Here is a 461,373-nt window from a genome sequence, read left to right as displayed (position 1 = left end):
GCGGCAAGCTCTTCAAGGGTAGCGGGATCGTCGTTGTCGAGGCCGAAACGGCGCACGATGACGACGCGCTGCTTGTCCGGCAGTTTCTTGAGCCAGTCGCGGACGAGGACGGTCATTTCATGGTGTTCAGCGCGCGAATCCGGGCCGTCGTCGACGTCGCCCGGCAGCATGTCCATCAGGCTCGCCTGCGGGTCATTGTCCAGCGGCGCGTCCAGCGAAGTCGCATGTTCGGAGAGTGCGAGGATGTCCTGCACGTCTTCCACGGGCCGGTCGACAAGATGCGCAATGTCCTCCGCCGTCGCATCCTTGCCGTCGTGGTGCTGGGCTTCGAGGTGATATTTCGCGCGCAGGATCTGGTTGAGTTCGCGCACCATGTGCACAGGCAGCCGTACCGTGCGCGCCTGGTTCATGATCGCGCGCTCGATGCTCTGGCGAATCCACCATGTCGCATAGGTCGAGAAACGGAAGCCGCGCTCGGGCTCGAACTTGTCGATGGCGCGCATCAGGCCGAGGTTGCCCTCCTCGATCAGGTCGAGCAGGACCACGCCGCGATTGATATAGTGCTTTGCGATCGAGACCACCAGGCGGAGGTTATGCTCGATCATCTTCTGGCGCGCTTCGAAGTTGCCTTGCTTGGCCAGCGTCGCGTAACGAACCTCTTCCTCCACCGTGAGCAGTGGACGAGCGCCAATCTGGTTCAGGTAATGCTGGGTCGTATCCGTCGACAGTTCCGCAGCAAGCACTGTCTTCAGTTCATCCACCGGATCGGCGGTTGTGCCGGACGCACCTTCCCCGCGCTCCCCGTTCTCGCCCTCGTCACCCAATCCGCTCTCGTCTTCAGCAACGTTGAGCGGGATGTCATCGGCCATGTCATCCGAAGGTGTATCGTCGTCGAGCGGATCGTGTGGAGTGCGATTCATTTAGCGGCTTGGCAAAAATTTTGACGGATCGACTGGCTTTCCTTGCTGGCGAATCTCGAAATGCAGTTTTACCTCATCGGAATCGGAGTTACCCATCTCGGCAATCTTCTGCCCCTTCGTCACATTTTGATCCTCTTTGACGAAGATGGTTTTGTTGTGCGCATAAGCGGACAGCAGATTGTTGGAATGTTTGACAATTACAAGATTCCCATATCCCCGAATGCCGCTTCCAGCATACAGCACTTTGCCCGATCCCGCCGCTAAAACCGGTTGACCCATCTTGCCAGCAATATCGATGCCTCTCTTGCCATCGCCAAAGTGGCCGATGATCTTTCCGTCGGCCGGCCAGACCCAGGCGATGTTCTCATCGTCCGCAGCAGGAACCTGCGGCATATCGGGCGCCTTTTCAACCGGCTTCGGAGGTTCCGCCTTGGCGACCGGAGGCGCTGCCGGCGCAGCGTCAGGTTTTTGCAATTCCGCCAATGCGGCATCGGAGTACGGACGCTTTTCGCCCTTGGGGGTCGTCTTGTTCGACGCGGGAGTGCCTTGTGCCGGAGGCGTCAATGGACGAACTTCCACGCCCGAAGATGTAGCGACACTGCCCGTCTGCGCGCCCCCCTCCGGAGGCAATACGCGCAATACCTGATCGACCTTGATATCGTTCGGGTTGGCAAGATTGTTCCATGCAACGATGTCGCGATAGTTCTGGCCGAAATCAAGGGCGATCTGGATCAGGGTATCGCCCTTGCGAACCGTGTAAAAGCCGCGATCGGCTTGTTTGCCTGCAGTGGCAGGCGGTGTCACTGGCTGGATCGCCGGCTTCGGCGGCTCTGCCGGCTTGACGGATACCGGGCGGTCGACCACCGGCGCAGGTTGATGCGGCGCTGTCGTACACGCGGTAATCAGCAATGGCAAGGACGTCAGGAATACAAGTCGTGCTTTTTTCATTCTCATAAAGTTAAACATTTGGCGACGAATTGTCGGCATGCGTTTCAATCTGAAACAGGCTCATGCGACACCGGGACGCAACGGAACGAAATGGCAATCTTCCAGCGTCGTATTCGTCCACTCGAACTTCCCTACCCGCTCGATGAGCTGGAGCACCTGGTGGCGGCTCCCGACCGGAGCAACCAGTCGCCCTCCGATGCTGAGTTGCTCGAGCAGGGCCTGCGGAACTTCCAGCCCCGCGGCGGCCAGAATGATACCGTCGAACGGGGCCACCTGAGGCAGGCCAAGCATACCATCTCCATACTGCAAGCGGATGTTGGCGATCCGGAGCGGCCGCAGGTTCGATTTGGCCAATTCATGCAGAGGCTTGATGCGCTCGATGGAGTAAACCTCCTTCGCCACCAGCGACAATACGGCGGCCTGGTAACCGCAACCAGTACCGATTTCCAGCACTTTGTCGAGGACGCCGCCGTTTCCATTGGCACGCATGACTTCGATCATGCGCGCCACGATATAGGGCTGCGAAATGGTCTGGTGATGGCCGATGGGCAGCGATGCGTCGATATATGCCTGGCTGGCAAGTGCGGGTTCAACGAACAGATGGCGCGGCACTGCCTCCATGGCTGCGAGCACCTTCGCATCCTTGACTCCCTGCTTTGCCACACGAGCGACCATGGCAACACGGACGGCATCCGACACAAGCGCAGTGCTGCGAGGCGCGGCAGGTGCCGGTTGCGCGGTCCTCGGAAGCGGCACGGACGGCGATTCGCTCTTGCGAACCCGCGCCACATTTTGCGCGGCATTCTGTGTTGCGGTTTGAGGTGTCGCGACTTTCGGAGATGCCGGTCCTGCACGCCCAGCCTTTGCCGAATTCTCGACAACGGATGACAGCGTCAACGGAAAGCGCTTGTCCCTGGCCGTCATGACAATCCCTTTTTCAGCACCTCAAGCTGTGCATTGTGTGTCAGGTCGATTTGCAGCGGCGTTACCGAAACATATCCCTGCAAAACCGCGTGAAAGTCAGTGCCCTCGCCTGCTTCCTTGGCTTTGCCCGCAGGTCCGATCCAGAAGATTTCGCGCCCGTGGGGATCCTGCGTCTTGATGACAGGCTCCGATTCGTGCCGCTTGCCAAGGCGCGTGGCACGTACGCCCTTGATTTCTTCGTATGGCAAGTTGGGAATATTGATGTTCAACAGGTACGGACGCTGCAGCATGCCGAAATCCCGTTCCACGAAATCGCGCGCGATGCGGGCAGCGGAATCGACATGCGCCCATCCTTTTTCCACTTGAGAAAAAGCGATTGCAGGAATGCCGAACAGGAATCCCTCGGTAGCGGCTGCAACCGTGCCGGAGTAGAGTGTGTCGTCCCCCATGTTCTGCCCCTGGTTGATTCCGGAAACGATCAGGTCGGGCTTGAAGGACAGCCCTCCGGTGAGAGCGACGTGAACACAATCGGAAGGGGTGCCGTTGACGAAATAGAAACCGTTTTCCGCGCGATGCACGGACAGCGGCCGATCAAGCGTCAACGAGTTCGAGCTTCCGGACCGATTGCTGTCGGGCGCGACCACCACGACTTCCGCAATGGGCCTGAGCGCATCGGCCAGTGCGATGATTCCCGGGGCGAGGTAACCATCGTCGTTACTAACGAGAATTTTCATAAGCGAATTTTAACCGAAGGGACCTGCCCGCCCGGCAGTGGTGTTGACATTTTGCGGCATAAGAATAAAATGAAACGATCGTTCTTTTTTATTCCAAAACCATCAAGGAGACACAATGAAAGCGATCGTCTGCAAATCGTGGGGACTGCCGGACACACTGGTTGTGGAAGACCTGCCGGATGCCACCCCGGGCCCTGGAGAGGTCGCCATTGATGTTCATGCAGCCGGCGTCAATTTCCCCGACGTCCTGATCATCCAGAACAAGTACCAGTTCAAGCCGGAACTTCCCTTCACGCCGGGTAGCGAACTTGCGGGCGTGGTGCGCGCCGTCGGCGACGGCGTCACGCATGTCAAGGCTGGCGACAAGGTGCTCGCCTTCGTCAGCCTCGGAGCATTCGCCCAGCAGATTGCGGCGCCGGCAAAGGCGGTCGTTCCCATGCCTCCTGGCCTCGATTTCGATACGGCTGCAGCATTCACGCTCACGTACGGGACATCCCATCATGCCGTCGTCGACCGCGCTCAGCTCAAGGCGGGCGAAACGATGCTTGTGCTCGGCGCTGCAGGTGGCGTAGGCCTTGCTGCGATCGAAATCGGCAAGGCGCTCGGCGCACGCGTCATCGCCGCCGCCTCCTCCGATGAAAAGCTTGCCATCTGCAAGGAGCATGGCGCCGATGCGACCATCAACTACACCACCGAGGATTTGCGCGAGGCGATCAAGGCAGCGACGGACGGCAAGGGGCCGGATGTGATTTACGACCCTGTCGGCGGCATCTATGCCGAACCGGCGTTCCGCTCCATCGCTTGGCGGGGCCGTTATCTGGTCATCGGCTTTGCGAATGGCGAGATCCCGAAGTTGCCGCTCAACCTTCCGCTCCTGAAGGGTGCTTCGCTGGTCGGCGTGTTCTGGGGTGAATTCGCCAAGCGCGAACCGAAGGCCAATCTCGCCGCCATGCAACAGCTGATGGGATGGATGGCTGAAGGGAAAATTCGCCCGCACATCTCTGGACGTTATGCGCTGGCGGATACACCCAAGGCGCTCAATGACATGGCCGCGCGCAAGGTGACGGGTAAAGTGGTGATCCAGCCGCAGAAATAAACCGCAAGGACGCTCTCCTGCGCCAGGCAGGAGAGCCCTACCCTCCCTCGGCGAGAATCTGGTGCACGAAGGCGGACAGGATCAGCCGGTCGTGGATCGAGACATCGAGGAATTCAAAGCCGTGCTTGTAGCCGTCGCCCCCTTCTGCCGGGGCAATCGACCGCAGCACCATCTTCAGGTTGAGGATCTCGTCCTGTCCGGCCGCATGGACCTTGAACTTGATCTGGCCCGACTCCCCCTTTTGCCCGAGTGCCTGCTTCAAGGTTCCAGAGGCTCCGCCCATGCTGAGGTCGCTCAGCAACGCCGCACCAATCCGTTCCGGGTTGTCCAGTCCGACCGATGCAATGATATTGACCTGCGCCCGCACGCCACGCCGGACGACGGTACACCGTACTTCCTTCGGGAAGGCAAAATGCAGGTATGCATGCGGAGAATGAACCGACTTCACGGCGGAAGTGACGAAGGCGTAGGCTTTCTTGCCTGCGAAAGCGCGCACGATGAACGTTTGACCGTCCCTGACAAACTCCAGCTTGCCGTCGACGGCGGGGGCGGTGACCATGATGGTCTTGTTCTTTACAAAGCCGATCAGGCGAACCGTGTAGCGGATGGAGGGATTGTCGATCTGCTGCAAATACAGTGTCTCGCCGACGTACCAGCGCACGTCGTCCATGCCGACGATAATTTCCTTGTTTGCATTCGCATCCTGCGACTCGGGTACGGGTTCGGGCGCGGGGGAATTTCTTCGTGCCGAAGCGGACAGCAGCGGCTCTCTTGCCGGCTTCGGCGACAAGTCCCATGCCGAGTCCTGGATGAAGCCATTGTCGATGAGACCCTCAAGCTGGCTCCGGCTTTCGACGATGCAGCCGGCGGCAAGAAGGAGATTGCCATGCCAATCGTAGATCGCCTGCGGCAGCGGTTTGCCCACCGCTAGCTCCGAACCACGCACAGGCACCAAAGAAACTACCGGATCAGCCATGTCCCCTCTTTGTTAGCGCATGCGGTCGATCGATTCGTCGGCATGCCGGAAAAGTAAAACCAGTCATCGCAATATGAAGCGCGACAATGTTACCTTAACCGGCCTGCGTCGGCTTGTCCTGCGTTTCTTTGCTGAAAAACGCCTTTGCCACATTGACATCCCGCGTACGACTGAAGGGCGGCAGGCTTTGCCAGATGCGCCGGCCGTACGGTTTTGATATGAGGCGGGGATCGCAAATCATCAGGACGCCGCGGTCCGTTTCATCCCGTATGAGCCGGCCTGCGCCCTGCTTCAGGTTAATGATGGCTGCCGGCAGCTGATGGTGCACGAAGCCGTTCAGTCCCTTCCGCTCAAGCGCGTCGATCCGTGCGGCCAGCACAGGATCGTCCGGCGGCGAAAACGGCAACTTGTCGATGATGACGAGCGAGAGCGCATCTCCACGTACATCGACACCTTCCCAAAAACTTTGGCTGCCGATCAGGACGGCATTTCCGGCAGCACGAAAACGATCCAGCAGCTCGGTCCGTCCCGCTTCGCCCTGCACCATCAGCGGAAACGGCAGCTTGCGCTTGTCGAACTCTTCGCGCAGGCGCTCGGCCGCGCGGTTGACCGCGCGTATCGTGGTGCACAGGAGGAAAGCGCGTCCGCCGGATGCATCGATCATGGGCAGGGCCGCGTCGATCACGGCATCCGTATAGTCCAGGGAATTCGGCTGCGGCAAGTTCTCCGGCACGTACAACAGGCCCTGGCTGCCGTAGTCGAAGGGACTCGGCCACGACTGCGCGGTCTCGTTCCACAATCCCATCTGGGATGCGTAATGATTGAAATCGTTTTTCACTGCCAGCGTGGCCGACGTGAAAATCCACGATCGTGGCGTTCCTTCGCGCTGCTTGCTGAAGATCGGCGCGATCGACAGGGGCGTCTGGTGAAGCTGGAGCGATGAGGAAAAGGCTTCCACCCAGAGGACGCGCTCCTGCTCCGGCTTCACCTTGTCAGGGTCGGCGGTCTGTGCGCTATCCCATGCAGCCAGCTTGTCCGACAATTCAATGGCACGGGTACGGCATTGCTCGATGGTTTCCGCGCGTTCGGCCTGTGTTTCGAGAATCGCCACCATCGCGTGCAATTCTTCCTGCAGCTTTTCAAGTGCCGGAAAGAAGGCGCTCGACGGCGCAATCTGGTTGGCGGCAAGCCTGACTACGTCCTGCGGAAAAGCAAGGCGCAGATCGCGTGCGGCCCGCTCTACCGTCGAGACGACCTTCGGCCAATCCGCACCATCGCGGGCATGCGCCAGCCCCTCGGCAAGCACGTCGCGGCATAACTCGAGGACCTGCGACGTAGAGATGGTCTCACCGAAGAACAACGTCGCCGTTTCCGGCAACTGGTGGGCTTCGTCAAAGATGACCGTATTCGCGGACGGCAGCAGCTCGGCGACGCCGGTGTCCTTGAGCGCGACGTCGGCAAAGAATAGGTGATGATTGACCACCACCACATCAGCCTGCTGCGCTTCCTTGCGCGCCTTCATCACGAAGCAATCCTGATAGTACTGGCACTCCGCACCCATGCAGGTGTCGCGGGTCGACGTGACGAGATTCCACACGCTTGCCGATTCGGGGACGCGGGCAAGTTCGGCCTTGTCGCCTGAGCTTGTCGTCTTCACAAAGCGGGAAATATCGCGCAGGTAGCCCACGTCCTCGCGTGACGTAAGCCGCCCGTTTTGCAGGGTCCGCTCGAGGTGGAAGTGACATACGTAATTGGCACGTCCCTTCAGCAGTGCAACAGATACAGGCGCACTCAATGCCTTGCGAACCGTCGGGATGTCGCGCAGGTAGAGCTGGTCCTGGAGGTTCTTGGTGCCGGTCGACAGGATAACCTTGCCACCCCACAGCAATGCAGGCACGAGGTAGGCAAAGGTTTTGCCGGTGCCGGTGCCGGCCTCGGCGATCAGTGTCTTCTGCGAAGCGATGGCGGCAGCAATGGCCTTCGCCATTTCTGTCTGCGACTGGCGCGGACGAAAGCCCGCCACTGCCTGGCTGAGCAGCCCGGCGGCATCAAACAACTGCTCGATATCGGCGTCGTGATTACCCGGTTCGGGTGTTGAGGCGGAGTTTTCGGTCAAAGCTGAGGTGGACGGGTGGGTGATGACACGTACCCGAAGGCTTATGCGGGGATATCCGGGACGAGTTGCATTTTCAACAATGTTATGTGATCCTTCAACTGGAGTTTGCGTTTTTTCAAACGCCGCAGCTGAAGTTCGTCGCGCAGAACATCACGCGCAAGCAGTTCGATAACTGCGTCGAGATCGCGATGCTCTACTTCCAGTTCGACGATTCTTCGCTGTATATCTTCCGTTGGAATCATGATGTCGTTGTTGAATGCGGTAAGTGGCTTATATTTTAAGAGTGAATACCCTGCTCGGCTAGCGTCACCGTGCCGCAGTCCAGAATCCGGAAAGCGATTACCGGGAAAACGGGGATTTGATGCTCAGGAACAACATTAACCGTTTCTATGTACAGCCGTTAATAGTTGTAACAAAACAGAACAAGGGTACGTGCGAAATTTTTCGCATGCAATAATTTTTTGAGTCCGACATGTAATTCCACCGATCCCATGAGCCAATACAAGATAGAAGCAGGCACCGGGCAGCATATCGGCGACCGCAAGGAGCAGCAGGATCGCACCGCGCTGTTCGCCGCTCCGAGGGCGCCCGGTTATGTAATGGCAGTGGTTGCGGATGGAATGGGCGGGCTGAGTGGCGGTGCGCTGGCGGCCGAACAGGTCATCCGAACGGCGAAGCAGGCCTTCGACCACTTCTCCCCGCAAACCGATGACGTCGGAAAAATGCTTGAGACGATCGCGCTGGATGCGCATACGATCATCAAGCTGACATCCTTCTCCTCCGAAAAGAATCCCCATAGCACGATGGTCGCTCTCGTGATCTGCCCGGACCGGACGGCGGTGTGGGCGCATGTCGGCGATTCCAGGCTGTATCGCTTCGACGGCCCGAATTGCGCTGAACGCACGATCGACCACTCCTATGTGGAATTGCTGGTCCGGGAAGGCAAACTGTCACGGGAGGAAGCAAAGAACCACCGTTTGTCCAATGTGCTGGTCAATGCACTCGGGTCACATGACCGCGAGCCGCAAGTTACCCTGCGCAAGTATGAGGGGCTGAAGGCCGGGGACGCCTTCCTGCTCTGCTCGGACGGCCTCTGGCATTATTTCGCCGATGCGGAACTCGGTGCCGCCATCGCGATGAATTCACCGCGTCAGGCCTCCGAGATGCTTATCAACAAGACACGTGAACGCACCACCGACGCATCCGGGGATAACTGCACCCTTGCCATCGTCAAGCTGGTGGAACCGCCTGTGGAATCCAAGAGCTATACGGTCGGAAAAATGAAGCGTGCGATCTGATCGCGCACGGACCTCTCTTTCCTCGTACTTCAAACCGCATCAGCCGGGCTTTTCATTTTCGGCCTGTTTTGCTTTGCGCTTCTGCTCTTTTTCGGCCTTGCGCTGTGCTACTTTCTGCTGCCGCTCCAAGGCTTCGCGCTTCTTCTTTTCGTAGGCGGCGATGTTGGCAGCGCGCTTCTCGGCACTTACCCGATCCTCTGTTTTCTGCCTCGGCGCCGTTGATGCCGGCTGCTTCTCCGGAACAGGGGAAAGCGTGGTTTGCTCCTTCTGCGACGCCGTATCGGGCGAGCCTGCTGTCACTTCAGGCTCTGCAACAGGCATCGGGCTTGCGCGTTCCTGCCGCTGCTTTTCATCCTTTTCCAATCGCTCTGCGAGTGCCTGATCCCGTTCCGTCACGCGCGCCTTGCGCTTGAATGCACTTGCTTCGAGCTCGACCGGACGCAATGCAGACAGAGCAATGCGGCGGCGCTCCTTGGCCTTCTGAATGCACGATGTCGTAAAGAAGTTGGGATGGCACGCCTGCTCTTCCGCCTGGTAGCGCGCCTCTATTTCAGCGCGCTCGGCGGCCGCCTCCGATAGCGCGGCATCTGCCTCTCCGACGGAACGAATCGAACCGGACGGGAAGCGTTCCGTCACTTTTTCCCGCACCTGTCCGGGTAATGGTTGTGCAAACGAAAACGCGGCCCATACGGCAGCAAACAAGGTCAGGCACGCCTTGACTCCTCTTGCAGTGATACGATCTGATGCAGTCATGTCATATGTCACGCCAGCGAACCCGCAACATCGCGCCGCTCGCTCTCCATGTATTCCGAGGACTGCATTTCAATGATGCGCGAGACAGTACGATGAAACTCGTTGGCCAGCATGCCTTCCGTATAAAGCTGGTCCGGTTCGACCTCGGCGGACATCAGGAGTTTGACCTTGTGGTCATACAGGACGTCGACCAGCCAGGTAAAGCGCCGTGCCTCCGAGGACATGGATGCCGACATGCGCGGTACGGAGGAAAGGATCACCGTGTGGAACTGGCTGGAAATCTCCAGATAATCATTCTGCGAGCGCGGTCCGCCGCACAGCGTGGCGAAATCGAACCAGATGACGCCCCCGGCACGGCGCAGTGCCTTGATGTCACGTGCTTCGATGCGGATGTGAGGATCCTCGTCTGCGGTCTCGGCAAGATTGGCAAATGCGTTGCGCAAGGCGTGATCGGCTCCGGCGCCAAGGGGCGTGTGGTACGCCTCTACCTGCTCCAGCACTCGCTTCCGGTAGTCGACACCTGCATCCACGTTCATCACGTCGAGTTTTTCCTTGAGCAAGGTAATCGCCGGAAGGATGCGGTCGCGGTGCAGTCCGTCGGGATACAGCGTATCCGGGGCGTAATTCGACGTCATGACAAACGACACGCCGTTGTCGAACAATGCCTTGAGCAGGTTATAGAGAATCATCGCGTCCGCGATGTCCGATACGTGGAATTCGTCAAAGCAGATCAAACGGTATTTCTTCGCGATGCGGCGGGCCACTTCGTCCAAGGGATCCGCCACGCCCTTCAGGTCGTCGAGCTGCCGGTGAACGCCGCGCATGAACTCGTGGAAGTGCAGGCGTGTCTTGCGCGTGACAGGCACGACCGAGTAGAAGCTGTCCATCAGGAAGGATTTGCCGCGCCCGACGCCGCCCCACATATACACGCCTCGCGGCACTTCCGGACGGCTGATCAGGCGCTTGAGCTTGTTCGATCGCTGAGACTTGTAGGCGACCCATTCATCATAGCACCGCTGCAGGCGCTCGACAGCTCTGAGCTGCGCCTCGTCCGATTGATAACCGCGCTGCGCGAGCGCGTGCGCGTAAAACTCCCTGACGTTCATATGATCTGTTTCGCTGGTTGCTGCGTTTTGTCCGGTCACCTTGCCAGTGCCTGGCGGTGTGACGTGAAAATGGGCGAGACACGCTCGCCCATTCATGCAAGAAGCTGATACCAGGCAATCCGTATGATTATGCCCGTGTTGCCCGTATTCGGCAGGCACCGGAGAAATCCCGCCCCGTATTCACTGCGGATTCATGTCGACTGTCACGCGCGACGGGTAGGTGCCGCCGCCGAAACGGATGGGAAAGCTCAATCCCACCCCAACGCCGACATTGCCACCACCTCCTCCGACTCCAACACCCATGCTGGAGCCGTACGGATTGGAGGGACGGAATACGATTTCCGAGGTACGGAAGCCGTCCTTGTTGCACAACACGCGAAGGTCGCCGCTTGCGCTGCCTACGTTCACCGATGCCGGCGTGATGACATTCCAATTCCCGGAGCCGGTGCTGACAGCACAACTTGCACCAGCAAGAGCCTGCCCGCGCGATGCCGTTTCGATGGCAATCACCCCCTCACTCGACCCTGTCGTGGCACAGGCGGCTATCGCCAGCGGCAGCAACAGGATCAGGTGACGCATACAGAGCTCCTTAGAAGTTCAGCGACCTCTTGTCGACCGCCAGTGCGGCTTCCTTGGTCGCTTCGGACAGGGACGGGTGAGCGTGGCAGATACGGGCAATGTCTTCCGACGACGCACGGAATTCCATCGCCACGACTGCTTCGGAGATCAACTCGGAAGCCATCGGGCCGATGATATGCACGCCGAGGATTTCATCGGTCTTGGCATCGGCCAGGAACTTCACCATGCCGGAGGTATCGCCGAGGGCGCGGGCGCGGCCGTTGGCCATGAACGGGAAGGTGCCGGCCTTGTAGGCGACGCCTTCCGCCTTCAACTGCTGCTCGGTCTTGCCGACCCAGGCAATTTCCGGGGACGTATATATGACCCAGGGAATCGTATTGAAGTTCACATGGCCATGCTGGCCTGCAATACGCTCTGCAACCGCAACGCCCTCTTCTTCCGCCTTGTGCGCCAGCATCGGGCCGCGTACGACGTCGCCTACTGCCCAGACGTTAGGCAGGCTGGTCTTGCAGTCGCCGTCGACCGTGATGAAACCACGCTCGTCCAGCTTCAGGCCGACGCCTTCTGCGTTCAGGCCAATGGTGTTCGGGACGCGGCCGATGGAAACGATCAGCTTGTCGAAGACTGCCTTCTGCGCATTGCCCTTATCGTCGGTGTACTCGACGGTGACGTCTTTCTTGCCGGCGGTAATCGAACCGATCTTCACGCCGAGGCTGATGGCCAGGCCCTGCTTCACAAACAGCTTGTGCGCTTCCTTGGCGATCTGCTCATCGACGGCACCGAGGAATGCGGGCAGCGCTTCCAGCACGGTGACTTCCGAGCCGAGGCGGCGCCACACGCTGCCCATTTCGAGACCGATCACGCCTGCGCCGATGACGCCAAGCTTCTTCGGCACGCTGTCGATAGCGAGTGCGCCGGTATTCGACAGAATCAGTTTTTCATCGAATGCCGCGTTCGGCAGTGCGCGCGGATTGGAACCGGTCGCAACGATGATGTGCTTGCCGGTGATCGTTTCTTCGGTTGCGCCGGCGACCTTGATCTCGTAGCCATTGGCATCGCCCTTCACGAAGGAACCGCGGCCATGGAAGAAAGTGACCTTGTTCTTCTTGAACAGGTAGAGGATACCGTCGTTGTTCTGCTTGACGATCGTTTCCTTGCGCGCCAGCATCTGGCCGACGTTCATCGCCAGGCCCTTGACCTCGATGCCGTGGTCGGCAAAGGCGTGTCCGGCGTGTTCATAGTGTTCGGACGATTGCAGCAGTGCCTTGGAGGGAATGCAACCGACGTTGGTGCAGGTACCGCCCGGCGCCGGGCCATTCTTGGCATTCTTCCACTCGTCGATGCAAGCGGTGCTGAAACCGAGTTGTGCAGCGCGAATCGCTGCGATATAGCCACCGGGGCCGCCACCGATGACAACCACATCAAAATTCTTCGACATATTCGTACCCTAATTTTCCGCGGAATGGACAACGCACACGGAGCAGGCGTTTTCCTTGCTCCGTGTGCGCATGGCGTGGTGGATTACAGGTCCAGCAACAGGCGCGCCGGATCTTCCAGCGCTTCCTTCATGGCGACCAGGCCGAGCACGGCTTCGCGGCCGTCGATGATGCGGTGGTCGTAGGACATGGCCAGGAAGTTGATTGGACGGATCACGATCTGACCGTTTTCAACGACCGGACGGTCCTTGGTTGCGTGGACGCCGAGGATTGCGGATTGCGGCGGGTTGATGATCGGTGTGGACAGCATGGAGCCGAACACGCCACCGTTCGAGATGGAGAAGGTGCCGCCGGTCAGTTCTTCCAGCGTCAGCTTGCCGTCCTTGGCCTTGGTGCCGAATTCAGCAATCTTCTTCTCGATGTCGGCGATGGTCATCTGGTCGGCGTCGCGCAGGATGGGCACGACCAGGCCGCGCGGCGAACCGACGGCGATACCGATGTCGAAATAGCCGTGATAGACGATGTCGTTGCCGTCAACGGAGGCGTTCAGGACCGGGTACTTCTTCAGGGCGGCGACAGCGGCCTTGACGAAGAAGGACATGAAGCCAAGCTTCACGCCGTGTTCCTTCTCGAACTTGTCCTTGTATTTGTTGCGCAGGTCCATGACCGGCTGCATGTTCACTTCGTTGAACGTGGTCAGGATCGCATTCGTAGCCTGGGATTGCAGCAGGCGCTCGGCGACGCGAGCGCGCAGGCGGCTCATCGGCACGCGCTCTTCCGGACGGTTCGCCAGGTCGGACAGGCTGACCGGGGCTGCGACTTGCTGCAGTGCCGGCTTCGGTGCTGCAGCCGGTGCCGGGGCAGCTGCCGCCGGCTTGTTCAGCGCGCCGATGACATCACCCTTGGTCACGCGGCCATCCTTGCCCGTACCGGCGACTTGCGCAGCGGTCATGTTGTTGTCAGCGAGCATCTTCGCGGCTGCCGGCATGGCGATGCCTGCGGCTGCGGTGGATGCCGGCGCCGGAGCAGCGGCAACCGGTGCCGGCGCTGCAGCAGGTGCCGGAGCGGCTGCCGGGGCGGCGACTGCGCCTGCCTTGGCTTCGGTGTCCAGCTTGGCGATCACTTCGCCTGCGACGACGGTGCTGCCGTCGCCCTTGATCACTTCAACGATCACGCCAGCATCCGGCGCGGGAAGTTCGAGGACCACCTTGTCGGTTTCGATGTCGATCAGGTTTTCGTCTCGGGCGACTGCTTCGCCAACTTTCTTATGCCACTGCAACAGGGTTGCTTCTGCAACCGATTCCGACAACTGCGGAACTTTCACTTCGATAATTGCCATGTAACTCTCCGTTTCGGGTTGTTCGTGCGGCGCGCCAGCTTCTGGCGCGCCGTCGGGTCTTTATTTCGTCAGGACGAAGCCTTTGAGCTTCGAGAACGCGGTGTCGATCAGCGCCTTTTGCTGCGCGTAGTGCTTGTCGTAGTAGCCGACAGCAGGCGACGCGCTGGCCGGACGGCCTGCGTATGCCAGTTTCTGGCCCTCTTCCAGATTCTCGAAAATGTTGTGCTGAATCTGGAACCAGGCGCCCTGGTTCTGCGGTTCGTCCTGCGCCCACACCAGTTCTGCGAAGTTCGGGAACTTCTTCAGTTCTGCAGCAAACGCCTTGTGCGGGAACGGATAGAGCTGTTCGATACGGATGATCGCGGTGTCGGAAGCGCCGCGCTCCTTGCGCGCATTGACGAGGTCGTAGTAGACCTTGCCCGAGCAAGCAACAACGCGCTTGACCTTCTTCGGATCGATCTTCTCGTCGACCTCACCGATGACGGTCTGGAACTGGCCCTTCGCCAGTTCGGACAGCGGCGAACCGGCGTCCTTGTTACGCAGCAGCGACTTCGGCGTCATGATGACGAGCGGCTTGCGGAACAGGCGGATCATCTGGCGGCGCAGCAGGTGGAAGATCTGCGCAGCAGTGGTCGGCTGCACCACTTGCATGTTGTTGTCCGCGCACAGCTGCAGGTAACGCTCCAGGCGCGCGGAGGAGTGCTCCGGCCCCTGGCCTTCGTAACCGTGCGGCAGCATCATGACGAGACCCGATGCGCGGCCCCACTTCACTTCGCCGGAGCTGATGAACTGGTCGATCACGACCTGTGCGCCGTTGGCGAAGTCACCGAATTGCGCTTCCCAGAGCGTCAGGGCATTCGGCTCGGCCGTCGAGTAACCGTATTCGAAGCCGAGTACCGCCTCTTCGGAAAGCACGGAGTCGATAACGGTGAACGGAGCCTGGTTTTCAGAGATGTTCTGGAGCGGGATGAACGTGCCCGCATCCCAACGTTCGCGGTTCTGGTCATGCAGCACGGCGTGGCGGTGAACGAAGGTACCACGGCCGGCGTCCTGGCCGGTGAGGCGTACGGCATAGCCGGAAGCCACCAGCGATGCATACGCGAGGTGCTCGCCCATGCCCCAGTCCAGGTTCATTTCGCCCTGGCCCATCGCGGCGCGGTCTGCCAGCACCTTTTCGACCAGCGGGTGTACCTTGAAGTTGTCCGGCACAGTCGTGATGCGTGCTGCCAGGCGCTTCAGTTCGGCCAGCGGCACGGCGGTGTCGGCTGCGTCCGTCCACTTGCGGTTGAGGAACGGCATCCAGTCAACTGCGTACTTGCTCTTGAAGTTGGAGATAACGGGATCGACAGTGTGCTTGCCGGCGTCCATCGCGTCGCGGTAGGCCTTGACCATGGCATCGCCCGCATCTGCCGGGATCGTGCCTTGGGTGACCAGCTTGTCTGCGTACAGCTTGCGGGTGCCCGGGTGCTTGCCGATCTTCTTGTACATCAACGGCTGCGTCAGCGCCGGGGTGTCCTGCTCGTTGTGGCCCAGCTTGCGGAAGCAGATGATGTCGACAACCACGTCCTTCTTGAATTCGAGGCGGTAGTCGAGGGCGATCTGGGTAGCCAGGATGACGGCTTCCGGATCGTCTCCGTTCACGTGCAGCACCGGCGCTTCGATCATTTTGACGACGTCGGAGCAGTACAGCGTCGAACGGGAGTCGCGCGGGTCGGAGGTGGTGAAACCGATCTGATTGTTGATGACGATGTGAACCGTGCCGCCCGTGCCGTAGCCGCGGGTCTGCGCCAGGTTCAGGGTTTCCATCACGACGCCCTGGCCTGCGAATGCGGCGTCGCCGTGGACCAGGATCGGCATGACTTGCGAGCCGTCCTTGTCGCCGCGGCGGTCCATGCGGGCCTTGACCGAACCTTCAACCACCGGGTTGACGATTTCAAGGTGCGACGGGTTGAACGCCAGCGACAAGTGAACCGGGCCGCCGGGAGTGGACACGTCGGACGAGAAGCCCTGGTGGTATTTCACGTCGCCTGCCGGCAGGTCGTCAGCGTGCTTGCCTTCGAATTCGGCGAACAGATCCTGCGGCATCTTGCCGAGGGTGTTGACCAGCACGTTCAGGCGGCCGCGGTGAGCCATGCCGATGACGATTTCCTGGACGCCCTTTTCGCCGGCACGCTGGATGGTCTCATCCAGGGAGGCGATGAAGCTTTCGCCGCCTTCCAGCGAGAAACGCTTCTGGCCGACGTAGCGGGTGTGCAGATAGCGCTCGAGGCCTTCGGCCGCAGTCAGGCGGTCGAGGATGTGCCTTTTCTTCTCGGGCGAGAAATTCGGGGTGGAGCGGACCGATTCCAGGCGCTCCTGCAGCCAGCGCTTCTGTGCGGGGTCGCTGACATACATGAATTCGGCGCCGATGGAGCGGCAGTAGGTGTCTCGCAGCGACTGGAGCAAATCGCGCAACGTTGCGGTTTCCGGGCCGAAGTATGTGTTGCTGACGTTGAACACGATGTCCTGGTCGGCATCGGTGAAACCGTAGAAGCTCGGTTCCAATTCGGGGATGTTCGGACGCTCCTGGCGCTGCAGCGGGTCAAGATTGGCCCAGCGGTTGCCGAGGAAGCGGTAGGCGGCGATCAGCTGAGTGACTGCCACGCGCTTGCGGCCCATTTCGGCGTCGGCGGATGCGGTGACGGTGCGGATCGGGCCTTGCTTGGCGCGCTCCGCGAACGAAGCGATCACCGGTGCGTGGGCAACGTCAGGCTTGTTCGAGCCGTCGACGGCGGGAACATTCTGCATCGCGTCGAAATACGCACGCCAGTTATCGGGAACGGAACCAGGGTTGTTGAGGTACGCTTCGTACAGTTCTTCCACGTACGGTGCGTTGCCTCCAAACAGATATGAATTGGAGAACGACTGTTGCATCATCTTGCTCACCTTTCTTCGCGTTTCGCGAGATTAGCGGGTTAATCTAACCTTCCGCGACACGGCCTGACCGGTTAGCGGATCGCACATCAAGTTGTGGGGGAAGGGCTACGTGACCTGAGGTGTTACGAACCGCGAGCATAACATATTTATCAAGGTCAACGTAACGCTCGCCCCGTGATTTTCCGCCGGCCGCGAGCACTTGCAAAAAGGGAAACGAGGCCACGTTGCGGAGCACCAAAAATGAACGGGTGTGCCAAATAATTCAGCCCCCTTCCCGCTTTTTCAGCAACATGTAAGGGACTCGTGGCACCCTGCAGTAAACCAAACAAAAAAGAACTGCGAAGACATGGGGAAGACTATTCTGATCGTCGACGATGAGCCCAATATCGTCGAGTCTCTCGAATTCCTGATGAATCGGGAAGGCTTCGACACGATTGTCGCCGGCGACGGGGAAGGCGCACTCCATGCAATGGAATCAGGCAAGCCCGACCTTGTATTGCTCGACGTCATGATGCAGGAGAAGGACGGGTACGAAGTATGCCGTCAGATTCGAGCAACACCTGGATGGCAGCAGACAAAGATAATCATGCTGTCGGCCAAGAGCCGGGACACGGAAATTGCAAAGGGTCTCGCAGTCGGGGCGGACGCCTACATCACCAAACCCTTCTCGAGCAAAGAACTGGTCCAGCAGGTCAACCGGGTTCTTGGCCCCCATACATGACCGGAAAGAAAAAGTTTATCGCAGCGCTTGCAGCGCTGTATTCGTTCCTCGGCACCGTCACGATCCTCCTCTACGTCGTCCTCTGGGCATCGCTCGAATCGGAAGACCAGCGATCGGCCCTGCGCATCCTGCATGGGCGTGAAGGAATCATCATCTTTATCGTCCTGGCAGCGCTTGCAGCTATCGGGCTGGCGTTTGAATACCTGTACCGGCATTACGTCAGTGCACCGCTCCGTCTCGGCGAAAAGCTGCGCGTGATCGTCGCGGCCAACAACAAGGTTCGACTTCCGCAGGAAGGGCCGGCCGAGTTGCGCGCACTGACATCCGCCATCAATCAGTTGGCGGACGAACGGGATGCCCTGCTGCACGACGTGCAAGAAAAAATCGAGGGCGCGAAAGAGGCCATCGAAGAGGAGAAAAACCGGTTCGCCGCCCTGATGTCGGAGCTGAACCAAAGCGTCATCGTTTGCAACGTCGACGGACGTATCTTGCTCTACAACAATCGCGCGCGGCAGATGTTCCGGGTGATGGCTGGGCCTGCGCGGCCCGCAGGCGGATCGCCTGTAAGCCTCGGCCGCTCTATCTTCGGGGTTCTCGAACGCAGCCTGGTCGCGCACGGCCTGGACCGGATTCGACAGCGACTGGTCTCCGGCGACACACATCCAATCGCCCACTTTGTTACTTCGGCACAGGACGGACAGTTGATCCGCGCCCAGATGGCACCCGTGATGCATAGGGACACAGACGGCACGCAAGAGGTTGGCGGCTACGTGCTGACCCTCGAGGACATCACCCAGCACTTCGAACTGGAGAACCAGCGCGATATGGTGCTGCAATCCCTGACCGAAGGAAGCCGCTCGTCGCTCGCCAGTATCCGTGCAGCCGTCGAAAACCTTCTCGAATATGCAGATATGGGACCCGCGCAACGGGACCGTTTTCTGCGCATCGTGCGCGACGAAGTGGAGTCGATGGGTGCGCGTCTCGACAAGACAGTCAACGAGTTCGCCGATGCGCTCAAGGTGCGCTGGCCGCTTGAAGATATGCTGGGCTTTGACCTGGTCCAGGCGGCGCAGCAACGTATCGAACAGCGGCTTTCCCTTTTGACAAAAACCGAGGAAATCGACGAGGAGCTTTGGCTCAAGGTCGACAGCTACTCCCTGCTGCAGGTCGTCACTTATCTCGCAGCGCGGCTGAAGGACGAATTCCACGTGCGCGAGCTGCGCTTTCGCCTGGCGCGCGTCGGCCGGCTCGCCCATCTCGACCTGATATGGTCGGGCGTAGTTGTCGGAACAGAAACATTCGTCGCCTGGGAAATGGATCCGCTTACGGCGGGCGGCGAAAACAGCCCCCTCACCTTGCGGGAAGTCGTCGAGCGGCACAGCGGTGAGATCTGGTTCCAGCGAGACAAGGCATCGCATCGCTCCTTTTTCCGGCTGCTGATTCCTGCGGCAACGGCACCGGAAGTGATGCTGCCGGTTTCGCTCCACGGCGATGGCCGTCCGGAATACTATGACTTCGACCTCTTCCGCCAGACCGAAGAATACCGTGCACTCGATGACCAATTGCTGAGCCAGCTTACCTATACGGTCTTCGACACGGAGACGACCGGCCTTGATCCTTCAGCGGGTGACGAGATCATCCAGTTGGGCGCTGCCCGCATTGTCAACGGCCGCCTGCTGCGCGGCGAAGTCTTTGATTGCCTGGTTGACCCTCGGCGTCCGGTAGCACCAGAGTCGGTGAAGGTACACGGCATCACTAACGATATGCTTGCCGGCCGCCCGACGATCGAACGCGTGCTGCCTGACTTCCACACGTTTTGCGAGGACACGGTCCTTGTCGGTCATAATGCCGCGTTCGACATGCGCTTCATGCAGATGAAGGAAGGAAGGACGGGCGTGGCATTCCGCCAACCCGTACTGGATACCCTTCTACTCTCCACCATCATTCACCCCAACCAGGAGTCTCACCGGCTGGAAGCGATAGCAGAACGCCTGGGCGTCAATATCTCGGGGCGGCATACCGCGCTCGGCGACGCTATGGTAACCGGAGAAATTTTCCTCAAGATGCTCCCCCTCCTCCAGGAAAAGGGTATTCGCACCTTGCGCGAAGCCAGAGAAGCCGCCGAGCGCAATTTTTACGCAAAGATTCGATACTGAACTGACAGGCCAAGAAAAAACCCGCAGGACCTTGCGGTTCCTGCGGGTTTTATTTTGTCCTCAAGAGGGGCTACCAGCCTTCCCTCAAGATACACATCGATCAGCCACGCTTGGCCATCGGCGGCACATCGCGCTTCGGCGAGCCGACGAACAGCTGGCGCGGACGGCCGATCTTCTGTTCCGGATCGGAGATCATCTCGTTCCACTGGGCGATCCAGCCGACGGTACGAGCCATCGCGAAGATACCGGTAAACAGGGAGACCGGGATGCCCAGTGCGCGCTGGACGATACCGGAGTAGAAGTCGACGTTCGGGTAGAGCTTGCGCTGGACGAAGTAATCGTCTTCCAGGGCGATCTTCTCGAGCGCCATCGCCAGCTTGAACAGCGGGTCGTCGTGCAGGCCCAGTTCGTTCAGCACTTCGTGGCAGGTTTCGCGCATCAGCTTCGCACGCGGGTCGTAGTTCTTGTAGACGCGGTGACCGAAGCCCATCAGTTTGACATTGGAGTTCTTGTCCTTGACCTTGGCGATGAATTCGCCAATGCGCTCGACGCCGCCGTCACGCTGGATATCTTCCAGCATCTGCAGCGCAGCTTCGTTCGCGCCGCCGTGCGCCGGGCCCCAGAGGCAGGCGATACCGGCAGCGATACAGGCGAACGGGTTTGCACCGGAAGAACCTGCCAGACGAACCGTGGAGGTCGAGGCGTTCTGCTCGTGGTCTGCGTGCAGGATCAGGATGCGGTCGAGTGCGCGGACCAGGACGTCATTGACCTTGTACTCTTCGCACGGGGTCGAGAACATCATGCGCATGAAGTTGGCGCTGTAGGACAGGTCGTTGCGCGGATACACGAACGGCTGGCCGACGGAATACTTGTACGACATGGCGACCAGCGTCGGCAGCTTGGCGATCAGGCGGATGGCCGACACTTCACGGTGATGCGGATCGTTGATGTCGAGCGAGTCGTGGTAGAACGACGACAGCGCGCCGACGGTGCCGACCAGCACCGACATCGGGTGCGCATCGCGACGGAAGCCGCGGAAGAAGAATTGCATCTGCTCGTGCACCATCGTGTGGTTGGTCACGGTGCTGACGAACTTCTGCTTCTGTGCGGCGTTCGGCAGTTCGCCGTTCAGCAGCAGGTAGCAGGTTTCGAGGAAGTCGCAGTTGACTGCGAGCTGTTCGATCGGGTAGCCGCGATACAGCAACTCACCCTTGTCGCCGTCGATGTAGGTGATCGACGAGTTGCAGGCTGCGGTCGACATGAAGCCGGGGTCATACGTGAACTTGCCCGTAGCGCCATAGAGCTTGCGGATGTCGATGACGTCCGGGCCGATGGTGCCCTTGTAGATCGGGAGGTCCAGCGACGGAGAACCGTCGGAGAACGACAGGGTTGCTTTGGTATCAGAGTTGGTCATGTCTCTTCCTTCTAGTGAGGAGGGGTGAGTCGATTGCAAAAAAAACCGAATTACAAAAACCGGGGTAGTACCAGTGTCAGGCTGCACGCAGACGCGCAAGGAGCGCATGCACATGCGGCAGGTCAGCATCGCCGGACGGTTCCTTGCGAGCCAGCAGCAAGTCCATCAGTTCGTTGTCGGCAAGTTCCATCAACCGCGAAAACGCATCCACTTCTTCATCCGTCAAAGTGGCTTCATGCGCATCGAGAAAACGCGTGATGATCAGATCGTTTTCGAGCAGACCGCGACGTGCCCTCCAACGCAAACGGGCTCGCTTTACCGGGTCAGCTTGATGATTGACAGACATAATTCCTCATTCGTTCTATTTCAGGAACCCTCCGGAAGGATGATCCGGAAGGCTCATGAAATAAGGCGGAAGCAGTATGCGCTTCCGCCCTTTCTTGACACTTACACTGCGCGGCGAACCATCAATTCCTTGATCTTGCCGATCGCGCGCGTCGGGTTCAGGCCCTTCGGGCAAACGTCGACGCAGTTCATGATCGTGTGGCAACGGAACAGGCGGTACGGGTCTTCCAGGTTGTCCAGGCGCTCGCTGGTTGCCTGGTCACGGCTGTCGGCGATGAAGCGGTAAGCCTGCAGCAGGCCGGCCGGGCCGACGAACTTGTCCGGATTCCACCAGAACGACGGGCAGGACGTCGAGCAGCATGCGCACAAAATACATTCGTAGACGCCGTCCAGCTCTTCACGTTCAGCCGGGGATTGCAGACGCTCTTTCTCCGGCGGAATGGTGTCGTTGATCAAGTACGGCTTGATCGAGTGGTACTGCTTGAAGAACTGGGTCATGTCGACGATCAGGTCACGGATGACCGGCAGGCCGGGCAGCGGCCGCAGCACGATCGGTTCGGTCAGCTCGTTCAGGTTGGTGGTGCAAGCGAGACCGTTCTTGCCGTTGATGTTCATCGCGTCGGAACCGCACACGCCTTCACGGCAGGAGCGGCGCAGCGCGAGCGAATCGTCCACGTCGGCCTTGATGCGCTGGAGCGCGTCCAGCAGCATCTTGTCCGTGTCCTGCAAGGTCACCGTCAGATCCTGCATGTAGGGCTTTTCGTCCTTGTCCGGATCGTAACGGTAGATTTGAAATTTCAGAGTACGTGCCATGTTCTTACCTTAGAAAGTACGTGCCTTGGGCTTGAAGGTTTCAACGGTCAGCGGCTTGGTGTTGACCGGCTTGTAGTCGAGGCGGTTGCCTTCGGAGAACCACAGCGTGTGCTTCATCCAGTTCTCGTCGTCGCGCTTTTCGTAGTCGCGGTGAGCGTGCGCGCCGCGGGATTCCTTGCGGGCGGCTGCCGAGATGATGGTTGCCTTGGCGGTTTCGATGAGGTTGTCCAGCTCGAGCGCTTCGACGCGCGCGGTGTTGAATACCTTCGACTTGTCCTTGAACGAAACGTGCTTGCGGCGCTCGTCCAGCTCGACGATCTTCTGGACGCCGGTTTGCAGCAGTTCGTCGGTACGGAACACGCCGCAGTACTGTTGCATCGTGGAGCGGATCGCGTTGGCGACGTCCTGGACGCGCTCGGAACCGGTGCTGGTTTCAAGGCGGGCGAGGCGTTCCATCGCACGGTCGGCAGCGTCTGCCGGCAGTGCCTTGTGGCTCTTCTGCTTGAGGTTCTGCGCGACGATGTGGTTGCCGGCAGCGCGGCCGAACACGACGAGGTCGAGCAGAGAGTTGGTGCCGAGGCGGTTTGCACCGTGCACGGAAACGCAGGCGCACTCGCCGATGGCGTACATGCCGTTGACAACTTCGTTCGGGATGCCGTTCTTCGGTGCGACGACCTGGCCGTTGATGTTGGTCGGGATGCCGCCCATCTGGTAGTGGATGGTCGGGACGACCGGGATCGGTTCCTTGGTCGCATCGACGTTGGCGAATTTGTGACCGATTTCGAGAATCGACGGCAGGCGTTTCTTGATGGTGTCGGCGCCGATGTGACGCAGATCCAGCAGAACGTGATCCTTGTTCGGGCCACAGCCGCGGCCTTCCTTGATTTCCTGGTCCATCGAACGGGACACGAAGTCACGCGGAGCCAGATCCTTCAGCGTCGGCGCATAGCGCTCCATGAAGCGCTCGCCGTTGGCGTTGATCAGGATACCGCCCTCGCCGCGCACGCCTTCGGTAATCAGCACGCCTGCGCCGGACACGCCGGTCGGGTGGAACTGCCAGAACTCCATGTCCTGCAGCGGCAGGCCCGCACGTGCAGCCATGCCCATGCCATCGCCGGTGTTGATGAAGGCATTGGTCGATGCAGCGAAGATGCGGCCTGCACCGCCGGTGGCGAACAGAGTGGTCTTCGCTTCGAGGATCATCACGTCGCCGGTTTCCATTTCCAGCGCGACGACGCCGAGCACGTCGCCATCCTGGTCGCGGATCAGGTCGATTGCCATCCACTCGACGAAGAAGTGGGTCTTGGCGCGCACGTTGCGCTGGTACAGTGTGTGCAGCAGTGCGTGGCCGGTACGGTCAGCGGCAGCGCAAGCGCGTTGTACCGGCTTTTCGCCGAAGTTGGCGGTGTGGCCGCCGAACGGACGCTGGTAAATCGTGCCATCCGGATTGCGGTCGAACGGCATGCCGAAGTGTTCGAGTTCGTACACGACCTTCGGTGCTTCGCGGCACATGAATTCGATGGCGTCCTGATCACCGAGATAATCCGAACCCTTGACGGTGTCGAACATGTGCCAGTACCAGTTGTCCTCGGACATGTTGCCGAGGGAGGCGCCGATGCCGCCCTGCGCAGCAACGGTGTGCGAACGGGTCGGGAAAACCTTGGAAAGGACTGCTACGTTGAGGCCCGCTTCTGCCAGTTGCAGGGAAGCGCGCATGCCGGAACCGCCGGCACCGACGATGACCGCATCAAAACGGCGGACGGGAAGTTTTTGCTTGATTGCTGCCACGATTACATTCTCCAGATAATCTGCGCGGCCCAGCCAGCGCAACCGACCAGCCACAGGATGGTGGCGACGTGAAATACGAGACGCAGACCGACAGAAGCGGTCACATAGTCCATCCAGACGTCACGCATACCGACCCAGGCGTGGTAAAGCAGCGAAAGGAAAGTCACGAAGGTCGCGATCTTGAACCACTGATGCGCGAAGAGACCCGCCCAGCCTTCGTAGGAGAAGTTGCTACCCGTCAGAAATGCCACCAGCAGAATGACCGTGTACACCGCCATCACGATTGCAGTCAGGCGCTGGGCCAGCCAATCGCGGACGCCGTAATGCGCGCCGACGACGAGGCGCTTCGGTCCGATATTATTATTTGCCATGTTAGAAAGCTCCGAACAATTTCAATGCAACCAGCAGCGTCAGCGGCAGGCTGACGGCGAACACGGCAACGGCGGACTTGCGACCGCTATCCTTGTCCAGGCCGATGTGCAGGTCCATGAACAGGTGGCGCACGCCGGCGCTGAAGTGATGCAGGTAGGCCCAGACCAGCGCAAGGATGACCAGCTTGACGAACCAGTGGGAGGTGAATCCCTTGAAGTATTCGAAGGAGATTTCTGAAGTCAGGCTCTTGTCGAGCAGAAACAGAACGAAGGGGATCAGCAGGAACATCAGCATGCCGCTGACGCGATGCAGGATCGATACGATACCGGCCAACGGCAGCCGGTAATGGACGGTCTGAGCAAAGCTCATTACGCCGTATTTGCGCCGGTTTTTGTTCACGGCTTCGGACATGACATTACCTCCCAGGGCTTGAAAATCCCGTAATTTTCGCCGATTTTGTGCATCACACCAATAGCAACCTTCGCGGAAAGCACAATTTCCACTTGTCAAGAGTGGCTATCCGGTATTGCTTAAATCAGCTGAAACATCAATCTCAACTCAGTTCGTTCTGATAGTGATGTCGATCAGTCAAGTAAAGCCCCCTGCGCACCTCCACCGGCTTGTCGCCATAAGTGAAGGACACACGCTCGACGCTGAGCAGGGGCGTTTGCTTCTCGACATTCAGTAACTCGGCCGTACCCTCGTCTGCGCTGACTGCGCGGATCTTTTCGGTCGCGCGGATCATGCGCGTGCCGAATTCAGTTTCGAACAATCCGTACATCGGCCCCTTGTACTCGACCAGGCGCTCAGCCGTCAGGCCCTTGAAAATCGCACCCGGGAGCCAGAGCTCTTCGACGATGGTCGGCGCGCCGTCGAACGACTGCACGCGCTTGATGAAAATGACGGAATCACCCGACTTGATATCCAGCAGGCGCGCAACTTCTGCGGGCGCTCTCAGTCTCTTGACCTCAAGGATCTTGTTGTCGGCATTGTGCGGCTCGCCGGCGTCCGGCATGAGCCTCAAAAAACGGTATTGCGCACGCGCCTCATGGTGCGTCGCAACAAAGGTGCCCTTACCCTGACGGCGCACCACGAGGTTTTCAGCAGCCAGTTCGTCGATCGCCTTGCGGACCGTTCCCTGGCTGACTTTGAATCGGTTTGCGAGTTCCACTTCGCTCGGGATCAACTCGCCCGGCTTCCATTCGCCCGACTGCAGGCTCTGCGTAATGAGGGCCTTGATCTGCTGGTAAAGGGGACTGAATGTGGGGGAGGCTCCGGAAGCGGAAAGACCAGCCCCGGTGCTTGGCGCACCATTGGTTGTCAGGTTGGTCGGGGCTGAACTCATAATCAGCGATTTCACCACAAAACCCCGATTGCCGTCCAGCAAAATGTATAACTGATATGTCTTATATAAGATATAAGATAGGCATTGACAGAGCGATCATGCAAGCATACACTCGGCTGCAATATTTGCAGGATGCAAGCCCGTGAGAAGCTCCGGTTATTGCGACGCACCATCCCCGGCATGGCTAGGGATTCGGCCGTGATCAGGCGTGGAATCGGCGTTATTATTACAGGCTTGCCGAATAATTCATACGGTTTCCCCTTTCATTCCCACTTTGGAGATTCATCATGGCTAAAGTCCCTATGCGCGTTGCCGTCACCGGCGCCGCCGGCCAAATCGGCTATTCCCTGCTGTTCCGCATCGCCAACGGCGATATGCTGGGCAAAGACCAGCCTGTCATCCTGCAATTGCTGGAAATCCCGGACGAGAAGGCACAGAAGGCGCTCAAGGGCGTGATGATGGAAATCGACGACTGCGCATTCCCGCTGCTGGCCGGCATGACCGCACACAGCGATCCGATGACCGCATTCAAGGATGCCGACGTTGCCCTGCTGGTTGGTGCACGTCCGCGCGGCCCGGGCATGGAGCGCAAGGACCTGCTCGAAGCCAACGCACAGATCTTCACCGTCCAGGGCAAGGCTCTCGACGCGGTCGCATCGCGCAATGTCAAGGTTCTGGTTGTCGGCAACCCGGCCAACACCAACGCCTACATCGCCATGAAGTCGGCACCGAACCTGCCGGCCAAGAACTTTACCGCCATGCTGCGCCTGGACCACAACCGTGCGCTGTCCCAACTGGCGGCCAAGGTTGGCAAGCCGATCACCTCGATCGAAAAGCTGTGCGTCTGGGGCAACCACTCCCCGACCATGTACGCCGACTTCACCCACGCTACCGTTGACGGCCAACCGGCAAAGGCACTGGTGAACGACGAAGCATGGACCAAGGACGTGTACCTGCCGACCGTCGGCAAGCGCGGTGCGGCAATCATCGAAGCACGCGGCCTGTCTTCCGCAGCGTCCGCAGCGAACGCTGCGATCGACCACGTGCGTGACTGGGTCCTCGGCACCAACGGCAAGTGGACCACCATGGGCATCCCGTCCGACGGTTCCTACGGCATTCCGAAGGACACCATGTTCGGCTTCCCGGTCACGACCGAGAACGGTGAATACAAGATCGTCCAGGGCCTGCAGGTCGATGCCTTCTCGCAAGAGCGCATCAACCTGACGCTGAAAGAGCTGCAGGAAGAGCGCGACGGCGTGAAGCACCTCGTCGGCTAAGCACTTCGACATCCGGACAAACGGCCTCGCGCCGTTTGTCCTCCCCTCTTCCCAGCCCCACGACGCAACACATGCACCCAACCGAGGTCTTATTCCAGGGCAAACACAAGCCGGTTTCGATTCCGGTCTGCGATCACTATGCCGGTTCCGAAAAACTGATGCAGAAGTCGATTGCCTTGCAGCAAGAACTTGGCCCCGTCTTCGATATCACCCTTGATTGCGAAGACGGCGCGGCAGCAGGTAACGAAGAAGAACATGCGAAACTCGTCGCATCGTTGATCGCCAGCGACGACAACCGCTTCAATCGTATCGGCGTACGCATCCACGACATCACCCATCCCTGTTTCGAGCAGGACCTCACGACCGTTATCACGAAGGCCACGGCCAAGCGCCTCGCCTATGTGGCCGTCCCGAAGGTGAATTCCCTCGCCGATGTCGTCCGCGCGATCGACGCGATCAACGTGCAAGCAAAAAAACACGGGCGCAAGAACCTTCCCATCCATGTCCTGATCGAAACTCACGGCGCATTGCACGACGTACATGCCATCGCCGCGCTGCCTCAGGTGGAATGCCTGTCGTTCGGCATCATGGATTTCGTCTCCGCCCATTACGGCGCTGTGCCCGGCACGGCCATGCGCTCCCCCGGCCAGTTCACGCACCCGCTGGTTACCCGCGCAAAACTCGAGATAGCCGCTGCTTGCCACGCGCACGGCAAGGTGCCGTCGCATAACGTGACGACCGAAATCAAGGACACCGCGGTCGTTGCCAATGATGCCACCCGCGCCGCCGGCGAATTCGGCTACACGCGGATGTGGAGCATCCATCCCAACCAGATCAAACCCATCCTCAAGGCTCTCGCGCCGCGCAGCTCCGAGGTCAGCGAAGCCGCTGCCATCCTCAGCGAGGCGTACGCGACACAATGGGGGCCGATACAATACAACGGGAAGCTGCACGACCGGGCCAGTTACCGGTACTATTGGGCGATACTGCAGCGCGCGAAAGCGAGCGGTATGCCGGTCCCGGAATCAGCAGGGAGTTTTTTGTAGCAGATACGACGCCTACAACACATCCAATCCGGCGCGTATCCCAGTGGAGACATAGCATGAAGTCATTTACAGCATTCGCACTTTTGATCGCCGGACTTTCCGTCGGAATCCCGTCAGCAATGGCGAATCCCCCCTCTTCCAACGAGGTTTCGAAGAAAGCAACGGCGAAGAAGGCGTCTGCTGCCAAGAAGGATGCCCAGGACGATGACGACCAGCCGGACGTCAAGGGCCTGACGGCAACCGCGTTCAATTGTGAACTCGGCAACAAGCTCACCATTTACTCCAATACGGCAGACGACCAGCAGATCGCGCTGCATTGGGACAAGCGCATGCATCGCATGCACCGTGTCAGCACCACCACCGGCGCTCACCGCTTTGAAAATGCAAAGAACGGCCTGGTCTGGATCGGCATCCCTGCCAAGGGCATGCTGCTTGACTCGAAAAAGGGCAAGCAGCTTGCCAACGAGTGCAGGAATCCGGAACAGGCAGCGCAGAAAGTGGCGGAGGGCTGACGCAATACCGGTCGATGCGGGGTGCTCGCGCATCCCGCCAGCACGTATCCATGTGCTCAATTTGTCAGCAGTTCAGTTCTAATAATCCCAAGGAGAGGCCATGTCCACCAATACTCTGAACACGCTCAAGGAATTCAAGATCTCGGGTTCCAAGAAAGGCAAGTTTTACTCCCTCCCGGCTCTTGAAAAGGCGCTTGGCGTGAACATCTCGCGCCTGCCGGTATCGATCCGCATCGTGCTGGAATCGGTGCTGCGCAACTGCGACGGCAAGAAAGTGACGGAAGAGCACGTGAAGCAACTGGCCAACTGGGGCCCGACGGCCGCGCGCGTGGACGAGATCCCGTTCGTCGTGGCCCGCGTGGTATTGCAGGATTTCACCGGCGTTCCTCTCCTCGCCGACCTGGCCGCCATGCGCGGCGTTGCGTCCAAGATGGGCAAGAAGCCGAAGAACATCGAACCGCTGGTGCCGGTGGACCTCGTCGTCGACCATTCCGTGCAGATCGACCACTTCCGCGAAAAGAAGGCACTCGACCTGAACATGAAGCTGGAGTTCCAGCGCAACAACGAACGCTACCAGTTCATGAAGTGGGGCATGCAGGCATTCGACACCTTCGGCGTCGTTCCGCCGGGTTTCGGCATCGTGCACCAGGTCAACCTGGAATACCTCGCGCGCGGCGTGCATAACAAGGGCGGCGTGTTCTATCCCGACACCCTGGTCGGCACCGACTCCCACACCACCATGATCAACGGCATCGGCGTGGTCGGCTGGGGCGTGGGCGGCATCGAGGCGGAAGCCGGCATGCTGGGCCAACCGGTCTACTTCCTGACCCCGGACGTGGTCGGCGTCAACCTGACCGGCGCGCTGCGCGAAGGCGTGACCGCGACCGACCTGGTCCTGACCATTACCGAGATGCTGCGCAAGCACAAGGTGGTGGGCAAGTTCGTCGAGTTCTTCGGCGAAGGCACCAGGTCGCTGTCCACCACCGACCGCGCCACCATCGCCAACATGGCGCCGGAATACGGCGCCACCATGGGCTTCTTCCCGGTTGACGAAGCCACGATCGAATACTTCAAGGGCACCGGCCGTACCAAGCAGGAAATCGACGCGTTCGAAGGCTACTTCAAGGCGCAGAACCTGTTCGGCATTCCGATGGAAGGCGAGATCGACTACACCAGCGTCGTCTCGCTCGACCTCGGCACTGTTGCCCCGTCGCTCGCCGGCCCGAAGCGTCCGCAGGACCGCATCGAGATCGGCAAGGTCAAGTCGACCTTCTCCGAGCTGTTTGCCAAGCCGGTCGCCGAGAACGGCTTCAACAAGAAGGCAGAAGACCTGGACGCCGTGTATGAAACATCCAACGGCGTCAAGGTCAAGAACGGCGACGTGCTGATCGCCGCGATCACGTCCTGCACGAACACCTCCAACCCGAGCGTGCTGCTGGCTGCCGGCCTGCTGGCGAAAAAGGCTGTGGAAGCAGGCCTGACCGTCGCTCCGCACATCAAGACCTCGCTGGCGCCCGGATCGCGTGTCGTGACAAAGTACCTGGAAGCCGCCGGCCTGCTGCCCTATCTCGAGAAGCTGGGCTTCGGTGTGACGGCCTACGGCTGCACGACCTGTATCGGCAACGCCGGCGACCTGACGCCGGAGCTGAACGAAGCGATCGTCAAGAACGACATCGTGGCTTCCGCCGTGCTGTCGGGCAATCGCAATTTCGAAGCGCGCATCCATCCGAACATCCGCTCCAACTTCCTGGCCTCGCCGCCGCTGGTCGTTGCCTACGCGATCGCCGGCAATGTAACCACGGACCTGATGACCGAACCGGTCGGCAAGGGCAAGGGCGGCAAGGACATTTACATCGGCGATATCTGGCCGACCTCTACCGAGATTGCCAAGCTGATGAAGTTCGCCATGAACGCGAAGACCTTCAAGGAAAACTATGCCGACGTCCAGGGGGCGCCGGGCAAGCTGTGGGAGCAGATCAAGGGCGTGGCCCAGGGCGAAGTCTACAACTGGCCGAAGTCGACCTATATCGCGGAACCGCCGTTCTTCCAGGAATTCGACATGCAGCCGAAGGCGGCCGCAGCCGGCATCAGCAGTGCCCGTGCATTGGGCGTGTTCGGCGACTCGATCACCACGGACCACATCTCCCCTGCCGGCTCCATCAAGGAATCCAGCCCGGCCGGCAAGTGGCTGCTGGAGAACGGCGTGATGAAGGCGGACTTCAACTCCTATGGCTCGCGCCGCGGCAATCATGAGGTGATGATGCGCGGCACCTTCGCCAACGTGCGCATCAAGAACCTGATGATCCCGGCGAAAGAAGACGGCTCGCGCGTCGAGGGCGGCCTGACCATCCACCAGCCGAGCGGTGAACAGATGTCGATCTACGACGCCGCGATGAAGTACATCGACGACGGCGTGCCGACCATGGTGTTTGCCGGCGAAGAGTACGGAACCGGTTCGTCGCGCGACTGGGCGGCCAAGGGCACACAGTTGCTGGGCGTGAAGGCGGTCGTGGCGCGTTCCTTCGAGCGCATCCACCGATCCAACCTGGTTGGCATGGGCGTGCTTCCGCTGCAATTCTTGGGCGACGACAGTGTCCAGTCGCTGGGCATCACGGGCAACGAAACGTTTGACCTCGTCGGTCTCGAAGACGAGATCAAGCCCCAACAGCAGGTGACTCTGGTGATCACCCGTGCAAACGGCGAGAAGGAAAACGTCAAGCTGCTGCTACGTATCGACACGCCGATCGAGGTCGACTACTACAAGCATGGCGGCATCCTGCCGTTCGTGTTGCGACAGTTGCTCGCAGCGTAATCGCGACACCCGATACCATCGGGCGTATTCGCGCTTGACGGGGAATCGGGTGCAAGCAAGCTGTAAGGATACGCCGTTACGCTTGCGGAAAGTGAAACGCCGGGCTAGACCGGCGTTTTTTCAGGTTTTAAAACTCGGAGACATTAACCATGTGGAAAATTTTCGTTGGCTTCATCGCTTTTGCCCTGCTCGCCCTGTTCGTGATCATGAAAGGCGGCGACAAGGTGGATATGCAAGGTGAAGCCGGTCACGGCCTGCCTTCTTCGGAGTCCCATTCGGCTCCCGCCGCATCCGCTCCTGCGGCGCCTGCGGCCCCGGCAGCATCCGAACCGGCTGCCCCGGCCGCTGCTCCGGCAGCTCCAGCCGCTTCCGAGCCCGCTGCCTCGAAGTAATACTTTCTGCATTGCAAGCCGCATGGGTGACCATGCGGCTTTTTTATTTTTTGTGCATATACTGATCTTCGGCGAAGTAAAAGCTCAATCTTCTTCACCCGCAGCAAGTCCCGGCGCTCAAATGGGTGTATTTTGGTAGGTCATTATCGAATCTACTACAATACGTTTCCACAGCTCCACTCCTGTTTCCAACATGCGCCGTTTCTCCAAAAGCTCTTCCAACAAACTGTCCGCTGACAGCCAACGCCTTGTCTCCATCGCGCAAGGGATGGCCCAGGCCTCCAGCCGGCTGGAAGAACGCATCTGGGAACATTCGCTCGATGGCCTCATTCACAAGATCCTGAAAGGCGCGCACCAGGAAACCATCGACGCAGCACTCGAACACCTGTTCCGAACCGACCTGCCGGCATATGACATCCTGCTCGAAGCCGTCGAAGCCGGGAGCGAATCCTGCGCGGTCGAACATGATGGCGTGCATTACCACGCCTTGCTGATCGCCATTCCGATTCTCGCGTGGACGCGCTTTTCCATTGCTTCCGGCGGTGTTTCGGAAGACCTGCGCCGCACGTTGGGCGCACATCTGCATGGACATATCCTCGCATCCGACGTCCGGCTTGCGATGGCGCCTACTCTTTATGCGATCGACCAGTTGCCACGCAATCACGCGGAGACCTTCGCCCTTGCCCAGAAGCTGGCGCAGGCCGCGGTAAAGGGCTCGCAGGTACGCCCGCCGGCCAATGCGCCGGAAACCGCCCCCTTCCTCGCCGATACCCGCTACCTGCTTGCAGCAGTGGCTGTACCTGCGGGCCTGCCGCTTTTCGGCTGGCAGGAAAGCCTGCATCCATCGGGACGCGAACTGGCACTGGAACAGTGGCGTACGCAGGCTACTCCGAATATTGCATCGCTGCTGCCCGGGTGCGGTGTCGAGCTGCTCATGCCCGAGGCCTATTACGTCGCATGCCGCGAAGCGGACAAGCAGATCCGTCCCGCCTCGATCCGGGCTGCCGTGCATTACCTTACCAATACCCTCGGCGTCGAACCAGGCGGACTGCGTGCCGTCATCGGCAGCTTCAGCGAAGAACCGGTGGGTGGACGTGTCGACGAATATCGTATCGGCTTCACGATGCGCCAGAGTCCTGAAGTGATCTATGGCGTGGTATGGCCGCTGTACGACCAGGAAGATGAGGACGAGGCCGCTGTCACGTCTTTCGAATCGCTGACGACGCCGGAGATTCTCGACACCAACCTCCGTACGCCGCTGGAAGAAATCATCGCCTTGCTGCGCAGCTGCGGCATCACGCACATCAAGCGCCACGGGGAACGCTTCCCGATGGAATTCTGCGACGATTGCGGCGCCCCGCTCTATCCGGATCCCGACGCGGAACTGGTCCATGCCGAAATGCCGGAGGATGCGCCGTCCGGCACTGGCCACTTCCACTAAGCGGCTACCAGCGGGAATACGGATTGCGGATCAGGCTGGAGTTGAAATAGCGCGGGTCCTGAGTCACCTCCTCCGCAATCCAATCCGGTCTTGCGAAGGATTGGTTCTCGGCTGTCAGTTCAATTTCCGCGACGACCAGGCCCGCATTCTCGCCAAAGAACTCATCGACCTCCCACACCATGCCTTCGAAAGGAATGCGATAGCGTTTCTTTTCAATGATGGGGCGCTCGCACAAGGTGTCCAGAAATGCCTGGGCGTCGGCCAGGGGAACCGGATATTCCCACTCGCTGCGCGTCGCCCCGGAAGACTTCCCTTTGATCGTCAGCATTGCCGAATCACCTTCAATGCGCACACGTACCGTGCGTTCCGGCGAGGATGAGAGATAGCCCTGTCGCAACAGGACGCCCTGACCGAGGATCTTCCAGCGGTCGCCGCGCACCAGGAACTTGCGTTCGATTTCTACGCCCATGATTAACCCTTCAGCAATGATTGCAGGATAGGCTGCAGGATCGCCCGGCCCAGTCTCGCACTCCGCGCGCCGTTCCATCCATGCGTCTCATCCTGCAGGTCCGCATTGTCCTTGAACGGCATCTCCAGCGTCAGGGACACGCACTTGAAGGTGTGGCCGATGTACTTGGATGCCAGCTGCAGCATGTCCTCGCGGTATTTGCTCGCTTCATAGCCATGCACCGTCTGGAAGTCCGCGCTAGCCTGCCGGAAGCTGTCGATGAAGGCCTGCTGCTCTTCTTGCTGCTCCGGCGAAAACCCCTCCAGCATTTCGCAACCGGCGACAAAAACGTAAGGCAGGCTTTCATCGCCATGGATATCAAGAAACAGGTCGCAGCCTGTCTCGTGGATTTTGTTGCGCACTGCAAAGACTTCCGGGCTCCTTTCCAGCGATGGAGACATCCATTCCCGATTCAGGTTGGCACCGGCGGCGTTTGTGCGCAGGTTGCCACGCACCGCTCCGTCCGGACACATATTCGGAACGATATAGAAAACGGCCTGTTGCAATGCCATCCGCGCAACCGGGTCGGCCCGATCAAGCAATGCATCGAGCATACCTTCGACAAACCATTCCGACATGGTTTCGCCCGGATGCTGGCGGGCGATGATCCAGACCTTCTTGCGCGCAGAGGGATCTCCGATCACGGCGAGATTCATGTCGCGGCCGTCAATGGTGCTGCCGATGTCCAGCACCCTCCCAACCGGCGAATTCTCCACCTTGCCAAGCAAGTCGAGGTGCCGCTCCCAGGAGTAGGGTTCGAAGTAGGCGTAGTAGATGCTGTCGCGCTCCGGCGTGTGAGTAATGGTGAGTACTTTGCCGTCGTAAGCCGTTGGGACACGGAACCAGGTCTTCCGGTCATAGCTCGCGACGGCCCGGTAGTTTTCCCATCCTCCCGGGAAGACTGCCTGTCCGGCATTCAGGAGTTTCATGACGCACGGCTCGCCGCGCGCTCCCTGCAGACGGAAATGGAACCATTGCAGGAGATCAGCGTGCGAATCCTTGCGGATATTGAGCTCGATGGAGGAAGGCGATTCGGCGCGCACGATGTCGATTGCGCCTGAGTCGAACTGACTGCTGATCTTGATAGGCATGTCGGCTGTATCAATGTTGTTTATCCGAGTGCTATTCTGCGTGTTTTTGTCCTGTTCCGCATAGCCTGATGACGCTCCGCAGATTGTTGCTCGCCACCGCATTGGCACTGACCAGCCTGACCGCACTCGCCGAAGCCTGGCCCAACCGCCCTATCCGCTTCGTCGTCGCCGCACCCGGCGGCTCGTCGCTCGACGTCATTGCACGCACTGTAGGCGACAAGCTGAAGGAAAGGCTCGGGCAACCCGTTGTAGTCGAGAACGTCCCCGGGGCCTCGGGAACGATTGCCAGCGGCAACGTGGCAAGAGCCACGCCGGACGGCCATACGCTGCTGATTTCCTACAACGGCCCCCTCGCCTATACCCAGTACCTGACGACGCTGCCATATGACCCGCAAAAGGACCTCGCGCCGGTCATCCAGACGAGTTCCCAGCCGAATGTGCTCGTGGTGCCGGCAAACCTGCCGGTGAAATCTGTCTCCGAACTCGTTGCCTACGCCAAGGCGCGCCCTGGCAAGCTGAACTATGCGTCCGTCGGCAACGGCTCGTCGTCGCACCTGACCATGGAGCTGTTCAAGACCATGGCCGGCGTGTACGTCGTCCACATCCCGTACAACGGCGCGCCGCCCGCCGCGTTGTCCGTGGCCACCGGCGACACGCAGATGCTGTTCAGTGTGCCGTCGGTCGTGATGCCGCACCTGCGCTCGGGGAAAGTCCGGGCGCTCGCCGTAACAAGTGCGTCGCGTTTCCCACTGATGCCCGATCTCCCTACCGTGATGGAATCGGGGCTGCCGAAATTCGAATCGCTGACATGGAATGGCATCATGGTGCCCGCCGGGACGCCGCCGGAGATCATCCAGCGCTTGAACCGTGAAGTCGACGCCATTCTCAAATTGCAGGATGTCAAAGCGCGGCTGAACAATGCCGGCCTGGAACCAGCCGGTGGCACTCCCGAGCAATTCAAGGCGCTGATCGCACAGGAAGCACGCAAATGGTCGGAGATCATCCGCCGCACGGGTGCCAAGCTGGACTGAAACATGGCGGAAAGCCAAGTCTCTGCTATAATGCTTGCCTTCGTCGGGGCGTAGCGCAGCCTGGTAGCGCACTTGCATGGGGTGCAAGGGGTCGGAAGTTCGAATCTTCTCGCCCCGACCAACAGAATCAAACACTTAGGCCAATCTTCGGATTGGCCTTTTTGTTTTCTGCTGTCGCCACCGCGTCCCGCTCAGGAATTCAATGCGGCCTGTCCGGCTGCGACGGCGATGAAATCTCCTCCAGCGTCCGGTCCACCTGTGCCGAATGCCTGGTCGCCAAGTCTCCGAGCGACACGATGCCGATCAGCTCCTTCGTATCGTGATCCACCACCGGCACGCGCCGGATCTGGGTGTCGCCCATCTGCTGCATCACTTCATCGACCGTCTGGTCGTCGAAGCACCAGTGAACCGAACCGCTCATCACGTCCTCGACATGCGCGCTATCGGGTGACTGGCCTGCGGCCACTCCACGTACGGCGATATCGCGGTCCGTCACCATGCCGACCAGTTTCTGGCCGTCGCACACGGGCAAGGCCCCCACATTCAGTTCGTCCATCATCTGCGCCGCACGGCGAATGGTTTCCTGCGGCGACACGCTCATCACGTCGCGTGTCATGACATCGGAAATTCTCTGCATCTTGCTCTCCTTTATGGTAAATCGTTGTACATATGCTTGAGTGCCAATCTGCCAATCAAGTTCCGATCCTCCCGGAACTATCGGCGCGCGGCACGGACGAAATGCAATAGGCAGAGGAGCAGCCATGTCCACACGTTCCATCATCGATGCGCTCCAGCAGGAAGCACAGGTCCTCGATCCGGACGGCAGCATTGACCGGATCATTGAGCGCATTGGCGACGCGTCCATCGTCCTGCTGGGAGAGGCGACACATGGCACCCACGAGTTCTACCGGATTCGGGCGGAAATCAGCAAGCGGTTGATATCGGAGAAAGGCTTCGACGCCATTGCCGTCGAAGCCGACTGGCCGGATGCGTTGCGCGCAAGCCGCTTCATCCAGGCAAACCCGGCAGCGGCCGGCACGACAGCCGACAACGCCCTGGGTGCATTCGAACGCTTTCCGCAATGGATGTGGCGCAACACCGATGTCGTCGAACTGTTGAGCTGGCTGCGCATGCACAACATGCAGCGCGCCGATGATCGGGACAAGATGGGTTTCTTCGGCCTTGACCTGTACAGCTTGCGCGGTTCCATGGACGCGGTGGTGTGCTACCTATCGCAGGTTGACCCCGAAGCCGCACGACGCGCCCGCGCGCGCTACGCCTGCTTCGATCATCTTGCTGACGATCCGCAACGCTATGGCTATGCGGCGAGCTTCGGCATGCGCAAGGATTGCGAGGATGAAGTGATCCGCCAGCTGGTGGAAATGACGACGGATGCCCAGCGCCTGATTGAAGCCGGCGAGCATGGCAGTGCGGACGAGTTCTTCTTTGCACAGCAGAATGCGCGCGTGGCCCAGAATGCGGAAGCGTATTACCGTGCCATGTTCCAGGGAAGAAACGAGTCCTGGAACCTGCGCGACCGGCATATGGCGGAAACGCTGGAGGCATTGCGCGGACACATCATCGAGAAGAAGGGACGACGCCCCAAGATCGTGGTGTGGGCGCACAACTCGCATCTCGGCGATGCGCGCGCGACCGAAATGGGCGAGCACGGCCAGCTCAACCTGGGACAGCTGGTGCGTGAACAGTACGGAACGAAGGAATCATTCCTGCTCGGCTTCACCACGCATACGGGGACAGTGACGGCGGCATCCGACTGGGATGCGCCGGCAGAGACCAAGATAGTCCGCCCCTCCCATCCGGACAGCTATGAGAGGATATTCCACGACAGCGAACTTAGACGCTTCATCGTGCCCTTGCGCGCCAGTCCGCGGCTTCATGCCTTGCTCGAGGAACAGCGGCTTGAGCGGGCCATTGGCGTCGTCTATCTGCCTGAGTCGGAGCGAGTCAGTCACTACTTCCATGCAAGCCTGTCGAGGCAGTTCGATGCGGTCATCCACATCGACGAAACCAGGGCGGTACGCCCGCTAGAACGCACCGTGGCGCATCACGAGGGAGAAGTTCCCGAAACATACCCGTCAGGAATCTGACACACACAAAAAAAAGGGTTACGCGAACGTAACCCTAAACTGCTGGGGAACAACAACTGTTTGCCGTCTTGCGACGGAAGGCGGAGCGTTCTTCTGGTCATTCTCTCCGCCGGCAATTCCTTTCAACGCAACAGGCGCCCATCCTTGCCGATCACCGTGATCTCGACGAAGCGCGAGCCAATCCGGTTGGTCGGCGAGAAATGCAAGGTGAAGCCGCCGACGTCATACGCACTCAGCGTCTCCAGCGCCCGAAGCACCTTTTCCCTGCTTGCATTGGGTCCTGCCCTGCGCAATCCTTCCACCAGCACCTTGGCGCCGACGAATTCCTCGAAGCTGGTGTATGACATCTCGATGCCAGGCGCATACCTCTTCATCGCCTGCTGATACTCCTTGACGATCGACGTCATCGGCGAATACGGATATGGCATCACCTGCGCGATGCCGATGCCGCGTGCATTTTCCGGGCCGATGATGCGCACGATTTCCTTCGGATTCACGACGGAAATGTTCACCAGTTGCGCCACCGTCGACACCGCGCGAATCTGCTTGCTGAATGCCGCCGTGCTCTTGTTCACCGAGATCATGACCACGGCTTGCGGATTCGCCTTGGCAATCGCTTGCACCGCGTCTGCCACATTGTCGGTGTTCTTCTCGTATGCGCCCGTGCCGACGAGCTCGAGCCCGCGCTTCTTCAATGCGGCTTCCACTCCGGCGAGCCCTGCCTTGCCAAACGGATCGTCCTGGTACATCACGCCGATACGCTTCATGTTCAGCGCCACCAATTGGTTGACGATGCCTTCCGCTTCATCCGCATACCCGGCACGAATGTGGAAGATATGCGGATTGAATGGCGCACGCAGGATCTCGCCACCGGTGTACGGCGCGACAAGCGCAATGTTTGCCTTCTCCAGAACCTTCTGCTTGAGCAGCTCGCCGACGTTGCCGGTTCCGGCAAAACCGATCAGCGCGACCGCGCCATCCTTCTCGATCACGTCCTGGGTGAGGCGGACAGTTTCATCGACCTTGTAGCCGTCATCCTTGACGACATGGAGAATCTTCCGGCCATGCACCCCACCCTTGTCGTTGACCGAGTCGAAGTACACCTTGACGCCCAGCACCATGTCCTTTCCGGTATCCGCGAGGACACCGGAAAGGGGGGCCACTTGCCCGATGACGATGTCATCCGCCGCCATGGTGCAGATGGCGAAAGATGTTCCCAAACATCCTGCTGCCAACCTCAACCAGGCAAGTGGCTTCATGGTGTTACCCCTCCACGGTTTTCATCACTGGAGCCGGGCCTGCGACAGGTGCCGGCTTACGCTTTTTTTTGGCGAATTCCACCAGTTCACCCACGATGCCGCGGCGGAATGCCAGTACGCAGACGATGAAGATGAAGCCGGTCACGATCGTGACCGACTCGCCGATGGTACGGAACCACTCGATGCCGGTCAGCATGGCGATCAGGTTGCCGAGTTCGCCGAGCTTGTTCTCCAGCGCAATGATCACGATTGCGCCGACGATCGGGCCGGAGAGCGTACCGAGGCCGCCAACCAGCGTCATCAGTACGACCAGGCCGGACATGGACCAGTGCACGTCGGTCAGCGTCTCGAAGCCGAGCACGACGGTCTTGGTTGCGCCGGCAAGACCTGCGAGCGCGCCAGACAGGACGAAAGCCAGCAGCTTGTACTTGTCGGTGTCGTAGCCGAGGGAAATGGCGCGCGGCTCATTCTCCTTCACTGCCTTCAGCACCTGGCCGAACGGTGAATGCACGGTGCGCACGATCAGCGCAAAACCACCGATGAAGATGCCGAGCACGACGTAGTACAGCGTCATGTCACTGGCCAGGTCGATCACGCCGAGCAGCTTGCCGCGCGGCACGCCCTGCAGGCCATCCTCGCCGCCGGTGAAGGGTGCCTGCAGGAAGACGAAGAACAGCATCTGCGCCAGCGCCAGCGTGATCATCGTGAAGTAGATGCCCTGCCGGCGAATCGCCAGGCTGCCCATTAGCAGGCCGATGAGCGCGGCGACGATGACGCCGGCAATCAAGCCCAGTTCAAACGGCAAGCCCCACACCCTCAGCGCATGCCCGGTGATGTAACCGGCGCCGCCGAAGAACGCTGCATGGCCGAACGAGAGCAAACCGGTGAAGCCGATCAGCAGGTTGAATGCGCACGCAAACAAGGCAAAGCACAGCACCTTCATCAGGAACACCGGATAAACCACAAACGGTGCCACCAGTGCCGCTGCAAGTGCAATGGCGTATCCGACTTTCTTATTCATCCTATTGCTCCTTTTATTTCTCTTTGCCGAACAGGCCGGCCGGACGCAGCATCAGCACGATTGCCATGATGATGAACACCACGGTGGCCGACAACTCCGGATAGAACACGCGGGTCAAGCCCTCGATCACGCCCAGCCCGAGGCCGGTGAGGATAGATCCCATGATCGAGCCCATGCCGCCGATCACCACTACCGCGAACACGACGATGATCAGGTTGGACCCCATCAGCGGCGACACCTGGATCACCGGTGCCGCCAGCACGCCGGCAAAAGCCGCAAGCGCCACGCCGAAGCCGTAGGTCATCGTCACCATCAGCGGGACGTTGATGCCGAAGGCTTCGACCAGTTTCGGATTCTCGGTGCCGGCGCGCAGGTAGGCGCCAAGCTTGGTCTTTTCGATCACGAACCAGGTGGCGAGGCAGACGATGATGGAGGCGACCACGACCCATGCACGGTAGTTCGGCAGGATCATGAAACCGAGATTGGTTGCGCCCATCAGTGCATCCGGCACCGAATACGGCTGGCCGGACACGCCGTAGAAGGAACGGAACAGGCCTTCCAGCATCAGCGTGATGCCGAAGGTCAGCAGCAGGCCGTACAGGTGATCCAGCTTGTACAACCAGCGCAGCATGGTTTTTTCGATGACGATGCCGAAGATGCCGACCAGGATCGGTGCGGCGATCAGCATCACCCAGTAATTGAGGCCGAGATAGTTCAAGCCCATCCAGGCCAGGAACGCGCCCATCATGTACAACGCGCCGTGAGCGAAGTTGATGACGTTGAGCAGGCCGAAGATGACCGCGAGGCCGAGCGACAGCATCGCGTAGAACGACCCGTTCACGAGGCCAAGCAGGAGCTGGCTCAACATTGCTTGCAGAGGAATGCCAAAGATTTCCATAACGACTTTGCAGTTAAACGCCACAGCGCGTGCGGCTTGGGTAGCGAAAGAAATCCGGGCGGCGCGGAATCACCCGCGCCGCCGGATTCAACTTACTTCCAGAGTGCGCACTTGGACTCGGCCTTCGTTGCGTAGGCCTGGTCGCCCGGGATGGTCTGCACCACCTTGTAGTAGTCCCACGGATACTTGGACTCGGACGGCTTCTTCACTTCCATCAGGTACATGTCGTGCACCATGCGGCCGTCCGGACGGATTACGCCGTTCTTGGCGAAGACGTCGTTGATCTTGGTCTTCTTGAGCTGCGCAATGACCTTGTCGCCGTCATCGGAACCAACCGCCTTCACCGCGCTCAGGTACTGATAGGTGACCGAGTAGTCTGCGGCGTGCAGCATGGTCGGCATGCGCTTGATCTTCTCGAAGAACTTCTTCGACCAGGCACGGGTATCCGCATTCTGATCCCAGTACCAGCCATCGGTCAGGAACATGCCCTGGGTCAGGTTCAGCCCGAGCGAGTGGATGTCGGTGATGAACATGAGCAGACCGGCGAGTTTCATCGACTTCTGGACGCCGAACTCGTTGGCTGCCTTGATCGCATTGATCGTATCGCCGCCGGCGTTGGCCAGGCCGAGGATCTGGGCCTTGGATGATTGCGCCTGCAGCAGGAAGGACGAGAAGTCGGAGGCCGACAGCGGGTGCTTCACGGCGCCCTTGACGGTGCCGCCGCTGGCCTTGACCACGTCCGCAGTGTCCTTCTCGAGCGATGCGCCGAAGGCGTAGTCGGCGGTCAGGAAGTACCAGTCCTTGCCACCATTCTTCACGATGGCGCCGCCGGTCCCGCGTGCCAATGCGATGGTGTCGTAGGCATAGTGCACGGTGTACGGCGTGCAGTCTTCATTGGTCAGGCGGGCAGTGCCTGCGCCGACCGAGAAGAACACCTTCTTCTTTTCCGCCGCAACCTTGGCCATCGCCAGGTTGGCGCCGGAGTTGGTGCCGCCGATCAGCATGTCGAGGCCTTGCTGGTCGAACCATTCGCGTGCCTTGGAGGCGGCGATGTCAGCCTTGTTCTGGTGGTCGGCCACGACGAACTCGATCTTCTTGCCGTTGATCGCGCCGCCGAGATCGGCGATCGCCATCTTCACGGCTTCCGCACCTGCCGGGCCGTCGACGTCGGCGTACACGCCGGACATGTCGGTAATCAGGCCGATCTTGATGACGTCACCCGAGATCTGAGCCTGGGCCGTACCGGCGATGCCGGCGAACGCTGCTGCGACGGCGAGAGTCATCACTTTTGCTTTGATTTCCATCTTTGCTCCTCTGTTTTAGGTAGTGTTACTTCGTTGTCTCTCAGACACCCAGCAGTTCGTTCAGAACAGGCATCTTCGACTCCAGCTCGGATGCAGCAAAGGTCTCGACAATCTGACCATGCTCCATCACGTAAAACCGATCCGCCAGCGGTGCGGCGAAGCGGAAATTCTGTTCCACCATCACGATGGTGTAGCCCTTGGCCTTGAGCATCGTGATCATGCGTGCCAGCGCCTGCACGATGACGGGCGCGAGGCCTTCGGAAATTTCATCGAGCAGCAGCAGCTTGGCTCCGGTGCGCAGGATGCGCGCCACCGCGAGCATCTGCTGTTCGCCGCCGGACAGGCGCGTGCCCTGGCTGGACTTGCGTTCGGCGAGGTTGGGGAACATCTCGTAAATTTCCTCGACCGACATGCCCTTGTTGGACTTCGACACCAGGGGCGGCAGCATCAGGTTTTCTTCGGTCGACAGCGACGAGAAGATGCCGCGCTCTTCCGGGCAGTAACCGATGCCCAGGTGCGCCACCTTATGCGTGGTCATGCCGATCGACTCGACGCCGTTGACCTTGATCGATCCGCTGCGGGTGCCGGTCAGGCCCATGATCGCGCGCAGTGTCGTGGTGCGGCCGGCGCCGTTACGGCCCAGCAGCGTCACCACTTCGCCCGGTTTCACTTCCAGGTTGACGTCGTGCAGGATGTGCGACTCGCCGTACCAGGCCTTGAGGTTCCTGATTTCAAGTGCCGGTGTTGCCATCAATGCGCTCCTTCCAGTTCGCCGGAGGTGGTGCCCATGTAGGCTTCCATCACCTGCGGGTTTTTCGAGACTTCTTCGTAGGTTCCTTCCGCCAGCAGCGCGCCGCGCTGCAGGACCGAAATCTTGTCGCAGATGCCTGCGACCACGCTCATGTTGTGTTCCACCATGAGGATGGTGCGGCCCTCGGAGACTTTCTTGATCAGTTCGGTGACGCGATGCACGTCTTCGTGGCCCATGCCCTGTGTCGGCTCGTCGAGCAGCATCAGCTCGGGTTCCATCGCCAGCGTGGTGGCGATCTCGAGCGCGCGCTTGCGGCCATACGGCAAGTCCACCGTCATCGTGTTGGCGAAGCTTTCCAGATCCACTTCCGCCAGCAGCTCGATGGCGCGGCGATTCAGCGACGTCAGGGTCTGCTCGCTCTTCCAGAAATGGAAGGAAGTGCCGAGCGCGCGCTGCAGGCCGATACGCACGTTTTCCAGCACGGTCAGATGCGGGAAGACAGCCGAAATCTGGAACGAGCGAATCACGCCGCGATGCGCGATCTGTTCCGGCTTGAGTGAGGTGATGTCGTTGCCGTTGTACAGGATCGAACCCGACGTCGGCGTCAGGAATTTCGTCAGCAGGTTGAAGAACGTCGTCTTCCCTGCCCCGTTCGGGCCGATCAAGGCGTGGATGGAGCCACGCCTGACCTTGAAGTTGACGTCGTTCACCGCGATGAATCCCTTGAAACCTTTGGTCAGGTTTCGCGTTTCAAGTATGACTTCGCTTGTCATCCAATTTCTCCAGTGATGCTGCTTTGCTTGGTGCACCTGCGCTTGCGTGCCGATGCGGTAATGCGTTTATCCGGACCACCCCTCCACCGCGCGCGACCGGGGTTCGTCGGTTGTCGCGCGCGGCTGGGGTTCGATCAGTCCGCCACCGTCAGGGTGTTGTTGGCGAACGTAATGGCATTGCCCGTTGCCGGCGTTGCGGCGATCGCCGGCACGTTGGCCGTGGTGATTGCCGGTGCCGCGCCTGCCACACCGCCGCGCGGCGTGGTGCGAACCACCTGGCTGCCCGGCAGAGCGGAGCCGTTGTTCAGGTGCGACCACATCAGGTCCAGTGCCTGGTTGAGGTAGTAGTGCAGCGGCACCAGTGCCGTGTCGTAGCCCGGCAGGGAACCAATGAAGGCATCGAAGTGATTGGCGTTGGTGACTTCGATATAGCGCGCGTTGGCTGCGGCATTGTTCACATTCAATTTGCCGAAGTAGGCGCGCGCTGCCTGGTTCACCTGCATCAGCGTATCGCTGCGGCCAGTCACGATGATGGTCGGGCGGCTGCCAACGTTGCCATTCGCTTGCGCCTCGGCCACGCCTTGCTGAACGCGCTGGGACTTGGCAAGCATGTCGCCGGTCAATGCAGCGCCGGTGACAGCATCGGTGCCGGTCGCGAGCGAACGCAGGCACAGGGCGGCATCCAGCGCCATGTCGGCCAGTCCGGTCGATGGAGAGACGGACAGGCGGTCCAGCTTCGCGCCGCCGACCGAATCGTTGTAGACGATGTTGATGCCGGAGCTTGGCGGGATACCGTTGCCGGTACCGAACAGCAGGGACTGGGTCGCCGGCTGCGCAATCACGTTGCCGGCAGCGTCCGTGTTGGCGAAGCTCAAGCCGCACAGGTTGTCAGTGACGCTGAAGCGTCCGTACGCATAGGCATACGTCGTCGCAACCGCCGGTACTGCGAAGCGGTAGTGCGTCAGGTGCAGGATGTCGGTTTCGGGCTCCCAACCGTAGGCGCGCATCTTGGAAAGCGCATCCGCCGCACGCTCCGCAGCCGTCGCACCGCTGACCAGGTTCTTGCTGGCCAGCCCCGCGCAGCGCGCCTCCATGCTCGCGACCGGCAAGGACGCTGCGAACGCGCTGTTGGATACGGCGAGCGCCGCGCATGCCTGGTAGACATTGGCAAAAGTGATGTAATCGATCATCGGCTTGCCGATGGTAGAGACCGTTGTCGATCCGCGGCGGATGCTCAGGCCCGGCGTTGCCTTGGGCTGCACCTGCGGTTCGGCCACAACGACCGCGTCGATCAAGCCTTCGGTATCCTGTTCGGCTGCCAGCAGCGCAGCACCAGCGCCGTTGGAGACACTGGATCCGATCACAATGGTGTTGGACGGGACGATAGAACGCAGCTTGGCGGTGCTGTTGCCAATGGCCGTGCCGTGCAGGTCGTTCAACACGTAAAACGCAAACTCGACCGCTTGCAGCGTATTCTTGCCCCAGTCCTTGTCCGGGTTCTGCTGCGAGTGGGCGTGTTTGTAGGCAACGCGGTTCGGGAAGAGCGCGTTGTATGCCGTGCGTGCGGCTTCCGTGATATTTGCCTTGAACAGTGCAAGCGTGCCTGCAGTAGCGGCATCCACCGACGTACCGTCGATCAGAGCAACCTTGTTGGTCTGCAGGTCATGGAAGCCGTTGCCGCTTCCCTTGTCGGTGTAGGCGACGGCGCAGCCGCGCTTGAGGCCCCATTCGCCGGAGGTGCCGATCGCACCGTAAATGCCGCGCGAGCCGGACGACGTCGCGGTGACGATGCAGGGCTTGGCCGGATTGAAAGTGTCGGGAACCTGCACCATCAGCGTCACGTTCTGCGCGCCGCTGCCGTCGTCGGCATAGGCGATGTATTCCCTGCCTGCGATCTTGCCTGTGGCGGAAGGTGTTGCTCCCGCGATGGCAACGGTCGGACCATAGAGCGTGCCGAAGCCGCCGTTGGCCGTTGTATCGACCAGCGCACGGTAGTTCTGGTGAATGGCGAGACGGCGCAGCTCGGCCGCGGTCGGGGTTGCGCTGACAGCCGGAAGCGTCGCGCTTGCGAGGCCGGAGGCGCCAAGGCCGGCGGTCAGCAAGTCGTCGCTGTTGCCATCGTAGGTTTTGCTGGAAAGGCTTCCCTTGAGAAAGGTCGGGGAAACGTTTGCTGCGCCGAGTGCCAGGGAGCCGCTGTCTCCGCCGCCACCGCCGCATGCTGCCAGCACACCCGTCATCACTGCTGTCAAACCGATCGTCCTGCGTGTTGCCATGTTGTCTCGCTCCTTGAAGTTATTCCGGCTGTCTCTGCCGGGGTGCACTGCTTTTTTACGGAACCGGGTACTACACAACTGTTGCTGAACTGCCTTAAAGGGTCATACCTCCGCATACCTCGATGACAGCGCCGTTGATATAGCTCGCCTCGTCGGAGGCGAGGAAGGCGAAGGTATTGGCGATTTCGTCGGGCTTTCCGAGACGGCCGAGCGGCACGCGCTCCTCGAGCGAGCGGATGACCTTCTCGGGCATGGATTTGAGGATGGTGGTTTCGATGAAGCCGGGGCAGACAGCATTGACGCGGATGCCATGCTTGCCGAGCTCGCGGGCCCAGGTTTTCGCCATGCCGATCACGCCGAACTTGCTAGCCGCGTAATTGGTCTGCCCGAAGTTGCCGTAGATGCCGACGATGGACGAGGCGTTGAGGACGACACCGGCCTTGCGCTCGATCATGTTGTCCACGACGGCCTTGGTGCAGTTGTAGGTGCCTTTGAGATTGACGTCGATGACCTTGTCGAACTGCTCATCGGTCATCTTCTTCAGTTGCGCGTCGGCGACAATGCCCGCATTGTTGACCAGCACATCAATGTGGCCGAAGGTGGCAAGCGCACCGCTCACCATCGCTTCAATGCTTTCGGATTTGGTGACATCGACCTTGAAGCCGATCGCGCTGCCGCCCTGGATGCGAATTTCCGCCACCGTCTCGGCGACGGCGTCGTCCAGGTCGCACACCACGACGCGAGCGCCTTCCCTCGCGAACTTGAGTGCCGTGGCCTTGCCGATGCCTCTGCTTGCGCCCGTGATCAGGGCAACCTTGTTGGTAAGCCGCACGTTGTCTCCATATCGTTGTTCTGTCTAATGAAGGCTGCAGCGGATTACGTGCGGCCATCACTAGCGATAGCCACATACGGCAATTGTCATGCCAACAACGTTAAGTCATTGATTTTTAAGAAAAAACAAAAATAGGAGGCGAAAATCGGAAGCAGATGGGGGTACTCAAGGCCGAAAATATGTCTGAAATTCAGACATATTTTGGTTATATCAGGATATGTCATTGAAAAATAACGCTTTTACCGAGCGTCTGCAATTTGGACAGATGTCTATTAATCAGACACCAGTCTGAAATCCACGATCTTCTGGTAAAGCGTTGCACGCGAGATGCCAAGCAAGCGCGCGGCTTGCGCCTTGTTTCCGCCGGTGCTGTCAAGCGCGGACTTGATCAGATTCTTTTCCAGTTCGGACACTGCCTCGGCAAGCGGTCGAATGCCTTGCGCGGAGCCGGTCTCGACAGCTGCCTCTGCAGGACGATGCATGGCGGCATCGGCGGGAAGGATTGTTGCAAAATCCTCCGCGGTCAGGCTGATGCTGTCGGTCAGCATCCCCGCCTGCTCAAGGGCGTTGCGCAACTCACGCACATTGCCCGGCCAGCTATAGGATGCCAGGAACGCACGCGCCGACGGTGTGAGCTCGCGCTGCGGCATGCCGGTACGCGTGGCAATCTGTTCGAGCAGGTGCTCGCACAGCGCATCCAGGTCGCCCAACCTCTCTCGCAGGGGCGGCAGCACGATGGGCAGGACATTCAGGCGGTAATACAGGTCCGAGCGGAACTTGCCGTCGGCAACGAGCTGCTTGAGATCGTGGCTGGTCGCAGCGATCACGCGCACATCCACCTTGATGATGGTATTCGATCCGAGCGGTTCGATTTCCTGCTCCTGCAATACCCTCAGCAACTTCGCCTGCACCTGTAGCGGCATATCCCCCACTTCATCGAGGAACAGGGTGCCGCCATCGGCAATCTTGAACTTGCCGTCGCGCCCCTTGCGGTCCGCACCGGTATAGGCCCCCGGCGCCACGCCGAAGAATTCAGCCTCGAGAAGCGATTCGGGAACGGCAGCAATATTGATCCCGACAAAGGGCTTGCCGGCGCGACCGGACGCGGCATGAATACCATGCGCAAGCAGCTCCTTGCCGCTACCGGTTTCACCGAGCAGCAACACCGTCGTGTCGAGCTGTGCCGCGCGGCGTGCGCGATGCTTGAGCTCCAGCGACACCGGACTCACACCGACAAAACTGGAAATCGAATACTTGGTATGGCGCAGCTGGGCCAGTTCCTTCTTGGTATTGGCCAGCGCCCATTGCAGCTCGGCGAACTTGGATACGAGGGGCTTGAGGCGCTGCAGGCGGTCGTACAACGCAAAGCCGAGCGCACCGACGACCTTGCCTGCTTCATCCTTGAGCGGAATCCGCATCACGACCAGCGGCTGGTCGCGGATCATCATGATGTCGAGAAGAATCGGCTTGCCGGTCTGCACCACCTCGCGCATGCGGCTGTTCGGGATGACTTCCTCGACCATCTTGCCGAGCGCGTCGTCCGCGCTCTTCAGTCCGAGGAAGGCGACGTACTTGTCATTGATCCATGCAATGCGCCCCTGGTCGTCCACCGCCATTGTGCCCTCGCATGAGTCGTCGAACAAATCGAGCAACGACTGCATGCCTACCCGCAGGATGCTGTCCACATCCCAGGATGAAGCGACAGACGTTTTCATTTCATCTCCATGTGAAGACCGGCCACGCAATGACGCATGCGCACTCCAGGTGCCGAATGTGGCCGATTATAGATGCTCTTTCGAAATCACGTTCATCACCGGCGATTTGTAGAAAGAGAGGCAAGATTGCGAAGACGACCGAGTCGCAGCAGCAATCACAAAAATCAAACGCAGCGCCATGAACGCATCATCCCGTCGACGCTCTTACTGCCATGGGATTGATCGAGCGATGCACGGCGCACTTCTTGCCATCGCAAAGGACAATCCGGACGACAACATGATCGCAATACTCCATGACGGCATGTAGCGAGTTGGACCATCAAATGGGCAAACATCTGGTTCAGTTCTATCACGATGAGAGTTATCTGGTCGACGAAATCTGGGGCTTCATCAGTCCGAGTCTGCGCCTGGGCGAATCCGCAATCGTCATCGCAACACGAAACCGTCTCGACATGATCGAACGAAAGTTCGCGCCTAGCCGCCTTGCGGAAATCGGTGATGCAACGACGACATGCCCTTACATCGCACTCGACGCGGAATCCACCCTTGCCGCGATCCTCAAGGACGGCAGACCGGATGCATCGCAATTCGAGACGGTCATCGGCAAGGTCCTGCGCATCGCCAGCAGGAATGGCCAGCGGCATGTACGCGCGTACGGTGAAATGGTGGCGCTGCTGTGCGCAGACGGCAAGACCGATGCCGCGATCGAGCTCGAGGAGCTCTGGAACAGGATAAGCGGCAAGTATTCATTTTCGCTGCTGTGCGGATACCCGATGCGCGCGTTCGCGGAGGATCGTGACAGCGAGGCGTTCACCCATATCTGCAGCGCCCACTCCGACGTGCGGCCGACCGAACGTTGCTTCGACAGTGCCGACCGGAATGAGATCAACCGCAGGATCGCTGCACTGGAGCAAAAAGCGAATGCACTCGAATCCGAAGTCGCCCGCCGCAAGGCAATCGAACGCGCCCTGCACCAGCGCGAAAAGGAACTTTCTGACTTCCTCGAAAACGCCGTCGAGGGCATGCATCGCGTGGGACCGGACGGCACAATCCTGTGGGCAAACAAGGCGGAGCTAGACCTGCTGGGATATGCGCATGACGAGTACATCGGCCGTCACATCGCTGACTTCCACGCAGACCGCCACGTCATCGACGAGATCCTTGCCAAACTCCTCGCAGGAGAAACGCTCTATGACTACCCTGCGCGCATGCGCTGCAAGGATGGATCGGTCAGGCATGTCCTGATCCACTCCAACGCGCGTGTATCGGATGGCGAATTCATCTCCACGCGCTGCCTGATGCGCGACGTGACCGATCGCGTGCTGCTGGAGCAGGAACTCCATAAACGGCTCGAACAACTTGCGGAGGAAGACCGCCGCAAGGATGAGTTCCTCGCCATGCTGGGACACGAATTGCGCAACCCGCTCGCCCCCATCGTGAACTCTCTCGAGCTGATGCGCGTTCTCGGCGAATCGCCGCAGCAGATGGATCGATGCCGCGAGACCATTGCCAGGCAGGTGACGCTCATGACGCGCCTGGTAGACGACCTGCTCGACGTCTCGCGCATCACGCGTGGCAAGATCGATTTGAAGAAAGAAAGCACGCCCATTGATCAAGTCGTCGAACGCGCTGTCGAGATCGTCCGCCCGCTTATCGACGAGCGTCGCCACACGCTATCAATCGAACTCCCCGTCGATACGGTGCCCCTGTACTGCGACCCGGCACGCATGTCGCAAGTGCTGGCGAACCTGCTGCACAACGCTGCCAAATATACAGATACCGGCGGCCGCATTGTGCTGGCAGCGCAACAAATACGAAACAAGCTGGAGATCATCGTCGCCGACAACGGTATCGGACTGGACCAGGCCTCTCAGGAAAAAATTTTCGACCTCTTCGTTCAAGAGGCCAATTCGCTAGCGAAGGCGCGTGGCGGCCTGGGCCTGGGGCTTACCCTTGTACGCAGCCTTGTTCGTCTCCACGGTGGCAATGTGCGTGCGCATAGCGCGGGATGCGGGTGCGGAAGCACATTCACGATCACTCTGCCTCTGCATGAAATGCCATGTGAAAAACGCCCCGTCCCGCAATCAAGCACACCGTCCGCCGCGGTGATCCGGCGCCACCGCAAGATCCTCATCGTCGACGACAACATCGATGCTGCAGTATCGCTGGGAGAATTTCTCAAGATCTCGGGCCACGCCATCCACATCGCACACGACGGCATCAGCGCAATCCGTGATGCCGCGCATTTGCAGCCGGATGTGGTGATCCTGGATATCGGCATGCCGGCATTGAATGGCTATCAGGTTGCGCAGCAGCTCAGGACCGATGTGGGACTGACCTCCACCCTCCTGCTGGCCGTGACCGGCTACGCCCAGGAACGCGACCGTATCGCGGCCCGCGCTGCCGGCTTCGACCATCACTTTGCAAAACCGCTGGATATGCGCAAGCTGCAAGCGATACTGGACGCGACGCCATAAACGAAAAACCGCCCGGAGGCGGTTTTATGCGCGGCGAGATTCTTTCTATCGCTTCAGCAGGTTCAGGATTTCGGACAACTCGTTGCGGATGGCCACCGTATTGATTTCCAGCGGCGGCAGGCCAGCTGCGAGATCCTCGGTGCCATTTGCGCTGCCATTACCGTTGCCGTGGGTCATGCGGCTATCCAGCTTGTTGCGCGCCCCGCTGATCGTGAAGCCCTGCTCGTACAGCAGTTCGCGGATGCGGCGAATCAGCAGGACTTCGTGGTGCTGGTAATAACGGCGATTGCCGCGGCGCTTGACCGGCTTGAGCTGCGTGAACTCCTGCTCCCAGTAGCGCAGCACGTGCGGCTTGACACCGCACAGCTCACTGACTTCGCCGATGGTGAAATAACGCTTCGCCGGAATCGGCGGCAATACGACAGCCTCGGATTTGCTCGAGCGATCGTTCATGGCTCAACTCACGCCACACGGGCAAGCGGTTTGCTTCTGGCGGTCTCTACCATGCTCTTGAGCTTCTGGCTCGCATGAAAGGTCACCACACGGCGGGCAGTGATCGGGATCTCCTCACCGGTTTTGGGGTTGCGGCCAGGACGCTGCGGTTTGTCGCGCAGCTGAAAATTGCCGAAGCCCGACAGCTTGACCGATTCTCCTCGCTCGAGAGCATTGCGAATCTCGTCGAAGAAGGTTTCGACCATGTCCTTCGCCTCGCGCTTGTTCAGGCCGACCTGCTCGAAAAGAAGTTCAGCCAGTTCTGCCTTCGTCAGGGTCGGCAGGTCTTTTTCAGCCTGCGTACGTGCCTGCGACTCTTGCACAGCCCGACTGAGGTCGGCGGCCAAAACGGATTGAAGTTCGGCTGAGTTCACGTCATTCATAGTAGTTATCACTGCCCGACGTAGTGCAACGTTCAAGTGCGCAGCTTGGCGCCATGCTTTTTCTCGACAGACGCGATGAATGCGGCCATTGCGGCGTCCACTTTGTCGTCTTGCAGGGTATTTTGAGTATCTTGCAAGGTAAAACGGAAAGCAAGACTTTTTTCGTCATTTTCCAACCCCTTGCCGCGATATTCATCAAATAAAACAATGGCTTGCATGATAGCACAGGCGGGATTGGATTGCCGTTCAGCAATGAAAGTGCCCATCAGGTCCTGCATCGGAAGCGATTGTTTAACAACAACTGCGATATCCCGCGTGACGGCCGGGAACTTGGAAATCTCCTGGTACGAGGGGATATCGCGTTCCAGCAATGCCCCCGCATCCACCTCGAACACGACAGGTGCCAGCGGAAGATCGTATTTCTGCTGCCAGCGCGGATGCAGTTCGCCGATGAAGCCAATGACACGGCCATCCATCAATACATTGGCCGAACGCCCGGGATGAAGCGCCGCATGTTCTGCCTTTACGAACGTCAATGTCTTGGGCGCAAACAGAGCCTCGAGATCTGCCTTGATATCGAAATAGTCGACATTGCGCGACGGCGCCCCCCACTGCTCATCCACAGCCGGACCGTAGGCGATGGCAGCCACACGCTTGGGCTGGTCGTAGCCGGCCACCGACAGCGGGCCATCCTGTGTCGATGCATTGCGCAGGAATACGGCACCGACTTCGAACAGGCGCACGCGGTTCAGCTTGCGATTCAGGTTGTAGCGGACATTCGCCACAAGGCTGCCGACGAGGGACGAGCGCATGACGCTCATCTGGCTGGCGATCGGATTCTGCAGGCGGATCGGATTGCCGTTGCCTGCGAAGTCAGCTTCCCAGCCCTCCTCAACGAAACTGAAGTTGACCACTTCCTGATAGTCCGTGTCCGCCAGTTGCCGGCGCACTGCAAACAGAGAACGTGAATTTTCCGGAGCGATGCGCATCGTGTTCGGCGCCACCGGCGGCAAGGCCGGGATGTTCTCGAAACCGTAGACGCGCGCGATTTCCTCGATCAGGTCTTCCTCGATTTCGATATCGAAGCGATAGGACGGCGGAGTGACCGTAAACAAGCCCGGCTCCTGCGTGAATTCGAGTCCGAGGCGCTTGAAGATGTCCGCGATCTGCTCATCGCTGATGGGCACGCCGATTACCTTGACCGCGCGTGCCGTGCGCACGGAAACCGGTTTGCGCTGCGGCAGGTTGACGACATGATCGTCAACCGGGCCGACAACGGTATCCTTGCCACCGCAGATCTCCACGATCAGTGCGGTAATGCGTTCGAGGTGATCCACCGTCGTCGCATAATCGACGCCGCGCTCGAAGCGGTGCGCTGCATCGGTCGAGAAGTTGTAGCGGCGTGCGCGCCCCTGGATAGCCTGCGGCCACCAGAACGCGGCCTCGAGGTAGATATTTGTCGTCTCCAGCGAAACGGCAGTGGAATCGCCGCCCATGATACCGGCCAGCGATTCGATTTCCTTGTCATCGGCAATCACGCCGACCCAGCTGTCGACTTCGACCGTATTCCCGTTCAGGAGCTTCAGCGACTCGCCCGGCTTGCCCCAGCGGACGTCGAGACCGCCATGGATCTTGTCCAGGTCGAACACGTGGCTGGGGCGGCCGAGCTCGAGCATCACATAGTTCGAGATGTCGACCAGCGCGGAAATCGGCCGCTGCCCGCTGCGCTCCAGACGGCGCTTTATCCAGTCGGGCGTCTCCACCTTCGCATTCAGTCCGCGGATCACGCGCCCCGAAAAGCGGCCGCACAAATCCGGCGCTGACACTTTCACCGGCAGCTTTTCATCCGTATTGACCGACACCGCCTTGTAGGTCGGCGCCTTCAGCGGCGTGCCCGTCAGTGCGGACACTTCACGCGCGACACCGAGGACGGACAGGCAGTCCGCCTTGTTCGGCGTGAGCTTGATCGTAAACTTGAGGTCGTTCAGCTGGTAGTAATCGCGGAAGTTCTGGCCGACTGGCGCATCGTCCGGCAGTTCGAGCAGGCCGCCATGGTCTTCGGACAACTTCAGCTCGCGCGCCGAGCACAGCATGCCCTGCGACTCGACGCCGCGCAGCTTGCCTATCTTGATCTCGAACGGCTTGCCGTCCTCGCCCGGCGGCAGCTTTGCGCCGGCCATTGCGCACGGCACTTTCATGCCCGGACGCACGTTCGGCGCGCCGCATACGATGTTCAGCAGGGTGCCGGTACCGGCATCGACCTGGCAGACATTGAGGCGGTCGGCATTCGGATGCTTGGCGATTTCGACGACCTTGGCGACAACGATGTTGGTGAACGGCGGCGCGACCGGTTCCACCTCTTCCACTTCCAGACCGGACATCGTCAGAAGATGCGACAACTCGTCCGAAGTCATCTTCGGATCAACCAGGGTGCGGAGCCAGCTCTCGGAGAATTGCATAGTCAGAACCTTCAGAATTCGTTTTCCCCGCCCTCGCAGCGGGGCCGGGTGGCGCGATCGTCGTCGATCCGGCTGCCACCCTGACGTTTTTTAGTTGAACTGCTTCAGGAAGCGCAAGTCGCCTTCGTAGAACAGGCGCAGGTCATTGATCCCGTAGCGCAGCATCGTGAGGCGCTCAAGGCCGGAGCCGAACGCGAAGCCGATGTACTGCTCGGGGTCGAGTCCCATGTTGCGCACCACGGTCGGATGCACCTGGCCGGCACCGGAAACTTCCAACCAGCGCCCCTTCAGCGGGCCGCTGCCGAAGGCAATGTCGATTTCGGCCGACGGCTCGGTGAACGGGAAGTACGACGGACGGAAACGCACCTGCAAGTCGTCGGTCTCGAAGAAGGCTTTGACGAAATTGAGGTACACGCCCTTCAGGTCGGCGAAGCTGATGTTGTCGGCGATCCAGAGGCCTTCGACCTGGTGGAACATCGGCGAATGTGTCGCATCGCTATCGACGCGGTACGTACGGCCCGGCGCGATGACCTTGATCGGCGGTTTGTTCATGCGTGCATAACGCACCTGCATCGGACTGGTGTGCGTGCGCAGCAGCAGCGGCTTGCCCTGAGTATCGTTGCCCTCGATATAGAAGGTATCCTGCATCGAGCGCGCCGGATGGTTTTCCGGGCTGTTCAATGCGGTGAAATTGGTCCAGTCGGTTTCGATTTCCGGGCCGTCCGCTACGTCGAAGCCAATCGAGCGGAAAATCTCCTCGACACGCTCCCAGGTGCGCATCACCGGATGGATGCCGCCTTTGCCGCGGCCGCGTCCGGGCAGCGTCACGTCGATCGCTTCCGCATTCAGGCGAGCCTGCATCTGTGCATTGGCCAACGCCTCGCGGCGCGCGTTCAGTGCAGCCTCGATCTTTTCCTTGGCGGCGTTGATGACGGCGCCTTGCGTCTTGCGCTCTTCCGGGGCCAGCTTGCCCAGGCCCTTCATCTGCTCGGTAATCTGTCCTGTCTTGCCAAGGTACCTGGCTTTCGCGTTCTCCAGCGCGGCGGCGTCTGCCGCTTCAGCAAAATCGGCCTGCGCCTGGACGACGATTTGTTCTAGGGAATTCATGCGGCTTTTTCGCCCGAAAAAATGGATCGAGAAATGGAACGGGAAACGGATCGAACAACGGGAATCCGGAAACGGCGATTCAAAATGAAACGGGGCACAGGTGTGCCACCTCTGCCCCGCTCAATGCGATGCCGCCTTGCAGCGGCACCTGCTTTTACAACTCTCAAGCAGCGATGTTGGCTTTCACCTGGTTGACAATCGCGGCAAATGCCGGCTTGTCCATCACAGCCATGTCAGCCAGAACCTTGCGGTCGAGGCCAATGTTGGCTTTCTTGAGGCCGTTCATGAACACGCTGTAGGTCACGCCATGCTCACGCGTTGCAGCGTTGATACGGGTGATCCACAGGGCGCGGAATACGCGCTTCTTGTTGCGGCGGTCGCGGTAGGCATACTGGCCTGCGCGCATGACCGCCTGCTTGGCGATGCGATAAACGGTACTGCGACGACCACGGTAGCCTTTGGCTTGGTCGAGGACTTTCTTGTGACGGGCCCGTGCGGTAACCCCACGTTTTACTCGAGGCATAGTAGCTCCTTATGTGAGGTTAAGCGAACGGCATCATCGCGCGGACGGAGTTCATGTTTGTATCATGAACGTCCACTGCACCGCGCAGCTGGCGTTTGTTCTTGGTGGTTTTCTTCGTCAGGATGTGACGCTTGAAGGCTTGACCGCGCTTGACGGTACCGCCCGGACGTACGCGGAAGCGCTTTTTCGCGCTGCTCTTCGTCTTCATTTTCGGCATGACAAAATCTGTCCTCTCGGACAGCTCCGTTTTTAACATGATTGCAGGTGGCAACACTTCGTTGCTCTTGGATGCCTGCTTTCACTTGTTATGCGATGAAATCGAGTCCATCGCCATTTGCACCAACCGCCCGTTTTACCGGACGGCTCGCACGAATTCTTTATTTCTTCTTCTTGGGCGCCAGCACCATTACCATCTGGCGGCCTTCCATCTTCGGAAACTGCTCGACCTGGCCATACGGCTCGAGGTCAGCCTTCAATCGCTCCAGCATGCGCATGCCGATGTCCTGGTGCGCCATTTCACGACCGCGGAAACGCAAGGTAATCTTGGTCTTGTCGCCCTCTTCCAAGAACTTCACCAGGTTGCGCAGCTTGATGTTGTAGTCACCATCGTCGGTACCCGGGCGGAACTTGATTTCCTTGACCTGGATAACCTTCTGCTTCAGCTTGGCTTCATGGGCCTTCTTCTGCTCCTGATACTTGAACTTTCCATAGTCCATCAGGCGCGCTACCGGCGGAGTCGCATTCGGCGCGATTTCCACCAGATCCACGTTTGCCTCTTCCGCAAAGCGGAAGGCTTCAGCCAGACTGCCGATACCAAGCGGTTCGTTATTTACCCCAGAGAGGCGCAATTCCGGCGCATTGATCTCGCCGTTAATGCGATGCGACTTGTCCGTAGCTATTGCAGTTTCCTTTAAAAATCAAATAATTAAGCCGTGCTCTCGCGTCGGGAATTTCCCTTTCAGGCTTTGGTGTCGACCTCGTTTTTGAGTCGATCCACCAGTGCATCGACCGGCATGACACCCAAGTCGACGTTGCCCCGCGCACGCACGGCCACTGTTTTCGCATCCCGCTCCTTGTCGCCGATAACGACGATATAAGGCAGCTTCTGAACCGAATGCTCGCGTATTTTATAGGTTATTTTCTCGTTACGCAAATCGAGGTGCACCCTAAACCCTTGTTTTTTCAGGTTTTGTGCAACTTCTTGCGAGTAATCAGCCTGCGCATCGGAGATATTCAGGACGGCGACCTGGACCGGCGCCAGCCACAGCGGCAGCGCACCGGCATGATTTTCAATCAAGATGCCGACAAAACGCTCCATTGAGCCGACAATCGCGCGATGCAGCATGACCGGCACCTTGCGGGTATTGTCTTCCGCCACATATTCGGCGCCAAGACGGCCCGGCATCGAGAAGTCGACCTGCATCGTGCCGACCTGCCAGGGACGGCCCAGCGAATCCTTCAGGTGGTATTCGATCTTCGGCCCGTAAAACGCGCCTTCGCCCGGCAACTCCTCCCAGGCCACGCCACATGCGCGAAGCGCCGAACGCAAAGTTTCCTCCGCCCGATCCCAGGTTTCGTCCGAACCGATACGGCTGTCGGGGCGGAGCGCGATCTTGATCGAAATCTCGGAGAATCCGAAATCCTTGTACACCTGCATCGCCTGCTGGTGGAAGGCGGTCACCTCACCCTGAATCTGGTTTTCGGTGCAGAAGATATGGCCGTCATCCTGCGTAAAGCCGCGCACGCGCATGATGCCGTGCAGCGCCCCGGAGGGCTCGTTGCGGTGGCACTGGCCGAACTCGCCATAACGCAAAGGCAGGTCGCGGTAGCTGCGCAGGTCGGAATTGTAAATTTGCACATGGCCGGGGCAGTTCATCGGCTTCAGCGCGTAATTGCGGTTTTCCGATTCGGTCACGAACATGTTTTCGCGATAATTTTCCCAGTGGCCGGTCTTCTCCCAAAGCGTGCGGTCCAGGATCTGGGGCGCCTTTACTTCCTGATAACCGTTTTCCTGATAGACGCGGCGCATGTACTGCTCAACTTGCTGCCACACCGTCCAGCCCTTCGGATGCCAGAAAATCAGGCCCGGCGCCTCATCCTGGAAGTGGAACAGGTCCAGGAGCTTTGCAAGCTTGCGATGGTCGCGCTTCTCGGCCTCTTCCAGCATATGGAGATAGGCTTCCTGGTCTTCCTTCTTCGCCCAGGCGGTACCGTACACACGCTGCAGCATCTCGTTCTTCGAGTCGCCACGCCAGTATGCGCCGGCCAGCTTCATCAGCTTGAACACCTTCAGCTTGCCGGTCGACGGCACGTGCGGGCCGCGGCAGAGGTCGGTAAATTTACCTTCCGCATACAGCGAGACATCCTCGCCCTGAGGAATGGATTCGATGATCTCCGCCTTGTAGGCTTCGCCGATCGACTTGAAATAAGCGACAGCCTCATCACGCGGCAGCACCTTGCGCGTGACAGGCTCGTCCTTCTTGGCCAGCTCGGCCATTTTCTTCTCGATGGCCTGCAGGTCCTCCGGAGTGAAGGGGCGCTTGTAGGAGAAATCGTAGTAGAAGCCGTTGTCGATGACAGGGCCGATCGTAACCTGGGCATCAGGGAACAACTCCTTCACCGCATACGCAAGCAAGTGCGCAGTCGAATGGCGGATCACTTCAAGACCGTCCGGATCCTTGTCGGTAACGATTGCCAGATCCGCATCGCGTTCGATCAGGAATGAAGTGTCGACCAGCTTGCCATCCACCTTGCCGGCGAGCGCAGCCTTTGCAAGGCCGGCACCGATACTTGCGGCGACTTGAGCGACCGTTACCGGCGCATCGAATTGGCGTTGGGAACCATCGGGGAGTCGGACTGAAACCATTTTGCTCTCCATGTCAGCGGGATGTTGTGACTGACGCTAGATCAAGTGATAAAAACTGCGGACGAAAAAAAACGCGGACTAGCCGCGCTTTTTCACTGCAATGACGAAAAAGATCCCGACTAGCGTCGCACTAAAACCATTGCGGTTGTAGTTCGCGGTGTCATAACCGGGACTGCCTTTCTCGCTCTTACAAATTGTGTTCGTTGGTAGGCTCGATTGGACTCGAACCAACGACCCCTACCATGTCAAGGTAGTGCTCTAACCAGCTGAGCTACGAGCCTAAAGAAGCAAAATTATAGCGGCATTTTTTTGATTGCGCTAGCCCTTGTTTTGAAAAGTTGATTCGCCCCTCGCCGTCCGTCCTTTCACCCAAGCCTCGGTTGCGGTCCGCGTTGCTTATATATTGATATCGAATCCTGTACACTCGGAAACCAGTCTTCACAAGCACGCAGTGATCTTCCCTTCGCTGCCGCCGGTCTCCACATCATGCACAGCAAGTCTCATCCTTCGAGTCATCTCCACGCCCATCGAGCAGGTGATTCATCCCATCATCATGTCGCGGAAGGGCGCAGCCCGAAAGTACTTGCTGGTGCCGTTCTGCTCACGCTGATCTTTGCCGCCATTGAGGTCATCGCCGGTTTCTGGTCGAACTCGCTCGCCCTGATTTCCGATGCCGGACATATGGTGACGGACAGTACGGCGCTCGGGCTCGCCCTGCTCGCGCAGTATATTGCGACCCGCCCGCCCTCGCCACGCCACTCCTTCGGATTTGGCCGTGCCGAAGCGCTGGCTGCATTCATCAATGCGCTGGCAATGCTCGCCGTCGTCGGCTGGATAGCGATCGAAGCGGCACAACGCTTCGCAGCTCCCGAGCCCGTGCAGGGAAAGGCCGTCTTCACGGTCGCTGCGATCGGCCTCGTCATCAACCTGATGGTTGCCTGGCTGCTTTCGCGCGACCAGAAGAGCGTCAACACGCGCGCGGCACTGGTACACGTGATCGGCGACCTGCTCGGATCCGTTGCCGCGATCGTGGCGGGCGTGGTGATTTATTTCACTGGCTGGCTGACCATCGATCCGCTGCTGTCACTGGTCGTGTCGGCCCTGATCCTGAAATCGACGATCGGCGTGCTTCGCGATGCGTACCATGTATTGATGGAAGGCGTGCCCCACGATATCGACTATCTGGCGGTGGGCGAAGACATTGCTGCAATCAAGGGTGTCCTTTCGGTGCATGACCTGCACGTATGGGAGATGTCTGCAGGCCATCCGGCCCTGATCGGTCACCTCGTGATCCGCGACATGCAGGAATGGCCCACGGTCCTGAACAGCATCAAGGCGATGCTGATCGAAAAGCATGGCATCGACCATGTAACCTTGCAGCCGGAAATGCCAGGAATGGCGGAAGGCCGCTGATCTAATGCCGCTGGACGTCGAGAACGCCACTCACTTCGCGGATCACTCCCAGAGCCTTCTGCAGCTGCGAGGTGGACGAAATCTCCGCGGTGAAGGACATGCGCGCCTCCCCTCTGGAGCTTTGCGTACTCACGCCGATCACATTGATTTTCTCGCGCGAGAAAATTTCCGAGATGTCGCGCAGCAGTCCCTGCCGGTCACTGGCAAGAATGAAGATGTCCACGGGGTAGACAGTATCCCTGGTCGACTCACCCCAAGTAGTCTGGATGACACGCTCCATCGCCTTCATGCGCATTTGCGCCAGGTTCTTGCAGTTGGCGCGATGAATCGACACACCCTTCCCGCGCGTGATGAAACCGACGATCTCGTCAGGAGGCGCGGGCTTGCAGCAACGCGCAAGCTGGGTAAGCAACCCCTCCGTCCCGACCACGAGCACACCTGAGCGCGCACCCTGCGCGACACTGGATGCCCGGCTCTTGTTGGTGATGACGGTGTCTTCAGGCGGCTTCGCGCCTTTCTGGGCATCGTCTTCGTGCAGGACATGCTCGATGTTGCGAAGGCTGAACTCCTCCTTGCCAACGGAGAGGAAGAGTTCGTCCACCTTCGAAAAGCCGAGCTTGTGGGCGAGTTCCTCAAGGTTGATGGCTGTCTTGCCTTCGCGCTGGAGGGTCTTTTCCACCATGCTGCGGCCATGGGCGAGCGTCTCTTCCTGCTCGATCGCATTGAACCAGGCGCGCACCTTGGATCGCGTGCGCGGGCTGGCGACATATCCTGGACCAAGCCAATCCCTCGACGGACCGGCATTCGTCGCACTCCTGCCCGCTGTGATGATTTCGACAGTCTGGCCGTTCTTCAACGGCGTGTTCAGTGGAACCATCACGCCGTCTACGCGCGCGCCGCGGCAACGATGACCGATGTTGGTGTGCAGGTGGTATGCGAAATCGATCGGCGTGGCGCCATTCGGCAGTTCGATCACCCGCGCCTGCGGGGTCAGCACGTAGATCCGGTCATCAAGGGCGGCGGACTTGAGCTTCTGCACCCATTCCCGCTGCATGTCCTCCTGGCCGACGACGGCGTCCGCAACCTCGCTCTTCCAGGCCAGCAGTTGCCTGAGCCAGGCGATTTTTTCGTCGTACTTCTGCGCCGAGAAACTCGAACCGCCCGTCTCCTTGTACCGCCAGTGTGCAGCCACGCCGTATTCTGCGAACCGGTGCATTTCGTGGGTACGGATCTGCACTTCCATCGCTCGGCCATCCTCTGCGATGACAACCGTATGCAGCGACTGGTAGCCGTTCGGCTTCGGTCGGGAAATGTAATCGTCGAACTCTTCCGGAACCGGTGTCCAGATGTTGTGAAGGAGACTGAGCACTGCATAGCAGCCTCGAATGTCTTCGACAATTACACGGAAAGCGCGTACGTCATACAGCTCCGAAAAATCGAGCGATTTGCCGCGCATCTTGTTCCAGATGCTGTAAATGTGCTTCGGCCTGCCGCTCACCTCTGCCTTGACCCCTGCCGTAGCAAGCTCGGACTTGAGGCGCGCAATCGCAGCCTCCACGAAACCTTCACGCTCGAGGCGCTTTTCTTCCAGCATCTTGGCGATGCGCTTGTAGGTCGCCGGCTCGAGGAAGCGGAAGGCGAGGTCTTCCAGCTCCCACTTGAGCTGCCATACGCCAAGTCGATTGGCGAGCGGAGCGTAGAGGTCAAGTGTCTCGCGCGCATACTGGTGGGTGCGCTCGTTCTCCAGCTTGACGTCGGCGAAATAGCGCAGCGTCGTCACGCGCGACGCCAGGCGGACCAGCACCACACGCATGTCGGTCGCCATCGCCAGCAGCATCTTGCGTAATGTCTCGAGTTGCTCCGCAGCCTCTTGTGATGCGTTCTTCCCGCGCCCGATTTCCTGGTAGCCGAAGGTTTGTTCATGCAGCCGCATCAACTGGCGAATGCCGCCAACGAGGTCGGCGATTTCAATGCCAAAACGCGCCTCGATGGATTCGGCAGCCTTGGGATCGACAACAGGCAGCTCGAACAGCAAGCCAGCAATGCGCGTATCCGCATCCGTGTTGAGGAGGGCCAGGGTTGTTGCCGTACCTTGCGCGAAGTCGAGCGTGTCCTGCCCGGTTGCCACGCCCCTGCCGCGAAAGATCGGTTCGACGAACGCCAGTACATCGCGCACGCGCGCGCAGTCGTCGGCCGACAACCCGGCGCACAACTGGACATCTACCTCGCTTGGCGTTGCAACGATCGAAACCATAAACAGTTACTTCTGTGCTGCGGTGACGACCATTTCGACCAGCCACTCGGGCTTGGCGAGCTTCGCCTCGACGGTCGCACGCGGCGGCGAGTTGCCATCAGCGACCCATTCATTCCAGACCGCGTTCATACCCGGAAAATCTTTCATGTCCGCAATGTAGATCTGGCACATCAGGATGCACGACTTGTCGCTCCCTGCTTCCGCCAGCAAGCGGTCAATGTGTCCGAGGACTTCACGTGTCTGGCCCTCGATGTTCTGCGTCAGGTCTTCGGCGATCTGGCCGGCGAGGTAAACCGTGCCGTTGTGGATGGCCACTTCAGAAAGCGTCTTGCCGACGTGGAGGCGCTTGATTTCCATATTGTTCGTGTTCCTTGTTTATCCGAGCAGGAAGTCCCTGACATGCGCAATCTGGTCCGCGTGAAGGAATGTCGGCGCATGTCCGACTCCAGGAATTTCGACGAGCTTCGGCTTTGCCCCCCGGGACGTCATTGCCTGCGCCACTTCAGGCTTCAGCAGATCCGATTCGGCGCCGCGCACCAGCAGGATGGGACACGCAATGGCCTCATATGCCATCCAGAGCATGGCCTCTGCACGCTGCAACAGTTCCGGCGTGGTCGCCCTGATCGGGACAGCAAGGCCCGGGTCATAGTGCAGGATCCACTTACCGTCCTTGTCCTGTTTCAGCACATCCGCGGCGAGCTTGCGCCACTCGTCATCGCTGTGCGGGCCGAAAGGCAGGGAGATGTCCTTGATATAGCGTGCCGCCTCATCAAAGGTGGCAAAGCGCACGTCCTTGCCGACGTAGTCTCCTATCCTTGCAAGGGCGGAAGGATTCAGCGACGGTCCGACATCATTGAGTACCAGCTTTTTCACCGGGCTGTCCTTCAGCGAGGCCAGGCCCATGCCGACGAGGCCGCCCATCGATGTGCCAAACCAGTGGACCGTATCTGCCTCCAGACGGGCAAGCAACGTCACCATATCGCTCACGTACTGCGGCACATGGTAATGCTGGGGATCGCGCAACCAGTCTGAGCGTCCGCGTCCCACCACATCCGGGCACACCACACGATACTGGTCACACAAGGCACTTGCCATGTTGTCAAAATCATCCGAGACCCGCGTCACGCCGTGCACGCATACCAGCACGCGCGGATTTGCCGGATCACCCCATTCCTTGTAGGCCATCCTGTGCAATCCCACTGGGGACAGGCACTGCACCGTTTTGATCCGATGTTGAGTCATTTTGTCGGGATTTTGTCGCGAATCAGTTTATCCGATTGCCATTCTCACATTTTACTGTTCGTTCCGCTTAAAATCCTACGTAGGTTCGTCGCAAATCCAAATTTCATTCGCAGAGGACATCATGCAAGGCAATATGCATAAAGGGAAAACCGCACTCGTTACAGGCTCCACCTCCGGTATCGGCCTGGGAATTGCGCGGGCCTTCGCGGCACAAGGCGCGAACATCGTGTTCAACGGCTTTGGTGACGTCAAGGAAATTGAAGCGCTGCAAGCCAAGGTCCGCGACGAATTCGGCGTGCAGACTGCGTATCACAATGCCGACATGTCCAAGCCGGCGGAGATCGAGGCGATGATGAAGTTCGCTGCAGAGAAGTTCGGCGGCGTCGATATCCTGGTCAACAACGCCGGTATCCAGCACGTTGCGAACATCGAGGATTTCCCTGCTGAACGCTGGGACGCCATCATTGCGATCAACCTTACTTCCGCCTTTCACACAACGCGCCTCGCCCTTCCCTCCATGAAGGCGAAGAACTGGGGACGCATCATCAACGTTGCCTCCGTTCACGGCCTGGTCGGTTCTGCACAAAAGTCTGCTTATGTCGCCGCCAAGCACGGCATCGTCGGCTTCACCAAGGTAACGGCACTGGAAACCGCACACACCGGCATCACCTGCAACGCGATTTGCCCAGGCTGGGTGCTGACGCCGCTGGTGCAGAAGCAGGTGGACGCACGCGCCGCGCAGCAAGGCCTGTCGAACGATGATGCGAAGAAAAGCCTGCTCTCCGAAAAGCAGCCGTCTGGCGAGTTCGTCACACCGGAACAGCTTGGTGATCTGGCCGTCTTCTTCTCGAGCGATGCCGCCAGCCAGGTGCGCGGCGTGGCATGGAACATGGACGGCGGCTGGGTCGCCCAGTAACGCCTCTTGCAGCCGGCATCACATCCCGATGCCGGCGTAAAAAACGGCGCCTGTGGGCGCCGTTTTCATTTGCCTTGCAAACGCGGTCAGTGTACTGCGCTCACATCGAGCTCGGCGCCCGTTTTTTCGAGCACTTCTTCCTTGGTCACTCCCGGTGCCAGTTCAATCAGTTTCAGGCCATTCGGGGTCACATCGATGACACCGAGGTCGGTAATGATGCGGTTGACGACGCCGACGCCGGTCAGCGGCAGGTCGCACTTCTTCAGGATCTTGTGCGAGGTCGAGCCATCCTTCGCCTTGGCGACGTGCTCCATGAGCACCACCACGCGGCCAACGCCCGCGACGAGGTCCATTGCACCGCCCATGCCCTTGACCATCTTCCCGGGGATCATCCAGTTGGCCAGGTCACCGCTCTCGCTAATCTGCATCGCACCGAGGATGGCGATGTTGATCTTGCCGCCGCGGATCATCGCGAACGAATCCGCGGAGCTGAAGAACGACGAGCCCTTCTGCGCAGTAACAGTTTGCTTGCCGGCGTTGATCAGGTCCGCATCGACTTCATCTTCGGTCGGAAACGGGCCGATGCCAAGCAGGCCGTTTTCCGATTGCAGCCACACTTCGATATCCTGCGGCACATAGTTGGCGACCAGGGTCGGCAGGCCGATGCCCAGGTTCACATAGAAGCCATCCTGCAGTTCTTTCGCTGCGCGTGCAGCCATTTCATCACGAGTCCATGCCATGTTCGTTCTCCGTCTTACTTTGCACGCGTGGTGCGTTGTTCGATACGCTTCTCCGGGGTCGCATTGACAATAATGCGATGCACGAAGATGCCCGGTAGATGAACCTGGTCCGGATCGATTTCGCCGGTCTCGACCAGCTTCTCGACTTCGACCACGGTGATCTTGCCGGCCATGGCGACATTGGGATTGAAATTGCGGGAGGTCTTGCGGAAGACTAGGTTACCGACCTTGTCCGCCATATAGGCCTTGACCAGCGATACGTCAGCGACGAGCGAACGCTCCATCACGTACTTCTGACCGTCGAAGTCACGGACTTCCTTGCCGTCTGCAACGATGGTGCCGACACCGGTCTTGGTAAAGAACGCCGGGATGCCGGCTCCGCCTGCGCGCAGCTTTTCTGCCAGCGTGCCCTGCGGGGTGAATTCCAGCTCGAGTTCGCCGGCCAGGTACTGGCGCTCGAATTCCTTGTTTTCGCCAACGTAGGACGAGATCATCTTCTTGATCTGGCGTGTCGTCAGCAGTTGGCCGAGGCCGAAACCGTCGACACCTGCATTGTTGGAAATCGCAGTGAGGTTCTTGGCACCGGAATCGCGGAGCGCGGCAATCAGGGCTTCCGGGATGCCGCAGAGGCCGAAGCCGCCGACAGCGATGGTCTGCCCGTCCTTCACAATGCCGGCCAGCGCGCTGGCAGCATCAGGATAAACTTTATTCATATCGACCCTCTTCTCTATTGGAAATTGCCTGGAAAGGCTGTTCTAATGTGCCTGCCAGCATAAGATGGTGGACTACACCAAGCAATACCGTAAAAATACGAATTCTAGCCAAAAAAAAGGGCAAAAAACCCTATGAACGCTCCCCTGGCGATCGATTACGAGACAATCTTCCGCAACGCGCCGGTCGGCATGTGCGTTTCCCAGCATCGCGTCATCCATGCCTGCAACGACGTGCTTGCAAGCATGTTCGGCTACCCGCCGGGCGAACTGGTCGGGCAATCATTCCGGGTGCTCTACCCCACGCTGGACGAATTCGAGCGCACGGGTGCCCGTATCGTTCCAATCATGAGTGCCAAGGGTCATTATTCCGACGAGCGGATCATGAAGCGCGCCAACCAGGAGTTATTTTGGTGCCACGTGAGCGGACGCTCATTGATCCACGACGACCCGCATGCGGCTGGTATCTGGACCTTCGAGGATTTAAGCGCCAAACGCCCCGTGACGGCGGAATTGACGCCGCGCGAGCGGGAAATCGCGGCGTTGCTGGTGGAAGGCAAGACCAGCAAGCTGATCGCACGGCAGGTCGGACTGAGCCCGCGCACGGTGGAGATGCACCGCGCCAAGCTGATGCGAAAGTTCGGTGCCGCGACGTCAAGCGAACTCGTACACCGCCTGGTCGGCGTCAACGGATAGGCGCTTTACGCTTCCGGATCCGGCAGCAGTGCCCGGACCCAGTCCGGCAAGGGTACGGATTTCTCTGAAGGAAAATCGACCCACACCACCTTTGCCCCGCCCTCTGCGGACAGGACATCCGGCTGGTCCAGCAGCCTGATCTCGTGGTACATCTCGAAGCTGGACCGACCGGGTGATGCGACATAGGTCTTCACCTCGATCTCGCCGGGATATTTCAGCTGCTTGATGAAGGTACAGCGTGCATTGATGATAACCGCCCCTTCTCCTTTCGGGTCGGGGGCGCATCCGGCCTCGGTGAACCACTCGATCCGTGCCTGCTCCATGTAGCGGAAGTAAACCGTATTGTTGACATGGCCCATCGCATCCATGTCGCCCCAGCGGATGGGCATGCGCGTGGAGTGAACAAGTTTTTTCCTGGTCATGCGGAACCTGCTGGCACGCTGGTCCGCATCACTGCACGCTCATGCCGTCGTCGGCCGTAATGATTGCGCCGTTGATGAAACGCGACTCCTCCGATGCAAGCAAAAGAAGCAGTCCGTCCAGATCCTCGGGCTGGCCAAGCCGCTTGCGTGGCAGCATGTTGATCAAAGTGCGCCCCTGCTCGGTTTCGAAATGCGCTTCATTGATCTCGGTACTGATGTACCCAGGACAGATCGCATTCACGTTGATGCCATAGCGGCCCCACTCGACGGCCATCGACTTCGTCATGTGGACGACCGCCGCCTTGCTCATGCAGTAGATACCGATCTGCGGCAAGACACGCAGGCCGGCGACCGATGCGATGTTGATGATGCGATGCTGCTTCTTCGGATCGCCCTTGGCGCGTGCGATCATGCGCTTGGCTGCTTCCTGCGCGACAAAGAAGGCGCCGCGCTGGTTCGTATCCATCACAAAAGCGTAGTCTTCCGGCGTGACATCGACCAACCGCTGCGTCGTCGATACGCCGGAGTTATTGACGAGGATATCGATCGGACCGGCCTCGGTTTCCGCATGAGCGATTGCTGACTTGATGCTGCCGTAGTCGGTCACATCCAGCGCAACCACATGCGCCGCCCCACCGCCTGCTTCGATTTCGGCGCGCAATTCCTTCAGCCGCTCCACACGGCGCGACGCCAGGACCACCTGTGCGCCCGCCTGTGCCAGCACTTTCGCAAACCGGGCCCCCAAACCGCTCGATGCCCCTGTGACAAGGGCGATCTTGCCCTCGAAATTGACTTCAATGCCCAAGTGAGTCTCCTGATTGTTTGTCTTGCAATTGACTGTGACGCCGGGAGTTGTGACGTTATCATTACACGTTTCAGCGCCAATTAGAGTGATGAATCTAGCATTCTCAAGCAAAATCCACGACAATTAGCACGTTCGTTCGATAATATCATTTTACGGTGGGAAAACCATGACGCAGACCCAAAGCATCCTAGAACAATACGGCCCGCGCGACTCGATGGAGTACGACGTAGTCATCGTCGGCGCCGGCCCTGCGGGCCTGGCAACCGCAATCCGCCTGAAGCAGCTCGCCGCCGAGCAGAACAGGGAGATTTCGGTTGTCGTGCTCGAGAAAGGTTCCGAGCCGGGCGCGCATATCCTGTCCGGCGCCGTCATGGATCCCCGCGCCATGAATGAGCTCTTCCCAAACTGGAAGGAACTGGGTGCACCGCTGAACCAGCCTGTTGCCGGTGACGACATCCTGTTCCTCACCGAAACCGGCGCGCAGCGCTTCCCTGACTGGCTCGTGCCGCGCAACTTCCACAACGACGGCTGCTATGTGGTCGCACTTGGCCATGTCGTGAAGTGGATGGGACAGCAAGCGGAAAACCTTGGCGTCGAGATCTTCCCCGGATTTGCCGCTGCGGAAGTGCTGTATGACGAGCAGGGTCGCGTCAAGGGTGTCGCCACCGGCAACATGGGTATCGGCAAGGATGGCGAACCGACCGAAAACTTCCAGCTCGGGATGGAACTGCTCGGCAAGTACACGATTTTTGCCGAAGGCGCACGCGGCCATCTGGGCAAGCAACTGATCGCGAAATACAAGCTCACCGAAGGCAAGGATCCGCAGAGCTTTGCCATCGGCATCAAGGAACTGTGGGAGATCGATCCGGCCAAGGCGAAGCCCGGCCTCGTCGTGCATACGGCAGGTTGGCCGATGACCGACAACACCTTCGGCGGCGGCTTCCTGTACCACCTCGAAGACAACAAGGTCACGCTCGGCTTCGTGATCGGTCTGGACTATCAGAATCCGTTCATGAGCCCGTTCGAGGAAATGCAGCGCTGGAAAAAGCATCCCTCCATCCTCGCCCATATTGAAGGCGGCAAGCGTCTGAGCTATGGCGCGCGCGCGATCAACAACGGCACCCCGCAAGCCCTGCCCAAGACCGTTTTCCCGGGTGGCGCACTGGTTGGCTGCGATGCAGGCTTCCTGAACGCGGCACGCATCAAGGGCAGCCACGCAGCGATCAAGACGGGCATGATGTGCGCCGAAGCGATTTCCGACGCACTGGCCGCAGGTCGCTCCAGTGACGAACTGACGGCATTCCCCGAAGCCTTCGAAAAGAGCTGGCTGAAGGAAGAGCTCGACCAGTCGCGCAACTTCAAGCTGTGGTTCAAGAAAGGCAAACTCGTCGGCAACGTGATGACAGGTATCGAACAGTGGCTGCTGCCGAAGATCGGTATCAAGAACCCGCCGTGGACCTTGCATGCGACCAAGTATGACCACGAATGCCTGCGTCCCGCGAGTGAATTCCAACCGATCGACTACCCGAAGCCGGATGGCAAGATCACGTTCGACCGCCTGAGCAGTGTCTTCGTCAGCAACACGAACCATGAAGAGAACCAGCCCGCGCACCTTACGCTGAAGGATGCATCGGTGCCGGTGAACACCAACCTGGCGAAGTATGCCGGCCCCGAAAGCCGCTACTGCCCCGCTGGCGTGTACGAATTCGTCAAGGATGACAATGGCGAGCGCCTGCAGATCAATGCGCAGAACTGCGTCCACTGCAAGACCTGCGACATCAAGGACCCGACGCAGAATATCGTGTGGATCACACCGGAAGGTGGCGGTGGGCCAAACTACTCGGGCATGTAAAGCAAACAAAAAAGCCGCATTCCAGGCTGTGTAAAAAGTCCTTGTAGCCGGTAAACCAAAGCAATCAATCCCCGTCCAATGTGAATTGGACGGGGATTTTGTTTTTGGGAGTCAGGCATGGGACATCGTGGCGGAGAGAGCCGGGATCAGGCAGTGTTGTTTCCAGTGAAGTTGGACGAGCTGATCGAGGAGGACGCGATGGCTCGGGTCATTGACGCCTGGGTGAACGCGCTCGATCTGCGAACACTGGGTTTTGGCAAAGCCCATGCGGGCATACTGGGGCGGCCGCCGTATGACCCGGGCGATTTGCTCAAGCTGTATCTGTGCGGCTATCTGAATGGCATCCGGTCATCGCGCGCGCTCGAGCGGGAATGCCGGCGCAATGTCGAATGCATGTGGCTGCTGGGACGACTGGTGCCGGACCACAAGACGATTGCCGATTTCCGGCGACACAACAGCGAGGCGTTGGTGGCAAGCTGCGCTGCGTTTGTGCAGTTTGTGAGGCGCGCCGGGCTGGTGGGCGGCACAGTGGTGGCCATTGACGGCAGCAAGGTTCAAGCCGTCGCCTCGCGCAAGGCGGTTGGCAAGGCGGCCGATCTGGAGCGCCAACAGCAGCGACTGGCGAGCGAAGTAGCGCACTATCTGGAGCAGCTGGAAGCCGCAGACCGGCAAGAGGAGCAAGGCAGCCCCGGCGCCGGCGCGTTCAGGCGGGCGCTCAAGCGCTTACGCGAGCGTCAGGATGAAGTGGGCGCAGAAGTGGCCCGGCTAGCCAAAGGCAAGGCCACATCGAGCGTGCTGACGGAGCCGCAGGCGCGCGCGATGAAATCGCTGCATGGGGCACCGGGCTACAACCTGCAAACAGCAGTCGACACCGACAGCCATCTGATCGTGCATCATGAAGTGTGCAATGACACGTCGGATGTGGGGCAACTGATGCCGATGGCGCAAGGCGTCGCCCAGGTGCTCCAGACCCAGCCTGAAGTAGTCGCCGACGCTGGTTACGCCAATGGCGAGCATTTGCAGGCGCTGCAGGACATGGGGATGACCGGCTATGTGGCGCCATCCCACACGCCGAACAATCAAGGTGATGGCACGCTGTACGACAAGGCGATGTTTCGCTACGACGCCAGTAGGGACTGTTTTACTTGCCCGGCCAACAAGATCCTCAGGCGCAAACAGGTGTGCCGCCAGGACAAGTCGGTGATCTATGCGGCCTCCCCGGATGACTGCGCCAATTGTCCGCACAAGGGGAAATGCACCGTCAGCAGCCGGCGCCTGGTCAGCCGTCACTGGCACGAAGAGGCTGTACAGGCCAATGCGGTACGCGTGGCAGCGGCGCCGCACATGATGGCCCTGCGACGCCAGACCGTCGAACACCCATTTGGGACCATCAAGCAGCAAATTCTGCGCAATGCCCGGTTGTTACTGCGCGGGTTAAAGGGAGCTCGCGCCGAATTGAGCCTGGCTGTAATGGCTTATAACCTCAAGCGCGTGGTGCACATGATCGGAAGTCAAACACTCACGAAGACACTGCGGGCCTGAGCCCGATTTCTACTTCAAAAAACAAATTGCCCCGCCAAAGCGGGGCAATTTGTTGAGTGCCAACGTCAGACTTTTTACACAGCCTGATTCGCGGCTTTTTTGTTGTCCCGTGCCGGCCGCGGTCAGGGTTTCCAGTTCCCTGCGGCGATCTTCTCGAGCCAAAACGTGCCGATCACGGTTTTCACATCCGAGATCTTCCCTGCCTTGACCCACGCGAGCATTTCCGGCACGGTCGCCGTGAAGATTTCCAGGAACTCCCCCTCGTCCAGCTTGCGTTCGCCGGCAGTTAATCCGCGCGCAAGAAAGATGTCGAGATGCTCGTCCGAATAGGCAATCGCATTGTGGATCGTGCAGACGAACTGCCATTCGGCGGCGGTATAGCCGGTTTCTTCCTGCAGTTCGCGCTTGGCGCATTCAAGCGGGTCCTCACCAGGATCGATCTTCCCGGCCGGAAATTCAATGAAAACATCGTGCAGCGGATAACGAAATTGCCGCTCAAGCAGGATCGAGCCATCATCAAACACGGGAAGAACAACGACCGCTCCGGGATGCTTGATGTATTCGCGCGACGAATGTTTCCCGTCCGGCATGCGCACTGTGTCCTTCTGGACTTTCAGGAAATTCCCGTCGTACGCCACCTGGGTATCGACTTGGACTTCAATCAGATGTAGATCCACCTACCATCTCCATTTCGCAGAAGAAAATGGAAGTATTTTACTGTGTGCGATTGATACTGCCTTACAGCACGTCAACCGTGGCGCTTGTGCAGATAGCGGAATACGAAGCCGGGAAAGGCCAGCACAACGAATAGACAGGCGGTAATCGCGTAGAACTCCCAGCGTTGCGGGAATACGTTCCCGATACGTGCTTCCAACAGATAGGCGATACCACGAAGGAGGAAATACAGGACGAGCAATTCAAGCACGCGCAACCACAAGGATTTGACTGGGCGACCGAAAGGGATAAGCGCGAACAGGCGCTCATTGAAGAAAGGAAGGTTGGCGGCAAGCGCCGCCAACACAATCACGAACCAGCTTGCGAGAGAAACATCCACGCGTACTTCGTCACGGCCCTGTCAGCCAGCGAGCGTCTTGACGATTGCCGTCGCGCAGACGGCCATCAGCGGACCGGGCAGGATACCTAGCGCGAGGATCGCCGCACCGTTGAGGCTCAGGACTACACGCATGTCACCCGTTGCCTCGATCTTCGTCGTGTCGACCGGCTCATCGAAGTACATCGCCTTCACCACGCGCAGGTAGTAGAACGCGCCAATGAGGGACAGCAGGACTGCCACCACGGCCAGCCATACCTGGCCGGTGCTAAGCACAGACTGGAGCACTGCAAGCTTGGCGTAGAAACCGACCGTCGGCGGAATGCCGGTCAGGGAGAACATCAGGATCAGCATCACAAACGCAAACCACGGGCTGCGCTGGTTCAGGCCCTTGAAGTCATCGATGTTTTCCGCTTCGAAGCCCGAGCGTGCCAGCAGCATGATCAGACCGAAGGTACCCAGCGTCGTGAAGACATAGGTAACGGAATAGAACAGAGCAGAGCTGTACGCGTTACCGGCGTTGCTCGCTGAGGCCACGTTGCCGTCAACGACACCCGACAGCATGCCGAGCAGCATGAAACCCATCTGGCCGATTGTCGAGTAGGCCAGCATGCGCTTCAGGTTGGTCTGCACGATTGCGGTAATGTTACCGACTGCCATCGAGAGGACCGCAAGCACAGTAATCATTTGCTGCCAGTCGATAGCAAGCGGGAACAGGCCTTCGACCAGGAGACGGATGGTGATCGCGAATGCGGCGAGCTTCGGAGCAGCACCCAGCAGCAGGGTTACGGCCGTCGGCGCGCCCTGGTACACGTCAGGCACCCACATGTGGAACGGTGCAGCACCCAGCTTGAATGCCAGGCCGGCAACCACGAACACGACACCGAATACCAGCACAGTCTTGTTGACGGTGCCCGAGGCGGTTGCCTTCGCAACTTCGGTAAGGTCAAGCGAACCGGTCGCACCATACAACATGGACAGGCCATACAGGAGGAAGCCGGACGCAAGCGCACCGAGGATGAAGTACTTCATCGCGGCTTCAGTCGAAACAGAATGGCCGCGTCGCAGTGCGACGAGTGCATACAGCGACAGGGACATCAGTTCGAGGCCAAGATAAATCACCAAGAAGTTATTGCCCGAGATCATCACCATCTGGCCAAGCAGGGCGAACAGTGCGAGGACATAGAACTCGCCGCCCAGCGTACCGCCAAGCATGCCGCGATCGGTCGCATATTGACGCGAATAGATCAGGGTCATGCCGACTGCGATATACGAAAACACCTTCAGCAGGCTCGACATCGCATCGGACACGAACATGTTATTGAACGTGTAGGTCGTCGGATTGCCGAAATCGGCGATATTCAGTGCAGCGCACACGACCAGCGTCACGATGGCCAGCATGAACGTGACGTGGCGCTTCGCCTCCGTCAGGAACATGTCGATCAGCAGGATCGCCGAGGTGGCAATCAGCAGGAAGATTTCCGGATATACCGGTGCGAAATTGATTTCGTTCATGTTGTCGTCACTCTAAAGCCTTGCAGGCCGGGCCTCGCCGATGTCATCGCGCAAGACCCCGTAACACGCCTCCCGTGGTCCGGGAGGCGCATTCATTAATTCACCTTCGAAATCGCCACGTGCTTGAGCAGGTCATCCACCGAGGTCTGCATCAGGTCGGTGAACGGTGCCGGATAGACACCCATTGCGATAACAGCGATCGCCAGGATGCCGAGCATCAGGAATTCGCGGGCATTCAGGTCCTGGAGTTCCGCCACATGCGCGTTACCCACCTCACCGAACACGACGCGCTTGACGAGCCACAGCGAGTAGGCGGCGCCGAAGATCAACGCGGTTGCAGCAAGCATGCCGATCCAGAAGTTGTACTTGACCGTGCCGAGGATGACCATGAACTCGCCGACGAAACCAGAGGTCGCGGGCAGGCCGCAGTTAGCCAGCGAAAACAGGACGAAGAACGCGGCGAACTTCGGCATCGTATTGATCACACCGCCGTAATCGGCGATCCGACGCGAGTGCATGCGGTCGTACAGGACGCCGATGCAAAGGAACATTGCGCCGGAAACGAAACCGTGCGAAATCATCTGCACGATACCGCCCTGAGTTGCCATGTCGTTGAACACGAAGAAGCCGAGGGTCACGAAGCCCATGTGAGCGATCGAGGAATACGCCACGAGTTTCTTCATGTCCTCCTGAACCAGCGCTACCAGGCCGATGTAAATCACGGCGATCAACGACAGCGTGATGATGAAGCCTGCCAGGGAATGGCTGGCATCGGGCGCGATCGGTAAGGAGAATCGCAGGAAACCGTAGGCACCCAGCTTCAGCATGATGGCAGCCAGCACGACAGAGCCGCCCGTCGGCGCTTCAACGTGCGCATCCGGCAGCCAGGTATGCACCGGCCACATCGGCACCTTCACCGCAAACGCCATCAGGAAGGCGAAGAAGATCAGCACTTGCACGTTGAGCGGCAGCGGCAGCTTGTGCCAGGTCAGGATCTCGAAGCTGCCACCCGACGTGAAGTACAGGTAGATGAGGGCAACCAGCGTCAGCAGCGAACCGAGCAGCGTATAGAGGAAGAACTTGATCGCGGCATACACACGGTTCTGTCCGCCCCACACGCCGATGATGATGAACATCGGGATCAGCGTTGCTTCGAAGAAGACGTAGAACAGCAGGCCGTCGAGCGCGCAGAACACGCCGATCATCAGGCCGGACAGGATGAGGAACGCGCCCATGTACTGGGCCACGCGCTTCTCGATCACTTCCCAACCGGCGATCACGACGATGATCGTGATGAAGGCCGTCAGGAGTACGAACCAGACCGAAATACCGTCAATGCCCAGGTAGTAATTGACATTGAAGCGTTCGATCCAGGACGCCTTCTCGACAAACTGCATCCCGTGGGCTGCCTTGTCGAATTGCGATACCAGCGGCAGCGTCACGAGGAAACTGACGATGGAGCCGATCAGTGATACCGATCGGACCAGCGCAGGGTTTTCGTCGCGGCCGAATGCCAGGACGAACAGGCCGAACGCGATCGGGCACCAGATTGCGAGGCTCAGGAGTGGGAAAGTTGACTGCATCATGATTGTTATTTGCTCTACTTCGCCAACTTATTTGGCAAAAGACGGGAACGGCATGAAATAAATCAGGAACAACAGCACGCCGATAATCATTACAAATGCATAGTGGTAAATGTAACCGGTCTGGAAGTGGCGGATCAGTGCGGAGAACCAGCCCACGACCTTGGCGCTGCCATTGACGATCAGGCCATCGATCAGCGCACGGTCGCCGCCGCTCCACAGTCCACGCCCCAGCAGCACCGCCCCCTTGCCGAACACGACTTCATTGAACTTGTCCATGAAATACTTGTTGTCGAGGATAGTGTAGATCGCATGGAACTTGTTGTAGAACCATTCCGGAACCTTGCGGTTGACCATGTAGCAGTAGTAGGAAGCAGCCACACCTGCCAGCGCCAGCCAGAACGGCGCAGTCGACAGTGCATGCAGTGCCATCGCGGTCGCACCGTGGAAGGCTTCGTTCAGTTCCTTCATCGCGTGATGGTTCTCGCCGACGAAGATGACGTCCTTGAAGAAGTCACCATGGAGCATAGGACCAATTGCAATGAAGCCGATCACGACGGACGGGATAGCCAGCAGCATGAGCGGCACGGTCACAACCCACGGCGCCTCGTGCGGCTTCTCACCAGGCGCAAGGCCATGATGGTGATCGTCATGGTGGTCATCGTGGCCATGGCCGTGATGGTCGTCGTGTGCCTTGCCGAAGCGCTCCTCACCGTGAAAAACCAGGAAGTACATGCGGAAGGAATAGAAGGCGGTCACGAAAACGCCAGCCAGTACCGCGAAGTTTGCAAAGCCCGCCCCCGCAATATGCGTGGCATGGACCGCTTCGATGATGCTGTCCTTCGAGTAGAAGCCGGAGAAGAACGGCGTACCGATCAGGGCCAACGAGCCAAGCAACGAGGTAATCCAGGTAATCGGCATGTACTTGCGCAGGCCGCCCATATTGCGGATGTCCTGGTCGTGGTGCATGCCGATAATGACCGCGCCCGCACCAAGGAACAGCAGCGCCTTGAAGAATGCGTGGGTCATCAGGTGGAACACGGCCACAGAGTAGGCGGACGCGCCGAGCGCAACGGTCATGTAGCCGAGCTGCGACAGCGTGGAATACGCAACCACGCGCTTGATGTCGTTCTGGATAATGCCGAGGAAGCCCATGAACAGCGCGGTGATCGAGCCAATGATCAGCACGAAGGACAGCGCAGTGTCGGACAATTCAAACAGCGGCGACATGCGGGCGACCATGAAGATACCTGCGGTCACCATGGTTGCTGCGTGAATCAGTGCGGAAATCGGGGTCGGGCCTTCCATCGAGTCAGGCAGCCAGACATGCAACGGGAACTGTGCCGATTTACCCATGGCGCCGATGAACAGGCAGATACAGGCGACGGTCAGCAGCATCCAGTCGGTACCCGGCAGGGTCATCGTAGCCAGCTCTGCCTTCTTTGCAAACACTTCACCATAGTTCATCGAACCGGCGTAGGCCAGCAGCAGGCCGATGCCGAGGATGAAGCCAAAGTCGCCGACGCGGTTGACCAGGAAGGCCTTCATGTTCGCGTAGATGGCCGTCGGACGGGTGTACCAGAAACCGATCAGCAGGTACGACACCAGGCCCACTGCTTCCCAGCCGAAGAACAGCTGCAGGAAGTTGTTGCTCATGACGAGCATGAGCATGGAGAACGTGAACAGCGAAATGTAGGAGAAGAAGCGGTTGTAGCCCTCATCCTCTGCCATGTAGCCGATGGTGTAGATGTGAACCATCAGCGACACGAAGGTGACCACGCACATCATCATCGCCGTCAGGCTGTCGATCAGGAAGCCGACTTCAAGCTTGAGGCCCATTACCGTCATCCAGTTATAGACGGTGCCGTTATAGGTGGCGCCGTCCATGACTGCAAGCAGCGTCTGGAACGAAATGATGAAAGCGATCAGGACGCCAAGAATGGTCGCCGAATGCGACGCCGCGCGTCCGATCTTGTTGCCGAAAAACTTGGTTCCGAACAGACCCGCGATCGCGGCGCCTGCGAGGGGTGCCAACGGCACAGCCAATAGAACGTTAGGGTTGAGTTGCCCCGCCATGATGGACCTTGTCGTTATTTTTGCGTGATTAACCTTTGAGTGCGTCGAGATCTTCGACATTGATGGTGTCCAGGTTACGGAACAACACCACCAGGATGGCGAGACCAATCGCGGACTCCGCGGCAGCCACAGTCAGGATGAAGAAAACGAAAATCTGGCCAGCTGCGTCGCCGAGGTAGTACGAGAAGGCGACGAAGTTCATGTTGACCGCGAGGAGCATCAGCTCGATGGCCATCAACAGGATGATGACGTTCTTGCGGTTCAGGAAGATGCCGACGACGGAGATCGCAAAGAGGATTGCGCCGAGGATCAGGTAGTGTGCGAGCGAAAGTGCCACGATGATTCCCCTTATTGTTTTTCTGCCGATTGTGCAGCCGGCTGGACGCCATTGGCACGGTCGGACTCGGCCTTCATACTGACGATGCGCACGCGATCGTTGCGCTTGACTTTCACTGCATCGGCCGGGTTGAAGTACTTGCTGTCCTTGCGGCGACGCAGGGTCAGTGCCACAGCCGCGACGATGGCCACGAGCAGGATGACGGCAGCGATTTCGAACGCATAGATGTACTCGGTGTAGATCAGCTTGCCCAGTTCCTTCGTATTGCCGATGTTCGCCGACGCAGCCGGGACTTGCGACTCCAGTGCCCAGAAGCCGTGCAGCAGGACTGCCGCCATTTCCAGGACGATGACAACGCCGATGGTGGCCGCGAGCGGGAAGTATCCCCAGAAGCCCTCCCGCAGCTTGTCCATATTGATGTCCAGCATCATTACGACAAACAGGAAGAGCACCATGACAGCGCCGACATAGACCAGCACCAGGACGATAGCCAGGAATTCGGCTTTCAGCAGCAGCCAGACGCCCGCGCCCGAGAAGAACGACAACACCAGGAACAGCGCGGCGTGTACCGGGTTCCGGTCTGTGATGACGCGTGTGGCGGCGAACACCAGGATCACCGAGAACGCGTAGAACAAGAAGGTTTTAAATTCCATAATGGACCAAGAGAGTCAGCTGTATGCGGGCCAGATCAATCAACGATATGCGGCATCGGCGGCACGGGCGGCGGCGATGTCCTTTTCATAACGGTCGCCAATCGCAAGCAGCATCTCCTTTGTGTAGTAGAGGTCGCCGCGCTTTTCGCCGTGGTATTCCAGAATGTTGGTTTCGACGATCGAATCGACCGGGCAGGACTCTTCACAGAATCCGCAGAAAATGCACTTGGTCAGGTCGATGTCGTAACGCGTGGTGCGACGGGTGCCGTCTTCACGTTCCGTTGATTCAATCGTGATCGCCATTGCCGGACAAACCGCTTCGCACAGTTTGCAGGCGATGCAACGCTCTTCCCCGTTGGGATAGCGGCGCAGCGCGTGCAATCCACGGAAACGCGGCGACAGCGGCGTCTTTTCTTCCGGGAATTGCACCGTGATCTTGCGGGCGAACATGTAACGGCCGGTCAGGGCGAGGCCCTTGATCAGCTCTCGGAGCATCAGGCTGCCGAAGAAATCTTTAATGGCTTCCATGTTGTTCAGCCTCTATTCCTTACTTCCAAATATTCCAGGGTGTCTGCATCCAGGCAGCGACGATCACGAGATAAGCCAGCGTGAGCGGAATGAATACCTTCCAGCCGAGACGCATGATCTGATCGTAGCGGTAGCGCGGGAACGAAGCGCGAGCCCAAATGAACAGCGACACGACGAAGAAGGTCTTGATGCCCAACCAGATCCAGCCCGGGATGAAGTCCAGGAACGACACCGGGGATGCCCAGCCGCCGAGGAACATCAGCGAGGCCAGCATCGAAATCAGGATCATGTTCGCGTATTCAGCGAGGAAGAACATCGCGAACGACATGCCCGAGTACTCGACCATGTGACCCGCAACGATTTCCGATTCGCCTTCGACGACGTCGAACGGGTGGCGATTGGTTTCAGCGATGCCCGAAATCACGTAGATCACGAAAATCGGCAGCAGCGGCAGCCAGTTCCACGACAGGAAGTTCAGTCCCTTGTCGGCAAAAATGCCCTTGTTCTGCACATTGACGATATCGATGAAATTCAGGCTGCCGGAAACCAGCAACACGACAACCAGGGCAAAGCCCATCGCGATTTCATACGACACCATCTGTGCGGAAGCACGCATCGCACCGAGGAATGCATACTTCGAGTTCGAGGCCCAGCCTGCGATGATCACGCCGTACACTTCCATCGAGCTGATTGCCATCACGAACAGCAGGCCGGCATTGACGTTTGCCAGGACAGCCTCGGGTCCGAACGGAATCACCGCCCATGCGGCAAGCGCCGGCATGATAGTCATGATCGGAGCGATCACGAACAAGGCTTTGTTGGCCTTGGCGGGAACAACGATTTCCTTGAGCAGCAGCTTGAGCGCATCAGCAATCGGTTGCAGTAGGCCGGCGGGGCCGACGCGGTTCGGGCCGAGCCGGATATGCATCCAGCCGATCATCTTGCGTTCCCACAGCGTGAGATAGGCAACGCAGCCCATCAGCGGCAGCACAACGACGACGATCTTGACCAAGGTCCACACCAACGGCCATACACCGCCGAACAAGCCCTGTCCGGTTGCGTTGATGGTCATGAGCATTTGATCCATTACGCTTTCTCCACACTGATTGCGCCGAACATCGCGCCGAGACCGACGGTCGACTTATGCGCAGCGGACACACGGACGACGTTTTCCGGCAGCTTGGCATCGACAGCGGCCGTTACGACCGCACTGCCCTGCCCCTGCGTTACCTTGATCTGCGCACCATCAGCGATGCCGAGCTGCTGTGCGAGTGCCGGGGAGATCGATGCCTTCGGTGCGTTCGCATCAGCCGTCAGTTGCAGTGATTCGGCTCGGCGTACGATCGCGTCGGTAAAGTAAATCGGCACGTCGGCAATGCGCTCAACCTGTGCGGCGGCGCCTTGCTTGGCTGCCTGCAGTTGAACATTTGCATTGTTGTTCAGGCGCGGCTTGAGGTCGGCTTCTTCCGCATTCTTCGTGCCAAGCAGTTCGATGCGGATTTCTTCGGACGTCTCGTAGTCGAAACCCGACAGGTCAAGCATGTTGCCGAGGACACGCAGTACCTTCCATGCCGGACGGGTTTCGCCGAGCGGCTTGACGGTGCCATTGAATCCTTGTGCGCGGCCTTCGCAGTTGACGAAAGTGCCAGAAGTCTCGGAGAACGGCGCGATCGGGAGCAGCACGTCAGCGTAGTCGGCTGCGTGCTTGAACGGAGACATGGCAACAACCATGTCCGCCTTGCTCAGTGCAGTCCGTGCCGCTTGCGGATCGTAGCAATCGAATTCCGGCTCGGCGTGCAGGAGTACGTAAGCCTTGCGCGGCTGTGCAAACATTTGCAGAGCATTCGCGCCCTTGCCAGGAACGGCGTTGGCAATGTAGCCGCCAACGGTGTTCGCCGCTTCGGTCAGATAACCGAGCTTGGCATCAGTGTTCTGTGCGATCCACTGTGCAGCAGCGTGCAGCTGCGATGCCTGCGGATGCTGTGCAGCCGCGTTGCCTAGCACGACAACCTTGCGCTCGCCGGACAGCAGGCTGGCTGCGATGCCCTTTGCGATTTCGCCGGCCTGAATGCCTTCGAAGCCAGCCGGAGCTGCAACGCTCTTTGCCTGCGCAACGGCAGCCACGACTTCGCTCAGGCCTGCCAGCCAGTCGGACGGCGCCTTGATCATGCGATTGGTCAACGGAATCAGCAGTTCGTCATCGGTCGCATGCAGGATGCTGATCTTCGCGCCATGCTTTGCCGAATGGCGCAGGCGAGCGGCGAGCAGCGGGTGATCCTTGCGAAGGAAAGAGCCGATGACGAACGCGCGGTCGGCGGCACCGAATTCTTCAATCGACATGCCCAGCCACGGCGTGACCTTGCCGTCCAGGGAGAAGTCGGACTGACGCAGACGGAAATCAACGTTGTCGGACCCGATTCCCCGCACCAGTTTCTGCAGCAGCGAGAGTTCTTCCAGCGTGGAGTACGGAGCCGCCAGCGCGGCGATCGAATCAGCGCCGTGATCCTTGCGGATGTCCTTCAGGCCGTGTGCCACATACTCCAGCGCGGTCTGCCAGTCGGTTTCGATCCACTTGCCATCCTGTTTGATCATCGGGACGGTCAGGCGCTCGGGGCTGTTCAGGCCTTCATAGGAGAAGCGGTCCTTGTCGGAGAGCCAGCATTCGTTGACGCCTTCGTTCTCCAGCGGCAGTACGCGCATGACCTTGCCGCCCTTGACCTGGACGATCAGGTTGGCGCCGAGGCCGTCATGCGGGCTCACCGAGCGGCGACGGGACAATTCCCAGGTGCGCGCGCTGTAGCGGAACGGCTTGGAAGTCAAGGCACCAACCGGGCACAGGTCGATCATGTTGCCGGACAATTCGGAGGTGACCGTGTTACCGACAAAGGTCGTGATTTCCGAATGTTCGCCGCGATTCAGCATGCCGAATTCCATGACACCGGCGATTTCCTGACCGAAGCGGACGCAGCGCGTGCAGTGGATGCAGCGGGCCATTTCGCGCATGGAGATCAGCGGACCTGCATCCTTCGGATCGACGACACGCTTCTCTTCTTCGTAGCGGGACGCGGCCGGACCGTAGCCGACGGCCAGATCCTGCAGCTGGCACTCACCGCCCTGGTCGCAGATCGGGCAATCCAGCGGGTGATTGATGAGCAGGAACTCCATCACGCTCTTCTGCGCCTTGATTGCCTTGTCGCTGGCAGTACGGACGATCATGCCGTTGGTCACCGGCGTTGCGCATGCGGGCAACGGCTTCGGCGCCTTCTCGACGTCGACCAGGCACATGCGGCAGTTGGCCGCGATGGACAGTTTCTTGTGATAGCAAAAATGCGGGATGTAGGTGCCAAGCTTGTTGGCAGCGTCCATCACCATGCTGCCTTCCTGTACCTCGACCTTTTTGCCGTCAATTTCGATTTCAACCATGGCTTTTTGCCTAAGTATTATTTGGCGCGCGGTACGCGCCTTTTCATGTCAACGTGTGAACGCGAGCCGCGTCGTATCAAACGTACGCGGGAACGATGCAGCGCTTGTGTTCGATGTGGTATTCAAACTCGTCGCGGAAATTCTTCACGAATGCGCGAACCGGCATCGCCGCCGCATCACCAAGTGCACAGATCGTGCGGCCCTGGATGTTGTCTGCGATGGTGTTCAGCATGTCGAGGTCGTCCGCACGGCCCTGCCCGTTTTCGATACGATGGACCATGCGATACAGCCAGCCGGTGCCTTCGCGGCACGGCGTGCATTGGCCGCAGGACTCTTCGAAATAGAAGTACGACAGACGGAGCAGCGACTTGACCATGCAGCGCGTTTCGTCCATGACGATCACCGCACCGGAGCCAAGCATCGAGCCGGCCTTGGCGATGGAGTCATAGTCCATGTCTGTGTTCATCATGACTTCGCCGGTCAGCACCGGCATCGACGAACCTCCGGGAATGACTGCCTTGATTTTCTTGCCGTCGCGCATACCACCGGCCAACTCCAGCAGCTTGGCAAACGGCGTACCGAGCGGCACTTCGTAATTGCCCGGACGCGCAACGTCGCCGGACATCGAGAAGATCTTGGTGCCGCCATTGTTCGGCTTGCCCAGCGCGGCATAGGCATCCCCCCCCATGCGCATGATGAACGGCACCGCTGCGAAAGTTTCAGTGTTGTTGATGGTGGTCGGCTTGCCATACAGGCCGAAGCTCGCCGGGAATGGCGGCTTGAAGCGCGGCTGACCTTTCTTGCCCTCGAGGGACTCGAGCAGTGCGGTCTCTTCCCCGCAGATATAGGCGCCGTAGCCGTGGAAAGCGTGCAGCTGGAAGCTGAATTCGCTACCCATGATGTTATTGCCGAGGAAACCGGCAGCACGTGCTTCTTCCAGCGCCTGCTCGAAACGTTCGTACGCTGCCCAGACTTCACCGTGGATGTAGTTGTAGCCGACGGTAATGCCCATTGCATACGCACCGATTGCCATGCCTTCGATGAGCGCGTGCGGGTTGTAGCGAATGATGTCGCGATCCTTGAATGTGCCCGGCTCGCCTTCGTCGGTATTGCAGACGAGGTACTTCTGCCCGGGGAACTGGCGCGGCATGAAGCTCCACTTGAGGCCGGTCGGGAAACCTGCGCCACCACGGCCGCGCAGCGAGGAAGCCTTTAGCTCGGCGATCACCTGTTCCGGTGCGATTTTTTCAGTCAGGATGCGCTTCAGCGCCTCGTAGCCGCCACGCTTGACGTAGTCGGCGAGATGCCAGTTATTGCCATCCAGGCCAGCAAGGATCAACGGATTGATGTGACGATCGTGCAGGCAGGTCATTTCTTCAGTTCCTCCACCAGCGCATCGATCTTTTCCTTCGACATGTGACTGCACATGCGCTTGTTGTTGACCAGCATCACAGGCGCATCGCCGCAGGCGCCCATGCACTCGCCTTCGACGAGTGTGAACTGGCCGTCAGCGGTGGTTTCCTTGTAGTCGACACCCAGCTTCTCTTTCAGGTAGTGCGCAGCGCGCTCGCCGCCCGACAGGGCGCAAGGCAGGTTCGTGCACACGGAAATCTTGTGCTTGCCGACCGGCTTGGTGTTGTACATGTTGTAGAAGGTTGCGACTTCCTGCACGGCGATCGGCGCCATGCCGATGTAGTCGGCAACATCCTTCAGTACTTCCGGCGACAGCCAGCCCTTTTCATCCTGGGCGATAGCCAAGGCTGCCATGACGGCGGACTGCCTCTGGTCGGCGGGGAATTTCGCGAGTTCGCGATCGATTTTCTTGTACGCTTCTTGACTTAACAGCATGATGTCAGCCATTCGTGCGCGATGGTATCGCGCGGGTTATCGGTCAATCTCACCGAACACAATATCTTGCGTGCCGATGATCGTCACTGCGTCGGCGATCATGTGGCCCTTTGCCATTTCATCCAGCCCCTGCAGGTGCGCAAAGCCGGGGGCGCGGATCTTCATGCGGTACGGCTTGTTCGCGCCGTCCGAAATCAGGTACACGCCGAACTCGCCCTTCGGATGCTCGATCCCGACGTAAGCCTCGCCTTCCGGCACATGGAAGCCTTCGGAGAAGAGCTTGAAGTGGTGGATCAGCTCTTCCATGTTGGACTTCATGCTCACGCGGGACGGCGGCGCCACCTTGTGGTTGTCCGTCATGACTGGGCCCGGATTATTGCGCAGCCACTCGACGCACTGCTTGATGATGCGGTTCGACTGGCGCATTTCTTCGATGCGCACCAGATAGCGGTCGTAGGAGTCGCCGTTCACGCCGATAGGAATATCGAAATCGAGCAGGTCATAGACCTCGTACGGCTGGTTCTTGCGCAGATCCCACGCAATCCCGGAGCCCCGCAGCATCGGGCCCGTGAAGCCCATCGCCTTTGCGCGCTCCGGCGAGACAACGCCGATGCCGACCAGGCGTTGCTTCCAGATACGATTGTCTGTCAGCAGAGTTTCGTACTCGTCGACATAACCGGGGAAGCGGTTGGTAAAGTCTTCAATGAAATCCAGCAGGGAGCCTTGACGATTTTCGTTCAGCTGCCTGATTGCCTTCTCGCTGCGGATGGACGAGGTCGTGTATTGCGGCATGGCGTCCGGCAGATCACGATATACGCCACCCGGACGGTAGTACGCCGCGTGCATACGCGCGCCAGACACGGCTTCATACATGTCCATCAGGTCTTCGCGCTCACGGAACGCGTAGAGGAACACTGCCATTGCGCCGACATCAAGGCCATGCGCACCGATCCACAGCAGGTGGTTCAGCAGACGGGTAATTTCGTCGAACATCACGCGGATGTACTGTGCGCGCAGCGGCACTTCGATACCGAGCAGGCGCTCGATCGAGAGTACATAACCGTGCTCGTTGCACATCATCGACACGTAGTCGAGACGGTCCATGTACGGCACCGACTGCAGGAAGGTCTTCTGCTCCGCCAGCTTTTCCGTTGCGCGATGCAGGAGGCCGATATGCGGGTCGGCACGCTGAATCACCTCGCCGTCGAGCTCGAGGACGAGACGCAACACGCCGTGTGCAGCCGGGTGCTGCGGACCGAAGTTCAGGGTGTAATTCTTGATTTCAGCCATTATTTCGTCCCGTATTTTTCTTCGCGAATGACGCGCGGCGTGATTTCACGCGGCTCAATCGTCACGGGTTGGTAAATCACGCGCTTCTGCTCGGGGTCGTAGCGCATCTCGACATAGCCGGAAACCGGGAAGTCCTTGCGGAACGGATGGCCGATGAAGCCGTAGTCGGTGAGAATGCGACGCAGGTCGTTGTGGCCTTCGAAGAGGATGCCGAACAGGTCGAACGCTTCACGCTCGTACCAGTTGGCGGAGGGCCAGATCTCCGTGACCGAGGGAACGACAGGCAGTTCGTCGTCCGGGGCGAAGACACGCACGCGAACGCGCCAGTTGTGGGTAACGGACAGCAGATGCGATACCGCCGCAAAACGCTCGCCTTCCCATGTGCCATCACCGTACGTCGAGTAGTCAACACCACACAGGTCGATCAATTCTTCGAAACGCAAATCGGCATGGTCCCGCAGCACACGCATCGCCGCCAGATAATCGGATGCGCCGATCACCACGGTGACTTCACCCAGCGCGACTTTCAGGCTCCGGATCTGGCTGCCCAGCGCATTGCGGAGAGCAGCTTCGAGGGTTTCAATTTTCGTCGTCATATCTTTTTAAGCGCCCCAATCAGCGTGCAATCGTGTTGGTTCGCTTGATCTTGTTTTGCAACTGCATGATGCCGTAGAGGAGTGCCTCGGCAGTCGGAGGACATCCAGGCACGTATACGTCGACAGGCACAATGCGATCGCAACCGCGGACAACGGAGTACGAGTAGTGGTAGTAACCGCCACCATTCGCACAGGTTCCCATGGAGATCACCCAGCGCGGCTCCGCCATCTGGTCATAGACCTTGCGCAGCGCAGGCGCCATCTTGTTGCACAGCGTGCCGGCGACGATCATGACGTCCGACTGACGCGGAGACGGACGAAACACAATACCAAAACGATCGAGGTCATAGCGCGAAGCGCCTGCATGCATCATCTCGACCGCACAGCATGCGAGACCGAAGGTCATCGGCCACAGCGAACCGGTACGAGTCCAGTTGATGAGCTTGTCCGCCGTCGTGGTGACGAAGCCCTCGTTCAATACACCTTCAATAGACATGACTTACTCCCAATCCAGAGCGCCCTTCTTCCAGATGTACCAGAACCCGACCACGAATTCGGCAATGAACACCATCATCGTGATAAAGCCCTGCCAGCCGAGCTCGCGTGCTGCGACGCCCCACGGGAAGAAGAATGCAGTTTCCAGATCGAACAAAATGAACAGGATGGCGACAAGGTAGTAGCGCACATCGAACTTCATGCGCGCATCTTCAAATGCTTCAAAACCGCACTCGTACGGAGAAAGCTTTTCATTGTCAGGCTTGTGCGGCGCAAGTACGCGACCGAGAACCTGGGGAACGACACCGACGCCGATGCCAACAAGAATGAAGAGAAGGATGGGGAAGTAATTTTCGAGGTTCACGATGCGGGCCTAGTTGAATGATTTGCAAATCAAACCAAGATTCCTCGATAAAAAGCCAGCTTGGGCGTACCCCTCGCTGGCCTTATTTGTTGGTGCCGACGGCGAGACTCGAACTCGCACAGCTTTCGCCACTACCCCCTCAAGATAGCGTGTCTACCAATTTCACCACGTCGGCTCAAAGACTTACATTTTAACCTGCTTTGGGGCGTTTGTTCAATGCACAATTGCCCCACATCAAGTCGCAGACAAATTATTTTGGTATCTGATTCGCCTGACCCGCACCTTCTGCAGGAGCAGTCGGAGCTGCGGGAGCATTTGCAGCAGGAGCAGCCGGTGCATTCACGGCGGGAGCAGCAGGCAGATTCTCCATCACACCACCGCTTACGGGAGCACGCTTGTTACCGACAAATGCCAGCGCGAGCGTCGCAGCAAAGAAGACCGCCGCTGCGATTGCCGTCGACTTCGACAGGAAGTTCGACGAACCGGTTGCACCGAACAGGCTGCCAGACGCACCAGAGCCAAAGGCTGCGCCCATGTCGGCCCCCTTACCGTGCTGCAAGAGAACCAGGCCGATGATCGCCAGAGCAGACAGCACCTGGATCACGACGATGAATGTGAACATTGCGTTCATTAGTTGCTTTCCAATCTAAGGTTAATTCAACTTGCTTCGCTTACGCGGCACGAATGATTGCGAGGAAGTCGACCGCCTTCAGCGATGCCCCGCCAATAAGCCCGCCATCGATATCCGCCATGGCGAGCAATTCACCGGCGTTATCCGGCTTCATGCTGCCGCCGTACAGAATTTTGACCGCCCCTGCCGCGCCAGGGTTCTTCGCCTGAAGCCTCCCACGCAACATCGCATGCACATCCTGAGCCATTTGCGGGGTCGCGGTCTTGCCCGTTCCGATTGCCCAGACGGGCTCATAGGCGATGACGATTTTGGCCACGTCTTCGGGGGCGATAGCCGCAAGTACCGCATCCACCTGTGCACCAACGACCTCATCAGTCTTGCCCGACTCGCGCTGCTCCAGGGACTCGCCGACACAAACGATCGGCGTCACGCCGGACTGCAACGCCCTTACGGTTTTCTTTGCGACCAAATCATCGCTTTCACCATGATAAGTACGGCGCTCGGAATGTCCGACAATGACGAAGGCACAGCCAAAATCGACGAGCATCGATGCCGCGACTTCTCCGGTATAGGCGCCCGCCTCATGGATCGAAAGATCCTGTCCGCCCCACGCAATCGAACTGCCGCCGAGCAGCGACTGGCATTGCGCAAAGTAAGGCGCCGGTACGCAGACTGCGATATCACACGCCGCCTGGCCTGCACCGCTGCGGATATCGTTCAGGAGGACTGCATTGGCAGACTGGCTGCCATTCATCTTCCAGTTACCGGCAATAAGTTTGCGACGCATATGGGCCCTGAATTTTCAATAACCCTTAATTTTAGCGCGCCGCACCATTACCGGTCAAACCGGCGCTCGGCGCATGCAATTCCCCCAAGCCTCCTTGACGAGCAAAAAGCTAGCCCACCTGAAGTACGATTTTCCCGATATGAGTGCTTGTTTCCATCAGAACATGCGCCTGGACCGCCTCTTCCAGTGAAAAGACCTGATAGATGACCGGTTTCACCTTCTGCGTTTCGAGCAAGGGCCAGACATTGGCTTGCAATTTCGCTGCAATGTCTGCCTTGAAAGCGACAGAGCGAGGCCGCAGGGTGGAGCCAGTGATAGTGAGCCGGCGTCGCAGCACCTGCCCGAGATCGACCGTCGCTTTTGCGCCCCCGAGCAGTGCAATAATGGCCAGGCGACCATCGTCCGCCAGGCACTCGAGTTCACGCGGCACGTATATCCCCCCCACCATGTCGAGGATCACGTCCACGCCCTTACCGTCCGTTTCCGACTTCACCACCTCGACAAAATCTTCTGTGCGGTAGTTGATGGCACGCGAGGCACCAAGCTCTTCGCAAGCACGACACTTCTCGTCACTACCCGCAGTGGCAAAAACGCGATGGCCGAACGCGGCAGCGATCTGGATGGCCGCGACGCCGATCCCGGAGGTCCCACCCTGCACAAGGATTGTTTCCTCGCCTGCGAGATGCGCACGGTCAAAGACATTGCTCCATACGGTAAAGAAGGTTTCCGGAAGCGACGCCGCTTCCACGAAGCTCAATCCCTTCGGAACAGGCAGGCATTGTCTTGCCGGTGCTGCGCAATACTCGGCATATCCGCCTCCCTGCACCAATGCACAAACACGGTCCCCCTTCCTAAATCCGGTTCCGGACATGTCACCGTCGACGATCTCCCCTGCAATCTCGAGGCCGGGAAGATCGGACGCCCCAGGTGGAACCGGGTAATGCCCCATTCGCTGAATAACATCCGGCCGGTTGACGCCTGCGGCATGCACCTTGATCAGCACCTCCCCTTGCTTGAGTTCCGGAATCGGCCTCTCGCATGAACGCAAGACATCAGGTGGCCCGGGTTGGGCAATTTCGACAGCTTTCATGTTCCGGCTCCCCTGTGGACAGAAGAGCATTGTACGCCAGCGCCTGAAATCGATTTCCGCCCGCTACCGGCACTTTCCTGCCGGACAGTTGAGGCTGCGCAACATGCGATGCGGCACATGAGAAACAATGAAAAGCTCGGTGCCCTCTGAAGCAAATCCTGAATGTAACAAACCGATATAACAAAGTTACAAAATGATGGGAACTAAACAAGCATCTGCATTTCCAAAAGGCAATACGATTTCGCTGGGGCAAATATCATGCATTCGAATACCGGAAAGCCTAAGAAAAAACGCGATGATGGAAAATCCTCCAGGTCGTCGGCAATGAACAAGCGGCTGAGTCTGGCTCTTGAAAGTTCGGGTCAGCTAGCGTTCGACTGGAGCATTCCCGACGATTGCCTGCATTTCAGTGGTCAGCTTGCGGGCAACCTCAAGGCATTGTTGCTGGACACATCGAAGACATGGCATTCGAGCGCTCTGCCCTCCATCATTCATGAAGCCGATCTGCCTCTTTTTCGGGCACGTTTGCATGAGGCGCTCAAGGGCAACGGCGACGATGACGGCACCTCCTACCATGCGGAATTGCGCCTGAAGGACGCATCCCGCGGCTGGCGCTGGGTCAACATCAGCGGAAGGATTGTAGAGCGCGACGAAGCCGGCCGCGCGCAGCGCATGGTCGGCACATTCTCCGACATCGACGAGCGCAAGAAGGCAGAGAATCGCGTTACCCGGATGCGCGACCTGTACGCGGCCCTGAGCCAGACCAACCAGGCAATCGTGCGTATTGGAGACCGCGAAACGCTGTTCAAGGAAATCTGCCGCATTGCTGTCGAACACGGACATTTCAAGCTCGCCTGGATCGGGTTGATCGATCATGCAAATGCCTGCATCGCTCCATGTGCTGCACATGGCATCTTTCAGGACGACTTGATGGAGAGCAGGATTCCAATCGACGCATCCTTCCCGCAGCACTACGCCGTTGTTGCTGCTGCGGCACGGGAAGGACGTCCCGACCTCTGCAACGACCTTCCACTGATGCCAGCCGGAGGGGAGGTGCCGGATGTCCGCAACGGGCTCGGCTCGGTCGCAAGTTTTCCGTTTGCCGAAGAAGGCAAGACCCTGGGCGTGCTGAATCTGTACTCGACCGCGCCCCACTTTTTCGACGATCAGCTGATTGACCTGCTTGCGGAAATGAGCCGCGACATTTCCTTCGCTATCGACAACTATGCGCGCGAGTCCCAGCGCAAGGCGATGGAATCCGCGCTCATCGACAGCGAGCAGTTCAAGAGCGCCATTCTTACCGCTGCTTTGGACGGCATCGTTTCTACTGACGAAAAAGGGACGATCATCAGCTTCAATCAGGCCGCAGAGCAAACCTTCGGTCGCAAGAGCGAGGACGTGCTCGGCAGGAACCTGACCGACATCATCACGCCACCAGAGTGGCGCGAGCGGCATCGCCAAGGCGTGGAGCGGTTCCTTGAAACGGGAGAGAACTTCCTTCTCAACCGGCGAATCGAGTTGACAGCAATGCGTGCCGATGGCTCCACCTTCCCGGTCGAACTCGCCCTTGTACCCCTGAGCGTGCGCGGCGAGCGCATGTTCACGGCATTCATCCGCGACATCTCCGACGTCAAGAGAAGTCAGGCAATCCTGAAGGACAGCGCCATCAGGTATCGTCAACTCGTCGAACTGTCCCCTGAAGCCACATTCATCTGCCAGGATGGAAGAGTTGCGCTATTCAACCAGGCCGGAAGCAGGCTGCTCGCCGTACGGGATCCGGAAGATCTGATGGGACGAAACATTTTTGATTTTGTACACCCCGATTACCATGCCCTTTTTCACGAGCGCGGACGCCTTCGACCGCACGAGGCGCAGCCGACACCGTTCATTGAGCAGATATGGATACGGCAGGACGGCCTTGCGATCAATGTGGAAATCGGCGCCACGAATCTGTTATATAACGAGTTGCCTTCAGTTCAGGTAGTGGTTCGCGACATCACGGAGCGCAAGCGCGCGGAAGCATTGCAGCTCGGCCAGAATCGCATTCTCAACATGGTCGCCACAGGCGTGGCGCTGCAGGAAATCCTGATGGAGATTGCACATTTCATGGAGCGCCAGTCAGACGAAGGGCGTTGCTCCATCGTGCAGCTATCTGCCGACGGACAGACCTTGCAGGAACTGGTCGCCCCGAACCTTCCGTCAAACTTCCGCGCAAAGGCATGCGACGCACTGGCTCGGCACTATCAGTTCCAGCACGGTATATCGGCGCGTCGAGGCGAACCGGTGATGGTCAGGGATATTTCGACGGATCCGCTATGGAAAGATTCACTCGACATCGCATTCGAGCACCAGCTCAGGAGTTACGCCGTATGGCCCATCCTTGGCAAGCACAGAAAAATCCTTGGTGTGCTCGCACTCTTCTCCCACAAGCCGGTTGCGCTTTCGGAGAGAAGCCGGCAATTGTGCGAGATCTGCGCAAATCTCGCTGGCATTGCGATCGAAAGCAGAGCCTCGGAAGACAAGATTCGCCACCTCGCTCACTATGACGGCCTGACGTCGCTGCCAAACAGGTTTCTGTTCAAGGAATACCTCGACCTGGCACTTCGGACTGCGCGGCGGCATGGCAACAAATTCGCAGTCCTGTTCCTGGACCTCGACAAGTTCAAAGAAATCAACGACACATTGGGCCACGACGCCGGCGATATCGTCCTGTGCGAAATCGCATCACGCTTGCGCAGTTGCCTGAGACATACCGACAAGATCGCACGCATGGGCGGGGACGAATTCTACGTGCTGATCGAAGAACTGGATGACGCGCGTTATGTGGCGGATGTCGCCCACAAGCTCCTTGAAGCGGCGTCACGTCCCATCCTCATTGGGGGCAAGGAGTGCAAGCTGAGTGTCAGTATTGGCATCGCAATCTACCCCGATGATGGCGGCGATGGCCCGACACTGCTGAAGAACGCGGACAAGGCCATGTACAAGGCGAAAGACCTTGGCAAGAATGGCTTCCAGACCTTTTCTACACTGGATTCGTACCGCAACGAACTCTTGCTGCCTCGTGCATCTGCGCGCGCAATGCTGCATGCCCTTCTAAGTTAAGACCAGAAAACAAAAAACCACCCGGCCATTGGCACGGGTGGTTTTTTCAGTTCCAGCGCGGGTACAGCTTCGCGATGTTACTGCTGCTGTTGCTGTTGTTGCTGGGCAGCGCCGCCCTCTTCAGCAGCAGCTGCCTTCATCGACAGCTTCAGACGGCCGCGGTCATCGGTCTCGAGAACCTTGACGCGTACCTGCTGACCTTCCTTCAGATAGTCGGCAACGGCATTCACACGCTCGTTGGCGATCTGGCTGATATGCAGCAGGCCGTCCTTGCCCGGCATGACCTGGACGATCGCGCCGAAATCGAGCAGCTTGAGAACGACGCCGTCGTAGGTCTTGCCCACTTCAACAGAAGCGGTCAACTCCTCGATGCGGCGCTTGGCTTCCTGGCCGGCAGCCGCGTCGACGGAAGCGATAGTGACCACACCCTCGTCGGTGATATCGATCTGGGTACCGGTTTCTTCCGTCAGCGCACGGATCACTGCGCCCCCCTTGCCGATCACGTCGCGGATCTTTTCCGGATTGATCTTGATGGTGATGAGACGCGGAGCGAAGTTGGACAGCTCGGTCTTGCCGACCGGCATGGCTTCCTGCATCTTAGCGAGGATATGCATGCGGCCTTCCTTGGCTTGCGCCAGTGCGACCTGCATGATTTCCTTGGTGATGCCCTGGATCTTGATGTCCATCTGCAGCGCGGTCACGCCGAGAGAGGTACCGGCAACCTTGAAGTCCATGTCGCCGAGGTGATCTTCATCACCAAGGATATCGGTCAGGACAGCGAACTTGTTGCCATCCTTGATCAGTCCCATCGCGATACCGGCAACATGCGCCTTCATCGGGACGCCAGCGTCCATCAGCGCCAGGCAGCCACCACAAACGGAGGCCATGGAGGACGAGCCGTTGGACTCGGTGATCTCGGACACCAGACGCACGGAATAGCTGAACTCTTCCGGTGCCGGCAGGGCTGCTTGCAGCGCACGCTTGGCAAGACGGCCGTGACCGATTTCGCGGCGCTTCGGCGAACCCACGCGGCCGGTTTCGCCCGTGGCGAACGGTGGCATGTTGTAATGGAGCATGAAGCGGTCGGAGTACTCGCCCATGAGCGCGTCGATCTTCTGTTCGTCGCGCGCGGTGCCGAGGGTCGCGATCACGAGCGCCTGGGTTTCTCCGCGGGTGAACAGTGCCGAACCGTGGGTACGCGGCAGTACGCTGGTACGGATGGTAATCGGACGGACGGTACGGGTGTCGCGGCCGTCGATGCGCGGCTCGCCTTCGAGGATCTGCGAACGTACAATCTTCGCCTCCATGTCGAACAGGATATTGCCGACGTCGACGGAGTCAGGGGCGGATGTGCCGGCGGCTTCCGATTCTGCAGCCAGTGCGGCATTCACTTCCGTAGACACGGTCTTCAGCTTGGCAGTACGCGCCTGCTTGTCCTTGGTCTGATACGCTTCACGCAGCTTGCCTTCGGCGAGTTGCGTCACGCGTGCGATCAGCGCCTCGTTCTTGGCGGCCGGCGCCCACTGGACTTCCGGCTTGCCGCCATCGCGCACGAGTTCGTGGATGGCATCGATCACCGCCTTCATCTGGTCGTGGCCATAGACCACGGCACCCAGCATCACCTCTTCGGACAGCTGGTTGGCTTCGGATTCGACCATCAGCACAGCCTGCTCGGTACCGGCGACAACCAGGTCCATCTGCGACTTCGCCATCTGCGAGGTGGTCGGGTTCAGCACGTACTGTCCATCGATATAGCCGACGCGCGCGGCGCCGAGCGGGCCGCTGAACGGAATGCCGGCCACGCAGATCGCAGCGGATGCGCCGATCATGGAGGCGATGTCGGGATCGATTTCCGGATTGACGGACAGGACATGCACGATGACCTGCACTTCATTCATGTAACCTTCGGGGAATAGCGGGCGGATCGGACGGTCGATCAGGCGGGAGGTCAGCGTCTCCTTCTCGGACGGACGGCCTTCGCGCTTGAAGAAGCCGCCAGGGATGCGGCCGGCTGCGTAGCTCTTCTCTACGTAGTCGACGGTCAGCGGGAAGAAATCCTGGCCCGGCTTGACGTCCTTCTTGGCGACGACGGTAGCCAGCACCACGGTATCTTCGATCGAGACGACCACTGCGCCGGATGCCTGGCGGGCGATCTCGCCGGTTTCCAGTGTGACGGTATGCTGGCCGTACTGGAAGGTCTTGGTAACTTTATTGAACACGGTGTTTCCTTTCTATTTTTTCCGACAGATTTTCAGGCGCTGTCGTTCACCTCACCACGGATGACATGCCACGCATGGCTGCCATCTTTACTGCAGAATCGCTGTCGAATTGCAAACTGCAAAATGACAAAATGCCTGCATCAGAAACTGACGCAGGCATTTTTTCTATAAACCGAGCGATGGCGCAATGAATTACTTGCGCAGGCCGAGTTTTTCAATCAGAGCGCGATAACGGTTTGCGTCTTTGCCCTTGAGGTAGGACAGCAGGCGCTTGCGGCGGTTAACCATCATGATCAGGCCGCGGCGGGAGTGGTGATCCTTGGCGTGGGCCTTGAAGTGGGTGTTAAGCTCGTTGATACGGGCGGTCAGCAGTGCAACTTGCACTTCCGGAGAGCCGGTGTCGTTCGTGCCGCGGGCGTTGTCCGCGATGATTGCGGCCTTGTTGATATTTTCTACAGACATGATTACCTTTCACATGCGGTGAGCGGAGTCGCAACCCCAGACACCGTGAACAATTGATAAAAACACTTGGCCAAATTGACCAAGACGCGCAGTATAAAGGAAATGGGTCGATTATTCAAATACTTAAGGCATTTCACTCGCTGGATCAGCAAGATGAAACCTCTATCCGGAATTATTGCTTCGACAATCGCGCTGAGCCTTTCGGCATGTACAACCTTGTTCCCCGCACCGGTCAACATCGGGGACTCGGAGGCGGACGTGATTACCAAGCGCGGACAGCCTAAACAGCGATACGAGGATGGCAAGGACCGTCTCCTGGAATACCCCTTGGGAGCGTGGGGGCAAAAAACCTACATGGCGCGTCTAGGCCCGGATGGCAGAGTAGTTTCTTTTGAGCAAGTTCTTACCGTTCAGAAATTTGCCACAATTAAAGTCGGGGAAGCGACCAAGGATAGTGTCCTGAAGACGGTCGGCGGCCCCTCCGAAACTTCCTACCTGCCCCTGCGGGATCTCGAAGTCTGGTCCTATCCGTACAAGGAGTCAGACGTATGGAATTCGCTCATGCATATCCATTTCGACAAGTCCGGCGTCGTCAGGCAGATGTTGAATGGACCGGACATGCGCTTCGATCCAGACTTGAAATTTCCTTTCGGCATGATGCGGTAGCCGGAAACTGCAATAAAAAAAAGCGCCTGGATGACAGGCGCTTTTCATTTCGGCGGTCGCGGGTCAGAGCTGGGGATTAAGCTTGTCCACTTTCGAGTGCAGCTTGTTCAACGCGGACAAATACGCCTTTGCCGAGGCAACGACGATATCCGGGTCTGCACCGACGCCGTTGACGATACGGCCCGCTTTTGACAGGCGCATCGTCACTTCTCCTTGAGATTGTGTACCGGTCGTGATCGCATTGACCGAGAAGAGCAGCAGTTCCGATCCGCTCTTGGCTTCCGACTCGATGGCGTTCACAGTTGCATCGACGGGGCCGTTCCCCTGCCCTTCGCAGGCAAGCTCCTTCCCGCCCATGGTGAACACGACTTTCGCGGTCGGGCGCTCGCCCGTTTCCGAATGCTGGCGGAGCGATACGAACCGGTAGTGCTCGTTGTCGTGGGAATGCTGCTCGTCCGAGACCAGCGCGATGATGTCTTCGTCGAAGATTTCCGCCTTGCGGTCGGCAAGTTCCTTGAAGCGTGCGAATGCCGCATTCACTTCGGTCTCGGAATCGAGCTCGATGCCAAGTTCTTCCAGGCGCTGCTTGAATGCATTGCGGCCCGACAGCTTGCCGAGGACGATCTTGTTGGCGGTCCAGCCCACATCTTCGGCACGCATGATTTCATAAGTGTCGCGCGCCTTGAGCACGCCGTCCTGGTGGATGCCGGAAGCGTGGGCGAATGCGTTGGCACCGACCACAGCCTTGTTCGGCTGCACAGCGAAACCGGTAATCTGGGACACCAGCTTGGACGCAGGCACGATCTGCGTCGTGTCGATGCCGACGTCGAGCTGGAAGTAATCCTTGCGCGTCTTCACCGCCATGACGACTTCTTCAAGCGACGTATTGCCGGCACGTTCGCCGAGACCATTGATGGTGCACTCGATCTGGCGTGCGCCACCGATCATGATGCCGGCGAGCGAGTTCGCCACTGCCATGCCGAGGTCGTTATGGCAATGCACGGACCATACCGCCTTGTCGGAATTCGGAATGCGCTCGCGCAAGGTCTTGATCATGTTGCCGTACAACTCCGGCACGCCATAACCCACGGTATCCGCGAAGTTAATAGTGGTTGCACCTTCATTGATCACCGACTCGATGACACGGCAGAGGAAATCGATGTCGGAACGGCTGCCGTCTTCCGGGCTGAATTCGACATCGTCGGTGAAACCGCGCGCAAAACGCACCGCCTGCTTCGCCTGCTCGAGAACCTGGTCGGGCGACATCCGCAGCTTCTTTTCCATGTGGAGCGGCGACGTCGCGATGAAGGTATGGATACGCTTGCGTGCCGCAGGCGCAAGGGCCTCGGCTGCACGAGAAATGTCGCGATCATTGGCGCGCGACAGGGAGCAGACAGTGGAATCCTTGATGATCCCGGCAATGGCCTTGATGGACTCGAAATCTCCCGGAGATGCAGCCGCAAAACCGGCTTCGATCACGTCCACACGCAGGCGCTCCAGCTGTTTTGCGATGCGGATTTTTTCATCCTTGGTCATCGATGCGCCGGGCGATTGCTCACCGTCTCGCAAGGTGGTGTCGAAAATGATCAGTTTGTCGGTCATGCTGCTCTCCTTGAGGAAAATGCTGAAATCGGATTCTTCTTGAATGGTTCTTCGCCTGCCCTTGCCGGGTGCGGCATGAGCGGGACACTACACAAATTGTGGGGGTATGGGATTTAGCGCGCGTTAACGCACTAGTAGAAACAGCGGCAGCAGCAGGCCTAGCAGGAGGCTGCTGAAAGATGCGGATGCGGAAATGTGGATTTCGCGGGACATGCGGAAAACTATAAGCGGAATTGTGGAAAAGTGCAACTAGTGAGCAAAAAGGCGGAAATTCACCGAATTTCCGCCTCTTCGAAGCTCTTGCACAACGGCCTTTGCAGGCCTTGCCATCATCAATCCTTGGCGTCGTGGTTTTCCATTTCCGATGTCTGCACGATGCTCACCGGCTTACCCTTTGCCAGGCGCCAGAAGTAAATCACGTAGCCGGAAAGACCATACAGAACGAACATGCCGAACAGCACCTTGGGCGGATCGCTCGACACCAGCACGAAGATGAGAACGATGACGAAGATTGCGATGAAGGGAACCGACTTGCGGAAGTTTATTTCCTTGAAGCTGTAGAACGGCACATTGGTGACCATCGTCAAACCTGCATACAGGGTGATTGCCCACGCGTACCAGCTCAGGTTCTGTCCTTCGAATCCGAGGTCATGCATCAGCCAGATGAATCCCGTGACCAACGCTGCCGCCGCAGGGCTGGGCAAGCCCTGGAAATAGCGCTTGTCGACAACAGCAATATTCGTATTGAAGCGTGCAAGCCGGAGGGCAGCGCCGGCGCAATACACGAATGCCGCAAGCCAACCAAGTTTGCCCAGTCCGCGAAGCGACCATTCATAGACGACGAGTGCCGGAGCCGCTCCGAACGAGAGCATATCCGAAAGGCTGTCGTACTGCGCACCGAATTCGCTCTGGGTGTTCGTCAGACGGGCAACGCGGCCGTCGACACTGTCAAGCAGCATGGCGGCAAAGATCGCTACTGCTGCATAGTCGAATTTCAGGTTCATTGCCATCACGATCGCGAAGAATCCAGCGAACAGGTTGGCAGTGGTAAAGGCATTAGGCAGCAGGTAAATACCCCTGCGGCGCAAGGTCGGCCCTGCCGGCGGCTCTTCGGCTTCAAGCTGTGCATGATGAAGGGCACGCTTGTTCCAGCGCGCAGCCTTGAGCACGGCTCCGGTATTCGACTTCGATTTGCGGCGATTGAAGGTTGCCATTCCAAATCCGTTTCATTTGTTTGCCAATATGATCACTGCTTGGCCGGAATTGTTTCCATTGCAAATACGCGAAGCGATATCGCTCTTTCGAATCTTGCAATGGCGAAAATTAAAAGCGTGGCTATTCTAGACGACCGGGCAACAAATGTAACCTTTCGGCATGTTTTCCCTCAGCACTATCTGAAGCGGATCTTGCCCACGACGCGCATCCCCTGCGTAGTCTCGCCGGGTTCGAAACTGGGTTCTTCCACCTGCATTGCTTCCATTGGCGCAGCGCGCATTGCCTTCGCTGCAGGGGCCGCATCCTGCGCATATGCACCCGATGCCTCGAAATCCACGGTTTCAATCACGGCATCCGATGGATTCCTCCCCATGGCCTTTGCAACTGCCGCCACGCGGTCGGTCAAGTTGCGATAGGCGGCGGCAATGCGCTGCTCTTCCAGTTTCTTGCTGGTTGCCTCCGTCAATCCGAAATGCAGGCTGTTCAACGCAAGGATGCGCTGTGCGGCTGCGATCATTTTCGGCAAGCCGGCAAGATTGGGCGTGCTGACCTCAAGATATTGACCGACGCGCCAGCTGACAGGCTGACGGCCGCGGCTGCCTTGACGCGGCTGCACAGGATCGTCCGCGTAAACCGGGTAAGTGTAGTAACCGCGCGTTTTCAGTACTGCTTGCGGATCTTCCTTGCGAACGATGTCGGTACCCTGCTTCATTTTCAGGTTGACGCGGGATGCGGCGGCGGCCTTGTCCTTGTCCTGCTCCTCGACCATCAGTGTGGCACGCGCCTCATCGTTTGCCTGCTTGACTTCGCCATAACCGGGAACGATGACGAGCGTTCCGCTTGTTTGCATGGCGGGCTGGGCGTGCGCTACTGCTGAGGCCACCAGAAACATGAGTCCGGCAAGAAAACGTGCCATGAAATTCTCCAAATAAAAAAATGGGGCTGCACCATCAAGTGCGCCCCATTCATTTTACTCAACCCGGACAATCTTAACGATTGCCCAAGTATTCCGTCCGCTTAGTTCTTGGACTGGTCGACCAGCTTGTTCTTCTTGATCCACGGCATCATCGCGCGCAGCTTCTCGCCGACTTGCTCGATCTGGTGCTCGGAGGTCAGGCGGCGACGGGAAATCAGGGTCGGTGCGCCGGCCTTGTTTTCCAGGATGAAGCTCTTCGCATATTCGCCGGTCTGGATGTCCTTCAGGCACTGACGCATGGCGTTCTTGGTGTCTTCGGTGACGACGCGCGGGCCGGTGACGTACTCGCCGTACTCGGCATTGTTGGAGATCGAGTAGTTCATGTTGCCGATGCCGCCTTCGTAGATCAGGTCGACGATCAGCTTCAACTCGTGCAGGCACTCGAAGTAAGCCATTTCCGGAGCGTAGCCGGCTTCCACCAGCGTCTCGAAACCGGCCTTGATCAGTTCGACGGTACCGCCGCACAGGACTGCCTGCTCGCCGAACAGGTCGGTCTCGGTCTCTTCGCGGAAGTTGGTTTCGATGATGCCGGCACGGCCGCCGCCGTTGGCCATGGCGTACGACAGGGCGATGTCACGGGCGCTGCCGGACTTGTCCTGGTACACGGCGACCAGATGCGGCACGCCGCCCCCCTGGGCGTAGGTACCGCGGACGGTGTGACCCGGAGCCTTCGGGGCAACCATGATGACGTCGAGGTCGGCACGCGGCACAACCTGGCCGTAGTGGACGTTGAAGCCGTGGGCGAATGCCAGTACCGCACCCTGCTTCGCGTTCGGAGCGACGTTTTCGGTGTAGACCTGGGCGATGTTCTCGTCCGGCAGCAGGATCATGATGACATCGGCAGCCTTGACTGCCTCGTTGACTTCAGCCACGTTCAGGCCGGCGTTCTTTGCCTTCTCCCAGGACGCGCCGCCCTTGCGCAGGCCGACGGTGACCTTCACACCGGAGTCGTTCAGGTTTTGTGCGTGTGCGTGACCTTGCGAACCGTAACCGATGATGGTCACGTTCTTGCCTTTGATGAGGGACAGGTCGCAGTCTTTGTCGTAGAAAACTTTCATTTCTTTTCCTAACTTATGGTGTGTTGGTACTGGATTTAAACTTTGAGGATGCGTTCGCCGCGGCCGATGCCCGAACCGCCGGTACGGACGGTTTCGAGGATCGCGGTACGGTCGATCGATTCGATGAAGGCGTCGAGCTTGGACTTGTTGCCGGTCAGCTCTATGGTGTACGTCTTCTCGGTCACGTCGATGATGCGGCCACGGAAGATGTCCGCGGTGCGCTTCATTTCTTCGCGCTCCTTGCCGACGGCACGGACCTTGATGAGCATGAGTTCGCGCTCGATGTGCGCGCCTTCGGTCAGGTCGACGACCTTCACGACTTCGATCAGGCGGTTCAGGTGCTTGGTGATCTGTTCGATCACGTCGTCCGAACCGGTGGTGACGATCGTCATGCGCGACAGCGTCGCGTCTTCGGTCGGCGCCACGGTCAGCGTTTCGATGTTGTAGCCGCGGGCGGAGAACAGACCCACCACACGCGACAACGCGCCTGCTTCGTTTTCAAGCAAAACAGAAATGATGTGTCGCATTACAGATCCTCCGAACCCAGAAGCATTTCAGTCAAGCCCTTGCCGGCTTTCACCATCGGCCAGACGTTCTCGGTTTGATCCGTAATGAAGTTCATGAACACCAGCCTGTCCTTCATGCCGAACGCTTCTTTCAGCGCGCCTTCGACGTCGCCCGGCTTCTCGATCTTCATGCCGACGTGGCCGAAGGATTCGACCAGCATGTTGAAGTCGGGGAGAGAATCCATGTACGACTCGGAATAGCGCGAACCGTAATCGATCTGCTGCCACTGGCGCACCATGCCGAGGAAGCGGTTGTTCAGGAGGATGATCTTCGGGGTCAGGTGGTACTGCTTGCAGGTGGCGAGTTCCTGGATGCACATCTGGATCGAGGCTTCGCCAGTGACGCAGGCAACGGTTGCGCCGGGATTGGCCATCTGCACGCCCATTGCGTACGGCAGGCCGACGCCCATGGTGCCCAGGCCGCCGGAGTTGATCCAGCGGCGCGGCTTGTCGAAGTTGTAGTACTGCGCAGCCCACATCTGGTGCTGGCCGACGTCGGAGGTGATGAAGGCATCGCCCTTGGTCACTTCCCACAGCTTGCGCACGACTTCCTGCGGCTTGATGACTTCGTTGGAAGTGGCAAACTTCAGGCATTCGCGGCCGCGCCATTCGTTGATCTGGCGCCACCATGCTGCCAGGGCCGGTGCGTTCGGCTTGGCTTCAGAGGCGTCGAGCTGCGACAGCAGTTCGACCAGCACGTCCTTGACGTTGCCGACGATCGGGATATCGACCTTCACACGCTTCGAGATCGACGACGGGTCGATATCGATGTGGATGATTTTGCGCGGATGCGTGGCGAAATGCTTCGGATTGCCGATCACACGGTCGTCGAAGCGCGCGCCGATGGCAATCAGCACGTCGCAGTGCTGCATGGCCATGTTCGCTTCGTAGGTGCCATGCATGCCGGGCATGCCGACGAACTTGTCGCTCGATGCCCGGTAGCCGCCGAGACCCATCAGGGTGTTGGTGCAGGGATAGCCGAGCTTGTCGACCAGCTTGTTCAGCTCCGGAGCCGCATTCGCAAGGATGATGCCGCCGCCGGTGTAAATCATCGGGCGTTCTGCGGTCAGCAGAAGCTGGACCGCCTTGCGGATCTGACCGGAGTGGCCTTTGTCGACCGGCTTGTAAGAGCGCATCTCGACCTCTTTCGGGTACTCGAATGCGCACTTCTGGATCGTGATGTCCTTCGGAATATCGACCAGCACCGGGCCGGGACGGCCGGTCGTGGCGATAAAGAAGGCTTTCTTGATCGTCTCTGCCAGGTCCTTGACGTCCTTGACGAGGAAGTTGTGTTTGACGCACGGGCGGGTAATACCCACCGTGTCGCATTCCTGGAATGCGTCCTGCCCGATCGCATGCGACGGCACCTGGCCGGAGATGATCACCATCGGGATCGAATCCATGTAGGCAGTGGCAAGGCCGGTGACTGCATTGGTCACGCCGGGGCCGGAGGTGACGATGGCGACGCCGACTTTCTGCGAGCTGCGCGAATAGGCGTCGGCAGCGTGGATCGCCGCCTGCTCGTGGCGTACCAGGATGTGCTGGAATTTGTCTTGATTGAAGATTGCGTCGTAGATGTAGAGCACTGCGCCGCCGGGATAACCGAACACATGTTCGACGCCTTCCTCGGCCAGGCAACGCACGACTATTTCCGCGCCTGTGATTTCTGAACTCATTGCCAGTTCCTTTCAAGGTCCATTGGAGATTGATCGGATGCTCTCTCCTGGCGAAAACCGTGCGGAGCGACAGTGCCTGGGCTTCCCTTGATTGTGCGGTCACGCCGGTTCGTTACGCACCCGTAGATGCGGTTCAAAGCGACGCTGAATGCGACTCGTTCAGCCGGGGTACCTGAAGTGCCGGTACGGATTTCTCACGCTTGTGGCGTGGGTTAGAGCAAACAGCTTTTAAAAGTAAAGCGCGTCTGATCGGAAGGCGGCATCATGCGCCGCGCACGAAAAGACAATCCTTCAGGGATGCGAAGGGATTGATAAGTTAATGCGTCGCACCATTTTGGTCAAGTTAAATTCCACCAAAAGCCTTAGAAATCAAGCGGTTTCCGCAAAATCCATGCACAGTGCGCGCCTTTTTTGCTAGCATGCGCACAGTTTTGGAAAGTGATGCCAGAGGGCACCTGCCCCGCCAACATCCACCCTCTTTGCTGCAAAAAAAGACGACGCGCTTCCTCGCATGGCAACTGAAAAAGAACTCTCCAGCTTCCTGGAAGCCGTGGAACGCAAAGCCTTCAAGCAGGCTGTCTACGCGGTTCGCAAGGATGAGGCAGCGCTGGATATTGTCCAAGATGCAATGATCAAGCTGGCGGAGAAGTACGGCGACAAACCTGCGGCAGAGCTGCCGATGCTCTTCCAGCGCATTCTGCAGAACACCATCCACGATTACTTCCGCCGCGAAAAGGTGCGCAGCACTTGGGTCAGCCTGTTCTCGGGCATGGGCAACGACCTCGAAGACAACGAGAATTTCGACCTGCTCGAAACCTACGAGGCGGAAGAAGGCACGGAAGCTGCCGAATCCAGTGCGGACAAGGTCGAACGCGACCAGGTGCTGGCGGTCATAGATGAGGAAATTCAAAAGCTGCCGGCGCGTCAACGCGAAGCCTTCCTCATGCGTTATTGGCAGGATATGGATGTAGCCGAAACGGCTGCGGCAATGGGCTGTTCCGAGGGCAGCGTCAAAACGCACTGCTCGCGGGCGACACATGCATTAGCCCAGGCGCTGAGAGCCAAAGGAATTACATTATGAACACCAGAGAACTGAATTTCGCGTACAAGGTACGGCACGCGCTTAACGAGAGCGCGGAAAAACTTCCGCCATCCACCACGGAAAAGCTCGCATCTGCTCGCAAAATTGCACTCTCCCGCCAAAAGAAGGCATCCGGGCTGCACGTGCTCGTCCCGCGTCGCCTGTTTGCCGGCGAGGCAGGGCATTTTGTCAATGCACCACTCGCGTGGCTGGGGCGGATGGGCGTCATGGTGCCGGTGGTTGCCCTGTTTGCACTTTTGGCAAGCATCTACCAGGTGGAGCAGCGGCACATCAGCGATACCGCCGAAATGGACGCCGCGGTCCTGGCTGACGAATTGCCGCTGTCCGCATACCTGGACAGCGGATTCAACGCATTCCTGGCATCGCGGGATGACTGATATGAATCGATGGATATTTACGCCGACCGCCCGCCTTCTGCGGGCGGTCTTCTTTTTAGCCGTGCCGCTGGCGGCTGCCGTTGCGCTCACGCCTGGAGCGGCGGCCCAGTCCGTTCCCGCTCAATCCGGCGCCACGCAGCCTGCGGCCTCAAAACCGCTCTGGAGAGAACTGAGTCCGGCGCAGCAACAGGCGCTGGCACCGCTTGCGAACGAATGGGACATGCTGGAACCTGTCCGCAAGAACAAGTGGCTTGCGATCGCCAACAAGTTCGGCTCGATGAAACCGGAAGAGCAGCAACGCATGCAGGAGCGCATGCGCGACTGGGTCAAGCTGACGCCCGAGCAGCGGCGGCTGGCACGGGAAAACTATGCGCGCGCCAAGAAGTTGAACCCGGACCAGAAATCTGCCCAGTGGGAGCAGTACCAGCAACTGCCGGAAGAAGAGAAGAAGAAGCTGGCCGCCGATACCGCGGCCAAAAAGAAGGTTGCCACGCTTCCCCCTCCCGGCGCACAGGACAAGCAACCCAAGCCGCTGCCCCCGATCAAGGCGACGCCCAAGCCGGTCCTTGAACAATCCGTCACGCCCAAGGCGGCCAGCCAATCGGCCTTGCAGCCCTCCGCACCGCCAAATTCGAAATAAGCTGAACAATTGAACACCCAAGCCACACCCACGCTTCGGCGACGCCTTGCGAGCATGGTTTATGAATCCATGCTGATTTTTGCCGTGCTGTTTATTTTCGGCGGCCTGTTCTCCATTCTGATGGAGCAGAAGCATGCGCTCTATCTGCGCGGGCTGATGCAGGATTGGCTGCTGCTGCTGCTCGCGGTCTACTTTGTATGGTTCTGGACACATGGCGGGCAGACGCTCGCCATGCAGACCTGGCGCATCCGGCTTGTGACATCGGATGGCGAGCCTGTGGGCATCAAGCGCGCGCTTGGACGCTTCTTCCTGTCATGGATGTGGATCATGCCGGGACTGGTCGCGGCATGGGCAATGGGGGCGAAGGAGTGGATGCTTGTTCTTATTCCTGCCGCGAACGTGGCCCTGTGGGCACTGGCGGCATTCCTGGATCCGCAAAGACAGTTCCTGCACGACCGCATCGCGGGTACGCGCCTGATCTCGTTCGATCCGCCCGGCAAGAAGCCCGTAAAGTAATTTCCCTTAAATGCTCTCTGCCACGCCGGCGAACGGGTGGGGATCGCACGCGTAGAGTCGCTTCATGATCTCGCTCTCTCGCCTGACAACCGTACTGACGAAGGCTGCAGGGTCCTTCATTCCCTTGAAGGCCTTGAAGCCGCGCTCGAGGAAACTTTGCAGCTCGGCGAGATTGGCCATCTTTGCAGGGCCGCGCATCATCGCCAATGTGCTGCCGATCAGCGGGATGCGAACCAGTTCGCACAACGCCCGCCCTACCGACTCGACATGGCCGATTTGCCGCTCCCTGTCCGTGCGTGTTCCAGACTTTCTGTACGCGGCGATGTAGTCCGCTTCCGTAAAGTTTTCACCCAGGCGCATTGCCATGGCGGCATCCAGTTTTTCCGATAATGCATCGAGGGAAATTGCCTTCGCCACTGTCCACAATGCTGCAGTTGGCAGCATCTTTTCCATAGCCGGGACAACGCGCTCCAGGCTGGCATCGCGCTGCGACAGGTCGTCCGTGCCATAGAGGTCCGCGAGGAAAAACTGCGCTGCGGCCCTTGTGCCCGGCGCGCGCAACAGGTCGGCATGGGTATCGGCCATGCGTTGCGACTGGAAGGAGCGAACCGCGACGCGCGCGGCGTGGAGCGCCGTGTCGGATTGGGCGGACTTCCGGGCAGCAATCACTGCAGCGAGTTCGCGACGAATAATGGATGCCGCTTCCTGCTTGCTCGCGTTGCCGGATTGATCCTGCTGGTATCGCACGTTTTCCATATGATGATTCTGCCCCATGCAGGCAGGGGCAGCACAAAAAAAGATCGACTAGAGCTAGAACTCTACTTTGCTCCGCGTAGCTGAGAATGCGGTGGAGTACACTGCAAAAAATACAAAGAAAGAGATGGAGACATGGCTATGACCTCATCCCGACGTTCATTCCTGAAAGTCGGGCTGCTCGGCACACTCGCGCTCGCGACGGCCGGCGGCCTGTATCGCATCACGCGCCCCCCGGAAACACCTGGCCCGTTCATCATGGATGATGCAGCGAGATCCGTGCTCGCGGCAGTCGTTCCCGCCATGCTCAAGGATGCAGTCACCTCGCCGGCCGACATCGATGCGGCAATCAAGCGTGCCGTCGATGCCATCCACGGGCTGCCGCTTTCAGCGCAGAAGGAGGTACAGGACCTGTTTGCCTTACTTGCGCTCGGCCCGTCGCGGCGCCTGCTTGCCGGCGTTCCGGACGACTGGGGGCAGGCGAAGCCGGCGGATGTCGCCGCGTTCCTGCAGGACTGGCGCTACAGCCGCATCGCCTTGTTCCAGGGTGCCTATCTCGGCCTGCACGACCTCATCACCGGCTCATGGTATTCGCACGAGTCGACATGGGCCTCCATCGGTTATCCCGGCCCGACCAAGGAATTGAGTTGAGAGGCACCATGAGAAATTCTTCCAGCACTTCCATTTCCGATCCGATACAGGCCGGCCTCGCATCCGGCTGGAAAGTCCTCGACGCCTCTTCACTGCAGGACAGCAAGCACATCGAGGCTGACGTGGTCGTCATCGGCACCGGTGCGGGCGGCGGCGTGACGGCCGAAATCCTCACGCTGGCCGGGCTGGATGTCGTTCTCATCGAGGAAGGCCCGCTGAAGTCGTCGAAAGATTTCAAGATGCGGGAAGCGCAGGCCTACCCGACGCTGTACCAGGAGTCGGCAGCGCGCAAGACCAAGGACAAGGCCATCAATATCCTCCAGGGGCGCGCGGTCGGCGGCTCGACGACGGTCAACTGGACATCCAGCTTCCGCACGCCGAATGCAACGCTCGCCTACTGGCAGGCCAAATACGGCCTGAAGGATTACACGTCCGAAGCAATGGCGCCATGGTTCGCGATGATGGAGCGGCGGCTCAACATCAGCGTATGGCTGACGCCGCCGAACGAGAACAACGATTTGCTCAAGCGCGGTGCTGCCAGGCTTGGCATCCCTGCCGCAGCCATCCTGCGCAATGTGAAGGGATGCTGGAACCTCGGCTACTGCGGCATGGGCTGCCCGACGAATGCAAAGCAGTCGATGCTGGTCACGACCATTCCGTCCGCACTCACAAAGGGCGCGACACTGGTCACGCGCGCGCGCGCAGACAAGCTAGTGATGAAAGGCGACAAGGTGGCCGGCCTGTCGTGTATCGCACTCGACAGAGACGGCTTGGCACCGACAGGCAAGAAGATCGATGTCCATGCACACCATTACGTCATCGCCGGCGGCGCCATCAATTCACCCGCGCTGCTGATGCGTTCCGGCGCACCCGATCCGCATCGCCTATTGGGCAAGCGCACCTTCCTGCATCCGACCCTCATTTCCGCCGCGCTGTTCGACCACAAGGTGGAAGGTTTTTCCGGTGCGCCGCAGACCATCTATTCCGATCACTTCCTCGATACGCAAGCGATCGATGGTCCGATCGGCTACAAGCTGGAAGCGCCGCCCTTGCATCCTCTGCTCTTTGCATCGACGATGCATGGCTTCGGCGAACAGCACACGGCGATGATGAAACAGTTCGCCAATACCCATGCCCTGCTCGCACTGCTGCGCGACGGATTCCACGAGCAATCGGCCGGCGGCACGGTGCAACTGAAGGATGACGGCTCGCCCGTCCTGGACTATCCGATTTCCGATTTCGTCTGGGATGGCGTGCGGCGCTCGCTCCTGACGATGGCGGAAATACAGTTCGCCGCCGGCGCAAAAAGCGTGTATCCGGTGCACGAGGTGGCGGAAGGCTACAACAACTGGAAAGCGGCGAAGACGGCCATCAACAACCTGCCCTACAAACCGCTGCTGTCACGCGTCGTGTCTGCCCATGTGATGGGAGGATGCGCCATGTCGGACGATGTTCGGCTCGGCGTTGTCTCGTCGAATGGTCGTTACCATGGGCTGAGCAACCTCTCCGTCCACGATGGCTCGCTGTTCCCCACATCCATCGGCGCCAACCCGCAGTTGTCGATCTACGGAATCACGGCTAAGCTGGCAAGTACGCTGGCAAACGAACTGACTGGAAAGCCGGCACCGACGCCCATTGCGGTCTAAGAGTCTGTTCAGTATCTAATGCATGATTGCAAGAATCACGAGACTATTGCTGCTGTTCCAACTGCTTGTCGCGGCGGCGTTCGCTGCCGCTGCAATGCAACTCCTCCATCTCGATAATGCCTTGCTGGCGGGGCTGCTTGGCATCGGCCTTGTCATCCTGGCGCGGCTCGTCATTACCGGAAACAATTTTCTGCTTGCCTCACGCTATCGCAGCAAGCTGCCTGCGCAGCACAGGATCGGGGTGTGGCAAGGCATCCTGCTATTCCTCGGCGAATTCCGGGCGACCATGACCGCTTCCTCATGGACCATGCCCTTCCGCACCTTTTCGACACGCATGGCTACCCATCCACAAGGCCTGCCGGTCCTGCTGGTCCACGGCTACGGTTGCAACAGCGGCTACTGGCAGTCCATGAGCGCGGCCCTGCAAAAGGCAAACATCACGCACCATGCCATCGACCTGGAACCGGTGATCGGCGGGATCGATGAATATTCCCCGCTGATCCACAGCGCAATCGAAACGCTGTGCAAGGAAACGGGAAATGACAAGGTCATCATCGTCGCCCACAGCATGGGCGGACTGGCATCCCGTGCTTACCTGCGCGATCATGGAAGCAAGCGTGTTGCAAGACTGATCACGCTGGGAACGCCACATCACGGCACCAGCCTTGCCCATTTCGGCGTGGGACTGAACACACATCAGATGCGCTGGACCGCCACGGAACAGGAAGGACTGGCCAGCGAATGGCTGCGGACGCTGAAGGCGGGAGAGAACGCTGCGATCTACCACCTGATCGTGTCTATCTACTCCCACCACGACAACATCATTTCGCCGCAGACATCGTCCCATCTTGAGGGCGCGAAGAATCTCGAACTGAACGGCATCGGCCACGTTGCGCTCGGCTTTGATCCCGACGTGCAGGCGATGGTCATCCGAGAGGTTCGGGACGTATCGGCACGGAGCGCGCAGCCGTTGCGCGCCCACGCCGCGCTAAAGCCAGCCTGACTTCCTGAAACGCCGATAGAGATAGGCACACACGACGGCGACGAAACACAATGCCGCCGGATAGCCGTACTTCCACTTCAGTTCCGGCATGACTTCGAAGTTCATGCCCCAGATGCCGACAAAGGCGGTTGCCACTGCAAAGATGGCCGCCCATGCCGCGAGCCGCTTGTTGACCTCGCTTTCCTCGATGGTCACCATCGACAGGTTCACCTGGATCGCGGTTGCGATCGTTTCGCGGATATTGTCGATCGAGGTGTTGATGCGGTAGAGGTGGTCATACACGTCACGGAAGTACTCCTGTGTGTTGACGCAGATCTGCGGCACCCTGCCGCCATACAGCCTTGCCGATGCTTCCATCAGTGGCGTTACCGCATGCTTGAGTGTCGTCACCTTGCGCTTGAGCTGATAGAGGCGCTCGATGTTGGCCCGCTGCGATCCTTTGTTGAAGATCTGGTCCTCGACCGTCTCCAGTTCCTCTTCCAGTTCTTCGATGATCGGGAAGTAGCGGTCCACGACCGCATCCATCAGTGCATAGAACACGAATGCCGAACCCTGCTTCAACAATTGCGGCTCGCGCTCGCAGCGTGCGCGCACGCCGAGGAAACCCTGTTCGCTGCCGTTGCGCACTGAAACGACATAGTTTTCTTCCACAAAGATATCGAGCTCACCAACACGAAGTTCACCGCCGACCATTTCGATGATGTGGACCACGGCAAACAGCGAATCGCCGTACTCTTCGATCTTGGGCCTCTGGTGGCCGTGCAGTGCATCCTCGACGGCAAGCTCATGCAGGTTGAACTCGGCTTGCAGTACCTTGAGCTCCTGCGGCTGTGCATCTTTTAGCGCAACCCAGACGAAACAATCGGAAAGATGGAGATACTCGTCGATCCTGTCGAGCGGCACATCGCTCAGGCGCTTGCCGTCTTGATAGGCAACACAATTGATCAGCATGGGGTCTCCGAACGCATAGTGCAATAAGCCTGTATTCCTTGGAGCTTACACGGAATGCGGCCGTCCTTGCTTGACGGAATGCATTCTCAAGTCAACGCAACGATTCCGCGCGGCGTCGCCACATGAGCAACGAGACAGGGGGACGGAACTGCGGTGTCGCTGATGCAGAGCCGATCATCTTCAGCCAGGCCGATACTTGCCCACGCTTTACGCAACAGGGAGGGTTGCGGGTGAAATGCTTCGAGACGTACAAGGCTGCATCCTGACTCCGGAATTTTCTGTGTAGGATGCACGCCGTCCGGCCACTGGATCACGGTCGGCAGCGTGCCGCCTTCCACCAAGGCACCGTCATCTCGAATCGTAATCTGCCATTCGAGTGCGCCGCGTTGCATGTCGCGTACCGGGCCAAGTTGCGGAAGCACCGCCACTGCACGGAAAATATCGTTCGTCCTCGCCACAAAAGTCGCAAGAAAAGGCCCCTCTGCCGCTCGCTTGCGTTGGTCCGGCCGGTCCATGCCAAACCATCGAGGGCAATCCGTTGCGCCGGCCTTGGGATCGACGGCAATGACTTCCAGATAGCCACCGCCGTCGAGATTCAGCAGGTAGTTGTGTGTGCCGACGCGCACATGTTCGCCGCCTTTTTCAAGCTTCACCCCCAACATCTCTTCGCAGAAATCGACACCCTCTTCCAGGATGGAGGCGACGATAACGATATGGTCGAGCGTTGATGCAATGGCGCGCATACTTTCTCCAGAAACATTCGGCTTTCGATCGGCTCTTCAGTTTGAACTTTTCTGTTGTTCCCGCAACTTATCAGACAGTACCGGGCACATGTATCCGGTACCTTTCAACAAGGAGGTTTCATGAAACGATCCTGCGCTGCCATCATAGCGACCATTGCCTTGTCATCCCTCGGCGCGTCCGCATGGGCTGCAGACCTTGTCGAGACAGCGTCCACGTCTGGATCCTTCAAGACTTTCCTGGCGGCTGCCAAGGCGGCCGGCATCACCGATACGCTGAAAAATTCAGGGCCGTATACCGTTTTTGCGCCGAGCGACTCCGCATTCAACCAACTGCCGCCGGGCACGGTCAGTTCCCTGATGAAAGACAAGGCGAAACTGGCTGAAATATTGTCACATCACGTGATCCCGGGCAAGGTGACCGTGTCGGACGTCAAGCCAGGGAAAGTGCAGACGATCCAGGGAGACACAGTCACGTTAAAGAACGACAACGGCAAGGTGACTGTGGAGAACGCCAACGTCGTGCAGAGCGACATGATTGCCGACAATGGCGTGATCCACGAAATCGATGCCGTGGTGCTTCCACAGAAATAGCGGCCGAAAAAAAAGTGTCCGGCAACTGCCGGACACCTCATCCCGTGTTCTCCTGATCGATTAGAAGTGCACGCCGCGCAACAGCTGTTGCAGCGCGATCTGATCCGCATTCATCTGCGGAATTTTCTTGTCACCATTGTTCTTCGCTGCGTCAGAATCGGGGAACATGCGGAAACTGGTGTTCATGATGATCTGCGCAACGCGCGGCATCAGCGCATGCATGACTTCGCCGAGAACTCCCAGACGGGTGGCTATCCGTACCGGCTTGTGCACAATTGCCTCCGCAATCAGATCGGCCGCATCGTCCGGCGACAGCGTCGGCACGTTCTGGTAAATCTTCGTCGGCGCAATCATCGGCGTACGCACCAGCGGCATGTTGATGGTGGTGAACTTGATGTTCATGTCCGCGAACTCGGAGGCCGCACAGCTCGTCCATGCGTCCAGCGCTGCCTTCGACGCCACGTATGCGGAGAAGCGTGGCGCATTCGTGAGCACACCGATCGACGAAATGTTGATCACATGGCCGCGCCGCTGCTCGACCATCTTCGGCAGCAAACCCATCGTCAGTCGCAGTGCACCGAAATAATTCAGCTGCATGGTGCGCTCGAAGTCGTGGAAGCGGTCATAGCTGGATTCGATGCCGCGACGGATCGAACGTCCTGCATTGTTGACCAGGATATCGACCCCGCCGTGGTTTTCCATCAGCAAGTTGACGAAGCGGTCGCAGTCCGCCATGTCGGCCACATCCGCAGAATAGGTGATGACATCGAAACCGCGGTCGTTGATTTCCTTCTTGGCCTCCGCGAGCTTTTCCTCATCCCGGCCGCAAATGATGGTGATCGCGCCAGCCTCGGCCAGCTTGTGTGCCGCTGCAAGGCCGATGCCGGACGAGCCTCCCGTGACCAGCACGACTTTGCCCGCCACTTGTCCGCGAAGTGTGCGATCGATGAACAGATTCGGATCGAGATTGCGCTCCCAGTAGTCCCAGATGCGGGACGCATAATCCTCCAGGCGCGGGCACGAAATACCGCTTCCCTTCAGCGCGGCGGCCGCATCGCGGTTGTCGAAGCGCGTCGGATAATTGATGAACTGCATCAAGTCGTCCGGCAGCCCCAGGTCCTTCATGATGGCCGACTTCACCCGGCGTACCGGCGTCAGCGCCATCATGCTCTTCTTGATCGACTTGGGAACAAAGCCGAACAGGGCCGCGTTGATGCGCAGGCTCATCGTGGGCGCATGCGCGGCGCGGGCGAAGGTGTTCAACACGTCGCCCACGCGCATCGGTTCGGGATCGGTGAGGTGGAAGCACTTGCCGTCCAGCTTGGGTTGGTGGGCGATGTGATCCATCGCGTCTACCACGTAATCCACGGGGACGATGTTGATCCGGCCGCCTTCCAGTCCGATGGTGGGCATCCACGGCGGAAGGATCTGGCGAATGCGCTGGATCAGCTTGAAGAAGTAATAGGGTCCGTCGATCTTGTCCATCTCGCCGGTCTTCGAGTCGCCGACGACGAGCCCCGGGCGATACACGCGGAAAGCGCCCTTGCATTCCTTGCGCACGATCTTCTCGGACTCGTGCTTGGAGGCGAAATAAGGATGGTCGAGGTTCTCGGCCTCTTCGAACATGTCTTCGCGGAAGATGCCTTCGAACAAACCTGCCGCGGCAATCGAGCTGACATGATGGAAGCAACCGGCGCCGATGGCATTGGCGAATGCAACGGTATTACGCGTACCCTCGATGTTCACAACCATCTGTTCTTCGGCATCGGCCTTCAGATCGTAGATGGCGGCAAGGTGGAAGAAGTGGTCGATGTTCTTCGAGAGCGCCTTGGTGTCTTCCTTCGATACGCCGAGCCTGTTCGCGCACAGGTCTCCATAGACCGGAATCGCTCGCGACTTGGTCGTGCCCCAATACTCGAGCAATGCCGGCACCTTGGCCTTGCTTTCCTCCCTGAGGAGGAAGTAGACGACACTCCCCTTGCGGGCCAGCAGCTTCTTCACCAGCCGCTTTCCGATGAAGCCCGTCGCCCCCGTAACGAAATACTGCATGCTGCCCCCTTTTGTTCGAATTTGATGACATGCAATCATTACAGGGCGCATCCGGCTTGGCAAGCACACGCCCCGAGCCAGCTTCCCATTTAGAACGCGTGCTCTACGGCTTTAGAATCCGATCTCTAGTTTTGACGCCTAAACTGCCATCATCAAGAACCGCGTCGGTTGAGCCGGCGTCCAGTCAACCTACGATGGGAGAACATGATGGTCAAGAAACTCAAAGCACTGGCCAAGTCCGACGACACGCAACTGGCAGAAGCCGTCCGCACTTCGGCACAACAGATCTGGCAAGCCGGCCTCGGCGCATTCGCCAAGGCGCAGGAAGAAGGCGGCAAGGTCTTCGCCAAGCTGGTCAAGGAAGGCACCGAGCTGCAGAAGCGCACCCAGCAACTGGCCAACGGCAAGGTCTCCGACGTGACCGGCACGGTGGTCAAGATGGCGGACAACGTCAGCAAGCAGGCTGCCGGTTCCTGGGACAAGCTGGAACAGGTTTTCGAAGACCGTGTATCCCGTTCCCTCAAGAGCCTCGGTGTGCCGACGCAGGATGACATCCAGACGCTGACCAAGCGCGTCGAAGAGCTGAGCAAGGCGGTCACAGCCCTCTCCGGCAAGAAGCCGGCAGCAACGAAAGCCGCGGCAAAGCCGGCGGCAAAGAAGGCAGCAGCAAAACCCGCAGCCAAGAAGGCGGCAGCAAAGACTGCTGCCAGGAAGACTGCCGCCAAGTAATTGCCGGCATAACGCCGCGTTCCTTGCGCAATCCAAGGGGCTTGTGCAACGCACAAGCCCCTTTTTGCTTCTTCCCCATTTAAAGGCCCATGACTTCGAAGCGTACACAGAAGAACGCCCCCGTCAGACCCGCGACCCGGCGCACATCCAGGCGCAGCGCGGGACGGATCGGCCTTGCGCTGGCAGGCGGAGGACCGCTCGGAGCAGTCTATGAAATCGGCGCACTGGCGGCGCTGGAAGAGTCGATCGAGGGCCTGGATCTCAACGATGCCGCCATTTATGTCGGCATCAGTGCGGGAGGCATCATTGCGGCAGGCCTGGCCAACGGAATTACGCCGCATGACATGTGCCGCCTGTTTGTCGAGAGCGATACGGGCGAGTCGCATGAAGACCTGTTCAAACCGGAGATGCTGCTCCGGCCCGCATGGGAAGAGTTCAGCATCCGTGCAGCGGCCTTTCCCATCCTCCTGGCCGGCGGATTGTTCCACTACGCAACCCGACGCGGCAAGACCACTATTGCCAGTTCCATGGAGCGCCTGAAGGGCGTCCTCCCGACCGGCATCTTCTCCGGCGAAGGCATCCATGAATTCATGCAGCAGGCGTTTTCCGCCGCAGGCCGGACGAACGACTTCCGCGAGCTGAAGCAGAAACTGGTCATCGTGGCGACGGATCTCGATTCCGGGGAGGCAGTTCGCTTCGGCCGGCCCGGCTGCGACCATGTCCCGATATCGAAGGCGGCACAAGCAAGCGCCGCCGTGCCGGGACTGTTCCCCCCGGTCGAAATCGGCGGCCGTTATTTCGTCGACGGCGCCTTGCGCAAAACGCTGCACGCTTCCATCGCGCTCGAGGAGGAAGTCGACATGCTGATCTGCCTGAACCCGATCGTTCCCTACAATGCGCGCTCGCTGCACAAGCCGGGCAAGCTTGCCCAAGGCGGTCTGCTGGCAGTGCTGTCGCAGACGCTGCGCGCGATCATCCATTCGCGCGTGGAAATCGGCATGTCCAACTACATGATCAATTACCCCGAGACGGACATCATCCTCGTCGAGCCGAGCACGGAAGATGCAGACATGTTTTTCACCAACCTGTTCAGCTACAACAGCCGCCGACGCATGTGCGAGAACGCGTACCAGAACACGCGCATGATGCTCTGGCAGCGCCGCAAGGAGATCGCGCCCATGCTGGAGCGGCACGGCCTGCGCCTGAAACTGCCTGTCCTGCGCGACAGCAGTCTCACGCTCGTGAAAAGGCCGGTCACAGACAAGGAAGACCGCTTCGGGCTCCAGCGCCTCACCGATACCCTCAACAGCCTCGAACGGCACCTGAAAATCGCGGCAGGTTAGTTGATGCACGCCATTTCTGGAATGATTTATCGATGTTATGCTAGACCCCGGTTCACAAATCGCCGAGTACGTGAACGGGATCCGGGCGGCTCTCCATGCCTGTCGCGATCCGGACGCCACTCCCGGGCATGGCCATTTGTAGACCGGACACCTACAAAAAATCCAGAATACAAATGGGAGGCAGCCCTCATGCAACACAAAGCCCCTCGGCGCACGCGAGAACGGATTCTCGAACTGTCGTTGCGACTGTTCAACGAATTCGGTGAGCCGAACATCACCACCACCGTCATCGCCGAAGAGATGAACATCTCGCCCGGCAACCTGTACTACCACTTCCGCAACAAGGACGACATCGTCAACTCGCTCTTCGCGCAGTTCGAAGCCGAAATCGGGCGCATGCTGGCTGTCCCCGCCGACCGCCGGCCGAACATCGAGGACGTGTGGCTCTACCTGCACCTGATGTTCGAACTGGTCTGGCGCTACCGCTTCTTCTACCGCGACCTGTCCGACCTTCTCTCGCGCAACCGCAAGCTCGAACTGCACTTCAAGCAGATCCTCGCGCACAAGACAAAGGTGGCGCAGCAACTGTGCCTCGGCCTGCGCAGCGACCAGGCGCTGGAAGCGAGCGACCACGAGGTCGACGCGCTGGCGACCAACATCGTCGTCGTCGCGACCTACTGGCTGTCGTACGAATACGTGCGCAATCCGCGCAAATACACCGAGCAGGAAGCGATGGCAGAAGCGCTCGCGCGCGGCTGCTATCAGGTTCTGTCCCTGCTCGGCCCTTACCTCCGGGGAGAGACGCATATGCTGTTCGAAAAGCTCGCCGAGGAATACCTGAAAAAACTCAAGTAAGGACATCACGCCATGGCATGGAGCAAATTCCCCTATCCCGACGATTCCTACGTCCACACGCCGGCCAGCCTGAAGAAGGCATGGGCGCGACTGCACGCCGGCGACGCCGAACCTTTCCCGAAGGACGCGGCACTGGTGGATGCATGGATCGCCTTCCATGCGGGGGAATTCGAGAAAGCTGCCAGGCTGGGCCTGGCAGCCGGCATGGACGGCTACTCCGTGGCCAACAAGGCCACGGCGATCCATGCCAACTATCTCGAGAAGTCCGAGAAAAAGAAACTCGCCATGTTCGAAGAGGTTGCCGAACGCTGCGAGGCACAACAGAAGGAACAGCCGAAGAATGCCGCGGCGTGGTACTGGCATGCCTATGCGCTCGGCCGCTACGCCCAGGGCATTTCGATCGTGAAGGCCCTGTCGCAGGGCATCGGCAACAAGGTCAAGAACAGCCTGGACATGACGGTGAAGCTGGCACCGAAACATGCGGATGCCCATATCGGCCTCGGCACCTACCATGCCGAAATCATCGACAAGGTGGGTGCGATGATCGGCGGCCTGACCTACGGTGCGAAGAAGGAAGACGGACTCAAGTTCTTCAAGGCGGCGCTGAAGCTCAATCCTGATTCTGCCATTGCGCGCGTCGAATATGCCAATGGGCTGGTCATGCTGGAGGGCAAGAAGAAAATGGATGAAGCGGTCAAGCTGTACGAGGAAGCCGCGGCCTGCGAGCCGGTCGATGCGATGGAAAGGCTGGACGTGGAACTGGCAAGGGAAGAACTCGAAGAGTGAGCGACAAAAGCTTTCCGGATCGGTTATGCTGCCGCTCATCCGGAACCGCAACGACAGCCGGGCACGTCCCGGCTTTTTTATCTGAAATGAAATGAAGTCTCTCTGTGTTTATTGCGGCTCATCCATGGGCGCCGCTCCCGTCTACGCCGAGGCAGCCAGGGCGCTTGCCAAGTCCATGGTGGACGACAATATCGCGCTCGTCTATGGCGGTGGCAATGTCGGCCTCATGGGCGTCATTGCCGATGAAGTGATGCGCCTGGGCGGCGAAGCGACCGGCGTCATTCCCAAGGCATTGATGGACAAGGAAGTCGGCCATATCGGCCTGACTCGCCTGCATATCGTGAAGGACATGCATGAGCGCAAGGCGATGATGGCGGAGCTGTCCGATGGCTTCGTCGCCATGCCGGGCGGGATCGGGACGCTCGAGGAGCTGTTCGAGGTGTTCACCTGGTCGCAACTGGGATTGCACGACAAGCCGATCGGGCTGCTGAACGTGAACGGGTATTACGACGGACTGATCGGCTTCCTGAAGCACGTCGTGGCGGAGCGTTTCCTGCGGGAGGCGCAGGCGTCGTTGCTGCTGGATGATGCAACGCCTGAGGGGTTGCTGCTGCGCATGAAGACGTTTGTGCCGGTCCGCCAGGAAAAGCTGCTCGACCGCGCGACGGCGAGCAGGATCGTCTGACCGCTACTGCTGCAGCTGCCTGATCCTCGCCTCGACGAAGGCGAGCAATTCGGGCGACAGGCTGTTCGTCGCCCTGGCGCGCCTGAAGGATTCGGAGGCTTCGGCGTTGCGGCGCTCGGCCTGCAGCGAAATCCCCAGCCCCATCCACCACACACCATTCTGCGGCGCCTTCTGCAGGGCCAGCAGGTAGTGCTCGGCGGCCTGCTTGTGACGCTCATCCCTTTGCAGCAAGGCCGCAAGGAAGGCAAGGTAATCCGGCTTTTCCGCCGCATGCGGCAATACCCGTTCAAGGGTGTCGATCGCGGGGCGCAGTTCCCCCTTCTCCAGTTGCAGCCGCGCCAGGATCATCGCCAGGCTCGGTTGCGCCGGATCCGACGCCAGGCCTTCCCGCGCTTTCTGCATTGCCTCATCCTGTTGCCCGCCGTCGAGAAGGACGCCAATCAGCGCCTGGCGGGCTCCTGCATGCCTGGGATCGATTTGCAGGGTCTGTTCCAGTCCGCCCGCCGCTTCGGCACGCTTCCCCTGCTGAAGCGCAAGCACCGCCTTGCGGTACTCGTTCTCGGCACGCTGTGCGGGCGTGAGTTCCTTGACTTGCTTGTTGATGAGCGGCGCAACGACGGGCTCGGCGACCTTTGCAGCTGGAGGTGGAACGAACGTCTTTGCCGAGGGTAAAGGCGGTGCAACGGGTTCCTTCGACTGAGGGGCCGCCGGCACGGCATTCGATCGTTCAACCGCACCAGTATCCTGGCCCGGCGCCGGCGTCGACTTGAATGCGACGGGTGCTGCCGGGGGCGCGTCCACGACCGCGGGCGCGACTGCAGGCTGGCTTGGCGGCTCGACAACAGCCGGCGCAGCGATCGAACCGGCTGGTTGCATCGCCCCGCTGGCATTGATGTCGACATCCAGCTTGAGCGGCAATTGCGAGGCCATGCCCTGAGGAGCCGGCGCCTGCGGGCGAAGCACGATGTAACCGATTACCCCGATGAGCATTCCGCCCAAAGCCAAGGCGACCCACCAGGCAGGATGGAATCGGCGGCGCTCGGGGACGGCACGGATTTGCTGGCCAAAAGAGGAGCCGCCGGATACGTCCGAACGCCGCGCGTCCAGATCCTGCAACATCTGATTGATCAGGCTCATTGGAAATACGCCCATCCGGCGCCGGTGGTGGCAGCGGCCAACGCAAGTCCGCCCACCCATGCCCACGACCAGCTCCGCTTGCGCGCGGCCCCCGTATCATCCGCCGCCGCCGCGACATGGCGTGCCGACGCAAGCTGCTTGCCCTCGCCGAAGGTCAGCATCAAAGCCTTGTGCGCGAGGATGTTGACCAGGCGCGGAATACCGCCGCTCGCTGCATAGAGCGCCTTGACCGCCCTGCGGTCGAACAGGCGGCTGCCGGTGTATCCGGCGACGCTGAGGCGATGCGATACATAGAATTCCATGTCGTCCTTGGACAGCGGACCAAGGTGATAGTGGAAGGTGATGCGCTGGTTCAGCTGCCGGATCGCTTCCTCCTGCAGTTTGTGGTCCAGTTCGGGCTGGCCGAACATCACGATCTGCAGGAGCTTGCGCTTTTCGGTTTCGAGATTGGTAAGCAGGCGCAGCGCTTCCAGTGATTCGATCGGCATGGCCTGCGCTTCGTCGAGGCAGAGAATCGCCCGTTTTCCCTCGCGCGCCAGCACGAGCAGCCGGTGATTGATGGCTTTCAGCAGCTGGTGCTGGTCGACGTCCTTGTCCTGCGGGATTTCGAGTTCGTCGGCGAGCGCCAGCATCAGCGTGCGCGGTTCGAGATAGGGATTCGGGATATAGGCCGTGACAAAGCCCTTGTCGAGCGATGCCATGAACTTGCGGCACAGGAGCGTCTTGCCGACGCCGACTTCACCGGTAATCTTGATGAAACCTTCGCCGTTCTTGGCGGCGACCAGGAGCGTGTTCAAGGCTTCCTGGTAGTTCGAGCAGGCAAAGAAAAAGCTGGTGTCCGGCGTGATGCCGAACGGCAGTTCGCGCAGGCCGAAGTGGCTCTTGTACATCTGGCACCTACCTCGCGTCCGTTCCGCCGCGCGGCGCGAGTCCCTGGATGCGCTGCTGGCTTTCGAGCACGTCCTGGGTCCAGGTGCTTTCGCCCTGGATCACGGTCGGTTTCAGCAGGATGACCAGCTCACGCTTCTGCGTGACCTGTTTGGTATTCCGGAACAGGCCGCCGACGCCCGGCGCATCGCCCGCCCCCGGGATTTGCGAGCGGTCGGACACCGTCGCCTGCCGCATCAGGCCGCCGATGGCGACAATCTGGCCATCCTTGCCGCGCACGACGCTATCCGTCTCGGAAATCGTGCTGGATGCGAGCGGCAGGCTGAATGTGCCGGCAGTGCCGAGGTTGATCGGCTTGTCCACGGTAGAGACGCTGCTGACCGACGGATGGATGTGCAGGATGATGCCGCCGTCCTCACCGATCTGCGGCGTCACGTCGAGCGCCACGCCCGAGAAGAACGGCTGCACGGTGACGCTTGGACTTGTGGAGCTCGTGGTGCCGAAAGCCGTCGTTGTCGTACTGACGTTCGTCACGAAGAATTCGTCCTTGCCGACCTTCAGGACCGCCTTCTGGTTGTTGAGCGTGGCGATGCGGGGGCTGGACAGCACATGGACGTTCCCCTGGGTTTCCAGGAACGAGATCAGCGCGCCGAAATTGCTGGTCTGGAACGCAAGGCCGAACAGTGAGCCTGCGGCGGCGGTTCCCGACACGAGCGATGCGCCGGGGACGGCGGCGAGGGGCAAGGTGCCCGTCGTCTGCGCGTTCGTGGTGGTGAGCGGCGTGGCCGCGCCGGTCGTCGCGGACAGCGGCGCCAGCGAAGTGCCGGGGCTCACGAAACCCAGCGACCCGGCGCTGTTGCCGCCGAGCCGGAATCCGGCCCAGTTGATTCCCGACTGGAAGCTGTCGTTCAGTTCCACTTCCAGGATCTTCGCATCCAGGATCACCTGCCGGTCCACCGAGAGCTGCGTTGCCTTCAGGTAGGCCGACACGTTGCGCATCTCGTCCCACATCGCGCGCACGACCACGACGCCCGACTGCGGGCTGATGACGACGCTGCGGCCATCCTTGCCGAGTCCCACGATCGCCTCCAGCGAAGCCTTCAGCTCGCTCCAGAAATCGCTCGTGGACGAGGTGCTGATCTTGCTGGTGTTGATGGCCTGGGATGCATTGCCCGGGTTTTGCGCGCTGCCCGGCGTCGCGTTGTTCTGCGTATTCGTCCCGGTCGTTCCGGCGAACGACGAATCGCTGACCGAACCGGAGGTCACGCGGATGTCGGACGTACCCTTGCGTGTCCCCGTCAGGTAGTTGACGGTAAAGACCCGCGTCTGCAGGGTAAGCGGCTTGATGTAGATGCGCGAGCCTTCCACCTTGTAGTCGTAGCCGTACAGTTCGCGCACGGCATCGAGCGCCTCGAAGACGGTCACATCCTTGAGATTGACGGAAATGCTGCCGGTGACTTCCGGATGGACCAGCATGCTGTAGCGCGTTCCGGCGACGATCGCCATGAAGAACTGCGGCGCGGGGACATTGTTGAAGGTCAGCGCGAAGCGTTCTTCCAGCGGCTGCTGCGGAGGGGGGACTTCGATCTTGATCGGCGGGAGCAATGCGGACGACACGGCATCGGTCTGGGCGGGAGACCTTGTCTGCGACGCGCGGCCAAGTTCGGCATTGATCAGGTCAAAGGTTTCCTTCCTGGGTTCCTGCACGGAACAACCCAGCAATCCGATCGCAACGAAGGCCGAAAATATGTTTTTTTGCACGCTATACCTTACCTTTGATTTTCCCGTCCGTCGGTCCTGGTACGAGACGCTTCCGGCCGTTTTTCAATGTCGGGGAAGAGCTTAAGCGTTTGCATTTCTTTGCCGTTACGTAACACTACTTCGGTTTCGGTGATCTTCACAACCCGTGCGTCACCGAACTTCTCGCCAAGCGCCACAGTCCGGCCGCTGATGATCGCCGCCTTTCGCGTCGGGCTGATCAGTACGGACTGGAGCATCGGCCCGCCGGCCTGCGTACCGGTTGCAGGTTCCTGGCGCGTGTCCATGGCCGCCGGAGGACGCGTCGGGTCGGGCAGATCTTGTGCATGGACCAAGGGCAGGCACAGCAAGAAACCGGAAATCGCCAGTAGCCTCGAGGATGCGGTCATATGTTCAGCCATTGCTTGTCGAGACTTAAGGTAAAGAGCGTCAGCTTCAGGCTCACCCTGGGGTAAGTATCGACATTGAGCGCCGCTCCTGCCCAGAACAGTTGCCACGGCATGCCCTCCAGCTGCGTCAGGTAGTTCGTGATGTCCGCATAGCTGCCCTGCACCACGATCTCGACGCCATGCTTGTACACCGTTTCCACCGAAGCCTTGTCCGCCTGTTTCGTTGCCAGTGCTTCCGGGCCTGCAACCGGTGCTTTCGGGGGCGCGGCGGCTTCCTCCTGCGCTTCGACAAGCGGACTTGCCGGCAGCGTCTTGAGCGAGACTAACTGCAGCCTGCCGTTCCGCGTCAAAATGTCTTCCAGCAATGAGGCCATTTTATCAGGGGAAACCAATCCCCTCTGCATTCCGATGAGCTCACTGTGAATCTTTTCCGACTGCATTTTGAGGACGCGGAGCCGCTCGCGCATTGCCATGTCGGGATCGGCACTTCTCGATTTGACCCGTTGCTCGATTTCCTGCTGGATTGTAGCGATCTGCTGCTGTTCCATCTTGATCTGGGTGGACGCAGCCTTTTGCCTGGCGAACAGGGGATCGAGAAGCAGGAGGTTGATCATTGCCACCAGCACTGCGACCGCCGCCGCAAACACCATTGCTCGCTCGCGCAGTGTCAATGCGTCAATCCTTGCTTCGATACGCTTCCATTGCTCTTTCATGGCCGCGGCACTCCGGATATGTCTGATGCAGGTTTCACGACCGCGGTCATGCCGGGGGGCGCGGAGGTGAGTGTGAACTCGACATAGGTGGGACCAATCCTCGGCGTACCGGCGGCCGGTGCGGCACCTTGTGCGTTCTCGGGACGCGGTTGTTCCATCGCCAGGTTGGAGAATGTCTTGCCCCGCATGACCTTTTCGTTCTTCAGGCGATTGATGTACGACGGCACGAGGTCGGGTTGCAATGCACGCCCCCTCAACTCGATTGCTTTCCCGCCGGCGTCGATGGAAAAGCCGGTGAGCCAGAGCCCGCCGACGATCTGCCTCGAAAAGGCGCGCAGGTACTCGGAATAGCCCTGGGTATCCCCAATGCCGCCCTTCTGCACCACTTCCAGCGCACGCGCCTGCGATTTCACTTCCGCCTCGGCACGCAGAACCTCATCCTCCAGGGATTTGGTTTTCTGGCGCGGAGCGTACTCGGCCGTCACTTTTGCAAGCTGTGCCTTGGCGCCATTCAGCTGTTGCGTCGCTGCAGCCAGCTGTGATGACTGCTCGGAGAGATGAAGCCTGGCGTAGACAAACACGGCAATCGAGCCGACCAGGATCAATCCCAGTCCCTCCAGCATCGTCACGGCAGAAAAATACTTCTTCTGCTTGAGGAAGATCGGATTGAAAAGATTGACTTGCTGGCTCACAGCACCTTCTCCTCATGCCGCAATGCGGCACCCAGCGCCATGAAATAAATGTGCATGTTGTCATCCGTGAGCACAGCCTGCACCTTTGAAAGATCCACGACGGATGCACAGTCGAACTGTTCGACCGGAAGGTAGAGGTTGCTGGCGAGGTACTGCTGCAGCCCCGCAGCCTCCTGCCCCAACGGAAGCATGACCATCTTCGCCACGGTAATGAAGTGATACTGACGGTCGAAATGGTCGAGCGATCGCTGCAACTCCAGCGTTACCCTGTCGTAGCAGGCATTGCGTTGCTCAAGGCTCCCCTGCTGCAACTGGGATAAAGGCACGTCGATGCGGCGTGACAGATACAGTTCGCCGTTGTAGGTCACGGTAAGAAGCCCGCCCTCCGCGTCAAAGGACAGGAAAGCGATTCCGCGCCCTTCGGACTCCAGCAGCGACGAGATGTTGCGTTGCGCCATTTCAGGGATATCGATGACGGAAAGCGGAATCCTGGCATCCGCACATGCGGCCTGGCGCTGCTGGATGAGTTGGTTCCTGGCTGCCACGACGTACATGGAGTGGTTGCGCACAGGCGCATTCTTGTCGAGGGGCACGTCGAGGACGTCAATGGTTGCGTCATCCACATGGAAGTCGAGCATGTCCTTCAGGCGCCAGCGGATGGCGGTCTTCAGCTCTTCAGGGGGAACGTTGGGCGCGTCCACCGACATCAACTGGTATTCGCCCGTGCCAAGCACCAGTGAGCACTGGTATCGCGCCGCCGAATAGTCTTTCGCCAGCCTGGTCAAGGCCTCTTCCGGCGTACCACTACCCGTCGCATGAGAGGCGGCAAGCTCCACTACCGGCTGGCCGGATTCAGGACGGGTCACATGCGCAATGCATATCCCATCTTTCCGAAGGCTGAAGACCATCCAGCCGGGAACCTTCCTGGTTTTCGAAAAGAATGCCATCCCGCAACACAATCAAAGAAATTACCTGAACTTATGAGAACAACCCGTTGTTGTCAATGAATTTTAACTAAAACCAACACTGACTCTTCCCGGGCCCTGAAAGTATTTCCATATGGAAATAATCAATACATTTCCCTTGTGTAAATTACCGGTCCGCTTCGCAGGACACCGAAGGTGGCACGGATATGCGGATCGTCATCAAAGGCCGGTTGTCCGCTGATCGAACTCCACCGCCCCTGCAACCAGGGCATGCCTGCCGAACTGGTCGCTGCGCATGCCGGCGGCGCAGTGAGATCGGAACCGAGGTCGATGCAGACGTTCACGCTGCCGCGACTGCAGACCGGGCTGCAGGCAGGCTTGTTCAACCGGAGGCTGCCCACCCCGGCGGCAAAGGTACTGCCGACTACGACATTGGCGTTCGATACATTGGTGACGCCGATGCCGCCCTGGTGGCCGTCGACGAGGACATTGGCCGCGGAAATGGAGGTGCAGTTGTCGTCGGTGTTAGTGATGAAACTGCTTCCGCTCCAGTATTCGGTCTTGATGGGAATCGGCAGGTTCAGCCTGTCGGAGCCGTGCGCATTCAGCAGGCGGAGCCGGCCGAAACGGACTGCCGTTGAACCGACTTCGTAGCGATCATTGCCGGCGGTAGTGTCCGTATCAAGGTTGAGAGAAGTCAGCCCGACACCTTCTTCGTCGCGCGGGTTCACGCCAACCTTCAGGTTATTGTACGGCCCGTCCGGGGTGCCGTTGACGGCGACATCCGCCCGCTCCAGCGCGACGCTCGCGGAGAGGTTCACATATCCGGGGACGACATCGGGTTCGGTCTTCTGCACGGTCGGGGTGCCGACAACCGTTACGCGCGTCCCGGCCGCGCGGGTGACGTCAGCAAGGGTGGCAGATCCTGTGCAACTGAATGTGGTCGTCGTGCCGGTCGAGAAGATCGCACGGCAAGTTTCGCTACCCGCCGGATAGCCGGCCGCGACCATCCAGAGGCCGACTGTATTGTTTGTGCCATTCGCCAGCCAGTTGGCCGGAGAGAATTTCGCGTAGTCTCCCGTGTACTTCTTCGTCATGGCACCCTCCGCGTTCAGCGCCTGCAAGCGGAAGTTGACCTTGAAAGGTTCGCCCATGTAGGTGAAGTTCGACGTGCAGCTGGAGATCGTGCTGCGATTGGTGATCTTCGATCCCGTCACCGGGTCGACCAGCGCGAAACGGTTCGGCTTGAAGCGCCCTACGACCGGATTTCTTGTCGCTGAATCGAGCGGCGAGGCAAAGATGGCCACTCTTGGCGCAAGGTCCACGCCGGACTTCAGGTAACTGGTGTCCGGGGATGCCGCCATGGTAAACGAGCCGACCTCGGAATACGTCAGTGTCAATTGGGTATTGCTGCCCGCCGAAATGGCCACATTGCCATTGTTCAGCGTCCCTTGCTCAGTATCTGTGGTTTGCGGGTAGTACGGCGAGGTCGCGGACAATGTCACAGTGCCAGAGAAATGCGGTGCGACGCCAGCGCCGGTTACCTGCGCCCGTGTTGCCGTTGCATCGGGAAGACCGTCGTCGTTCTGGTCGCCGGCACTGTTCCACTTGTAGCCGCCCACGGTTGCCTGGAAATTCAAGCCGGCATCAGTGAGGACGGCTGTCGTGTGGCTTGCACTTGTACTGCCCGCATTGCCCTGCGTCCCGGCCTTGATGTCCGTCACCGCAATGGCAAACGGACGCACTGTCAGCGTATCGGATGTACCGACGACCGGTGTCGACGTGTCGTCGCGCAGGCTGACTGTGTATTTGCCGACGTCGTTGGTGACAAGACAGAACTTCGCGCTTCCTTTGTCGAAGGTAAGCGCGGGCATCCTGTTGTTGGTCGCATCGACAGCAGGCGCGGCAATTGACAGAGTCTGGCATGAGGATCCTGCGGCAGGCAGACAGTTGCCGCTTGCGTTGGTCGTGCAGATGTCAGGAGCAAATGCCAGCAACGGATGATCTCCGGCCGCCGGCGTGTACCAGCCGTCGAGATTCTTAACCCCGGCGAAGGTCTCATCCGTGCTACATCCGTTCGTACGGTTGACCTGCATGAGATGCGAGCGCCCTGCCACCACTCCGCCCCCGGTATCGAGGCGGAGCGTATCGATGTTCGTAATACCGAACGTCGAACCGCTGAACACGACGGGTGTACCCAACGAAGTTGCAATGGTGCCGCCGTTTTCGCTCGCGGTGATGTAGACGGACTGGGCGCTCGCGTCGGTCAGGTAGAAGCGGGCTACGCCATTGTCGGAAGCCGTGAAGGTGTACTGGTTCCCGACAAGGTCGGACGCGGCGCCGACCTTGCGCCAGGTCGCTGCGGAAGTGGAACCGCTGGACAATACCGCTGACAGGTTGATTGTCTTGTCATAGGTCGTGACCGTGTTTCCCTTGTTGTCGAGCGCCGTAATCGTCACAGTGGGCGACGACGGGGTGCCGCCAGGAGTGGCACACGTACTCGGTGTGAGGTTATCGACCTGGATGCGATATCCGGCAGGCGGCGTGATGGTTTGCGCGCAGATCTTGAGTCCCTGCAGTTCGTGGATGTTCGTGTTGCCGCCGGTTGAACTGGTAAAGGAAAGCTTCCAGTTAAGAGGGACAGTGGCTTGCGAAGGGTTGGCCTGATAGGCATCGAAGGAGATGACCTGGTTGCCTGCGTTGAACGTACCCGTTCCGGTCGTATCGCGGTGTACCGTCACTTGCGCGCGCTTTGCAAGGGCTGGATTGCTGCAGGTAACATCCGCGTTGTTTGTATCGGCTTCATAGCAACGCGCATCCACCGAGATCCGGTAGGCATGGCCGAGCGCCGCGGACGTCGATGCGGCGCTGTCGATTCCCGGGCTCAAGGTCGTAGTTCCCGCCAGGTAGGGATAGCCGGTCAGCCCGGAGCCGGAGCCGCGTACTGCGACAGAGTCGGGTCGGAAACCGGCTCCGCCGCTTCGGCCTTCCGTCGCATTCGAGTAGTTGCCGTATTCGTCGATGCCGATGCCAACCCATCCGCCGTTGAAACCATTGCATGGCGGCTCCGCGCAGCTTGTATTGTTCTTCTGTGCATAGCCGAGCGATCCGCCATAGGCGCCGGGCGTCGCGGCCATTGTTGCATCGGAGAGCGTCAACGCAATGCCGTCGGCGCCTGTACCGTTATAGGCGTAGTGCCTGAACTCGACCGTGATCAGGTTTCCCTTGGCGGGGAAGATGCCGGGCATGGTCGCTGCGGTGGAAACGTTGCCGCTGTTATCGGTCAACCTCAGGAAGCCGGAATTGACGATGCGCGGCAATCCGAAATTCCCGCTGCTCTCGGTGACGGACCAGTTGCCGCCGTAGATGGTGGAAGGATTCAGTGTCGCGCGTCCGAAGTTGTCGCAAACGCAGGTCATGTCGCTCGGCATGCCGGAAGGCACGGTGCAGGTGGACTGCCCTTCCCCGGCCGCAAAGCTTGCATTGGTCAAGGGGCCGGTCACGTTTGTGCTGCCGGTCGACGTTGAGGTCGCGCTGACCGGCGTCGGCATGGACCAGGAACTGCCGTTGTAATGTCCAAGAACGAAGCTGGTTGCCGTCGCCCCCGAATCCAGATCGCCTGTGACGAAGCGCACGGTCACTTCGTACGTGCTCGCGCCTATCGTGTCGTTCGTCAGGGTCCAGTACCGGTTGGCATCCTTGGTGGCGTCGATGGTGGAGACGGCAATGAACGGGTGCTCGGCGCCGATGGTACTGCCGGTCAGCGTGCCGCCGGACAGGGTCAAAGGCTTGCGCACGTCGATAGGGGCATAGGATGTGCCCGTCCCCACATGGAAGGTGCAGCTTGTGCTCGTGGCGGGATAGGTCAGCGTCAGGCTCCCGACCACGTAGCCGCTCGTCCTCGTCACGCTGCTTGTGCAATTACCGGTCGATGTGAGGGCATGGCCATTGGTCGTCAGCGCACCGCTGGTCAAGACCAGCGTGCCGCTCACGGAAATCGCCGCGTTCATCAACACGCCGTTTGCGTTCGAGATCGTGAGGTTGGTCAGGCTGCCGATGTGCGACGGGATCGATACGCCCGTCGAACTGCCGCCAAAACTCAGGCTGGTGGAGGCGGACGTGGCCAGGTTTGCCGGCGTACCGGCAATGGCAGGACCATTCAGTGCAAGCGTACGGCCGGATGCCTGCAGCGTACCGCTCGTGAGGGTAAGCGTTCCACCCAGGGTGAGGTTCCCGTTAAGCGTCACGCCCTGCGCATTGTTGACGGTCAGGTTGCTCAGATTGGTCACGCTGCTCGGCAGGCTGATGCCGGCCGAACTTCCGCCGAAGACGATGCTCGACGATACCGCGGTTGTCAGGTTGGTCGGCGTGCCGGCGATTGCCGGGCCGTTGAGCGTCAGGGTATTCGCGCGGACGGAGAACGTACCGCTCGTCAGTGTCAGTGTGCCGCCAACTGTCATGCTTCCGGAGAGGGAAACGCTATTGACGGTGTTGATGGTGAGGTTGTTCAGTACGGACACGCTTGACGGGATGATTAGCGGGGGCGATGTACCGCCGAAGACGAGGTTCGACGAGGAGGTTGTGGCAAGGCTTCCCGAGCTGACCGAGACAGAAGGACCGTTAAGCGTCAGCGTATTGGCCCCGACCGAGAAGGCACCGTTTGTCAGCGTCAGCGTGCCGCTGACGGTGGGACTGGAATTGAGGGTGGCACCGGAAGAATTGTTCAGCTGCAGGTTATTGAATGTCGTCGCGCTGGAGCCGCCCAAGGACTGGTTCGACGAGCCGTCGAGTACGATCGTGCCGGTGGATGCGTCGAGTATGCCGTTGTTCGTGAAATTTCCGGCAAGCGTGTGGGTAGAGGTACCGGCATTAAGTGTATTGTTTGCGCCGATGGTCAGGCTGCCGTTGATATCAAGGGCACCGGATGCGGTTTTGGTCACGGCCAATGCCGAGGCGAGTGCAAGGTTGCCGTAGGTCGGAGTGTTGGAAATCGATTGTGCGACGTCGGCATTGTAGGTGACGGTACTTGCCGCGTTGAGTATCGTCTTGGCCTTTGCAAACAGCGTCGGAAATGTCGTCGCCGTGCTGCCATTTCCCAGTAACAGATTGGTGCCGGATGCCATGGACATGTCGGCGCTCGTGTTACCTACAATTTGATTACCGCCGTCGCTCAATGTACCGGCGTTGATCGCGAGCGCATTACCGACCGTGACCGAACCGCCCAAAGTCCCCGTTGCTCCCGGCATCAGAATTGTCAAGCGGTAGAACACGATCCCCCCCGACGTGAGGATGACGGATGCCGGCGCATTCATCACAACAGTAGATGAGCCTTGAAGAAATGTGCCCGTCGCGGTGAACAACGGGCTCGTTGAGCCGTTTAATGTCACCGTTGAACCGTTTGCGGTGAACGTCCCGTTCGTACCGATGTTGAGCCGGCCCGATGTCAATGCATGGTTGCTGCGCGTGTCCAGTTCCGCAGCCACGCCGCTGCCCGAAGCCGCAATGGTTGTCATCCCTGCCACGTTGATAGCAGCCCCCATATTGACGGTAAGGTTCCTCGTTCCCCCGCCTCCGCTGATCCGTGTCGGGTTGATTTCGAAAGCGCCGTTGACGGTAATGGTTCCGGACCCGAAGGTGTAGGTTCTGTTACCGGTGATGCCCGGTATCAATCTAAGATCATTGAAAACAAGTGTCCCGGATGTCAGCGTTACGTCCGAATCCGCATTCATGACGACCGTGGAGTTCCCGGGGATGAACGAGCCATTAATGGCTCGTGCGAACAGGGTGCCTCCCGAGCCCGTCAGGGTCAGTGTTCGCGGACTGCCGCTCACGTTATCGGTCTGCAGTGTTCCGTTGACGACAACCCGCTGGATGGTGGCGTCCGTATTCAGCGTCACCGTATGGCCGCCAGTGACCGTGACCGTATCGTCCGTGCCGGGAATTGAGCCGTTGCAGCTCGTCCATGTGCCGGCACTATTCCAGTTGCCGCTTGCCTGGGATGCGCAGTCGACTGCAAATGCTGCAGTACTCACGAACAGGACAAGCAGAAATGCAAACAGCAACACAATCCAGCGAATGTGGCCGGGGAACAAGGCTAGCTGCTGACGGTTCACGTGCACTTTCATAGGTGGTATTGAGACTTCAAGCGGGGCTGCATGAGTGTACGCATACATTGCCTGTCATTAATTTTATTCCAAGCAACACGGGGAGGCGAATGCGGAATTCGCCTCAACGCTCCGCGGTAATCCGCAGCCGCCTTTCCACAAATCCCAGCTCCCCCGGCCCCGCTCCGAACGTTGCGGTCGAGTCGATGGTATAGATTGACGTCGTCACGCCGCCCTCATTGACTGGAGCGCTTGCAATGCACGTAACAGTCACGGTGAAAGGAGCAAGTTCACCTCCCAAGGTTGGAGGCGCCGAAGGGGAAAACTGGGTGGTTGCCGCGCAACCAGGCGTCGCCGGGCGCAGCAGCTGATACAGCCCCCACTCGACGCCGGCGCGTGCTGCCTGGTATGCCCGCGCCGACTGGACATCCTGTGCCGATGTCGCATGCTGCACGGTCGAGAACGTCATGATCATGGCCCCCATCGCAGCGAGGATCACCAGCAGAAAAATCGCCGACACAATGGAGAATCCGGCCTGCAGGCGCAAGCGGTTAGAAGGCGGACGCGATGAGAGGCGGCGTTCAGGGCACATTGCTGACATGGACCTCGTGGTAAAGCGTGACCGTTTCCCCTGCTTCGGTAATCGACAGGCGCAGCGTGACAAGGCCGTTCCTGGCAGTGAATCCCGGCGCGTAGGTGAACACGCATGCGCTGACATTACGCGCCAGCAGGGCCGAGCTGGCAGGTGCGGGCGGAACATTCTGTGCGCTCGTGATCGTGTATCCCCAATATCTGGTAAGCGTGCCGTCGGTCAGGTTGCAGATATAACTGACCGGGGTTTCCACCACCTGGAAGCGGTGGGACGGGGAATCGGCAGGAAAGGCCTTCGAAGATGCAATCTGGATGGTGCTTACTGTCCCTGCGGCCCCTGCATATGTCCGGCGGTTGTGGGTCGAGTCAGTATTCCCCTCATAGGCATCGGCACCAGGAATGCCAAGGTTGTAGATGACGATTTCGTTCTGGTTCGTCAGTGTCGTTGGCTCGAATGTCATTGTCCGGCCCAGCACTTCAAAAGCCTGGTCCCCGGGGTCGTTGAAATCCAGTATGTCAAATGCCCCGCCATCCGGCGCCGCAGCACGATATCGCCCGCCGTCGCGGGTCAGCAGGAATTCCAGTGCCTGGTTTCCGCTCGTGCGTACGCTGTTGGGCAGTGCCAGCCTGAGGTCGCGCGCGATCCTGCGCAGCGCGGTGTCCGCCGTATCCGTCATCTCCGCGCGCCTCGCCGCGTCGACATAGCCTTCCACCGGCCTGACGATGAAAACCGCGACGATGGCGGCAAGGATGCCGGTGATGCCGATGACGATCACCGCCTCGACGAGGGTGAATCCGCGCGCTCTGCGGGCTCCGGCGGTTCGCATGGATTCCTTATACCGAATTGGGGGCATAGCGGAGCCTGTAACCGGTCAGTTTGACCTCGACACCTGCGGGACCTGTCACCCGGACGTCGATGCGCAACGAATCGTCTGCGGAGACGGCATTGAGGCTTTCCGAAGTGATAGTCACGAAGGCTTTGTAGTCGGTCAAGCCCGCAATCGCGCTGTTGTCGCTAATATCGACAATTGATACTGGCGTCTCTACGCCGTTTGCCGTCACATAGTCGTTGACGTTATCGAACGGCGTGCTGGCATCCGCGCGCAATTCCCCGGCCTCGGGACCAGTCGCATCCATGACAGGACAGATTTCGTCCCCGCCTGAAGTCGCCACAAGAAGATCCGGATCGCAAAACGGCTGCATCTCGATCTCTTCCAGCAGCGACTCGGCAATCGCCAGCGCCTGCTTCTGGAGCATCGGGTCGGCACTCTTGGACGTGTTGTAGTTGATGACGGACAGGATGCCCACGATGCCGACGCTGACCACGATGATGAACATGACCAGTTCGACAAACGATATGCCGGCCTGCCGGCGCAATGTGCGCATTGTTCGGCTATTGGTGCACATACCCGGTGTCCGTTTCGATGATGATGCTCCGCCCTGCTTCGTGGACCTGGATGGTCTGCGTTGCGATGGCAACGCCAGCCGCGTTGACGGGCTGCCCGAGGGAGTTGAACAGGAAGCTCGTGGGAGCGGCGGTGAAACCAACACCGCCGCGTGCCGTGACGACGAATGGTGTTGCGCCAACAGGACTGCGGAGATTGGTATTGCAGACATTCGAATTGGCGACCGCTGCGATCGTCAAGGTGACCGAATCCGCGACAAAGGAAACACAGACTGAACGCCGCTGTGCAATCGCAGTCTTCTGCGCATAACGAAGCGCAGATAACAGCTCATCGTGGAAGCCCCGGCTCTCGAAGACCTGCCTGTCGAAGAAGCGAGGCAATGCGGCAACAGCCAGGATCCCGACGATGATCATGACCCCGACCATTTCGACAAGGGTGAACCCGGATGATCGTGCGCGCGCCATTGGTTTCAGGTCCAATCGAGATGATTGCAACTATAGCATTGGAGTGATGACCTGCGGCAACTCATCCGTTCAACCTGCGGCGGCCGACGACGGGAAGCACAAGGCGCGGTCGTGGGCAACACGCTCTGCCGTCGCTTCCGCCGGATAGGCCAGAACCCACAGGTCGAAATTCTGGCCGCGCGCCACCACGGTTGTGGCAAATCCGCTCTCCTTCAATGCCCTATCCATGCTTCTCGCGGTGAATCCGGTCTTGTGCGCCATGTACAGGTTCCCCCTTTCCATCGCAGCCCGGTGCCCGTAAAGAATGTCGATAGGCGCAATCGGGCCGGCGGGAGAAATATAGGCCGGCTCCTCCAGCTGGTCCTTTGCAACCAGTTCCGCCACGGATTGCAGGTCGGGACAAGTCAGCACCAGGATGCCTTCGGACTTGAGGACGCGCCGAAACTCCCGCAGTGCAATATCGACCTCGTGCGGATGCAGATGCTCGATGTTGTGCGACGAGTAGACGGCGTCCATGCTTGCGGTCTCGACCGGCGCCATGTCCAGCATGGTGGCCACGACGTCGGGTGTGACGGACTGGTCGATATCGAGGCGTACCTCACGCCACCCGCTCTGGAAGAACATCGGGAGCGAGCGTTTGTCGGCGGGGCCGCATCCGACATGCAGCACGGTTTTCCTCGGCAAGGGTTGGGCCGGCACCACCTCGGTCGCGAGCTTTTCGCCGCGGCACCACGCCTGCCACATGCGCCGGTAGAGTGCTTCGAGGTCGTGGCTGAACTGGTCCGGCTGGCAGATCGGGCTGTTCGACATCCGCGCGCGCAGTTCGCGGCGCAGGCCCGCCAGGCGCGGAACGTCCTGAGCGAGCGCAACCGCACCCTTGATATAGCCGGCATGGTCCGCAAAGATCAGCTCAGGCAACCCGATATTGGTCAGGGCGGAGGCCCCCTGCCGCGACACGATGCCGCTCCCGGCAAGCGTCACGACCGGAACGCCCATCCACAGCGCCTCCAGCGTCGTCATGCCGCCGCTGAACGGGAACGGGTCGAGGGCGATGTCGATGTCGCCGTATTCGGCCAGCATGTCGAAATGCGCGGACGGGCCGCGCAATTCCAGCCGGCCGGCGTCGAGCCCACGCGACACGAATCGCTTGCGCAGCGTTTCGCAGACGCCCTCGTTGTCCAGCCCGGCCGACTTCAGCAGCAGGCGCGATGTGGGCACCGCCTTGAGGATCTGTATCCATGCGTCGACAACAGGGTCAACCAGTTTGTCGATCCGGTTGAAGCAGCCGAAGATGACCGTGCCTCGTTCAAGCGCGGGCGCATCCGCCACGGCCGGCGCCATGGCCGGCGGCGCGTAACAGAAGCGAGAATGCGGCAGCCAGACCGGCGTTTCGGAGAACATCTGCCCGGCATCGAGCGGCGTCGTCGTCGGGTCGGTGATGAAGTAGTCGATGGATTCCAGGCCGGTGGAGTGGAAGTAACCGATCCACGTCGCCTGGACCGGCGCCGGCTTGCGGACGAAGACTGGAAGCCGGTTGTAGGCGGTATGGCCGGAAAGGTCGACCAGGATATCGATGCGGTTCTCGCGGATCCTTTCGGCAAGCTCGTCGTCGGTCATCAACAGTGCCTCCACCCACGAATCGGCATGCTCGCGGATCGACGCGGTAATGTCGTCGTCCCGACGCGCGGTCGAGTAGCAGTGGATGCTGAAACGCTGCCTGTCGTGATGGCGGATGACGTCCTGCAGCAGGAATCCGACGGGATGGCGGCCAAAGTCGCCCGAGACATAGCCGATACGCAGGGGACGGTCCGGGCTCTTGTCCTGGTCGAAAGTGAAGCTTTGGCGATACGGTCTTCCGTCCTCGAAGCGATCGGCCCAGGCGGTGTGGCGGGCGAACACTTCCTCGGCACTTGCGCCGGGAAGATAGGTGGAATCGAAAGCGATGTTCGAATGAATGGCGGGCATCTCCGGGTTTTCCCTCAGGGCCTGCTCAAGCAGTTCGATCGACCGACCATGCTCGCCGCGACGGCTGTGGCAGCTGGCCAGGGTGACGAGGGCGGAAATATTGGCGGGCTGGAGTTCGAGCACTTTTCGCGCGGTATTCTCGGCAGCCAGCCAGTCGCCCTTCATTTGCCGGGCAAGGGCGAGCGACGCCAGGCGCTGCGCATTTTCGCCCTTGACGGCGATTTCCTGCTCCCAGTAATCGATCGTCTCGGCCAGCCTGTCAGTTTCACCAAGGACGGTCGAGAGACCAATCTGCGCCTCCGGCAAGTTTGCGTCGCACGCGAGAGCGCGTTGAAACGACTTAGCTGCCTGAGCTGTCCTGCCGCTGTGCAGCAGGACATTGCCTAGATTAACGTGCAGCGCCGCCTCGTCGGGATAGACCTCGAGTGCGCGCCGTACCGCATCCTCAGCCTCCGCGAATCGCCCCATTTCGAACAGGGTCACGACACTGTTGTTCCACGCCTCCAGCAGGTGTGACTGGAAATGGAGTGCCTGCCTAAACTTTTCGAGTGCAATCTGATACTCACCCTTCAACAGCCACCATTCGCCAAGATTGCTCCATGCCTGGGCGTAATCCGGTTTCAACGCCACCGCCTTTTCGTAGGCTTCTTTTGCCGGATCGAGTTGCGCCAGACGTCTCCTTGCTGCTCCTAAGGCGCACCATAAACGGGCGTTTTCGGGATCAGACTGTAGCGCGCGTTCGCATAATGACACGACTTCCCCATCCCGCCTTTCGGCGAGAAGAAGATGCGCCAACCGGAGATCCGACTCAGCGGCAGCTTTCCCCGCCCCAGTGCTGCAATTGCGGTAGCAGGATTCCGCGAGCGAGACCAAACCCTTCCGGTTCAGCCAGTCACCCAGGTACAACCACAGCGATCCTGCAATAGGCGAAAAAAGTGGCATCTGATTCCAACAAGTACAGGAAGGTCAGCGTCCGTCGCCAACGAAGACGGCCGCCAGCATGGAAAAGAGCACCTGCTTGACCAGCGTGGGCGCGTAACCCGCCGCGAGCAAATGCTGTTGAAGGGAAAATGCAACGCGCGCGCGACCGATGATGCCGAGTCGATGACGTGCTCGTGCGACGCGAGCGGCTTCAAAGAACTGCTTAAGCGCCGCTTCGGAATTTGCAGCAATTTCCTGCTCGCTCAGTTTCCTGCCCTTCTGATTTTTCTCGGGATGCAGGGGAACGGCTCGCTGAAATTCGGCGAAGAGTCCTTTGCTAATTTCCTGCACGGGCCCTTGAGTTTTTCGCATGTACGGCTCCATAAAAGCCAAAAGGCGCGTCGCACGAATGCGATGCGCCTCTTGAGAGGTTCTAACCTAGTAGATCAGCCAGTGCAGATCAGTGTCGCGTCAGCCGATGTCGCGCTCGCACTATGCGCCGAATTGGAAACGGTAATCGCAATTGCTTGTCCAGCGGCGGTACAGTTCACCGTTGCTGCTGCAGCGGTGACGGTATACCCTGAAGGAACACCACCGACCATAAGGTCACCGGCCATCGCATTGACGGTCACCGTACCGTTGACGCGTGTTCCCTTGGCAGTACCAGCAGCCGCGTACGCTGCATAGTTAATCGAGAACGCCGAGCTCACCGCACCAGAAACACCCTTGATCGCCGCAAGCTCCGCATCCGACTTCAAATCCACAAACTTCGGCAACGCCGTCGCCGCCAGGATACCGAGAATCACAATGACGACGACCAGCTCGATCAACGTAAAACCGCCCTGACTGTTCTTCAATTTCCGCATAGTTTCGTTCCTGAAAGATCGGTAAAGCGCTGCCCTTGCTGTCAACAAGTGTTGCATCGGGTTAAAAATATACCAGAGGAAACACTACCTGCCAAAAGGTATTTACATGCAATTTGCCACTGTTGCGTTCAGTACATAGGTGGGCTGGGTGTTGGTCAGTGCCGGAGGCGTGTAACCGACAGTACAGTCGGTGCCGGTGGTCGCGCCGGTATGGCCACTGTCCGGGGCCGCGATACGCGGCGCGGTCAGCCCAGTGACCACGTAATCGGTGCCCAGCCCGGCAAGCGGGACGATGGAAGCGGCGTCGGGATAACCGTTGACGTAGGTGACCGTCGTGCCCTCGATGATGATGTTCGGAACCGGGGTGCCGTTGAAATTGGCGTCGAAGCCGCGGGTGAGCAGGGTCGCATGGGCCAGTGCGGCAGCGGATCGCACCGAGCCGAGCGCCGCATTCATCTTGGCCAGCCGGGCGTCCGCCTGCAGTGCAGCAAATTTCGGCAGGGCGATGCCGGCAAGCAGGGCCAGGATGGTAATGACGATCACCAGCTCGATCAGGGTGAAGCCGCGTTGCGCTTGTCGCATGGTGTTCCTTTTCCTCATTGCATATTCCTTGAAGGCAAATATAGCCGAGCTTGCAACGATTTTGTGACTTTGTTGTTGGCCGCCCACCTGGATCGCCGGCACTGCTATTTCTTGAATGCCGCCTGCCCCAGATCCCAGATCGGAAGGAATACGCCCAGCGCCAGAATCAGCACAAGGATGCCCAGGCAGAAAATCAGGATCGGCTCGATTTGCGCGGAGAGGGTTTTCAGTTCGTAGTCGACCTCGCGTTCGTACATGTCGGCAATTTCGTCCATCAGGTCGTCAAGGGCGCCCGATTCTTCACCGACAGCCACCATCTGCAGTACCACCGGCGTAAAGACGCCGGTCGTTACGGCGGTGCGCAGGATGCTCTCGCCGCGCTCAACGCCATCGCGCATCTGCTCGATCCGGCTGGTGATATAAGCATTGTCGACTGTCTTTGCGACCACGCTCAGCCCCTGCACGATAGGCACGCCGCTTTTGCTGGACAAGGCAAAACTGCGCGCAAACCGGCCGAGCGTCCCCTTGAGCAGGATCCTGCCGACGATGGGAATGCGCAGCTTGGCCTTATCCCATTTGAACTGCCCCGTGGGCGTGGCGATGTAGGCGCGGATGGCGGTCCCGGCGGCCCCGAGGGCGATCAGGATGGCCGGCCAGTAAGCCACCGTGAAATTCGAGGTATTGATCAGGATTCTCGTCATGATCGGCAACTCGGCGTTGAAGCCGGCATATACCCGTGCAAACGCCGGAATGACGAACAGGTTGATGACCGCAATCGCAATGAACATCACGATCACGACAAAGATCGGGTAACGCAGGGCGGATTTCACCCGGTCCCGCATGTCGCGCTCGAACTCGAGATGGTCGAACAGGTGCAGGAAAACCTCGTCCAGCCGGCCGGTGGTTTCGCCGATGCGCACCATGCTGATATAGAAAGACGAAAATACATCGGGATGACGCCGCATCGCCGCAGACAGTTCGCGCCCGGAATCGAGGGATTCGCGCAGGTCCTTGACGACGCGGGCGAAGCTTTTGTTGATCGCGGATTCCTGTAATCCGGCGAGACCGCGCATGATCGGCACGCCGGCCTTCAGCAGCGTGTACAGCTGGCGGCTGAACAACTGGACGTCGATCGAACGCACCTTCGGCTCCGACAGGCGTGTCCACCAGCTGTCCCCCTTGGCGACGGGCCTGGATGTCTGGACGATTTCGACGGGGGTGATCCCGGTGCTGAAAAGCTGGTCCGCAACGGCATTGCTGTCGGCGCTCTCGAGCACCCCCTGCAGCAGTTCACCGCGGCCGTTACGGCCCTTGTATGCGAAGAATGGCACGTCAGTTAATCATCCTGTTGATTGCTGATGCGCATCGCCTCGGCCACCGTCGTCTTTCCGGCGATGACGAGGGCGACCGCGTGCCGGCGCAGGGTCTGCCCTGCCATCTGCGCCTGCGCGACCTTCATGAAATGGGCGGGGTCATGGTGGCCGGCAGCGTCGGCCACGGCTTCCGTCATTTCCAGCATTTCGTAGACGCCCGTGCGCCCGCGGTATCCGGTGCCGTTGCAGTGCGTGCACCCCCTGCCGTGCAGGTATTTGCGCGCGTCGACGGTATCGCCCAGCTCAGCCTTCAGCCATTCGTGCTCGGTCGGTTTCAGGGCATAGGGTTCGGCGCAGCTTTCGCAGATGACACGGACAAGTCGCTGTGCCAGTACCGCCTGCAAGGAGGTGGTCACCATGTACCGCGGCACGCCCATGTCCAGCAGGCGGACCGGTGTGCTGACCGCGTCGTTGGTATGCAGCGTGGACAGGACAAGGTGGCCGGTCAGCGCGGCGCGCATGCCGATCTGCGCGGTTTCCTGGTCGCGCATTTCGCCGACGAGGATGACGTCCGGGTCCTGGCGCAAGGCGGAACGGAGAACACGCGCGAAGGTCAGTTCGATCTTGTCGTTGACCTGCACCTGGTTGATGCCGGGAAGGCGGTATTCGACCGGGTCTTCGACCGTGATCAGCTTGCGCTCGAGGCTGTTCAGCTCGGCCAGGGCGCCATACAGCGTCGTCGTCTTGCCGCTGCCGGTCGGTCCGGTGACGAGAACGAGGCCGTTCGGACGCTGCAAAATTCCGCGGAAGCGCTTCAGCATGTTCGGCGGCATGCCGATGGAATCCAGCTTGAGCGTGCCTCCGCTCTGGCTGAGCAAACGCATGACGACGGACTCGCCGTACTGTGTCGGCATGGTTGAAATACGGACATCGACGGCCTGCTGCTTGACCTTGATGGCAAAGCGGCCGTCCTGCGGAAGACGCTTTTCCGAGATATCCAGCCCGGAAATCAGTTTGAGACGCAGGGCCAGCGCCTGTGCAATCTTGCTATCGGCCTCGGTCTGCAGGTGCAGGACGCCGTCGATGCGGAAGCGGATCTGCAGCCGGCTTTCCTGCGGTTCGATATGGATATCGGACGCCCTCACCTGCGATGCGTCGTCGAAGACTGATTGCAGGAGCTTGACGACAGGCGCCTCTTCGATGCCCGGCGTGCCGCCGAGACTACCGAAATCGACATAAGTGTCGCCGAGGTCCTGCTCCAGCTCCTTGGCAAAATCGGTGATCTCTTCCGTGCGGCGGTAAATCCGGTCGATCGTCTGCAGCAGTTCGCCTTCGTTGACGACCGCCAGTTCGATGTTCTTGCGGATGGAGCGGGAAATCTCGTCGTACGCGAAAAGGTCGGTCGGGTCGGCCATGCCGATCAGCATGCCGCCCGGCCGGTCCTCCAGCGCAATCGCCCTGAAACGCCGCGCCTGGGTTTCCGGCAACTGCCTCACCACCTCGGCACTGAGGTTGTAGAACTTGAGATTGATGTAGGGGATGTTGAGCTGCTTCGCCAGCGCGCCGGAAATCTGCTCTTCGGTGACGAAGCCGTTCTCGATGAATACACGTCCCAGCTTGCGTCCGGTCCGCTTCTGCTCCGCCAGGGAAAATTGAAGTTGCTCTTCTGAAAGCAGCTTCTGCTGCACCAGGATTTCACCGAGGCGGACCTTCTCGGGCCGGGCCATACGCGCTCCTTACGGACGATAAATCACTCGCGTATTTTAGCCACAATCCACTTTCCGCAGCGAATTGTTTTTATTGGGAAATTAGGCAAGCCGTGGCTTTTCAGCCCTCCAGCGCTTGGCGGAAGTCGTCGAGCAGATCGGCCGTGTCTTCGATGCCAACCGACACGCGAATCAGCGATTCGGCGATGCCCATGCTGGCGCGGCGCTCCGGCCCCATCTCGTAGAAGATGGTGTGTGCGACCGGGATGACCAGCGTGCGGGTATCCCCCAGATTGCTTGCGGGAACACCAAGCTTCAGGCGATTGAGGTAATCGAAGCAGTCGATCCCATCCTTCAGCTCAAAGCTGAACAAACTGCCATACGCGCCGAACAATTCCGTCGCCAGTTTGTGCTGCGGATGCGAAGGCAAGCCGGGGTAGTAGACGGCGGCCACACGGTCGTCCGCTTCCAGCATGCGCGCCAGTGCAAGCGCATTGGCGCATTCGCGCTCCATGCGCAGCGCCATGGTTTCGGCGCCGACGGCGATATGGTGTGCCGCTTCCGGTCCGAGGGAACCGCCAAAGTCGCGCAGGCTTTTCGCGCGGATCTGCGCCATGCCCCATTGTGCCGGCACATAACGCTTGTAGGTGTCGATGATGTTCGGGAATTTGGTCCAGTCGAACAGGCCTGTATCGGTCAGGCTGCCGCCCAGCGCATTGCCATGGCCGCCGATGGACTTGGTGAGCGCGTTGACGACGAGGCTGGCGCCGACCTTCTTCGGGCGGAAGAGGTAGGGCGAAGTCATCGTGTTATCGACGACATAAAGGATGCCGCGGTCGCGGCACAGCTGGCCGATCCGTTTCAGGTCGGCAATCTGCGTGCGCGGATTCGCGATGGTTTCCACGAAGACGAGACGTGTGTTCGGTCTGAGGGCCGCTTCGACATTCGCCACATCCGTCGCGTCCACCATGGATACGTCGACACCTTGTCCGCTGACCGTCTGCCAAAGGCTGTTCGTGTTACCGAAAAGAAATGCCGACGATACAACGTGATCGCCTTCCCGCAGGAGCGCCTGCGTCACGGCGGCGATGGCGGCCATGCCGGTGGAGAAGCAAATGGTGGCCATCCCCTGCTCCATCCGGTTGACCTTTTCTTCCAGCGCGGACACGGTGGGATTGCCCTGCCGGCCGTAGCGGAAGCCCGGCTGCTTGCCCTGGAATACTTCGGCAAGCTGGCGCGCGTCGCGATAGCCGAAGGTCACCGAGGTGTGGATGGGCTTGTGCAGCGAGCCGTGCTCGATCGGCTTCTGGCGGTCGCTGTGGAGGATGGTGGTGGTGAAACCGTATTTCTTTGTATCAGTCATGGCAAACAAAAACCCGTTCAGCAAAAGCTAGAACGGGTTTGGGTGGAATCCGGAACCGTTTTAGCTGCATTTGTTATGGGACTTGACCCGGGCGCCCGCAAGCAGAATCAAATCGGCGCAGGTCTTATCGTAACGCAAATTGGACGTTACGCAAAACCGGCCCGAGTCAAAAGGTGATGCCGAATTATTTTTGCACTAATCCGGCGACCAGTGATCCTAATCAAATAATAGCCGTTTCCTGACACACATTTGTATCGAACAGCTATCGTTCAAGGACGACAAGCTGCTGGGGATTGTTAGAAATTTATGCCGACGGATTTTGAGAACCTGGTACTTCAGGAATCGCCGGACGCGGTTGTGATTGTGAACCTTGACGGAAAAATCGTTCACTGGACGAAAGGAGCGGAGAAGGTTTTCGGTTATGCCAGCGAGGAGGCGATCGGCCAGGCCGCTGCAGCGTTGCTCGTGCCCGCCGAGCGCCAGGAGGAAGAGCTCCGCCTGACCAGGTCGATCCTCGACAATGGAACATACAGCTACGAATCGATCCGCTGCAGGAAGGATGGCTCGCTGGTCTTTGTCGACATTTCCGCGAAATCCGTCCGGGACGAACACGGCGCCCCCGCCTTTATCCTGAGCACTCAGAAGGACGTGACCGCACTGAAGGTGCTGCGCGACGCCAAGCTGCTGGAAACGAAATTCCGGGACCTTCTCGAATCGATGCCGGACGGCATCGTCATGGCCAATTCCACCGGTTATATCGTCCTGGCCAATTCGCAGGCCGAAAAACTGTTTGGCTACCCGGCGGGCGAACTGCGCGGCAAACCCGTGGAGCTGCTGCTGCCGAGCCGTTTCCGTGGCGGGCACGTCGGGCATCGGGGCGGCTATTTCGGGCACCCCCGGCCGCGCGCAATGGGGGCGGGCCTGGAATTGTACGGACTGCGCAAGGACGGCATGGAATTCCCGGTCGAAATCAGCCTCAGCCCGCTGGAAACCGAAGAAGGCACGCTCGTGATGAGCGCAGTGCGCGACATTGGCGAACGCAAGAAGGCGGAGCAGAAGTTCCGTGGCCTGCTTGAATCGGCGCCGGATGCCTTCGTGATCGTCAACCGCCAGGGAGAAATCGTGCTGGTCAATTCGCAGACGGAAAAGCTCTTCGGCTATCCGCGCGAAGAGTTGCTCGGAAAAAAGGTGGACGTCCTGGTACCACGGCGTTTCGGGCACAAGCATCCGGAGTACCGGGCAGGCTTTTTTGAAGAACCGCGCACCCGCGCCATGGGCGCCGGCCTGGAACTGTACGGACGGCGCAAGGACGGCACGGAATTCCCCGTCGAAATCAGCCTCAGCCCGCTGGAAACCGAAGAAGGCATCCTGGTGTCCAGCGCGATCCGGGACATCACGGAGCGCAAGCGCATCGAGCGCGCGCTGTACGAAAAGAATATCGAACTGGAGAAGGCCAACCTGGCGAAAGACCGTTTCCTTGCCAGCATGTCTCACGAGTTGCGCACGCCGCTCAACGCCATCATCGGGTTCACCGGGACACTGCTGATGCGCCTGCCCGGCCCCCTGACGGAAGACCAGGAAAAGCAGTTGCGCACGATCCAGACGAGCGCGAAGCACCTTCTCTCCCTGATCAATGACTTGCTGGACCTGGCGAAGATCGAGTCGGGAAAGGTCCAGCTCCATTGCGAACCGATCGCCTGCGGGAGGCTGATCGCCGATCTGGCGGAAACCCTGTCGCCGCTCGCGCACCAGAAAGGGTTACGCTTTCGCACCGAAATTCCGCAGCAGGACATTACCGTTTTTACCGACCAGCGGGCATTGCGCCAGATCCTGATCAATCTGACCAACAATGCGATCAAATTCACCGACTCCGGCGAAGTACGCATTTCCCTGACAGAGCGCCATCGTGACGGGACAAGTACGGCGAGCATCATCGTGACGGACACAGGCGCAGGCATCAAGGCCGAAGACCACGCCAAGCTGTTCCAGGCCTTCACGCAACTTGACTCGACGTCGACAAAGCGCTTCGAAGGAACGGGCCTGGGCCTGTACCTGTGCCAGAAGCTGACCGATCTGATCGGCGGCACGCTGTCGCTGCAAAGCCGGCACGGGGAAGGCAGCGCCTTTACCCTGACCTTGCCGAAGGAGGCGGGATGATCGTCCGGAAAAATCCGCTTTTGGAAGGCGCCCCGCGCCTCGGACACTGACCGGCATGGAGGAAGCACGATTGCCGACACGAATCCTAGTAGTCGAAGACAACCCGGCCAACATGGAGCTCATGACCTATCTGCTGAAGGCGCATGGGTATACCCTTCTGACAGCCACGGATGGCGAAAGCGGGCTGGCGGTTGCGTCCAGGGAGCAACCTGACCTCATCCTCTGCGACGTGCACCTTCCCCAGCTGGACGGGTACGGCGTCGTCCGGGTCCTCAAACGTACCCCTTCCCTGCGCGGCATTCCCGCCGTCGCGGTGACGGCCCTTGCCATGGTCGGCGACCGTGACAAGCTGATTGAGGCAGGATTCGACGGTTATATCAGCAAGCCGATCGAACCGGAAAATTTCGTCGCCGAGATAGAACGATTCCTGCCCGGCAGTGCACGATTTCTTCAGCGAACAGTCGAACCGGGTGTGTCGGCCAACGAGACAGGAACATGCCAGCACCAGGAAAAGAGGAGACAAGATGGCGACCATACTGATCGTTGACGACCATGTCCTGAACCGCCAATTCCTGATGGTTCTGCTTGGTTACAGCGGTCACAGCCTGATCGAGGCGGCAGACGGCGCGGAGGGCCTCGACCTTGCCTGCGCACGGCAGCCGGACCTGGTCATTGCCGATATCCTGATGCCGAACATGGACGGGTTTGAATTCGTTACCCGATTGCGGGCCATTCCCTCCATTGCCGGCACGCCCGTCATCTTCTATACCGCCGCCTATCATGAACGCGAAGCCAGCCTGATGGCCATGGCCTGCGGCGTGCAATGGGTGCTTCCGAAGCCATCCGACCCTGACCTGATTCTCAAGACGGTGCATGAAGCACTGGGAATGCCGGCCAAGCCCCTGCCCTACCCTGCCATCCAGCCAGAACAGACGCGGCTGAACGGGCTAGACAACCAGTTGAGCGAATATCTGGTTGAACTGGAGACGAGCAGCCATCTCATGTCGGAGCTGGTCAACAACGGCAGCGATACGGCTACGGATATCGAGAGCCTGCAACAGGTCGTGCAGCGCCTGTCCAAGGCCTTGTCCAGCCTGCAGGCGGTAAGCCTGCGGCTGACGGCATTGATCGAGCTGGGCATTGAACTGGCATCCGAGCGCAATCCGCAACGCCTGCTGGCAAGCAGTTGCCGGGTGGTGCAGGATATCTGTGTCGCAAAGTATGCGGCAGTCGGCATCCTGGCGGACGATCGAAGCCGTCTCGAACATTACGTCATGCGCGGCATGGACGAGACGGCACTGGCGCAGATGCCATGGCCCTCGCCCCGTGATGGAGTGCTCGGCGACAGCCTCGCCGCGCGCGTGCCGAAACGGATTGTTGCCCATGGCATCAATGCAGCTTCGCTCGGTCTTCCCCCAGAGCATCCACCCGTCAATTCGATCCTGGTCGCGCCGATCGTCTCCCAGGAAATGGCCTTTGGATGGCTGTATCTGGTGGACAAGCTCGGCGCTGTCGAATTCAGCGAAGTCGACGAGCGCGCCGCAGCGACGGTGGCAGCGCAACTCGCGGTGGTCTACGAAAATCTCCAGCTGTACGGTGCGATCGAAAGGCAACATGGCCAATTGAAGCTCGAGGTAGGCGACCGCAAGCGCGCACAGGAAGCATTGCGCAGGACACTACGCGCACGCACGGTGATGGCCGAATGCAATCATGTCATGGTCCATGCAACCGATGAGATGGGCCTGCTCAAGGACATGTGCCGCACTGTGGTGGAAGCCGGCGGGTACAGGATGGCGCGCATCGACTACCTGGAGGACGATGGCAGCGCAACGCAGGTTGCGTGCGCGGAAATGGCCGGCAGCGCCACGGCCGGGAACGGATCGATGAGCCACCGGCCAGACGCAGCGATGCCAAGCACACGCCCTTGGGTCGTCATCGACGTGGCCGGCAATCCGGCGGCAACTGGAGACAAGCGGCTTATCCATGAACAGGATCTCGCGGTATCCCTGCCGCTCAAGAAGCAGGACGAGGTTTTCGGCGTGCTGACGATCTTCGAGTCTCCGCCGAACAAGTTCGATACCGAACAGATCGCGATGCTCGAGGAACTCGCTGACGACATTTCCTACGGTGTGGTCAGCCTGCGAACGAAAGCCGCGCGCGAGCAGGCAGAGTTTGCCCTGCGGGCGACCGAGGAGAAACTGTCCAGCATCCTGGATTCGATCGACAACGTGGTGTGGTCCATGACGGACAAGGAATTCATCTACCTGAACTCCATGGTCGAGCGGATCTACGGACGCCCGGTCGATCACTTTTACGAGGACAGGGAGCTTTGGTTCAAGGCCATTCATCCCGAGGACCGGGATGCGGCCATCGAGTCGCACAACCGCCTGGTCCGTTCCACAAGCTTTACCCAGGAGTACCGTATCGTCCGCCCGGACGGAAAGATCCGCTGGATAGAGGAGCGTGCGCGCGCAATACGGAACGAGAAAGGACAGCTGCAGCGCGTCGACGGCATTGCCATCGATATCAGCGAGCGCAAGGCCTACGAGGCGCGCATCGAGTACCTGGCGGGCCATGACGCCCTGACCAGCCTCGCCAACCGGAACCTGCTCGGCGACCGCATCACCCAGGCCATGGCGCATGCGCGCCGCAACGGACTTCTGCTGGCCTTGCTGTTCCTGGACCTGGACCGCTTCAAGGGCGTCAACGACAGCTTCGGCCACGAACTCGGCGATTCTCTGCTGCTGGAAGTCTCGCGCCGTCTCAAGCAGGTCATCCGGGAAGGCGACACTGTGGCGCGCCAGGGCGGCGACGAATTCATCATCCTGCTCACTGACATCCAGCAACCGCAAGACGTCACGGTCGTCACCGGCAAGATTTTCGAGGCATTCCAGGCGCCCTTTCTCATCCGCGGCCATGAGCTGTTCGTGTCCACGAGCATCGGCGCGACCATTTTTCCGGACGACGGCGAGGATATGCAATCGCTGCTGCGCAATGCCGACATCGCCATGTACCGTGCCAAGGAAGAGCGCGGAAACGCTTTCCAGTTCTACTCGCGGGAAATGAGCGTGCGCGCGCTCGAGCGGGCGGAGCTGGAAAGCGCGTTGCGCCGCGCGCTCGACCGGAAGGAATTCGAACTCTTCTACCAGCCCAAGGTGGAAGCGACCAGCGGACGCATCATCGGCGCTGAAGCACTGATCCGCTGGAACCATCCCGAGATGGGGCTGGTCTCGCCGACCCGCTTCATCCCGATGGCGGAGGAGATCGGCCTCATCGTCCCGATTGGCGACTGGGTGCTGCATACAGCCTGCGCGCAGAACAAGGCATGGCAGGATGCGGGCCTGCCGCCAATTTCCATTTCGATCAATCTGTCCGCCCGCCAGTTCCATCAGGAGAACCTGGTGGAATCGGTGGCCGCCGCGCTGCACGACATGGGACTGGAGGCTCACCATCTGGAACTGGAACTGACCGAGAGCATCGTGATGAACAGCGCCGAACTGTTTGTGACCAAGCTCAAGGAGCTCGAAGACCTCGGCGTCCAGCTGTCGATCGACGACTTCGGCACCGGTTACTCCAGCCTGAGCTACCTGAAGCGCTTTCCGCTGCATCACCTCAAGATCGACCAGTCCTTCGTGCGCGACATCGCCACCGATGCGGACGATGCGGCGATCACCAGCACGGTGATTTCGCTGGGACATAGCCTGAACCTGAAAGTCATTGCGGAAGGGGTCGAGACCGAAGAGCAGGTTACCTTCCTCCGCGATCACAATTGCGACGAAATGCAGGGCTATTACTTCAGCAAGCCACTGCCCGCCAGGGAATTCGCATCCCTGCTTCAGCAGACTTGAGAAACAAACAAAAAGGCCCGCGGCGCTCTCGCGCAGCGGGCCTTTTTGCACTCAGTCGGAGATCAGTCGACGCGTGCCAGATTCAGGTTCAACTGGGAGCGCACTGCATCCTCGCTGACCGGTTTCGGATTGTTGCGTGCGAATTCGATACGATCCAGGTAGTCGCGCGAAATATCGCCGGTCACATACATGCCGTCGAAGCAGGAAGCTTCGAAATTCCTCAGCGCCGGGTTGACGTCGGAAATCGAGCGCTTGAGAGCGTCGACATCCTGGTACACAAGCGCATCAGCCGTGATTTCGCGGCAAACCTCTTCTTCCGTACGGCCGTAGGCGATCAGCTCGTTACGTGTCGGCATGTCGATGCCGTACACGTTCGGGAATTTCACCGGCGGTGCAGCGGACGCGAAGATCACGCGCTTGGCGCCCGAATCACGTGCCATCTGCACGATTTCACGGCTGGTCGTGCCGCGAACGATGGAGTCATCCACCAGCAGCACGCTCTTGCCCTTGAACTCGCTGCTGATCGCATTGAGCTTCTGGCGCACCGACTTCTTGCGCTCCGCCTGGCCGGGCATGATGAAGGTACGGCCGATGTAGCGGTTCTTGATGAAGCCTTCGCGGTAGTCGAGATTGAGTTTCAGCGCCAGTTCCATTGCCGCCGGGCGGGAGGAATCGGGGATCGGCATCACCACGTCGATGTCGCCGGCGGACATTTCGCGGCTGATCTTCTCGGCAAGGTACTCGCCCATCTTCAGGCGCGTCGCATAGACGGATGCGCCGTCGATGACGGAATCGGGACGCGCCAGGTACACGAATTCGAATGCGCAGGGATTGAGCACCGGATTGTCGGCGCACTGCTGGTTGTACAGCTTGCCTTCGAGGTCGATAAAAATCGCTTCGCCCGGCATCACATCGCGCAGGAAGCGGAAGCCAAGACCTTCGAGCGCCACGGATTCGCTGGCCAGCATGTATTCCGGGCCCTTGTCGGTGTCGTTGAAACCGATGCACAGCGGACGGATGCCGAACGGGTCACGGAAGGCCAGCAAGCCGTAGCCTGCAATCTGCGCCACCACGGCATAGGAGCCGCGCACGCGCTTGTGCAGCATCGACACCGCCTTGAACAGCGCCGACGGATCCAGCGAATAGCCAGTGGTCGCCTGCTGGATTTCATGCGCCAGCACATTCAGCAGCACTTCCGAATCGGAGTCGGTATTGATGTGGCGGCGGTCGTTCTGGAACATCTCGATCTTGAGCTGTTCCCAGTTCGTCAGGTTGCCATTGTGCGCGAGGATGATGCCGAAGGGCGCGTTCACGTAGAACGGCTGCGCCTCTTCCTCGCTGTCGGAACCTGCGGTCGGGTAGCGCACCTGGCCGATACCGGCATTGCCGGGCAGCGAACGCATGTTGCGCGTACGGAATACGTCGCGCACCAGGCCGTTGGCCTTGTGCATGGAGAATGTATTGCCGTGGTTGGTTGCGATACCGGCTGCATCCTGTCCGCGATGCTGGAGCAGCAGCAGCGCGTCATAGATCAACTGGTTGACCGGGCCGTGGGAAACAACGCCAACAATGCCACACATGGTGGACTCCTTACTTAAGCAAATTCAAAACTGTACATGCCGCGCGAAATCGCCCGGCAGAAAAGGCTTCACAGTGCGCGCGGCGGTTTCCGCCAGCGGGCTGAACAGCGCCTCTTTCCAGAACGGCTGCTGCGGAATCGCCGTCATGCCGCACAACAGGACGGCCGCCAGGACGATCACTACGCCACGCCCCAAGCCGAACAGACCGCCAAGGCCGCGATCCGCGAGCGTGAGGCCGCTCGCCTTGATCACCGCATCGATGGCCATCGTCAGCAACATCATCAGTAGGCGCACGCCGATAAACAATGCAATGAATGCCACGATCAGCCGGGTCGTGCTGCCGGGCACCATATCGGGCAGCAGCCTCGCCAGTTCCTCGCCATACGCATTGGCCACGACAAAGGACACCACCCAGCTCAACAACGACAGGATTTCCTTGACCAGGCCGCGCATTGTGCTGATGACAACCGAGCAGACCAGCACGAACACCACCAGATAATCGAAGATTGTCACGGCGCGCGAAAAATCAAGCAGGCACCAGAGTGCCGTTCAATCCGAGCTTGACGATCTTTGCCTTGGCCTTTTCCGCCTCTTCCTTGCTGGCGAACGGGCCTACGCGGATACGGGTACGGTCGCCCGAGGCGGTCGCGATCTTTTCGGTGTAAGACTTGATGCCGGCGCTCTTGAGCTTGTCTTGCAGTTCATCGACCTTTTCCTTGGTCGCGAGTGCCGCCACCTGGATGACGTATTTTCCGGGCTTTTTCTCGGCTGCCTTCGGGTCCGGCTTGCCATCAAGAAGCGCCTTGGCGCGTGCGGCGTCATCGGTCTTGTCGGATTTATCATGCGTGTCGGCGGACTTGGGCTCGGCCTTCGCGATCACCGGGGATGCCATCTTGTCGCTTGCCTTGGGCGCGGCATCGGCAGCCTTCGCATCGTCCTTTGCCTTGGCCGGCTCGGCTGCTGCGTGCGCTTCCTTTTCAGCCGGTGCAGGCGCTTCGACAACCTCTTCCTTCGCGTCGAGCGATGCGGATGCGGCGATTTTCGAGGCGGAAGGCGTGTCCGTGCGGGCAATCGCACCCGCGGCGGGCTTGTCCTTGGAGGGAATCTGGATCGCGATATCGTCGGCCAGCGGCTTCGGCTCGGAGTCGAGCACCATGGGCAAACCGATCACGGCCGCCAGCACCAGCGCCACGGCGCCAATCAGGCGGCGGCGGGCGCGTTTCTTTTCTGGCAATACGGGATCGAGCGCTTCGTCTTCACGGCTTTCCTTGCTGCCGCGGCGCTTGGCACGGCTGCGTACGGCCTTGGAATCCTCCTCGGCACGCGAATAAAAGGTGCTTTCCCCAGAGGCCGATTCCTGCTTGTTTTTGCGAAGGAACGAGAACAAGCTCATGCGATAAAAATGAAGTCCGTCAGTGAAGTCGGAAACCGTCTTGAAAAAACAGCATGCCAATCAGGACAGTTTCCCGGATCTTTTCGCATCCATCACGCCTGCAACGGTGAGAAACGACCCGAAAACCGCAATTCTATCATTCTCCCCTGCCCTGCTTCTTGCATTCGCGAATGCCGCGGCAGGGGAATCGAAGGTCTCAATGGTCTTTTCCGAGCCGGGTGTGGCACTCGGCGCGATACCCGCATCGAGCAGCGCCTGTTTCAACTGCGCCCCCGTCGCCGCACGCGGCAGCGGCAGGTCGGTAAGGCACCAATGGTCGACGATGTCCTTCAGGTGATTGACGACGCCGGCGATGTCCTTGTCCTGCATGGCGCCGAACACGGCGTAGGTGTAGGGATGGAAGCCCATGTTGTTCAGGTTCTGTGCCAGGGTCGCCGCCGCGTGCGGATTGTGCGCGACGTCGAGGATCACGGACGGACGTCCCGGCAACACCTGGAAACGCCCCGGCAACTCGACCATGACCAATCCATTGCGCACTTCCTGTGCGCCTACCGGCAGGCGGTCGCGCAACGCTTCCAGTGCGGCCAGCGCAGCGGAAGCGTTCAGCAGCTGGTTGGCGCCCCGCAAGCTCGGGTAACCAAGCGAATTGCGCCGTTGCCCGCGCCCGCCGTAATTCCACTGCTGCTTGTCGCCGGAGTAGTTGTAATCGTGTCCGAACAGCCAGAGATCCGCGCCGATCGCCTGGGCATGGTCAATGAGCGATTTCGGCGGCACCGGATCGCCGCAGATCGCTGCTTTTCCCGGACGGAAAATGCCTGCCTTCTCGAAGCCGATCTCTTCCCGCGTATTGCCGAGGTATTCGGTGTGGTCGATATCGATGCTGGTCACGATCGAGACATCGGCATCAACGATGTTGACCGCGTCCAGCCGCCCGCCGAGGCCGACTTCCAGGATGACGGCATCAAGCCCGGCCTGTGCAAACAGGCGCAGGATGGCCAGCGTCGTGAATTCGAAGTACGTCAGCGAAACATCGCCGCGCTGCGCTTCCACCGCCGCGAATTGCTCGACCAGCGCCGCGTCGCTTGCCGGTTCGCCCTGCACGCGCGCGCGCTCGTTGAAATCGAGCAGGTGCGGCGAGGTGTACAGGCCGACGCGGTAACCGGCGTGCATCAGGATCGACTCCAGCATGGCGCAGGTCGAACCCTTGCCGTTCGTGCCGCCGACAATGATCACCGGGCAATCGAAATGAATGCCCAGCCTGTCCTTCACCTGCCGGACGCGGTCCAGGCCCATGTCGATGGCCTTGGGATGCATCGTCTCGAGGAGGGAGAGCCATTCGGCCAGTGTCGAGGGAATGTTTTGCATGGCTGGAGGTGTGATGGACGCCTGAAAAATGAAAAGCCCGGACCTGCTTCAGTCCGGGCTTGCCGCTTGCATGAGGTTTTTAGGCCAGGACTTCTGCGGGCTGGTTCTGCAGCAGTGCCAGCAGGCGCGCAATCTCCTCGCGCATCTTGCGGCGGTCGACGATCATGTCGATCGCGCCCTTCTGCACCAGGAACTCGGAACGCTGGAAGCCTTCCGGCAGTTTTTCGCGCACCGTGTTCTCGATCACGCGCGGGCCGGCAAAGCCGATCAGTGCCTTCGGTTCGGCAATCACGACGTCGCCCATGAAGGCGAAAGAGGCAGACACGCCACCCATGGTCGGATCGGTCAGCACGGAGATGAACGGCAGCTTCTTCTCGGAGAGCTTGGTCAGCATGGAAGTCGTCTTGGCCATCTGCATCAGCGACAGCAAGCCTTCCTGCATACGCGCACCACCGGTGGCGGTAATGCAGATGAAGGGCACCTTCTGCTCCAGCGCAGCCTGTGCGCCGCGCACGAAGCGCTCACCGACAACAGACCCCATGGAACCGCCCATGAACTCGAACTCGAAACAGGACACGACAACCGGCAGCGACATGATGGAGCCGCCCATCACGACCAGCGCATCGGTCTCGCCGGTGCCTTCCATGGCATCCTTCAGGCGATCCGGGTACTTCTTGCTGTCCTTGAACTTGAGCGAATCGACCGGCAGTGCTTCCTGGCCGATCTCATAGCGGCCGCCGGCATCGAGCAGCGCATCGAGGCGCTCGCGGGCGCGGATGCGCATGTGATGGTCGCACTTCGGGCAGACGTGGATGTTCGATTCGAGGTCGGTACGGTACAGCACTGCCTCGCACGACGGGCACTTGACCCAGAGTCCTTCCGGCACGGATTTCCGGTTGGCGGGATCGGAACGCTGGATACGCGGGGGAAGCAGCTTTTCAAGCCAACTCATGAAGACCTCATCTCAAATTTTCGGGTTGCGGCATTGTACCGCCGGCCTTGCTGCGCGCCAATACAAGGATTGGATGACAAAATGATATCCCAACTCACTCGTCCAGCGCCTTGCGGATGCCCGAAATGAAGATTTGCACTGCCTGGACTGCATTTTCCCGGGGCGTATTCTCCAGTTCCTGGATGATGCGGCTGCCGATGACGACGGCGTCGGAGACAGATGCAATCGCTTTCGCCGTTGCGCCGTCGCGGATGCCGAAGCCGACACCTACCGGAACGCGAACGCTTTTCTTGATTTCCGGCATCTTTTTCGCCACACCTTCCAGATCGAGATGGCCGGAACCCGTGACACCCTTGAGGGAAACGTAATACACGTACCCACTTGCAATCTTGCCAACCTGCTCGATCCGTTCGGCAGTCGATGTCGGCGCGAGCAGGAAAATCGGATCCAGTCCCTTTTCCTTCATGGCGGCCGCGAATTCCTCGCACTCTTCTGGCGGATAATCCACTACCAGCACACCGTCGACACCCGCCTGCTTTGCCGCATCAATGAATTTGGCAGCGCCCATATGCTCGATCGGGTTTGCATACCCCATCAGCACGACCGGCGTCGCCTGGTTCGTTTCGCGGAATTCCCTGACGAATTGCAGCACATGCCGCATGCCGACGCCATTCGCCAAGGCACGTTCGGACGCGCGCTGGATAACCGGTCCGTCAGCCATTGGATCAGAGAAAGGCACGCCGAGTTCGATGATGTCGGCGCCCCCGGCAACCAGCGCGTGCATCAGGGGAACCGTCAGCTCCGGCGCGGGGTCGCCTGCGGTAATGAAGGGAATGAGGCCTTTGCGGCCTTTTTCGGCCAGTGACGACAGGGTGGATTGAATTCTGGACATGATGCGGTTCGCATTGTTGCCGCCCGGTGGAACATGCCGCGACCAGTGGAGTCATGTGACTTCGCTGGATCCCGGCATCCGTCCGGTCGACGATTGTTATGGGATCGGGGTCTGGTACTGCCGCTTCAGAATTTTTTCTTCATGCGCTCGGCAACAGTATGCATGTCCTTGTCGCCGCGGCCGGAAAGATTCGCGAGGATGATCTTGTCCTTCGGCAGCGTCGCCGCGAACTTGGCCGCGTAGGCCAGCGCATGGCTCGATTCCAGTGCCGGGATGATCCCTTCGATGCGGCAGCAGTTGTGGAATGCCTCGATCGCCTCGTCATCCGTGACCGACACATACTTCGCGCGTCCGGCATCCTTCAGGTATGCGTGCTCGGGACCGACGCCCGGGTAATCGAGGCCAGCCGACACGGAGTGCGTTTCGATGATCTGGCCATCCTCGTTCTGCAGCAGGTAAGTGCGGTTACCGTGCAAGACACCCGGCGAACCGGCGATCAGGGAGGCGGAATGGCGGCCTGTTTCCAGCCCTTCACCCGCAGCCTCGACGCCAACGAGCTGCACGCCCTTGTGGTCGATGTACGGATAAAAGATGCCCATCGCATTCGAGCCGCCGCCGATGCAAGCGACAACGTAATCGGGCTGGCGTCCTGTCATTTCGGGCATCTGTTCCAGGCACTCCTTGCCGATGACCGACTGGAAGTCGCGCACCATCATCGGGTACGGGTGAGGCCCCGCGACCGTGCCGATGATGTAAAAGGTGTTCTCGACGTTGGTGACCCAGTCGCGCATGGCTTCATTGAGCGCATCCTTGAGCGTCTTGGAACCGGATTCGACCGGCACCACTTTCGCGCCGAGCAGTTCCATCCGATACACGTTCTGCACCTGGCGCTTGACGTCTTCCGCGCCCATGTAGACCACGCATTCGAGGCCGAAGCGCGCGCAAATGGTAGCCGTCGCCACGCCGTGCTGGCCGGCGCCGGTTTCGGCGATCACGCGCGGCTTGCCCATGCGCTTGGCGAGCAATGCCTGGCCGATCACGTTGTTGATCTTGTGCGCGCCGGTGTGATTGAGGTCTTCGCGCTTGAAGTAGATTTGCGCGCCGCCCTGCATCTCGGACCACCGCTTGGCATGGTAGATCGGGCTGGGACGGCCGACGAAGTGCTTCAGTTCGCGGTTGAATTCATCAAGGAAGTCCGGATCGGTGCGGAAGTGGGCATAGCCCTTCTTCAGCTCGTCCAGCGCATAGGTCAGCGTTTCAGAAACGAAACTACCACCGTACTGGCCGAAATGGCCGCGTGCATCGGGGAGATTGTATTCGGCCGTCTGGTACAGGGCCGTGGTCGGCGTTGCCTGGCGCTCGGCGAAGTTCTCAAGCGCATTCAGTTCTTTCATGGTGATTCTCTCTCTTCAATTGCCTGGGGAAGCATCCGCCTTGCGCACTGCTGCGATGAAATCGCGAATCTTGGCGGGATCCTTGATGCCCTTGGACTGTTCGACGCCGCTGCTGATATCGACGGCGTAGGGGCGCACCTGAAGCACTGCCTCAGTGGCGTTTTGCACGCTCAAGCCACCACTCAAAACGACCCGAGGCGCGAGCTCTTTTGGAATGAGAGACCAATCGAAAACCTTTCCACCGCCGCCATAGCCCTCGACAAAGGCGTCGAGCAGCAATCCTGCGAACAACCGGCTGGCAGCGCGATACTGTTGGTCGTATTTTAGCAAATCCCCGGCAGTCATTTCCGGCCCCATCCGCACTGCCCGGACGAAGGTGCGGTTCACCGCCGCGGCGATCGCCACACACTGTTCCAGGGTTTCATCCCCGTGGAATTGCAGAAGGGAAATTGGCACCTGGCTGACGACAGCCTGGACGTCCTCTTTCGTCGCATTGACAAAAAGCCCCACCGTCGTCACGAACGGCGGCAAACCGGCGACAAGCTGCGCGGCGGCCGAAGGGGATATATACCGGGGACTTTTCTCATAAAACACCAGCCCCACGGCATCCGCGCCCTCGGCCACGGCTGCCTGGAGGTCTTCACGGCGCGTCAGGCCGCAAATCTTGATGCGTGTACGTGCAGTCATTTCTTGTTCATCCGTCATACAGACAGGTTTCAGGCTCCGAACCAAGGCATGCCCGGGCCAGTTTCCTGCGGGAGTTGCCATTTGGGATCGTACGCGATTTTGGCAAGATACAAGCCGTCGGGCATGAATGTCGGCGCAGCAAGGCTCCGGTCACGGCTGGCGAGGATTTCCGCCAGCCAGTCAGGCTGTTGATTGCCATTACCCACGACAATCAGTGAACCGACAATGTTGCGGACCATGTGATGCAGGAAGGCGCTGGCCGTCAAGGTAACGACAATCAGGTCGCCGCGTCGTTCGATGCGAATGTCCTGCATCGTCTTGACCGGCGACTTGGCCTGGCATTCCGCTGCCCGAAAGGCAGAAAAGTCATGCGTACCCAGCAAATGTGCAGCCGCCGCTCGCATGGGCTCGACCTGCAAAGGCCGGAATACCCATCCAGCCTTGCCCGACAGCAGCGGCGAGCGGACCGGATGGTTGTAGAGCACGTAGTGATAGGTACGAGAAGTCGCGCCAAAGCGCGCATGAAATTCGTCCTGACCATTGCGCGATGTCTCGCATGCCCAGCGTACCGCAATGGATGGCGGCAGGAAGGCATTCACCCCACGCACCCAGGAAAACATCTCGCGGTCGAGCCCGGTGTCGAAATGCACAACCTGTTCAAGCGCATGCACGCCAGCATCCGTACGGCCGGCGCATGTCGTCGCCACATCGACCAGCGCAAAGCGTTTGAGTGCGGCTTCCAGCGTATCCTGGACGGTCCCGCCGGACGGCTGGGTCTGCCAGCCGCGCCACGACGCTCCGTCATACTGCACTCCGAGCACTATCCGCTTCACATCAACCTCAATCTGCATGGCTAAAGAAAAACGGGCGCAAGCATCACGCTGCGCCCGTCAAAAGAAAATGCGACGAATTACGCCAGTTCGAGCAACAAGGCTTTCGCGCGTTCGCTCTGTTCCGGGGTTCCCCCCTTCAGGACTTCGTCCAGCAGCTCGCGGGCACCTTCCTTGTCGCCGATTTCCTGATAGGCAATCGCGAGATCCAGCTTGGTCGCCATCTCCGCGCTGTTGGCGTCAGGATCGTCCGTCAGCATCTGGGTATTCATCGAGTCGAAGTCGAGGTCCGGAAGCTCCATCGACGCAAGCGATTCTACGGGGGCCGGCGCGGCCGGTTCGCTCTCGATTGCACCGAACTCGGCGACAGGTTCCAGCGCAGCTTCATCCACTGCGGGGATTGCGGTCGGAGCGGTCTCTTGAGGATTCAACTCCAGGCTGATGTCCGAGAGATCGAAATCCAGGGGATCCGCTGCCGGTGTTTCTGCCTTCGGCTCTTCAACCGGCAGGGACAAATCGGCGATATCCGGGATAGCGGCATCCGCCTGCGGCGCCATCGCATCAAGCGAAATATCTTCTACCAACGGTGCCGGTGCAGACGATTCGGCCGGTTGCTCGTCGCCAAGCGAAAACTCCAGATCGTCGATCGGCGGAATCGAAGCGCTCGGCTCCGCCGTCGCTTCCGGCAAGGACTCAGGCGTTGCCGTCATGTCCAGCATATTATCGACCTCGGGTTCTGCCGGCTTGACAGGCTCGTCCAGGAAATTGAAGTCGATGGAAGTCAGGTCAGCCGGAGGTTCTGCCGGCGCAGGGCGCGGAATCGTATTGGGTGGCGCGAGGTCTTGCATGCCGTCGAGATCAAAGTCGAGGTCATTCGACGTGACCTTGTGCTCAGGCTCGGGCTCGGCTTCCGGTACTGACTCATTCGCAGTCTCGGCTGTCAGTTCAGTGTTGTTGAAATACGACGCGTCGGCATCCAATCCGTTGATGGTTTCCAGCTGCGAAGTGTCGGACTGCGTCGAAGACAGCAGGGTCGCGAGACCTTGCTCGTCCAGAGGTTGCGTCGGTGCGATCAACGGCACGTCGGCATCGTCTTTCTTTCCGCCGGCATACAACGGGTTGTTCGGGTCGATTGCAGCGCCCATCGATGCTGCCTGTGCCCAGTCGTCGCCCTCACCCTTTGTAAGGCCGTACAGTTCTGTCGCCAGCACCTCGAACGCGCGCAGGTCCTTGCGATTGGAGTAGATCTCAAGCAGCTTCACGCGCACGGCGTGGCGGTCGGGCTGGGTGCGCAGTGCTTCTTTCAGGATTTCTTCCGCCTGTGCATCGCGGCCGTAAGCGATGTAAACGTCGGCCTCGGCGACCGGATCCACTTCGTTGGTATCGAGCTGGCTGGCGGACGGCGCGAAGCTCGAGTTGAACACGCTATTGTTGGTGTCCACGCTCTGGCCGCCGGTCGAGCCGAACAGCGAATTCGCCTTCAGGCTGGAATCGGTAATGATGCTGTCTTCGAACTGCTTGCTCTGCTTCTGGCGGCGTGCACGCAAGACGCCAAGTGCGCCAAGCGCCACCAGCAACGCACCGATGCCAGGCAACACCATTGGATTGCCGAGGAGTTCGTCGATGAAGCTGGGCTCTTGTGGTGCTGGAGCCGGAGGCGGCGGTGTCACGGCCTTCGGTTTTTCCGGCGCAGGCGCGGCGGCAACCGGAGGAGGTGCAGGCTGGGCCTCTGCCTTGCTCTCTGCCGGCTTTGCTTCCACCGGCTTCGTTTCCACGGGTTTTTCTGCCTTTGTTTCGACAGGTTTTTGCTCTGCCGCCGCAGGGGTTGCCGGCTTCTCTACTGCCGCCTTCGCTGTCGCGGCCGTTGCATCAGCCTGCTTCTGCTGGTCTGCGAGCGCCTTGTTCTTCACTTCAAGGAGCTTCTGCAGCTCCGTGACGTTCTTCTCAAGTTCCTTGACGCGGGAGTTCGCTTCGGCGATCGCCTTGTCGCGTGCGATCTTGTCTTCCTGCGTAGCTGGTCCGACCTTGTCGGCGGCTCCCGATTGGGCGGACTGCGCATTCGACAGTTTCAGCTTGTCCTTGGATTCCGACGCAGGAGTCGGCTTCTCTTCGACCTTCGCGGTAATCTTGCCGCCGGCGGTCTGCTTCGACTCGGCGGACTTCTGTGGCGCGGCAGAGGCGACCTGCCCGGCAAGCTTGTTGCGATAGTTGTTGAAGTCGGCGGACTGTGCGACCACAATGCCGCGCGCCTCGGCAGCGCCGATCGAACGCGCCTTGTCCGCGTCCGGCACGGCAAGGATCTGCCCCGCCTTGAGGCGGTTCATGTTATTGCCGGCGAAGGCATCGGGATTCGATTGGTACAAGGCGACCAGCATCTGGTCCAGGGACACGCCGCTCGGTTTCACCTGGTTCGCGATACGCGCCAGGGTGTCCCCATTGCGCACACGGTATTCGCCTTGCGACGGGTCGGTAGCGGTTTCGGCAGGAGCAGGTGCAGAACGCGCTGCGCGGGGCGCGGGTTCGGCGCGCTGCACCCTGGCCGGCGACGAGGCGCGCGGCGCAGGCGCCGGTTCCGCTTGTGCGATACGCGGCTGAGCGGCAGGTGCGGCTTCCGGTACAGGTGTCGGCGCCACTTGCGCGGATTGCGTCGTGCGCAAATCGGCGGGGTCCAGCAGGAATGTGTATTCGCGCACCAGGCGGCCATTCGGACCGCTCAGTTCGAGGAGCATGTCCACGAACGGTTCATTCAGCGGCTGCGCAGAAGACAGGCGAATGAACTGGCGATCACCCCGCTGCTCCACCACGAAGCGCAGTGTCATCAATGCCGGGTGAAATTCGATGTTCGCCTGGCGGTAAGCTTCCGCCGATGCCAGTTTCGCGGTGAGTGCCCCCACTTCATCCTTCGAAACGGCTGTCAGCTCGATCTCGGCCCGCAACGGCTGCCCCAGGGACGACAGGACTGTCAGCTTCCCGAGTCCTGCGGCATACGCATTCGAAAACACCAGCGCGGAGGCGACGGCTGCGCTTAAGGTCTTCAAATTGAACAAGCCGGAAGTTGGGCGTTTATTTGAATGCATATTGGATGGCATAAGAGGGCATTCCGTTCGCGAATCTGGCGCGGGCACAATCACGGCGCCAATTTAACATTGATCGGGGGAACTTTCACCATATCATCATGGACTTAGGCGCGCAAGTGTAACCAAGTTACTAAGTACTGTACAACCGGCGCGGCTGCGGCACCCTTGGCGTTGTCGAAATGGCTGTTGTGGATTGGCAACGAAACTGGGGCCTGTCAGTCCTTGGTTCAGTGAACCACGGCGACAGGCCCCAGCAATTTGCAACAACTATATAACTATAGATAAGGTCAGTTATCCAGCACGATGCGCAGCATGCGGCGCAGCGGTTCAGCCGCGCCCCACAGCAGCTGGTCGCCGATCACGAACGCGGACAGGTACTCCGGCCCCATGTTCAGCTTGCGCACGCGGCCAACGCCGACCTGCAGACCACCCGTGATGGACGCAGGGGTCAGTTCCTTTTCGGTGATGGAGCGATCGTTCGGCACCCACTTCACCCACTGGTTGCCCGAGCGGATGATCTCTTCGACCTGCGCCAGCGGCACATCCTTTTTCAGCTTCACGGTCAGGGCGAGACTGTGGCAGCGCATCGCGCCGATGCGCACGCACAGGCCGTCGACAGGAATCGTGTTCTTGTTGCCCAGGATCTTGTTGACCTCGGCCTGGCCCTTCCACTCTTCCTTGGACTGGCCGTTGTCGAGCTGCTTGTCGATCCAGGGGATCAGGCCGCCGGCCAGCGGTGCCGGGAAGTACTCGGTCGGCACGTCGTTGCGGATGGTCTGCGCAACCTTGCGGTCGATGTCGAGGATGGCGGACGACGGGGTCGCCAGTTCATCGGCGACAGCGGCGTGGATGACGCCCATGCCCTTCAGCAGTTCGCGCATGTGGTTGGCGCCGCCACCCGACGCAGCCTGGTAGGTCATGGAGCTGACCCATTCGACCAAGCCTTCGCGGAACAGGCCGTTCATGCCCATCAGCATGATGGAGTTCGTGCAGTTGCCGCCGATGTAGTTCTTCACGCCGCGGCCAAGGGCGTCCTTGATCACGTGCAGGTTGACCGGATCCAGGATGATCACGGCATCATCGGCCATGCGCAGCGTGGATGCCGCATCGATCCAGTAACCGTTCCAGCCCGCTGCGCGCAGCTTCGGGAAAATCTCGGTGGTGTAGTCGCCGCCCTGGCAGGTAATGATGATCTCGCACTTCTTGAGCTCATCAATATTGTTGGCATCTTTCAGCGCGGTTTCGTTTTTCGCCATTGCCGGGGCTTTGCCGCCTGCATTGGAAGTCGAAAAGAACACCGGCTCGATGTGATCGAAATCGCCCTCTTCCTGCATGCGCTGCATCAGGACCGAGCCCACCATACCACGCCAACCTACCAGACCGACTAACTTCACGATTTTCTCCCTCAAGTGCACTACATAACAAAAACTTTTCCTACGAGGCCAGCGCCTTCACGACAGCGTCGCCCATTTCCTTCGTCCCGACCTTGGTCGTGCCGTCTTCATAGATGTCCGGCGTGCGCAGCCCCTGCGCGAGTACCTTCTTGACCGCATTTTCGATACGGTCCGCCTGCTCCGCCTTGTTCAGCGAGTAGCGCAGCATCATCGCGGCCGACAGGATGGTCGCCAGGGGATTGGCGATTCCCTTGCCTGCGATGTCGGGAGCCGAACCGTGCGAGGGTTCGTACAGGCCCTTGTTGTTGGCGTCCAGCGATGCCGACGGCAGCATGCCGATGGAGCCGGTCAGCATCGCGGCTGCATCGGACAGGATGTCGCCGAACATATTGCCGGTGACGATCACGTCAAACTTTTTCGGCGCGCGGACCAGTTGCATCGCAGCGTTGTCCACGTACATGTGGTCGAGCGCGACGTCCTGGTATTCCTTGTGCACGTCGGTGACGATGTCCTTCCAGAACTGGAAGGTCTCGAGCACGTTGGCCTTGTCCACGCTGGTCAGGCGCTTGTTGCGCTTGCGCGCGGCCTGGAATGCGACGTGGGCGATGCGGCGAATTTCGGATTCCGCGTAGCGCATCGTGTCAAAACCTTCACGCTCGCCCTTGAACGGGCCGTCCGGGCATTCGCGCACGCCGCGCGGCTGGCCGAAGTAGATGTCGCCGGTCAGTTCGCGGATGATCAGGATGTCCAGGCCGGAAACAACCTCGGGTTTGAGCGTCGATGCGCCTGCCAGTTCCGGATAAAGAATGGCCGGACGCAAATTTGCGAACAGGTTCAGGTTCTTGCGCAGGCCGAGGATGGCCTGTTCGGGACGCAGCGGACGGTCGAGCTTGTCGTATTTCCAATCGCCGACGGAACCGAACAGGACGGCGTCCGCCTCCTTGGCCAGCTTCAGCGTGCCTTCCGGCAGCGGGTGGCCGTGCGCCTCGTAACCGGCGCCGCCGACCGGCGCGGTTTCCATTTCAAACTTTTCGTCGAGCGCGTTCAGTACCCGGACAGCCTGGTCAATGATTTCGGGGCCGATGCCGTCGCCCGGCAGGATTGCGATTTTCATCTTGTTCCGTCTGCTATCTGTTTTGTTAAATCGTGTTGGCCAGCCAGGGCTGCGAGACGAGATGGCGCTCTTCGAAGGCGCGGATCTTGTCGGCGTGGCGCAGGGTCAGGCCGATGTCGTCGAGGCCATTCAGCAGGCAGTACTTGCGGAATGCGTCGACGTCGAAGGCGTAGCTCGCGCTGCCATTGGTCGTGCTGACAAGCTGCTTTTCGAGGTCGATCACCAGCTTGTAACCCGGGAAAGCCTTCACTTCGTTGAACAACTGGTCCACCTGCGTTTCGGACAGGACGATCGGCAGCACGCCGTTCTTGAAGCAGTTGTTGAAGAAGATGTCGGCAAAGCTTGGCGCAATGACGGCACGGAAGCCGTACTGCTGCAGCGCCCACGGCGCATGCTCGCGGGACGAACCGCAGCCGAAGTTCTTGCGGGTCAGCAGGATCGACGCGCCCTGGTAGCGCGGCTGGTTCAGCACGAAATCCGGGTTGAGCGGACGCGTCGAGTTGTCCATGCCGGGTTCGCCATGGTCGAGGTAGCGCCATTCGTCGAACAGGTTCGGGCCGAAGCCGGAACGCTTGATCGACTTCAGAAACTGCTTCGGGATGATGGCATCGGTATCGACGTTCGCGCGATCCAGCGGTGCAACCAAGCCTTCGTGTACGGTGAATTTATCCATGGTCCTGATCTCTGTCGCCACCCGCTCGCGGGCGGCAGTCCTTCATTTATTTCTTTGCGGCGTTCTCGACGACTTCGCCTGCCTTCTTCACATCCTTGCCGATGCCCTGGACAGTGTTGCAGCCGGCAAGCACGAGGGCGGCGATGACAAGTGCGAACAGTTTTTTCATTTTTATGTCCTCCCTGAAAACCGTCAGCGCAGTGCGCGTACGTCAACGAAATGGCCCTGGATACCAGCCGCAGCGGCCATGGCCGGAGAAACCAGGTGAGTGCGTCCGCCCTGCCCCTGGCGACCTTCGAAATTGCGGTTCGAGGTCGAGGCACAGCGCTCACCCGGATCGAGGCGGTCGGCGTTCATTGCCAGGCACATCGAGCAGCCCGGCTCGCGCCATTCGAAACCGGCATCCTTGAAAATCTTGTCGAGGCCTTCGCGCTCGGCCTGCTCTTTCACGAGGCCGGAGCCGGGCACCACCATCGCCAGCTTGACGTTGGAAGCGCGGAACTTGCCGCGAACGACAGCAGCGGCAGCACGCAAGTCTTCGATGCGCGAGTTGGTGCAGGAGCCGATGAAGACCTTGTCGATGCGGATGTCGGAGATCGCAGTGTTCGGCTTGAGGTCCATGTAGACCAGCGCCTTTTCCATCGCGTCGCGCTTGACGGCATCCTTTTCCTTGTCCGGATCGGGGACGCGGTCGTCGATGGCCACTACCATCTCCGGCGAGGTGCCCCAGGTCACCTGCGGCTTGATCTCGGCGGCGTTGAGCGTGACGACCATGTCGAACTTCGCGCCCTGGTCGGAATGCAGGGTCTTCCAGTACTCGACCGCGCGATCCCAGTGGGGGCCGACGGGCGCGAACGGACGGCCCTTGATGTAGTTGATCGTGGTGTCGTCCACGGCGACCATGCCGGCGCGCGCACCGGCTTCGATCGCCATGTTGCAGATGGTCATGCGGCCTTCCATCGACAGCGAACGGATGCTGGAACCGGCAAATTCGATCGCGTAGCCGGTGCCGCCCGCCGTGCCGATCTTGCCGATCACGGCCAGCACGATGTCCTTGGCGGTGACGCCGAACGGCAGCGCGCCATCGACCTGCACCAGCATGGACTTGGATTTCTTGGCCAGCAGCGTCTGCGTGGCGAGCACGTGCTCGACTTCCGAGGTGCCGATGCCGTGTGCCAGTGCGCCGAACGCGCCGTGAGTGGAGGTATGCGAATCGCCGCAGACGACCGTCATGCCCGGCAGCGTTGCACCCTGCTCCGGCCCGATTACGTGGACGATGCCCTGGCGCTTGTCGCGCATGCTGAAATAGGTCAGTCCGTATTCCTTGGCATTCGCGTCCAGCGTTTCGACCTGCAGGCGGGATACGGGATCCGCAATGCCGTTGGCGCGGTCGGTCGTCGGCACGTTGTGGTCGGCCACCGCCAGGTTGGCGGAAATGCGCCACGGCTTGCGGCCGGCGAGTTTCAGGCCTTCGAATGCCTGCGGGCTGGTGACTTCGTGCACCAGGTGGCGGTCGATGTAGAGGACGGTAGTGCCGTCTTCTTCGGTGTGGACAACGTGGGATTCCCAGAGTTTGTCGTAGAGCGTTTGAGCCATGTGTCGAAAGCGAGCAAAGAGCCGCGCAAAACGGTGAAAATAGTTCTCGATTATGCCATAGTTGTGCGCCGCAAAACCGGGCTGCGGGCCGCGCCGGCACAATGAAAAACGCCCGCGGCCGAGGCTCGCGGGCGTTTCGGGTTGATTGTTTTGCAATCAGCGGTGTTTCCTGGACTGCTCGTAGAGGGGCATCACGCGCTGCGAGTAGGCGGTCAGGTCGGCCAGGCGGTCCGACTGCGACGGATGTGTGGACAGGAATTTGATGGGTTCGCCACCGCCCAGTTGTCCCATTTTCTGCCACAAGGTCACCGCGGCACGGGGGTCGTATCCGGCGCGGGCGGCCAGCTCAATGCCGACGCGGTCCGCCTCGGTCTCATGACGGCGGGAGTTCGGCAGCCCCAGCAGCCCCATGTAGGCAAACTCGGCCGACTTCTGTCCCAGTTCGCCGAGGCCCATCAGGGCGGCTCCCACCGAAATCACCGTACCTGCCACGGCCTGTTCGGATGCCCGTTCGCGCGCATGCTCGCGCAATGCGTGCGCTATTTCGTGCCCCATTACCGCAGCCAATTCGTCGTCGGTGATCTGGAGCTTCTCGATCAGACCTGTGTACACCGCCATTTTTCCGCCCGGCATGCACCACGCGTTCACTTCGGGAGAGGAGAGGACGTTCACCTCCCAGGCCCAGGCACGGGCGTCCGGACGGAATACCGTTGTTTGGGGCACGATACGGTTGGCGACTGCCCGTACCCGTTCGACCTGGGACGGATTGCGGTTGAGCGTGCCCTTTTGCCGCTCCTGCGCCATCAAGGCAGTGTATTGCTCGCGCGCCGCCTGTTCGAGCGCTTCGGCCGGCACGGCCATGCGCTGCTCGCGGCTGACGCCAACCGCGCCGCTTTGCGTGGTCTGCACCGTTTGGCAGGACACCAGCGCCAGCAATCCTGCAGCAGCGAGCATCTGCCGCAGGAACATCTTCTTGACGATCGTTTTCATTTTCTCTCCTCATGATGATGCGGTTGCCAGCGGTAGGACAGGAGCGCCGCTCCCGCGCCGCCAAGGGAAAACAGGGCCGCTACCAGATAGACCGATTGGGAACCGAATGTATCCCAGCACCCTCCCAGGACCAGTCCGCCCACGGTGCCGCCTAGCCCATAGGAAATACTGGTAAAAAGCGCCTGACCGCGCGCTTGCAAGCGGCCGGAGAACCATCGCTGCAGCGTGGCGACAGACGCCGAATGATGCACGCCGAAGGTCGCGGCATGGAGCACCTGTGCCACCAGCAGCACGATCAGGGATTGTGCACCCAATCCGATCATGATGAATCGAGCTACCGCAATCAACAGGCTGGCGATCATCAGCTTTTGCACGCCGAAGCGCTTGAAGATCGGCGCCTGGTAGAAAAAGAAGACGATTTCCACCACCACGCCGAGCGACCACATCAGGCCGATCACGGTATTGCTGTACCCGATCTGTGCCAGATAGAGCGAGTAGAACACGTAGAGCGACGCATGCGCCGCGATCATCAGGAAGGTGGACGCAAAAAAGGCTGCCACCTCGCGCCGCCTCAGGAGTGCCAGCACCGACGGCACGGGCTGGTGCAGGTCGCCGTGCGGCGTTTCCACCATGCGCATGCTCGATACAAGCACCAGCACGAGGAGCGCCAGGGCGATCCACGGCATGAACCGGATACCGAACCAGTCAAGCAGCGGGCCCGCGATGGTCACCGTCATGATGAAGCCGACCGAGCCCCACAGGCGCAGCCGCCCGTAATGCGTGAGGTCGCCGCGCATTTCGGACAGCATCAGGGCTTCGGACAAGGGCCCCTGGGCGCTGGTGAACAGGTTGATGGCGACCATGACAAGGAAGAATTGCGCGAAGGTCTGGCCAAAGAACATGCCGATGAACATGGCTGCAGCAGCGATTGCCGTGATCCGGAGGACGGTGACGCGCTGCTGGTGGCGGTCGGCCACCCAGCCCCACAGGTTGGGGCCGAAGATGCGCATGACCTGCATGAGGGACATGAGCACGCCGATCTGCGCCGCCGTCATGCCCCTGTCGGAAAAATAAAGGCTGGCGTAGGGCGAAAACACGCCGACGTAGCCATAGTACGCAAAGAAAAACAGCGCGAAGCTGAACGACTGCTTGGGCCAGGGCGAGGACTGCACGGGATTTATTGGAGGGTGCAGGCGGATCGGCCGATCTGTCCGCCGCCCGCCTGGTCAGCGCCGGACACCCCGGCGGCAATATCTGCCGTCCGGGCCTGGAGCGCAGTTTACTTGACGCGCGCGGCGATCTTCGGCGTCGTTACCGCAACATCACCGCATTGCGCGCGGTGGCGCAGCGCGTGGTCCATCAGCACGAGCGCCAGCATGGCCTCGGCGATAGGCGTAGCGCGGATGCCGACGCAAGGGTCATGGCGTCCGAAGGTTTCGACATTGATGGGATTGCCTGCCTTGTCGATCGAGCGGCGCGGCGTCCGGATGCTCGACGTCGGCTTGATGGCAATGGACACGGTAATGTCCTGTCCGGTCGAAATGCCGCCCAGCACACCGCCGGCGTTATTCGTGACGAATCCGTCGGGGGTAATCTCGTCGCCGTGTTCCGTGCCCTTCTGCGCGATTGACTTGAATCCGGCGCCAATTTCCACACCCTTGACCGCATTGATGCCCATCATGGCATAGGCAATATCAGCGTCGAGCTTGTCATAGATGGGTTCGCCCAGGCCGACAGGAACGTTTTCTGCCACCACGTCGATGCGGGCGCCGCAGGAATCACCATCCTTGCGCAACTGGTCCATGTACTCCTCAAGCTGGGGAAGGACGGTCGTGTTCGCAGCGAAAAACGGGTTGTCGGGCACGTGTTCCCAGGATTCGAACGGGATTGCGATTTCACCGAGCTGGCTCATGCAGCCCTTGAAGGTCGTACCGTATTGCTCCTTGAGCCATTTCCTGGCGATTGCCGCCGCGCCGACCACCGGGGCGGTCAGGCGCGCGGACGACCGGCCGCCGCCGCGCGGATCGCGGATGCCGTACTTGTGCCAGTAGGTGTAGTCGGCGTGGCCGGGCCGGAAGGTGTCGACGATATTGCCGTAATCCTTGCTGCGCTGGTCTTCGTTGCGGATCAGGAGTGCAATTGGTGTTCCCGTGGTCTTGCCTTCGAAAACACCGGACAGGATTTCCACCGTATCCGACTCCTGGCGCTGCGTGACGTGGCGCGACGTTCCCGGCTTGCGGCGGTCCAGTTCAGGCTGGATGTCGGATTCGGACAACACCATGCCGGGCGGGCAGCCGTCAATCACGCAACCGATTGCCGGTCCATGTGATTCGCCAAAGGTGGTGACGGTGAAAAGCGTGCCAAAAGTGTTGCCGGACATGATGAAGTGGAGATGGTCGGGAAAGCTTCGATTTTAACGTATCGCCCGGCCAAAACGATGGAAACAAGATACAAACCGGCAACTTCGGCTTCAGCAAAGCCGCGAATGCCGCAAAGCGAGATCCGATTGAAGGCATGAAGATTGCGTCGAAGGAAAATATGGTGCAACATCCAAGAACAGTTACTCGGTTGCAAGAAGTGTTTCGAGGATTTTTGCGGGGACTAGCAGCAGCTGCGCGATAAGCGCGCCTTGTGGAATTACTTAACAGACAACAACAATGCTGACGGCCTGCCGCCGCCACCTGCCGTATTGCCGCCGATGGAATATATATACTTTTTCCAGAAAAGAACCAGCGTACCCTGGAGAGGAAAATGAGCCGATCGCCTGCGTCAGCCGACGACGATCTGGTATTCATGGATGAGGTCGTACCGCCATCCGATACTTCCGAAGCGAATGAAGCAAAGGGGGTCTGGCGCGTCATGATCGTCGACGACGACACGGACGTGCATTCCGCCACCACGTTTGCACTCAACAATCTGGAAATGCAGCACCGGCCGCTCGAGTTCGTCCATGCATATTCGGCGTCCGAAGCGCGCGAACTCCTGGCCCGGGAAGACGATATTGCTGTCATTCTCCTCGACGTAGTGATGGAACAGGAAGATTCCGGCCTGCAACTGGTTCGCCATATCCGGGAAGTGTTAAAGCTCACCGAAGTGCGTATCATCCTTCGCACCGGTCAGCCCGGCTATGCGCCCGAAATCGACGCCATCCGCGACTTCGACATCAACGACTACAAGACGAAGTCCGAACTGACTCGCATCAAGCTCTATACGACGGTCACGTCCGCCATCCGCTCTTACGAGCAAATCCGCGCGATCAATGCGAGCCGGCGGGGCCTGGACCGCATCGTTCGTGCGAGCACGGAACTGATGGCGCTGCACGGCCTGGATAATTTCTCCGCCGGCGTCATTGCCCAGGTGGCCAAGCTGCTGGACCAGGAATCCAGCGGACTGCTCTGCGTGCAGGAGCACGCAAACGAGCACGAACTCACCGTCATCACTGCCAGCGGCCCGCACGTCAAGCTGGTCGATAATGCTTCAGGAATACGCGACGGACGCATTGCCGGCCTGCTGCAGCGCACCCTGGAGCAGCGCACCAATATCTACGGCAGGGATTTTGCGACGCTCTACTTCGGCGGCAACGCCAATCGGGACTTTGTCGCCTACATCGACACCGACGCCCCGCTCAATGAAATCGATCAGCGCCTGCTTGAAGTCTTCAGCCGCAATATCGCTGTCGGCCTCGACAATGTCCTGCTCGTCACGCGCCTGCATAATTTTGCCTTCTACGATACGCTGACCAAGCTGCCCAACCGGACGCGCCTCAGGGAGCTGCTGGACGAAGCACTCGGCATGCCGTTGCGCAACGACGTAATTCTCGCGCTGGTGGATATCGACCATTTTTCCGAAACCAACGACGCCCTCGGCCACCAGTTCGGTGACCTGCTCCTGCTGGGCGTTGCCGCGCGCCTGCAGGCGCAGCTCGGCAACCAGCTCACGATTGCACGGGTCGGCGGCGACACCTTCGGCGTGCTCGGCAATGCGTCGCTGGTCAATCCTGCGGTCTTGCTGGACCTTTTCGACGAAGCCTTCAGCATCGACGGCCAGGAAGTACAGCTGTCCGCGACGGCCGGGCTGGTCCGCCTGGCGGATTACGAAGGCGGCGGCGCCGACGCGCTCAAGGATGCGGACATTGCGCTCAAGCGCGCGAAACTGCTCCAGCGCGCGGGCCACTTCTATTTCTCACGCAGCATGGGCGTGGATATCCGCGAGCGGGTGCGCCTCATGCACGCCTTGCGCAACGCGTACGAAGAAAAGGAACTGTTCGTCGTCTACCAGCCGCAAATCGACTTGCAGACCCGCAGACCGGTCGGCGCCGAGGCGCTGCTTCGCTGGCGTACGAAGGACGGGACGTTCATTCCGCCCGACCGCTTCATCCCCATTGCCGAGTACTCCGGCCTGATCATCGACATTGGCGAGCGCGTCATGCGCGAGGCATGCAGGGAACTGATGTGCCTGCACAGCCAGGGCTACACGCAGTTCACGATGTCGATCAACGTCTCGCAGGTCCAGTTCCGCCATCCGCGCTTCCTCGACACGTTGCGCAGCGTGCTCGCGGAGACCGGCGCTCCCCCTTCGCGCATCGAACTCGAGATCACAGAATCGATCGCCATGGAAGAACCGGATGCGCTCATCCAGTTGCTCGGACAGATCAGGCAGACCGGCGTCAGCATTGCCATTGATGACTTCGGCACCGGATTTTCCTCACTCAGCTACCTGCAGCGCCTGCAAGCCGACCGGCTCAAGATCGACCGCAGCTTCGTCACTGAAATCACCAGTTCCTCGCGCGGAAGCAGCATTGCGGAAATGGTGATCCAGCTTGGCCGCAACCTCGGCCTGTCGGTAGTCGCCGAAGGTGTGGAAGACGAGCGCCAGGCCAGCATCCTTGCCACATTGGGATGCCCGCTGGCCCAGGGCTATCTGTTCGCACGGCCGATGACTGTCGACCAGCTTGCGACCTGGCTCAAGGACAATGGGGCGAGATAACGCCTTGCCCGGTCAACGCGCCAAAGCGGGTCCAATGATGGATAACGCATGAAATTCAGCAGACGAACCCTCACACTGCGGCGCGCCATCGTGCTCGTCGTGGTGGTGGGTTTGCTTGCGCCGGCATCGCTGATCAGCGGTTACTCGTGGTTCAAGCAGTATCGCGACGACATCAAGCGCCAGACCGAAGAGCTGCTGGAACAGAATGCCGACATCCTCTCCAACGGCATGCAGGAACCGCTGTGGAACATCAACCAGGAAAGCGGCAACGCGCTCCTCGAAGCCGTGATGTCCCGCAAGGAAGACATCATCCTCATCGAAGTCCGCGACAATGCGCTCGGTGTCTTTGTGTCCGGGGAACGGCCTGAACGGCGCATCGGCTTCACCGCCATGACCGAGAGGCCGGTGGTCTACCGGGGAAGCACCATCGGCTCGGTCAAGATCGAGGTCGGCAGCACACGCCTGCGCCGGATCATGATGGACGACCTCCTGGGCTCCATGACGGCCGTGCTGGCACAGGCGACGCTGTCGATCGCGCTCATCCTGGTCCTGCTCGAACACCGCCTCGTGCGCCCGCTGCGGCGGCTGGGGTCGGGCGCGGAACGGCTCGCGAACCGGCAGCTCGATGTACCCTTCACCTGGCAACGGCTGGACGAAATCGGCATGCTGAGCCGCCGGATGGAAGATACGCGCATCAGCCTGCGCAAGCTCTTCGAGGAACTGGACCACAAGAACCGCGAACTGGAACAGGACATCGACAAGCGCAAGCGCGTCGAGCAGGAACTGTACGAACGCGAGGAGCGTTTCCGGGCGCTCGTCGAGCAAAGCCCGATCGCGATCATCGAATGGGACATCAAGCTGCAGGTCATCGAATGGAATGCCGCTGCCGAGCGTATTTTCGGCTATCCGCGCGAACAGGCACTGGGCAGGCACGCCAGCTTCATCATTCCCCATGCGGGCCGGGAGGCGGTCAATGCCATGTTCAACCGCCTCACCGCGGGCAAGAGCGACAGCCGCAACGTCAGCCAGAACCGGCGTGCCGACGGACAGATCATCACCTGCCAGTGGAGCCATACCTACATCGCCGACAACACTGGCAAGTCCGACCGCCTGCTGTCCATCGCCGAGGACATCACCGAGAAGCGTCGTGCAGAGGAGGCGCTGAGTTTTTCAGAAGCGAAGTTTGCCGGCGCGTTCCAGGGCAACCCCGATTCGATCTCCATCACGCGGATGAGCGACGGCGTGCTCGTCGATGTGAACCAGACCTTCGAAGAGCTCACCGGCTACCGTCGAGAAGAGTCGGTCGGCAAGACCGCGGTCGAACTCCATATCTGGGTGCATCCCACCCAGCGCTGGACCCTGCTCCAGCAACTGGGCAACAACAAGATGGCGCGCAACTTCGAATGGGACATGCGTACGAAGTTCGGCAACTTGCGCAAATGCGTATCGAACGCGACGATCTTCACCGCCAACGGTGAACGCTACATGCTGGCGGTCATCCGCGACGTGACGGACCAGCGCCTGCTCGAAGAACGAAAGGTTGAAGCGGACCGCGCGCTCCTGCGCCTCGCGCAAGGAACGCGCGATATTGCGGGCGAATCGTTCTTCGAACTACTGGTGGCCGACCTGGCCTCGGCATTGCGCACCGATTGCGCCTTCATCGGCCTGCGCATCGACAATGCGCAGAACAGGCTGCGCTCCGTGGCAGCCCACGTACGCGGACATACCGTCGACAACTTCGAATACGACAGCATCGGCACGCCGTGCGAGCGTACGCTGGAAGGGGAAATTTCTGTCATCCCCACCGGCATCCGCACCCTGTTTTCCAATGACGTCGCGCCTGGAGAGCACGACTGGGAAAGCTACGCCGGCGCCCCTTTGCGAGATGCGGCCGGCAACACGATCGGCGTACTTGCCGTGATGCATACCGAGGCACTCGGCAATCCCGACCTGGTCAAGTCGCTGCTGCAAGTATTCAGCGAACGCGCGTCTGCCGAACTCGAGCGCAAACGCGCGGAAGAGGAACTGCGCAACAGCGAACAACGCTTCTCGACCATCTTCCAGTCATCGCCGATCGCCATGTTCGTGACGCAGGTGCGCGGCAACTACATCATCAAGGATGTGAATCGCGCATTCGAGCATCTCTTCCTGCGCGACAGGCACTTCGTGATCGGCAAGAACACAGTGGAACTGGGACTGTACTGCGACATCAATGACCGTTCAGCCCTGATCGATGAGCTCAAGCGATCCGGCTCCACCGAGGACCATCGCGAAGTATGGATGGTTCGCGGCGACGGCAGCAAAGTGCTGGTCCAGTTTTCCGGACACACCTTCACGCTGGCCGGAGAACGTTTCGGCATCCTTGCCTGCGCCGACGTTACGGACAAGCGCCGCATCGAGAACGAGATCCGCGAACTGAATGCGACGCTGGAACAGCGCGTGGTCGAACGCACTGAAGAATTACAGCAGGCAAACGAAGAATTGGCTTACACGCTAGAGACCCTGAACAAGGCGCAGGAAGAACTGGTGCGCAGCGAAAAACTCGCTGCCCTGGGCTCGCTGGTCGCCGGTATCGCGCACGAACTGAACACGCCGATCGGCAACAGCCTGATGGTGGCAAGCACCCTCGTCGACCAGACGCGCGCCCTCGCCCAGAACTACCAGGGTAATACGCTCAAGCGCACCATGCTCGAAGGCTACATCGGCGATGCGGGCAAGGCTGGCGACATCCTGGTCCACAACCTGCAGCGCGCAGCCAACCTCGTGACGGGTTTCAAGCAGGTCGCGGTAGACCAGACAAGCTCGCAGCGGCGCAAGTTCTCGGTTGCGGAAGTCGTCTCCGAGATCATGCTGACGCTTTGGCCGACGCTGAAAAAGACCTCCTTCATCGTCAAGCAGAACATCCCGGACACCCTGCTCATGGACAGCTATCCGGGGCCGCTTGGACAGGTCATCACCAACCTCATCAACAACGCGCTGCTGCACGGCTTCGAGGGCCGCCAGTCAGGCACCGTATCGATCGAGGCATCCGAAACAGCGGACGGCTGGCTGGAACTGACGGTAAAGGACGATGGCGTGGGCATCCCGTCGGCCAACCTGAACCGGATCTTCGATCCGTTCTTCACGACCAAGTTGGGTGCCGGCGGTTCCGGCCTGGGCCTCAACATCACGCACAACATCGTGTCCGGCATTCTTGGCGGCCGCATCCGGGTGCAGAGCGAAGTGGGCGTGGGAAGCACCTTCATCCTCAACCTGCCGCTGGTAGCTCCACAGCGGCAGATCGAAGAGGATTCGATACGGTCGCAGTCGACTGTTATCTAGATTTTCCTAGCCAGCGCACTTCCGCTCAGATAGGCGTTTTCCACCCGTCCACTACCGTCCAGGCCGGCAGCGAACCAGTCTCCGCATACGCCTATGCGCGCCTTGCCGTCCCACAGGCATTCTCCCGGCAAGGTGCTCAGCGCCTGCGCATAGCGCCAGCGGTGCACATCAGCATAGACCGGCTGCACATGCGTGCCGGTCGCTTCGTGGAAGGCCTTCAACAGCTTTTCCTTGACCCGTTCGGGATCGTCGGCAAGATGCTCCATGCTCCAGGCGGGCGACGCATGGCCGATCCAGTGCTCGCCGGGACGGCGCTGCGGCTTCGAAGCGTCGCGTGCGATCCATTTCAGGCGAGAACCTTCCACCCATGCGCCGTCGTAATCAAGGTCGAGCGATTGCTCGAAACCCAGGATCAGCGCCCAGCACGGTTCGAGGTGTTCCTGCCCCACCTGCCCGGCAAGGGGAGAAACAGGCTGCAACAAGCGCGCGGCAATGTCCGCAGGCAGCGCAAGGATAACGGCGTCGAAGGGACCTGCCGTGGCAGCAATGGGGACCGTATCGCACTGCACAGACAGCAGCCAGCCATCGTCCTGACGTTCAAGGCCGGTGACGGATTGCTCGCAGCGCACGTCAAGGTTTTCGGCAAGGTGCGTGCCCAGCGCGCCCATGCCAGGGACGGCTACCATGCGCTGTTTCGCATTCGATCGGCCGGCTGCCAGGGCCACGCCCTTATCCAGCTTCACCAGCTTGCCATCCCATGGCGCCGCCCATCCTGCCTTGCGCCAGGCGGACACTTCCTTGCGAAAACGGTCGCTGGTCGCGGTGAAATACTGCGCGCCGTGGTCGAAGCCGCCCAGCTCCGTCTGCCGTGTCCCCATGCGGCCGCCGACGTCGGCATTCCGCTCGTAGACGATAACGTGGTGTCCCTGCTGTTGCAGTTGGCGGGCGCAGGTCAGGCCGGCCATTCCCGCGCCGATGACGGCGATATGCATGGAAAGGTCCTTTCTCGTTGTGATGGTGTGAGGTCAAGCGAACGACGGGCGAAAAAAAAGCCGCTCATGGATGCAATCCGATGAACGGCTCCTTGTTGCCATTGCGGCGACGTTTATTCGTCGCCTTCCGACGGCCAGTCGCGGATATAGGCTTTGAGCATCTTGTTCTCGAAGCTTTGCGCTTCGAACACGGCTTTTGCCACGTCGTAGAAGGAAATGACGCCGTACAGGGTCTTGGCGCTCACGACCGGCACATAACGCGCGTGCCGCTCGAGCATCAGCCTGCGCACTTCATTGACTTCGGTGTCAGGCGTGATCGTAATCGGATGGTCATCCATGTGCTTGCGCACGGTGTCGGCGCCGACCGTGCCCTTGTTCTTGTACAGGGTCTTCATCACTTCGCGGAAGGTCAGCATGCCGACCAGTTCGCCGAATTCCATGACCACCAGCGAGCCGATGTCCTTCTCTGCCATCGTCTCGACGGCCTCCTGCAAAGGCGTGTCCGGTGTAATGGTGTAGAGGATGTCGCCCTTTACTTTCAGGATTTCTGATACTTTCATAGCGTCGTCCCAGGTGGAAAGTTGTTGTTATTCCCTTTGAATGTAGCCTAAGCGGAATGAAAAATCCAGCGCGGACAAAAACGCTGCCACTCCGTTCCGCAAAATAACACCCTCTGACCTGTCATCTGCATGACAACCCGTTGGTACTTTCAATGCTAGCATGCAAGGATCTCGCAGACGAGCCGCACAAGACTGATCTAGAACAAGTTTTGGAGTCAAACGACCGATGAGTTCCCCGAAATATCCAGGGTTCGATACCCTGTCCCTGCACGCCGGTGCCGCCCCGGATCCTGCCACCGGTGCGCGCGCTACGCCCATTTACCTTACCACGTCCTTCGTATTCAAGGATTCGGACCACGCCGCGTCGCTGTTCAACATGGAGCGTGCGGGCCATGTTTATTCCCGCATCTCCAACCCGACCAATGCAGTCCTGGAAGAGCGCATTGCAGCACTGGAAGGCGGCGTGGCCGGTCTTGCTGTCGCCAGCGGCCAGGCCGCGATGCACCTCGGGCTGGCTACGATCGCAGGCGCCGGATCGCATGTGGTCGCCTCGCGCGCACTGTACGGCGGGTCTCAGAACCTGCTGGCGTACACGATGAAGCGCTTCGGCATCGAAACCACCTTCGTCGATCCGCGGGACATCGATGCATGGCGCAACGCGATCCGCCCCAACACCAAGGTGCTGTTTGGCGAGACCCTCGGCAATCCCGGCCTCGATGTGCTCGACATCCCGAAGGTCGCCGCGATCGCGCATGAACATTACCTGCCGCTGATGGTGGACGCGACGTTCACCACGCCTTACCTGCTCCGCCCGTTCGACCACGGCGCCGACCTGCTCTTCCATTCGGCCACCAAGTTCCTGTGTGGCCACGGCACTGCCATCGGCGGACTGCTGGTCGACGGCGGCACGTTCGACTGGCAGCAGGCCTATGAAAAAACCGGCCGCTTCGCCGAGCTGTGCGAGCCGTACGACGGTTTCCATGGCATGGTGTTCTCGGAAGAGTCTTCTGTTGCGCCGTTCTCCCTGCGTGCACGCCGTGAAGGTCTGCGCGATTTCGGCGCGGTCATGAGCCCGCATAATGCCTTCGCCATCCTGCAAGGCATCGAGACTCTCAGTCTGCGCATGGACCGCCATGTGGCCAATACCCGTAAGATCGTGGAATTCCTCGCCGCCCACCCTGCGGTCGCGTCGGTGTCCTATCCGGAGCTGGAATCGCATCCCGACCATGCGCTGGCAAAGACGCTGCTTCCGAAGGGTTGCGGCGCCGTATTCTCCTTCGGCATCAAGGGCGACCGCGCCGCGGGCCGACGCTTCGTGGAATCGTTGAAGGTCTTCTCCCACCTCGCCAACGTCGGCGATGCCAAGTCGCTCGTCATCCATCCCGCCTCGACCACCCACTTCCGCGTGCCGAACGAACAGCTGGCCGCATCGGGCATCACGGAAGGAACGATGCGCCTGTCGATCGGACTGGAAGATGCCGACGACCTGATCGAAGACTTGGGACGCGGCCTGAAGGCCGCGCAGAAGGGAGCGTGAGATGCTGCTGAACGTACAAGGACAGGAAGCCTACTGCTATACCGGCGGCAAGGCGTTCAACCCGGAATTGCCGACCGTCGTGTTCATCCACGGCGCGCAGCACGACCACTCGGTGTGGATCCTGCAGACGCGCTACTTTGCTCACCACGGTTTCAGCGTGCTGGCTGTCGACCTTCCCGGGCATGGCCGAAGCAAGGGCAGCCCGTTGCCGAGCGTGGAAGCGATCGCCGACTGGCTGCTGGCGCTGCTCGATGCGGCCGGCGTACAGAAGGCCGTGCTGACCGGGCACAGCATGGGTTCGCTGATTGCACTGGAGACCGCCTTCCGCGCCCCCGACCGCGTCACCAGGCTTGCGCTCGTCGGCACCGCGTATCCGATGAAGGTCTCCGACGTGCTTCTCGATGCCTCGCTCAACGAGGAGCAGACTGCGATCGACATGGTGAACATCTGGTCGCACTCGTCGATTGCGCACAAGCCCTCGTGCCCCGGCCCCGGATTTTCGGTCATGGGCGGCAACCAGCGTCTGATGCAGCACATCTCGCGGCACAATCCGGCCAAGGTCTTCCATACCGATTTTTCAGCGTGCAATTCCTATGCGAATGGAGAAGCCGCAGCGAAGGCTATCGCCTGCCCCACCCTGCTCCTGCTAGGTTCGCGGGACATGATGACGCCGCCGAAAGCGACCGCAACCTTGACCAAGGCGATCAACGGCGCAAAGGTCGTGCAAATCGATCACTGCGGCCACAACCTGATGGCGGAACAGCCGGATGCCGTACTGGAAAACCTGTACGGTTTCATGAAGAGCTGACCAGCCGCCCCTTCTGGAAATGCGTGGTCAGGGTCTCGTCGAGGCCCTGCTCCACGGCGGCTTCGACCTTCTTCGCGAGCGTTTCATTGCCCACGGCATTGAATACGAAGAGACGGTAGACATCCGCCACCTTCAGTTTTTCCGGATTGACCATCAGGGCCCAGGTATCGAGGCCGTCGGTGATCCGTTTCCCGAACTGGGACCGCTTCGGCGTCTCCGCCTTGATGCGGCCGACCCATCCGGCTTCCAGCATCTTCTGCAGCAGCACTTCGGACTCATCGAACCCCAGGCGGGTCTTCGACCGGATCGTACGCGCATCCACAGCCGCGTTGCTGCCCTCGGCACGCGCATCGTGCAGGACTTCCAGGATGGACATCGCATCGATGAATGCGCTTCCCGGCGAGCCGACATGCCACCAGCGTTCGTACTTGACCACCGGGAGCGCAGCCGCGAGAACCGCGCCGATCAACGCGATCAGCCACGATACGTAAATCCACAGCAGGAAGATCGGCAAGGCGGCGAGCGCACCATAGATCACCGTGTAAGTGGGGAATTTCGCGACAAACACGACGAAGAGACGCTTGGCGATTTCAAAAGCCACGGCGGCAAGCAGCCCCCCTGCCGCGGCATCGCGCCAGTCGACGATCCGGTTCGGCACCGCAACGTAAAGGAGCGTGAATGCGCCCGTCGTCAGCAGGACGGATATCAGCGTATAGACCGTCGCATTGAAGAGCGGGACGTCCCGCACGAAATCTCCGGTGGCCGTCAGCAGGTAGGACGTGGACGTGATCGATACGCCGATCATCAAAGGCCCCAGCGTCATGATCGCCCAATAGACCACCAGCCGCTGGGTGAAGGACCGCACCGACTTGACCCGCCAGATATGGTTGAACGCCCTGTCGATGGTCATCATCATGATGATCGTGGTGACGATCAGGCCGATCGCACCGACCGCTGAAAGCCGCGTCGCCTTGCTGGCGAACTGGTTGATGTTGCCCAGGATGGTATTGGCGATTGCCTTGGGCATCACGCTCTGGATGAAATAGGCTTCCAGCGACGCGCGGAAGGTATTGAACATCGGAAAAGTCGTGAAGATGGCCAGCGCCACCGTCACCATGGGCACGAGCGCCAGGACCGTGGTGAACGTCAGGCTGCCTGCTACCTGCGGCAGCCTTTCCTCGTTCAGCCGGCGCGTGGCGAAGCGCCACATTCCCCGGATGTCGTCGATGGGGAACCTGCTGAATATCCGATGGTTGAACAGGGACGGTCGGCCGGTGTTCTGCGTGTGCGGCATTGCTTCCTGATTGAATTTTTGTCCAGTAAAGCATCCTATAATACCAAGCATGATTTCGTCAGACCTCCCTATTCTCGTCCTGTACTACTCCCGCAATGGTGCAACACGCAAACTTGCCGAACTGATCGCGCAAGGCGTGGAAAGCGTTTCCGGCTGCGAGGCCCGCCTGCGCACGGTCCCCGTCGTATCCACTGTGACGGAGGCAACGGAGCCGGATATCCCGGCCAGCGGGGCGCCTTACGTCGAATTGCGTGACCTCGAAGAGTGCGCCGGACTTGCCCTCGGCTCCCCCACCCGCTTCGGCAACATGGCGGCGCCCCTGAAATACTTCCTGGACGGTACCTCTCCGCAGTGGTTGTCCGGCGCGCTGGTCGGCAAGCCCGCCTGCGTCTTCACTTCCACCGGAAGCCTGCACGGCGGACAGGAAACCACCCTGCTGTCGATGATGATTCCACTGCTGCACCATGGCATGCTGTTGCTCGGCCTGCCATACACCCATCCCGAACTGATGACCACCACCAGCGGCGGCACGCCATACGGTGCCAGCCACTGGTCGGGCGGCAACGGAACGAACACCATTTCAGACGACACAAAGCTGCTCGCCGTCGCCCTCGGCCGCCGCCTGGCGGAGACAGCTACCCGCCTGAGGAGCGCATGATGCAAAGAGCCATGTATTTCGGATCGGCTGCCAGCCTTGTCCTGCTCATCCTGCTCTGCGTCGCCTGGGAACTTGCGCTGGCGCCCTTGCGGCCAGGCGGGTCCTGGCTTGTGCTGAAAGTCATCCCGCTCCTGCTGCCGCTGCGCGGCGTGCTCAAGCGCGACCTCTACACGATGCAGTGGTCGTCCATGCTGATCCTCCTGTACTTTGCGGAAGGCATCGTGCGCGGCACCAGCGACCAGGGGTTGTCGGCGACGCTCGGCTGGGCCGAAGTCGCGCTGACCTGCATTTTCTTTGCCTGCACCATCTTCTACCTGCGCCCATTCAAGAAGGCCGCAAAGAAGCTGGCGCAGCAGGCCATCCAGAAGGCATCCAAATGAACGAATTCCTCGAAAAGTGCCGGTCAGCGATCGGCGACGGCCATGTCCTGACCGATGCTGCCGACATGGCCGGCTACCTGACCGACTGGCGCCGCCGATTCACCGGCAAGGCCCTCGCCGTCGTCAAACCGGGCAATACGGAACAGGTGGCGGCAATCGTCCGCCTGTGCAATGCCTACCGCGTGCCTGTCGTGCCGCAGGGTGGCAATACCGGCCTTGTCCTGGGCAGCGTTCCGGACGACAGCGGCACCGCAATCGTGATGTCGCTGACGCGCCTCAACCGCATCCGTGCCGTCGACACCATCAACAACACCATGACCGTCGAAGCCGGCTGCATCCTCGAACAGGTGCAGAATATCGCTGCCGAATCGGGCCGCCTGTTTCCGCTGTCCCTGGCCGCGGAAGGCAGCTGCACGATTGGCGGCAACCTGTCGTCGAACGCCGGCGGCACCGCCGTGCTCCGCTACGGCAACTCCCGGGAGCTTTGCCTGGGCGTCGAAGTCGTGACGGCGCAGGGCGAGATCTGGGACGGCCTGCGCGGCTTACGCAAGGACAACACTGGCTACGACCTGCGCGACCTGTTTATCGGCGCCGAAGGCACGCTCGGCATCATTACCGCCGCTGTCCTCAAGCTCTTTCCCCAGCCGCAGGCGCAGCTGACGGCGCTGGCAGCCATGCAATCGCCGGATGATGCGTTGCGCCTGCTGTCGCTCGCTCAGGAAAAATGCGGCCCCATCCTTACCGGTTTCGAACTGATGTCCGACTTCTGTCTGCAGCTCGTCGCGAAACACTTTCCACAGATGCGCCTGCCCTTCCCGCAGAACTACCCGCAATACGTGCTGCTGGAATTGTCGGACAGCGAATCCGAAGATCATGCGAATGCGATGCTCGAGGCGCTGATCACCGATGCCCTCGAACAGGACATGATCCAGGATGCTGCCGTGGCCTCCTCCATCGCCCAGTCGAAAGCATTGTGGAACCTGCGGGAGCACATCCCCTTGGCGCAGGCCGAGGAAGGCAAGAACATCAAGCACGACGTGTCGGTGCCGATTTCCCGTATCGGCGATTTCATCCGCGAAACCGATGTCCTGCTGCAGAAGGACTTTCCCGGTTGCCGCATGGTGACCTTCGGCCATCTGGGCGACGGCAATCTCCACTACAACGTATCACCTCCCGAACAGGGCTCGCCCGATGCCTTCATCGCCCACCAGGAAGCCATCAACCGTGTCGTGCATGACAGCGTGAACCGGTTCGGCGGATCGATTTCGGCGGAACACGGCCTCGGCGCGTTGAAGCGCAATGAAATCCGGCAGTACAAGTCCGACGTGGAACTGAACATGATGCGGGCACTCAAGCAGGCGCTGGATCCGCTGGGGCTGATGAACCCGGGCAAAGTGGTATGACGCGCGCGGCGGCAGGCAAGCTGGTTATTCTCATGATGCTCTGCCTGGCATCTCCGGCCTGGGCTATCTTCAAGTGCGATTCGGGCGGCAGGACCATCTACACCGACACCCCATGCGACGGGGGCAAGGAGCTCAAGGTCGACGCGACCGTGCCAGATGACGCTGCCGCGGCAAGCCGGCAGGCTGCACAGGAAAAACGCCAGTTGAAGACACTGGAACGCGAACGTTACAAGCGGGAAGCCGCCGATGAACGGGCGTTGAAAAAAGCTTCACGCGAAGGCGCCGCAAGGCACAAGAAATGTGCAGCCCATGCGCTCCGCCAGAAGCACGCCAGGGAAGACGTAGCAAGGACAACCGGACTTGCCAATGAAAAGGCAAAGCGCAAGGCGCAGCGAATCACCGAAGCTTATGAAGCGGAATGCGGCAGGTGGTATGAGCGCGAAATGAGCGTCGCGCGGTAAAACGGCTCACTCGCCATCGAGCAGTTCGATGAGCGGCTGGAGTGCGGATGACTCTGCCTCTTCCAATGCTGCCGCATGCAGCGACAGGTCCCGCGCCACATCGCGCAGCCGCCACTGGATCTCACTTGTCGCAACCGCGGTTTCAAACAGGATCTGGGCACTGCGCGTTTCGAAGAAACTGCTCCCCGCATCAAGGCACACATCGAGTCCCGTACTGCTGAAGGCGCGCTGGATGGTGGTGGTGCGCTTCTCCACCTCCTGCAACAGTTGCTGCGACTTTTTCGATTTCAGCTCGGGCCTGGCGATAAGGTCCTCGCCCATCTGGCGAACGGATACGATGCGATCGTACAAGGTCTGCACCCGCCCGCGCTCCTCGCCGGTGGGTTCGCCCGTTTCGTCCGGCTGCCGCACACCGTCGCCCCGTGCCCCCTGCATCGCCACGGACACGACGGCACCAAGTTCCCGTGCAAACTCGCCCGGCAATATCTTCAATGCGAGGTCGGCACGCTGAAGCGGCTTGTCCTTGTCCAGGAATATGCCGGAAATCATTTCCGCAACCGAAATCACCTGCCCCGGCGCACTGATACTGCTGCCCGTCACTTGGCGCGGATAGCCGCTGCCATCGAAACGCTCGTGGTGCTCATATACAGCCTGTGCAACGCTGGCCGGATAGTTTTCCAGACCGGCGATCAGCATCTGGCCGATGCGCGGGTGCACTACCACATGACGCCACTCATGCGGATACAAGCGGCGATTGGAATGCAGGTACTCCGAATCGATATACAGCTCGCCGATATCGTGCAGCAGGCCTGCCAGGGCAACGACAGTCTGGTCCGTCATGCTCAGGCCGAATTTCCGTGCCAGGCAGATCGACAGCAGGCAGACCATGACGCTGTGTTCCAGCGCCGCTTTTCCGCCGCGCTCGATGATGGTGAGCATGGTGCTCATGGCGCTGCCGAACTGAATTCCAGCGAGCACCTGCAATGGCGACACGCCGCCGCTGACGGTACGCATGATGGAGCGCACCGGCTCCACGGTGTCGGCGATACGCTGGGCTTCGTTGGAGATGAGGTCGATATTGACCCCGGATTCGACCGCAATGCTGGATTCGAACGGCTTGCTCAGCTTGCGCATCGTGAGCCGCTCCTGGAGCCCGCGCGAAATTCTTGCCCCTTTGGCAACCAGTTTCATGCCCCGGGCGTCGAAGATATCTTCAGTTGCCGTAATGTCGGCTTGCTCGGCGAGGCTCAGGACCTTGTCGAGATAATGCTTGTTGACCGACGTTATGACATGTTCTTCAGGCATCGATGCGCATGGGCCGCCTACGGCCCAAGATTTCTCTTGAGCAAGATTATACGCTTGGTATTAGCCCGTATGACACGGATTCGCAAAGGCTTGATGCAGGACGGGAAAAATGGCAATGACGGTGGCCTGCCCAGCAGGAGTCGAACCTGCGACCTACGGCTTAGAAGGCCGTTGCTCTATCCAACTGAGCTATGGGCAGCGTGATTGCATCCGGAATCAGGAAGCGGCACACCAAGGGTGCCGCCACACCGGAAAACGAGGCTTGCGGATATTACATCTAATGACAACCGGTTTCAATGATCGGCGCAATCAGTGTTTGCCCTCGCGCATGAAGAGTTCGAATTTTTCGACCGGCATCGGCCGCCCCAAGTGATAGCCCTGCATGACATCACAATCCTGCGCCCGCAGGAAATCGAGCTGCTCCGCGGTTTCCACGCCTTCGGCGATCACGAGGAGCTTCAAGCTGTGCGCGAGCGCGATCACGGCCTTGGCAATCGCCGCATCATCCGCATCGACGCTGATATCGCGAACGAAGGATTTGTCGATCTTCAATGCATCGATGGGGAAGCGTTTCAGATAGTTGAGGCTCGAATAACCGGTGCCAAAATCATCGATCGAGAGATGCACGCCCATCGCGCTGAGTTTGTGCAGGGTCTCCGCCGCCGCCTCGGGACTCTCCATGACGACACTTTCAGTAATCTCGAGTTCGAGCCACTCAGGACGGCAGCGCGTCTCATCGAGGGTCTGGGACACCATCTTGACGATATCCTGCTGCTTGAACTGGCGTGCAGACAGATTGACGGCGATGCGCAGTTCCGGGAACAGGCCGGCATCGTGCCACTGCCGTTTCTGCTCGCAGGCACGGCGGAGCACCCACTGCCCGATCGGCACGATCAGGCCGGTTTCCTCCGCAATCGGAATGAAATCGCCGGGGAAAACCGTCGCCTGCCCCGGAGGTTCCCAGCGCAGGAGAGCCTCCGCTCCAGTCAGGCGCCCTGTGGCGATATGCATCTGCGGCTGGTAATGCAGGACGAACTCCTCGCGTTCCAGCGCGCGGCGAAGCCCCGTCTCGAGCTTGAGGCGGTCAAGCGCCCTTGAATTCATTTCGTGCGCATAGAACTGGAAGTTGTTTCTCCCGGCATCCTTCGCGCGGTACATCGCCGTATCGGCATTCTTGAGCAAGGTCTGGCCATCCTGGCCATCCTTGGGATACATGCTCACCCCGATGCTTCCCGTCGGATAGAACTCGTGCCCCTGGATCGACATCGGCCGCGCCAGAGCCTCGAGGATTTGCTGGGCCATGGTCGCCACTGCGTCCTCGCGCGCGACATCCGGGCGAATCAGCACGAACTCGTCGCCGCCCAGGCGCGCAATGGTATCGCCGGCACGGACGCACGCAGAAAGCCTGCGCGCGATCTCGACAATGATCTTGTCGCCGACATCATGACCCAGGCTGTCGTTGATATTCTTGAATCGGTCGAGATCGATCAGCATGACCGCTACCTGCCCCTTGGACCGCCCGGCGAACACCAGCGCCTGTCCGAGACGGTCGAGCAGCAAAGACCGGTTCGGAAGACTGGTGAGCGCATCATGGTTCGCGAGATGCAGCAACTCTTCTTCGATCTGCTTGCGCCGCGAGATGTCCTCCACCACCGTGCTGTAGTACTTCGGATTGCCGTCCTCGTCGCGCACCATGGAACTGGTGAGGTTGATCCAGATGTAGTAGCCGTTCTTGTGGCGATAACGCTTCTCGCGCGTCTTTTCATCCAGCTCGCCGGCGATCATGCGACGCGCAAGCGCCCAGTCCGACACGAGATCCTCGGGATGGGTGATGTCCTGGAAACTCATGCCGAGCAATTCCGCGCGCGAATAGCCGACGATCTCGCACAGCTTGTTGTTCACCATCATCCAGCGCCCGTCCGGCGCCACATGCGCAAGGCCGACAGCAGCCTGGTTGAACGCCACGCGGAAGCGCTCCTCGCTTTCGCGAAGCACCTCCTCCGCTGCCACCCGCTCGGCAATGTCACGGACGACGGCGACCAGCAACTGCCTTCCCTCGGACTGGACAGCGCGCAAATAGACTTCCACGGGCAAGCGCGAGCCATCCTTGCGCTGGTGAACCGTCTCGATCATGCCTGTCTTGCTTCCTGACTGAATCACCTCATCGAAGCGCCGGTGGATGCGCTCCAGCTCGCCCTCGTCGGGCTTCAGGTCCTGCGGTCCGAGCCGGAGCAGCTCCGCGTGGCTGTAACCAAGCGTTTCCAATGCGGTTTCGTTGGCATCGATAAAGCGCATTTCCTCACGGTCGATCAGGTAAACCGCATCGATCGAACTGTCGAGCGCCATGCGGAACCGGCGCAGCTCCTCCTGCGAACGCACCCGCTCCGTGATCTCCTGTGCCATCAGGAGCAGAACGTTTTCCTGGCTCAACAAGGCAGTGGACAGGTGGAACTCGAAGTACCGCTTGCCCCCATCATCCGACACGCTCACCTGCAGATCCCGTGTCTGCTCGCCGTTGACAAGCGACTGTTTCAGCCGTTCCGTCAGTTGACGGCTCCAGACGACGGAGGTCAGCGATTGCCCGATCACATCCGTATCCCGCCTGACCTTGAACATGCTGCACATCGCATGATTGATCGAGCGGATTTTCAGGTCGGCATCCACTACCATGAGGCCGGAAGGCATCGAGGTGATGATCTGTTCAGCGTAGTTCTTGACACGCACGATTTCGGCACGGTCAGCCTGAAAATACGTGTCCAGAGCCAGAACCATGTCGAAGCAGATCACTTTCAGGATCGCGTCGTACGTGCGGAAGAACTCTTGCGGGTCATCCTCGAACAGGGTGGAAAGAACGGGGATGAGTCCAGACAGGTACTTGCGATAAGCGCCGACGTACCACTTCGGCTCCAGGGCAATCATTTGGTGCACGATGCCGACACGGAGGCGGTCTTTCACATAGCCGGTGTCATAGTTGCCTGCAGTGAGGCGATCGAAATAGGAGATCTGTGCAAGCCTGAGACGCTCGACCTTGAGCGGATCGGCAAGCATTGCCTTGAGCTCGGGGAACTGGAACAGGTATTCGTGAAATGAAGCGACGAGCTGCTTCTGATACGGCTTCAGCCGGGGGTGCACCTTGCGCAGGCATACCACGTCATCGTCGGTAATCTCCAGCGCATCCTTGCGCCTGGCAATGTCGCCGAGGTCCAGGCCGATCTCCGTAGAGATCAGGTCAACCAGTTCCTCAAGCTTCTTCATTCGGCGGCCCCGCACATATGCATCGGACACGACGCAAGTACAACAGATGCTGTGGGTTTTCCCATTCGCATGATTGATGGTATCCGGACAATTTGCGGGCCGTGCATGCCGCACGCGCGATCGACGCGGCAAGACAACGGGAATTTACGAGCGGAGCCACTACACTACGCGGCATTCCCTAAAAGCACATTTTGCCAGTATCTGACGCATGATGCCTAGGGTTATCATGCGAGCCATGCTGACTGGCGACACACTGCGCCGATTCAGCGCAATGCAATGAAGGTGGGGAGGAGATATATGAGGAGCGGTTCTCGGAAAATCCACCAGAGAATCCGCAACTTGACGTATTCTGGTCGGGGCGAGACGATTCGAACGTCCGACCACCTGATCCCAAATCAGGTGCGCTACCAGGCTGCGCTACGCCCCGAGAGAACTGCATCATACCGGCCCGGGGCACTCCGGTCAATTTATTGCAGCCAAGATGAAAAAAGTTGAGGAAGCGCAGCCGGCTCCCGCCCCCCCTCACACGCCTGCGAATCAAGCCGCCAGCTTGTCGGCAATCCGCCTTGCCATGCGTCCTGCATCGTCCGCATTGCGCGCCTCGACCATCACGCGGACGAGAGGCTCGGTACCGGATGCGCGAATCAGCACGCGGCCATTGTCGCCCAGCTCGGTCTCGACGACTTCCTTTTCCGCGACGACCGCGCCATTCTTCTGCCAGTCGAATCCGGGTGTGACCTTGACGTTGACAAGCGATTGCGGGAACAGAACAAGGTCGGCAGTCGCCTGGGCCAGGGTTTGGCCGCTCCGCTTCAATGCGGACAGGATCTGCAGCGCCGAGACGATGCCGTCGCCGGTGGTGTGCTTGTCCAGGAACAGCAGGTGGCCCGATCCTTCGCCGCCAATCAACCATCCGCGCTCCTGCAGCACCTCAAGCACATAGCGGTCGCCGACCTTTGCACGCGCAAAGCCGATACCCATCTGCTTGAGCGCGACTTCGAGCGCCATATTCGTCATGAGCGTGCCCACCACACCGGAGACCGGCGTGGTCGCCATGCGGTCCTTCACCATCACGTACAGCAATTCGTCGCCGTTGTAGGTGCGTCCGGTTGCATCAACCATCAGCAGGCGGTCGGCATCACCATCGAGCGCAATACCGAGATCCGCCTTGTGCTCCTTCACCGCGGCCGACAACGCGGCAGGCGCGGTTGCACCAACGCCGTCGTTGATGTTCAGGCCGTTCGGCTGGTTACCGATCGCAACGACTTCCGCGCCGAGCTCATGGAACACATCAGGGGCGATGTGATATGCGGCGCCATGCGCGCAATCCACCACGATCTTCAATCCCTTGAGGTCCAGCTCGTTCGGGAAGGTGCTCTTGCAGAATTCGATGTAACGTCCCTGGGCATCGAACAAGCGCTTGGCCTTGCCGAATTTTTCCGAAGACACGCAGTCCATCGGACCTTCCAGCAGGGCTTCGATGTCGGCCTCGACGGAATCGGGCAGCTTGTTGCCGGAAGCCGAGAAAAACTTGATGCCGTTGTCATCGTAGGGATTGTGGGACGCAGAAATGACGACGCCCGCGGAAAGGCGCAAGGCACGCGTGAGATAGGCAATCGCCGGCGTCGGCATCGGACCGGCGAGCATGACATCTACACCTGCGGCGGCGAAGCCCGCTTCGAGCGCGGCCTCCAGCATGTAACCGGAAATACGCGTGTCCTTGCCGATCAATACAACAGGCTTGCTGCTGCTTGTTTCCGCTTGCGCCAATACTTTTCCGGCGGCGTAGCCAAGCTTCATCACGAGGTCCGGAGTAATCGGAAGCACACCGACACGGCCACGCACGCCGTCGGTACCGAAATATTTACGCGTCATGTTTTATCCCTGTTTTGACTGTTCAACCGCCATCCATACTTTCAGCGCATCGACTGTTTCTGCGACGTCATGCACCCGAATGATCGCCGCGCCATGGGCAACCGCAGCCAAGGCCGCTGCAAGACTTCCGGCAAGCCGCTGTTCTACCGGCCGGCCGGTGATTGCGCCGATCATCGATTTCCTTGAAACGCCGGCAAGCACAGGCACGCCGGTCTCTTCCGATATTCTCTCCATGTTGCGCAGAAGCGCAAGATTGTGTTCGACTGTTTTCCCAAACCCAAAGCCCGGATCCACGCATATCCTGGTGCTGTCGACACCTGCTTCGTCCATCGCCGCCACGCGCTCATGCAGGAACAGCGTCACATCGCGCATCACATCCTGGTATTCCGGACTCAACTGCATGGTGAGCGGATCTTTCTGCATGTGCATGATACACAACGCACAATCGCTCTGGTTGACTGCACTCAACGCACCTTCCGCCCGAAAACCGTTGATGTCGTTGATCATGTCGGCACCTGCATGCAGCGCTTCGCGCATGACCTCGGGTTTGTAAGTATCGATGGACAACGGCTTCCCGCAATCGCGCAATGCATAGACGACAGGCATCACGCGACGCAATTCCTCTTCCAGCGGCAAGGGTTCCGCACCCGGCCTACTCGACTCGCCCCCAATGTCGATGATGTCGACGCCATCGGCAATCATCTGCTCGGCACGCGACAAGGCCAGGTCGATGGAATGGAACTGGCCGCCGTCGGAAAACGAATCCGGCGTTACATTCAATATACCCATGACCAGGGGCCTGAACTGGCCCGGCGTCAGCGGAAACCGAAAGCGGCCGCATTGAAAGTGGTTGGTCTTCATTTCAGGCAAACAAAAAGGGCGAGGAATTATCCTCACCCTTGTTGAACAAACATTGGAGAACAGCTACGCGTTATGCAGGCGCGGTCGCATTCGGGGACACTCCGCCCGAGGTATTGTCGGACGCGGAACGCTTGGCCGGTACACCAGCCTTCGGCGGACGCGGCTCATGGCCTTCCATGATGTCGTTGATCTGGTCTGCGTCGAGAGTTTCCCAATCGAGCAATGCCTTGGCCATGACTTCGACCTTGTCCTTGTTCTCTTCCAGCAGACGGCGCGACAACGCATATTGTGCGTCGAGGATGGAGCGGATTTCCTGGTCCACCTTCTGCTGCGTTGCTTCCGACACGGTCTTCGAGCTCATACGGCCGAAGTAGGCATCCTGCTCGCTGTCTTCGTAGACCATGGTACCCAGCGTTTCGGACATGCCGTAACGGGTGACCATGGCGCGTGCCAGCTTGGTTGCACGCTCGAAGTCGTTCGATGCGCCCGTGGACATCTGGTGCATGAAGATTTCTTCTGCGATGCGGCCGCCGAACAGGATGGCGATCTCTTCCAGCATCTTGTCCTTGTACATGTTCACGCGATCATGCTCAGGCAGCTGCCAGGTGAGGCCAAGGGCATAGCCGCGCGGCATGATAGTGACCTTGTGAACCGGATCCGCCTTCGGCAACAGCTTTGCCACCACGGCGTGGCCGGACTCGTGGTACGCGGTATTGCGGCGTTCTTCCTCACGCATGACTGCGGACTTGCGCTCCGGCCCCATCACGATCTTGTCCTTGGCGTCTTCGAAGTCCTGCATTTCAACCAGGCGCTTGTTGCGGCGGGCGGCAAACAGGGCTGCCTCGTTCACCAGGTTGGCCAAGTCGGCACCGGAGAAACCGGGCGTGCCGCGAGCCAGGATGTCGGCCTTGACGTCCGGTGCAATGGGCACCTTGCGCATGTGTACATAAAGGATCTGCTCGCGTCCGCGAATATCGGGCAGGCCGACCATCACCTGACGGTCGAAACGTCCCGGACGCAGCAGCGCCTTGTCGAGGACATCGGCACGGTTGGTTGCAGCAATCACAATCACGCCGGAATTGGCTTCAAAGCCGTCCATCTCGACCAGCAACTGGTTCAGCGTCTGCTCGCGCTCATCGTTACCGCCGCCGAGGCCAGCGCCGCGATGACGGCCGACAGCGTCGATTTCGTCGATGAAGATGATGCAGGGAGAATGCTTTTTCGCATTTTCGAACATGTCGCGAACGCGCGATGCGCCGACACCGACGAACATTTCGACGAAGTCCGAGCCGGAAATCGTGAAGAACGGAACCTTCGCTTCGCCGGCGATGGCACGTGCGAGAAGCGTCTTACCCGTGCCGGGCGGGCCGACCATCAGTACGCCGCGGGGAATGCGTCCGCCGAGTTTCTGGAATTTCGTCGGGTCGCGCAGGAAGTCAACGAGTTCCTGCACTTCCTCTTTCGCTTCGTCGCAGCCTGCGACGTCGGCAAAGGTGACCGTATTGCTGGCTTCATCCAGCATGCGCGCCTTGGAGCGGCCGAACGAGAATGCCCCGCCCTTGCCGCCGCCCTGCATCTGGCGCATAAAGAACACCCAGACGCCGATCAGCAGCAGCATCGGGAACCAGGAAATGAATACTTGTGACAGGAAGGACTGCTCTTCCGGCTGCTTCACGTCGAACTTGACGCCGTTATTGACGAGGTCGCCGATGAGACCACGGTCGAGATAAGTCACCGCGGTCTTGATGCGCTTGCCATCGTTGGTCGTGGCAATGATCGTACGATCCTCGATGGTAGCTTCGCGGATCTGCCGCGCTTTCACTTCGTCCAGGAAGTCCGAGTAGGGTATAGGCGTTGCGCCTCCCGCCAGTGTTCGACCGTCGAATTGCTTGAATACGGTGAACAGCACCAGGGCGATGACAACCCAGATGGCGGCTTTCGAAAACATGTTGTTCACTAGAACTCCTTAGACGCAACAGCGCCCGTTTACATTACTTGTAAAATTGATTCTACCCGCATTAACCAGCGCTTGCCAGCCTGAATATTTCGGCAAAGCGCAGGATGATCCGGGGCAAAACTGCCGTAATTGTCGCTTGGAGCCCACTGCAAGACGCGCGATTCCGACCGCTGTGGATATGCGGTCATAATCGGATATATCAAGGGTTGCCAGGAAGGCAACTTGCACAGTTGCAATCAAGAAGGGTTTTTCAATACCTTGCCGAGCAAAAAGACTTCAGACGATTTGTCCCTGCTGGCCTTGGGCTTCTTCTGGGAGACAACCTTGAACTCATCCTTGAACTTCCCGAGGATTTCGTTAAAGCCCGTGCCGTTGAAACATTTGACGAGGAGCGCTCCGGAAGGTTTCATGTGAGCGCGCGCAAAATCGATCGCCAGATCAATGATATGCTCCACGCGCGCGGCGTCCGCGATGGCGACGCCTGAGAGGTTAGGCGCCATGTCGGACAGCACGAGGTCCACCTGACGCCCTTCCAGCACTGCTTCCAGCTGGTTCAGCACTTCCTGCTCACGAAAATCGCCTTGTATGAAATGCACGTCGGCGATCGGATCCATTGGCAGCATATCAAGTCCGATGATGGTGCCATTGATGCCGCCGCCCTCTTTCCCTGCCAGCTTGTTGCGGACGTATTGAGACCAGCTTCCCGGCGTACATCCAAGGTCGACGATGACCTGTCCCGGCTTGATGAGCTTCTCGCCTTCATCAATTTCCTTGAGCTTGTAGACCGCGCGAGCACGATAGCCCTCCTTCTGCGCCTGCTTCACATAAGGATCGTTGATGTGGTCGTGTATCCAGTTTTTGTTGAATTTGTTCTTTGCCATTCGCGTAGAATACCGCTTTTAAGGAATATTAATCATGGTGAAACTGACACCCGCAGAGCGCAGCGCGCTTCGCTCCGAAGCCCACGCCCTCAACCCGGTCGTCATCATCGGCGACGCCGGACTGACCTCTGCCGTGCTGAAGGAAATCGACGCCAGCCTGGATGCGCATGGCCTGATCAAGGTGCGCGTCTTCGGCGATGACCGCGAAGCGCGAATCGAGATTTACGAAACGATCTGCGAAAAACTCGGCGCGGCACCGGTTCAGCACATCGGCAAGCTGCTCGTGCTTTACCGTCCGCAGAAAGAAGCGCAGAAAGATCGCAGCGAAAAGCGCGGCAAGGGATTGCGCGAAGTCACCATTGTCAAGCCGAGCCCAAGCGGCACAAAACGGCCCACCGTCCAGAAAGTCGTCCTCAAGGGCAATGAACGCGTTACCGCGGGCGGCACGATCAAGCGGGCGAAGAAGCGCCAGACCAGCTCCAAGAAATCGGCCCTTGGCAGGGCTTGATCAATCTGCCGCAATGTCCGTCATTGCGACGAGATTCGACGGCGGTCAGCGAAGTTTCCAGACGAGGAATCCACCCAGGATACTCTGAATGAGATAGAACACGCTGGCCACGCCATGCAGCAGTCCGAACCTGGATCTGGACTGCGCATCCATTACCCCTCCGACCGCAGATTCCTTCAGCGCTACCATGAAGGGCTGCAGCCCGAAATAGCCAACCAGTGTGCAGGCGAGCATTCCGGACACAATCCACAAGAGATGCTTGCGTGCCTTGGCATCGTAATCGTTGCTCATCCATTTGAAAGAGATGATCAGCGCGATTGCGCATGCGACTGACAACCATGCTTCAATCCGGAACAGCTTTCCGGCGATGAATCCAGCCAGCACCCTATCCGCAAGCGTCGCGAACAAGGTCGGTGCAACAACATAACCGATCGTCCACAGACTGCCCACCCAAAGGGTCACCAGCAGCATGCGGACGCGCACAACGCTCATGTCGAATCAGATGTAGCGGACTTCGAGGACTTCGTATTCGCGGATGCCGGAGGGTGCATTGACTTCGACCACGTCGCCGGCGTACTTCCCGATGAGCGCGCGGGCAATCGGGGAGGTAATGGAAATTTTTAGTTCCTTCAGGTCGGCCTCATCCTCGCCGACGATCTGGTAGGTCACCTTGTTGCCGGACTCGAGATCTTCGAGAGCGACGGTCGATGCGAACACGATGCGGCCTTCCGCGTCCAGCACGGTCGGATCGATGATCTGCGCCGCACCCAGTTTGCCTTCCAGTTCCGCAATGCGGCCCTCGATGAAGGCCTGGCGCTCCTTGGCGGCATCGTACTCGGCGTTTTCAGACAGGTCGCCCTGGGCGCGCGCTTCAGCGATGGCGTTGATGACGGCAGGACGGTCCTTGGTCTTGAGGCGGTGCAGCTCTTCCTTCAGCATTTCTGCGCCACGCTTGGTAATCGGTACTGTGCTCATATCTGTAGACAAAATGAAAACCACAGAGGTCACAAATAACCCCGGGAAAACCCGGAATCGTCTGTGACCTCTGTGGAAAGTTACTGAATTTGGAGGTTTAGTGTAAAGACTTATGCAGGCCTTGTAAATCGTAGACGTGCAACTCGTCCAGATGCCGCATGCCTTCGACCGCCGCCTCCGCGCCGGCGATGGTGGTGTAGGTCGTTGCGCGCGCCAGTAGCGCCGACGTACGGATCGCACGGGAATCGGTGATCGCCGTACGCTTTTCTTCCACCGTGTTGATGACCATGACAATCTCGTTGTTCTTGATCATGTCGACAACGTGCGGACGACCTTCCACGACCTTGTTGACCGGTGCGACCGGAATACCGGCTGCACTGATCGCCGCAGCGGTGCCCTTGGTTGCAACCAGCGAGAAACCCAGTTCGACCAGGTCCTTAGCCACCTGCACGGCGCGCGGTTTGTCGCTGTTCTTGACGCTGAGGAAGACCTTGCCGGACTTCGGCAGTTTCACGCCGGCGCCGAGCTGGGACTTCACGAAAGCTTCGCCGAAGGTCTTGCCCACGCCCATGACTTCGCCGGTCGACTTCATTTCCGGGCCGAGGATGGTATCCACGCCGGGGAACTTGTTGAACGGGAAGACGGCTTCCTTGACGCTGAAGTACTCGGGCACGACTTCGTTCTTGATGCCCTGACTGTCGAGCGACTGGCCGACCATGCAACGCGCGGCGATTTTCGCCAGTTGCAGGCCGGTTGCCTTCGACACGTAGGGAACGGTACGCGAGGCACGCGGGTTCACTTCCAGCACGAAGACAATGTCCTTCAGCTGGCCGTCGACTTCCTGCTGCTGGATGGCGAACTGCACGTTCATCAGGCCGACCACGTTCAGACCCTTGGCCATCAAAGAAGTCTGGCGCTTGAGTTCTTCGATGGTTTCCTTCGACAGAGAGTACGGCGGCAGCGAGCAGGCGGAATCGCCCGAGTGCACGCCGGCCTGTTCGATGTGTTCCATCACGCCGCCGATGAAGGTGCGCTGGCCGTCGGAGAGGCAATCCACGTCGACTTCGATCGCATCGTTCAGGAAGCGGTCGAGCAGCACCGGTGAATCGTTGGAGACCTTGACCGCTTCGCGCATGTAACGCTCGAGGTCACGCTGCTCGTGAACGATTTCCATTGCGCGGCCGCCCAGCACGTAGGACGGGCGAACCACCAGCGGATAGCCGATGTCCTGTGCGAGACGCAGTGCTTCTTCTTCCGTGCGCGCGGTGCGGTTCGGCGGCTGGCGCAGGCCGAGGTCCTGCAGCAGCTTCTGGAAACGCTCGCGGTCTTCGGCGGCATCGATCATGTCCGGCGAGGTGCCGACGATGGGCACGCCATTGGCTTCGAGGTCGAGCGCCAGCTTCAGCGGGGTCTGTCCGCCATACTGGACGATCACGCCGTAAGGTTTTTCCTTGTCGACGATTTCCAGCACGTCTTCCAGCGTCAGCGGCTCGAAGTAGAGACGGTCGGACGTGTCATAGTCGGTCGACACGGTTTCCGGGTTGCAATTGACCATGATGGTTTCGTAACCGTCGTCGCGCATCGCCAGTGCAGCGTGCACGCAGCAGTAGTCGAACTCGATGCCCTGACCGATGCGGTTGGGACCGCCGCCGAGGACCATGATCTTCTTCTTGTCGGTCGGCTGCGATTCGCACTCTTCATCGTAGGTCGAATACATGTACGCGGTCTTGGTCGCGAATTCCGCAGCGCAGGTGTCGACGCGCTTGTAGACCGGACGCACGCCCAGCTCGCGGCGCTTCTCGCGGATTGCCTTGTCGGTTGTCTTCAGCAGCTTCGCCATGCGACGGTCTGCAAAACCCTTCTGCTTCAGCTTGAACAGCGTGGTCTTGTCGAGTGCGTCCAGCGACTGGGTTTCCAGCCACAGCTCGATGTCGACGATTTCCTTGATCTGGACGAGGAACCACGGATCGATATGCGTGAGCTGCTGCACTTCTTCCAGCGAGAAGCCTTGTGCGAAGGCGTCACCCACGTACCAGATGCGTTCCGGACCGGGTTCGCCGAGCTGCTCTTCGATGGTCTCGCGGTCCTTGGTCTTTTCGTTCATGCCGTCGACGCCGACTTCCAGACCGCGCAGCGCCTTCTGGAAGGATTCCTGGAAGGTGCGGCCGATCGCCATCACTTCGCCCACCGACTTCATCTGGGTGGTCAGGTGGCTGTCGGCGGTCGGGAATTTCTCGAAGGCGAAACGCGGCACCTTGGTGACGACGTAGTCGATGCTCGGCTCGAACGATGCCGGGGTGGCACCACCGGTGATTTCATTACGCAACTCGTCGAGCGTGAAGCCGACGGCCAGCTTGGCCGCGACCTTGGCGATCGGGAAACCCGTTGCCTTGGATGCCAGTGCGGACGAACGCGACACACGCGGGTTCATTTCGATGACGATCATGCGGCCGTCTTTCGGATTCACCGCGAACTGAACGTTGGAACCGCCGGTGTCGACGCCGATCTCGCGCAGCACTGCCAGCGAGGCGTTGCGCATGATCTGGTATTCCTTGTCCGTCAGGGTCTGTGCCGGGGCGACCGTGATCGAGTCGCCGGTGTGCACGCCCATCGGGTCGAGGTTTTCGATCGAGCATACGATGATGCAGTTGTCCTTCTTGTCGCGGACGACTTCCATCTCGTACTCCTTCCAGCCGATCAGCGATTCCTCGATCAGCAGTTCGGAGGTCGGCGAGGCTTCGAGGCCGCGCTTGCAGATGGTTTCGAATTCTTCCGGGTTGTAGGCGATGCCGCCGCCGGTGCCGCCCATCGTGAAGGACGGACGGATGATGACCGGGAAGCCGATTTCCTTCTGCACCGCCCACGATTCTTCCATCGTGTGCGATACGCCGGAACGTGCGGAACCGAGGCCGATCTTGGTCATCGCCTGCTTGAACTTGGAGCGGTCTTCCGCCTTGTCGATGGCTTCGGGCGTGGCACCGATCAGTTCGCAGCCGTACTTGGTCAGCACGCCGTTGCGGTGCAGGTCGAGCGCGCAGTTGAGCGCGGTCTGGCCGCCCATCGTCGGGAGGATGGCGTCCGGACGTTCCTTGTCGATGATGCGCTCGACGACCTGCCAGGTGATCGGCTCGATGTAGGTGACATCGGCCATCTCCGGGTCGGTCATGATGGTCGCCGGATTGCTATTGACCAGGATGACCTTGTAACCCTCCTCGCGCAGCGCCTTGCATGCCTGCGCGCCGGAGTAGTCGAATTCGCACGCCTGGCCGATGATGATCGGGCCGGCGCCAATGATCAGGATGCTTTTGATATCTGTGCGCTTAGGCATTTTTGTGTTTCTCCATCATCGCCACGAAGCGATCGAACAGGGGGGCGATGTCATTCGGGCCGGGCGAGGCTTCCGGGTGTCCCTGGAAGCAGAATGCCGGCTTGTCGGTGCGTGCGAAGCCTTGCAGCGAACCGTCGAACAGCGAGACGTGTGTAACGCGGCAATTGGACGGCAGCGTATCGACGTCGACGGCAAAACCGTGGTTTTGCGAGGTGATCATCACCTGCTTGGTGTCGAGGTCCTGCACCGGGTGGTTCGCGCCGTGGTGGCCGAACTTCATCTTCAGGGTTTTCGCACCGGAAGCCAGCGCCATGATTTGATGGCCGAGGCAGATGCCAAAGGTCGGGATGCCGCGCTCGATCAATTCACGCGATGCCGCGATTGCGTAATCGCAGGGTTCCGGGTCGCCAGGGCCATTGGACAGGAAGATGCCGTCCGGATTCAGCGCGAGCGCATCCGCTGCGCTTGCCTGTGCCGGCAGGACCGTGACCTTGCAGCCGCGTTCGGCGAGCATGCGCAGGATGTTGTACTTGACGCCGTAGTCGAAGGCGACGACGTGGAATTTCGGATTCTCTTGCTTGCCGTAGCCGCTACCGAGCTTCCACTCGCTTTCGCTCCAGACGTAGGACTTGGCGGTCGACACGACCTTTGCCAGGTCCATGCCTGCCAGGCCGGGGAAGGACTTCGCCAGGGCGAGCGCATCTTCCGCGCTTGCCGATTCACCGGCGACGATGGCGCCGTTCTGTGCGCCCTTTTCGCGCAGGATGCGGGTCAGCTTGCGGGTATCGATGCCGGCGATGCCGACGACGTTTTCGGCCTTCAGGTAATCGGACAGGCTGCGCTGGGAACGGAAGTTCGAGACCAGCAGCGGGAGGTCCTTGATGATCAGGCCGGCTGCGTGGATCTTGGTTGCTTCGACGTCTTCTTCATTGACGCCGACGTTGCCGATATGCGGATAGGTAAGGGTGACGATCTGGCGGCTGTAGCTGGGGTCTGTCAGGATTTCCTGGTAGCCGGTCATGGCCGTGTTGAACACGACTTCACCGATCGTATGACCGGGAGCACCGATGGAAAAACCCTGAAAGATAGACCCGTCTGCGAGCGCAAGGATGGCCGGAACTGATTGGCCAGAAAAAAATGGCAGCAAGGGTAACTCCTGAGATGTTTACCGCCGCTGCGCCGCGCCAGAACGACCGTCGACCAAACGGCTTGCGCTGGCTGTCGTGGGTCTTTTTGGGACGGAAATGGAAGGGGTATGCGCTACGGCGGGTGAATTTAGTTAAACCCCAAGATTATAGCCGAGAACGCCTTGCGCTGCAAATTTGTAAGTTTGTGGTAAGGCGTTTGCTGCAGCCCCGATCCGCCGGTTCCGGGGCTGCGCAAACAATGTCAGATCTTCAACGCGGCGATGCCGGCGCGCGCAATCTGCACGTCCTCCGACGACTTCACGCCCGACACGCCGACTGCGCCGGCGCACTGGCCGTTGACGATGACGGGAACACCGCCTTCGAGCATGCCATCCAGTTCCGGCGCACTCAGGAAAGAGACACGGCCGTTGTTGATCATGTCTTCATAAATCTTTGTTTCACGGCGGCCAAGCGCCGCAGTGCGCGCTTTCGCCGGCGCAATATGCGCGGAAATAGGCGCAGCGTTGTCGAGGCGCTGCAGCCAGAGCAGGTGTCCGCCGTCATCGACCACCGCGATGGTCACGGCCCAGTTGTTTGCCTTTGCTTCGGCTTCCGCGGCAGCGGCAATTGCACGAGCGTCTTCGAGGCTGAGTACTTGTCTGGATTGCATTGTGTCTCCTTCAATGAAGCCAGCATTGTACGGCACGCATTACGGTCCCGCTTCCGTAGTTCTACGCGCCTTGCTTGAGGAGAAGCCTGACCAGGGACTGCAGTTCCTTTGAAAGCTTGCCGATGTGCGGCAGCACTTCCTCGCGCCTGCCCTCTTTTATCCATTGCACCAGCGTCGCAAGATCGGGTGCCTGCGCTGCCGGGGCGGCAGCCGCCGGTGCTGCGCTGCTGCCGAACACCGCCTCGCCATGCTCGAAGGCTTCTTGCTCTTCCTGGCCGATGACACCTGCAATGACCTGGTTCAGGCCGAGGGCTGCGCGGCGGCCGGCAAGGTCACGCAGCGATTGCAGGTTCACCTCTGTTTCGACGGCGTTGACCGACACCAGCCCGCAGCTTGCAGCAAAAGACATCTGGCCGTTCTTCACGAGATGCGCGTTGCTGATGGCGCTGCAAACCCGTTGTGCAAAAATGCGCGCTGCTTCGCGGTTGATGCCGCTGGTGACAAGGGTGAAGTCAGCGTCTCCGGTCTTGGCCACGAGGTCCGTCCCGCGCACAGTCCGGAGAAGCAACTGGCCGACTGCCTCGACCACGCTGGACGGGGGCAGCGTTGCGACACCTTCCAATGCCACATGCCGGATGCCGATCCGCACGTTGAGCACGACGAAATTCTTCTTGCCGGCCACCGACTGGGCGAGCAGCCTGTCGGCCTCCACCAGCAGTTCGTCGGGCGACAGCAGCGGCATGTGCGGCCCTGATGCCCTGTCCTTGACCAGGGTTTCAAGGCTGCGCTCGAACTCGCGCTGCGTGCCGACGAGCTTTGACAGAATATCAAGACGGGACAACAGCTGGGCCGTGCCGATGCCCTTGGTAATCAGGTCGGTCGCACCGGCTGCCTTGACGCGCTCCCGTTCTTCCTGCTCGTCACTTCCGGAAACGACAACGACAGGAATGTCGCGGATGCGGCTGACTTTCGAGGCCCGAATGCGTTTGAGCAACCCGTAGCCGTCCAGCTTGGGCATGGTCAGGTCGGTAATGACGACGCGGATGCTCGGGTCGAGCAACAAGGTCTCCCATGCCTGCTCGCCATCGAGCGCCTCGCGGAACTCGAACATCCCTTCGATATGCTTGATCAGGGTTGCGCGCACAATGCGCGAATCATCCGCGATCAGTACGCGCGGCTTGACGGGAAGGTCCAGCGAAGTATTGGTGGTCATGCCGAATGATGAAGAGCCTCTTTGGGACAAGCATAACCTTGTGTAATAAATTTTGACAGCGACTCCCGGCTTACCGTACATTGAGGCGGTCAAAGCAGCACAACATTATCAACATGGCAATAAACTTCCGCCTCTTTCGTCACCTCCTGGGTGCAAGCGCCTGCGCGCTCTGCATCGCGATGCCGGCTTCCGCGGCCGAACAGGTGGCGCCCGAGCAAACTACTGCATTGACAAAAATACAGGGACTTACCTCGCGGGCATCCGAGCTGGCGCTGCAGGCCATGAGCCTGATCGGCATCCGCTATAAGTATGGCGGCACCAGCCCTGAAAATGGCCTCGATTGCAGCGGCCTGGTTCGTTATCTGTTCAAGGAAGCGTGGGGCAAGGAGCTGCCGCGTACATCGGAAGAAATCAGCCGGGTGGGAGAGAAAATCGACACCCATGAGCTTCAGCCTGGCGACCTCGTGTTTTACAACACCTTGCGCCGCGGCTTTTCCCATGTCGGCGTTTACCTGGGCGACAACAAGTTCATCCATGCGCCATCCGGCGGCGGACAGGTACGCATCGAAAGCATGGACATGAGCTACTGGAAGAACCGCTTCAACGGTGCCCGCCGCATCAACCAGGCGGAGTAACCCCGACTGCTCGCTTGGCCGCAAGCTTGCGCTTGATCTCCGGCATCAATGCCGATGCCGCCTGCTCCCCGGCGAGGATCGCTGTGTTCCGGCCGGGAAAATCATTCCCCTTCATCGTTCCCAGCCTGGGCTGGATGACGACGTCCGCATCCTTCAGCTCATAGGCGTTGATGCTTTGGCCCATGATCGCAAAGGTTTGCAACAGCACTTCCAGCGTGCTGGTTGAGGGCTGCGCGTCCGGCTGCGAAGAAATATTGACGGCAATGACGAAGTCCGCGCCCATCTCACGTGCGAACCGTACGGGCACCGGCGACACGAGGCCGCCATCCACATAAGACCGCTCGCCGATGCGCACCGGCTGGAAAACACCGGGCACCGCGGAAGAGGCGCGAACCGCCGCACCGGTATTCCCGCGCTGGAAAAGGATAGGTTCCCCATTCTTCAGGTCGGTTGCGACGGCGCCGAACGGGATTTTCAGTTTTTCCAGCGACACGTTGTTGACAGCCTTGTTCACGTAATTCTGCAGCGCCTCTCCCTTGAGCACGCCGGTCGCTTTCGCAAACATCGGAACCGACCAGTCGGAAATGGCCGCTTCGTCCATCTCGAGGGCGAGCTTGTGCAGCACGAACCCGCTGTTGCCTGCCGCGTACAGCGCGCCGACAAGGCTGCCCGCACTCGTCCCGACCACCACATCCGGCACGATCCCCTGCGCCTCCAGCGCCTTGATGACGCCGATATGCGCAAAGCCGCGCGCGGCTCCGCCGCCAAGTGCGAGGCCGATTTTGACGGGGCGTGCCGGCGTGGCTGCCGGTTGAGGCGTTACCGGAGCGGAAACGGGCGAGGTGCTGCAACCGGCGATAAAAACAGCCAGGGCCGACAAAAGCGATGCAAGCGGGATACGAATCATGAGTTGGCGCGACGCAAATGAAGAGCGCATTGTATCGGAGGAGTTGCTCTTTTCATTAATGAGAATCATTCCCATCCACATAAAAAGCTGATATATTCGGCGTGGCTAAAAATCATCCACAACAAGGAAAAATAATGAAACCCACCCTCCGTACGAAGATTGCCGCCGCCCTCGTCGCGGTAGCCGCAACCGGTTTCGCACATGCACAGGAAAATGTCCTGAACCTCTATTCCGCCCGCCACTACCAGACGGACGAACAGCTCTACTCCAACTTTACCAAGCAGACCGGCATCAAGATCAACCGCATCGAAGCGGACGACAATGCCCTGCTGGAGCGCCTGAAGAATGAAGGCAAGAACAGCCCGGCGGACGTCATTCTCATGGTCGATGCCGCCCGCCTGTGGCGCGCGCAGATCGACGGCCTGTTCCAGCCGGTCAAGTCGAAGGTGCTGGATTCCCGCATCCCGGCCAACCTGCGCGGCAAGGACGATGGCAAAGGTTCCGAATGGTACGGCTTCTCCACCCGAGGCCGCATCATCGTCTATAACAAGGCGAACGTGAAGGCGGAAGATGTCGCCACCTACGAATCGCTGGGCGATGCAAAGAACAAGGGCAAGGTCTGCACCCGCTCCGGTTCGCATCCTTACATGCTGTCCATGATCGGTTCGATGGTCGAGCGCAACGGCGAAGCGGCCACCGAAAAATGGGCGCAAGGCGTGGTCAACAACTTTGCCCGTCCTCCGCGCGGCGGCGACACCGACCAGATCAAGGGCGTGGCCTCCGGCGAATGCGGCGTTGCGGTTGCCAACACCTACTACTATGCCCGCCTGCTGCGCTCTACCAAGCCGGAAGACAAGGAAATGATGGGCAAGGTCGGCTTCGTATGGCCGAACCAGCAGACCTCCGGCACGCACCTGAACATTTCCGGCGGCGGCGTCGCGAAGAATGCACCGCACCGTGAGGCGGCAGTCAAGTTCCTGGAATACCTGGCCAGCGATGAAGCGCAAGGCTACTTCGCCAACGGCAACAACGAGTGGCCGGTGGTTGCCACTGCCGTCGCCAAGAACCCGACGCTGGAAGAAATGGGCAAGTTCAAGGCAGAGAACGTCTCGATTGCAACGATCGGCAAGAACCAGATCGTCGCACAGCGCATCCTCGATCGCGTCGGCTACAAGTAATTCCTCCGCACCAGGGGATCCGGATTCGGATCCCCTTCTCCCCTGCGTCTTCTCCTACTTCCGCATCAAGGAAGATCCCAAACCCTGCAGCGGCCCGAGCGGGCTGCGCTCCTCCTCTTTCTGGTGCAGGTTCGGCTTGCCGCTCCAGTGCTTGTAGACCACGGTGTCGCCCTTGATCACGAAGATGGCGTCGAACTGCCAGCCCGATACATTGACCTGCCGCTTGAAGTTGAAGAAGTCGAGCCAGAAATTGCCGTAGCGCTGGCGGTCGAGGGAGATCTGTTCGATCTCGTACGCAAAGCATGGCCGGTCCGGCGACATGCATTCCCGCAGGCCAGGGGCGAGGACTTCGATATCGAAGGACGATGTGGGCAGCAATCGCCGCAGCATATCGGCGTGGCCGAGGTAAGAGACGTTGGGGATTTGACCCGGATCAACGCCGAGCGCCTTGAGGTCGGACAGGGACGTCTTCCCGGGGGTCACCTTTTCAAACATTGCCTGGGCATCTTCATACGTGCGCCAGGGTGTCTGGGTCTGTTGCTTTGCCTCGGGAAGCAAGCCTGCACAACCGGTTGAAACGAGTGCGGCGGCGACAATCGAGCCGGTGGCAATCGCTTTCCGGAACCACTCCGCTTTGTCGATCATGGAATAACGCGCCGATGCGCTGAAGTCCGGTCAAGCTAATTTACCACGATCCACTATTGACCGGCGGCAAGTTCAACTGTCGGCGACCAGTTTTTTCGGAAACCGGACCATGAAGGTACTGCCCTGCTCCGGTTCCGATTCGATGACGAGCGTGGCGTCGTGACGGAGCAGCACATGCTTGACGATCGCGAGGCCAAGGCCGGTTCCCTGGGTTTCGCGCGAACGGCTCTTGTCCACGCGGTAGAACCGCTCCGTCAGGCGCGAAATATGTTCGGGGCGGATGCCGATGCCGGTATCCCTGACGACGAACTGGGGACCGGACTCCTTACCTTCCCACAGGATGTCGATCTTGCCCCCGGGCGGCGTGTAGCGGATTGCATTCGATACGAGGTTGCCGAACGCGCTGCGCAGCTCTTCCGTCCCGCCTTTCAGGTCCGGACCGTCGACATGCAGCGAAATCGTGTGCCGGCCGGCGGATAATGCAACCGCTTCCTGCTCGATCTGTTCCAGCAGCATGCGGATGTTCACCTTCTCGGGCCGCAGCGGGTATTCGATCGACTCCAGCCGGGTCAGCGTGAGCATGTCCTCGACCAGGTTTTGCATGCGCTGCCCCTGCTCGCTCATCAGCTTGAGATGGGACATGCGCGTCTGCGGGTCGAGGTTGGCCTGGCTGGTGGCAATTTCGAGGAAACCGTTGATGACGGTCAGCGGCGTGCGCAGCTCGTGCGAGGCATTGGCGATGAAATCGCGCCGCATCATCTCGATCCGCTCGGATTCGGTCGCGTCGTGCGTGACAAGAATCTGGCGGCGGTTTTCGAAGGGAATGATCTGGACCACCAGCTTGCGGTCCTTGAAGCCGAGCGTCAGCGGCTGGTCATAGCGCCCAAGGATGATGTAATCCATGAACTCGGGGCTGCGGACCAGGTTGGTGACGCGCATGCCCTTGTCGCGGTCGAGCTGCAGGCCGAGGTGCTTTTCCGCCGCGGGGTTGCACCACTCGAGGAACAGCACGTCGTCCATGATGACCACGCCATCAGGCAGCAGGCTCATCGCCTGGCGGAAGCGCGTCAGCCACTCTGTCAGCTCGGCCTGGTTCTTTTCGTCGCCGCGGCGCATGCGGTAGAGGCGCGAAAAAATATCCGTCCATGCACCCCACCCGTCCGGCAGCCTGGCGCTATTCGGATCTTCAAGCCAGCTGGAGAGTTGATAAAGGTAATGCAGCTGGACGACCAGCAGGATCAGCAGGCCAGCGATCGCGGTCACGACACCGGCGAGAAGGCCGAACATGTACCAGAGGACTGCGGCACCGGCGAGAACGAAAGACAGGCGCAGCCCGGCCGGAATCCAGAAAAGCAGGCGAGGATTCATACAGGGAAATTATTTCTCGGACAGCATGTATCCTACACTGCGCACCGTCTTGATGAGGGACTCTGCGTCCTTGAGTGCCTTGCGCAGGCGCAGCACATGCACGTCGACCGTACGTTCCTCGATCACCACATGGTCGCCCCACACCTTGTCCAGCAGCTGGCTGCGCGAGAAGACGCGCTCGGGATGGGCGAGGAAGAACTTGAGCAGCTTGTATTCCGCATGGCCGATCTCGATCTTCTGGCCATGCAGCATGACCGAACAGCTGACCGGGTCAAGCGTCACGGCACCGGCCGTCATCAGGCTTTGCGCATGTTCGGGCGCCTTGCGGCGCAGCAGCGCCTTGATGCGCGCCGTCAGCTCGCGCGGCGAAAACGGTTTGGTGATGTAATCGTCGGCGCCATTGTCGAGGCCGGCGATCTTGTCCTCTTCCATGCTCTTTGCCGTCAGCATGATGACAGGCAGTTCGTTGAGCTGCCGGTCGCCGCGGATGCGCGACAGCAGGCGCAACCCCGACTGGTCGGGCAGCATCCAGTCCAGCAGGACCATCTGGGGCGTGCGGCGCTGGATGAATTCCCAGGCATCCGCCGCAGTGTTCACCGCCAGGCTGTTCCAGCCCGCCTCCTTCAGGGTGAAGGATACGAGCTCGACGATCGAAGGTTCGTCTTCAACGACAAGGATGGTGGTTTTATCTACAGTCATGTTCAGACTTTGCTGTCCAGCTTCGTATTAACGTAGTCGGTATGCCGGATATCCTTGCCTTCGACGATATAGATCACGTACTCGGCGATGTTCTTGGCGTGGTCGCCGATACGCTCGACCGCCTTGGCCACCCAAAGCGTGTCCAGCGCTGCCGAAATCGTGCGCGGGTCTTCCATCATGAAGGTCACCATGGCACGGGTGGTCGAGCGGAATTCGTGGTCGATGGATTCATCAGCGGCAATGATCCTCGCGGCCTGCTTCTCGTCCAGGCGGGCGAAAGCGTCCAGCGCGTCGTGCAGGGAATTCGCCGCGCCTGATGCCAGCACGCGAACCGATTCGTAATGGTTGAGGACCCCGACCGTCCCTCGCTCGTGCAAGTGTTTTGCCGTACGTGCGATCTTGGTCGCCTCGTCGCCGATGCGCTCCAGGTCGGTGATCACCTTGAGCGTCGCCATCACGGTACGCAGGTCGTTGGCAGCGGGCTGGCGCTTGACGATGAGGTGGCTGCACGCGTCGTCGAGGGTTACTTCGAGGCGGTTGACGTTTTCGTCGGACTTGATCACCTGCTCGGCCTTGACGATATCGCCGCCGCGGAAGCATTCCATCGCATCGGTGAACTGGCTCTCCACCAGGCCGCCCATGGTCAGTACCTTGGAGCGGATGGTTTCGAGGTCCATATCGTAGGCCTTGGAAGAGTGGTCGCCTGGCATCGGTTTCTCCTGATCGAATCTGTTAACGTGTCTTAGCCGAAGCGGCCGGTGATGTAATCCTGCGTTTCCTTCTTCCCCGGATTCATGAAGATCTGGTCGGTCTCGCCGAACTCCACCAGTTCGCCCAGGTACATGTACGCAGTGTAATCCGAGCAGCGCGCTGCCTGCTGCATGTTGTGCGTGACGATGGTGATGGTGTAGTCCTCTTTCAGCTCGGCGATCAGCTCCTCGATCTTGGCGGTCGAGATCGGGTCGAGCGCGGAGGTCGGCTCGTCGAGCAGCAGCACGTCGGGCTTGACGGCAACGCTGCGCGCGATGCACAGGCGCTGCTGCTGGCCGCCCGACAGGGACAGGCCGCTCTTGTTGAGCTTGTCCTTCACTTCGGTCCACAGGGCGGCCTTCTTCAGCGCCCATTCGACGCGCTCGTCCATCTCGCCCTTGGACAGGTTTTCGTACAGGCGCACGCCGAAGGCGATGTTCTCGTAGACCGACATCGGGAACGGCGTCGGCTTCTGGAACACCATGCCGACCTTGGCGCGCAGCATGTTGACGTCCTGGCCCGGCTCGAGGATGTTGCGGCCGTTGTAGATGATCTTGCCCTCGGCACGCTGGCCGGGATACAGGTCGTACATGCGGTTGAGCGTGCGCAGGAGGGTCGATTTTCCGCAGCCGGAGGGCCCGATGAAAGCGGTGACCTTCTTTTCGTAGACGTTCAGGTTGATGTTCTTCAGGCCCTGGAAACCGCCATAGAAAAAGTTCAGGCTGGAAATTTCGAGCGTTGGCTTCAAGGCGGTCATGGTCATGGAATTGTTCATGTCAGTGCGGAGTTTTCTGGCTGAGCAGGGTACGCGAGAGAATGTTCAGGCCAAGCACGCTGAAGGTGATCAGCAATGCCCCGCCCCACGCCAGCTCGCGCCAGTTGTCATAGGGGCTCATCGCAAACTGGAAGATGACGACCGGCAGGTTGGCCATCGGCGCGTTCATGTTGGCGCTGAAGAACTGGTTGTTCAGGGCGGTGAACAGCAGCGGCGCGGTTTCGCCCGAGATGCGGGCCACGGCCAGCAGCACGCCGGTGATCACGCCCGCCTTGACGGCGCGCAGGCGAACCATCATGGCGACTTTCCAGCGCGGCGCACCGAGTGCGAACGCCGCTTCACGGAGGCTGCTCGGTACCAGCTTGAGCATGTTGTCGGTGGTGCGCACCACGACCGGGACGGCGATCAGCGAAATCGCGAAGGTGCCGGCCCAGCCGGAGAAGTGCTTTACATTGGCGACGTAGAGCGCGTAGACAAACAAGCCGATCACGATCGACGGCGCCGACAGCATGATGTCGGTGACGAAGCGCGTGATTTGCGCCAGCCAGCTTTCCTCGCCATATTCGGCCAGGTAGATGCCGGCCAGGATGCCGATCGGCGTGCTGATCAGGGTCGCGGCGCCAACCATCAGGAGGCTGCCGACAATGGCATTCATCAAGCCGCCGCCGTCGCTGCCGGGTGCCGGGGTTGTAGCCGTAAACATCGCCAGGCTGAGGGCGCCGAAGCCTTTCACCAGCAGCGTGAACAGGATCCACATCAGGAAGAACAGGCCGACGGCCATGGCGCCAATGGACAGCGCGATGCCGATGCGGTGCGTCCAGAGACGCTTGCGGTAGACAGGGTTCATGATTTCGCTCCTTCCCGCCGCGTCAGCCCCATCAGCATGAGCTTGGCTGCGGTGAGCACGATGAAAGTAATGACAAACAGGATCAGGCCGAGCGCAAACAGCGAGGACACATGCAGCGTCGATTCGGCTTCGGCGAATTCGTTGGCCAGCGTGGACGCAATGCTGTTGCCCGGCGCAAAGAGCGACCAGGACAGCTTGTGCGCATTGCCGATGACGAAGGTGACGGCCATGGTTTCGCCCAAGGCGCGGCCGAGGCCGAGCATGACGCCGCCGACGACGCCGGTCTTGGTGTACGGCAGCACGACCTTGCGCACCACTTCCCAGCGGGTGCAGCCGAGGCCGTAAGCGGATTCCTTGAGCACGGCGGGGACGATTTCAAACACGTCGCGCATCACCGAGGCAATGAAGGGGATGATCATGACCGCGAGGATCAGGCCGGCGGTCAGGATGCCGATGCCCATCATCGGCCCCTGGAAGAGCTGGCCGATCACGGGCAGCTGGCCGAGGGTCTTTTTCAGGATCGGCTGGATATGGTCGCCGAACAGCGGGGCGAAGATGAACAGGCCCCACATACCGTAGATGATGCTGGGCACGCCCGCCAGCAGCTCAACTGCGGTGCCGAGCGGGCGGCGCAGCGCCGCAGGACAGATTTCGGTCAGGAACAGCGCGATGCCGAAGCTGATCGGAAATGCAATCAGCAAGGCGATGAGCGAGGTGGCCACCGTGCCGACAATCGCGATCAGCGCGCCGTACTGGTCATTGACCGGATCCCATTCGACGGTGGTGATGAATGCCGGGCCGAACTCCTTCAGGGCGGGCCAGGCGCCGATGACCAGCGAAACGATGATGCCTGCCAGGACCAGCAGCACGCTCAGCGCAAACGCGAGCGTCAGTTTGTGGAACAGAAAATCCTGAAGCCGCTGCTTGCGCATGGTGGAGCCCATGGCCTTGGCGGCGGCTTGCTGTTCAGCGGTTTTCTGTTCGGACGGGACCATAGGCGCAGCGACCGACGATGGATTTGCATTCATAAGCAAGGACCCTTGCGGGTGGTTAAGACCGGGCGCGGGATCACCCCATGGCGACCCCGCGCCTCCGGCATGTACTTCCGGGAATGCTTCTTTACCAGACAGCCTTGCCGGAACCGTCCTTCAGCTGTGCCTTCCAGGCATCCTGGACCAGCTTCACGACCGGTGCGGGCATCGAGACGTATTCAAGTTCGGTTGCCATTGCGCCGCCGTTCTTGTATGCCCAGTCGAAGAACTTCAGGACTTCCTTGCCCTTTGCGCCATCGGCCTGCGCCTTGTGCATCAGGATGAAGGATGCGCCGGTGATCGGCCAGCTGTTCTTGCCCGCCTGCTCGGTCAGGACCACGGCGAAGCCGGGAGTCTTGGCCCAGTCTGCGCCTGCTGCTGCTGCCTTGAAGGTATCGTCATCCGGCTGCACGAACTGGCCATCGCGGTTTTTCATCTGGGTGTGCGACATCTTGTTGCGCTTGGCGTAGGCATACTCGACATAGCCGATCGAGTTCTTGATACGCTGGACGTTGGCTGCAACACCTTCGTTGCCCTTGCCGCCCACGCCGGTCGGCCATTTCACTGCCGTGCCTGCGCCGACCTTGGACTTGAATTCCGCATTCACCTTGGACAAATAGTCGGTGAACAGGAAGGACGTGCCGGAGCCGTCGGCGCGGTGGACAACGGTAATGTCTTCCGCCGGCAGCTTGACGCCTGCATTCAGGTTGGCGATTTCCGGGGCATTCCACTTGGTGACCTTGCCCAGGTAGATATCTGCCAGCACTTCGCCGGTCAGCTTGAGCTGGCCGGGCGTCACGCCGTCCAGGTTCACAACCGGCACGACACCGCCCATGATGGCCGGGAACTGCATCAGGCCTTCGGACTCCAGGTCCTCTGCCTTCAGCGGCATGTCGGATGCGCCGAAGTCAACGGTCTTGGCCTTGATCTGCTTGATGCCGCCGCCGGAACCGATGGACTGGTAGTTCAGGCCGGTGCCGGTGGCTTTCTTGTACTCTTCCGCCCATTTTGCATAGATCGGATACGGGAAGGTCGCGCCCGCGCCGGTAATGTCGGCTGCAACAGCCGAGGAAAACGCAAATGCAGCACCCGCAGCCAGTGCAGCGGATGTAAGGAATTTGTTCAGTCGCATATCTGCTCCGTGAAGTTGTCAAAGTAAGACAGCGCGAACTTTAACGAACGATTGTGACATGTTTATGACACTGATAAAACACCATGTCATAAAGTGCCGGAAGGCTGAACCGCGTGTCATCGAGTTGTCATATTGCTTTTTTACACTGCCAGCACCCCTAATAGAGACAATCCGGCAAGAAGAATGATCAAAAAGACAAAACACGAACCGCCGGTCGAGGCTGGACCGGACCAGCGCGTGATTTACCTGAACCGGGAATTGTCCCAGCTCGCCTTCAATCGCCGCGTTCTGGCGCAGGCGGAAGACCCGGCCATCCCCCTCCTCGAACGCCTGCGCTACCTGTGTATTGTCAGCAGCAACCTGGATGAATTCTTTGAAGTGCGGATCGCAAGCCTGCTCGCGCATAACAGGATGGAAGGCGCAAAGACGGAACCGCCGGCCCTTATTGCCTCATTGGAACGTACCAGCGGCGAATGCCATCAGATTGTCGAAAGGCAATACGAGCTGCTGAACACGGAAATCCTTCCCCAGCTCTCCGCCAAGGGTATCCACCTGCTCAGGCACCAGGATCGCAATGAGGAGCAACGAGCCTGGGTGAAAGAATATTTCGACCGGGAAGTGCGGCCGCTCTTGACGCCGATCGGACTGGACCCGGCGCATCCGTTTCCGCAAGTAGTTAACAAGAGCCTGAATTTCATCGTCGAGCTGTCGGGCAAGGATGCCTTCGGCCGCGGCACCGCCATCGCCATCCTCAAGGCGCCGCGCGTCCTGCCCCGCGTCATCCGGCTGCCGGACCGGCTGTCGAAGAAGGGCGTGTCGTTCTGCCTGCTTTCTTCCGTGATCCATGCGCATATCGGCGACCTATTTACCGGGCGTGAAGTCCTCGCCTATTCCCAGTTCCGCGTCACACGCAACAGCGACCTGTGGGTGGACGAAGAAGAAGTCAAGAACCTGCGGCAAGCCCTGCAGTCCGAATTGCAAAGCCGCCACTTCGGTTTCGCGGTGCGCCTTGAAGTGGCGCGCAACTGCCCGCCCCACCTTGCCGATTTCCTGCTGGAACAGTTCTCCATCGACAGGAATCGGCTCTACGCGGTCGACGGCCCCGTGAATATGGTGCGCCTGCAGGAACTGGTCAACACCATCCCGCAGCCGGCGCTGCACTTCCCTCCCTTCCTGCCCGGCCTGCCGCGGCAACTGGCGGACGGCAGCATGTTCGGCGTGCTGCGGACGCAGGATGTCCTGCTGCACCATCCCTTCCAGTCTTTCCAGCCGGTGGTGGAATTCATCCGTTCGGCGGCGGAAGACCCGAATGTGCTGGCGATCAAGCAGACCATCTATCGCACCGGCATGAACTCCGACCTGATGGAGGCGCTGATCGCCGCCGCGCGGCACGGCAAGGAAGTGACGGTCATCGTGGAGCTGATGGCACGCTTCGACGAGGAAGCCAATATCAACTGGGCCGAACGCCTGGAACGCGTCGGTGCGCAAGTGGTGTACGGCGTGGTCGGCCTGAAGACCCATGCCAAGCTGGCGCTGGTCCTGCGGCGGGAAGAAGGCGAATTGCGGCGCTATGCCCACCTCGGCACCGGCAACTACCACCCGACCACCACCAAGCATTACACCGACTTCGGCCTGCTGACCGCCCATCCGGGACTGACGGCGGAAGTCAATGAAGTCTTCATCCACCTTACCAGCCTGACCAAGCCCAAGAAATTGCAGTACCTGTGGCTCGCGCCCTTCGGCCTGCAAAAGGAGCTGATCAAGGCGATCCGCAACGAAGCTGCCATCGCGCGCGAAGGGCGGCCGGCGCGCATCATCGGCAAGATGAATGCGCTGGTGGATGAATCCGTGATCCGCGCCCTGTATGCCGCTTCCGCCGACGGCGTGAAGATCGACCTGATCGTGCGCGGCGCGTGTGCGTTGCGGCCCGGCGTTCCCGGCCTGTCGGAAAACATCCGGGTCCGCTCCATCGTCGGCCGCTTCCTGGAGCACAGCCGGATCTATTATTTCCGCAACGACCTCGCGCACGATGTCTACCTTGCCAGCGCCGACTGGATGAACCGGAACCTGTTCCGGCGCATCGAGGTCGCATTCCCGGTACTGGACAACCTCCTGAAGAAGCGCGTCATTACCGAAGGCCTGAACCCTTATTTGAAGGACAATATGAATGCGTGGGAACTGGACGCGTCCGGCCGCTACCAGCGAAAAAGGCCGCGCGGCAAGCAGGTGCCGTTCTGCGCGCAGCAACACCTTGCACATGCGCTGGGTGCAAATGGCGAACTTGACTAGGTGAACACATGGAACTCATCCTCTGGCGTCATGCCGAGGCAGAACCCGGCAGTCTCGACAAGCCGGACCAAGCCCGGGAACTGACCGAAAAAGGAAGGAAGCAGGCGCGGAAAATGGCCGAATGGCTGAACCGCAACCTGCCGGACGACTGCAGCATCCTCAGCAGCCCTGCCGTGCGCACCGTGCAGACAGTGGAATCGCTGGGGCGAAAATTCAAGACCGACCGGGCGCTGGCGACGGATGTCAGCGCAGAAAGCGTCCTGCGCGCAGCGGGCTGGCCCGATGCGGACGGTACGGTCCTCGTGGTGGGCCACCAGCCGACGCTCGGCCATGTTGCATCGCTGCTGATCACTGGGCAACAGCAGGAATGGCACCTGCGCAAGGGAAGTATCTGCTGGATTGCGAGCAAGGCCGATGAGGACGGCGAAACGCCCTACCTCAAGGCCGTGCTCGGCGCGGACTTCGCCGGAAAGTAATTACTTCGTGCCGAACAGGCGATCGCCCGCGTCGCCAAGGCCGGGAACGATGTAGGCGTGCTCGTCCAGGTGGGAATCGAGCGAGGCGACATACACCTTCACATTCGGATGCGCCGCCTGGAACACGGACACGCCTTCCGGCGCGGCGACCAGCGCGAGGAAGACGATGCGCTCTTCCGGCACGCCCCGCTTGCGCAGCACATCCACCGCATGCACCCCTGAATTGCCGGTAGCGAGCATCGGATCGCACAGGATGAAGGTACGCTCCTGCAAATCCGGCAGGCGCACCAGGTATTCGACCGGCTGGTGGGTCTCCGGATCGCGATACACGCCGATGTGGCCGACGCGCGCCGACGGCACCAGGTCAAGCAGCCCGTCGCTCATGCCGATGCCCGCGCGCAGCACCGGCACCACGGCCAGCTTGCGGCCAGCGATCACCGGCGCATCGATGGTCATCAGCGGAGTATCCATGCGCTTGGTCGTCATCGGCAGGTCGCGCGTCACCTCGTAGCCCATCAGCAGGGTCAGTTCGCGCAACAGCGTGCGGAAAGTGCGTGTCGATGTGTCCTTGTCGCGCATGTAGCTCAGCTTGTGCTGGATCAGCGGGTGGTCAAGGATGAACAGATTCGGGAAGCGGGGATCCTGTTTCATGATCTGGTTTCTCTTTGTGCTGGAATTCGCGCCAGTTTACCGCTTTCTCCCCGCGCGGTCAGAGAATCCGTGAGATCGCATGCAGGACGAGGCCGACCAGGCCGCCCACCAGCGTGCCGTTGATGCGAATGTATTGCAGGTCCTTGCCGACATGCAGTTCGAGCTTGCGCGACATGGTGTCGGCGTCCCATTTCCTGATCACGCGCGAGACGAGGTCGGCGATCATCTCGCGCCGCGCGACGATGGTTTCCGTGGCAAAGATGCGTATCCACTGGTTGAGCTTGCGCTGCACCCGCGCGTCGCCCAGCAGCTCATTGCCGATGGAGCGGAATCCCTGGTCGAGCCGGGCGGCGATGTGCGAATCCGGCGAGGCGATATCCGTTTCCAGACGCGCCTTGATGTCGTGCCAGATGGCGATCATGTAATCGCGCGCCATCGGATGGCCGAGCACCTCGCTGAGCACGGTATCGAGCTTTTCCTCGTATTCCGGCGAGGTCCGTAACTGCTGGATGAAATCGTCGGCCATGTTCTGGAAGCGCAGCCGCCACTCGCTGTCCTCTTCCCGCATTTCGTCCAGCGTACTCTGCACCGCATCGAGCAGGCGATGGTAAAACTTCTCGTCGATGGCCTTGGGCAGCCAGCGCGGGCTGTTCTCGTGGATCTTCCAGCGGATGTAGTCCTTGTTGCGTTCGAGCGCACGGGCAGCCACCTCGACCAGGTGGTTGAAGAAGGCGATGTGCCGGTTGCTGGCCACCAGCACCGTCAGGATCTCGGCGGCCATCGGTGCAAACTTCGCATGCGCCAGCGCGGACGTCAGCCGGTTGTGCATGAACTGCCTGACATCCTCGTCCTCGATCACGCGCAGCAGGGTCGGCACGCTGCGCACGATCTGGCGCGACACCGCCTTGCTGTTTTCCGGCTGCGCCAGCCACGTTGCCGCCGCACCCGCGAAATCGATCGGACGCATTTCCGCCCGGATGATTTCCTGCGTGATGAAATTGTGTTCAAGGAAGTTCGACAGGCTGTCGCCGATGCGGTCCTTGTTGCGCGGAATGATTGCCGTGTGAGGAATCGGCAGGCCGAGCGGATGGCGAAACAAGGCGGTCACGGCGAACCAGTCGGCCAGCCCGCCCACCATCGCCGCCTCGGCGAATGCCGCGACGAAGGAAAGAGCGGGATAGCGCGGCATCAGGGACCGCGAAATGACGAACAAGACCGCCATGGCCACCAACAGGCCGGTGGCAAGGGTGCGCGCTTTCCTGAGTTGAACCGCCTGCTCTTGTTCGTGCATTGACCGGTCGATCCGAGAGGTTTTGGTACCGGTTCGAGCGCGGAAGGTTGCGATTAGTTCACAAATGACAACTCAGCGCTCTTGCCTGCAGGACAACCACAGCATGAGCATCAGGACGGCGGAGTAGAACCAGTAGTCGACCGGTGCCAGCCAGAGCCAGTGCTTGTGCCAAGGAATCGCTTCCATGTGGAAGCGGGCAAGGCCGTATGCCGGATTCAGCATGAACCATAGAAAGTCTTCCACGATCCAGAACAGCATGATGCAGCCGATGACGCGGAATTCGGCGCGCCATGACCAGTGGCCCATGAAGAACAGCGGAAAATGGAAAAACAGCGCAATGAAGGGAAACACCCAGGCGTGATACCCGGTCATGGCCCTTCCGCCCCAGAAAATATCCAGCAGCCAGTGCTCCTCGATGCGCCAGGTCGGGAGGTTGACGGCCCAGCCGGCGCCTCCCTCGATCTGGATTTCGATATGCGCGAAAAAATACGCAAGCAGGATGACCCAGGCCAGCGTCAGGGCAATGTTCAGCGGTCGATTGTTCAGGGGCATGCGAACGGAGTGGGAACGTGAGAGAGGACAGTGTCGAGGACATCGCGCGCGGCGTGCGGTCGGGCCAGTCGCGATGCCTTTTCCCGCATGGCAGCCAATGCGGCTGGATGCCGCAACAGGTGACGCACACGGTATTCCAGGGTGACTGCATCGCTGGCCTTGAGCGCGACGCCTTCCTCCAGGAGGAAATCGGCATTGCGCTCCTCCTGTCCCGGAATGGGCGAATTGAGGATCATCGGCAGGCCCATGGCCAGGCATTCCGATGTGGACAGCCCGCCGGGTTTGGTGATGGCGAAATCCGCACACGCCATCAGGCGGTCGACGCGGTCAGTGAATCCCTGTGCGACGAGACGGCCGGGATAACGGGATGCGAGGGCATGCAGCGCGGCCAGCGCGCCAAGGTTCTTGCCGGCCATCACGATGAGCTGGAAGTCTTCTTCCAGCGCGAGGAGGCGCGACGCCAGGCAATCCAGGCGCCCCAGGCCGGCGCCGCCGCCCATCAGCAACACGGTAGTCCGCTGCGGGTCGATTCCCAGTTCACGGGCGCATTCCGTGCGGTCTGGCGCACGCCCGAACGCCGGCATGATCGGGATGCCGGTGACCCGGATGGCATCCTCCGGTATGCCGCCGGCGCGCATGCGGAAGGCGACTTCTTCGTTCGCGGCAAAGTAGCCCGTCATGTGCCCATGTACCCACATGCGGTGCAGGTCGAAATCCGTGACTTGCACCCATACCGGACAGGACAGGCGCGCGAGCCGCGTCATGCGGGACAGGAGCTCCGCCGGCAGGAAATGCGTGCAGATGATGGCGTCCGGACGGAAGGCGGCAATCTGCGCATGGAGCCGGCGCGTGTTCAGGCGCTCCGCCGCGCGGCGAAGCCGCTGCATCATGCTGTCCGGCCGCGCTTCGTTCGTCACCTGGTACAGGTAGCCCCAGACGGCGGGATGGCGGTTGACGAGCGCGATATAGCAGTCGGTGTAGAGCTTGCGGAACCCGGACGGCACATGATCCATGACGTCGATGTGCAGGGCCTGCACTTTACTGCCATGCGCGTCCGCGCAACTACGGATAGCCTCTGCCGCGCGCACATGGCCTGCCCCCGCCGAAACGCTGAGGATCAGGATACGCTTCCCGGGAAAAACAGGCGCCGCCACGGGAATGGCGGGAGCGAGTGCATCCAGCGTCAGGTACATGGCGCCCCCATCGAGGCTGGAAGGATGCTACGCAATCTGCATCCCCTTTTTCCACACGCCGAGCACGACAGGAATGTCGTTGACCACGCGCACACGCAGGAAGTCGGCACGCAAGTCCTGCGCGATTTCGCCGCGGTCGGCGAGGCCGACCATCATTGCCGGATTGCGCGACACCGTCGCGACGGCACGGGGCAGGCTGAACCCTTCGCGCTGCAGCAGGAAGGCAGCATGCAGCAGGCTGGCCGGCACGTAATCGGATGAAAGCACATCGAGCAGGTCGTGCCGCGCGAGTTCGGCTGCCGACACATTCCCGGAATGCGAACCGCCGCGCACCACGTTCGGCGCGCCCATGATGATGCCGAGTCCCTGTGAGCGTGCCGCGCGAGCGGCAGCGATCGTAGTGGGAAATTCGGAAATGGAAACGCCCTCGCTGACGCCCTCTTCCACATGGGCGACGGTCGTGTCGTCGTGGGTGGCAAGCGGAACCGGATCGGTCCGGTCCATGCAGCGCCGGATCACGGCATTGCGGTTGGAGGCGGCATAGCGTTGCTGGCGGTCGAGAAGGCGGTCCAGCATGGATTCGACCTTCTCTTCGCTCCAGCCGCGCTTGCCCGTCACGTAAGTGCGGTAGTGGCCGATGTCGGTCCACTGCCGCTGTCCCGGCGTATGGTCCATCAGGGACACCAGCCGCAAGCGGTCGTCATGCAGGAAAGGCTCGAACAGCGGCAGCAGGTTTTCCTCCGCCAGCTCCAGCCGGATATGCAGGTAATGGTCGGCATGCAGCAACCCGGACGCCGCAGCCTCCTGCAAGCCTTCGCTGCAGGCCGACAGGGTTTGCGTGCGCAGGGAATCGCTATCGATGTCGCCGACCGACAGCGCGTCCAGCACCGTGGTAATGCCGGCACCGGCAACCTGGCGGTCGTGGGCAATGATCGCCGGCAGGATCGGCCACGTCACTTTCGGGCGCGGCATCAGGTGCTTCTCCAGGTTGTCGGTATGCAGTTCCACCATTCCCGGCAACAGGTAATCGCCCTCCCAGTCTTCCGTTCCGCGGATCGACGTGCGGCCGGGCATGACTTCGGCAATCAGTGCGCCATCGACGGAAATGTTGCCGACGAAATCCTCGTCGGCGGTGACGATGCGGGCGTTGGAGATGGTCTTCATGGCACGGGCACCAGTGATGCCGGCTGTACCGGCTGGATATGGAACAGGCGGGTGGCGAGCGCATGCCGCACATAGGGATCGTGAAATATCCCGACGATGGCCGCGCCTTGATCCCGCGCCGCCGCGATCATCTCGATCACCGTGTCCCGGTTTCCCTCATCGAGGGACGCCGTCGGTTCGTCGAGCAGGAGGATGGGATAGTCGCTGATCAGGGTGCGGGCGATGTTCACGCGCTGCTGCTCCCCGCCGGAGAAGGTAGCGGGCGGCACATGCCACAAGCGCGGCGGAATGCGCAGTTGCGACAGGAGCACTTTCGCCTTGTCCCTTGCATCCCCTGCATCCATGCCACGCACCACCAGCGGTTCGGCGACGACATCGAGCGCCGATACCCGCGGAATCACACGCAGGAACTGGGTCACGAAACCCATCGTGCGCTGGCGGACTTCATGCACCTTCTGAGGAGGCGCCGTCGCCAGGTCCACCCAGTCGCCGTCATGGCGCACCCTGATGCTGCCGCTGCTTGCCCGGTAGTTGGCGTACAGACAGCGCAGCAGCGTGCTTTTTCCCGCTCCCGAGGGTGCATGGATCACCACGCACTCGCCGGCGTCCACATCCAGGTCGATCGCTGACAGGATGGGCAGTTGCAGGCCGCCTTGCAGGTGCAGCGTGAAGTCCTTGGACAGGTTTCTTGCCTCGATGCGTCGCGACATATCGTTTCCTTCAGGCTTGCAGTACGGAGGACACCAGCAACTGGGTGTACGGGTGTTGCGGATCGTCGAGCACCTGGTCGGTGAGCCCTTCCTCAACAACCTGTCCCTGCCGCATCACCATCAGCCGGTGCGCGAGCAGGCGCGCGACCGCCAGGTCATGGGTGACGATGACCACCGCCACATGCAGTTGCGACACCAGTTGGCGCAGCAGGTCGAGCAGGCGTGCCTGCACCGATACGTCCAGGCTTGCCGTCGGCTCGTCCATGAACACCAGGCGCGGACGGGTGACAAGGTTGCGCGCAATCTGCAGGCGCTGCTGCATGCCACCGGAAAAGTCGCGCGGCAGGTCGTCGATTCGCCCCGGATCGATCTCGACCCGCGACAGCCACTGCGACGCTTCCTGCCGGATGTTGCCGTAGTGGCGGGCGCCGACCGCCATCAGGCGCTCGCCGACGTTCGCACCGGCGGAGACGTCACCGCGCAGGCCGTCGCGCGCGCTCTGGTGCACATAACCCCAGTCGGTGCGCGCCAGCATGCGACGCCGCGCTTCGCTGACCTGGTACAGGTCTGCGATGCCTTCGTGACGGGTGGAGAACAGCACGCGCCCGCTGTCCGGCGCACGTTGCCCCGCCAGGCAGTTGAGCAGCGTCGTCTTGCCGGAACCCGATTCGCCGACAATGCCCAGCACCTCGCCGGGATACAGCGCGAGGTTCACGTTATCGCAGGCCGTGCGCACGCCGAACCGCACGCACACATTCTCCGCCTGCAGCAGCGGCTGGGTGTCGTCCATCATTGCGCCTCTTTCCGGGAACGGCTGTCCCTGCAGTAGTCGGTATCGCTGCACACATATTCCCTGCCGCCCCGGTCGTCGACGATGATTTCGTCGAGGAAGCTGTCGCGCGAGCCGCACAGGCTGCAGGCATGTTCCCAGCGTTCGATCTCGAACGGATGGTCTTCGAAATCGAGGCTCTTCACCGAGGTGTAGGGCGGCACCGCGTAGATACGCTTTTCACGCCCGGCGCCAAACAATTGCAGCGCGGGGCTGCAGTCCATCTTCGGGTTGTCGAACTTGGGGATCGGGGACGGACGCATCAGGTAGCGCCCGTTGACGATCACCGGATAGTCGTAGGACGTGACGATCTTTCCCATGCGCGCGATATCTTCATACAGCTTCACGCTCATCAGGCCGTAGTCCGCCATGGCGTGCAGCTTGCGCGTCTGCTCCTCGCGTGGTTCCAGCCAGCGCAGGGGCTCGGGGATGGGCACCTGGTACACGATGGTCTGGCCGGCGCGCAGCGGCGTTTCGGGAATACGGTGGCGCGTCTGGATCAGCGTCGCTTCCGCCGTCCTTTCCGTCGTCGCGACGCCGGTGGTGCGGCGGAAAAAGCGCCGGATGTTGACCGCATTGGTAGTGTCGTCCGATCCCTGGTCGATCACCTTGAGCACATCATCCTGCCCGATGACCGCGGCCGTGACCTGGATGCCGCCGGTTCCCCAGCCATAGGGAAGCGGCATCTCGCGTCCGCCGAACGGCACCTGGTATCCGGGAATGGCAACAGCCTTGAGGATCGCGCGCCGGATCATGCGCTTGGTCTGCTCGTCGAGATAGGCAAAGTTGTAGCCCGGTTCGACCGGGGTGCCGGTTTGCATGGCGGGAGTCGCGTGCATCATGCCACCTTCTGGTCCGGAATGTCGCCCGCGTCCGCCTGTTCGCGGCGCAGCGCGCGGATCAGGTTCAGCTCGGACTGGAAATCGACGTAGTGCGGCAGCTTCAGGTGCTGCACAAAACCGGATGCCTCGACGTTATCCGAGTGATACAGCACGAACTCCGGCATCTGCGCCGGCGAACTCACGGTTTCGCCCAGCTCCTGCGCCCTCAGCGCGCGGTCAACCAGCGCCATGGCCATCGCCTTGCGCTCGCCGTGGCCGAACGTCAGTCCGTAGCCGCGCGTGAATTTCGCGCCCTCGTCGCCCGAGCCGTTGAACTGGTTGACCATCTGGCATTCCGTCAATTCGATTTCACCGATCTCGATGGGAAAGCCCAGTTCCTCCGGCACGACTTCCACGGCGACACAGCCGTAGCGGATCTCGCCGGCGAAGGGATGGCTGTTGGCATAGCCGCGCTGGGTGGAATAACCGAGCGCCAGCAGGAAGCCCTCGTCCCCGCGCGCCAGGTTTTGCAGCCGGGCGTCGCGTGTCGCGGGGAAATGCAAGGGGTCGCGGGTCAGGTCGGCCGGCTGGGGATCGTTTTCATCGGGGATTTCCGCCTCGATCAGGCCTTCCCGGTTCAGGAAATCCAGCACGCGCGGCATGGATGCAGGGGCGGCAGAAGCCGGTTTTTCATCTTCTCCCTGCTCCAGGGATTCCGCCTCCAGCGTGAAATCGAGCAGTCGCTGGGTGTAGTCGTACGTCGGCCCGAGGATCTGGCCGCCCGGCACATCCTTGAATGTCGCCGAGATGCGGCGCGCGATGCGCATGCGGGACGTATCGACGGGGACGGTGGACAGGAAGCGCGGAAGAGTCGTGCGATAGGCTCGCAGCAGGAATATCGCTTCGACGAGATCGCCGCTGGCTTGCTTGATGGCCAGCGCGGCGAGGTTACGGTCATACAGCGAGCCTTCGCTCATCACGCGCGCCACGGCGAGCGGCATCTGCTCCCGGATCTGTGCGAGCGACAGCTCGGGCACGCCCGGATCGCCGCGGCGCTTGCGTGCGAGCGCCTTGCAGGATTCCTCGATGGCTTTTTCGCCGCCCTTCACTGCTACATACATGCTGGTAACTCCGCGGGCAGGTTAGTCAATGTGGGTGGTTCGCGGCATGCCAACGATCTGGCCGCGGCAACAGAAAACGACGTCCACGCCAAGGGGAAATGCGGCGGCGTTGTCACGCCACTGCGCGGCGAAGCCGGCGGGAAGGCCGGCCACCCGCAGCGACCGCGTGCCGGGAATGCCGGGACCGGAAAGCGTGCGCTCCGGGCCATCGTCGAGCGACGGCACCTGGATGAACAGCGTCGTGGAGCGGTCCGGGTATTCCATGCTCCCTCTGGCGAACGACGACAGATCGACGTCCGCGGCATTCCCGACCAGCGCGAATGCCGCCCACGCTGCGTCATCCGTCAACGGGCAGCCGCAGTGGAAGCGCAGGTAGGATGCGACAGACGCTGTGCCGGTGGCGGCATCGCGCCACACCGGCGTATCGAAATCCAGCAGCGTCAGGCACAGTGCCGTGGTGGCATCGTGCAAAGGCGCGGGGCCTGCCACTTCCACCGGCAGCGTACGCACGGTGCCCGGCTCGGCAAGTGCATCCAGCAGGCAGCGGAAGGTTGCCTGCGAGGCACGGACACTGTCGTCCCATGCCGGCAGCAACTGGTCGTCGATCACCGCGCTCATGCATCCTCTCCTCGCACCATCGTCATGAATTCAACGCGGGTCGCCTGTGCCTGTGCATGGTCGCGCGCATGCCGCTCCGCGAGCGCCGCTTCGATCGGCTGCAACACCATGTCCCGCACGCGTGCATGCTCATCGGATTGCATCAGCGCATCGAACACCGCCGCCAGCTCCGCATGCCCCTTGTCGCGCCCTGCGACATAGGCAACGCCGGTCTGTCCTGAAGACAGGCGCAGCGCGCAGCGCGTCACCGACATTTCCCCCAGGTTGAACTGCGCGCCTGTTCCGCCGGCCCTCGCCCTCACCATGGCCAGGCCGGTCTCCGGCCGCCGCAGCCAGAGGAACTGCGGCAAGTCGCCGTATTGCCGTGCCGCTTCATGCAGCGCATCGGCCGGCGCCTTCGCAAGCAGAGAGATCCAGCGAGCCCGCTCGGGGGATGAGGTCTGTTCTTTCATGGCGGCGATTGGATCACATGAAAATGAAATCCTGATGACACACCGGAACTCGCACACCGGAAAACTTCGATGTCAATAACCGGTCACAATCGCTGGCTAGCATGATGCCATTCTGTTTACAGGCGAGGACTTCCATGCGACTGCTCATCCACGGCGCAACACTCCTGGCTTCACCTGCAGGAAATCCCGAACAGCACACCACCGCGCATGTCGTGACGTCCGGCGCGCGCATCGAGCGCATTGCGTTTTCCGGCGAGCAGCGCGTCCACCATGAGGATGCGGTCATCGACGCGGACGGACTCATGCTTCTGCCCGGCATCGTCGACATTCACGGCGACGCATTCGAACGCCAGATCCAGCCCCGGCCGGAAACGGTCTTCGCCCATGATGTCGCCCTCCTCGATACGGACAGGCAACTGATCACGAACGGCATCACGACCGCCTGCCACGGCCTGACGTTTTCCTGGGAGGGTGGACTGCGCGGCCGTGACGCGGCCGACGCGATGTTCAGGCAGCTCATGACGAAGCGCGCGATCTTCCATGCCGACCATCGTGTCCACCTGCGCTTCGAGAACCACAATGTGGATGGTGTGCGCAACGCGCTGGAATGGGTAGAAAACGGATGGATCAGCCTCCTGGCGTTCAACGAGCATCTGCCCGCGATCGCGCGCAAGGCCGAACGTCCCGAAAAGCTGGCTGCGTATGCGGAACGGGCGCGTTGCGACGCCGCCGAATTCCGTTCCCGCATCGACAGCGCGAAGACGCGCGGCGAAGAAGTGGAGGCCGCCATCCAGGCTCTCGCGGCGGCATGCAGGCGCCACGGCATACCAATGGCTTCGCATGACGACGAAACGCGCGGCGACCGCGAGCGTTACCAGAAGATGGAAGCAACCATCAGCGAATTCCCGCGCACTGCCGAAGCGTTGTCCGCCGCGATGGAAATGGGCAATCGGGTCATCATGGGCGCGCCCAACGTGCTGCTCGGCGGCAGCCATTGCGGCGGCCTGTCTGCGACCGAATCCGTGCGCAGCGAAAGCTGCCACATCCTCGCCTCGGATTACTACTATCCTTCCCTGCTGCACGCCCCCTTCAAGCTGGCCTGCGAGCATCGTGCGTGCACGCTGGCGCAGGCATGGCGGCTGGTATCGCGCAATCCGGCGGACGCACTCGGCCTGCGCGATCGGGGCCGCGTGGCCGAGGGGTGCCGTGCGGATCTCTTGCTGGTGGAGGCATCCCGGGACGGCGATGTCCGGCTGGTAGCGACGATTGCCGCCGGGCGACTCGTTTATTGCGCCGAACCTGCGCGCCTGCAGGCATCGCGCCGCGTTCCCCTGGCGGCATGACGCGCTACGCGATTTATTTTGCTCCTGCACCGGATTCATCCTGGTGGGAGGCCGGATGCCAGTGGCTGGGGCGCGATCCTGCGCGCGGCGCGGAGTGCGCACAACCCGATATCCCCGGCGTTCCCCCTGCACTCTTCCGTGGACTGACGCGGCAGGCCCGGCGTTACGGATTTCATGCCACGCTGAAAGCGCCCTTCCGTCTGATGGACGGCTTTACGGAAACCGACCTGCTTGCGTTGGCGGATGCCTTTGCCGAACTGCAGCATCCGATATTCCTGCGCGGAATACAGGTCCGCAACATGGCCGGTTTCCTCGCCCTGCGGCCCCTGGAACCTGCGCAGGAGATCGCCGCTCTCGCCATGCGCTGCGTCAGCTACTTCGACCTCCTTCGCGCCACGCCGACCGCGGCTGAACTTTCGCGCCGCCGCAGCAACGGCCTGAGCCCGCGCCAGGAAGATTTGCTGGCGCGCTGGGGCTATCCATACACGGAAGAGGAGTTCCGCTTCCACTTGACGCTCACCGACTCGCTCGATGAGGTCGACGACAACACCGCCTACGCGTTGCGCAAGGCAGCGGAAGAATGCTTCATGCCTGCCCTGGCATCCAGTATCCCTTCGATCGATGCGCTGACCATCTTCCGCGAAGAGCGTCCGGACGAACCGTTTTCCGCGTGGCGCCGCTTTCCGTTCGGCGCACGGCGCCATGCGGCCGCCCTTCCCGCAAGCGGCCGCCTGTACTTCCTGGTCGGGCCGTCCGGCGTCGGAAAAGATACGCTGCTGCAATGGGCGCAATATCATGCGCCGGCGAACGCGCGCATTGCGTTTGCGCGCCGCACGATTACCCGCCCGGCTCACGCGAGCGAAATGCACGACCATGTGGACGAACACACGTTCTGGAAACATGCCGCGTCAGGACATTTCTCAATGATGTGGGAAGCGAACGGGCTGTGCTACGGCATCCCGCGCAGCATCGAGGCGGTGCTGCGCGCAGGCCGCAATGTGGTGGTCAACGGCTCGCGCGAGTTCGTGCCGCAACTGCGGCGCCAGTTTCCGGATGCGCAGGTCATTTGGGTAGAGGCGCATGCCGATGAAATCCAGCGGCGCATCGAGGCGCGGCAGCGCGAAGCAGGCCCTGCATTGCTGCGCCGGCTCGACCGCGCCGCGCAATTCGCGCCGCCCGATGGGGAAAATGTGATCCGCCTCGACAACAGCGGCCCGGTGGAAGCAGCCGGAAAGCAACTGCTCGAGATTCTTTCAAGATAGCAGGATGCTGAACCCGACGCCGTGCTGGCTGAAGCCGAGACGTTCGTAGAAGCGGTGGGCATCGATGCGCTTGAGGTTGGACGAGAGCATCAGCTTGTAGCATCCCGCTTCCGCTGCGATACGCATAGCCTGCTTCAGCATCGCCTCGCCGGCCCCCTCGCCGCGGCGCTTGCCGGTGACGACTACGGCATCCAGGACAGCCTGCGGCGTACCGTGGTGCGACGGGCTGTTGAAAACCAGCAGGCTGAATGTGCCGACCACCTCGCCACCCGCATCCGTTGCCAGGTAAGCCTTGAAGAAGGGATAGGCCGCCATGTCTAGCAGGACCTCGCGCATGGCGGCGGCCGCATAGCCGTCCTCGTCAAGCGTCCGGTCGTCCATTTCCGCCTGCAGGCGTGCAAGCACTTCGGCGTCGCCGGTATGGGCCTCGCGGACGGTCAGTTCGGGGAGGATGTCGGTGCTCATGCGGAAGCGAGGGATTCTGTGGACTGTGAGGACATGATAGTCAGGAAATGGTCGAGCGAATAGGTCGGCGCACCCGGCACCTTCGCCGCATCATCCCAACGCCGCAGCCTCACCGCATCTTCCGCAAACGGCAAGGCAATGAAGGCGGCTGCCTCGTCCGGCGAGAACGGGCCGCCCTGCCACTCCAGGCTGCGCTGCGATACTTCGGACAGGCCGGACCAGTACAAAGGTTCAGCCACGCAGAGATAACGCTTGGCGCTGACATGCATCCGGATCGGTTCGGTGACCGCCGGGGGAAACAGGTCGGCCAGCATGCGGGCGGCAATTTGCTCGTGCGGATGGCGCCGGTCGTCCGCGCTGTCCGAAAGATGGCCGATATCGTGCAGGAACGCTGCCGTGATCAGCGCCTGGCCGGCGCCGTCCGCCAGCGCCCGCGTCGCGCATTGCAGCGCGTGCGCCTGCTGCGTGACGGCCTCGCCGCCATACAGGCCGCTGCCGCGGTGGCGCAGCCATGCGGCGATTGTGCCAAGTGTCCACATCGTCATATGAAAATTTTCCGCAGGCGGGAGGAAACAAGGTCAATGATGCTGACCGTCGCAACGATCATGATCAGCACCGCGCAGGTCTGCGCATACTGGAAGCTGCGGATCACTTCCCACAGGATCACGCCGATGCCACCCGCACCGACCATGCCGACCACCGTGGCGGAGCGCACATTCGATTCGAAACGGTACAGCGCATAGGAAATCCACAACGGCATCACCTGCGGCAGGACGCCATAGACGATTTCCTCGAGCACATGCGCGCCGGTCGCCCGGATGCCTTCGACCGGCTGTGGATCGATGGCTTCCACCGCCTCGGAAAACAGCTTGGACAGGATGCCGGTGGTATGCACGAACAAAGCCAGCACGCCGGCAAACGGCCCCAGCCCCACCGCCACCACGAACAGCATCGCAAACACCATTTCGTTGATGGCGCGGGCTGCATCCATCAACCGGCGCACCGGCTGGCAGATCCACCAGGGCGCGATGTTCGACGAACTGAGCAGGCCGAACGGAATTGCAAACACCACCGCGAGCACTGTGCCCCAGACGGCGATCTGCAGGGTGACGAGCAGCTCGTCCACGTAGAGGCGCCACTCATGGAAATCCGGCGGGAAGAAGCTGGCCGCATAGGTTCCCATGTTGCCGGCATCGCCGAACAGTTCCAGCGGGCGCATGTCCGCGCCCTGCCACGACGCAGCCAGAACGGCCAGCAGGATCGCCCAGGCGAGCAGCTTGCCGAAATCATGCCGGGGCGGTGCCGGATAACCGGCGTTCATGTGCGGATGCGTCTGCTGCATGGCACTTCGATCAGGACTTGGAGATATCGGACAGCTTGCGGGCGATGTCGTCCAGCTTCGCCTTCTTCTCTTCCGCCTTCATGTTGGCATCGGCTTCGAGCTTGGTCTTTTCCTTGAACAGTTCGAGCTGGCGGATGGGCTTGAGTTGCGCGTTGCTCGACTCCTGGAAGCTGCCGAAGGTCAGCTTGTTCAGCACGGCCTTCTGCTGCACGGCTTCCGGCCCGGACTGGCCATAGGTCACGAGAAAGTCCTTGACGCGGTTCTTCATGTCCTGCGGCAGGTCCTTGCGCCACACGATCGGGTCGGAGGCGATGAGCGGCGATTTCCACACCTGGCGCAGCTGCTTTGCCACTTCCGGCTGGCGGGCCTTGATGCGCTCGAGCACATCGGAACTGTGCACGGCGGCATCGACCTGCTTGTTGGCAATGGCCATGATGTTCGCTTCATGGTTGGCGCCGCGAACCGTCTTGAATGCCGTCTTCGGATCGATATTGTTCTGCGCGAACACATAGTAGGTCGGCACCAGGAAGCCGGACGTCGAGTTCGGATCGCCGATACCGAAATTCAGGCTCTTTGCGTTCTTGAGCACATCGTCCAGGGTCTGGTGCGGGCTGTCCTTGTGCACGCTGATATAGCTGTAGTAACCGGTGGTGCCGTCCGCGTTCACGGTCTGGGCGAAGACTTCGGCGCCGGCGCGGTCGACGGCCTCGATGGCTGACTTGTTGCCCAGCCAGGCGACATGCACTTTTCCGAAACGCATGGCTTCGATCACGCCGGCGTAATCGGGCGCGAAGAAGGCCGTCACCTTGACGCCGAGCTTTTTGCTCATGTCTTCCAGCAGCGGCTGCCAGTCCTGGCGCAGGTTCTGCGCAGACTCGGTGGAGATGATGCCGAAGTTGATGTTCTTGACGTCTTCGCTGGCATGCGCGACGGAAGCATTCGCGGCAAACAGAATGCCGGCGGCGCAGGCGGAAAGCAGTGTGCGGTACATGGTCAGGCTCCTTGTCAGAATGATGATCAGGCCAGTGCGGCGAATGCGGGGACAGCCTGGAAGCCGCTTGCGGCCGGGACCTGCGGCTGGCCATTGATGGCGGCGGGACTGAGGATTTCCTCTGCCTGTGCGCCGTACAGGTCGCGCAGCATCGCCGTGGTCAGTGCGGCAGAAGGGCCGTCATACACGACCCGGCCGCGGTTGAGCGCCACCGTGCGCGGGCAGAAACGCAGCGCCATGTCGACCTGGTGCAGGGAGACGATGACGGTGGTGCGGTCCTGGCGATTGAGGTCGGACAGCGTCTGCATCACGCGGCGCGCGGATTCCGGATCGAGCGAGGCAATCGGTTCGTCGGCGAGGATGACCTTGGCCTGCTGGACGATGGTGCGGGCGATGGCGGCACGCTGCTGCTGGCCGCCGGACAGTGCCGATGCGCGCTTGTACGCATGCTCCACGATGCCGACACGCGCCAGCGCCTCGAGGCCGAGTTCGCGCTCCTCCTGGGTGAATCGCTTCAGACAGCTGCGCCAGAGCGGCATGCGCGAGAGCGCGCCGGACAGCACGTTGGTCAGCACCGGCAGGCGTCCGACGAGGTTGAACTGCTGGAACACGAAGCCGACATCGGCACGCACCGCGCGCACGTCGCGCTCGATCGCGCCGTTGCGCTGCACCAGCCTGCCCGCGACACGGACCTGGCTGGACACGCCGTTGCCGGACATGAGGCCGGAGACATGACGCAGGAGGGTCGATTTTCCCGATCCCGATGCGCCGATCAGGGCGACCATTTCTCCCGGTGCGACGTTCAGGCTGACCCTGTCGAGTGCCTGGAAACCGCCCTTGAACGTCTTCGACAAACCGCTGATTTCAATCATCATGATATCCGCCGATCCTCTGTGTTGACGGTCGCAGTATCCGGGCGAAATATGTCACGCGTGTGAAGACGGGATGACAGCAACATGAAATATCAGGAGGAAACACAACGACCGGAAAGGATGCGTCTTACGCGCCGGCATACGAAGATCGGCACGTAATCCTCGACCTTTGCGCCGGACAGCGATGCCAGTACTTCTTCATACAGGGGAGCGATGTCCTGCACCTGGCAATGGATTTCTTCGGCGAGCGATTCAATGAAGCGGAGGTGGCGCTGGCAATCGCCGTCCTGAGCATCAGGCGTGGATTGCGCCCCTTTCAGGTCGGCGAGATGCATATTTCCGGCATTTCTCCAGATGCTTCCTTGCTTGCTTGCATGACGATTTCCTGCCAGGTCACCAGGCGCAGTTCGCCGCTGGACTCCTCGACCAGCGCCGACAGGCTCTCCACCCAGTCGCCGTCGTTGCAGTAGGTGATGCCGTTGATCTCGCGGATTTCCGGCTTGTGGATATGGCCGCAGATGATGCCGTCCACGCCCTTGCGCTTCGCCTCCGCAGCCAAGGCGTGCTCGAACGATGTGATGTAGCTGACCGCGTTCTTGACCTTGAGCTTCAGGTACTGCGACAGCGACCAGTACGGAAGCCCGGCGCGTGCGCGCCAGGCATTGAACACCTGGTTGAACTTGAGGATCATCGTATACAGGCTGTCGCCGACATAGGCGAGCCACTTGGCGCAGGCGATGACACCGTCGAAGCGGTCGCCGTGCAGCACCAGCATGCGCTTGCCCTCGGCGGTAACGTGGATCAGTTCGTCGCGAATGCGGATGCCGCCGAAGTCGAGGTCGATGAACTGGCGGATGGCCTCGTCGTGGTTGCCCGGAACGAAGATGACCGTCGTGCCCTTCTTGGCCTTCTTCAATACGTTCTGCACGACGTTATTGTGCGTCTGGTCCCAGAACCAGCGGCGCTTCAGTTGCCAGCCGTCGATGATGTCGCCGACGAGGTAGAGCGTTTCCGATTCCGTCGCCTGCAGGAACTCCAGCAGGCGCGCCGCCTGGCAGCCGGTGGTGCCGAGGTGGATATCCGATATCCAGATCGTGCGGAAGCGTTTGACATGGCGCCTGCCGTGGCCGGCGGACTTCATGAAGTCCGGGTCGAGGAAGTTGTCGCGCGGTTTCACAGCATCCTCCCTTCCTTCAGGTAGTGGCGTGCGTAGCGGCCGTCGAGCCGTGACAGCGGCATCAGCAGGAACAGGTCTGCCGTGTGGAAATCGGCATCCCAGGCCGGTGCGCCGCACACCCATGCGCCGCTGCGCAGGTAGCCCTTCAGCAAGGGCGGAACCTGGGGCTCATGCTTGAGGCCGCGGCCGTCGATTGGAAACGGGACGTGAGGCGTGACGCGGTACTCCGGCGGCGCGAGCTGTGTTTCGGAGAGACTGCGATAGATGGCTGCCGCATTGTGCCCGCCGTCGGCGAGGCAGATGCTGGCGCAGCCGACCAGGTATTCGCAGCGATGCCGCTGCATGTACGCGGCCAGGCCGGCCCACAGCAGCATGATGACCGCCCCGCTCCGGTAGTCCGGGTCGATGCAGGCGCGTCCGGCTTCGACAGTGCTGTTGCGCAGGTGCGCAATGCGTCCCAGGTCGAACTCGCCTTCTGAATAAAAGCGCCCGAGTTTGCGTGAAGCAGCGGGCCCGAGCAGACGGTAGGTGCCGACGACTTTCAGGGTCCGCGTGTCGCGGACGATCAGGTGGTCACAGTAGGAATCGAACTCGTCGGCATCGATACCGTCGTCGTTGGCGAGTCCTGACCGCCCTTCGGCTTCGATGAAGATCTTGTAGCGCAACCGCTGAACTTCCCGCACCTCCTGGTGCGTGTTCGCAAGACTGAGCGTCAGCCTCGACGTCGCGGCATTGGTTTGCGTGTCGGCATCCAGCAATCGCATGCTTCATCCCCCTTGTTTCGACGGACGAAGCGTAACGGCGTATTACTTCAGCCAAATGACAGCGAAGTTTCAGTTCCGTGACAGCGCAACACGGAACGACGCCCGGCGGCGGAATGCGCGCCGGGCTCGGGTATTACTTACCCTTACTTGCCCTTCTTCGGACGGCCGGCCTTGAGTGCGGGCAGTCCGGCGAGGATTTCCTTGAGCTTCGCGGTGTCGAGCTGGCGGATCAGCGCGACGCCGACACGAAGGAGCTCGCTCTTTTTCACTTCGATGCCTGCCTTCAGGCATGCCTTCTTGACCTCGCCCAGCACCGCATACTCGGCCTCGGGCATGGTGAAGCTGTCGCGTACGAGCTTGGGCTTCTTCGGTTTTTCCTTCGGCTCGGCGGCCGGCTTGGCCACCGGCTTTTCCGCGGCCTTGACCGGAACCTTGGGCGCCTTCGCGGCGATCGCCTTGACTGCCGGATCCGGCTTGGCAGCCGGAGCGGCTTTCTTTGTGGCCGGCCTCGCGGCCCTGGGTGTGCCTGCCTTCTTTGCCGGCGCTTTTGCGCCTGCCTTGGATGCGGTTTCTTTTGCCATGTCATTCCCCCTGAAAAAATAGTATAAACAATATATATCGTTTATCCATTTTCTTCAACTCCCCTGCCGTTCATCATCCCGTCACAATCCGTATTCAAAATTGCCGGAAACCAACCAACAACAAGGAATGAACGTGAAGATCCTGCTCGCCCCTGCAGTCGCCCTGATGCAGCGCATGCGGCTGCTCCCCAAGTTCGCACTCGTGGCCATGGTGTTCATGGTGCCCCTCCTGCTCGTCCTGGGTCTGCTGTATGCCGAACTGCACAAGGCCGTGAAAACAGCGGAGCGCGAACGCGTCGGTGTCCGTTACGTGGTCGCGCTGGAAGACATGATGCGGCTGGTGCAGCAGCATCGCGCGCAGCGTCACCTGCAGTTGAGCGGCAATGCGGGCATGCAGGAACCTGCCGAGCGCACACGCAACGCCATCAGGGAGCAACTGGCCGCACTGGATGCCATCGACAAGGCATCGGCCGCACTGGAGCTGGACAACACATGGTCCGGCGTACGCGGTGCGTGGGAAGCGGTCGAGCAGAAGGTTCCGGCGGCCAAGGCAAAGGACAGCTACGCCGAGCATACGGGTGTGATTGAGCGGATCGCGAAGATGAATGCCCTCGTCGCCGACCGGTCGGGCCTGACGCTCGATCCGGAACTCGACAGCTATCACCTGACCGCCATGCTGATCAATGGTTTTCCACCGATCGCCGACATGCTGTCGACCATCGCGGGACGCGGCGCTGCCTATATCGACACTGCCCTGCTGGAGGCAAACGAGGACATGCTGCTCAGCTCCAACGTGATGATCGCCCGCCGCGACCTCGACCGGCTGCCGGTGCAGTTCGCATCGGTCTTCCGCGAAAATCCGGCCCTGAAACGGCCGCTGGAGGGCCATCTGAATGCCGTGCAGGGCGCTGTCGCCTTCCTCGAGCGCGCCCAGGACGAGGTCCTGAAATCGTATAACCAGACGTCGGGCAAGGAGTTCTTCGAAGCGGGGACCGGCAGCATCGATGCCATTTACGCTGCGGCCCGCGCCTCCGCTGCCGAGCTCGACAGCCTGCTGGCGCAACGCATCGAGCTGCTCTGGGCCCGGCTCTACCTGATCATCTTCGCCGCGCTCGGCGGCCTGGCCGTGACGACTTACCTGCTGGCCGGCTTCTATGTCTCGTTTTCGGGCGAAGTGCGGGAACTGGAGCACGCCGTGGAACGGGCCGCCGCCGGCGACCTGACCGCGCACATTTCCTCGGTTGCAAAGGACGAAATCGGCGGGCTGGTCAATTCCTTCGGCAAGATGAACGGAGAACTGGCGCAACTCGTCGCGCAGGTACGCAACGCGAGCGAGACCATTACGCACACCTCGCATGAGATTGCCGCCGACAGCGGCGACCTCTCGTCACGCACGGAATCCCAGGCCAGCTCCCTGCAGCAGACAGCGAGTTCGATGGAGGAGCTGACCGCTACCGTCCGGCAAAACGACCGTCATGCGAACGAAGCAAACACGCTGGTCCTGTCGGCCGCCGAGGTGGCGGCGAAAGGCGGCCATGCGGTGGGCCAGGTCATCGACACGATGGCAGCGATCAAGGAGAGTTCGGCCCGCATCATGGACATCATCCAGGTCATCGACGGCATCGCGTTCCAGACCAACATCCTGGCCTTGAATGCGGCGGTCGAGGCTGCCCGCGCCGGCGAGCAGGGCCGAGGCTTCGCCGTGGTCGCCGCCGAGGTGCGCGGACTGGCGCAGCGTTCGGCCGGGGCGGCAAAGGAGATCAAGTCGCTCATCGAGAATTCGGTCCGCCAGGTGGAACAGGGCAACATGCTGGTCTCCGCCGCCGGCAGCACGATGGACGAGATCGTCGGCTCGGTGCAAAAGGTGGCCAGCATCATGAACGACATGACGGCGGCAAGCCGCGAACAGACCGCCGGCATCGAGCAGGTGAACCAGGCACTGAACCAGATGGACGAAGTCACCCAGCGCAATGCCTTGCTCGTGGAGCATGCGGCGGAAGCGGCTGCCTCGCTGCAGCGCCAGGCCGCGGGCCTGTCGGCGGCGGTCGAGGTCTTCAAGCTCGAGGATGCGCCGGTGGCAATGCCGGCGGCAGCATCTGTCGCGACGGTTACCCATATGCCGGAGGGCAGGATGCGCTACGCCCCCCGCAACCTTCCGTCCTCCTTCGAGGAACCGCTGCTTCTGGAAAAGCGCGCATAAGGCTTCATCACATTGTCACAATCGGAGGGCACAATGGCGCCCTTCCGAAACTGTTTCATTTTTATCAATCGATGCCAGGCCATTTCATGTCGCGTCTTCGTGCAGCCGTCGCGCCGCTGCTGCTTTCCGTATCGCTTTCCGCCACCGGCGCAGGCAATGCCATCGTCATCGGCCAGGCCGTCGATCTTTCAGGCCCGAACGCCAGCATCGGGCGCGATTATGTGGCGGGAATCAAGACATACTTCGACATGGTCAATGCCGCCGGCGGCATCAACGGCAAGCGCATCCAGTACGTCGCGCGCGATGATCGGGGACAGCCGCAGCTTTCCGCGAGCCTCGCCTCGGAACTGGTCGAACGGGAACAGGTCGACTACCTGCTGGGCGGCATCGGCGACGACGCCACGCAGGCGGTCCTCAACGCGCCCTTGGTCAAGCGCAGCGGCCATGTGCTGTTCGCGCCGCTGGCGGCAGCGGACTACCCGCCCGGTGCCCGCGTACTGTTCTGGCGTCCGAGCTACGGACAGGAAATCCGGCACATCCTCTCCCATTTCAGCAAGCTCGGCATCACCGATGCCGGGGTGGTCGTCCAGCAATTGCCTTCGAGCGAACTGGCGTACCGCAGCCTGGCTGCCGCCGCGCAAGAGCAACGCGTGAACCTGCGGACCATCGCCAGGATAGGCGCACAGGGCGACAGGATTGCCGAAGAGGCGGCCCGCATGGCGGCGGCACGTCCCGGATTCATTCTCATCATCGCCGACACCATCAGCACCGCCCAGTTCCTCAAGGCATACCGTAAGCATGATGCGCAAACCTTCGTGGCCGGCACGTCTCTGACCAATCTCGCCACCCTGCGCGAACTGGCGGGCGGACGCGCGCTGGAATGGACGGTCTTTGCACAGGTCGTGCCGAATCCCGCAGCCGGGACGACGCTGCTGCAGGTCGAGCACCTGAACGGCATGAAGAAGTACCGCGACGAGAAGGTGTCGTCGATGACGCTGGAGGGTTTTGCCGCCGCCAAGGCCCTCGTCGCCGCGATCCGGCAATCGAAACGCGGCGGCCGACTCGCATTGGAGGACTTCACCGCGAGGAATGGGACGATCGACCTGGGCGGTTTGTCTGCAACCGTTGCAAGCGGCAGCAACCGGCTGTCGGGCTATGTCGACATTGCACTGTTCCGCAAGGGCAGTGGATTGGTGTTTTAGCTTTTGACGCTCATGTCGATACCGACCTCTTCCCACCAGTCTCGCTCCTTCTCGATCCAGTAGGCGAGCGTCGGGTGCTTGCCGAGCCAGTCCCGCTTGAGCTCGATGTCAATGCGATTCTTCATCTTCAGCCGCATTCCACTGACGCCTTCATCGACACGCGCATGCAGGAAAATGATCGCCAGGCGCAGTGACAGCACCGCCTTGGCGAAATCGGGATCGGCGAGCGTGTCGCCCAGTTTGCGCAGGTTTCCCTTCTGCGCAACGATGAGCGTGCTCATCACGCGCTGCTCGCGCGCGGTAAATCCTGGCAGGTCGGCGTTCTCCACCATGTAGGCGCCGTGCTTGTGGTAGCCGGTATGCGAGATGGCCTGCCCGATCTCATGCAGCATGGCGCTCCAGTACAGGTACTGGCCCAGCGCATCCGAGGCCGGCTTGAGCAGTTCGAAGAATGTGACCGCGGTCCGCGCCGCCTGCACCGCGCGGCTTTCCACTGCATGGAAACGCCGCATGCATTCCTGGACCGACATTTCGCGGCGGTCCAGCTTGTTGGCGCGCAACTGAAGGTCCCACAGCACGCCCATGCGCAATCCGGCATCGACCGCCGTGACGGAAGGCACGCCGAGTTCCTGCATGATGCCGATCAGGATCGCCAGTCCGCCTGCCATGACGATCACGCGCTCCGGCTTGACGCCGGCCAGCTGCACATTGCTCACATGGCCGCAGGCGATCAGGTGCTGCATCAGTGCATGGAGGCTGGCGATCGACATGGTGCCATCGCCGATTTCATTCCTGGCGATGCTTTCCGAAATCGCGCGTATCGTTCCGGAGGAACCGTAGGCTCCCGTCCAGTACTGGCGGTCGTACAGCGGCGCCGCATCTTCGAACAGGGAACGCACAGACAGGATGGCGGCGTCGAAGGAAGCGGCATCAATCCGTCCTTCCGGGAAAAATGCCTGGCTCTGCCTCACGGTGCCGATGCTGAATGACTCGACATGGCGGATCTCCTGCCCCTGCCCCAGGATCAGCTCGGTCGAGCCGCCGCCGATGTCGATCACCAGCCGGGCCTCGTTCGGAAGGGCAAGCTTGCTGGCAACGCCCATGTAGATCAGGCGTCCTTCTTCCTCGCCCGAAATGATTTCGATGGGATGGCCGATAGCCTTTTCCGCCGCCGGCAGGAACTCGGCAGCGTTGCGGGCGATGCGCAAGGTATTGGTGGCGACGACGCGCACGGCGTCCAGGCTGTAGGCATCCAGTATCGCGCGGAAATTCTTCAGGCAATCAAGGGCGGCCTGCTTCGCCTGTTCCGTCAGGTTGCCCTTGCTGTCGAGACCGGCGCCAAGGCGGATCGGGTCGCGCGCAGTCTTGACGATGCGAAAGGCGCCTCCCTCAAGCCTGCCGATATGCAGGCGAAAACTGTTTGAACCCAGGTCTACAGCAGCGAACATCCCTTTTCCTTCTTTTCCGGTACCGACGTCGAATACCCCGAATGTATCACCAACGGGAGATGCCCAAACGGACAAAATGCAGGACGATAACGAAGGATTGTGACTGCCGGATGACGGAAGCACGAGCGTCAGCGGTAACGGACAATGATCGCGTTGAACCTGCCCTTTGCCTTGACCTGCTCGGGCACCGACTGCAGTTTTTCGACCAGCCTGTCGTCGGCGTCCAGGTTGATGGCGCAGTAAAAATGCGCCTGCGCCATGATGATTCGGAACGATGCAGCCCCTTCTGCACCACTCCGCAATGAGGCAACAAAAAACCCGCTGCGATTTCTCGCTAGCGGGTTTTCGTCAGGCGCGGACCCCAATCAGGCCTGGCGACTCCTGCGTCGTGCAAGACCGAGACCAAGGAGGCCGATGCCGAACAAGGCCAGCATGCCAGGCTCGGGCACGCCCGTTGTCACAGGCGGCAACGGACCCGATGTCGTCGTAATGCTCCATCCATAGAGTGGCGTTTCGTCGCCGGGGACAACGAAATCCTGCAACTCCAGCGTCCACGCACCGAAGATATTTTTGCCATAGAAGGCGCTCAGGCTCTGTACGGGCAGGAAGATACCGATTGCGGAGTCGTTATACGGAGCGCCGGACGATGCGCTGTCGGTAAAGGTAGCGTCGATCGTCGAGTACGGTGAATCGCCGTGGCCATCGTACAGTTTGACGGTAGTGCCGTCGTGGATCAGGCTGAGCGTGATGTCATCGGCGTAGTACTGCCCGATGTTGATGTACACGCTGAGGTTTGTCAGAAGGCCGGTGTCGCCGACATTCAGCGTCAGTTGCGTCGGTGACCATGTATCTACATTGCTTGCGGCAGAACCGTTATACGTCATGGTGGCTGCGTTAGCCGCAACCGAAAAGCCTGCAATTGCAAGTGCCTTGCAAGCAAATACGAGTAGTTGTCTGAATTTCATTATTATGTTCCGAGTAAGGGGAAAGATGCCGCCACACAACTTGATAGCAAGAATCATTCCCTGACAGAAACCTCCAATGAATTCAGTCACTTAAAAATATCGACAAAAACTTCACGATAGCTTGTGTAAAATTTTTCGACAAAAAAACGCAGTACCTGAAAACAAAAAAACCCGCGCAACTGACGTTAGCGCGGGTTTTGAATTTTGTCGGACTTTCTGAAACAAGTCCTTGGCGGAAAGGGAGGGATTCGAACCCTCGATACGCATAAACGTATACTGGATTTCGAGTCCAGCGCATTCGACCACTCTGCCACCTTTCCTGGTCGTCTTGCGGCGGGTAACAGCCGCAAAGCAAAAGAGTATAGCAGGCTCCGCACTATTTCGGAAGAGTCCCCTTGCTTTCCCTGCATCATCATCCTGTCATAAATCTTGTCTAGTATTCACCGGCACACACCATTACTAACAAGCAACAATAGAAGGCTGTCTTGAATCCGCTTCCCCTCTCAACCGCGCCGGCCAACCCGGTGCAGGAGCGTGCCGTCATGAATCCAACCACGGCAGATATGGCGAAGGCTGTCCATATGGCCGGCCATGGGCGCATCAAAATCTGGAGCCCCGCCGCCAACGACAGGCACGACACGCAGGAAAAACAGCCGGAGAACAAGGATGCCATGCTGTTATCTCGCCTCAAGGAAATCCTGGAACAGCGACAGCTGAACCCGCTCTTCCAGCCGATCATCAATATGCAGCGCGGCGAAATCGTCGGCTACGAAGGCCTGATCCGCGGTCCGTCCGACAGCCCGCTGCACTCCCCCATGAACCTGTTCAAGGTCGCGCGGGCGCACGGCCTGAGCGTCGAAGTAGAGCACATGTGCCGGCGCGTCGTGATCGAACGCTTCGCCGAACTGGGCCTGCAGGGCAAGCTGTTCCTCAACGTCAGCCCCGAGATGCTGCTGCAGCCGCATGCCCGTCACGGGGAAACCCTCGGCTACATCCAGGAAGTCGGCCTGAACCCCGACCGCGTGATCATCGAGCTGACGGAAAACCAGCCGACCTACGACTACGACTTGCTGCGCGAAGCCGCCATGCACTACCGCAGCATGGGCTTCGAGATCGCCATCGACGACCTCGGCGAAGGCTTTTCCAGCCTGCGGCTCTGGTCTGAGCTGCGGCCCGAGTATGTGAAGATCGACATGCACTTCGTCCAGGGCATCAACCAGGACCCGGTGAAGCTGCAGTTCGTGCGCTCCATCCAGGAAATCGCCGAACAGTCGGGCACGGTGGTCATTGCCGAAGGCATCGAAACGCAGACGGAACTGTTGCTGATCCGCGACCTCGGCATCGCCTACGGACAGGGTTATCACATCGCCCGGCCACACGCGACGCCAGGTTCGGCATTGTCGGCGGAAGTGGCAAAGAGCCTCAACCGCAACAATGTCGCGGTGTATCCCACCAAGAATGTGTTTGAAAACAGCGCGGTCACCGCGCTGCGCCTGCTCCGCATCGTCCCCGCTGCAAGTCCTGACATGACCAACACCGAGGTCTGCGACATGTTCAACGGCGATCCTGAACTGGAAGTCATCCCGGTGGTGGACGACGGCATGCCGGTGGGCCTGATCACCCGGCGCGACCTGATCGACCGCTTCGCCCGCCTCTATTCGCGCGACCTGTACGGGAAGAAGGCCTGCACGACCTTCATGGACGCCCACCCCCTGATCACCGACAAGGACACCAGCCTGCAGGAGCTGAGCCAGATCATCGTCGCGGCCGACCGCCACCACCTGTCCAACGGTTTCATCATCACAGACCAGGGGCGCTATATGGGCATGGGCACAGGCCAGGATTTGATGCGGGAGATCACGCAGATGCAGATCAACGCGGCACGCTACGCCAATCCGCTGACGCTATTGCCGGGCAACGTGCCCATCAATGAGCATATCGACCGCCTGCTGCACAACGGCGTGCGCTTTGCGGCGTGCTATGCGGACCTGGATCATTTCAAGCCGTTCAACGATGTATACGGTTATCGCCGCGGCGACGACGTGATCCAGCTGACCGGCCGGCTCCTGGGCACCCATTGCGACCCGAACCGCGATTTCATCGGACATATCGGCGGGGACGATTTCATCATCCTGTTCCAGAGCGAAGACTGGGAGGCGCGCTGCAATGCCGTCATCGAGGAATTCGCAGGTGCGGTTCCGCATTTCTTTGCCGAGGAAGACCGCGACCGCGGTGGCTACCTGAGCGAGGACCGGCGCGGCCGCAAGGTCTTCCATTCCCTCATCAGCCTGTCGCTGGGCGTGGTGCGCGTCGAGCCCGGCCAGTACGCCTCGCATCACCAGATTGCGACAGCGGCATCCGATGCCAAGAAACAGGCGAAAAAAATCCCTGGCAACAGCTTGTTCATCGAACGCCGCCAGGGATCTTCTTCAGCGAGCTGGCCCGATCCTGCGTGACGGGCCTTCGCCGGTTTATGCCGCGCGCGCGAGGCGCTTCATGCCGCCCATATAGGGCTGCAGGACTTCAGGAATATCCACGCTGCCGTCGGCCTGCTGGTAGTTCTCCAGGATAGCGACCAACGTGCGGCCGACTGCCAGGCCGGAACCGTTGAGCGTGTGCACCAGCTCCGGCTTGCCCTGCGCATTGCGGAAACGGGCCTGCATGCGGCGCGCCTGGAAGGCTTCACAATTCGACACGGAGGAAATCTCGCGGTAGGTGTTCTGCGCCGGGAGCCAGACTTCGAGGTCGTAGGTCTTGGCTGCGCCGAAGCCCATGTCGCCGGTGCACAGCGTGATGACACGGTACGGCAGGCCGAGCTTCTTCAGGATGTTTTCCGCATGGCCGACCATTTCCTCCAGCGCCTCGTAAGACTTCTCCGGATGCACGACCTGCACCATCTCGACCTTGTCGAACTGGTGCTGGCGGATCATGCCGCGCGTGTCGCGGCCATAGCTGCCGGCTTCGGAGCGGAAGCACGGGGTATGCGCGGTCATGCGAATCGGCAGCGCATCGCCGGCAACGATCTCGTCGCGCACCATGTTGGTCAGCGGGACTTCGGAGGTCGGAATCAGGTACAGGGCTTCGCCCTCGCCTTCCTGGCCGCCCTTCTTTGCCGCAAACAGGTCGGCTTCGAACTTCGGCAGCTGGCCGGTGCCGCGCAGTGAATCGGCGTTGACGATGTAGGGCGTGTAGCACTCGGTGTAGCCGTGCTCGTTGATGTGCGTGTCCAGCATGAATTGCGCGAGGGCGCGGTGCAGGCGGGCGATGCCGCTCTTCATCACCGCAAAGCGCGAACCGGTCAGCTTGGTGGCGACATCGAAATCGAGGCCGAGCGCGGCGCCGACGTCGACATGGTCCTTCACCTCGAAATCAAAGCTGCGCGGCGTGCCGACCTTGCGCACTTCCACGTTGGCCGTTTCGTCCTGGCCGGCGGGCACGGATTCATGCGGCAGGTTCGGGAGGGCGAGCATGAACTCGCTCATCTTTGCCTGGATCACGTCGAGGCGTTCGGCCGATGCCTTCAGCTCGTCGCCGATACCGGCCACTTCCGCCATCACCGCCGTGGTGTCCTCGCCCTTGCCCTTGAGCATGCCGATCTGCTTGGAGAGCGCATTGCGCTTGCCCTGCAGTTCTTCGGTGCGGGTCTGGATCTGCTTGCGCTCGGCTTCGAGCGCGTTAAAGGCGGCGACGTCGAGCTGGAACTTGCGCGCAGCCAGGCGGGCGGCGACGGTGTCGATGTCTTTGCGGAGAAGTTGAATATCGATCATGGAAATGCCGGGTTGAGAAGACTAAACCGCCATTGTACCAAGCGCAGGCAGCATTCCCGCCATGAACGGGAGGGCCAAACCTTGATCGCAGCCAAAACCGCTTCCGGCCGGCTATTTCTTTTCGTTCTTCCTCGCTTCGCGGTCCAGCGAGCGCAGGTAGTTCAGCTTTTCCCCGATCTTGCCTTCCAGGCCACGCGGCGTCGGCTGGTACCAGCCCGGCTCGCGCATGCCTTCCGGCAGGTAGGTTTCCCCCGCCGCGTAGGCATCCGGCTCGTCGTGCGCATAGCGGTACAGCTTGCCGTAGCCGAGTTCCTTCATCAGCTTGGTCGGCGCATTGCGCAAATGCTCCGGGACAGGGCGCGACTTGTCCTTGGCGACAAAGGCGCGCGCGGCATTGTAGGCGTTGTAGACCGCGTTCGACTTGGCGGCGCAGGAAAGGAACACGACCGCCTCGGCCAGGGCCAGTTCGCCTTCCGGCGAGCCCAGTCGTTCGTACACTTCGGCTGCGTCCAGTGAAATCCGCAGCGCGCGCGGGTCGGCCAGGCCGATATCCTCTGCGGCCATGCGGATGATCCGGCGCGCGAGATAACGCGGATCGGCGCCTCCGTCAAGCATCCGCACCAACCAGTACAAGGCGCCGTCCGGGTTGGACCCGCGCACCGATTTGTGCAGGGCGGAGATCTGGTCGTAGAAGGCGTCGCCGCCCTTGTCGAAACGGCGCAGGTTTTCTGCGAGCGCCGTACCGAGCAGTGCCTCGTCGACTTCCTGCGTGTCCTTGGCTGCCGCCGCCCGGGAGACGATCTCGAGGTTGTTGAGCAGCTTGCGGCCGTCGCCATCCGCGCTGGCGATCAAGATCGCCTTGGCCTCGGGCGTGAAATCCAGCCCGTCCAGCTCCTGGATGCACGCACGGTCCACCATCTCGTCAAGGTCTTCTTCCGACAGCGACTTCAGCACGTACACGGCAGCGCGCGACAGCAGCGCGCTGTTCACTTCAAACGAAGGGTTCTCGGTGGTCGCGCCGATGAAAGTGAACAGTCCGCTCTCGACGTGGGGCAGGAAGGCATCCTGCTGGCTCTTGTTGAAGCGGTGCACTTCGTCGACAAACAGGATGGTGCGGCGCCCGGAATTTGCCTGGATTACTTGCGCATGCTCCACCGCCTCGCGGATGTCCTTCACGCCGGACAGCACCGCAGACAAGGCGATGAACTCCGCATTGAAACTGTCCGCCATGAGGCGCGCAAGCGTTGTCTTGCCCACGCCCGGCGGTCCCCACAGGATCATGGAATGAGGCTCGCCCGACTCGAACGCGACGCGCAACGGTTTTCCCTGGCCGAGCAGGTGCTGCTGGCCAATCACGTCGTCCAGCGATTGGGGCCGAAGGCGTTCGGCGAGCGGAATGTTTGCCATGTTGTCGGGCGGGTGCGGCCCGCTGTTCTTTTGTTATTGCTGGAACACGTCGGCGCCCTTGGGCACCACGAAGTGGAACTGGTCCGCCGCGATCGACGGGTTCTTTTCAAACTTCCTGAAGGTCAACAGCGATACCTGTCCGAAGGAATCGCGCAACTCCATCGCCTGCGGCACGCCATCCTTCAGGCCGATGCCGATGCGGTCGAAAGTGGTGTCCTTCGCCTTCGGCGTCGCTTCCAGCCATTCGAGGCCGTCCTTCGCGCCGGCGTCCTTCAGCGTGAAATTCTTTTCCAGGTCGTTGCTGCCGAAGAGGATGGCCGCCGGCGAGGAGCCGAGCGCATCGCCGAGCTGCTTCACCGTGACCTGGTTCAGGTCCTTGTCGTAGATGTAGAGCTTCTGGCCGTCGGCCTGCAGCAGCTGCTCGTAGGGCTTCTGGTAAGTCCAGATGAATTTGCCCGGTCGCGCGAACAGGAAGGTGCCGGTCGAGGAATTGGCAGCTGCCTCGCCCTTGCCGGCGGACTTGACCTGCTTCTGCACGAACTCACCCTTGGCCGCCTTGGTCGTGCTGACAAAGGTCTTGAACTGTTCCAGCGCCGAGGCGCTGGCGAATGCTGGTACTGCAAACACACACGCCGCGACGAGGCGAGCGGCGTGCTGTGCAATGGAAAATGTTCGACGTGATGTCTGTTTCAAAGCCGCTTTCCTATTCGGGGTTGTTCGATGCCGGCGCGAGGATTTCACGGTTGCCGTTCGATTGCATCGAAGAAACAAGGCCGCTCTGCTCCATCTGTTCGAGCAGGCGGGCTGCGCGATTGTAGCCGATGCGCAAGTGACGCTGCACGAGCGAGATCGACGCGCGGCGGTTCTTCAGCACGACGGCCACCGCCTGGTCGTAGAGCGCGTCGGACTCGCCATCGCCGCCCCCCTCGCCGCCGAACGCAGCCTCGCCTCCTTCTTCGAGGACACCACCTTCTAGGATGCCTTCAATGTAATTGGGTTCCCCTTGCGCCTTGAGGTGCTGCACCACGCGGTGCACTTCGTCGTCGGACACGAATGCGCCATGCACCCGGATCGGGAGGCCGGTGCCAGGCGGCATGTAGAGCATGTCGCCCATGCCGAGCAGGGTTTCCGCGCCCATCTGGTCGAGAATCGTGCGAGAGTCGATCTTGCTGCTCACCTGGAAGGCGATACGCGTCGGGATGTTGGCCTTGATCAGGCCGGTGATGACGTCCACGGACGGACGCTGGGTCGCGAGGATCAGGTGGATGCCGGCCGCGCGCGCTTTTTGCGCGATACGGGCGATCAGCTCTTCGACCTTCTTGCCGACCACCATCATGAGGTCGGCCAGCTCGTCGATGATGATGACGATGGTCGGCAGCTTTTCCAGCGGTTCCGGCGCGTCCGGCGTCAGGCTGAAGGGATTGGGGATCTTTTCCTCTTTCTTTTCCGCCTCGGCGATCTTGTTGTTGTAGCCGGCGAGGTTGCGCACGCCCAGCTTGGACATCAGCTTGTAGCGGCGCTCCATCTCGGCCACGGCCCAATTCAGCGCGTTGCCGGCCTGGCGCATGTCGGTCACGACCGGCGCGAGCAGGTGCGGAATGCCTTCGTACACCGACATTTCCAGCATCTTCGGGTCGATCAGGATCATGCGCACGCTGTTGGGGTCGGACTTGTACAGCAGCGACAGGATGGTGGCGTTGATACCCACGGATTTGCCCGAGCCGGTGGTACCGGCGACCAGCAGGTGCGGCATCTTGGCGAGGTCGGCGACGACGGGATTGCCTGCGATGTCCTTGCCCAGCGCGACGGTCAGCGACGCATGGCTGTCGTTGTAGACCTTGGAGCCGAGGATCTCGGTCAGGCGCACGATCTGGCGCTTCGGATTCGGCAGTTCCAGGCCCATGTAGTTCTTGCCCGGGATGGTCTCGACAACGCGGATCGAAGTCAGCGACAGCGAACGCGCGAGGTCGCGGGCGAGGTTGACGATCTGGCTACCCTTCACGCCGGTTGCCGGCTCGATCTCGTAACGGGTAATCACCGGGCCCGGATAGGCGGCAACCACTTTCGCTTCGACGCCGAAGTCCGACAGCTTCTTCTCGATCAGGCGGCTGGTGAATTCCAGCGTCTCGACGCTCACCGTTTCCTGCGCCGGTGGCGGTTCATCCAGCAGCGACAGTGGCGGCAGGTTGGTATCGGGCAGGTCGGCAAACAGCGACACCTGCTTTTCCTTCTCGACGCGCTCCGACTTCGGCACGCTGACAACCTGCGGCTCGATGCGAATCGGCGTCGCTTCGACGATCTTCGCGCGCTCCTGCACCACCACCTCTTCCCGCTTGACGGCGGCGACCTGTCCAACCTTGCGGTCTTCGCGCGCGGAGTACAGCTTGCGAATGCCGTTGATGCCACCCTCGATCGCGCCGCCGACGCGCTCGGCCACATTCAGCCACGACACGTGGAAGAACAAGCTAAAGCCGACGCCGAAGATCAGCAGCAGGAACAGCGTCGCGCCGGTGAAGCCGAAGGCATTCTGTGCCGCACCGCCGATCAGCTCGCCCAGCACGCCGCCAGGGGCGCGCGGCAACTGCACCTTGAGGGAGTACATGCGCAGGTATTCGATGGCGACGCTGCCGATCAGCATGAGCACGAAGCCGACCGCACGGATCCACACTTCATGGTGGTGCTCGGGTTCCGGCTCCTGCTGCAGCAGGAATCGCTGCGACAGCCGCCTGTAGCCCGCCCACACGGAGCGCAGCAGGAATACGCCGAACCACCATGCGGAAAAGCCGAAGATGAACAGCATCAGGTCTGCGATCCATGCACCGATACGGCCGCCCCAGTTCTGGATCTGCGGAACGACGTTGGCCTGGGACCAGCCCGGATCGGTCTTCGTATATGTCAGAAAGACAAGAAGAAGGTATACGGTAACGATCGTCAGCACGAACCAGCGCGCCTCGGACAGGAGACGCACGAGCCGGTTCGGCAAGGGGTGCGCTTCGGGCGGATTGGTGTTGCGGGTATAAGCTTGTGTTGTTTTGGTCATGGTGCCTGCGAAATTCGGGGAAACGCCGGCCGCTCCAGGGCGCGAATTACGGTCATCAGCTCGGCTGGGCGGTGCGGGTTCGACTATAATCTTAACCAGTTTTTCAGGAGCAATCCCGAATAAGTGCTCGGGAGGCGCTTGAATATTTGCCTTTTGGCGACATATGTATCGCCACCACAGACGAATTCCTTCACTCCCCCATCTATTGCTATGGCAACCACGAAACACGCCCACGTCCTGATTATCGGTTCCGGCCCGGCCGGCTACAGCGCCGCCGTCTATGCCGCGCGCGCCAACCTGAAGCCCGTACTCATCACCGGCGTCGAACAGGGCGGTCAACTGATGACCACCACCGACGTCGAAAACTGGCCCGGCGACCCGATGGGCGTGCAAGGCCCCGAACTGATGCAGCGCCTGCTGCAGCACGCGGAGCGTTTCAACACTGAAATCGTGTTCGACTACATCCACACCGCGAAGCTGAATGAAAAACCGATCCGCCTGATCGGCGATTCCGGCGAATACACCTGCGATTCGCTGATCATCGCCACCGGCGCGTCCGCGCAATACCTCGGCCTGCCCTCCGAAGAAGCCTTCATGGGCAAGGGCGTGTCGGCCTGCGCCACCTGCGACGGCTTCTTCTACAAGAACCAGGCCGTTGCGGTCGTCGGTGGCGGCAATACCGCGGTCGAGGAAGCGATCTACCTGTCCAACATCGCCAGCAAGGTCACGGTGATCCACCGCCGCAACAAGTTCCGCGCCGAGCCGATCCTGATCGACCGCCTGATGGCAAAGGTCGAGGAAGGCAAGATCGAGGTGAAATGGGACTACACGCTCGATGAAGTGACGGGCGACACCTCCGGCGTCACCGGTATCAACATCAAGTCGACCAAGGACGGCAGCGTCACTCCCCTGCCGGTGCAAGGCGTGTTCATCGCCATCGGCCACAAGCCGAACACCAGCATCTTCGAAGGCCAGCTGGAAATGCAGAATGGCTACATCAAGACAAAGGGCGGCTCGGAAGGCTTTGCGACGGCGACCAACATCCCCGGCGTGTTTGCCGCGGGCGACGTACAGGACCACGTGTACCGCCAGGCAGTGACCAGCGCCGGCACCGGCTGTATGGCCGCGCTTGACGCGCAGCGTTACCTGGAAAGCCTGGAAGGCTGATCCACCCCCGCAGTACGCCGTCCGCGCCCGGCGCGGACGGCCTCAGGAATTCATCATGTCCGGCTCCATCAAAGACTTCGCCGCCCTGAAAGGCCTGCGAGCAACGATCAAGGCGCAGGAAGAAGCGCGCAAGGCCGCCGAGGAAGAACGCCTGCGGCGCGAGAAGGAAAGCCGCCGCGACGCAGAGCTCTTCCGAAACGCCATCGGCAACGTCAAACCCCTCTCCCCTCCCAACAAGACCGAACCGGCCGGACAGCGCCCGTTGCCTATCGCCCGGCAGCGAATGGCCGACGAACAGGCCGCACTCGAAGAATCGCTGTCGGACGAATTTAATGTCGACACATTGCTTGATACGGACGAGGAGTTGAGCTACGCACGTCCAGGCATCAGCGGCGATATCCTGCGCAAGCTGCGCCGCGGGAACTGGGTGATCCAGGCCCAGCTCGACCTGCACGGCATGCGCCGCGAAGAAGCCCGCGAGGCGCTTGCCGAATTCCTGCGCAATGCCGTCAAGCGCGGCATGCGCTGCGTGCGCGTCATCCACGGCAAAGGCCTGGGGTCGGTCAACAAGGAACCTGTACTGAAGAGCAAGGTGCGCAGCTGGCTGGTGCAGAAGGAGGAAGTGATTGCCTTTTGCCAGGCGCGCGCGGCGGAGGGCGGCGCAGGGGCGCTGGTGGTCCTCCTCAAGGCATAAGCTGCCGATTCGACAGCCTCACTCCATCCAGGCTACCGCTTCGCCCTATCTTGATTTCCGTCCTGCCACAAGTATCATGCAGGACAAACAACTCCCGCACCGCATCGCATGACCCTGATCAAAATCCTCGAAATCGTTGCGATTCTGGTGGGCGCCTTTTCCGGCTTCATCGAAGCCCGGAGCAAGAAGATGGATGTGGTCGGGATTTTCACCGTCGCCTTCATCACCGCGTTCGGCGGGGGAACGCTACGTGACATCCTGCTCGACAGGCGGCCGCTGTTCTGGGTCGCCCATCAGGAGTACGCGATCCTGATCTTTCTTCTCGCGCTGGTCGCCGCACCAGCCATCCGCACACTGCGCAAGATCATTTCGGAACGGTTGATCGTTTTTGCGGACGCGCTGGGACTGGGGCTTTTTTCGATTGTCGGCGTATCGCAAGCCCTTGAGGCCGGCATGCCCCTGTTCATTGCCTCGATGATGGGCGTCATCACAGGCATCTTCGGCGGCGTGCTGCGCGACGTCATCTGCAACGAGATTCCGATGGTGCTCCGCGACGGCAAGCCCTACGCCATCTGTTCGTTCGCCGGCTGCTGGATGTACCTGTTGATGCAAAAGGCAGGCGTGCCGCCGGATTTTTCGCTCTGGTCGAGCGCGTTGTTGATCAGCGTGTTTCGCATGGTGACCTGGGCCAAGGGCGTGAAGATCGAATAGCCCCGTAAACGGCACAGCCCGGTGGAAGCATTGCCTCCACCGGGCTGTGCCGAAAAGCCTGGCTTAAACCGCGTCTGCGCCGGTTTCGCCGGTACGGATACGGATGACCTGCTCGACTTCCCGAACGAAGATCTTGCCGTCGCCGATCTTGCCGGTACGAGCTGCCTTGATGATGGCGTCGACAGCCTGTTCGACCACCTTGTCGTCGATGACTGCCTCGATCTTCACCTTCGGCAGGAAGTCCACGACGTATTCGGCGCCGCGGTACAGTTCGGTATGGCCCTTCTGGCGGCCGAAGCCCTTCACCTCGGTCACGGTCAGGCCGGTGACGCCGATTTCGCCGAGCGCTTCACGCACTTCGTCCAGCTTGAAAGGTTTGATGATTGCAGTAACCAGCTTCATGACAGCTCCTTAGTTGTATCACTCTCGATTTGCTTATTGTATCAATCGCGCGGCGCGCGCCATATTCCCGCTACGATACCTTGCCGCAATGCTCCCGGCAATGCTGCACAAGGCTGGAATTGACGCCAGACATGTTTCATTGCTCTGGGATGCGTTTCAGGTCATCCATCCACACGATGGCTTCGGAATCGCTCGGCGCCCGCCAGTCGCCACGGGGGGACAATGATCCGCCGGAGCCCACCTTGGGCGAATTCGGCACGCATGTCCTCTTGAACTGGCTCGTCAGGAAGAACCTGCGCAGGAAGATGGCGAGGTTCCGCTTGATGTCGCCAACGCCATACTCGTTGCGCGTCACATGCGCGCCTTCCGGCCAGCGTCCCGCCTCGCGGCTGCCCCAGGCCGAATGGGCGAGGAAGGCGACCTTCGACGGGGAAAACCCGAAACGCAGCGTGTAATAGAGATTGAAGTCCTGCAGTTCGTACGGCCCGATGACGCTTTCGGTCTTCTGTTCCGGCGCGTCCTTTCCCTTGCCCGGCACGAGCTCCGGGCTGATGTCGGTATCGAGCACGCTCAGCAGGACGTCGGACCCTGTCTCGCCGATCTGGCCGGTTTCCGCCACCCAGCGCACAAGGTGAACGATCAGGGTCTTGGGCACGCTGGCATTCACGTTGTAGTGCGACATGTGGTCGCCTACTCCGTAGGTACACCATCCCAGCGCAAGTTCGCTCAGGTCGCCTGTGCCGATGACGATGCCCTGGTGATGGTTCGCGAGCCGGAACAGGTGGCTGGTCCTTTCCCCCGCCTGCACATTCTCGAACGTGACGTCGTAATGCTCCTCGCCTGAAGCGTAGGCATGCCCGAGGTCTTTCAGCATCTGCAGGCAGCTCGGGCGAATATCGATTTCCATGGATTCGCACCCGACCACGTCCATCAGTTGCCGGGCCTGCAAGAGTGTCCGCTCGCTGGTAGCGAATCCGGGCATGGTGACGCCGAGGATATTCTTCCGCGGGAGGCCGAGGCGGTCCATGGCCTTCGCGCATACCAGCAACGCATGGGTGGAATCCAGTCCGCCCGATACACCGATGACCACCTTCGAAATGCGCGATGCCGACAGGCGCTGGACCAGCGCCTGCACCTGGATGTTATAGACCTCGCTGCACCGCTCGTCGCGCCGGCTGGCATCGGAAGGCACGTACGGGAAGCGTTCGACGTTTCTCCGCAGCGGCAGCTTCCCCGAAACGGGCACATCGAGGGCAAAGGAAATCTTCCTGAACTTCCCGACTTCCGTGGCGTGGCGGCGGACGGAATCGCCAAAGGTGGACATCCGCATCCTCTCGCGCGACAGCCTGTCGAGGTCGACGTCGCCGTAGACGAGGTGGGAACTGTCGGAGAACCGCTCGGATTCGGCAAGCAGCTCGCCGTTCTCGTAGATCAAGGCTTGCCCGTCCCACGCCATGTCGGTCGAGGACTCGCCCTTTCCTGCCGACGAATACAGGTAGGCCGACAGGCAGCGCGCGGACTGCTGCGACACCAACTGATGACGGTAACGTGCCTTGCCGACGACGATGTTCGATGCGGAAAGGTTGACCAGCACCGTCGCGCCGGCAAGCGCGGCAAACGTGGACGGCGGGATCGGGACCCAGACGTCTTCGCAGATCTCCACATGGAAGCGGAAGAGCGGCAGGTTTTCCACTTCGAAAAGCAGGTTGGCGCCGAAGGGAACCGCATTTCCCGACAGGGTGATTTCCGATACGGCAACACTGTCGGCAGGACTGAACTGCCTGGCCTCGTAAAATTCGCCGTAATTAGGCAGGTAACTCTTGGGAACGACGCCGCGAATACGGCCGCCGGCCACCACCACGGCGCAGTTGAACAACTGGTGCTCGACACGCAGCGGCATGCCCACGATCATTGCCAGCTTGAGTTTCGCCGATGCATCGACAATGGATGCAAGCGCGTTCAACGATGCATCGAGCAAGGCCTTCTGATGGAAAAGGTCATCACAGGTGTAAGCCGACAATCCCAGTTCGGGAAAGGCGATCAGTGCGGCGCCGTTTTTTTCAGCCTCGGCCGCAAGGGCAATCGTTTCCTTTGCGTTGTACACCGGATCGGCAACCCGGCAGGTCGGCACCCCGACCGCCACCCGGGCAAAGTCGTGCGAATAGATGTTAAAAAACTCCGTATTCATCATCTGTCCTACCTTTATGGCCGCGCACCGCTTAAACCAGGGGGTGCTGATGTGCCTGAAGCCGGGGAGTTGTGCGTCGAACCGTTCTGCTGAATTTGCGTAGAATGAACAGCTCAGCAACAGGCGTACGCGGAGGGGCTAGCGTTGCATCGGTTCAATGCGTGCTTCCAGCCTGAGGCACAGGATGGTTTGATATCAATAGTGAATTATCGCACGCAAATCGTTTCCTCCCTTGACGAGATCGGACAGGAAAGTTGGGACGGCCTGGTTGCTGCTCAACAAGAGCGCAACCCTTTTCTCTCGTTCGCATTTCTCCACGCGTTGCACGCCTCCGGGTGCGCATCGCCCGATAGCGGCTGGCAGCCGCAATACCTGACGCTGTGGCAAGGACAGTCGCTGGAGGCGGCACTGCCGCTTTACGTCAAGTCGCACTCTTACGGGGAGTACGTGTTCGACTGGGCCTGGGCCGATGCCTACCGCCGCAACGGGCTCGACTATTACCCCAAGCTGCTGTCTGCGATTCCATTCACTCCGGTTGCCGGATCGCGGCTGCTGGCGCGCACCGATGAAGCCTCATACAGGCTGGTCGAGGCGCTGTGCGGCTTGCAGGAAGCAAACGGACTGTCGTCCACCCACATCCTTTTCCCACCCGAAGCGCAGGCGCACGTTTTGAAAGAGGCCGGATTCATGCTGCGTACCGGCGTGCAGTTCCACTGGATCAACCAAGGGTACGGCGATTTCGACGATTTCCTGGCGTCGCTGGACCGCAAGAAAAGGAAGAACATCCGTGCCGAGCGCCGCAAGGTACAGGAAGCCGGGGTCACGTTCCGTCACATCCCGGGACACGACGCGTCCGATACGGACTGGCGCTTCTTCAAGCGCTGCTATGACCGCACCTACGCCGCGCATTACTCGACGCCCTACCTGAACCTCGATTTTTTCCGCCGCCTCGGGAGCACGATGCCTCAGCACCTGCGTCTCATCGTGGCGGAGCGCAACGGCAAGCCTGTCGCCAGCTCCTTCGTGGTGCACGATGAAAACACGCTCTTCGGACGTTATTGGGGCGCGATCGAAGACATCCCCTGCCTGCACTTCGAAACGGCGTATTACCAGCCGCTCGATTTCTGCATCGCGCAGAAGATCCGTTGCTTCGAGGGCGGTGCGCAGGGGGAGCACAAGATGGCGCGCGGCTTCCTTCCTCACCGCACCTGGTCGGCGCACTGGCTCGCGCATCCCGCATTTTCCGACGCGGTCGAGCGCTTCCTTGAGCAGGAGGCAGGCGGCATCGACGCCTATCTGGACGAGCTCAACGACCGCCAGCCCTACCGGGCACAACGGTAACCGGCAGTCATTTTCATCGACAAACTTTTGGAATTTCATGGCAACCTGGCTGCCACACCATTGCCAAAATGAACACTTCGCGGCATCCTGTCGCCACCATGTCCTGCCCACCGTCCGCCTCGCTTGCCCCCGCCAGCCCAGCCGTCACCCGCATCGGCCGGTTCTACATCACGCGCGAGCTTGGCCGGGGGACTGTCGGATGCGTCTACCTTGGACATGACCCGGTGATCGGACGGGATATTGCAATCAAGACCTATCATCCGCGCCTGACACCAGCCGAACGCAACCGCTACGAACTGCAGTTCATCAATGAGGCGCGGGCCGCCGGTTTGCTCTCCCATCCGCATATCGTGACCGTCTATGACGCATCGGTTGAGCACGGAACCACCTATATCGCGATGGAATACCTGCGCGGGCGTGAACTCAACAAGCTTCTCGACAGCGGCCATCGCTTCACGCCGGACGACGTCGCATCCATCGTCTGGAAGATCGCCGATGCGCTGAACCACGCGCACCAGCGCGACGTGATCCATCGAGACGTGAAGCCGGCAAACATCTTCATGGTGGCAGACGACCAGCCGAAGCTTGTCGATTTCGGCATTGCGCGCGCGCCGAATCGCGTCGCTGAAAAAAGCGCCGATCCTGACGATCCCGTCACGCTCCTGGTGGGCAACCGGCTGCTCGGCACACCGAACTACATGTCGCCGGAACAGGCCGTCGGCAAGACGGTGGATGCCCGCACCGATATTTATTCCCTGGGCGCCGTGATGTACGAAATGCTCGTCGGCCGCAAGCCCTTCCACTCGACGAGCGCGGACAAGCTTCTGCAGCAGATCGCCTACAAGGCACCTCCGGCGCCGCATGAAATCGATTACCGCATTCCATTGGCACTGTCCGAAATCGTGATGAAGGCGATGAGCAAGCGCCCTGAAAAACGCTACGAAACGGCGCAAAGGATGGCGCTGGATATCAAGCGTTACCTGGTGCGGCAGCGCCGCGCACGGCGCCGTATGAAGATTCCCGTTCCCGCCCTTGATCAGCGCGATCCGCGAACCCTGTCTGTTTCCCGCGGCAGCCTGTACTGGACAGTCGGCCTCCTGCTTGCGGGTACTGCCGCCATGGCTACGGCGCTGCTCTAACGAACGTTCAGCGCGGTCAGCACCTGCCCCTTCAGGGTTTTGATCAGCGAGGTTTCATCCGATGGCACCCCCTCGGGAGCAGCCTGTGCACGATCTGCATAGAACAGGCCAAGCTGCTTCTTCTGAACGACCAGCGGCAGGACGATGAAACTGCGCGCATCCGGCAGCAAAGTTCGGTGCCACGCAGGCAGCAGGTCACGGATCTTTGGCGCGGTCGCATCGGAAATCATGAGATCCGCATCGTTTTCCATCGCCAGGTGGAACAGATCACGCGCGGTGTGAATGGGAAACACGAACCCTGCCTGGCGCTCCGCGTTCTTTTCACCCATGGCGATACGGGCGCGGAACTGGTGCGTATGCATGTCCTTCAGGCATACCGTCGCAAAGCGGAATCCCATGCTGCTGTAGAGCGTCTCGAGGACCAGCAGCATCAGGTCGTTCACCTTGCAACGGCCGGACGCCATCATCTGCGTCACGTCCTGCACACCTGCCAGCAACAGGTCGCGCGCATTCACCGGCTTGCCGCTGGCGTGGCGCTCGGTTATCTGCAATGCTTGCGGTTCGTCGAGGAGGTCCAGCAGAAGTTCGCTCGGCAATCCGGACTCGACGTCTGTTGCGCCCTTCGCCGCGCCGGCCGGTGCAGGCGCAGCCGCGCCGGAAGCCGCAGCGGCTGCAGGTTGCCGCCCGGACGGCGCCGCTTGTTCGCCATGCGAGTGAGCATGGTCATGCTCGTCGCTGTGCAAGGCCAGTTCGGTACTGCTTGCAATGACACGGGTTTCCTGTGCCACACCTGCGAACAACTGGTTGAGCTTGGCATGGTCCATGCCCAATGCCCCGCCGAAACGCGTCAGCACGGCCTTGCTCGCCGCTTCCTGCCCCGGCGTACCCGCAGAGGGAATCAGGCGCGCAGCGGCGGAACTGAAGGCAGCGACCTGCTGCAGCCATTCCTGCCGGCCCTTGGCAGGCTTGAGCACGCCCGGCGGCGGCGGGTTCAAGGCCTGGACGATACTCTCGGGGATGTTCCATTCGCGCAGGACCGACTCCGCGAGGAGGTCGAAGCTGCAGCCAAGCACCTGCTGCGAAGCCTGTGCCGGCGTATGCGTACCGGCCTCCACCAACGTAGTGATCTTGTCGTATTGATCATGATCGTGTGCGGCGACGAGGACACGGCCGATATTCTTGAACAGCGCAGCGACCGCGGCCTCTTCCGCATCCTTGAAATGGCTGCGGCGTGCGATTTCACGACCGACGATACTTGCGCAAAGGGCATGACTGAGTTCGTTGCGCACGCTTTTCGCGTTCTTCCCGGACATGCCGTCGACAAGCAGCATCGCCAGCGCCGCGGTCTTCACGGTATCGAAGCCGAGCAGGAAGATGGCCTTAGACACCGTCGTTACCGGCGTGCCGGACGCGGTGCGGTAGCAGACGGTATTGGAAATGCGGAGGATTTTCTGCGTCAGCGCAACATCGGACAGGATGAAATGCGCGAGATTCCGAACCGCCTCGCCATCCGACGATGTCATTTGCACAACGCGGGATACCGAACTGCCCAGGGCAGGAAGATCCGCTTCAGAGCTGATTTTTTGCAACAGATGTTCGAGCGCACGGTTGGCGGGCTTGTCGTCCCCCGCCCAGAACTGGACATCGGGCTTTGCCGGCCCTGTATTTTCGAAAACCACGTTTAACAGTTCCTGAGAGTGCGCACTGGGAAGGTCAATGATGACGCATTCACGGTGCATTGTCGATGCAACGCAATTGTATTACTGCCTGTCTGGGCTATAACGGCACAACCCCGAAGATATTGAGCCGCAGCGCCCCGCTTCGCCACGGTCGTCTTCAAATAAAAAAAGCGCACCGTTTCCGGTGCGCCCTTGACTTCTGCCGCGAGCAGATTACTTGCTGTGTTCGCGGTTGTATGCAGCGACGCCGTTCAGGATTTCCTGCTTGGCCTCTTCCGGACCGAACCAGCCTTCGACCTTGACCCACTTGCCCGGCTCGAGATCCTTGTAGTGCTCGAAGAAGTGCTGGATCTGCTGCAGGCGCAGTTCGTTCATGTCATCCGGCTTCTGCCAGTGCTTGTAGATCGGCAGGACCTTGTCCACCGGCACGGCGAGCAGCTTGGCGTCGCCGCCCGCTTCATCCTTCATGCGCAGGACGCCGATCGGACGGCAGCGCACGACCACGCCGGGGATCAGCGGGAACGGCGTCACGACGAGCACGTCGACCGGGTCGCCGTCGTCGGAAATGGTCTGCGGGATGTAGCCGTAGTTGCACGGATAATGCATCGCCGTGCCCATGAAGCGATCAACGAAAATCGCGCCGGTTTCCTTGTCAACCTCGTACTTGATCGGGTCGGCATTCATCGGGATTTCGATGATGACGTTGAAATCTTCCGGAACGTTGCGGCCGGCGGGAACATTGCTCAAGCTCATGATGCACTCTCAGTGGAAATGAAAATTCGGAAATGCCGAGATTATAACGGCATTCAGAGCGAGCTTGTGCGACGCAGCACGACTTTGAGAAAGGATGTCAGCGCGTTTGACACACGTCAGGAGAGCGTCAGGATGGAATGATAAAAGCGGCGGGAATGCAGTCCCCGCCGCGTTACAGGATGGTCGCCAGCGCGCACTGGCGGTAATGCGCCGCCGCCTGGTCGGGCTGGTTGAGTGCCTCGTGCATCTGCGCCAGCTTGAGGTGCGCCTCGCGCACGGTTTCCGCTTCACCGGCATCCGACAGCGCCTGCTCGAGGTGCCGTTGCGCCTTGCCCCAGAGCTTCTGCCGCAGGCACAGCGTGCCCAGCGTCAGCGCAAGTTCCGCATCGCCCGGATGCGATTTCGCCCACTCCTCGCAGCGCTCAATTTGCGCCAGCAATTCCGCCGAGCCTTCGGCACCGGCGGAATTGCCGTAAGCGCGCACCAGCCGCTCGTCCCACTCTACCGCCAATGCCTTTTCAACCACGCTGCGGGACTCGTCATGCAATCCTTTCGCATTGAGGGCACGGGCCGCGCGAATGGCGACGAATGGCCGCGTCCTGTCTTCCGCAGGAATGGTGGAAAGCACGCGGCGCAAGGATTCGGCGTCATGCGCCTGATGGGACAGCAGGTCTTCATACGCCATTTCGCGCAGCCGGCGCGAGAGTGCCGGATGCAAGGCATTGCGCTTGTCGAGCATGCGCACCAGGCGCAATACCTCTGGCCAGTTCTTGGAGCGCTGGTTTGCCTTGAGCGCGAGTCGAAGCGCATGGATGTGGCGAGTGCCGCTGGAATTGAGCTCCTTCACCGCGTCCAGCGCAAGATCCGGCTCGTGCCCGTCGATGGACAGCTCGATGGAAGTCATCAGGCGGGCAGTCTTGAGGGCCTGATCCTCCTGCGCCTTGTTCAGCCACACGTCGCGGCGCTCCGGACGACCGATGCGATGCGCGGCGCGCGCAGCGATCAGGGCCGACAGACCGGCGTTGTCCGGGGATTCGGCGGCGCGGGCGGCGGCTTTTTCGGCGTGGCCGAAGCGGCCTTCGAACAGCGCTTTCAGCGCATCGCGCATCGCGCGGTTGCCCTCACGGTCGCGCTTTTCACGGCGATACGCGGCAACCCGGTACGGCATCTGCTGGGTACTGCGAATGGCATTGAAGATGGCAAACAGCACCGCGAACAGCAGTGCGGCCAGCACGATGAACAGGTTGAGCGACATGTCCACCCGGTACGGCGGGTAGAAGAAGACGACGTTGCCCGGGTTGAAGCGCGCGCCGACAGCAAGACCGATCGCGGCGGCAAACAGGATGACGAGCGACAAAAAGATACGCATCGTTATGGCTTCGCCTTGTAGTTGCGCACGGCATTCAGGCTTTCGGCCAGCGTCGGCATCTCGATCGAGAGGTTGCTTGCCTGGACCTGGCGCAGCAGGGCCTGCGTCGTCTGCGTCTGCTTGGCGCGGGTATCGAAGTACTTGGCGATCGCGTCCTGCGCGGCGATCAGGTCGCTGCGGAATGCTGATTCATTGCGGGTCAACAGTGCCAGGCGGGCATTGAGCAGGCGCAGCTTGACGTTCTCGCGGGCGTAATAGGCCTGGGTCGGCGAGAGCAGCAAGGCATCCGAAGTCTCGACATTGCGCACGCGGATCAGTTGTCGGATCTCGCCCCACATCTCGCTGGTCCAGCTGTGCCACACTTCTTCGAGGTCGCCAAGCCAGTCGGAGCCGGCCTGGCCCGATGCTTGCGCCTTCGACGACTCGACCGCCTTGGGGGCGCGGCGCGGTACGCGCGGCTGCGCCGCGACGGCGGCCGGCTTTTCGTCGGCCAGCAGCGGCATGCTGTCAATCTGGCCGATGATGCTGTCGAGGCGCAGCGCGATGCCGGTCAGGTCGACCGTGGGCAGCGCCTTGAGACGCTCCAGGTCCTTCGCGATTGCGCGCCGGATGATAATGAATTGCGGCTTGTCCGAGCGGGAAAGCCGGTTGTCGGCATTCTGCAGCGCGATCACCGCGCCCTGGACATTGCCCGCAAGCTGGAGCTGCTGGCTGGCGGTGGACAGGACCTGCTCGATTTCCGCCAATGCCCAGTCGTCACGGTTGCGGGACAGCTCCTGATAGAGATGCTCGAGCGCCAGTTGCTGGCTTTGCGCCTCGACCTGCTTGCCTTCGAGGACGTTCACCTTGGCCTGCAACTCCTTCATGCCTTCCTGGACGGAACGGACGATGACCTTCGTTTCGGTGCTCACCGATTCGCCGGTCTTCAGGCGCTGCGCCATTTCCTCACGCAGCCGGTCAACCTCGCGGTCGGATGTCCACCACTGCGCGGCAAGCAGAAGCGCGAGCGCTCCCAGCGCGCCATAGACGAGGCGCACGGAAGAATTACCTTTTTGATAAGAGGGTGCTGCGGATTCGGCTTTTTGCGGAGCGGGACTCGTCTGCGCAGGCTGATTCGCGTCGGAAGAAGATGGCAGTTCGTTCATGCTCGAAATTGTAACGCGGCTAACAAGGGTTCGTCCCCTGATCCTGTCTGCACGATGTCGGCAAAACCCAGCGAGCGTGCGGTTTCCGCGATGCGCACATGCGGGACGACGAGACGTTGCTGTTGCATTTTCACCACGGCAACATCGCCCCCGGTGTCTCGCACCATTTGCTGGAGGATGCGCAGCGCCTCGGAACTGGTGATGATCCAGTCCGCGCCTGTGTCGAGCAAGTGCCGCAGTTGCGCGCGCTTCGCATCGTCAAGCACTGGCGCCGCTCTCCTGTATGCCGCCACCTGTTCGACCTGCACGCCATGGTCGCGCAATGCATCAGCCATCAGTTCGCGTCCGGTTTCACCGCGCAGGATCAATACGCGCTTGCCGCGCAAGGCAGAAAGGTCCAGCGCCTCGACCAGCGTCTGTGAATCGGTGCGCAGCGGATCGACGGGACTGAAGATGGTGGCATTGGCCGGCGTCAGTCCGTATTGCGCGAGGGCTGCCTTGCTGCCTTCACCGACCACGGCAAGGGCGACATGGGAAGGCCACTGGCCGATGTGCGCGAAAGCTGCGTCGATCGCGTTCGGACTGACGAAGGCCACCATGGCGTAGTCGCCGACATTCCGGAGCGTGGCCTGTAGCGCGGCCTGGTCCGGAAGGGGAAGGATTTCGAGCAGGGGAAATACGACGGCGTCGCGCCCGAGCGCGGACAGCTTTTGCGCCAGCGCCACGGCCTGCGCCTGCGGGCGCGTGATGACGACCGGACGATTACCTGTATTTGCCATCGTTCGTTGCCGCCCTGTCGATGCCTTCGATCGGAAAAAAATTGGATGCTGCGCGGCGGTGGCCGCGCGGTGATTGCCGTCAGCCGGCGTCCATCGCCTTGCACGCGGCGAGGATGTCGTCGGCGCCCTGCCCCTGCAGAGTCGTGGCAATCTGCTTGCCCAGTGCGTCAGGAGCGTTGGCCGGGCCGGTTGCATCGGCAGTCGCGATGCGCTTGCCGTCCGGTGTCGCCACCATCGCGCGCAGGCGCATGGAACCGGCATCCACTGTGGCGAATGCCGCCAGCGGGATCTGGCAGCTGCCGCCGAATACGCGGGATACGGTACGCTCGGCAGTGACCGCCTGGGCCGTGGCTTCGTGATTGAGCGGCTCCAGCAAGGCCATCAGGTCGTCGCGGCCGTCGAGGATTTCAATGGCCATGGCGCCCTGGCCCGGGGCGGGCAGGCTCCGCTCGGGCTCGATCAGGGAGCGAATGCGTTGCGGCATGCCGAGGCGCTTGAGGCCGGCGGCAGCAAGGATGATCGCCGCGTATTCGCCGCGGTCGAGCTTGCCGAGGCGGGTATCGAGGTTGCCGCGCAGGGGGCGGATCACGAGATGCGGATAGCGCGCCGCGATCAATGCCTGGCGGCGCAGGCTGCTGGTGCCGACAATCGCGCCTTCCGGCAGGTCGTCGAGCGAAGCATAGTCATTGGACACGAAAGCATCGCGCGGATCTTCGCGCTCCAGCACGGCTGCAAGCCTGAACCCTTCTGGCAGTTCCATCGGCACATCCTTGAGCGAATGCACGGCGAGGTCGGCGCGGCGTTCTTCCATTGCCACTTCGAGTTCCTTGACGAACAAGCCCTTGCCTCCGACCTTCGACAAGGTGCGGTCGAGGATCTGGTCGCCCTTGGTGGTCATGCCCAGAATTTCGATACTGCACTGCGGATATAATGCCGACAACCTTGCGCGGACATGCTCTGCCTGCCACATGGCGAGGCGGCTCTCACGCGACGCGATCACGAGTTTTGCGGGTGGGGATACTTTCACGACGTGCACTTTCGATGTTCGTTGATGCGAACCTGGCTCGGATCGCAGAGGCGCAGATTTTATCATGCGCATGTTCCGCAACTGTGCCCGCAGGCCACTTTTCCCCAATCGATTGCAGACATTCAACATGGCTAATCAAGCAAGCTCCACGACCGACAAGGACGCACCGCTGAAGGAAGACATCCGCCTGCTGGGGCGCCTGCTCGGCAACGTATTGCGCGACCAGGAAGGCGAGGCGGTGTTCCATGTCGTCGAGACCATCCGCCAGACGGCGGTACGTTTCCGCCGCGAATCCGACCCGCAGTCGGGAACGGAACTCAACAAGATGCTCCGGAAGCTTACCCGCGACCAGACGATTTCGGTCGTACGGGCGTTTTCCTACTTCTCGCACCTTGCCAACATCGCCGAGGACCAGCACCACAACCGCCGCCGCCGCGCGCACCTGCTCGCTGGCTCTGCGCCGCAGCAAGGCAGCATTGCCTATGCGCTGTCCCGGCTGGATGACGCAGGCGTGTCCGGCTCCGCGGTGCGCGGCTTCTTCAAGGAGGCGCTGGTTTCGCCGGTGCTCACCGCGCACCCCACGGAAGTCCAGCGCAAGAGCATCCTCGATGCCGAACGCGAAATCGCGCGCCTGCTTGCGGAACGCGACCATCCGCTGACCGCGAAGGAACTGGCGCGCAATACGCAACTCCTGCACGCCTGCGTCGCGACGCTGTGGCAGACCCGGATGCTGCGCTACTCGAAGCTGACGGTGGCCGACGAGATCGAGAACGCGCTGTCCTACTATCGCATCACCTTCCTGCGCGAACTGCCCGGCCTGTACGAAGACATCGAGTCCGAAATCGCAGCGCATTTCCCGCAGCGCCATGCGGTCTCCGGCGAGCTGCCGCCTTTCGTGCAGATGGGAAGCTGGATCGGCGGCGACCGCGACGGCAATCCGAATGTGAATGCGGACACGATGAAGCATGCGCTTGTCCGCCAGTCCACCGCGATTTTCGATTTTTACATGGATGAAGTGCATGCCCTAGGCGCCGAATTGTCGATTTCGACACTGCTGGTTGGCGTCAGCCCGGAACTGCAGGCGCTCGCGGACGCCTCTCCCGACCAATCAGCACATCGCTCCGACGAGCCCTATCGCCGCGCGCTGATCGGCCTGTATGCGCGCCTCGCCGCCACGGCCCGCACGCTGGGTGCGGCACATGTGCTGCGGCAGGAAGTCGGCGCGGCCGCCCCCTATGCAACGCCGGAAGCATTCACGCGCGACCTGCAAGTGCTGGCCGATTCCCTGCAATCCCATCATGGCGCCGTGCTGGTCGGACCACGTCTCGCCGTGCTGAAACGCGCATCCGAGATCTTCGGCTTCCACCTCGCGACGCTCGACATGCGCCAGAGCTCCGATGTCCATGAACGCGTCCTGGCCGAACTCTTTTCCCGCGCCGGGGTCGAGAAGAATTACGGCGCGCTGGCGGAAGAAGACAAGGTCGCGCTCCTGCTGGAGGAACTCGGCAAGCCGCGCCTGCTGTACTCGCCCTACCTCGCCTACACCGCCGAGACGGAGTCCGAACTCACCATCCTCCGCACCGCACGCGACATCCGTCACCGCTATGGCGAACGGGCGATCCGCAACTACATCATTTCGCATACGGAGACCGTCTCCGACCTGCTGGAAGTGCTGCTTCTGCAGAAGGAAACCGGCCTGCTGCATCAGGAATGGGACGCGGAGTCCGGCGAGGCGTCGAATGCGCGCAACGAGCTGATGGTGATCCCGCTGTTCGAAACCATCCCCGACCTGCGCTGCGCGGCGGGCATCATGGAACGGTTCATGTCCTTGCCGCAGGTACGCCGCCTGGTGGCAAACCAGGGCGACCTGCAGGAAGTGATGCTGGGCTATTCCGACTCCAACAAGGACGGCGGCTTCCTGACCTCGAACTGGGAACTGTACAAGGCGGAGATCGGCCTGGTCGAACTGTTCGACCGCGCCGGCGTCAAGCTGCGCCTCTTCCATGGCCGCGGGGGCACAGTCGGCCGCGGCGGCGGACCGAGCTACGACGCCATCCTTGCGCAGCCTGCGGGCACCGTCAACGGCCAGATCCGCCTCACCGAGCAAGGTGAAATCATCGCGTCGAAATTCTCCAACCCGGAAATCGGCCGCCGCAACCTGGAACTGCTGGTGGCGGCGACGCTGGAAGCCAGCCTGATGCCGCATGCGGCCGAGGGCAAGCGCGCCAGGAAGCTCGCCGGGTTCGAAAGCGTGATGGAGGAATTGTCCGAGCGCGCCTATCGCGCCTATCGCAACCTCGTGTACGAGACGCCCGGCTTCACCGACTACTTCTTCGCCGCCACGCCGATTGCGGAGATTGCCGAACTCAACATCGGTTCGCGCCCTGCCTCGCGCAAATCGACGCGCCGCATCGAAGACCTGCGCGCCATTCCCTGGGGTTTCTCCTGGGGACAATGCCGCTTGTTGCTGCCGGGATGGTACGGATTCGGCAGCGCGGTCGCGTCCTGGGTGGACGAGGCGGAAGACGCAAAGGAACACAAGAAGCGCGTCGCGACCCTGCGTGAGATGTTCAAGGAATGGCCGTTTTTTGCCACGCTGCTGTCGAACATGGACATGGTGCTCGCCAAGGCCGACCTCGCCGTCGCCTCGCGCTATGCGGAACTGGTGCCGGACAGGAAGGTCCGCAACGGGATCTTCAAGCGCATCCTGGAGGAACACGAGCGCACGACGTCCAGCCTGGCCGTCATTACCGGCGCACGGGAGAGGCTTGCGGGCAATCCGCTGCTGGCGCGTTCCATCAAGAACCGGTTTGCCTATCTCGATCCGCTGAACCACCTGCAGGTGGAACTGATCAAGCGGCACCGTGCGGCAAGCGCAGAGGGACGCACGCTGGATGAACGGGTGCGACGCGGCATCCATCTGTCCATCAACGGCATCGCCGCCGGACTGCGCAATACCGGGTGATTTATTTGACGAGCGCCTTGACCACCGGCCACTGGCGCCGCGAAATGGGAAGGCGCTCGTCGACGTCGCGCAGGATCACCTGCCACGGCTCCTGCACGCGATCGCCCTCGCCTTCTCCATCCACCGGGAGCGTTCCGCGCTCGACACCGACGATCGCGTCACGCGCCACCAGTGCCTTGCGGTGCACCCGTACGAAAACCTCCCCCAGCTCTTCCTCGATGGAAGTCAGCGACTCCTCGATCAGATACTCATGCGAACGGGTGCGCAAGGTGACGTACTTCAGCTCGGCCTTGAGGTAAACGACATCGCGCACGGGAACAAGCAGTACCCGTCCGCGTTCCTGTACCGAAAAATTCTGGCGCGCGCCCGGGACAGCTTTGGATGCCGTCGCAATTGCCGCGCCCTGCGTCGTACGCAAGGCTGCCGCACGCTGGATCGCTTCCGCGAGGCGGGATGCGCGCACCGGCTTCAACAGGTAATCCAGCGCATGGACCTCGAATGCCTTGAGCGCATATTCATCATAGGCAGTCACGAAAATGACGGCCGGCGGCGAAGGGTTCTGCATGAAGCAGGATGCGAGCTCCAGGCCTGTCATGCCGGGCATCTGCACGTCGAGCAGGACGATATCGGGCGCGGCAAGGGCGACGCCGTCGATGGCGCGCTGCGCGCTGTCGGCCTCGCCGGCAAGTTGATGGGGACACTCCGCGGCGATATCGGACAGCAGCGTCTTCAACCGCGTACGCGCGGGCGCCTCGTCATCGACGATAAACAGGCGGGGAATCATGCAACACCTTTCACATAGGGGAACAGCAGCCGTGCCTCGAACAGGTTGCCGTTGACGGCGGTCGCCAGCAGCGCCTCCACATCGAACAGCAGCGCCAGCCGTTCACGGATATTTTCCAGCGCCATCCTGTTTCCGGCCTCGCCACAAGCGCCGCCGTGGTACGGATTGGTCACGATGATCTCGATCTTGTCCATGGAACGTTCGACGGTCACGCGGACCTGGGCAGGCTCGACCGCCGGCTCGACGCCATAGTGCACGGCATTCTCGATCAATGGCTGCAGCAGCAGCACCGGCACCTGGGCACGGCGCAGGACTTCGCCGTCGATCCCGTCCATCTCCCAGCTCACCTGCATGCGGTCGCCCAGACGGATTTTCTCGATCGAGAGATATTGCTGGCACAGGCGGATTTCATTGTGCAGCGACGTCATGCTGCGCGGATCGCTCATCAGCACGCGGAACAGGTCAGCCAGGTCTTCCAGCGTGCTTTCCGCCCTGCGCGGCTCGGTCCTGATGAGCGACAGCGCCGCATTCAGGCTGTTGAAGAGAAAGTGCGGACGGATACGCGCCTGCAACGCCTGCAGCCTTGCCTCCACGATGGCAGGCGAGAAGGCGCGCTTGCGCAGCTCGAAGTAATGCTGGAAAAAAGCACCGAACAAGCCCGCGAGCAGCATCCCCTTCTCCGCGCTCAACGCACTGAAACTCCCTGCAAGGCCGCTGCTCAATGTGAACAGATAGATAACGGCGCCGGTCACGGCAACCGGCACGGCCACGCTCGCCGTCCGCTGCGGCCACGCAGGAATGTGTCCCGGAACAGGTCCACGCAGCAGCAGTTGCCGCAAGCCGCACAGCGCAAACAGGGACCAGAGGCACGACAGCTCGATCACCATCGACGCTTCCACGAATTCAAAGACGCCCGTCGCCCATTCGCCCGACTGCGCCACGATCCCAGCAAAGGCTGCGATGTTCACGCCGATCAGCGTGCGGAAAACCACACCGATGTTGCAACAGTCGGGAATGAGGATGTCGGCGAGTCTGCTGGCCGTATCTGGAGCGGCGGGGAGCGGCATGGGAGTTATAATCACGTATTCACCGGGATTCAATTATGACAGCACAACTTTCCAAAAAAGGCGAGGCCTGGTCCGCCCGCTTTTCCGAACCAGTCTCCGACCTCGTCAAACGTTATACCGCATCGGTGTTCTTCGACAAGCGCATGGCCGATGCCGACATCCAGGGCTCGCTCGCGCACGCCGAGATGCTGGCGCACCAGGGCATCATCAGCCGGCAGGACCACGCCGACATCCAGCGCGGCATGGCGCAGATCCGGTCGGAGATCGCTTCCGGCAAGTTCGAATGGCTGCTCGACCTCGAAGACGTCCACCTGAACATCGAAAAGCGCCTGACCGAGCTGGTCGGCGACGCCGGAAAGCGCCTGCATACCGGCCGCTCCCGCAATGACCAGGTGGCCACGGATATCCGTCTCTACATGCGTTCCGCCATCGACGACATCACCGGCCTGCTGCGCGACCTGCGCCTCGCCCTGGTCGACCTCGCCGAAAAGAACGCCGACACCATCCTGCCGGGCTTCACCCACATGCAGGTGGCGCAGCCGATCACCTTCGGCCACCACATGCTGGCCTACGTGGAAATGTTCGGCCGCGATGCCGAGCGTATGGCCGACTGCCGCAAGCGTGTGAACCGCCTGCCGCTGGGCGCTGCCGCACTGGCCGGCACCACCTTCCCGATCGATCGCACCCGTGTGGCGAAAACGCTCGGTTTCGACGACGTATGCCACAACTCGCTGGATGCCGTCTCCGACCGCGACTTCGCGATCGAATTCTGCGCCGCAGCCGCACTGGTCATGACGCACATTTCCCGCATGTCGGAAGAACTGGTGATCTGGATGAGCCCGCGCGTCGGCTTCATTGATATCGCTGACCGCTTCTGCACCGGCTCGTCGATCATGCCGCAGAAGAAGAATCCCGACGTCCCCGAACTTGCGCGCGGCAAGACCGGTCGCGTCAACGGCCACCTGGTCGGCCTGCTGACCCTGATGAAAGGACAGCCGCTGGCTTACAACAAGGACAACCAGGAAGACAAGGAACCGTTGTTCGATACGGTCGACACGGTGACCGACACGCTGCGGATCTTCGCTGACATGGCTTCCGGCATCACGGTAAAACCGGAGGCCATGCGTGCCGCCGCACTGCAGGGTTATGCCACCGCCACCGACCTGGCCGACTACCTCGTCAAGAAGGGTCTGCCCTTCCGCGATGCGCATGAGGCCGTCGCACATGCAGTACGGATGTGCGAACAGCGCGGCTGCGACCTCACAGACCTGACGCTCGATGAAATGCGCGCATTCTCTGCATTGATCGAAGCGGACGTATTCGATGTCCTCACGCTCGAAGGTTCGGTCGCCGCACGCAACCACGTTGGCGGTACGGCACCTCAACAAGTGCGTGCAGCAATTGCACGCGTACGCGCTCAGCTCGCGTAAGCTTACGGACGCACCGACGGCTGCCGGCTCGAAGGCCGGCAGCCTCCTCCTGCAAGCCTCACCGAAATTGCGTATGCTTTCCTCATGACGGCATTCGATACTTGGTGTGCCGCCGTCGAGCCTCGAACGTCGCCCCATTCCCACCTCTCCTCCGTTGTTGCGCCCACATTTGCGTAGTTTTACGTAAGGATTTGTCCGTAAAAATGCGCTTGAAACATGAAAAAAACAGGGGCTTTTGCGTCGCAGCATGAAAAGAATATTACGCTCTCCGTTCAGTTGTTCGCTTGCACATTGAAATGACATATACTGCGGCGAACCCAAGGTCCAGGCGGCACGCAAGAATCCGATCGCAAAGAAAAAACCCGCGGTCCGGCACGAATGATTTTTCATAAATGGAGACGAAATCATGTCTTTTTTACTCTCGTTATCGAGATTCATTGACGCGCTCAATGAAAAGGTAGGGACCAGCGTCAGCTGGGCACTCTTCATCTCGGTTCTCATCTGTACCGGCAACGCATTGATCAGGTATGTCTTCCATACCAGTTCTAATGCATGGCTTGAAATCCAGTGGTACCTGTTTTCCGCGATCTTCCTTCTCGGTACCTCCTACACGCTGCGCCGCAATGAGCACGTCCGCATCGACGTCGTCGTCGGTCATTTCTCCAAGCGCACGCAAGTCTGGATCGATGTCCTCGGGTTCCTGATCTTCCTGCTGCCGATGACACTGCTCGTTCTCTACTACGCCGTGCCGTATGCATGGGAGTCCATCCAGAACCAGGAAGTCTCGAGCAACGCCGGCGGCCTGATCGTCTGGCCCGCCAAGCTCCTGATTCCGGTCGGTTTCCTGCTGCTGACCTTGCAAGGCATTTCGGAGATGATCAAGCGGATCGGCTTCCTGCAGGGCAAAGTGAATGCGAGCGAGTTCGACAAGCATGCAGCAACCCCCGAAGAAGAAATCGAGGCGATCAAAGCCGCGAACAACCTCAACTGATCGTCTGGAGACTGAGTAAATGGAGCAATTCCTGATTGCGAACATGGCGCCGATCATGTTCGGCGCCCTTGTCGTATTCCTGCTATCGGGCTTTCCGGTGGCATTCGCCCTGGCGGCCAATGGCCTGTTCTTCGGCCTGCTGGGCATCGAGCTCGGCCTGCTGAAGCCCGAGCTGCTGCAAGCTTTGCCGAACCGCATTTTCGGCATCATGGCCAACGACACGCTGCTGGCCATCCCGTTCTTTACCTTCATGGGCCTCATCCTCGAGCGCTCCGGGATGGCGGAAGACTTGCTTGACACCATCGGCCAGCTGTTCGGCCCGGTGCGCGGCGGTGTTGCCTACGCGGTGATTTTCGTGGGCGCCCTGCTGGCCGCGACCACTGGCGTGGTGGCCGCATCCGTGATCTCGATGGGCCTGATCTCCCTGCCAGTCATGCTGCGTTACGGCTATGACAAGCGGATCGCGTCCGGTGTGATTGCCGCATCGGGGACGCTGGCACAGATCATCCCGCCGTCGCTGGTGCTGATCGTGATGGCCGACCAGCTTGGCCGTTCCGTCGGCGATATGTACAAGGCCGCTTTCGCTCCCGGCCTGCTGCTGACCGCGATGTACGCAGGCTACGTGCTTGCAATGTCGATCTTCAAGCCGCATTCCGTACCGGCCCTGCCACCGGAGGCACGCAATCTGAAGGAGCCGAACGGCAACAGCGGTATCGTTTCCCTCCTCGCACTGATCGCCGTCGCGGTCGGCGCTTCCTTTGCGTTTGCCGCCTACTATGGCTCCACGCATCCGAAGGCAGCCAGCGATGAAGTCGGTATTTATTCTGCTGCGGTCGGCATCATCGGCGCCTTCGTCCTGGCCGTGATCAACCGCCAGCTCAAGCTGGGCATGCTCTCGCGCATGGCCGAGAAAGTGGTGTTCGTCCTGATCCCGCCGCTGGCACTGATCTTCCTGGTGCTGGGCACGATCTTCGTCGGTATCGCAACTCCGACTGAAGGTGGTGGCATGGGCGCGTTCGGCGCACTGATCCTGGCAATGATGAATCGCCGTCTGTCGTTGTCACTGATGAAGCAAGCGATGGACTCGACCACCCGCCTGTCCTGCTTCGTGGTGTTCATCCTGATCGGTTCCAGCGTGTTCGGCCTGACCTTCCGCGCAGTCAACGGCGACCTGTGGGTGGAACACCTGCTGACCTCGCTGCCTGGCGGCACGATGGGCTTCCTGATCGTCGTGAACATCCTGTTCTTCGGCCTGGCCTTCTTCCTGGACTTCTTTGAACTGGCCTTCATCCTGGTGCCGCTGGTCGGTCCGGTTGCCGAAAAGCTCGGCATCGACCTGATCTGGTTCGGTGTGCTGCTGGGCGTGAACATGCAGACCTCCTTCATGCACCCGCCGTTCGGCTTCGCGCTGTTCTACCTGCGGTCGGTGGCGCCAAAGGAGGTGACAACATCAGACATCTACTGGGGTGCAGTGCCATTCGTGCTGATCCAGGTGATCATGGTTAGCCTGATTATCGCCTTCCCGGATATCGTGTCGGTCGCCGAAAAAACCGACATGAAGGAGCAGATCGAACTGAAGATCGACATTCCGGCACCGGATGCGGGCGGCGAGACACCTCAGCTGAACTTCTCCACCGAAGGCGACAGCAAGGATGGAGGAGCGCCGCAGTTGAACTTCTCCACCGATTCGGACGAAAAGAAGTAATACCTGCCCCAGGCATCGTCAAACCCCGCACGGTTCGCCCTGCGGGGTTTTTTTACGCTCGTTCGCAGGAATGAAATCAAGGAAGTCATCGCACATCCTGCTTGTCGGCATCCGGCAACAAAAAACCCGCAGGGCTCACGCGCTGCGGGTTGAATGACGTCGAACGGATTATCGGCGCGTGATCATGTAGTTCTGCAGCGGTGCCTCTGCCACGGACGCCCACTGGTTCTGGTCCTGGCGGAAACGCTTCCATGGCTCGTAGACCTTCTTGAACTTGGCGTTCTTGGCGGCTTCCTCATCCATCACTTCGGTTGCTGCCTTGTAGCAAGCATCCATGATGTCGCGCGAGAAGCTGTGCAGCTTGACACCGTTCTTGAGCAGGCGCGCGAGCGCGGCCGGGTTCTTGGCATCGTACTCGGCCTGCATCACGATATGGGCTTCGTGCGAAGCGGCTTCAACGGCAGCCTGGTAATCCTTCGGCAGCTTTTCCCATTCCTTGATGCCCATGTAGAACGACAGCTGCGGCCCGGCTTCCCACCAGCCCGGCGCATAGTAGTGCGGAGCGACCTTGAAGAAGCCGAGCTTCTCGTCGTCATACGGACCGACCCATTCCGCGGCGTCGATCGTGCCCTTTTCCAGTGCCGGATAAATGTCACCGCCGGCGATCTGTTGCGGCACCAGGCCCAGGCGCTGCATGACACGGCCGGCAAAACCACCGATACGCATCTTCAGGCCGTTGAGGTCCTGGACGGACTTCACTTCCTTGCGGAACCAGCCACCCATCTGGCAACCAGTGTTACCGCCCAGGAAATTGACGATGCCGTAGTCCTTGAAGAATTCGCGCATCAGCTGCATGCCGCCTCCCTGGTTGATCCAGGCGGTCTGCTGGCGGGAGTTCAAGCCGAACGGAACCGCGCAGTCGAATGCGAACGTCGGGTCCTTGCCAAAGTAGTAGTAAGACGCGGTATGCCCCATTTCCACCGTGCCCGCCTGCACGGCGTCCATCACCTGGAGAGCCGGAACGATTTCACCGCCGGCGAAGACACGGATGTTGAACTTGCCGTTGGTCAGCTGGGAGACGCGTTGCGTGAACGTCTCTGCCGCACCGTAAATCGTATCAAGCGACTTCGGGAAGCTGGAGGCCAGACGCCAGTTAAGCGTCGGCTGCGTTTGAGCGAGTGCCGGTGCTGCGATCGCGCCAGCTGCGGCGCCAACAGATGCCTTCTTGATAAAGGAACGACGTTCCATTTTGTCTCCTTGGGGGTTACGCATCAAATTCCGGTGTGTTACCGATGTGTCCGTTATCCATACAGTTTTTGTATGTTGCGAGGATTGTATGAGGCCAATATTTCACTGGCAATACATACTCACCTTGCGTTGCAGCATTTGTAGCTGGGGATATACGTAGATGAATCTCTGCATAGCGCAAACCAGCAACTGCGTGGTATTGCGTAGAGAGTATCAATTGCCGGAGCATAAATCCGGCGACTTCAACAGACTGTCAGCGCGACGACAATCTTTGCGGCGACACTACCTTGAATTCATTTCAACGGGCGAAAAAAAACCCGCGCCGCGGAAGCGGAGCGGGTTTGACGATGCGGTAACGATCAGCGACGCGTGACCATGAAGTTCTGCATCGTGGCTTCAGCAACGGAGAACCACTGGTTCTGATCCTGGCGGAAACGCTTCCACGGTTCGTAGATCTTCTTGAACTTCGCGTTTTTCGACGCCTCTTCCTCATTCACTTCGTTGGCCGCCTTGTAGCAGGCTTCCATGATTTCCTTCGAGAAGTGGTGCAGCTTGACGCCGTTGCGCAGCAGGCGAGCCAATGCGGCCGGATTCTTGGCATCGTATTCCGCCTGCATCGTGACGTGTGCTTCGTAGGAAGCCACTTCGATGGCGTACTGGTATTCCTTCGGCAGTTTTTCCCATTCCTTGATGCCAACGTAGAACGAGAACTGCGTACTCGGCTCCCACCAGCCCGGGGCGTAGTAGTGCGGAGCAACCTTGTACAGGCCGAGCTTTTCATCATCGTACGGACCGATCCACTCGGCGGCGTCGATGGTGCCCTTTTCCAGCGACGGGTAGATGTCGCCGGCGGCGATCTGCTGCGGCACGAGGCCGAGGCGCTGCATGACTCGGCCGCCATAGCCGCCGATACGCATCTTCAGGCCCTGCAGGTCAGAGACGCCCTTGATCTCCTTGCGGAACCAGCCACCCATCTGCGAACCGCTATTGCCACCCTGGAAGTTGACGATGCCGTAGTCCTTGAAGAATTCGCGCATCAGCTGCATGCCGCCGCCCTGGTCGAACCATGCGGTCTGCTGGCGGGAATTCAGTCCGAACGGAACCGCGCAGTCGAAGGCGAATGCCGCATCCTTGCCGAAGTAATAGTAGGAAGCGGTGTGGCCCATTTCGATGGTGCCGTTCTGGACCGCGTCCATCACCTGCAGCGCCGGCACGATTTCACCGCCGGCGAACAGGCGGATGTTGAACTTGCCGCCGGTGAGCTGGGCGACGCGCTTGCAGAAGGTTTCGGATGCGCCGAAAACGGTATCCAGCGTCTTGGGGAAGCTCGATGCCATGCGCCAGTTGAGCGCCGGCAGCGACTGTGCCAGGGCGGGTGCAGCCAGGGCACCAGCGGCTGCGCCTACGGATGCTTTCTTCAGGAAGGAACGACGTTCCATGTTGTCTCCTCGATTGGACTTCAATAACCATACGGACCGGTACGCGGTACATATAGACCTGCTATATGTCGCGGTCGATTGTATGGCGGGCAAAAATTTGCGTAGTTGAAAAAAATTTGCGCCCGGAGACAATGAAAATCAGGAAATCGCTCCACCACCGGAAGCAATCCCGGTCAATGGAGCGAAAAGACAGGCTGAAAATATTTCAAGCGTCCCATCGTTCTGGCAAAGGACGGCGCATGACCTGGAACTTGAGTTGTCCCAGGTCAAGAAACCGGCCGCTGATTACGGCCGGAGGGAGATGTTTACTTCCGGCTAGACATGAAGTTCTGCATTTGCAGCTCGGCCACCGAGAACCACTGGTTCTGGTCGCGCTGGAAGCGCGTGTAATGGTCGTAAACCTTTTTGAACTTGGCGTTCTTCGCTGCTTCCTCGTTCATGGTAGTCACGGCCGCCTTGTAGCTGGCTTCCATGATTTCCTTGGAGAAGAAGCGCAGCTTGGCACCGTTCTTGATCAGGCGTGCCAGCGCCGCCGGATTTTTGGCGTCATACTCCGCCTGCATGGTCACGTGTGCTTCGAAGGACGCCGCCTCGATGGCGAACTGATAGTCTTTCGGCAATTTCTCCCATTCCTTGATGCCGACGTAGAAGGAAAGCTGAGCACCCGCCTCCCACCATCCCGGCGCGTAGTAATACGGGGCGACTTTGTAGAAGCCGAGCTTTTCATCGTCGTACGGTGTCGTCCATTCCACGGCGTCCAGCGCGCCTTTTTCCAATGCCGGGTAAATGTCCGCGCCGGCCAGTTGCTGCGGTACCAGACCCAGCGGCTGCATGACCTTGCCTGCGAAGGCGCTGATGCGCATCTTCAGGCCCTTGATATCGTTAAGTGTCTTGATTTCCTTGCGGAACCAGCCGCCCATTTGTGCGCCGGTATTACCACCGAGGAAGTTGATGATGCCGTAGTCCTTGTAGAACTCGCGCATCAGGTCACGACCACCACCTTGGTCGAACCACGCCGTTTGCTGGCGGGAGTTCATACCAAAGGGAACAGCGCAGTCGAATGCGAAGGTCGCATCCTTGCCGAAATAATAGTAGGGAGCGGTATGCCCCATTTCCACGGTGCCGTTCTGCACTGCGTCCACCACTTGCAACGGAGGAACAATTTCTCCACCAGCAAAGACCCGGATATTCAGTTTTCCACCGGTCAGTTGCGCAACACGCTTGCTGAAAACTTCAGCCGTTCCGTACAGGGTATCCAGGGACTTCGGAAAGCTCGATGCGAGGCGCCAGTTGATGGTGGGCTGGGATTGTGCCAAAACCGGAGCGGCGACTGCACCGACGGATGCTCCGACAGCCGCTTTCTTGAGGAAGGAACGACGTTCCATGTAGACTCCTTGGGTGAAAATAATCTGCGACGCAGAATCGTCGCATGAATTTGCAATATTTGCTGAAGGCTGCCATGACTGCACAAATTTTAGGCAGCGCAACTTACATCAGGTTCACTCGCCGACGACGTGCAGGCGACAAGAAAAGACCCGCGGCACTCTCGTGCGGCGGGTCCCGGTCGCTGACTCAGGTGTGCAGCATTACTTGCGCGTGACCATGTAGTTCTGCAGCGGCAGTTCCGCAACGGATGCCCACTGATTCTGATCCTGGCGGAAACGCTTCCACGGCTCGTAGATCTTCTTGAACTTCGCGTTCTTCGAAGCTTCTTCGTCCATGACCTCGTTCGCTGCCTTCGAGCATGCGTCCATGATCTCCCTGGAGAACTGGCGCAGCTTCACGCCGTTTTTCAACAGGCGTGCCAGCGCAGGCGGGTTCTTCGCATCGTACTCGGCCTGCATGACGACGTGCGCTTCATAGGAAGCGGCCTCGACGGCTGCCTGGTATTCCTTTGGCAGCTTCTCCCATTCCTTGATGCCGATATAGAAAGACACCTGCAGGCCTGCTTCCCACCAGCCCGGCGTGTAGTAGTAGGGAGCCACCTTGTAGAAGCCAAGCTTTTCGTCGTCGTACGGACCGATCCATTCGGCCGCATCAATGGTGCCCTTTTCGAGCGCCGGGTAGATATCGCCGCCGGCGATCTGCTGCGGCACCAGACCCAGGCGCTGCATCACGCGGCCGGCAAAACCGCCAATGCGCATCTTCAGGCCGTTCAGGTCCGCCACCGTCTTCACTTCCTTGCGGAACCAGCCGCCCATCTGCGTGCCGGTGTTGCCGCCCATGAAATTGATGATGCCGTAATCACGATAGAACTCGCGGGTCAGGTCTCGGCCGCCGCCCTGGTCCCACCATGCGGTCTGCTGGCGGGAGTTGAGGCCGAAGGGAACCACGCCGTCGAATGCGAACGTCGGATCCTTGCCGAAGTAGTAGTAGGACGCGGTGTGTCCCATCTCGACCGTGCCCGCCTGCACGGCATCCATGACCTGCAGTGCCGGCACGATTTCGCCGCCGGCGAACACGCGAATGTTGAACTTGCCGCCGGTCAGGGCCGACACGCGCTTCGAGAAAGTTTCGGCGGCGCCGTAGATGGTGTCGAGCGATTTGGGGAAGCTCGACGCGAGGCGCCAGTTGATGGTCGGCAGTGTCTGTGCAATTGCCGGTGCTGCGACCGCGCCGGCCGCTGCGCCGGCAGCCGCGTTCTTCATGAATGAACGACGTTCCATGTTGTCTCCAGTTGAATTGAACTCAAGATTGCTTGAGAAGAGCCTTGTTACCCGGTCGCGTGCCGGATGAGAAGCCTCACTGATTCTAGGAGGGGGAATACGTGAATAACAATGAAAATTGCGCACTCCGGTGCAAGTGCTTAGGTAATATCACGTAGATGTTTCCGACGAATGCCGTCACAAGCAGGTCCATGCCAAGCGTCAGACGATTTCCGGCAATCTCGACGCTTCAGAGCAGCATGGGGAATTCATAAACATCTTTGCGGAAATAATCAACAGTCGAGATCAATCATCGACAATTTTTCCTGTGTGGCATTTGTGTGGATGTCCACAATTGTCGTGTTGCGCGCGCAACACGACAATGCGTGCGCTTGGCGAAAGTGCGTTCAGGTCTGTTCAACGTACGCGAACCCATCGCCATACCACGCATCGGCGCAGCGATTCATCCGACGCTTGCGCGCAGCTCAACCAAAACGGAGAAGCAACACATGCAACACTCGGGAAAGAAACCCTTTTACAAATCGCTGTACGTCCAGGTCGTTACCGCGATCGTCGTCGGCATTCTGCTCGGGCACTTCTATCCGTCGCTCGGCGCGGAAATGAAACCGCTCGGCGATGCGTTCATCAAGCTGATCAAGATGATCATCGCTCCGATCATCTTCTGCACCGTGGTGGTTGGCATCGCAGGCATGGAAGACATGAAGAAGGTCGGCAAGACCGGCGGCCTCGCCCTGCTGTACTTTGAAATCGTCAGCACCATCGCACTCGTTGTCGGCCTCGTGATCGTCAACCTCGTGCAGCCGGGCTCCGGCATGCATGTCGACCCGAACTCTCTCGACACCAAGAGCATCGCTGCCTACACCGCACCGGGCAAGATGCAGACGACGACCGAGTTCCTGATGAACATCATCCCGACCAGCGTCTTCGACGCGTTCGCCAAGGGTGACATCCTCCAGGTCCTGATGTTCTCCGTCCTGTTCGGCTTCGCCCTGCACAAGTTCGGCGGCCGCGGCACGCTGGTGTTCGATTTCATCGAGAAGTCGTCCCACGTCCTGTTCAGCATCGTCGGCATCATCATGAAAGTGGCACCGATCGGCGCATTCGGCGCGATGGCCTTCACCATCGGCAAGTACGGCGTCGGCACCCTGCTCTCGCTGGGCAAGCTGATGGGCACCTTCTACCTGACCTGCCTGGTGTTCATCTTCGTCGTGCTCGGCCTGATCTCCCTGATCCACGGCTTCTCGATCTGGAAGTTCATCAAGTACATCAAGGAAGAACTGTTCATCGTTCTCGGCACCTCCTCCTCCGAGTCCGTGCTGCCGCGCATGATGGCCAAGCTGGAAAACCTCGGCGTGAAGAAGTCCGTCGTCGGCCTGGTGATCCCGACCGGTTACTCGTTCAACCTCGACGGCACCTCGATCTACCTGACCATGGCGGCCGTGTTCATTGCGCAGGCAACCGACACCCCGATGTCGCTGACCCAGCAGCTCACCCTGCTCGCCGTGCTGCTGCTGACCTCCAAGGGCGCCGCAGGCATCACCGGCAGCGGCTTCATCGTGCTGGCTGCAACCCTTTCCGCAGTTGGCGGCATCCCGGTTGCCGGTCTGGCGCTGATCCTTGGCATCGACCGCTTCATGTCGGAAGCACGCGCGCTGACCAACCTGATCGGTAACGGCGTCGCAACCGTGGTTGTCGGCAAGTGGACCGGTGACCTGGACGTCGAGAAGATGCACCAGCATCTGAACAACGAGACAGTCGAGGAAGCCGAAGATCCGGAAGAAGTGCTGGACCAGACTGAAGTGCATATGCCGGCCTCCCCCAAGGCTGCATAAAAGCTGCCCCCCCAAAAAAAACAGCCCTTCGCGGGCTGTTTTTTTATGCCCGGCATTAACTGCCCGGTGCGGCGTGCAAGCAATGTGAATTTATTTGAATCCGTTTTTTCGGCTGCTGCGTATAGAGCCAGGCAGTTCCGGATTCTTTTCTCATTCACTTGCAGGAGACCGTCATGTTTACAAGCGTGAGCAAAGGCATGCTGGGCGTCAGCCTGGCAGCAACCACCTTCATGGGCTTCGCTCCCCTATCCGCACAGGCGTCAAGCCATCGCGAAGCGCCCTACATCACCCGCCAGCCAAAGGTCGATGCGACCGACTTCTACATGTTTCGCAGCTATGAAGCGGAGAGGTCCGGGTACACAACACTGATCGCCAACTATATTCCGCTGCAGGATGCCTACGGCGGACCGAACTATTTCTCGATGGACCCGGATGCGCTTTACGAAATCCATATCGACAACAATGGCGACGCGAAGGAAGACATTACCTTCCAGTTCCGCTTCAACAACCAGAACAAGGACACCAAGCTCACGGTTGGCGGCAAGCAGGTCGCGATTCCGCTGATCATCAACGGCGCCTCCGACATCAATTCACCAAATTCCGCCGGGCTTAACGTCCGGGAGACCTATACCGTCAATATCGTGCGCGGCGACCGGCGCAGCGGGACAAGGCAGGCGATCACCAATGCAGGCGGCGGCGGGGCGGAATTCGACAAGCCGGTCGACAACATCGGCAACAAATCGATTTCCGACTATGCGTCGTATGCCGCCAAGCACCTGTACAACGTCAACATCCCCGGCTGCAACGCTCCCGGCAAGATGTTCGTCGGCCAGCGCAAGGACCCGTTCGTGGTCAATCTCGGCGAGACCTTCGACCTCATCAACATCAAGGCGCCGGCCACAGCCTTCGATCCCAACGCAGAACGCGCGGCGACCGATTCCCTGGCCGACAAGAACGTCACAGCGCTTGCGCTGGAAATCCCGACGGCTTGCCTGACCAGCGGATCGGAACCGGTCATCGGCGGATGGACAACCGCCAGCCTCCGCCAGGGACGGCTGCTGAATCCAACGCCCGCGTCCGGCACAGCCTCGAAGGAAGGCGGCGCCTGGACGCAGGTGTCACGCCTCGGCATGCCGCTGGTGAATGAGGTTGTGATCGGACTCAAGGACAAGGATCAGTTCAACCACAGCAAACCGGGCAGCGACACGCAGTTCATCGACTACGTAACCAACCCGACGCTGCCTGCCCTGGTGGAGACCCTGTTCAGCAGCGCCGGCGTGAAAGCACCGACCAACTTCCCTCGCAACGACCTGGTGACGGCATTTCTCACCGGCGTGCAGGGATTGAACAAACCCGCCAACGGGGTGCCTTCAGAGATGCTGCGCCTGAACACCGCCATCCCGCCGGCAAGCGGCGCGCAACACCGTCTCGGCGTGATCGGCGGCGACAACGCCGGGTTCCCCAACGGCCGCCGCCCGGGCGATGACGTGGTCGACATTGAATTGCGGGTCGCGATGGGCAAGCTGTGCCGGCTCAGCCTTGGCTGCGCACCGAATGATGCACCTTCCGGCGATATCGAGTTCACCGATGGCGCATTCCTCGACAGCAGCTTCTTCGATGCCCGCTTTCCGTATTTGAAGTCGCCGCTACCGGGCTCGGTCAAGCATTGATTCCGGACATTCGACCAAGGAGCACATCATGAAGAAGCACATCCTGTTGATCCCGGCCGTCATCCTGCTTGCAGCATGCGGAAGCGGCGGCGATGACAATGCCGGCGGCACAGCGTCGACCGGCTCGGGTCAGACCCCGACGATGCCGCAGGCCGACAGTTTCATGGGCACGGTCACTTCGGTAGTCGGTGCGTCGTCCGATACCGGCGAGGCTGCAGCGCTGGATGCAACACCTCCCAGCGCACCCGAGGACTCAGAGCCGTTACCGGTAAGTTGAGCTGCACTTAACACTACTGCGCAAGCAAAACGGGCCTGGACTGCAACGCACTCCAGGCCCGCTCATATGGACTCGACCGGATCAGCTGCCGGCTACCGTCATGCTCTCGATGAGGATCGAACCGGTTTCCTTCGTGCCGCGCACCAGGGTATCTGCGCCGATGGCGACGATCTGCTGGAACATGTCCTTCATGTTGCCGGCGATGGTGATCTCCTCGACCGGATACTGGATCACGCCCTTCTCTACCCAGTAGCCCGAAGCGCCGCGCGAATAGTCGCCTGTGACGTAGTTCACGCCCTGCCCCATCAATTCCGTCACCAGCAGGCCGGTATCCAGCTTCTTGAGCATCGCCTTGAAGTCGTCACCGCGTGCAGTCAGGCTGGATACGATAGACAGGTTGTGCGAGCCACCCGCATTGCCGGTCGTCTTCATGCCGAGCTTGCGCGCCGAATAGGTAGACAGGAAATAGCCTTGCACAATGCCATCCTTCACAACATCGCGCCGGCTGGTCTTCACGCCTTCCTCGTCGAAGGGAGCGGAACCGACTGCGCCGACGACATGCGGGTCCTCGACCACCTGGATATGCGGCGCAAAGACCGGCTTGCCAAGTGAGTCAAGGAGAAATGTGGACTTGCGGTACAGGGCGCCCCCGGAAATCGCCTGGACGAAAGCGCCCAGCAGGCCGGCGGCCAGCGGCGCTTCGAACAGTACCGGGCACTTGCGCGTGTCCAGCTTGCGGCCATTCAGCCTGGCCAGGGCGCGTTCCGCCGCGTAGCGGCCGATGTCTTCGGGACGTGCCAGGCTTTTCGGATCCCGGGTCGAGGAATACCAGTCGTCACGCTGCATGCTGGCGCCCTTGCCAGCGATCGGTGCGACCGAAATGGTATGGCGCGAGTAGGGGTAGCCGCCCATGAAGCCCCGGCTGTTGGCCGACATGAAATGGGACTGCTGCGCATAGACGCTGGCGCCTTCGCTGTTCGTCACCCGCTTGTCGACGGCAAAGGCGGCCGCTTCGCAGCGGGTGGCGATATCGACCGCCTCTTCGGTGGAAATCAGCCACGGGTAGCACAGCTTGAGGTCGCGGGGCTCCATTTCGAGCATGTCGGCATCCGGAAGGCCCGCACAGTCGTCTTCCGCCGTGAAGCGCGCGATGTTGTACGCCGCCTCGACCGTGTCCTGCAACGATTTGGCGGAAAAATCCGAAGTGCTGGCGTTGCCGCGCCGGATGTGCCCCTGCTCGCCGAGGTACACGGTGACGCCAATTCCCTTGTCCTTGTTCTGCTCGATGGTCTCGATCTTGCCCTTGCGCACCGTTACCGCCAGGCCGCTGCCCTCGCTGATCTCCACGGAGGCGTCCGATGCGCCCTTTTCCCTGGCGAAACGCAGTACGTCCTGCGCGATCTGTTTCAGCTGGTCCTGGCTATGGGTAAATACGGGATTGCTCATGAGCTTGTTTTTTTGGAAGTGGCTAAAACGGTTATCATAGCAGTCGTTTACAGAATGGCTTTGATTCATCATGGTTAATCCCAATCGCGGCAGTGGCGGTGTCGGCTTTCGCTCCGACGAATTCGAACAGAAGTACGACCGTCCCTCCAAATCCCAGCTCAAGCGCGAAATGACCGCTCTGCAGGAACTGGGCGAAGAACTGGTATCCCAACCCAAGGAGCGCGTGATGCGCGTTCCCATGCCGGAAGACGTGCGAGAGGTGATCCTCGAATGCCAAAAAATCAAGGACCACGAAGGACGCCGCCGGCAGATGCAGTACGTCGGCAAAAAGATGCGCACGCTGGAAGAGGACGAAATCGCCGCCATCCAGAAGGTGATCGATAGCTGGAAGGGTGCATCGAAGGCAGAGACGGCCGCCATGCACGCGCTGGAGCGCCGCCGCGAGAAGCTGCTGGCCGACGACAAGGCGCTGACCGATCTGAAGGAAGCGCATCCGGAAGTCGACGTGCAGCAGTTGCGCGTCCTGATTCGAAACGCCCGCAAGGAACAGGCGGAGAACAAGCCGCCCAAGGCTTACCGCGAAATCTTCCAGATCCTCAAGCAATTGCAGCAGTCAAAAGCCCCGGCATCTGCCGATGAACAGAATGACAACGCTGAAGAAGACTGATCCCGACGAGCTGCTGATCGGCCTGGTGTCGATTTCCGACCGGGCTTCCAGCGGCGTTTACGAAGACCAGGGCATTCCCGCCCTGCGCGACTGGTTCACCGCGGCGCTGGCAAGCCCGTGGAAAATGGAAACCCGCCTGATCCCCGACGAGCGTGCGCAGATCGAAAAGGCCCTGGTTGAACTGGTGGACGAAGCCGGCTGCGACCTCGTGCTCACCACCGGCGGCACCGGACCCGCACGGCGCGATGTGACGCCGGAAGCGACTCTCGCGGTAGCCACCAAGGAAATGCCCGGATTCGGCGAGCAGATGCGCCAGATCAGCCTCAAGTTCGTCCCCACCGCCATCCTGTCGCGCCAGGTTGCCGTCATCCGGGAAACCGCGGACCACGCCGCCCTGATCATGAACCTCCCCGGCCAGCCGAAATCCATCAAGGAGACGCTGGAAGGCCTGAAGGATGCCGATGGCAAACAGGTCGTTTCGGGCATCTTCGCCGCTGTACCGTACTGCATCGACCTGATCGGCGGACCGTACATCGAAACCAACGAGGCAGTATGCAAGGCATTCCGTCCGAAGTCCGCGATCCGGCAGAAATGACATGACCGCTCCGAACCTGGAAACCATCGAGATCGAAACCGCCCCCAACCCGGAAGTCGCGGTGATCTGGCTGCACGGCCTGGGCGCGGACGGCAACGACTTCGTGCCCATCGTGCGCGAACTCGACCTCACCGGGTGCCCGGCAATCCGCTTCGTGTTTCCGCATGCGCCGACCATGCCGGTGACGATCAACTACGGCTATGTCATGCGGGCGTGGTACGACATTCTCGGCACCGATTTGACCAACCGTGAGGATGAAGGCGGCCTGCGCAAGTCGCAGGTCCTGGTCGAGGAACTGATCGCACGGGAAAAGGCGCGCGGCATTCCGGCGAACCGCATCATCCTTGCCGGATTCTCGCAAGGTTGTGCGATGACGCTGCAGACCGGCCTGCGCCACCCGGAAAAGCTCGCCGGCCTGCTCGGCCTGTCAGGCTACCTGCCGATCCATATGAAGCTGTCGGCGGAGCGGCATCCGGCCAATCACGACACGCCAATATTCCTTGCCCACGGTCGCCACGACCCGATTGTCCCGATGGACCGCGCCGAGAAATCGCGCGACTTGCTTCAAGGGCTCGGCTACCAGGTGGAGTGGCACGACTACCCGATGGAGCACTCGGTGTGCCTGGAAGAGATCGCCGACGTCAGCAAGTGGCTGAGGCGGATACTGGCATAAGCCGAACTGGCGGCAAAAACAAAAAAGTGCGGGTTCGCATTGTGCGACCCGCCCTTTTGCTTTTCGTCCAGGCAGCTTACTTGAACACCACCGTCTTGTGTCCGTTGAGCAGGATGCGGTGTTCGACAAAGCACTTCACCGCACGCGCCAGCACCACGCACTCGACGTCGCGGCCGATGGCGGTCAGCGTATCCGGTTCCATCGAATGATCAACACGCTCGACATCCTGCTCGATAATCGGGCCTTCATCCAGGTCGCCCGTCACAAAGTGCGCAGTCGCGCCGATCAGCTTCACGCCCCGGTCGTGCGCCTGATAGTACGGCTTTGCACCCTTGAAGCTGGGCAGGAAGGAATGGTGGATGTTGATCGCCTTCCCCTTCAGCGCGTCGCACATCTGCGGCGACAGAATCTGCATGTAACGCGCCAGCACGACGAGGTCGATGTCATTGGCCTTGACGATTTCAAGGATGCGATCTTCCTGCGCGCGCTTGGCTTCCGCCGATGCACCAGTCGCCAGCGGCAGGTGGTGGAAGGGGATGTTGTAGCTCGCCGAGAGCTGGTAGAAATCCGTGTGGTTCGAGACGATGGCCGGGATCTCGACGGGCAGCAGGCCGCTCTTGTAGCGGAACAGCAGGTCGTTCAGGCAATGGCCGATCTTCGACACCATCAGCATGACGCGCGGTTTCTTGCGGGCGTCGTGCAGTTGCGCATCCATCCGCAATTCCTTCGCCACGATGTCGAAATCGGCACGCAACTGCGCATCGCTGACGGCCGGGTCCTCCGCGGCGAAATGCACGCGCATGAAGAACAGCTGAGACTGTGCATCGCCGAACTGCGCCGAGTCGATGATGTTGCAGCCGTGCTCGGCAAGGAAGCCGGACACGCGATGAACGATACCGCGGTGATCGGGGCAGGACAGTGTAAGGATGTACTCCGGGTGCGTCGTGGTCATGATGGCAATGCTGCAGGCGAAAAGCGAAAGGCGTTATTGTCGCACGGCACGCGCGGACAAACAAAATCTATGGTCACCCTCCTATTTGCAACTGGGAGTTCAGACGATATGAAGTGGCTTGCATAAATCTATCCGGCGTCATTTGGAGCAGTGCTCCGCGCCACGATGAGAATCGCGCCTGACAGTCCTAAAAAAACCCGCGGCTTCAAAGAGCCCATTTATTTGACAGGTTGTCCGTCAGGCCGGTGTGCCGTTCATGTCATCCAATTTCTTCAGTCGCAAAACCAGTTGGGTGTGTCAAATCTACTGCAGGATGGACCGGGAATTATGCTACGGCACCCTCGGTCCGGTATTGGGTATGCTTGGCTGCCATCGACCACGCCATGCGCGCCAGCTTGTTGGCCAGTGCGCAGGCAACTACATTGGAATGGCGCCGCAACAGCAGCTCGCGTACCCACTCTGCGAGGCGACCGGTTTGTCGGTCAAGGCGCTGCATATAGGCACGGGCGCATTGCACTAACAACTGCCGAAGGTGCTTGTCGCCACGCTTGCTGATGCCGAGCAGGTTGGCCTTGCCACCAGTACTATACTGTCGCGGTACCAGCCCAATTGATGCGGCAAAGTCGCGGCTGCAGCGATACTGCTTGCCGTCCCCAACCTCCGCCGACAGGAGGCTCGCCGTAATCGGGCCCAGCCCTGGAACCACCAGCAGACGTTGGCCCAGGTCATCGTCGGCCAATTGCCGAACCAGTTCCTTCTCCACTTCGATAATCTGTTCCACCAGGTATTTGTAATGAGCATGCAGTCGTTCCAGCAGGGATACCAGCCGTGCTGGCAGTCGGTGTTCTGCCAGCACGGAACATAGACGGGTGATAACGGCTTGACCAATGGGGAGGCTGATGCCGAATTCCAGCAGGAAGCCGTGGATCTGGTTGGTCGTCTTGACCTTGTCGCGCACCAAGGATTCTCGCACTCGGTGCAACGCGCCCAGCACCTGCTGGGCTTCCGTCTTCGGTGTAACGAAACGCATGTTGGGGCGCGACGCCGCTTCACAGATCGCTTCGGCGTCGATGAAATCGTTCTTGTTGCCCTTAACGAAGGGGCGGACGAATTGGGGATTGATAAGCTTCACATCGTGTCCAAATGAAGCCAGGTGCCGGGCCATATGGTGAGCGCCGGCGCACGCTTCCATTACGATAGTGCAGGGTTGGAACGTTGCAAGGAACTCAAGCAGTTGCTTGCGGGAGAACTTCTTGCGAAAGACGGCTTTGCCGCGGCGATCCTGGCCGTGCAGGTGGAAAGAATGCTTCCCAAGGTCAATACCAATCAGCGTTACGTCTTCCATGATGATCTCCGCTCCAAGTAAAAACACCCTACTAGCGTAGTCGCTGATAGGGTGGAGGGTGACCATCTCATTAAACCCGGATACGCTGTCGCGTTATCCGGGCAGTCCGGAACACCCGAAGGCGCTCCGATGCATCGTTCTTGTTACTTAGCCGACCTTGGCGACGGACAGGCCCTTGTTCGCAGCGGCGGCGGTGCCGACCTGGATGTCGCCGGAGAGCTGGCCGCCCTCTTCGATCACGACCTTGCCGTAGCGGACCTTGCCGGAAACCTTGCCGGTCGAGTAGATGACCAGCTTCTGGCGCACGGTCAGTTCGCCGTCGAATTCGCCGTGGATTTCGGCGATGTCGATTTCGGCGGAGCCCTTGAATGCGCCGCGCTCGGCGATCTGGATCACGCGGGAATCGATGGTGGCTTCGACACGGCCTTCGACGCACAGCGTGTCGCAATCAGTGATTTCAACGCCCTTGAGCTTGATATTCGGTCCGACGATCAGCTTGCTGCCACCCTCGTTGGTGCTGCTGGCCGGCGTGTCGGCAGCGGTGGAAGTAATCGGCTTGGAGATACCCGAAGTACCGGTCGGGACGATGCCGCTGGCAGTGCTCAGGGGCGAATTTGGCGTGTTGGTATCGCGCTTGCCAAAGAGGGTTTCGGAACGAAGCATGTTATCTCCAAAAAAATAGTGCGAAAGTTAAAAACGGTTTGCGATGTCATGGAAACGCCCTCAGCATTCCCATCGCATCGAAAACGAGGCAACACTTCACGTGCGTTTGCGCTGCAGGAATAAGAGCCAAAAACTACCGGCCTCCCCACCTCTTAAGCCACAGCAATGTTGCGGCTCCTCACTTGGTCAGCGTGACGGTTGGAAAGTTCAACCGAATTCCCGAATGTTTGAATCTGTTACACTTTGACAAAAAAGCACGGTCGTTCAATTTAATGTATGATGGTTTACCTACCTATTCCGAGAAGGAGACAAGATGACCACCACTCTGACAAACCGGCAAATCCGCCTGGCTGCACGCCCCGTCGGCATGCCCAAGCGCAGCGACTGGAACTTCACTTCCGAGCCGGTGCGCGATATCGCCGACGGTGAAATCGTCGTCAAGACGCTTTACCTTTCGCTGGATCCCGCCATGCGCGGCTGGATGAACGAGGGCAAGTCCTACATCCGCCCGGTGGCGATCGATGAAGTCATGCGTGCCGGCGGCATCGGCAAGGTGGTGGCATCGAAGTCGCCGAAGTTCGCGGTCGGCGACTATGTCTCCGGCGCCATCGGCGTCCAGGAATACTGGGCCGGCCCTGCGGACGACAAGGTTGCGGGCTTCTACAAGGTCGATCCGAAGGCAGCGCCGCTGCCGAAGTACCTGAATGCGCTCGGCATGCCCGGCATGACCGCGTATTTCGGCCTGCTGGAAGTCGGCCAGCCGAAAGCAGGCGAAACCGTGGTCGTCTCGGGAGCGGCGGGCGCCGTGGGCCAGACCGTGGGCCAGGTAGCGAAGCACAAGGGCTGCCGTGTGGTCGGCATCGCCGGCGGCAAGGACAAGTGCGATTTCGTGGTCAACGAACTCGGCTTCGATGCCTGCATCGACTACAAGAGCGGATCGGTGCGCGAAGGCCTGAAGCAGCATTGCCCGAAAGGCGTCGACGTCTATTTCGACAATGTCGGCGGCGATATCCTGGATGACGTGCTCACCCGTATCAACATGAAGGCACGCATCATCATTTGTGGCGCCATCTCCCAGTACAACAACACCACGCCGGTCAAGGGTCCGGCCAACTACCTGTCGCTGCTGGTCAACCGCGCGCGCATGGAAGGCATCGTCGTGTTCGACTATGCCGATCGCTACCATCTCGGCGTGACCGAAATGGCGAAGTGGATGAAGGAAGGCAGCTTCAAGACCCGCGAGGATATCGTCGAAGGACTCGACAACTTCCCCGAAACGCTGCTCATGCTCTTTGAAGGCAAGAACTTCGGCAAGCTGATCCTGCAGGTCGCCAAGGACGAGTAACCGACAGGTCTCGGACGAGGACAAATGGCACGGGCGACTGTGCCATTTGCCGTTTACGGCCGCAGGCCTATCGATTGACAATTATGCGGCTACCGGTCACCCTCTCTCAGTTGCTCAAACAACAATACAACCGACAAGGAGAGGATGCATGGTGAACCCCGACGAATTGCTCGCCGCAACGGAATTTCCGGACCAGACCGACAGGCAGCATGCCGCACCCGGTACGCAGCCGTTCGTATTTACCGGGAGCGGCAGCGAGTATTTCCGCATCTGGATCGTCAACCTGCTCCTTACCATCGTCACCCTTGGCATCTATTCGGCATGGGCGAAAGTACGCAAGACGCGCTACTTTTACGACAACACGGTCCTTGCCGGCGCCAGTTTCGACTACCACGGTAGCCCGATGTCCATCCTGCGCGGGCGCATCGTCGCCCTGTTTTTTTTCGGCGCGTACAACATTGCCTTCATGATTTCCGATGCTGCCGGCTTCGCCGCCCTTGCACTGCTGGGCGCGGCCATTCCCTGGCTGATCTGGAAAAGCCTGCAGTTCAAGCTCTACAACTCCAGTTACCGCGGCATCCGCTTCGGCTTCGGCGGCACTGCAGGAAAAGTCTATCTGACCTACCTCGTGCTTCCCCTCGCGACCGTGCTGACCGCCTACCTGCTTGCGCCGTTCACGCACCAGCGAATCAAGAAGTTCCAGCATGACCACAGCCGCTACGGCAGCACGTCTTTTTCCTTCCATGCATCGGCCGGGAGCTTCTACAAGGCCTACCTGATCGCTTTTGCCATCGCGCTCGGCGGCATGGTGGCGATCGGCCTCGCCTTTGGCGGCACATTTGTCGCCATCATCAAGGCTGGCGGCCCGAGGGAGGCCGGATCGGCGGCTGTCGGCACGATAGCAATCTTCCTGCTCGTCGTGTACGCCTGGCTGTTCTCGCTGCTGCCACTATTCCTCACGCTGATCCAGAATCTCATCTGGAACAATACGCGCCTGGGCAATCATCGTTTCACCAGCCGCATGCGCGTCGGCAAGATGGCGTTCATTGCCGTGACCAACATGATCGGCATCATCGCCACACTGGGGCTGTTCATCCCTTTCGCCCAGATCCGTACGATGAAGTACCGGATCGAATCGATGACGATCGTTCCCTCCGGCAGCCTCGATGATTTCATCGCGGGCGTGCAGGAAAATGCCTCCGCAACCGGCGAAGGCGCCGCCGACCTGCTCGATTTCGACCTGTCGCTCTGATGACGAATGCAGATGCAATCGTTGCGGCGCTTTACTTCGACGGAAAGTCATCCCGCCGCCATTCGGTCACTCTCACGGTACGCGAGCAGGTCGCCGTCGTCAGCGGAGACATCCGGCGCGAATGTGCGATCAGAGACCTGCGCGTCTCGGAGCGGTTCCGCAACGCCAGGCGAAAAGTAACGTTTCCCGACGGCGCCTACCTCGAAATCCTCGATCCCGCGGCGTTCGATGCACTGCTTGCGCGCACCGGATATCAGGATTCGTTTGTCGTCCGGATGCAGCAAAGCTGGCGCGGCACCCTCGCAGCATTTGCCGTCACAGCCGCAATCCTTGTCCTTGGTTACCTTTATGGTCTGCCGGCCGCCGCCAATTTCGCCGCCAAGACCTTGCCCGTCAATGTGGAGCGGATGATCGGCCGGGAAACGCTGTCCTTCCTCGACAAGCGCATGTTGTCCGCCTCCACCCTGCCGCCCGCACGGCAGCAAGCAATCGCTGGCCGCTTCCGGAACCTTGTCACGCCAGCCGAAGGGGTGCCGGCTTACGAGATTATCTTTCGCAAAAGCCGGATCGGCCCCAATGCCTTTGCGCTGCCTTCCGGGCACATTGTCCTGACCGACGAACTCGTGCACCTTGTGGATAACGATGATGCGGTCATGGCCGTCCTTGCCCATGAACTGGGGCACTTGCACGAACGCCACCTGACGCGCCGCCTCATCCAGGGCTCAATGATCGGCGCTACCGCCATGCTGCTGTTTGGGGATGTATCGTCCGTGATTGCCAACATCCCGACCGTGATGCTGGACCTGAAATATTCACGGGATGCGGAGCGCGAGGCAGACGACTATGCCATCGCAATGCTGAAGAAGAACGGGATCAGCGCCTCGGCACTGATCCATGTATTTGAGGCGCTGGAAAAGGAATCGGGTGATCACTCGCCCTATCTGTCCAGCCATCCGCCTGCGTCGGAGCGCATTGCGCGCATCCGAGGCGGCGTGTGATTAGCGCATCGGCCGGCATTGACGCAGTTCGCACTGCGCCATGAAAGTCGTGCCATTGTCGCACTTCATCCGGTAGACCTCGACGGGCCCCTTGTCCGTAATCAGGCCGGCACCAGTTGAACCGCTGCAGCCAAAGCGCTTCGCAAGGCGCTCCACCGTCGTCGATGACGTGCCCGGTCGGAAGTCCACGGTCTTGAGCGTGACATCGCCCTCGCCGTCATTGAACTTGATGTCGCTCGCAGCGGCACCGTTGCGCGCCTTTACCGGCTGCTCCTGTACGGGCTGCTCCTGTACGGGCGCCGGCTGCGATGATGAAAACGACGGAATCCAGTCGGGAAGCTTTAACCCGGTGGACGAACAGCCTGCAAGAATGCATACGGAAACGGCCACGCCCAACCTGCGGATGTTCTTCATTCGACTTTCTCCCTGTCTGTGCAAGCCAAAACGATTTTTCTTGTCGCTGCCCTTCGGGCAACGCCGCCCAGTTTATACCGTCGGGCTCCGGCATTGCAAAAGCGACGCGTCCGAGCAGGAAAATTCGTTGGATTTTTGGAGCACGCGAAAAAAAAGCGCTGCGGTTTCCGGCAGCGCTTTCTCTGGAACGAAAAGCGATTACTTGCTGCGGCTCTTGTATTCGGCCGTGCGGGTATCGATTTCGATCTTGTCGCCGATGTCCACGAACAGCGGAACCGGGATTTCGAAACCGGTGGAGATCTTGGCCGGCTTCATCACCTTGCCCGAGGTATCGCCCTTGACGGCCGGCTCGGTGTAGGTGACTTCACGAACGATGGTAGTCGGCAGTTCGACGGAGATCGGCTTGCCGTTGTAGAACACGGCTTCGCATGCCATGCCGTCTTCCAGGTAGTTCAGCGCGTCGCCCATGTTCTCGGCTTCGATTTCGTACTGGTTGTATTCTTCGTCCATGAAGACATACAGCGGGTCGGCGAAATACGAGAAGGTCACCGGCTTCTTGTCGAGAATGACGACGTCGAATTTGTCGTCGCCGCGGAAGACGTTTTCCAGCGGAGCGTTCGTCAGAAGATTCTTCATCTTCCACTTGTAGGTGAAGCCCGTGCGGCTAGAACCGTTGACGTCGGAACGCAGAACGATGAAAGGCTTGCCGTCAACCATGATGATGTTGCCAACACGAATTTCTTTTGCAAATTTCATAGGAAGTGATCGTAAAAATAAGTTGCTTGATATTTACCGGGCACGTCATGGCAAACGGCACCGAAGGCTACGTTTGACCAACGTCAAACGCAATCGATTGACCGTGGATTATATCCCCATTTACCCTGCCGCCGACCCGCGCGAGCGAGCAAAATTGAGCAAATTGGATACCAGATCGCCGTTTACAAGCACTTCTTGCTTCCAATCGGCGGCTCTACGCAGCATTCTTGGCATATCGGCATGAAACTGTGTCCAGAGCGCTAGCCAGTCCGGGCTCCCGTCTGCGCCACCTGGCTCCATTCCATTCCAGGCCCGCGAGAACGAGGCCAGGTTGTCCATGCCATTTGCGTATCGCTTCAGGAAGGCCGCGAGTTTGACATGATGCAAATTCTCGTCCTGCGGATAGATATGCCAGATGAACGGCCTGCCCGCCCATTGAGCGCGAACGAAGGAATCTTCGCCTCGCACGAAATTGAGGTCGCATGACCAAAGCAGCCTGTCATAGTCCGGCTGGGCGACAAAAGGCAGGACGCGTACGGTGAGCGCCCCCCGCGTGCGAACCGCACCGGGCTTTGCCTCCGCTCCAAGAAAAGCCTGGATCGCATCACTGGCAACGCCTTCCGGCACCAGGCACGTGACTGCGATATCGCCACCTTGCCAGGCAGCCAGAAGCATCGGGACCGGTGCGCGCGGATAACAGAACAAGGACACTTTCAGCGAAGCTATTTCCGGGGGTGTCAGACCAAACCGGGCCAGGAAAGCCGACACACCTGCCTGATCCGATTGAAATTCCTCGCGCTGCGCCTCCAGCGAAGACTCATGCAGCAAGCCTCCCGTTTTCGCCGTAAAACCGGGGAAGAAGAAATACTTCGTGAGCGGCAAGCGCGGATGCATTGATGGCAAGGTATGGCAGCCCTCGACCCACTCTTCCGCGCTCAGCCCTTCAAGGTTGAGCCAGACGGGACGCGGCTCGCATTGCGCCATCGCGGCGATATAGCCAGGCGGGATATCGCAAGCGAAAAATTCGATCACAATGTCCGCGACGTCGCCAGGCGCGAACTGCCCATCCTGGTTACGCCAGTGCCGGACCTCCACGTTGTCGACACGCTGCACGTCGACATTCAGCACAACGTCCGGACAAATGCGCCGAAAGCTCTGCAGATCGTCGACCCACAGCGTGACCTCAATGCCATGTTCCTCGCAGAATTGCCGGGCGAGGCGCCAGCAGATGCCAATATCGCCGTAGTTGTCGACGACCTTGCAGAAGATGGCCAGTGAGGTTGCGCGTGTTTTGTCGAGGAGCATGGTCGGTGATGTCCTTCCAGCTGAATGATGCTCGTGCCGCGACTCGCCTGTACAGCGAAGCCGGAATCAAATGTTACTGCGGAAAAGAAAAACGCCACGCAATTGCGTGGCGTTTTAATGTGGCGTCCCCACGGGGATTCGAACCCCGGTACTCACCGTGAAAGGGTGATGTCCTAGGCCTCTAGACGATGGGGACAGAAACCTGTCGAACTGCAGCCTATTATATTGCTTTTGAACTTCTTTTTCTACCGCACTGCTTGTCGCTGGTGGAGGTAAGCGGGATCGAACCGCTGACCTCTTGCATGCCATGCAAGCGCTCTCCCAGCTGAGCTATACCCCCGTGTGCGAAGAAACGAGAGTATAGCAAAGATTTTTCTCGCGTGTAAATCCTCTTCGAAAAAATTTATCAAATAAATTTCTGAAGACGCGAGACAACGGTATCGCGGCCGAACAATTCCAGCACGGCGTCGATCGACGGCGTCTGCAGTTGGCCAGTAATGATCAGGCGCAGCGGCATGGCGAGCTGTGGCATCTTCAGCTTGTGCGCGGCGAGCACTTCTTTCGTCGTCGCGGAGATCGTTGCCTTGTTCCATTCGATGGATTTGCATGCTTCCGCAAACTGCGCGAGCGCCGGCTTCACCGCGTCCGTCACGTGCTGGGTTACCAGTGCCGGATCCGGATTGGGCTCGCGGTAAAACAGCATGGCAGCTTCCGCCAGTTCGTTGGTGGTATTGGCGCGCTCTTTCATGAGTGCGATCACGGACTGCAGTGCCGGTGCGCCATCGAACTTCGCGCCATCCTGCTCCATCAACGGACGAACCAGTCCTTCGAGACGCGCATTGTCCGCGAGCTTGATGTAATGGTTGTTCAGCCACGCCAGCTTTTCAGGATTGAACTGGGCCGGGGACTTGTTCAGGTGCTCGACGTCGAACCACTGGCAGAACTGCTCCATGGAGAAAATCTCGTCGTCGCCGTGGCTCCAGCCGAGGCGGGCCAGGTAGTTCAGCATCGCCTCCGGCAAAAAGCCCTGGGCCGGGTATTCCATGACACTGACCGCGCCGTGACGCTTGGACAGCTTCTCGCCGTCGGCACCGAGGATCATCGGCACGTGGCCGTATTCCGGCAGCGATGCGCCAAGCGCACGCAGGATGTTGATCTGGCGCGGCGTGTTGTTGACATGGTCGTCGCCGCGGATCACGTGGGTCATCTTCATGTCCCAGTCGTCGACCGCGACGCAGAAGTTGTAGGTCGGCGTGCCATCAGGGCGTGCAATGACGAGGTCGTCCAGCTCGCGGTTGGAAATCGTGATCGTGCCCTTGACCATGTCGTTCCAGGTGACGTCGCCGTCGAGCGGGTTCTTGAAACGCACGACCGGCTTGCGGCCCTCTGGAACGGGCGGCAGGGTCTTGCCGGGTTCGGGACGCCAGGTGCCGTCATAGCGCGGCTTTTCACCGGCGGCGCGCATGCGTTCGCGCATGGCTTCCACTTCGTCCGGCGTGCAGTAGCAATGGTAGGCTGTACCGGCGGCCAGCATCTGCCCCACCACTTCGCGGTAGCGGTCCATGCGCTTCATTTGATAGAAGGGCCCCTCGTCGTGATGCAGGCCGAGCCAGTTCATGCCGTCGAGGATCGCCTGCACCGCTTCCGGCGTCGAACGCTCCAGGTCGGTATCTTCAATACGCAGGATGAAGGTGCCGCCGTGGTGACGGGCAAAGGCCCAGGAGAAAAGCGCGGTGCGCGCGCCGCCGAGGTGGAGGTAGCCGGTGGGGCTGGGTGCGAAGCGTGTGCGGACTGTCATGGCAAATCGAATAAAAAAACGGCCTTGGATCGCCAAAGCCGTGGAAATGGAAAGTGCGTTATTTTACCTTGTCGGCAACGCCCGGGAAATCAGTCGTTCTTGATGACAATGCTCGGGAACTTGCTGCTCATGTCCTTGGCCTTTTCGGCCACCTTGACCGCGACCTTGCGCGCAATCTCCCTATAGATATGCGCGACCTTGCCGTCCGGATCGGCGACGACGGTCGGCTTGCCGGAGTCCGTCTGTTCGCGGATCGCCATCGTCAGGGGCAAGGCGCCGAGGAATTCGACGCCATATTCCTTGCACATCTTCTCTCCGCCGCCGGCACCGAATATATGCTCCGCATGGCCGCAGTTGGAGCAGACATGGATGCTCATGTTTTCGACGATGCCGAGGATGGGAATGTCGACCTTCTCGAACATCTTCAAGCCTTTGCGCGCATCGAGCAGGGCAATGTCCTGCGGGGTGGTCACGATGACTGCGCCCGTGACCGGCACGCGCTGCGACAGGGTCAGCTGGATGTCGCCGGTGCCGGGCGGCATGTCGACGATCAGGTAATCGAGGTTGCGCCAGTTGGTCTGCTCCAGCAATTGCTGCAGGGCCTGCGTGACCATCGGGCCGCGCCAGACCATGGGCTGGTCGGGGTCGATCATGAAACCGATGCTCGACACCTGTACGCCGTAGTTCTCCAGCGGCTCCATGGTCTTGCCGTCCAGCGACTCCGGCTGGCCGGAGATGCCCATCATCATCGGCTGCGACGGGCCGTAGATATCGGCGTCCAGGATGCCGACCTGCGCGCCTTCCGCCGCCAAGGCCAGCGCCAGGTTGACCGCGGTGGTCGACTTGCCGACTCCGCCCTTGCCGGACGCAACGGCGATGATGTTCTTGACGTTCGACATCAGCTTGACGCCGCGCTGGACCGCGTGGGCGATGATTTTCGAATAAACGTTCGCTTCGACATGCCCGGCGCCAGCCAGCGTACGCACGGCATTGACTGCCATGGCGCGGATCGGCTCGATCTGGCTGTTTGCGGGGTAACCCAGCTCGACATCGAACCGGATATCGGCGCCGTTGACCTGGATGTTTTTCGCTGATTTGCCCGATACGAGGTCCTTGCCGGTATTCGGGTCGATAACCTGGGACAGTGCCGCCTTGACGGCCTCAACGGTGATACTCATTGTTTCTCCTGAATTTTATAGCAGCAAGTCTAAACCAATTCGTGGCCGATTCCGCCCGCGTTTGACACCGCTCACCTGCGATAAGAGCCCCCGCACTGCTAAAATGACAGTTTTATTTCTCCGAGCATTATTGCCAAATGAGCACCACACCGCACCGCAAGCTGTTTGTCACCACTGCCCTGCCCTACGCCAACGGCGCGTTCCACATCGGCCACATTATGGAATACATCCAGGCCGACATCTGGGTCAGGTTCCAGCGGATGCAGGGCAATGAGGTGCATTTCGTCGGCGCCGACGACGCGCACGGCGCGCCGATCATGATCGCGGCCGAGAAGGCCGGCGTGACGCCGCAGGAATTCGTTGCGCGCATCGCCGCCGGGCGCAAGCAGTACCTGGACGGCTTCCACATCAGCTTCGACAACTGGCATTCGACCGATGCGCCGGAAAACCATCAGCTGTCGCAGGATCTTTACCGCCGCTTGCGCGACCACGCCAAGCTGATCACGACCAAGACCATCGAACAGTTCTTCGACCCGGTCAAGAACATGTTCCTGCCGGACCGCTATATCAAGGGCGAGTGCCCGAAGTGCGGCGCCAAGGACCAGTACGGCGATTCCTGCGAGGTATGCAGCGCCGTTTACGCGCCGACCGAACTCAAGAATCCGTACTCCACGCTGACCGGCGCGACACCGGTAATGAAATCGTCCGAGCATTACTTCTTCCAGCTGTCCAATCCGAAGTGCACGGAATTCCTGCGCGAATGGACCCAGGCGCCGAACCGCCTGCAGCCGGAAGTCGTCAACAAGGCCAAGGAATGGCTGGAGAGCGAAGAAGGCCTGGGCGACTGGGACATCAGTCGTGATGCGCCGTATTTCGGCATTGAAATCCCGGATGCGCCGGGCAAGTATTTCTATGTCTGGCTGGATGCGCCTGTCGGCTACCTGGCTTCGCTGAAGAACTATTTCGACAAGACCGGCCGCGACTACCTGGCCTTCATGGAGGACCAGTCGACCGAGCAGTACCACTTCATCGGCAAGGACATCATCTACTTCCACACGCTGTTCTGGCCGGCCATGCTGAAGTTTTCGGGCCTGAAGGTGCCGACCAATGTGTTCGTGCACGGCTTCATCACGGTTAGCGGCGAGAAGATGTCCAAGTCCCGCGGCACCGGCATTTCGCCGCTGCGCTACCTCGACATCGGCATGAACCCGGAATGGCTGCGCTATTACATTGCAGCCAAGCTGAATGCGAAGGTGGAAGACGTCGACTTCAACCCGGACGATTTCGTCTCGCGCGTCAATTCCGACCTGATCGGCAAGTACGTCAATATCGCCAGCCGCGCGGCCGGTTTCATCACCAAGCGTTTTGGCGGCAAGTTGAGCGATCCGGTCACAGGCGGTGAAGCCATGACCTGGCGCCTGCGCTTCGGCGAGCAGGAAGCGGCGATCAAGGAAGCCTTTGAAGCGCGCGAATTCGGCAAGGCGATCCGCCAGATCATGGCGCTGGCCGACGAAGTCAACCAGTACGTCGATACCAAGAAGCCGTGGGAACTGGCCAAGGACCCGGCCAACGACCAGGAATTGCAGGACGTGTGCAGCAACCTGCTGCGCAGCTTCTACTGCCTGACGATCTACCTCGCCCCGATCCTGCCGGCGCTGGCACGCAAGGTGTCGAAACTGTTCGGTATCGAGCGCGACCTGACCTGGGCCGACCTGCAGACCAGCCCGGCTTCGATCGGCACCTTCGAACACCTGATGCAACGCGTCGACCCCAAGATGCTGGATGCATTGTTCGAGGCTCCTGCTGCCGCGGAAGCCCCTGCAGAGAAGGCAGACGAGCAGCAAGGCATCGAACCGATGGCGCCGGAAATCAAGATCGACGATTTCACCAAGATCGACCTGCGCATCGCCAAGATCGTCAACTGCGAGCACGTCGAAGGCTCCGACAAGCTGCTGCGCCTGACCCTCGATGTGGGCGAAGGCCGCACGCGCAACGTCTTCTCCGGCATCAAGTCGTCGTACAAGCCGGAAGACCTGGTTGGCAAGCTGACGGTGATGGTGGCCAACCTCGCGCCGCGCAAGATGAAGTTCGGCGTGTCCGAGGGCATGGTGCTGGCTGCATCGTCCGCCGACGAGAAGGCCAATCCCGGCATCTATGTGCTCAATCCCTGGCCGGGCGCCGAGCCGGGCATGCGGGTGCGTTAAGCCATGCCTGCCGGAGAGTCTCCCAGTCGCAGTGTCCATGAGGTGCGGTTGCCATGAACATCGTGGTCCGCGAAGCAACGCTGGAGGACGCCCAGCTCATCGCCGAGCTGACACGCGCATCATGGGCAGGCAAGGTGGCCGTCACCTCGAGCGGCCACCGCGAGACGGCGGTGCGCGTGCTGCAGGACCTGCAGAATGGCGGCGGATTCATCCTGCTGCGCAACGACGAGGAAATCGGCTCGGTGCGCTGGCTCCCCCTTGAATCCGAACCCGATGTCTGGGAAATCATGCGCATGGGCGTGCTGCCGTCGTACCGGGGCGAGCATCTGTCCCAGCATCTCCTTGAAGCAGTGATCCACCGCGCGCTTGCCGCCGACGTGCGCGAACTGCGCCTCGCCGTGCGCGCCGACCAGGAACGCCTGCTCGACCTGTATTCCGCATTCGGTTTCGAACTCGCGCCGGAAATCGAATACACCCATGCCAATCCGCTTGAGCCCGCGCCGATGGTGATGCGCCGGGTACTGGGTTATTGAGCGTGGCGGGCCGATATACAAATGCACGCAATACCGAAGGCAGGGCGCCCGCCCTGCCCATGAAAACAGGCACAAGCAGGCATCCGGGGAGCCTCACTGCATGAATATTTCCAGCCTCCGCTTTCGTCCGGCGCTGGTGGACGCACTCAAGGGTTACGACAAGACACGCTTTATCCATGACCTAGCCGCCGGACTGACTGTCGGCGTCGTCGCGCTGCCCCTGGCAATGGCGTTTGCCATCGCCTCTGGGGCCAAGCCGGAAGCCGGCATCTTCACCGCCATTATCGGCGGCTTCCTGATCTCCGCGCTCGGCGGGTCGCGCGTCCAGATCGGCGGGCCGGCCGGCGCCTTCATTGTCATCATCTACGGCATCATCGAGAAGTACGGCCTGGGCGGACTTCTGATCTCGACCATATGCGCCGGCATCCTGCTGTTTGCGATGGGAATGTTCCGCATCGGTACATGGATCCGCTATATCCCGGTGCCTATCGTCATCGGTTTCACCAACGGGATTGCGGTACTGATCGCGCTGTCGCAGCTGAAGGATTTTTTCGGGCTCGCGATCGACAGGATGCCGGGCGACTTCTTCGCACAGATCAAAGTCCTGCTGGCCAATGCGCAGACCGTGCAGCCGATCACGCTGGCTATCGCCACCGCTTCGCTGGTGCTCATGTTCAGCTGGCCTGCGGTCTTCCGTAACAACCCCGACGGCTCGCCCAAAGCCTTCCGCTTCCCGCGCCTGGCCAGCCTGCTCAAACCCTTGCCTAGTCCCATCCTGGTCCTGTTGCTGAGCACGACCGCTGTCACCATCTTCGACCTGCCTGTCGAAACCATCGGCTCGCGCTTCGGCGGCATCCCGCAGGGGCTGCCCAGCTTCAAGCTGCCGCCGCTCTCCTGGGATGTAGTGAAACAGCTGTTTGCCCCGACGCTGACCATTGCACTGCTGGGCGCCATCGAATCGCTGCTGTGCGCCCGCGTGGCAGACAACATCACCGGCCAGCGGCACGATCCCAACCAGGAGCTGATGGCGCAAGGCGCTGCCAACTTCATCGTGCCCTTCTTCGGCGGCATTCCGGCCACGGGAACGATTGCGCGCACGGTGACGAACATCCGCACCGGGGCAACGTCGCCGGTCGCCGGCGTCGTGCACGCGCTTGCGCTGCTGGCGATCGTACTGGCGGCCGCTCCGCTTGCCACCAACGTGCCGCTCGCCGCACTGGCCGCCATCCTCCTGCACGTCGCCTACAACATGGGTGAATGGCATGAATTCCGGCGCCTGGGCAACTTCTCGCTGAATTACCGGATCCTGCTGGTATCGACGTTCCTGTTGACGGTGATCTTCGACCTGACCGTCGCCGTCGAAGTCGGGCTGGTGCTGGCCTGCGTGTTCTTCATCTTCCGCGTGTCCAGCCTGACCCGGATCGAGCAGATTCCCGGGCCGACGCTGCCGGTCTGGCCTGCGCCGGGCGTGGTGGCGTATTCGATTTTCGGCTCGCTGTTTTTCGGCGCGGTGGGCAAGATGGAAGTCCTGACGCAGCCGGGCCGCATTCCCGAGAAGGTAATGATCCTGAAGATGACCCAGCTTATCAACCTCGACACTACCGGTCTGGATGCGCTGGAAACCGTGCACAAGGCGCTGCAGAAGAACGGCTGCGTGCTGATCCTGTGCGGTCCGAACCATCAGCCGCTCAGCCTGATGACGCGGACGGGTTTCCTTGACCGGCTCGGTGTGGACAATTGCGTGGAAGATCTGACGCACGCAGTCATGCGCGCCAATGCACTGGCAGCCGGCTAGGCCGACTGTTGCAGCCCGGATTCGCTTTCATGGCGGACAAATGCGGCATCAAGCATTGCCGCGAGTTCTTCGCCCTTGCATGACTTCGGGACAAACCGGTCAATATTGCCGACATTGATCGCATCAGCCATGAGCGCAGCGTCGTTGTTGTCGCTGCACATGATGCGTACGGTGCGGGGATACATGCGGCTGATCCGGTTAAAGAATTCGGTGCCGCTCATGTCACTGACCTGCTGGTCGCAAATGACCACACTGACATCCTCCGCCGCGAGGATGTCGAACGCCGCACCGGCATCGCTTGCCTGGAACACACGATAGGGCGGTGCATCCGGAATGTCGAGCGACGCCCTGCCCTGCCCGTTGCCGCTGTCGATGAGCAGTAGAGTGCGGCCGGCATGCCGGCGTGCGCGCCCTTCCTCGGGCAGCGCGCGCCCTTCCCGCAATAGCGCCGCGCACAAGTCGACCGGCAAAGCAGGACTGAAGTAATCGCCCTGCATTTCATCGCAACCATGTTCCGCGAGCAAGGCAAGCTGGCTGCCGCTTTCCACGCCCTCGACCGCCACTTTCATTCCCAGCCTGTGCGCCATAGTAATGACGGCGTCGGCGACGGCGAGGTCGTCCGGATGCCGCTGGACATCGCTGACGAAGCTCGGATCGAGCTTGATCCGGTCCACCGGAAATCGCTTGAGGAAACCGAGGTTGGAAAAACCTGTCCCGAAATCGTCGATGGACAGGCCTACCCCGGTCTGCTTGAGTTCCTCGAGCACACGCAGCGACTCGGCAGGATCGTGCATCAGCAGCGACTCCTTGAGGTCGAGTTCAAGCTGTGCGGGCGACACGCCGGTTTCCTTCAGGACCGCGGCGATGGTGCCGGCAAAGCCGGGTTTGAGGAACTGGTTTGCGGAAATGTTGATCGCGACCGGCCCCTGCAGCAAACCCTGCTGCTGCCAGGCCACATATTGCCGGCAGGCGGTGCGCACCACCCACTCGCCGATCTGGTCGATGAGGCCGGCTTCCTCTGCCAGGGAAATGAATTGCAGTGGCGGCAACAGGCCCATCTCCGGATGGCGCCAGCGGATCAACGCCTCAAGCCCGACCACGCTTCCGCTTCCCAGCGCGATGCGCGGCTGGTAATGCAGTTCGAACTCGTCGCGCGCGATCGCTTCGCGCAGGCTCTTTTCCATCGCCATGCGCGCATTCATGCGGCGGCTGAGTTCGCCTGTATAAAACTGGAAGTTGTGCCGGCCGAGCTCCTTGGCGCGATACATTGCCGTATCGGCATTCCGGAGAAGCGTATCGGCATCGCGCCCGTCTTCCGGGAATGCAGCAAAGCCGATGCTGCAGCTCGGGATGACCGGGCAGCCATCGAAATAGACCGGCTCGGCGATGCTGTCGAGGATGCGCTGCATCACGTAGGCCGTGGAATTCTCGGACGACTGGTCGTAAAAGACGATGACGAATTCGTCGCCGCCGATGCGGGCGATCGTATCCGATTCGCGCACGCATGCCTGCAGGCGGCGCGAAGCTTCGACCAGCAACTGGTCGCCCGCCTTGTGACCGAAACGGTCGTTGACTGCCTTGAACTTGTCGAGGTCGATGTAGGCCACCGCCACCTGTCCGCCATAACGTTCGGCGAAACTGAGCGCCTGGTGCAAACGGTCGGCCAGCAGGCTTCTGTTGGGCAATCCGGTCAGGGGATCGTGACCTGCCTGGTAACCCAGCCGGTCCTGGGCACGTTTGAGTTGCAGGTGGGCCTGGATACGCGCCTTGAGTTCCGCGACACGCAGCGGCTTGGTGACGTAATCGATCCCGCCGGCATTGAAGGCGGACACCTTGATGTCGGTGTCGTCGTAGGAACTGATGAAGATGACCGGGATGCTCGCGTGCTGCAGCGACTGCTTCAACTGGCGGCACAATTCGAAGCCGTCCATGTCGGGCATGTTGATGTCGAGCAGAATGAGGTCCGGGGCTGCAGACTCTACTTCTTCAAGGGCGCCGCGCCCATTGTGCACGGTACGTACCCGGTATCCCTGGGATGTGAGGATGGCCGCCATGAAATGGCAGTCCGCCGGAGTATCGTCGACGACGAGAATATCCGGCACGCTATCTTCGGAAGCCAGAAACATGGAGCAACCTCTTCATCTGCACACGCTTTGGTGCATCCCCGGCTGTTGCCGCAGGAATTCCCTTCAGGAAATCATACTGGCATTGGCCGGGCGGCGCCACACCTTCCCGAATGATGTTGACGCAATGACAAGAACGTGTTCAACCATGCCACACACTGTCGCCGGATTGACGGAACGACAGTGAAGACAAGGTAAAATATCGCCTGCTTTTCCACCTCTGAACCCAATTCACCATGAAATTCAGCAAACAACAGACGACGTACGTGTCCGAATTCACCAAGTTCATCACCGAACTGAAGCAGAACAATCCGTCGCTCGAAGAAAAGCAGCGCGCCGGCCGCGCCATCCTCTGGGACAAGTCGCCCATCGACCTCGACGCCCGCCGCCGCGACGAAGAATCGCGCGTCAAGCAATCGCCTTACGTCTACCAGTCCAACCACTAATGTCCACGCAGGACACCCTGCTGGCACACCTGCCGGCTGACGCCCCCGAGCATGCGCTCGCGAACCAGCCGGATACGACGCCGGACGTGGTGGATGGCATGGCATTCGCGAAGCTGTACGGCGAGCCGCTGTTCAAGCTGCCGACCGACCTGTACATCCCGCCCGATGCGCTCGAGGTGTTCCTCGAAGCCTTCCAGGGACCGCTTGACCTGCTGCTATACCTGATCCGCAAGCAGAACTTCAACATCCTCGACATCCCGATGGCGGACGTCACGCGCCAGTACCTGGAGTACGTCGACCAGATCCGCTCGCGCAACCTGGAGCTGGCGGCGGAATACCTGCTGATGGCGGCCATGCTCATCGAGATCAAATCGCGCATGCTGCTGCCTGTGAAGAAGGCGGAAACCGGCGAGGAACCGGAAGACCCGCGTGCGGAACTGGTGCGCCGCCTGCTCGAATACGAACAGATGAAGCTCGCCGGCCAGCAGCTGGACAAACTGCCCCAGCTCGGCCGCGACTACGTGCGTGCTCAGATCTACATCGAGCAGAGCATTACGCCGCGCTGGCCGGAGGTCAACATTTCCGAACTGCAGGCCGTCTGGGCGGATATCATCAAGCGTGCAAAACTGACGCAGCACCATACGATCACGCGCGAAGAACTGTCCGTGCGCGAGCACATGACCGGCATCCTGCGCCGCCTGCAATCGGCGAAGTTCGTCGAATTCGCCGACCTGTTCGACCCGTCGCGCGGCGTTCCGGTTGTCGTGGTGAACTTCATCGCGCTGCTCGAACTGGCCAAGGAAACCCTGATCGAGATCACGCAGGCCGAAGCCTTCGCGCCGATCTACGTGCGCCTCGCTTATTCACCATCCTGATTCCATTCATCCGCCGCACGTGCAGCAACGTGGCACTTAGCAAGGCATTTCCATGAAAATCATTTCTTCCATCGACGAATTGCGTGACCAGCTGCGCGGGCAACTGCGCACGGCATTCGTGCCCACCATGGGCAACCTGCACGAAGGCCACCTGTCGCTGATGCGCCTGGCGCGCAAGCACGGCGATCCGGTGGTTGCGTCGATCTTCGTCAACCGCCTGCAGTTCGGCCCGAACGAGGATTTCGACAAATATCCGCGCACCTTCCAGGCCGACATCGAGAAGCTGGAGAAGGAAGGCGTGTACGTGCTATTCGCACCGACCGAGAAGGACATGTATCCGGAGCCGCAGGAATACCGCGTGCGGCCGCCGGACGACCTCGGCAACATCCTGGAAGGCGAATTCCGCCCCGGATTCTTTACCGGCGTGACGACCGTGGTGCTGAAGCTGTTCTCCTGCGTGCAACCCCGTGTGGCCGTATTCGGCAAGAAGGATTACCAGCAGTTGATGATCGTGCGCAACATGGCCAAGCAGTTTGCGCTGCCGACCGAGATCATCGCTGCCGAAACCTGGCGCGCGGAAGACGGCCTGGCGCTGTCCTCGCGCAACGGCTACCTGTCGGAAGCGGAACGCGCCGAAGCGCCGCAGCTCTACCAGTTGCTCAACGAAGTCGCCAATGAAGTGCGTTCCGGCCACCTCGACATGTTCGAACTGGAGCGCCACGCCATGGCCAAGCTGGCTGCGCGCGGCTGGAAGCCGGACTACATTTCGGTGCGCAAGCGCTCCGACCTGCAACCGCCGTCTGCCGGCGACCTGGCGCAAGGTGCGCCGCTGGTCGTGGTGGCCGCCGCCAAGCTCGGCGTCACGCGCCTGATCGACAACCTCGAAATCTAAGCGTGAGGCAACTGGCAGCCGCCTGCGCACTCGCACTCGCGCTGCCGGGTGCGGCCCGCGCTGCGGTGGCCGTGACCGACGACGCCGGCCGGACGGTCAGCCTGCCCGCTCCGGCACGCCGCATTGTCAGCCTCGCCCCGCATGCAACCGAAATGCTCTTCGCCGCCGGTGCCGGCGCCTATATCGTCGGCGCTACCGAGTTCAGCGACTATCCCCCCGAAGCAAAACGCATCCAGTCTGTCGGCAGCGGCGTGTCGCTGGACCTGGAACGCATCATCCAATTGAAGCCGGATCTCGTCGTCGGCTGGAACAACGGCATTGCCGCGACCCAGCTGGCGAAGCTGGAACCGCTGGGCATCCCGATCTACAAGAGCGAACCCTACGATTTCGCCACGATTGCCAATTCGCTTGAGCGCCTTGCCCGCCTTGCCGGGACTGATGCCGAGGGAAAGGCAGCAGCATCGGCCTTCCGCCAACGCAGGAAGAAATTGCAGGATACCTACCAGGCGCGTCGTCCGATCACCGTCTTCTACCAGATCTGGCGTTCGCCGCTGATGACACTGAATGGATCGCACATGGTGTCGTCCGCGCTGCGCCTGTGCGGCGGCGAGAACATCTTCGCCAAACTGCCGCAGCTTGCGCCGACGGTCTCCGAGGAGGCCGTGATCAAGGCCGATCCGGAAGCGATCGTGGCCAGCAGCGGCGAGCAGGACGATGTCTTCTCGCCGTGGCGCCGTTTTACCGGGCTCAAGGCGGTCGCGCGCGGCAACCTGGTATCCGTCGACGGCAATCTCCTAAATCGCGCCGGGCCGCGCATCCTTGACGGCACGGAAGACTTGTGCCGCAAGCTGGATGCGGTGCGCGCCCGGCATCCGGTGCGCTGATCCACGCCGCCCCCTCCCACGAATACGGTATTGACCGGGGTTGAGCCATCCTTATAATCGGTCGGCTTCGCCGGGCATGCCGCACGCCCTGCGCGGATTGTTGTTCGACGCCGGCCGCCCGGCCATGCCGCGGCCAGTTTTCATCGCACCACTGATTCAATGGAAATGGTTGGGCATGATGAACGATAAGGCTGCAGATCACCTCCCCCGGCGTCCCCTCTGGAAGCGCATGCTTGTCGCGCTCGGCGGCCTTTGCGCGGTGATGCTGGCGCTGATGTTCTATCCGCCGGCCTACGAATCGGCACGCATGCTCCTGGCCCGCCCCATTTCATCCGCCATTGCCTCGGATTCCTTCATTTCCCCTGCCGAGGCCCGCAGGCAGCAGGTTTCCTCGGCGCGCCCGGTTGTGCACGGCACCTATCTGAAGGATCCGTACGGCTGCGTCTACGTGGTGGAATACGTCGGGGCGAAACTGTCGCTGTCGCCCTTGCTGGATGACCGGCGGCAGCCGGTGTGCGTGCAACGCTGAGTTCAGTGCTGGACCCACTTCACGAGGTCGGTCCACTGTTCCAGGTCCTTCTCTACCCGTGACGGAGCGACGTCCCAGACGGTGGCGCCGTGGGCCGCGAGCTGCACGTAGTTCTGGGTGTCGCGCAGGTAACCGAGCACGGGCAATCCGATATTGCTGACATAGTGGGCAAGCTGGTCGGCGGCGCGAGTGCGCACGTTGACGCGCATGCCGAGCACGCCCACGTCGGCCTTGCCGTGATGGCCGGATGCCAGCCTGGCAAGGAATTCCTGGGTGGCGAGGATATCGAACATCGATGCCTGGAGCGGGACGACCACCTTGTCGGCGATCCGCAGGACTTCCTCCAGCCGGCTGCCGGACAATCCGGCGGGCGTGTCGAGCACGATATGGGTCGTGCCCTTGGGCGGTTTTGCAACATGTCCGTTGGCGATTTCCCACGCGGCGATCGGCGGCAGGCTGCCAGCTCGAAGTGAAAGCCATGCGCGTGACGACTGCTGTACGTCGGCGTCGCCCAGCATGACCTTGTGCCCCTGCTTGGCAAAATAGCCAGCCAGGTTGGTTGCAATGGTGCTCTTGCCGACGCCCCCCTTCGGGTTGGCGATGACGATCACAGGCATGTCTATCCTCCGGAAAGTTGCATGGTTTATATCGTGCTTGATCGTAGTACGAACGCAACATTGCCGGCAAGCATAGCATGAGCGATTTTCGGGGGAAATCCGCTCTAAAATACCGCCATGCAAATTTCCTCGACCGAAGCCTTGGCCGATTCCGACGACATTCAGGAACCGCTACAGGCGCACTTCAAGCCCGGCATTGCTCCCGACGATATCGAACAGGTGTTCCGCCTCAAGCGCGCGCAATCGCTGCTGCAGGCGTTCACCGCGCTGTTCCACGGCGGATTCGACGGCGTGCTGCTCCGTCTCCTGGTGCTGGGCGAACTGGCCGCCGACACCGGTTCATCGGCACTGACGCGCGCTGACATCAATGCGCGGCTCGGCTACCTTGACCCGGACAAGCTGGAGACGGTGCTGGCGCGGCTGCGCTCGCACCAATTGCTGTCCTGGGACGCTGCACAGGGCGTTTACCGCGTCTCGCCGGCCGCCCGCAACGTGATGGCCGCCATCGATAACCTGATGGCGCTCGGACAAGGCGATGACGATGCGGAAATGGGCTTCCTGCTGTCGCAGGTGGCCGGCGCGCAGGCCGTGGGCGGCGTCGGCGTCGAGCAGCTCCAGCACCTGCTGGGCCGGCTGGTCGACCTGACCGAGGAGTTCAGCGACGCCATCGCTTCCGGATCGGAATTCAGGCTGCGCGCTGCGCAAGCGAAATGGCACACGGCCTGCGACTGGGTCGAGAAGGGTTCGCAGATCATCCATGCGATCACCAACGATCCGCGGGCAGACGATGCGACCCATCGCGCGGCGCAGGCGATCGGCCGCGCGCAGGGCAAGCTGCTGAACATGCAGGGCATGTTCTCGCGCGCCCTCAACCAGATCGAACGGCAGCGTGTGCACCTCGGCCAGTCCGGACTGTCCACGACGGACATCAAGACCTGGCTGATGCGGCAGGAAGACCTCGCCGCCCTCGCCGATGGCGCCGTCTCCATTCCTGTCACGCCGATCTTCATCACGCCGTCCGAAATGGTTGACGTCGCCGAAGCGGAACTGATTACCGAGCGCGCTGCCCCCGCCGAGTCGACGCTGCCTGCCGGCGAGGACGTGCGCGTGGAGCAAACCGATGCCGCGTCGATGCCGGCCGAACTCGATGCCTGGCTGAACCGGCTGGCGGCGTTCGCGCCCGATGCTGCCGCGCCGGTCCAGGATACCTTGCTGCCGGCGAGCTTCGCGGTCGCGTCCTATCGCGCATCGCTGCTGCCGCTGCTAGGCGACGAAAGCGAGGCCGCACTGCAGGGCGGCACAGCGACCATGGCGCGCCTGCCGCTCGAATTCACGCCTGGCGACCACATGATGAAGCTCGACGACCCGCAGGTTGCCGCCATGTCGAAAGCCACCCTTTCCCCAAAAACAGAGAAGCAAACGGTTTCCCCAGAATGAACGATGATGCACAAATCCTGATTGCACGCCTGCTGGCCAATCAGACGCTGCGACGCGAGGACAAGCAGGTCAAGCGCGCCCTGTCGGACGAACTGTTTCGCGCCGATCTCGACAGCCGCCTGGCCGCCTGCGGCCTGAAGCTGCTCGATAACGTCTATGCCGACCATGTCGCGCTGGCGCTGGTGCGCGACGTCGAACCCAAGATCTTCGGCGCGCGCGATGCGTGGCAGAACAACAATTTCGGCCTCGCGCGCGACGGCGTGGCGCTGCTGGTCGTGCTGTGGGCGCTGATCGTCCTGCCCAAGCGCGAGCGGCAGGAAGCGCACCAGAATGCCGAAACCGACCAGGACGACATGTTCGGCAAGGAGAAGCCGATGCCGCGCGCGGAGGACGCCTCCACCGGCATTTCCTTCAAGGCCCTGCTCGCGGACTTCGGCGACAAGCTTGGCAAGAAGACCCGCATGAGCATGAACCTCGGGCAGCTCGCCAAGCTCGGCTTCGTCGAGATGAAGGGCGACATGATCCTCGAAGGTCCGCTGCTGGACCTGATGATGGATACCGACATGCTCAAGGACCGCATCGTCAACGGCGCGCTGTCCGACATCTTCCGCCGCGCGCCAGAAGACGCCGCCGCGCCGACCACCCTGCACACTCTGCATACCGTCTAGTACCCGCATGTTTCACATCAAATCCCTCGAACTGGTCCACTGGGACTACTGGCAGCGCATCAAGAACATTCCGCTGGATGCCAAGATCATCACCATCGCCGGGCAGAACGGCTCCGGCAAGACCACCCTGCTGGACGCCTTGCGCACGCTGTTCGGACTCGACTGCTCCATGGGGCGCTCATACAAGCACTACGCCCGCCACGCGGGACAGCAGGTCTCGTGGCTGCGCGCCGTGGTGGACAACCGCGCCGTCGGCCGGCAGATCTCGAACCGGCCGTTCCGCAGCTCCGGTTTCTTCAGCGAAGACGAGGTCACGCTGTTCTGCCAGATCCAGAAGAACGGCGGCGACTGGAAGCGCCAGTACCTGATGCGCGGCGGCGCCGTGGAGATCGAAGCCGTGCAGGATGCAACGGACTGGCTCGGCCTGGAGACCTACCGCAAGCGCCTCGCCAACGCCGGCCTGTCGCCGGCAATGGCCAAGGTGCTTGCGCTGGAACAGGGTGAAACCGACAAGCTGTGCGAATACGCCCCCCGTCAGTTGCTCGACCTGGTGTTCCAGGTATTCGGCGACAAGGAAGTGCTGGACGCCTACGAAGAGGCGCGACACCACCAGCGCGAAACCGAAGCCGAGCTGCAACGCTTCGAAGCGGAGCTTGCGGCATCGGAAACCAACGTCGAGAAGCTGCGCCTGCGCATGGCGAACTATCATCGCTGGGAAGGCCTGAACAAGGAAAAGCGCGACCTGCAGGAAGAGATCCTGCCGACGCTGCAGTACCACGAGGTGCGCGAGAAGGCCGCCCGTGAAAGCCAGGCCCTGCTCGATGCGAAAAAATCGCTGGCGGCGCAGGACGCGCAACTGTCGTCGAAGCGCGCTGACGTCGCCGAGCGCATGCAGGCGTTGAGCGCCGCGCACGAACAGGCAAATGCGCTCGAGAAGGAGCAGTCGGCGCTGCAGGAACGGTTGAAGCAGATCAACACGCGCCTCAAGCCGCAGGAAAGCCTGCTGGAACGCAAGGCCGAACTGCAGAAGCGGGCTGCGGAGTCCGGCGAGGATATGGCCGACATCGCCGGGAAAGCGGAACAGAAAGAGTCCGAGCTCCTGCAACTGCGCCAGGCGCGGCGCGACATCACGGCTCGGATCGAGACGGACCGCGCGGCCATTGCGGCGCTGGAAGGCAAGGCCGCCCTGCCCGAACCTGAAAACGTCCGCGCGATGCGGCGCGCATTGCGTGAAGCCGGCATCGACCATGCGATGCTGCCGGACATCGTCGAAGTCACCGACCCGCGCTGGCAAGGCGCGGTGGAAGGCGTGCTGCGCAGCTATGCCTCTGTCGTCCTGCTGGAAAACGCCCGCGATGCGGCTGCCGCCTACCGCCTCGGCGAGAAGGAACGTTACGGACATTTCATCGTGCCGGAACGCATCGCCGCCCCCGAAGTGCGCGACCGCAGCCTGTTGTCGGTGGTACGTTTTTCCGCACCCGCGCCGTCGTGGCTGATCGACCAGCTCTCGCGCATTGCACGCGTCGATTCGGTCGAGGACGGCATGCGGCTGTCAGCGTCCGAAGAATGGATCACGCCGGAGGCGTATCACCGCGAACGGCGCGGCGGACGCTCGTTGTTCGTCGAACAGGCACGCTACCGCTTCGGCCAAGCCGGACGGGCGCAGCGCCTGGAAGCATTGCGGAAGTCGCTTCCGAAACTGGAAGCGGAAGAAGACCAGTTGACGCTGAAGATCAGCAAGCTGGCCGGCGAAGTCAGCGCGCTCAAGGCGCGTCTCGCCGGCGTGGATGCCGCGAAGGAACTCGTCGCCCGGCAGGCGGAATTCGAGGAAGCCGAGCGTTGCGCGCAGCCGCTGAAGGCCGAGCGAAAGGAGGTCGGCGGACGCCTCGGCGAGCTCTCCCCATTGATTACCGAAGCGGCCGTGGCGCGTTCCCGCGCCGACGATGCGTGGCAGGCCGCCAAGAAGTCGCTGGCTGACAGCGAATCGCACCTGCGCGTCGCGCAGAAACGCAACGGCGAGGAACGTTCGTCCCACGCGCAGGGCCTGGCCGCTCTCCGGAAAACATGGCGCCACCTCCCCGCGCGCTGGCGCCGTCTTGCACGGCGCGAGGCGCTGGTGCAGGAACACGATAATGCGCACCAGGTGCAACTGCGACTCAACCATCTCAACGAGGATCTTGCGCGCGACGACTGGGAAACCGACGCCACTGTCGTCGACCAGCATGCGCGCCTGCAGGCCATGCTGCAGGCCCGCCAGCAGGAAACCGGCGAGCGCCGATACCAGAACAACCGCGCGATCGAGGCCACCGACAACGCACGCGGCGCCTACATCGAGCGTCTGCGTTACACGATCAAGACTTACAGCCGCAACATCAAGGCGCTGGGTGAACTGGCCAATATCGAAGTCCACACCGATCCGGTGCGCCTGGAAAACGACGACGTGCAACTCGCCCAGGCCGGACTGCACGTGCGCTTCAAGTTCGACGGCAAGGGCCCGATCGGGATGAACGACGGCGAGGCGTCGGGCGGCCAGCAGGTAATGAAATCGCTGATCCTGCTGATCGGCCTGCTGAAGTCCGACGAGGGCTCGGGCGGCTTCGTGTTCATCGACGAGCCGTTTGCACACCTCGATATCCGCAACATCCAGCTGGTTGGCGAGTTCCTGAAAAATACGGACGCGCAGTACCTGATGACCACGCCGTTGACGCACAACACGGACGTCTACGATCCGTCGGAGCTGACGCTGATCACCAGCAAGAAGCGCAAGGACACGCACTGGGCGCAACCGATCTTCGTGCTGCAGCGGCGCAGCAGGCCCGTGGAAAAGGCAGCATGAGTGCGGAGTCACGCAACAAGCGCCAACTTACGGAAGTCCAACAGGACACTTTGCAGGAGATGTTTGCTTTGTTGCAAGGGAGCATTTCCAAATGACAATATGAGCCTTTTAGGATAGAAGGCAATCTTTATAAGCCACTGTTCAACTTGACGCCCCTAACGATTTTAGGTAATTTATCTTTAAACCATAAATTTGCTAAAGAAGATACATATGGATCCCATCCTGAATCCTTACGCCCCAGGCGCGGGCAGCCCGCCACCGGAATTGGCCGGACGCGATGCGGTACGCGAGAAGATGACGTTATGCATCGAACGTCTCCGCCGGGGCAAACCGGCCAAAAGCATGATGCTTGTTGGTCTTAGGGGGGTAGGAAAGACTGTATTGCTTGATCAGATGATGAAGGATGCCGAGGCCAGCGGTGTCGTAACAATCCGTATTGAGGCACCCGAGGGGCGCTCATTGCCGGCAATGCTTGCACCGCAGCTACGCCTAGGCTTGCTCAAACTGAGTCGGACAGAAAAGGCAAAGGAGCTGGCAATTCGTGGGCTAAGGGCATTAGCAGGTTTTGTCGGCAAGATGAAAGTTACTTTTAATGATATTGAGGTCGGCATCGACTATGAACCCGAAGCAGGTCTAGCAGACAATGGCGACCTTGAGGGCGATCTTACGATGTTGCTTGAACAGGTAGGCAAAGCGGCGAAGGCGGCGGACACCTTAGTAGCGATTTTTATAGACGAACTGCAGTATGTCCCGGAGCCGCAAATGGCTGCGCTAATTTCCGCCTTGCACCGATGTTCCCAGCTTCAGTTGCCGATGCTTGTAGTGGGAGCCGGCTTGCCGCAGTTACGCGGGCGGATGGGCGAGGCGAAATCATATGCCGAGCGTCTGTTCGACTTTCCAGAAATCGGCCCACTCAATGCAGACGACGCGGCCAATGCGATCGTCAAGCCTGCACAAGATGAGGGGGTGGAAGTGGAAAAGGATGCGGTCGAATTGATTGTCAGCTATACAAAAGGTTACCCTTACTTCTTGCAAGAGTGGGGCAAACATGCTTGGGATATTGCCCCCGACAGTCCGATCAAGCGTTCAGACGTAGACGCAGCATCTACGGAGGCCGTGGCCGCGCTGGACGAAAGTTTTTTTAGAGTGCGTTTCGACCGCCTCACGCTAGCCGAAAAGAAATACCTTCGTGCTATGGCTGAACTCGGCCCTGGGCCGCACAGGTCGGGAGATATTGCCGCGCAACTGAACCGGGAGAGCTCATCCCTTGGCCCTACACGCAGCAGTCTGATCGGAAAGGGCATGATATGGAGCCCTACCCATGGCGACACAGCATTTACTGTTCCGCTATTTGATGAATTCATGAAACGCATTATGCCGGGCAATGAGTGGTTTCGAGTCGACGCTTGATGAATTGCCCGGATAAACATGCTATGCAAAACAAGAGGAAAAATAGTGAAAATTTGGGAAATTCAATATACACAGAACGGCGGTGCGACCGCATCAATCCAATGCGAGTCTGGAGAGAAACCGTCACGCGAACATGCCGCCCAACAATTAAGAGATGCACTGTTTCAGCCGTTTCTTATACCGGATACCACGCGCGACATTAACGACAAGACGGTATGGCAGCTTGAAAAGCTTGGCGTCCATATCGTCGATATTGTCGAGATTCCGACTCATTAGCCTACCCAATGAAAACAGTCGATAGAGCTGTACGTCGAAATGTGGGAGAGTTATAAATTAAGCGACCGTAAAATTGACGGCATCATGTTTAAATTCAATAACCTACGTAAGTCGCACAAGTTGCTGACTGGTTTCGTTTATTGCTAATCTTTGACATCAACGCCGACAACAACGGCGCCGCCGCATCCGCAATGCGATCCAGGCTCTGCTCGCGCAAGTGGGCAAGATTCACAGGCTCGACCTCGGTCATGCCTGCCCAGCGCAACAATGCACCCAGCGTCTCCGGTAAGTCAAACAATCCATGCAGGTAAGTTCCCAGCACCTGACCGTCCGCCGAGCGTCCGCCTTCAGGTATGTCACCTATGAGGAATGCCGGCCGCTCCATCGCGCTTCCTTGCGAAATCCCCATGTGAATCTCGTAACCGGCGACGGGTGCATCGGCAAAGGCGCACCTTCCGCTGACGCGCGACAAGGTTTTCTCCGTCGCCAGCACCGTATCGATGTCGAGCAGTCCCAGGCCGGCAGAAGTGCCAGGAGCCCCCTCGACGCCTGACGGATCCGCCACGGTCATCCCAAGCATCTGGTAGCCGCCGCAGATTCCGATCACCTTTCCGCCGTAACGCAAATGCTTGCGCAAGGCTTCCGGCCAGCCATTCTCGCGCAGCCAGGCAAGGTCGGCGCGGGTGTTCTTGCTGCCCGGAAGGACGATGAGGTCGGCGGGAGGAATTGCCTGGCCGGGACCGACAAAATGCAAATCCACGCCCGGTTGCGCGCGCAGCGCATCGAAATCGGTATGGTTGCTGATGCGCGGCAGGACAGGCACGACGATGCGGAATGTCCCCTTGTCCACCTGGGCCGGCTGGATGGCATCCTCGGCGTCGAGGAAGAGGCCGTGCAGGTAAGGCAGGACGGCGAGCACCGGCTTGCCGGTCTGCTGTTCGAGCCACTCCAGCCCGGGTTCCAGCAGGCTGATGTCGCCGCGGAAGCGGTTGATGACGAAGCCGGCGATGCGCGCGCGTTCGCTCTCGGACAGGCAGGCAAGCGTGCCGACGATATGCGCGAAGACGCCGCCCCGGTCAATGTCGGCCACGAGGATCACCGGGCAATCCACCGCTTCGGCAAATCCCATGTTGGCGATGTCGCGCTCGCGCAGGTTGATTTCCGCCGGACTGCCCGCGCCCTCCACGATGACGGCGTCGTAGGCATTCTTCAGCCTGTCGTAGGACGCCAGCACCGCCTGCATCGCGACGGTCTTGTACTGGTGATAGTCGCGCGCGTTCATGTCGGCGCGCACCTTGCCGTGGACGATGACTTGCGCGCCGGTGTCGCTCGATGGCTTGAGCAGCACCGGATTCATGTCGGTGTGCGGCTCCAGGCCGGCCGCCAGCGCCTGCAGCGCCTGCGCACGGCCGATCTCGCCGCCGTCGCTCGTGACCGCGCTGTTCAGGGCCATGTTCTGCGGCTTGAACGGAACCACGCGCACGCCCTCGCGCGCGAGCAGGCGGCACAGGGCGGCGACCACCGTGCTCTTGCCGGCGTCCGAGGTCGTGCCCTGGATCATCAGCGTCGAATAGGGAAACGTCATGCGCGCCGCTCCTGCCATTGGCGCACCAGCGCGGCGATCTGCTGCAGGCCCTCGGTGATCGCACCGGGTCCGGGAGAAAGGATATCGGCGGATTTCACTTCCGCGACCATGCCCTCCCTGACTGCCGGGATGGCGTTCCAGCCCGGCCTTTCCACGACGGTTTCGGGACGGAATTTCTTGCCGCACCATGATCCGATGATGATGTCCGGTGCGCGACGGACGACGTCGAACGGGTCGGCAATGATGCGCGCCTTTGCGCTCGAATGGGCGGCCAGTTCAGGGAAAGCATCATCCCCGCCGGCGATGCCGATGAGTTCGGATACCCAGCCGATGCCGCTGATCGGCGGGTCGTTCCATTCCTCGAAGTAGACCTTCGGACGGACGGTCCATTGTGCTGCCTGCGCGCGCACTGCGTCGATTTGCGCCTGCAGATCGGCCACCAGCGCCTGCCCCGCCTCCTGTTTTCCGACAAGCGCGGCAAGCGCATGGACCATGCGGAAAATGCCTGCCACATCGCGCTGATTGAACAGATGGACTTCAACGCCGGCACCGGCGAGGTCGCGGCAGATGCCGGCCTGCATGTCCGAAAAACCGATCACCAGGTCGGGTTGCACCGCAAGGATGCGCTCGATGCGCGAGGACGAGAAGCCGCTGACCTTCGGCTTCTCCGTGCGCGCCCGCGCCGGTCGGGTGGTGAAGCCGGAAATGCCGGCGATCGTATCCTCGGCGCCAAGGGCGTAGAGTGTTTCGACCGCCTCGGTGCTGAGGCAGACAATGCGCTGGTAATTCACTGTCGTTCTCCCCTTCGGGTTCTTGCCTGGTCGAGCTTTTCGCAGAGTTGGGCGGCACCCGCAATGATGCGCGGCCCGGAACGGTTGAAGAGATCTGCTTCGAGCGCGAAGAGATTGCCCCGGCGGACGGCGAGCATGGACGGGTACTGCTTCCAGAATTCGACGCCGCTGGTCGTCTGGTCGCTCCGGTCGCCGCTGACGATCACTTCCGGATTTTCCTGCAGCACCGCCTCGGGGCTGAGGCTTGGTGCGACCAGTGTCAGCTTGCCGAAGATATTTTCGCCGCCGCAAACGCGGATGGCATCGCTGATGATGTGGCGCTCGTTCAGGGTGTACAGGGGCTTGGCCCAGACCTGGTAGAACACGCGCACTGGGGGGCGGTTCCGGTAGCGGGCAATCAGGCTGTCGATCTGCGCACGAAGCTGCGACGCCGTTTGCTGCGCCTGCTGCGTGGTGCCCATGAGTTGTCCCAGCTTCAGGATCGCCTCGGGAATATCTTCCAGCTTGTGCGGTTCGCTGTAGTACAGGGGAATCCCCAGCCTGCGCAACTGGTCCATCTGCCGCGACGAGGCATTGTGCCGCCAAACGACGAGCAGATCGGGCTTGAGCGCCAGCAACCGTTCGACATCGACCTGCCGGTTGTCGCCGACGCGCGGAATGTCGCGTGCCGCGGGAGGATAATCGCTGAACTTCACCGTGCCGACAATGCGGTCGCCTCCGCCGGCGGAAAACAGCATTTCCGTCACATGCGGTGCGAGCGAGACGACACGGCGTGCCGGCTGTTGCAAGGTGACAGCCTGGCCGTCATCGTCGGTGACGGTAATGGCGGCGTGAGCGTGCGCGGCCATGGCGCATGCAATCGTCAGCAGGAGTCGCTTCATCGCACATCCCCTTGCAATGATGCCCAAGCGCAGAGTGCTTCCCGCAAGCGCTGCCAGCCACATTCGTCCGGAGCCAAGCCAAGGCGGATGCCCCTTCCCTTGTCCGGAAACAGTCGAACCCAGATGCCGTGCCCGGCCATGTGGGCATGGAAGGCTTCCGCCTGCGGTTCGGGCCACCAGCGGTAAAGCGCGGTCCCGGCGGCATGGATGCCGGCCTCGGCAAGCATGCCCTGCAAGCGCGCGCCGTCCTGCTGCAAGCGGACAAGCGCATTTTCCTGCCACGCCCTGTCTTCAAGGGCCGCCCGCCCTATCATTTGCGCCGGCGTGCTCACCGACCATGGTCCGATCCATTCGGCGATCCGATCCAGTACAGCCTGCTCCGCGGCGACGAATCCCAGCCGCAATCCCGCCAGCCCGAAGAACTTGCCGATGGAACGCAGGACCACCAGCCCCGGCCGGTCCGACCATTGCGCAACGCTGAGTTGCGGCATGACATCTCCGAAGGCTTCGTCCACCACCAGGCATCCGCCGCGCGCCACGAGATTTTCCGCCCATCCGAGCAGGACTTCCGGCCCGACGGTTTCGCCTGTCGGATTGTTGGGATTGCAGACGACCATGACCTCGGCTTCGTCCACGTTCTGCGCCAGCAGGTGGAAAGGCACTTCGCGGACGGTGTGGCCTGCTTGCCGCCAGCAGTACGCGTGTTCCGCGTAGGACGGCGCGGATACGACAACGCGCGAACGCGGACGCACGCGAGGCAGCGCCTGGATCGCTTCCTGCGTGCCGGCAACGGCAAGCATGCGCGGGGCGCCGTAGCAGGCCTGTGCCGCGGCGACCAGTGCAGGGTCATCCTCGGGCAGGCGATGCCATGCCTTGGCAGGAAGGGCAGGCGCCGGATACGGCACCGGGTTGAGGCCGGTCGACAGGTCGAGCCATTCTTCCACCGGCCGTCCGTATTGCCGTGCCGCTTCGCGGAGTTTTCCGCCGTGCTCAAGCATGGCCGATCCTTTCAATGAGATAGCCGGCGGCGGCAAGCACGGCCAGCCAGACGATACAGGTTCTTGCCACCAGTGCCCATGCGCGGGGGATGTCCGGCGCCGCGGCCGGGCGTCCTGCGCCAAGCAAGGGGCGCTGTTCGATTTCGCCGTCATATTCCGCTGCGCCGCCAAGCGCAAGCCGCAAGGCTCCCGCGCCGGCCGACATCACCGGTCCGGCATTGGGACTGCTCCATGATGGCGCCTGCGTGCGCCAGCACTTCCATGCACAGCGCGTGTCGCCGAGGATGGCGTAAGACAATGCAGTAAGCCTTGCGGGAATCCAGTTCAGCACGTCGTCGGTACGCGCGGCCATCCAGCCGAAAGCGTGGAAACGGTCATTGCGATAGCCCCACATGGCATCCAGCGTATTGGCCAGCCGGAAAAGCAGGGCCCCCGGACCGCCGGCGACGACAAACCAGAACAGCGTGCCGAAGACGGCGTCGTTGCCGTTTTCCAGGAGGGATTCGACCGCCGCCTTGGCCAGCTCCGGTTCACCCGATCGGCGCGTGTCACGGCTGACGATGCGGGAGGTCAGCGCGCGCGCCTCGACAAGATCGCCCGCTTCGAGCGCACGGGCAATGGGGAGCATATGGTCGCGCAGGCTGCGCAGGCCGATGCAGAAGTACAGCAGCAAGGCATGGACGGCAAAGCCTGCCGTCACGTGCAGACCGGATGCCGCAACGACGGCCCATGCCGAAATACCGGCCAAAGGAAGGACAACGATCATCCAGGCAAGCACGCCGCGCCATCGTCGGCAATCACCCCTGTTCAGGCGCTGCTCGATCGCACTGGCGAATGTGCCGAAGCCGACCAGCGGGTGCCATCTGCGCGGTTCGCCGAGCATCCAGTCGAGCGCAATGCCCGCAGCCATGAGAAGCGCCACCACCGACAGGTCCAGTCCCGTCAGCATGCCTGCCCCTTCAGGACGAGCGGCAATCCTGCGGCCACCCATATCGCATGTTCGCAGCGGGCGGCCACCGCCTGGTTCAGCCGGCCCGCCTCGTCGACGAACCAGCGCGAGATTGCCCCCTGCGGCACGATGCCCATGCCGACCTCGTTGGACACGATCACCAGGTCGCCGCGCGCCTGTTCGATCGCGGAAAGGAATGCTTCGCGCTCATGGGCATACCTTTCCGGCGGATCGATGTGGCCGACCTCGGGATAGATCCTGTCCTCGCAGAACAGCAGGTTGGACAGCCACACCGTCAGGCAGTCCACCATGACGACATTGCCGGGCACCGACATGTCGCGCAGGATGGCCCCGAGCGCGAGAGGCTCTTCGACGGTCTTCCATCCGGCATCCCGGCGCACGCGATGGTGCGCGATGCGCGCCTGCATTTCCGCGTCCCCGGCCTGCGCGGTGGCGACGTACACCACCGGCTTTCCGCTCGATGCGCATAGGCTTTCCGCATATCCGCTCTTGCCCGAGCGCGCGCCGCCGAAGACAAAGGTCCGTGTCATGGTGCGCGCGTTACCATTCGACGCCGGGCTGCGCAGCGATGCCGGCGGCGAATGCATGCTTGACCGGTTGCATTTCCGTAACGGTATCGGCAGCGGCGATCAATTCGGGCGGCGCGGCGCGTCCGGTCACCACGACATGCTGCATCGGCGGCCGGGCGCGCAAATCCTCGACCACACGATTGACGTCGAGGTAACGATATTTCAGCGCAATGTTCAGCTCGTCGAGCACCACGAAACCGATGCCCGGGTCGGTCAGGAATTCCTTCGCACGCTCCCACGCGCGTTCGGCGCAGGCGATGTCGCGTTCCCTGTCCTGCGTTTCCCAGGTGTAGCCCTCGCCCATCGCGTGGAAGCTCACTTCATCCGGAAAACGCTGCAGGAAAAGTTCCTCGCCGGTTGACTTGGCCCCCTTGATGAACTGGACCACGCCCACCTTCATCCCATGGCCGAGGGCGCGTATGGCCATCCCGAAGGCGCTTGAACTCTTGCCCTTGCCGTTCCCGGTGTTGACCAGCAATACGCCGGCATTGCGCGACGCGGATTCGATCTTGCGGTCGACCACGTCCTTCTTGCGCTGCATGCGCGCGCGATGGCGCTCGTTGATGTCTTCAGTCATTGTTTCCCTCTTCCGCGGGGATGAAAATGGTGCGCCGCCCGTGCTGCACGGCTTCGATGGGGTAGCCGAGGCAGCGGCTCAGCACCGGCGCGGTCATGACCTCGGCCACCGGGCCGGCCAGCCAGTCGCCGTCGCCCATCAGCAGGAGCGCGTGCGTGGACACGCTGTGCGACAGGTTGAGGTCATGGCTGACGAGCACGACAGTCTTGCCTTCGGACCGGCACAGCCTCGCCAGCAATTCCATCACACCGACCTGGTGCGCAAGGTCGAGCGCGCTGGCCGGCTCGTCGAGCAGCAGCAGCGGGGTTTCCTGCGACAGCACCGCGGCAATGGCGACGCGCTGGCGCTCGCCGCCGGAAAGCGTGCGCACGTCGCGTTCGGCCAGGTGGCCGACGTCGAGCGCGCGCAGCGCGGCATGGGCAATGCGATAGTCGGTTTCCGCATCCCAGTAGCGGTCATCCTGATAGGGATGGCGCGCGGCCAGGACCGTATCGATGGCACGGTAGCCGAACGCGTCGTTCCTTCCCTGCGCCAGATAGGCACGCTCACGCGCAAGCGCAGGCAGGTCCCAGTCGCCGAGGGCGCGTCCTTCCATGTGGACGCTGCCTGCGTCTGGCGAACGTAAACCGGCCAGGGTGCGCAGCAAGGTGCTCTTGCCGGCGCCGTTGCGGCCGATCACGCACCAGCACTGCCCTGCGTCCACAGTCCAGTCCAGCGCCGCGACAAGTTCCCGGTCACCGGCACGCAATCCCAGGTTGAGCGTCTGCATGGCTTATTTCCTGTGGATCTGGTGCAGTTGAAGGAGGAACACCGGCACGCCGATCAGGGCGGTGATGACGCCGACCGGCAACTGCTGTGGCGCGACCACGGTACGCGCCAGCGTGTCGGCCAGCACGAGGAAAGTTCCTCCTGCCAGCGTTGCCGCCGGAAGCAGCAAACGGTGATCCGGCCCCCACGCGAAGCGGCATGCGTGCGGCACGATCAATCCGACGAAGCCGATGCTGCCGGCCGTGCTGACCGCGCTTGCCGTCAGCAGCGCGGAAAAAAGGAACAGACCCTGGCGCAGCCGCGTGACCCGGATGCCGAGCGTCATCGCGGCTTCCGCATGCAAGGCCATGACATTGATTGCGCGCGCAACGCGCACCGCGAAAACGAGCGCGGCAAGCCAAACGGCCCAGGGCAGCCAGCGCGCCTGCGTGGCCGAAAGATCGCCGATCAGCCAGAACACCATGCCGCGCAGGCGGTTGTCCGGCGCAATCGACAGCATGAGCGTCACCAGGGCGCCGCAACCTGACGCGACGATAACGCCGGTCAGCAGCAGCATGGGCGCACTGCCCTCGCCGGCACTGCCGCGCAAGTCCCGCCACGCCAGGGCAAAGAGCAGGAAGGCTACTGCGATCGCACCGGCAAACGCGGCAACGTCTACCAGCCACGCGGCGGAGAAGAAGAGCATCGCCGTCAATGCGCCGACCGATGCGCCGCCGGACACGCCCAGCACGTAGGGGTCCGCCAGCGGATTGCGCAGCAGGGCCTGCATCATCACGCCGGCCAGCGCGAGTGTGGCGCCGGTCACGAAGGCCGACAGCGCGCGCCCGAGCCGCAATTCAAGCAAGGTCGCGGCAAGCGTGGACGGATTGCCACCGGCAACCTCGCCCAGCGCCGCGAACAGTTCCGTCACGGACAGGGACACCGAACCGACGCCGCATGCCAGCAGGATACTGCCAACGGCTGCCACGACCAGCACGGTCAGGATCGTGATGGCGCGGCGGCGTTCGCGGAATGCAGGCAGCATGATGGCCTCGGTATGCACGGTGTCCTTGCCTTTCTTACTTCATCGCGTAGCGCAGGCCGACGAAGACGTTGGAGCCGGCGGTGTTGTAGAGGCGGGTCAGCTCATAGGTCTTGTCGAGCACATTGTTCCAGCGTGCAAACAGGTTCCAGTCCTTCGAAAGGTCGTATCCCGCGTAGAGGTTAAGCAAACCGTAGCCGCCCATGCGATTGCGGTTGTTCGCGTCATCGAAACGATCGCCGGAAAAGACAAGTTCGCCGCCGGAAACCAACGGTCCGGACTTGTAATCCACTGCCAGCGTGCCGTGCTTTTTCGCGCGGCGCGCAAGCTGGCGACCCGTCGTTTCGTCCTTGGGATCCTGCAGGTCGAGCGAGGTACGAACGGTAAAGTTGCCCATGCTGCGACTGGCGCCGAACGACAGGCCTTCCAACAGCGCCTTGTTGACGTTATATGCGCAACCGAAGGGATGCGTGGCGGCTTCCACCGGACAAACAGGCGTATTTACGAGCAGGTCGGTGAGTCGGTTGCGGTAATAAACCGCGCTGTATTGCGCCTTGCCGTCTTCGTAATAGACGCCGACTTCCGCATTGCGCCCTTTCTCCGGACGGTTGTTGGCAAACCCGAATCCCGGAAAATACAATTCATTGAAGGTCGGCGCGCGGAAGCTGGTGCCTGCGCTTGCATTGACCCGCAGTGCACTTGTAATGCGATAGCCGTAGGACAGGCTGCCAGTCGTCCGTGAACCGAACTGCGAATTGTCATCGTTGCGCAGGCTGACTGCACCAAGATGCGCGCCGCGCCGCATCTGGTATGCGGCGGCGATCGAGTTCGTCGTACGTTCACGGGTCAGGGCAGACTCGCTTGAGTCAACCTCTTCGTTGCGATGTTCGGCGATGACCTGGATCACATCCGTCTTGCCGATGGCGAAGTTGTTCTGCCAGCTGATGCTCTTCTGGGTCGTGTCGTACACCGGATTGCCAAAGGACGCGACGCTGGAGCTGTAGTCGTTCGACTGCGAAAGCTGCACATGGCTGTCCCAGTTGGGAAGGATTTTGTTCTTTGCAAAGACACTATAGGTCGCCACTTCATAACGCGAGCGGTCGTCCATCCTCGGACCGGAATCGAATTGCGTCTTGAGCAGGTTACGCAGGAAAGTGGCTCCGACTTCATGACCTTGCGCAAGCGCATAGCTGAACTGTCCGCTCGCGCTGCTGCTACGATGGCCGTCACGATCCCTATTGAAAGAAAAATTCCCCGGCTTGGTCGCCGAGAAGCCGTCGGAACGCTCATGGGCCGCGCGGATCGCGTAGCGGAAACCTTCGCTGGAACCGGACACGCCTGCTTCGGCGCTGCGCGTGCCGTAGGTGCCTGCGCCGACAGAGGCACTCGGTGCCGGCGCGCCGTCACCCTGCTTCGTGAAAATCTGGATCACGCCGCCAACGGCATCGGCGCCGTACATGGTGCTCAACGGGCCGTAAACGATTTCCACGCGGTCGATCTGGGACAAGGGAATCGCATTCCAGCTCGCGCCGCCGCTGGTGGCTGAACCGACGCGTACGCCGTCAATCAGCACAATGTTCTGCTTGTTGTCGGTCCCGCGAATAAACACGGACGACTGGGTGCCCGGCCCGCCGTTGCGGGAGATCTCGATGCCGCGCTGGCGCTGCAGCACATCGGCGATAGAGGTGCCGCCCGACTTGGCGATTTCCTCAGCGGTAATGACAACGTTGTCGGCCAGGACTTCCCTGGCGATCTGGGGAGAACGTGTCGCGGTGACGACGACGGAATCGAGTTTCTTTTCCTGCGCGTAGGAGGAAACGGAAAATGCCGCGGAAACGGCGACAGCCATCGCAAGCGGTTTGCCTGCGCGCAGAAGAACGGGTGATGTCATGACAAGGTTCCAGAGAAAGACAACCAGCCCGCTTCCCCGCAGGCTGGATGAACAGAAGTCCGGACAGGTTTGTCGATCAGGAAACGAAACACGCCGCAAGGCATGCCGCTCGCATCGCGAAGATCCCCGTCCGCACACTTCCACCTGTTCTGGCCGGTATCCGGGCTGACAAGGCGAAGCGGCCGACCTTCCCATGCAGGCTGCACAGTGGCTTTGAAGGACGCTTGTCAATGAGGAATGCGCTGACGAGGCATTCCGGGTGACGCTTGTTTACCGTTGCGGGGGCAGCACACGTTAGCTTGCTGGCAAGCCTCGTGTTTCCCGTTTAACTGCGCGCATGAACATGCGCGCGGGCACCAAAACCTGCACATTTTAAGGCTTGCAATACAGACCGACAAGAAAAAGAGTCACTTGCCGTGATTGTTATTTATTTGGCAATCGACTGCAGTCAATTCGCCATAGGCGATGCGGTTCGGAATGCGGGCGGCAAGGGTCACCATCTCTTCCGGCGAGTTGCATTGTGTAGCGGCATGCAGCAGGCGTATCGTGCCGGCGTGAGCGACAACAATTGCGGCATTTGCCCGCTGTACGCACAGTTCGTCATGGAATGCGCGCACACGCCTCGCCACATCGAGCAGGCATTCTCCGCCGCCGGGTCGATAATGCGTCAGGTCGGCTGCCCATGCATCGACCTCGGTTCGAGGAATGTCATTCCAGGCCTGCATTTCCCACGCCCCGAAATGCATTTCAGCGAGGCGCGCATCGAATACAGGTTCGCCGCGGCCAAGCGCAAGTCTTGATGCAAGGTGACGGCAACGTTTCAAGGGACTGGAAAAGACGCCTGCACCTGCGGGCAAAGCAGGAACGAGTTGCGCCAGCACTAGATTCTGATGCTCTTCCTCGACCGGCAAATCGGTGCTGCCGTAACAGATGCCTTCTTGCACGACCGGCCGCGCGTGCCTGATAAGGTAGAGGCGCATTACCTTGCCGCGACGGCGAGCACGCCGAGATAGAACGCGACTTCGCTCAACTGCTGGATCGCTCCGAGGCAATCGCCGGTGTAACCGCCCAAGCGCCGAACGCATTTGCGCGCCAGCCACCATGCCGACAATGCAGCCGCGGCCGTACCTGCGACAAGAGCGCGCCAGGAAAGAAATCCGGTCGACACGACCAGCATCAATACTGCGAGGACCGTCACCACGGCGACGGCGAATTCGGCATTGGACATGCGCTGTGCCAGCGGCTTGGATTTCCCTTCCTGCTTGACGTAATCCAGCTTCCAGATCAGCACCGTCGATGCAAGGCGGGAGAGCGGATGCGCAAGCAGCAGCGACGCAATGGCGGCCTTCGCCGGCAATCCTGACAAGGTTACGCATTTGACCGCAAGCAGCAGGCCGATGCCGATCGCACCGTATGCACCGATGCGCGAATCGGTCATGATTTCGAGGACGCGCTGTTTCGTGACGCCGCCGCCCAAGCCATCGCAGGTGTCGGCAAAGCCGTCCTCGTGAAATGCGCCGGTGAGATAGATGCCGGCCGCCATGGACACCAGGACTGCAACCACCGGCGGCCACACCATCTGCGCCAGCGCGTACATCGCAGATGCGACCACACCCACCACTACGCCTACCGCCGGAAAATAGCGGCTCGCCTGATGCAGCCAGTCCGCCTCGAACCCGACCCAGCGCGGGATCGGCAGGCGCGTGAAAAACTGCAGCGCAATAAAGAACAGGCGCACCTGGTGAACGGCGCGCCCGACGGCTGGCGTGGACGATTGCATCGCCTTACTTGTCCGCCGAACTGACCTGCGCGGACTCGAAGGTCGCCATTTCGCGCAGGAAGTTGACCGCGGCATGGAGCAGCGGTATCGCCAGCGCGCATCCGCTGCCTTCGCCGAGGCGCAGCCCGAGCTGGAGCAGCGGACGGACGCCGAAATGCTCCAGCATGTGCCGGTGGCCGCGTTCGTCGGAACAATGCGAAAACACGCAATAGTCGAGGATCGCGGGTTGCAGGCGCGCGGCAACCAGCAAGGCGCTGGTCACGATGAAGCCGTCGATCATCAGTACCATGCGGCGTTCCGCTGCGCCCAGCATGGCGCCCGCCATCATCGCGATTTCAAAGCCGCCGAACGTGGCAAGGATATCCATCGGCTCGTTGACGACGGCATACCGCGCCACTGCCTGCTCGATGACACGCCGCTTGTGTTCGACGCCGTCCTGCGAAAGCCCGGCGCCGGCGCCGACGCATCCGGCGACGGGCACGCCGGTCAGCTTGTGCATCAAGGCGGCTGCCGCGCTTGTATTCCCGATGCCCATTTCGCCGAAGCCCACGACATTGCCCTGCAGTGTCGCCGCCAAGGCATGGCCATGGCGCAGCGCCATCGCACACTGGTCCGCGGTCATGGCCGGTTCGACGCGGAAATTGCGCGTCCCGTTGGCCACCTTCCTGTCGATCAATCCGTCACGAAAACCGAAGTCGTGGTTGACCCCGGCGTCGATCACATGCAGCGCACAGCCGTTCTGGCGTGCGAAGACGTTGATCGCCGCCCCCTCCGCAAGGAAATTTTCCACCATCTGCCAGGTGACGCTTTGCGGATACGGGGATACGTTTTCCGCCACGATGCCGTGGTCGCCGGCGAATACCAGGATGGCGGGGCTTTCGATGCGCGGCTCGGCGGTGCGCTGGATGAGCCCGACTTGTTTCGCGAGCTGTTCGAGCATGCCGAGGCTGCCCAGCGGCTTGGTCTTGTTATTGATGGCGGCGTCGAGCGCCGAGGACAGCGCCGGATCGGCCGTAGTCTCGATATGAGGAATATGCATGGTCGTGCCACGGCGTGCGTGGCCAGGAAAAGTGATTGGGGCCGCGGCAAACCCCGTCCGCGGTGACGCCGCTCCCGGCTGGCGAAGCAGCAGGGAACCATTCCGGCCGGTATCCGGGCTGGCAAGTCGGACCGGTCGGCCTTCCCATGCATAGAGGGTGCTATGAACTAGGAAAGGGGGCGCGTTCGGTCGAGAAGGGATGCAGTGCTAGGCGCGACGCTTGCTCAGACTTGGCGTCTGAGCAAGCGTCGCAACACCGCAATGCGTCCCTTCTCGACCGAACCCGAAGGGCAGTCCCGAGAACCGGCCGAATGCGGTGTTGCGGCTCCTTGCCGTAGCACCGCTACGACGCGTCGCCGCGCCTAGCATTCGGCCGGCTCTCGGGGCTGCGCGCCCCCTTTCCTAGTTCATAGCACCCTCTAATACACAGTGGCGTGGAGTGACCGGCCGCCGCACAGGGGCGACGCTTGCTTACCGTTGCGGGGGCAGCACACGTTAGCCTGCAGAAGGCCCCGTGTTTCCCGTTTAACTGCGCGCATGGAAATGCGCGCGGGCACCAGAACGCGGAAAGTGTATGCTCGCGGCATGACCGAGTCAATTCGGCAAAAGTCCTACGGCAAATGTTTCCTGAGCGGCCAGCTGCAAGTAAACTGTGCAACCTCCTTTCCAGCAGAACAAGTCACCAACCATGAAAAACAAGGCCGAATACTATAGCCAGCAATACAACGCACGCGCCATGATCCCGGATCATCCGTATATCTTCACCCGCTGGCTGAAGGATTCCGCCCAGGCTCGGCGCACGCATGCCGCGCTGTTCGACCTGGCTTACGGCGAAGCGGGCGGCGAAAGGCTGGACTTCTTCCCGACCTACCGCAGCGATGCACCGCTGCTGGTCTTCATCCATGGCGGATGGTGGCGCTCGCTGGACAAGTCCGACTTCTCGTTCATCGCCCCTGCCTATACCCGCGCCGGGATCAACGTCGCGATGACGAATTACACCCTGGCGCCCGAAGCATCGATTGCGGAGATCGTCCTGCAGCAACTGCGCGCGCTCGCCTGGCTGTATCGCAACGCGGAAAAATACGATTTCGATCCGAAGCGCATCGTGGTTGCCGGTCATTCTGCCGGCGCCCACCTGGCAGCCATGATGATGTCCGCGATATGGCCGGTCTTCGGCGCCGACCTCCCGTCGGACCTGGTGAAAGGCGGCGTCCTCCTTTCCGGCGTCTACGACCTGGAACCGGTGCGCCATGCTGACTTCGTCAACGTCGACCTGAAGCTCGGCGAGGAGGATATTGCCCCGTTGTCGCCGTATCGCATGCCGCAGTCGCACCCGGCGCCGTTCATCACCGCATTCGGCGGACAGGAATCGGAAGAATTCCGCCGCCAGACGGGGCTGATTGCGGACGCATGGAAGCCGAAGCATGTTATCGATGTTGCACTACCGGACGCGAACCACCTGACGATTTGCGACGCCTTCGGCACGCCCGGGCATGCGCTGCACCAGGAAACGGTTAAATTGGTTGACGCCACCGCCTAAGTGCAACACTTCGGAAAACCGCACTTTGACCGTATCGCGCATGGCATTATGATGTCCAAGTTGCGCGCAAGAAAACCGTGACTGATAATCGAGGCCATGACAGGACACCCCTGCCCGGGCTTGCCTGTCCGATTTTGCGCATTTGTAAGACAAAAGCCGACACCACTCACAGGAAAGCATCACCATGACCGACGCAGCAGACGACGATCTCGAAGCACTGTTTGAAGAAGTAGCAGCTCACCGCGCCGAAACAGTCGCCGCTCCTGCCGCCCAACCGGCCGCAAGCCAGGCCGAGGCTGAATCCGTTGCTGTCGCGGAATCCGGCGAAGGTGAAGCGGCCGGCGACGCCGAATTCGTGGACCAGTCCGGCAAGCCGATGTACGAACGCCTCGGCGGCATCGTCCGTATGCTGCACGACTCCCTGCGCGAACTCGGCTATGACCGCTCGCTGTCCGACGTCGCCAGCCAGATCAGCGATGCGCAGGGCCGCCTGAACCATGTCGCCAGCCTGACGGAACAGGCGGCCAACAAGGTGCTCAACGCGGTCGATACCTGCATGCCCGAACAGGAAACCCTGGGCAAGAAGGCGCACGAAATGGAAAACCGCTGGGCGCAACTGTTCGACGGCAAGCTCAGCATCGACGAGTTCAAGACGCTGGCAGGCGACTCGAAGCAGTTTGCCGCCGTCGTCATGGAAGCGACCGAGGCGGAGAAAGCCCGCCTGCTGGACATCATGATGGCCCAGGATTTCCAGGACATCACCGGCCAGCTGATCAAGAAAATCGTCAATATCACCAACCGCGTGGAGAACGAACTCGCGCAGCTCCTGCGCGATAACGCTCCGCCGGAAATCAAGGCGGCGATCGCCGAAAACAAGCCCGTTGAACTGATGCAGGGTCCGTCCGCGCCGGGAGCCGCCATGGCACAGGACGACGTGGACAGCCTGCTTGCCGACCTGGGGTTCTGATGGACGACATGCTCAAGGAATTCGTCGTTGAGGCGCTCGACCTGGCGACGAACGTGGAAGAGCACCTGCTCTCTCTGGAGCGTTACCCGAACGACAGCGACACGCTCAACGCGCTGTTCCGGTCCTTCCACACCATCAAGGGTGGCGCAGGCTTCATGAACCTGCCGGCGATCGTGTCGGCCTGCCACCTGACCGAAAACCTGTTCGACGCACTGCGCACCGGCAAGGTGCCTGTCACGCCGGCTGCGATCGAAGCCGGCCTGCAGGCAAGCGGTTTTGTCGGCGACCAGTTGAAGCAGCTGGCCAACGGCGCAGCCCCCGACAGCCTGCAGGCAATGCCCGCCTCGCTGGAGGCGCTGGTGGCCCAGGCGATCGAAGGCAATGCTGCAGCGCCTGTCGCGCCGGCGGCGCCCGCCAAAGCCGAGGCCGCACCTGCTCCCGCTGCCGCCGAAAGCACCGTCGGGGCCGACGGCCTGGACTGGGAAGCGCTCTACCGCGCCGTGGTACCGGCGGGCACGCTTCCCGACAGGCCCGCCGAGGCGGCACCTGCGGCTCAGGCAGCGCCTGCCGCACCGGCCAGCGTCACGCCGATCGCCAAGCCGGCCGCTGATGAAGGCGCGCGCGCGGTTCCGACGCAGGTCAAGGAAGACACCATCCGTATCGATGCGGTCAAGCTGGACGCACTGCTCGAAGTCGCCGGCGAATCCGTACAGGCCGCCAACCAGGCCGCGGTACTTCTCGAAAAGCTCGCGCAATTCAAGTTCGAAGGACAGGCTGCCGCACTGATGTCGACGCTGCAGGAAACGCTGAGCCGCGCATCGCGCTACTCCACCGAACTCCAGCGCGCGACCCTGTCCACCCGCATGCAGCCTGTCGGCCGCCTGTTCCAGAAATTTCCCCGCCTGGTACGCGAACTGGCAAGAGACCTCGGCAAGGACGTCGACCTGATCATCGAAGGTGCGGAAACCGAAGTGGACCGCGTGGTCGTCGACAGCCTGTACGATCCGCTGGTGCACATGCTGCGCAACTCGCTCGACCACGGCATCGAAACGCCGGAAGAGCGCGCGAGCACCGACAAGCCCGCCAAGTCGAACATCCTGCTCAAGGCATGGCAGGAAGGCAGCAGCGTCATGATCCTGGTATCCGACGATGGCAAGGGCATGGATCCGAACAAGCTGCGCAGCAAGGCGATTGCCAAGGGCCTGATCAGCGAAAACGCTGCACAGAGCAAGGAAGAGGCGCTGCAGCTGATCTTCCTGCCCGGTTTTTCGACCAAGGAAGTGGCTTCCAGCGTATCGGGCCGCGGCGTCGGCATGGACGTGGTAAAGACCGCGGTCGAAAAGCACCGCGGCGCGATCCGCATCGAATCCGACATGGGCAAAGGCACGGTGTTCACCATCCGCCTGCCGATCGAACTGTCGATCGTGCCGACGATGCTGGTGCGCACCGCCGGCGCAGCGTTGGCCCTGCCGATGGCCGTTGTGGAGCGCGTGGTGGAATTGCCGGAAGAGTTCGAGTCGGTCGGAGGCTCCCCCGTCCTGCGCGACCAGGGCAGGCCGCTTGCCGTGCGCTCCCTGGGCGGCATCCTCGGGTATGAACCCACGAAGGAAAAGGTCGGTATCGTGGTCGCTGCCCCGCAGCCGTACATCGTCGCGGTGGAGGCCGTCGACGGCACGGCCGACCTGGTGATCAAGCCGCTGACCGCCCTGTCCGTTCCCGGCGTCAACGGCACCGCCCGCTCCGCCGAAGGCGAACTGGTGCTGGTGATCAGTCTCGCCTTCCTGCTCGACGGCTGCAAGACGACGACTACGTCGCTCCTCGCCGCCTGACAAAAAATCCCGGATGCCTTCGCATCCGGGATGCTTACCTTCCCCCTCCCCTTACCCCGGCAAGCGCCGCGCCGCGTCGAAGTCCTCGCGCAAGGGCGCCGTGTCGTAGATGATCGTCAGGCTGGTAAAGCGCGACCGGTCGGCATTGAGCGCGAACACGTCAACGCAGTCGAACTCGACCACACGCCCGCTCTTGAGCGTCCACCGGTAATGGAACTGCAGCGCAACCGGCCCCGACGCCGATTCGAACAGGTTGACGAAGGTGGTTTCCGAGCGGTTGGTATCGCCGAACAATCCGGCATAGAACGGCGCGACCGGCATCCTGCCGTAGAGCGGCGAAAGGACGTACGCATCCGGCTCGAACAATGCAAGCACGCGGTCGATGCTGCCTTCGTTCAAGGCGGCGAGGTATTGCTCGCAAAGTTCTTTCGGCGTCATGGTCATCTATTTCCTTGCAAGCCGCTCAGCCTTTTCCTTCGTCCACGCATCCAGTTTTTCATGGATGCCCTTTTGCTCCTCGACCATCTGCGTGGCGGGCGCGAGCTGCGCGCACAGTTCGAGGCGAATGCCGTTGGGATCGAAGAAATAGATCGAATTGAAGATGCGATGGTCGGTGACGCCGAGCACTTCGATACCGTTCGCCTCGAGACGCGTCTTCATCGCCTCCAGCTGCTCCACGGTATCCACGCGCAAGGCAATGTGGTTGACCCACGCGGGCGTATTCGCGGAAGGCGCCGGCGCGGTATCGTCGCCGAGGTCGAAAAACGCCATGCAGGAACCGTCGGTCATGCGGAAGAAGATGTGCACGTACGGACAGTATTCACCGGTCGAAGGCACGATGTCCTTGCGAATGTAGTGGAACAGCGGCAGCCCGAGAATATCCTCGTAGAAATGCCGGGTCTCCTCCGCATCGCGGCAACGGTAGGCGAAGTGATGCAGCCCGTGGATCGGCACGGCGGCGGGAATGGCGGCGGCCTGGCCGACCTGAGTGGCAGCGAGTATGCTCATGGCAGCTCCTTGACTGAGTTTCAACGCGCTTTTGGCGGCGTGTACTGCGCGACCTGCTGGTTGATCGCGCCAAAAATCGATTTACCGTTGGTGTCCAGCATCTCGATCTTGATGGTGTCGCCGAATTTCATGAACGGCGTTTTCGCTTCGCCGTCCGCAATCATTTCCAGCGCCCGTTTTTCGGCAACGCAGGTATAGCCCTTGGACGCGTCCTTGTTCGACACCGTGCCGGAGCCGATGATCGATCCCGCACGCGCGCCGCGCGTCTTCGTCAGGTGGGCAATCAGTTGCGGGAAGCTGAACACCATGTCGACGCCCGCATTCGGCTGCCCGACCAGGGCGCCGTTCCAAGTGGCTCGCAGCGGCAGATGGACCTTGCCGTCCTGCCAGGCGTCGCCGAGTTCGTCCGGCGTGACCGCGACTGGAGAAAAGCTGGAAGCCGGTTTCGACTGAAAGAAACCAAAGCCCTTTGCCAGCTCAGCAGGAATCAGGTTGCGCAATGAGACGTCGTTGACCAGCATCAGCAGTTTGATGTGGGATGCAGCGCTCGCTGCTGCCGTTCCCATCGGCACGTCGTCGGTAATCACGGCGACTTCGCCCTCGAAATCGATGCCCCAGTCTTCCGATTCCAGCAGGATGTCGTCGGTCGGTCCGATGAACTCGTCCGAACCGCCCTGATACATCAGCGGGTCGTGCCAGAAGGATTCCGGCATCTCGGCCTTGCGTGCCTTGCGCACCAGTTCGACATGGTTCACATAGGCAGAACCGTCTGCCCACTGGTAGGCGCGCGGCAGCGGCGCCATGCAACGTTTCGGATCGAAATCGAAGGGGCGGTGCGCCTTGCCTGCATTCAGTTGTGCGTACAACTCTTCAAGCTGCGGGGCGATGAAACTCCAGTCGTCCAGCGCGCGCTGCAGCGTGAGCGCGATTCCATCGGCGATATGGGCGGTCTTCAGGTCGCGTGAGACGACGGCAAGCTGGCCGTCGCAGGTTCCATCCTTGAGGGTGGCAAGTTTCATCCGGTGTCCTTGTCGTCGAGAGGCCGGCGAAAGTCTTTCGCGATCGCCGAAAATTACGTATTATTAAATTAATTCACCATATCGTAATCTCATCCGGGAATGAAATCAACTGCCGAAAGCCCGTCTTCAGACGCGCGTCAAGGAATCCAGTCCGTGGAAGTCGCCGGACCGCTCCTGCTGGCGCTTGCGCGCTCGTCCGGGCCGCTGGCGCTTTCCGCGATCGCGCGGAGCGCCGGGATGCCGGCAGCGAAAGCCCATCGCTACCTCGTCAGCCTGATCCGAGTCGGACTCATCGAGCAGGATGCGGCAACCGGCCTGTACGACCTGGGCGGACTGGCGCTGGAACTGGGATTGGTGGCGCTGGGGCGTCTGGATGCGGTGAAACTGGCCGATGAAACGCTGGCATCGCTGCGTGATGCCACCGGAGAAACCGTTGCCCTCGCCACCTGGGGAAACTTCGGGCCGACTTACATCCGCCTGCTGCAATCGAAGCGCCCGGTGACGATCAACCTGCAGATCGGTAGTGTGATGCCGATGACCTACACGGCCAGCGGCCTGTGCTTTGCCGCCTACCTGCCGGAGAATGAAACCGGCGAACTGCTGCACAACGAGCTGGCGCAGAACCGCCGCGAAAAACTCGACGCGCCGCAGTCGAAAGCCGAACTGCAACCGCTGCTCGACGAGACGCGCCGCCATGGCATGGCGCGCATGATCGGCCATCTCGAGCCCGCCGCCGCACGCCCCGTCGGCACGACACGCACCGCTGAACGCCTTCTCGCCGGTTTCAACGCTTTTTCCGCCCCCGTCTTCGACCACGACAGACGCATGCGCTTCGCACTGACGGTGGTGGGTTCCGCCGCCCATGTCGACCAGGACTGGAACGGCCACATCGCGCAGCAGACGAAGGCGCACGCGGAACAATTGTCGCGGCGCCTCGGCTTCAGGGATTAGAACAGGCTGCCGACATTCAGCAGCGTCAGCACGCCCAGTACCGCGAATATGACGGCCGCGATGGCATGCACCAGTCGCATCGACACCATCTCGATGATCTTGTTGCCCAACAGGACGGCAGGAATATTGGCGATCATCATGCCCAGCGTAGTCCCGGCAACCACCGCATAGAAGGCGGAGTATCTGGCGACCAGCGCCACCGTCGCCACCTGCGTCTTGTCGCCCATTTCAGCCAGGAAGAAAGCAATCACCGTCGTCACAAAGACGCCGAAGCGTTCGTGCTTGGCCTCCACGTCATCGATCTTGTCCGGGATTAGCGTCCACACCGCCATTGCAAGGAACGACAAGCCGAGCACCCAGCGCAGCACATCGGTACCGAAGAAAGCCGTGATCCAGCCGCCGACCGCGCCGGCAAAGGCATGGTTGAACAGGGTGGCGACGAGGATGCCAATAATGATGGGAAGAGGCCGGCGGAATTTCGCAGCGAGGAGAAGGGACAGCAGCTGCGTCTTGTCGCCCATTTCAGCAAGGGCAACGATGCCGGTCGATAACAGGAAAGCTTCCATGAATGCTCCAGGGCCGGATGAATACCGATGACCATGCGTGCCCTCCAGCCCAAGCAGAGGCAGCATGGTCAAAGGTCTCGCCAAACCTGGAGTCGCTTGCGCCATGGCCGTACGGCCAAGTCTGTTGACGCAAGCCCCTCTCGCAAATCGGAGGGAGGCTACTCCCCAATGACGGCAGGGATTTTACCCTAGACGCGATGTTTCATGGGAGAAATTTATGGATGGGCGGCTAGTGTCCTGAGTCAGACGTTCGCTTTTCTTCAACGAATTTCTGACTCAGGACACTAGGATGGCCTCGGCAAATTCGACGAAGCCCGTACCGTACGGCGATGGAGTGACATAGGCCGGAAGCGTCTCCAGCCTGTCCAGGTGCGAAGCAATATTGGCAACGCCGACCGCATGCGGATAGTGGGCGAACATGCGGGCGTCGTTGCCCGAGTCTCCGATGAAGGCAAACGTATCGCAGGCAACCCGGTCGTCAATGCCAAAGACTTCCGCAAGGATGTGCTGGCTGGTCGCCTGCTTGCAGAACTGTGCAAGGGAAGCATGTGCATGAATGCTGCTCGCCGCGGCGTGGAAGCGATTGGCGCGCATGAATTCGAGTACCTCCCTTACCTCGTTTGCGGGAAGCGGAGAAATGTTCTCGCCAATATCAAAGGCGAGGTCACCGACTCGCTGGGGAGCATCTTCGGCAACCGCAATATCTGGAAAGCGTCGTTGCAGCAGGGGTACGAAAGCTTCAAGCTGCCGGCGATGTTCTCGGCGCGTTGCCTCATCTGCATAGAACCACGAGCGAATCGCTCCCGACTCGCGCCAGAACGCGCTCGCCCCATTTTCGGCGATCACCGCGTCGAATCCGCACAAGCGCAGCAAGGGCATCGCCCAGTACGTCGGCCGCCCGGTGACGGCTACAAGGAGCATTCCGGCGGACTGGAGCCGGCCGAGGGCAGAAAGGACCTCAGGCAACATCCGGCCGTGCGTCGTGAGCGTATCGTCAATATCGGTCAGGACGCCGCTGATCCGCCGCCGCTCATCTTCCGGCCAGTGCGCCAGCGGCTTCATAGCTCGTAGCTGTCCTTTTCGCCGCTCATGATCTGCTCGATCAGCTTCCGGTTCAGTGTCGGCGTCAGCAATTCGATGAAACTGTATACATAGCTGCGCAGATAAGCCCCCTGCTTGAGGGCGATCCGGGAAACATTGGTGCCAAACAGATGCCCGACGGAAATGGCCTCCAGCCCCTTGTCCCTATCGGGATCGAACGCCATGCCGGCGATGATGCCGACACCCATCCCCAGCTCGACATAGGTCTTGATCACATCCGCGTCGATGGCTTCGAGAAGAATGTCCGGCTTCAGGTCGCGGATCGTGAAGGCGTGGTCGATCTTGGCGCGGCCGGCAAACGCGCTGTCATAGGTAATGAGAGGGTAGGTAGCGATTTCTTCCAGGGTAATGGCCTTGGACTTGAGCAAAGGATGCTCATGCGGCACCACGACGACATGCTCCCACTGGTAGCATGGCAGGGAAATCAGCCCGTCCGCGTTGGCAATGGCCTCGGTCGCAATCGCCAGGTCAGCCTGATCCTTGGATACCATTTCAGCGATCTGACGCGGATTGCCTTGCAATAACGACAACCGGACCTTCGGGTACTTCTGGGTAAATGCCTGCACCACCTTTGGCAAGGTGTAGCGCGCCTGCGTGTGGGTTGTGGCGATCGTAAAGCTGCCGCTGTCCTGGGCGGCGAATTCCTTGCCGATCCGTTTCAGGCCATCGATCTCCTGCATGATCAGCTCGACGGAACGCAGGACTGCCCTGCCCGGTTCGGTCAAGCCGCGGATACGCTTGCCATGCCGCGTGAAGATATCCACGCCCAGTTCTTCTTCCAGTTCAATGATGGCCTTGGAAACACCGGGCTGGGATGTATACAGAGCCTTGGCGGCTTCTGTCAGGTTGAAGTTCTGCCTGACGGCTTCCCGGACGAAGCGGAGTTGATGGAGATTCATCTTTTCCCTTGTGCAATTACCAACACTACTTTTCCGCGCTTGCATATGCCGATTAAGCATATAAGCAAATAAATACTAAGTAGTTTGGAATAAGGAATTAGTTTATTACGATTCACGCTAATTTGCGCGAGGTTACATGACTCTTACTTATGTTCTTTCCGGATTTGCCGTCGGCCTGCTGGTCGGCCTGACTGGCGTTGGCGGCGGATCGTTGATGACGCCCCTGCTCACGCTGATGTTCGGCGTCTCCCCCACCGTTGCAGTCGGGACCGACCTGGCTTTCGCCTCCACGACCAAGGCAGCCGGCACGATCGCCCACCGCTATCGCGGCACCGTACATTGGGATATCGTGCGCCACCTCTGCTATGGCGCACTCCCGTCCGCCGTCCTTGCTGCCATTGCCCTCAAGTACTTTGGAGCGCTGGACAAGGAAATCGGCCAGATCATCCGCTATTCCATTGCTTTTTCGGTGCTGCTGACCGTCGTCGCGCTGCTCTTCCGCGGCCGCATGCAGGCCTGGGTACTCAAACATCCCGAAAAACAGCTGCAAGGAACTAAACTGACTGTTGCCACCATCGTTGTGGGCGCAGTCCTCGGCACGCTGGTCACCGTCTCCTCCATCGGCGCAGGCGCAATCGGTGCGACAATACTGGTCTTGCTGTATCCTCGCCTGTCCCCGGCGGAGATCGCCGGCACCGACATCGCCTACGCCGTCCCGCTGACCGCCATTGCCGCCTTCGGTCACTGGTGGCTCGGCTCGATCAACTGGATGCTGCTGGGAGCCCTGCTGCTGGGCTCACTGCCAGGCATCACTATCGGTTCGCTCGCCGCCAAGGCAGTCCCGGAAAAGATCCTGCGCGGCTTGCTGGCAACGACGCTGACCGGCGTCGCCGCAAAACTGGTTTTTTAAGATTGGAACAAGAAGATGTACCGTTACGACCAATATGATCATCAGATCGTCAAGGAACGTGTCGCGCAGTATGCCGACCAGGTGCGCCGCCGCCTTGCCAACGAACTGACCGAAGACGAATTCCGCCCGCTGCGCCTGCAGAACGGCCTGTACTACCAGCGTCATGCCTACATGCTGCGCATCGCGGTGCCCTACGGCCTACTGTCGTCGAAGCAAGTCCGCATGTTCGCCCACATCGCGCGCGAGCACGACCGCGGCTACGGCCACTTCACGACGCGCCAGAACATCCAGTTCAACTGGATCAAGGTCGAAGAGACGCCGGACATCCTCGCCAAGCTGGCTTCGGTCGAAATGCATGCCATCCAGACCTCCGGCAACTGCGTGCGCAACATCACTTCCGACCAGTTCGCCGGTGTCGCACCGGACGAGATCGTCGATCCGCGTCCGTACTGCGAAATCCTGCGCCAGTGGAGCACCTTCCATCCGGAATTCGCCTTCCTGCCGCGCAAGTTCAAAATCGCCATCAACGGCGCGGAAGAAGACCGCGCGGCGATCATGGTGCATGACATCGGCTTGTCCATCGCAAAGAACGAGCAGGGCGAAATCGGTTTCCGCGTGTTCGTCGGCGGCGGCATGGGACGCACCCCGATCCTGGGCAGCGAGATCCGCTCCTTCCTGCCGTGGCAGCACGCACTGAGCTACATCGAAGCGATCCTGCGCGTCTACAACCAGTACGGCCGCCGCGACAACATGTACAAGGCGCGCATCAAGATCCTGGTGAAAGCAATCGGCGTCGAGGAATTCGCGCGCCAGGTGGAAGAGGAATGGCAAGACCTGAAGGATGGCCCCAGCACGCTGACCGTGGAAGAACTGAACCGTGTTGCCGCCTACTTCACCGCACCCGCTTACGAAACCCTGCCGGCGACCGACGATTCGGTTGAAAAGCTGAAAGCGGAAAACAAGGCCTTCGCCAAGTGGATCGAGCGCAACGTCAAGGGCCACAAGATTCCGGGTTACGCCGCCGTCGTGCTGTCGCTGAAGAAGACCGGCGTGCCGCCGGGTGACGCAACCGCGGAACAGATGGATTTCGTCGCCGACCTCGCGGACCGCTACAGCTTCGGCGAACTGCGCGTCACACACGAGCAGAACCTGGTGCTGGCCGACGTCAAGCAGTCCGACCTGATCGCGCTGTGGGAAGAAGCAAAAAAGCACGGTCTGGCCACGCCCAACATCGGCTTCCTGACCGACATGATCTGCTGCCCGGGCGGCGACTTCTGCGCGCTGGCCAATGCGAAGTCGATCCCGATCGCGCAGGATATCGCCGAGCGTTTCGACAACCTCGACTTCCAGCATGACATCGGCAACATCGAGCTGAACATTTCCGGCTGCATCAACTCCTGCGGCCACCACCATATCGGCCATATCGGCATCCTCGGCGTCGACAAGGACGGCAGCGAGTGGTACCAGATCTCGATCGGTGGTGCGCAAGGAAACGAGTCGAGCATCGGCAAGATCATCGGCCCGTCGTTCTCCGCGCACCAGGTGACCGAAGTGATCGACCGCATCCTGCAGGTGTATGTGCGCGAGCGCATCGAAGACGAGCGGTTCATCGAGACCGCACGCCGCATCGGCGTCACGCCGTTCAAGGAATTCGTGTACGCCACACCGATCAAGATCGAACATCAAGCCGGAGAAGACGCCTATGCGTAACATCATCAAGAACAAGGCCGTCGTGGCGGATGACTGGACCGTTTTGCGCCTCGGCGAAGAAGACACGCCGGACGCGGTTGCCGTGCCCGAAGGCAAGGTGATCGTTCCGCTGAAGGTGTGGCAGCAGCAGCGCGCCGCGCTGGAAAACCGCGCCGAACTCGCTGTCTGGATCGGCAGCAGCGAGCGTCCGGAAGAACTGAAGGACGACCTCGGCCGCTTCAAGCTGGTCGCCGTCGACTTCCCGAAGTTCGCGGATGGCCGCGGCTACTCGATCGCGTACAACCTGCGCGCCCGCCTCGGCTATACCGGCGAGCTGCGCGCCATCGGCGATGTGCTGCGCGACCAGTTGTTCCTCATGCAGCGCGTGGGCTTCGATGCCTTCGCGGTGCGTGAAGACAGGAACATTCACGATGCGCTGAAGGGCCTGACCGACTTCTCCGAGGTGTACTCGAATTCCTGGGACAAGAAGTCCCCACTGTTCCGCCGCGTGCAGCGCGGCGTGGGAGCCGAGGCATGAGCGACTTCAACACCCTGGTCGAGAACACGCAGGCGACGCTCAAGCGTATCGCGGCCGAGTTCTCGCCCGCGGTTTTCGCCTCCAGCCTCGCCGCCGAGGACATGGTGCTGACCGACATGATCCTGCGCGCGAAACTGCCGATCGTCGTTTTCACGCTGGAGACCGGCCGCCTGCACAAGGAAACGCTGGGCATGGTCGACCGTATCAAGGAAACCTACGGTGTCGACGTCAAGCTCTACAAGCCGGAACAGGCTGCGGTTGACGCCTACGTGCAGCAGAACGGCCTGAACGCCTTCTACGACAGCGTCGACATGCGCAAGGAATGCTGCCGCATCCGCAAGGTCGAGCCGCTGAACCGCGCGCTCGCCGGCAACAAGGCCTGGGTCACCGGCCAACGCCGCGCGCAGTCGACCACGCGCGCCGAACTCGCGGTGCAGGAAGACGATCCGGCGCACGGCATGCAAAAGTTCAACCCCCTCGCAGACTGGTCGGAAGAGGACGTGTGGAACTACATCCGCAGCAACAACGTTCCCTACAATCCGCTGCATGACAAGGGTTATCCGTCGATCGGCTGCGAGCCTTGCACGCGGGCGATTCAGCCCGGCGAAGATGTGCGCGCCGGCCGCTGGTGGTGGGAAAACCCCGAATCCAAGGAATGCGGCCTTCACGTTGTCGATGGCAAGCTTGTTCGAATCAAATCGGTAGCAGCACAATAAATCATGAATACGAATACAGCAGTCGAAAAACTCTTTTTGGACGCCGCCAGCAACCGTCACCTGGACTGGCTCGAATCGGAAGCGATCCACATCATGCGCGAGGTCGCAGCCGAGTGCACGAACCCTGCCCTGCTCTTCTCGGGCGGCAAGGACTCCGTCGTGCTGCTGCGCATCGCGGAGAAGGCGTTCCGCCCCGGTAAATTCCCCTTCCCGCTGGTGCACATCGACACCGGCCACAACTTCCCGGAAGTGATCGAATTCCGTGACCGCCGCGCCAAGGAACTGGGCGAGCGCCTGATCGTGCGCTCTGTCGAGGATTCGATGAAGCGCGGCACGGTCCGCCTGCGCAATCCGCAAACGGATTCGCGCAACGCCGCACAGGCGGTCACGCTGCTGGAAACGATTTCCGAATTCGGCTTTGACGCCTGCATCGGCGGTGCCCGCCGCGACGAAGAGAAGGCCCGCGCGAAAGAGCGCATCTTCTCCTTCCGCGATGAATTCGGTCAGTGGAATCCGAAAGCCCAGCGTCCGGAACTGTGGGACCTGTATAACACCCGCGTCCATGCAGGCGAAAACATGCGCGTGTTCCCGATCTCCAACTGGACCGAGCTCGATGTATGGCAATACATCGCCCGCGAAAAGCTGGCGCTGCCGCCAATCTACTTTGCACACGAGCGCCAGGTCATCCCGCGCAGCGGCCTGCTGGTGCCGCTGACCGACCTGACCCCGGCACGCGAAGGCGAAACGATCGAAACCCGTGTCGTGCGCTTCCGCACCGTGGGCGACATCTCCTGCACCTGCCCGGTTGCCTCCGACGCAGCGGACGTGGACGCGATCATCGCGGAAACCGCCGTCACCCAGATCACCGAACGCGGCGCGACCCGCATGGATGACCAGACATCCGAAGCATCGATGGAAAAACGCAAGAAAGAAGGGTATTTCTGATGAACGCCGCCGTTTCTGAACAAGTGTTGTCGAACAATGCCGCTACGGAGCGCGGCCTGCTGCGCTTCATCACCGCCGGCTCCGTCGACGACGGCAAGAGCACGCTGATCGGCCGCCTGCTGTTTGACAGCAAGGGGATCTTCGCCGACCAGCTCGACGCGATTTCGCGTGCCAAGCACAAACGCACCGTCGGCGACACCGTCGACCTGTCGTTGCTGACCGACGGCCTGGAAGCCGAGCGCGAGCAAGGCATCACCATTGACGTCGCCTACCGCTATTTCGCCACCCCGAAGCGCAAGTTCATCATCGCCGATACCCCGGGCCACGAGCAGTACACCCGCAACATGGTGACCGGTGCCTCGACCGCCGACGCCGTCATCATCCTGGTCGACGTGTCCAAGGTGAAGCTGGGCGACGACGGCAGCGTGGAACTGCTGACGCAGACCAAGCGCCACTCGACCATCGCCCACCTGCTGCGCATCGAGCACGTGATCGTGGCCGTCAACAAGATGGACCTGGTGGATTACGACAAGACTGTCTACGACCGCATCGTTGCCGCTTACCAGCAATTCGCGAAGCAGCTCGGCCTCAACGACGTGCGCGCCATCCCGCTGTCCGCACTGGCTGGCGACAATGTCGTGACCAAGGGCGACAAGTTGTCGTGGTACGAGGGCCCGACGCTGATCGAGCTGCTGGAATCGCTGTCCGTCTACGACGAATCACACGACGAGCCCTTCCGCTATCCGGTGCAACTGGTGGCACGCCACAACGGCCACGAAGCCAACGATTTCCGTGGCTACATGGGCCGTATCGAAGCGGGCAAGGTGAAGAAGGGTGACAAGCTGCTGGTGCAGCCGAGCGGTCAGATCGGCACCGTCAAGGATATCGTCACACTGGACGATTCGCTGGAGTCCGCCGCCGTCGGACAGTCGGTCACGATCCTGCTGGAAGAATACCTCGACATCTCGCGCGGCGACATGCTGGTTGCGGCTGACAAGCCGGCAACGCTGCTCAAGACCGTGACGGCGGAAGTCTGCTGGCTCTCCGAAGAACCGCTCGACATGCGCCGCAAGTACTGGCTCAAGCACACGACCAAGCAGGTCGCGGCCCGTGTGACGAAGATCGATACCCTGCTCGACATCAACACGCAGGAACGCCGCGCTGCCGATGCGCTGAAGCTGAACGATATCGCCACCGTCTCGATCAACGTCCAGCAACCGCTGGCCGCCGATGCGTACGACGCGATCCGTTCGACCGGTTCCTTCATCCTGATCGATGAAGTGACGCACCAGACGGTCGCTGCGGGCATGATCCGCATCGCCTGATCTTCGCTTCATGACGTCCTCATCCGCCGCGCAGAAGACGACCGGCAAGGTCATCCTGCTCGGCGCCGGCCCGGGCGCCGCCGACCTCATCACGGTCCGCGGCGCCCGGCTGCTTTCGCAGGCCGATGTCGTGCTTTACGATGCCCTGGTCACCGAGGAAATGCTGGCGCTCTGCCCCCAGGCAGAAAAAATCCCCGTCGGGAAACGCTCCGGCCAGCGTTCGACTGCGCAAACGGTCATTAACGAAAAGCTGGTCGAGTGCGCGCGAAAATACAAACTGGTCGTCCGGCTGAAAGGCGGCGACCCGATGATGTTCGGCCGCGCCGACGAGGAACTGCGAGCCCTGGAAGCGGAAGGTATCGAAGTCGAGATTGTGCCGGGCGTGACTGCAGCCCTTGCCGCTGCCGCTTCATCGAAGCAACCGCTGACCAAACGCGGTATCGCCCGCAGCGTCGCTTTCTTTACCTCGGCAACCGCCCCCGGCCATCCGGAACAGACTACCCTCCCCGACTGCGATACCCTCATCCAGTACATGGGCGGCAGGGAGGCAATCGTCACGGCGCAAAGGCTGCTGGCGCAAGGTCGTGCTCCGACCCTGCCTGTACTTGTTATCGAAAATTGCAGCCGCGCGAATGAACGCATCCTGCGGTTCCGGTTGAGCGAGCTGGAGAAAGGCCTGGCGGATTGCCACGGGCCGGTGCTGGTGATGTTTGGCGAGGCACTTGCACCACGCGAGTAGTCCTGGAGGCGTAGCCTGGATGAAGTGAAATGGAATCCGGGGCAATTGGCGCATCAACATCCAGGATTCCGTTTCACTCCATCCGGGCTACCACTAGAGCGAGTCTACGCAATAGCGCGCGATCGCATTCAGCACATCGGCATTTTCACCGACAGCGGCAACCGCCTTGATATCCACATCCGGATAATCCTGCTTCAACTGGTCCACCATGACCGGCAGGTCACGCAGCACATGCCCGCCCTGCCCGAAGAAAATCGGCACGACCGTCACTTCCCTGCATCCATCCTGCACCAGTTGCTTCACCAGTTCGGGCAGGCGCGGCTCCATCAATTCCAGGAAAGCAAGCGACACGGCAACATCCGGCACTTGCGCCTGCGTCAATTGCTGCAGGCGCAGGAAAGGCTCCTTCCAGCGCGGATCGCGCGCGCCGTGGGCAAACAGGATGAGGGAACGCTGGGCCATGATGCCTCCTAATGTTTTTGCACCCATAGCAATGCCGCTATGGCGACCAGCAGGAAGGTTGCGCTCGGCAACACGGCCGTTGCCAGCGGTGGCCAGGTATTGAGCAATCCGAGGTGCGAGAACAGGCTGTTAAGCAACTGAAAACTCACCCCGATCATGATGCCGATGAAGATCTTCAGGCTCACGCCGCCCGCGCGGAAGTGCAGGTAGGCAAAGGGCAAGGCCAACGCCATCATGACCAGCACGGCCAGCGGATAGAACAGCTTTTTCCAGAAGGCGATCTCATACCGCTCGGTGGTCTGCTTGTTCTCCGCAAGGTGGCGCGTGTAGGTCGCAAGGCCGTAGGCGGACATGCGGTCCGGATCGGCAAAGAGCACGGAGAGGATGTCCGGTGTGATCTCCGAGACGAGATCCCTGGACGGCAGCTGCTTCGTCGTCACCACCGAGGAAATATCCGTCGCATTGCGCGGAAAAACCGTTTCCGTCACGTTCGCCATGCGCCAGACATTGTTGTTCTTGTAGTCCGCCCGGTCCGCCGTCACCATCGCGGTCAGATGGAACTCGCGGTCGAACTCGTACATTTTCACACCCTGCAACTGTCCGTCAGGCGTGACGTCTACGACGTTCAGGAAGCGCGATCCAATCGGGTCTCCCTCGATCCCGTTTGCCCGGATCACGTCCTTGGTCCACAACCCGGTGCGGAATTCCTTGGATACCGTCGAGCCTTGCGCCTGCAGCTTCAGCCTCTCCCTCATCTCGCTGCTCGCCGGCGCAATGACTTCGCCGAACAGGAAAGTGATCAGCACAAAGACGATGCCGACCTTTGCCAGCATCCACCCTGCCCGCCCGGTCGAGAGCCCGGACGCGCGCATGATGGTGAATTCCGACTTGGCCGCGAGCTGGGCGAGTGCGTAAATCGTTCCGATCAGGGCCGCAATCGGCATCAGGTCGTAGACATAACCAGGCAGTCCCATCAGCACGTACAGGAAGGCATGCTGCAATTCGTAGCCGCCGCGACCGACTTGCGGCAGTTCGCCGATCAGGTCGAAAAATGCGAACAGCGCGAGGAAGGCCACGAGCGCAAATACGACGGCACCGACGACCTCGCGGGACACATAACGATCGAGCACCCTCATTGCGCGCTCCCTTTCCTGAACAGCCAGGCACGCTTGAACGCGCCCCACATCGTTGCCGGGTGGTAGGGGCTATTGACGAAGAGGCGCCACGAGAACAACAGGACGATCAGGATCGCGGCGACAAGGTGCAGCGGCCACCATGCCGCCTCGAAGGCGAGACGCTTCTGCACCACCGACGCCTGGAACACGCTCACCATGTTGCTGTAGATAATGAACAGCAGGAGCGCAATCAGCAGGTTGGCCGAACGTCCGCCACGCGGGTTGGCAAAGCTTAGAGGAATCGCCAGCAGCATGAGCAGCAACCCCATCACCGGAAGCGAAATACGCCAGAGGAGTTCCCCGGCGTTGAAGTTGTTCATGTTGGCCAGCAATTCCGGCGTCGACAAGGATCGTGCCGACTGGTCGCCGACCAGCGCCTGCGACTGGCGCGCCACCAGCACGCCGTAGCGTTCGAATTCCATGACCCGGAAATCCGCCTGGTTGCCCATGCCATCGTAGCGGCGCCCCTGGTCCATCACGAGGAACTTGTCACCGCGCTCGTCGAGAGCGATCGCCCCCTCTTTGGCGACGACGATCGTGTTGCGGCCGTCCTTGACCGTGTTGACGAACACGTTCTGCACCTTGGTCGCATCGCCGCTGACCGCTTCGACGAAGAAGATGCGGTCGGCCGAGGACGACTCCTGGAAACGTCCGGGCGATACCTTTGCGATATCCTCGCGCTTCTGGAAGCGTTCACGGAATTCCGCGCTCTGGCGGTTCGCCCACGGCGTCACAAAGAAGCTCAGGGCGACCACAACGGCGATGACAGGCAGGCCGAAGGACATGACCGGCTTGATCCAGCGGGACAATGAAAGGCCGGATGCGAACCAGACCACCATTTCCGAATCCTGATAACTTCGCGTTACGACAACAAGGACCGAGATGAAGGATGTCAGAATCAGGATGATCGGCAGGTAGCGCAAGGCAGCAAAGCCGATGAGTGCGATCACGTCCTGCGATGCGACCTTGCCTCCGGCCGCCTGGCCGAGGATCTTGATCAGCATGACAGTAATCGTGATCGTGAAAAGCGTGGTGAAGACAGCGCCTGCGGTACTTACCAGTTCGCGTCGGAGAGCGCGCTGAAAGATCATTGAATAGAAGACTATAATTGCGTCTGGAGAAGGAGTGACTTATGGACTTTAGCATAAAACCTATCGAGGCTAAAACCGGCCTCGCGGCAGTAAAAACCGGCTGCCTGGCGGTCGGCGTATTTGAAGACAAGAAACTCTCTGCAGCCGCGAAGGAACTGGACCGCAAGGGTGCTATTACCGCCGCGCTGAAATCCGGCGACATCACAGGAAAAGCGGGCAGCACGCTGCTGCTGCGCGGACTGGACGGTGTGGCCGCCGAACGCGTGCTGCTGGTCGGCCTCGGCAACGAAGAATCCGTATCCGAAAAGAATTTCCTCTCCGCGGCGCAGGCGGCCGCCCGCGCGTTTGCCAACCTGGGCGCAAACGAAGGGGCCATTGCCCTCCCTTTTGAGGAAATCAAGAACCGCGACGTGTCCAGCGCCATCCACGGCGCCGTGCTCGCCATTCGCGACGCGAACTACCGTTTCGACACGACCAAGAGCAAGAAGGAACCGGAAAAAGGCGGCGTGAAGAAGGTCGCCTTCCTGACCTCCGCGAACGCGGCTGCCGCCGCCAAGACCGCCGTGGCACAGGCAACCGCCGTGGCCAATGGCATCGCGTTGACCAAGGACCTCGGCAACCTGCCTTCCAACATCTGCACGCCGACCTACCTCGCCGGCGTCGCAAAGAAACTGGCGAAGGACTTCAGGTTCGGCATCGAAGTCCTCGACCGCAAGCAGATCGAAGCGCTGAAGATGGGCAGCTTCCTGTCGGTGACCAAGGGCAGCGACGAGCCGCCGAAGTTCATCGTGATCAAGCACAACGGCGGCAAGCCGAAGGATGCGCCGGTCGTTCTGGTCGGCAAGGGCATCACCTTCGACACCGGTGGCATTTCGATCAAGCCCAGCGCCAGCATGGACGAGATGAAGTACGACATGTGCGGCGCCGCCTCCGTGCTCGGCACCTTCCGCGCGCTCGGGGAACTCGGGCTCAAGCTGAACGTCGTCGGCGTCATCCCGACCTGCGAGAACATGCCTTCGGGCCGCGCGTCCAAGCCGGGCGACGTGGTCACCTCGATGTCCGGCCAGACCATCGAAATCCTGAACACCGATGCCGAAGGCCGTCTGATCCTGTGCGACGCGCTCACCTATGCCGAACGGTTCAAGCCGGCTGTCGTGGTCGACATCGCGACCCTCACCGGTGCCTGCGTCACCGCCCTCGGTCATCACAATACCGGCCTGTTCACGCGCCATGACGAGGCGCATGATGCACTGGCGGAAGAACTGCTCGCGGCAGGCAAGGCTACCGGCGACACCGCATGGCGCATGCCGATCGAGGACAGCTATCAGGAACAGCTGAAGTCGAACTTCGCCGACATGGCCAACATCGGCGGCCCGCCGGGCGGCAGCATCACCGCAGCCTGCTTCCTGGAGCGGTATACCAAGAAGTACACCTGGGCACACCTCGACATCGCCGGCACGGCATGGAAGAGCGGCGCTGCGAAGGGTGCGACCGGCCGTCCGGTTCCGCTGCTGACCACCTTCCTGATCAACAGGGCGAACGGCAAGAAAGCCTGATCGATTTCGCGGGCACAGCACACGTGCCCGCGCTTCTTTATATCACCTGCTCCCTGCACTTCCCATGCGCCTGCAACAGGCAATCATGGAACACCTGCGTCACCCGCTGCGGTGCCGGCGACTGCCTGATCGTGCTGACGAAGCTGCATTCATACCGGAACAGTGAGGGCTTGACCGCCCACATCAGCCCGTCGGCCTCGAAGCTCTTCGCATAATGATCCGGCAGGAAGCCGAGGAAGTCGCCGGACAGGATCAGTGTCGCAATCGATTCCTGGTCGAAGCCGGTCGCCTTGCGCGCCAGCCGGACGCGCTGGCTGATTTCCATATTGGGAGAGTGGTAGCCGAGTCCTGCAAAGCGGTAGCTGTTCAGGCTCTTCCAGGTGAGTTGTTCGGTGCGCACCTTGAACAGCGGGTGCTTGCTGCCGCAGTAAAGCAGCATGGTTTCGCCGAACAGTTCGTTGTACTGCAGGCTGGCCGAATTCCGGTGCACGGGAATGATCCCGACCTGGAACTGTCCGTCGATGACGCCGCGCTCGATGGTATTCATCGGCGCGACATGCATGTTCAGGGACACGTCCGGCGCCTGCCTGGTGAACAGCGCGATGGCATCCCCGATCCGCGCCGCCGGATTGCTCGCCGTCTTGTCGAAGATCGCCACATTGAGCTGTCCGCCCAGGCGGCTGTGGATGTCGTCCACGCTGCGGATGAATGCATCCGTCGCCGCCAGCAGGCGCTGTGTTTCCTGGTAGATCCGGTCGCCCTCCGCGGTCGTGGAAAAACCGCTGCGCCCGCGGTGGCACAGGGTCAGCCCGAGACGGGTTTCCAGGTCCTTCACATGCTTGCTGATGGTTGAAATGCCGATATTCAGTTCCAGCTCGGCCGCCGCCATGCCGCCGCAATCGACCACGCTCTTGAACACCCGCAGCAGGCGCATGTCGGTATCGCTGAGCTGGCCGAGGATGGCGCGTTTTTTCACTTGCATAAATCTTCAAGTAAACATTGATATTTGAGTATTTATGATAGTAACACGCGGGTTCAGAATAGGACGCTTGAACCAACAGGATGGACTGGAGCAGACATGATCCAAACAAACTTCAATGCAGAGTGGCTGGAAGCGCACTGGATGCCCTTTACCGGCAACCGCAATTTCAAGGCGTCGCCGCGCATGATCGCGAGCGCGTCGGGGGCATATTACACGGACAGCGACGGTCGGAAGATTTTCGACGGCCTCTCCGGCCTCTGGTGCAGCGGACTCGGCCATGGCCGCAAGGAAATCACGGAAGCCGCGCGCAAGCAGCTCGACACCCTCGACTACGCGCCGGCGTTCCAGCACGGCCACGCCCTCTCCTTCGAGCTGGCCAACCGGATCAAGGAACTCGTGCCGGCCGGACTCGACTATGTGTTCTTCACCGGCTCCGGTTCCGAATCCGCCGACACCTCCCTGAAGATGGCCCGCGCCTACTGGCGTGCCAAGGGGCAGGCGAGCAAGACGCGCCTGATCGGCCGCGAAAAGGGCTATCACGGCGTCAACTTCGGCGGCATTTCGGTCGGCGGCATCGTGGGCAACCGCAAGACCTTCGGGCAAGCCGTCGAAGCCGACCACCTGCCGCACACCATGCTGCCGCAGAATGCCTTCTCGCGCGGCATGCCGGAGCAAGGCGCGGAACTGGCTGATCAGCTGCTCAACCTCATCGCCCTGCATGACGCCTCCAACATCGCCGCCGTCATCGTCGAACCGTTCTCCGGCTCCGCCGGCGTCATCATTCCGCCCAAGGGTTACCTGAAGCGCCTGCGCGAGATCTGTACGCAGAACAACATCCTCCTGATTTTCGACGAGGTGATCACCGGCTTCGGCCGCAGCGGCGCGATGACGGGCGCGGAAGCCTTCGACGTCACGCCGGACATCATGAACGTCGCCAAGCAGGTCACCAACGGCGCGCAGCCGCTGGGCGCCGTGATCGCAAAGAAGGAAATCTACGACACCTTCATGCAGACCGGCGGCCCGGAATACATGCTGGAATTCCCGCACGGCTATACCTACTCCGCCCATCCGGTCGCCTGCGCCGTGGGCTTGGCGGCGCTCGACATCCTGGTGAAGGAAAACATGATCCAGCGCGTGCGCGAGCTGGCCCCGCATTTCGAGAATGCCGTGCACAGCCTCAAGGGCAGCAAGCACGTGGTCGACATCCGCAATTTCGGCCTCGCCGCAGGACTGACGATTGCCGCCGCACCGGGCGAGCCGGCCAAGCGCCCGTATGAAATCGCGATGAAGTGCTGGAAGAAGGGCTTCTACGTCCGCTACGGCGGCGACACCATCCAGCTTGCACCGCCTTTCATCGCCACCTGCGAGGAAATCGACGCCCTCATCAACGCCCTCGGTGAAGCCATCAACGAAACCGCCTGACAGGAACAAGGATCATTCATGAGCAACATCATCGGCCACTACATTCACGGTGAGCACGTTTCGCGCGGCGAGCGCACTGCCCTCGTCTTCAATCCTGCCACCGGCATTTCCGAGAAGAAGGTTCGCCTCGCCGACAAGGCGACGGTCGAAGAGGCAATCGCCTCGGCGGAAAAAGCCTACCCCGCCTGGCGCAACACGCCGCCGCTGAAACGCGCGCGCGTCATGAGCCGCCTGAAGCAATTGTTGGAGGAAAACGCGGACAAGATCTGCGCCATGATCACGGCGGAACATGGCAAGGTCCTCAGCGATGCCATGGGAGAACTGCAGCGCGGCATCGAAAACGTCGAGTACGCGAGCTACGCGCCCGAACTGCTCAAGGGCGAACACAGCAAGAACGTTGGCCCCGCGATCGACTCGTGGAGCGAATTCCAGCCGCTGGGCGTGACCGCCGGCATCACGCCGTTCAACTTCCCCGCAATGGTTCCGCTGTGGATGTGGCCGATGGCCGTCGCCTGCGGCAACACCTTCGTGCTGAAACCTTCCGAACGCGATCCTTCCGCCGCCGTATTGATTGCCGAGCTGGCGCTGGAAGCCGGCCTTCCGCCGGGCGTACTGAACGTGGTCAACGGCGACAAGGAAGCGGTGGACACGCTGCTCACCGATCCGCGCGTGCAGGCAATCAGCTTCGTCGGCTCCACGCCGATCGCACAATACGTGTACGCGACCGGCACCGCGCACGGCAAACGCGTGCAGGCGCTGGGCGGCGCGAAGAACCACGCCGTCGTCATGCCCGACGCCGACATCGGCAATGCCGTCAACGCGCTGATGGGCGCCGCATTCGGCTCCTGCGGCGAACGCTGCATGGCGGTGCCGCTGGTGGTCGCCATCGGTGATGCCACGGCGGAAGCCGTCATCGCCGGACTGAAAGCCGAAATCGCGAAGATGAAGGTCGGTCCGGGCACCGACGCAGGCAACGACATGGGCCCGCTCGTCACCCGCGAGCACTTCGAGAAGGTCAAGGGCTACGTCGATACCGGCGTGGCCGAAGGCGCCACCCTGCTGGTCGACGGGCGCGCGCTGGAAGTGCGCGATGCGAACGGCGAACGCAGCAAGGGTTATTTCCTCGGCCCCTGCCTGTTCGACCACGTGAAGCCCGGCATGCGCATCTACCAGGAAGAAATTTTCGGCCCGGTGCTCGGCGTCGTCCGCGTTGCTTCACTGGAAGAGGCAATGTCCCTGATCAACGCACACGAGTACGGCAACGGCACCTGCATCTTTACCCGCGACGGCGAAGCGGCGCGTCACTTCTGCGACAACATCCTGGTCGGCATGGTAGGCGTCAACGTGCCGCTGCCGGTGCCGGTCGCCTACCACTCCTTCGGCGGCTGGAAGCGTTCGCTGTTCGGCGACCTGCATGCGTACGGCCCGGACGCGGTGCGTTTCTACACACGGCGCAAGACCATCACCCAGCGTTGGCCCGCATCCAATGATCCGGGGCGCGCCATGTTCAGCTTCCCGTCCAGCCGCTGATGAAACTGTTTTTCCCTCGCGCGATCAAGTAAACAAACATGCGCGAGGGAAAAATGGGACCACTCCTGGAAAGCCTGGCTGCCCTGCTGAGGCGGGTCAGTCCCGCTGAAAAAAGTACCGTTGTTGCTGCGTTCATTTCGGCAATTTCCCTATTCGCCTTCGTTGAAATCGCGGACGACGTCAGCGAGGGAGATACTGTCGCGTTCGACACCTTCATCCTGCTCGCCTTTCGCGACCGCGCCAATCCCGCCGACCCGCTTGGACCCGATTGGATGGAAGGCATCATGCGCGACTTCACGGCGCTGGGCGGCGTCGCGGTACTCACGACCTTCACCGCGCTGGCCGTCGGTTTCCTGTTCCTGACATCGAAACGCCGCGCCGCGTGGACGGTGACCATCGCCGTCCTCGGCGGCATTGCACTCAGCAGCCTGCTGAAATGGGGATTCGACCGCCCGCGACCCGATCTTGTACCCCATGCGACCATGGTCTACTCCCAAAGCTTTCCCAGCGGCCACGCAATGCTGTCCGCGGTGGTGTACCTGACGCTGGGTGCGCTCATGGCGCGAACCGAAGCCGAGGTCAGGGTGAAGATTTACCTGCTCGCCGCCGCCTGCCTGCTGACCCTGGTCGTGGGCATCAGCCGTGTCTATCTCGGTGTCCACTGGCCGACCGACGTCCTCGCCGGGTGGGCCGTCGGTGCAAGCTGGGCCCTCCTCTGCTGGCTTGTCATGTTATGGCTGCAATCCCGCGGCAAGGTGGAAGCGGCGACGAGCTAGAAAACCCGGTTGCGGTATGATGCCCGTCTCCGCATATCGATCACACGCCGACACATGAAGCTCGCCACCTGGAACGTCAACTCCCTGAAAGTCCGCCTGCCGCAAGTCCTGCAATGGCTGTCCGACAGTCCGGTCGATATCCTCTGCCTGCAGGAAACCAAGCTGACCGACGACAAGTTTCCGGTGGCCGACATCGAAGCGACCGGCTACCAGGTCGTATTCACCGGCCAGAAGACCTACAACGGCGTGGCGATCCTCTCCAGGCACCCGATGAGCGAAGTCGTCAGGAACAATCCGCGTTTCGAGGATGAGCAGCAGCGCATCATTGCCGCCACGATTGAAGGCATGCGCGTCGTCTGCGCCTACATCCCGAACGGCCAGGCGGTCGGATCGGACAAGTACCAGTACAAGCTGCGGTGGCTCGACGCGCTGCACGACTGGCTGGCCGATGAAATGAAGGCGCACGAGAACCTCGCGCTGCTGGGCGACTACAACATCGCGCCGGAAGACCGCGACGTGCATGACCCGAAAGCCTGGGAAGGCCAGGTGCTGGTATCGGATGCGGAGCGTGCGGAGTTCAGGCGGCTGCTCGACCTTGGATTCAAGGACGCGTTCAGGCTCTTTGAACAACCGGAGAAGTTGTACAGCTGGTGGGATTACCGGATGATGGCCTTCCGCCGCAACATGGGCTTGCGCATCGACCACGTCCTGCTGTCGCCTGCGCTGGCATCACGCTGCAAGGAATGCGTGATCGACAAGGTGCCGAGGAAGTGGGAGCAGCCGTCGGATCATACGCCGGTGGTGGCGACGCTTGAGTAAGGCTTGAAAGCAAGCTGCCCCCTTCTCCCGCAGGCGGGAGAAGGGTTGGGGATGAGGGGGATTGCCAAGGCCATATGAGTTCGTGCGGCCTCCCTCACCCCCGCCCCCTCTCCCGCCTGCGGGAGAGGGGAGTCAAGTTCAAACCGTCAACGCCGACTTGATCTGCTGCAGCGACGCCGGATCCTCGATGGTCGTCAGGTCACCCGGATCACGGCCTTCACAGAGGGCCTGGATCGAGCGGCGAAGCAATTTTCCGGAGCGCGTCTTGGGCAACAGGCTGACGAAGTGCACCCGCGCCGGACGAGCAACCGCACCCAGTTGCTTGTCCACCACCGCCATCACTTCTGCCTCCAGCGCCTTGCGTCCTTCAGGCGTCGATGCGTGCTCTGCATTCTTCAGGATCGCGAATGCCACCGCGACCTGCCCCTTCAGCTTGTCCTCGACACCTACTACCGCCACTTCCGACACGTTCGGATGGCTGGAAATGCTTTCCTCGATCTCGCGCGTGCCGAGGCGGTGGCCGGCGACGTTGATCACGTCATCGGTACGGCCGAGGATGAAGTAGTAGCCGTCGGCATCGCGGATGCCCCAGTCGAAGGTGGAGTACACCTGCTGTTTGAAGTTCGACCAGTAAGTCTTCACGAAGCGCTCGTCGTCGCCGAACACGGTCTGCATGCAGCCCGGGGGCAGCGGGCCGTCGATCACGACCACGCCCTTCTCGTTCGCGCCGCACACCTCGCCCGTTGATTCATTGAGCAGCTTGACGTTGTAGCCGTACATCGGCACACCCGGACTGCCGAGGCGTGTCGATGTATTTTCAACACCGCGTGCCACCGACATGATCGGCCAGCCGGTTTCGGTCTGCCAGTAGTTGTCGATGATGGGCACGCCGAGTTCGGAGGAGATCCATTGCGAGGTCGGCTCGTCCAGCGGTTCGCCCGCGAGGTAGAGCGCCTTCAGCGATGACAGGTCGTACTTCTTCATGAACTCCGGCGGCTGCTTCTTCAGCACGCGCACGGCGGTCGGCGCGGAGAACATGCGCGTGACCTTGTACTTCTCGACGATGCTCCACCAGATACCCGCATCCGGACGGATCGGCAAGCCTTCGTACATGATGGTTGCCATGCCGGCGATCAGCGGGCCGTAGACGATGTAGGAGTGGCCGACCACCCAGCCGATGTCCGACGTCGAGAAATAGGTCTCGCCCGGATTGCCACAGAAGATGTGCTTCATCGATGCCGCGAGCGCAACCGCATAACCGCCCACATCGCGCTGCACGCCCTTCGGCTTGCCGGTCGTGCCCGAGGTGTAGAGGATGTAGGACATCTCGTTCGACTCGAGCCATTCGACGGGCACCTCGGCCTTGAGGTTCTGTTCGCGCAAGGTCGAATAATCGACGTCGCGGCCGGCAACAAGATCCATCGGCACCAGGCCGCGGTTGACGAGCAGCACATGGGCCGGCTTGTGCTCGGCGAGGTTGATTGCCTCGTCCAGCAGCGGCTTGTAAGGCACGGACTTGCCGCCGCGCGAGCCTGCATCCGCCGAGACGATCAGCTTCGGCTTCGCGTCGTCGATGCGGGTCGCAAGGCTGTTGGAGGCAAAGCCGCCGAACACCACGGAGTGCACCGCACCGATACGCGCACAGGCAAGCATCGCAAACGCCGCTTCCGCAATCATCGGCATGTAGATCAGCACGCGGTCGCCCTTGCCCACGCCAAGCGATTGCATCATCGCCGCCGTGCGCATCACTTCCGACTGCAGCTCCTTGAAGCTGTACACCTTTTCGGTATTCGTCTCGGTGGAGATGGCGATCAGCGCCGGCTTGTCGCCCTGCTTCTCGGCCCAGCGGTCTACCGCGTTGTGGCAGAGGTTGGTCTTGCCACCGACGAACCACTTCGTGAAAGGCGGCTTGCTGTAGTCGAGCACCTGCTTGTAGGGCTCTTTCCAGTCGATGAGTCTGGCTTCGTTGTCCCAGAAGGCCTGGGGATTTTCGATGGAGTTCTTGTAGAAGTCTGCGAAGTTCATGATGCCCCCGAATCAGATTGGATGCGTGCGATGACGACGTGCACGTGGAATGATTTTTATCGTGTTTCAGTATGCGCAGAACGACTTACTCTGCACTTACGTTGCAGCGGAAACTGCATAAAAAAAGCGCATCGACAAGAGTGTCTCTGCGCTTTTCTCATCATGGCAATTGCCTCTTAGAATGCGTCGCCGGGTACGCGAACCCAGCCTTCCATCAGCACGCGTGCGCTGCGGCTCATGATGGCTTTGGTAACGCTCCACTCACCGTCGACCTTGGTGGCTTCCGCCCCGACACGCAGGGTGCCGGAGGGATGGCCGAAGCGAACGGCGTTGCGCTCGCCACCGCCGGCGGCGATGTTCACCAGCGTGCCGGGAACGGCTGCCGCCGTACCGATGGCAACTGCCGCCGTCCCCATCATGGCGTGGTGCAGCTTGCCCATGGACAGCGCGCGCACCAGCAGGTCGACGTCGCCAGCGGCAACCGTCTTGCCGCTGGAGGAAACGTAGTCCTTCGGCTTCGCGACGAACGCGATCTTCGGCGTGTGCTGGCGGGTTGCGGCTTCTTCCGGGGTCTTGATGAGCCCCATGCGCAAGGCTCCGGCCACGCGGATTTTCTCGAACTTCGCCAATGCGGCGGCATCCGTGTTGATCTGTTCGCGCAGCTCGGTTCCGGTGTAGCCGATCTCTTCCGCATTCACGAACACCGTCGGGATGCCGGCGCTGATCATGGTGGCCTTGAGCGTGCCGATACCGGGCACCTCGAGATCGTCCACCAGATTACCGGTGGGGAACATCGAGCCGCCCTCTTCCGCGTCGTCCGACGGATCCATGAACTCCAGCACGATTTCCGCGGCCGGGAAGGTGACGCCGTCCAGTTCGAAATCACCGGTTTCCTGTACCTGGCCATGGGTGACCGGCACATGGGCGATGATGGTTTTCTTGATATTGGCCTGCCAGATGCGGACGACACAGGTGCCGTTCTCGGGAATGCGCGAAGGATCGACGAGACCGGCGTGAATCGCGAACGCGCCTGCGGCGGTGGAGAGATTGCCGCAGTTTCCGCTCCAGTCCACGAAGGCCTTGTCGATGGAAATCTGGCCGTAGAGATAGTCCACGTCATGATCGGGCACGCTGCTCTTCGAGAGAATCACGCATTTGGAGGTGGAAGACGTCGCGCCGCCCATGCCGTCGATGTGCGCCGAATACGGATCGGGACTGCCGATCACGCGCATGAACAGTCTGTCGCGCGCTGTGCCCGGCACCTGGCAACGCTCGGGCAAATCCTGCAGGCGGAAGAACACGCCTTTGCTGGTACCGCCGCGCATGTAGGCGGCGGGGATTTTGATTTGGGGTACGTGGGGCATGTGTATTGTCCTGGTGAGAGGATACCCCTCCCCCTTCGAGGGGGAGGGAACGTACAAGAATGATTACGCCGCCTTCGACTCCGACGAAGCAAGGAAGTCCTGAGCAAACCGCTGCAGCACCCCGCCCGCGTCGTAGATCGACACTTCTTCCGCCGTATCGAGGCGGCAGGTCACCGGCACTTCCACACGCTCACCGTTCTTGCGGGCAATGACGAGGGTCAGGTCGGTACGCGGCTTGCGCTCGCCGATCACGTCGTAGGTTTCCGTACCGTCGAGTTTCAGCGTCAGGCGGCTGGTACCCGGCTTGAACTCCAGCGGCAGCACACCCATGCCGATCAGGTTGGTGCGGTGGATGCGCTCGAAGCCTTCGGCCACGATCGCTTCCACACCGGCGAGACGCACGCCCTTGGCCGCCCAGTCGCGCGACGAGCCCTGGCCGTAGTCGGCGCCGGCGATGATGATCAGCGGCTGCTTGCGTTCCATGTAGGTCTCGATGGCTTCCCACATGCGCGTGATCTTGCCTTCCGGCTCGATGCGCGCCAGCGAACCCTTCTTGACCTTGCCGTCCACCGTGACCATCTCGTTCAGCAGTGTCGGATTGGCGAAGGTCGCGCGCTGTGCGGTGAGGTGATCGCCGCGATGCGTGGCGTAGGAGTTGAAGTCTTCTTCCGGCAACCCCATCTTCGCGAGGTACTCGCCTGCGGCGCTGTCCGGCAGGATCGCATTGGACGGCGACAGGTGGTCGGTGGTGATGTTGTCACCGAGGACCGCCAGCGGACGCATGCCCTTCAACGTACGCTCGCCTGCCAGCGCGCCTTCCCAGTACGGCGGACGGCGGATGTAGGTGGTCTGCGGACGCCAGTCGTACAGCGGGCTGACCGAAGCGGCGACCGCAGTCCTCTGATCGAACATCGGGATGTAGACCTTGTTGAACATTTCCGGCTTCACCGCTGCCTTGACGATGGCGTCGATCTCTTCATCGGACGGCCAGAGGTCCTTGAGCGTAATCGGCTTGCCGTTGGCATCGTTGCCGAAGGTGTCGCGCTCGATGTCGAAACGCACCGTGCCGGCAATCGCATAGGCGACGACCAGCGGCGGCGAGGCCAGGAACGCTTGCTTCGCGTACGGGTGGATGCGGCCGTCGAAGTTGCGGTTGCCGGAGAGCACCGCCGTTGCGTACAGATCGCGATCGATGATCTCCTGCTGGATCTTCGGATCGAGCGCACCGGACATGCCGTTGCAGGTCGTGCAGGCGAAGGCGACGATACCGAAGCCGAGCTTTTCCAGGTCCTGCTTCAGGCCTGCTTCTTCGAGATACAGTTCCACGGCCTTGGAGCCGGGCGCCAGCGAAGTTTTCACCCAAGGCTTGCGGGTGAGGCCGAGGCGGTTCGCGTTGCGCGCCAGCAGTGCGGCTGCAATCACGTTGCGCGGATTGGAGGTGTTGGTGCAGCTCGTGATCGCAGCGATGATCACGGCGCCGTCCGGCATCTGGCCCGGGACTTCTTCCCACTTGCCGGCGATGCCCTTGGCTGCGAGGTCGGTTGTCGCGACGCGTGCGTGCGGATTCGACGGGCCTGCCATGTTGCGGACAACGGAGGACAGGTCAAACTTCAGCACGCGCTCGTAGACCGCGTTCTTCAACGTGTCGGACCAGAGTCCGGCTTCCTTCGCATAGGTCTCGACCAGTTTGACCTGCTCCGGGGTACGGCCGGTCAGCGTGAGGTAATCCAGCGTCTGCTGGTCGATGGAGAACATGGCTGCCGTAGCGCCGTATTCAGGTGCCATGTTGGAGATGGTCGCACGGTCGCCCAGCGTCAGCGAGGAAGCGCCTTCGCCGTAAAATTCGAGGTAGGAGCCGACCACTTTCGACTTGCGCAGGAATTCGGTAAGCGCGAGCACGATGTCGGTCGCGGTGATGCCCGGCTGGCGCTTGCCGGTGAGTTCCACGCCGACGATTTCCGGCAGGCGCATCCAGGAGGCACGGCCGAGCATGACGTTCTCGGCTTCGAGTCCGCCGACGCCGATGGCGATCACGCCCAGCGCATCGACATGCGGCGTGTGGCTGTCGGTGCCCACGCAGGTATCCGGGAAGGCGACGCCATCCTTGGCATGAATGACCGGCGACATCTTCTCCAGGTTGATCTGGTGCATGATGCCGTTGCCCGCGGGGATCACGTCCACGTTCTTGAATGCGTCCTTGGTCCACTCGATGAAGTGGAAGCGGTCTTCATTTCGGCGATCCTCGATCGCGCGGTTCTTCTCGAAGGCTTGCGGATCGAAACCGCCACACTCGACGGCGAGCGAGTGGTCAACGATCAGCTGCACCGGCACGACAGGATTGACCTTGGCCGGGTCGCCGCCCTGGTCGGCGATCGCGTCACGCAGGCCGGCGAGGTCGACCAGCGCGGTCTGGCCGAGGATGTCGTGGCAGACGACGCGCGCGGGGAACCACGGGAAGTCGCGCTCGCGCTTGACCTCGATGATCTGCTTCAGGCATTCGGTGAGGATGGAGGGCTCGCAGCGGCGCACGAGGTTTTCTGCATGCACGCGCGAGGTATAGGGCAGCTTTTCCCAGGCGCCCGGCTGGATGGCCTCGACCGCAGCGCGCGCATCGAAGTAGTCCAGATTGGTGCCCGGAAGGGGTTTGCGGTATGCGGTATTCATGAGATAGGAAATCAGTGAGTGAAGGAAATAAAGCCGGCCATCGTAAGACGGCCGGCTTGCCCTTTTACTTGCGGTCCTTGATCGGAACGAACTTCAGATCTTCCGGACCGACGTAGTTCGCGCTCGGACGGATGATCTTGTTGTCGATGCGCTGCTCGATGATGTGCGCGGACCAGCCGGAGGTACGCGCGATCACGAACAGCGGCGTGAACATCGCGGTCGGCACGCCCATCATGTGATACGACACGGCGGAGAACCAGTCGAGGTTGGGGAACATCTTCTTGATTTCCCACATGACGGTCTCGAGGCGCTCGGCGATGTCGAACATCTTCATCGAGCCGGCATCGTCGGACAGCGTGCGCGCGACTTCCTTGATGACCTTGTTGCGCGGGTCGGAGACGGTGTACACCGGGTGGCCGAAGCCGATCACGACTTCCTTGTTCTCGACGCGGCGGCGGATATCGGCTTCCGCCTCATCCGGGTTGTCGTAACGCTTCTGGATTTCGAACGCGACTTCGTTCGCACCGCCGTGCTTCGGACCGCGCAGCGCGCCGATCGCGCCGGTAATGGCGGAGTACATGTCGGAGCCCGTGCCGGCGATGACGCGGCCGGTGAAGGTCGATGCGTTGAACTCGTGCTCTGCGTACAGGATCAGCGAGGTGTGCATTGCCTTGACCCAGAGGTCGGACGGCTTCTGGCCGTGCAGCAGGTGCAGGAAGTGGCCGCCGATGGAGTCGTCGTCGGTCTCGACTTCGATGCGCTTGCCGTTGTGGCTGAAGTGGTACCAGTAGAGCAGCATGGAGCCGAGCGATGCCATCAGCTTGTCGGCGATGTCGCGTGCGCCCGGGGTGTTGTGGTCATCCTTCTCCGGCAGCACGCAGCCGAGCGCGGAGACGCCGGAACGCATCACATCCATCGGATGCGAAGCAGCCGGCAGCGCTTCCAGCACAGCCTTCACCTGTGCCGGCAGGCCGCGCAGGCCCTTCAGCTTGGCCTTGTAAGCCTTCAGTTCGGAGACGGTGGGCAGCTTGCCATGCACCAGCAGGTGGGCGATTTCCTCGAATTCGCAGGTATCGGCGACGTCCAGGATGTCGTAGCCGCGATAGTGGAGGTCGTTGCCGGTACGGCCGACCGTGCACAGTGCGGTATTGCCTGCGGTCACGCCGGACAGGGCAACGGATTTCTTGGGCTTGAAGCCTGCAGCTTGTTGGTCACTCATCAGTATCTCCGGGAAAAATTACTTGGCTTTTTGTTGTGCGAACAGGGCGTCGAGCTTCTGTTCGAATTCGTGGTAGTTGATGCGCTCGTACAGTTCCATGCGGGTCTGCATGGTGTCGACGACGTTCTTCTGCGTGCCGTCGCGGCGGATCGCGGCGTAGACGTTTTCCGCGGCCTTGTTCATCGCGCGGAAGGCGGACAGCGGGTACAGCACGAGGCCGACGTTGACGCTCTTGAGTTCTTCGACGGTGTACAGCGGGGTCGCGCCGAACTCGGTGATGTTGGCCAGCACCGGCACCTTCAGCGTGTCGGCGAAAATCTTGTACATGTCGAGCTGGGTGATCGCTTCCGGGAACACCATGTCTGCGCCGGCTTCCACGCACGCTTGCGCGCGGTCGAGGGCCGCTTCCAGGCCTTCCACGGCCAGCGCGTCGGTGCGCGCCATGATCACGAAGTTCTCGTCCGTGCGCGCATCCACGGCGGCCTTGATGCGGTCGACCATTTCCTGCTTGCTGACGATTTCCTTGTTCGGACGATGGCCGCAACGCTTGGCGCCGACCTGGTCTTCGATGTGGATCGCTGCCGCGCCGAACTTGACCATCGACTTGACGGTACGTGCAACGTTGAATGCGGAGGAACCGAAACCGGTGTCGACGTCGACCAGCAACGGCAGGTCGCACACGTCGGTGATGCGGCGCACGTCGGTCAGCACATCGTCGAGGTTGGAAATGCCGAGGTCCGGCAAACCGAGGGAACCTGCGGCAACACCGCCGCCGGACAGGTAGATCGCACGGTAACCCGCGCGCTTTGCCAGCAGCGCATGATTGGCGTTGATTGCGCCCACGACCTGCAGCGGGGATTCTTCTTTGACCGCCTTGCGGAAGGCGGCACCTGCGGAATAGAGACTCATGTCTTCACCTTGTTGTGGGTAACTGTTGCAACGATTGAAGCTGGTGGCGTTATTGCAATCGGTGTGCCACACGGTAAGCAGGCTTGAGACCGCACAGAAAAACGATAAAAATCCCTTTTATTTCAATCATTTGCTTCCAAACCTGCCTTGTATCAATTCCACTCCATCGTTTCAAATTGCGTTACAATTGAAACGTTGAAACGTTCATGAAACATGAGACTCCCTGCCCGCCCCGCCGCTGACCTGCCGGAAAAGCCCATCATCTGGACGGTGTCGATCTCGCGCCTGTCCGACCTCTTCCGGGATATCACGCTCGAATTCGACGACCGCGCAACAATCGAACCGATCCACCTCGGTTTCGAAGATGCGGTGCGCCACATCCGGGAGCGCCTGGAGACCGAGCGCTGCGATGCCGTCATTTCTGCGGGCTCCAACGCCGCCTATCTGAAGGGCCGGCTTTCGTTGCCGGTGGTCATCGCCAAGGCGAGCGGCTTCGACGTCATGCAGGCACTTGCCCGCGCCCGCAAGATCACACCGCATATCGGACTCATCACCTACCAGACGCCGATGCCGGAGCTGGCGGAGTTCCTGGCGACTTTCGACCTGGAGATTCCCCAGCGCACCTATGTCACCGAGGAAGACGCACGCGCGCAGATCAACGAGCTGAAATCAGCCGGCATCAAGGCAATCGTCGGCGCCGGCCTGATCACCGACCTGGCGGAGGAAGCCGGCCTGGCAGGGGTGTTCGTCTACTCCGCCGCATCGATCCGGCAGGCATTCGAGGATGCGCTGGAAATCGCACGCTTTACGCAACTGGAATCCGGACGGGGACGCACGCAGCCGGTTGCCGACACGCTGCGCGCGAAGCACGGCCTGAACGACCTGCGCGGCGAATCCCCTGCCATGCAGTCCGTGCGCCATTCCATCGAGCTGTTTGCCAAGTCCCCGGCGACAGTCCTCATCCAGGGGGAAACGGGCACCGGCAAGGAACTGGCCGCGCAGGCTATCCACCGGGAAAGCCAGCGCGCGCGCCAACCCTTCGTCGCGATCAATTGCGGCGCGGTGGCGGAATCGCTGCTGGAGTCGGAATTGTTCGGGTACGAAGAAGGCGCATTCACCGGTTCGCGGCGCGGAGGACATGCAGGCTTGTTCGAAGCCGCGAATCGTGGAACGCTGTTCCTCGATGAAATCGGCGAGATGCCGTTGCAGTTGCAGACCCGCCTGCTGCGCGTGCTGGAAGAACGCGAGGTGGTGCGCGTGGGCGGCACGCGTCCCGTCCCGGTCAATGTGCGCATCATCAGCGCGACGCATTGCGACCTCGACCAGCGCGTGAGGGATGGCCGCTTTCGCGCCGACCTCTTCTACCGCCTTGGCGTGCTGCGTCTCACCCTGCCGCCGCTGCGCGAGCGCACTGATGACCTGGTCGCGCTGGCCGAGTGGGGTCTCAAGAATGCGCTCGCCTCGCTCGGCGTCCGGCCGCATGCGAACCTGCATGCGGAGATTCTTGCCTGTGCACCCATGCTGGGCAGCTATGCATGGCCCGGCAATGTGCGCGAGCTGCGCAACCTGATGGAACGCCTCGCGCTCTTCCTTGCGGCCGAGCCGCTGCAGGCGCTGTCGCCCAGCTTCGTGCTTTCTGTCGCCCCCGAATTGGCACATGCGGCAAAGGCGGATACACCCGCGAAACGCCTCCCCGCCCCGCAGTCCGAATCCATCCAGCAGGTGCTGGATCGCTTCAATGGGAATCGCGAAGCGGCTGCCAAATATCTCGGGATCAGCCGCACCACCCTGTGGCGAAAGCTCAATCAGGCCTAGAACAGCGGATCGCCCAGCCCTTCCTGCTCCAATGCGTGCCTGATTGCCGGCCGCTCGACCATCATCTTCAGGTAGGCGCCCAAATGCGGCCTGTTGCGCGCCGGGTTGTCCATCATGCGCGTCCAGCGCGACAGCATGAACAGGTAGGGATCGACGGCCGTAATGCGCTTGCCGAGCAGGAAGGGCCCGCCGCTTTCCGCAAGCGTCTTGTCCAGCAGGTCCAGCATGCCACCAACGCGCGCTTCCGCATGCGCCTTGACCTGCACCGCCGCCGCCTCGTCATCCACCAGGCGCTCCGGATAGAAATAAGTGATCAGTTCCGCCTGCAGGGTATTGGTCAGATACACAAGCCACTTGTAGAAGTGGGCGCGCTCGTTCGTACCGACAGCGGGCGCATAGCCGGCTTCGGGATGCCGGTCGACGAGATGCAGGCAGATTGCCGCCGTTTCAAACAGGACAAGCTCACCATCGACCAGCGTCGGAATGCGGCCGTTCGGATTCAGTTTCAGGTACTCGGCGCTGTGGTGCGCATCCTTCGTCCTGTCGACCAGGACCAGTTCATACGGTACGCCCAGCTCTTCCAGCAACATGTGCGGCGCCAGGTTTGCATTGCCGGGATAGTAGTAGAGCTTGACCATGGGATTTGACCTAAAATGTCGGTTTGAAGGCCTCCATTATGCAAAATTCCTCCCGTCCCGACACGCCTTGTGTTGCCGTCTGTTCAACCACCTTCGATGATGTCTGCCGCGGCTGCGGCCGTACCGTCGAAGAAGTTGCGCACTGGGTCTTCATGACGGCGGAAGAAAAGGAGCGCATCTGGGAGCGCATCACCGCGGAAGGCTACCCGCGCAGGAACACCTGAAGCGCTTACAGTTGCTTGCCGAGCAGGGATGAGGAATGCTCAATCACCTTCTCCGCAAACGGCCTGTTTTCCCACTCTTCCAGCCACACCCGGCGCGCGCGCTGCAAGTCCTTTTCAAACACGGCCGTCATCCGCGCAGCGAAGGCCTCGTCATACACATTCAGGTTCGCCTCATCATTCAGGCGGAATGAACGATTGTCGAAATTGGTCGATCCGGTCGAGACCAAAAGGCCGTCGACGATCATCACCTTGCAGTGAAACATGGTCGGCTGGTATTCGTGGATCTCGATGCCCGCCTCCAGCAGCGCGCCCCACCGCGCGCGCGATGCCCGCCGCACCACTTGCGTGTCGATATGCTTGCCCGGCGTGATGATGCGGATGCGCACGCCACGGCGCGCAGCGGCGACCAGCGCATTGATCGCCAGTTTGTCGGGCACGAAATACGAGCTCGACAGCAGGATGGACTGTTCCGCGGACACGATGGACAACAGGTACATCAGGTGCATGCTCTCGCTGCCGCCGGTAGGCGAACTGCTGAACATTTGCGCCGGCATGCTGCCCGCCTTGTCGATCTTCGGAAAGTAGGTGTCGCCATGCAGCACGCGTCCGGTCGACTTCATCCAGTTATCGAGGAACACCGCCTGGAACTCCGCCACAACCGGCCCTTCCACGCGGAAGTGCGAATCACGCCAGTGCCACTGGTCCTGCGCATCGCCACTCCACTGGTCGGCGATGCCGACGCCGCCCGTGAAACCCACGATGCCATCCACCACCAGCACCTTGCGGTGGGTACGGTTGTTCATGCGCGCCCAGTTATACCAGGCCGGCTCATGGTAACGCTCGACCTCGACACCGCCGTCGCGCATCCGCTTGAGCAATTCCTCATCTATTTTCGCGCTGCCGACCCAATCGAGGAGCACATGCACCCGGACACCGGCCTTCGCCCGTTCGCCCAGTGCCTCGGCAAATGCGCGCCCCACATCTCCCGACCAATAGATGAAGGTTTCGAAGGTGATCGAGTACGCGGCCGACCGGATCGCCGACAGCATGGCGGGAAAAATCCGGTCGCCGTTTTCAAGATATTCGATCCGGTTGCCCTCGACGATCGAAGGCCCCAGCAACACGCCCATTGAACGGAGGTACTGTGGATCACGGACACCGTACAGGCTCTCCAGGCGGCGTTCGATTTTCTTCTCGCCTTCGGCAAGATTGATCACGATCAGCATCAGCACAATCGTTCCCAGGACGGCAATGGCGAGATGCAGGAAAGTGAACATGGGTGTCACGATCGTGAGATAAAGGAAGCATTGCCCGAGGCAAAGTTGATCGAAAGCACATGATAGGCGTCCCTTGGCACGGCTCATTGCGCTTGGTGAAACTTCATGCGCGTGCCGTGCGGAAAGGGGTATTGGATATCGATACCGGGCATGTCGCGTCGTGCGACCTCCCGCATCGCGATTCCCTCAGGACGGACGGTGCTTCACCATGCGGCTGCAACCACACGGGAGAGTGCAAATGAAAAACGCAATACGCCACTTGCCGGCACTTGTCGCCGCATTGATCGGCCTGCTGATGGTTGTGCACGGGCCAATTCCCCAGCCGCCGGACTATCACCGGTTCGCCGATGCCCGTTCGGTATTCGGCCTTCCCAACGCCGCAGACGTGCTGTCGAACATTGGATTCGCCGCGGCAGGATGGTGGGGATGGCTGTGCATCCGGCGCAGCCCTGCATTGGCACGCAGGCCCGGCTACCTGTTGTTCCTGGCGGCCCTGGTCATGACGGCGGCGGGTTCGTTCTTCTATCACCTGTCCCCGGACGACGCGCGTCTCGTGTGGGACCGGATTCCGATTGCACTCGCTTGTGCGGGCCTGCTCGCCGCAGTCCATGCCGAGAACACAGGAAGCGCCCGTGAAGCGCGCAATGCAGGGATACTCGCAGCCGCAGCGATCGCCAGCGTGATGTGGTGGTTCCATAGCGGCGATCTGCGCCCTTACCTGCTGCTGCAGGTGCTACCCTTGGTGCTGATCCCGCTATGGCAGTGGGCAGGCAATGCGCCACGTTCCGAGCGACTGGCTTTCGCCATCGCTATCCTGCTCTACATCCTGGCCAAGGCGGCAGAATTGCATGACCACGAAGTGATGGCGATCTCCGGCGTTCTCAGCGGACATACCCTCAAGCACCTGCTTGCCACGATGGCGGCGGTGATGATCGTGTCAGTGCTGGTGAAGCGAGTCCGGCAGGCATGAATGAAAAGGGGCCGGTCATTGCCGGCCCCTTGTTCACTCGTCCTTGGCTCCGTCTATCCCGAGTTCGTGGATCTTCCGGGTGATGGTATTGCGCCCGATGCCGAGGCGCACCGCAGCGTCGTTCTTGCGCCCATGCGTATGCTTGAGCGCAGTCTTGATAAGTGCGGATTCGAACTGCCGTCCCAGTGCATCCATCACTTCCGGCTGGCCGGCAGCCAGCATCTGCGCCGCCTCACTCTCGAGCAGGGCAATCCAACTGGTCTTCTCCGCTGCACCGTTCGGGACAGGCGCGCCGGCAACCGTCGGCATGGATGAGAGCAAGGATGGAGCAAACATGCCGTTGCCGTTGGAAGGCACCGCGGCGGACGGCTCTGTTAGCGGCGCAAATCCCTGCGGCTGGAGTTGTGGCGGCTGCACCGCAGGCATGGAGGAAGTCACCGCAGGCGGCACGAACTCCTGCCCATGCGTGAGATCGGCCGGGAGGTCTTTAATCTCCACAGTCTGCCCAGGCGCCATGACCGTGATCCAGTTGCACAGGTTTTCCAGCTGCCGCACATTGCCGGGCAGGTCGAGGCTGGACAGGAACTGCATGGCGGCATCGGACATGCGCTTGGCTTCCACGCCGAGCTGCTTGGCGCTCTGCGCAAGGAAGTGGCGCGTCAGCAGCGGGATATCCTCGCGCCGCTCGCGCAAGCTGGGCAGGCGCAAGCGGATCACGTTGAGGCGGTGATACAAGTCTTCACGGAACAGGCCTTCCTTCACGCGCTGTTCCAGGTTCTGGTGCGTGGCGGCGATCACGCGCACATTCGCCTTGAGCGGCTGGTGTCCGCCCACACGATAGAAATGTCCGTCGGACAGCACGCGCAACAGGCGCGTCTGCAGGTCGAAGGGCATGTCGCCGATTTCATCGAGGAAGAGCGTACCGTTTTCTGCCTGCTCGAAGCGACCGCGCCGCATTGCCTGCGCGCCGGTGAAGGCGCCGCGCTCGTGGCCGAACAGTTCGGATTCGAGCAGGTCCTTCGGGATGGCGGCGGTATTCAGTGCGATGTAAGGCTGGGCGGCACGCGGGCTGTGCTTGTGCAGCGCGCGCGCGACGAGCTCCTTGCCGGTGCCGGACTCGCCGGTGATGAGCACGGTGACATTCGATTGCGACAGGCGTCCGATGGCGCGGAACACATCCTGCATCGCCGGCGCCTGCCCCAGGATTTCCGGTGTATCTGCGGCAGTTGCCTCGACGCTCGACTCGCGCAGGCTCTCCTCCAGTGCGCGGCGGATCAGCTCGACCGCCTTGTCGACATCGAATGGCTTGGCGAGATATTCGAATGCACCACCCTGGAACGCGGCGACCGCCGAGTCCAGGTCGGAGAATGCGGTGATCACGATGACCGGCAGGCCGGGGTACTTGGTCTTGACGGTCTGCAGAAGTTCCAGCCCCGATTCGCCAGGCATGCGGATGTCGGACACGAGAACCTGCGGCACGCTGGTCTGGAGCGCATCCATGACTTCGCGCGCATTGGAAAAACTCTTGGTGGCCAGGTTCTCGCGGGCTAGTGCTTTTTCGAGTACCCAGCGAATCGATTCGTCGTCGTCAACAATCCAGATTGGCTTCATATTTTTTCAGCATCCCGCACGTGTGGCATTGTGTAAAAGCCGGCCTTTGCATTGACGTTTGAAACTGTTGTGTCTCCAATATCCATGCAGTCAAGGCAGCGGTATCAATATTCTGAAGTCGGTGCATCCCGGCCGGCTCTCGCATTCGATCACTCCCATGTGCTGTTGCACGAACGTTTGCGCAAGCGTGAGCCCGAGTCCGCTGCCGCCATCCTTTCCCGATACCAGCGGATAGAAAATGCGATCGCGGATGTCGGGCGGGATGCCCGGTCCATTGTCGATGATATGCAAGTCTAATGCCAGCCTGTAACGCACCTTCGCGAGCGTGACCTGCCGCGCCACGCGTGTCTGGAATGTGATGACCGCGTCGCCCGCCTTGATCTGGTCGGACAATGCCTGCGCCGCGTTGTGCGCGATGTTGAGGACCGCCTGGATCAGTTGCTCCTTGTCGCCTCGGAATTCGGGAACCGAAAGATCGTAATCGCGCTTGATGGCGAGGCCGGTCGGGAATTCGGCCACGATCAGGCTGCGCACGCGCTCGCACACCTCGTGGATGTTGACGTCGCCGACGATGTGCGGCCGGCGGTGCGGCGCAAGCAGGCGGTCCACCAAGGTCTGCAGGCGGTCCGCTTCCTTGATGATGACCTGCGTGTACTCGCGCAATTCCTTCAGGTGGCGCTCCGGCAGCTCGAGTTCCAGCAGCTGCGCCGCGCCGCGGATGCCGCCGAGCGGGTTCTTGATCTCATGCGCGAGATTGCGGATCAGTTCCTTGTTGGCCTGGCTCTGGTCGAGCATGCGCTCCTCGCGGTCCTGCTTGAGCTGCTGGACGTTCTCCCTCAACTCGATCAGTACCGGCGTATCCGGATTGTCCAGCGCGGTGACGATCACATGGACGTGAAGCGGCTCGCGGTTGGCGCGTTCAAGCGACAGGTCGAGCCGCTTGTCCGCAAAGCGGTGCTGGACGGCTTCAAGGAATATCTGGTTGAGATGGTCGCCGTTGAGGAAAAGGGCGTTGAACTTCTGGTGCGACAGAACCTTGAACGAGCTTTCGAGCAGGTTCTCCGCAGCGGCATTGGCATAGGTAATGCGGCTCGATGCATCGAGGATGACGACTGCCGATGACAGGAGGTCGAGGCCGTCGAATGAAGTAGGCGATGTTTTCACGTTATTCCAGAAATCAAAAGGGCCGCATCACGCGGCCCTGTCCATGCAAGCGTCATACCCACCCTATTTTATGTTACCTATCTCGCGCTTCAGGGCTTCGATGTTCTTTTCCGTGCGGTCGATGTCTTCCTTCATGCCGGCAACCCGCTCCTGGTACTTCGCGTAGTTGCGCTCGTCGCCGCGGCGCTCGGGCTCGCCGTTGTTGTAATCCTTCTTCAGGTTCGCAAGCTTCTGCTCTTCCGCCTTCATCTCGTCGAGCAGGATCTGCTTGCGATCGTTGTCGCGTGTCTTCTGGGTGCCGTTATCAACCTTCGGAAAATCCTGGGGAGTGCTGGCGGCAGGCTTGGTGGCCGCCGCGGTCTGCGTCGCCGCCTTTTTCGGCGGCGCCGGAATCATGGTGATGCCCGGCAGATCGACTTTCTTGCACCCTTTCGTGGTGCCGGTGTTCTTGTATTCCCTCTTCCCATGCTCATCAACGCACAGGTAGACCTCGCTTTGCGCATGCGCGGCACCAGCCGCCGCCAGCAGCAATAGCAATCCGGTCAATTGTTGATTAATCATCTTTCTTTCAAGAAACTATGCGGGCGCTTACTAGTTTAGGATAAGAATCAATGCTTTACAAACACTCCCGCTTGGATCGTGAATCCCCGCAACAGTTTCCGCAGGCAAAAAAAACGGGGAAAACCGAAGTTTTCCCCGTCTCTTGTGCAGCGTCGCCTTGCGGCGGAATGCTGATTACAGCGAGTAGTACATGTCGAACTCGATCGGGTGCGTCGTCATGCGGAAGCGCTGGACTTCCTGCATCTTCAGCTCGATGTAAGCGTCGATCATGGTGTCGCTGAACACGCCGCCACGGGTCAGGAACTCGCGATCCTTGTCCAGGTACTCGAGCGCCTGTTCCAGCGAGGAGCACACGGTCGGGATCAGTGCGTCTTCTTCCGGCGGCAGGTGGTACAGGTCCTTCGATGCTGCCTCGCCCGGATGGATCTTGTTCTGCACGCCGTCCAGGCCTGCCATCAGCAGGGCGGAGAAGCACAGGTACGGGTTGGCCAGCGGGTCCGGGAAGCGTGCTTCGACGCGACGGCCCTTCGGATTTGCAACGTACGGAATACGGATCGATGCAGAACGGTTCTTTGCCGAGTAAGCCAGCTTGACCGGTGCTTCGAAGCCCGGAACCAGACGCTTGTAAGAGTTGGTGCCCGGGTTGGTGATCGCGTTCAGTGCGCGCGCGTGCTTGATGATACCGCCGATGTAGTACAGCGCGAACTCGGACAGGCCGGCATAGCCGTCGCCTGCGAACAGGTTCTGGCCATCCTTCCAGACGGACTGGTGAACGTGCATGCCCGAACCGTTGTCGCCGACCAGCGGCTTCGGCATGAAGGTTGCGGTCTTGCCGTAGGTGTGGGCGACGTTCCAGATCACGTACTTCAGGTTCTGGGTCCAGTCGGCGCGCTCCACCAGGGTGGAGAACTTGGTGCCGAGTTCGTTCTGGCCGGCGCCAGCCACTTCGTGGTGGTGCACTTCAACCGGGATGCCCATCGCTTCGAGGATCAGGGACATTTCGGAGCGCATGTCCTGGAAGCTGTCGACCGGGGGAACCGGGAAATAGCCGCCCTTGACGGTCGGGCGATGGCCGGTGTTGCCGCCTTCGAGTTCCTTGCCGGTGGACCAGGATGCTTCTTCCGAGCCGATCTTGACGAAGCAGCCGGACATGTCGATCTTCCAGCGAACGTTGTCGAAGATGAAGAATTCGGGTTCCGGGCCGAAGTAGGCGGTGTCGCCCAGGCCGGAGGACTTCAGGTAGGCTTCAGCGCGCTTGGCGATGGAGCGCGGATCGCGGTCGTAGCCCTTGCCGTCGGCCGGTTCGATCACGTCGCACTGCATGAACAGCGTGGTCTCTTCCATGAACGGGTCGATGTTGGCCGTGTTCGGATCGGGCATCAGCAGCATGTCGGAGGCTTCAATGCCCTTCCAGCCGGCGATCGAGGAGCCGTCGAATGCATGGCCGGACTCGAACTTGTCCATGCCGAACTGCGAAACCGGCACGGTCACGTGCTGTTCCTTGCCTCGGGTGTCAGCAAAGCGAAAATCAACGAATTTGACTTCGTTTTCTTTCGCCATCTTCAAGACGTCTGCGGCCGTCATTGCCATGCGAATCTCCTAAGTGTATGAGCGGATGTGGTTCGGATAACTAGAGTTGGTTTGAGCCGACTGTATGCGCCTGCGACAGGCCGAAGTGCGACTTGAAACACAGGCGGGAATGATAGCAGATTCCATGCCACCATCTTGAGAAAAAACAATTCGCTTGCACCGCGATGAAGCGTGCAAATTAGCGGAAATAGTGCGCTTTTGAAATACAGATGGCGCGAGAACTGGGACGCTCGAAAAGCACCAAAATTGTGCGCGCCCAACTTTTTGCACCATTGTTGTGCTCATGCGATACGGAAAGCACCATAGTTGTGCGCTCTGCGCATTTTGAGCATCGCTTACTATAGCTCGACTGCCCAAGGGATAAAATATAAAAAAGCCAAATTTCCCGGAGATCCCCATGACCATCCTTTCCACTGCACGGCAGCGCGGGGCCGAGAAGCAGTTGCCCTACGCCGGCGCCGTCACCCCCACAGAAGCCTTTACCCTGATCCAGCAGGATCCGAACGTCCTCCTTGTCGATGTCCGCACCAACGCAGAACGCGATTGGGTCGGGCGGGTCGCCATCCCGGAGGCGCAGCACGCCGCGATCCAATGGAACACATATCCGGGAGGCTCTCCGAATCCGGTCTTCCTGGACGAGCTATCGCGCACCGCATCCAAAGACAAGGTATTGCTCTTCCTGTGCCGTTCGGGCGTGCGCTCGCGCCATGCCGCCAAGCTCGCCACCGAGAATGGCTACGCCAACTGCTTCGACGTCCTTGAAGGCTTTGAAGGCGACAAGGACGCCGAGGGGCATCGCAAGAGCGTCGGCGGCTGGTGCAAGGCGGGCCTACCCTGGATTGGCGCCTGAGGCCTGCATGAGCGACTGGACGCGCCGCCGCACGAAATTGATGTGACTGCGCAGTCCGTACAGCTCATCGGCGAACGACAGGGGGATTGAGATGCGGTTGACGCGTTCCTCGATGTCGTTCAGGCGCTGCAACTGCTCCGGATAGACTTCCTTCTGGCGCTCGGGCGGCACATCCTCGATCGCCTGCTCCACCGCGCGCAACTGGCCGTACCAGCGGAAGACCCGCGAGCGCACCTTCCAGACGTACAGCGGCGGGATGATGCGCGACAGCGGCAGGATCAACGCGCCCAGGGCCACGATCACCACCCACATGCGCTCGAAGAAATTGGCCATCCAGAACGGCAGGTAGCGCTGCAGGAGCGGCGGGCCGTTCTTGTAAAACTTTTCCGCCGCATCCGATACCGGCACCTCGGTGTAATTCGCGGTGGGAAACTCGCCCTTCTTGTGAAACCACCCGGCTTCGCCGTGAATCTCGGCGGCAGCCTGCACAAACAGATCGACCAGCGCGGGATGCAGGTCCTCGCGCGCGATCAACGTCGCCGTCGGCGCAATCAGGTGGATATCCTTCGAGGGCAAGTCGCGGCCGAAATCGACAATACCGCGCGGGAGGACGACATGCGAGAGAAAGGGAAACCGGCGCGTATACGCTTCGGCCTGCGCGAAATCGAACAGCCGGATGCCCGGTGTCTGCAGGAGCATCTGGATCAAGGGCGCATCCGGCGCTGAACTGAACACCAGCCCGTCGATGCGGCCTGCAAGCAACTCCACCGTTGCCGGCGTGTTTTCCAGCGCGCCAAGCCTGATCTGCGCAGCCTCTACACCGTTCGCAGAGAGGATTTGCTTGAAGAGGCTGGGGACGCCCGTTCCTTCGGGGCCGGTATTGATGCGCAGGCCTTTCAGCTGACTCAGGCGCGTGATATTGCGGGACTCCCTGAGGAACAGCCACACCGGTTCGGTGAACAGGCTGCCAAGCGAGACCATTCCCCGCCCCTCCAGTTCTTCGGTTCGCGTCGAACCGCTCTGCACAAACGCAATGTCGATGGGAGAAGCCTCGTCCTTGAGCCGTTGCAAGTTTTCACTGGAACCGAGCGAGGGTGCCAGTTCAACACGGATGCCGTTGCGCGCGAGCACCGCAGCGTATTTCTTGCCGATTGCTTCATACGCACTGTTTTCCTGTCCGGCAGAAAGCGTCACATGGCGCAGCGGCGCTGGATCCACCAGCCAATACGCGAGTACACAGGTAATCACAACCGCAATGACGGCCGGACCGGCCGCGACAAGCAAGTCGCGGAGGGAAAGACGGGTGAACCTGAGGATTTTCGGCATGTGTGTTCCACGAAAAAACATGGAACACACCATGCCAATAAATGTGCCGGCGCGCAAGTGCTCCGCAGGCCAGGCTCCTCCCGTTAGGAGCGTGCAGACACGACTGGGCGACGGCCCGCGAAAGCGCCGCGCTGAAGCGACACCCCGCGGTGTCGGCCATCGATATCGCCGTCATCGGAAAGAAATTGTGCGGCAACCGTGAACCAGTCCTCGATCGAGAACAGGCGACGCGCCATCGGGATGAGTTCGCGCTCTTCCCTTTCCAGCCGGACGAGCATGGTGCCGCAGTAGCTGTCCATGGCATGGCAGATCTGGTTGATCCTGCCTGCGCTTGCCTCGAACGCTTCCGCCAGCTGCTCGCCAAGCGAACGCAGGATGCCCGCGCCCTTCGCACTCAATGCGTCGAGTTCGGCCACGAGGTTTTCCGCTTCCCGGCCTGCCGTGCGCATCGCAGGAATGAGATAGCGCTCCAGCTTGCGGGCACCAAAGTACTTGTCGAACTGCATCAGCTTGCCGAATGCCGATTCGAGGAAAGAAAAGTCGATCTTTTGCAAGCCCCTCCAGGTACCTTGAAGGTACTGCTGCAGGCGTGAAAGCATGGCACGAGTCTTGTCCTGCTCAGCCGCGATTGCGACCAGGGAATATGTGGCAGTTAGCATTGTTGCTCCTTGATTCTGTAACTGCGTGAACAAACCGGGATTCGTCAAATCCGATCGCTGCACAACAAACACCGGGGGAGAGTAAGAGGTTGGAAAAACGCGTTGAAAAAGTATAGGCGGCGGCCTGTTGTGGCCTTTGAGCTTCCGCAAACGGCTCGGGAAATGGCACTTAACAGCGGCCAATTGGGCGACAAATTCCCCCTACTCCGGCTTATCGGCGGTATGCATCGAAGCATTCGATGCAAAAAAACGCCGGGCCCGGCGCATGAAGCGCGCGGACCCGGCGTTTGGATGGGTAACCGCGGGATCAGTTCAGTTTTGCTGCGTGTTCCCGCGTGGCATGGAAGGTGAGTTGCGGCCAGCGCTCCTGCGTCAGTTTCAGGTTGACGCCGGAGGTTGCCAGGTAGGCCATGTTGCCGGACGCGTCAAAGGCAATGTTGCCGCCGGCAGAGGACTTCTCGAAGTCGGCCAAGGCTTTCTTGTCATCGCAGGAAATCCAGCGTGCGCTGCTGATGCTTGTTCCTTCGAATACCGCATCGACGCCGTATTCGTTCAGCAGACGGCTGGCCACGACTTCGAACTGCAGCACGCCGACTGCGCCAAGGATGAGGTCGCCGCCATGCACCGGCTTGAACACCTGCACCGCTCCCTCTTCGCCAAGCTGTTGCAGCCCCTTGTGCAACTGCTTGATCTTGAGCGGGTTGCGGATGCGCACCGAGCGGAAAAAGTCCGGTGCAAAATACGGAATACCGGTGAACTGCAACAGTTCTCCTTCGGAAAAACTGTCGCCGATCTGCATGTTGCCGTGGTTCGGCAAGCCGATGATGTCGCCGGCATAGGCCTCTTCCACCTGTTCGCGGCTCGACGCCATGAAGGTCACTACGCTCGATACCTTGATCTCGCGGCCGAGGCGCAGGTGCTTGATCTTCATGCCGCGCTCGAAGCGGCCGGAACACACGCGCAGGAAGGCAATGCGGTCGCGGTGCGCCGGGTCCATGTTCGCCTGGATCTTGAAGACGAAACCGGAAAACGGTTCTTCGGTCGGTTCCACGGCACGCACCGTCGCGTCGCGGTGGCGCGGCGCCGGCGCCCAGTCGAGCAACGCATTCAGGATTTCGCGCACGCCGAAGTTGTTGATGGCGGAACCGAAGAATACGGGGGTCTGCTTGCCGGCCAGGAATTCTTCCAGGCTGAATGGATGCGACGCGCCATGCACCAATTCCACTTCCATCTTCAGCTGCTCGATTTCGAGCGGGAACATCTCGGCAAGCCGCGGGTTGTCGATACCCTTGACGACTTCGAACTCCTGATCCGCGCGCTCCGAACCCGCCTTGAACAGCAGGATCTCGTCGCGCAGCAGGTGGTAGACGCCGCGGAAGTTCTTGCCCATGCCGATCGGCCAGGTCACCGGTGCGCACTGAATCTTCAGCACCGACTCGACCTCATCCAGCAGTTCCAGCGGATCGCGGCACTCGCGGTCCAGCTTGTTCATGAAAGTCAGGATGGGCGTGTCGCGCATGCGGCAGACGTTGAGCAGCTTGATGGTCTGCTCTTCCACGCCCTTTGCCGCGTCGATCACCATCAGTGCCGAGTCGACCGCTGTCAGCACGCGATAAGTATCTTCCGAAAAGTCCTGGTGGCCCGGCGTATCGAGCAGGTTGACCACATGCTCGCGATATTCGAACTGCATCACCGAGCTGGCCACCGAAATGCCGCGCTGCTTTTCGATTTCCATCCAGTCGGACGTGGCGTGGCGGCCGCTCTTGCGCGCCTTCACGGTGCCGGCGAGCTGGATCGCGCCTGAGAACAGCAGCAGTTTTTCGGTCAGCGTGGTTTTACCGGCGTCCGGGTGGGAGATGATGCCGAAGGTACGGCGCCGCCCCACTTCGCGTGCGATCAATTCGGAGGGAACCTTGCGGTTGCTTTCGGTGGCGGCGTCGGGCAATTCGGACGGCGGCAGGTCGGTTTCGGAGGTCATGCTTATAGAAAATAAAAGTGCCGGCTCGCCAGGCGGTGGCCGGCACGATGAAACGAATCAGAGCTTGATGAAGTTTTCGCGGTAGTAGCGCAGTTCCTCGATCGATTCGGTGATGTCGGCCAGCGCGGTGTGCTTCTGGTGCTTCTTGAAACCGGAGGAGATTTCCGGCTTCCAGCGCTTGCAGAGCTCCTTCAATGTCGAAACATCAAGGTTGCGATAATGGAAAAACGCTTCCAGCTTCGGCATGCCGCGCGCCATGAAACGGCGGTCCTGGCAAATGCTGTTGCCGCACATCGGAGACTTGCCGGCGGGCACGAAATGCTTCAGAAAGTCGATCAGGGTCTTCTCGGCATCCGCTTCGGTCACCGTGGAAGCCTTCACACGGTCGATCAGGCCGGAGCGGCCATGGGTTCCCTTGTTCCATGCATCCATGCGGTCCAGCACCTCGTCGGGTTGGTGGATCGCAAACACCGGGCCTTCGGCCAGGACGTTGAGCTGGGAGTCGGTGACAACCACGGCGACCTCGATGATGCGGTCATTGTCCGGATCGAGCCCGGTCATCTCCATGTCCACCCAGACAAGATTGAATTCGTTCGGCCGCGCAGGCGCATTGGCAGGGGCTTGGGATTCAGTCGCTTGTGACATAATTGTTTTCCTCGGTAATCCGCCATTTTCTCACAGGCAGGGCATGTCTTCACTTGCGTTTTCGGTATTGTTCGTCAGTTTCCTGGTTATCACCCTCGTTGTCCGCTTCTGGCTGGGATCGCGGCACATCCGCCATGTGATTGCTCACCGCGATGCCGTTCCGCCTGAATTTTCCGAAAAAATTCCCCTTTACGCCCACCAGAAAGCCGCGGACTACACGGTGGCCAAGACCAAGCTGGGACTGCTGATGTTGCTCGTGAATGGCGCCGTGCTGATCGGCTTCACCCTGCTCGGCGGCCTGCAATGGCTGTCCGTCACGCTCTTCAAGCTGACCGGCCCCGGTATGCTGTACCAGCTGGCGCTGATCGCCGCATTCGGTTTCATTTCGGGCCTGATTGAACTGCCATTCGACTACTACCGGCAATTTGTCCTCGAAGCCCGCTTCGGGTTCAACAAGATGACGCTCGGGCTGTTCATCAGCGACATGGTCAAGAATATCGCGATCGGCATCATCATCGGCGTGCCGCTCGTGTGGGTGATCCTGACCCTGATGGAGAAATCCGGCGACCTCTGGTGGCTCTATGCGTGGTTCGTGTGGAGCGGCTTCCAGCTGCTGATGCTGGTGCTCTACCCCACCGTCATCGCGCCCTTGTTCAACAAGTTCACGCCATTGCAGGACGAGAGCCTGAAGTCGCGCATCGAAAGCCTGATGCAGCGCGTCGGTTTCGCATCCAAAGGACTGTTCGTGATGGACGGCTCCAAGCGCAGCGCACACGGCAATGCCTACTTCTCAGGCTTCGGCGCGGCCAAGCGCATCGTCTTCTTCGACACCCTTCTCGCCCGCCTCGGCCCGCAGGAGATCGAAGCGGTGCTGGCGCATGAGCTCGGCCATTTCAAGCTCAAGCATGTGATCAAGCGCATCGCCGTCATGTTCGGGCTGTCTCTCGGCTTCCTCGCCCTGCTTGGTTATCTCAAGACGCAAGTATGGTTCTTCACCGGACTCGGCGTGGACCCGATGCTGCTCGCCAATAACGACGCCATGGCGCTGATCCTGTTCACGCTGGTGCTGCCGGTCTTCACCTTCCTGTTCTCGCCGCTGGTGTCGCTGACCTCGCGCAAGCATGAATTCGAGGCGGACGCCTTCGCGGCGAAGCACACCGATGCGCAAGACCTTGTGTCGGCACTGGTCAAGCTGTATGAAGACAATGCATCGACGCTGACGCCCGATCCGCTGCACTCCGCCTTCTACGATTCGCATCCGCCGGCAAGCGTGCGCATCCAGCATCTTCTTGCCGGGCGATAAACAAACGATATTGGGGACAACCATGGTAACCGCCACCGAACTGGTCCAGAAAAAGGGCCGCCATCTCGAAACCGCACTGACCGATGCAGAAATCAAGGATCACCTTGCTGCGGTCGACAACTGGGCGCTGCAGGATGGGAAGATCGTCAAGACCTTCGTGTTCAAGAATTATTACGAAACATTGGCATTCGTGAACGCGATCGCCTGGGTCATCCATGCCGACGACCACCATCCCGAACTGGTCGTGACCTACAACCGCTGCGTGGTCAAGTTCGACACGCACTCGGTCAATGCAGGGAAAGGCGGCATTTCCGAGAATGACTTCATCTGCGCCGCCAAGGTGGACGCGATTTTCAAGCAGGCGTCGCGCTAGACGATGGGAGTCGACAAGGGGACCGTCATCGCCGCGCATGGCAGGCACTATCTGGTGCAGGCCGGCGCCACCCGCCTTCATTGCGTGACACGGGGAAAGAAAAGCGATGTCGCGGTCGGCGATATCGTGCAGTTGAAGCAAACCTCACCCAACCAGGGCGTGATCGAGAAGATCGAGGACCGCAAGACGCTGCTCTACCGCTCGGATCAATACAAATCGAAGTTGCTGGCCGCCAACCTGACGCAGTTGTTCATTGTCGTTGCGACGGAGCCGAGTTTTTCCGATGACCTGGTATCGCGCGCGCTCGTCGCTGCCGAAGCGGGCGGCATACGGCCGCATATCATCCTGAACAAGACTGACGTCGTCGAGTCGCTCCCGAAGGCGCGCGAGCGCGTTGCCTTGTACGCCGGACTCGGCTATCCGATCCACGAGGTATCGGCACGCAAATCACCCGAAGAAACAATAGCTATCCTTGAGCCCTTGCTGCGGGGGCAATCCACCATCCTCATCGGCCAGTCCGGGATGGGCAAGTCCTCGCTCATCAACCTCCTGGTGCCGGACGCTGAACTGGCGACGCGCGAGATTTCGGAAGCACTCGATTCCGGAAAGCACACCACTACCTTCACCCGCCTGTTCATGATCGATGAAGATACGTCGGTCATCGACTCCCCGGGCTTCCAGGAGTTCGGCCTCTACCACCTGACCGAAGGCATGCTGGAACGCGCTTTCCGTGAATTTTCATCCCACCTGGGAAATTGCAGGTTTTACAACTGCCACCATCTCACCGAACCGGGATGTGCGATCCTCGGTGCGGTTGAAATTGGAGATATTTCCGCTATGCGCCACGCGCTTTACCAGCAACTGGTGCACGAATCCTCGCAAAAGCTTTATTAAGGTCAGGCAAAGGCCTTCGACCCCGGGTTTTGTTGTCTTTTTGGGATAAAAATCCCTTATAATTGAACAGCTTACAACCATAACGGCGGCAGGCGCCAACTGGCCGCCGTTTTCATTTATGGCAATCAAACACTTCCTCCAGTTTTCTGACTTTACGCTTGATGAATTCGAGTACGTCATCGAACGCACCCGAATCATCAAGCGCAAATTCAAGAATTACGAAACCTACCACCCGCTGCTCGACCGCACGCTGGTGATGGTCTTCGAAAAGAATTCCACCCGCACCCGCCTGTCCTTCGAAGCAGGCATGCACCAGCTCGGCGGCGCAGCGATCTACCTGAACACTCGCGACAGCCAGCTCGGACGCGGCGAGCCGGTCGAGGATGCGGCACAGGTGATGTCCCGCATGTGCGACATCATCATGATCCGCACCTTCGGCCAGGAGATCATCGACCGTTTCGCGAAGCATTCTCGCGTGCCGGTGATCAATGGCCTGACCAACGAACACCACCCCTGCCAGGTACTGGCTGATGTGTTTACCTTCATCGAGCATCGCGGGTCCATCGCCGGCAAGACCGTGGCCTGGATCGGCGACGCCAACAACATGCTCTATTCCTGGTTGCAGGCAGCGCAAGTATTCGGCTTCCATGTGAACGTGTCGACGCCGAAACGCTACGAGATCGATCCCTCGCTCGTTGCGGCGGACAACAAGAACTACACCGTCTTTGCCAACCCGTCCGACGCCTGCGTCGACGCCGACCTCGTCACGACCGACGTGTGGACCAGCATGGGCTACGAGGAAGAAAATGCCGCCCGCCTGAAGGCCTTCGCCGGCTGGATCGTGGACGGCGAAAAGATGAAGCGTGCGCGTCCCGATGCGCTGTTCATGCACTGCCTGCCCGCGCACCGCGGCGAGGAAGTTGCGGCCGAAGTCATCGACGGCCCGCAGTCGGTCGTCTGGGACGAGGCGGAAAACCGCCTGCACGTCCAGAAGGCCTTGCTCGAATACCTTGTCCTGGGCAAGCTCAGCTGACCGCCCGCCCAGTCAATCCAATCCATCCCAGCAAACGAAGCAGAAATCATGTCGACCATTCTCCAGTCCGTTCCCGTCAACCAGAAAGTGGGCATCGCCTTTTCCGGCGGCCTCGACACCAGCGCAGCCCTGCACTGGATGCGCCAGAAGGGCGCGATCCCGTACGCGTACACCGCGAACCTCGGCCAGCCGGACGAACCCGACTATGACGCCATTCCAAAGAAGGCCAAGCAGTACGGCGCGGAACAGGCCCGCCTGATCGATTGCCGCGAACAGCTGGTCGCTGAAGGCATCGCCGCGCTGCAAAGCGGCGCCTTCCATATCTCGACCGCAGGCGTCACCTACTTCAACACGACCCCGCTCGGCCGCGCAGTGACCGGTACGATGCTGGTGGCCGCGATGCAGGAAGACAAGGTCGACATCTGGGGCGACGGCAGCACGTTCAAGGGCAACGACATCGAGCGCTTCTACCGCTACGGCCTGCTGGTGAATCCGGCGCTGCGCATCTACAAGCCCTGGCTGGACGACACCTTCATCCGCGAACTCGGCGGCCGCAAGGAAATGTCGGAGTTCCTGATCAAGTCCGGCTTCGACTACAAGATGTCGGTCGAAAAGGCCTACTCCACCGACTCCAACATGCTGGGCGCGACGCACGAAGCGAAGGACCTCGAGCACCTGAACAGCGGCATGAAGATCGTCGAGCCGATCATGGGCGTGGCCTTCTGGCGCGACGACGTCGAAGTCAAGAAGGAAGAAGTGACCGTCCGCTTCGAGGAAGGCCGTCCGGTCGCCCTGAACGGCATCACTTTCGCCAGCGCAGTCGACCTGATCATGGAAGCGAACCGCATCGGCGGCCGTCACGGCCTCGGCATGAGCGACCAGATCGAGAATCGCATCATCGAAGCGAAGAGCCGCGGCATTTACGAAGCCCCCGGCCTGGCGCTGCTGTTCATCGCCTACGAACGCCTGGTCACCGGCATCCACAACGAAGACACGATCGAGCAATACCGCGAAAACGGCCGCAAGCTCGGCCGCCTGCTCTACCAGGGCCGCTGGTTCGATCCGCAGGCCATCATGCTGCGCGAAGCCTCGCAGCGCTGGGTGGCACGCGCGATCACCGGCGAAGTGACGCTGGAACTGCGCCGCGGTAACGACTATTCGATCCTGAACACGGACTCGCCGAACCTGACCTACCAGCCGGAACGCCTGACCATGGAAAAGGGCGAAGGCGCGTTCACGCCGCAGGACCGCATCGGCCAGTTGACGATGCGCAACCTCGACATTACCGACACGCGCGACAAGCTGGGCATCTACAGCAAGGCCGGGCTGCTCGGCGGCGGTTCCTCGGTCGGCCTGCCACGCCTGACCAAGGATGGCGACAAGTAATCATCTACAACATCACGAAAAACCATGACCACACAATTCGATAACGTTTCCGTCGTCAAGAAGGCCAACATCTACTTCGACGGCAAGTGCGTCTCGCACACGGTCCTCTTCGCTGACGGCACCAAGAAGACCATCGGCGTGATCTTCCCGTCCTCGCTGACCTTCAACACCGGCGCGCCGGAAGTCATGGAGCTGAACGCGGGCAAGTGCCGCATCCGCCTGAAGGGCGAAACCGAATGGAAGAGCTACGAAGGCGGCCAGAGCTTCAACGTGCCGGGCAATTCCAGCTTCGACATCGAGACGACCGAAACGCTGGATTACGTCTGCCACTTCGTTGCAGCGTAAGCAGATCCACACACCAATAAAAAAGGCGATCAGTTGATCGCCTTTTTTATTTCAGACAAATACCGGCTCCGGCTCCAGCATCACACCGAATTTCGCCTGCACATCCCGCTGGATTGCTGATGCAAGATTCGCAATTTCCTGCCCCGTCGCACCGCCCCGGTTGACCAGCACGAGCGCCTGCTTCTCGTAGACACCTGCAGCCCCCATGCTCTTCCCCTTCCATCCGCACTGGTCGATCAGCCATCCCGCCGCCAGCTTGTAGCCGCCGTCGGCCTGCGCATAGCTCACGAGCTGCGGATAACGTTCCTGCAATGCATCGCGCTGGGCTTTGCTCACGATCGGGTTCTTGAAGAAACTGCCAGCGTTGCCGATCACGGCAGGATCAGGCAGCTTGCGCGTGCGGATGGCGACGACGGCTTCGCCAATCTGCAGGGCGGAAGGCGAGGCAATCCCGCGCGCAGCGAGTTCCTGCGCAACCTCACCGTATTGCGTGTTCGGCTGCCACTGCTTCGGCAGTGCGAAGGTCACATCCAGGATAACCGCATTCTCCCTGAGCGCATGCTTGAAGACGCTATCCCGGTAGCCGAAACGACAGGCAGCGCAGTCGAGCGTGAACACTTCCCCGGTATTGAAGTCGAATGCGGTCAGCGAATGAAACCGGTCTTTCAGCTCGACCCCGTACGCACCGATGTTCTGGATCGGTGCGGCACCGACATTGCCGGGAATAAGCGACAGGTTTTCCAGTCCGCCCAGCCCCTGCTGCAAGGTCCACTGCACGAACCCGTGCCAGTTCTCGCCCGCCGCCGCCTTCACGCAGACAGCCTCGCTGTCCTCGCTCACGACTTGCAGACCTGTCATCTGCATGTGGAGCACAAGGCCGGGAAAATCCCCCTTCAGCAACAGGTTGCTTCCGCCACCCAATACCAGCCTTGGCAGGCGTGCAAGAAAGGCATCGTTCCTGACATGAATCAACATGTCGGGCGATGTCACCGGCAAGTAGGCCTTCGCCCTGGCGTCGATGCCGAAGGTGTTGAAAGGCTTGAGCGGGAAGTCGTATTGAACGGGGAGAACGGTAGCCATAGCCGAGGCATTATATAGAGGCCTCCGTCTAGCCACCCGTTTTTTTGTCGGCTAGAATCGGCCTTGACCAACTCGCAATGCGGCCTGCCAGAACAACCACAACCGGGCCGGTTCCCACCAACAGTGATTTAGAAGAAAGAAACAGCCATGCCATCTTTTGACGTCGTATCCGAAGCCAACATCGTCGAAGTCAAGAATGCCGTCGACCAGTCGAACAAGGAAATCACCACCCGCTTCGACTTCAAGGGCAGCGACGCCCGCGTCGAACAGAAGGAACGCGATCTGACTGCCTACGCGGACAGCGAATTCCAGCTGAACCAGGTGCGCGACGTGCTGACCGGGAAGATGGTCAAGCGCGGCGTCGACGTGCGTTTCCTCGACCTCGGCAAGATCGAGAAGATCGGCGGCGACAAGGTCAAGCAGGTCATCAAGGTCAAGAACGGCATCGAGTCCGACACCGCCAAGAAGATCGTCAAGATCGTCAAGGAAAGCAAGATCAAGGTGCAAGCCAGCATCCAGGGCGACGCCGTGCGCGTCTCGGGCGCCAAGCGCGACGACCTGCAGGCCACGATGGCGCTCTTGCGCAAGGAAGTCACCGAGCTGCCACTGGAATTCAACAACTTCCGCGACTAACTCCCTGGATCGCCATGCGCCTCCCTGTCCTCGCATTCCTGCTGTGCGCCGCCGGTGCGGCCATGGCGACCGACATCAGCGTGGTCGGCCTCTTCCCCAACAAGGCGGTTCTTGTCGTGGACGGCGGGACGCCAAAGACCTATTCGGTGGGTGCGAACATCGCCGAGGGAATCAAGCTTGTCGCGGCCAACGAATCGGGCGCGACAATTGAAACCAACGGCAAGCGCCAGACGATCGCGATGGGGGAGCATGTGAACCGCAGCCCCTCCAGCGGCGGCAAGGCAAGTGTCACGCTGCAGGCGGATGGTCAGGGACACTACATGGTGAACGGCCAGATCAACGGTGGAACCGTGCGCATGCTGCTCGATACCGGTGCGACCATGATCGCGCTCCCTGCCTCTGAGGCCACGCGCCTCGGGATCGATTACAAGAAGGGCACGCCCGGCTATGTCAACACCGCGAATGGCATCGCGCCTTCGTACAAGGTCAAGTTGAACACGGTGCGCGTTGGCGACATCGAGATCAACCAGGTCGACGCCATGGTGCAGGAACAAGGTCTGCCGATCATCCTGCTCGGCATGTCCTTCCTGAACCGGACGGAGATGCGCCGCGACGGAGTGCAGATGGTGCTGACAAAGCGCTATTGAATACTGCAACTACCAAGAAAAACGGGAGCGAATCGCTCCCGTTTTCACTTGTGCCTCACTCGGTATCGGCAAGACGGCGCTGCCTGACTGCGTCAGCGAGGTCTTCCAGCACCTTGACGCTGGCATCCCAGTCGATGCAGCCATCTGTAATCGACTGGCCGTAGGTCAGTTCCTTGCCCGGCACCAGGTCCTGGCGGCCACCGACGAGATGTGATTCGACCATCACGCCGACAATGCGGGTATCGCCTGCTGCAATCTGCTTGCCGATGTCGGCGCAGACCGGGACCTGGTTTTCCGGCTTCTTCGAGCTGTTCGCGTGCGAGGCATCGATCATCAGGCGGGAAGCGAGGCCGTTGGCGGCGATGTCCTTGCATGCGGCTTCGACGCTGGCGGCGTCATAGTTCGGCGCCTTGCCGCCGCGCAGGATGATGTGGCAATCCTCATTGCCGCCCGTCGAGACGATGGCCGAGTGGCCGCCCTTGGTCACGGAGAGGAAGTGGTGCGGTTGCGATGCGGCCTTGATCGCATCCACAGCGATCTTGATGTTGCCGTCGGTGCCGTTCTTGAAGCCGACCGGGCAGGACAGTCCGGATGCCAGTTCGCGGTGCACCTGCGATTCGGTCGTGCGTGCGCCGATCGCGCCCCAGCTGATGAGGTCGGCGACATATTGCGGGCTGATCACGTCGAGGAATTCAGTGCCTGCGGGCAGGCCGAGTTCATTGATGTTGAGGAGCAGCTCGCGGGCCATGCGCAGGCCGTCGTTGATGCGGAAGCTGTTGTCCATGTACGGATCGTTGATCAGGCCTTTCCAGCCGACCGTGGTACGCGGCTTTTCGAAGTACACGCGCATGACGATTTCCAGGTCATCCTTGAAGCGCTCGCGCTGCTCGACCAGGCGGCGCGCATAGTCCATCGCGGCCTTGGTGTCGTGGATCGAGCACGGGCCGATCACCACCATCACGCGGTCATCCTGGCCATGCAAAATGCGGTGCAGGGCGACGCGGGAATTGGCGACCGTGTTGGAGGCCTTCTCGGTGCAGGAAAATTCGCGGATCAGGTGGGACGGGGGCGCGAGTTCCTTCATCTCCCGGATGCGCAAGTCGTCTGTGCGTTGCATGTGTACTCTCCAGTCAGGGTTCAAGTCTGTATAAACGAAAAAACCGCCATTTCGGCGGTTTTTTCAGGATTCGGTTCGGGCTCTTTTATTCGTGCGCTTACCGCTTTTCCACCGCCTTTGGGCTGGACAAGCTAAAGAAAAAATAAAAGTAAAAGCGCGCGAAAGTCATGTTTTTCAGGGGTTTTGCTGAAAATTTCGATTAATAGTGCAGTAATTCATCGGATTTGGCAAGGCTTTGGGGGAAATTCGTATCAAATCCCCCCAAAACCACGCCAAAGCGCCGATCAGGCCGTTCCGCCTACGGTCATGCCATCGATGCGCAGTGTCGGCTGGCCGACACCGACCGGAACACTCTGCCCTTCCTTGCCGCACACGCCGATGCCGCTGTCGAGCTGCATGTCGTTGCCGATCATGGAAACACGGTTCAGCACCTCGGGGCCGTTGCCGATCAGGGTTGCGCCCTTGACCGGGTAGGTCACCTTGCCGTCCTCGATCATGTAGGCCTCGCTCGCCGAGAAGACGAACTTGCCGTTGGTGATATCAACCTGGCCGCCGCCAAAGTTGACGGCGTACAGGCCATTCTTCACCGATGCAATGATTTCCTGCGGATCCTTGTCGCCGGCCAGCATGTAGGTATTGGTCATGCGCGGCATCGGAAGGTGGGCGTAGGACTCGCGGCGTGCATTGCCTGTCACCTGCATCTTCATCAGGCGCGCGTTCATCGTGTCCTGGATGTAGCCCTTCAGGATACCGTCCTCGATCAGCGTGGTGCACTGGGTCGGGTTGCCTTCATCGTCGATGTTGAGCGAACCGCGTCGGTCGGCGATGGTGCCGTCATCCACGACGGTCACGCCCTTGGCAGCCACACGCTCGCCAATGCGGCCGGAGAAGGTGCTGGAACCCTTGCGGTTGAAATCGCCTTCGAGGCCATGGCCGACCGCTTCGTGCAGCAGCACGCCGGGCCAGCCGGGGCCGAGGACGACCGTCATCGGGCCTGCGGGCGCGGGACGGGCATCGAGGTTGACGATAGCCGACTCGACGGCTTCCGTTGCGTATTTCTCGAGGAGTTCATCGCTGAAATAGCTGTAGTCGTAACGGCCGCCGCCGCCGCTCGATCCGACTTCGCGCCTGCCGTTCTGTTCGACGATCACGGTGACCGATACGCGCACCAGCGGACGGATATCTGCCGCCAGAACACCATCGCTGCGTACGACCAGCACGACGTCGTATTCGCCGGCGAGTCCTGCCATCACCTGTACCACGCGCGGATCCTTCGCGCGCGCGATCTTCTCGACCTTTTCAAGCAGCTTCACTTTCTCTGTTGCATCCAGCGAGGCAAGCGGGTCGTGCGGCAGGTAGAGGGAACGTCCGCCGACGGCCTGGATCGCCGATGCCACTTTCACCTTGCCGGCGCCCTGGCGCGCGATGGTGCGCGTGGCCGCGGCGGCCTCCAGCAGGGCGCGCTCGGAAATTTCGTCGGAGTAGGAAAAGGCGGTCTTGTCACCCGATACGGCGCGCACGCCGACGCCTTGGTCGATGGAGAAGCTGCCCGTCTTGACGATACCTTCTTCCAGGCTCCAGCCTTCATTGCGCGTGAACTGGAAGTAGAGGTCGGCATAGTCGACCTTGTGCGTGAAGATCTCCCCGATGGCCTTGTTCAGCCGGGATTCGTCGAGCCCGAAGGGCGCGAGCAGGATGTCGCGCGCAACGGCGAGTGTCTGGAGGTTCGGTTCGAAAAGGTTCATGGTGTCTGTTCACGCGCGCATGCGGCGCGAGGAGGTAAGGGTTCAAAGGATGGATAGATTGTAGAACATCCGCAAGGTGCCCGTTGATTTCCGGGATTGATATCCTGAAGAAACAAGCCGTCTTACATCTTGCGGTGCTTCAACGCAGGCAGGCTCTCGCGCACGCGCAGCAGATGGGATGCATCAAGCTCGCCGGCAACGACGCCCTCGCCCTCCGGCAGTACGGCCTTGATGTCCCCCCAGGGATCGACCAGCATGCTGTGGCCCCATGTACGGCGGCCGTTCGGATGATGCCCGCCCTGCGCGGCGGCAAGCACGTAGCACTGGTTCTCGATGGCCCTTGCACGCAACAGGATTTCCCAATGCGCACGGCCGGTGGTATAGGTGAATGCAGCGGGCACGACGATGAGGGCGCATTCGCCCATGGCCCGGTAGAGCTCGGGAAAGCGCAAGTCATAACAAACGGAAAGCCCCACCTTGCCGAACGGCGCCTCGAAGGTTCCCACGCTGGTGCCGTGCACGATGGTACGCGCCTCATCGTAGGATTCCTCGCCCTTGGTGAAGCTGAACAGGTGGATCTTGTCGTAACGGACGACGCGTTCGCCCTGCGGGTTGTACACCATGGTGGTGTTAAGTACCTTGTCTGCCTCCTGCGCAGCCAAGGGCAAGGTGCCGCCGATCAGCCACACGCCGTTCTCGCGCGCCATGTCTGACATGCTCGCCTGGATCGGCCCGGCATCGCCCTGCTCGGCGTGCGCAATCTTGTCCGATTCCTTCATCCCCATGATCGGCCAGTATTCAGGCAACAGGACAAGCCGTGCTCCTTGCCGGGCGGCGTCGGCGACCAGTCTTCGCGCCGCAGCGAAATTCTCGTCAACGACAGGTGTGGACACCATTTGCACCGCGGCGATCTTTACAGGTTCTGCGCTCATGTCATCCCTCAACTGTTATTCCTGGTGCCACTTTCCGCTTCCCCGGTCGGACTTTGCGGCTGGCGGACCAGCTTGGTGACAACCGGATCCTTCCACGGTCCGGTGACCTGGTACTCGAAGGTAAATGCCTTCATCAGCGGGTCGCGCAGGAACAGTTGCGCAAGGAAGGTCCCCACACCGATCACCGGGTTCACTGCCAGACCATACACCACGGACGCTGCTCCCACATTGATTTCGGGTATGACGACGACATGCAGGTTTTGCGCTTCCTTTGCAATGTCCGCCGTGCCATCCATCAGGACGGTGGCGGCAACGCCGCGCATCTTGAAGTTGTCGGTTTTGGCCACGCCGTTGACAATGTTTGCGGTGGCGGTCACGCCGTCGAATGCGAAGCCTTCCGAGAATACATCGCGGAAATCGAGCACGAGGCGGCGCGGCAGCGACTGCAGGCTGAGAACACCCAGCAGCTTGGCCGCTGATGGGTCGACCTTCAGGAACTGTCCACTGGCAAGGTCAAGCGTCAGGTTGCCGTTCAGGCTTGGAATGTCGAGCGAGAACGGCAGCCCTTTCCAGCTGACCTCTCCCTCCATCTTGCCCTTGCCGCCACGCAGCACATTGGCGAAACCGAAACGGTCGAGCAGCTTTCCGGCATCGGTAATGTTGAGCGTGTAGTCGAGGCTGGAAAGGTTTTCCCCATCGCGTGAGGTCCACTTGCCGGTTGCCTTCAGTTCGGCATCGGGATTGGTGATGGCCAGCTTGCTGATCCGCCATTCGCGCCCCGAGAAGCCTCGTGCGTTGAAGGCAGCAAGTTCCAACTGGCCGAATTTCTTGCCGAACAGTTCAAAATTCTCCGCAACGATATCGACCGCCGGCATCTGTGTGGTCGCACTCTTGCCTTCCAGCAGATCGGACACATCCGTCGCGGCGGATTTCGGGATGACCAGCGAGGCAAGCCGTGCCGTCACCCGGCCGAGGCCCTGTCCCGTGCGCGACTCCACCCAGGTCAGGTAACCCGATGCCTGCTCGGAATCGATGTTGGCCTGCCAGACGCCTTTCTGGTGCGAGGCGCCGACCACGACGTTGTCGAGCCTGCGGTCCATGATCACCAGTTCGGTCGCGCGCGCAGCCAGCACTTCGGGTTCGATGTACTGCGTGATCGAAAGCGCATCCTGCTGCTTGCCCACCTCGCCCGGGCGGCCTGGCGAGACTACCGAGCTCATGGCACGCCGCCAGGCATCGATGTCGAGCGACTTCATGCTGACGTTGGCAATCACGCCGCTGTCCGGCATGGGCACCGGCACGTTGACCCCGATGCCGCCGCGGACCACTTTCCATTCCGCGTCCTTGTCATTCGCCTTTTGCCGCTCGTAGCGCGCTGCAATCGACGATCCGAGGGAAAGCTTCATCTCGTCGCGCTGGATTGTGCTGTCGCCGTTTTGCAAACCAGTCAGCTCGAATTTGAGCGGCATGCTTTCATTGGCGGCCTTGCGCAAGGGCGCGGGGAAATCCAGCGCGATGCCGGCAAGATTCGATTCCACGGTGATTTCGGGCTGGCCGTTACGCACACGAACCAGCGTGGTATAGCGCGTGCTTCCCGTAATGCGCTCGGATGAACGCTGCGTCACCGGCGTGGCGTATACCTTGCGCACGCCGTCGGCCGTCAGGCTGCCGTCGGCCTTGACGAGAATCGTGCCGTCGCGCTGCGTGCCGCCCGATATCGTGACGGGGCCACCGAGGAAACTCGACTTGATGGCGCCGATGCTGAATCCCTTTTCATTGAACTCCAGCTTCCCGTTCGTCCCGGTCAGCGGCGGCATGATGTTGCGCAGGGTGACCGTATTGCCGGTGAAATGAAGATTGCCCAGCACCTTGGACTCGTGCATCCGGTTCAGGGGCAGCAACAGTTTCAACTGGAGCTTTGCATTGCCGCTTGCCTTGGTTTCATCCGTAAAGTGGCCGATCCATTCCGCCACCGGACTGTCATGGGTAAAGCGGACGAAGTTCTGCAGCGCTCCCGCCGCCTCGCCGTCGACATCGAGCACGGCGTCATGGTCGGCCAGGTCGGGGATGACGACCTTCACGCGCGAGAGCGTGGTTCCGGAACTGCGCGCACTGTCGGCATGGATTTCCATTCGTGCTCGATCAAAGGCAATGGTGCCGTTGATCTGGTCGATGACCGGCCACATCGGGGACTTGCCATCCTTGGCGAACATTCCCGGTGCGTAGTTCAGCTTGCCGTTTTCGATCTTGCCGACAATGCTGAATTCGCCCTTGGACCTGTCATGTTGCGCGTGATAAGGAAATTGCGACAACTCCCCTTTCATCCTGAGCTTCACGTCCTTGACCGCTCCACCTGCAAGCGCCCCGGTCAGCCAGTCTCGCAGGATGGGCGGCGTCTGGGTCGGCAGGTAGCGTTCCACTTTCTGCAACTCCAGCCGGTTGAGCTTGCCGCTGATGTCGATCGTTCCCTGGGAACTGCCCTGCTTGCGGTTCAAGGGCATCAAGTGCTTGCCCGAGAACACGCCTGCCAGGTCTTCATGCACAAAATCCATCTTCTGCACGTCCAGCAGCAACTGGTCGTTTTCCTGGAAAGCCCAGGTTGCCTGCATGTTCAGTGCTTCGAACGGCATTGCCGGTTCATTGAAGTAGCCCGGCAGCTGCAATACCAGCTTGCTGGATGCAAGGTTGAATGCGCCGCCGCGGTCGTTGGCATCGACGCGGCCGGTCAGGTTTTCGAATCCGGGAATGGCCGGCACCGCGGCCTGCGCGGGCGTGGTAGCCGTTTTCGGCCGGGCCGGGCGCGCGGGTTGCGGCTTGAGCGACAGGCCGGCGAACTGGCCCTTGACGTTGTACGCCGAGATATTCGGATAGGCGCCGTACCATTGCGCGGAGAAATCCTTCAGCACGCCGCGCGGCGCGAAGTCGGCGAGCATTTCGCGCTGTTCGGCTGGGAGCGGCAGGCGTTCCACAAAATTGGCAATGGTCTCGAGGTCGAGCAGGCGGGCGCGGATTTCCGTCTTTGCGGGCCGGCCGGCCTTGGCAGGCGCATAACTTTCGCTGATGGTCGTGCGCGGCAGGAACAGGCCGTCGTCGGTCTGCAAGGTGAAATCGGTCAGCGAAATGGCGTGCCCGTTCTCGCCGAAGGAAGGCGGGCTGTCCTGGTCGGCCGGGTTGAACTCTTCACGCACCGAGATGCGTCCGCTGACTTCCGTCAGGTTCAGTTGGTCGAGGTCCTTGCGCAGGCGCGCCGAAACGTTCGACAGGGTGAGATCGGCAGTGAAGTCAGCCACCCTGGCGCGATCGAGCATGAGCCATGCGCGCACCGATCCCTTCCCGCGCTGCAGGTCGATCGGGTAATCGAAATAAGCACGCCAGACGGTGAGGTCGGTATCGCGCAGGTCCGCATACATTTCGCCTTTCCATTTCGCCATGTCCGATACCCTGTCCGCGAAATGCGGGTGCTCGAACGATGCGCGCACGTCGAGCGGCGCGGCAAATTCGGCGGGCGGGGTGGCCTTCAGTGCGAAGCGATGGTGCCGCCACTGGTTATGCAGGACGAAATCCACGTTGTCCAGGACGAGCTCCGGCGCCGCTCGCTTTTCGTCGTTCCAGCGCAGCCTGCCGCCGCGAATCACGATCTCGCGCTGGGACAGCACCCAGTCCGCGCCCTTGCCGTCTCCCCCCTTGCCAAGGTCAACGAAGATACCGGCCACATACAGCTTGCCGTCCGCATCGCGGCGCACGTCCATGTCGGGCCGGCTGATTTCCAGCTGCTGGAGGCGCAGATCGCCGACAGCCAGCGTCAGCCAGGACAGGGTGGCGGAAACGCTCGGCAGTGTCAGCGCCGCTTGCCCGGATTTATCATGGATGACCACTTTATCCAGCGTCAGCCTTGGACGGAGTCCCGACCAGGCGGCCTGGATGTCGCCGATCGTGACCCGGCTGCCGATGACACGGCTCGCCATGTTTTCCACGTCGGGCTTGTAGCTGTCGATATGAGGCAGGACGACGTAACGCAGTCCCAGCACCATCGTGCAAAAGATGAAGTAGACAAGGACGGCGAGCTTGAACAGCGCACCCAAGACCCTGAAGGTCGCCGCATTGGCGATTCGATAACATTCCAGCGTTGCGTACCAGGCCGCGACTGCGCCGGCAGCGATTTTGTGCGGAATGAGTTTGGCAATGGACATCAATGAGAAAACAGGCAGCGTAAAATAGGGTCAAACAGACATGGCGAAACCATCATGTTCGCACGGATATCCTCTGCTTGGAAACGCAAGCGAGGGCGATCAGGCGCCCCTGCACCCGCAAAGACTCCCCCATCGACACTCCCCTTGATATTGTGACCCAATCCTATTTGACCAGTAACATTGCATCGCGGTTCTACGCACGTTGGCTCAATGCAGACCCGGCACGCGCGGGCATGGCGGCGGAAATTGCCGAATTATCCATGACGCCTGTCGATTTTGCCCGGCTGTTACAAAAAGAAACAGAGGCCGGCATGCCCCTTCCGCGGGCGATGCGCAGGCTGCGCAATCTCGTGATGTGCCACCTGATCGACCGCGATTTGCGCGGAAAGGCCAACCTGGACGAGGTCCTGCGGACCATCAGCGAATTCGCGGACTTTGCGGTGCAGACGCACCTGGCCGCCCTCAACGCGGAGATGATCGAGGCGCACGGCACGCCGATCGGCAACGAGTCCGGCCAGCCGCAGGAACTGATCGTCCTTGGCATGGGCAAGCTGGGGGGGCATGAACTGAATGTATCTTCCGACATCGACCTGATCTTCGTCTATCCTGAAAACGGCGACACGCAGACAACGATGCCGGAACAGCGCCAGTTGTCCAACCATGAATTCTTTATCCGTCTCGGCAAGAAGCTGATCGCTGCGCTGTCGGAGATCACCGAGGACGGTTTCACCTTCCGCGTCGACATGGCCTTGCGCCCGAACGGCGCATCGGGTCCGCTGGCGGCCAGCTTCGGCATGGTGGAGGAATACCTGATCGTCCAGGGACGGGAATGGGAGCGCTATGCCTGGGTCAAGGCGCGCGCGATGACCGGGCTGCCATCCGATATCGCCATTCTGGAACAGATCGTCCGGCCCTTCGTGTACCGGCGCTACCTGGATTTCGGCGCCATCGAGGCATTGCGGAACATGCATGCGCAGATCCGCGCCGAGGTCCAACGCCAGGAAGCGCGCCACCCGGGCCGCACCAACAACGTCAAGCTCGGCCGTGGCGGGATCCGTGAAGTGGAATTCCTGGCGCAGGTGTTCCAGCTCATCCGCGGCGGCCGGGATGTATCGCTGCGCGACCGCTCGACGCGGAAGACGCTAGCGACGCTGGTCGAAAAAAACCTGCTGACCGCCGACGAGGTGTCGCAACTGCTGGAGGCCTACACCTTCCTGCGCAACCTCGAGCACCGCCTGCAATATCTCGACGACGCGCAGACGCATACCCTGCCCGCCAATCCGGACGACCGGCTGACGATCGCGAAGATGATGGGCTTTACCGATGTCGAGGCGATGCTGGAAGAACTCGACGCGCACCGCGCCGTCGTGGCCTCGCAGTTCGACGCCATCTTCAGCGACAAGCGCAACGGTCAGGCGCGGCCGACGGTTGCCGAAACGCCTGCGCAGACAGCACTGTCGCATGACGACGGGCATGAGGCGATCGAAGCGCGGCTGGCCTCGCTGGGTTTTGACGACGTACCCGCCGCGGCGCAGCGCCTGCTCGCCACCTGGCAGTCGCCCAAACTGGCCTCGCTGCCCGAAGCCAGCCGCACGAAACTGCAGGCGCTCGTCAACGCTGCCCTGCCGCAGATCGCCGAGCTGACCGACGCGCGCAAGGCAACCCTGGGACGCCTGCTGGATTTCTTCGAAGCCATCGCGCGCCGTGCCGCCTATCTCGCGCTGCTGACCGAGTATCCGCACACCCTGGGCCGCGTCATCCGCATGATGAGCGCCAGCGACTGGGCGGCGAAGTACCTGACGCGGCATCCCATCCTGCTCGACGAGCTGCTCGAGGACCGTACGCTGAACGCGGCGCCGGACTGGACCGCCTTTGCCGGCGAAGTACAGCGCCAGCTCGACGCCGCCAACGGCGACACGGAACACCAGATGAACGTGCTGCGCGACCTGCACCACGCACAGCTGTTCCGGCTGCTGGCGCAAGATCTCGAAGGCACGCTGACCGTCGAGCGCCTGGCCGACCATCTGTCCGCGTTGGCCGACATCCTGGTCGAGGCCACCATCAAGGCAGTCTGGCAAACCATCCACAACCGGCATCGCGAGACGCCGAAGTTCGCCGTCATTGCCTATGGCAAGCTGGGCGGCAAGGAACTCGGCTATGCGTCGGACCTGGATGTGATTTTCCTGTACGACGACGAAGACCAGGAAGCGCCCGCCTTGTACGCGAAACTGGCGCAACGTTTCATTACCTGGATGACCAGCCATACACCGGCCGGCATCCTGTTCGACATCGATATTGCATTGCGTCCGGACGGTGCCAGCGGCCTGCTGGTGTCGCGCCTTGCCGCATTCGAGAAGTACCAGGCGGGATCGGCTTGGGTATGGGAGCATCAGGCACTGACCCGTGCGCGCTTCTGCGCGGGCGATGCCGCCATCGGGGCTCGCTTCGAGGCCATCCGCGAAGCGGTCCTGCGCCACACGCGGGACGAAAGCAAGTTGTGCGAGGAGGTCCGCGCCATGCGCAAGAAAATGCACGATGCGCATCCGAACCGTTCGACCCAGTTCGACCTGAAACACGATGCCGGGGGCATGATCGATATCGAGTTCATCGTCCAGTACCTCGTGCTGCTGCACGCATCGCGCTTCCCCCAGTTGACGGCCGACATCGGAAATATCGCTCTGCTGAAGCTGTGCGGCGAACTGGGCCTGATCGATGCCCCGCTTGCAAACGCCGTAGCCGATGCCTACCGGATGTTTCGCAAGCTGCAGCACCAGATCCGTCTGCAGGGCAGTGACAGGGCCCGCGTGGACATGGGCCGCGTGGCGGCGCAGGTGGAGCAGGTCAATGCATTATGGAAAGCTACGCTGATGGAGGGCGTAACCGGCTGATACGCCGAAATAGATACATACGGTACTTCTGCTTCCAGTCGAGTTGCATTTCTTTCATAAAATACTATCTTGATTGAAGTACAAGTGCGTGGGAAACCCGGGCATCCATGCAGATGCCGGTAATCGGGAGTGCCGCATGAACAAGCCCAATGTGAAGGGGCAACGGATGATTGCCTTGTTCCTTCTCGGTAATCTGTTGTTCAACTATCCGCTGCTCGCGTTGTTCAACAAGCCCGAGACGGTGCTGGGCATTCCCGTGTTGTACGTGTATGTCTTCGGCGCATGGGCAGGGCTGATCGCCCTGCTGGCGTACATCGCGGAAAAGAGGTGAGCGATGGATGCCATCCTTTCTGCATGCGCGGTGGCTGAATGATCCCCGGCGCGCTCATCGTCGTCGTCGCATTTGCCTATCTCGGCCTGCTGTTCGCGGTAGCCTACTACGGTGACAAGGCGGCCGCCGCCGGCAAGAGCATCATTTCCAACGCGTACGTCTACTCCCTGTCGCTGGCAGTCTATGCGACGGCCTGGACCTTCTATGGCAGCGTCGGCCGGGCAGCGGGCAGCGGCATCGGATTCCTGCCGGTCTATCTCGGGCCGACCATCATGATGACCGTGGGATGGCTGGTTCTGCGCAAGATCATCCGCATCGCCAAGGATAACCACATCACCTCGCTGGCAGATTTCGTCTCTTCACGCTATGGCAAGAGCGGCTTGCTCGCGGGACTCGTGACCACCATCGCCGTGATCGGCGTGACGCCCTACATTTCGCTCCAGCTCAAGGCGATTTCCACCAGCTTCAACGTCCTGGTGAACTATCCCAACATCGCCGTGCCTGTCTTGTCGCAACAGCTTCCAGTGTGGCAGGACACGGCCTTCTACGTCGCCTTGATCCTCGCCGCATTCACCGTCGTCTTCGGCACGCGGCACATCGATGCGGCCGAACGCCATGAAGGCATGGTCGCGGCCATCGCTTTCGAATCGCTGGTCAAGATTGTCGCCTTCCTGTGCGTCGGCGTGTTCGTGACTTGGGGCATGTACAACGGCTTGTCCGACCTCTTCGGCAAGGCGGAACAGCTTCCCCAGGCCAAGGCGGCATTCACGATCGGCAATGACCGGATCGACGTCTACCACAGCTGGGCATCGCTGTTTTCCGTGGCCTTCATTTCCATGCTGGCCATCATCTTCCTGCCGCGCCAGTTCCAGGTAGCGGTCGTGGAGAATGTCGACGAAGCGCACCTGGGCAAGGCAATCTGGCTGTTCCCGCTCTACCTGCTGCTGTTCAACATCTTTGTTCTGCCCATCGCCTTCGGCGGCATGCTCCACTTCGGCGGCGGTGGTGTGAACCCCGACACCTTTGTCCTGACGCTGCCGCTGTCGCAGGACAAACCGGCGCTGGCCCTGCTCGTCTTCATTGGCGGCTTTTCGGCGGCAACGGGCATGGTGATTGTCGAATCGATCGCCCTTTCAACCATGGTGTGCAACGACCTCGTCATGCCGGCCTTGCTGCGTATCAAGCAGCTCAGGCTCACCGAACGGGAAGACCTTTCGGGCCTGCTGCTCGGCATCCGGCGCGTCACCATTATCCTGGGCATGCTGATGGGCTATGCCTATTACCGGTTCGCCAGCGAAGCCTATGCACTGGTATCCATCGGACTGATCTCTTTTGCGGCAGTCGCCCAGTTCGCTCCCGCCGTTCTGGGCGGCATCTACTGGAAAGGCGCGACTCGGCCCGGGGCGTTTTCCGGGCTTGGCGCCGGCTTCCTGCTCTGGATGTACACGCTCATGCTTCCCGCATTCGCGCGCTCCGGCTGGCTGCCCATGGAACTGCTCACCCATGGACCGTTCGGCATTGAATTGCTGCGTCCGCAACAGCTGTTCGGACTGGGCGGCCTGGACGAGATCACGCATGCGATGGTGTGGAGCATGCTGGCCAACATCGGCGCCTTCATCGGCGTATCCGTCATGAGCGGACAAACGGCCATCGAGCAGACGCAGGCGGCGCTGTTCGTCAACGTATTCAAGCATGAGCGCGGCGCGCCCGAACAGGTCTGGCGCGCGCGCGGCTCACTGCCTGAACTGCACGCCGTCCTGTCTCGCTTCCTCGGGCCGTCGCGTGCGGAAGCAACATTCTTCGACTACGCGAAACGCCAAGGCCTCAAATGGCCGCGCGAGGCGGATGCGGAACTGGTCAGCGTATCCGAAGCACAGCTGGCGCGCGTCATCGGCGCCGCATCCGCGCGCATCATGATCGCCTCTGTGATCGAGAAGGAACCGCTGCGCGACAGCCTCACCGGCCTTCCGAACCGCTCCCTGATGCTGGACAAGCTCAACGATGCCCTTGAACAAGCACGGACCAGCAACGATTACGGCTTCGCTGTGCTGTTCCTCTCGCTGGACCGCTTCCGCGTCATCACCGACAGCCTCGGACGACAGGTCGGCGACCAGTTGCTCATCAACGTCTCCCGCCGCCTGAGCGACGGCCTGCGCCTGGGCGACAGCGTAGGCCACCTTGACGGCGACGACTTCGCGATCATCCTGAACAATGTGCATGACGCTGGCGAGGCAGAACGCTTCGCCGAACAGTTGCAGGGGGCGCTGATCAGCGCCTATACGCTGGAAACCTACGAGGTGTACACGACGGCCAGCATCGGCATTGCGCTGGGCAAACCGGGCTACACCGAGCCCGCCGACATCCTGCGCGACGCGGAAACGGCGAACCATCGCGCAGTCGCGCGCGGCGGCGCCTGCACCGAGGTGTTCGAGACCAACCTGCGCGAGCGAGCGGTTGCCCTGCTGGACATGGAAACCAAGCTGCGGCAGGCCGTGCTGAAAGGACGCGAGTTCGAGGTCCACTACCAGCCGATCGTTGCGCTCGACACCGGGCGGCTGTCGGGTTTCGAAGCCCTGGTCCGCATGCGCCGCCCTGACGGTTCGCTGGTCCTGCCCAATGAATTCATCCGCATCACGGAAGAGACCGGCCTCATCGTGCATATCGGCCGCTGGGTGCTGCGCGAAGCGTGCCGGCAGATGCGTGCATGGCAGATAAAGTTCCCCGAATACCCGCCGCTGCAGATGAGCGTCAACCTGGCCGGACGCCAGTTCGCGCAACCCAACCTGATGCAGCAGATCGAGCAGGTGCTGGACGAAACAGGACTCAGCACCAGCAACCTGAAACTGGAAGTGACCGAGACCGTCATCATGGAACACGTGGAAGAGGCCGCGGCCGTCCTGGTCAAACTGCGCGACAAGGGCATCAAACTGCTGATGGATGATTTCGGCACCGGCTATTCATCGCTTTCCTACCTGCACCGGTTCCCGGTCAATACGTTGAAGATCGACGCATCCTTCATCCGGCGCATGGATGAAAGCCGGCGCGAAGCCGACATCGTACAGACCATCGTCACGCTTGCCCACACGCTGAACATGGACATCATCGCGGAGGGTGTCGAGACGGCAAACCAACTGGCCCAATTGCGCAAGCTGAACGTGGAGTTTGCGCAGGGCTTCTACTTCTCTCCACCGGTCGACAAGATCGCGGCCGAAGCGCTTATTGCGGACTGGCCGCAGTGGTAGCAAGCGAAGCCCCGAAGCGCCCTGGCCTGGGCAGATAGTATTTGCCGGTATCCAGCGAGAACGCCACCCAGTTTGCCTGACCGGTGATCAGCTCGCGCTTGACGAAGCCAATGTAGCGCGAGTCCTTGCTCGCATCGCGATTGTCGCCCAGCATGAGGTAATGTCCTGCCGGGACCGTGACGGGTCCGAAAGAACGCAGGGCCATGCGCTCCGGCATCACAATGATAGGGCGGCGATTGCCGAGGAGGCTTTCATTGAATACGAGCTGTTGCCCGGTGTAATCCGGCGCTGTGTGCGTTGCGACCTCGCCCGATGCCGGCGTGTACAACGCGCGCTCCCCATTGACGATCAATTCCTCGCCGCGCATTTCCACAACGTCCCCCGGCAGACCTACGATACGCTTGATCAGGCGCTCGCCATCCTCCGGCGACGTAAATGTCACGATATCGCCCCACTGCGGGTCGGCCAGGTGCTTGATGATGATATCGGTAAAGGGAAGTTTGACGTCGTAGGCAAGGCGGTCCGCGACGACCCTGTCGCCGATGACCAGTGTCGGGTACATGGAGCCGGATGGAACGTGATACCAGTCGGCGATGGCACTGCGGACCAGCAGCATGCAAAACAGAAAGAACAGGAATCCCTTGTTGCCCGCAATCAACGTCTTCAGACTCTTCATGCCGCCCTCCCTTGCAGTGTGAGGTGGTCAATATAGCAAAACGCCCCGCAAGCGGGGCGTTCTGGATTGCAGGACTGGCGCCGATTATTTGGCGTTCATCAATGCCACGGTAGTGTCGAGCATACGGTTGGAGAAACCCCACTCGTTGTCGTACCAGGAAGACACTTTCACCAGGCGGCCGGAGACTTTGGTCAGCGTCGCATCGAAGTTGCTCGATGCCGGGTTGTGGTTGAAGTCCACGGAAACCAGCGGATCGGTGTTGTAGGTCAGGATGCCCTTCAGCGCGCCGTTGGCCGCATCCTTCATGATCTGGTTCACTTCATCGACCGTGGTATCGCGCGCGGCGACGAAGGACAGGTCGACGATGGACACGTTGATGGTCGGAACGCGGATCGCGTAGCCGTCCAGCTTTCCGTTCAGTTCCGGCAGCACCAGGCCGACTGCTGCTGCAGCGCCGGTCTTGGTCGGGATCATGGACTGGGTGGCGGAACGGGCGCGGCGCAGGTCTTCATGCATCACGTCGGTCAGCACCTGGTCGTTGGTGTAGGCGTGGACGGTAGTCATCAGGCCGGTCTCGACACCGATCTTGTCGTGCAGCGGCTTGACCAGCGGGGCCAGGCAGTTGGTGGTGCAGGAAGCGTTGGAGATGACGGTGTCGGACGCCTTCAGCACATTCTGGTTCACGCCGAACACGACGGTCGCGTCCACATCCTTGCCGCCCGGTGCGGAGATGATGACTTTCTTGGCGCCGCCCTTCAGGTGCGCGGAAGCCTTTTCCTTGGTGGTGAAGAAGCCGGTGCACTCGAGCACGACGTCGACGTTCAGCTCGCCCCAGGGAATCTGGGCCGGATCGCGCTGCGCGAAGACCTTGATCTTGTCGCCGTTGACGATCATGAATTCGCCGTCGACTTCAACGGTACCCGGGAACTTGCCGTGGGCGGTGTCGTAGCGGGTCAGGTGGGCGTTCGATTGGGCATTGCCCAGGTCGTTGATGGCAACGATCTGGATGTCGTTCTTCTTGCCGCCTTCGTAGTGGGCACGAAGGATGTTGCGGCCGATGCGGCCATAGCCGTTGATTGCGACGCGAATGGTCATGTGGTTTTCTCCTGAACGTAATTAAGCCAAAACCGATTTCACCTTGGCGACGACGTTGTCCGTCGTGAAGCCGAAGTGCTTGAACAGCACACCCGCCGGCGCCGATTCGCCGAAGGTGTCGATACCTACGACGCCGCCTTCCAGGCCGACGTACTTGTACCAGAAATCAGTGACGCCAGCCTCGATCGCGACGCGCGGCAGGCCCTTCGTCAGCACGCTTGCCTTGTACGCCGCATCCTGGCGGTCGAACAGGTCGGTGCTCGGCATCGAGACGACGCGCACCGGCGTGCCCTGCTTGGCCAGCTCGTCGGCGGCCTTGAGCGCCAGTTCGACTTCGGAACCGGTGGCGATCAGAATGGCCTTGGCGCCTTCGGCATCGCGCAGCACGTAGCCGCCGCGGTTGATCGCGAGGATCTGCTCCGGCGTACGCTCGACATAGGGCAGGTTCTGGCGCGAGAAGATCAGCGTGGTCGGGCCGTGACGGCGGGCGACGGCATGCTTCCATGCAATTGCCGATTCGACCGTGTCGCACGGACGCCAGTTTTCGAGGTTCGGGATCAGGCGCAGGCTGGAAACATGCTCGACCGACTGGTGGGTCGGGCCGTCTTCGCCGAGGCCGATGGAATCGTGGGTGAAGACGAAGATCGAGCGGGTCTTCATCAGCGCAGCCATGCGGAGCGCATTGCGGCTGTAGTCGGAGAAGGTCAGGAAGGTGCCGCCGAACGGGATGTAGCCACCGTGCAGGGAGATACCGTTCATGATCGCGCTCATGCCGAATTCGCGCACACCGTAGTTGATATGGTTGCCGGCCTTGTCGGCACGCACCGCGACGCATTCCTTCCAGTTGGTCAGGTTGGAACCGGTCAGGTCGGCGGAACCGCCGAGGAACTCGGGCAGCGCCGGGGCCAGTGCCTGGATGGCGTTCTGGCTCGCCTTGCGGGTGGCGATGGTTTCCTTCTTCTCGACGCAGGTGTTGACGTAGGAATCGATCACGTCGTTGAAGTTGCCCGGCAGTTCGCCCTTCATGCGGCGCAGCAGCTCGCCCGCTTCTTGCGGGAAGCGCTCGCTGTAGGCCTTGAACAGTGCGTCCCACTCGCTTTCCAGCTTCTGGCCGGAAGACTTCGCATCCCATGCGGAGTAGACGTCAGCCGGAATCTCGAACGGAGCGTGCGTCCAGCCGATCGCTTCGCGGGTGGCGGCGATTTCCTTGTCGCCCAGCGCAGCGCCGTGCACGTCGTGCGTGCCGGCCTTGTTCGGGCTGCCCTTGCCGATGACGGTCTTGCAGCAGATCAGGGTCGGCTTGTCGGACTTCTTCGCAGCGGCGATTGCCGCTTCGACGGCAGCGACGTCATGGCCGTCCACGTTGCGGATCACGTTCCAGTTGTAGGCTTCGAAGCGCTTCGGCGTGTCGTCGATGAACCAGCCTTCGACGTGTCCGTCGATGGAAATGCCGTTGTCGTCATACAGCGCGATCAGCTTGTTCAGGCGCAGCGCGCCGGCGAACGAGCAGGCTTCGTGCGAGATGCCTTCCATCAGGCAGCCGTCGCCGAGGAACGTATAGGTGTAGTGGTTGACGACGTCGAAACCGGGCTTGTTGAATTCAGCGGCCAGCAGACGCTCGGCGAGTGCCATGCCGACGGCGTTGGTGATGCCCTGGCCGAGCGGGCCGGTCGTGGTTTCCACACCGGGGGTGATGTGCACTTCCGGATGGCCGGCAGTCTTGGAATGCAGCTGGCGGAAGTTCTTGATCTCTTCCATCGGCAGGTCGTAGCCGGTCAGGTGCAGCAGCGCATAATGCAGCATGGAGCCGTGGCCATTGGAGACGACGAAGCGGTCGCGGTCGATCCAGTGCGGATTCGCCGGATTGTGGCGATAGTGCTTCGCCCACAGGGCGACGGCGATCTCGGCCATGCCCATGGGCATGCCGGGGTGGCCGGAGTTCGCCTTCTGCACGGCGTCCATCGCCAGTGCGCGAATCGCATTGGCCATCTTGCTGGTGGGGAGAGAAGAAGTCATGTCAAATCAGGTATGTGGCGGGTCTTGGAGCGGATCCGGGTTCTGCGGAACCGGAGGATGCAAAACCCGTTATTTTACCAGACTGATCCATCCGGAATTACAATCGGGGGATTCCCTTTTGCCAACTCCCCGCCATGAATACCAAGGCTCCCGCGTGGCTTGCCATACTGACAGCGGATTTCATTATCCTGCATGCAACACGCACTATTGTCATTGATGAAACTCAGCCCGCGCAGGACATCTAGATCATGGCCCGTTTCTATTGCCCGGTTCCGCTCGCCATTGGCGCAACGATAAGCTTGCCGGAGACGATTGCGCACCACATCCACGTGCTGCGCCTGCCTGTTGGCGAATCGATCACACTGTTCAACGGCGAAGGCGGCGAGTACACCGCAACGCTCGCCTCCATCGAGAAAAAGCGCGCGTCGGCCGAGGTAAAGACATTCTCGCCGCGCGAAGTCGAGCTGCCCTATTCCGTCACGATCGCGCAGGCGTTGCCGGAAGGATCGAAAATCGACTGGATCATCGAAAAGGCGGTAGAACTGGGCGCCTGCGCCATCCAGCCGATTGCCGCGCAACGTTGCGTGGTGCGCCTGAATGCCGAACGTGCCGCAAAGAAACTCGAGCACTGGCGAAGCATCGCCGCTTCGGCGGCGGAACAGAGCGGCCGCAATCGCCTCCTCCATATTGCCGAGCCCGTCGATTTCAACGACTGGGTCGGACAGCAAAACCTGCACACACGCATCATGCTGTCGCCGCGCGCCGAGCAGCCGCTGTCCGACTGGGCACGACATCATCCCGCCCAGGCCGTCGCCCTGCTGATCGGCCCCGAAGGCGGCTTTTCGGAACAGGAAGAACGTACCGCCATTGCGCGTGGCGTGCTTCCACTGTTCATCGGTCCGCGCGTCCTGCGCACGGAAACCGCCGCCCTCGCCGCCCTCGCCGCCCTCAATGCCGTGTGGGGAGAAATGTAGGCCTCGTTCTATCCGGATCAAACATCGCGCGGATTCCTTACCGGCATGCCCTCGTTTCTTCTATGTTGTAGTTTTTTACCGGGCGGCTTCAGGAGGTGCAGGATGGGAATTCTCGACAAGGCAATCGACATGCTCGGCGGCGACCATTTGCCGATGATGGATTCACGGATGAAACTGATGCAGGCGGCATTGTCATTGCTGGCCAACAACGGCCAGGCCGGCGGCATCCATGGCCTGGTTCACCAGTTCAACCAGGCAGGATTGGGCAATGTCATCCAGTCATGGATCGGCACCGGCGAAAACGTGCCGGTGTCGGGCGAACAGATGCAGCAGGTACTCGACGCAGGCCAGCTCCACGAGATTTCGGAAGAAACCGGCCTGCCCGAGCCGGAAGCCGCGAGCCAGCTCGGCGACATGCTGCCCGACCTCGTCGACAAGCTGACGCCTGCCGGCCACGTTCCTCCGGGCGGACTTGGCAACATGAGCAACCTGCTCGACCATTTCCTGGGCCGCTATCATTGAGATTGGCGGGCCGATGCGATATCCGCGACAATGCGCGATATGCAATGGCTCAGACAACTTTTCAACCGTCGCAAACCGGAGATTCCCGAACCGCTATGGGTCGACTGCCTTGAGCGGCTGCCGTTTCTCGACCGCCTGGCGCCAGCCGATCTGGCGCGATTGAAGGCCCTTTGCGAGGAACTCCTTGCTAGAAAGACATTTACCGGCGCGGCGAAATTCGAATTGACGGATGACGTCGCGGTGCTGATCGCCGCGCAGGCCGCGCTGCCGGTCCTCAACCTGACGCTCGACCTGTATGACGACATGGCGGGGATCATCGTCTACCCGTCGGCTTTCATGATTCCGCAAAGCGAGATGGACGAAGCCGGCATCGTGCACGAATGGCACGAGCCCGCCTCGGGCGAGGCGGTGCATGCCGGCGGCGCCGTCGTCCTGTCCTGGGAAGATGCGCAGGAAAGCGACGCCCCCGGCTACAACGTCGTCATCCACGAATTCACCCACAAGATCGACATGGCGCGCGGCGCGGCGAACGGCTGCCCGCCCTTCCTGGCCGATTTTCACCACGGCATCACGCCTGCGCAATGGAAAAAAGTGTTTTCGCAGGCCTACGAGGATTTCGTCCGGCGCGTCGACGAGCGCGATGCGCAGCTGCCTGCGGATTTCGACGACAACCGCCCGGACGACGCAGCCCTGTACGATGAACTGTTCGGCGATTTGCCGCTCGATCCTTACGCCGCGCGGCATCCCGCCGAATTCTTCGCCGTTGCCTCGGAAGCGTTCTTTGTCCTGCCTGAACCGCTGTCGGAAGACTATCCCGACGTCTACCGGCTGCTTTCGCTGTATTACCGGCAGGATCCCCTCGGCACATAGAACGGCCTCTTGCGGCAAAGAAAAGCCGCGGAAAGCATTTATAATCTTAGGTTTTCCGTAAATCGGATCGACCTGCATGAAGGTATTTCGCGGACTTCCCAACGCTGCATCGCGGGCGGCATGTGCGCTCACGATCGGCAACTTCGACGGCGTGCATCGCGGCCACCAGGCGCTGCTGGCGCGCGTGCGCGAAGCCGCGACCAGGCTGGGCGTCGAAGCGGCCGTCATGACCTTCGAGCCGCACCCGCGCGAATTCTTTGCGCGCATGGCCGGCGACCTGTCGAAGGCGCCGGCCCGCATCGCCAACCTGCGCGACAAGCTGCAGTCGCTGGACAACGCAGGCGTGGACCGGGTGATCGTCGAACACTTCAATGCCCATTTCGCCTCCATGTCGCCGCAGGACTTCGTCGAGAAAGTCCTGGTCCAAGGCCTGCATGTGAAATGGCTGATGGTGGGCGAGGATTTCTGCTACGGATCGAAACGCGCCGGCAATGTCGCCACACTGGTTGAAGCGGGCAAGAAATACGGCTTCCATGTCGAAGCCCTGCCGACGGTGATGAACGAAGGCACGCGCATCTCGTCCTCCGCCGTGCGCGCCGCGCTTGCCGACAGCAATTTCGCGCTCGCCGCGCAACTGCTCGGCCACCCGTACGCGATTTCCGGCCACGTTGCCCATGGCAAAAAACTGGGCCGCACCATCGGCTTCCCAACGATGAACCTGCGCGTTACCCACAAGCGCCCCGCCATCTCGGGCGTCTTCGTCGTCCAGGTGCACGGCCTGGCGGACAAGCCGCTGGCCGGCGTGGCCAGCCTCGGTGTGCGGCCGACCATCGAGGATGCGGGCCGCGTGCTGCTGGAGACCTATCTGTTCGACTACAACGAGCAATGCTACGGCAAGGTGATCCGCGTGGAATTCCTGAAAAAACTGCGCGACGAGGAAAAATACATCGACCTGCCGACATTGACCGCCGCCATCGAGAACGACGCGCAGCAGGCACGCGACTTCTTCCAGGCACGCGAAGCCCAGGTAACTTCTGCTACCGACCGAATTTGACGATCAGACACGTCATGCCCACTGTTTGATCCACCCGATTTTTACGACTGAAACCATCATGTCCGAGCAAAAAAACAAGTACCCTGTCAACCTGATCGACACGCCCTTCCCGATGCGCGGCGACCTCGCCAAGCGCGAACCCAAGTGGGTCAAGGAATGGCAGGAAAAGAAGATCTACCAGCGCATCCGCAAGGCGTCCAAGGGACGTCCTAAGTGGATCCTGCACGACGGCCCGCCCTACGCGAACGGCGACATCCACATCGGCCATGCCGTCAACAAGATCCTCAAGGACATGATCGTCAAGGCCCGCAACATGGCCGGCTTCGACGCGCAATACATTCCCGGCTGGGACTGCCACGGCATGCCGATCGAGATCCAGATCGAGAAACAGTTCGGCAAGCACCTGCCCACGGCGGAAGTGCAGGCCAAGTCGCGCGCCTATGCGAGCGAGCAGATCGAGCGCCAGAAGAAGGACTTCATCCGCCTCGGCGTGCTCGGCGACTGGGACCGTCCGTACAAGACCATGGAATTCCGGAACGAAGCCGATGAAATCCGCGTGCTCGGCAAGATCCTTGACAAAGGTTACGTCTACCGCGGCCTGAAGCCGGTCAACTGGTGCTTCGACTGCGGCTCGGCGCTGGCGGAAGCGGAAGTGGAATACCAGGACAAGCGCGACCCGGCGATCGACGTCGGTTTCCCGTTTGCGGAACACGACAAACTCGCGCGCGCCTTCGGCCTCGACAAGCTGCCTGCCGACAAAGGCTATGCCGTCATCTGGACCACGACACCGTGGACCATTCCTGCCAACCAGGCGCTGAACGTACACCCGGAACACCGCTACGCGCTGGTGCAGACCGAGCGCAACGGCGAAACCATCCTGCTGCTGCTCGCCGCCGAACTGGTGGCTTCCTGCCTCCAGCGTTACGGCCTGGAAGGCAAGATCATCGCGACCTGCGGCGGCGAAGCGCTGTCGATGATCAAGTTCAAGCACCCGTTCGCGAATGCGGACAAGGGCTACGACCGTTACTCGCCGATCTATGTCGGCAACTACGTCACGCTCGATACCGGTACCGGCATCGTGCACTCCGCGCCGGCCTACGGCCTCGACGACTTCGTCTCCTGCAAGTCGCACGGCATGACCGACGACGAGATCCTGAAACCGGTCATGGGCGACGGCAAGTACGCCTCGTGGCTGCCCTTCTTCGGCGGCATGACGATCTGGGAAGCGTCCAAGCCGATCTGCGCCAAGCTGGAAGAAGTCGGCTCGCTGTTCAAGCTGGTGATGTTCGACCACAGCTACATGCACTGCTGGCGGCACAAGTCGCCGATCATCTACCGTGCGACCTCGCAGTGGTTCGCCGGCATGGATGTGGCGCCGAAGGATGGCGGCAAGAGTCTGCGCGAAACCGCGCTGGCCGGTGTGGAAGCCACCGCATTCTTCCCGTCCTGGGGCAAGGCGCGCCTGCACGGCATGATCGCCAACCGCCCGGACTGGACCCTGTCGCGCCAGCGCCAGTGGGGCGTGCCGATGGCCTTCTTCGTGCACAAGGAAACCGGCGAGCTGCATCCGCGCACGCCGGAGCTGCTCGAAGCCGTCGCCAAGCTCGTTGAGAAGAACGGCATCGAAGCCTGGCAAGCGCTCGATCCGAAGGACCTGCTCGGCGCCGATGCCGAGATGTATGTGAAGAACAAGGACACGCTGGACGTGTGGTTCGATTCCGGCTCCACGCACCAGACCGTGCTGCGCGGTTCGCATGCGGATGAATCGCATTTCCCGGCCGACCTGTACCTGGAAGGTTCGGACCAGCATCGCGGCTGGTTCCACTCCTCGCTGCTGACCTCGTCCATGACCGACGGCCGCCCGCCGTACAAGGCGCTGCTCACGCACGGCTTCGTGGTCGACGGTGAAGGCAAGAAAATGTCCAAGTCCAAGGGCAACGTGGTCGCGCCGCAGAAGGTATCCGACGCCCTCGGCGCGGAAATCCTGCGCTTGTGGGTGGCATCGACCGACTACTCCGGCGAACTGTCGATCTCCGACGAGATCCTCAAGCGCGTGGTCGAAGCCTACCGCCGCATCCGCAACACGCTGCGCTTCCTGCTGGCCAATACTTCCGACTTCGATCCGAAGAAAGATGCCGTACCGGTCGCCGACATGTTCGAGATCGACCGCTATGCGATTGCCCGCATGGCGCAACTGCAGGGCGAAATCCTGCAGCACTTCGAGGGCTTCGAATTCCATCCGGTTGTAGCCAAGCTGCAGATGTACTGCTCGGAAGACCTCGGCGGCTTCTACCTCGACATCCTGAAGGACCGTCTGTACACCTGCGGCACGACGTCCAAGGCCCGCCGTTCGGCGCAGACCGCGATCTGGCACATCACCCATGCGCTGCTGCGCGTGATGGCGCCGATGCTCTCCTTCACCGCCGAAGAGGCATGGGCCGTATTCGCCGGCAAGGAAGGTTATGCGGAAAGCGACGAAACCATCTTCACTCAGGTGTATTACACCCTGCCGGAAGTCGCCGATGCGGCAACCCTGCTCGACAAGTTCTCCGCATTGCGCGAACTGCGTGCCGAGGTGACCAAGCAACTGGAAGAAGTGCGCGTGGCCGGCGGCATCGGCTCGTCGCTCCAGGCCGAGGTCGAGATCAAGGCCAGCGGCGACAAGTTCAGACTGCTCGACAGCCTTGGCGACGACCTCAAGTTTGTCTTCATCACCTCGCAGGCCAAGGTGACGAAGGTGGCAAGCGAAGCGGAAGAAGGCGTCGTCGTGACGCCTTCCTCTCAGCAGAAGTGCGAGCGTTGCTGGCACTACCGCGCCGATGTCGGCACGCATGCCGACCATCCGGGCATTTGCGGCCGCTGCGTGAGCAACCTGTTCGGCAACGGCGAAGCACGCCGGTTTGCCTAATCCCCCTGTCATTCCCGCCCTGGCGGGAATGACTCCTTTCAGAGATCCCATGGCAAAACAGAAGAGCTTCAAGAACCTCTCCGCCAGCCCGAGCACCAGCATGACGCCGTGGCTGGGCATTGCGATCATCATCGTCCTGATCGACCAGATCACCAAGGTCACCATTACGCGCCTCTTCAGTTATGGCGAGTCGCTGGCGGTGACCTCGTTCTTCAATCTCGTGCGCGCACACAACAAGGGGGCGGCATTCAGTTTCCTCGCCTCGGAATCCGGCTGGCAGCGTTACTTCTTCACCGGAATCGCGATCGCCGCCGTGGTGTTCATCCTGTACCTGCTGAAGCGCCATGCCGGGCAGCGGCTCTTCTGCTGGGCGCTCGCGCTGATCCTCGGCGGCGCCATCGGCAACCTGATCGACCGCGTGCTGTACGGCTATGTGGTCGACTTCCTCGACTTCTATGCCGGCAAATGGCACTGGCCCGCCTTCAATGTCGCCGACATGGCGATCGTCGGCGGTGCCGGACTTTTCATCCTGGATGAATTGCGGCGCGTCGGGAAATAAGCTCCCCGCGCAACTGCTACACTGGAACAACAGGAGGCTCCATGGATCTCGCCGGAAAAAAGATCGTTCTCGGAATGACCGGAGGCATTGCCTGCTACAAGGTCGCGGAGCTCACGCGCGGCCTGGTCAAGGCGGGCGCGTCCGTGCAGGTCGTCATGACGCAGGCAGCAACGCAGTTCATCACGCCAGTCACCATGCAGGCGCTCTCGGGGCGCGCGGTCTTCACCGACCAGTGGGATGCGCGCATCGGCAACAACATGGCGCACATTGACCTGACGCGCGATGCCGATGCCGTAGTGATTGCGCCCTGCTCCACCGATTTCATGTTCAAGCTGGCCCACGGCGCCTGCGACGACCTGCTCTCCACGCTGTGCGTCGCGCGCCCGATGGCGGTGCCGCTGATGATTGCCCCGGCGATGAACGTCGAAATGTGGCAAAACCCGGCCACGCAGCGCAACCTCGCCCAGATCAAGGCGGACGGAATCGCGGTGCTCGGACCGGATGCCGGCGACCAGGCCTGCGGCGAGACCGGCATGGGCCGCATGCTCGAGCCTGAAGAACTGCTCGAGGAAGTGATCGCCTCGTTCCAGCCCAAGCGGCTGGCCGGCAAGCGCATCCTTGTGACAGCCGGACCGACCTTCGAGCCGATCGATCCGGTGCGCGGCATTACCAACCTCTCCTCGGGCAAGATGGGCTACGCGATTGCGCGTGCTGCACGCGAGGCGGGCGCCGATGTGTGCCTGGTGTCCGGCCCGACGGCGCTCGACGCCCCCTACGGTGTTCATCGCATTAATGTCCAGACTGCGCAGCAGATGCACGACGTCGTGATGTCGCGCGTGGACGGCCAGGACGTGTTCATTGCGGTCGCCGCCGTTGCGGACTGGCGCGTCGCCAATGCCAGCGAGCAGAAGCTGAAGAAGAACAGCGCGGGCGATGTTCCCCAACTGCAGTTTGAACAGAATCCCGACATCCTCGCGTCCGTCGCTGCCCTGCCTGCCCATCCCTACTGCGTCGGCTTCGCCGCGGAATCGGAGAACCTGCTGCAATACGGCGAAGAAAAACGCAAGAAAAAAGGCATCCCGCTGCTGGTCGGCAACATCGGGCACCAGACCTTCGGCAAGGACGAAAACGAACTCGTTCTCTTTGACGACAAGGGCAACCAGCGCCTGCCCCGCGCCGGCAAGCAGGATCTCGCCCGGCAGCTCGTCGCCGAGATCGCGTCCCGTCTCTGATCTGTATCTTTTTGTAATGCCCGGCTTGCACAGCGGGTGCACCACCTTATCCTTACGCCAATGAAGAATATCGACGTCAAAATCCTCGACCCGCGCATGAAGGAACAAATGCCGGCCTACGCCACCACCGGCAGCGCCGGTCTTGACCTGCGCGCCTGCATCGAAGGTCCCCTCACCATCAAGCCGGGCGAAACCCACCTGATCCCCACCGGCCTGTCGATCCACATCGGCGACCCGGGCTATGCAGCGATGATCCTGCCGCGCAGCGGCATGGGCCACAAGCACGGCATCGTGCTGGGGAACCTGGTTGGCCTAATCGACTCGGATTACCAGGGCCAGCTGATGGTATCCACCTGGAACCGCGGCCAGGCTGAGTTCACGCTCAACCCGATGGAGCGGCTGGCCCAGCTCGTGATCGTTCCAGTGCTGCAGGTCGGATTCAATGTGGTCGAGGAGTTCGACAGCAGCGAACGCGGCGCCGGCGGTTTCGGCAGCACGGGAAAACACTGATATGGGAGAGGGACGGATGCGGGCTATTTTGCGACACGCTCTGCTTCTCGCGGGCAGGCAGGATGCGCGCAAGCGCGTGCTGTTGCTGCCGGCCGCGCTACTGATGGCAGCCTGCGCCACGCCCGTTGCGCCGCCCTCGGACGGCGCGCCCCCATCCGAACCCGCACGCCCGGCCCCTGCGCCATCGCAGCCGATGCCCAGCGTGAGCGCAGAGCAGCAGGCGCTGCAGGCCATGGTGGCGATGCAGGACCGCCTCTACCGGGTCGCCGCACCGCTGCTGGTGAACAACACCGACCTGTGCAAGAAGAACGCGCGCAACCTGCTCGGCTTCACCGCAAAGAATCGCTACTCCTACTCGAACGAATTCGCTGGCGCCGCCCAGAAATCCCTGGGGCTGGACGATCGCCTGCAAGTCATGGGCGTGCTGGCCGGCGGCGGCGCGGCTCGTGCCGGCGTGCGCCATGGCGACGTGCTGCTGGCGGTCGAAGACAAGAGCCTGCCAAAGGGCGAATCGGCAGAGCGCGATGCGGCCTCCATTCTTGCGCCGATGATGAGCGGACGCTCCAGCATCGCGTTGAGCGTGTTGCGCGACGGATCGCGCGTGACGCTGAACGTTCCCCTGACGTATGCCTGCGCGTTCGGCATCGAACTGGGCAATACGGAAAATGTCGCGGCCTACTCCGACGGCCATCGCGTGCTCATTACCCGCGGCATGCTGAATGCCGTGCGGTCCGACGATGAACTGGCCTTCGTGCTGTCGAAGGAAATGGCGCACAACGCGCTGTCCCATTCGACCAAGCAGCGCACAAGCGCGACGACCGGTGGCATCATCGACAACCTGACCCGCATTCGTCCGGACATGAGTGCCATGAGCGGCATGTCGGGCTTGCGCCCGATGCCCCAGGACCTGGATGCAATGGCGGACAAACTGTCGCTTTACATGCTCGCCCGAGCCGGCTACGACATCGACCAAGCGGTGCCCTTCTGGCAGCGCATGGCCAGCCAGTATCCCGCCACCATGCTCAACGGCTACACCGCCCTGCATCCGTCCACCAACTATCGTGTAGCTGCGATGGAAAAAACCATCAAGGATATCCGTGCCAAGCAGGCACGCAAGAAGCCGCTGCTGCCGTGACGCTGTCCGCATGGATGAAAAAAGGGCACTGCCGCGGCAGTGCCTTTTTTCTTTCTGCGGCAACTCAGCCTGCTGCGCTCAGGGCCGTTTCAATATCCGAGCGTTTCAGACCCGGCGCAAAGCGCAGGATGAACTCGTAGGTATAGGCGCGCAGGTATGCGCCCCGGCGCACCGCCAGCCGGGTCACGTTGGGCGCGAACAGATGCGCCGCTTCGATGGCCTTCAGTCCCGGAGCAAGGTTGTTTTCCACCGCCATCGAGGCCACAATGCCCACGCCAAGACCGAGTGACACATACTGCTGGATCACATCCGAATCCATCGCAGTCAGGACGATGTCGGTACCAATGCCGGACTGGGCGAATGCCTCGTCGATATGGCTGCGGCCAGTGAAGCCGACGTCGTAGGTGATGAGCGAATGCGCGGCGAGATCGGCAAGCGTCACCGACTTCAAATGTGCCAGCGGATGCGCCTCCGGCACGACAATCATGTGGCTCCAGCTGTAGCACGGGAAGGACACCAGGTCCTCGAACTGGCTCAGGCCCTCGGTCGCAATGCCGATATCGGCCTTGCCCGAAATGACCCACTCGGCAATATGCTCCGGCGAGCTCTGCTGCAGGGCGATGCGCACATCCGGGAATGCGCTGCGGAAGGCCTGCACCACTTTCGGCAGCACATAGCGCGCCTGGGTGTGCGTGGTGGCGACCGCCAGCGTACCGCTGCGCTCGCCGGCATATTCGCGGCTGGCCTGGCGCAGGTTTTCCGCTTCGAGCAGCAGACGTTCGATGATCTGCAGGATGCCCTTGCCGGGATCGGTCAGGCCGGTCAGGCGCTTGCCGTTGCGCTCGAAAATCTCGACGCCCAGTTCCTCTTCCAGCTCACGGATCTGGCGGCTGACGCCAGGCTGAGAGGTGAAGAGCACATTGGCGACTTCGGTCAGGTTGTAGCCGCGGCGTGCCGCTTCACGGACCGAGCGTAATTGCTGGAAGTTCATGCCGTCTCCCGTCAGACTGCTTCGTCGACGAAGACGCGCAGGCGCCTCGGGCGAACGATGAGTGTTTCGCCTTCCTGCAGCGCCAGTTGCGCATAACGCTCGGTGGAGATGACTGCTTCGATCATCTGCGCGTTGTCCGCGCGCTCCAGTTCAAGTTGCGCCAGCGGGCCGATGGCATGTGCACGGCGCAACCGGGCCACGATGCCTTCCGCGTCGGTGGTATAGCGTTCGACTTCGATGTCGTGCGGACGGACAAAGCCGACGCCTTGCGCGTCGCGCGCTTCCGCATGGTCAGGCGCGTCGAGCGTGACGCCACCTGCGTCCAGCACGCCTTCATGCACGCGCCCGTGGAACAGGTTGACGTTGCCGAGGAAGCCATACACGAAGGGCGATGCCGGCTGGTTGTACACCTGGTCCGGCGAGCCGATCTGCTCCACCTTGCCCTTGTTCATCAGGACAACCTGATCGGCGACTTCCAGCGCCTCTTCCTGGTCGTGGGTGACGAAGATGCTGGTGACGTGCAGTTCGTCATGCAGGCGACGCAGCCAGCGGCGCAGTTCCTTGCGTACCTTGGCGTCGAGTGCGCCGAAGGGCTCGTCCAGCAGCAGCACGCGTGGCTCTACTGCGAGGGCGCGCGCCAATGCAATACGCTGGCGCTGTCCGCCGGACAGTTGCGGCGGGTAGCGGTCCGCCAGCCAGTCGAGCTGCACCAGTTCCAGCAGCGACATCACTTTCTTGCGGATTTCGGATTCGGAGGGACGCTGGTTGCGCGGCTTCACGCGCAGGCCGAAGGCGATGTTCTCGAACACGGTCATGTGCTTGAACAGCGCATAGTGCTGGAACACGAAGCCGACCTGGCGCTCGCGCACATGGCTGCCCGATGCGTCCTCGCCATCGAGGAAAACCTGGCCGGAATCCGGCTGCTCCAAGCCGGCGATGATGCGCAGCAGGGTCGTCTTGCCGCAGCCCGAGGGACCGAGCAAGGCGGTCAGTTCGCCCGGCGGGAAGTTCAGCGAGACGTTATCCAGCGCGACAAAATTGCCGAAACGCTTGTTGATGTTCTTGACTTCGATACCCATGATTACTGTCCCTCGTGAAGCGGTTGCAGGTTGCTGTCGGCGGCGCGCCATTCGACAAAGGTCTTGAGCGCGAGCGTGACGAGTGCGAGCAGTGCAAGCAGCGATGCCACCGCGAACGCAGCCGCGAAGTTGTATTCGTTGTAGAGGATTTCCACCTGCAGCGGCATGGTGTTGGTTTCGCCGCGGATGTGTCCGGAGACGACCGACACGGCGCCGAATTCGCCCATCGCACGCGCGTTGCAGAGGATCACGCCGTACAGCAGGCCCCACTTGATGTTGGGCAGCGTGACATGCCAGAAAGTGCGCCAGCCGGAAGCGCCGAGCACCAGCGCGGCCTCTTCCTCTTCCGTGCCTTGCGCCTGCATCAGCGGGATCAGTTCGCGCGCGACAAAGGGGAAGGTCACGAAGATGGTGGCCAGCACGATGCCGGGTACGGCGAACAGGATCTTGATGTCGTGCTCGCGCAGCCATTCGCCGAACCACCCTTGGGCGCCGAACAGCAGCACATAGATCAGGCCCGAGATCACCGGCGACACCGAGAACGGCAGGTCGATCAGCGTAAGCAGCACGTTCTTGCCGCGGAACTCGAACTTGGCGATGGTCCAGGCGGCGGCGACGCCGAAGACCAGGTTGAGCGGCACCGCGATGGCGGCGGTAATCAGCGTCAGCTTGATCGCAGAGATGGCATCGGGCTCGACGATGGCGGCGAGATATGCATCCCAGCCTTTGCGCAGCGCTTCGGAAAACACGGCCGCCAGCGGGATGAACAGGAACAGGGTGAGGAAGGTCAGCGCGATCCCGATCAGCAGCGCGCGCACCCAGGCGGGTTCGACGGTGGCCGCCGGCGCGTAGGCGGGCTCACCCCGCGCCTGGACGGAAATCGGTAGGGTTGCAGCGGCTCCGGCCATATCAGACTTTCTCCGCCCGGCCACGCTTGCGGGTCCAGGCTTGCAGCAGGTTGATGGTCAGCAGCAGGACGAAGGACACCAGCAGCATCACCACGGCAATCGCGGTGGCGCCGGTGTAGTCGTACTGCTCCAGCTTGGTGATGATGAAAAGGGGCGTGATCTCGGACACCATCGGCATGTTGCCGGCGATGAAGATCACCGAGCCGTACTCGCCGGTGGCGCGCGCGAAGGCCAGCGCGAAGCCGGTCAGCAGGGCCGGCAGGATGGTCGGGAAGATCACCTTGGCGAAGGTTTGCAGGCGGTTGGCGCCGAGGCTGGCAGCGGCCTCTTCCAGTTCGCGCTCCGCCTCCTCCAGCACCGGCTGCACGGTGCGCACGACAAAGGGCAGGCCGATGAAGGTCAGCGCCACCAGCACGCCCAGCGGCGTGAATGCGACCTTGATGCCGAGCGGTTCGAGATAGCGGCCGATCCAGCCGTTGGAGGAATACAGCGCGGTCAGGGCAATGCCGGCGACGGCGGTCGGCAGGGCGAACGGCAGGTCCACCAGCGCGTCGATGATCTTCTTGCCCGGGAAGCGGTAGCGCACCAGCACCCAGGCAACAATGCCGCCGAAGATGACATTCAGGAGCGCACCGATCAGCGATGCGCCAAAAGTCAGCTTGTAAGACGCCACCACCCGCTCGTTGGTCACCGCTGTCCAGAATGCATCCCAGGTCATCGTGAAGGTCTTCAGGAAGACCGCCGACAACGGAATCAGGACGATCAGCGCCAGGTAGGTCAGCGTGAAGCCGAGCGCCAGCCGGAAGCCCGGGATGACACGCACGGCGTTGTGACGCCTCGCCTGCGGTGTGATTGAAAGTGTGCCCATGCGCCCTCTTATTACAAATTCAGCTAATGAAGGGCGATATTTGCATCCTCCCGTTATAAAAAGAACGATTTTTTTCGCATGTGTATAGAACGATTTCGGATATTGGGGTGCCTGCAAAGCCCCACAACGGGAACCACCTCCCGCCAAGTCATTGCTTTACTCTATAAAAAAAACAAAGACTTAGAGTGTATTTCCTCGGCAGGCATCACGTAATAACAAAGTAAACACTCGTTCCAACATTGTTATTACATATCACATGCATCGACTTCCACACTGAGCACCGAGAAGTCCGTTGAAATACAGTGCGAATATGAAAAACGCCTGTCTTCACGTCATGAAGACAGGCGTTTTTCCGGCTCCGAAGAAATATCGATCAGGCCGCGACCCGACGAATCGTGTCTCCCGGGAGCGGCTTTCCGGCATCAAGCGGACGGCCGGCAATCGACGCCGATGGCAAGTCCCAGAGGAAGCCCTGGGCGTATATCGACGTGCCGCTCAGTGCAGCGAGCCGGCGCAGGCTGTCCAACGTGTCGGCGTGCTCGACGCGTTTGAAAATCACGCGCACATTCTGTGCCGCGCACCGGTCCAGCAGGCGCAAGACCGGGCCGTCGTGGAGGGTCTGCCGCGTATCGACCTTCACCACTTCAGGCCGGACGAGATCGAGCAGCTTGAGCGCCTCGAGCGAATCGATGGCATTGACGCCGATGCGGAAGCCGTTGCGGCGGTAATTGTCCGCCACATAGTTCGCCAGCCAGCCTTGGTGCTCCACGATCACCGGCAGTTGCAGCACCACGCGCCGCTGCGGCAGGTCCAGCACCTTGAGGATGCGGCTGAATGCGGTGCCGTGGTTGCCGTCCACTGCCGCCAGCAGGCGGGCATGCACGCTCAGGTAGAGGTCACTGCCTTCGGCCTCGGGCTGACGGAAGAAATTAATCGCATGCAGCATGCGGCACAGCCGGTCGAGCTCGACCGACTCGTCATCATTGGCGGCATGGTCAAGCAGCTTCCACAGACAGAGGCCCTGGTCCGTTTCGGAATGGCTGCGGGCGAATCCTTCATATCCGATCACCTCGTTGCCATCCAGCTTGCGGATAGGCTGGAATGCGCTCGTCAGCGTGGAGTTGAAGTAGCGTCCGGTCGCGCGTCCGTCGACATCTTTCCAGACGCGGGTTCCTGCCTGTTCCGTGCCGTACAGGCGGGACAGATACTGCTCCAGGCCGGGATAAGGAATGGCAGCGGGCATCGCAGGGCCTCCTCTGTTCTGGAAATCAGACGTCGATGATGGCCTTGGCCTTGCCGCGGAACTGGTTGCGTACGTTGATTGCCTGGATGCTCATGGTGTTTCCTTTCAAGCGTGGATGGGGTGGATTGAAATGGACGAAGGCCTCCCCTGCCGCAACCATGTGTCGCAGCGACCTCTGTCTTGTATGTATGCGGAGAATGCGCTGTGGCGGGCAGCGTTAGTTGCTACATCGCGGGCCGAAGGCCGGCATGAAGCCGAGGAGGGGCATGATCCGCCCGCGCGGATCGGTTGCTCTGGCGGGCGGAAGGGAAGACATGGTTTCTCCGGAAGCCGGATTGCCGGCGATTACTTGCGGCCGGGCTGGTAGATCTGGTCGAAGGAGCCGCCGTCGGAGAAATGCGCCTTTTGCGCGACAGTCCAGCCGCCGAAGACTTCATCGATCGTAAACAGCTTCACTTTCGGGAACTGCGCCGCATACTTCTTCGCGACCTTCTCGGAAATCGGACGGTAGTAGTTCTGCGCGGCGATTTCCTGGCCCTCGTCGGTGTACAAGTAGTTCAGGTAGGCTTCGGCCACCTTGCGGGTACCCTTCTTGTCCACGACCTTGTCGACCACGGCGACCGGCGGCTCTGCAAGGATGCTCTGTGCCGGCGCGACGACTTCGAACTTGTCCGGACCGAGTTCCTTGATCGCCAGGATGGCTTCGTTTTCCCAGGCGATCAGCACATCACCGATGCCCCGCTCGACGAAGGTGGTGGTGGAACCGCGCGCGCCGGAATCCAGCACCGGTACGTTCTTGAAAATCTTCGCCACGAAGTCCTTCGCGGTGGCCTCGGAACCGCCCTGCTGCTTCAGCGCGTAACCCCAGGCCGCAAGATAGTTCCAGCGTGCGCCGCCGGAGGTCTTCGGGTTCGGGGTAATGACGGAGACGCCCGGCTTGGCGAGGTCGTTCCAGTCCTTGATGCCCTTCGGGTTACCCTTGCGCACCAGGAACACGATGGTCGAGGTGTAGGGCGAGCTGTTGTGCGGCAGGCGCTTCTGCCAGTCCTTAGCGAGCAGGCCCTTGGCGGCGATCTCGTCAATGTCGTAGGCCAGCGCCAGCGTCACGATGTCCGCGTCCAGGCCATCGATGACCGAGCGCGCCTGCTTGCCGGAGCCGCCGTGCGACTGTTTGACGGTTACGTTGTCACCAGCTTTTGCTTTCCATTGCGCGGCGAAAGCCTTGTTGAAATCCTGATACAGCTCACGCGTCGGGTCGTAGGACACGTTCAGCAGCGATACGTCGGCGGCATGGGCGGCCGGGGCGATCAGTGCAAGTGCCAGCGCGGACTGGAATAGTTTCTTGAGCAACATCTGTCTTCTCCCTGAGGAATCTGGTTTCCGAAGTCGACAGGTTAATGAAGCGCCTATACAAAAAGAACGAATACTTTTGCGCTTCTTTATGCATTATGCATATATAGAATGCTCAAGCGAAAAAATAGCCGCAGGATGCGGCCTTCGTATCTGGAGTCCGGCTCAGGCCTGGCGGCCGCAGCCGCAACCGCCGGAGCCGGGGAGTTTTTTCGTCAGTGAAACGGCATCGGTGCCGAATGCCGTCCTCGCCGGCCCGCAATCCTCAAAACCGTGGCGCTCATAAAAGTCGCGCGCCGACAGGGTGCTGGCCACCTGCATCGAACGCAGCCCCCACTCCTTCGCCTGCGCCTCGAGCGCATCGAGCAGCGCCTTGGCGGTGCCGGTGGAACGGACCTCGGGAGATATATAGAAGAGAACGATCCGGCCCTGCCGCGTCATGATCGCCACGCCGATCACCTCATCGCCGTTGCAAGCCACGATGGAATGATGCGTCGCGCATTCGAACCAGGAGGCTACATTTTCAGGGGTCTTGTTGCCCAGCCAAGCGGCAAGGATGGCGGCATCGTTGCGATGGTCTTTGGCGCAACATTCCGAAATCGAGCGGCACAACATGCGGCAGGCCGGCGCGGCATCCGCCTGCGTGGCGGCTCTGATAACTGCATTCATTCCAGCACCAAACAATACTTCCTGTTACGTGGGAAGGCCGGCGCTGGCAGTCGCCCCGGCCCTGGTTTCGGCTGGAAGAAAGTATAGCAGTGAACGCAGGAAAGCCTCCGAAGCGGCCTTTTGGCGTCAGTTCAGCCGGCCATTGACGCCGCCCATGCTGTAGCGCCCGGCCCCAAGGAAGGCCACGGCGATGGCGCTGAACAGGAACATGCCCTGCAGCTCCAGCGCCCAGCCGCCGGTCTTGTCGAGGGTGAGCAGTTCATGCATGTGGACCAGCCCGATGGCGACGATCATGTTGCCGGCGATGATCAATGCCGCCAGCCGTGTCCATGCGCCGATCAGCATGAGGATGGGCGCGAGCAGCTCCCCGACCAGCACGAGATAGGCAAGTGCACCGGGCAGGCCGTTCTTCTCGAGCATGCCGGCGATGAAGCCGACGCCGCCGGTGATCTTCGCGACGCCGTGCAAGAGGATCAAGACCGCTAGCGTGACACGCAGGATGAGCTTGCCCGCGTCTTCCGATGTGCTGCTGGGTACGGCGTCTCTCATGTTGACTCCTTCTCGGGTTTGCACTTTCGCCCTGCACATTATGCGCCTCCGGGCGCCGTCGCGTATTGCGTCTTCTTAACATTGCCGTTTGCATATTCATATGCAGTGCTGCCAAATATGCAAACGCGAAAGCCTTCGTTCTCTTTCCCCAGGGCGCTGAATAAGATCACCACACCTCGCAGGCCATCATCTGTCATGACGGCGAGAAAGAAAAGCCAAGACGCCTGACGCCTGACGCGGAGGGCTGCCCTCTGGACTTCGAATACCTGTACTTCCGCGGCGACACCTTCCAGTACCGGCTGCGCCTTGCGCGTCATCCGTCCGCCGCACCAACACCATAACCAGCAAACATCATGCAGACACACATCCAGACCGTGGACGTCCTCATCATCGGCGGCGGCACCGCCGGACCGATGGCGGCAGTGAAAGCCAAAGAAGCGAATCCCCAGCTGCGGGTCCTGCTCCTTGAAAAGGCCAACGTCAAGCGCAGCGGCGCGATTTCCATGGGAATGGACGGCCTGAACAATGCCGTCGTTCCCGGCTTTGCCACACCGGAACAGTACGTGAAGGAGATCACCACCGCCAACGACGGTATCGTCAACCAGAAGACGGTGATGGCCTACGCGCAGAACAGCTTTCCGATGATCGAAGAGCTCGACCGCTGGGGCGTGAAGTTCGAGAAGGACGAGACCGGCGACTACGCAATGCGCAAGGTGCACCACATGGGCACCTACGTGCTGCCGATGCCGGAAGGCCACGACATCAAGAAGGTGCTGTACCGCCGCCTCAAGCGCGTGCGCGTAGCGATCACCAACCGGCTGGTGGCCACGCGTCTCCTGACGGCCGAGGATGGCAGCATCGCCGGCGCGATGGCCTTCGATTGCCGCACCGGCGACTTCCATGTCGTGCGCGCCAAGACCGTGATCCTGGCCACCGGCGCTGCCGGCCGGCTCGGCCTGCCGGCCTCGGGCTACCTGTTCGGCACCTATGAAAACCCGACCAATGCGGGCGACGGCTACAGCATGGCCTACCATGCGGGCGCGGAGTTGTCGGGGATCGAATGCTTCCAGATCAATCCGCTGATCAAGGATTACAACGGCCCGGCCTGCGCCTACGTGACCGGCCCATTCGGCGGCTACACCGCGAACAACAAGGGCGAACGCTTCATCGAGTGCGACTACTGGAGCGGCCAGATGATGCTGGAGTTCTACCGCGAACTGCAGAGCGGCAACGGCCCGGTCTTCCTCAAGCTCGACCACCTGGCCGAGGAAACCATCAGCACCATCGAGACCATCCTGCATACCAACGAGCGCCCCAGCCGCGGCCGCTTTCACGAAGGCCGCGGCACCGACTACCGCGAGCAGATGGTGGAAATGCACATTTCCGAAATCGGGCTGTGCAGCGGCCACTCCGCGTCGGGCGTGTGGGTCAACGAGCATGCGGAAACGACCGTGCCCGGCTTGTACGCGGCCGGAGACCTCGCCTGCGTGCCGCATAACTACATGCTCGGGGCCTTCGTGTATGGAAAGCTGGCAGGTGAAAGCGCAGCACGATACTGCGCCGACAAGCCTCTCGCCGAGATTGATCCGGAACAGGTGGAACGCGAACGCGCACGCGTCTGGGCGCCGCTGGCGCGCGAAGACGGCCTGCCGCCCGCGCAAGTGGAATACAAGCTGCGCCGCATGGTGAACGACTACCTGCAGCCGCCGAAGGTCACGCGCAAGATGGAAATCGGCCTGTCGCGCTTCGAGACGATCCAGGAAGACCTCGACCGCATGTCCGCCAGCAACCCGCACGAACTCATGCGCGCACTGGAAGTGCATGCCATCCGCGACTGCGCCGAAATGGCCGCACGCGCCTCGCTGTTCCGCACCGAAAGCCGCTGGGGCCTGTACCACTACCGCGTCGACTTCCCCGAGCGGAACGACAGCGACTGGTTCGTCCATGCGCAACTGAAGAAGGATGGTGAGCGCATGACCTGTTTCAAGCGCGCGATCGAGCCCTACATCGTCAAGCTCGACGACCACGAGCGCAGCGCCTACCAGCGCCTGCGCATCAACAAGGAAACCAGTCAGCCGGAAACCGCCGCTGCCTGAAGGAGAAAGAGAAATGCCGACCGCTTTGAACATTACCAGCGTGCCCGTGCGCGTGGACGAGGAGAAGTGCATTGCCCACAAGGGTTGCACCGTCTGCGTCGACGTCTGCCCGCTGGACGTGCTGGCCATCGACATCGTCAAGGGCAAGGCTTACATGAAGTTCGACGAATGCTGGTACTGCATGCCCTGCGAGAAGGATTGCCCCACCGGCGCCGTGCATGTGGACATCCCCTACCTGCTGCGCTGACCGGCCGATTTTGATTTTGAAGAAAAGGAGAATGAAATGAAACTGCACCAGAAACTGCTGGGCCTGAGCCTGGCCCTCGCGTTCGGCGCCGCCGACGCCGAGACCATCCGCATCGCCATCGGCACGCAGGACACGACCATCAATTGCGCGACCGGCGGCCTGCTGATCCGCGAACTGAAGCTGCTGGAGAAATACCTGCCGCGCGACGGCAAGTACAAGGATGCGCAATACGACATCCAGTGGAAGAACTTCACCTCCGGCGCGCCGCTGACCAATGAAATGGTCGCCGGCAAGCTCGACATCGGATCGATGGCCGACTTCCCCGGCTCATTCAATGGCGCAGCGTTCCAGAAGGCGGGCAAACAGAGCCTGTTCATTACCGTGCTGTCCGGCAGTACCGTCGGCAGCGGCAACGGCATCGTGGTGCCGAAGAATTCGCCGGTGCAATCGCTTGCGGAGTTGAAGGGCAAGACCATTTCCGTGCCATTCGCCTCCACGTCGCACGGCATGCTGCTGCGCGCGGTCAAGGCCCAGGGCTGGGATCCGGAAAAGGATGTGAACATCACCACCCAGTCGCCGGAAGTCGCCGGCTCCGCCCTGCAGAGCGGCAAGATCGAGGCGCATGCCGACTTCGTGCCTTTCGCCGAGCTGTTCCCGTATCGCGGCTTCGCACGCAAGATTTATGACGGTTCGCAGGCCAATGCGCCGACCTTCCACGGCAGCCTGGTGGATGCGGATTACGCGAAGAAGTATCCGGAAATCGTCACCGCCTTCCTGCGCGCAGCCATTGAAGCCGACCGCATCATCGCCGCCGAGCCGGAAAAGTACAGCGAGCTGATCGCCAAGGTCACCGGCATCGAGGCCGAGGTGAACTACCTGTTCCACGGTCCGCTCGGATTGCAGACGCGCGACTTCACCTGGAAGCCGGAGTATCGCCAGGCAGTGAAGACCTCGATCGAAACGCTGCGTCTTCTCAAGCGTACCGAGAACGATATCGATGCCGATACCTTCATCAACGACCAGTTCATCCGCGCCGCCTTCAAGCAGGCCGGACAGAACTATGACGCGCGCCTGAAGAACTACGTGAAGCTGCCCGTGACCACGAAGGATGCCGCGAGCGGCAAGGCGATCACGGACCCGAAGCGCGTCGCGCAGATCTGGGTCGCGGGTGAACCGCTGGTGCGCCACTACGCTTCGGCCGAATCGGCACTGGGCGACCTGCTGAAGCTGGAGAAGGCCGGCAAGAAAGTCCGCGTCGTCTACGGCCATGACCGCGATACCGGGCTGAAGCTGTTTGCCGATGATGCGTGGTTTGTCAGCCATGGCAAGGGCGAATTCAGCGTGTTCCTGCTGAAAGAGAGCGCGGAGGCGTTCGCGAAGAAGAATGGCGGGAAGGTGCTGGATTTTGCCGGTGCGAGGGGAAGCATTGCAAGCTGAAGCCAGTCAAGAGCTCGGCGGCTCCTTCCCCTTCAAGGGGAAGGCTGGGATGGGGATGGGTTTCAGTGGCGCACGCACGTACACCCATCCCCACCCTAACCCTCCCCTTGAAGGGGAGGGAACTCCGAGGTCAGTTTTCCCTGAAAAGCACTGATCGAACGTAATCATGACCACGAACATCCTCAACCTCCCCGCCCAGGCAAGCTGGCAAGGCATCAGCCGCCTGCTCCTGCGCGTGGCATCCCTCATCGCCTGCGTCGCCGCATGGCAATGGGCGTCCACGCAACGCATCGACCTGGTCATCGTCACCTTCCAGAACGTCCCGTCCCCCAAGGACGTCGTCGACGCCGCATGGTCGCTGATCCAGTCGCCCAAGCTTGCCTCCCATCTGAAGGCAAGCGTCTACCGCGTCTTCGCCGGCTTCATCGCGGCCACCTTCGTCGGCATCGGCCTCGGCCTGGTGATCGGTCGCTCGCGCTGGCTGGAAGACGTCCTGCTGCCGCCGCTGGAAGTACTGCGCCCCATTCCTGCGGTCGCCTGGATTCCGCTCGCGATCCTGATGTTTCCCTCGTCTGAAATGTCGATGGTCTACATCACCTTCATCGGCGCGCTGTTCCCCATCCTGCTCAACACCATCCATGGCGTGGAAGGCGTGGACCGGCGCCTGGTCGCTTCGGCGCGCAGCCTCGGCAGCGGACGCTGGTCGATCTTCACCGAAGTCATCCTGCCGGCCGCCGCGCCGAGCATCGTCACCGGGCTGTCGATCGGCATGGGCACCGCGTGGTTCTGCCTGGTGACGGCGGAGATGATCTCGGGCCAGTTCGGCATCGGCTATTACACCTGGGCCTCGTACACCATCCAGAACTATCCGGAAATCGTGGTCGGCATGCTGTTCATCGGCGTGATCGGCATGGGCAGCAGCGTGCTGGTGCGCAAGATCGGCAATGCACTGATGCCGTGGTACCAACCGAAGGGGAAATAAGCATGAGCAACATCACACAAGGCCGCATCGACATCGAAAGCGTGCACATCCGCCTCGGCGCCGGCAAACAGGCATTCGAGGCATTGCAGGACGTGTCGATCGCCATCGAGCCCGGCGAGTTCGTCTGCCTGCTCGGCCCGTCAGGATGCGGCAAGTCGACCCTGCTCGGCGCGCTGGCCGGTCACCTGCAGCCGAGCAAGGGCAGCATCCGGCTCGACAGCCAGCCGGTCAACGGTCCCTCGCCGGAGCGTGGTCTCGTCTTCCAGCAGCACACGCTGTTTCCATGGAAGAAGGTACTCGATAACGTGGCCTTCGGACTCAAGATGAAAGGCGTTCCGCGGGAAGAACGCCGCACGCAGGCGAAGGAACTGCTCGAACTGGTCGGGCTCAAGGGTTTCGAAAACGTCTACCCGTCGCAGCTGTCCGGCGGCATGCAGCAGCGTGTCGAAATCGCCCGCGTGCTGATCAACCATCCGCGCGTGATGCTGATGGACGAACCTTTCGGCGCACTCGACGCGCAGACGCGCCTGAAGATGCAGGAGCTGCTGCTCGATGTCTGGTCGCGCATCCAGACCACGATCGTCTTCATCACCCACGATATCGATGAAGCCCTGTTCCTGGCCGACCGCATCCTGGTGATGAGCCCGCGCCCCGGGCGCATCATCGAAGAACTGAAACTGGACTTTCCCCGCCCGCGCCATGCCGACCTGGTCACTTCCGGCGAATTCACGCGCCTCAAGCGCCATTGCCTGGAGTTGCTGCATCCGCAAGGGAAAGTGATCCCGCTGGAACGACTGACCCCGCTCGGCCCGCCGGCGGCGCATCTCCAATTTGCCATATGAGGAAATAGATTGAGCACCGTTTTTCACGATGACCCCGCGCTGCAGGACATTGCGCAGCGGCTGCAGGATGGCGACAGCGAAGTTCGCCGCATCGCCCTCCTCGACCTCGCCGATCTTGCCGGCGATGAACACGCGCCGTTGCTCGTCGCTGCGTTGCGCGATCCTGCTCCCGCCGTGCGCGAGGAAGCGGCGCGGGCGCTGGAAGCCTTCGAAAGCCCCGAAAGCGTCACCGGCCTGGTCGCCCTGCTGACGGACAGCGATGCCGGCGTGCGCGGCGCGGCCGCCCACAGCCTGAGCGAGCTCAAGCATCCGGAATCGGCGGCGTTGCTGCTGCCGCATGCCGGCCATGCCGATCCCTTCGTTCGCGCCAGCGTGCTGCGCGCGTTGCGGGAGCTGAAGGCACCGGAAAGCATCGGCCCCGCACTGACCGCCCTCCAGGATGCAGATGCATCCGTGCGGCGCGAGGCGGTTGCCGTCGCCGGTTACCTGAAACACGCCGAAGCCCTCCCCGCGCTGACCGCATTGGCGACGGGCGATCCGGATCCGGAAGTGCGCCGCGCGGCGGTCGGCGCGCTCGGCTTCGCTGACGGCAACGCCCTGGAAAGCGTGCTGGCCGCACTACTGTCTGCCTTGAATGACGACGCATGGCAGGTGCGCGAAGAAGCAGCGACCACGACGGGCAAGCTGAAACTCGCCCAGGCTGGCGGCCCGCTGATCGCCGCGCTGCAGGACGACTATTGGCAAGTGCGCCTGCGCGCAGCACGCGCTCTCGGCCGCCTGCGCCATCGCGACGCCGTGCCCGCGCTGAAGGAAGCATTGACGCACCAGGCGGCCAACCTGCGCAAGGAAGCGGCGTTGTCACTGGGGGAAATCCGCAATGCGGCCGCCCTGCCCGCGCTGGAACGCGCGCTGCAGGATCCCGATCCCGAAGTACGCAAGGCTGCGCGCCTGGCCGTCGAGCAGGTCCGCTCAGCTTGAGGGATGGCGATGTACCCCGAAACGATCACCAACGACCACGCAGCCGGCATCCTGGAAATCCGCTGGCAGGACGGCGCGCTGCAACGACTGGGCAACGGCTTCCTGCGCGAGCAATGCCAGTGCGCGAGCTGCCATTCGGCACGCGACCAGCGCAACGAACGCATCGCCGCGGCTCCGGGACTGCGCATCAACAGCATCGTCCCGGTGGGCTCCTACGCCGTGCAGCTGCTATTCAGCGACGGTCATATGCGCGGGATCTTTCCCTGGCTTTATCTCAGGACTTTGAGGGATGAAAAGTTGGAGCCGGTCAGCGCATGAGCAGCGGGCCGACTATCAGGAGCCAGGTGATTCCAGCCAGGGTCAGCGCGAGGAACACGGCGGCGCTGCCGAAATCCTTCGCATTCTTCGACAAGGGATGGCGTTCGAAGGAGATGCGGTCGACCACCGCCTCGATGGCCGAATTGATGAGTTCGACAATCAGCACGAGGAGCAGCACGGCAACCAGCGCGATCTTTTCCAATGCGGACACAGGCAGCAACAGCGCGATGATCACGCCGGGAATGACGAGCACCAGTTCCTGCCGGAACGCGTGCTCGCTCTTCCATGCCATGCGAAAACCCTGCATGGAATACAAAAAAGCGGCGTAAATCCGCTTTACGCCGCTTTTGCTCTTGAACTCGCTTACCTGTTGCTGGTGCTCTGTCATCGTCGCTGTTTGTATAGCTCGCGGAATGTCTTGCCGCTGGGCGCAGGCATTTCGCGATGGTCTGTCCATCCGCCGGCGAATGGCAGTTTCGATATCGTTTTGCCATTGCCCGCCATCATGCGCATGAAGCGTACACCGATTTTGGTGGCGAGTCGATAAAGCGCTGGTCGTTTGGCGACGAAGGCCCAGAGGGTCAGGCTGAGGCGCTCGGCCTTCGGGCGCAGGTTCTGCTCCACTTGCTTCTCACGCAATTTGCGCAACAGGTCGGGCAGTGGAATCTTCACCGGGCAGACGACATGGCATTCCCCGCACAGGGTCGACGACTGCGGCAGGTCGACGGCATTCTCGATGCCAACGTAGGAAGGCGTCAGCACGCTGCCCATCGGGCCGGGATACACCCAGCCGTAGCTGTGGCCGCCGATCTTCTGGTACACCGGGCAATGGTTCATGCAGGCGCCGCAACGGATGCAGCGCAGCATTTCCTGGAACTCGGTGCCGACCAGGTTGGTGCGGCCTGCATCGACGAGCACGAAATACATGTGCTCCGGTCCTTCCACGTCCGCTTCGCGCTTGGGGCCGGTGAGCAGGGAAACATAGTTCGTGATCGACTGGCCGGTGGCCGAACGCGGCAGCAGGCGCAGCACGGTCGCAAAATCTTCCAGCGTCGGCAACACCTTCTCGATGCCGGTGACGACCACATGCACCTTGGGCGGCAGGATGGTGCACATGCCCTCGTTGCCTTCGTTGGTGACGATGGCGACCGAACCGGTTTCAGCGATGATGAAATTGCCGCCGGTGACGCCCATGTCGGACGACAGGAATTGCGGCCGCAGCATTTCGCGCGCCTCGCGCGTCATCTGCGGGATGTCGGTCAGCCGCGGCCGATTGTGGACGCGGGCGAACAGGTCCGAAATCTCGTCCTTGTCCTTGTGCACCACGGGCGCGACGATGTGCGACGGCGCCTCGTTGTTGTTGATCTGCAGGATGTATTCGCCAAGATCGGTCTCGACCGGCTGCACGCCGGCGGCTTCCAGCGCCTTGTTGAGCGCCATTTCCTCCGACACCATGGACTTGGACTTGGTGACCTTCTTCACGCCGTGCTTCTTCGCGATCTCGACCACAAGACGCGATGCGTCTTCGGCGCTTTCCGCGTAGAGCACGGTCGCGCCGCGCTCGGTCGCCTTTTTCTCGAAAGTGTCGAGCCAGACATCGAGGTTCTCGATGGCGCGCATGCGGCGTTCCTTCGCTGCGTCTCGCGTGCCTTCGAAATCATCCAGCTCCAGGATTGCGGAGGCGCGGCCTGCGACCCACTTGGTGGACAGTTTCTTGAGGTTGGCCTGCAGGCGCTTGTCGGCCAGCTTCTCGCCCACGCGGGCCTTGAAATGCATCGACTGGACTTGCATCACGCGTCTCCTGCCAGGACTTGCGCGACGTGCAACACGCGCGTGGTGTTGTCGCCGGTGCGGCGCAGGCGGCCTTCGATATTGAGCATGCAGCCGAGGTCGCCCAGCACCACCGCTTCGGCGCCGGAATCCTGGATGTTCTTGCACTTTTCATCCACGATGGCGGCCGAGACGTTGCCGTACTTGAGCGAGAAGGTGCCGCCGAAACCGCAGCACTGGCGATGGTCCTTCATTTCCTTCACGGTCACGCCCGCCTTTTCCAGCAGCGCCCGCGGCTGCTTCTGCACGCCCAGTTCGCGCAGGCCGCAGCAGGAGTCGTGGTAAGTCACCGGGCCCTTGATGCTGTTATTGCCTTCACCGGGGAGTTTCTCGATTTTCACCACGTTGTACAGGAAATCGGTCAGTTCGAAGACGCGCGGCGCGAGGCGCTGCATGCGCGCCAGCCAGGCCGGGTCGTCCGAGAACAGGTCGGTGTAATGCGTCTTGACGTGGCCGCCGCAGGAGCCGGACGGAATCACCACATAATCGAAGTCTTCGAATTCCTCGACGAACTTCTCGGCCAGCGCCCGTGCCGCCTTGCGGTCGCCGGAACTGTAGGCCGGCTGTCCGCAGCAGGTCTGGCTTTCCGGCACCACGATCTCGCAGCCCGCCGCTTCCAGCAGCTTCACGACGGAAAAGCCGATTTCCGGCCGCATCATGTCAATCAGGCAAGTATGAAAAAATCCGACGCGCATCACGCTGTCCTCGAGTTGTGCAAGGTCTCCATTATGTGCGCCGATGCCCCTCGGGAAGACGTTTGATACGGATGAAATAATTTAGAGACTTCCTCCAAATATTTTTCGCACGACTTTTTCATTTTTTCACCATGTGATATAAAGAGGATTATTGCAACGCACCAACCACAATATGAAACCAGAACAGACCGCAGAGAACAGCCAGATTTCGATCCAGGTGATCGAACGGATGATCTCGCTCCTGGACGCGCTCGCCCAGTATCCCGACCCGGTGAGCCTGAAAGAGCTGTCGACCGTGACTGGCCTTCATCCGTCCACCGCCCACCGCATCCTGAACGACCTGGTCGTCAAGCGTTTTGTCGACCGTGCCGAAGCCGGTTCCTACCGCCTCGGCATGCGCCTTCTGGAGCTGGGCAACATCGTCAAGAGCCGCCTGAACGTGCGCGAAGCCGCGCTGGACTTCATGCGCGCCCTGCACCGCAAGACCCAGCAGACCATCAACCTCTCGGTCCGCCAGGGCGACGAGATCGTTTACATCGACCGCTCGTTCTCCGAGCGTTCAGGCATGCAAGTGGTCCGCGCCATCGGCGGCCGCGCGCCGCTCCACCTGACGTCCACCGGCAAACTGTTCCTGTCCGCCGACGATCCGAAGCAAGTGCGTGCTTACGCTACGCGCACCGGACTGGCTGGCCACAACAAGAACTCGATTACCGATTTGGTGAAACTGGAACGTGAATTGAGCCTGGTCCGCGCGCGCGGCTATGCGCGCGACAACGAAGAACTGGAACTCGGCGTGCGCTGCATGGCCGCCGGCATCTACGACGACTCGGGCAAGCTGATCGCGGGCCTGTCGATTTCGGCGCCGGCCGACCGCCTGCAGGAAGAATGGGTGGAAGACCTGGTCAGCACCGCCAACCAGATCTCGGCCGTGCTCGGTTACGTGCCGCAGGGCGCGGCAGCCTGAAGTAAAAGGGAGCGACAGAACACTGCGCGCTCCCTACACCACCCTCCGGTACAGCCCCTGCTCCCCGGCCACCGCCTTGTAGCGGGAAACAAAGGGTGCCGCATTCAATCCATCATCGCTGCCCACGCTCAGGATGCCGAACAACGGCATGCTGTCGTAGAACAATTGCAACGCGCGCCGGTGCAGCACCGTGCCGAAATCAGACAGCGCGTTGCGGCACACGATGAACTGGAACTCGTTGAACGAGGCATCGGTGGCAAGGCTGTACTGCGCCCACGTGACATTCGCCCGCAGCTCGGCGCTGAATACGCCCTTGCCGCCAGCCTCGCTGCAGTAGTCCGTGAAATCCGCCCGGCCGCCGCAACGACGGTAGTTGTCGGCATACTCCGGCCAGCGTGCGAGCGAGAACTCGCCAGACCGCGCCTCTTCCAGCAGCAACTCGTTGGCCGCCGTCGCATAGATCTGCGTCTTGTCGTACAACCCCTCTTCGTCGAGCAGGATGGCCAGCGCGCAGACTTCCTCTGGCGCCACGCATTCCGCCACCCACACCTTTGGAGAAGGACAGGAACGCAGCCATGGCACCATCACCTCCCGCAAGGCGCGGAAGTAAGCCGGGTCGTCGAACAATCCCGCCGGCTGCATGCTGAGTGCGCGCAACAGCACAGTGCTGGCCTGGGCATCGTGCATCACCCTGTCCTGCAGCAACGAGACCGTCTTGAGTCCGGCACCGCGCATCAGTGCGTGCAACCGCTGCCTGACGCTCTCGCGCCGATAGCCGCGAAAATCCTGCCCGAAACGACGGTACACGCCTTCGAGCAGGAGGTCGATCTCCAGGTCTTCGACCGTTTGCATATCGTTTGCCACGGTGCCACCTACTGGTGCAGCCAGACCCGCATCAGCGACAGCAACTGCGCCACGTCCACCGGCTTGGTGATGTAATCCGACGCGCCGGCGGCCAGGCACTTGTCGCGGTCGCCCTTCATCGCCTTCGCCGTCAGCGTGATGATCGGCAGCGACTTGAAGCGCGGGATGGCACGGATCGCTCGCATCGTGTCGTAACCGTCCATCTCCGGCATCATGATGTCCATCAGGACGATCTCGATCGTCGGATCCTTTTCCAGGACTTCGATGCCGTCCTTGCCGTTCTCCGCGAACAGCACCTTCATCTGCTGGCGCTCGAGCACGGAACTCAGCGCGAAGATGTTGCGCAAGTCGTCATCGACGATCAGCACCTTGCGTCCCGCCAGTCCGCCATCCTCGACGTGGATGTCTTCCAGCATACGGCGCTGCAACTCCGGCAGGCTGGTCGGCGAGCGGTGCAGGAACAAGGCGGTCTCGTCGAGCAGGCGCTCCGGCGAACGGGCATCCTTGACGACAATCGTCTTGGCGATGCGCTTGAGGCGCGTGACATCCTTGCGGCTCAGGTCCTTCGCCGTGTACACCACCACAGGCAGGTCGCGCAGCGTGATGTCGTCGCCGATCTTGTCGAGCAGGTCGAAGCCGCTGATGTCCGGCAGGTTGAGGTCGAGCACCATGCAGTCGAAATGCGATGAGTGCAGGAACTCCATCGCCTCCTTGCCGGTCCCCACCGACACGATCTGCACGTCTCCGGAGCCGATCAGGTTGACGATGGCATCACGCTGCATCGGATCGTCTTCCACCACCAGCAGGCTGCGCTTGCCACGTACAAGGAACTGCTGGATGCGCGTGAATTCCTCCTGCAGGCGTTCGCGGTTGACCGGCTTGTGCAGGTAGGAAATCGCCCCCTGGCGCAGCGCCCGTTCGCGTTCCTTCAGGTTGGTCATTACATGCACCGGGATATGACGCGTGCTGGGATCGCGCTTCAGCCGCTCGAGAACCGTGAAGCCGTCGATGTCGGGCAAGTCGATGTCCAGCAGGATCGCGGCCGGCAAGTAATCGCGCGCAAGCGTCAACGCCGAGTCGCCGATGTGCGTGACGATCCCCTTGAAGTTCTTCTCACGGGCATGGTCAAGCAGCACGCTGGCGAAGCGGGAATCGTCCTCGACGATCAGTACGGAAGGATCCCCCGGTGCGATCAGCGCGCGGTCGTCTGATGAGCTCTCGTACGGCACATCGATCACTTCCACACTGGCCGCCACATGCTGCGTCTCGTCGCCATACGCACCGCGGTCGAGCGTGTGAATGATCGCCGATTTCACCACCGATTCTTCACCTGCAGCCTGCTGCAGGTCGTAGTTGACGAATCCGGAGCGGTTATACGGGAGATAGAGCGTGAAGGTGCTGCCGACGCCCACTTCACTTTCCACACGGATCTCGCCGCCGAGCAGGCGGGCCAGCTCGCGGCTGATGGACAGGCCAAGGCCGGTGCCGCCGTATTTGCGCGCGGTACTGCCGTCGGCCTGCTGGAATGCCTCGAAGATCAGCTGCAGCTTGTCCCCCGGGATGCCGACACCGGTATCGGTAACCGAGAACGCCAGCACGGCATCGGCCTGGTTCAGGTTCGGATGGTCGGGTGTCCAGCCGGACTTCGCCATGCCTATCTTCAGCGACACTTCGCCGCGGCTGGTGAACTTGAACGCATTCGACAGCAGATTCTTCAGGATCTGCTGCAGGCGCGTGGTGTCCGTCATCATCGCAACCGGCAGGTTGCCTTCGAGGTCCACCGAGAAATTGAGCTGCTTGGCTTCGGCCATATGGCGGAAGGTGCGTTCGACGTAGCCGGACAGCGTGCGGAAGCGGTACTCGCTCACTTCAAGCGTGACGGTGCCCGACTCGATCTTCGACAGGTCGAGAATGTCGTTGATCAGCGTCAGCAGGTCGCTGCCGGCGCCGTAAATCGTCCGCGCATATTCGACCTGGCGTTCGCTCAGGTTGCCCTCCGGGTTGTCGGACAGTTGCTGCGCGAGGATCAGCAGGCTGTTCAGCGGCGTGCGCAGTTCGTGCGACATGTTCGCCAGGAACTCGGACTTGTACTTGGAAGACAGCGCGAGCTGGGTGGCCTTTTCTTCGAGCGCGAACTTCGCCTGTTCCACTTCGCGGTTCTTGCGTTCCACCTCGATGTTCTGCTCGGACAGCAAGCGTGCCTTTTCCGCCAGCTCGAGGTTGGTCTGCTGCAGTTCCTGCGCCAGCGACTGCGATTGCGTCAGCAGCGATTCGGTACGGCTGTTGGCCTCGATGGTGTTGAGCACCACGCCGATCGATTCCATCAGCTGGTCGAGGAAGGACAGGTGGGTTTCGGTGAAGCGGTCCAGCGAAGCGATTTCAATCACGGCCTTGACCTGCTGTTCGAACAGGATAGGCAGCACCACGATATTGGTCGGCGGCGCTGCACCGAGGCCGGATGAGATCTGGATGTAGTCACGCGGCACGTTGGTCAACCACACGCGCTGCTTCTCCACCGCGCACTGGCCGACCAGGCCTTCGCCCGGCAGGAAGGAAGTGGGCAGCTTGCGGCTGGAACGGTAGCCGTAGCTCGCGATCATGCGCAGGCGTGCATCGTTTTCCTGCGAATCCATCATGTAGAACACGCCGTGGTGCGCACTGACCAGCGGCGCCAGTTCGGACAGAATGAGCGTCGTCACTGCGGACAGGTCGCGCTGGCCCTGCAGCAGTCGGGTGAAGCGCGCCAGGTTGGTCTTGAGCCAGTCCTGCTGCGCATTCTTCTGCGTCGTCTCCTTCAGGTTGCGGATCATCTCGTTGATGTTGTCCTTGAGGTCCGCCACCTCGCCGCGCGCTTCCACCTGGATCGAACGCGACAGGTCGCCGCGCGTCACCGCGGTCGCCACTTCCGCAATCGCGCGCACCTGCGTGGTCAAGGTCGCCGCCATCTGGTTCAGGTTCTCGGTCAAGTCCTTCCACGTCCCCGCCGCACCCGGCACCGAGGCCTGGCCGCCCAGCTTGCCTTCCACACCCACCTCGCGCGCCACCGTGGTCGCCTGGTCGGCAAACACCGCCAGCGTGTCGGTCATCTCGTTGATGGTGTTGGCCAGCGCCGCGATCTCGCCGCGCGCGGCCACCGTCAGCTTCTTCTTCAGGTCGCCATTCGCCACTGCCGTCACCACACCGGCGATACCCCGCACCTGCGCGGTCAGGTTCGCCGCCATGAAGTTCACGTTGTCGGTCAAATCCTTCCAGGTACCGGCCGCGCCTTCCACCTGCGCCTGGCCGCCCAGCTTGCCTTCGGTGCCCACTTCGCGCGCCACGCGCGTGACTTCCGACGCGAACGAGGACAGCTGGTCCACCATCACGTTGATGGTGTTCTTCAGTTCGAGAATCTCGCCCTTCACGTCCACCGTGATCTTCTTCGACAGGTCGCCGCGCGCCACCGCCGTGGTCACTTCGGCGATATTGCGCACCTGGCCGGTCAGGTTCGATGCCATGAAGTTCACGTTGTCGGTCAGATCCTTCCAGGTGCCCGATGCACCCGGCACATTCGCCTGTCCGCCAAGACGGCCCTCGGTACCCACTTCGCGCGCCACCCGCGTCACTTCCGATGCGAACGATCGCAACTGGTCCACCATGGTGTTGATGGTGTCTTTCAATTGCAGGATCTCGCCGCGCACGTCCACGGTGATCTTCTTGGACAAGTCGCCGTTGGCCACCGCCGTGGTCACGTCGGCAATGTTGCGCACCTGCGAGGTCAGGTTGCCGGCCATCGAGTTCACGCTGTCGGTCAAGTCCTTCCACGTGCCTGCGACCCCCGGCACGTTGGCCTGGCCGCCCAGTTTGCCTTCGGTACCCACTTCGCGCGCCACACGGGTCACTTCCGATGCGAACGAGGACAACTGGTCCACCATCACGTTGATGGTGTTCTTCAGTTCCAGGATTTCTCCCTTGGCATCGGCGGTAATCTTCTTCGACAGGTCGCCACGCGCCACGGCGGTGGTCACTTCCGCGATGTTGCGCACCTGGCCGGTCAGGTTCGATGCCATGAAGTTCACGTTGTCGGTCAAATCCTTCCAGGTGCCGCCCACGCCTTTCACCTGCGCCTGGCCGCCCAGCTTGCCCTCGGTACCCACCTCGCGCGCCACGCGCGTCACTTCCGACGCGAACGAGTTCAGCTGGTCCACCATCACGTTGATGGTGTTTTTCAGTTCGAAGATTTCGCCGCGCACGTCCACGGTGATCTTTTTCGACAAGTCGCCGTTGGCCACCGCCGTGGTCACGTCGGCAATGTTGCGCACCTGCGCGGTCAGGTTGCCTGCCATCGAGTTCACGCTGTCGGTCAAATCCTTCCAGGTACCGGCGACGCCCGGCACGTTGGCCTGGCCGCCGAGCTTGCCTTCGGTACCCACTTCGCGCGCCACGCGGGTCACCTCGGAGGCGAAGGCATTGAGCTGGTCCACCATCACGTTGATGGTGTTTTTCAGCTCCAGGATTTCGCCCTTGGCATCGGCGGTAATCTTTTTCGACAAGTCGCCGTTGGCCACGGCGGTGGTCACGTCGGCGATGTTGCGCACCTGGCCGGTCAGGTTGCCCGCCATCGAGTTCACGCTGTCGGTCAAATCCTTCCACGTTCCCGCCACGCCCGGCACGTTCGCCTGGCCGCCGAGCTTGCCTTCGGTACCCACTTCGCGCGCCACGCGCGTCACTTCCGATGCGAACGACGACAGCTGGTCGACCATCACGTTGATGGTGTCTTTCAGTTCAAGGATTTCACCCTTCACGTCCACCGTGATCTTCTTGGACAGGTCGCCGCGCGCCACGGCCGTCGTCACCTCGGCGATGTTGCGCACCTGGCCGGTCAGGTTCGAGGCCATGAAGTTCACGTTGTCGGTCAGGTCCTTCCAGGTGCCGCCCACGCCTTTTACCTGCGCCTGGCCGCCGAGCTTGCCTTCGGTACCCACTTCGCGCGCCACCCGCGTGACTTCCGAGGCGAACGAGGAGAGCTGGTCCACCATGGTGTTGATGGTGTTCTTCAGCTCCAGGATTTCGCCCTTGACGTCCACGGTGATCTTTTTCGACAGGTCGCCATTCGCCACCGCCGTCGTCACGTCGGCGATGTTGCGCACCTGGCCGGTCAGGTTGCCCGCCATCGAGTTCACCGAGTCGGTCAAGTCTTTCCAGGTGCCGGCCACGCCCTTGACCTGCGCCTGGCCGCCGAGCTTGCCTTCGGTACCCACTTCGCGCGCCACCCGCGTGACTTCCGAGGCGAACGAGGAGAGTTGGTCCACCATGGTGTTGATGGTGTCTTTCAGCTGGAGAATTTCGCCCTTGGCGTCGGCGGTAATCTTCTTGGACAGGTCGCCGTTGGCCACCGCGGTGGTGACTTCCGCGATGTTGCGCACCTGGCCGGTGAGGTTCGATGCCATGAAGTTCACGTTGTCGGTCAAATCCTTCCAGGTGCCGCCCACGCCGGGCACGTACGCCTGGCCGCCCAGCTTGCCCTCGGTGCCCACTTCGCGCGCCACGCGCGTCACTTCCGATGCAAACGATCGCAGCTGATCCACCATGGTGTTGATGGTGTCCTTCAATTGCAGGATTTCACCGCGCACGTCCACGGTAATCTTTTTCGACAAGTCGCCGTTGGCCACCGCCGTCGTCACGTCGGCGATGTTGCGCACCTGCGAGGTCAGGTTGCCGGCCATCGAGTTCACGCTGTCGGTCAAGTCCTTCCAGGTGCCGGCCACGCCAGGCACGTTGGCCTGGCCGCCGAGCTTGCCTTCGGTACCCACTTCGCGCGCCACGCGCGTCACTTCCGAGGCGAACGACGACAGCTGGTCGACCATCGTGTTCGCGGTCGATGCGGCGCGCAGGAACTGGCCCTTCAACGGCCGGCCATCCACGTCCAGCGCCATCGTCTGCGACAGGTCGCCCTTGGCCACCGCACCAATCACGCGCGCCATCTCCGTCGTCGGACGCACCAGGTCGTCGATCAGGGTGTTGACGGATTTCACAATGGTCGCCCAGCCGCCGGCAGCACTCGGCACCGACGCACGCTGGGTCAGGCGCCCCTCGCGTCCGACCACACGGCTGACCTCCGTGATCTCACGGGTCAGCTGCTCATTGGCTTCCATGATGTCGTTCAGCGTGTCGGCGATCTTGCCGGCAAGTCCGGTCAGGTCCGACGGCATCCTTGCTGAAAAGTCGCCCTTCTTCAGTGCTGTCAGTACGCCAAGCAGCAACTTGTCATCCAGTTCATCGCGCAGCTCTGTCCTTGTGTCCATCATGTTGTCTCCATCCGCGATTCAAAAATTCGCCCGCTGTTCCTTTTCCATTTGCATAGCCGCGCGAAAAACCGGTGCCGCGATAGGCACTGGGGAATCATGACCGGGTAGATGCAAACGTCTGGTGAAAACCAGATGTCTATTTACGCAGAAAAGACCGTCGGGTGAAAGCGCCTTTGGCGCTATTTCCAACGAGAAATTAGAAGGTTATTGTGGTCCCAAACGACATGCGCGGGCAACAATGGAAAAGGTGCCAAATTCACTTACCGAACGCACCATTGATAATTCTCAAGCCGTTTGATTACGGTGCAACACTGCAGATGTGATGTGGACTGTCGAGTCAGTCGCGCGAGGTATCGGCGGAGAGCGATTTTGCGCGCCGCGATGAAATCGGACGCTTGGGAGTCACAACGTTCTTCTTCAGGCTGTCGGATGCCCTGCGCTCCATGAGGACAGGCGCTGCGCCCTCGCCATCGATGCGTGCCGGCGCTCCATTCATTTCGGCCAGCGGCAGGGGCACTGAAATGGTCAGCGCGGTTCCCGAGTCCGGTGCGGTGTCGATGGAGAGTTCGCCGCCGAGGGTGCTGATGCGCTCCTTGATGCCGACCAGTCCGAAGGAATTCGCTTTCCGCCTGCATCCCGGGAAAATGCCGACACCGTTATCCGCCACCGTCATCATGAGACGGTCGCCGGTCTTGTGCAATTCGATCTTCGCCCTTGTCGCGCGGGCATGGCGGAACACGTTGTTGAGCGATTCCTGGAGGACGCGGAACAGCGCCGTGGCACGGTTGTCGTCCACCACCACTTCCGCCTCGGGCATCACCAGCTCGCACGCGATTCCGGTACGGCGCTGGAATTCCTTGACCTGCCATTCGATCGCGGCGTTCAGGCCGAGATCGAGCACGGTCGGACGCAGGTTGTTGATGATCGCCCGCATCGCCTTCATCGTGCTGTCGATGTGCTCGAGCACGGCATGCACTTTCTTGTTGAGTTTGGGATGCGTGGAACCGGTGCGCGCGTGCAGCATCGCGATGTCGATGCGCAGCGCGAGGAGATTCTGCCCGAGTTCATCGTGGATCTCGCGGGCGATGCGCTTGCGCTCGTCTTCCTTGATACGCTCCTGGTAGCTGGCGAGCTGGCGCAATTCTTCTTGCGACTGCCGCAACGCTTCCTCGGCCTGGCGGCGTTCGTTGATGTGATCCAGATCCTGCTTGCGCTGCTCTTGCAGGTCGTGATTCAGCGTCTCCAGTTCCTGCTTCTGGCGCCTCAGCTGGAGGTTGTTGCGCGCCAGCTCGACGAATACCGATACCTTGGTCTGCAGGATCTGCGGGATGATGGGCGTGAAAAGGTAATCCACCGCGCCCTTCTGGTAAGCCTTGAGCCGGTTCATTTCATCGGCATAATGCGCCGTGATGAAAATGATCGGGACCGACGCGGAGCGTGGATGAGAGTGAATTGCCTCGGCCGTCTCGAAGCCGTCCATGCCCGGCATGCTGACATCAAGCAGGATGACGGCGAAGTCATTGTTGAGTACCTGGCGCAACGCCTCTTCACCCGAGCGGGCGGTCATGACCCTGTAGTCTGTGCCATCCGTGTCGAGCAGGCTCGCCAAGGCCAGCAGGCTAGCGGCATCGTCATTGACCAGCAGGACTTTTGGAGTAAACACGGCGCGTATAAAGACTTTACTGAAAGAAAAGCGGCCCGGTTGCCGCCCCTCACGCAACTTCCTTTTTCCGAAGCGCGCTGCCGGAGCCCGAAGGCCGCTTTGAGTTATCAATGAAATACCGGAAGGCCGATCCCGCAGCCTTTGCATCTTGCCTGGGAGCAGATACAGATTCCAAGTGTTTCCCGAACCAATGTAACACAGAAAAATAAAGCCGGTTGTGCAGTACTTGCACAGCCGGCATTCATACAACGCCTGAACCTGCCAGAGGGAAACAAATGCCCGGCAAGTCTGTTATGTCTTCAATTGCGCATCAACCCTGGCGCGCGGCGGGCGGTGTGGCGGCCTGCGGTCTTGCGACCTCGAGCCATTTGCGCACGCGGCTGGCGTCGGCCAGGCGGGTGTCCTTGCCCTTGGAATCCAGGAAGACCATCACGACCGGCCGGCCTTCGATACGAGCCTGCATGACCAGGCACCGCCCTGCTTCCGCAATATAGCCGGTCTTCTGCAGTCCGATCTCCCAGCCTGGATTCTTGACCAGACGGTTGGAATTCATGTAGTTCAGCTGGTACCTGCCCGCGTTGACCGCATACTGAGGGTCGGTCGAGTAGTCGCGAATGACCGGGTGCTGGTATGCCGCTACCACGAGCTTTGCCAGGTCACGCGCACTGGCCACGTTGTGGCTGGACAGGCCGGTGGAATCGACAAAATGGGCATCCTTCATTCCCAGCGCCCTCGCCTTGGCATTCATCGCAGCGACGAATGCCGGCAAGCCGCCCGGGTAGTTCCGGCCGAGCGCCGATGCCGCACGGTTTTCGGAACTCATCAAGGCAATGTGCAGCATGTTTGCGCGCGTCATCTGCGAACCGACGCGCAGGCGCGAGCCGCTGTTCTTTTCGCGGTCGATGTCATCCGACGTGACTTCCAGCACTTCGTCCAGGTCCTGGCGCGCCTCGACCACGACCAGTGCGGTCATCAGCTTCGTCAGGGAAGCGATGGGCAGGGCAAAACCGGCATTCTTTTCAAACAGCACCTGCGACGAGGCCTGGTCGATGACAAAGGCAGCATTGGACTTCAGTGCGAGCGGGTCGCGCGTCTGGTGCAATCCGGCCATGTCGCCGGCGGTCAGCACCGGCGGAGCGGCATTGACGGACGGGGTGAAGGCGACGCGTTGAACAGAAGCGTTTTGTTTCGCGACGACGGCTTTCCTGGAAGCAGTGCTTCGTTTGGCGGCCGTCGCGGTCTTGGAGGCTTTGGCTGAGGGCGATGAAGACCGGCGGGCTGAAGATGTTTTTGCCTTGGCCGCGGACTTCTTGACGACCGACTTCTTCGTCGATGATTTGCTGGCGGTTGCTGCTTGCGCCACAGGGGCGGCCACAACCAACGCCAAACACGTCACAACGATTCCCAGCGCTGACCTGAGCATGCACCCCTCCCTAATTCTTGCGAGCCGGAATTATATCTTGCAGTCTAGCAAAATAGTGAAAATCGGCAAGCGAATTAAGTAGTTAGCGCAGGAATTTAAACAATTTTCTTACTGATAATTGAGGTTTCACAACAGACATGCCCCCATGCAACTCCGGGCTGGAGTGCGAAGAGGCATGGCAAACATTCTTATCCCAGGAATTTCGTGAATTCTGCCGCCGGAACGCGCTCGGTCACAAGACTGTTTTCGATCTTGGCCACGTCGGCAAATCCGAGCGACATGCCGCACACCACCATTTCGTTTTCCGGCAGTTCCAGCACCTTTGCGATGATCTTGGGGAACTGGGTAAACGCCGCCTGCGGGCAGCTATCCAGACCACGGCCGCGCGCGGCGATCATGATGTTCTGCAGGAACATGCCGTAATCCAGCCAGGAGCCCCGCTCCATGATCCGGTCGATGGTGAAAATCATGCCGACCGGCGCATCGAAAAAGCGGTAATTGCGCCCGTGCTGTGCATGCATGCCGGGTTTGTTCTCCCTCGACAGGCCGAGCAGCGCATACAGGTCCCAGCCCACCTTGCGGCGGCGGTCGATGTAAGGAGATACCCATTCGAGCGGATAGTACGCATATTCCTGGCTATGTTCCTTGCCGAGCGCCGGGTCGTTGTGGGCGCGCAGGATTTCCGCTGAGAGCCTGTCCTTGGCGTCGCCGGTCAGCACATAAACTTTCCATGGCTGTGTATTGGTACCCGAAGGCGCGCGGGCCGCCACTTCGAGGATTGACTCGATGTCTTCGCGCGCGACAGGCGTGGGCAGGAAGGCGCGGATGGAGCGGCGCGACGTGATCGCCGCGTCGACAATCTTCTGCTGATCGGATTCAATCATTCCGACACCGTGATGGTTTGCAAAAGCGCACGCATCGGTTCAGGAATGGCGCTCGGCCGGCGCGACTCGCGATCGACGTAGACATGGACGAAATGGCCTTGCGCGGAAGCCGACTCCTCATCCTCGCGGAAGATGCCGACTTCATAGCGTACGCTGGAGTTGCCGAGCTTGGTCACGCGCAGGCCTGCCGTGACACGCTCCGGGAAGGCAACCGAGGCGAAGTAATTGCATTGCGTCTCGATCACCAGTCCGATCACCTTGCTGCGCTCGATATCGAGCACGTCGCTGGAAATCAGGAACTGGTTCACCACCGTGTCGAACCAGCTGTAATACACCACATTGTTGACGTGCCCGTAGGCATCGTTGTCCATCCATCGCGTCGTGATGGTATGGAAATGCTTGAAGTCACTGCGTTTCTTCGCTTCCGGTCGCATTGTTTACTTTCTCACTACAAGAGCCACTCCAATGACAGCCAGCACCATGCCGAGCATGCCCACGATGCTGAACGCCTCCCCAAACATCACCCACGCCATGACTGCCGTTGTCGGCGGGGTCAGATACAGCAGACTGGTCACCTGCGTCGCGGCACTCTTGCGGATGAGCGCAAACAGCAGGAAGATCGCGCCGATCGACAGCGCAAGGATGGACCAGAGCAAGGCGCCGATGAAGTTCGGCGTCCATTGCACATTGCCTAGGCCCGCATCCAGGTTCTCGAACACGATGGCAAACGGCAGCACGACCGCGATGGATGCCGCGAACTGGATAACCGTCCCGGTGCGCAGGTCGAAGCTGGGGCAATAACGTTTCTGGTAAAGCGTGCCCGCGGTAATCGACAGCAACGCAAATACGCACAGCGCAATGCTTTGCCATGATAAGCCGGCTACCGAAATCTTGTTGGCAACGACCAGCGCGACGCCGCACAGGCCGAACATCAGACCGACCCACTGCCGTCCGCGCACCCGCTCGCCCACCAGCGGCGCGGCGAATGCCGTCAGGATCGGCTGCAGGCCCACGATCAGTGCCGACAATCCCGCAGGCATGCCCAGCTTGATGGCACACCACACGCCTGCCAGGTAGCCCGCCTGCACCAGCATTCCCGCGACAGCGATATGGCGCATCCGGCCGACCGGCCAAGGCGCCTTCATCAGCCATACCAGGGGCAGCAGGACAGCCAGTACGCCGGAAAAGCGCAACAGGAGAAAGGTCAGCGGGTCGGAATACGGCAGGCCGAACTTGGCGACGATGAATCCGGTGCTCCAGATCAGCACGAAGACAAAGGGCATGGATGTTATCCATGGACTTTGCGACCGGTTTTCGGCGGCGGTGGAACCAGGTTGGGAAGAGCGCGTGGCAGCAGTCATGCTTGGTCTCGACAATATTCGGAAGCAATCCCGATAGTCTGGATATGCACGTCCACGGTGTCTTGGATGTTTTTGCCATAGCCGCCCGCCATGGTCACGGCAACCGGAATGCCACGCCGGTTCGCCTCACCAAGCACCATGCGGTCGCGTGCGGCGAGCCCGTTCATCGACAATTTCAGCCTGCCGAGCCGGTCGCCTTCATGCGGGTCGGCGCCGGCCAGATAAATGATCAGGTCGGGATCGAAGCGCGCGAACATCTCCGACATTGCCTCGCGAAGGGCATGGAGATAGTCCGCATCGCCTGTTCCATCGGCGAGAGCGACATCAAGGTCGCTGCACTCCTTGGAAAAAGGAAAATTATTCTCCGCATGCAGCGAGAGCGTGAAGACCGATTCGTCGCGCGCAAGGATGGACGCGGTGCCATTCCCCTGATGCACGTCGAGATCCACGACTGCCACGCGGCGGGCCAGGCGCTCGGCTTGCATCAGGCGCGCGGCGACTGCGGAATCATTGAATATGCAGAATCCTTCGCCGCGGCTGGCGTAGGCATGATGTGTGCCGCCGGCGAGGTTGGCTGCCACGCCGGATGCGAAGGCCGTGCGGCATGCGGCAATCGTGGCTCCCGTCGAACGGCGCGAGCGTTCGACCATCTGCGGTGACCAGGGGAAACCGATGGCCTTCTGCTCGGCAGGCGCAAGAAGTCCCGCCGAGACACGATGGATGTAATCAGGATGATGCGCCAGTGCCAGCACGCCGTCGGTAGCAGGCGGCGCCTCCTGGACTTCCAGCGCTGGAATAGACTGCAGGGCGCCCTCCCTTACAAGGCGGTATTTCTGCATCGGGAACCGGTGTCCTTCCGGGAGCGGCAGCACGAAATGGTCGCTGTAGAAGGCTTTCACGGTTGACGTTTACGTAAAGGGCAGGACAGCGCAGTTTAGCACGCGCTGCGGCGCGTCATCGCATTGCAACTTGGCAATCAATAACTTGCCAAAAATCAACAACTTGACGCAGATGTGGCTTTTTGACGCTCCGCAACAAAAATTGTTGACACAACAAAATTTCCCCTTAAAATAGGATTGTTGCGACGCACAAAAGAAGCCTGATGGTTGCGTCCCACGCATTTACTTGACCAATCACTGCCCTCTTTAGGAGCTGAACATGTTTGCAATCCCCGAGCAATTCTCCGCCGCTTCCAAAGCCAACTTCGAAGCTCAACTGTCGCTGATCTCCGCCCTGACCAACAAGGCATTCGAAGGCGTCGAGAAGGTCGTTGACCTGAACCTGAACGTTGCGAAAGCTTCCCTGGAAGAGTCCAGCGCCGCTGCCAAGCAGTTCCTGGCTGTCAAGGATGCACAAGAGTTCCTGAGCCTGGCCGCTGCACAAGCTCAACCGAACGCCGAGAAGGCACTGGCCTACGGCCGTCACCTGGCAAGCATCGCTTCCGGCGTGCAGGCTGAATTCACCAAGGCCGCTGAAGCCCAGATCGCCGAAACCAGCCGCAAGGTGCTGGAACTGGTTGAAGAAGTCTCCAAGAACGCACCGGCCGGTTCCGAGAACGCCGTTGCCATCCTCAAGACCGCGATCGGCAATGCCAACGCAGGTTACGAGCAACTGAGCAAGACCACCAAGCAAGCTGTCGAAACCATCGAAGCCAACCTGAACACCGCAGTCGGCCAGTTCACCCAGGCTGCTCCGAAGGCAGCACGCGCAGCAAAGAAGTAATCCAGCTCCGGCTGCCCGGGCTTGCGCCGGGGTAGCCAGCAGCGATCAAACCGGTACCCAAGCCTCCTCCTCTTCAGGTACCGCTTCGAATGCCCTGGTTTTCCAGGGCATTTTTTTCGTCCGTACTATTTGCTTCCCTTCGCGATGGCTCGCGCCAGCACGATCACGGGAATGAAGGCGATCATCACGATGGTGAACGCTGGCAGGGCCGCTTCGCCGAGGCGTTCGTCGGAAGCGAGTTGATGCGTAATCACGGCCAGCGTATCGAAATTGAAGGGCCGCACCGTCAGCGTCGCAGGCAATTCCTTTACCACATCCACAAACACCAGCAGGCCCGCCGTCAGCACGCTTCGCCACAGCAAAGGCGCATGCACGCGCAGCAGCATCGCGCCCAGCCCGTGTCCGAGGATGCGCGCGCTCGCATCCATGCTCGGCGTGATCTTGACCAGCCCCGACTGCACGCTCTGGTAGGACACCGCGAGAAAGCGAACAAGGTAGGCATACACCAGCGCAGCGACGCTGCCGGTCAGCACGAACCCGAGGCCGCGATCGGCGCTCCAGGCATCGAGGCGTGACAGCGGAATCAGGATGCCCACCGCAATCACTGCCCCGGGTACCGCATATCCCATGCTCACCACGCGATTGCATGCAGCCTGCACGCGGCTCTTGGTCACCCGAGCGGCATAGGCGAGCAGGATGCAGATCAGGACGGCGATGCATGCCGTGACACCCGCCAGCAGCACACTGTTTTTCAGCCACTCCATATAGCGTGCGCCGAAGACGACTGCGTCTTCCCGTAGCATCAGCCGCAGCAGGATTGCCAGGGGAATCACGAACCCGAGCAGCACAGGCACCACGCAAAACAAGGTGGAACCCCAGCCGCGCACGCCCCGCAACGGCATCGGCAGCTGCATCTTCGTGCGGCTGCCCACCGCGTAATAGCGGGCGCGGCCACGGCTTTTCTGCTCCAGGAGCATCAGTACGGTGACCGCGATCAGCAGCACCGCGGCCAGTTGCGCAGCCGCCGTCCGGTCTGAAAACGTATACCAGGACTTATAGATGCCGGTTGTCAGCGTCGGCACACCGAAATAGGCAACCGCCCCGTAATCGGCGAGGGTTTCCATCAGTGCCAGCGCAATGCCGGCCACCGCTGCCGGACGCGCGAGCGGCAAACTGACCTTCACGAAGGCATGCCACGGCCCCATTCCGAGCGTGCGTGCCGCATCCCACATGCGCGGACTGCGTTCGAGGAAGGCGTTCCGGGCAAGCAGGTATACATAAGGATAGAGGACCATCGCGAACAGGATGCCCGCACCGCCCACGGAACGGATCTGCGGGAACCAGTAGTCTCCCGCCTGCCAGCCGAAGCTGTTGCGCAATGCGGACTGCACCGGACCGGAAAACTGCAGGAAATCGGTATAGGCATAGGCGACCACATAGGCCGGCATGGCCAGCGGCAGGACCAGCGCCCATTCGAATATCCGTTTGCCGGGAAAGTCGAACACGGCGACCAGCCATGCACACCCCACCCCGCCCGCGCCGGCGAGCATGGCGACGATGGCCGCGATGGCAAGGCTGTTGAACACATATTCGGGCAGTACCGTGGACGACAGGTGGGCAAACGTCGAACTGGTTTCCGCACTTTGGCCGGAGAGCAGGTTGGAAAGGACGCCAAGGATAGGCACGCCCACCAGGATGGCGACCGCGAGCGACGCGACCAGCAACACCTGGCTGCTGCCCTTGCACAAACGGCAAGGGCGCAAGGGGGGATTACGCATGGAATTCCACTATAAAGTGTACGGTTTCTCTGAATGAGAATTATAATCAATATCGAATTACACCCACGCAATTATTCGCCCGGCCCATGAACGCTCCATTTCCGATCCACAGCCACCTGAAAGTCGACGCCATCAAGGTGGGATACCCGATTGGACGTCACATCCAGGAGATCGTGCATGGGCTGACCTTTGCCCTGGCGCGTGGCGAAATCGGCTGCCTGCTCGGCCCCTCGGGCTGCGGCAAGACGACCGTGCTGCGCGCCATCGCCGGCTTCGAATCGCTGCTTGCCGGCGAGATCTCACTAGGCGGTCGCGAATTGAGCCGGCACGGTTTCACCGCCTCCCCCGAGACCCGCCAGATGGGCGTGGTGTTCCAAGACTACGCGCTGTTTCCACACCTTTCTGTCTGGGACAACATCGCGTTCGGCCTGCGCAAGCTGACCATGTCGGAACGCAAGGCCCGCGTCGACAAACTGCTTTCGCTGGTCGGTCTGGGCACGCATGCCCGTCTTTATCCGCATGAACTGTCCGGCGGCCAGCAGCAGCGTGTCGCCCTTGCACGCGCCCTCGCGCCGCAACCTGACCTGCTGCTCCTCGATGAGCCGTTTTCCAACCTCGACGTCGACCTGCGCGAGCGGCTGGCGCTCGAAGTGCGCGATATCCTGAAAGAACTGGGCACGACGGCGATCCTGGTCACGCACGACCAGCACGAGGCATTTGCCATCGCGGACCACATCGGCGTGATGCAGAACGGTGAAATCGTGCAGTGGGATACCGCGTACAACCTGTACCACAAGCCGGACAACCGTTTCGTTGCGGACTTCATCGGCCAGGGCGTATTCACCCCCGGCACGATCGACCTGCCGAACCAGCAAGTGAATATCGAACTCGGCAGCCTGCCCCTCTGGCAAGGCGTCGACGTCTGCGCCACCGACCAAAAGGATGCGCACCAGGTCGACGTGCTGCTGCGTGCGGACGACGTGATCCATGACGACTGCAGCCCTTTGCTGGCGGAAGTCGTGCGCAAGGCATTCCGCGGCGCGGAGTTCCTGTATACACTGAAGCTCCCGAGCGGGCAGATGCTGCTCGCGCTTGTACCCTCCCACCACAATCACGCCATCGGCGAGAAGATCGGCATTCGCCTGGGGGCCGACCACGTCGTGACTTTCCCCGCAGCCAGGTAACACCGGCTCACCGCAATCGCACAACCAACGGTAACGCACGCACCGCGATAATGTCTCCGCACGGCTGGCACTACCCGCCGGCATGCACACACAATGTGCCTCTCGGCAGCAAAACGCACCGCCTTTCAGCACGCCCGCCCAAAAGCAGCGCACGTCATTCACCGCGCACGCACACATCGCACCATAAAAGTACGATCGAACGAAAAAAGGACGTGATCTCGTCTGCAAGTTGATTGGCATACAACCTGCTAAAGATTTCCTGCGAGCCATCGCACTCCGATCAAACCCACAACTCGTAGGAGCAACTAATGTCCCGTCGCACACTCCTGAAAGCGACCGCTGCTGGCGCTTTGACTCTCGCTGCTTCGGCCTGGATGCCTCAGGCACTGGCCGCCGACACCATCAAGGTCGGTATTCTTCATTCGCTGTCGGGCACGATGGCGATCTCCGAAACCTCGCTCAAAGACGTGGCCTTGATGACGATCGAAGAGATCAATGCAAAAGGCGGCGTGATGGGCAAGAAGCTCGAGCCCGTGGTTGTCGACCCTGCGTCCAACTGGCCGCTGTTCGCCGAAAAGGCGCGTCAGCTGGTTACCCAGGACAAGGTTGCCGTCGTGTTCGGCTGCTGGACCTCTGTGTCGCGCAAGTCCGTGCTGCCAGTCTTCAAGGAACTGAACAGCCTGCTGTTCTACCCGGTCCAGTATGAAGGCGAAGAACTCGAGAAGAACGTGTTCTACACCGGCGCCGCGCCGAACCAGCAGGCGATCCCGGCAGTCGAGTACCTGATGTCCAAGGACGGCGGCGGCGCCAAGCGTTTCGTTCTGCTCGGCACCGACTACGTGTATCCGCGCACCACCAACAAGATCCTGCGCGCCTTCCTCAAGTCCAAGGGCGTGAAGGAATCCGATATCGATGAGGTCTACACCCCGTTCGGCCACTCCGACTACCAGACCATCGTCGCCAACATCAAGAAGTTCTCCGCCGGCGGCAAGACAGCCGTGATTTCCACCATCAACGGCGACTCCAACGTGCCCTTCTACAAGGAACTGGGCAATGCCGGCCTGAAAGCCACCGACGTGCCGGTCGTCGCCTTCTCCGTGGGCGAAGAAGAACTGCGCGGCGTCGACACCAAGCCGCTGGTCGGCCACCTCGCCGCCTGGAACTACTTCCAGTCCGTGAAGAACCCGGCCAACACCGAGTTCATCAAGAAGTGGAAAGCCTACGCCGCCGCCAAGAAACTGCCGAACGCCGATACCGTCGTCACCAACGACCCGATGGAGGCGACCTACGTCGGCATCCACATGTGGAAGCAGGCAGTCGAGAAGGCCAAGTCGACCGACACCGACAAGGTCATCGCAGCGATGGGCGGCCAGACCTTCAAGGCACCGTCGGGCTACGACCTGGTGATGGACAAGACCAACCACCACCTGCACAAGCCGGTGATGATCGGTGAAATCAAGCCGGATGGTCAGTTCAACGTGGTCTGGAAGACCAAGGGTCCGATCCGTGCCCAACCGTGGAGCCCGTTCATTCCGGGTAACGAGAGCAAGCAGAACATGTAATGCCCTCCCCTCCGCCGCATAGTGGAGGAACCGGAAGAAACATCCATGCAGTACGAGCCGGAGCGTGGCTCCCCCTTCCACACTCCGGCTTTTTTGCGTCCGCAGTTTTCGCGTTTTGCCTTGCCAGGAATCGCAATGACATTATTCAGACAACTGCTCGTCATCGGCATGCTGTGCGCCCAGCCGCTTGCGCACGCAGCGATCGATGCCGAACTGCTCAAGCCGATTGCCGGGGACGATCCCGATGCGCGCATCGAGTCCGTCAACAAGATCGCGGCGCTCGCGAACGAAGACGCGTTCAGGCTGCTGAATGCCCTGAAGAACGACACCTTGTATGCCACGCCGGACGGCAAGGTGGTCATCATCGAAGACGACAAGGCCTTCGATCCGGCGACCGATGCGACTATTTCCATGCCGGACGGCGTGGATGGCATCAGCGTCAACAACCGGCTGCGTGGCGCCGTTGAAGGTGCGCTGTCCGGCTTCCGGCTGCTTTCGGAGAATCGCAACGAACGTCTCGCAGCCGTCCTGGACATGCAGAAAAACGCCGACCCCGGCCAGCTCCCCCTGATCAACAAGGCACTGGAAAAGGAAACGGACGCCGAAATCAAGTCCGTCCTGAAGCTCGTCGCCGCCACTGCCAACCTGCAGTCTCCCGACGCGACCGTACGCAAGGAAGCCGTGATTGCGCTGGCCGACAGCAGCAACGCCAGCCTGAAGCCGCCGCTGATGCAGATGCTCGAAAAAAATGCGGAAGGCCAATACAACGAACCGGACGAAGCCGTGCGCATTGCGGCGGTCGGCACCATCAGCGCCATCAATGCCCGCCTCGCCCGGACCGAATTCATCGGCAATCTGTTTTACGGCGCATCGCTGGGCAGCGTTCTGCTGCTGGCTGCGCTCGGCCTGGCCATCACCTTCGGCCTGATGGGCATCATCAACATGGCGCACGGCGAGCTGCTGATGATCGGCGCGTACACGACCTATGTATGCCAGACGCTGTTCCGCAGCTACCTGCCTGGCGCGGTTGATCTTTATCTCGTCGCCGCCCTGCCCTCAGCCTTCCTGGTTGCCGCCGCTGTCGGCATCGCGCTGGAGCGCACCGTCATCCGCTGGCTCTATGGCCGTCCACTGGAAACCCTGCTCGCCACCTGGGGCATCAGCCTGGTGTTGATGCAGCTTGTGCGCTCGATCTTCGGCGCACAGAACGTCGAGGTCGCCAATCCATCCTGGATGTCGGGCGGCGTCACCGTGATGGGATCGCTGGTGCTGTCGTACAACCGCATCGTGATCATTTTCTTCGCGCTGTTCGTGGTCGCCGCTGTCTGGATGATCCTGAACAAGACGCGCCTCGGCCTGTTCGTGCGCGCCGTGACGCAGAACCGCCGCATGGCCGATTGTGTCGGCGTCTCGACCGGCAAGATCGACATGATGACCTTCGGTCTCGGCTCCGGCATCGCAGGGCTCGGGGGAGTCGCGTTGTCCCAGTTGGGCAACGTCGGGCCCGACCTTGGGCAAGGTTATATCGTCGACTCCTTCATGGTCGTCGTGCTCGGCGGCGTCGGCCAGCTTGCCGGCACCGTCATTGCGGCGATCGGGCTGGGCGAGGTCAACAAGTTCCTCGAACCGGTCGCCGGCGCCGTGCTGGCGAAGATCGCGATCCTTGTCTTCATCATCATCTTCATCCAGAAGCGGCCGCAGGGCTTGTTCGCCATGAAAGGCAGGAGCGCAGAATGACGCCATCCCTCTTCTCCCGCCCGGCGTGGACCGGCATCCTCGTCTGCGCCGCGATGCTCGCCTTGCTGCCGGTGCTGAACCTTGCCTTCGAACCGGGCCATGCGCTGCATGTATCGAGCTACACGGTGGCACTGATCGGCAAGTTCATGTGCTACGCCATCGCCGCACTGGCGCTCGACCTGGTGTGGGGCTATACCGGCATCCTGTCGCTCGGCCACGGCCTGTTCTTCGCGCTGGGCGGCTATGCGCACGGCATGTACCTGATGCGGTCCATCGGCAAGGACGGCGTGTACCAGAGCCATCTGCCGGACTTCATGGTCTTCCTCGACTGGAAGGAATACCCGTGGTACTGGTCGTTCACCGACAGCTTCTGGTACGCAATGGCCCTCGTTGTGCTGGTGCCGGGTGCGCTGGCCTTCGTGTTCGGCTACTTCGCCTTCCGCTCGCGCATCAAGGGCGTGTACTTCTCGATCATCACGCAGGCGATGACCTTTGCCTTCATGCTGCTGTTCTTCCGCAATAACACCGGCTTCGGCGGCAACAACGGCTTTACCGACTTCAAGCGCATCCTCGGCTTCACCATTACTGCGCCGGGCACCAAGGCTGCGCTTTACCTGCTCACGCTGGCATTGCTGGTCGGCTCGCTCTTCCTGTGCCGCTGGATCGTCACCTCCAAGCTCGGCCGCGTGCTGCAGGCGGTGCGCGATTCGGAGTCGCGCCTGATGTTCATCGGTTACAACCCGCTGTGGTTCAAGCTGTTCGTCTGGACGCTGTCCGCCATCCTGTGCGGCATCGCCGGTGCGCTCTATGTGCCGCAGGTGGGCATCATCAACCCGTCTGAAATGTCGCCCGGGAACTCCATCGAGATGGTGATCTGGGCGGCGGTCGGCGGGCGTGGCTCGCTGCTTGGCCCGATCATCGGCGCATTCTCGGTGAACGGCCTGAAGAGCTGGTTTACAGCCGCCTTCCCGGACCTGTGGCTGTATGCGCTGGGAGCGATCTTCATCCTGGTGACCCTGTTCATGCCGCAGGGCATCCTGGGCCTCGCTGCCCGGTTCCGCCAAACGAAGGAGGCAGCATGAACGACACGACGAAGGCCTACCAGTTTGCGGAGGAAAACAAGCATGCCGAATACGGCACGTCCTACGGCAAGGTCAAGCCGGAAGGCGTCGATACCTCGCACGGCGCCATCCTCTACCTGGAAGACATCACCGTTTCCTTCGACGGATTCAAGGCGATCAACAAGCTGACCCTCGACATCTCCGTCGGCGAACTGCGCTGCATCATCGGCCCCAACGGCGCGGGCAAGACCACGATGATGGATGTCATCACCGGCAAGACGCGCCCGGCATCGGGCACGGCATTCTTCGGCCAGACCATCGACCTGACAAAGATGACGGAGTACGAGATCGCGCACGCCGGCATCGGCCGCAAGTTCCAGCGCCCCACGGTGTTCGAACAGCACACCGTCTTCGAGAACCTGGAACTGGCGATGAAGATGGACAAGCGCGTGAAGCCGACACTGTTCTTCCGCCTGAACTCCGAGCAGAAGGGCAAGATCGACGAAATCCTGAAACTGATCCGCCTGAACGGCCAGGAAAACCGGCTTGCCGGCCTGCTGTCGCACGGCCAGAAGCAATGGCTGGAGATCGGCATGCTGCTGATGCAGGAGCCGCAATTGCTGCTGCTGGACGAACCGGTCGCCGGCATGTCGGACGCAGAAACCGCACGCACCGCGGAGTTGCTGAATGAACTGCGCGGCAAGCATTCGATCATGGTGGTCGAACACGACATGGCATTCGTTACCGAGATCGCCCAGGACGGCAAGGTAACCGTGCTGCACGAAGGATCGGTGCTAGCGGAAGGCACGATGCAGCAGGTGCAATCCGACGAGCGCGTCATCGAAGTCTATCTGGGGCGCTGAAGATGCTGAATGTCGAACAACTCAACCAGTATTACGGTGCCGCGCACACGCTGCGCGGCGTCTCGCTCTCGCTGCAGAAGGGAGAATGCCTGGCCCTGCTGGGACGCAACGGCGTCGGCAAGACCACGCTGCTCAAATGCCTGATGGGCGTGTTGCCGGTTGCCAAAGGCCATGTGCAGCTCGACGGCAAAGACATCACCAGACTCAAGCCGCACGAACGCGCCGCGCTCGGTATCGCCTACGTGCCGCAGGGCCGCGAAATCTTTGCACGCCTGACCGTCGAGGAAAACCTGATGATGGGCATGGCCGTCAAGCCCGGCAAGCAGGCGTCGAAGATCAAGGGCGAAGTCTTCGAACTCTTTCCCGTACTGAAGGAGATGCTGCACCGGCGCGGTGGCGACCTCTCCGGCGGCCAGCAGCAGCAGCTCGCCATTGCCCGCGCACTGCTGGCTGACCCGAAGCTGATCATCCTCGATGAGCCGACGGAAGGCATCCAGCCGTCCATCATCAAGGACATCGGCAATGTTATCCGCCTGCTGCGGCAGCGCGGCGACATGGCGATCCTGCTGTGCGAGCAATACTTCGACTTTGCGCATGAGCTGGCCGACCGGTTCGTCGTGCTGTCGCGTGGTGAAGTGGTCGCATCGGGTACGCAGGACCGGATGAACAGCGAGGACGTCAAACGGCACTTGGCGGTATAGTCTCCAGATGCGCATCGTTGACGCCGCCCCAGTGCTGACTGCAGGGAACACCACCGAGCCGTGGCAGGCCTGGCTCGCCCTGGGCTTTGCGCGGCATGGTGAAACGACACGCCTGGTCGAACGTTCCCATTACGGCCCGCTGCGGGTGCAGAAGCCCCTGTATCCCGAGGGCGGCGATATCTGCCATGCCATCGTCGTTCATCCTCCGGGCGGCGTGGTCGGCGGCGACCAGCTCGACATCCATGCCTGCGTCGGCCATCAATCGAATGCGTTTATCACGACACCGGGCGCAGCAAAGTGGTACAAGGCGAACGGCCGCGTATCCAGGCAGAGCGTGCACCTGAATGTCGGCGACGCCGGCTCGCTGGAATGGCTGCCGCAGGAAACCATCTTCTTCGATGCTGCCGATGTGCAACTGGACACCACGGTCGAACTCGGCTGCGATGCGACCTATCTCGGCGGTGAGATCCTGTGCTTCGGCCGAACGGCGTCCGGCGAACAATTTTCCTCCGGCCGTGTCGCCCAGCGAACGAGCATCCGGCTGAACGGCAAGCTGGTCTGGTTCGAGCAGGGCGAGCTCACCGCCGGTGACGCCATGCCCAGCCCGCTGGGCATGGCCGGAATGACGGTATGCGCGACGCTGATCGGCGTCGGCAAGCCGCTTCCTTCCGGTGCCATCCATACCCTTCGTGAAACCTGCGGCGCCGCACTGCAGGACACCAGCACATTCGGCGCCACGCAAATGAAATCCGTCGTAGTCGTCCGCTACCTGGGCGATTCGAGCGAAGCGGCGAAGCAGGTCATGACTGCCGCGTGGCGCACGCTGCGTCCGCTGCTGACCGGACGCGATGCCATCGTCCCACGCATCTGGAACACTTGAACAAGGAGAACCCATGGACCTGACGCCAAGAGAAAAAGACAAGCTCCTGATATTCACCGCGGCCCTGCTGGCCGAGCGCCGCAAGGCGCGCGGGCTGAAGCTCAACTACCCGGAGGCGGTGGCCCTGATCACCGCCGCGATCATGGAGGGCGCGCGCGACGGCAGGACGGTGGCCGAGCTGATGTCCGAAGGCACCAAGGTCCTGGCGCGCGAAGACGTGATGGATGGCGTACCGGAGATGATTCCGGAAATCCAGGTGGAAGCCACCTTCCCCGACGGCACCAAGCTCGTCACCGTCCACCACCCGATCCCTTAGGAGGCCGCCATGATTCCAGGTGAAATGCTTGTCGAGGCAGGCGAGATCGAACTGAACGTCGGTCGCGCGACCGTCACGGTGAAGGTCGCCAACAGCGGCGACCGCCCGATCCAGGTCGGCTCCCATTTCCATTTCTTCGAGGTCAACCCGGCACTGCACTTCGACCGTCAGCTTGCCTACGGCATGCGGCTCAATATCGCGGCAGGCACTGCGGTCCGCTTCGAACCCGGCCAGGAGCGCACCGTCGAACTGGTTGCCCTCGCAGGCGATCGCAAGGTCTACGGATTCAACGGCAAGGTGATGGGAGAACTCAAATGACAAGAATTTCCCGGCAGGCCTATGCCGAAATGTTCGGCCCCACCGTCGGCGACCGCGTGCGGCTGGCCGATACCGAGCTGTTCATCGAGGTCGAAAAGGATTTCACGGTCTACGGCGAGGAAGTGAAGTTCGGCGGCGGCAAGGTGATCCGCGACGGCATGGGCCAGTCGCAGCGCAACCATGCGGACGTGATGGACACGGTGATCACCAATGCACTGATTGTCGATCACTGGGGCATCGTCAAGGCCGACATCGGCATCAAGGCCGGCAGGATTGCCGGCATCGGCAAGGCGGGCAATCCTGACATCCAGCCGAACGTGACCATGGCCATCGGCGGCGCAACCGAGATCATCGCCGGCGAAGGCATGATCGTGACCGCTGGCGGCATCGATTCGCACATCCATTTCATCTGCCCGCAGCAGATCGAGGAGGCGCTGATGTCGGGCGTGACCACCATGCTCGGCGGTGGCACCGGGCCTGCTGTGGGTACGGCGGCAACGACCTGCACGCCGGGGCCGTGGCACATCCACTCCATGCTGTCGGCGGCAGATGCCTTTCCGATGAACCTCGGCTTCCTCGGCAAGGGCAACGTGAGCCTGCCCACGCCGCTGGAAGAACAGATCCGCGCCGGTGCCATCGGCCTGAAGCTGCACGAGGACTGGGGCACGACGCCGGCCGCCATCGACAACTGCCTGTCGGTCGCCGACCGCATGGATATCCAGGTAGCGATCCACACCGACACGCTCAACGAAGGCGGCTTCCTCGAACACACGCTGGCCGCATTCAAGGACCGCACCATCCACACCTTCCACACAGAAGGCGCGGGCGGCGGCCATGCACCGGACATCATCGCGGCCGTGGGCCAGGGCAATGTGCTGCCCTCGTCCACCAACCCGACGCGCCCGTACACGGTCAATACGCTGGACGAGCATCTCGACATGCTGATGGTCTGCCATCACCTCGATCCGGCCATCGCGGAGGACATCGCCTTCGCCGAATCCCGCATCCGTCGCGAGACGATCGCTGCGGAAGACATCCTGCATGACATTGGCGCCATTTCCATGATGTCCTCGGATTCGCAGGCGATGGGCCGTGTCGGCGAAGTCGTGATGCGAACATGGCAGACGGCGCACAAGATGAAGGTGCAGCGCGGTTCGCTGCCGGAAGACTCGTCCCGCAATGACAATTTCCGCGCCAAACGCTACATCGCCAAGTACACCATCAATCCGGCCATCACCCACGGCATCTCACATGTGGTGGGCTCGCTGGAGGTAGGCAAGATCGCCGACATCGTACTCTGGAAGCCCGCCTTCTTCGGCGTCAAGCCCTCGATGATCCTCAAGAGCGGCATGATCGCCGCCGCGCAGATGGGCGACCCGAACGCCTCCATCCCGACGCCGCAGCCGGTGCACTATCGCATGATGTTCGGTGCCTATGGCGGCGGGTTGAAGACCTCGTTCACCTTTGTGTCGCAGGCGGCTTTCGATGCCGGCATCGGCGATGCGCTCAGACTGAACAAGCCCTTGATCGCCGTGAAAAATACGCGCAACGTCCGCAAGGCCGACATGATCCACAACGGCCTGGCGCCGAAGATGGAAGTCGATCCGGAGACCTACGAAGTGCGCGCCGACGGCGAGCTGCTGGTCTGCGAACCGGCAAAGGTCCTTCCGATGGCACAACGTTATTTCCTGTTCTGACCCATGCTGACCCTGCATACCAAAATCGACACTGCCGAAAAGATCGACGACGAGCTCGTCCTTCCCTATGAACTGCGCGAGAAAAGCCGCCTGCGCGCGCTGCTGCTTTCCGGAGAGGAAGCGGCGGTATTCACCGTGCGCGGCACCGTGCTGCGCAACGGCGACCTCCTCAAGGGCGACGACGGCCGCATCGTGAAAATCGTCGCCGCCAAGGAAGCGACCTACCGGGTCGAATGCGCAACGCCGCGCGACCTGCTGCGCTGCGCCTTCCACCTCGGCAACCGCCATACGCAGGCCCAGGTCGACGGCACGCCGGAAAAGGGTTTCCTCCGCATCCGCAAGGACACGGTCCTGAAGGACATGCTGGAAGGCCTCGGGGCAACCGTGACGGAAGAACAGGCTGCATTCGAGCCGGAGTCGGGTGCCTACGGCGGAGGCCATCACCATCACGGGGATGACCATCACCACCATCCGCTGGCGCCCATCCCGCTGCGGCAGAAAATCCACCGCCCATCGGACAAGTCCTGATGCAGGCCACCGCCCTTCTCCACCTGCTCCAGCTCGCCAGCCCCTCGCTGCCGATCGGCGCGTACAGCTATTCGCAGGGACTGGAAGCGGCACTGGAAAAAGGGATGGTGACCGACGAGTCGTCCGCGCGCGCATGGATTGTCTCCACCCTGCACCACGTCGTCGCCCGCTTCGAGGCGCCGGTCCTGTGGCGCCTGCTGCACGCTTTCGCTGCACGTGACCTCGCGGCAGTCACGCAGTGGACCGAACGTTTCGTCGCCGCGCGCGACACGTCGGAATTCCGCGCCGAGACGATCCAGATGGGCTATTCGCTCGCCAAACTCGCCGTCGAACTCAAGGTAGCGGATGACACGCTGCGCAGCCTGCTTGAAACACAGCCGGAAGTGCCGCTGCCCACCGCGCTCGCCTATGCCGCCGTGGCACTGGACGTGCCGCATGAAGCCGCCCTGCTCGGCATGCTGTTCTCCTGGGCAGAAAACCAGGTGCTGGTCTGCGTGAAGTCCGTACCGCTCGGCCAGGTATCCGGACAGCGCCTGCTGCTGTCCCTGCAGCCGGAACTGGAGCGCGCTGCGCAAACCGCCATGCAGCTTGCCGACGACGAATTATCCAACTGGTCCCCCGGCCTGTCCCTGCTCTCCATGCAGCATGAAGTGCAGTACAGCCGCTTGTATCGATCCTGAACCCAACTCGACAACGATGACTACTTCTTCCAATCCCCTGCGCGTCGGCATCGGCGGCCCCGTCGGTTCCGGCAAGACGGCCTTGTGTGAAATGCTGTGCAAGGCCATGCGCGACCATTACGACATGGCCGTCATCACGAACGACATCTATACCAAGGAAGACATGGAGATCCTGCTGCGCGCGGATGCGCTGCCGGCAGAGCGGCTGATGGGCGTCGAAACCGGCGGCTGCCCGCATACCGCAATCCGCGAGGACGCATCGATCAACCTGGAAGCCATCGCGCGCATGAGCGCCGACTTTCCCGATCTCGACCTCATCCTGGTCGAATCCGGCGGCGACAACCTTGCCGCCACCTTCAGCCCGGAACTGTCGGACCTGACGATTTACGTCATCGATGTGGCGGGCGGCGAAAAAATTCCGCGCAAGGGCGGGCCCGGCATCACACGCTCCGACCTGCTGATCATCAACAAGACGGATCTCGCGCCCTATGTCGGCGCCAACCTCGACATAATGGCGAGCGATGCGAAGAAGATGCGCGGCGACAGGCCGTTCATCTTCACCAACCTGCGCAGCGGCGACGGCGTGGAAAAAGTGGTGGAATTCATCCGCAAGCAGGGCCTGCTGGACGAAGTGAAAACGCGGAAATGATCAGATGTGCTGGTACTCGGCCTTGAACCGGTCCAGCCCCTCCAGCATCCTGCCGAAAGCGGACTCGACCTGCGCCGGGTCGCCCTTCACGCCCAGCTCGATGTGACGCCGTATCGTTGCATCGCCGACGCTGGGCAGGCTGAATACCTTCACCAGCGGGAATTCGGCCTCAATCGCCTCCATCATCGGCGTCAGCGTCGATTCGGCTTGCCCGAACACCAGCACCGCCTTTTCCAGCCGCGCAACCTTCCTAAATAGATGCGTGTAATGCGTATCGAGCACCCACTCGATCATCGGCCACGCCATGACGGGAAACCCCGGCACGAAGTAATGCGCGCCCTTGCCATGCCGGATGGCGAAGCCGGGAATCTTGTTGTAGGGGTTCGGAATGATGGAAGCGCCTTGCGGGAACTCGCCCATCTTCAGGCGATGCGCATTGTCGGCAGCATTGAAATCCGGTTGCCGGCCTTCTTCACGCGCCACATCGGCGATGCGTTCCTCGATCTTTGCCTTCGCCTCGGGATGCAGTTCCAGCGGCACGCCGAGCGCGGCAGCCGCGCATTGCCGGGTATGGTCGTCCGGCGTGGCGCCGATGCCGCCGCAGGAAAAGACAATGTCGTCGCTGGCGAAGGTGCGCGTCAGGATGGAGGTGATGCGGTCGCGGTCATCGCCCGCGTATTCCGCCCAGGACAATTGCAGGCCGCGCGCGGCGAGCAGTTCAACCACCTTGGGAAAATGCTTGTCGGTCCGTTTGCCCGACAGGATTTCGTCGCCGATGATGATGAGTCCGATAGCCATGAATGCGTCCGTTTTGACAAAAGGGCATTATGCCGCAGAGGGAAGAATCCTACTTTTCAGTTGATATCCTTCATCGGCGGCGCGTCCGTGACGACGGCCCGGCCCACCGCCCGATGCGCGGCAAGCGCCTCCAGGCAATAGTGCTGGAACCACAATCCGGTGAACACGAACACCAGCACATAGAGCCAGATCGCACCCGCCGCCAGCACAGGAAAGAAGATCACCGACAACGCTCCGCCCAGCCACAGCAGCGTCGGCGCGGCGCCCATCGCACCGCCAACGGCGCCGATCAGCAGCAAGGGCCAGCGATGGATGCGCATGATGTCCCGGATTTCCTGCCGGTCCGCATGCTCGGCAAGCGCGTCGTAGGCCATGACCTGATAAGTCAGCCATCCCCACAACAAGGGCTGGATGACGAAGGTCAGCGGCGGAAACAGCGACAGGGGCAGCGTCACCAGCCACAGCACCGCAAAGATGACGAAGGAGTACGTCGCAATCCACAGGCTGCCCGCAATACTGCCGCCACGGCGCCTCTCGACATCCGGATAATGCCTGCTGCTCACATGGCGCACGATCATCGGCATGGCAAGCACGCCGACGAATACGAGGGCGGTCAGGATCATCAGCGGCAGCAGGACCCACATGGCGATCAGCGGCACCAGCACCGAGGTGATCGCGCCAAGGTCGAACCAGCCGAGCACATTCGCCGCAACACCAAAGCCATCGTTGGCGGTGAACCACGCGTGCAGCCAATCGATCATCGGCTGCAGCCCCAGCCACAGCAGCACGCCCCAGATTGCGAGGGAGACGATAAAAGGCATCACCGTCAGCAACAGCATCCGGAAGTGCAGTTGCGACAGGAGCGCGCGTCCGAAGGCGATCAGTACCGGCCGCATGGGGTCATGCTCCTTGCAAGATTATTCATCTGTTTCATATCCGTTCATTGCCTGTTTGCCATGAGTGAACGCGATGATAACGCGCCGCGGCGTTTTTGCGCCTGCGCGCTGTCTAATCGTCCACTGCTACAATTCCGCTCGGATCAACCAGACAACAAAGGAAAACCATGTCCACCATCATGACGGCCTCCGGCCTCCAATACGAAGACGTCACCGTCGGCTCCGGCGATGAAGCGAAAGCCAGCCAGCATGTCACCGTGCATTACACCGGCTGGCTGCAGAATCCGGACGGCAGCGCAGGCCGCAAGTTCGATTCCAGCAAGGACCGCAACGATCCGTTCGATTTCCCGCTCGGCGCAGGCCATGTGATCAAGGGCTGGGATGAAGGTGTGCAAGGGATGAAAGTCGGCGGCGTGCGCAAGCTGATCATTCCGTCATCGCTGGGTTACGGCGCGCGCGGCGCGGGCGGCGTCATTCCGCCGAATGCCACGCTGATTTTCGAAGTGGAACTGTTGGGCGTCTAAGCTTTATTTTCCCGCGGGAATCCTTCCCGGCTGGAGCAGTGTTACGATGGACACCGATGCCGCTTTCCTTGCGGCATCGGCATGTTCAACACCCGTGATGCTGCCGCATCCGCTCCAGGCTTCATGTTCAAGAAACAATTCTTCCTCGCTGCCGTTTGCGCAGCCATCGTTATCTCGACTTCCGGTTGTGCGGTGATCAGTGTGGCAGGTGCTGCGGTGACCGTCGCCAGCACTGCCGTCAGCGTTGGCGTCACGGCAGGTTCGGTTGCCGTCAAAGGCGTGACCGCCGTAGGCAGCGCGGTGCTCGGCGGGGATGACGACGAAGACTGATTACCACTCCGACATCAACGCGAGCAGTACCAGCTTTTCAAATTCCGGCGCAAAGCGCTTGATGATTTCGTGCGGATCGGCGGCAATGGCATCGTCGGTCACCAGTCCGAACTGGACGCCGCCGTTGTAGCTCAGGATGGACACACCCACGCCGATATCGCCAGATTGCGGCACCCAGAACATGATCTGGTCCAGCTGGCTCCCTGCCAGATAAAGCGGCGCCTGCGGGCCAGGCACATTACTCATCACCGCCGTGGCTTTCCTGGCAAAGTAATTCTGGATTTCGTTCTGCATCTGCTTCGGCGTCGCGCCGAGCACGCCGAGCACTGCCATGGCCACCAGCGCCTGGTAGCCCCCCTTCAGTTCGTCCATGCGGTGCCGCACCTCGTTCAGCCGCGCAAGCGGGTCCTCGATACCCACGGGCAGCACCAGCGGCACCAGTCCGAATGCATTTCCCAGTTTCTGTTCCTTGCCGGCCTTGCGCAGGTTGACCGGCACCATCACGCGCAAGTCCGTATCGGGCGGAATGTCGTCGCCCTTGGCGCGCAAGTACGCGCCGATCGCACCGGCGACGCTGGCCATGAGCACGTCGTTAACCGACCCGCCGAGCGCCTTGCCGACGGCCTTGATCTCGTCCAGTGGCAGCGGCTCGCTCCAGGCCACGTGCTTGGTCCCAACCGGCGTCCCCTTCAGGCGCGTGCGGGAATCGTCGGGCATCGCCATCAGCTTCACGGCATCCATCGTCAGCCGGCCCGCCATGCCGCCCATGTCGGCGATCCTGCCGGGCAGCTTGTTGGAGTCGGCCAGCATCCACATGGTCTTCGTCCACAGCGCGGTAGACACGTTGATGGCGGAAATCGTGGCCTTGGTTACCGGCTGCATCAGGTCCAGCCAGGGATTGCCCTCTTCCAGGACGAACGGATTGGCAGGCTCGTCGGCCGTGCCTTCCGGCGTGGTGTCGAACATCGACAGCAACACGCCCACCAGCGCCATGCCGTCAGCGATGCAGTGGTGAATGCGGATGATGACCGCTTGCCGGGTTTTGCCGTCTTCGCCGATGCAGTTGTCGACGATATGCATCTGCCATAAGGGCCGGGAGGAATCGAGCGGCGTGCCGGACAATTCGCTGACCATGCGTTCGAGCGCCTTCTTGTTCCCCTGCCGTCCGGGCGCCGGGAGTACGGCATGAACGATGTGGTAGTCGAGGTCGATTTCGTCCGGCTGCCACCAGGCGCTGCCGGTCATGTCCTGCGTGACGCGGCTGCGGAAGCGGCTGAACGTCAGGAAGCGCGTCTCCATCGCGTGCCGGAAGCGCAGCATGTCCATCGGCTTGTCGAACATTAGCACGGCCACGATCATCATCAGGTTGCCGTCCGAGTCCATCCGCAACCAGGCGGTATCGACGGTGGACATCTTTTCGCGGCGCAGTGCCGGCACGGCTTCGGACAACATCGAGTATCCCCTCTAGAGCTTTTCTTTTGTGGCCGTTTTTTCTATGTTATTTTGGGCGTCATCTTGTGCATGCGTTGCACAATCTTCACGACACTATCACAGCATCTGACAGGAGAAAAGCATGAGCCTGCAAAGTCAATTCGACCAGGCGGTCGCCGATTCGAAGAACCTTCCGGAGCGTCCGGACAACATGACCTTGCTGAAGATCTATGCGCTGTTCAAGCAGGCCAGCGCGGGCGATGTCGACGGCAAGCGCCCGGGTTTCACCGACATGGTCGGCCGCGCCAAGTACGATGCATGGGATACGCTCAAGGGCACGTCGAAGGACGATGCGATGCAGCAGTACATCGACCTGATCAATGGGCTGAAAGGCTGACCTGGCAGGCGCCGGCAGCAGCCGGCAAGAACAAGGTGTTCATGCCTTCGCGCTGAACACCTTTTTCATTTTTGCGGAGACCTTTTCCTCGATGGTCGACGTGAACGCCTTGAAGAGGAAACCGAGGCTGATCTCGAGATGCGCCTCCTTCTCCGAGACGACCAGCTTGCCGGACACGCCGCTGCGCTTGAACTTCAGCACGTCGCCGTCCCACTCCGAATTCATCTCGTATTCCTCGGCCATCTGGTCGGCGACCTTTTGCGCGGCGGCCTTTGCTTTCTTGTGCGGCAGCTTGTGTGCCTGTTTGATGCTGATATCGGCCATGCCTTATCCCTTGGTGAGTACCTGGGGATTAAGGATATTCGGAGGATTGCCGCCGGTCAACGCGGCGATCAGGTTATCGGCGGCGCAGTTCGCCATGGCGCGCCGTGTGGGCTCGGAAGCGCTGGCAATGTGCGGCGTCAGCACCACGTTGGAAAGCGTCAGGAAGGCGGGATCGAA

At 60.8% G+C, this 461,373-nt stretch carries 413 protein-coding genes, 8 tRNA genes, 1 pseudogene and 3 riboswitches (2 of these 425 only partly in view); of the genes and pseudogenes, 152 read left to right on the top strand and 270 right to left on the bottom strand.

All coding sequences use genetic code 11. From position 1 onward, the window contains the following. The 4 genes in view from rpoS to surE are tightly spaced (at most 60 nt apart) and all read right to left on the bottom strand, a layout consistent with a single transcriptional unit that may run on beyond the window. Positions 1-920: the 5' portion of an RNA polymerase sigma factor RpoS gene (rpoS, locus tag AC3WOY_RS21980; protein ID WP_492427646.1), read on the bottom strand. 109 nt of this gene lie to the left of the window's left edge; 920 of the gene's 1,029 nt are visible here — the first part of the coding sequence; its start codon is at positions 918-920; its stop codon lies beyond the left edge, outside the window. Then, on the bottom strand, positions 921-1,868 hold the full coding sequence (locus AC3WOY_RS21975) for a peptidoglycan DD-metalloendopeptidase family protein (RefSeq protein WP_492429382.1): 948 nt from the start codon (positions 1,866-1,868) through the stop codon (positions 921-923). It abuts the gene before it with no gap. A 60-nt stretch (positions 1,869-1,928) separates the two neighbouring features. Next, positions 1,929-2,792 (bottom strand): protein-L-isoaspartate(D-aspartate) O-methyltransferase, encoded by an 864-nt coding sequence (locus tag AC3WOY_RS21970; protein WP_492427644.1) that lies wholly within the window; start codon positions 2,790-2,792, stop codon positions 1,929-1,931. Then, positions 2,789-3,526 carry a 5'/3'-nucleotidase SurE gene (gene surE, locus AC3WOY_RS21965; protein WP_492427642.1) on the bottom strand — a complete coding sequence of 246 codons (738 nt, stop codon included), beginning with the start codon at positions 3,524-3,526 and terminating at the stop codon, positions 2,789-2,791. The genes AC3WOY_RS21970 and surE overlap by 4 nt, the downstream gene beginning before the upstream one ends. 115 nt (positions 3,527-3,641) lie before the next feature. Here surE and AC3WOY_RS21960 point away from each other — a divergent pair, with 115 nt between their 5' ends. Beyond that, positions 3,642-4,622 carry an NADPH:quinone oxidoreductase family protein gene (locus tag AC3WOY_RS21960; RefSeq protein WP_492427640.1) on the top strand — a complete coding sequence of 327 codons (981 nt, stop codon included), beginning with the start codon at positions 3,642-3,644 and terminating at the stop codon, positions 4,620-4,622. Between the two features lie 37 nt (positions 4,623-4,659). Here AC3WOY_RS21960 and AC3WOY_RS21955 read toward each other — a convergent pair whose 3' ends face one another. From AC3WOY_RS21955 to AC3WOY_RS21945, 3 genes are all read right to left on the bottom strand, one after another. Continuing rightward, on the bottom strand, positions 4,660-5,598 hold the full coding sequence (locus AC3WOY_RS21955; RefSeq protein WP_492427638.1) for a flagellar brake protein: 939 nt from the start codon (positions 5,596-5,598) through the stop codon (positions 4,660-4,662). A 94-nt stretch (positions 5,599-5,692) separates the two neighbouring features. Next, positions 5,693-7,714, bottom strand: coding sequence for a DNA repair helicase YoaA (gene yoaA, locus AC3WOY_RS21950; protein ID WP_492427636.1), 2,022 nt, complete (start codon positions 7,712-7,714; stop codon positions 5,693-5,695). Between the two features lie 41 nt (positions 7,715-7,755). Then, positions 7,756-7,956, bottom strand: coding sequence for a YdcH family protein (locus AC3WOY_RS21945; RefSeq protein WP_420474304.1), 201 nt, complete (start codon positions 7,954-7,956; stop codon positions 7,756-7,758). A gap of 249 nt (positions 7,957-8,205) precedes the next feature. On the opposite strand from AC3WOY_RS21945, the gene AC3WOY_RS21940 reads away from it, so the two are divergent. Beyond that, the gene (locus tag AC3WOY_RS21940) at positions 8,206-9,012 is read left to right on the top strand and encodes a PP2C family protein-serine/threonine phosphatase (protein WP_492427633.1); all 807 of its coding nucleotides are present in this window, start codon (positions 8,206-8,208) and stop codon (positions 9,010-9,012) included. Positions 9,013-9,051: 39 nt separating this feature from the next. Here the strand turns inward: AC3WOY_RS21940 and AC3WOY_RS21935 are convergent, their stop codons facing one another. From AC3WOY_RS21935 to AC3WOY_RS21910, 6 genes are all read right to left on the bottom strand, one after another. Next, positions 9,052-9,765: a hypothetical protein gene (locus tag AC3WOY_RS21935; RefSeq protein WP_492427631.1), complete on the bottom strand. Its 714-nt coding sequence runs from the start codon at positions 9,763-9,765 to the stop codon at positions 9,052-9,054. Between the two features lie 8 nt (positions 9,766-9,773). Next, on the bottom strand, positions 9,774-10,871 hold the full coding sequence (gene zapE / locus AC3WOY_RS21930; protein WP_492427629.1) for a cell division protein ZapE: 1,098 nt from the start codon (positions 10,869-10,871) through the stop codon (positions 9,774-9,776). Between the two features lie 180 nt (positions 10,872-11,051). Continuing rightward, entirely contained in the window at positions 11,052-11,450 is a 399-nt protein-coding gene (locus AC3WOY_RS21925) for a hypothetical protein (RefSeq protein WP_492427627.1), read from the bottom strand. Between the two features lie 10 nt (positions 11,451-11,460). Further along, on the bottom strand, positions 11,461-12,888 hold the full coding sequence (lpdA, locus tag AC3WOY_RS21920) for a dihydrolipoyl dehydrogenase (protein ID WP_492427625.1): 1,428 nt from the start codon (positions 12,886-12,888) through the stop codon (positions 11,461-11,463). A gap of 83 nt (positions 12,889-12,971) precedes the next feature. Then, positions 12,972-14,225 (bottom strand): 2-oxoglutarate dehydrogenase complex dihydrolipoyllysine-residue succinyltransferase, encoded by a 1,254-nt coding sequence (gene odhB / locus AC3WOY_RS21915; RefSeq protein ID WP_492427623.1) that lies wholly within the window; start codon positions 14,223-14,225, stop codon positions 12,972-12,974. 60 nt (positions 14,226-14,285) lie between these two features. Next, entirely contained in the window at positions 14,286-17,141 is a 2,856-nt protein-coding gene (locus AC3WOY_RS21910) for a 2-oxoglutarate dehydrogenase E1 component (RefSeq protein WP_492427621.1), read from the bottom strand. 346 nt (positions 17,142-17,487) lie between these two features. Here AC3WOY_RS21910 and AC3WOY_RS21905 point away from each other — a divergent pair, with 346 nt between their 5' ends. Both AC3WOY_RS21905 and AC3WOY_RS21900 read left to right on the top strand, forming a co-directional pair. Beyond that, positions 17,488-17,862, top strand: a complete 375-nt coding sequence (locus AC3WOY_RS21905) for a response regulator transcription factor (RefSeq protein ID WP_492427619.1) — start codon at positions 17,488-17,490, stop codon at positions 17,860-17,862. After that, on the top strand, positions 17,859-20,018 hold the full coding sequence (locus AC3WOY_RS21900) for a 3'-5' exonuclease (RefSeq protein ID WP_492427617.1): 2,160 nt from the start codon (positions 17,859-17,861) through the stop codon (positions 20,016-20,018). The genes AC3WOY_RS21905 and AC3WOY_RS21900 overlap by 4 nt, the downstream gene beginning before the upstream one ends. A 100-nt stretch (positions 20,019-20,118) precedes the next feature. On the opposite strand, the gene gltA is transcribed toward AC3WOY_RS21900, so the two are convergent. The 7 genes from gltA to AC3WOY_RS21865 form a co-directional block, all read right to left on the bottom strand. After that, positions 20,119-21,432 carry a citrate synthase gene (gene gltA / locus AC3WOY_RS21895; RefSeq protein WP_492427615.1) on the bottom strand — a complete coding sequence of 438 codons (1,314 nt, stop codon included), beginning with the start codon at positions 21,430-21,432 and terminating at the stop codon, positions 20,119-20,121. Between the two features lie 76 nt (positions 21,433-21,508). Further along, complete coding sequence (locus tag AC3WOY_RS21890; protein WP_492427613.1) at positions 21,509-21,778, bottom strand: FAD assembly factor SdhE; 270 nt, start codon at positions 21,776-21,778, stop codon at positions 21,509-21,511. A gap of 101 nt (positions 21,779-21,879) precedes the next feature. After that, positions 21,880-22,590 (bottom strand): succinate dehydrogenase iron-sulfur subunit, encoded by a 711-nt coding sequence (locus tag AC3WOY_RS21885; protein WP_492427611.1) that lies wholly within the window; start codon positions 22,588-22,590, stop codon positions 21,880-21,882. Positions 22,591-22,599: 9 nt separating this feature from the next. Continuing rightward, a complete protein-coding gene (gene sdhA / locus AC3WOY_RS21880; RefSeq protein ID WP_492427609.1) occupies positions 22,600-24,378 on the bottom strand; it encodes a succinate dehydrogenase flavoprotein subunit in 1,779 nt (592 codons plus the stop codon). Between the two features lie 2 nt (positions 24,379-24,380). Continuing rightward, entirely contained in the window at positions 24,381-24,749 is a 369-nt protein-coding gene (gene sdhD, locus AC3WOY_RS21875) for a succinate dehydrogenase, hydrophobic membrane anchor protein (RefSeq protein WP_492427607.1), read from the bottom strand. A gap of 1 nt (position 24,750) precedes the next feature. After that, positions 24,751-25,161, bottom strand: a complete 411-nt coding sequence (sdhC, locus tag AC3WOY_RS21870; protein ID WP_492427605.1) for a succinate dehydrogenase, cytochrome b556 subunit — start codon at positions 25,159-25,161, stop codon at positions 24,751-24,753. Between the two features lie 142 nt (positions 25,162-25,303). Beyond that, a complete protein-coding gene (locus AC3WOY_RS21865; RefSeq protein WP_492429381.1) occupies positions 25,304-26,095 on the bottom strand; it encodes a GntR family transcriptional regulator in 792 nt (263 codons plus the stop codon). A gap of 287 nt (positions 26,096-26,382) precedes the next feature. On the opposite strand from AC3WOY_RS21865, the gene AC3WOY_RS21860 reads away from it, so the two are divergent. From AC3WOY_RS21860 to AC3WOY_RS21835, 6 genes are all read left to right on the top strand, one after another. Further along, the gene (locus AC3WOY_RS21860) at positions 26,383-27,372 is read left to right on the top strand and encodes a malate dehydrogenase (protein ID WP_492427603.1); all 990 of its coding nucleotides are present in this window, start codon (positions 26,383-26,385) and stop codon (positions 27,370-27,372) included. A 71-nt stretch (positions 27,373-27,443) separates the two neighbouring features. After that, positions 27,444-28,418: an HpcH/HpaI aldolase/citrate lyase family protein gene (locus AC3WOY_RS21855; RefSeq protein ID WP_492427601.1), complete on the top strand. Its 975-nt coding sequence runs from the start codon at positions 27,444-27,446 to the stop codon at positions 28,416-28,418. Between the two features lie 56 nt (positions 28,419-28,474). Next, on the top strand, positions 28,475-28,930 hold the full coding sequence (locus tag AC3WOY_RS21850; protein ID WP_492427599.1) for a hypothetical protein: 456 nt from the start codon (positions 28,475-28,477) through the stop codon (positions 28,928-28,930). Between the two features lie 100 nt (positions 28,931-29,030). Continuing rightward, the gene (acnA, locus tag AC3WOY_RS21845; protein ID WP_492427597.1) at positions 29,031-31,742 is read left to right on the top strand and encodes an aconitate hydratase AcnA; all 2,712 of its coding nucleotides are present in this window, start codon (positions 29,031-29,033) and stop codon (positions 31,740-31,742) included. A gap of 149 nt (positions 31,743-31,891) precedes the next feature. After that, positions 31,892-32,134 (top strand): hypothetical protein, encoded by a 243-nt coding sequence (locus AC3WOY_RS21840; RefSeq protein WP_492427595.1) that lies wholly within the window; start codon positions 31,892-31,894, stop codon positions 32,132-32,134. Between the two features lie 193 nt (positions 32,135-32,327). Then, positions 32,328-33,575 carry a DUF2863 family protein gene (locus AC3WOY_RS21835; protein WP_492427593.1) on the top strand — a complete coding sequence of 416 codons (1,248 nt, stop codon included), beginning with the start codon at positions 32,328-32,330 and terminating at the stop codon, positions 33,573-33,575. Positions 33,576-33,579: 4 nt separating this feature from the next. On the opposite strand, the gene AC3WOY_RS21830 is transcribed toward AC3WOY_RS21835, so the two are convergent. Both AC3WOY_RS21830 and AC3WOY_RS21825 read right to left on the bottom strand, forming a co-directional pair. Next, entirely contained in the window at positions 33,580-34,044 is a 465-nt protein-coding gene (locus AC3WOY_RS21830) for a CYTH domain-containing protein (protein ID WP_492427591.1), read from the bottom strand. Positions 34,045-34,046: 2 nt separating this feature from the next. Further along, on the bottom strand, positions 34,047-35,174 hold the full coding sequence (locus AC3WOY_RS21825) for a M14 family metallopeptidase (RefSeq protein WP_492427589.1): 1,128 nt from the start codon (positions 35,172-35,174) through the stop codon (positions 34,047-34,049). 68 nt (positions 35,175-35,242) lie between these two features. Between AC3WOY_RS21825 and AC3WOY_RS21820 the strand changes: the two genes are divergently transcribed. Together AC3WOY_RS21820 and AC3WOY_RS21815 are read left to right on the top strand one after the other, a co-directional pair. Beyond that, positions 35,243-36,205 carry a Bug family tripartite tricarboxylate transporter substrate binding protein gene (locus AC3WOY_RS21820; protein WP_492427587.1) on the top strand — a complete coding sequence of 321 codons (963 nt, stop codon included), beginning with the start codon at positions 35,243-35,245 and terminating at the stop codon, positions 36,203-36,205. Positions 36,206-36,249: 44 nt separating this feature from the next. Next, positions 36,250-36,326, top strand: a tRNA-Pro gene (locus tag AC3WOY_RS21815). Between the two features lie 78 nt (positions 36,327-36,404). On the opposite strand, the gene AC3WOY_RS21810 is transcribed toward AC3WOY_RS21815, so the two are convergent. Continuing rightward, positions 36,405-36,842 (bottom strand): CBS domain-containing protein, encoded by a 438-nt coding sequence (locus AC3WOY_RS21810; protein ID WP_492427585.1) that lies wholly within the window; start codon positions 36,840-36,842, stop codon positions 36,405-36,407. 124 nt (positions 36,843-36,966) lie between these two features. Between AC3WOY_RS21810 and AC3WOY_RS21805 the strand changes: the two genes are divergently transcribed. Further along, positions 36,967-38,313 carry an erythromycin esterase family protein gene (locus tag AC3WOY_RS21805; RefSeq protein WP_492427583.1) on the top strand — a complete coding sequence of 449 codons (1,347 nt, stop codon included), beginning with the start codon at positions 36,967-36,969 and terminating at the stop codon, positions 38,311-38,313. Between the two features lie 122 nt (positions 38,314-38,435). On the opposite strand, the gene AC3WOY_RS21800 is transcribed toward AC3WOY_RS21805, so the two are convergent. The 9 genes from AC3WOY_RS21800 to AC3WOY_RS21760 all read right to left on the bottom strand — a co-directional run bounded on the left by AC3WOY_RS21800 (position 38,436) and on the right by AC3WOY_RS21760 (position 49,139). Continuing rightward, positions 38,436-39,533 (bottom strand): ABC transporter substrate-binding protein, encoded by a 1,098-nt coding sequence (locus AC3WOY_RS21800; RefSeq protein ID WP_492427581.1) that lies wholly within the window; start codon positions 39,531-39,533, stop codon positions 38,436-38,438. Between the two features lie 43 nt (positions 39,534-39,576). Next, positions 39,577-40,593, bottom strand: coding sequence for a branched-chain amino acid ABC transporter permease (locus AC3WOY_RS21795; protein ID WP_492427579.1), 1,017 nt, complete (start codon positions 40,591-40,593; stop codon positions 39,577-39,579). A gap of 13 nt (positions 40,594-40,606) precedes the next feature. Beyond that, a complete protein-coding gene (locus tag AC3WOY_RS21790; RefSeq protein WP_492427577.1) occupies positions 40,607-41,491 on the bottom strand; it encodes a branched-chain amino acid ABC transporter permease in 885 nt (294 codons plus the stop codon). A gap of 92 nt (positions 41,492-41,583) precedes the next feature. Further along, positions 41,584-42,795: an ABC transporter substrate-binding protein gene (locus AC3WOY_RS21785; RefSeq protein WP_492427575.1), complete on the bottom strand. Its 1,212-nt coding sequence runs from the start codon at positions 42,793-42,795 to the stop codon at positions 41,584-41,586. 40 nt (positions 42,796-42,835) lie between these two features. Continuing rightward, positions 42,836-43,546, bottom strand: coding sequence for an ABC transporter ATP-binding protein (locus AC3WOY_RS21780; RefSeq protein ID WP_492427573.1), 711 nt, complete (start codon positions 43,544-43,546; stop codon positions 42,836-42,838). Further along, positions 43,546-44,319: an ABC transporter ATP-binding protein gene (locus AC3WOY_RS21775; RefSeq protein WP_492427570.1), complete on the bottom strand. Its 774-nt coding sequence runs from the start codon at positions 44,317-44,319 to the stop codon at positions 43,546-43,548. The genes AC3WOY_RS21780 and AC3WOY_RS21775 overlap by 1 nt, the downstream gene beginning before the upstream one ends. A 134-nt stretch (positions 44,320-44,453) precedes the next feature. Beyond that, entirely contained in the window at positions 44,454-46,592 is a 2,139-nt protein-coding gene (locus AC3WOY_RS21770) for a 3-hydroxybutyrate oligomer hydrolase family protein (RefSeq protein WP_492427568.1), read from the bottom strand. A gap of 94 nt (positions 46,593-46,686) precedes the next feature. Next, positions 46,687-47,424 carry a 3-oxoacyl-ACP reductase FabG gene (gene fabG, locus AC3WOY_RS21765; RefSeq protein ID WP_492427566.1) on the bottom strand — a complete coding sequence of 246 codons (738 nt, stop codon included), beginning with the start codon at positions 47,422-47,424 and terminating at the stop codon, positions 46,687-46,689. A 272-nt stretch (positions 47,425-47,696) separates the two neighbouring features. Further along, positions 47,697-49,139, bottom strand: coding sequence for a sigma-54 interaction domain-containing protein (locus AC3WOY_RS21760; RefSeq protein ID WP_492427564.1), 1,443 nt, complete (start codon positions 49,137-49,139; stop codon positions 47,697-47,699). A 323-nt stretch (positions 49,140-49,462) separates the two neighbouring features. Here AC3WOY_RS21760 and AC3WOY_RS21755 point away from each other — a divergent pair, with 323 nt between their 5' ends. Then, positions 49,463-51,616 (top strand): ATP-binding protein, encoded by a 2,154-nt coding sequence (locus AC3WOY_RS21755; protein WP_492427562.1) that lies wholly within the window; start codon positions 49,463-49,465, stop codon positions 51,614-51,616. Positions 51,617-51,661: 45 nt separating this feature from the next. On the opposite strand, the gene AC3WOY_RS21750 is transcribed toward AC3WOY_RS21755, so the two are convergent. The 9 genes from AC3WOY_RS21750 to AC3WOY_RS21710 form a co-directional block, all read right to left on the bottom strand. Beyond that, a complete protein-coding gene (locus tag AC3WOY_RS21750; protein WP_492427560.1) occupies positions 51,662-52,069 on the bottom strand; it encodes a MerR family transcriptional regulator in 408 nt (135 codons plus the stop codon). A gap of 8 nt (positions 52,070-52,077) precedes the next feature. Beyond that, a complete protein-coding gene (locus AC3WOY_RS21745) occupies positions 52,078-52,491 on the bottom strand; it encodes an integration host factor subunit alpha (protein ID WP_088710788.1) in 414 nt (137 codons plus the stop codon). Positions 52,492-52,523: 32 nt separating this feature from the next. Next, positions 52,524-54,950, bottom strand: coding sequence for a phenylalanine--tRNA ligase subunit beta (gene pheT, locus AC3WOY_RS21740; protein WP_492427558.1), 2,427 nt, complete (start codon positions 54,948-54,950; stop codon positions 52,524-52,526). Positions 54,951-55,040: 90 nt separating this feature from the next. Then, on the bottom strand, positions 55,041-56,057 hold the full coding sequence (gene pheS / locus AC3WOY_RS21735) for a phenylalanine--tRNA ligase subunit alpha (protein WP_492427556.1): 1,017 nt from the start codon (positions 56,055-56,057) through the stop codon (positions 55,041-55,043). A gap of 163 nt (positions 56,058-56,220) precedes the next feature. Continuing rightward, positions 56,221-56,580: a 50S ribosomal protein L20 gene (gene rplT, locus AC3WOY_RS21730; RefSeq protein WP_088710341.1), complete on the bottom strand. Its 360-nt coding sequence runs from the start codon at positions 56,578-56,580 to the stop codon at positions 56,221-56,223. Positions 56,581-56,599: 19 nt separating this feature from the next. Continuing rightward, positions 56,600-56,797 carry a 50S ribosomal protein L35 gene (gene rpmI, locus AC3WOY_RS21725; RefSeq protein ID WP_119768735.1) on the bottom strand — a complete coding sequence of 66 codons (198 nt, stop codon included), beginning with the start codon at positions 56,795-56,797 and terminating at the stop codon, positions 56,600-56,602. Positions 56,798-56,957: 160 nt separating this feature from the next. Continuing rightward, positions 56,958-57,479 (bottom strand): translation initiation factor IF-3, encoded by a 522-nt coding sequence (gene infC, locus AC3WOY_RS21720; RefSeq protein ID WP_492429380.1) that lies wholly within the window; start codon positions 57,477-57,479, stop codon positions 56,958-56,960. A gap of 59 nt (positions 57,480-57,538) precedes the next feature. Beyond that, on the bottom strand, positions 57,539-59,446 hold the full coding sequence (gene thrS, locus AC3WOY_RS21715; protein ID WP_492427553.1) for a threonine--tRNA ligase: 1,908 nt from the start codon (positions 59,444-59,446) through the stop codon (positions 57,539-57,541). 204 nt (positions 59,447-59,650) lie between these two features. Continuing rightward, positions 59,651-59,727, bottom strand: a tRNA-Val gene (locus AC3WOY_RS21710). Between the two features lie 205 nt (positions 59,728-59,932). On the opposite strand from AC3WOY_RS21710, the gene AC3WOY_RS21705 reads away from it, so the two are divergent. Next, positions 59,933-60,859, top strand: coding sequence for a cation diffusion facilitator family transporter (locus AC3WOY_RS21705; protein WP_492427551.1), 927 nt, complete (start codon positions 59,933-59,935; stop codon positions 60,857-60,859). A 1-nt stretch (position 60,860) separates the two neighbouring features. Here AC3WOY_RS21705 and AC3WOY_RS21700 read toward each other — a convergent pair whose 3' ends face one another. The 3 genes from AC3WOY_RS21700 to AC3WOY_RS21690 are packed head-to-tail and all read right to left on the bottom strand — an operon-like array spanning position 60,861 to position 64,355. Continuing rightward, complete coding sequence (locus AC3WOY_RS21700; RefSeq protein WP_492427549.1) at positions 60,861-63,113, bottom strand: RelA/SpoT family protein; 2,253 nt, start codon at positions 63,111-63,113, stop codon at positions 60,861-60,863. A gap of 6 nt (positions 63,114-63,119) precedes the next feature. Continuing rightward, positions 63,120-63,470 carry a RidA family protein gene (locus tag AC3WOY_RS21695; RefSeq protein WP_420474243.1) on the bottom strand — a complete coding sequence of 117 codons (351 nt, stop codon included), beginning with the start codon at positions 63,468-63,470 and terminating at the stop codon, positions 63,120-63,122. An 18-nt stretch (positions 63,471-63,488) separates the two neighbouring features. Next, entirely contained in the window at positions 63,489-64,355 is an 867-nt protein-coding gene (locus tag AC3WOY_RS21690; RefSeq protein WP_492427547.1) for an alpha/beta fold hydrolase, read from the bottom strand. 133 nt (positions 64,356-64,488) lie between these two features. On the opposite strand from AC3WOY_RS21690, the gene AC3WOY_RS21685 reads away from it, so the two are divergent. Beyond that, complete coding sequence (locus AC3WOY_RS21685; protein ID WP_492427545.1) at positions 64,489-65,271, top strand: 3-hydroxybutyrate dehydrogenase; 783 nt, start codon at positions 64,489-64,491, stop codon at positions 65,269-65,271. A gap of 86 nt (positions 65,272-65,357) precedes the next feature. Here AC3WOY_RS21685 and AC3WOY_RS21680 read toward each other — a convergent pair whose 3' ends face one another. Both AC3WOY_RS21680 and AC3WOY_RS21675 read right to left on the bottom strand, forming a co-directional pair. Then, positions 65,358-66,011, bottom strand: a complete 654-nt coding sequence (locus tag AC3WOY_RS21680; RefSeq protein ID WP_492427543.1) for a 3-oxoacid CoA-transferase subunit B — start codon at positions 66,009-66,011, stop codon at positions 65,358-65,360. Positions 66,012-66,025: 14 nt separating this feature from the next. Further along, entirely contained in the window at positions 66,026-66,724 is a 699-nt protein-coding gene (locus AC3WOY_RS21675; protein ID WP_492427541.1) for a CoA transferase subunit A, read from the bottom strand. A 132-nt stretch (positions 66,725-66,856) separates the two neighbouring features. Here AC3WOY_RS21675 and AC3WOY_RS21670 point away from each other — a divergent pair, with 132 nt between their 5' ends. Next, a complete protein-coding gene (locus tag AC3WOY_RS21670) occupies positions 66,857-67,417 on the top strand; it encodes a LuxR C-terminal-related transcriptional regulator (RefSeq protein ID WP_492427539.1) in 561 nt (186 codons plus the stop codon). 5 nt (positions 67,418-67,422) lie between these two features. On the opposite strand, the gene AC3WOY_RS21665 is transcribed toward AC3WOY_RS21670, so the two are convergent. Then, the gene (locus AC3WOY_RS21665; RefSeq protein WP_492427537.1) at positions 67,423-67,839 is read right to left on the bottom strand and encodes an acyl-CoA thioesterase; all 417 of its coding nucleotides are present in this window, start codon (positions 67,837-67,839) and stop codon (positions 67,423-67,425) included. Positions 67,840-67,867: 28 nt separating this feature from the next. After that, positions 67,868-68,644 (bottom strand): SDR family oxidoreductase, encoded by a 777-nt coding sequence (locus tag AC3WOY_RS21660; RefSeq protein ID WP_492427535.1) that lies wholly within the window; start codon positions 68,642-68,644, stop codon positions 67,868-67,870. Positions 68,645-68,810: 166 nt separating this feature from the next. Here AC3WOY_RS21660 and AC3WOY_RS21655 point away from each other — a divergent pair, with 166 nt between their 5' ends. Together AC3WOY_RS21655 and AC3WOY_RS21650 are read left to right on the top strand one after the other, a co-directional pair. Continuing rightward, positions 68,811-70,496, top strand: coding sequence for an electron transfer flavoprotein-ubiquinone oxidoreductase (locus tag AC3WOY_RS21655; protein WP_492427533.1), 1,686 nt, complete (start codon positions 68,811-68,813; stop codon positions 70,494-70,496). Positions 70,497-70,613: 117 nt separating this feature from the next. Further along, positions 70,614-72,038 (top strand): IS1182 family transposase, encoded by a 1,425-nt coding sequence (locus tag AC3WOY_RS21650; RefSeq protein WP_492421647.1) that lies wholly within the window; start codon positions 70,614-70,616, stop codon positions 72,036-72,038. A 122-nt stretch (positions 72,039-72,160) separates the two neighbouring features. Here the strand turns inward: AC3WOY_RS21650 and AC3WOY_RS21645 are convergent, their stop codons facing one another. From AC3WOY_RS21645 to AC3WOY_RS21550, 20 genes are all read right to left on the bottom strand, one after another. Further along, positions 72,161-72,715, bottom strand: coding sequence for an NUDIX domain-containing protein (locus AC3WOY_RS21645; RefSeq protein WP_492427531.1), 555 nt, complete (start codon positions 72,713-72,715; stop codon positions 72,161-72,163). Between the two features lie 71 nt (positions 72,716-72,786). Further along, a complete protein-coding gene (locus AC3WOY_RS21640) occupies positions 72,787-73,092 on the bottom strand; it encodes a DUF2818 family protein (protein ID WP_492427529.1) in 306 nt (101 codons plus the stop codon). A 21-nt stretch (positions 73,093-73,113) separates the two neighbouring features. Continuing rightward, the gene (nuoN, locus tag AC3WOY_RS21635) at positions 73,114-74,604 is read right to left on the bottom strand and encodes an NADH-quinone oxidoreductase subunit NuoN (RefSeq protein ID WP_492427527.1); all 1,491 of its coding nucleotides are present in this window, start codon (positions 74,602-74,604) and stop codon (positions 73,114-73,116) included. 95 nt (positions 74,605-74,699) lie between these two features. After that, positions 74,700-76,190, bottom strand: coding sequence for an NADH-quinone oxidoreductase subunit M (locus AC3WOY_RS21630; RefSeq protein WP_492427525.1), 1,491 nt, complete (start codon positions 76,188-76,190; stop codon positions 74,700-74,702). Between the two features lie 27 nt (positions 76,191-76,217). Beyond that, a complete protein-coding gene (gene nuoL, locus AC3WOY_RS21625) occupies positions 76,218-78,263 on the bottom strand; it encodes an NADH-quinone oxidoreductase subunit L (RefSeq protein WP_492427523.1) in 2,046 nt (681 codons plus the stop codon). A gap of 28 nt (positions 78,264-78,291) precedes the next feature. Beyond that, a complete protein-coding gene (gene nuoK, locus AC3WOY_RS21620) occupies positions 78,292-78,603 on the bottom strand; it encodes an NADH-quinone oxidoreductase subunit NuoK (protein ID WP_492429379.1) in 312 nt (103 codons plus the stop codon). An 8-nt stretch (positions 78,604-78,611) separates the two neighbouring features. After that, positions 78,612-79,253 carry an NADH-quinone oxidoreductase subunit J gene (locus AC3WOY_RS21615; RefSeq protein ID WP_492427521.1) on the bottom strand — a complete coding sequence of 214 codons (642 nt, stop codon included), beginning with the start codon at positions 79,251-79,253 and terminating at the stop codon, positions 78,612-78,614. 39 nt (positions 79,254-79,292) lie between these two features. Beyond that, positions 79,293-79,781, bottom strand: coding sequence for an NADH-quinone oxidoreductase subunit NuoI (gene nuoI, locus AC3WOY_RS21610; RefSeq protein ID WP_088710361.1), 489 nt, complete (start codon positions 79,779-79,781; stop codon positions 79,293-79,295). Positions 79,782-79,800: 19 nt separating this feature from the next. Further along, the gene (nuoH, locus tag AC3WOY_RS21605; RefSeq protein WP_492427518.1) at positions 79,801-80,868 is read right to left on the bottom strand and encodes an NADH-quinone oxidoreductase subunit NuoH; all 1,068 of its coding nucleotides are present in this window, start codon (positions 80,866-80,868) and stop codon (positions 79,801-79,803) included. After that, positions 80,868-83,204, bottom strand: coding sequence for an NADH-quinone oxidoreductase subunit NuoG (gene nuoG, locus AC3WOY_RS21600; protein WP_492427516.1), 2,337 nt, complete (start codon positions 83,202-83,204; stop codon positions 80,868-80,870). The genes nuoH and nuoG overlap by 1 nt, the downstream gene beginning before the upstream one ends. A 76-nt stretch (positions 83,205-83,280) precedes the next feature. After that, on the bottom strand, positions 83,281-84,576 hold the full coding sequence (gene nuoF / locus AC3WOY_RS21595; RefSeq protein ID WP_492427514.1) for an NADH-quinone oxidoreductase subunit NuoF: 1,296 nt from the start codon (positions 84,574-84,576) through the stop codon (positions 83,281-83,283). Further along, the gene (nuoE, locus tag AC3WOY_RS21590) at positions 84,573-85,052 is read right to left on the bottom strand and encodes an NADH-quinone oxidoreductase subunit NuoE (protein ID WP_492427512.1); all 480 of its coding nucleotides are present in this window, start codon (positions 85,050-85,052) and stop codon (positions 84,573-84,575) included. The genes nuoF and nuoE overlap by 4 nt, the downstream gene beginning before the upstream one ends. Positions 85,053-85,088: 36 nt before the next feature. Further along, positions 85,089-86,342 carry an NADH-quinone oxidoreductase subunit D gene (locus AC3WOY_RS21585; protein ID WP_492427510.1) on the bottom strand — a complete coding sequence of 418 codons (1,254 nt, stop codon included), beginning with the start codon at positions 86,340-86,342 and terminating at the stop codon, positions 85,089-85,091. Then, on the bottom strand, positions 86,342-86,938 hold the full coding sequence (locus AC3WOY_RS21580) for an NADH-quinone oxidoreductase subunit C (RefSeq protein ID WP_492427508.1): 597 nt from the start codon (positions 86,936-86,938) through the stop codon (positions 86,342-86,344). The genes AC3WOY_RS21585 and AC3WOY_RS21580 overlap by 1 nt, the downstream gene beginning before the upstream one ends. Before the next feature lie 19 nt (positions 86,939-86,957). Further along, complete coding sequence (locus AC3WOY_RS21575; RefSeq protein ID WP_163963476.1) at positions 86,958-87,434, bottom strand: NuoB/complex I 20 kDa subunit family protein; 477 nt, start codon at positions 87,432-87,434, stop codon at positions 86,958-86,960. Between the two features lie 3 nt (positions 87,435-87,437). After that, on the bottom strand, positions 87,438-87,797 hold the full coding sequence (locus tag AC3WOY_RS21570; RefSeq protein ID WP_492427506.1) for an NADH-quinone oxidoreductase subunit A: 360 nt from the start codon (positions 87,795-87,797) through the stop codon (positions 87,438-87,440). 90 nt (positions 87,798-87,887) lie between these two features. Then, positions 87,888-87,972: transfer RNA gene (locus AC3WOY_RS21565), tRNA-Leu, on the bottom strand. Between the two features lie 75 nt (positions 87,973-88,047). Then, positions 88,048-88,428, bottom strand: coding sequence for a preprotein translocase subunit SecG (gene secG / locus AC3WOY_RS21560; RefSeq protein ID WP_492427504.1), 381 nt, complete (start codon positions 88,426-88,428; stop codon positions 88,048-88,050). Between the two features lie 40 nt (positions 88,429-88,468). Further along, positions 88,469-89,215 (bottom strand): triose-phosphate isomerase, encoded by a 747-nt coding sequence (gene tpiA / locus AC3WOY_RS21555; protein WP_492427502.1) that lies wholly within the window; start codon positions 89,213-89,215, stop codon positions 88,469-88,471. A 109-nt stretch (positions 89,216-89,324) separates the two neighbouring features. Next, positions 89,325-90,305, bottom strand: coding sequence for an NAD(P)H-quinone oxidoreductase (locus tag AC3WOY_RS21550; protein ID WP_492427500.1), 981 nt, complete (start codon positions 90,303-90,305; stop codon positions 89,325-89,327). 324 nt (positions 90,306-90,629) lie between these two features. Between AC3WOY_RS21550 and AC3WOY_RS21545 the strand changes: the two genes are divergently transcribed. Continuing rightward, a complete protein-coding gene (locus tag AC3WOY_RS21545; RefSeq protein ID WP_492427498.1) occupies positions 90,630-93,407 on the top strand; it encodes a diguanylate cyclase domain-containing protein in 2,778 nt (925 codons plus the stop codon). Between the two features lie 77 nt (positions 93,408-93,484). Here AC3WOY_RS21545 and pnp read toward each other — a convergent pair whose 3' ends face one another. Both pnp and rpsO read right to left on the bottom strand, forming a co-directional pair. Continuing rightward, entirely contained in the window at positions 93,485-95,626 is a 2,142-nt protein-coding gene (pnp, locus tag AC3WOY_RS21540) for a polyribonucleotide nucleotidyltransferase (protein WP_492427496.1), read from the bottom strand. Positions 95,627-95,818: 192 nt separating this feature from the next. Next, the gene (gene rpsO / locus AC3WOY_RS21535; RefSeq protein ID WP_492427494.1) at positions 95,819-96,088 is read right to left on the bottom strand and encodes a 30S ribosomal protein S15; all 270 of its coding nucleotides are present in this window, start codon (positions 96,086-96,088) and stop codon (positions 95,819-95,821) included. A gap of 153 nt (positions 96,089-96,241) precedes the next feature. Here rpsO and AC3WOY_RS21530 point away from each other — a divergent pair, with 153 nt between their 5' ends. After that, the gene (locus tag AC3WOY_RS21530; RefSeq protein WP_492427492.1) at positions 96,242-96,754 is read left to right on the top strand and encodes a hypothetical protein; all 513 of its coding nucleotides are present in this window, start codon (positions 96,242-96,244) and stop codon (positions 96,752-96,754) included. Between the two features lie 63 nt (positions 96,755-96,817). On the opposite strand, the gene AC3WOY_RS21525 is transcribed toward AC3WOY_RS21530, so the two are convergent. The 6 genes from AC3WOY_RS21525 to AC3WOY_RS21500 all read right to left on the bottom strand — a co-directional run bounded on the left by AC3WOY_RS21525 (position 96,818) and on the right by AC3WOY_RS21500 (position 103,847). Beyond that, on the bottom strand, positions 96,818-98,356 hold the full coding sequence (locus AC3WOY_RS21525) for a 2-isopropylmalate synthase (protein ID WP_492427490.1): 1,539 nt from the start codon (positions 98,354-98,356) through the stop codon (positions 96,818-96,820). A gap of 332 nt (positions 98,357-98,688) precedes the next feature. Further along, complete coding sequence (gene pssA / locus AC3WOY_RS21520) at positions 98,689-99,570, bottom strand: CDP-diacylglycerol--serine O-phosphatidyltransferase (RefSeq protein ID WP_492427488.1); 882 nt, start codon at positions 99,568-99,570, stop codon at positions 98,689-98,691. A gap of 176 nt (positions 99,571-99,746) precedes the next feature. Continuing rightward, positions 99,747-100,487 (bottom strand): SIMPL domain-containing protein, encoded by a 741-nt coding sequence (locus tag AC3WOY_RS21515; protein WP_492427486.1) that lies wholly within the window; start codon positions 100,485-100,487, stop codon positions 99,747-99,749. A 101-nt stretch (positions 100,488-100,588) separates the two neighbouring features. After that, entirely contained in the window at positions 100,589-101,605 is a 1,017-nt protein-coding gene (gene ilvC / locus AC3WOY_RS21510; protein ID WP_492427484.1) for a ketol-acid reductoisomerase, read from the bottom strand. Positions 101,606-101,640: 35 nt separating this feature from the next. Then, positions 101,641-102,132, bottom strand: a complete 492-nt coding sequence (ilvN, locus tag AC3WOY_RS21505; RefSeq protein ID WP_135086867.1) for an acetolactate synthase small subunit — start codon at positions 102,130-102,132, stop codon at positions 101,641-101,643. Further along, entirely contained in the window at positions 102,132-103,847 is a 1,716-nt protein-coding gene (locus AC3WOY_RS21500) for an acetolactate synthase 3 catalytic subunit (RefSeq protein WP_492427482.1), read from the bottom strand. The genes ilvN and AC3WOY_RS21500 overlap by 1 nt, the downstream gene beginning before the upstream one ends. A 511-nt stretch (positions 103,848-104,358) precedes the next feature. Between AC3WOY_RS21500 and AC3WOY_RS21495 the strand changes: the two genes are divergently transcribed. Genes AC3WOY_RS21495 through AC3WOY_RS21480 form a run of 4 tightly spaced genes read left to right on the top strand, consistent with a single transcriptional unit; the run spans position 104,359 to position 106,482 of the window. Further along, positions 104,359-104,928: an RNA polymerase sigma factor gene (locus AC3WOY_RS21495; protein WP_492427480.1), complete on the top strand. Its 570-nt coding sequence runs from the start codon at positions 104,359-104,361 to the stop codon at positions 104,926-104,928. Next, positions 104,925-105,326, top strand: coding sequence for a DUF3619 family protein (locus AC3WOY_RS21490; protein WP_492427478.1), 402 nt, complete (start codon positions 104,925-104,927; stop codon positions 105,324-105,326). Before AC3WOY_RS21495 ends, AC3WOY_RS21490 begins: the two co-directional genes overlap by 4 nt. After that, positions 105,319-105,966, top strand: a complete 648-nt coding sequence (locus AC3WOY_RS21485; protein WP_492427476.1) for a DUF3106 domain-containing protein — start codon at positions 105,319-105,321, stop codon at positions 105,964-105,966. The genes AC3WOY_RS21490 and AC3WOY_RS21485 overlap by 8 nt, the downstream gene beginning before the upstream one ends. A 9-nt stretch (positions 105,967-105,975) precedes the next feature. Beyond that, complete coding sequence (locus AC3WOY_RS21480) at positions 105,976-106,482, top strand: RDD family protein (RefSeq protein WP_492427474.1); 507 nt, start codon at positions 105,976-105,978, stop codon at positions 106,480-106,482. A gap of 6 nt (positions 106,483-106,488) precedes the next feature. Here AC3WOY_RS21480 and AC3WOY_RS21475 read toward each other — a convergent pair whose 3' ends face one another. Continuing rightward, the gene (locus AC3WOY_RS21475) at positions 106,489-107,238 is read right to left on the bottom strand and encodes a DUF8198 family protein (protein WP_492427472.1); all 750 of its coding nucleotides are present in this window, start codon (positions 107,236-107,238) and stop codon (positions 106,489-106,491) included. Positions 107,239-107,376: 138 nt separating this feature from the next. On the opposite strand from AC3WOY_RS21475, the gene AC3WOY_RS21470 reads away from it, so the two are divergent. The 3 genes from AC3WOY_RS21470 to AC3WOY_RS21460 are packed head-to-tail and all read left to right on the top strand — an operon-like array spanning position 107,377 to position 110,535. Next, positions 107,377-107,886: a hypothetical protein gene (locus AC3WOY_RS21470; RefSeq protein ID WP_492427470.1), complete on the top strand. Its 510-nt coding sequence runs from the start codon at positions 107,377-107,379 to the stop codon at positions 107,884-107,886. Between the two features lie 8 nt (positions 107,887-107,894). Continuing rightward, positions 107,895-109,532, top strand: a complete 1,638-nt coding sequence (locus tag AC3WOY_RS21465; RefSeq protein WP_492427468.1) for a GMC family oxidoreductase — start codon at positions 107,895-107,897, stop codon at positions 109,530-109,532. A 22-nt stretch (positions 109,533-109,554) separates the two neighbouring features. Beyond that, the gene (locus AC3WOY_RS21460) at positions 109,555-110,535 is read left to right on the top strand and encodes an esterase/lipase family protein (protein ID WP_492427466.1); all 981 of its coding nucleotides are present in this window, start codon (positions 109,555-109,557) and stop codon (positions 110,533-110,535) included. Here the strand turns inward: AC3WOY_RS21460 and corA are convergent. Continuing rightward, a complete protein-coding gene (gene corA, locus AC3WOY_RS21455; RefSeq protein ID WP_492427464.1) occupies positions 110,521-111,486 on the bottom strand; it encodes a magnesium/cobalt transporter CorA in 966 nt (321 codons plus the stop codon). The two genes, AC3WOY_RS21460 and corA, sit on opposite strands and share 15 nt — an antisense overlap. Positions 111,487-111,572: 86 nt before the next feature. After that, the gene (locus tag AC3WOY_RS21450; protein WP_492427463.1) at positions 111,573-112,229 is read right to left on the bottom strand and encodes a VOC family protein; all 657 of its coding nucleotides are present in this window, start codon (positions 112,227-112,229) and stop codon (positions 111,573-111,575) included. A 120-nt stretch (positions 112,230-112,349) separates the two neighbouring features. Here AC3WOY_RS21450 and AC3WOY_RS21445 point away from each other — a divergent pair, with 120 nt between their 5' ends. Next, positions 112,350-112,820 (top strand): fasciclin domain-containing protein, encoded by a 471-nt coding sequence (locus tag AC3WOY_RS21445; protein ID WP_492427461.1) that lies wholly within the window; start codon positions 112,350-112,352, stop codon positions 112,818-112,820. A gap of 60 nt (positions 112,821-112,880) precedes the next feature. Here AC3WOY_RS21445 and AC3WOY_RS21440 read toward each other — a convergent pair whose 3' ends face one another. Then, on the bottom strand, positions 112,881-114,869 hold the full coding sequence (locus tag AC3WOY_RS21440) for an SDR family oxidoreductase (RefSeq protein ID WP_492427459.1): 1,989 nt from the start codon (positions 114,867-114,869) through the stop codon (positions 112,881-112,883). 204 nt (positions 114,870-115,073) lie between these two features. On the opposite strand from AC3WOY_RS21440, the gene AC3WOY_RS21435 reads away from it, so the two are divergent. The 5 genes from AC3WOY_RS21435 to AC3WOY_RS21415 all read left to right on the top strand — a co-directional run bounded on the left by AC3WOY_RS21435 (position 115,074) and on the right by AC3WOY_RS21415 (position 119,267). Continuing rightward, complete coding sequence (locus tag AC3WOY_RS21435; protein ID WP_492427457.1) at positions 115,074-115,598, top strand: phasin family protein; 525 nt, start codon at positions 115,074-115,076, stop codon at positions 115,596-115,598. 89 nt (positions 115,599-115,687) lie between these two features. Beyond that, entirely contained in the window at positions 115,688-116,941 is a 1,254-nt protein-coding gene (locus tag AC3WOY_RS21430) for a patatin-like phospholipase family protein (RefSeq protein ID WP_492427455.1), read from the top strand. 189 nt (positions 116,942-117,130) lie between these two features. Next, positions 117,131-117,796 (top strand): TetR/AcrR family transcriptional regulator, encoded by a 666-nt coding sequence (locus AC3WOY_RS21425; protein WP_492427453.1) that lies wholly within the window; start codon positions 117,131-117,133, stop codon positions 117,794-117,796. A gap of 12 nt (positions 117,797-117,808) precedes the next feature. Beyond that, positions 117,809-118,582 carry a hypothetical protein gene (locus AC3WOY_RS21420; RefSeq protein ID WP_492427451.1) on the top strand — a complete coding sequence of 258 codons (774 nt, stop codon included), beginning with the start codon at positions 117,809-117,811 and terminating at the stop codon, positions 118,580-118,582. Between the two features lie 91 nt (positions 118,583-118,673). After that, the gene (locus tag AC3WOY_RS21415; protein ID WP_492427449.1) at positions 118,674-119,267 is read left to right on the top strand and encodes an LOG family protein; all 594 of its coding nucleotides are present in this window, start codon (positions 118,674-118,676) and stop codon (positions 119,265-119,267) included. A gap of 3 nt (positions 119,268-119,270) precedes the next feature. On the opposite strand, the gene AC3WOY_RS21410 is transcribed toward AC3WOY_RS21415, so the two are convergent. The 19 genes from AC3WOY_RS21410 to AC3WOY_RS21320 form a co-directional block, all read right to left on the bottom strand. Continuing rightward, positions 119,271-120,404 carry a tetratricopeptide repeat protein gene (locus tag AC3WOY_RS21410; protein ID WP_492427447.1) on the bottom strand — a complete coding sequence of 378 codons (1,134 nt, stop codon included), beginning with the start codon at positions 120,402-120,404 and terminating at the stop codon, positions 119,271-119,273. Next, positions 120,401-121,294, bottom strand: coding sequence for an ExeA family protein (locus AC3WOY_RS21405; protein WP_492427445.1), 894 nt, complete (start codon positions 121,292-121,294; stop codon positions 120,401-120,403). The genes AC3WOY_RS21410 and AC3WOY_RS21405 overlap by 4 nt, the downstream gene beginning before the upstream one ends. A gap of 7 nt (positions 121,295-121,301) precedes the next feature. Then, entirely contained in the window at positions 121,302-123,053 is a 1,752-nt protein-coding gene (gene mshL, locus AC3WOY_RS21400) for a pilus (MSHA type) biogenesis protein MshL (RefSeq protein ID WP_492427443.1), read from the bottom strand. A gap of 8 nt (positions 123,054-123,061) precedes the next feature. Next, the gene (locus tag AC3WOY_RS21395) at positions 123,062-123,451 is read right to left on the bottom strand and encodes an MSHA biogenesis protein MshK (RefSeq protein ID WP_492427441.1); all 390 of its coding nucleotides are present in this window, start codon (positions 123,449-123,451) and stop codon (positions 123,062-123,064) included. Next, positions 123,436-124,110 (bottom strand): MSHA biogenesis protein MshJ, encoded by a 675-nt coding sequence (locus AC3WOY_RS21390; RefSeq protein WP_492427439.1) that lies wholly within the window; start codon positions 124,108-124,110, stop codon positions 123,436-123,438. Before AC3WOY_RS21390 ends, AC3WOY_RS21395 begins: the two co-directional genes overlap by 16 nt. A gap of 38 nt (positions 124,111-124,148) precedes the next feature. Then, positions 124,149-124,844 (bottom strand): PilN domain-containing protein, encoded by a 696-nt coding sequence (locus AC3WOY_RS21385; RefSeq protein ID WP_492427437.1) that lies wholly within the window; start codon positions 124,842-124,844, stop codon positions 124,149-124,151. After that, entirely contained in the window at positions 124,841-125,710 is an 870-nt protein-coding gene (locus AC3WOY_RS21380; protein ID WP_492427435.1) for an agglutinin biogenesis protein MshI, read from the bottom strand. The genes AC3WOY_RS21385 and AC3WOY_RS21380 overlap by 4 nt, the downstream gene beginning before the upstream one ends. 203 nt (positions 125,711-125,913) lie before the next feature. Then, on the bottom strand, positions 125,914-131,883 hold the full coding sequence (locus AC3WOY_RS21375) for a hypothetical protein (RefSeq protein ID WP_492427433.1): 5,970 nt from the start codon (positions 131,881-131,883) through the stop codon (positions 125,914-125,916). A gap of 115 nt (positions 131,884-131,998) precedes the next feature. Next, on the bottom strand, positions 131,999-132,394 hold the full coding sequence (locus tag AC3WOY_RS21370; RefSeq protein ID WP_492427431.1) for a hypothetical protein: 396 nt from the start codon (positions 132,392-132,394) through the stop codon (positions 131,999-132,001). A 61-nt stretch (positions 132,395-132,455) separates the two neighbouring features. Next, positions 132,456-133,292 (bottom strand): prepilin-type N-terminal cleavage/methylation domain-containing protein, encoded by an 837-nt coding sequence (locus AC3WOY_RS21365; RefSeq protein WP_492427429.1) that lies wholly within the window; start codon positions 133,290-133,292, stop codon positions 132,456-132,458. A gap of 7 nt (positions 133,293-133,299) precedes the next feature. Next, positions 133,300-133,872, bottom strand: coding sequence for a type IV pilus modification PilV family protein (locus tag AC3WOY_RS21360; protein WP_492427427.1), 573 nt, complete (start codon positions 133,870-133,872; stop codon positions 133,300-133,302). Beyond that, positions 133,859-134,335, bottom strand: coding sequence for a pilus assembly FimT family protein (locus AC3WOY_RS21355; protein ID WP_492427425.1), 477 nt, complete (start codon positions 134,333-134,335; stop codon positions 133,859-133,861). Before AC3WOY_RS21355 ends, AC3WOY_RS21360 begins: the two co-directional genes overlap by 14 nt. 69 nt (positions 134,336-134,404) lie before the next feature. Beyond that, positions 134,405-137,242, bottom strand: a complete 2,838-nt coding sequence (locus AC3WOY_RS21350) for an O-linked N-acetylglucosamine transferase family protein (protein WP_492427423.1) — start codon at positions 137,240-137,242, stop codon at positions 134,405-134,407. Positions 137,243-137,266: 24 nt separating this feature from the next. Continuing rightward, positions 137,267-137,605, bottom strand: a complete 339-nt coding sequence (locus AC3WOY_RS21345; protein WP_492427421.1) for a hypothetical protein — start codon at positions 137,603-137,605, stop codon at positions 137,267-137,269. A gap of 62 nt (positions 137,606-137,667) precedes the next feature. Continuing rightward, positions 137,668-138,087, bottom strand: coding sequence for a type II secretion system protein (locus tag AC3WOY_RS21340; protein ID WP_492427419.1), 420 nt, complete (start codon positions 138,085-138,087; stop codon positions 137,668-137,670). 102 nt (positions 138,088-138,189) lie between these two features. Next, positions 138,190-138,669 (bottom strand): type II secretion system protein, encoded by a 480-nt coding sequence (locus AC3WOY_RS21335; protein ID WP_492427417.1) that lies wholly within the window; start codon positions 138,667-138,669, stop codon positions 138,190-138,192. Between the two features lie 104 nt (positions 138,670-138,773). Then, a complete protein-coding gene (locus AC3WOY_RS21330) occupies positions 138,774-140,000 on the bottom strand; it encodes a type II secretion system F family protein (RefSeq protein WP_492427415.1) in 1,227 nt (408 codons plus the stop codon). Positions 140,001-140,005: 5 nt separating this feature from the next. Beyond that, positions 140,006-141,709, bottom strand: a complete 1,704-nt coding sequence (locus tag AC3WOY_RS21325) for a GspE/PulE family protein (protein WP_492427413.1) — start codon at positions 141,707-141,709, stop codon at positions 140,006-140,008. A gap of 100 nt (positions 141,710-141,809) precedes the next feature. Further along, positions 141,810-143,051 carry a cystathionine gamma-synthase family protein gene (locus AC3WOY_RS21320; RefSeq protein ID WP_492427411.1) on the bottom strand — a complete coding sequence of 414 codons (1,242 nt, stop codon included), beginning with the start codon at positions 143,049-143,051 and terminating at the stop codon, positions 141,810-141,812. 306 nt (positions 143,052-143,357) lie between these two features. Here AC3WOY_RS21320 and AC3WOY_RS21315 point away from each other — a divergent pair, with 306 nt between their 5' ends. From AC3WOY_RS21315 to AC3WOY_RS21305, 3 genes are all read left to right on the top strand, one after another. Then, positions 143,358-145,208, top strand: coding sequence for a PAS domain S-box protein (locus AC3WOY_RS21315; protein ID WP_492427409.1), 1,851 nt, complete (start codon positions 143,358-143,360; stop codon positions 145,206-145,208). 70 nt (positions 145,209-145,278) lie between these two features. Beyond that, the gene (locus AC3WOY_RS21310) at positions 145,279-145,755 is read left to right on the top strand and encodes a response regulator (protein WP_492427407.1); all 477 of its coding nucleotides are present in this window, start codon (positions 145,279-145,281) and stop codon (positions 145,753-145,755) included. Further along, the gene (locus AC3WOY_RS21305) at positions 145,733-149,056 is read left to right on the top strand and encodes an EAL domain-containing protein (protein WP_492427405.1); all 3,324 of its coding nucleotides are present in this window, start codon (positions 145,733-145,735) and stop codon (positions 149,054-149,056) included. Before AC3WOY_RS21310 ends, AC3WOY_RS21305 begins: the two co-directional genes overlap by 23 nt. A 62-nt stretch (positions 149,057-149,118) precedes the next feature. Here the strand turns inward: AC3WOY_RS21305 and purF are convergent, their stop codons facing one another. The 18 genes from purF to aroC form a co-directional block, all read right to left on the bottom strand. Further along, on the bottom strand, positions 149,119-150,636 hold the full coding sequence (purF, locus tag AC3WOY_RS21300; RefSeq protein ID WP_492427403.1) for an amidophosphoribosyltransferase: 1,518 nt from the start codon (positions 150,634-150,636) through the stop codon (positions 149,119-149,121). Positions 150,637-150,660: 24 nt separating this feature from the next. After that, the gene (locus tag AC3WOY_RS21295) at positions 150,661-151,149 is read right to left on the bottom strand and encodes a CvpA family protein (RefSeq protein ID WP_492427401.1); all 489 of its coding nucleotides are present in this window, start codon (positions 151,147-151,149) and stop codon (positions 150,661-150,663) included. A gap of 13 nt (positions 151,150-151,162) precedes the next feature. Then, entirely contained in the window at positions 151,163-152,029 is an 867-nt protein-coding gene (locus AC3WOY_RS21290; RefSeq protein WP_492427399.1) for an SPOR domain-containing protein, read from the bottom strand. 60 nt (positions 152,030-152,089) lie between these two features. After that, a complete protein-coding gene (gene folC / locus AC3WOY_RS21285; protein ID WP_492427397.1) occupies positions 152,090-153,394 on the bottom strand; it encodes a bifunctional tetrahydrofolate synthase/dihydrofolate synthase in 1,305 nt (434 codons plus the stop codon). Between the two features lie 79 nt (positions 153,395-153,473). Next, a complete protein-coding gene (gene accD / locus AC3WOY_RS21280) occupies positions 153,474-154,346 on the bottom strand; it encodes an acetyl-CoA carboxylase, carboxyltransferase subunit beta (protein ID WP_492427395.1) in 873 nt (290 codons plus the stop codon). A gap of 94 nt (positions 154,347-154,440) precedes the next feature. Further along, positions 154,441-155,238: a tryptophan synthase subunit alpha gene (trpA, locus tag AC3WOY_RS21275; protein ID WP_492427393.1), complete on the bottom strand. Its 798-nt coding sequence runs from the start codon at positions 155,236-155,238 to the stop codon at positions 154,441-154,443. Between the two features lie 125 nt (positions 155,239-155,363). Further along, positions 155,364-156,632: a tryptophan synthase subunit beta gene (gene trpB, locus AC3WOY_RS21270; RefSeq protein WP_492427391.1), complete on the bottom strand. Its 1,269-nt coding sequence runs from the start codon at positions 156,630-156,632 to the stop codon at positions 155,364-155,366. 15 nt (positions 156,633-156,647) lie between these two features. Continuing rightward, the gene (locus tag AC3WOY_RS21265) at positions 156,648-157,319 is read right to left on the bottom strand and encodes a phosphoribosylanthranilate isomerase (protein WP_492429378.1); all 672 of its coding nucleotides are present in this window, start codon (positions 157,317-157,319) and stop codon (positions 156,648-156,650) included. A gap of 29 nt (positions 157,320-157,348) precedes the next feature. Next, positions 157,349-158,170: a tRNA pseudouridine(38-40) synthase TruA gene (gene truA / locus AC3WOY_RS21260; protein ID WP_492427389.1), complete on the bottom strand. Its 822-nt coding sequence runs from the start codon at positions 158,168-158,170 to the stop codon at positions 157,349-157,351. Between the two features lie 59 nt (positions 158,171-158,229). After that, positions 158,230-161,187: a motility hub landmark protein FimV gene (locus AC3WOY_RS21255; RefSeq protein WP_492427387.1), complete on the bottom strand. Its 2,958-nt coding sequence runs from the start codon at positions 161,185-161,187 to the stop codon at positions 158,230-158,232. Between the two features lie 326 nt (positions 161,188-161,513). Next, complete coding sequence (gene asd, locus AC3WOY_RS21250; RefSeq protein ID WP_492427385.1) at positions 161,514-162,620, bottom strand: aspartate-semialdehyde dehydrogenase; 1,107 nt, start codon at positions 162,618-162,620, stop codon at positions 161,514-161,516. Between the two features lie 40 nt (positions 162,621-162,660). Beyond that, positions 162,661-163,734 (bottom strand): 3-isopropylmalate dehydrogenase, encoded by a 1,074-nt coding sequence (gene leuB, locus AC3WOY_RS21245; protein ID WP_492427383.1) that lies wholly within the window; start codon positions 163,732-163,734, stop codon positions 162,661-162,663. 25 nt (positions 163,735-163,759) lie between these two features. Beyond that, positions 163,760-164,407 (bottom strand): 3-isopropylmalate dehydratase small subunit, encoded by a 648-nt coding sequence (gene leuD / locus AC3WOY_RS21240; protein ID WP_492427381.1) that lies wholly within the window; start codon positions 164,405-164,407, stop codon positions 163,760-163,762. 46 nt (positions 164,408-164,453) lie between these two features. After that, positions 164,454-164,576 (bottom strand): entericidin A/B family lipoprotein, encoded by a 123-nt coding sequence (locus AC3WOY_RS21235; protein ID WP_088705887.1) that lies wholly within the window; start codon positions 164,574-164,576, stop codon positions 164,454-164,456. A 23-nt stretch (positions 164,577-164,599) separates the two neighbouring features. Further along, positions 164,600-166,003, bottom strand: coding sequence for a 3-isopropylmalate dehydratase large subunit (leuC, locus tag AC3WOY_RS21230; RefSeq protein ID WP_492427379.1), 1,404 nt, complete (start codon positions 166,001-166,003; stop codon positions 164,600-164,602). Between the two features lie 156 nt (positions 166,004-166,159). Then, positions 166,160-166,993 (bottom strand): M48 family metallopeptidase, encoded by an 834-nt coding sequence (locus AC3WOY_RS21225; protein WP_492427377.1) that lies wholly within the window; start codon positions 166,991-166,993, stop codon positions 166,160-166,162. Beyond that, complete coding sequence (locus AC3WOY_RS21220) at positions 166,990-168,165, bottom strand: MFS transporter (protein ID WP_492427375.1); 1,176 nt, start codon at positions 168,163-168,165, stop codon at positions 166,990-166,992. The genes AC3WOY_RS21225 and AC3WOY_RS21220 overlap by 4 nt, the downstream gene beginning before the upstream one ends. A gap of 107 nt (positions 168,166-168,272) precedes the next feature. Continuing rightward, positions 168,273-169,373 carry a chorismate synthase gene (gene aroC / locus AC3WOY_RS21215; protein ID WP_492427373.1) on the bottom strand — a complete coding sequence of 367 codons (1,101 nt, stop codon included), beginning with the start codon at positions 169,371-169,373 and terminating at the stop codon, positions 168,273-168,275. A gap of 371 nt (positions 169,374-169,744) precedes the next feature. Between aroC and AC3WOY_RS21210 the strand changes: the two genes are divergently transcribed. Both AC3WOY_RS21210 and AC3WOY_RS21205 read left to right on the top strand, forming a co-directional pair. Further along, complete coding sequence (locus AC3WOY_RS21210; RefSeq protein WP_492427371.1) at positions 169,745-171,979, top strand: two-component system response regulator; 2,235 nt, start codon at positions 169,745-169,747, stop codon at positions 171,977-171,979. Positions 171,980-172,027: 48 nt separating this feature from the next. Continuing rightward, entirely contained in the window at positions 172,028-175,300 is a 3,273-nt protein-coding gene (locus tag AC3WOY_RS21205; protein ID WP_492427369.1) for a PAS domain S-box protein, read from the top strand. On the opposite strand, the gene AC3WOY_RS21200 is transcribed toward AC3WOY_RS21205, so the two are convergent. Continuing rightward, entirely contained in the window at positions 175,297-176,292 is a 996-nt protein-coding gene (locus tag AC3WOY_RS21200; RefSeq protein WP_492427367.1) for an NAD(P)/FAD-dependent oxidoreductase, read from the bottom strand. The genes AC3WOY_RS21205 and AC3WOY_RS21200 overlap by 4 nt on opposite strands. Before the next feature lie 113 nt (positions 176,293-176,405). Then, entirely contained in the window at positions 176,406-176,852 is a 447-nt protein-coding gene (locus AC3WOY_RS21195; RefSeq protein WP_492427364.1) for a CBS domain-containing protein, read from the bottom strand. Positions 176,853-177,078: 226 nt separating this feature from the next. Between AC3WOY_RS21195 and AC3WOY_RS21190 the strand changes: the two genes are divergently transcribed. Together AC3WOY_RS21190 and AC3WOY_RS21185 are read left to right on the top strand one after the other, a co-directional pair. Next, complete coding sequence (locus tag AC3WOY_RS21190) at positions 177,079-178,389, top strand: O-acetylhomoserine aminocarboxypropyltransferase (RefSeq protein ID WP_492427362.1); 1,311 nt, start codon at positions 177,079-177,081, stop codon at positions 178,387-178,389. 1 nt (position 178,390) lies between these two features. Continuing rightward, a complete protein-coding gene (locus AC3WOY_RS21185) occupies positions 178,391-179,197 on the top strand; it encodes an alpha/beta fold hydrolase (RefSeq protein WP_492427360.1) in 807 nt (268 codons plus the stop codon). On the opposite strand, the gene AC3WOY_RS21180 is transcribed toward AC3WOY_RS21185, so the two are convergent. After that, complete coding sequence (locus tag AC3WOY_RS21180) at positions 179,184-180,407, bottom strand: YihY family inner membrane protein (RefSeq protein WP_492429377.1); 1,224 nt, start codon at positions 180,405-180,407, stop codon at positions 179,184-179,186. The two genes, AC3WOY_RS21185 and AC3WOY_RS21180, sit on opposite strands and share 14 nt — an antisense overlap. A gap of 133 nt (positions 180,408-180,540) precedes the next feature. On the opposite strand from AC3WOY_RS21180, the gene wrbA reads away from it, so the two are divergent. Genes wrbA through AC3WOY_RS21160 form a run of 4 tightly spaced genes read left to right on the top strand, consistent with a single transcriptional unit; the run spans position 180,541 to position 183,393 of the window. After that, positions 180,541-181,149 carry an NAD(P)H:quinone oxidoreductase gene (gene wrbA, locus AC3WOY_RS21175; protein WP_492427358.1) on the top strand — a complete coding sequence of 203 codons (609 nt, stop codon included), beginning with the start codon at positions 180,541-180,543 and terminating at the stop codon, positions 181,147-181,149. Then, positions 181,146-181,529: a DUF2069 domain-containing protein gene (locus AC3WOY_RS21170; protein WP_492427356.1), complete on the top strand. Its 384-nt coding sequence runs from the start codon at positions 181,146-181,148 to the stop codon at positions 181,527-181,529. The genes wrbA and AC3WOY_RS21170 overlap by 4 nt, the downstream gene beginning before the upstream one ends. Continuing rightward, entirely contained in the window at positions 181,526-182,932 is a 1,407-nt protein-coding gene (locus tag AC3WOY_RS21165; protein ID WP_492427354.1) for an FAD-binding oxidoreductase, read from the top strand. Before AC3WOY_RS21170 ends, AC3WOY_RS21165 begins: the two co-directional genes overlap by 4 nt. Further along, positions 182,929-183,393, top strand: a complete 465-nt coding sequence (locus AC3WOY_RS21160) for a DUF4124 domain-containing protein (protein WP_492427352.1) — start codon at positions 182,929-182,931, stop codon at positions 183,391-183,393. The genes AC3WOY_RS21165 and AC3WOY_RS21160 overlap by 4 nt, the downstream gene beginning before the upstream one ends. 6 nt (positions 183,394-183,399) lie before the next feature. On the opposite strand, the gene AC3WOY_RS21155 is transcribed toward AC3WOY_RS21160, so the two are convergent. From AC3WOY_RS21155 to AC3WOY_RS21120, 8 genes are all read right to left on the bottom strand, one after another. Further along, the gene (locus tag AC3WOY_RS21155) at positions 183,400-184,698 is read right to left on the bottom strand and encodes an HD-GYP domain-containing protein (RefSeq protein ID WP_492427350.1); all 1,299 of its coding nucleotides are present in this window, start codon (positions 184,696-184,698) and stop codon (positions 183,400-183,402) included. Positions 184,699-184,820: 122 nt separating this feature from the next. Then, positions 184,821-184,897, bottom strand: a tRNA-Arg gene (locus AC3WOY_RS21150). A gap of 110 nt (positions 184,898-185,007) precedes the next feature. Next, positions 185,008-187,953 (bottom strand): EAL domain-containing protein, encoded by a 2,946-nt coding sequence (locus AC3WOY_RS21145; protein ID WP_492427348.1) that lies wholly within the window; start codon positions 187,951-187,953, stop codon positions 185,008-185,010. 350 nt (positions 187,954-188,303) lie between these two features. Then, positions 188,304-188,380, bottom strand: a tRNA-Pro gene (locus AC3WOY_RS21140). 110 nt (positions 188,381-188,490) lie between these two features. Continuing rightward, positions 188,491-189,828: a phosphoglucosamine mutase gene (glmM, locus tag AC3WOY_RS21135; RefSeq protein ID WP_492427346.1), complete on the bottom strand. Its 1,338-nt coding sequence runs from the start codon at positions 189,826-189,828 to the stop codon at positions 188,491-188,493. Between the two features lie 3 nt (positions 189,829-189,831). Further along, entirely contained in the window at positions 189,832-190,689 is an 858-nt protein-coding gene (gene folP, locus AC3WOY_RS21130) for a dihydropteroate synthase (protein WP_492427344.1), read from the bottom strand. Positions 190,690-190,759: 70 nt separating this feature from the next. After that, positions 190,760-192,646, bottom strand: coding sequence for an ATP-dependent zinc metalloprotease FtsH (ftsH, locus tag AC3WOY_RS21125; RefSeq protein WP_492427342.1), 1,887 nt, complete (start codon positions 192,644-192,646; stop codon positions 190,760-190,762). Positions 192,647-192,882: 236 nt separating this feature from the next. Continuing rightward, entirely contained in the window at positions 192,883-193,527 is a 645-nt protein-coding gene (locus AC3WOY_RS21120; protein WP_492427340.1) for an RlmE family RNA methyltransferase, read from the bottom strand. 34 nt (positions 193,528-193,561) lie between these two features. On the opposite strand from AC3WOY_RS21120, the gene yhbY reads away from it, so the two are divergent. Next, positions 193,562-194,035, top strand: coding sequence for a ribosome assembly RNA-binding protein YhbY (gene yhbY, locus AC3WOY_RS21115; RefSeq protein ID WP_492427338.1), 474 nt, complete (start codon positions 193,562-193,564; stop codon positions 194,033-194,035). A 45-nt stretch (positions 194,036-194,080) separates the two neighbouring features. On the opposite strand, the gene AC3WOY_RS21110 is transcribed toward yhbY, so the two are convergent. The 6 genes from AC3WOY_RS21110 to AC3WOY_RS21085 form a co-directional block, all read right to left on the bottom strand. Beyond that, positions 194,081-194,527: a DUF4149 domain-containing protein gene (locus AC3WOY_RS21110; RefSeq protein WP_492427336.1), complete on the bottom strand. Its 447-nt coding sequence runs from the start codon at positions 194,525-194,527 to the stop codon at positions 194,081-194,083. A gap of 6 nt (positions 194,528-194,533) precedes the next feature. Beyond that, the gene (gene greA, locus AC3WOY_RS21105) at positions 194,534-195,010 is read right to left on the bottom strand and encodes a transcription elongation factor GreA (RefSeq protein WP_492427334.1); all 477 of its coding nucleotides are present in this window, start codon (positions 195,008-195,010) and stop codon (positions 194,534-194,536) included. 97 nt (positions 195,011-195,107) lie between these two features. Further along, complete coding sequence (carB, locus tag AC3WOY_RS21100; protein ID WP_492427332.1) at positions 195,108-198,338, bottom strand: carbamoyl-phosphate synthase large subunit; 3,231 nt, start codon at positions 198,336-198,338, stop codon at positions 195,108-195,110. Beyond that, the gene (carA, locus tag AC3WOY_RS21095; protein WP_492427330.1) at positions 198,331-199,485 is read right to left on the bottom strand and encodes a glutamine-hydrolyzing carbamoyl-phosphate synthase small subunit; all 1,155 of its coding nucleotides are present in this window, start codon (positions 199,483-199,485) and stop codon (positions 198,331-198,333) included. Before carA ends, carB begins: the two co-directional genes overlap by 8 nt. A gap of 242 nt (positions 199,486-199,727) precedes the next feature. Further along, on the bottom strand, positions 199,728-200,135 hold the full coding sequence (locus AC3WOY_RS21090) for a GlcG/HbpS family heme-binding protein (RefSeq protein ID WP_492427328.1): 408 nt from the start codon (positions 200,133-200,135) through the stop codon (positions 199,728-199,730). 61 nt (positions 200,136-200,196) lie between these two features. Then, positions 200,197-201,348, bottom strand: coding sequence for a response regulator (locus AC3WOY_RS21085; protein ID WP_492427326.1), 1,152 nt, complete (start codon positions 201,346-201,348; stop codon positions 200,197-200,199). Between the two features lie 113 nt (positions 201,349-201,461). Between AC3WOY_RS21085 and AC3WOY_RS21080 the strand changes: the two genes are divergently transcribed. Next, positions 201,462-201,983, top strand: a complete 522-nt coding sequence (locus tag AC3WOY_RS21080; protein WP_492427324.1) for a C40 family peptidase — start codon at positions 201,462-201,464, stop codon at positions 201,981-201,983. On the opposite strand, the gene AC3WOY_RS21075 is transcribed toward AC3WOY_RS21080, so the two are convergent. After that, positions 201,967-202,890: a patatin-like phospholipase family protein gene (locus tag AC3WOY_RS21075; protein WP_492427322.1), complete on the bottom strand. Its 924-nt coding sequence runs from the start codon at positions 202,888-202,890 to the stop codon at positions 201,967-201,969. The genes AC3WOY_RS21080 and AC3WOY_RS21075 overlap by 17 nt on opposite strands. A gap of 134 nt (positions 202,891-203,024) precedes the next feature. On the opposite strand from AC3WOY_RS21075, the gene AC3WOY_RS21070 reads away from it, so the two are divergent. Beyond that, positions 203,025-204,068, top strand: a complete 1,044-nt coding sequence (locus tag AC3WOY_RS21070; RefSeq protein ID WP_492427320.1) for a Fe(3+) ABC transporter substrate-binding protein — start codon at positions 203,025-203,027, stop codon at positions 204,066-204,068. A 54-nt stretch (positions 204,069-204,122) separates the two neighbouring features. Here AC3WOY_RS21070 and AC3WOY_RS21065 read toward each other — a convergent pair whose 3' ends face one another. The 8 genes from AC3WOY_RS21065 to pstS all read right to left on the bottom strand — a co-directional run bounded on the left by AC3WOY_RS21065 (position 204,123) and on the right by pstS (position 211,315). Beyond that, positions 204,123-204,713 (bottom strand): hypothetical protein, encoded by a 591-nt coding sequence (locus tag AC3WOY_RS21065; protein ID WP_492427318.1) that lies wholly within the window; start codon positions 204,711-204,713, stop codon positions 204,123-204,125. A 72-nt stretch (positions 204,714-204,785) separates the two neighbouring features. Next, positions 204,786-206,081 (bottom strand): phosphate regulon sensor histidine kinase PhoR, encoded by a 1,296-nt coding sequence (phoR, locus tag AC3WOY_RS21060; RefSeq protein WP_492427316.1) that lies wholly within the window; start codon positions 206,079-206,081, stop codon positions 204,786-204,788. Between the two features lie 9 nt (positions 206,082-206,090). Continuing rightward, complete coding sequence (locus AC3WOY_RS21055; protein WP_492427314.1) at positions 206,091-206,780, bottom strand: response regulator; 690 nt, start codon at positions 206,778-206,780, stop codon at positions 206,091-206,093. Between the two features lie 2 nt (positions 206,781-206,782). Further along, a complete protein-coding gene (gene phoU / locus AC3WOY_RS21050) occupies positions 206,783-207,490 on the bottom strand; it encodes a phosphate signaling complex protein PhoU (protein WP_492427312.1) in 708 nt (235 codons plus the stop codon). Positions 207,491-207,522: 32 nt separating this feature from the next. Then, entirely contained in the window at positions 207,523-208,293 is a 771-nt protein-coding gene (gene pstB, locus AC3WOY_RS21045; RefSeq protein ID WP_492427310.1) for a phosphate ABC transporter ATP-binding protein PstB, read from the bottom strand. A 13-nt stretch (positions 208,294-208,306) separates the two neighbouring features. Next, positions 208,307-209,152, bottom strand: a complete 846-nt coding sequence (gene pstA, locus AC3WOY_RS21040; RefSeq protein ID WP_492427308.1) for a phosphate ABC transporter permease PstA — start codon at positions 209,150-209,152, stop codon at positions 208,307-208,309. Next, positions 209,149-210,147 (bottom strand): phosphate ABC transporter permease subunit PstC, encoded by a 999-nt coding sequence (gene pstC / locus AC3WOY_RS21035; protein ID WP_492429376.1) that lies wholly within the window; start codon positions 210,145-210,147, stop codon positions 209,149-209,151. The genes pstA and pstC overlap by 4 nt, the downstream gene beginning before the upstream one ends. Before the next feature lie 124 nt (positions 210,148-210,271). Continuing rightward, positions 210,272-211,315: a phosphate ABC transporter substrate-binding protein PstS gene (gene pstS / locus AC3WOY_RS21030; protein ID WP_492427306.1), complete on the bottom strand. Its 1,044-nt coding sequence runs from the start codon at positions 211,313-211,315 to the stop codon at positions 210,272-210,274. Positions 211,316-211,498: 183 nt separating this feature from the next. Here pstS and ppk1 point away from each other — a divergent pair, with 183 nt between their 5' ends. Both ppk1 and AC3WOY_RS21020 read left to right on the top strand, forming a co-directional pair. Continuing rightward, the gene (ppk1, locus tag AC3WOY_RS21025; RefSeq protein WP_492427304.1) at positions 211,499-213,604 is read left to right on the top strand and encodes a polyphosphate kinase 1; all 2,106 of its coding nucleotides are present in this window, start codon (positions 211,499-211,501) and stop codon (positions 213,602-213,604) included. 8 nt (positions 213,605-213,612) lie between these two features. Then, complete coding sequence (locus AC3WOY_RS21020) at positions 213,613-214,080, top strand: SixA phosphatase family protein (protein WP_492427302.1); 468 nt, start codon at positions 213,613-213,615, stop codon at positions 214,078-214,080. Here AC3WOY_RS21020 and upp read toward each other — a convergent pair whose 3' ends face one another. From upp to phnG, 11 genes are all read right to left on the bottom strand, one after another. After that, positions 214,081-214,731 (bottom strand): uracil phosphoribosyltransferase, encoded by a 651-nt coding sequence (gene upp, locus AC3WOY_RS21015; RefSeq protein WP_492427300.1) that lies wholly within the window; start codon positions 214,729-214,731, stop codon positions 214,081-214,083. A gap of 58 nt (positions 214,732-214,789) precedes the next feature. Next, a complete protein-coding gene (locus AC3WOY_RS21010) occupies positions 214,790-216,022 on the bottom strand; it encodes a DUF445 domain-containing protein (RefSeq protein WP_492427298.1) in 1,233 nt (410 codons plus the stop codon). A gap of 72 nt (positions 216,023-216,094) precedes the next feature. Next, complete coding sequence (locus AC3WOY_RS21005; RefSeq protein WP_492427296.1) at positions 216,095-216,574, bottom strand: hypothetical protein; 480 nt, start codon at positions 216,572-216,574, stop codon at positions 216,095-216,097. Beyond that, entirely contained in the window at positions 216,565-217,767 is a 1,203-nt protein-coding gene (locus AC3WOY_RS21000) for an MGDG synthase family glycosyltransferase (RefSeq protein ID WP_492427294.1), read from the bottom strand. Before AC3WOY_RS21000 ends, AC3WOY_RS21005 begins: the two co-directional genes overlap by 10 nt. Positions 217,768-217,794: 27 nt before the next feature. Beyond that, the gene (locus tag AC3WOY_RS20995; RefSeq protein ID WP_492427292.1) at positions 217,795-218,931 is read right to left on the bottom strand and encodes an alpha-D-ribose 1-methylphosphonate 5-triphosphate diphosphatase; all 1,137 of its coding nucleotides are present in this window, start codon (positions 218,929-218,931) and stop codon (positions 217,795-217,797) included. Next, on the bottom strand, positions 218,928-219,641 hold the full coding sequence (gene phnL / locus AC3WOY_RS20990; RefSeq protein WP_492427290.1) for a phosphonate C-P lyase system protein PhnL: 714 nt from the start codon (positions 219,639-219,641) through the stop codon (positions 218,928-218,930). The genes AC3WOY_RS20995 and phnL overlap by 4 nt, the downstream gene beginning before the upstream one ends. 10 nt (positions 219,642-219,651) lie before the next feature. Next, positions 219,652-220,434 (bottom strand): phosphonate C-P lyase system protein PhnK, encoded by a 783-nt coding sequence (gene phnK / locus AC3WOY_RS20985; RefSeq protein WP_492427288.1) that lies wholly within the window; start codon positions 220,432-220,434, stop codon positions 219,652-219,654. Further along, positions 220,431-221,312: an alpha-D-ribose 1-methylphosphonate 5-phosphate C-P-lyase PhnJ gene (locus AC3WOY_RS20980; protein ID WP_492427286.1), complete on the bottom strand. Its 882-nt coding sequence runs from the start codon at positions 221,310-221,312 to the stop codon at positions 220,431-220,433. The genes phnK and AC3WOY_RS20980 overlap by 4 nt, the downstream gene beginning before the upstream one ends. After that, positions 221,309-222,412 carry a carbon-phosphorus lyase complex subunit gene (locus AC3WOY_RS20975; RefSeq protein ID WP_492427284.1) on the bottom strand — a complete coding sequence of 368 codons (1,104 nt, stop codon included), beginning with the start codon at positions 222,410-222,412 and terminating at the stop codon, positions 221,309-221,311. The genes AC3WOY_RS20980 and AC3WOY_RS20975 overlap by 4 nt, the downstream gene beginning before the upstream one ends. Before the next feature lie 21 nt (positions 222,413-222,433). Next, entirely contained in the window at positions 222,434-223,030 is a 597-nt protein-coding gene (gene phnH, locus AC3WOY_RS20970) for a phosphonate C-P lyase system protein PhnH (protein ID WP_492427282.1), read from the bottom strand. Further along, positions 223,027-223,482 (bottom strand): phosphonate C-P lyase system protein PhnG, encoded by a 456-nt coding sequence (gene phnG, locus AC3WOY_RS20965; RefSeq protein WP_492427280.1) that lies wholly within the window; start codon positions 223,480-223,482, stop codon positions 223,027-223,029. The genes phnH and phnG overlap by 4 nt, the downstream gene beginning before the upstream one ends. A gap of 134 nt (positions 223,483-223,616) precedes the next feature. On the opposite strand from phnG, the gene AC3WOY_RS20960 reads away from it, so the two are divergent. Together AC3WOY_RS20960 and phnN are read left to right on the top strand one after the other, a co-directional pair. After that, positions 223,617-224,825, top strand: coding sequence for an alpha-D-ribose 1-methylphosphonate 5-triphosphate diphosphatase (locus tag AC3WOY_RS20960; RefSeq protein WP_492427278.1), 1,209 nt, complete (start codon positions 223,617-223,619; stop codon positions 224,823-224,825). Beyond that, positions 224,822-226,087 (top strand): phosphonate metabolism protein/1,5-bisphosphokinase (PRPP-forming) PhnN, encoded by a 1,266-nt coding sequence (gene phnN / locus AC3WOY_RS20955; RefSeq protein ID WP_492427276.1) that lies wholly within the window; start codon positions 224,822-224,824, stop codon positions 226,085-226,087. The genes AC3WOY_RS20960 and phnN overlap by 4 nt, the downstream gene beginning before the upstream one ends. Here the strand turns inward: phnN and AC3WOY_RS20950 are convergent. From AC3WOY_RS20950 to AC3WOY_RS20910, 9 genes are all read right to left on the bottom strand, one after another. Further along, on the bottom strand, positions 226,079-226,552 hold the full coding sequence (locus AC3WOY_RS20950) for a GNAT family N-acetyltransferase (protein WP_492427274.1): 474 nt from the start codon (positions 226,550-226,552) through the stop codon (positions 226,079-226,081). The genes phnN and AC3WOY_RS20950 overlap by 9 nt on opposite strands. Then, the gene (locus AC3WOY_RS20945) at positions 226,549-227,097 is read right to left on the bottom strand and encodes a phosphonate degradation HD-domain oxygenase (RefSeq protein WP_492427272.1); all 549 of its coding nucleotides are present in this window, start codon (positions 227,095-227,097) and stop codon (positions 226,549-226,551) included. Before AC3WOY_RS20945 ends, AC3WOY_RS20950 begins: the two co-directional genes overlap by 4 nt. Next, positions 227,094-227,873 carry a phosphonate ABC transporter, permease protein PhnE gene (gene phnE, locus AC3WOY_RS20940; RefSeq protein WP_492429375.1) on the bottom strand — a complete coding sequence of 260 codons (780 nt, stop codon included), beginning with the start codon at positions 227,871-227,873 and terminating at the stop codon, positions 227,094-227,096. Before phnE ends, AC3WOY_RS20945 begins: the two co-directional genes overlap by 4 nt. Positions 227,874-227,904: 31 nt before the next feature. Continuing rightward, positions 227,905-228,885, bottom strand: a complete 981-nt coding sequence (gene phnD / locus AC3WOY_RS20935) for a phosphonate ABC transporter substrate-binding protein (RefSeq protein ID WP_492427270.1) — start codon at positions 228,883-228,885, stop codon at positions 227,905-227,907. A 26-nt stretch (positions 228,886-228,911) separates the two neighbouring features. Then, positions 228,912-229,760 (bottom strand): phosphonate ABC transporter ATP-binding protein, encoded by an 849-nt coding sequence (gene phnC / locus AC3WOY_RS20930; protein WP_492427268.1) that lies wholly within the window; start codon positions 229,758-229,760, stop codon positions 228,912-228,914. An 89-nt stretch (positions 229,761-229,849) separates the two neighbouring features. After that, positions 229,850-230,092, bottom strand: coding sequence for a DUF3562 domain-containing protein (locus tag AC3WOY_RS20925; protein ID WP_492427266.1), 243 nt, complete (start codon positions 230,090-230,092; stop codon positions 229,850-229,852). Beyond that, complete coding sequence (locus AC3WOY_RS20920) at positions 230,074-230,934, bottom strand: UDP-2,3-diacylglucosamine diphosphatase (RefSeq protein ID WP_492427264.1); 861 nt, start codon at positions 230,932-230,934, stop codon at positions 230,074-230,076. The genes AC3WOY_RS20925 and AC3WOY_RS20920 overlap by 19 nt, the downstream gene beginning before the upstream one ends. After that, positions 230,931-231,698, bottom strand: a complete 768-nt coding sequence (locus tag AC3WOY_RS20915) for a GNAT family N-acetyltransferase (protein ID WP_492427262.1) — start codon at positions 231,696-231,698, stop codon at positions 230,931-230,933. The genes AC3WOY_RS20920 and AC3WOY_RS20915 overlap by 4 nt, the downstream gene beginning before the upstream one ends. 143 nt (positions 231,699-231,841) lie before the next feature. Further along, the gene (locus tag AC3WOY_RS20910; RefSeq protein ID WP_492427260.1) at positions 231,842-232,279 is read right to left on the bottom strand and encodes a hypothetical protein; all 438 of its coding nucleotides are present in this window, start codon (positions 232,277-232,279) and stop codon (positions 231,842-231,844) included. A gap of 133 nt (positions 232,280-232,412) precedes the next feature. Here AC3WOY_RS20910 and AC3WOY_RS20905 point away from each other — a divergent pair, with 133 nt between their 5' ends. Next, positions 232,413-234,479, top strand: coding sequence for a methyl-accepting chemotaxis protein (locus AC3WOY_RS20905; RefSeq protein ID WP_492427258.1), 2,067 nt, complete (start codon positions 232,413-232,415; stop codon positions 234,477-234,479). An 86-nt stretch (positions 234,480-234,565) separates the two neighbouring features. Next, positions 234,566-235,681: an ABC transporter substrate-binding protein gene (locus AC3WOY_RS20900; RefSeq protein WP_492427256.1), complete on the top strand. Its 1,116-nt coding sequence runs from the start codon at positions 234,566-234,568 to the stop codon at positions 235,679-235,681. Here the strand turns inward: AC3WOY_RS20900 and AC3WOY_RS20895 are convergent. The 4 genes from AC3WOY_RS20895 to AC3WOY_RS20880 form a co-directional block, all read right to left on the bottom strand. After that, positions 235,678-237,129 (bottom strand): Ppx/GppA phosphatase family protein, encoded by a 1,452-nt coding sequence (locus AC3WOY_RS20895; protein WP_492427254.1) that lies wholly within the window; start codon positions 237,127-237,129, stop codon positions 235,678-235,680. The genes AC3WOY_RS20900 and AC3WOY_RS20895 overlap by 4 nt on opposite strands. A 128-nt stretch (positions 237,130-237,257) precedes the next feature. After that, positions 237,258-237,389 (bottom strand): hypothetical protein, encoded by a 132-nt coding sequence (locus tag AC3WOY_RS20890; protein WP_492427252.1) that lies wholly within the window; start codon positions 237,387-237,389, stop codon positions 237,258-237,260. A gap of 105 nt (positions 237,390-237,494) precedes the next feature. Then, complete coding sequence (locus AC3WOY_RS20885) at positions 237,495-238,013, bottom strand: PEP-CTERM sorting domain-containing protein (protein WP_492427250.1); 519 nt, start codon at positions 238,011-238,013, stop codon at positions 237,495-237,497. Between the two features lie 311 nt (positions 238,014-238,324). Then, a tRNA-Ser gene (locus AC3WOY_RS20880) sits at positions 238,325-238,414 on the bottom strand. 351 nt (positions 238,415-238,765) lie between these two features. Between AC3WOY_RS20880 and AC3WOY_RS20875 the strand changes: the two genes are divergently transcribed. Continuing rightward, positions 238,766-240,550: a GGDEF domain-containing protein gene (locus tag AC3WOY_RS20875; RefSeq protein ID WP_492429374.1), complete on the top strand. Its 1,785-nt coding sequence runs from the start codon at positions 238,766-238,768 to the stop codon at positions 240,548-240,550. 15 nt (positions 240,551-240,565) lie between these two features. Here the strand turns inward: AC3WOY_RS20875 and serS are convergent, their stop codons facing one another. From serS to AC3WOY_RS20855, 4 genes are all read right to left on the bottom strand, one after another. After that, a complete protein-coding gene (gene serS, locus AC3WOY_RS20870) occupies positions 240,566-241,861 on the bottom strand; it encodes a serine--tRNA ligase (RefSeq protein WP_492427248.1) in 1,296 nt (431 codons plus the stop codon). Positions 241,862-241,972: 111 nt separating this feature from the next. Next, on the bottom strand, positions 241,973-243,268 hold the full coding sequence (locus AC3WOY_RS20865; RefSeq protein WP_492427246.1) for a replication-associated recombination protein A: 1,296 nt from the start codon (positions 243,266-243,268) through the stop codon (positions 241,973-241,975). Positions 243,269-243,301: 33 nt separating this feature from the next. Then, positions 243,302-243,961, bottom strand: coding sequence for an outer membrane lipoprotein chaperone LolA (gene lolA, locus AC3WOY_RS20860; RefSeq protein WP_492427244.1), 660 nt, complete (start codon positions 243,959-243,961; stop codon positions 243,302-243,304). 10 nt (positions 243,962-243,971) lie between these two features. Then, on the bottom strand, positions 243,972-246,308 hold the full coding sequence (locus AC3WOY_RS20855; protein WP_492427242.1) for a DNA translocase FtsK: 2,337 nt from the start codon (positions 246,306-246,308) through the stop codon (positions 243,972-243,974). A 210-nt stretch (positions 246,309-246,518) separates the two neighbouring features. Here AC3WOY_RS20855 and trxB point away from each other — a divergent pair, with 210 nt between their 5' ends. From trxB to AC3WOY_RS20840, 3 genes are all read left to right on the top strand, one after another. Further along, positions 246,519-247,475: a thioredoxin-disulfide reductase gene (gene trxB, locus AC3WOY_RS20850; protein WP_492427240.1), complete on the top strand. Its 957-nt coding sequence runs from the start codon at positions 246,519-246,521 to the stop codon at positions 247,473-247,475. Between the two features lie 55 nt (positions 247,476-247,530). After that, positions 247,531-248,169: a Smr/MutS family protein gene (locus tag AC3WOY_RS20845; RefSeq protein ID WP_492427238.1), complete on the top strand. Its 639-nt coding sequence runs from the start codon at positions 247,531-247,533 to the stop codon at positions 248,167-248,169. A 108-nt stretch (positions 248,170-248,277) separates the two neighbouring features. Beyond that, positions 248,278-248,880: a trimeric intracellular cation channel family protein gene (locus tag AC3WOY_RS20840; protein ID WP_492427236.1), complete on the top strand. Its 603-nt coding sequence runs from the start codon at positions 248,278-248,280 to the stop codon at positions 248,878-248,880. A gap of 63 nt (positions 248,881-248,943) precedes the next feature. On the opposite strand, the gene AC3WOY_RS20835 is transcribed toward AC3WOY_RS20840, so the two are convergent. Both AC3WOY_RS20835 and AC3WOY_RS20830 read right to left on the bottom strand, forming a co-directional pair. Continuing rightward, positions 248,944-249,282 carry a P-II family nitrogen regulator gene (locus tag AC3WOY_RS20835; RefSeq protein ID WP_088709187.1) on the bottom strand — a complete coding sequence of 113 codons (339 nt, stop codon included), beginning with the start codon at positions 249,280-249,282 and terminating at the stop codon, positions 248,944-248,946. A 136-nt stretch (positions 249,283-249,418) separates the two neighbouring features. Beyond that, positions 249,419-251,470 (bottom strand): NAD(+) synthase, encoded by a 2,052-nt coding sequence (locus AC3WOY_RS20830; RefSeq protein ID WP_492429373.1) that lies wholly within the window; start codon positions 251,468-251,470, stop codon positions 249,419-249,421. A gap of 201 nt (positions 251,471-251,671) precedes the next feature. Here AC3WOY_RS20830 and AC3WOY_RS20825 point away from each other — a divergent pair, with 201 nt between their 5' ends. Both AC3WOY_RS20825 and AC3WOY_RS20820 read left to right on the top strand, forming a co-directional pair. Then, positions 251,672-252,811, top strand: coding sequence for a GNAT family N-acetyltransferase (locus tag AC3WOY_RS20825; RefSeq protein ID WP_492427233.1), 1,140 nt, complete (start codon positions 251,672-251,674; stop codon positions 252,809-252,811). Between the two features lie 68 nt (positions 252,812-252,879). Next, on the top strand, positions 252,880-253,950 hold the full coding sequence (locus AC3WOY_RS20820) for a serine/threonine protein kinase (RefSeq protein ID WP_492427231.1): 1,071 nt from the start codon (positions 252,880-252,882) through the stop codon (positions 253,948-253,950). Here AC3WOY_RS20820 and AC3WOY_RS20815 read toward each other — a convergent pair. From AC3WOY_RS20815 to hemC, 6 genes are all read right to left on the bottom strand, one after another. After that, positions 253,947-255,629 carry an HDOD domain-containing protein gene (locus tag AC3WOY_RS20815; protein WP_492427229.1) on the bottom strand — a complete coding sequence of 561 codons (1,683 nt, stop codon included), beginning with the start codon at positions 255,627-255,629 and terminating at the stop codon, positions 253,947-253,949. The genes AC3WOY_RS20820 and AC3WOY_RS20815 overlap by 4 nt on opposite strands. A gap of 213 nt (positions 255,630-255,842) precedes the next feature. Next, positions 255,843-256,382: an inorganic diphosphatase gene (gene ppa, locus AC3WOY_RS20810; protein WP_492427227.1), complete on the bottom strand. Its 540-nt coding sequence runs from the start codon at positions 256,380-256,382 to the stop codon at positions 255,843-255,845. A gap of 172 nt (positions 256,383-256,554) precedes the next feature. After that, on the bottom strand, positions 256,555-257,751 hold the full coding sequence (locus AC3WOY_RS20805; protein WP_492427225.1) for a heme biosynthesis protein HemY: 1,197 nt from the start codon (positions 257,749-257,751) through the stop codon (positions 256,555-256,557). Positions 257,752-257,753: 2 nt separating this feature from the next. Next, on the bottom strand, positions 257,754-258,896 hold the full coding sequence (locus AC3WOY_RS20800) for a uroporphyrinogen-III C-methyltransferase (RefSeq protein ID WP_492427223.1): 1,143 nt from the start codon (positions 258,894-258,896) through the stop codon (positions 257,754-257,756). Further along, entirely contained in the window at positions 258,893-259,675 is a 783-nt protein-coding gene (locus AC3WOY_RS20795) for a uroporphyrinogen-III synthase (RefSeq protein WP_492427221.1), read from the bottom strand. The genes AC3WOY_RS20800 and AC3WOY_RS20795 overlap by 4 nt, the downstream gene beginning before the upstream one ends. A 79-nt stretch (positions 259,676-259,754) precedes the next feature. Then, entirely contained in the window at positions 259,755-260,702 is a 948-nt protein-coding gene (hemC, locus tag AC3WOY_RS20790; RefSeq protein ID WP_492427219.1) for a hydroxymethylbilane synthase, read from the bottom strand. Positions 260,703-260,829: 127 nt separating this feature from the next. On the opposite strand from hemC, the gene ppc reads away from it, so the two are divergent. Beyond that, a complete protein-coding gene (gene ppc, locus AC3WOY_RS20785) occupies positions 260,830-263,667 on the top strand; it encodes a phosphoenolpyruvate carboxylase (protein WP_492427217.1) in 2,838 nt (945 codons plus the stop codon). Between the two features lies 1 nt (position 263,668). Here ppc and AC3WOY_RS20780 read toward each other — a convergent pair whose 3' ends face one another. Beyond that, the gene (locus AC3WOY_RS20780) at positions 263,669-264,451 is read right to left on the bottom strand and encodes a LytR/AlgR family response regulator transcription factor (protein WP_492427215.1); all 783 of its coding nucleotides are present in this window, start codon (positions 264,449-264,451) and stop codon (positions 263,669-263,671) included. Further along, positions 264,448-265,533, bottom strand: coding sequence for a sensor histidine kinase (locus tag AC3WOY_RS20775; protein WP_492427214.1), 1,086 nt, complete (start codon positions 265,531-265,533; stop codon positions 264,448-264,450). Before AC3WOY_RS20775 ends, AC3WOY_RS20780 begins: the two co-directional genes overlap by 4 nt. 20 nt (positions 265,534-265,553) lie before the next feature. Here AC3WOY_RS20775 and argH point away from each other — a divergent pair, with 20 nt between their 5' ends. The 3 genes from argH to AC3WOY_RS20760 all read left to right on the top strand — a co-directional run bounded on the left by argH (position 265,554) and on the right by AC3WOY_RS20760 (position 269,644). After that, the gene (argH, locus tag AC3WOY_RS20770; protein WP_492427213.1) at positions 265,554-266,948 is read left to right on the top strand and encodes an argininosuccinate lyase; all 1,395 of its coding nucleotides are present in this window, start codon (positions 265,554-265,556) and stop codon (positions 266,946-266,948) included. A gap of 406 nt (positions 266,949-267,354) precedes the next feature. Beyond that, entirely contained in the window at positions 267,355-267,939 is a 585-nt protein-coding gene (locus AC3WOY_RS20765) for a TRAP transporter small permease subunit (RefSeq protein ID WP_492427212.1), read from the top strand. 19 nt (positions 267,940-267,958) lie between these two features. After that, positions 267,959-269,644, top strand: coding sequence for a TRAP transporter large permease (locus AC3WOY_RS20760; RefSeq protein WP_492427211.1), 1,686 nt, complete (start codon positions 267,959-267,961; stop codon positions 269,642-269,644). A 168-nt stretch (positions 269,645-269,812) separates the two neighbouring features. Here the strand turns inward: AC3WOY_RS20760 and AC3WOY_RS20755 are convergent, their stop codons facing one another. The 4 genes from AC3WOY_RS20755 to AC3WOY_RS20740 all read right to left on the bottom strand — a co-directional run bounded on the left by AC3WOY_RS20755 (position 269,813) and on the right by AC3WOY_RS20740 (position 274,997). Further along, on the bottom strand, positions 269,813-270,892 hold the full coding sequence (locus AC3WOY_RS20755) for a TRAP transporter substrate-binding protein (protein ID WP_492427210.1): 1,080 nt from the start codon (positions 270,890-270,892) through the stop codon (positions 269,813-269,815). Positions 270,893-271,251: 359 nt separating this feature from the next. Beyond that, a complete protein-coding gene (locus AC3WOY_RS20750) occupies positions 271,252-272,331 on the bottom strand; it encodes a TRAP transporter substrate-binding protein (RefSeq protein ID WP_492427209.1) in 1,080 nt (359 codons plus the stop codon). A gap of 305 nt (positions 272,332-272,636) precedes the next feature. Next, on the bottom strand, positions 272,637-273,716 hold the full coding sequence (locus tag AC3WOY_RS20745; RefSeq protein WP_492427208.1) for a TRAP transporter substrate-binding protein: 1,080 nt from the start codon (positions 273,714-273,716) through the stop codon (positions 272,637-272,639). Between the two features lie 201 nt (positions 273,717-273,917). Then, entirely contained in the window at positions 273,918-274,997 is a 1,080-nt protein-coding gene (locus tag AC3WOY_RS20740; protein ID WP_492427207.1) for a TRAP transporter substrate-binding protein, read from the bottom strand. Between the two features lie 488 nt (positions 274,998-275,485). Here AC3WOY_RS20740 and AC3WOY_RS20735 point away from each other — a divergent pair, with 488 nt between their 5' ends. From AC3WOY_RS20735 to AC3WOY_RS20725, 3 genes are all read left to right on the top strand, one after another. Continuing rightward, positions 275,486-276,829, top strand: coding sequence for a dicarboxylate/amino acid:cation symporter (locus tag AC3WOY_RS20735; RefSeq protein WP_492427205.1), 1,344 nt, complete (start codon positions 275,486-275,488; stop codon positions 276,827-276,829). Between the two features lie 197 nt (positions 276,830-277,026). Next, positions 277,027-278,499: a DUF4331 domain-containing protein gene (locus AC3WOY_RS20730; RefSeq protein WP_492429372.1), complete on the top strand. Its 1,473-nt coding sequence runs from the start codon at positions 277,027-277,029 to the stop codon at positions 278,497-278,499. 28 nt (positions 278,500-278,527) lie between these two features. Beyond that, a complete protein-coding gene (locus AC3WOY_RS20725; protein WP_492427203.1) occupies positions 278,528-278,776 on the top strand; it encodes a hypothetical protein in 249 nt (82 codons plus the stop codon). Between the two features lie 81 nt (positions 278,777-278,857). On the opposite strand, the gene pmbA is transcribed toward AC3WOY_RS20725, so the two are convergent. Then, complete coding sequence (pmbA, locus tag AC3WOY_RS20720) at positions 278,858-280,222, bottom strand: metalloprotease PmbA (protein ID WP_492427201.1); 1,365 nt, start codon at positions 280,220-280,222, stop codon at positions 278,858-278,860. A gap of 70 nt (positions 280,223-280,292) precedes the next feature. Here pmbA and yjgA point away from each other — a divergent pair, with 70 nt between their 5' ends. Genes yjgA through AC3WOY_RS20705 form a run of 3 tightly spaced genes read left to right on the top strand, consistent with a single transcriptional unit; the run spans position 280,293 to position 282,157 of the window. Beyond that, on the top strand, positions 280,293-280,889 hold the full coding sequence (gene yjgA, locus AC3WOY_RS20715) for a ribosome biogenesis factor YjgA (RefSeq protein WP_492427199.1): 597 nt from the start codon (positions 280,293-280,295) through the stop codon (positions 280,887-280,889). Next, a complete protein-coding gene (gene mog / locus AC3WOY_RS20710; RefSeq protein ID WP_492427197.1) occupies positions 280,858-281,484 on the top strand; it encodes a molybdopterin adenylyltransferase in 627 nt (208 codons plus the stop codon). Before yjgA ends, mog begins: the two co-directional genes overlap by 32 nt. A gap of 1 nt (position 281,485) precedes the next feature. Next, complete coding sequence (locus AC3WOY_RS20705) at positions 281,486-282,157, top strand: alpha/beta hydrolase (RefSeq protein WP_492427195.1); 672 nt, start codon at positions 281,486-281,488, stop codon at positions 282,155-282,157. Positions 282,158-282,233: 76 nt separating this feature from the next. Here AC3WOY_RS20705 and purU read toward each other — a convergent pair whose 3' ends face one another. From purU to AC3WOY_RS20690, 3 genes are all read right to left on the bottom strand, one after another. Next, positions 282,234-283,109, bottom strand: a complete 876-nt coding sequence (gene purU / locus AC3WOY_RS20700) for a formyltetrahydrofolate deformylase (RefSeq protein ID WP_492427193.1) — start codon at positions 283,107-283,109, stop codon at positions 282,234-282,236. A 325-nt stretch (positions 283,110-283,434) separates the two neighbouring features. After that, entirely contained in the window at positions 283,435-284,454 is a 1,020-nt protein-coding gene (locus AC3WOY_RS20695; protein WP_492421991.1) for an IS110 family RNA-guided transposase, read from the bottom strand. Positions 284,455-284,601: 147 nt separating this feature from the next. Beyond that, positions 284,602-285,117: a bactofilin family protein gene (locus AC3WOY_RS20690; protein ID WP_492427191.1), complete on the bottom strand. Its 516-nt coding sequence runs from the start codon at positions 285,115-285,117 to the stop codon at positions 284,602-284,604. Positions 285,118-285,430: 313 nt separating this feature from the next. Here AC3WOY_RS20690 and AC3WOY_RS20685 point away from each other — a divergent pair, with 313 nt between their 5' ends. The 3 genes from AC3WOY_RS20685 to AC3WOY_RS20675 all read left to right on the top strand — a co-directional run bounded on the left by AC3WOY_RS20685 (position 285,431) and on the right by AC3WOY_RS20675 (position 288,712). Then, a complete protein-coding gene (locus AC3WOY_RS20685) occupies positions 285,431-286,462 on the top strand; it encodes an NADP-dependent oxidoreductase (protein ID WP_492427189.1) in 1,032 nt (343 codons plus the stop codon). A 148-nt stretch (positions 286,463-286,610) separates the two neighbouring features. Beyond that, complete coding sequence (locus tag AC3WOY_RS20680) at positions 286,611-287,714, top strand: YjgN family protein (RefSeq protein ID WP_492427187.1); 1,104 nt, start codon at positions 286,611-286,613, stop codon at positions 287,712-287,714. Further along, a complete protein-coding gene (locus tag AC3WOY_RS20675) occupies positions 287,714-288,712 on the top strand; it encodes a M48 family metallopeptidase (protein WP_492427185.1) in 999 nt (332 codons plus the stop codon). The genes AC3WOY_RS20680 and AC3WOY_RS20675 overlap by 1 nt, the downstream gene beginning before the upstream one ends. Here AC3WOY_RS20675 and AC3WOY_RS20670 read toward each other — a convergent pair whose 3' ends face one another. The 7 genes from AC3WOY_RS20670 to apbC form a co-directional block, all read right to left on the bottom strand. Then, positions 288,713-289,126, bottom strand: a complete 414-nt coding sequence (locus tag AC3WOY_RS20670; RefSeq protein ID WP_492427183.1) for a hypothetical protein — start codon at positions 289,124-289,126, stop codon at positions 288,713-288,715. Positions 289,127-289,324: 198 nt separating this feature from the next. Then, entirely contained in the window at positions 289,325-289,882 is a 558-nt protein-coding gene (efp, locus tag AC3WOY_RS20665; RefSeq protein ID WP_492427181.1) for an elongation factor P, read from the bottom strand. Positions 289,883-290,002: 120 nt separating this feature from the next. After that, a complete protein-coding gene (earP, locus tag AC3WOY_RS20660; RefSeq protein ID WP_492427179.1) occupies positions 290,003-291,187 on the bottom strand; it encodes an elongation factor P maturation arginine rhamnosyltransferase EarP in 1,185 nt (394 codons plus the stop codon). Positions 291,188-291,307: 120 nt separating this feature from the next. After that, a tRNA-Glu gene (locus AC3WOY_RS20655) sits at positions 291,308-291,383 on the bottom strand. Between the two features lie 68 nt (positions 291,384-291,451). Further along, positions 291,452-291,527: transfer RNA gene (locus AC3WOY_RS20650), tRNA-Ala, on the bottom strand. A gap of 66 nt (positions 291,528-291,593) precedes the next feature. After that, a complete protein-coding gene (gltX, locus tag AC3WOY_RS20645; protein WP_492427177.1) occupies positions 291,594-292,985 on the bottom strand; it encodes a glutamate--tRNA ligase in 1,392 nt (463 codons plus the stop codon). Positions 292,986-293,074: 89 nt separating this feature from the next. Next, positions 293,075-294,163 (bottom strand): iron-sulfur cluster carrier protein ApbC, encoded by a 1,089-nt coding sequence (gene apbC / locus AC3WOY_RS20640; RefSeq protein ID WP_492427175.1) that lies wholly within the window; start codon positions 294,161-294,163, stop codon positions 293,075-293,077. Positions 294,164-294,300: 137 nt separating this feature from the next. On the opposite strand from apbC, the gene metG reads away from it, so the two are divergent. The 3 genes from metG (at position 294,301) to AC3WOY_RS20625 (ending at position 298,695) form a co-directional block, all read left to right on the top strand. Next, the gene (gene metG, locus AC3WOY_RS20635) at positions 294,301-296,367 is read left to right on the top strand and encodes a methionine--tRNA ligase (protein WP_492427173.1); all 2,067 of its coding nucleotides are present in this window, start codon (positions 294,301-294,303) and stop codon (positions 296,365-296,367) included. A gap of 53 nt (positions 296,368-296,420) precedes the next feature. After that, positions 296,421-296,900, top strand: a complete 480-nt coding sequence (locus tag AC3WOY_RS20630; protein WP_492427171.1) for a GNAT family N-acetyltransferase — start codon at positions 296,421-296,423, stop codon at positions 296,898-296,900. A 100-nt stretch (positions 296,901-297,000) separates the two neighbouring features. Next, the gene (locus tag AC3WOY_RS20625) at positions 297,001-298,695 is read left to right on the top strand and encodes a SulP family inorganic anion transporter (protein ID WP_492427169.1); all 1,695 of its coding nucleotides are present in this window, start codon (positions 297,001-297,003) and stop codon (positions 298,693-298,695) included. Here the strand turns inward: AC3WOY_RS20625 and AC3WOY_RS20620 are convergent. After that, a complete protein-coding gene (locus tag AC3WOY_RS20620) occupies positions 298,692-300,821 on the bottom strand; it encodes an EAL domain-containing protein (protein ID WP_492427167.1) in 2,130 nt (709 codons plus the stop codon). The two genes, AC3WOY_RS20625 and AC3WOY_RS20620, sit on opposite strands and share 4 nt — an antisense overlap. A 233-nt stretch (positions 300,822-301,054) precedes the next feature. On the opposite strand from AC3WOY_RS20620, the gene AC3WOY_RS20615 reads away from it, so the two are divergent. The 5 genes from AC3WOY_RS20615 to AC3WOY_RS20595 all read left to right on the top strand — a co-directional run bounded on the left by AC3WOY_RS20615 (position 301,055) and on the right by AC3WOY_RS20595 (position 304,444). Continuing rightward, positions 301,055-301,264, top strand: a complete 210-nt coding sequence (locus AC3WOY_RS20615; RefSeq protein ID WP_492427165.1) for a DUF3460 family protein — start codon at positions 301,055-301,057, stop codon at positions 301,262-301,264. After that, positions 301,264-302,139, top strand: coding sequence for a segregation and condensation protein A (locus tag AC3WOY_RS20610; protein ID WP_492427163.1), 876 nt, complete (start codon positions 301,264-301,266; stop codon positions 302,137-302,139). Before AC3WOY_RS20615 ends, AC3WOY_RS20610 begins: the two co-directional genes overlap by 1 nt. A gap of 52 nt (positions 302,140-302,191) precedes the next feature. Beyond that, on the top strand, positions 302,192-303,031 hold the full coding sequence (gene panC, locus AC3WOY_RS20605) for a pantoate--beta-alanine ligase (protein ID WP_492427161.1): 840 nt from the start codon (positions 302,192-302,194) through the stop codon (positions 303,029-303,031). A 2-nt stretch (positions 303,032-303,033) separates the two neighbouring features. Further along, a complete protein-coding gene (locus AC3WOY_RS20600; protein WP_492427159.1) occupies positions 303,034-303,915 on the top strand; it encodes a cobalamin-binding protein in 882 nt (293 codons plus the stop codon). 175 nt (positions 303,916-304,090) lie between these two features. Next, a complete protein-coding gene (locus AC3WOY_RS20595; protein ID WP_492427157.1) occupies positions 304,091-304,444 on the top strand; it encodes a hypothetical protein in 354 nt (117 codons plus the stop codon). 2 nt (positions 304,445-304,446) lie between these two features. Here the strand turns inward: AC3WOY_RS20595 and AC3WOY_RS20590 are convergent, their stop codons facing one another. After that, positions 304,447-305,061: a nucleotide-binding protein gene (locus tag AC3WOY_RS20590; RefSeq protein ID WP_492427155.1), complete on the bottom strand. Its 615-nt coding sequence runs from the start codon at positions 305,059-305,061 to the stop codon at positions 304,447-304,449. A 117-nt stretch (positions 305,062-305,178) separates the two neighbouring features. On the opposite strand from AC3WOY_RS20590, the gene AC3WOY_RS20585 reads away from it, so the two are divergent. The 5 genes from AC3WOY_RS20585 (at position 305,179) to AC3WOY_RS20565 (ending at position 311,688) form a co-directional block, all read left to right on the top strand. Then, positions 305,179-306,498: a hypothetical protein gene (locus AC3WOY_RS20585; RefSeq protein WP_492427153.1), complete on the top strand. Its 1,320-nt coding sequence runs from the start codon at positions 305,179-305,181 to the stop codon at positions 306,496-306,498. Next, the gene (locus tag AC3WOY_RS20580) at positions 306,495-307,166 is read left to right on the top strand and encodes a hypothetical protein (protein ID WP_492427151.1); all 672 of its coding nucleotides are present in this window, start codon (positions 306,495-306,497) and stop codon (positions 307,164-307,166) included. Before AC3WOY_RS20585 ends, AC3WOY_RS20580 begins: the two co-directional genes overlap by 4 nt. 7 nt (positions 307,167-307,173) lie before the next feature. Next, positions 307,174-310,002 carry an ATP-binding protein gene (locus AC3WOY_RS20575; protein ID WP_492427149.1) on the top strand — a complete coding sequence of 943 codons (2,829 nt, stop codon included), beginning with the start codon at positions 307,174-307,176 and terminating at the stop codon, positions 310,000-310,002. A gap of 210 nt (positions 310,003-310,212) precedes the next feature. After that, positions 310,213-311,412, top strand: coding sequence for an ATP-binding protein (locus tag AC3WOY_RS20570; RefSeq protein ID WP_492427147.1), 1,200 nt, complete (start codon positions 310,213-310,215; stop codon positions 311,410-311,412). Positions 311,413-311,457: 45 nt separating this feature from the next. Continuing rightward, positions 311,458-311,688, top strand: a complete 231-nt coding sequence (locus AC3WOY_RS20565) for a hypothetical protein (protein ID WP_492427145.1) — start codon at positions 311,458-311,460, stop codon at positions 311,686-311,688. A gap of 94 nt (positions 311,689-311,782) precedes the next feature. Here the strand turns inward: AC3WOY_RS20565 and AC3WOY_RS20560 are convergent, their stop codons facing one another. The 13 genes from AC3WOY_RS20560 to cobT form a co-directional block, all read right to left on the bottom strand. Further along, the gene (locus AC3WOY_RS20560) at positions 311,783-313,273 is read right to left on the bottom strand and encodes a cobyric acid synthase (RefSeq protein ID WP_492427143.1); all 1,491 of its coding nucleotides are present in this window, start codon (positions 313,271-313,273) and stop codon (positions 311,783-311,785) included. Next, positions 313,270-314,064 carry a cobalamin-binding protein gene (locus tag AC3WOY_RS20555; protein WP_492427141.1) on the bottom strand — a complete coding sequence of 265 codons (795 nt, stop codon included), beginning with the start codon at positions 314,062-314,064 and terminating at the stop codon, positions 313,270-313,272. Before AC3WOY_RS20555 ends, AC3WOY_RS20560 begins: the two co-directional genes overlap by 4 nt. After that, complete coding sequence (locus tag AC3WOY_RS20550; protein ID WP_492427139.1) at positions 314,061-314,945, bottom strand: cobalamin-binding protein; 885 nt, start codon at positions 314,943-314,945, stop codon at positions 314,061-314,063. Before AC3WOY_RS20550 ends, AC3WOY_RS20555 begins: the two co-directional genes overlap by 4 nt. Then, positions 314,942-315,943, bottom strand: coding sequence for a threonine-phosphate decarboxylase CobD (cobD, locus tag AC3WOY_RS20545; RefSeq protein ID WP_492427137.1), 1,002 nt, complete (start codon positions 315,941-315,943; stop codon positions 314,942-314,944). Before cobD ends, AC3WOY_RS20550 begins: the two co-directional genes overlap by 4 nt. Further along, on the bottom strand, positions 315,936-316,892 hold the full coding sequence (gene cbiB / locus AC3WOY_RS20540) for an adenosylcobinamide-phosphate synthase CbiB (protein ID WP_492427135.1): 957 nt from the start codon (positions 316,890-316,892) through the stop codon (positions 315,936-315,938). Before cbiB ends, cobD begins: the two co-directional genes overlap by 8 nt. Further along, positions 316,886-317,443, bottom strand: a complete 558-nt coding sequence (gene cobU / locus AC3WOY_RS20535) for a bifunctional adenosylcobinamide kinase/adenosylcobinamide-phosphate guanylyltransferase (RefSeq protein WP_492427133.1) — start codon at positions 317,441-317,443, stop codon at positions 316,886-316,888. Before cobU ends, cbiB begins: the two co-directional genes overlap by 7 nt. Before the next feature lie 10 nt (positions 317,444-317,453). Then, entirely contained in the window at positions 317,454-318,059 is a 606-nt protein-coding gene (cobO, locus tag AC3WOY_RS20530) for a cob(I)yrinic acid a,c-diamide adenosyltransferase (protein ID WP_492427131.1), read from the bottom strand. Beyond that, on the bottom strand, positions 318,052-318,828 hold the full coding sequence (locus tag AC3WOY_RS20525; protein WP_492427129.1) for an ABC transporter ATP-binding protein: 777 nt from the start codon (positions 318,826-318,828) through the stop codon (positions 318,052-318,054). Before AC3WOY_RS20525 ends, cobO begins: the two co-directional genes overlap by 8 nt. A 3-nt stretch (positions 318,829-318,831) precedes the next feature. Continuing rightward, a complete protein-coding gene (locus tag AC3WOY_RS20520) occupies positions 318,832-319,851 on the bottom strand; it encodes a FecCD family ABC transporter permease (protein ID WP_492427127.1) in 1,020 nt (339 codons plus the stop codon). A 34-nt stretch (positions 319,852-319,885) separates the two neighbouring features. Continuing rightward, positions 319,886-321,739, bottom strand: coding sequence for a TonB-dependent receptor domain-containing protein (locus AC3WOY_RS20515; protein WP_492427125.1), 1,854 nt, complete (start codon positions 321,737-321,739; stop codon positions 319,886-319,888). 134 nt (positions 321,740-321,873) lie between these two features. Further along, positions 321,874-322,115, bottom strand: a riboswitch (cobalamin riboswitch). Positions 322,116-322,146: 31 nt separating this feature from the next. Then, positions 322,147-322,719, bottom strand: a complete 573-nt coding sequence (locus AC3WOY_RS20510; protein WP_492427123.1) for a histidine phosphatase family protein — start codon at positions 322,717-322,719, stop codon at positions 322,147-322,149. Beyond that, positions 322,719-323,519 (bottom strand): adenosylcobinamide-GDP ribazoletransferase, encoded by an 801-nt coding sequence (locus AC3WOY_RS20505; protein ID WP_492427121.1) that lies wholly within the window; start codon positions 323,517-323,519, stop codon positions 322,719-322,721. The genes AC3WOY_RS20510 and AC3WOY_RS20505 overlap by 1 nt, the downstream gene beginning before the upstream one ends. A gap of 4 nt (positions 323,520-323,523) precedes the next feature. Next, positions 323,524-324,558, bottom strand: coding sequence for a nicotinate-nucleotide--dimethylbenzimidazole phosphoribosyltransferase (gene cobT / locus AC3WOY_RS20500; RefSeq protein ID WP_492427119.1), 1,035 nt, complete (start codon positions 324,556-324,558; stop codon positions 323,524-323,526). 354 nt (positions 324,559-324,912) lie between these two features. Continuing rightward, positions 324,913-325,134: riboswitch (cobalamin riboswitch) on the bottom strand. 112 nt (positions 325,135-325,246) lie between these two features. Here cobT and AC3WOY_RS20495 point away from each other — a divergent pair. The 3 genes from AC3WOY_RS20495 to AC3WOY_RS20485 all read left to right on the top strand — a co-directional run bounded on the left by AC3WOY_RS20495 (position 325,247) and on the right by AC3WOY_RS20485 (position 328,894). Further along, positions 325,247-326,098: an alpha/beta hydrolase gene (locus AC3WOY_RS20495; protein ID WP_492427117.1), complete on the top strand. Its 852-nt coding sequence runs from the start codon at positions 325,247-325,249 to the stop codon at positions 326,096-326,098. Positions 326,099-326,282: 184 nt separating this feature from the next. Next, positions 326,283-327,065, top strand: a complete 783-nt coding sequence (locus AC3WOY_RS20490; RefSeq protein WP_492427115.1) for a protein phosphatase CheZ — start codon at positions 326,283-326,285, stop codon at positions 327,063-327,065. After that, on the top strand, positions 327,065-328,894 hold the full coding sequence (locus tag AC3WOY_RS20485) for a chemotaxis protein CheA (RefSeq protein WP_492427113.1): 1,830 nt from the start codon (positions 327,065-327,067) through the stop codon (positions 328,892-328,894). The genes AC3WOY_RS20490 and AC3WOY_RS20485 overlap by 1 nt, the downstream gene beginning before the upstream one ends. 51 nt (positions 328,895-328,945) lie before the next feature. Here the strand turns inward: AC3WOY_RS20485 and AC3WOY_RS20480 are convergent, their stop codons facing one another. From AC3WOY_RS20480 to AC3WOY_RS20470, 3 genes are read right to left on the bottom strand one after another with little or no spacing between them, the layout of a single operon-like run. Further along, positions 328,946-329,332, bottom strand: coding sequence for a nuclear transport factor 2 family protein (locus tag AC3WOY_RS20480; protein ID WP_492427111.1), 387 nt, complete (start codon positions 329,330-329,332; stop codon positions 328,946-328,948). 6 nt (positions 329,333-329,338) lie between these two features. Beyond that, positions 329,339-329,902, bottom strand: a complete 564-nt coding sequence (locus tag AC3WOY_RS20475) for a VOC family protein (RefSeq protein ID WP_492427109.1) — start codon at positions 329,900-329,902, stop codon at positions 329,339-329,341. Between the two features lie 20 nt (positions 329,903-329,922). Continuing rightward, the gene (locus AC3WOY_RS20470) at positions 329,923-330,921 is read right to left on the bottom strand and encodes a fumarylacetoacetate hydrolase family protein (protein ID WP_492427107.1); all 999 of its coding nucleotides are present in this window, start codon (positions 330,919-330,921) and stop codon (positions 329,923-329,925) included. 153 nt (positions 330,922-331,074) lie between these two features. Between AC3WOY_RS20470 and AC3WOY_RS20465 the strand changes: the two genes are divergently transcribed. Then, a complete protein-coding gene (locus AC3WOY_RS20465) occupies positions 331,075-331,872 on the top strand; it encodes an IclR family transcriptional regulator (RefSeq protein WP_492427105.1) in 798 nt (265 codons plus the stop codon). Here the strand turns inward: AC3WOY_RS20465 and AC3WOY_RS20460 are convergent. From AC3WOY_RS20460 to AC3WOY_RS20450, 3 genes are all read right to left on the bottom strand, one after another. Next, a complete protein-coding gene (locus AC3WOY_RS20460; RefSeq protein ID WP_492427103.1) occupies positions 331,869-332,438 on the bottom strand; it encodes a TMEM165/GDT1 family protein in 570 nt (189 codons plus the stop codon). The genes AC3WOY_RS20465 and AC3WOY_RS20460 overlap by 4 nt on opposite strands. Before the next feature lie 4 nt (positions 332,439-332,442). Then, positions 332,443-332,617: riboswitch (yybP-ykoY riboswitch) on the bottom strand. Between the two features lie 97 nt (positions 332,618-332,714). Beyond that, the gene (locus AC3WOY_RS20455) at positions 332,715-333,500 is read right to left on the bottom strand and encodes an HAD family hydrolase (RefSeq protein ID WP_492427101.1); all 786 of its coding nucleotides are present in this window, start codon (positions 333,498-333,500) and stop codon (positions 332,715-332,717) included. After that, positions 333,497-334,438 carry a CysB family HTH-type transcriptional regulator gene (locus tag AC3WOY_RS20450; protein ID WP_492427099.1) on the bottom strand — a complete coding sequence of 314 codons (942 nt, stop codon included), beginning with the start codon at positions 334,436-334,438 and terminating at the stop codon, positions 333,497-333,499. Before AC3WOY_RS20450 ends, AC3WOY_RS20455 begins: the two co-directional genes overlap by 4 nt. 136 nt (positions 334,439-334,574) lie before the next feature. On the opposite strand from AC3WOY_RS20450, the gene AC3WOY_RS20445 reads away from it, so the two are divergent. The 7 genes from AC3WOY_RS20445 to cobA are packed head-to-tail and all read left to right on the top strand — an operon-like array spanning position 334,575 to position 341,300. Next, a complete protein-coding gene (locus AC3WOY_RS20445; RefSeq protein ID WP_492427097.1) occupies positions 334,575-335,348 on the top strand; it encodes a sulfite exporter TauE/SafE family protein in 774 nt (257 codons plus the stop codon). A 15-nt stretch (positions 335,349-335,363) separates the two neighbouring features. Beyond that, positions 335,364-337,058: a nitrite/sulfite reductase gene (locus tag AC3WOY_RS20440; protein WP_492427095.1), complete on the top strand. Its 1,695-nt coding sequence runs from the start codon at positions 335,364-335,366 to the stop codon at positions 337,056-337,058. Then, a complete protein-coding gene (locus tag AC3WOY_RS20435; protein WP_492427093.1) occupies positions 337,051-337,575 on the top strand; it encodes a DUF934 domain-containing protein in 525 nt (174 codons plus the stop codon). Before AC3WOY_RS20440 ends, AC3WOY_RS20435 begins: the two co-directional genes overlap by 8 nt. Next, positions 337,572-338,291: a phosphoadenylyl-sulfate reductase gene (locus AC3WOY_RS20430; RefSeq protein WP_492427091.1), complete on the top strand. Its 720-nt coding sequence runs from the start codon at positions 337,572-337,574 to the stop codon at positions 338,289-338,291. The genes AC3WOY_RS20435 and AC3WOY_RS20430 overlap by 4 nt, the downstream gene beginning before the upstream one ends. A gap of 3 nt (positions 338,292-338,294) precedes the next feature. Then, complete coding sequence (cysD, locus tag AC3WOY_RS20425; protein WP_492427089.1) at positions 338,295-339,236, top strand: sulfate adenylyltransferase subunit CysD; 942 nt, start codon at positions 338,295-338,297, stop codon at positions 339,234-339,236. Continuing rightward, complete coding sequence (locus AC3WOY_RS20420; protein WP_492427087.1) at positions 339,236-340,561, top strand: sulfate adenylyltransferase subunit 1; 1,326 nt, start codon at positions 339,236-339,238, stop codon at positions 340,559-340,561. Before cysD ends, AC3WOY_RS20420 begins: the two co-directional genes overlap by 1 nt. A gap of 10 nt (positions 340,562-340,571) precedes the next feature. Then, on the top strand, positions 340,572-341,300 hold the full coding sequence (gene cobA / locus AC3WOY_RS20415) for a uroporphyrinogen-III C-methyltransferase (protein WP_492427085.1): 729 nt from the start codon (positions 340,572-340,574) through the stop codon (positions 341,298-341,300). Between the two features lie 93 nt (positions 341,301-341,393). Here cobA and AC3WOY_RS20410 read toward each other — a convergent pair whose 3' ends face one another. From AC3WOY_RS20410 to lptF, 3 genes are read right to left on the bottom strand one after another with little or no spacing between them, the layout of a single operon-like run. After that, positions 341,394-341,762 carry a sirohydrochlorin chelatase gene (locus AC3WOY_RS20410; RefSeq protein ID WP_492427083.1) on the bottom strand — a complete coding sequence of 123 codons (369 nt, stop codon included), beginning with the start codon at positions 341,760-341,762 and terminating at the stop codon, positions 341,394-341,396. An 8-nt stretch (positions 341,763-341,770) separates the two neighbouring features. Continuing rightward, positions 341,771-342,898: an LPS export ABC transporter permease LptG gene (lptG, locus tag AC3WOY_RS20405; RefSeq protein WP_492427081.1), complete on the bottom strand. Its 1,128-nt coding sequence runs from the start codon at positions 342,896-342,898 to the stop codon at positions 341,771-341,773. Further along, entirely contained in the window at positions 342,895-344,028 is a 1,134-nt protein-coding gene (gene lptF / locus AC3WOY_RS20400; protein WP_492427079.1) for an LPS export ABC transporter permease LptF, read from the bottom strand. Before lptF ends, lptG begins: the two co-directional genes overlap by 4 nt. Before the next feature lie 41 nt (positions 344,029-344,069). On the opposite strand from lptF, the gene AC3WOY_RS20395 reads away from it, so the two are divergent. Beyond that, positions 344,070-345,584, top strand: coding sequence for a leucyl aminopeptidase (locus AC3WOY_RS20395; protein ID WP_492427077.1), 1,515 nt, complete (start codon positions 344,070-344,072; stop codon positions 345,582-345,584). A gap of 37 nt (positions 345,585-345,621) precedes the next feature. Here the strand turns inward: AC3WOY_RS20395 and AC3WOY_RS20390 are convergent, their stop codons facing one another. Further along, complete coding sequence (locus AC3WOY_RS20390) at positions 345,622-346,566, bottom strand: LysR family transcriptional regulator (protein ID WP_492427075.1); 945 nt, start codon at positions 346,564-346,566, stop codon at positions 345,622-345,624. A gap of 96 nt (positions 346,567-346,662) precedes the next feature. Here AC3WOY_RS20390 and aptA point away from each other — a divergent pair, with 96 nt between their 5' ends. Genes aptA through xth form a run of 4 tightly spaced genes read left to right on the top strand, consistent with a single transcriptional unit; the run spans position 346,663 to position 351,113 of the window. After that, positions 346,663-347,988, top strand: a complete 1,326-nt coding sequence (gene aptA / locus AC3WOY_RS20385; RefSeq protein WP_492427073.1) for an omega-aminotransferase AptA — start codon at positions 346,663-346,665, stop codon at positions 347,986-347,988. An 18-nt stretch (positions 347,989-348,006) separates the two neighbouring features. Continuing rightward, positions 348,007-349,518 (top strand): CoA-acylating methylmalonate-semialdehyde dehydrogenase, encoded by a 1,512-nt coding sequence (locus tag AC3WOY_RS20380; protein WP_492427071.1) that lies wholly within the window; start codon positions 348,007-348,009, stop codon positions 349,516-349,518. 53 nt (positions 349,519-349,571) lie between these two features. Continuing rightward, positions 349,572-350,294: a phosphatase PAP2 family protein gene (locus AC3WOY_RS20375; RefSeq protein WP_492427069.1), complete on the top strand. Its 723-nt coding sequence runs from the start codon at positions 349,572-349,574 to the stop codon at positions 350,292-350,294. Between the two features lie 54 nt (positions 350,295-350,348). Continuing rightward, positions 350,349-351,113, top strand: coding sequence for an exodeoxyribonuclease III (xth, locus tag AC3WOY_RS20370; protein WP_492427067.1), 765 nt, complete (start codon positions 350,349-350,351; stop codon positions 351,111-351,113). Between the two features lie 138 nt (positions 351,114-351,251). Here xth and AC3WOY_RS20365 read toward each other — a convergent pair whose 3' ends face one another. The 5 genes from AC3WOY_RS20365 to prpB all read right to left on the bottom strand — a co-directional run bounded on the left by AC3WOY_RS20365 (position 351,252) and on the right by prpB (position 359,294). Then, entirely contained in the window at positions 351,252-353,138 is a 1,887-nt protein-coding gene (locus tag AC3WOY_RS20365; protein WP_492427065.1) for a propionate--CoA ligase, read from the bottom strand. 176 nt (positions 353,139-353,314) lie between these two features. Further along, complete coding sequence (gene prpF / locus AC3WOY_RS20360; RefSeq protein ID WP_492427063.1) at positions 353,315-354,502, bottom strand: 2-methylaconitate cis-trans isomerase PrpF; 1,188 nt, start codon at positions 354,500-354,502, stop codon at positions 353,315-353,317. A gap of 63 nt (positions 354,503-354,565) precedes the next feature. Continuing rightward, on the bottom strand, positions 354,566-357,166 hold the full coding sequence (gene acnD / locus AC3WOY_RS20355) for a Fe/S-dependent 2-methylisocitrate dehydratase AcnD (RefSeq protein ID WP_492427061.1): 2,601 nt from the start codon (positions 357,164-357,166) through the stop codon (positions 354,566-354,568). A 64-nt stretch (positions 357,167-357,230) separates the two neighbouring features. Next, the gene (gene prpC, locus AC3WOY_RS20350) at positions 357,231-358,385 is read right to left on the bottom strand and encodes a bifunctional 2-methylcitrate synthase/citrate synthase (protein ID WP_492427059.1); all 1,155 of its coding nucleotides are present in this window, start codon (positions 358,383-358,385) and stop codon (positions 357,231-357,233) included. A gap of 18 nt (positions 358,386-358,403) precedes the next feature. After that, positions 358,404-359,294 carry a methylisocitrate lyase gene (gene prpB, locus AC3WOY_RS20345; protein WP_492427057.1) on the bottom strand — a complete coding sequence of 297 codons (891 nt, stop codon included), beginning with the start codon at positions 359,292-359,294 and terminating at the stop codon, positions 358,404-358,406. A 213-nt stretch (positions 359,295-359,507) separates the two neighbouring features. Between prpB and prpR the strand changes: the two genes are divergently transcribed. Continuing rightward, on the top strand, positions 359,508-361,109 hold the full coding sequence (gene prpR / locus AC3WOY_RS20340; protein WP_492427055.1) for a propionate catabolism operon regulatory protein PrpR: 1,602 nt from the start codon (positions 359,508-359,510) through the stop codon (positions 361,107-361,109). On the opposite strand, the gene AC3WOY_RS20335 is transcribed toward prpR, so the two are convergent. Further along, the gene (locus AC3WOY_RS20335; RefSeq protein WP_492427053.1) at positions 361,106-361,747 is read right to left on the bottom strand and encodes a glutathione S-transferase family protein; all 642 of its coding nucleotides are present in this window, start codon (positions 361,745-361,747) and stop codon (positions 361,106-361,108) included. The genes prpR and AC3WOY_RS20335 overlap by 4 nt on opposite strands. Before the next feature lie 38 nt (positions 361,748-361,785). On the opposite strand from AC3WOY_RS20335, the gene AC3WOY_RS20330 reads away from it, so the two are divergent. Further along, positions 361,786-361,971 (top strand): DUF1289 domain-containing protein, encoded by a 186-nt coding sequence (locus AC3WOY_RS20330; RefSeq protein ID WP_492427051.1) that lies wholly within the window; start codon positions 361,786-361,788, stop codon positions 361,969-361,971. A gap of 5 nt (positions 361,972-361,976) precedes the next feature. Here AC3WOY_RS20330 and cls read toward each other — a convergent pair whose 3' ends face one another. Further along, a complete protein-coding gene (cls, locus tag AC3WOY_RS20325) occupies positions 361,977-363,248 on the bottom strand; it encodes a cardiolipin synthase (protein ID WP_492427049.1) in 1,272 nt (423 codons plus the stop codon). A gap of 238 nt (positions 363,249-363,486) precedes the next feature. Here cls and AC3WOY_RS20320 point away from each other — a divergent pair, with 238 nt between their 5' ends. Next, positions 363,487-364,218 carry a hypothetical protein gene (locus AC3WOY_RS20320; protein WP_492427047.1) on the top strand — a complete coding sequence of 244 codons (732 nt, stop codon included), beginning with the start codon at positions 363,487-363,489 and terminating at the stop codon, positions 364,216-364,218. A gap of 33 nt (positions 364,219-364,251) precedes the next feature. Here the strand turns inward: AC3WOY_RS20320 and ntrC are convergent, their stop codons facing one another. The 4 genes from ntrC to glnA all read right to left on the bottom strand — a co-directional run bounded on the left by ntrC (position 364,252) and on the right by glnA (position 369,144). Next, the gene (gene ntrC, locus AC3WOY_RS20315; RefSeq protein ID WP_492427045.1) at positions 364,252-365,829 is read right to left on the bottom strand and encodes a nitrogen regulation protein NR(I); all 1,578 of its coding nucleotides are present in this window, start codon (positions 365,827-365,829) and stop codon (positions 364,252-364,254) included. Positions 365,830-365,919: 90 nt separating this feature from the next. Continuing rightward, positions 365,920-366,993, bottom strand: coding sequence for a nitrogen regulation protein NR(II) (glnL, locus tag AC3WOY_RS20310; RefSeq protein WP_492427043.1), 1,074 nt, complete (start codon positions 366,991-366,993; stop codon positions 365,920-365,922). 63 nt (positions 366,994-367,056) lie between these two features. Further along, positions 367,057-367,554 (bottom strand): DUF4124 domain-containing protein, encoded by a 498-nt coding sequence (locus AC3WOY_RS20305; RefSeq protein WP_492427041.1) that lies wholly within the window; start codon positions 367,552-367,554, stop codon positions 367,057-367,059. Between the two features lie 174 nt (positions 367,555-367,728). Then, positions 367,729-369,144 (bottom strand): type I glutamate--ammonia ligase, encoded by a 1,416-nt coding sequence (glnA, locus tag AC3WOY_RS20300; RefSeq protein WP_492427039.1) that lies wholly within the window; start codon positions 369,142-369,144, stop codon positions 367,729-367,731. A 397-nt stretch (positions 369,145-369,541) separates the two neighbouring features. On the opposite strand from glnA, the gene AC3WOY_RS20295 reads away from it, so the two are divergent. After that, the gene (locus AC3WOY_RS20295) at positions 369,542-369,994 is read left to right on the top strand and encodes a rhodanese-like domain-containing protein (protein WP_492427037.1); all 453 of its coding nucleotides are present in this window, start codon (positions 369,542-369,544) and stop codon (positions 369,992-369,994) included. Here the strand turns inward: AC3WOY_RS20295 and AC3WOY_RS20290 are convergent. The 4 genes from AC3WOY_RS20290 to orn all read right to left on the bottom strand — a co-directional run bounded on the left by AC3WOY_RS20290 (position 369,974) and on the right by orn (position 374,602). Continuing rightward, the gene (locus tag AC3WOY_RS20290; RefSeq protein WP_492427035.1) at positions 369,974-371,320 is read right to left on the bottom strand and encodes a TAXI family TRAP transporter solute-binding subunit; all 1,347 of its coding nucleotides are present in this window, start codon (positions 371,318-371,320) and stop codon (positions 369,974-369,976) included. The genes AC3WOY_RS20295 and AC3WOY_RS20290 overlap by 21 nt on opposite strands. Positions 371,321-371,403: 83 nt before the next feature. Then, entirely contained in the window at positions 371,404-371,979 is a 576-nt protein-coding gene (locus tag AC3WOY_RS20285) for a hypothetical protein (RefSeq protein ID WP_492427033.1), read from the bottom strand. Positions 371,980-372,286: 307 nt separating this feature from the next. Continuing rightward, positions 372,287-373,957 carry a peptide chain release factor 3 gene (locus tag AC3WOY_RS20280; RefSeq protein WP_492427031.1) on the bottom strand — a complete coding sequence of 557 codons (1,671 nt, stop codon included), beginning with the start codon at positions 373,955-373,957 and terminating at the stop codon, positions 372,287-372,289. Between the two features lie 57 nt (positions 373,958-374,014). Then, positions 374,015-374,602, bottom strand: a complete 588-nt coding sequence (gene orn, locus AC3WOY_RS20275) for an oligoribonuclease (RefSeq protein ID WP_492427029.1) — start codon at positions 374,600-374,602, stop codon at positions 374,015-374,017. Positions 374,603-374,645: 43 nt separating this feature from the next. On the opposite strand from orn, the gene AC3WOY_RS20270 reads away from it, so the two are divergent. From AC3WOY_RS20270 to ppnP, 6 genes are all read left to right on the top strand, one after another. Further along, the gene (locus AC3WOY_RS20270) at positions 374,646-375,905 is read left to right on the top strand and encodes a M48 family metallopeptidase (protein WP_492427027.1); all 1,260 of its coding nucleotides are present in this window, start codon (positions 374,646-374,648) and stop codon (positions 375,903-375,905) included. A gap of 22 nt (positions 375,906-375,927) precedes the next feature. Then, positions 375,928-376,278 (top strand): 4a-hydroxytetrahydrobiopterin dehydratase, encoded by a 351-nt coding sequence (locus AC3WOY_RS20265; protein WP_492427025.1) that lies wholly within the window; start codon positions 375,928-375,930, stop codon positions 376,276-376,278. Positions 376,279-376,281: 3 nt separating this feature from the next. Then, a complete protein-coding gene (rsgA, locus tag AC3WOY_RS20260) occupies positions 376,282-377,172 on the top strand; it encodes a ribosome small subunit-dependent GTPase A (RefSeq protein WP_492427023.1) in 891 nt (296 codons plus the stop codon). Positions 377,173-377,290: 118 nt separating this feature from the next. Further along, positions 377,291-378,205: an ornithine carbamoyltransferase gene (argF, locus tag AC3WOY_RS20255; protein ID WP_492427021.1), complete on the top strand. Its 915-nt coding sequence runs from the start codon at positions 377,291-377,293 to the stop codon at positions 378,203-378,205. Positions 378,206-378,253: 48 nt separating this feature from the next. Further along, the gene (argG, locus tag AC3WOY_RS20250; protein ID WP_492427019.1) at positions 378,254-379,591 is read left to right on the top strand and encodes an argininosuccinate synthase; all 1,338 of its coding nucleotides are present in this window, start codon (positions 378,254-378,256) and stop codon (positions 379,589-379,591) included. A gap of 24 nt (positions 379,592-379,615) precedes the next feature. Then, entirely contained in the window at positions 379,616-379,936 is a 321-nt protein-coding gene (ppnP, locus tag AC3WOY_RS20245; protein WP_492427017.1) for a pyrimidine/purine nucleoside phosphorylase, read from the top strand. Between the two features lie 51 nt (positions 379,937-379,987). Here ppnP and murB read toward each other — a convergent pair whose 3' ends face one another. Then, complete coding sequence (murB, locus tag AC3WOY_RS20240; RefSeq protein ID WP_492427015.1) at positions 379,988-381,016, bottom strand: UDP-N-acetylmuramate dehydrogenase; 1,029 nt, start codon at positions 381,014-381,016, stop codon at positions 379,988-379,990. 147 nt (positions 381,017-381,163) lie between these two features. Between murB and AC3WOY_RS20235 the strand changes: the two genes are divergently transcribed. Continuing rightward, positions 381,164-381,649 carry a YajQ family cyclic di-GMP-binding protein gene (locus tag AC3WOY_RS20235; protein WP_420474001.1) on the top strand — a complete coding sequence of 162 codons (486 nt, stop codon included), beginning with the start codon at positions 381,164-381,166 and terminating at the stop codon, positions 381,647-381,649. A 14-nt stretch (positions 381,650-381,663) separates the two neighbouring features. Then, complete coding sequence (locus AC3WOY_RS20230; protein ID WP_492427012.1) at positions 381,664-382,296, top strand: retropepsin-like aspartic protease family protein; 633 nt, start codon at positions 381,664-381,666, stop codon at positions 382,294-382,296. A 55-nt stretch (positions 382,297-382,351) separates the two neighbouring features. Here AC3WOY_RS20230 and aroG read toward each other — a convergent pair whose 3' ends face one another. From aroG to AC3WOY_RS20210, 4 genes are all read right to left on the bottom strand, one after another. Then, positions 382,352-383,413, bottom strand: a complete 1,062-nt coding sequence (gene aroG, locus AC3WOY_RS20225; RefSeq protein ID WP_492427010.1) for a 3-deoxy-7-phosphoheptulonate synthase AroG — start codon at positions 383,411-383,413, stop codon at positions 382,352-382,354. A gap of 284 nt (positions 383,414-383,697) precedes the next feature. Then, the gene (gene tldD / locus AC3WOY_RS20220) at positions 383,698-385,158 is read right to left on the bottom strand and encodes a metalloprotease TldD (protein ID WP_492427008.1); all 1,461 of its coding nucleotides are present in this window, start codon (positions 385,156-385,158) and stop codon (positions 383,698-383,700) included. A 122-nt stretch (positions 385,159-385,280) separates the two neighbouring features. Beyond that, positions 385,281-386,090 carry a carbon-nitrogen hydrolase family protein gene (locus tag AC3WOY_RS20215; protein WP_492427006.1) on the bottom strand — a complete coding sequence of 270 codons (810 nt, stop codon included), beginning with the start codon at positions 386,088-386,090 and terminating at the stop codon, positions 385,281-385,283. 8 nt (positions 386,091-386,098) lie between these two features. After that, positions 386,099-390,280 (bottom strand): YhdP family protein, encoded by a 4,182-nt coding sequence (locus AC3WOY_RS20210; RefSeq protein WP_492427004.1) that lies wholly within the window; start codon positions 390,278-390,280, stop codon positions 386,099-386,101. A 152-nt stretch (positions 390,281-390,432) separates the two neighbouring features. Between AC3WOY_RS20210 and glnE the strand changes: the two genes are divergently transcribed. The 3 genes from glnE (at position 390,433) to AC3WOY_RS20195 (ending at position 396,741) form a co-directional block, all read left to right on the top strand. Beyond that, on the top strand, positions 390,433-393,168 hold the full coding sequence (gene glnE, locus AC3WOY_RS20205; RefSeq protein WP_492427002.1) for a bifunctional [glutamate--ammonia ligase]-adenylyl-L-tyrosine phosphorylase/[glutamate--ammonia-ligase] adenylyltransferase: 2,736 nt from the start codon (positions 390,433-390,435) through the stop codon (positions 393,166-393,168). A gap of 136 nt (positions 393,169-393,304) precedes the next feature. After that, on the top strand, positions 393,305-393,499 hold the full coding sequence (locus AC3WOY_RS20200; protein ID WP_492427000.1) for a hypothetical protein: 195 nt from the start codon (positions 393,305-393,307) through the stop codon (positions 393,497-393,499). Between the two features lie 38 nt (positions 393,500-393,537). Beyond that, positions 393,538-396,741 (top strand): EAL domain-containing protein, encoded by a 3,204-nt coding sequence (locus AC3WOY_RS20195; RefSeq protein ID WP_492426998.1) that lies wholly within the window; start codon positions 393,538-393,540, stop codon positions 396,739-396,741. Here the strand turns inward: AC3WOY_RS20195 and lepB are convergent. The 3 genes from lepB to tkt all read right to left on the bottom strand — a co-directional run bounded on the left by lepB (position 396,716) and on the right by tkt (position 400,528). Continuing rightward, positions 396,716-397,417 carry a signal peptidase I gene (gene lepB / locus AC3WOY_RS20190; protein ID WP_492426996.1) on the bottom strand — a complete coding sequence of 234 codons (702 nt, stop codon included), beginning with the start codon at positions 397,415-397,417 and terminating at the stop codon, positions 396,716-396,718. The two genes, AC3WOY_RS20195 and lepB, sit on opposite strands and share 26 nt — an antisense overlap. An 84-nt stretch (positions 397,418-397,501) precedes the next feature. Continuing rightward, positions 397,502-398,512: a type I glyceraldehyde-3-phosphate dehydrogenase gene (gene gap, locus AC3WOY_RS20185; protein WP_492426994.1), complete on the bottom strand. Its 1,011-nt coding sequence runs from the start codon at positions 398,510-398,512 to the stop codon at positions 397,502-397,504. Between the two features lie 21 nt (positions 398,513-398,533). Continuing rightward, a complete protein-coding gene (gene tkt / locus AC3WOY_RS20180; RefSeq protein ID WP_492426992.1) occupies positions 398,534-400,528 on the bottom strand; it encodes a transketolase in 1,995 nt (664 codons plus the stop codon). Positions 400,529-400,776: 248 nt separating this feature from the next. Between tkt and AC3WOY_RS20175 the strand changes: the two genes are divergently transcribed. The 9 genes from AC3WOY_RS20175 (at position 400,777) to AC3WOY_RS20135 (ending at position 410,292) form a co-directional block, all read left to right on the top strand. After that, positions 400,777-401,502 carry a 16S rRNA (uracil(1498)-N(3))-methyltransferase gene (locus AC3WOY_RS20175; protein WP_492426990.1) on the top strand — a complete coding sequence of 242 codons (726 nt, stop codon included), beginning with the start codon at positions 400,777-400,779 and terminating at the stop codon, positions 401,500-401,502. A gap of 102 nt (positions 401,503-401,604) precedes the next feature. Further along, the gene (locus tag AC3WOY_RS20170) at positions 401,605-402,024 is read left to right on the top strand and encodes a YidB family protein (RefSeq protein WP_492426988.1); all 420 of its coding nucleotides are present in this window, start codon (positions 401,605-401,607) and stop codon (positions 402,022-402,024) included. A gap of 39 nt (positions 402,025-402,063) precedes the next feature. Then, positions 402,064-402,894, top strand: coding sequence for a M90 family metallopeptidase (locus AC3WOY_RS20165; protein WP_492426986.1), 831 nt, complete (start codon positions 402,064-402,066; stop codon positions 402,892-402,894). Positions 402,895-402,970: 76 nt separating this feature from the next. Beyond that, entirely contained in the window at positions 402,971-403,948 is a 978-nt protein-coding gene (locus AC3WOY_RS20160; RefSeq protein WP_492426984.1) for a bifunctional riboflavin kinase/FAD synthetase, read from the top strand. A 58-nt stretch (positions 403,949-404,006) separates the two neighbouring features. Further along, on the top strand, positions 404,007-406,856 hold the full coding sequence (gene ileS, locus AC3WOY_RS20155; RefSeq protein ID WP_492426982.1) for an isoleucine--tRNA ligase: 2,850 nt from the start codon (positions 404,007-404,009) through the stop codon (positions 406,854-406,856). 49 nt (positions 406,857-406,905) lie between these two features. Further along, entirely contained in the window at positions 406,906-407,415 is a 510-nt protein-coding gene (lspA, locus tag AC3WOY_RS20150) for a signal peptidase II (protein ID WP_492426980.1), read from the top strand. A 41-nt stretch (positions 407,416-407,456) separates the two neighbouring features. Continuing rightward, positions 407,457-408,647: a bifunctional phosphopantothenoylcysteine decarboxylase/phosphopantothenate--cysteine ligase CoaBC gene (gene coaBC / locus AC3WOY_RS20145; RefSeq protein WP_492426978.1), complete on the top strand. Its 1,191-nt coding sequence runs from the start codon at positions 407,457-407,459 to the stop codon at positions 408,645-408,647. Between the two features lie 60 nt (positions 408,648-408,707). After that, positions 408,708-409,157: a dUTP diphosphatase gene (gene dut / locus AC3WOY_RS20140; RefSeq protein ID WP_492426976.1), complete on the top strand. Its 450-nt coding sequence runs from the start codon at positions 408,708-408,710 to the stop codon at positions 409,155-409,157. A gap of 16 nt (positions 409,158-409,173) precedes the next feature. Continuing rightward, on the top strand, positions 409,174-410,292 hold the full coding sequence (locus AC3WOY_RS20135) for a M48 family metalloprotease (protein WP_492426974.1): 1,119 nt from the start codon (positions 409,174-409,176) through the stop codon (positions 410,290-410,292). 64 nt (positions 410,293-410,356) lie between these two features. On the opposite strand, the gene AC3WOY_RS20130 is transcribed toward AC3WOY_RS20135, so the two are convergent. From AC3WOY_RS20130 to AC3WOY_RS20090, 9 genes are all read right to left on the bottom strand, one after another. Further along, complete coding sequence (locus tag AC3WOY_RS20130) at positions 410,357-411,283, bottom strand: CysB family HTH-type transcriptional regulator (RefSeq protein ID WP_492426972.1); 927 nt, start codon at positions 411,281-411,283, stop codon at positions 410,357-410,359. Between the two features lie 11 nt (positions 411,284-411,294). Beyond that, complete coding sequence (locus AC3WOY_RS20125) at positions 411,295-412,362, bottom strand: sulfate/molybdate ABC transporter ATP-binding protein (protein WP_492426970.1); 1,068 nt, start codon at positions 412,360-412,362, stop codon at positions 411,295-411,297. 2 nt (positions 412,363-412,364) lie between these two features. Beyond that, positions 412,365-413,270 carry a sulfate ABC transporter permease subunit CysW gene (cysW, locus tag AC3WOY_RS20120; RefSeq protein ID WP_492426968.1) on the bottom strand — a complete coding sequence of 302 codons (906 nt, stop codon included), beginning with the start codon at positions 413,268-413,270 and terminating at the stop codon, positions 412,365-412,367. Between the two features lies 1 nt (position 413,271). Then, on the bottom strand, positions 413,272-414,138 hold the full coding sequence (gene cysT / locus AC3WOY_RS20115) for a sulfate ABC transporter permease subunit CysT (protein ID WP_492426966.1): 867 nt from the start codon (positions 414,136-414,138) through the stop codon (positions 413,272-413,274). A 373-nt stretch (positions 414,139-414,511) separates the two neighbouring features. After that, complete coding sequence (locus tag AC3WOY_RS20110) at positions 414,512-415,381, bottom strand: EAL domain-containing protein (protein ID WP_492426964.1); 870 nt, start codon at positions 415,379-415,381, stop codon at positions 414,512-414,514. Between the two features lie 25 nt (positions 415,382-415,406). Then, complete coding sequence (locus tag AC3WOY_RS20105; protein ID WP_492426962.1) at positions 415,407-415,541, bottom strand: hypothetical protein; 135 nt, start codon at positions 415,539-415,541, stop codon at positions 415,407-415,409. Between the two features lie 185 nt (positions 415,542-415,726). Next, positions 415,727-416,734 carry a sulfate ABC transporter substrate-binding protein gene (locus AC3WOY_RS20100; protein ID WP_492426960.1) on the bottom strand — a complete coding sequence of 336 codons (1,008 nt, stop codon included), beginning with the start codon at positions 416,732-416,734 and terminating at the stop codon, positions 415,727-415,729. A 162-nt stretch (positions 416,735-416,896) separates the two neighbouring features. Beyond that, positions 416,897-417,400, bottom strand: a complete 504-nt coding sequence (locus tag AC3WOY_RS20095; RefSeq protein WP_492426958.1) for a GNAT family N-acetyltransferase — start codon at positions 417,398-417,400, stop codon at positions 416,897-416,899. A gap of 126 nt (positions 417,401-417,526) precedes the next feature. Then, complete coding sequence (locus tag AC3WOY_RS20090; protein WP_492426956.1) at positions 417,527-417,949, bottom strand: DoxX family protein; 423 nt, start codon at positions 417,947-417,949, stop codon at positions 417,527-417,529. Between the two features lie 221 nt (positions 417,950-418,170). Between AC3WOY_RS20090 and AC3WOY_RS20085 the strand changes: the two are divergent. The 8 genes and pseudogenes from AC3WOY_RS20085 to AC3WOY_RS20050 all read left to right on the top strand — a co-directional run. Then, positions 418,171-418,290 (top strand): annotated as a pseudogene (locus tag AC3WOY_RS20085) (GntR family transcriptional regulator); the annotation flags it as partial. A gap of 12 nt (positions 418,291-418,302) precedes the next feature. Next, positions 418,303-420,045, top strand: coding sequence for a fumarate reductase/succinate dehydrogenase flavoprotein subunit (locus AC3WOY_RS20080; protein WP_492426954.1), 1,743 nt, complete (start codon positions 418,303-418,305; stop codon positions 420,043-420,045). Between the two features lie 13 nt (positions 420,046-420,058). Beyond that, positions 420,059-420,292: a 4Fe-4S dicluster domain-containing protein gene (locus AC3WOY_RS20075; protein WP_492426952.1), complete on the top strand. Its 234-nt coding sequence runs from the start codon at positions 420,059-420,061 to the stop codon at positions 420,290-420,292. A 36-nt stretch (positions 420,293-420,328) separates the two neighbouring features. Further along, the gene (locus tag AC3WOY_RS20070; RefSeq protein WP_492426950.1) at positions 420,329-421,729 is read left to right on the top strand and encodes an ABC transporter substrate-binding protein; all 1,401 of its coding nucleotides are present in this window, start codon (positions 420,329-420,331) and stop codon (positions 421,727-421,729) included. A 166-nt stretch (positions 421,730-421,895) separates the two neighbouring features. Further along, the gene (locus tag AC3WOY_RS20065; RefSeq protein ID WP_492426948.1) at positions 421,896-422,711 is read left to right on the top strand and encodes an ABC transporter permease; all 816 of its coding nucleotides are present in this window, start codon (positions 421,896-421,898) and stop codon (positions 422,709-422,711) included. Positions 422,712-422,713: 2 nt separating this feature from the next. Further along, positions 422,714-423,553: an ABC transporter ATP-binding protein gene (locus tag AC3WOY_RS20060; protein ID WP_492426946.1), complete on the top strand. Its 840-nt coding sequence runs from the start codon at positions 422,714-422,716 to the stop codon at positions 423,551-423,553. Between the two features lie 9 nt (positions 423,554-423,562). Next, positions 423,563-424,531 carry a HEAT repeat domain-containing protein gene (locus tag AC3WOY_RS20055; protein WP_492426944.1) on the top strand — a complete coding sequence of 323 codons (969 nt, stop codon included), beginning with the start codon at positions 423,563-423,565 and terminating at the stop codon, positions 424,529-424,531. Between the two features lie 9 nt (positions 424,532-424,540). Continuing rightward, positions 424,541-424,849, top strand: coding sequence for a DUF971 domain-containing protein (locus AC3WOY_RS20050; RefSeq protein ID WP_492426942.1), 309 nt, complete (start codon positions 424,541-424,543; stop codon positions 424,847-424,849). Here AC3WOY_RS20050 and AC3WOY_RS20045 read toward each other — a convergent pair. The 3 genes from AC3WOY_RS20045 to AC3WOY_RS20035 are packed head-to-tail and all read right to left on the bottom strand — an operon-like array spanning position 424,839 to position 427,374. Further along, positions 424,839-425,237, bottom strand: a complete 399-nt coding sequence (locus AC3WOY_RS20045) for a diacylglycerol kinase (protein ID WP_492426940.1) — start codon at positions 425,235-425,237, stop codon at positions 424,839-424,841. The genes AC3WOY_RS20050 and AC3WOY_RS20045 overlap by 11 nt on opposite strands. Further along, a complete protein-coding gene (locus AC3WOY_RS20040) occupies positions 425,234-426,640 on the bottom strand; it encodes a LutB/LldF family L-lactate oxidation iron-sulfur protein (protein ID WP_492426938.1) in 1,407 nt (468 codons plus the stop codon). Before AC3WOY_RS20040 ends, AC3WOY_RS20045 begins: the two co-directional genes overlap by 4 nt. Further along, positions 426,640-427,374, bottom strand: coding sequence for a (Fe-S)-binding protein (locus AC3WOY_RS20035; protein WP_492426936.1), 735 nt, complete (start codon positions 427,372-427,374; stop codon positions 426,640-426,642). The genes AC3WOY_RS20040 and AC3WOY_RS20035 overlap by 1 nt, the downstream gene beginning before the upstream one ends. A 172-nt stretch (positions 427,375-427,546) precedes the next feature. On the opposite strand from AC3WOY_RS20035, the gene AC3WOY_RS20030 reads away from it, so the two are divergent. Next, a complete protein-coding gene (locus AC3WOY_RS20030) occupies positions 427,547-428,338 on the top strand; it encodes an IclR family transcriptional regulator (RefSeq protein ID WP_492426934.1) in 792 nt (263 codons plus the stop codon). Positions 428,339-428,371: 33 nt separating this feature from the next. Here the strand turns inward: AC3WOY_RS20030 and AC3WOY_RS20025 are convergent, their stop codons facing one another. From AC3WOY_RS20025 to AC3WOY_RS19990, 8 genes are all read right to left on the bottom strand, one after another. Then, on the bottom strand, positions 428,372-429,202 hold the full coding sequence (locus AC3WOY_RS20025; protein WP_492426932.1) for a CheR family methyltransferase: 831 nt from the start codon (positions 429,200-429,202) through the stop codon (positions 428,372-428,374). An 8-nt stretch (positions 429,203-429,210) separates the two neighbouring features. After that, on the bottom strand, positions 429,211-435,489 hold the full coding sequence (locus AC3WOY_RS20020; RefSeq protein WP_492426930.1) for a HAMP domain-containing protein: 6,279 nt from the start codon (positions 435,487-435,489) through the stop codon (positions 429,211-429,213). A 337-nt stretch (positions 435,490-435,826) separates the two neighbouring features. Beyond that, complete coding sequence (locus AC3WOY_RS20015; RefSeq protein ID WP_492426927.1) at positions 435,827-437,152, bottom strand: ATP-binding response regulator; 1,326 nt, start codon at positions 437,150-437,152, stop codon at positions 435,827-435,829. Positions 437,153-437,462: 310 nt separating this feature from the next. Further along, positions 437,463-438,575: a D-alanyl-D-alanine endopeptidase gene (pbpG, locus tag AC3WOY_RS20010; protein WP_492426925.1), complete on the bottom strand. Its 1,113-nt coding sequence runs from the start codon at positions 438,573-438,575 to the stop codon at positions 437,463-437,465. A gap of 188 nt (positions 438,576-438,763) precedes the next feature. Further along, positions 438,764-439,459, bottom strand: a complete 696-nt coding sequence (locus tag AC3WOY_RS20005; RefSeq protein WP_492426923.1) for a nitroreductase — start codon at positions 439,457-439,459, stop codon at positions 438,764-438,766. Beyond that, a complete protein-coding gene (locus AC3WOY_RS20000; protein WP_492426921.1) occupies positions 439,456-439,893 on the bottom strand; it encodes an acyl-CoA thioesterase in 438 nt (145 codons plus the stop codon). The genes AC3WOY_RS20005 and AC3WOY_RS20000 overlap by 4 nt, the downstream gene beginning before the upstream one ends. A 3-nt stretch (positions 439,894-439,896) precedes the next feature. Beyond that, the gene (locus tag AC3WOY_RS19995; protein ID WP_492426919.1) at positions 439,897-440,742 is read right to left on the bottom strand and encodes a DMT family transporter; all 846 of its coding nucleotides are present in this window, start codon (positions 440,740-440,742) and stop codon (positions 439,897-439,899) included. A gap of 74 nt (positions 440,743-440,816) precedes the next feature. After that, on the bottom strand, positions 440,817-441,719 hold the full coding sequence (locus AC3WOY_RS19990; RefSeq protein ID WP_492426917.1) for a histone deacetylase family protein: 903 nt from the start codon (positions 441,717-441,719) through the stop codon (positions 440,817-440,819). Between the two features lie 259 nt (positions 441,720-441,978). On the opposite strand from AC3WOY_RS19990, the gene phaP reads away from it, so the two are divergent. After that, the gene (gene phaP / locus AC3WOY_RS19985; protein WP_492426915.1) at positions 441,979-442,542 is read left to right on the top strand and encodes a TIGR01841 family phasin; all 564 of its coding nucleotides are present in this window, start codon (positions 441,979-441,981) and stop codon (positions 442,540-442,542) included. Between the two features lie 125 nt (positions 442,543-442,667). On the opposite strand, the gene AC3WOY_RS19980 is transcribed toward phaP, so the two are convergent. Beyond that, the gene (locus AC3WOY_RS19980) at positions 442,668-444,320 is read right to left on the bottom strand and encodes an ABC transporter permease (protein WP_492426913.1); all 1,653 of its coding nucleotides are present in this window, start codon (positions 444,318-444,320) and stop codon (positions 442,668-442,670) included. Between the two features lie 86 nt (positions 444,321-444,406). On the opposite strand from AC3WOY_RS19980, the gene AC3WOY_RS19975 reads away from it, so the two are divergent. The 13 genes from AC3WOY_RS19975 to ureG all read left to right on the top strand — a co-directional run bounded on the left by AC3WOY_RS19975 (position 444,407) and on the right by ureG (position 456,496). Next, positions 444,407-445,504 (top strand): ABC transporter ATP-binding protein, encoded by a 1,098-nt coding sequence (locus AC3WOY_RS19975; RefSeq protein ID WP_492426911.1) that lies wholly within the window; start codon positions 444,407-444,409, stop codon positions 445,502-445,504. 308 nt (positions 445,505-445,812) lie between these two features. Then, positions 445,813-447,066: an urea ABC transporter substrate-binding protein gene (gene urtA, locus AC3WOY_RS19970; protein ID WP_492426909.1), complete on the top strand. Its 1,254-nt coding sequence runs from the start codon at positions 445,813-445,815 to the stop codon at positions 447,064-447,066. Between the two features lie 135 nt (positions 447,067-447,201). Beyond that, a complete protein-coding gene (gene urtB / locus AC3WOY_RS19965; RefSeq protein ID WP_492426907.1) occupies positions 447,202-448,803 on the top strand; it encodes an urea ABC transporter permease subunit UrtB in 1,602 nt (533 codons plus the stop codon). After that, positions 448,800-449,885: an urea ABC transporter permease subunit UrtC gene (gene urtC / locus AC3WOY_RS19960; protein ID WP_492426905.1), complete on the top strand. Its 1,086-nt coding sequence runs from the start codon at positions 448,800-448,802 to the stop codon at positions 449,883-449,885. Before urtB ends, urtC begins: the two co-directional genes overlap by 4 nt. Further along, the gene (gene urtD / locus AC3WOY_RS19955; protein ID WP_492426903.1) at positions 449,882-450,727 is read left to right on the top strand and encodes an urea ABC transporter ATP-binding protein UrtD; all 846 of its coding nucleotides are present in this window, start codon (positions 449,882-449,884) and stop codon (positions 450,725-450,727) included. Before urtC ends, urtD begins: the two co-directional genes overlap by 4 nt. 2 nt (positions 450,728-450,729) lie before the next feature. Continuing rightward, on the top strand, positions 450,730-451,428 hold the full coding sequence (gene urtE / locus AC3WOY_RS19950) for an urea ABC transporter ATP-binding subunit UrtE (RefSeq protein WP_492426901.1): 699 nt from the start codon (positions 450,730-450,732) through the stop codon (positions 451,426-451,428). A gap of 7 nt (positions 451,429-451,435) precedes the next feature. After that, entirely contained in the window at positions 451,436-452,308 is an 873-nt protein-coding gene (locus AC3WOY_RS19945; protein ID WP_492426899.1) for an urease accessory protein UreD, read from the top strand. 13 nt (positions 452,309-452,321) lie between these two features. After that, the gene (locus AC3WOY_RS19940) at positions 452,322-452,624 is read left to right on the top strand and encodes an urease subunit gamma (protein WP_492426897.1); all 303 of its coding nucleotides are present in this window, start codon (positions 452,322-452,324) and stop codon (positions 452,622-452,624) included. 9 nt (positions 452,625-452,633) lie between these two features. Next, entirely contained in the window at positions 452,634-452,942 is a 309-nt protein-coding gene (locus AC3WOY_RS19935) for an urease subunit beta (protein WP_492426895.1), read from the top strand. Next, positions 452,939-454,639, top strand: a complete 1,701-nt coding sequence (ureC, locus tag AC3WOY_RS19930) for an urease subunit alpha (RefSeq protein ID WP_492426893.1) — start codon at positions 452,939-452,941, stop codon at positions 454,637-454,639. Before AC3WOY_RS19935 ends, ureC begins: the two co-directional genes overlap by 4 nt. 3 nt (positions 454,640-454,642) lie before the next feature. Next, positions 454,643-455,167 carry an urease accessory protein UreE gene (gene ureE, locus AC3WOY_RS19925; RefSeq protein WP_492426891.1) on the top strand — a complete coding sequence of 175 codons (525 nt, stop codon included), beginning with the start codon at positions 454,643-454,645 and terminating at the stop codon, positions 455,165-455,167. Beyond that, a complete protein-coding gene (locus tag AC3WOY_RS19920) occupies positions 455,167-455,847 on the top strand; it encodes an urease accessory protein UreF (RefSeq protein WP_492426889.1) in 681 nt (226 codons plus the stop codon). The genes ureE and AC3WOY_RS19920 overlap by 1 nt, the downstream gene beginning before the upstream one ends. Positions 455,848-455,863: 16 nt before the next feature. Then, positions 455,864-456,496: an urease accessory protein UreG gene (gene ureG, locus AC3WOY_RS19915; protein ID WP_492426887.1), complete on the top strand. Its 633-nt coding sequence runs from the start codon at positions 455,864-455,866 to the stop codon at positions 456,494-456,496. Here ureG and AC3WOY_RS19910 read toward each other — a convergent pair whose 3' ends face one another. Further along, positions 456,497-457,294: a competence/damage-inducible protein A gene (locus tag AC3WOY_RS19910; RefSeq protein ID WP_492426885.1), complete on the bottom strand. Its 798-nt coding sequence runs from the start codon at positions 457,292-457,294 to the stop codon at positions 456,497-456,499. Between the two features lie 56 nt (positions 457,295-457,350). After that, positions 457,351-458,190 carry an EI24 domain-containing protein gene (locus tag AC3WOY_RS19905; RefSeq protein WP_492426883.1) on the bottom strand — a complete coding sequence of 280 codons (840 nt, stop codon included), beginning with the start codon at positions 458,188-458,190 and terminating at the stop codon, positions 457,351-457,353. A 167-nt stretch (positions 458,191-458,357) separates the two neighbouring features. On the opposite strand from AC3WOY_RS19905, the gene AC3WOY_RS19900 reads away from it, so the two are divergent. Continuing rightward, positions 458,358-458,714, top strand: a complete 357-nt coding sequence (locus AC3WOY_RS19900; protein ID WP_492426881.1) for an FKBP-type peptidyl-prolyl cis-trans isomerase — start codon at positions 458,358-458,360, stop codon at positions 458,712-458,714. 81 nt (positions 458,715-458,795) lie between these two features. Then, the gene (locus tag AC3WOY_RS19895; RefSeq protein WP_492426879.1) at positions 458,796-459,044 is read left to right on the top strand and encodes a hypothetical protein; all 249 of its coding nucleotides are present in this window, start codon (positions 458,796-458,798) and stop codon (positions 459,042-459,044) included. On the opposite strand, the gene AC3WOY_RS19890 is transcribed toward AC3WOY_RS19895, so the two are convergent. Then, positions 459,045-460,496, bottom strand: a complete 1,452-nt coding sequence (locus AC3WOY_RS19890) for a wax ester/triacylglycerol synthase family O-acyltransferase (RefSeq protein ID WP_492426877.1) — start codon at positions 460,494-460,496, stop codon at positions 459,045-459,047. A 121-nt stretch (positions 460,497-460,617) separates the two neighbouring features. Between AC3WOY_RS19890 and AC3WOY_RS19885 the strand changes: the two genes are divergently transcribed. Then, on the top strand, positions 460,618-460,872 hold the full coding sequence (locus AC3WOY_RS19885; RefSeq protein WP_492426875.1) for an acyl-CoA-binding protein: 255 nt from the start codon (positions 460,618-460,620) through the stop codon (positions 460,870-460,872). Positions 460,873-460,911: 39 nt separating this feature from the next. Here the strand turns inward: AC3WOY_RS19885 and AC3WOY_RS19880 are convergent, their stop codons facing one another. Together AC3WOY_RS19880 and AC3WOY_RS19875 are read right to left on the bottom strand one after the other, a co-directional pair. After that, a complete protein-coding gene (locus AC3WOY_RS19880) occupies positions 460,912-461,196 on the bottom strand; it encodes a polyhydroxyalkanoic acid system family protein (protein WP_492426873.1) in 285 nt (94 codons plus the stop codon). Between the two features lie 3 nt (positions 461,197-461,199). After that, a protein-coding gene (locus tag AC3WOY_RS19875) for a 2-hydroxyacid dehydrogenase (RefSeq protein WP_492426871.1) crosses the window boundary here: on the bottom strand, positions 461,200-461,373 show its 3' portion. The gene runs 813 nt beyond the window's last position; 174 of the gene's 987 nt are visible here — the last part of the coding sequence; its start codon lies off the right edge, out of view; it ends in the stop codon at positions 461,200-461,202.

It is taken from the genome of Noviherbaspirillum sp. FW303-A3 (assembly GCF_058788695.1).
Note: the sequence above shows the minus strand (reverse complement) of the source record. Positions and strands in the feature narration are given on the sequence as shown.

Excerpts from the sequence above, each read along its gene's own strand:
- AC3WOY_RS21975 (WP_492429382.1), bottom strand. The coding sequence starts at position 1,868 with ATGAAAAAAGCACGACTTGTATTCCTGACGTCCTTGCCATTGCTGATT.
- AC3WOY_RS21970 (WP_492427644.1), bottom strand. The coding sequence starts at position 2,792 with ATGACGGCCAGGGACAAGCGCTTTCCGTTGACGCTGTCATCCGTTGTC.
- surE (WP_492427642.1), bottom strand. The coding sequence starts at position 3,526 with ATGAAAATTCTCGTTAGTAACGACGATGGTTACCTCGCCCCGGGAATC.
- AC3WOY_RS21960 (WP_492427640.1), top strand. The coding sequence starts at position 3,642 with ATGAAAGCGATCGTCTGCAAATCGTGGGGACTGCCGGACACACTGGTT.
- AC3WOY_RS21955 (WP_492427638.1), bottom strand. The coding sequence starts at position 5,598 with ATGGCTGATCCGGTAGTTTCTTTGGTGCCTGTGCGTGGTTCGGAGCTA.
- AC3WOY_RS21945 (WP_420474304.1), bottom strand. The coding sequence starts at position 7,956 with ATGATTCCAACGGAAGATATACAGCGAAGAATCGTCGAACTGGAAGTA.
- AC3WOY_RS21940 (WP_492427633.1), top strand. The coding sequence starts at position 8,206 with ATGAGCCAATACAAGATAGAAGCAGGCACCGGGCAGCATATCGGCGAC.
- AC3WOY_RS21935 (WP_492427631.1), bottom strand. The coding sequence starts at position 9,765 with ATGACTGCATCAGATCGTATCACTGCAAGAGGAGTCAAGGCGTGCCTG.
- zapE (WP_492427629.1), bottom strand. The coding sequence starts at position 10,871 with ATGAACGTCAGGGAGTTTTACGCGCACGCGCTCGCGCAGCGCGGTTAT.
- AC3WOY_RS21925 (WP_492427627.1), bottom strand. The coding sequence starts at position 11,450 with ATGCGTCACCTGATCCTGTTGCTGCCGCTGGCGATAGCCGCCTGTGCC.
- lpdA (WP_492427625.1), bottom strand. The coding sequence starts at position 12,888 with ATGTCGAAGAATTTTGATGTGGTTGTCATCGGTGGCGGCCCCGGTGGC.
- odhB (WP_492427623.1), bottom strand. The coding sequence starts at position 14,225 with ATGGCAATTATCGAAGTGAAAGTTCCGCAGTTGTCGGAATCGGTTGCA.
- AC3WOY_RS21910 (WP_492427621.1), bottom strand. The coding sequence starts at position 17,141 with ATGATGCAACAGTCGTTCTCCAATTCATATCTGTTTGGAGGCAACGCA.
- AC3WOY_RS21905 (WP_492427619.1), top strand. The coding sequence starts at position 17,488 with ATGGGGAAGACTATTCTGATCGTCGACGATGAGCCCAATATCGTCGAG.
- AC3WOY_RS21900 (WP_492427617.1), top strand. The coding sequence starts at position 17,859 with ATGACCGGAAAGAAAAAGTTTATCGCAGCGCTTGCAGCGCTGTATTCG.
- gltA (WP_492427615.1), bottom strand. The coding sequence starts at position 21,432 with ATGACCAACTCTGATACCAAAGCAACCCTGTCGTTCTCCGACGGTTCT.
- AC3WOY_RS21890 (WP_492427613.1), bottom strand. The coding sequence starts at position 21,778 with ATGTCTGTCAATCATCAAGCTGACCCGGTAAAGCGAGCCCGTTTGCGT.
- AC3WOY_RS21885 (WP_492427611.1), bottom strand. The coding sequence starts at position 22,590 with ATGGCACGTACTCTGAAATTTCAAATCTACCGTTACGATCCGGACAAG.
- sdhD (WP_492427607.1), bottom strand. The coding sequence starts at position 24,749 with ATGGCAAATAATAATATCGGACCGAAGCGCCTCGTCGTCGGCGCGCAT.
- sdhC (WP_492427605.1), bottom strand. The coding sequence starts at position 25,161 with ATGTCCGAAGCCGTGAACAAAAACCGGCGCAAATACGGCGTAATGAGC.
- AC3WOY_RS21865 (WP_492429381.1), bottom strand. The coding sequence starts at position 26,095 with ATGAGTTCAGCCCCGACCAACCTGACAACCAATGGTGCGCCAAGCACC.
- AC3WOY_RS21860 (WP_492427603.1), top strand. The coding sequence starts at position 26,383 with ATGGCTAAAGTCCCTATGCGCGTTGCCGTCACCGGCGCCGCCGGCCAA.
- AC3WOY_RS21855 (WP_492427601.1), top strand. The coding sequence starts at position 27,444 with ATGCACCCAACCGAGGTCTTATTCCAGGGCAAACACAAGCCGGTTTCG.
- AC3WOY_RS21850 (WP_492427599.1), top strand. The coding sequence starts at position 28,475 with ATGAAGTCATTTACAGCATTCGCACTTTTGATCGCCGGACTTTCCGTC.
- acnA (WP_492427597.1), top strand. The coding sequence starts at position 29,031 with ATGTCCACCAATACTCTGAACACGCTCAAGGAATTCAAGATCTCGGGT.
- AC3WOY_RS21840 (WP_492427595.1), top strand. The coding sequence starts at position 31,892 with ATGTGGAAAATTTTCGTTGGCTTCATCGCTTTTGCCCTGCTCGCCCTG.
- AC3WOY_RS21835 (WP_492427593.1), top strand. The coding sequence starts at position 32,328 with ATGCGCCGTTTCTCCAAAAGCTCTTCCAACAAACTGTCCGCTGACAGC.
- AC3WOY_RS21830 (WP_492427591.1), bottom strand. The coding sequence starts at position 34,044 with ATGGGCGTAGAAATCGAACGCAAGTTCCTGGTGCGCGGCGACCGCTGG.
- AC3WOY_RS21825 (WP_492427589.1), bottom strand. The coding sequence starts at position 35,174 with ATGCCTATCAAGATCAGCAGTCAGTTCGACTCAGGCGCAATCGACATC.
- AC3WOY_RS21820 (WP_492427587.1), top strand. The coding sequence starts at position 35,243 with ATGACGCTCCGCAGATTGTTGCTCGCCACCGCATTGGCACTGACCAGC.
- AC3WOY_RS21810 (WP_492427585.1), bottom strand. The coding sequence starts at position 36,842 with ATGCAGAGAATTTCCGATGTCATGACACGCGACGTGATGAGCGTGTCG.
- AC3WOY_RS21805 (WP_492427583.1), top strand. The coding sequence starts at position 36,967 with ATGTCCACACGTTCCATCATCGATGCGCTCCAGCAGGAAGCACAGGTC.
- AC3WOY_RS21795 (WP_492427579.1), bottom strand. The coding sequence starts at position 40,593 with ATGAATAAGAAAGTCGGATACGCCATTGCACTTGCAGCGGCACTGGTG.
- AC3WOY_RS21790 (WP_492427577.1), bottom strand. The coding sequence starts at position 41,491 with ATGGAAATCTTTGGCATTCCTCTGCAAGCAATGTTGAGCCAGCTCCTG.
- AC3WOY_RS21785 (WP_492427575.1), bottom strand. The coding sequence starts at position 42,795 with ATGGAAATCAAAGCAAAAGTGATGACTCTCGCCGTCGCAGCAGCGTTC.
- AC3WOY_RS21780 (WP_492427573.1), bottom strand. The coding sequence starts at position 43,546 with ATGGCAACACCGGCACTTGAAATCAGGAACCTCAAGGCCTGGTACGGC.
- AC3WOY_RS21775 (WP_492427570.1), bottom strand. The coding sequence starts at position 44,319 with ATGACAAGCGAAGTCATACTTGAAACGCGAAACCTGACCAAAGGTTTC.
- AC3WOY_RS21770 (WP_492427568.1), bottom strand. The coding sequence starts at position 46,592 with ATGGCAACACGCAGGACGATCGGTTTGACAGCAGTGATGACGGGTGTG.
- AC3WOY_RS21760 (WP_492427564.1), bottom strand. The coding sequence starts at position 49,139 with ATGAAAACGTCTGTCGCTTCATCCTGGGATGTGGACAGCATCCTGCGG.
- AC3WOY_RS21755 (WP_492427562.1), top strand. The coding sequence starts at position 49,463 with ATGGGCAAACATCTGGTTCAGTTCTATCACGATGAGAGTTATCTGGTC.
- AC3WOY_RS21750 (WP_492427560.1), bottom strand. The coding sequence starts at position 52,069 with ATGAACGATCGCTCGAGCAAATCCGAGGCTGTCGTATTGCCGCCGATT.
- AC3WOY_RS21745 (WP_088710788.1), bottom strand. The coding sequence starts at position 52,491 with ATGAATGACGTGAACTCAGCCGAACTTCAATCCGTTTTGGCCGCCGAC.
- pheT (WP_492427558.1), bottom strand. The coding sequence starts at position 54,950 with ATGCAATTCTCCGAGAGCTGGCTCCGCACCCTGGTTGATCCGAAGATG.
- pheS (WP_492427556.1), bottom strand. The coding sequence starts at position 56,057 with ATGAATTCCCTAGAACAAATCGTCGTCCAGGCGCAGGCCGATTTTGCT.
- rplT (WP_088710341.1), bottom strand. The coding sequence starts at position 56,580 with ATGCCTCGAGTAAAACGTGGGGTTACCGCACGGGCCCGTCACAAGAAA.
- rpmI (WP_119768735.1), bottom strand. The coding sequence starts at position 56,797 with ATGCCGAAAATGAAGACGAAGAGCAGCGCGAAAAAGCGCTTCCGCGTA.
- thrS (WP_492427553.1), bottom strand. The coding sequence starts at position 59,446 with ATGGTTTCAGTCCGACTCCCCGATGGTTCCCAACGCCAATTCGATGCG.
- AC3WOY_RS21705 (WP_492427551.1), top strand. The coding sequence starts at position 59,933 with ATGCACAGCAAGTCTCATCCTTCGAGTCATCTCCACGCCCATCGAGCA.
- AC3WOY_RS21700 (WP_492427549.1), bottom strand. The coding sequence starts at position 63,113 with ATGGTTTCGATCGTTGCAACGCCAAGCGAGGTAGATGTCCAGTTGTGC.
- AC3WOY_RS21695 (WP_420474243.1), bottom strand. The coding sequence starts at position 63,470 with ATGGAAATCAAGCGCCTCCACGTCGGCAAGACGCTTTCTGAAGTGGCC.
- AC3WOY_RS21690 (WP_492427547.1), bottom strand. The coding sequence starts at position 64,355 with ATGACTCAACATCGGATCAAAACGGTGCAGTGCCTGTCCCCAGTGGGA.
- AC3WOY_RS21685 (WP_492427545.1), top strand. The coding sequence starts at position 64,489 with ATGCATAAAGGGAAAACCGCACTCGTTACAGGCTCCACCTCCGGTATC.
- AC3WOY_RS21680 (WP_492427543.1), bottom strand. The coding sequence starts at position 66,011 with ATGGCATGGACTCGTGATGAAATGGCTGCACGCGCAGCGAAAGAACTG.
- AC3WOY_RS21675 (WP_492427541.1), bottom strand. The coding sequence starts at position 66,724 with ATGAATAAAGTTTATCCTGATGCTGCCAGCGCGCTGGCCGGCATTGTG.
- AC3WOY_RS21670 (WP_492427539.1), top strand. The coding sequence starts at position 66,857 with ATGAACGCTCCCCTGGCGATCGATTACGAGACAATCTTCCGCAACGCG.
- AC3WOY_RS21665 (WP_492427537.1), bottom strand. The coding sequence starts at position 67,839 with ATGACCAGGAAAAAACTTGTTCACTCCACGCGCATGCCCATCCGCTGG.
- AC3WOY_RS21655 (WP_492427533.1), top strand. The coding sequence starts at position 68,811 with ATGACGCAGACCCAAAGCATCCTAGAACAATACGGCCCGCGCGACTCG.
- AC3WOY_RS21650 (WP_492421647.1), top strand. The coding sequence starts at position 70,614 with ATGGGACATCGTGGCGGAGAGAGCCGGGATCAGGCAGTGTTGTTTCCA.
- nuoN (WP_492427527.1), bottom strand. The coding sequence starts at position 74,604 with ATGAACGAAATCAATTTCGCACCGGTATATCCGGAAATCTTCCTGCTG.
- AC3WOY_RS21630 (WP_492427525.1), bottom strand. The coding sequence starts at position 76,190 with ATGATGCAGTCAACTTTCCCACTCCTGAGCCTCGCAATCTGGTGCCCG.
- nuoL (WP_492427523.1), bottom strand. The coding sequence starts at position 78,263 with ATGGCGGGGCAACTCAACCCTAACGTTCTATTGGCTGTGCCGTTGGCA.
- AC3WOY_RS21615 (WP_492427521.1), bottom strand. The coding sequence starts at position 79,253 with ATGGAATTTAAAACCTTCTTGTTCTACGCGTTCTCGGTGATCCTGGTG.
- nuoI (WP_088710361.1), bottom strand. The coding sequence starts at position 79,781 with ATGGAAGCCATTAAAGATTTCTTCGGCAGCCTGATGCTCCGAGAGCTG.
- nuoH (WP_492427518.1), bottom strand. The coding sequence starts at position 80,868 with ATGGATCAAATGCTCATGACCATCAACGCAACCGGACAGGGCTTGTTC.
- nuoG (WP_492427516.1), bottom strand. The coding sequence starts at position 83,204 with ATGGTTGAAATCGAAATTGACGGCAAAAAGGTCGAGGTACAGGAAGGC.
- nuoF (WP_492427514.1), bottom strand. The coding sequence starts at position 84,576 with ATGACCTGCCTGCACGATCGTCACATCAATCCGTTGATCCTTGCTGGC.
- nuoE (WP_492427512.1), bottom strand. The coding sequence starts at position 85,052 with ATGCTGTTAAGTCAAGAAGCGTACAAGAAAATCGATCGCGAACTCGCG.
- AC3WOY_RS21585 (WP_492427510.1), bottom strand. The coding sequence starts at position 86,342 with ATGGCTGAAATCAAGAATTACACCCTGAACTTCGGTCCGCAGCACCCG.
- AC3WOY_RS21580 (WP_492427508.1), bottom strand. The coding sequence starts at position 86,938 with ATGACGACGAAAATTGAAACCCTCGAAGCTGCTCTCCGCAATGCGCTG.
- AC3WOY_RS21575 (WP_163963476.1), bottom strand. The coding sequence starts at position 87,434 with ATGTCTATTGAAGGTGTATTGAACGAGGGCTTCGTCACCACGACGGCG.
- secG (WP_492427504.1), bottom strand. The coding sequence starts at position 88,428 with ATGAACGCAATGTTCACATTCATCGTCGTGATCCAGGTGCTGTCTGCT.
- tpiA (WP_492427502.1), bottom strand. The coding sequence starts at position 89,215 with ATGCGTCGCAAACTTATTGCCGGTAACTGGAAGATGAATGGCAGCCAG.
- AC3WOY_RS21550 (WP_492427500.1), bottom strand. The coding sequence starts at position 90,305 with ATGAAAGCTGTCGAAATTGCCCAACCCGGGCCACCTGATGTCTTGCGT.
- AC3WOY_RS21545 (WP_492427498.1), top strand. The coding sequence starts at position 90,630 with ATGAACAAGCGGCTGAGTCTGGCTCTTGAAAGTTCGGGTCAGCTAGCG.
- rpsO (WP_492427494.1), bottom strand. The coding sequence starts at position 96,088 with ATGTCTGTAGAAAATATCAACAAGGCCGCAATCATCGCGGACAACGCC.
- AC3WOY_RS21530 (WP_492427492.1), top strand. The coding sequence starts at position 96,242 with ATGAAACCTCTATCCGGAATTATTGCTTCGACAATCGCGCTGAGCCTT.
- AC3WOY_RS21525 (WP_492427490.1), bottom strand. The coding sequence starts at position 98,356 with ATGACCGACAAACTGATCATTTTCGACACCACCTTGCGAGACGGTGAG.
- pssA (WP_492427488.1), bottom strand. The coding sequence starts at position 99,570 with ATGGCAACCTTCAATCGCCGCAAATCGAAGTCGAATACCGGAGCCGTG.
- AC3WOY_RS21515 (WP_492427486.1), bottom strand. The coding sequence starts at position 100,487 with ATGGCACGTTTTCTTGCCGGACTCATGTTTCTGGTGGCCTCAGCAGTA.
- ilvC (WP_492427484.1), bottom strand. The coding sequence starts at position 101,605 with ATGAAAGTTTTCTACGACAAAGACTGCGACCTGTCCCTCATCAAAGGC.
- ilvN (WP_135086867.1), bottom strand. The coding sequence starts at position 102,132 with ATGCGACACATCATTTCTGTTTTGCTTGAAAACGAAGCAGGCGCGTTG.
- AC3WOY_RS21500 (WP_492427482.1), bottom strand. The coding sequence starts at position 103,847 with ATGAGTTCAGAAATCACAGGCGCGGAAATAGTCGTGCGTTGCCTGGCC.
- AC3WOY_RS21495 (WP_492427480.1), top strand. The coding sequence starts at position 104,359 with ATGGCAACTGAAAAAGAACTCTCCAGCTTCCTGGAAGCCGTGGAACGC.
- AC3WOY_RS21490 (WP_492427478.1), top strand. The coding sequence starts at position 104,925 with ATGAACACCAGAGAACTGAATTTCGCGTACAAGGTACGGCACGCGCTT.
- AC3WOY_RS21485 (WP_492427476.1), top strand. The coding sequence starts at position 105,319 with ATGACTGATATGAATCGATGGATATTTACGCCGACCGCCCGCCTTCTG.
- AC3WOY_RS21475 (WP_492427472.1), bottom strand. The coding sequence starts at position 107,238 with ATGGAAAACGTGCGATACCAGCAGGATCAATCCGGCAACGCGAGCAAG.
- AC3WOY_RS21470 (WP_492427470.1), top strand. The coding sequence starts at position 107,377 with ATGACCTCATCCCGACGTTCATTCCTGAAAGTCGGGCTGCTCGGCACA.
- AC3WOY_RS21465 (WP_492427468.1), top strand. The coding sequence starts at position 107,895 with ATGAGAAATTCTTCCAGCACTTCCATTTCCGATCCGATACAGGCCGGC.
- AC3WOY_RS21460 (WP_492427466.1), top strand. The coding sequence starts at position 109,555 with ATGATTGCAAGAATCACGAGACTATTGCTGCTGTTCCAACTGCTTGTC.
- corA (WP_492427464.1), bottom strand. The coding sequence starts at position 111,486 with ATGCTGATCAATTGTGTTGCCTATCAAGACGGCAAGCGCCTGAGCGAT.
- AC3WOY_RS21450 (WP_492427463.1), bottom strand. The coding sequence starts at position 112,229 with ATGCGCGCCATTGCATCAACGCTCGACCATATCGTTATCGTCGCCTCC.
- AC3WOY_RS21445 (WP_492427461.1), top strand. The coding sequence starts at position 112,350 with ATGAAACGATCCTGCGCTGCCATCATAGCGACCATTGCCTTGTCATCC.
- AC3WOY_RS21440 (WP_492427459.1), bottom strand. The coding sequence starts at position 114,869 with ATGCAGTATTTCGTTACGGGGGCGACGGGCTTCATCGGAAAGCGGCTG.
- AC3WOY_RS21435 (WP_492427457.1), top strand. The coding sequence starts at position 115,074 with ATGATGGTCAAGAAACTCAAAGCACTGGCCAAGTCCGACGACACGCAA.
- AC3WOY_RS21430 (WP_492427455.1), top strand. The coding sequence starts at position 115,688 with ATGACTTCGAAGCGTACACAGAAGAACGCCCCCGTCAGACCCGCGACC.
- AC3WOY_RS21425 (WP_492427453.1), top strand. The coding sequence starts at position 117,131 with ATGCAACACAAAGCCCCTCGGCGCACGCGAGAACGGATTCTCGAACTG.
- AC3WOY_RS21420 (WP_492427451.1), top strand. The coding sequence starts at position 117,809 with ATGGCATGGAGCAAATTCCCCTATCCCGACGATTCCTACGTCCACACG.
- AC3WOY_RS21415 (WP_492427449.1), top strand. The coding sequence starts at position 118,674 with ATGAAGTCTCTCTGTGTTTATTGCGGCTCATCCATGGGCGCCGCTCCC.
- AC3WOY_RS21410 (WP_492427447.1), bottom strand. The coding sequence starts at position 120,404 with ATGAGCCTGATCAATCAGATGTTGCAGGATCTGGACGCGCGGCGTTCG.
- AC3WOY_RS21405 (WP_492427445.1), bottom strand. The coding sequence starts at position 121,294 with ATGTACAAGAGCCACTTCGGCCTGCGCGAACTGCCGTTCGGCATCACG.
- AC3WOY_RS21395 (WP_492427441.1), bottom strand. The coding sequence starts at position 123,451 with ATGGCTGAACATATGACCGCATCCTCGAGGCTACTGGCGATTTCCGGT.
- AC3WOY_RS21365 (WP_492427429.1), bottom strand. The coding sequence starts at position 133,292 with ATGCGAACCGCCGGAGCCCGCAGAGCGCGCGGATTCACCCTCGTCGAG.
- AC3WOY_RS21360 (WP_492427427.1), bottom strand. The coding sequence starts at position 133,872 with ATGTGCACCAATAGCCGAACAATGCGCACATTGCGCCGGCAGGCCGGC.
- AC3WOY_RS21355 (WP_492427425.1), bottom strand. The coding sequence starts at position 134,335 with ATGGCGCGCGCACGATCATCCGGGTTCACCCTTGTCGAAATGGTCGGG.
- AC3WOY_RS21350 (WP_492427423.1), bottom strand. The coding sequence starts at position 137,242 with ATGCCACTTTTTTCGCCTATTGCAGGATCGCTGTGGTTGTACCTGGGT.
- AC3WOY_RS21345 (WP_492427421.1), bottom strand. The coding sequence starts at position 137,605 with ATGGAGCCGTACATGCGAAAAACTCAAGGGCCCGTGCAGGAAATTAGC.
- AC3WOY_RS21340 (WP_492427419.1), bottom strand. The coding sequence starts at position 138,087 with ATGCGGAAATTGAAGAACAGTCAGGGCGGTTTTACGTTGATCGAGCTG.
- AC3WOY_RS21335 (WP_492427417.1), bottom strand. The coding sequence starts at position 138,669 with ATGCGACAAGCGCAACGCGGCTTCACCCTGATCGAGCTGGTGATCGTC.
- AC3WOY_RS21325 (WP_492427413.1), bottom strand. The coding sequence starts at position 141,709 with ATGGCCCGGCCCGAGAAGGTCCGCCTCGGTGAAATCCTGGTGCAGCAG.
- AC3WOY_RS21320 (WP_492427411.1), bottom strand. The coding sequence starts at position 143,051 with ATGACTGATACAAAGAAATACGGTTTCACCACCACCATCCTCCACAGC.
- AC3WOY_RS21315 (WP_492427409.1), top strand. The coding sequence starts at position 143,358 with ATGCCGACGGATTTTGAGAACCTGGTACTTCAGGAATCGCCGGACGCG.
- AC3WOY_RS21305 (WP_492427405.1), top strand. The coding sequence starts at position 145,733 with ATGGCGACCATACTGATCGTTGACGACCATGTCCTGAACCGCCAATTC.
- purF (WP_492427403.1), bottom strand. The coding sequence starts at position 150,636 with ATGTGTGGCATTGTTGGCGTTGTTTCCCACGGCCCGGTCAACCAGTTG.
- AC3WOY_RS21290 (WP_492427399.1), bottom strand. The coding sequence starts at position 152,029 with ATGAGCTTGTTCTCGTTCCTTCGCAAAAACAAGCAGGAATCGGCCTCT.
- folC (WP_492427397.1), bottom strand. The coding sequence starts at position 153,394 with ATGCAAAACATTCCCTCGACACTGGCCGAATGGCTCTCCCTCCTCGAG.
- accD (WP_492427395.1), bottom strand. The coding sequence starts at position 154,346 with ATGAGTTGGCTTGAAAAGCTGCTTCCCCCGCGTATCCAGCGTTCCGAT.
- trpA (WP_492427393.1), bottom strand. The coding sequence starts at position 155,238 with ATGTCCAGAATTCAATCCACCCTGTCGTCACTGGCCGAAAAAGGCCGC.
- trpB (WP_492427391.1), bottom strand. The coding sequence starts at position 156,632 with ATGAAAGAACTGAATGCGCTTGAGAACTTCGCCGAGCGCCAGGCAACG.
- AC3WOY_RS21265 (WP_492429378.1), bottom strand. The coding sequence starts at position 157,319 with ATGACTGCACGTACACGCATCAAGATTTGCGGCCTGACGCGCCGTGAA.
- truA (WP_492427389.1), bottom strand. The coding sequence starts at position 158,170 with ATGCAGATTGAGGTTGATGTGAAGCGGATAGTGCTCGGAGTGCAGTAT.
- leuB (WP_492427383.1), bottom strand. The coding sequence starts at position 163,734 with ATGAAAATCGCAATCCTGCCGGGCGACGGCATCGGCCCCGAAATCATT.
- leuD (WP_492427381.1), bottom strand. The coding sequence starts at position 164,407 with ATGGATAAATTCACCGTACACGAAGGCTTGGTTGCACCGCTGGATCGC.
- AC3WOY_RS21235 (WP_088705887.1), bottom strand. The coding sequence starts at position 164,576 with ATGAAAAAACTGTTCGCACTTGTCATCGCCGCCCTCGTGCTTGCCGGC.
- leuC (WP_492427379.1), bottom strand. The coding sequence starts at position 166,003 with ATGGCTCAAACGCTCTACGACAAACTCTGGGAATCCCACGTTGTCCAC.
- AC3WOY_RS21225 (WP_492427377.1), bottom strand. The coding sequence starts at position 166,993 with ATGAAAACGATCGTCAAGAAGATGTTCCTGCGGCAGATGCTCGCTGCT.
- aroC (WP_492427373.1), bottom strand. The coding sequence starts at position 169,373 with ATGTCCGGCAACACTTTTGGCACGCTTTTCACCGTCACCACCTTTGGC.
- AC3WOY_RS21210 (WP_492427371.1), top strand. The coding sequence starts at position 169,745 with ATGAGCCGATCGCCTGCGTCAGCCGACGACGATCTGGTATTCATGGAT.
- AC3WOY_RS21205 (WP_492427369.1), top strand. The coding sequence starts at position 172,028 with ATGAAATTCAGCAGACGAACCCTCACACTGCGGCGCGCCATCGTGCTC.
- AC3WOY_RS21200 (WP_492427367.1), bottom strand. The coding sequence starts at position 176,292 with ATGCATATCGCCGTCATCGGCGCGGGAATGGCCGGCCTGACCTGCGCC.
- AC3WOY_RS21195 (WP_492427364.1), bottom strand. The coding sequence starts at position 176,852 with ATGAAAGTATCAGAAATCCTGAAAGTAAAGGGCGACATCCTCTACACC.
- AC3WOY_RS21190 (WP_492427362.1), top strand. The coding sequence starts at position 177,079 with ATGAGTTCCCCGAAATATCCAGGGTTCGATACCCTGTCCCTGCACGCC.
- AC3WOY_RS21185 (WP_492427360.1), top strand. The coding sequence starts at position 178,391 with ATGCTGCTGAACGTACAAGGACAGGAAGCCTACTGCTATACCGGCGGC.
- AC3WOY_RS21180 (WP_492429377.1), bottom strand. The coding sequence starts at position 180,407 with ATGTGGCGCTTCGCCACGCGCCGGCTGAACGAGGAAAGGCTGCCGCAG.
- wrbA (WP_492427358.1), top strand. The coding sequence starts at position 180,541 with ATGATTTCGTCAGACCTCCCTATTCTCGTCCTGTACTACTCCCGCAAT.
- AC3WOY_RS21170 (WP_492427356.1), top strand. The coding sequence starts at position 181,146 with ATGATGCAAAGAGCCATGTATTTCGGATCGGCTGCCAGCCTTGTCCTG.
- AC3WOY_RS21165 (WP_492427354.1), top strand. The coding sequence starts at position 181,526 with ATGAACGAATTCCTCGAAAAGTGCCGGTCAGCGATCGGCGACGGCCAT.
- AC3WOY_RS21160 (WP_492427352.1), top strand. The coding sequence starts at position 182,929 with ATGACGCGCGCGGCGGCAGGCAAGCTGGTTATTCTCATGATGCTCTGC.
- AC3WOY_RS21155 (WP_492427350.1), bottom strand. The coding sequence starts at position 184,698 with ATGCCTGAAGAACATGTCATAACGTCGGTCAACAAGCATTATCTCGAC.
- AC3WOY_RS21145 (WP_492427348.1), bottom strand. The coding sequence starts at position 187,953 with ATGAAGAAGCTTGAGGAACTGGTTGACCTGATCTCTACGGAGATCGGC.
- glmM (WP_492427346.1), bottom strand. The coding sequence starts at position 189,828 with ATGACGCGTAAATATTTCGGTACCGACGGCGTGCGTGGCCGTGTCGGT.
- folP (WP_492427344.1), bottom strand. The coding sequence starts at position 190,689 with ATGAAGACCAACCACTTTCAATGCGGCCGCTTTCGGTTTCCGCTGACG.
- AC3WOY_RS21120 (WP_492427340.1), bottom strand. The coding sequence starts at position 193,527 with ATGGCAAAGAACAAATTCAACAAAAACTGGATACACGACCACATCAAC.
- yhbY (WP_492427338.1), top strand. The coding sequence starts at position 193,562 with ATGGTGAAACTGACACCCGCAGAGCGCAGCGCGCTTCGCTCCGAAGCC.
- AC3WOY_RS21110 (WP_492427336.1), bottom strand. The coding sequence starts at position 194,527 with ATGAGCGTTGTGCGCGTCCGCATGCTGCTGGTGACCCTTTGGGTGGGC.
- greA (WP_492427334.1), bottom strand. The coding sequence starts at position 195,010 with ATGAGCACAGTACCGATTACCAAGCGTGGCGCAGAAATGCTGAAGGAA.
- carB (WP_492427332.1), bottom strand. The coding sequence starts at position 198,338 with ATGCCTAAGCGCACAGATATCAAAAGCATCCTGATCATTGGCGCCGGC.
- AC3WOY_RS21090 (WP_492427328.1), bottom strand. The coding sequence starts at position 200,135 with ATGCAATCCAGACAAGTACTCAGCCTCGAAGACGCTCGTGCAATTGCC.
- AC3WOY_RS21085 (WP_492427326.1), bottom strand. The coding sequence starts at position 201,348 with ATGACCACCAATACTTCGCTGGACCTTCCCGTCAAGCCGCGCGTACTG.
- AC3WOY_RS21080 (WP_492427324.1), top strand. The coding sequence starts at position 201,462 with ATGGCAATAAACTTCCGCCTCTTTCGTCACCTCCTGGGTGCAAGCGCC.
- AC3WOY_RS21075 (WP_492427322.1), bottom strand. The coding sequence starts at position 202,890 with ATGATTCGTATCCCGCTTGCATCGCTTTTGTCGGCCCTGGCTGTTTTT.
- AC3WOY_RS21070 (WP_492427320.1), top strand. The coding sequence starts at position 203,025 with ATGAAACCCACCCTCCGTACGAAGATTGCCGCCGCCCTCGTCGCGGTA.
- AC3WOY_RS21065 (WP_492427318.1), bottom strand. The coding sequence starts at position 204,713 with ATGATCGACAAAGCGGAGTGGTTCCGGAAAGCGATTGCCACCGGCTCG.
- phoR (WP_492427316.1), bottom strand. The coding sequence starts at position 206,081 with ATGAATCCTCGCCTGCTTTTCTGGATTCCGGCCGGGCTGCGCCTGTCT.
- AC3WOY_RS21055 (WP_492427314.1), bottom strand. The coding sequence starts at position 206,780 with ATGACTGTAGATAAAACCACCATCCTTGTCGTTGAAGACGAACCTTCG.
- phoU (WP_492427312.1), bottom strand. The coding sequence starts at position 207,490 with ATGCCAGGCGACCACTCTTCCAAGGCCTACGATATGGACCTCGAAACC.
- pstB (WP_492427310.1), bottom strand. The coding sequence starts at position 208,293 with ATGACCATGACCGCCTTGAAGCCAACGCTCGAAATTTCCAGCCTGAAC.
- pstA (WP_492427308.1), bottom strand. The coding sequence starts at position 209,152 with ATGAACCCTGTCTACCGCAAGCGTCTCTGGACGCACCGCATCGGCATC.
- pstC (WP_492429376.1), bottom strand. The coding sequence starts at position 210,147 with ATGGTCCCGTCCGAACAGAAAACCGCTGAACAGCAAGCCGCCGCCAAG.
- pstS (WP_492427306.1), bottom strand. The coding sequence starts at position 211,315 with ATGCGACTGAACAAATTCCTTACATCCGCTGCACTGGCTGCGGGTGCT.
- ppk1 (WP_492427304.1), top strand. The coding sequence starts at position 211,499 with ATGATCAAAAAGACAAAACACGAACCGCCGGTCGAGGCTGGACCGGAC.
- AC3WOY_RS21020 (WP_492427302.1), top strand. The coding sequence starts at position 213,613 with ATGGAACTCATCCTCTGGCGTCATGCCGAGGCAGAACCCGGCAGTCTC.
- upp (WP_492427300.1), bottom strand. The coding sequence starts at position 214,731 with ATGAAACAGGATCCCCGCTTCCCGAATCTGTTCATCCTTGACCACCCG.
- AC3WOY_RS21010 (WP_492427298.1), bottom strand. The coding sequence starts at position 216,022 with ATGCACGAACAAGAGCAGGCGGTTCAACTCAGGAAAGCGCGCACCCTT.
- AC3WOY_RS21005 (WP_492427296.1), bottom strand. The coding sequence starts at position 216,574 with ATGCCCCTGAACAATCGACCGCTGAACATTGCCCTGACGCTGGCCTGG.
- AC3WOY_RS21000 (WP_492427294.1), bottom strand. The coding sequence starts at position 217,767 with ATGTACCTGACGCTGGATGCACTCGCTCCCGCCATTCCCGTGGCGGCG.
- AC3WOY_RS20995 (WP_492427292.1), bottom strand. The coding sequence starts at position 218,931 with ATGAAGACCATCTCCAACGCCCGCATCGTCACCGCCGACGAGGATTTC.
- phnL (WP_492427290.1), bottom strand. The coding sequence starts at position 219,641 with ATGTCGCGACGCATCGAGGCAAGAAACCTGTCCAAGGACTTCACGCTG.
- phnK (WP_492427288.1), bottom strand. The coding sequence starts at position 220,434 with ATGATGGACGACACCCAGCCGCTGCTGCAGGCGGAGAATGTGTGCGTG.
- AC3WOY_RS20980 (WP_492427286.1), bottom strand. The coding sequence starts at position 221,312 with ATGATGCACGCGACTCCCGCCATGCAAACCGGCACCCCGGTCGAACCG.
- AC3WOY_RS20975 (WP_492427284.1), bottom strand. The coding sequence starts at position 222,412 with ATGTATGTAGCAGTGAAGGGCGGCGAAAAAGCCATCGAGGAATCCTGC.
- phnH (WP_492427282.1), bottom strand. The coding sequence starts at position 223,030 with ATGAGCGCGGTGATCGACGACCAGTTGCTGCCGGCATGGGACGACAGT.
- phnG (WP_492427280.1), bottom strand. The coding sequence starts at position 223,482 with ATGAAAGAACAGACCTCATCCCCCGAGCGGGCTCGCTGGATCTCTCTG.
- AC3WOY_RS20960 (WP_492427278.1), top strand. The coding sequence starts at position 223,617 with ATGCGACTGCTCATCCACGGCGCAACACTCCTGGCTTCACCTGCAGGA.
- phnN (WP_492427276.1), top strand. The coding sequence starts at position 224,822 with ATGACGCGCTACGCGATTTATTTTGCTCCTGCACCGGATTCATCCTGG.
- AC3WOY_RS20950 (WP_492427274.1), bottom strand. The coding sequence starts at position 226,552 with ATGAGCACCGACATCCTCCCCGAACTGACCGTCCGCGAGGCCCATACC.
- AC3WOY_RS20945 (WP_492427272.1), bottom strand. The coding sequence starts at position 227,097 with ATGACGATGTGGACACTTGGCACAATCGCCGCATGGCTGCGCCACCGC.
- phnE (WP_492429375.1), bottom strand. The coding sequence starts at position 227,873 with ATGAACGCCGGTTATCCGGCACCGCCCCGGCATGATTTCGGCAAGCTG.
- phnD (WP_492427270.1), bottom strand. The coding sequence starts at position 228,885 with ATGTACCGCACACTGCTTTCCGCCTGCGCCGCCGGCATTCTGTTTGCC.
- phnC (WP_492427268.1), bottom strand. The coding sequence starts at position 229,760 with ATGATGATTGAAATCAGCGGTTTGTCGAAGACGTTCAAGGGCGGTTTC.
- AC3WOY_RS20925 (WP_492427266.1), bottom strand. The coding sequence starts at position 230,092 with ATGCATCTCGCCGACCTGAAAGGGGCGCAATCCACGCCTGATGCTCAG.
- AC3WOY_RS20915 (WP_492427262.1), bottom strand. The coding sequence starts at position 231,698 with ATGCGATTGCTGGATGCCGACACGCAAACCAATGCCGCGACGTCGAGG.
- AC3WOY_RS20910 (WP_492427260.1), bottom strand. The coding sequence starts at position 232,279 with ATGGCAAAAGAAACCGCATCCAAGGCAGGCGCAAAAGCGCCGGCAAAG.
- AC3WOY_RS20900 (WP_492427256.1), top strand. The coding sequence starts at position 234,566 with ATGTCGCGTCTTCGTGCAGCCGTCGCGCCGCTGCTGCTTTCCGTATCG.
- AC3WOY_RS20895 (WP_492427254.1), bottom strand. The coding sequence starts at position 237,129 with ATGTTCGCTGCTGTAGACCTGGGTTCAAACAGTTTTCGCCTGCATATC.
- AC3WOY_RS20890 (WP_492427252.1), bottom strand. The coding sequence starts at position 237,389 with ATGGCGCAGGCGCATTTTTACTGCGCCATCAACCTGGACGCCGACGAC.
- AC3WOY_RS20885 (WP_492427250.1), bottom strand. The coding sequence starts at position 238,013 with ATGACGTATAACGGTTCTGCCGCAAGCAATGTAGATACATGGTCACCG.
- AC3WOY_RS20875 (WP_492429374.1), top strand. The coding sequence starts at position 238,766 with ATGCTGTTATCTCGCCTCAAGGAAATCCTGGAACAGCGACAGCTGAAC.
- serS (WP_492427248.1), bottom strand. The coding sequence starts at position 241,861 with ATGATCGATATTCAACTTCTCCGCAAAGACATCGACACCGTCGCCGCC.
- AC3WOY_RS20865 (WP_492427246.1), bottom strand. The coding sequence starts at position 243,268 with ATGGCAAACATTCCGCTCGCCGAACGCCTTCGGCCCCAATCGCTGGAC.
- AC3WOY_RS20855 (WP_492427242.1), bottom strand. The coding sequence starts at position 246,308 with ATGACCAAAACAACACAAGCTTATACCCGCAACACCAATCCGCCCGAA.
- trxB (WP_492427240.1), top strand. The coding sequence starts at position 246,519 with ATGGCAACCACGAAACACGCCCACGTCCTGATTATCGGTTCCGGCCCG.
- AC3WOY_RS20845 (WP_492427238.1), top strand. The coding sequence starts at position 247,531 with ATGTCCGGCTCCATCAAAGACTTCGCCGCCCTGAAAGGCCTGCGAGCA.
- AC3WOY_RS20840 (WP_492427236.1), top strand. The coding sequence starts at position 248,278 with ATGACCCTGATCAAAATCCTCGAAATCGTTGCGATTCTGGTGGGCGCC.
- AC3WOY_RS20835 (WP_088709187.1), bottom strand. The coding sequence starts at position 249,282 with ATGAAGCTGGTTACTGCAATCATCAAACCTTTCAAGCTGGACGAAGTG.
- AC3WOY_RS20830 (WP_492429373.1), bottom strand. The coding sequence starts at position 251,470 with ATGAATACGGAGTTTTTTAACATCTATTCGCACGACTTTGCCCGGGTG.
- AC3WOY_RS20820 (WP_492427231.1), top strand. The coding sequence starts at position 252,880 with ATGAACACTTCGCGGCATCCTGTCGCCACCATGTCCTGCCCACCGTCC.
- ppa (WP_492427227.1), bottom strand. The coding sequence starts at position 256,382 with ATGAGCTTGAGCAATGTTCCCGCCGGCCGCAACGTTCCGGAAGATTTC.
- AC3WOY_RS20805 (WP_492427225.1), bottom strand. The coding sequence starts at position 257,751 with ATGCGTATCTTTTTGTCGCTCGTCATCCTGTTTGCCGCCGCGATCGGT.
- AC3WOY_RS20800 (WP_492427223.1), bottom strand. The coding sequence starts at position 258,896 with ATGAACGAACTGCCATCTTCTTCCGACGCGAATCAGCCTGCGCAGACG.
- AC3WOY_RS20795 (WP_492427221.1), bottom strand. The coding sequence starts at position 259,675 with ATGGCAAATACAGGTAATCGTCCGGTCGTCATCACGCGCCCGCAGGCG.
- ppc (WP_492427217.1), top strand. The coding sequence starts at position 260,830 with ATGGCTAATCAAGCAAGCTCCACGACCGACAAGGACGCACCGCTGAAG.
- AC3WOY_RS20780 (WP_492427215.1), bottom strand. The coding sequence starts at position 264,451 with ATGATTCCCCGCCTGTTTATCGTCGATGACGAGGCGCCCGCGCGTACG.
- argH (WP_492427213.1), top strand. The coding sequence starts at position 265,554 with ATGACAGCACAACTTTCCAAAAAAGGCGAGGCCTGGTCCGCCCGCTTT.
- AC3WOY_RS20765 (WP_492427212.1), top strand. The coding sequence starts at position 267,355 with ATGTCTTTTTTACTCTCGTTATCGAGATTCATTGACGCGCTCAATGAA.
- AC3WOY_RS20760 (WP_492427211.1), top strand. The coding sequence starts at position 267,959 with ATGGAGCAATTCCTGATTGCGAACATGGCGCCGATCATGTTCGGCGCC.
- AC3WOY_RS20755 (WP_492427210.1), bottom strand. The coding sequence starts at position 270,892 with ATGGAACGTCGTTCCTTTATCAAGAAGGCATCTGTTGGCGCCGCAGCT.
- AC3WOY_RS20750 (WP_492427209.1), bottom strand. The coding sequence starts at position 272,331 with ATGGAACGTCGTTCCTTCCTGAAGAAAGCATCCGTAGGCGCAGCCGCT.
- AC3WOY_RS20745 (WP_492427208.1), bottom strand. The coding sequence starts at position 273,716 with ATGGAACGTCGTTCCTTCCTCAAGAAAGCGGCTGTCGGAGCATCCGTC.
- AC3WOY_RS20740 (WP_492427207.1), bottom strand. The coding sequence starts at position 274,997 with ATGGAACGTCGTTCATTCATGAAGAACGCGGCTGCCGGCGCAGCGGCC.
- AC3WOY_RS20735 (WP_492427205.1), top strand. The coding sequence starts at position 275,486 with ATGCAACACTCGGGAAAGAAACCCTTTTACAAATCGCTGTACGTCCAG.
- AC3WOY_RS20730 (WP_492429372.1), top strand. The coding sequence starts at position 277,027 with ATGCTGGGCGTCAGCCTGGCAGCAACCACCTTCATGGGCTTCGCTCCC.
- AC3WOY_RS20725 (WP_492427203.1), top strand. The coding sequence starts at position 278,528 with ATGAAGAAGCACATCCTGTTGATCCCGGCCGTCATCCTGCTTGCAGCA.
- pmbA (WP_492427201.1), bottom strand. The coding sequence starts at position 280,222 with ATGAGCAATCCCGTATTTACCCATAGCCAGGACCAGCTGAAACAGATC.
- yjgA (WP_492427199.1), top strand. The coding sequence starts at position 280,293 with ATGGTTAATCCCAATCGCGGCAGTGGCGGTGTCGGCTTTCGCTCCGAC.
- mog (WP_492427197.1), top strand. The coding sequence starts at position 280,858 with ATGAACAGAATGACAACGCTGAAGAAGACTGATCCCGACGAGCTGCTG.
- AC3WOY_RS20705 (WP_492427195.1), top strand. The coding sequence starts at position 281,486 with ATGACCGCTCCGAACCTGGAAACCATCGAGATCGAAACCGCCCCCAAC.
- purU (WP_492427193.1), bottom strand. The coding sequence starts at position 283,109 with ATGACCACGACGCACCCGGAGTACATCCTTACACTGTCCTGCCCCGAT.
- AC3WOY_RS20695 (WP_492421991.1), bottom strand. The coding sequence starts at position 284,454 with ATGGAAGACGTAACGCTGATTGGTATTGACCTTGGGAAGCATTCTTTC.
- AC3WOY_RS20690 (WP_492427191.1), bottom strand. The coding sequence starts at position 285,117 with ATGCTTCGTTCCGAAACCCTCTTTGGCAAGCGCGATACCAACACGCCA.
- AC3WOY_RS20685 (WP_492427189.1), top strand. The coding sequence starts at position 285,431 with ATGACCACCACTCTGACAAACCGGCAAATCCGCCTGGCTGCACGCCCC.
- AC3WOY_RS20680 (WP_492427187.1), top strand. The coding sequence starts at position 286,611 with ATGGTGAACCCCGACGAATTGCTCGCCGCAACGGAATTTCCGGACCAG.
- AC3WOY_RS20675 (WP_492427185.1), top strand. The coding sequence starts at position 287,714 with ATGACGAATGCAGATGCAATCGTTGCGGCGCTTTACTTCGACGGAAAG.
- AC3WOY_RS20670 (WP_492427183.1), bottom strand. The coding sequence starts at position 289,126 with ATGAAGAACATCCGCAGGTTGGGCGTGGCCGTTTCCGTATGCATTCTT.
- efp (WP_492427181.1), bottom strand. The coding sequence starts at position 289,882 with ATGAAATTTGCAAAAGAAATTCGTGTTGGCAACATCATCATGGTTGAC.
- earP (WP_492427179.1), bottom strand. The coding sequence starts at position 291,187 with ATGCTCCTCGACAAAACACGCGCAACCTCACTGGCCATCTTCTGCAAG.
- gltX (WP_492427177.1), bottom strand. The coding sequence starts at position 292,985 with ATGACAGTCCGCACACGCTTCGCACCCAGCCCCACCGGCTACCTCCAC.
- apbC (WP_492427175.1), bottom strand. The coding sequence starts at position 294,163 with ATGAGTATCACCGTTGAGGCCGTCAAGGCGGCACTGTCCCAGGTTATC.
- metG (WP_492427173.1), top strand. The coding sequence starts at position 294,301 with ATGAGCACCACACCGCACCGCAAGCTGTTTGTCACCACTGCCCTGCCC.
- AC3WOY_RS20630 (WP_492427171.1), top strand. The coding sequence starts at position 296,421 with ATGAACATCGTGGTCCGCGAAGCAACGCTGGAGGACGCCCAGCTCATC.
- AC3WOY_RS20625 (WP_492427169.1), top strand. The coding sequence starts at position 297,001 with ATGAATATTTCCAGCCTCCGCTTTCGTCCGGCGCTGGTGGACGCACTC.
- AC3WOY_RS20620 (WP_492427167.1), bottom strand. The coding sequence starts at position 300,821 with ATGTTTCTGGCTTCCGAAGATAGCGTGCCGGATATTCTCGTCGTCGAC.
- AC3WOY_RS20615 (WP_492427165.1), top strand. The coding sequence starts at position 301,055 with ATGAAATTCAGCAAACAACAGACGACGTACGTGTCCGAATTCACCAAG.
- AC3WOY_RS20610 (WP_492427163.1), top strand. The coding sequence starts at position 301,264 with ATGTCCACGCAGGACACCCTGCTGGCACACCTGCCGGCTGACGCCCCC.
- panC (WP_492427161.1), top strand. The coding sequence starts at position 302,192 with ATGAAAATCATTTCTTCCATCGACGAATTGCGTGACCAGCTGCGCGGG.
- AC3WOY_RS20595 (WP_492427157.1), top strand. The coding sequence starts at position 304,091 with ATGATGAACGATAAGGCTGCAGATCACCTCCCCCGGCGTCCCCTCTGG.
- AC3WOY_RS20590 (WP_492427155.1), bottom strand. The coding sequence starts at position 305,061 with ATGCCTGTGATCGTCATCGCCAACCCGAAGGGGGGCGTCGGCAAGAGC.
- AC3WOY_RS20585 (WP_492427153.1), top strand. The coding sequence starts at position 305,179 with ATGCAAATTTCCTCGACCGAAGCCTTGGCCGATTCCGACGACATTCAG.
- AC3WOY_RS20580 (WP_492427151.1), top strand. The coding sequence starts at position 306,495 with ATGAACGATGATGCACAAATCCTGATTGCACGCCTGCTGGCCAATCAG.
- AC3WOY_RS20575 (WP_492427149.1), top strand. The coding sequence starts at position 307,174 with ATGTTTCACATCAAATCCCTCGAACTGGTCCACTGGGACTACTGGCAG.
- AC3WOY_RS20570 (WP_492427147.1), top strand. The coding sequence starts at position 310,213 with ATGGATCCCATCCTGAATCCTTACGCCCCAGGCGCGGGCAGCCCGCCA.
- AC3WOY_RS20560 (WP_492427143.1), bottom strand. The coding sequence starts at position 313,273 with ATGACGTTTCCCTATTCGACGCTGATGATCCAGGGCACGACCTCGGAC.
- AC3WOY_RS20550 (WP_492427139.1), bottom strand. The coding sequence starts at position 314,945 with ATGAAGCGACTCCTGCTGACGATTGCATGCGCCATGGCCGCGCACGCT.
- cobD (WP_492427137.1), bottom strand. The coding sequence starts at position 315,943 with ATGCTTGAGCACGGCGGAAAACTCCGCGAAGCGGCACGGCAATACGGA.
- cbiB (WP_492427135.1), bottom strand. The coding sequence starts at position 316,892 with ATGCTGACGGGACTGGACCTGTCGGTGGTGGCGCTTCTCATGGCTGCG.
- cobU (WP_492427133.1), bottom strand. The coding sequence starts at position 317,443 with ATGACACGGACCTTTGTCTTCGGCGGCGCGCGCTCGGGCAAGAGCGGA.
- cobO (WP_492427131.1), bottom strand. The coding sequence starts at position 318,059 with ATGACTGAAGACATCAACGAGCGCCATCGCGCGCGCATGCAGCGCAAG.
- AC3WOY_RS20525 (WP_492427129.1), bottom strand. The coding sequence starts at position 318,828 with ATGCAGACGCTCAACCTGGGATTGCGTGCCGGTGACCGGGAACTTGTC.
- AC3WOY_RS20520 (WP_492427127.1), bottom strand. The coding sequence starts at position 319,851 with ATGCTGCCTGCATTCCGCGAACGCCGCCGCGCCATCACGATCCTGACC.
- AC3WOY_RS20515 (WP_492427125.1), bottom strand. The coding sequence starts at position 321,739 with ATGACATCACCCGTTCTTCTGCGCGCAGGCAAACCGCTTGCGATGGCT.
- AC3WOY_RS20510 (WP_492427123.1), bottom strand. The coding sequence starts at position 322,719 with ATGCGCCTCTACCTTATCAGGCACGCGCGGCCGGTCGTGCAAGAAGGC.
- AC3WOY_RS20505 (WP_492427121.1), bottom strand. The coding sequence starts at position 323,519 with ATGCAATCGTCCACGCCAGCCGTCGGGCGCGCCGTTCACCAGGTGCGC.
- cobT (WP_492427119.1), bottom strand. The coding sequence starts at position 324,558 with ATGCATATTCCTCATATCGAGACTACGGCCGATCCGGCGCTGTCCTCG.
- AC3WOY_RS20495 (WP_492427117.1), top strand. The coding sequence starts at position 325,247 with ATGAAAAACAAGGCCGAATACTATAGCCAGCAATACAACGCACGCGCC.
- AC3WOY_RS20490 (WP_492427115.1), top strand. The coding sequence starts at position 326,283 with ATGACCGACGCAGCAGACGACGATCTCGAAGCACTGTTTGAAGAAGTA.
- AC3WOY_RS20485 (WP_492427113.1), top strand. The coding sequence starts at position 327,065 with ATGGACGACATGCTCAAGGAATTCGTCGTTGAGGCGCTCGACCTGGCG.
- AC3WOY_RS20480 (WP_492427111.1), bottom strand. The coding sequence starts at position 329,332 with ATGACGCCGAAAGAACTTTGCGAGCAATACCTCGCCGCCTTGAACGAA.
- AC3WOY_RS20475 (WP_492427109.1), bottom strand. The coding sequence starts at position 329,902 with ATGAGCATACTCGCTGCCACTCAGGTCGGCCAGGCCGCCGCCATTCCC.
- AC3WOY_RS20470 (WP_492427107.1), bottom strand. The coding sequence starts at position 330,921 with ATGAAACTTGCCACCCTCAAGGATGGAACCTGCGACGGCCAGCTTGCC.
- AC3WOY_RS20460 (WP_492427103.1), bottom strand. The coding sequence starts at position 332,438 with ATGGAAGCTTTCCTGTTATCGACCGGCATCGTTGCCCTTGCTGAAATG.
- AC3WOY_RS20455 (WP_492427101.1), bottom strand. The coding sequence starts at position 333,500 with ATGAAGCCGCTGGCGCACTGGCCGGAAGATGAGCGGCGGCGGATCAGC.
- AC3WOY_RS20450 (WP_492427099.1), bottom strand. The coding sequence starts at position 334,438 with ATGAATCTCCATCAACTCCGCTTCGTCCGGGAAGCCGTCAGGCAGAAC.
- AC3WOY_RS20445 (WP_492427097.1), top strand. The coding sequence starts at position 334,575 with ATGACTCTTACTTATGTTCTTTCCGGATTTGCCGTCGGCCTGCTGGTC.
- AC3WOY_RS20440 (WP_492427095.1), top strand. The coding sequence starts at position 335,364 with ATGTACCGTTACGACCAATATGATCATCAGATCGTCAAGGAACGTGTC.
- AC3WOY_RS20435 (WP_492427093.1), top strand. The coding sequence starts at position 337,051 with ATGCGTAACATCATCAAGAACAAGGCCGTCGTGGCGGATGACTGGACC.
- AC3WOY_RS20430 (WP_492427091.1), top strand. The coding sequence starts at position 337,572 with ATGAGCGACTTCAACACCCTGGTCGAGAACACGCAGGCGACGCTCAAG.
- cysD (WP_492427089.1), top strand. The coding sequence starts at position 338,295 with ATGAATACGAATACAGCAGTCGAAAAACTCTTTTTGGACGCCGCCAGC.
- AC3WOY_RS20420 (WP_492427087.1), top strand. The coding sequence starts at position 339,236 with ATGAACGCCGCCGTTTCTGAACAAGTGTTGTCGAACAATGCCGCTACG.
- cobA (WP_492427085.1), top strand. The coding sequence starts at position 340,572 with ATGACGTCCTCATCCGCCGCGCAGAAGACGACCGGCAAGGTCATCCTG.
- AC3WOY_RS20410 (WP_492427083.1), bottom strand. The coding sequence starts at position 341,762 with ATGGCCCAGCGTTCCCTCATCCTGTTTGCCCACGGCGCGCGCGATCCG.
- lptG (WP_492427081.1), bottom strand. The coding sequence starts at position 342,898 with ATGAGGGTGCTCGATCGTTATGTGTCCCGCGAGGTCGTCGGTGCCGTC.
- lptF (WP_492427079.1), bottom strand. The coding sequence starts at position 344,028 with ATGATCTTTCAGCGCGCTCTCCGACGCGAACTGGTAAGTACCGCAGGC.
- AC3WOY_RS20395 (WP_492427077.1), top strand. The coding sequence starts at position 344,070 with ATGGACTTTAGCATAAAACCTATCGAGGCTAAAACCGGCCTCGCGGCA.
- AC3WOY_RS20390 (WP_492427075.1), bottom strand. The coding sequence starts at position 346,566 with ATGCAAGTGAAAAAACGCGCCATCCTCGGCCAGCTCAGCGATACCGAC.
- aptA (WP_492427073.1), top strand. The coding sequence starts at position 346,663 with ATGATCCAAACAAACTTCAATGCAGAGTGGCTGGAAGCGCACTGGATG.
- AC3WOY_RS20380 (WP_492427071.1), top strand. The coding sequence starts at position 348,007 with ATGAGCAACATCATCGGCCACTACATTCACGGTGAGCACGTTTCGCGC.
- AC3WOY_RS20375 (WP_492427069.1), top strand. The coding sequence starts at position 349,572 with ATGGGACCACTCCTGGAAAGCCTGGCTGCCCTGCTGAGGCGGGTCAGT.
- xth (WP_492427067.1), top strand. The coding sequence starts at position 350,349 with ATGAAGCTCGCCACCTGGAACGTCAACTCCCTGAAAGTCCGCCTGCCG.
- AC3WOY_RS20365 (WP_492427065.1), bottom strand. The coding sequence starts at position 353,138 with ATGAACTTCGCAGACTTCTACAAGAACTCCATCGAAAATCCCCAGGCC.
- prpF (WP_492427063.1), bottom strand. The coding sequence starts at position 354,502 with ATGCCCCACGTACCCCAAATCAAAATCCCCGCCGCCTACATGCGCGGC.
- acnD (WP_492427061.1), bottom strand. The coding sequence starts at position 357,166 with ATGAATACCGCATACCGCAAACCCCTTCCGGGCACCAATCTGGACTAC.
- prpC (WP_492427059.1), bottom strand. The coding sequence starts at position 358,385 with ATGAGTGACCAACAAGCTGCAGGCTTCAAGCCCAAGAAATCCGTTGCC.
- prpB (WP_492427057.1), bottom strand. The coding sequence starts at position 359,294 with ATGAGTCTCTATTCCGCAGGTGCCGCCTTCCGCAAGGCGGTCAAAGAA.
- prpR (WP_492427055.1), top strand. The coding sequence starts at position 359,508 with ATGAGACTCCCTGCCCGCCCCGCCGCTGACCTGCCGGAAAAGCCCATC.
- AC3WOY_RS20335 (WP_492427053.1), bottom strand. The coding sequence starts at position 361,747 with ATGGTCAAGCTCTACTACTATCCCGGCAATGCAAACCTGGCGCCGCAC.
- AC3WOY_RS20330 (WP_492427051.1), top strand. The coding sequence starts at position 361,786 with ATGCAAAATTCCTCCCGTCCCGACACGCCTTGTGTTGCCGTCTGTTCA.
- cls (WP_492427049.1), bottom strand. The coding sequence starts at position 363,248 with ATGTTCACTTTCCTGCATCTCGCCATTGCCGTCCTGGGAACGATTGTG.
- AC3WOY_RS20320 (WP_492427047.1), top strand. The coding sequence starts at position 363,487 with ATGAAAAACGCAATACGCCACTTGCCGGCACTTGTCGCCGCATTGATC.
- ntrC (WP_492427045.1), bottom strand. The coding sequence starts at position 365,829 with ATGAAGCCAATCTGGATTGTTGACGACGACGAATCGATTCGCTGGGTA.
- AC3WOY_RS20305 (WP_492427041.1), bottom strand. The coding sequence starts at position 367,554 with ATGATTAATCAACAATTGACCGGATTGCTATTGCTGCTGGCGGCGGCT.
- glnA (WP_492427039.1), bottom strand. The coding sequence starts at position 369,144 with ATGGCAATGACGGCCGCAGACGTCTTGAAGATGGCGAAAGAAAACGAA.
- AC3WOY_RS20295 (WP_492427037.1), top strand. The coding sequence starts at position 369,542 with ATGACCATCCTTTCCACTGCACGGCAGCGCGGGGCCGAGAAGCAGTTG.
- AC3WOY_RS20290 (WP_492427035.1), bottom strand. The coding sequence starts at position 371,320 with ATGCCGAAAATCCTCAGGTTCACCCGTCTTTCCCTCCGCGACTTGCTT.
- AC3WOY_RS20285 (WP_492427033.1), bottom strand. The coding sequence starts at position 371,979 with ATGCTAACTGCCACATATTCCCTGGTCGCAATCGCGGCTGAGCAGGAC.
- AC3WOY_RS20280 (WP_492427031.1), bottom strand. The coding sequence starts at position 373,957 with ATGACCTCCGAAACCGACCTGCCGCCGTCCGAATTGCCCGACGCCGCC.
- orn (WP_492427029.1), bottom strand. The coding sequence starts at position 374,602 with ATGTCACAAGCGACTGAATCCCAAGCCCCTGCCAATGCGCCTGCGCGG.
- AC3WOY_RS20270 (WP_492427027.1), top strand. The coding sequence starts at position 374,646 with ATGTCTTCACTTGCGTTTTCGGTATTGTTCGTCAGTTTCCTGGTTATC.
- AC3WOY_RS20265 (WP_492427025.1), top strand. The coding sequence starts at position 375,928 with ATGGTAACCGCCACCGAACTGGTCCAGAAAAAGGGCCGCCATCTCGAA.
- rsgA (WP_492427023.1), top strand. The coding sequence starts at position 376,282 with ATGGGAGTCGACAAGGGGACCGTCATCGCCGCGCATGGCAGGCACTAT.
- argF (WP_492427021.1), top strand. The coding sequence starts at position 377,291 with ATGGCAATCAAACACTTCCTCCAGTTTTCTGACTTTACGCTTGATGAA.
- argG (WP_492427019.1), top strand. The coding sequence starts at position 378,254 with ATGTCGACCATTCTCCAGTCCGTTCCCGTCAACCAGAAAGTGGGCATC.
- ppnP (WP_492427017.1), top strand. The coding sequence starts at position 379,616 with ATGACCACACAATTCGATAACGTTTCCGTCGTCAAGAAGGCCAACATC.
- murB (WP_492427015.1), bottom strand. The coding sequence starts at position 381,016 with ATGGCTACCGTTCTCCCCGTTCAATACGACTTCCCGCTCAAGCCTTTC.
- AC3WOY_RS20235 (WP_420474001.1), top strand. The coding sequence starts at position 381,164 with ATGCCATCTTTTGACGTCGTATCCGAAGCCAACATCGTCGAAGTCAAG.
- AC3WOY_RS20230 (WP_492427012.1), top strand. The coding sequence starts at position 381,664 with ATGCGCCTCCCTGTCCTCGCATTCCTGCTGTGCGCCGCCGGTGCGGCC.
- aroG (WP_492427010.1), bottom strand. The coding sequence starts at position 383,413 with ATGCAACGCACAGACGACTTGCGCATCCGGGAGATGAAGGAACTCGCG.
- tldD (WP_492427008.1), bottom strand. The coding sequence starts at position 385,158 with ATGAACCTTTTCGAACCGAACCTCCAGACACTCGCCGTTGCGCGCGAC.
- AC3WOY_RS20215 (WP_492427006.1), bottom strand. The coding sequence starts at position 386,090 with ATGAGCGCAGAACCTGTAAAGATCGCCGCGGTGCAAATGGTGTCCACA.
- AC3WOY_RS20210 (WP_492427004.1), bottom strand. The coding sequence starts at position 390,280 with ATGTCCATTGCCAAACTCATTCCGCACAAAATCGCTGCCGGCGCAGTC.
- AC3WOY_RS20200 (WP_492427000.1), top strand. The coding sequence starts at position 393,305 with ATGAACAAGCCCAATGTGAAGGGGCAACGGATGATTGCCTTGTTCCTT.
- AC3WOY_RS20195 (WP_492426998.1), top strand. The coding sequence starts at position 393,538 with ATGATCCCCGGCGCGCTCATCGTCGTCGTCGCATTTGCCTATCTCGGC.
- lepB (WP_492426996.1), bottom strand. The coding sequence starts at position 397,417 with ATGAAGAGTCTGAAGACGTTGATTGCGGGCAACAAGGGATTCCTGTTC.
- gap (WP_492426994.1), bottom strand. The coding sequence starts at position 398,512 with ATGACCATTCGCGTCGCAATCAACGGCTATGGCCGCATCGGCCGCAAC.
- tkt (WP_492426992.1), bottom strand. The coding sequence starts at position 400,528 with ATGACTTCTTCTCTCCCCACCAGCAAGATGGCCAATGCGATTCGCGCA.
- AC3WOY_RS20175 (WP_492426990.1), top strand. The coding sequence starts at position 400,777 with ATGGCCCGTTTCTATTGCCCGGTTCCGCTCGCCATTGGCGCAACGATA.
- AC3WOY_RS20170 (WP_492426988.1), top strand. The coding sequence starts at position 401,605 with ATGGGAATTCTCGACAAGGCAATCGACATGCTCGGCGGCGACCATTTG.
- AC3WOY_RS20165 (WP_492426986.1), top strand. The coding sequence starts at position 402,064 with ATGCAATGGCTCAGACAACTTTTCAACCGTCGCAAACCGGAGATTCCC.
- AC3WOY_RS20160 (WP_492426984.1), top strand. The coding sequence starts at position 402,971 with ATGAAGGTATTTCGCGGACTTCCCAACGCTGCATCGCGGGCGGCATGT.
- ileS (WP_492426982.1), top strand. The coding sequence starts at position 404,007 with ATGTCCGAGCAAAAAAACAAGTACCCTGTCAACCTGATCGACACGCCC.
- lspA (WP_492426980.1), top strand. The coding sequence starts at position 406,906 with ATGGCAAAACAGAAGAGCTTCAAGAACCTCTCCGCCAGCCCGAGCACC.
- coaBC (WP_492426978.1), top strand. The coding sequence starts at position 407,457 with ATGGATCTCGCCGGAAAAAAGATCGTTCTCGGAATGACCGGAGGCATT.
- dut (WP_492426976.1), top strand. The coding sequence starts at position 408,708 with ATGAAGAATATCGACGTCAAAATCCTCGACCCGCGCATGAAGGAACAA.
- AC3WOY_RS20135 (WP_492426974.1), top strand. The coding sequence starts at position 409,174 with ATGCGGGCTATTTTGCGACACGCTCTGCTTCTCGCGGGCAGGCAGGAT.
- AC3WOY_RS20130 (WP_492426972.1), bottom strand. The coding sequence starts at position 411,283 with ATGAACTTCCAGCAATTACGCTCGGTCCGTGAAGCGGCACGCCGCGGC.
- AC3WOY_RS20125 (WP_492426970.1), bottom strand. The coding sequence starts at position 412,362 with ATGGGTATCGAAGTCAAGAACATCAACAAGCGTTTCGGCAATTTTGTC.
- cysW (WP_492426968.1), bottom strand. The coding sequence starts at position 413,270 with ATGGCCGGAGCCGCTGCAACCCTACCGATTTCCGTCCAGGCGCGGGGT.
- cysT (WP_492426966.1), bottom strand. The coding sequence starts at position 414,138 with ATGGGCACACTTTCAATCACACCGCAGGCGAGGCGTCACAACGCCGTG.
- AC3WOY_RS20110 (WP_492426964.1), bottom strand. The coding sequence starts at position 415,381 with ATGCCCGCTGCCATTCCTTATCCCGGCCTGGAGCAGTATCTGTCCCGC.
- AC3WOY_RS20105 (WP_492426962.1), bottom strand. The coding sequence starts at position 415,541 with ATGGTTGCGGCAGGGGAGGCCTTCGTCCATTTCAATCCACCCCATCCA.
- AC3WOY_RS20100 (WP_492426960.1), bottom strand. The coding sequence starts at position 416,734 with ATGTTGCTCAAGAAACTATTCCAGTCCGCGCTGGCACTTGCACTGATC.
- AC3WOY_RS20095 (WP_492426958.1), bottom strand. The coding sequence starts at position 417,400 with ATGAATGCAGTTATCAGAGCCGCCACGCAGGCGGATGCCGCGCCGGCC.
- AC3WOY_RS20090 (WP_492426956.1), bottom strand. The coding sequence starts at position 417,949 with ATGAGAGACGCCGTACCCAGCAGCACATCGGAAGACGCGGGCAAGCTC.
- AC3WOY_RS20080 (WP_492426954.1), top strand. The coding sequence starts at position 418,303 with ATGCAGACACACATCCAGACCGTGGACGTCCTCATCATCGGCGGCGGC.
- AC3WOY_RS20075 (WP_492426952.1), top strand. The coding sequence starts at position 420,059 with ATGCCGACCGCTTTGAACATTACCAGCGTGCCCGTGCGCGTGGACGAG.
- AC3WOY_RS20070 (WP_492426950.1), top strand. The coding sequence starts at position 420,329 with ATGAAACTGCACCAGAAACTGCTGGGCCTGAGCCTGGCCCTCGCGTTC.
- AC3WOY_RS20065 (WP_492426948.1), top strand. The coding sequence starts at position 421,896 with ATGACCACGAACATCCTCAACCTCCCCGCCCAGGCAAGCTGGCAAGGC.
- AC3WOY_RS20060 (WP_492426946.1), top strand. The coding sequence starts at position 422,714 with ATGAGCAACATCACACAAGGCCGCATCGACATCGAAAGCGTGCACATC.
- AC3WOY_RS20050 (WP_492426942.1), top strand. The coding sequence starts at position 424,541 with ATGTACCCCGAAACGATCACCAACGACCACGCAGCCGGCATCCTGGAA.
- AC3WOY_RS20045 (WP_492426940.1), bottom strand. The coding sequence starts at position 425,237 with ATGACAGAGCACCAGCAACAGGTAAGCGAGTTCAAGAGCAAAAGCGGC.
- AC3WOY_RS20040 (WP_492426938.1), bottom strand. The coding sequence starts at position 426,640 with ATGCAAGTCCAGTCGATGCATTTCAAGGCCCGCGTGGGCGAGAAGCTG.
- AC3WOY_RS20035 (WP_492426936.1), bottom strand. The coding sequence starts at position 427,374 with ATGCGCGTCGGATTTTTTCATACTTGCCTGATTGACATGATGCGGCCG.
- AC3WOY_RS20030 (WP_492426934.1), top strand. The coding sequence starts at position 427,547 with ATGAAACCAGAACAGACCGCAGAGAACAGCCAGATTTCGATCCAGGTG.
- AC3WOY_RS20020 (WP_492426930.1), bottom strand. The coding sequence starts at position 435,489 with ATGATGGACACAAGGACAGAGCTGCGCGATGAACTGGATGACAAGTTG.
- pbpG (WP_492426925.1), bottom strand. The coding sequence starts at position 438,575 with ATGCTCAGGTCAGCGCTGGGAATCGTTGTGACGTGTTTGGCGTTGGTT.
- AC3WOY_RS20005 (WP_492426923.1), bottom strand. The coding sequence starts at position 439,459 with ATGATTGAATCCGATCAGCAGAAGATTGTCGACGCGGCGATCACGTCG.
- AC3WOY_RS20000 (WP_492426921.1), bottom strand. The coding sequence starts at position 439,893 with ATGCGACCGGAAGCGAAGAAACGCAGTGACTTCAAGCATTTCCATACC.
- AC3WOY_RS19995 (WP_492426919.1), bottom strand. The coding sequence starts at position 440,742 with ATGCCCTTTGTCTTCGTGCTGATCTGGAGCACCGGATTCATCGTCGCC.
- phaP (WP_492426915.1), top strand. The coding sequence starts at position 441,979 with ATGTTTGCAATCCCCGAGCAATTCTCCGCCGCTTCCAAAGCCAACTTC.
- AC3WOY_RS19980 (WP_492426913.1), bottom strand. The coding sequence starts at position 444,320 with ATGCGTAATCCCCCCTTGCGCCCTTGCCGTTTGTGCAAGGGCAGCAGC.
- AC3WOY_RS19975 (WP_492426911.1), top strand. The coding sequence starts at position 444,407 with ATGAACGCTCCATTTCCGATCCACAGCCACCTGAAAGTCGACGCCATC.
- urtA (WP_492426909.1), top strand. The coding sequence starts at position 445,813 with ATGTCCCGTCGCACACTCCTGAAAGCGACCGCTGCTGGCGCTTTGACT.
- urtB (WP_492426907.1), top strand. The coding sequence starts at position 447,202 with ATGACATTATTCAGACAACTGCTCGTCATCGGCATGCTGTGCGCCCAG.
- urtC (WP_492426905.1), top strand. The coding sequence starts at position 448,800 with ATGACGCCATCCCTCTTCTCCCGCCCGGCGTGGACCGGCATCCTCGTC.
- urtD (WP_492426903.1), top strand. The coding sequence starts at position 449,882 with ATGAACGACACGACGAAGGCCTACCAGTTTGCGGAGGAAAACAAGCAT.
- urtE (WP_492426901.1), top strand. The coding sequence starts at position 450,730 with ATGCTGAATGTCGAACAACTCAACCAGTATTACGGTGCCGCGCACACG.
- AC3WOY_RS19945 (WP_492426899.1), top strand. The coding sequence starts at position 451,436 with ATGCGCATCGTTGACGCCGCCCCAGTGCTGACTGCAGGGAACACCACC.
- AC3WOY_RS19940 (WP_492426897.1), top strand. The coding sequence starts at position 452,322 with ATGGACCTGACGCCAAGAGAAAAAGACAAGCTCCTGATATTCACCGCG.
- AC3WOY_RS19935 (WP_492426895.1), top strand. The coding sequence starts at position 452,634 with ATGATTCCAGGTGAAATGCTTGTCGAGGCAGGCGAGATCGAACTGAAC.
- ureC (WP_492426893.1), top strand. The coding sequence starts at position 452,939 with ATGACAAGAATTTCCCGGCAGGCCTATGCCGAAATGTTCGGCCCCACC.
- ureE (WP_492426891.1), top strand. The coding sequence starts at position 454,643 with ATGCTGACCCTGCATACCAAAATCGACACTGCCGAAAAGATCGACGAC.
- AC3WOY_RS19920 (WP_492426889.1), top strand. The coding sequence starts at position 455,167 with ATGCAGGCCACCGCCCTTCTCCACCTGCTCCAGCTCGCCAGCCCCTCG.
- ureG (WP_492426887.1), top strand. The coding sequence starts at position 455,864 with ATGACTACTTCTTCCAATCCCCTGCGCGTCGGCATCGGCGGCCCCGTC.
- AC3WOY_RS19910 (WP_492426885.1), bottom strand. The coding sequence starts at position 457,294 with ATGGCTATCGGACTCATCATCATCGGCGACGAAATCCTGTCGGGCAAA.
- AC3WOY_RS19905 (WP_492426883.1), bottom strand. The coding sequence starts at position 458,190 with ATGCGGCCGGTACTGATCGCCTTCGGACGCGCGCTCCTGTCGCAACTG.
- AC3WOY_RS19900 (WP_492426881.1), top strand. The coding sequence starts at position 458,358 with ATGTCCACCATCATGACGGCCTCCGGCCTCCAATACGAAGACGTCACC.
- AC3WOY_RS19895 (WP_492426879.1), top strand. The coding sequence starts at position 458,796 with ATGTTCAACACCCGTGATGCTGCCGCATCCGCTCCAGGCTTCATGTTC.
- AC3WOY_RS19890 (WP_492426877.1), bottom strand. The coding sequence starts at position 460,496 with ATGTTGTCCGAAGCCGTGCCGGCACTGCGCCGCGAAAAGATGTCCACC.
- AC3WOY_RS19885 (WP_492426875.1), top strand. The coding sequence starts at position 460,618 with ATGAGCCTGCAAAGTCAATTCGACCAGGCGGTCGCCGATTCGAAGAAC.
- AC3WOY_RS19880 (WP_492426873.1), bottom strand. The coding sequence starts at position 461,196 with ATGGCCGATATCAGCATCAAACAGGCACACAAGCTGCCGCACAAGAAA.